General features: G+C 46.3%; 382 protein-coding genes, 6 tRNA genes, 1 pseudogene and 1 riboswitch (2 of these 390 only partly in view). Of the genes and pseudogenes, 175 read left to right on the top strand and 214 right to left on the bottom strand.

Annotated elements, in window-relative coordinates:
- On the bottom strand, window positions 1-297 hold the 5' portion of the coding sequence (locus U9J37_RS04810; protein ID WP_005471982.1) for a TolC family outer membrane protein. Its footprint begins 999 nt before the window's first position; only the first 297 of its 1,296 coding nucleotides appear in the window; its start codon is at window positions 295-297; the stop codon falls past the left edge of the window.
- A gap of 308 nt (window positions 298-605) precedes the next feature.
- Between U9J37_RS04810 and U9J37_RS04805 the strand changes: the two genes are divergently transcribed.
- From U9J37_RS04805 to nspC, 4 genes are all read left to right on the top strand, one after another.
- A complete protein-coding gene (locus U9J37_RS04805) occupies window positions 606-7,400 on the top strand; it encodes a VCBS domain-containing protein (protein ID WP_322413923.1) in 6,795 nt (2,264 codons plus the stop codon).
- 530 nt (window positions 7,401-7,930) lie between these two features.
- Window positions 7,931-10,822, top strand: coding sequence for a pyridoxal phosphate-dependent class III aminotransferase (locus U9J37_RS04800; RefSeq protein WP_322413922.1), 2,892 nt, complete (start codon window positions 7,931-7,933; stop codon window positions 10,820-10,822).
- Window positions 10,823-10,840: 18 nt separating this feature from the next.
- Complete coding sequence (locus U9J37_RS04795) at window positions 10,841-12,094, top strand: carboxynorspermidine synthase (protein ID WP_005473748.1); 1,254 nt, start codon at window positions 10,841-10,843, stop codon at window positions 12,092-12,094.
- Between the two features lie 191 nt (window positions 12,095-12,285).
- The gene (nspC, locus tag U9J37_RS04790; protein ID WP_005473755.1) at window positions 12,286-13,425 is read left to right on the top strand and encodes a carboxynorspermidine decarboxylase; all 1,140 of its coding nucleotides are present in this window, start codon (window positions 12,286-12,288) and stop codon (window positions 13,423-13,425) included.
- 61 nt (window positions 13,426-13,486) lie between these two features.
- On the opposite strand, the gene U9J37_RS04785 is transcribed toward nspC, so the two are convergent.
- Window positions 13,487-14,050, bottom strand: coding sequence for an Lcl C-terminal domain-containing protein (locus U9J37_RS04785; protein WP_005473837.1), 564 nt, complete (start codon window positions 14,048-14,050; stop codon window positions 13,487-13,489).
- Window positions 14,050-15,738, bottom strand: a complete 1,689-nt coding sequence (locus U9J37_RS04780) for an Lcl C-terminal domain-containing protein (protein WP_322413921.1) — start codon at window positions 15,736-15,738, stop codon at window positions 14,050-14,052. The genes U9J37_RS04785 and U9J37_RS04780 overlap by 1 nt, the downstream gene beginning before the upstream one ends.
- Window positions 15,739-15,919: 181 nt before the next feature.
- Here U9J37_RS04780 and U9J37_RS04775 point away from each other — a divergent pair, with 181 nt between their 5' ends.
- Window positions 15,920-16,450: a putative outer membrane beta-barrel protein gene (locus tag U9J37_RS04775; RefSeq protein WP_038134459.1), complete on the top strand. Its 531-nt coding sequence runs from the start codon at window positions 15,920-15,922 to the stop codon at window positions 16,448-16,450.
- Between the two features lie 49 nt (window positions 16,451-16,499).
- Here U9J37_RS04775 and U9J37_RS04770 read toward each other — a convergent pair whose 3' ends face one another.
- Both U9J37_RS04770 and U9J37_RS04765 read right to left on the bottom strand, forming a co-directional pair.
- Complete coding sequence (locus tag U9J37_RS04770) at window positions 16,500-17,012, bottom strand: glycine cleavage system transcriptional repressor (RefSeq protein WP_005473739.1); 513 nt, start codon at window positions 17,010-17,012, stop codon at window positions 16,500-16,502.
- Window positions 17,013-17,190: 178 nt separating this feature from the next.
- The gene (locus U9J37_RS04765) at window positions 17,191-18,087 is read right to left on the bottom strand and encodes a DUF3943 domain-containing protein (RefSeq protein WP_038212008.1); all 897 of its coding nucleotides are present in this window, start codon (window positions 18,085-18,087) and stop codon (window positions 17,191-17,193) included.
- Window positions 18,088-18,262: 175 nt separating this feature from the next.
- On the opposite strand from U9J37_RS04765, the gene U9J37_RS04760 reads away from it, so the two are divergent.
- Both U9J37_RS04760 and U9J37_RS04755 read left to right on the top strand, forming a co-directional pair.
- On the top strand, window positions 18,263-19,507 hold the full coding sequence (locus U9J37_RS04760) for a CinA family nicotinamide mononucleotide deamidase-related protein (RefSeq protein WP_005473741.1): 1,245 nt from the start codon (window positions 18,263-18,265) through the stop codon (window positions 19,505-19,507).
- Between the two features lie 230 nt (window positions 19,508-19,737).
- Entirely contained in the window at window positions 19,738-19,989 is a 252-nt protein-coding gene (locus U9J37_RS04755; RefSeq protein WP_005473742.1) for a hypothetical protein, read from the top strand.
- Window positions 19,990-20,041: 52 nt separating this feature from the next.
- Here the strand turns inward: U9J37_RS04755 and yfaE are convergent, their stop codons facing one another.
- The 4 genes from yfaE to ubiG all read right to left on the bottom strand — a co-directional run bounded on the left by yfaE (window position 20,042) and on the right by ubiG (window position 25,005).
- On the bottom strand, window positions 20,042-20,320 hold the full coding sequence (yfaE, locus tag U9J37_RS04750) for a class I ribonucleotide reductase maintenance protein YfaE (protein ID WP_005473726.1): 279 nt from the start codon (window positions 20,318-20,320) through the stop codon (window positions 20,042-20,044).
- An 8-nt stretch (window positions 20,321-20,328) separates the two neighbouring features.
- Window positions 20,329-21,462, bottom strand: coding sequence for a class Ia ribonucleoside-diphosphate reductase subunit beta (gene nrdB / locus U9J37_RS04745; protein ID WP_038212006.1), 1,134 nt, complete (start codon window positions 21,460-21,462; stop codon window positions 20,329-20,331).
- A gap of 82 nt (window positions 21,463-21,544) precedes the next feature.
- Window positions 21,545-23,827, bottom strand: coding sequence for a class 1a ribonucleoside-diphosphate reductase subunit alpha (gene nrdA / locus U9J37_RS04740; protein WP_005473790.1), 2,283 nt, complete (start codon window positions 23,825-23,827; stop codon window positions 21,545-21,547).
- Between the two features lie 470 nt (window positions 23,828-24,297).
- Window positions 24,298-25,005 (bottom strand): bifunctional 2-polyprenyl-6-hydroxyphenol methylase/3-demethylubiquinol 3-O-methyltransferase UbiG, encoded by a 708-nt coding sequence (gene ubiG / locus U9J37_RS04735; RefSeq protein ID WP_005473849.1) that lies wholly within the window; start codon window positions 25,003-25,005, stop codon window positions 24,298-24,300.
- 285 nt (window positions 25,006-25,290) lie between these two features.
- On the opposite strand from ubiG, the gene gyrA reads away from it, so the two are divergent.
- The 5 genes from gyrA (at window position 25,291) to U9J37_RS04710 (ending at window position 33,019) form a co-directional block, all read left to right on the top strand.
- Window positions 25,291-27,924 carry a DNA topoisomerase (ATP-hydrolyzing) subunit A gene (gyrA, locus tag U9J37_RS04730; RefSeq protein WP_005473809.1) on the top strand — a complete coding sequence of 878 codons (2,634 nt, stop codon included), beginning with the start codon at window positions 25,291-25,293 and terminating at the stop codon, window positions 27,922-27,924.
- A gap of 179 nt (window positions 27,925-28,103) precedes the next feature.
- On the top strand, window positions 28,104-28,436 hold the full coding sequence (locus tag U9J37_RS04725) for a hypothetical protein (protein ID WP_005473794.1): 333 nt from the start codon (window positions 28,104-28,106) through the stop codon (window positions 28,434-28,436).
- A 126-nt stretch (window positions 28,437-28,562) separates the two neighbouring features.
- Window positions 28,563-30,446 (top strand): methyl-accepting chemotaxis protein, encoded by a 1,884-nt coding sequence (locus tag U9J37_RS04720; protein WP_005473797.1) that lies wholly within the window; start codon window positions 28,563-28,565, stop codon window positions 30,444-30,446.
- 155 nt (window positions 30,447-30,601) lie between these two features.
- On the top strand, window positions 30,602-32,143 hold the full coding sequence (locus U9J37_RS04715; RefSeq protein WP_005473730.1) for a YjjI family glycine radical enzyme: 1,542 nt from the start codon (window positions 30,602-30,604) through the stop codon (window positions 32,141-32,143).
- Window positions 32,144-32,152: 9 nt separating this feature from the next.
- Window positions 32,153-33,019, top strand: a complete 867-nt coding sequence (locus tag U9J37_RS04710; RefSeq protein ID WP_043887160.1) for a YjjW family glycine radical enzyme activase — start codon at window positions 32,153-32,155, stop codon at window positions 33,017-33,019.
- Here U9J37_RS04710 and U9J37_RS04705 read toward each other — a convergent pair.
- Window positions 33,010-33,933: a LysR family transcriptional regulator gene (locus U9J37_RS04705; RefSeq protein WP_005473771.1), complete on the bottom strand. Its 924-nt coding sequence runs from the start codon at window positions 33,931-33,933 to the stop codon at window positions 33,010-33,012. The genes U9J37_RS04710 and U9J37_RS04705 overlap by 10 nt on opposite strands.
- Before the next feature lie 159 nt (window positions 33,934-34,092).
- Here U9J37_RS04705 and U9J37_RS04700 point away from each other — a divergent pair, with 159 nt between their 5' ends.
- Complete coding sequence (locus tag U9J37_RS04700; protein WP_005473779.1) at window positions 34,093-34,527, top strand: EF-hand domain-containing protein; 435 nt, start codon at window positions 34,093-34,095, stop codon at window positions 34,525-34,527.
- A 48-nt stretch (window positions 34,528-34,575) separates the two neighbouring features.
- Here U9J37_RS04700 and U9J37_RS04695 read toward each other — a convergent pair whose 3' ends face one another.
- The 3 genes from U9J37_RS04695 to U9J37_RS04685 form a co-directional block, all read right to left on the bottom strand.
- Window positions 34,576-35,679 carry a phosphoribosylaminoimidazolesuccinocarboxamide synthase gene (locus tag U9J37_RS04695; RefSeq protein WP_005473847.1) on the bottom strand — a complete coding sequence of 368 codons (1,104 nt, stop codon included), beginning with the start codon at window positions 35,677-35,679 and terminating at the stop codon, window positions 34,576-34,578.
- A gap of 201 nt (window positions 35,680-35,880) precedes the next feature.
- The gene (locus U9J37_RS04690; RefSeq protein WP_005473851.1) at window positions 35,881-36,276 is read right to left on the bottom strand and encodes a SulA-like leucine-rich domain-containing protein; all 396 of its coding nucleotides are present in this window, start codon (window positions 36,274-36,276) and stop codon (window positions 35,881-35,883) included.
- Between the two features lie 366 nt (window positions 36,277-36,642).
- The gene (locus tag U9J37_RS04685) at window positions 36,643-37,347 is read right to left on the bottom strand and encodes a glycerophosphodiester phosphodiesterase (RefSeq protein ID WP_005473811.1); all 705 of its coding nucleotides are present in this window, start codon (window positions 37,345-37,347) and stop codon (window positions 36,643-36,645) included.
- 122 nt (window positions 37,348-37,469) lie between these two features.
- On the opposite strand from U9J37_RS04685, the gene U9J37_RS04680 reads away from it, so the two are divergent.
- From U9J37_RS04680 to U9J37_RS04670, 3 genes are all read left to right on the top strand, one after another.
- Window positions 37,470-38,342, top strand: coding sequence for a DMT family transporter (locus U9J37_RS04680; protein ID WP_043887163.1), 873 nt, complete (start codon window positions 37,470-37,472; stop codon window positions 38,340-38,342).
- Window positions 38,343-38,456: 114 nt separating this feature from the next.
- On the top strand, window positions 38,457-39,413 hold the full coding sequence (locus tag U9J37_RS04675) for a lactate/malate family dehydrogenase (protein WP_005473813.1): 957 nt from the start codon (window positions 38,457-38,459) through the stop codon (window positions 39,411-39,413).
- Between the two features lie 87 nt (window positions 39,414-39,500).
- Entirely contained in the window at window positions 39,501-40,283 is a 783-nt protein-coding gene (locus U9J37_RS04670) for an MBL fold metallo-hydrolase (RefSeq protein WP_005473819.1), read from the top strand.
- Here the strand turns inward: U9J37_RS04670 and U9J37_RS04665 are convergent.
- Both U9J37_RS04665 and U9J37_RS04660 read right to left on the bottom strand, forming a co-directional pair.
- Window positions 40,251-40,769: a lipocalin family protein gene (locus U9J37_RS04665; RefSeq protein ID WP_038134485.1), complete on the bottom strand. Its 519-nt coding sequence runs from the start codon at window positions 40,767-40,769 to the stop codon at window positions 40,251-40,253. The two genes, U9J37_RS04670 and U9J37_RS04665, sit on opposite strands and share 33 nt — an antisense overlap.
- A 167-nt stretch (window positions 40,770-40,936) precedes the next feature.
- Window positions 40,937-41,161, bottom strand: coding sequence for a hypothetical protein (locus tag U9J37_RS04660; protein ID WP_038187030.1), 225 nt, complete (start codon window positions 41,159-41,161; stop codon window positions 40,937-40,939).
- Window positions 41,162-41,484: 323 nt separating this feature from the next.
- Between U9J37_RS04660 and U9J37_RS04655 the strand changes: the two genes are divergently transcribed.
- From U9J37_RS04655 to U9J37_RS04640, 4 genes are all read left to right on the top strand, one after another.
- Window positions 41,485-43,104: an ATP-binding protein gene (locus U9J37_RS04655; protein ID WP_005473839.1), complete on the top strand. Its 1,620-nt coding sequence runs from the start codon at window positions 41,485-41,487 to the stop codon at window positions 43,102-43,104.
- Window positions 43,101-43,784 (top strand): response regulator, encoded by a 684-nt coding sequence (locus tag U9J37_RS04650; RefSeq protein ID WP_005473817.1) that lies wholly within the window; start codon window positions 43,101-43,103, stop codon window positions 43,782-43,784. Before U9J37_RS04655 ends, U9J37_RS04650 begins: the two co-directional genes overlap by 4 nt.
- A gap of 236 nt (window positions 43,785-44,020) precedes the next feature.
- Window positions 44,021-44,827, top strand: coding sequence for a hypothetical protein (locus U9J37_RS04645; RefSeq protein ID WP_005473763.1), 807 nt, complete (start codon window positions 44,021-44,023; stop codon window positions 44,825-44,827).
- A gap of 70 nt (window positions 44,828-44,897) precedes the next feature.
- Complete coding sequence (locus tag U9J37_RS04640; protein ID WP_005473818.1) at window positions 44,898-45,557, top strand: DUF2726 domain-containing protein; 660 nt, start codon at window positions 44,898-44,900, stop codon at window positions 45,555-45,557.
- Window positions 45,558-45,673: 116 nt separating this feature from the next.
- Here the strand turns inward: U9J37_RS04640 and U9J37_RS04635 are convergent, their stop codons facing one another.
- Entirely contained in the window at window positions 45,674-46,711 is a 1,038-nt protein-coding gene (locus U9J37_RS04635) for a GGDEF domain-containing protein (protein WP_038134493.1), read from the bottom strand.
- 296 nt (window positions 46,712-47,007) lie between these two features.
- Window positions 47,008-47,499, bottom strand: coding sequence for a VOC family protein (locus U9J37_RS04630; protein WP_005473773.1), 492 nt, complete (start codon window positions 47,497-47,499; stop codon window positions 47,008-47,010).
- Between the two features lie 360 nt (window positions 47,500-47,859).
- On the opposite strand from U9J37_RS04630, the gene nirB reads away from it, so the two are divergent.
- The 5 genes from nirB (at window position 47,860) to U9J37_RS04605 (ending at window position 53,220) form a co-directional block, all read left to right on the top strand.
- A complete protein-coding gene (gene nirB / locus U9J37_RS04625) occupies window positions 47,860-50,418 on the top strand; it encodes a nitrite reductase large subunit NirB (RefSeq protein WP_005473821.1) in 2,559 nt (852 codons plus the stop codon).
- A gap of 14 nt (window positions 50,419-50,432) precedes the next feature.
- Window positions 50,433-50,756: a nitrite reductase small subunit NirD gene (gene nirD / locus U9J37_RS04620; RefSeq protein ID WP_005473845.1), complete on the top strand. Its 324-nt coding sequence runs from the start codon at window positions 50,433-50,435 to the stop codon at window positions 50,754-50,756.
- A 118-nt stretch (window positions 50,757-50,874) separates the two neighbouring features.
- On the top strand, window positions 50,875-51,723 hold the full coding sequence (locus tag U9J37_RS04615; protein WP_005473816.1) for a formate/nitrite transporter family protein: 849 nt from the start codon (window positions 50,875-50,877) through the stop codon (window positions 51,721-51,723).
- 138 nt (window positions 51,724-51,861) lie between these two features.
- Entirely contained in the window at window positions 51,862-52,620 is a 759-nt protein-coding gene (cobA, locus tag U9J37_RS04610) for a uroporphyrinogen-III C-methyltransferase (RefSeq protein ID WP_005473831.1), read from the top strand.
- 114 nt (window positions 52,621-52,734) lie between these two features.
- Window positions 52,735-53,220, top strand: coding sequence for a LabA-like NYN domain-containing protein (locus tag U9J37_RS04605; protein ID WP_005473750.1), 486 nt, complete (start codon window positions 52,735-52,737; stop codon window positions 53,218-53,220).
- Here the strand turns inward: U9J37_RS04605 and U9J37_RS04600 are convergent.
- The 25 genes from U9J37_RS04600 to U9J37_RS04480 form a co-directional block, all read right to left on the bottom strand.
- On the bottom strand, window positions 53,197-53,394 hold the full coding sequence (locus tag U9J37_RS04600; protein WP_039477662.1) for a DUF2986 domain-containing protein: 198 nt from the start codon (window positions 53,392-53,394) through the stop codon (window positions 53,197-53,199). The genes U9J37_RS04605 and U9J37_RS04600 overlap by 24 nt on opposite strands.
- Window positions 53,395-53,464: 70 nt before the next feature.
- The gene (locus U9J37_RS04595) at window positions 53,465-55,597 is read right to left on the bottom strand and encodes a bifunctional diguanylate cyclase/phosphodiesterase (RefSeq protein WP_322413920.1); all 2,133 of its coding nucleotides are present in this window, start codon (window positions 55,595-55,597) and stop codon (window positions 53,465-53,467) included.
- Window positions 55,598-55,600: 3 nt separating this feature from the next.
- The gene (locus tag U9J37_RS04590; protein WP_083794674.1) at window positions 55,601-56,545 is read right to left on the bottom strand and encodes a phosphate/phosphite/phosphonate ABC transporter substrate-binding protein; all 945 of its coding nucleotides are present in this window, start codon (window positions 56,543-56,545) and stop codon (window positions 55,601-55,603) included.
- 232 nt (window positions 56,546-56,777) lie between these two features.
- A complete protein-coding gene (locus tag U9J37_RS04585) occupies window positions 56,778-58,529 on the bottom strand; it encodes a Na/Pi cotransporter family protein (RefSeq protein WP_043887158.1) in 1,752 nt (583 codons plus the stop codon).
- Between the two features lie 179 nt (window positions 58,530-58,708).
- Window positions 58,709-59,245 (bottom strand): hypothetical protein, encoded by a 537-nt coding sequence (locus U9J37_RS04580; RefSeq protein ID WP_231565977.1) that lies wholly within the window; start codon window positions 59,243-59,245, stop codon window positions 58,709-58,711.
- A 246-nt stretch (window positions 59,246-59,491) separates the two neighbouring features.
- Window positions 59,492-59,568, bottom strand: a tRNA-Val gene (locus tag U9J37_RS04575).
- A 46-nt stretch (window positions 59,569-59,614) separates the two neighbouring features.
- Window positions 59,615-59,691, bottom strand: a tRNA-Val gene (locus U9J37_RS04570).
- A 168-nt stretch (window positions 59,692-59,859) separates the two neighbouring features.
- A complete protein-coding gene (locus tag U9J37_RS04565; RefSeq protein WP_038134513.1) occupies window positions 59,860-60,498 on the bottom strand; it encodes a sugar transferase in 639 nt (212 codons plus the stop codon).
- Window positions 60,499-60,508: 10 nt separating this feature from the next.
- Complete coding sequence (locus U9J37_RS04560; RefSeq protein ID WP_038187002.1) at window positions 60,509-61,696, bottom strand: glycosyltransferase family 2 protein; 1,188 nt, start codon at window positions 61,694-61,696, stop codon at window positions 60,509-60,511.
- Window positions 61,693-62,784: a glycosyltransferase gene (locus tag U9J37_RS04555; RefSeq protein ID WP_005473743.1), complete on the bottom strand. Its 1,092-nt coding sequence runs from the start codon at window positions 62,782-62,784 to the stop codon at window positions 61,693-61,695. The genes U9J37_RS04560 and U9J37_RS04555 overlap by 4 nt, the downstream gene beginning before the upstream one ends.
- A 173-nt stretch (window positions 62,785-62,957) precedes the next feature.
- Window positions 62,958-64,382 (bottom strand): GumC family protein, encoded by a 1,425-nt coding sequence (locus U9J37_RS04550; protein WP_005473761.1) that lies wholly within the window; start codon window positions 64,380-64,382, stop codon window positions 62,958-62,960.
- Entirely contained in the window at window positions 64,379-65,494 is a 1,116-nt protein-coding gene (locus U9J37_RS04545; RefSeq protein ID WP_005473767.1) for a glycosyltransferase family protein, read from the bottom strand. Before U9J37_RS04545 ends, U9J37_RS04550 begins: the two co-directional genes overlap by 4 nt.
- Before the next feature lies 1 nt (window position 65,495).
- Window positions 65,496-66,218, bottom strand: a complete 723-nt coding sequence (locus U9J37_RS04540; protein ID WP_005473765.1) for an acyltransferase — start codon at window positions 66,216-66,218, stop codon at window positions 65,496-65,498.
- A gap of 90 nt (window positions 66,219-66,308) precedes the next feature.
- Complete coding sequence (locus tag U9J37_RS04535) at window positions 66,309-67,694, bottom strand: O-antigen ligase family protein (RefSeq protein WP_005473799.1); 1,386 nt, start codon at window positions 67,692-67,694, stop codon at window positions 66,309-66,311.
- Between the two features lie 13 nt (window positions 67,695-67,707).
- Window positions 67,708-69,129, bottom strand: a complete 1,422-nt coding sequence (locus U9J37_RS04530; RefSeq protein WP_005473815.1) for a lipopolysaccharide biosynthesis protein — start codon at window positions 69,127-69,129, stop codon at window positions 67,708-67,710.
- Window positions 69,130-69,139: 10 nt separating this feature from the next.
- A complete protein-coding gene (locus U9J37_RS04525) occupies window positions 69,140-70,312 on the bottom strand; it encodes a glycosyltransferase family 4 protein (protein WP_005473814.1) in 1,173 nt (390 codons plus the stop codon).
- Window positions 70,305-71,513 (bottom strand): glycosyltransferase, encoded by a 1,209-nt coding sequence (locus U9J37_RS04520; RefSeq protein WP_005473820.1) that lies wholly within the window; start codon window positions 71,511-71,513, stop codon window positions 70,305-70,307. The genes U9J37_RS04525 and U9J37_RS04520 overlap by 8 nt, the downstream gene beginning before the upstream one ends.
- A gap of 147 nt (window positions 71,514-71,660) precedes the next feature.
- Window positions 71,661-72,680, bottom strand: a complete 1,020-nt coding sequence (locus U9J37_RS04515; protein WP_043887157.1) for a glycosyltransferase family 4 protein — start codon at window positions 72,678-72,680, stop codon at window positions 71,661-71,663.
- The gene (locus U9J37_RS04510; protein WP_005473855.1) at window positions 72,658-74,127 is read right to left on the bottom strand and encodes a sigma-54-dependent transcriptional regulator; all 1,470 of its coding nucleotides are present in this window, start codon (window positions 74,125-74,127) and stop codon (window positions 72,658-72,660) included. The genes U9J37_RS04515 and U9J37_RS04510 overlap by 23 nt, the downstream gene beginning before the upstream one ends.
- Window positions 74,128-74,146: 19 nt before the next feature.
- Entirely contained in the window at window positions 74,147-76,471 is a 2,325-nt protein-coding gene (locus tag U9J37_RS04505) for a HAMP domain-containing hybrid sensor histidine kinase/response regulator (RefSeq protein WP_005473781.1), read from the bottom strand.
- Between the two features lie 9 nt (window positions 76,472-76,480).
- Complete coding sequence (locus tag U9J37_RS04500; protein WP_043887156.1) at window positions 76,481-77,284, bottom strand: phosphate/phosphite/phosphonate ABC transporter substrate-binding protein; 804 nt, start codon at window positions 77,282-77,284, stop codon at window positions 76,481-76,483.
- 8 nt (window positions 77,285-77,292) lie between these two features.
- Entirely contained in the window at window positions 77,293-77,988 is a 696-nt protein-coding gene (locus U9J37_RS04495; protein WP_005473835.1) for a P-loop NTPase family protein, read from the bottom strand.
- A complete protein-coding gene (locus tag U9J37_RS04490; protein WP_005473843.1) occupies window positions 77,988-80,087 on the bottom strand; it encodes an SLBB domain-containing protein in 2,100 nt (699 codons plus the stop codon). Before U9J37_RS04490 ends, U9J37_RS04495 begins: the two co-directional genes overlap by 1 nt.
- The gene (locus tag U9J37_RS04485; protein ID WP_005473812.1) at window positions 80,074-80,910 is read right to left on the bottom strand and encodes an OmpA family protein; all 837 of its coding nucleotides are present in this window, start codon (window positions 80,908-80,910) and stop codon (window positions 80,074-80,076) included. Before U9J37_RS04485 ends, U9J37_RS04490 begins: the two co-directional genes overlap by 14 nt.
- 24 nt (window positions 80,911-80,934) lie before the next feature.
- The gene (locus tag U9J37_RS04480) at window positions 80,935-81,255 is read right to left on the bottom strand and encodes an STAS domain-containing protein (RefSeq protein ID WP_005473746.1); all 321 of its coding nucleotides are present in this window, start codon (window positions 81,253-81,255) and stop codon (window positions 80,935-80,937) included.
- Between the two features lie 283 nt (window positions 81,256-81,538).
- Here U9J37_RS04480 and U9J37_RS04475 point away from each other — a divergent pair, with 283 nt between their 5' ends.
- Entirely contained in the window at window positions 81,539-82,390 is an 852-nt protein-coding gene (locus U9J37_RS04475) for a DNA ligase (RefSeq protein ID WP_005473832.1), read from the top strand.
- 3 nt (window positions 82,391-82,393) lie between these two features.
- Here the strand turns inward: U9J37_RS04475 and U9J37_RS04470 are convergent, their stop codons facing one another.
- On the bottom strand, window positions 82,394-83,392 hold the full coding sequence (locus U9J37_RS04470) for a DUF3080 family protein (RefSeq protein ID WP_005473752.1): 999 nt from the start codon (window positions 83,390-83,392) through the stop codon (window positions 82,394-82,396).
- A gap of 94 nt (window positions 83,393-83,486) precedes the next feature.
- The gene (locus tag U9J37_RS04465) at window positions 83,487-84,857 is read right to left on the bottom strand and encodes an MATE family efflux transporter (RefSeq protein ID WP_043887154.1); all 1,371 of its coding nucleotides are present in this window, start codon (window positions 84,855-84,857) and stop codon (window positions 83,487-83,489) included.
- A gap of 145 nt (window positions 84,858-85,002) precedes the next feature.
- Between U9J37_RS04465 and U9J37_RS04460 the strand changes: the two genes are divergently transcribed.
- Window positions 85,003-85,617 carry a riboflavin synthase subunit alpha gene (locus tag U9J37_RS04460; protein WP_322413919.1) on the top strand — a complete coding sequence of 205 codons (615 nt, stop codon included), beginning with the start codon at window positions 85,003-85,005 and terminating at the stop codon, window positions 85,615-85,617.
- 71 nt (window positions 85,618-85,688) lie between these two features.
- Here U9J37_RS04460 and U9J37_RS04455 read toward each other — a convergent pair whose 3' ends face one another.
- On the bottom strand, window positions 85,689-85,892 hold the full coding sequence (locus U9J37_RS04455) for a CPXCG motif-containing cysteine-rich protein (protein WP_038134565.1): 204 nt from the start codon (window positions 85,890-85,892) through the stop codon (window positions 85,689-85,691).
- Between the two features lie 236 nt (window positions 85,893-86,128).
- Window positions 86,129-86,995 (bottom strand): fructosamine kinase family protein, encoded by an 867-nt coding sequence (locus U9J37_RS04450; RefSeq protein WP_038134567.1) that lies wholly within the window; start codon window positions 86,993-86,995, stop codon window positions 86,129-86,131.
- Window positions 86,996-87,357: 362 nt separating this feature from the next.
- Between U9J37_RS04450 and U9J37_RS04445 the strand changes: the two genes are divergently transcribed.
- Window positions 87,358-87,702: a DUF3802 family protein gene (locus tag U9J37_RS04445; RefSeq protein WP_038134570.1), complete on the top strand. Its 345-nt coding sequence runs from the start codon at window positions 87,358-87,360 to the stop codon at window positions 87,700-87,702.
- 6 nt (window positions 87,703-87,708) lie between these two features.
- Here the strand turns inward: U9J37_RS04445 and U9J37_RS04440 are convergent, their stop codons facing one another.
- Window positions 87,709-88,218, bottom strand: a complete 510-nt coding sequence (locus U9J37_RS04440) for a C40 family peptidase (RefSeq protein ID WP_039479461.1) — start codon at window positions 88,216-88,218, stop codon at window positions 87,709-87,711.
- Window positions 88,219-88,313: 95 nt separating this feature from the next.
- Here U9J37_RS04440 and U9J37_RS04435 point away from each other — a divergent pair, with 95 nt between their 5' ends.
- Complete coding sequence (locus U9J37_RS04435; protein ID WP_322413917.1) at window positions 88,314-90,344, top strand: methyl-accepting chemotaxis protein; 2,031 nt, start codon at window positions 88,314-88,316, stop codon at window positions 90,342-90,344.
- A 6-nt stretch (window positions 90,345-90,350) separates the two neighbouring features.
- Here the strand turns inward: U9J37_RS04435 and U9J37_RS04430 are convergent, their stop codons facing one another.
- Complete coding sequence (locus U9J37_RS04430; RefSeq protein WP_005475786.1) at window positions 90,351-91,139, bottom strand: sterol desaturase family protein; 789 nt, start codon at window positions 91,137-91,139, stop codon at window positions 90,351-90,353.
- 81 nt (window positions 91,140-91,220) lie between these two features.
- Between U9J37_RS04430 and U9J37_RS04425 the strand changes: the two genes are divergently transcribed.
- From U9J37_RS04425 to U9J37_RS04410, 4 genes are all read left to right on the top strand, one after another.
- A complete protein-coding gene (locus U9J37_RS04425; RefSeq protein WP_005475806.1) occupies window positions 91,221-91,961 on the top strand; it encodes a tRNA-uridine aminocarboxypropyltransferase in 741 nt (246 codons plus the stop codon).
- Between the two features lie 144 nt (window positions 91,962-92,105).
- On the top strand, window positions 92,106-93,014 hold the full coding sequence (nagK, locus tag U9J37_RS04420) for an N-acetylglucosamine kinase (protein WP_005475795.1): 909 nt from the start codon (window positions 92,106-92,108) through the stop codon (window positions 93,012-93,014).
- Between the two features lie 71 nt (window positions 93,015-93,085).
- Window positions 93,086-93,559, top strand: a complete 474-nt coding sequence (locus U9J37_RS04415) for a GNAT family N-acetyltransferase (RefSeq protein ID WP_043887391.1) — start codon at window positions 93,086-93,088, stop codon at window positions 93,557-93,559.
- 32 nt (window positions 93,560-93,591) lie between these two features.
- Window positions 93,592-94,050 carry a GNAT family N-acetyltransferase gene (locus U9J37_RS04410; protein ID WP_005475802.1) on the top strand — a complete coding sequence of 153 codons (459 nt, stop codon included), beginning with the start codon at window positions 93,592-93,594 and terminating at the stop codon, window positions 94,048-94,050.
- Between the two features lie 39 nt (window positions 94,051-94,089).
- Here the strand turns inward: U9J37_RS04410 and U9J37_RS04405 are convergent, their stop codons facing one another.
- From U9J37_RS04405 to U9J37_RS04380, 6 genes are read right to left on the bottom strand one after another with little or no spacing between them, the layout of a single operon-like run.
- Window positions 94,090-94,356: a DUF2960 family protein gene (locus tag U9J37_RS04405; RefSeq protein WP_005475809.1), complete on the bottom strand. Its 267-nt coding sequence runs from the start codon at window positions 94,354-94,356 to the stop codon at window positions 94,090-94,092.
- A gap of 60 nt (window positions 94,357-94,416) precedes the next feature.
- Window positions 94,417-96,195: a bifunctional molybdopterin-guanine dinucleotide biosynthesis adaptor protein MobB/molybdopterin molybdotransferase MoeA gene (locus tag U9J37_RS04400; protein ID WP_005475813.1), complete on the bottom strand. Its 1,779-nt coding sequence runs from the start codon at window positions 96,193-96,195 to the stop codon at window positions 94,417-94,419.
- Window positions 96,192-96,779 (bottom strand): molybdenum cofactor guanylyltransferase MobA, encoded by a 588-nt coding sequence (mobA, locus tag U9J37_RS04395; protein WP_005475782.1) that lies wholly within the window; start codon window positions 96,777-96,779, stop codon window positions 96,192-96,194. Before mobA ends, U9J37_RS04400 begins: the two co-directional genes overlap by 4 nt.
- Window positions 96,757-97,473, bottom strand: coding sequence for an energy-coupling factor ABC transporter ATP-binding protein (locus U9J37_RS04390; RefSeq protein ID WP_005475784.1), 717 nt, complete (start codon window positions 97,471-97,473; stop codon window positions 96,757-96,759). The genes mobA and U9J37_RS04390 overlap by 23 nt, the downstream gene beginning before the upstream one ends.
- 9 nt (window positions 97,474-97,482) lie before the next feature.
- Window positions 97,483-98,181 (bottom strand): ABC transporter permease, encoded by a 699-nt coding sequence (locus U9J37_RS04385; protein ID WP_005475827.1) that lies wholly within the window; start codon window positions 98,179-98,181, stop codon window positions 97,483-97,485.
- A 5-nt stretch (window positions 98,182-98,186) separates the two neighbouring features.
- Window positions 98,187-99,005 (bottom strand): ABC transporter substrate-binding protein, encoded by an 819-nt coding sequence (locus U9J37_RS04380; RefSeq protein ID WP_005475822.1) that lies wholly within the window; start codon window positions 99,003-99,005, stop codon window positions 98,187-98,189.
- A 260-nt stretch (window positions 99,006-99,265) separates the two neighbouring features.
- Between U9J37_RS04380 and U9J37_RS04375 the strand changes: the two genes are divergently transcribed.
- The 3 genes from U9J37_RS04375 to U9J37_RS04365 all read left to right on the top strand — a co-directional run bounded on the left by U9J37_RS04375 (window position 99,266) and on the right by U9J37_RS04365 (window position 104,492).
- Window positions 99,266-100,711, top strand: a complete 1,446-nt coding sequence (locus U9J37_RS04375; RefSeq protein ID WP_038134599.1) for a sigma-54-dependent transcriptional regulator — start codon at window positions 99,266-99,268, stop codon at window positions 100,709-100,711.
- Window positions 100,701-102,728 (top strand): sensor histidine kinase, encoded by a 2,028-nt coding sequence (locus tag U9J37_RS04370; RefSeq protein ID WP_005475832.1) that lies wholly within the window; start codon window positions 100,701-100,703, stop codon window positions 102,726-102,728. Before U9J37_RS04375 ends, U9J37_RS04370 begins: the two co-directional genes overlap by 11 nt.
- Before the next feature lie 171 nt (window positions 102,729-102,899).
- The gene (locus U9J37_RS04365; protein WP_005475831.1) at window positions 102,900-104,492 is read left to right on the top strand and encodes an ABC-F family ATPase; all 1,593 of its coding nucleotides are present in this window, start codon (window positions 102,900-102,902) and stop codon (window positions 104,490-104,492) included.
- Window positions 104,493-104,570: 78 nt separating this feature from the next.
- Here the strand turns inward: U9J37_RS04365 and U9J37_RS04360 are convergent, their stop codons facing one another.
- Together U9J37_RS04360 and fdhD are read right to left on the bottom strand one after the other, a co-directional pair.
- On the bottom strand, window positions 104,571-106,460 hold the full coding sequence (locus tag U9J37_RS04360; protein ID WP_005475805.1) for a methyl-accepting chemotaxis protein: 1,890 nt from the start codon (window positions 106,458-106,460) through the stop codon (window positions 104,571-104,573).
- A 127-nt stretch (window positions 106,461-106,587) separates the two neighbouring features.
- Window positions 106,588-107,412 carry a formate dehydrogenase accessory sulfurtransferase FdhD gene (fdhD, locus tag U9J37_RS04355; protein WP_005475816.1) on the bottom strand — a complete coding sequence of 275 codons (825 nt, stop codon included), beginning with the start codon at window positions 107,410-107,412 and terminating at the stop codon, window positions 106,588-106,590.
- 193 nt (window positions 107,413-107,605) lie between these two features.
- Between fdhD and U9J37_RS04350 the strand changes: the two genes are divergently transcribed.
- From U9J37_RS04350 to cobB, 11 genes are all read left to right on the top strand, one after another.
- Window positions 107,606-108,070, top strand: a complete 465-nt coding sequence (locus tag U9J37_RS04350; RefSeq protein ID WP_005475824.1) for a DUF3305 domain-containing protein — start codon at window positions 107,606-107,608, stop codon at window positions 108,068-108,070.
- Complete coding sequence (locus tag U9J37_RS04345; RefSeq protein WP_005475829.1) at window positions 108,060-108,605, top strand: DUF3306 domain-containing protein; 546 nt, start codon at window positions 108,060-108,062, stop codon at window positions 108,603-108,605. The genes U9J37_RS04350 and U9J37_RS04345 overlap by 11 nt, the downstream gene beginning before the upstream one ends.
- A gap of 190 nt (window positions 108,606-108,795) precedes the next feature.
- Window positions 108,796-110,457, top strand: coding sequence for a 4Fe-4S dicluster domain-containing protein (locus U9J37_RS04340; RefSeq protein ID WP_005475793.1), 1,662 nt, complete (start codon window positions 108,796-108,798; stop codon window positions 110,455-110,457).
- A gap of 9 nt (window positions 110,458-110,466) precedes the next feature.
- Entirely contained in the window at window positions 110,467-111,102 is a 636-nt protein-coding gene (locus U9J37_RS04335; RefSeq protein ID WP_005475811.1) for a TorD/DmsD family molecular chaperone, read from the top strand.
- A gap of 61 nt (window positions 111,103-111,163) precedes the next feature.
- Window positions 111,164-111,361, top strand: a complete 198-nt coding sequence (locus tag U9J37_RS04330; RefSeq protein WP_005475799.1) for a twin-arginine translocation signal domain-containing protein — start codon at window positions 111,164-111,166, stop codon at window positions 111,359-111,361.
- Between the two features lie 10 nt (window positions 111,362-111,371).
- Window positions 111,372-114,227 carry a formate dehydrogenase subunit alpha gene (locus tag U9J37_RS04325; RefSeq protein WP_005475797.1) on the top strand — a complete coding sequence of 952 codons (2,856 nt, stop codon included), beginning with the start codon at window positions 111,372-111,374 and terminating at the stop codon, window positions 114,225-114,227.
- An 11-nt stretch (window positions 114,228-114,238) separates the two neighbouring features.
- Window positions 114,239-114,847, top strand: a complete 609-nt coding sequence (gene fdh3B / locus U9J37_RS04320; RefSeq protein ID WP_038134624.1) for a formate dehydrogenase FDH3 subunit beta — start codon at window positions 114,239-114,241, stop codon at window positions 114,845-114,847.
- 14 nt (window positions 114,848-114,861) lie between these two features.
- Entirely contained in the window at window positions 114,862-115,929 is a 1,068-nt protein-coding gene (locus U9J37_RS04315; protein ID WP_005475792.1) for a formate dehydrogenase subunit gamma, read from the top strand.
- Window positions 115,913-116,329, top strand: coding sequence for a hypothetical protein (locus U9J37_RS04310; protein ID WP_005475807.1), 417 nt, complete (start codon window positions 115,913-115,915; stop codon window positions 116,327-116,329). The genes U9J37_RS04315 and U9J37_RS04310 overlap by 17 nt, the downstream gene beginning before the upstream one ends.
- A gap of 316 nt (window positions 116,330-116,645) precedes the next feature.
- Window positions 116,646-117,866 (top strand): ammonium transporter, encoded by a 1,221-nt coding sequence (locus U9J37_RS04305; protein ID WP_005475804.1) that lies wholly within the window; start codon window positions 116,646-116,648, stop codon window positions 117,864-117,866.
- A 160-nt stretch (window positions 117,867-118,026) separates the two neighbouring features.
- A complete protein-coding gene (gene cobB, locus U9J37_RS04300; RefSeq protein WP_005475808.1) occupies window positions 118,027-118,764 on the top strand; it encodes a Sir2 family NAD+-dependent deacetylase in 738 nt (245 codons plus the stop codon).
- Window positions 118,765-118,786: 22 nt separating this feature from the next.
- On the opposite strand, the gene U9J37_RS04295 is transcribed toward cobB, so the two are convergent.
- The 6 genes from U9J37_RS04295 to potA all read right to left on the bottom strand — a co-directional run bounded on the left by U9J37_RS04295 (window position 118,787) and on the right by potA (window position 124,711).
- Window positions 118,787-119,563, bottom strand: coding sequence for a GGDEF domain-containing protein (locus tag U9J37_RS04295; protein WP_322413915.1), 777 nt, complete (start codon window positions 119,561-119,563; stop codon window positions 118,787-118,789).
- A 58-nt stretch (window positions 119,564-119,621) separates the two neighbouring features.
- Window positions 119,622-120,659: an extracellular solute-binding protein gene (locus tag U9J37_RS04290; protein ID WP_005475787.1), complete on the bottom strand. Its 1,038-nt coding sequence runs from the start codon at window positions 120,657-120,659 to the stop codon at window positions 119,622-119,624.
- 173 nt (window positions 120,660-120,832) lie between these two features.
- Window positions 120,833-121,867, bottom strand: coding sequence for an extracellular solute-binding protein (locus U9J37_RS04285; RefSeq protein WP_038186892.1), 1,035 nt, complete (start codon window positions 121,865-121,867; stop codon window positions 120,833-120,835).
- A 99-nt stretch (window positions 121,868-121,966) separates the two neighbouring features.
- Window positions 121,967-122,737 (bottom strand): spermidine/putrescine ABC transporter permease PotC, encoded by a 771-nt coding sequence (gene potC / locus U9J37_RS04280; RefSeq protein WP_038134645.1) that lies wholly within the window; start codon window positions 122,735-122,737, stop codon window positions 121,967-121,969.
- Complete coding sequence (potB, locus tag U9J37_RS04275) at window positions 122,737-123,597, bottom strand: spermidine/putrescine ABC transporter permease PotB (RefSeq protein WP_322413913.1); 861 nt, start codon at window positions 123,595-123,597, stop codon at window positions 122,737-122,739. Before potB ends, potC begins: the two co-directional genes overlap by 1 nt.
- Window positions 123,578-124,711: a spermidine/putrescine ABC transporter ATP-binding protein PotA gene (gene potA / locus U9J37_RS04270; protein ID WP_322414047.1), complete on the bottom strand. Its 1,134-nt coding sequence runs from the start codon at window positions 124,709-124,711 to the stop codon at window positions 123,578-123,580. The genes potB and potA overlap by 20 nt, the downstream gene beginning before the upstream one ends.
- 384 nt (window positions 124,712-125,095) lie before the next feature.
- On the opposite strand from potA, the gene U9J37_RS04265 reads away from it, so the two are divergent.
- From U9J37_RS04265 to ttcA, 4 genes are all read left to right on the top strand, one after another.
- A complete protein-coding gene (locus U9J37_RS04265) occupies window positions 125,096-125,899 on the top strand; it encodes a DUF2189 domain-containing protein (RefSeq protein WP_038134759.1) in 804 nt (267 codons plus the stop codon).
- Entirely contained in the window at window positions 125,892-126,731 is an 840-nt protein-coding gene (locus U9J37_RS04260) for a glucosaminidase domain-containing protein (protein WP_322413912.1), read from the top strand. Before U9J37_RS04265 ends, U9J37_RS04260 begins: the two co-directional genes overlap by 8 nt.
- 52 nt (window positions 126,732-126,783) lie before the next feature.
- Window positions 126,784-127,443: a DUF2987 domain-containing protein gene (locus tag U9J37_RS04255; protein WP_322413911.1), complete on the top strand. Its 660-nt coding sequence runs from the start codon at window positions 126,784-126,786 to the stop codon at window positions 127,441-127,443.
- A gap of 209 nt (window positions 127,444-127,652) precedes the next feature.
- Entirely contained in the window at window positions 127,653-128,546 is an 894-nt protein-coding gene (gene ttcA / locus U9J37_RS04250; protein WP_039627970.1) for a tRNA 2-thiocytidine(32) synthetase TtcA, read from the top strand.
- A 58-nt stretch (window positions 128,547-128,604) separates the two neighbouring features.
- On the opposite strand, the gene uspE is transcribed toward ttcA, so the two are convergent.
- From uspE to ccoN, 10 genes are all read right to left on the bottom strand, one after another.
- Window positions 128,605-129,552: a universal stress protein UspE gene (gene uspE, locus U9J37_RS04245; protein ID WP_005476566.1), complete on the bottom strand. Its 948-nt coding sequence runs from the start codon at window positions 129,550-129,552 to the stop codon at window positions 128,605-128,607.
- Window positions 129,553-129,692: 140 nt separating this feature from the next.
- A complete protein-coding gene (locus tag U9J37_RS04240; protein WP_005476583.1) occupies window positions 129,693-130,442 on the bottom strand; it encodes a fumarate/nitrate reduction transcriptional regulator Fnr in 750 nt (249 codons plus the stop codon).
- 88 nt (window positions 130,443-130,530) lie between these two features.
- The gene (locus tag U9J37_RS04235) at window positions 130,531-131,205 is read right to left on the bottom strand and encodes a sulfite exporter TauE/SafE family protein (RefSeq protein ID WP_005476577.1); all 675 of its coding nucleotides are present in this window, start codon (window positions 131,203-131,205) and stop codon (window positions 130,531-130,533) included.
- The gene (ccoS, locus tag U9J37_RS04230; RefSeq protein WP_043887497.1) at window positions 131,202-131,372 is read right to left on the bottom strand and encodes a cbb3-type cytochrome oxidase assembly protein CcoS; all 171 of its coding nucleotides are present in this window, start codon (window positions 131,370-131,372) and stop codon (window positions 131,202-131,204) included. The genes U9J37_RS04235 and ccoS overlap by 4 nt, the downstream gene beginning before the upstream one ends.
- Window positions 131,373-133,745, bottom strand: coding sequence for a heavy metal translocating P-type ATPase (locus U9J37_RS04225; RefSeq protein WP_005476579.1), 2,373 nt, complete (start codon window positions 133,743-133,745; stop codon window positions 131,373-131,375).
- Between the two features lie 9 nt (window positions 133,746-133,754).
- On the bottom strand, window positions 133,755-134,234 hold the full coding sequence (locus U9J37_RS04220; protein WP_005476564.1) for a FixH family protein: 480 nt from the start codon (window positions 134,232-134,234) through the stop codon (window positions 133,755-133,757).
- A gap of 104 nt (window positions 134,235-134,338) precedes the next feature.
- Window positions 134,339-135,316 (bottom strand): cytochrome-c oxidase, cbb3-type subunit III, encoded by a 978-nt coding sequence (gene ccoP / locus U9J37_RS04215; RefSeq protein ID WP_038134664.1) that lies wholly within the window; start codon window positions 135,314-135,316, stop codon window positions 134,339-134,341.
- Window positions 135,313-135,489, bottom strand: coding sequence for a CcoQ/FixQ family Cbb3-type cytochrome c oxidase assembly chaperone (locus U9J37_RS04210; RefSeq protein WP_005476581.1), 177 nt, complete (start codon window positions 135,487-135,489; stop codon window positions 135,313-135,315). Before U9J37_RS04210 ends, ccoP begins: the two co-directional genes overlap by 4 nt.
- Before the next feature lie 14 nt (window positions 135,490-135,503).
- Window positions 135,504-136,124, bottom strand: a complete 621-nt coding sequence (gene ccoO, locus U9J37_RS04205) for a cytochrome-c oxidase, cbb3-type subunit II (protein ID WP_005476573.1) — start codon at window positions 136,122-136,124, stop codon at window positions 135,504-135,506.
- A gap of 12 nt (window positions 136,125-136,136) precedes the next feature.
- Window positions 136,137-137,564 carry a cytochrome-c oxidase, cbb3-type subunit I gene (ccoN, locus tag U9J37_RS04200; protein WP_038134667.1) on the bottom strand — a complete coding sequence of 476 codons (1,428 nt, stop codon included), beginning with the start codon at window positions 137,562-137,564 and terminating at the stop codon, window positions 136,137-136,139.
- Between the two features lie 258 nt (window positions 137,565-137,822).
- Between ccoN and U9J37_RS04195 the strand changes: the two genes are divergently transcribed.
- The 4 genes from U9J37_RS04195 (at window position 137,823) to U9J37_RS04180 (ending at window position 141,666) form a co-directional block, all read left to right on the top strand.
- Entirely contained in the window at window positions 137,823-138,191 is a 369-nt protein-coding gene (locus U9J37_RS04195; protein WP_043887499.1) for a hypothetical protein, read from the top strand.
- Window positions 138,192-139,376, top strand: a complete 1,185-nt coding sequence (locus tag U9J37_RS04190) for an FIST signal transduction protein (RefSeq protein WP_083794694.1) — start codon at window positions 138,192-138,194, stop codon at window positions 139,374-139,376.
- Between the two features lie 9 nt (window positions 139,377-139,385).
- Window positions 139,386-141,107, top strand: coding sequence for an ATP-binding protein (locus U9J37_RS04185; protein ID WP_005476554.1), 1,722 nt, complete (start codon window positions 139,386-139,388; stop codon window positions 141,105-141,107).
- 184 nt (window positions 141,108-141,291) lie between these two features.
- On the top strand, window positions 141,292-141,666 hold the full coding sequence (locus U9J37_RS04180) for a helix-turn-helix domain-containing protein (RefSeq protein WP_005476580.1): 375 nt from the start codon (window positions 141,292-141,294) through the stop codon (window positions 141,664-141,666).
- Window positions 141,667-141,995: 329 nt separating this feature from the next.
- Here U9J37_RS04180 and U9J37_RS04175 read toward each other — a convergent pair whose 3' ends face one another.
- The 4 genes from U9J37_RS04175 to matP all read right to left on the bottom strand — a co-directional run bounded on the left by U9J37_RS04175 (window position 141,996) and on the right by matP (window position 144,468).
- The gene (locus U9J37_RS04175; protein ID WP_005476574.1) at window positions 141,996-143,222 is read right to left on the bottom strand and encodes an HDOD domain-containing protein; all 1,227 of its coding nucleotides are present in this window, start codon (window positions 143,220-143,222) and stop codon (window positions 141,996-141,998) included.
- Window positions 143,223-143,280: 58 nt separating this feature from the next.
- The gene (locus tag U9J37_RS04170) at window positions 143,281-143,595 is read right to left on the bottom strand and encodes a hypothetical protein (protein ID WP_043887503.1); all 315 of its coding nucleotides are present in this window, start codon (window positions 143,593-143,595) and stop codon (window positions 143,281-143,283) included.
- 102 nt (window positions 143,596-143,697) lie between these two features.
- On the bottom strand, window positions 143,698-144,009 hold the full coding sequence (locus U9J37_RS04165; protein ID WP_005476572.1) for a DUF3634 family protein: 312 nt from the start codon (window positions 144,007-144,009) through the stop codon (window positions 143,698-143,700).
- Window positions 144,010-144,021: 12 nt separating this feature from the next.
- Window positions 144,022-144,468, bottom strand: a complete 447-nt coding sequence (gene matP, locus U9J37_RS04160) for a macrodomain Ter protein MatP (protein WP_038141497.1) — start codon at window positions 144,466-144,468, stop codon at window positions 144,022-144,024.
- Between the two features lie 171 nt (window positions 144,469-144,639).
- Here matP and U9J37_RS04155 point away from each other — a divergent pair, with 171 nt between their 5' ends.
- Both U9J37_RS04155 and fabA read left to right on the top strand, forming a co-directional pair.
- Window positions 144,640-146,286 (top strand): AAA family ATPase, encoded by a 1,647-nt coding sequence (locus U9J37_RS04155; RefSeq protein WP_322413908.1) that lies wholly within the window; start codon window positions 144,640-144,642, stop codon window positions 146,284-146,286.
- A 91-nt stretch (window positions 146,287-146,377) separates the two neighbouring features.
- On the top strand, window positions 146,378-146,896 hold the full coding sequence (gene fabA / locus U9J37_RS04150) for a bifunctional 3-hydroxydecanoyl-ACP dehydratase/trans-2-decenoyl-ACP isomerase (RefSeq protein WP_038141483.1): 519 nt from the start codon (window positions 146,378-146,380) through the stop codon (window positions 146,894-146,896).
- Between the two features lie 148 nt (window positions 146,897-147,044).
- Here the strand turns inward: fabA and rmf are convergent, their stop codons facing one another.
- The 14 genes from rmf to U9J37_RS04080 all read right to left on the bottom strand — a co-directional run bounded on the left by rmf (window position 147,045) and on the right by U9J37_RS04080 (window position 167,751).
- Window positions 147,045-147,218: a ribosome modulation factor gene (rmf, locus tag U9J37_RS04145; RefSeq protein ID WP_008078149.1), complete on the bottom strand. Its 174-nt coding sequence runs from the start codon at window positions 147,216-147,218 to the stop codon at window positions 147,045-147,047.
- Between the two features lie 166 nt (window positions 147,219-147,384).
- A complete protein-coding gene (locus U9J37_RS04140; protein WP_005476524.1) occupies window positions 147,385-148,971 on the bottom strand; it encodes a DUF3466 family protein in 1,587 nt (528 codons plus the stop codon).
- A gap of 6 nt (window positions 148,972-148,977) precedes the next feature.
- Window positions 148,978-150,894, bottom strand: coding sequence for an ABC transporter ATP-binding protein (locus U9J37_RS04135; RefSeq protein ID WP_005476534.1), 1,917 nt, complete (start codon window positions 150,892-150,894; stop codon window positions 148,978-148,980).
- A complete protein-coding gene (locus tag U9J37_RS04130; protein WP_072036472.1) occupies window positions 150,872-151,114 on the bottom strand; it encodes a glutaredoxin family protein in 243 nt (80 codons plus the stop codon). Before U9J37_RS04130 ends, U9J37_RS04135 begins: the two co-directional genes overlap by 23 nt.
- A gap of 9 nt (window positions 151,115-151,123) precedes the next feature.
- Entirely contained in the window at window positions 151,124-153,247 is a 2,124-nt protein-coding gene (rlmKL, locus tag U9J37_RS04125; protein WP_005476536.1) for a bifunctional 23S rRNA (guanine(2069)-N(7))-methyltransferase RlmK/23S rRNA (guanine(2445)-N(2))-methyltransferase RlmL, read from the bottom strand.
- Window positions 153,248-153,727: 480 nt separating this feature from the next.
- Window positions 153,728-154,273 carry a cell division protein ZapC gene (locus tag U9J37_RS04120; RefSeq protein ID WP_038141494.1) on the bottom strand — a complete coding sequence of 182 codons (546 nt, stop codon included), beginning with the start codon at window positions 154,271-154,273 and terminating at the stop codon, window positions 153,728-153,730.
- 191 nt (window positions 154,274-154,464) lie between these two features.
- Entirely contained in the window at window positions 154,465-155,475 is a 1,011-nt protein-coding gene (gene pyrD, locus U9J37_RS04115) for a quinone-dependent dihydroorotate dehydrogenase (RefSeq protein WP_043887493.1), read from the bottom strand.
- An 87-nt stretch (window positions 155,476-155,562) separates the two neighbouring features.
- Entirely contained in the window at window positions 155,563-160,404 is a 4,842-nt protein-coding gene (locus U9J37_RS04110) for an NAD-glutamate dehydrogenase (protein ID WP_005476526.1), read from the bottom strand.
- Between the two features lie 189 nt (window positions 160,405-160,593).
- The gene (locus U9J37_RS04105; protein WP_038141471.1) at window positions 160,594-160,812 is read right to left on the bottom strand and encodes a DUF2835 domain-containing protein; all 219 of its coding nucleotides are present in this window, start codon (window positions 160,810-160,812) and stop codon (window positions 160,594-160,596) included.
- 90 nt (window positions 160,813-160,902) lie between these two features.
- The gene (gene pepN, locus U9J37_RS04100) at window positions 160,903-163,509 is read right to left on the bottom strand and encodes an aminopeptidase N (protein ID WP_005476523.1); all 2,607 of its coding nucleotides are present in this window, start codon (window positions 163,507-163,509) and stop codon (window positions 160,903-160,905) included.
- Between the two features lie 230 nt (window positions 163,510-163,739).
- Window positions 163,740-164,402, bottom strand: coding sequence for a hypothetical protein (locus U9J37_RS04095; RefSeq protein WP_038141466.1), 663 nt, complete (start codon window positions 164,400-164,402; stop codon window positions 163,740-163,742).
- 132 nt (window positions 164,403-164,534) lie between these two features.
- A complete protein-coding gene (prc, locus tag U9J37_RS04090) occupies window positions 164,535-166,532 on the bottom strand; it encodes a carboxy terminal-processing peptidase (RefSeq protein WP_005476531.1) in 1,998 nt (665 codons plus the stop codon).
- Window positions 166,533-166,549: 17 nt separating this feature from the next.
- Window positions 166,550-167,179: an RNA chaperone ProQ gene (gene proQ / locus U9J37_RS04085; RefSeq protein ID WP_038141462.1), complete on the bottom strand. Its 630-nt coding sequence runs from the start codon at window positions 167,177-167,179 to the stop codon at window positions 166,550-166,552.
- Window positions 167,180-167,277: 98 nt separating this feature from the next.
- On the bottom strand, window positions 167,278-167,751 hold the full coding sequence (locus tag U9J37_RS04080; RefSeq protein ID WP_005475552.1) for a free L-methionine (R)-S-oxide reductase MsrC: 474 nt from the start codon (window positions 167,749-167,751) through the stop codon (window positions 167,278-167,280).
- 91 nt (window positions 167,752-167,842) lie between these two features.
- Between U9J37_RS04080 and U9J37_RS04075 the strand changes: the two genes are divergently transcribed.
- From U9J37_RS04075 to rsmF, 4 genes are all read left to right on the top strand, one after another.
- A complete protein-coding gene (locus tag U9J37_RS04075; protein ID WP_005475557.1) occupies window positions 167,843-169,639 on the top strand; it encodes an ABC transporter ATP-binding protein in 1,797 nt (598 codons plus the stop codon).
- 33 nt (window positions 169,640-169,672) lie between these two features.
- Window positions 169,673-170,938: a paraquat-inducible protein A gene (locus U9J37_RS04070; protein ID WP_043887336.1), complete on the top strand. Its 1,266-nt coding sequence runs from the start codon at window positions 169,673-169,675 to the stop codon at window positions 170,936-170,938.
- Window positions 170,931-173,564 (top strand): PqiB family protein, encoded by a 2,634-nt coding sequence (locus tag U9J37_RS04065; protein ID WP_043887337.1) that lies wholly within the window; start codon window positions 170,931-170,933, stop codon window positions 173,562-173,564. The genes U9J37_RS04070 and U9J37_RS04065 overlap by 8 nt, the downstream gene beginning before the upstream one ends.
- A gap of 87 nt (window positions 173,565-173,651) precedes the next feature.
- Window positions 173,652-175,076: a 16S rRNA (cytosine(1407)-C(5))-methyltransferase RsmF gene (gene rsmF / locus U9J37_RS04060; RefSeq protein WP_005475566.1), complete on the top strand. Its 1,425-nt coding sequence runs from the start codon at window positions 173,652-173,654 to the stop codon at window positions 175,074-175,076.
- 191 nt (window positions 175,077-175,267) lie between these two features.
- Here the strand turns inward: rsmF and U9J37_RS04055 are convergent, their stop codons facing one another.
- On the bottom strand, window positions 175,268-176,101 hold the full coding sequence (locus tag U9J37_RS04055) for a CvfB family protein (RefSeq protein ID WP_005475575.1): 834 nt from the start codon (window positions 176,099-176,101) through the stop codon (window positions 175,268-175,270).
- Window positions 176,102-176,190: 89 nt separating this feature from the next.
- Between U9J37_RS04055 and U9J37_RS04050 the strand changes: the two genes are divergently transcribed.
- On the top strand, window positions 176,191-177,576 hold the full coding sequence (locus tag U9J37_RS04050; RefSeq protein ID WP_005475542.1) for a hypothetical protein: 1,386 nt from the start codon (window positions 176,191-176,193) through the stop codon (window positions 177,574-177,576).
- Here U9J37_RS04050 and U9J37_RS04045 read toward each other — a convergent pair.
- Together U9J37_RS04045 and U9J37_RS04040 are read right to left on the bottom strand one after the other, a co-directional pair.
- Window positions 177,545-178,024: a PaaI family thioesterase gene (locus U9J37_RS04045; RefSeq protein ID WP_005475547.1), complete on the bottom strand. Its 480-nt coding sequence runs from the start codon at window positions 178,022-178,024 to the stop codon at window positions 177,545-177,547. The genes U9J37_RS04050 and U9J37_RS04045 overlap by 32 nt on opposite strands.
- Before the next feature lie 111 nt (window positions 178,025-178,135).
- Entirely contained in the window at window positions 178,136-179,023 is an 888-nt protein-coding gene (locus U9J37_RS04040) for a putative PEP-binding protein (RefSeq protein WP_005475543.1), read from the bottom strand.
- Between the two features lie 211 nt (window positions 179,024-179,234).
- Between U9J37_RS04040 and U9J37_RS04035 the strand changes: the two genes are divergently transcribed.
- Together U9J37_RS04035 and U9J37_RS04030 are read left to right on the top strand one after the other, a co-directional pair.
- Window positions 179,235-180,284, top strand: coding sequence for a 3-deoxy-7-phosphoheptulonate synthase (locus U9J37_RS04035; protein WP_005475579.1), 1,050 nt, complete (start codon window positions 179,235-179,237; stop codon window positions 180,282-180,284).
- Window positions 180,285-180,307: 23 nt separating this feature from the next.
- Window positions 180,308-180,793, top strand: a complete 486-nt coding sequence (locus tag U9J37_RS04030; protein ID WP_005475578.1) for a YajQ family cyclic di-GMP-binding protein — start codon at window positions 180,308-180,310, stop codon at window positions 180,791-180,793.
- A gap of 48 nt (window positions 180,794-180,841) precedes the next feature.
- On the opposite strand, the gene U9J37_RS04025 is transcribed toward U9J37_RS04030, so the two are convergent.
- The gene (locus U9J37_RS04025) at window positions 180,842-181,780 is read right to left on the bottom strand and encodes a precorrin-2 dehydrogenase/sirohydrochlorin ferrochelatase family protein (protein WP_005475567.1); all 939 of its coding nucleotides are present in this window, start codon (window positions 181,778-181,780) and stop codon (window positions 180,842-180,844) included.
- 458 nt (window positions 181,781-182,238) lie between these two features.
- Here U9J37_RS04025 and U9J37_RS04020 point away from each other — a divergent pair, with 458 nt between their 5' ends.
- The 6 genes from U9J37_RS04020 (at window position 182,239) to U9J37_RS03995 (ending at window position 187,735) form a co-directional block, all read left to right on the top strand.
- Window positions 182,239-183,267: an amino acid ABC transporter substrate-binding protein gene (locus U9J37_RS04020; protein WP_005475574.1), complete on the top strand. Its 1,029-nt coding sequence runs from the start codon at window positions 182,239-182,241 to the stop codon at window positions 183,265-183,267.
- 72 nt (window positions 183,268-183,339) lie between these two features.
- Window positions 183,340-184,545, top strand: coding sequence for an amino acid ABC transporter permease (locus tag U9J37_RS04015; protein WP_039628067.1), 1,206 nt, complete (start codon window positions 183,340-183,342; stop codon window positions 184,543-184,545).
- 1 nt (window position 184,546) lies between these two features.
- The gene (locus U9J37_RS04010; protein ID WP_005475562.1) at window positions 184,547-185,644 is read left to right on the top strand and encodes an amino acid ABC transporter permease; all 1,098 of its coding nucleotides are present in this window, start codon (window positions 184,547-184,549) and stop codon (window positions 185,642-185,644) included.
- Window positions 185,645-185,666: 22 nt separating this feature from the next.
- Window positions 185,667-186,416, top strand: coding sequence for an amino acid ABC transporter ATP-binding protein (locus U9J37_RS04005; protein ID WP_005475576.1), 750 nt, complete (start codon window positions 185,667-185,669; stop codon window positions 186,414-186,416).
- Window positions 186,417-186,614: 198 nt separating this feature from the next.
- The gene (locus U9J37_RS04000) at window positions 186,615-187,277 is read left to right on the top strand and encodes a Bax inhibitor-1/YccA family protein (protein ID WP_038141430.1); all 663 of its coding nucleotides are present in this window, start codon (window positions 186,615-186,617) and stop codon (window positions 187,275-187,277) included.
- A gap of 128 nt (window positions 187,278-187,405) precedes the next feature.
- Window positions 187,406-187,735, top strand: a complete 330-nt coding sequence (locus U9J37_RS03995; RefSeq protein WP_039479323.1) for a TusE/DsrC/DsvC family sulfur relay protein — start codon at window positions 187,406-187,408, stop codon at window positions 187,733-187,735.
- Here U9J37_RS03995 and yccX read toward each other — a convergent pair.
- Window positions 187,730-188,002 carry an acylphosphatase gene (gene yccX / locus U9J37_RS03990; RefSeq protein ID WP_038186800.1) on the bottom strand — a complete coding sequence of 91 codons (273 nt, stop codon included), beginning with the start codon at window positions 188,000-188,002 and terminating at the stop codon, window positions 187,730-187,732. The genes U9J37_RS03995 and yccX overlap by 6 nt on opposite strands.
- A gap of 95 nt (window positions 188,003-188,097) precedes the next feature.
- Here yccX and U9J37_RS03985 point away from each other — a divergent pair, with 95 nt between their 5' ends.
- From U9J37_RS03985 to U9J37_RS03975, 3 genes are all read left to right on the top strand, one after another.
- Complete coding sequence (locus U9J37_RS03985; protein WP_322413906.1) at window positions 188,098-189,501, top strand: methyl-accepting chemotaxis protein; 1,404 nt, start codon at window positions 188,098-188,100, stop codon at window positions 189,499-189,501.
- A gap of 97 nt (window positions 189,502-189,598) precedes the next feature.
- Window positions 189,599-190,792 carry a class I SAM-dependent methyltransferase gene (locus U9J37_RS03980; protein ID WP_043887341.1) on the top strand — a complete coding sequence of 398 codons (1,194 nt, stop codon included), beginning with the start codon at window positions 189,599-189,601 and terminating at the stop codon, window positions 190,790-190,792.
- Window positions 190,793-190,796: 4 nt separating this feature from the next.
- A complete protein-coding gene (locus U9J37_RS03975; protein WP_416200449.1) occupies window positions 190,797-191,045 on the top strand; it encodes an SAM-dependent methyltransferase in 249 nt (82 codons plus the stop codon).
- Between the two features lie 128 nt (window positions 191,046-191,173).
- On the opposite strand, the gene U9J37_RS03970 is transcribed toward U9J37_RS03975, so the two are convergent.
- Window positions 191,174-213,175: a Calx-beta domain-containing protein gene (locus U9J37_RS03970; protein ID WP_322413905.1), complete on the bottom strand. Its 22,002-nt coding sequence runs from the start codon at window positions 213,173-213,175 to the stop codon at window positions 191,174-191,176.
- A gap of 416 nt (window positions 213,176-213,591) precedes the next feature.
- On the opposite strand from U9J37_RS03970, the gene U9J37_RS03965 reads away from it, so the two are divergent.
- The 4 genes from U9J37_RS03965 to U9J37_RS03950 all read left to right on the top strand — a co-directional run bounded on the left by U9J37_RS03965 (window position 213,592) and on the right by U9J37_RS03950 (window position 218,060).
- A complete protein-coding gene (locus tag U9J37_RS03965) occupies window positions 213,592-214,896 on the top strand; it encodes a TolC family outer membrane protein (RefSeq protein ID WP_038138120.1) in 1,305 nt (434 codons plus the stop codon).
- Window position 214,897: 1 nt separating this feature from the next.
- The gene (locus tag U9J37_RS03960) at window positions 214,898-215,509 is read left to right on the top strand and encodes an OmpA family protein (RefSeq protein ID WP_005470626.1); all 612 of its coding nucleotides are present in this window, start codon (window positions 214,898-214,900) and stop codon (window positions 215,507-215,509) included.
- A gap of 88 nt (window positions 215,510-215,597) precedes the next feature.
- Window positions 215,598-215,951, top strand: a complete 354-nt coding sequence (locus U9J37_RS03955; RefSeq protein ID WP_322413904.1) for a DUF2750 domain-containing protein — start codon at window positions 215,598-215,600, stop codon at window positions 215,949-215,951.
- A 138-nt stretch (window positions 215,952-216,089) separates the two neighbouring features.
- Complete coding sequence (locus U9J37_RS03950; protein WP_322413903.1) at window positions 216,090-218,060, top strand: diguanylate cyclase; 1,971 nt, start codon at window positions 216,090-216,092, stop codon at window positions 218,058-218,060.
- Here U9J37_RS03950 and queC read toward each other — a convergent pair.
- Together queC and queE are read right to left on the bottom strand one after the other, a co-directional pair.
- Window positions 218,008-218,715, bottom strand: coding sequence for a 7-cyano-7-deazaguanine synthase QueC (queC, locus tag U9J37_RS03945; RefSeq protein ID WP_043886684.1), 708 nt, complete (start codon window positions 218,713-218,715; stop codon window positions 218,008-218,010). The two genes, U9J37_RS03950 and queC, sit on opposite strands and share 53 nt — an antisense overlap.
- Before the next feature lie 12 nt (window positions 218,716-218,727).
- On the bottom strand, window positions 218,728-219,378 hold the full coding sequence (queE, locus tag U9J37_RS03940; protein WP_005470618.1) for a 7-carboxy-7-deazaguanine synthase QueE: 651 nt from the start codon (window positions 219,376-219,378) through the stop codon (window positions 218,728-218,730).
- A 165-nt stretch (window positions 219,379-219,543) separates the two neighbouring features.
- Here queE and U9J37_RS03935 point away from each other — a divergent pair, with 165 nt between their 5' ends.
- Window positions 219,544-220,350 carry a Cof-type HAD-IIB family hydrolase gene (locus U9J37_RS03935; RefSeq protein ID WP_005470741.1) on the top strand — a complete coding sequence of 269 codons (807 nt, stop codon included), beginning with the start codon at window positions 219,544-219,546 and terminating at the stop codon, window positions 220,348-220,350.
- Between the two features lie 147 nt (window positions 220,351-220,497).
- Window positions 220,498-222,135, top strand: a complete 1,638-nt coding sequence (locus tag U9J37_RS03930; RefSeq protein ID WP_005470620.1) for a methyl-accepting chemotaxis protein — start codon at window positions 220,498-220,500, stop codon at window positions 222,133-222,135.
- 20 nt (window positions 222,136-222,155) lie between these two features.
- Here U9J37_RS03930 and U9J37_RS03925 read toward each other — a convergent pair whose 3' ends face one another.
- The 11 genes and pseudogenes from U9J37_RS03925 to U9J37_RS03875 form a co-directional block, all read right to left on the bottom strand.
- Window positions 222,156-223,583 carry an NUDIX domain-containing protein gene (locus U9J37_RS03925; protein WP_043886685.1) on the bottom strand — a complete coding sequence of 476 codons (1,428 nt, stop codon included), beginning with the start codon at window positions 223,581-223,583 and terminating at the stop codon, window positions 222,156-222,158.
- A 7-nt stretch (window positions 223,584-223,590) separates the two neighbouring features.
- Complete coding sequence (locus tag U9J37_RS03920) at window positions 223,591-224,070, bottom strand: GNAT family N-acetyltransferase (RefSeq protein ID WP_005470625.1); 480 nt, start codon at window positions 224,068-224,070, stop codon at window positions 223,591-223,593.
- Between the two features lie 151 nt (window positions 224,071-224,221).
- Window positions 224,222-224,596: a VOC family protein gene (locus U9J37_RS03915; protein WP_005470760.1), complete on the bottom strand. Its 375-nt coding sequence runs from the start codon at window positions 224,594-224,596 to the stop codon at window positions 224,222-224,224.
- 213 nt (window positions 224,597-224,809) lie between these two features.
- A pseudogene (locus U9J37_RS03910) lies at window positions 224,810-224,989 on the bottom strand (glutathione S-transferase N-terminal domain-containing protein); the annotation flags it as partial.
- Window positions 224,955-226,838 carry a propionyl-CoA synthetase gene (locus U9J37_RS03905; protein WP_005470764.1) on the bottom strand — a complete coding sequence of 628 codons (1,884 nt, stop codon included), beginning with the start codon at window positions 226,836-226,838 and terminating at the stop codon, window positions 224,955-224,957. The pseudogene U9J37_RS03910 and the gene U9J37_RS03905, both read right to left, overlap by 35 nt.
- A gap of 48 nt (window positions 226,839-226,886) precedes the next feature.
- Window positions 226,887-228,074 (bottom strand): 2-methylaconitate cis-trans isomerase PrpF, encoded by a 1,188-nt coding sequence (prpF, locus tag U9J37_RS03900; protein WP_005470667.1) that lies wholly within the window; start codon window positions 228,072-228,074, stop codon window positions 226,887-226,889.
- A gap of 19 nt (window positions 228,075-228,093) precedes the next feature.
- On the bottom strand, window positions 228,094-230,679 hold the full coding sequence (acnD, locus tag U9J37_RS03895; protein WP_005470842.1) for a Fe/S-dependent 2-methylisocitrate dehydratase AcnD: 2,586 nt from the start codon (window positions 230,677-230,679) through the stop codon (window positions 228,094-228,096).
- A gap of 71 nt (window positions 230,680-230,750) precedes the next feature.
- Window positions 230,751-231,875, bottom strand: coding sequence for a bifunctional 2-methylcitrate synthase/citrate synthase (prpC, locus tag U9J37_RS03890; RefSeq protein ID WP_005470692.1), 1,125 nt, complete (start codon window positions 231,873-231,875; stop codon window positions 230,751-230,753).
- A 111-nt stretch (window positions 231,876-231,986) separates the two neighbouring features.
- Window positions 231,987-232,883 (bottom strand): methylisocitrate lyase, encoded by an 897-nt coding sequence (prpB, locus tag U9J37_RS03885; protein WP_005470742.1) that lies wholly within the window; start codon window positions 232,881-232,883, stop codon window positions 231,987-231,989.
- A gap of 11 nt (window positions 232,884-232,894) precedes the next feature.
- On the bottom strand, window positions 232,895-233,590 hold the full coding sequence (locus tag U9J37_RS03880; RefSeq protein ID WP_005470830.1) for a GntR family transcriptional regulator: 696 nt from the start codon (window positions 233,588-233,590) through the stop codon (window positions 232,895-232,897).
- A gap of 188 nt (window positions 233,591-233,778) precedes the next feature.
- Window positions 233,779-236,913 carry an HD domain-containing phosphohydrolase gene (locus U9J37_RS03875; RefSeq protein ID WP_005470850.1) on the bottom strand — a complete coding sequence of 1,045 codons (3,135 nt, stop codon included), beginning with the start codon at window positions 236,911-236,913 and terminating at the stop codon, window positions 233,779-233,781.
- A 357-nt stretch (window positions 236,914-237,270) separates the two neighbouring features.
- On the opposite strand from U9J37_RS03875, the gene U9J37_RS03870 reads away from it, so the two are divergent.
- The 8 genes from U9J37_RS03870 to U9J37_RS03835 all read left to right on the top strand — a co-directional run bounded on the left by U9J37_RS03870 (window position 237,271) and on the right by U9J37_RS03835 (window position 246,071).
- Window positions 237,271-238,242 carry a tripartite tricarboxylate transporter substrate binding protein gene (locus U9J37_RS03870; protein WP_005470776.1) on the top strand — a complete coding sequence of 324 codons (972 nt, stop codon included), beginning with the start codon at window positions 237,271-237,273 and terminating at the stop codon, window positions 238,240-238,242.
- Window positions 238,243-238,437: 195 nt separating this feature from the next.
- Window positions 238,438-238,956, top strand: a complete 519-nt coding sequence (locus U9J37_RS03865; RefSeq protein ID WP_038192109.1) for a tripartite tricarboxylate transporter TctB family protein — start codon at window positions 238,438-238,440, stop codon at window positions 238,954-238,956.
- An 18-nt stretch (window positions 238,957-238,974) separates the two neighbouring features.
- The gene (locus tag U9J37_RS03860) at window positions 238,975-240,501 is read left to right on the top strand and encodes a tripartite tricarboxylate transporter permease (protein WP_005470690.1); all 1,527 of its coding nucleotides are present in this window, start codon (window positions 238,975-238,977) and stop codon (window positions 240,499-240,501) included.
- A 167-nt stretch (window positions 240,502-240,668) separates the two neighbouring features.
- On the top strand, window positions 240,669-242,069 hold the full coding sequence (locus U9J37_RS03855) for a TolC family protein (protein WP_005470813.1): 1,401 nt from the start codon (window positions 240,669-240,671) through the stop codon (window positions 242,067-242,069).
- Window positions 242,070-242,078: 9 nt separating this feature from the next.
- Window positions 242,079-243,056: an HlyD family secretion protein gene (locus tag U9J37_RS03850; RefSeq protein ID WP_005470833.1), complete on the top strand. Its 978-nt coding sequence runs from the start codon at window positions 242,079-242,081 to the stop codon at window positions 243,054-243,056.
- 10 nt (window positions 243,057-243,066) lie between these two features.
- Window positions 243,067-244,236 carry an ABC transporter permease gene (locus U9J37_RS03845; RefSeq protein WP_005470834.1) on the top strand — a complete coding sequence of 390 codons (1,170 nt, stop codon included), beginning with the start codon at window positions 243,067-243,069 and terminating at the stop codon, window positions 244,234-244,236.
- Window positions 244,233-245,360, top strand: a complete 1,128-nt coding sequence (locus U9J37_RS03840) for an ABC transporter permease (RefSeq protein WP_005470640.1) — start codon at window positions 244,233-244,235, stop codon at window positions 245,358-245,360. Before U9J37_RS03845 ends, U9J37_RS03840 begins: the two co-directional genes overlap by 4 nt.
- A 78-nt stretch (window positions 245,361-245,438) precedes the next feature.
- Window positions 245,439-246,071, top strand: a complete 633-nt coding sequence (locus tag U9J37_RS03835; RefSeq protein ID WP_005470829.1) for a MarC family protein — start codon at window positions 245,439-245,441, stop codon at window positions 246,069-246,071.
- Between the two features lie 60 nt (window positions 246,072-246,131).
- Here U9J37_RS03835 and U9J37_RS03830 read toward each other — a convergent pair whose 3' ends face one another.
- Window positions 246,132-248,846: a bifunctional diguanylate cyclase/phosphodiesterase gene (locus U9J37_RS03830; protein WP_005470724.1), complete on the bottom strand. Its 2,715-nt coding sequence runs from the start codon at window positions 248,844-248,846 to the stop codon at window positions 246,132-246,134.
- Between the two features lie 127 nt (window positions 248,847-248,973).
- Complete coding sequence (locus tag U9J37_RS03825; protein WP_005470788.1) at window positions 248,974-249,411, bottom strand: DUF3859 domain-containing protein; 438 nt, start codon at window positions 249,409-249,411, stop codon at window positions 248,974-248,976.
- Window positions 249,412-249,590: 179 nt separating this feature from the next.
- On the opposite strand from U9J37_RS03825, the gene metA reads away from it, so the two are divergent.
- Complete coding sequence (metA, locus tag U9J37_RS03820; protein ID WP_038212044.1) at window positions 249,591-250,532, top strand: homoserine O-acetyltransferase MetA; 942 nt, start codon at window positions 249,591-249,593, stop codon at window positions 250,530-250,532.
- A 164-nt stretch (window positions 250,533-250,696) separates the two neighbouring features.
- Window positions 250,697-251,407, top strand: a complete 711-nt coding sequence (gene pilW / locus U9J37_RS03815; RefSeq protein ID WP_005470761.1) for a type IV pilus biogenesis/stability protein PilW — start codon at window positions 250,697-250,699, stop codon at window positions 251,405-251,407.
- On the opposite strand, the gene U9J37_RS03810 is transcribed toward pilW, so the two are convergent.
- The 3 genes from U9J37_RS03810 to U9J37_RS03800 are packed head-to-tail and all read right to left on the bottom strand — an operon-like array spanning window position 251,404 to window position 253,155.
- Window positions 251,404-251,598 (bottom strand): hypothetical protein, encoded by a 195-nt coding sequence (locus tag U9J37_RS03810; protein ID WP_038138200.1) that lies wholly within the window; start codon window positions 251,596-251,598, stop codon window positions 251,404-251,406. The genes pilW and U9J37_RS03810 overlap by 4 nt on opposite strands.
- 22 nt (window positions 251,599-251,620) lie before the next feature.
- Complete coding sequence (gene rlmF, locus U9J37_RS03805; RefSeq protein ID WP_005470711.1) at window positions 251,621-252,646, bottom strand: 23S rRNA (adenine(1618)-N(6))-methyltransferase RlmF; 1,026 nt, start codon at window positions 252,644-252,646, stop codon at window positions 251,621-251,623.
- A gap of 5 nt (window positions 252,647-252,651) precedes the next feature.
- Entirely contained in the window at window positions 252,652-253,155 is a 504-nt protein-coding gene (locus tag U9J37_RS03800) for a M48 metallopeptidase family protein (protein ID WP_005470726.1), read from the bottom strand.
- Between the two features lie 129 nt (window positions 253,156-253,284).
- Here U9J37_RS03800 and U9J37_RS03795 point away from each other — a divergent pair, with 129 nt between their 5' ends.
- Window positions 253,285-253,515, top strand: a complete 231-nt coding sequence (locus U9J37_RS03795) for a glutaredoxin family protein (RefSeq protein ID WP_038138206.1) — start codon at window positions 253,285-253,287, stop codon at window positions 253,513-253,515.
- 30 nt (window positions 253,516-253,545) lie between these two features.
- Here U9J37_RS03795 and U9J37_RS03790 read toward each other — a convergent pair whose 3' ends face one another.
- The 3 genes from U9J37_RS03790 to U9J37_RS03780 form a co-directional block, all read right to left on the bottom strand.
- Window positions 253,546-253,905, bottom strand: coding sequence for a hypothetical protein (locus U9J37_RS03790; RefSeq protein ID WP_005470655.1), 360 nt, complete (start codon window positions 253,903-253,905; stop codon window positions 253,546-253,548).
- 15 nt (window positions 253,906-253,920) lie between these two features.
- Complete coding sequence (modF, locus tag U9J37_RS03785) at window positions 253,921-255,375, bottom strand: molybdate ABC transporter ATP-binding protein ModF (protein ID WP_005470749.1); 1,455 nt, start codon at window positions 255,373-255,375, stop codon at window positions 253,921-253,923.
- Between the two features lie 107 nt (window positions 255,376-255,482).
- Entirely contained in the window at window positions 255,483-256,352 is an 870-nt protein-coding gene (locus tag U9J37_RS03780) for a LysR family transcriptional regulator (protein ID WP_005470799.1), read from the bottom strand.
- Window positions 256,353-256,453: 101 nt separating this feature from the next.
- Between U9J37_RS03780 and U9J37_RS03775 the strand changes: the two genes are divergently transcribed.
- On the top strand, window positions 256,454-257,701 hold the full coding sequence (locus U9J37_RS03775) for an MFS transporter (RefSeq protein WP_043886691.1): 1,248 nt from the start codon (window positions 256,454-256,456) through the stop codon (window positions 257,699-257,701).
- The gene (locus U9J37_RS03770) at window positions 257,698-258,258 is read left to right on the top strand and encodes a DUF1415 domain-containing protein (protein ID WP_005470847.1); all 561 of its coding nucleotides are present in this window, start codon (window positions 257,698-257,700) and stop codon (window positions 258,256-258,258) included. The genes U9J37_RS03775 and U9J37_RS03770 overlap by 4 nt, the downstream gene beginning before the upstream one ends.
- Before the next feature lie 66 nt (window positions 258,259-258,324).
- On the opposite strand, the gene U9J37_RS03765 is transcribed toward U9J37_RS03770, so the two are convergent.
- On the bottom strand, window positions 258,325-259,386 hold the full coding sequence (locus tag U9J37_RS03765; RefSeq protein ID WP_005470837.1) for a sensor domain-containing diguanylate cyclase: 1,062 nt from the start codon (window positions 259,384-259,386) through the stop codon (window positions 258,325-258,327).
- 185 nt (window positions 259,387-259,571) lie between these two features.
- On the opposite strand from U9J37_RS03765, the gene U9J37_RS03760 reads away from it, so the two are divergent.
- Entirely contained in the window at window positions 259,572-260,147 is a 576-nt protein-coding gene (locus U9J37_RS03760) for a nucleoside triphosphate pyrophosphohydrolase family protein (protein WP_038139055.1), read from the top strand.
- 317 nt (window positions 260,148-260,464) lie between these two features.
- Here the strand turns inward: U9J37_RS03760 and btuD are convergent, their stop codons facing one another.
- The 9 genes from btuD to U9J37_RS03715 all read right to left on the bottom strand — a co-directional run bounded on the left by btuD (window position 260,465) and on the right by U9J37_RS03715 (window position 270,737).
- Complete coding sequence (gene btuD, locus U9J37_RS03755) at window positions 260,465-261,220, bottom strand: vitamin B12 ABC transporter ATP-binding protein BtuD (protein WP_005470659.1); 756 nt, start codon at window positions 261,218-261,220, stop codon at window positions 260,465-260,467.
- Window positions 261,207-262,202 (bottom strand): vitamin B12 ABC transporter permease BtuC, encoded by a 996-nt coding sequence (btuC, locus tag U9J37_RS03750; RefSeq protein WP_005470729.1) that lies wholly within the window; start codon window positions 262,200-262,202, stop codon window positions 261,207-261,209. Before btuC ends, btuD begins: the two co-directional genes overlap by 14 nt.
- 113 nt (window positions 262,203-262,315) lie before the next feature.
- A complete protein-coding gene (locus tag U9J37_RS03745; RefSeq protein ID WP_005470831.1) occupies window positions 262,316-263,344 on the bottom strand; it encodes a succinylglutamate desuccinylase in 1,029 nt (342 codons plus the stop codon).
- 203 nt (window positions 263,345-263,547) lie between these two features.
- A complete protein-coding gene (locus tag U9J37_RS03740) occupies window positions 263,548-265,338 on the bottom strand; it encodes a M3 family oligoendopeptidase (RefSeq protein ID WP_005470706.1) in 1,791 nt (596 codons plus the stop codon).
- 2 nt (window positions 265,339-265,340) lie between these two features.
- Window positions 265,341-265,976, bottom strand: a complete 636-nt coding sequence (locus tag U9J37_RS03735) for a histidine phosphatase family protein (RefSeq protein WP_005470756.1) — start codon at window positions 265,974-265,976, stop codon at window positions 265,341-265,343.
- Window positions 265,969-266,508, bottom strand: a complete 540-nt coding sequence (cobU, locus tag U9J37_RS03730; protein ID WP_005470728.1) for a bifunctional adenosylcobinamide kinase/adenosylcobinamide-phosphate guanylyltransferase — start codon at window positions 266,506-266,508, stop codon at window positions 265,969-265,971. Before cobU ends, U9J37_RS03735 begins: the two co-directional genes overlap by 8 nt.
- 1 nt (window position 266,509) lies before the next feature.
- A complete protein-coding gene (locus U9J37_RS03725) occupies window positions 266,510-267,286 on the bottom strand; it encodes an adenosylcobinamide-GDP ribazoletransferase (RefSeq protein WP_005470827.1) in 777 nt (258 codons plus the stop codon).
- Window positions 267,283-268,323 carry a nicotinate-nucleotide--dimethylbenzimidazole phosphoribosyltransferase gene (gene cobT, locus U9J37_RS03720; RefSeq protein WP_005470817.1) on the bottom strand — a complete coding sequence of 347 codons (1,041 nt, stop codon included), beginning with the start codon at window positions 268,321-268,323 and terminating at the stop codon, window positions 267,283-267,285. The genes U9J37_RS03725 and cobT overlap by 4 nt, the downstream gene beginning before the upstream one ends.
- A 455-nt stretch (window positions 268,324-268,778) precedes the next feature.
- Window positions 268,779-270,737 carry a methyl-accepting chemotaxis protein gene (locus tag U9J37_RS03715; RefSeq protein ID WP_322413900.1) on the bottom strand — a complete coding sequence of 653 codons (1,959 nt, stop codon included), beginning with the start codon at window positions 270,735-270,737 and terminating at the stop codon, window positions 268,779-268,781.
- Between the two features lie 256 nt (window positions 270,738-270,993).
- Here U9J37_RS03715 and U9J37_RS03710 point away from each other — a divergent pair, with 256 nt between their 5' ends.
- Both U9J37_RS03710 and U9J37_RS03705 read left to right on the top strand, forming a co-directional pair.
- Window positions 270,994-271,605 (top strand): Rossmann-fold NAD(P)-binding domain-containing protein, encoded by a 612-nt coding sequence (locus U9J37_RS03710; RefSeq protein ID WP_083794642.1) that lies wholly within the window; start codon window positions 270,994-270,996, stop codon window positions 271,603-271,605.
- A 186-nt stretch (window positions 271,606-271,791) separates the two neighbouring features.
- Entirely contained in the window at window positions 271,792-273,165 is a 1,374-nt protein-coding gene (locus tag U9J37_RS03705; protein WP_005470840.1) for an L-cystine transporter, read from the top strand.
- Window positions 273,166-273,197: 32 nt separating this feature from the next.
- Here U9J37_RS03705 and U9J37_RS03700 read toward each other — a convergent pair whose 3' ends face one another.
- From U9J37_RS03700 to U9J37_RS03670, 7 genes are all read right to left on the bottom strand, one after another.
- On the bottom strand, window positions 273,198-274,133 hold the full coding sequence (locus tag U9J37_RS03700; RefSeq protein WP_005470821.1) for a LysR family transcriptional regulator: 936 nt from the start codon (window positions 274,131-274,133) through the stop codon (window positions 273,198-273,200).
- Window positions 274,134-274,272: 139 nt separating this feature from the next.
- On the bottom strand, window positions 274,273-276,363 hold the full coding sequence (locus U9J37_RS03695) for a YadA-like family protein (RefSeq protein ID WP_005470697.1): 2,091 nt from the start codon (window positions 276,361-276,363) through the stop codon (window positions 274,273-274,275).
- 206 nt (window positions 276,364-276,569) lie between these two features.
- Window positions 276,570-278,417 carry an alpha-amylase family glycosyl hydrolase gene (locus U9J37_RS03690; protein WP_005470780.1) on the bottom strand — a complete coding sequence of 616 codons (1,848 nt, stop codon included), beginning with the start codon at window positions 278,415-278,417 and terminating at the stop codon, window positions 276,570-276,572.
- Window positions 278,418-278,538: 121 nt separating this feature from the next.
- On the bottom strand, window positions 278,539-279,660 hold the full coding sequence (locus tag U9J37_RS03685; protein WP_005470789.1) for an ABC transporter ATP-binding protein: 1,122 nt from the start codon (window positions 279,658-279,660) through the stop codon (window positions 278,539-278,541).
- A gap of 108 nt (window positions 279,661-279,768) precedes the next feature.
- Entirely contained in the window at window positions 279,769-280,251 is a 483-nt protein-coding gene (locus U9J37_RS03680; RefSeq protein WP_005470722.1) for a hypothetical protein, read from the bottom strand.
- A 52-nt stretch (window positions 280,252-280,303) separates the two neighbouring features.
- On the bottom strand, window positions 280,304-281,296 hold the full coding sequence (lpxD, locus tag U9J37_RS03675; protein ID WP_039484811.1) for a UDP-3-O-(3-hydroxymyristoyl)glucosamine N-acyltransferase: 993 nt from the start codon (window positions 281,294-281,296) through the stop codon (window positions 280,304-280,306).
- 29 nt (window positions 281,297-281,325) lie between these two features.
- On the bottom strand, window positions 281,326-282,333 hold the full coding sequence (locus U9J37_RS03670; protein ID WP_005470801.1) for a hypothetical protein: 1,008 nt from the start codon (window positions 282,331-282,333) through the stop codon (window positions 281,326-281,328).
- Between the two features lie 404 nt (window positions 282,334-282,737).
- On the opposite strand from U9J37_RS03670, the gene U9J37_RS03665 reads away from it, so the two are divergent.
- The 10 genes from U9J37_RS03665 (at window position 282,738) to cdd (ending at window position 293,544) form a co-directional block, all read left to right on the top strand.
- The gene (locus U9J37_RS03665) at window positions 282,738-283,964 is read left to right on the top strand and encodes a sugar ABC transporter substrate-binding protein (protein WP_043886726.1); all 1,227 of its coding nucleotides are present in this window, start codon (window positions 282,738-282,740) and stop codon (window positions 283,962-283,964) included.
- A gap of 8 nt (window positions 283,965-283,972) precedes the next feature.
- Window positions 283,973-285,256 carry a carbohydrate ABC transporter permease gene (locus tag U9J37_RS03660; protein ID WP_043886728.1) on the top strand — a complete coding sequence of 428 codons (1,284 nt, stop codon included), beginning with the start codon at window positions 283,973-283,975 and terminating at the stop codon, window positions 285,254-285,256.
- A gap of 1 nt (window position 285,257) precedes the next feature.
- Window positions 285,258-286,091: a sugar ABC transporter permease gene (locus U9J37_RS03655; RefSeq protein WP_005470771.1), complete on the top strand. Its 834-nt coding sequence runs from the start codon at window positions 285,258-285,260 to the stop codon at window positions 286,089-286,091.
- An 18-nt stretch (window positions 286,092-286,109) separates the two neighbouring features.
- The gene (locus tag U9J37_RS03650; protein WP_322413899.1) at window positions 286,110-287,891 is read left to right on the top strand and encodes a glycoside hydrolase family 13 protein; all 1,782 of its coding nucleotides are present in this window, start codon (window positions 286,110-286,112) and stop codon (window positions 287,889-287,891) included.
- A complete protein-coding gene (locus U9J37_RS03645) occupies window positions 287,891-288,787 on the top strand; it encodes an ROK family protein (RefSeq protein WP_322413898.1) in 897 nt (298 codons plus the stop codon). Before U9J37_RS03650 ends, U9J37_RS03645 begins: the two co-directional genes overlap by 1 nt.
- Before the next feature lie 52 nt (window positions 288,788-288,839).
- Window positions 288,840-289,634, top strand: coding sequence for a TrmB family transcriptional regulator (locus tag U9J37_RS03640; protein WP_043886693.1), 795 nt, complete (start codon window positions 288,840-288,842; stop codon window positions 289,632-289,634).
- A 144-nt stretch (window positions 289,635-289,778) separates the two neighbouring features.
- Window positions 289,779-291,203 (top strand): exodeoxyribonuclease I, encoded by a 1,425-nt coding sequence (gene sbcB / locus U9J37_RS03635; RefSeq protein WP_039484820.1) that lies wholly within the window; start codon window positions 289,779-289,781, stop codon window positions 291,201-291,203.
- A gap of 155 nt (window positions 291,204-291,358) precedes the next feature.
- Window positions 291,359-291,724, top strand: coding sequence for a CidA/LrgA family protein (locus U9J37_RS03630; protein ID WP_005470740.1), 366 nt, complete (start codon window positions 291,359-291,361; stop codon window positions 291,722-291,724).
- On the top strand, window positions 291,724-292,401 hold the full coding sequence (locus tag U9J37_RS03625; protein ID WP_005470688.1) for a CidB/LrgB family autolysis modulator: 678 nt from the start codon (window positions 291,724-291,726) through the stop codon (window positions 292,399-292,401). The genes U9J37_RS03630 and U9J37_RS03625 overlap by 1 nt, the downstream gene beginning before the upstream one ends.
- Before the next feature lie 255 nt (window positions 292,402-292,656).
- Window positions 292,657-293,544 (top strand): cytidine deaminase, encoded by an 888-nt coding sequence (gene cdd / locus U9J37_RS03620; protein WP_005470699.1) that lies wholly within the window; start codon window positions 292,657-292,659, stop codon window positions 293,542-293,544.
- A gap of 49 nt (window positions 293,545-293,593) precedes the next feature.
- On the opposite strand, the gene U9J37_RS03615 is transcribed toward cdd, so the two are convergent.
- Window positions 293,594-294,799: a cyclic di-GMP phosphodiesterase gene (locus U9J37_RS03615; protein ID WP_005470627.1), complete on the bottom strand. Its 1,206-nt coding sequence runs from the start codon at window positions 294,797-294,799 to the stop codon at window positions 293,594-293,596.
- A gap of 369 nt (window positions 294,800-295,168) precedes the next feature.
- Between U9J37_RS03615 and purT the strand changes: the two genes are divergently transcribed.
- Window positions 295,169-296,344, top strand: coding sequence for a formate-dependent phosphoribosylglycinamide formyltransferase (gene purT / locus U9J37_RS03610; RefSeq protein WP_005470721.1), 1,176 nt, complete (start codon window positions 295,169-295,171; stop codon window positions 296,342-296,344).
- Window positions 296,345-296,388: 44 nt separating this feature from the next.
- On the opposite strand, the gene U9J37_RS03605 is transcribed toward purT, so the two are convergent.
- Window positions 296,389-297,036 (bottom strand): thiopurine S-methyltransferase, encoded by a 648-nt coding sequence (locus U9J37_RS03605; protein ID WP_005470709.1) that lies wholly within the window; start codon window positions 297,034-297,036, stop codon window positions 296,389-296,391.
- A 314-nt stretch (window positions 297,037-297,350) separates the two neighbouring features.
- Here U9J37_RS03605 and U9J37_RS03600 point away from each other — a divergent pair, with 314 nt between their 5' ends.
- A complete protein-coding gene (locus U9J37_RS03600; RefSeq protein WP_038215080.1) occupies window positions 297,351-298,124 on the top strand; it encodes a RelA/SpoT-related domain-containing protein in 774 nt (257 codons plus the stop codon).
- A gap of 55 nt (window positions 298,125-298,179) precedes the next feature.
- Here U9J37_RS03600 and U9J37_RS03595 read toward each other — a convergent pair whose 3' ends face one another.
- Window positions 298,180-298,923, bottom strand: a complete 744-nt coding sequence (locus U9J37_RS03595; protein WP_005470689.1) for a sporulation protein — start codon at window positions 298,921-298,923, stop codon at window positions 298,180-298,182.
- A 210-nt stretch (window positions 298,924-299,133) separates the two neighbouring features.
- On the opposite strand from U9J37_RS03595, the gene hutC reads away from it, so the two are divergent.
- From hutC to hutH, 5 genes are all read left to right on the top strand, one after another.
- Window positions 299,134-299,847 (top strand): histidine utilization transcriptional repressor HutC, encoded by a 714-nt coding sequence (gene hutC / locus U9J37_RS03590; protein ID WP_005470676.1) that lies wholly within the window; start codon window positions 299,134-299,136, stop codon window positions 299,845-299,847.
- 107 nt (window positions 299,848-299,954) lie between these two features.
- Window positions 299,955-301,184: an imidazolonepropionase gene (gene hutI / locus U9J37_RS03585; RefSeq protein WP_043886698.1), complete on the top strand. Its 1,230-nt coding sequence runs from the start codon at window positions 299,955-299,957 to the stop codon at window positions 301,182-301,184.
- Complete coding sequence (gene hutG, locus U9J37_RS03580) at window positions 301,177-302,190, top strand: formimidoylglutamase (protein ID WP_005470803.1); 1,014 nt, start codon at window positions 301,177-301,179, stop codon at window positions 302,188-302,190. The genes hutI and hutG overlap by 8 nt, the downstream gene beginning before the upstream one ends.
- An 88-nt stretch (window positions 302,191-302,278) precedes the next feature.
- Window positions 302,279-303,976 carry a urocanate hydratase gene (gene hutU / locus U9J37_RS03575; protein WP_005470781.1) on the top strand — a complete coding sequence of 566 codons (1,698 nt, stop codon included), beginning with the start codon at window positions 302,279-302,281 and terminating at the stop codon, window positions 303,974-303,976.
- Between the two features lie 20 nt (window positions 303,977-303,996).
- On the top strand, window positions 303,997-305,535 hold the full coding sequence (hutH, locus tag U9J37_RS03570; protein ID WP_005470660.1) for a histidine ammonia-lyase: 1,539 nt from the start codon (window positions 303,997-303,999) through the stop codon (window positions 305,533-305,535).
- Between the two features lie 35 nt (window positions 305,536-305,570).
- Here the strand turns inward: hutH and U9J37_RS03565 are convergent, their stop codons facing one another.
- From U9J37_RS03565 to U9J37_RS03555, 3 genes are all read right to left on the bottom strand, one after another.
- Window positions 305,571-307,169, bottom strand: coding sequence for a S1 family peptidase (locus U9J37_RS03565; RefSeq protein WP_005470653.1), 1,599 nt, complete (start codon window positions 307,167-307,169; stop codon window positions 305,571-305,573).
- 277 nt (window positions 307,170-307,446) lie between these two features.
- Window positions 307,447-307,908 carry a methyltransferase family protein gene (locus U9J37_RS03560; RefSeq protein WP_043886731.1) on the bottom strand — a complete coding sequence of 154 codons (462 nt, stop codon included), beginning with the start codon at window positions 307,906-307,908 and terminating at the stop codon, window positions 307,447-307,449.
- A 67-nt stretch (window positions 307,909-307,975) separates the two neighbouring features.
- Window positions 307,976-311,008 carry a D-2-hydroxyglutarate dehydrogenase YdiJ gene (locus U9J37_RS03555; protein ID WP_005470819.1) on the bottom strand — a complete coding sequence of 1,011 codons (3,033 nt, stop codon included), beginning with the start codon at window positions 311,006-311,008 and terminating at the stop codon, window positions 307,976-307,978.
- 201 nt (window positions 311,009-311,209) lie between these two features.
- Here U9J37_RS03555 and U9J37_RS03550 point away from each other — a divergent pair, with 201 nt between their 5' ends.
- The 5 genes from U9J37_RS03550 to U9J37_RS03530 all read left to right on the top strand — a co-directional run bounded on the left by U9J37_RS03550 (window position 311,210) and on the right by U9J37_RS03530 (window position 315,053).
- The gene (locus U9J37_RS03550; protein WP_043886733.1) at window positions 311,210-311,890 is read left to right on the top strand and encodes a DUF3334 family protein; all 681 of its coding nucleotides are present in this window, start codon (window positions 311,210-311,212) and stop codon (window positions 311,888-311,890) included.
- A 177-nt stretch (window positions 311,891-312,067) separates the two neighbouring features.
- The gene (locus U9J37_RS03545) at window positions 312,068-312,751 is read left to right on the top strand and encodes a DUF2786 domain-containing protein (RefSeq protein ID WP_005470790.1); all 684 of its coding nucleotides are present in this window, start codon (window positions 312,068-312,070) and stop codon (window positions 312,749-312,751) included.
- Window positions 312,752-312,883: 132 nt separating this feature from the next.
- Window positions 312,884-313,552, top strand: a complete 669-nt coding sequence (locus U9J37_RS03540) for a YiaD family glycine zipper/OmpA-like lipoprotein (RefSeq protein ID WP_038139069.1) — start codon at window positions 312,884-312,886, stop codon at window positions 313,550-313,552.
- A 113-nt stretch (window positions 313,553-313,665) separates the two neighbouring features.
- Window positions 313,666-314,700 (top strand): J domain-containing protein, encoded by a 1,035-nt coding sequence (locus U9J37_RS03535; protein WP_005470702.1) that lies wholly within the window; start codon window positions 313,666-313,668, stop codon window positions 314,698-314,700.
- A gap of 170 nt (window positions 314,701-314,870) precedes the next feature.
- Window positions 314,871-315,053 (top strand): hypothetical protein, encoded by a 183-nt coding sequence (locus U9J37_RS03530; RefSeq protein ID WP_005470666.1) that lies wholly within the window; start codon window positions 314,871-314,873, stop codon window positions 315,051-315,053.
- Between the two features lie 97 nt (window positions 315,054-315,150).
- Here U9J37_RS03530 and maiA read toward each other — a convergent pair whose 3' ends face one another.
- Genes maiA through hppD form a run of 4 tightly spaced genes read right to left on the bottom strand, consistent with a single transcriptional unit; the run spans window position 315,151 to window position 319,019 of the window.
- Window positions 315,151-315,798 carry a maleylacetoacetate isomerase gene (gene maiA, locus U9J37_RS03525; RefSeq protein ID WP_005470783.1) on the bottom strand — a complete coding sequence of 216 codons (648 nt, stop codon included), beginning with the start codon at window positions 315,796-315,798 and terminating at the stop codon, window positions 315,151-315,153.
- Window positions 315,798-316,808, bottom strand: a complete 1,011-nt coding sequence (locus U9J37_RS03520; RefSeq protein WP_005470616.1) for a fumarylacetoacetate hydrolase family protein — start codon at window positions 316,806-316,808, stop codon at window positions 315,798-315,800. Before U9J37_RS03520 ends, maiA begins: the two co-directional genes overlap by 1 nt.
- Before the next feature lie 17 nt (window positions 316,809-316,825).
- A complete protein-coding gene (locus U9J37_RS03515) occupies window positions 316,826-317,953 on the bottom strand; it encodes a homogentisate 1,2-dioxygenase (RefSeq protein ID WP_043886701.1) in 1,128 nt (375 codons plus the stop codon).
- Window positions 317,946-319,019: a 4-hydroxyphenylpyruvate dioxygenase gene (gene hppD / locus U9J37_RS03510; RefSeq protein WP_005470658.1), complete on the bottom strand. Its 1,074-nt coding sequence runs from the start codon at window positions 319,017-319,019 to the stop codon at window positions 317,946-317,948. Before hppD ends, U9J37_RS03515 begins: the two co-directional genes overlap by 8 nt.
- Before the next feature lie 355 nt (window positions 319,020-319,374).
- On the opposite strand from hppD, the gene U9J37_RS03505 reads away from it, so the two are divergent.
- Window positions 319,375-320,481, top strand: coding sequence for a M20/M25/M40 family metallo-hydrolase (locus U9J37_RS03505; RefSeq protein WP_043886702.1), 1,107 nt, complete (start codon window positions 319,375-319,377; stop codon window positions 320,479-320,481).
- Between the two features lie 33 nt (window positions 320,482-320,514).
- Here U9J37_RS03505 and U9J37_RS03500 read toward each other — a convergent pair whose 3' ends face one another.
- From U9J37_RS03500 to U9J37_RS03485, 4 genes are all read right to left on the bottom strand, one after another.
- Window positions 320,515-322,290, bottom strand: a complete 1,776-nt coding sequence (locus tag U9J37_RS03500; protein WP_005470809.1) for a putative bifunctional diguanylate cyclase/phosphodiesterase — start codon at window positions 322,288-322,290, stop codon at window positions 320,515-320,517.
- A 188-nt stretch (window positions 322,291-322,478) separates the two neighbouring features.
- The gene (locus U9J37_RS03495) at window positions 322,479-324,260 is read right to left on the bottom strand and encodes a putative bifunctional diguanylate cyclase/phosphodiesterase (protein ID WP_005470672.1); all 1,782 of its coding nucleotides are present in this window, start codon (window positions 324,258-324,260) and stop codon (window positions 322,479-322,481) included.
- 187 nt (window positions 324,261-324,447) lie between these two features.
- The gene (locus U9J37_RS03490; protein WP_005470852.1) at window positions 324,448-325,182 is read right to left on the bottom strand and encodes a hypothetical protein; all 735 of its coding nucleotides are present in this window, start codon (window positions 325,180-325,182) and stop codon (window positions 324,448-324,450) included.
- An 18-nt stretch (window positions 325,183-325,200) separates the two neighbouring features.
- On the bottom strand, window positions 325,201-325,359 hold the full coding sequence (locus U9J37_RS03485; protein ID WP_005470825.1) for a hypothetical protein: 159 nt from the start codon (window positions 325,357-325,359) through the stop codon (window positions 325,201-325,203).
- A gap of 252 nt (window positions 325,360-325,611) precedes the next feature.
- On the opposite strand from U9J37_RS03485, the gene U9J37_RS03480 reads away from it, so the two are divergent.
- Entirely contained in the window at window positions 325,612-325,950 is a 339-nt protein-coding gene (locus U9J37_RS03480; protein WP_039626606.1) for a YggL 50S ribosome-binding family protein, read from the top strand.
- A gap of 56 nt (window positions 325,951-326,006) precedes the next feature.
- Here the strand turns inward: U9J37_RS03480 and U9J37_RS03475 are convergent, their stop codons facing one another.
- Window positions 326,007-326,249, bottom strand: coding sequence for a hypothetical protein (locus U9J37_RS03475; protein WP_005470704.1), 243 nt, complete (start codon window positions 326,247-326,249; stop codon window positions 326,007-326,009).
- Between the two features lie 392 nt (window positions 326,250-326,641).
- Window positions 326,642-326,743, top strand: a riboswitch (glycine riboswitch).
- 108 nt (window positions 326,744-326,851) lie between these two features.
- Between U9J37_RS03475 and U9J37_RS03470 the strand changes: the two genes are divergently transcribed.
- Window positions 326,852-328,219 (top strand): alanine/glycine:cation symporter family protein, encoded by a 1,368-nt coding sequence (locus tag U9J37_RS03470; RefSeq protein ID WP_005470730.1) that lies wholly within the window; start codon window positions 326,852-326,854, stop codon window positions 328,217-328,219.
- 32 nt (window positions 328,220-328,251) lie between these two features.
- Here the strand turns inward: U9J37_RS03470 and U9J37_RS03465 are convergent, their stop codons facing one another.
- Window positions 328,252-328,899 carry a LysE family translocator gene (locus tag U9J37_RS03465; RefSeq protein ID WP_322414046.1) on the bottom strand — a complete coding sequence of 216 codons (648 nt, stop codon included), beginning with the start codon at window positions 328,897-328,899 and terminating at the stop codon, window positions 328,252-328,254.
- 191 nt (window positions 328,900-329,090) lie between these two features.
- On the opposite strand from U9J37_RS03465, the gene U9J37_RS03460 reads away from it, so the two are divergent.
- The 13 genes from U9J37_RS03460 (at window position 329,091) to U9J37_RS03400 (ending at window position 341,756) form a co-directional block, all read left to right on the top strand.
- Window positions 329,091-330,572, top strand: a complete 1,482-nt coding sequence (locus U9J37_RS03460; RefSeq protein ID WP_005470774.1) for a carboxypeptidase M32 — start codon at window positions 329,091-329,093, stop codon at window positions 330,570-330,572.
- 165 nt (window positions 330,573-330,737) lie between these two features.
- A complete protein-coding gene (locus U9J37_RS03455) occupies window positions 330,738-331,682 on the top strand; it encodes an endonuclease/exonuclease/phosphatase family protein (protein ID WP_322413895.1) in 945 nt (314 codons plus the stop codon).
- A gap of 18 nt (window positions 331,683-331,700) precedes the next feature.
- Window positions 331,701-332,306 (top strand): alpha-ketoglutarate-dependent dioxygenase AlkB family protein, encoded by a 606-nt coding sequence (locus tag U9J37_RS03450; protein ID WP_322413894.1) that lies wholly within the window; start codon window positions 331,701-331,703, stop codon window positions 332,304-332,306.
- A gap of 187 nt (window positions 332,307-332,493) precedes the next feature.
- Entirely contained in the window at window positions 332,494-332,994 is a 501-nt protein-coding gene (locus tag U9J37_RS03445; RefSeq protein WP_005470753.1) for a hypothetical protein, read from the top strand.
- An 85-nt stretch (window positions 332,995-333,079) separates the two neighbouring features.
- On the top strand, window positions 333,080-333,574 hold the full coding sequence (locus tag U9J37_RS03440; protein ID WP_005470712.1) for a hypothetical protein: 495 nt from the start codon (window positions 333,080-333,082) through the stop codon (window positions 333,572-333,574).
- 66 nt (window positions 333,575-333,640) lie between these two features.
- Window positions 333,641-334,345 (top strand): fimbrial biogenesis chaperone, encoded by a 705-nt coding sequence (locus tag U9J37_RS03435; RefSeq protein WP_005470849.1) that lies wholly within the window; start codon window positions 333,641-333,643, stop codon window positions 334,343-334,345.
- Window position 334,346: 1 nt separating this feature from the next.
- Window positions 334,347-335,021 carry a fimbrial biogenesis chaperone gene (locus U9J37_RS03430; protein WP_005470763.1) on the top strand — a complete coding sequence of 225 codons (675 nt, stop codon included), beginning with the start codon at window positions 334,347-334,349 and terminating at the stop codon, window positions 335,019-335,021.
- Window positions 335,002-337,482: a fimbria/pilus outer membrane usher protein gene (locus U9J37_RS03425; RefSeq protein ID WP_005470738.1), complete on the top strand. Its 2,481-nt coding sequence runs from the start codon at window positions 335,002-335,004 to the stop codon at window positions 337,480-337,482. The genes U9J37_RS03430 and U9J37_RS03425 overlap by 20 nt, the downstream gene beginning before the upstream one ends.
- Complete coding sequence (locus U9J37_RS03420; protein ID WP_005470785.1) at window positions 337,472-338,350, top strand: hypothetical protein; 879 nt, start codon at window positions 337,472-337,474, stop codon at window positions 338,348-338,350. The genes U9J37_RS03425 and U9J37_RS03420 overlap by 11 nt, the downstream gene beginning before the upstream one ends.
- Window positions 338,351-338,439: 89 nt before the next feature.
- Entirely contained in the window at window positions 338,440-339,105 is a 666-nt protein-coding gene (locus tag U9J37_RS03415) for a helix-turn-helix transcriptional regulator (protein ID WP_005470695.1), read from the top strand.
- A gap of 135 nt (window positions 339,106-339,240) precedes the next feature.
- A complete protein-coding gene (locus tag U9J37_RS03410) occupies window positions 339,241-340,089 on the top strand; it encodes a tetratricopeptide repeat protein (protein ID WP_038138390.1) in 849 nt (282 codons plus the stop codon).
- Window positions 340,090-340,275: 186 nt separating this feature from the next.
- A complete protein-coding gene (locus U9J37_RS03405; RefSeq protein ID WP_005470638.1) occupies window positions 340,276-340,773 on the top strand; it encodes a copper resistance protein NlpE in 498 nt (165 codons plus the stop codon).
- 89 nt (window positions 340,774-340,862) lie between these two features.
- On the top strand, window positions 340,863-341,756 hold the full coding sequence (locus U9J37_RS03400) for a homocysteine S-methyltransferase family protein (protein WP_005470733.1): 894 nt from the start codon (window positions 340,863-340,865) through the stop codon (window positions 341,754-341,756).
- Window positions 341,757-341,769: 13 nt separating this feature from the next.
- Here the strand turns inward: U9J37_RS03400 and U9J37_RS03395 are convergent, their stop codons facing one another.
- The 4 genes from U9J37_RS03395 to U9J37_RS03380 form a co-directional block, all read right to left on the bottom strand.
- Window positions 341,770-343,050, bottom strand: coding sequence for a DEAD/DEAH box helicase (locus tag U9J37_RS03395; protein WP_005470718.1), 1,281 nt, complete (start codon window positions 343,048-343,050; stop codon window positions 341,770-341,772).
- Between the two features lie 188 nt (window positions 343,051-343,238).
- Window positions 343,239-344,225, bottom strand: a complete 987-nt coding sequence (locus U9J37_RS03390; protein WP_005470732.1) for a cytochrome-c peroxidase — start codon at window positions 344,223-344,225, stop codon at window positions 343,239-343,241.
- 409 nt (window positions 344,226-344,634) lie between these two features.
- Window positions 344,635-347,064 carry a M9 family metallopeptidase gene (locus U9J37_RS03385; RefSeq protein WP_043886708.1) on the bottom strand — a complete coding sequence of 810 codons (2,430 nt, stop codon included), beginning with the start codon at window positions 347,062-347,064 and terminating at the stop codon, window positions 344,635-344,637.
- 235 nt (window positions 347,065-347,299) lie between these two features.
- A complete protein-coding gene (locus tag U9J37_RS03380) occupies window positions 347,300-347,638 on the bottom strand; it encodes a GFA family protein (protein ID WP_005470629.1) in 339 nt (112 codons plus the stop codon).
- Window positions 347,639-347,821: 183 nt separating this feature from the next.
- On the opposite strand from U9J37_RS03380, the gene U9J37_RS03375 reads away from it, so the two are divergent.
- The gene (locus U9J37_RS03375) at window positions 347,822-349,150 is read left to right on the top strand and encodes a sphingomyelin phosphodiesterase (protein WP_005470854.1); all 1,329 of its coding nucleotides are present in this window, start codon (window positions 347,822-347,824) and stop codon (window positions 349,148-349,150) included.
- On the top strand, window positions 349,147-350,106 hold the full coding sequence (locus U9J37_RS03370; RefSeq protein WP_005470787.1) for a hypothetical protein: 960 nt from the start codon (window positions 349,147-349,149) through the stop codon (window positions 350,104-350,106). The genes U9J37_RS03375 and U9J37_RS03370 overlap by 4 nt, the downstream gene beginning before the upstream one ends.
- 87 nt (window positions 350,107-350,193) lie before the next feature.
- Here U9J37_RS03370 and U9J37_RS03365 read toward each other — a convergent pair whose 3' ends face one another.
- The 5 genes from U9J37_RS03365 to U9J37_RS03345 all read right to left on the bottom strand — a co-directional run bounded on the left by U9J37_RS03365 (window position 350,194) and on the right by U9J37_RS03345 (window position 355,590).
- Window positions 350,194-350,748: a hypothetical protein gene (locus U9J37_RS03365; protein WP_005470646.1), complete on the bottom strand. Its 555-nt coding sequence runs from the start codon at window positions 350,746-350,748 to the stop codon at window positions 350,194-350,196.
- 157 nt (window positions 350,749-350,905) lie between these two features.
- The gene (locus U9J37_RS03360) at window positions 350,906-352,339 is read right to left on the bottom strand and encodes an ABC transporter ATP-binding protein (protein WP_005470650.1); all 1,434 of its coding nucleotides are present in this window, start codon (window positions 352,337-352,339) and stop codon (window positions 350,906-350,908) included.
- Entirely contained in the window at window positions 352,336-353,121 is a 786-nt protein-coding gene (locus U9J37_RS03355; RefSeq protein ID WP_005470661.1) for an ABC transporter permease, read from the bottom strand. The genes U9J37_RS03360 and U9J37_RS03355 overlap by 4 nt, the downstream gene beginning before the upstream one ends.
- Complete coding sequence (locus U9J37_RS03350; RefSeq protein WP_005470694.1) at window positions 353,118-354,062, bottom strand: ABC transporter permease; 945 nt, start codon at window positions 354,060-354,062, stop codon at window positions 353,118-353,120. Before U9J37_RS03350 ends, U9J37_RS03355 begins: the two co-directional genes overlap by 4 nt.
- Complete coding sequence (locus tag U9J37_RS03345; protein ID WP_005470835.1) at window positions 354,055-355,590, bottom strand: ABC transporter substrate-binding protein; 1,536 nt, start codon at window positions 355,588-355,590, stop codon at window positions 354,055-354,057. Before U9J37_RS03345 ends, U9J37_RS03350 begins: the two co-directional genes overlap by 8 nt.
- A gap of 217 nt (window positions 355,591-355,807) precedes the next feature.
- On the opposite strand from U9J37_RS03345, the gene U9J37_RS03340 reads away from it, so the two are divergent.
- Entirely contained in the window at window positions 355,808-356,761 is a 954-nt protein-coding gene (locus tag U9J37_RS03340) for an AEC family transporter (RefSeq protein WP_005470851.1), read from the top strand.
- Window positions 356,762-356,812: 51 nt separating this feature from the next.
- Here the strand turns inward: U9J37_RS03340 and U9J37_RS03335 are convergent, their stop codons facing one another.
- Complete coding sequence (locus U9J37_RS03335; RefSeq protein WP_005470727.1) at window positions 356,813-357,469, bottom strand: isochorismatase family protein; 657 nt, start codon at window positions 357,467-357,469, stop codon at window positions 356,813-356,815.
- A gap of 19 nt (window positions 357,470-357,488) precedes the next feature.
- A complete protein-coding gene (locus U9J37_RS03330) occupies window positions 357,489-358,202 on the bottom strand; it encodes an NUDIX domain-containing protein (RefSeq protein WP_005470696.1) in 714 nt (237 codons plus the stop codon).
- 264 nt (window positions 358,203-358,466) lie between these two features.
- On the opposite strand from U9J37_RS03330, the gene pncB reads away from it, so the two are divergent.
- Window positions 358,467-359,720, top strand: coding sequence for a nicotinate phosphoribosyltransferase (gene pncB, locus U9J37_RS03325; protein ID WP_005470635.1), 1,254 nt, complete (start codon window positions 358,467-358,469; stop codon window positions 359,718-359,720).
- A 50-nt stretch (window positions 359,721-359,770) separates the two neighbouring features.
- Here pncB and U9J37_RS03320 read toward each other — a convergent pair whose 3' ends face one another.
- Together U9J37_RS03320 and U9J37_RS03315 are read right to left on the bottom strand one after the other, a co-directional pair.
- A complete protein-coding gene (locus U9J37_RS03320; RefSeq protein ID WP_043886710.1) occupies window positions 359,771-361,243 on the bottom strand; it encodes a C69 family dipeptidase in 1,473 nt (490 codons plus the stop codon).
- Between the two features lie 190 nt (window positions 361,244-361,433).
- Window positions 361,434-362,393: a LysR family transcriptional regulator gene (locus tag U9J37_RS03315; RefSeq protein WP_005470751.1), complete on the bottom strand. Its 960-nt coding sequence runs from the start codon at window positions 362,391-362,393 to the stop codon at window positions 361,434-361,436.
- Between the two features lie 103 nt (window positions 362,394-362,496).
- Here U9J37_RS03315 and U9J37_RS03310 point away from each other — a divergent pair, with 103 nt between their 5' ends.
- Window positions 362,497-363,837 carry an MATE family efflux transporter gene (locus U9J37_RS03310; RefSeq protein ID WP_005470634.1) on the top strand — a complete coding sequence of 447 codons (1,341 nt, stop codon included), beginning with the start codon at window positions 362,497-362,499 and terminating at the stop codon, window positions 363,835-363,837.
- 37 nt (window positions 363,838-363,874) lie between these two features.
- A complete protein-coding gene (locus tag U9J37_RS03305) occupies window positions 363,875-364,330 on the top strand; it encodes a hypothetical protein (protein WP_043886712.1) in 456 nt (151 codons plus the stop codon).
- Here U9J37_RS03305 and U9J37_RS03300 read toward each other — a convergent pair.
- A complete protein-coding gene (locus U9J37_RS03300) occupies window positions 364,309-365,325 on the bottom strand; it encodes a LacI family DNA-binding transcriptional regulator (protein WP_005470723.1) in 1,017 nt (338 codons plus the stop codon). The genes U9J37_RS03305 and U9J37_RS03300 overlap by 22 nt on opposite strands.
- Before the next feature lie 226 nt (window positions 365,326-365,551).
- On the opposite strand from U9J37_RS03300, the gene U9J37_RS03295 reads away from it, so the two are divergent.
- Complete coding sequence (locus tag U9J37_RS03295; RefSeq protein WP_005470814.1) at window positions 365,552-366,472, top strand: fructokinase; 921 nt, start codon at window positions 365,552-365,554, stop codon at window positions 366,470-366,472.
- Window positions 366,473-366,541: 69 nt separating this feature from the next.
- Here U9J37_RS03295 and U9J37_RS03290 read toward each other — a convergent pair whose 3' ends face one another.
- Window positions 366,542-368,170, bottom strand: a complete 1,629-nt coding sequence (locus tag U9J37_RS03290; protein WP_005470823.1) for a glycoside hydrolase family 32 protein — start codon at window positions 368,168-368,170, stop codon at window positions 366,542-366,544.
- 155 nt (window positions 368,171-368,325) lie between these two features.
- Window positions 368,326-369,315: a LacI family DNA-binding transcriptional regulator gene (locus U9J37_RS03285; RefSeq protein ID WP_005470714.1), complete on the bottom strand. Its 990-nt coding sequence runs from the start codon at window positions 369,313-369,315 to the stop codon at window positions 368,326-368,328.
- 243 nt (window positions 369,316-369,558) lie between these two features.
- Between U9J37_RS03285 and U9J37_RS03280 the strand changes: the two genes are divergently transcribed.
- Window positions 369,559-370,998 (top strand): sucrose-specific PTS transporter subunit IIBC, encoded by a 1,440-nt coding sequence (locus U9J37_RS03280; RefSeq protein WP_005470805.1) that lies wholly within the window; start codon window positions 369,559-369,561, stop codon window positions 370,996-370,998.
- A 170-nt stretch (window positions 370,999-371,168) separates the two neighbouring features.
- Here the strand turns inward: U9J37_RS03280 and U9J37_RS03275 are convergent, their stop codons facing one another.
- Window positions 371,169-374,882: a hypothetical protein gene (locus U9J37_RS03275; RefSeq protein ID WP_043886714.1), complete on the bottom strand. Its 3,714-nt coding sequence runs from the start codon at window positions 374,880-374,882 to the stop codon at window positions 371,169-371,171.
- An 817-nt stretch (window positions 374,883-375,699) separates the two neighbouring features.
- On the opposite strand from U9J37_RS03275, the gene U9J37_RS03270 reads away from it, so the two are divergent.
- Window positions 375,700-377,208 carry a DUF3360 domain-containing protein gene (locus U9J37_RS03270; protein ID WP_005470674.1) on the top strand — a complete coding sequence of 503 codons (1,509 nt, stop codon included), beginning with the start codon at window positions 375,700-375,702 and terminating at the stop codon, window positions 377,206-377,208.
- Between the two features lie 326 nt (window positions 377,209-377,534).
- On the opposite strand, the gene U9J37_RS03265 is transcribed toward U9J37_RS03270, so the two are convergent.
- The 3 genes from U9J37_RS03265 to pheS form a co-directional block, all read right to left on the bottom strand.
- On the bottom strand, window positions 377,535-379,871 hold the full coding sequence (locus tag U9J37_RS03265; protein ID WP_005470838.1) for an AAA family ATPase: 2,337 nt from the start codon (window positions 379,869-379,871) through the stop codon (window positions 377,535-377,537).
- A gap of 371 nt (window positions 379,872-380,242) precedes the next feature.
- Window positions 380,243-382,648: a phenylalanine--tRNA ligase subunit beta gene (pheT, locus tag U9J37_RS03260; RefSeq protein WP_005470773.1), complete on the bottom strand. Its 2,406-nt coding sequence runs from the start codon at window positions 382,646-382,648 to the stop codon at window positions 380,243-380,245.
- 18 nt (window positions 382,649-382,666) lie between these two features.
- Window positions 382,667-383,650, bottom strand: a complete 984-nt coding sequence (gene pheS / locus U9J37_RS03255; RefSeq protein ID WP_005470855.1) for a phenylalanine--tRNA ligase subunit alpha — start codon at window positions 383,648-383,650, stop codon at window positions 382,667-382,669.
- Between the two features lie 253 nt (window positions 383,651-383,903).
- Here pheS and U9J37_RS03250 point away from each other — a divergent pair, with 253 nt between their 5' ends.
- Window positions 383,904-384,389, top strand: coding sequence for a GNAT family N-acetyltransferase (locus U9J37_RS03250; protein ID WP_038214936.1), 486 nt, complete (start codon window positions 383,904-383,906; stop codon window positions 384,387-384,389).
- Here the strand turns inward: U9J37_RS03250 and U9J37_RS03245 are convergent.
- The 5 genes from U9J37_RS03245 to U9J37_RS03225 all read right to left on the bottom strand — a co-directional run bounded on the left by U9J37_RS03245 (window position 384,326) and on the right by U9J37_RS03225 (window position 391,029).
- Window positions 384,326-385,489 (bottom strand): GGDEF domain-containing protein, encoded by a 1,164-nt coding sequence (locus U9J37_RS03245; protein ID WP_005470705.1) that lies wholly within the window; start codon window positions 385,487-385,489, stop codon window positions 384,326-384,328. The two genes, U9J37_RS03250 and U9J37_RS03245, sit on opposite strands and share 64 nt — an antisense overlap.
- Window positions 385,490-385,676: 187 nt before the next feature.
- A complete protein-coding gene (locus U9J37_RS03240; protein ID WP_005470758.1) occupies window positions 385,677-386,861 on the bottom strand; it encodes a hypothetical protein in 1,185 nt (394 codons plus the stop codon).
- Between the two features lie 3 nt (window positions 386,862-386,864).
- Window positions 386,865-387,626, bottom strand: a complete 762-nt coding sequence (locus U9J37_RS03235; protein ID WP_416200453.1) for an outer membrane lipoprotein-sorting protein — start codon at window positions 387,624-387,626, stop codon at window positions 386,865-386,867.
- A gap of 64 nt (window positions 387,627-387,690) precedes the next feature.
- Window positions 387,691-390,066, bottom strand: coding sequence for an efflux RND transporter permease subunit (locus U9J37_RS03230; protein WP_043886717.1), 2,376 nt, complete (start codon window positions 390,064-390,066; stop codon window positions 387,691-387,693).
- 174 nt (window positions 390,067-390,240) lie between these two features.
- On the bottom strand, window positions 390,241-391,029 hold the full coding sequence (locus U9J37_RS03225) for a TetR/AcrR family transcriptional regulator (RefSeq protein WP_005470716.1): 789 nt from the start codon (window positions 391,027-391,029) through the stop codon (window positions 390,241-390,243).
- Window positions 391,030-391,256: 227 nt separating this feature from the next.
- Between U9J37_RS03225 and U9J37_RS03220 the strand changes: the two genes are divergently transcribed.
- Window positions 391,257-392,333, top strand: a complete 1,077-nt coding sequence (locus U9J37_RS03220; protein ID WP_043886718.1) for a PQQ-dependent sugar dehydrogenase — start codon at window positions 391,257-391,259, stop codon at window positions 392,331-392,333.
- A gap of 12 nt (window positions 392,334-392,345) precedes the next feature.
- Here the strand turns inward: U9J37_RS03220 and U9J37_RS03215 are convergent, their stop codons facing one another.
- The 9 genes from U9J37_RS03215 to uvrY form a co-directional block, all read right to left on the bottom strand.
- Window positions 392,346-393,815: a sensor domain-containing diguanylate cyclase gene (locus U9J37_RS03215; RefSeq protein ID WP_043886720.1), complete on the bottom strand. Its 1,470-nt coding sequence runs from the start codon at window positions 393,813-393,815 to the stop codon at window positions 392,346-392,348.
- An 8-nt stretch (window positions 393,816-393,823) separates the two neighbouring features.
- Window positions 393,824-394,333, bottom strand: a complete 510-nt coding sequence (locus tag U9J37_RS03210; protein WP_005470624.1) for a hypothetical protein — start codon at window positions 394,331-394,333, stop codon at window positions 393,824-393,826.
- A 159-nt stretch (window positions 394,334-394,492) separates the two neighbouring features.
- Window positions 394,493-394,568 (bottom strand) — tRNA-Gly (locus U9J37_RS03205).
- 16 nt (window positions 394,569-394,584) lie between these two features.
- A tRNA-Leu gene (locus U9J37_RS03200) sits at window positions 394,585-394,671 on the bottom strand.
- 84 nt (window positions 394,672-394,755) lie between these two features.
- Window positions 394,756-394,831: transfer RNA gene (locus U9J37_RS03195), tRNA-Gly, on the bottom strand.
- Window positions 394,832-394,834: 3 nt separating this feature from the next.
- Window positions 394,835-394,908, bottom strand: a tRNA-Cys gene (locus tag U9J37_RS03190).
- A 239-nt stretch (window positions 394,909-395,147) separates the two neighbouring features.
- Window positions 395,148-395,705, bottom strand: coding sequence for a CDP-diacylglycerol--glycerol-3-phosphate 3-phosphatidyltransferase (pgsA, locus tag U9J37_RS03185; protein WP_038138539.1), 558 nt, complete (start codon window positions 395,703-395,705; stop codon window positions 395,148-395,150).
- Between the two features lie 72 nt (window positions 395,706-395,777).
- The gene (gene uvrC / locus U9J37_RS03180) at window positions 395,778-397,610 is read right to left on the bottom strand and encodes an excinuclease ABC subunit UvrC (protein WP_322413892.1); all 1,833 of its coding nucleotides are present in this window, start codon (window positions 397,608-397,610) and stop codon (window positions 395,778-395,780) included.
- Window positions 397,610-398,254, bottom strand: a complete 645-nt coding sequence (gene uvrY, locus U9J37_RS03175; protein WP_038138544.1) for a UvrY/SirA/GacA family response regulator transcription factor — start codon at window positions 398,252-398,254, stop codon at window positions 397,610-397,612. The genes uvrC and uvrY overlap by 1 nt, the downstream gene beginning before the upstream one ends.
- Window positions 398,255-398,606: 352 nt before the next feature.
- Between uvrY and U9J37_RS03170 the strand changes: the two genes are divergently transcribed.
- From U9J37_RS03170 to U9J37_RS03160, 3 genes are all read left to right on the top strand, one after another.
- Window positions 398,607-399,092, top strand: coding sequence for a DUF3015 domain-containing protein (locus U9J37_RS03170; RefSeq protein WP_005476891.1), 486 nt, complete (start codon window positions 398,607-398,609; stop codon window positions 399,090-399,092).
- 221 nt (window positions 399,093-399,313) lie between these two features.
- Window positions 399,314-401,080, top strand: a complete 1,767-nt coding sequence (locus U9J37_RS03165) for an Lnb N-terminal periplasmic domain-containing protein (protein ID WP_005476894.1) — start codon at window positions 399,314-399,316, stop codon at window positions 401,078-401,080.
- A 69-nt stretch (window positions 401,081-401,149) separates the two neighbouring features.
- Window positions 401,150-403,513: a DNA polymerase II gene (locus U9J37_RS03160; RefSeq protein ID WP_005476895.1), complete on the top strand. Its 2,364-nt coding sequence runs from the start codon at window positions 401,150-401,152 to the stop codon at window positions 403,511-403,513.
- On the opposite strand, the gene U9J37_RS03155 is transcribed toward U9J37_RS03160, so the two are convergent.
- Window positions 403,505-405,568 carry a PTS sugar transporter subunit IIC/EAL domain-containing protein gene (locus U9J37_RS03155; RefSeq protein WP_043887543.1) on the bottom strand — a complete coding sequence of 688 codons (2,064 nt, stop codon included), beginning with the start codon at window positions 405,566-405,568 and terminating at the stop codon, window positions 403,505-403,507. The two genes, U9J37_RS03160 and U9J37_RS03155, sit on opposite strands and share 9 nt — an antisense overlap.
- Before the next feature lie 90 nt (window positions 405,569-405,658).
- Complete coding sequence (locus U9J37_RS03150) at window positions 405,659-406,426, bottom strand: nucleotidyltransferase domain-containing protein (RefSeq protein WP_005476892.1); 768 nt, start codon at window positions 406,424-406,426, stop codon at window positions 405,659-405,661.
- Window positions 406,427-406,555: 129 nt separating this feature from the next.
- On the opposite strand from U9J37_RS03150, the gene yeiP reads away from it, so the two are divergent.
- Both yeiP and U9J37_RS03140 read left to right on the top strand, forming a co-directional pair.
- Window positions 406,556-407,122 carry an elongation factor P-like protein YeiP gene (gene yeiP / locus U9J37_RS03145; protein WP_322413891.1) on the top strand — a complete coding sequence of 189 codons (567 nt, stop codon included), beginning with the start codon at window positions 406,556-406,558 and terminating at the stop codon, window positions 407,120-407,122.
- Window positions 407,123-407,124: 2 nt separating this feature from the next.
- Entirely contained in the window at window positions 407,125-407,445 is a 321-nt protein-coding gene (locus U9J37_RS03140; RefSeq protein WP_038138556.1) for an HI1450 family dsDNA-mimic protein, read from the top strand.
- A gap of 103 nt (window positions 407,446-407,548) precedes the next feature.
- Here the strand turns inward: U9J37_RS03140 and ihfA are convergent, their stop codons facing one another.
- Window positions 407,549-407,845, bottom strand: coding sequence for an integration host factor subunit alpha (ihfA, locus tag U9J37_RS03135; RefSeq protein ID WP_005476979.1), 297 nt, complete (start codon window positions 407,843-407,845; stop codon window positions 407,549-407,551).
- 576 nt (window positions 407,846-408,421) lie between these two features.
- Here ihfA and U9J37_RS03130 point away from each other — a divergent pair.
- From U9J37_RS03130 to U9J37_RS03100, 7 genes are all read left to right on the top strand, one after another.
- Window positions 408,422-409,624: an acyl-homoserine-lactone synthase gene (locus tag U9J37_RS03130; protein ID WP_005476971.1), complete on the top strand. Its 1,203-nt coding sequence runs from the start codon at window positions 408,422-408,424 to the stop codon at window positions 409,622-409,624.
- A complete protein-coding gene (locus U9J37_RS03125) occupies window positions 409,617-412,112 on the top strand; it encodes a response regulator (protein ID WP_322413890.1) in 2,496 nt (831 codons plus the stop codon). Before U9J37_RS03130 ends, U9J37_RS03125 begins: the two co-directional genes overlap by 8 nt.
- A gap of 182 nt (window positions 412,113-412,294) precedes the next feature.
- Window positions 412,295-412,522 carry a hypothetical protein gene (locus U9J37_RS03120; RefSeq protein WP_038138563.1) on the top strand — a complete coding sequence of 76 codons (228 nt, stop codon included), beginning with the start codon at window positions 412,295-412,297 and terminating at the stop codon, window positions 412,520-412,522.
- Between the two features lie 177 nt (window positions 412,523-412,699).
- Complete coding sequence (gene yciA / locus U9J37_RS03115) at window positions 412,700-413,098, top strand: acyl-CoA thioester hydrolase YciA (protein ID WP_038138566.1); 399 nt, start codon at window positions 412,700-412,702, stop codon at window positions 413,096-413,098.
- Window positions 413,099-413,199: 101 nt separating this feature from the next.
- Window positions 413,200-413,496 carry a YciI family protein gene (locus U9J37_RS03110; protein WP_038189306.1) on the top strand — a complete coding sequence of 99 codons (297 nt, stop codon included), beginning with the start codon at window positions 413,200-413,202 and terminating at the stop codon, window positions 413,494-413,496.
- 2 nt (window positions 413,497-413,498) lie between these two features.
- Window positions 413,499-413,897 (top strand): GspS/AspS pilotin family protein, encoded by a 399-nt coding sequence (locus U9J37_RS03105; protein ID WP_005476973.1) that lies wholly within the window; start codon window positions 413,499-413,501, stop codon window positions 413,895-413,897.
- A gap of 299 nt (window positions 413,898-414,196) precedes the next feature.
- Window positions 414,197-414,418 carry a hypothetical protein gene (locus U9J37_RS03100; protein ID WP_038138574.1) on the top strand — a complete coding sequence of 74 codons (222 nt, stop codon included), beginning with the start codon at window positions 414,197-414,199 and terminating at the stop codon, window positions 414,416-414,418.
- Window positions 414,419-414,548: 130 nt separating this feature from the next.
- Here the strand turns inward: U9J37_RS03100 and U9J37_RS03095 are convergent, their stop codons facing one another.
- Complete coding sequence (locus U9J37_RS03095; protein WP_038138576.1) at window positions 414,549-414,797, bottom strand: DUF1289 domain-containing protein; 249 nt, start codon at window positions 414,795-414,797, stop codon at window positions 414,549-414,551.
- 191 nt (window positions 414,798-414,988) lie between these two features.
- On the opposite strand from U9J37_RS03095, the gene U9J37_RS03090 reads away from it, so the two are divergent.
- From U9J37_RS03090 to U9J37_RS03060, 7 genes are all read left to right on the top strand, one after another.
- Entirely contained in the window at window positions 414,989-415,435 is a 447-nt protein-coding gene (locus U9J37_RS03090; protein WP_005470520.1) for an META domain-containing protein, read from the top strand.
- 181 nt (window positions 415,436-415,616) lie between these two features.
- Window positions 415,617-416,759: an ABC transporter substrate-binding protein gene (locus U9J37_RS03085; RefSeq protein WP_005470385.1), complete on the top strand. Its 1,143-nt coding sequence runs from the start codon at window positions 415,617-415,619 to the stop codon at window positions 416,757-416,759.
- A gap of 24 nt (window positions 416,760-416,783) precedes the next feature.
- Window positions 416,784-418,490 (top strand): ABC transporter permease, encoded by a 1,707-nt coding sequence (locus U9J37_RS03080; protein ID WP_005470514.1) that lies wholly within the window; start codon window positions 416,784-416,786, stop codon window positions 418,488-418,490.
- Complete coding sequence (locus tag U9J37_RS03075) at window positions 418,456-419,103, top strand: ATP-binding cassette domain-containing protein (RefSeq protein WP_005470437.1); 648 nt, start codon at window positions 418,456-418,458, stop codon at window positions 419,101-419,103. Before U9J37_RS03080 ends, U9J37_RS03075 begins: the two co-directional genes overlap by 35 nt.
- Window positions 419,096-419,701, top strand: a complete 606-nt coding sequence (locus U9J37_RS03070; protein ID WP_005470381.1) for a CDP-alcohol phosphatidyltransferase family protein — start codon at window positions 419,096-419,098, stop codon at window positions 419,699-419,701. The genes U9J37_RS03075 and U9J37_RS03070 overlap by 8 nt, the downstream gene beginning before the upstream one ends.
- 158 nt (window positions 419,702-419,859) lie before the next feature.
- On the top strand, window positions 419,860-420,876 hold the full coding sequence (locus U9J37_RS03065; protein WP_157607803.1) for a BMP family ABC transporter substrate-binding protein: 1,017 nt from the start codon (window positions 419,860-419,862) through the stop codon (window positions 420,874-420,876).
- Complete coding sequence (locus U9J37_RS03060) at window positions 420,876-422,363, top strand: sensor domain-containing diguanylate cyclase (RefSeq protein WP_005470542.1); 1,488 nt, start codon at window positions 420,876-420,878, stop codon at window positions 422,361-422,363. Before U9J37_RS03065 ends, U9J37_RS03060 begins: the two co-directional genes overlap by 1 nt.
- Here U9J37_RS03060 and U9J37_RS03055 read toward each other — a convergent pair.
- The 19 genes from U9J37_RS03055 to U9J37_RS02970 form a co-directional block, all read right to left on the bottom strand.
- On the bottom strand, window positions 422,360-423,754 hold the full coding sequence (locus U9J37_RS03055) for a phosphoethanolamine transferase (RefSeq protein ID WP_043886620.1): 1,395 nt from the start codon (window positions 423,752-423,754) through the stop codon (window positions 422,360-422,362). The genes U9J37_RS03060 and U9J37_RS03055 overlap by 4 nt on opposite strands.
- A gap of 287 nt (window positions 423,755-424,041) precedes the next feature.
- Window positions 424,042-424,668, bottom strand: coding sequence for an OmpA family protein (locus U9J37_RS03050; RefSeq protein WP_038139091.1), 627 nt, complete (start codon window positions 424,666-424,668; stop codon window positions 424,042-424,044).
- A gap of 25 nt (window positions 424,669-424,693) precedes the next feature.
- The gene (locus U9J37_RS03045; protein WP_005470382.1) at window positions 424,694-425,941 is read right to left on the bottom strand and encodes a TadE/TadG family type IV pilus assembly protein; all 1,248 of its coding nucleotides are present in this window, start codon (window positions 425,939-425,941) and stop codon (window positions 424,694-424,696) included.
- 4 nt (window positions 425,942-425,945) lie between these two features.
- Entirely contained in the window at window positions 425,946-426,497 is a 552-nt protein-coding gene (gene tadF, locus U9J37_RS03040; RefSeq protein WP_005470592.1) for a tight adherence pilus pseudopilin TadF, read from the bottom strand.
- Window positions 426,487-426,978: a TadE/TadG family type IV pilus assembly protein gene (locus U9J37_RS03035; RefSeq protein WP_043886623.1), complete on the bottom strand. Its 492-nt coding sequence runs from the start codon at window positions 426,976-426,978 to the stop codon at window positions 426,487-426,489. The genes tadF and U9J37_RS03035 overlap by 11 nt, the downstream gene beginning before the upstream one ends.
- A complete protein-coding gene (locus U9J37_RS03030; protein ID WP_043886625.1) occupies window positions 426,975-427,736 on the bottom strand; it encodes a tetratricopeptide repeat protein in 762 nt (253 codons plus the stop codon). The genes U9J37_RS03035 and U9J37_RS03030 overlap by 4 nt, the downstream gene beginning before the upstream one ends.
- Entirely contained in the window at window positions 427,729-428,619 is an 891-nt protein-coding gene (locus U9J37_RS03025) for a type II secretion system F family protein (protein ID WP_052297953.1), read from the bottom strand. The genes U9J37_RS03030 and U9J37_RS03025 overlap by 8 nt, the downstream gene beginning before the upstream one ends.
- A complete protein-coding gene (locus U9J37_RS03020; RefSeq protein ID WP_005470456.1) occupies window positions 428,619-429,539 on the bottom strand; it encodes a type II secretion system F family protein in 921 nt (306 codons plus the stop codon). Before U9J37_RS03020 ends, U9J37_RS03025 begins: the two co-directional genes overlap by 1 nt.
- Window positions 429,536-430,819 carry a TadA family conjugal transfer-associated ATPase gene (locus U9J37_RS03015; RefSeq protein ID WP_005470579.1) on the bottom strand — a complete coding sequence of 428 codons (1,284 nt, stop codon included), beginning with the start codon at window positions 430,817-430,819 and terminating at the stop codon, window positions 429,536-429,538. The genes U9J37_RS03020 and U9J37_RS03015 overlap by 4 nt, the downstream gene beginning before the upstream one ends.
- On the bottom strand, window positions 430,819-432,054 hold the full coding sequence (locus U9J37_RS03010) for a CpaE/TadZ family protein (protein WP_005470446.1): 1,236 nt from the start codon (window positions 432,052-432,054) through the stop codon (window positions 430,819-430,821). Before U9J37_RS03010 ends, U9J37_RS03015 begins: the two co-directional genes overlap by 1 nt.
- Window positions 432,055-432,057: 3 nt before the next feature.
- The gene (locus tag U9J37_RS03005) at window positions 432,058-432,573 is read right to left on the bottom strand and encodes a hypothetical protein (protein ID WP_156145119.1); all 516 of its coding nucleotides are present in this window, start codon (window positions 432,571-432,573) and stop codon (window positions 432,058-432,060) included.
- Window positions 432,570-433,865 (bottom strand): type II and III secretion system protein family protein, encoded by a 1,296-nt coding sequence (locus U9J37_RS03000; protein ID WP_005470599.1) that lies wholly within the window; start codon window positions 433,863-433,865, stop codon window positions 432,570-432,572. The genes U9J37_RS03005 and U9J37_RS03000 overlap by 4 nt, the downstream gene beginning before the upstream one ends.
- Before the next feature lie 53 nt (window positions 433,866-433,918).
- Entirely contained in the window at window positions 433,919-434,722 is an 804-nt protein-coding gene (gene cpaB, locus U9J37_RS02995) for a Flp pilus assembly protein CpaB (protein ID WP_005470310.1), read from the bottom strand.
- 9 nt (window positions 434,723-434,731) lie between these two features.
- On the bottom strand, window positions 434,732-435,169 hold the full coding sequence (locus U9J37_RS21355) for a prepilin peptidase (RefSeq protein WP_083794638.1): 438 nt from the start codon (window positions 435,167-435,169) through the stop codon (window positions 434,732-434,734).
- 7 nt (window positions 435,170-435,176) lie between these two features.
- Window positions 435,177-435,377, bottom strand: a complete 201-nt coding sequence (locus U9J37_RS02990; RefSeq protein ID WP_005470339.1) for a Flp family type IVb pilin — start codon at window positions 435,375-435,377, stop codon at window positions 435,177-435,179.
- Window positions 435,378-435,763: 386 nt separating this feature from the next.
- The gene (locus tag U9J37_RS02985) at window positions 435,764-436,699 is read right to left on the bottom strand and encodes a class I SAM-dependent methyltransferase (RefSeq protein ID WP_005470438.1); all 936 of its coding nucleotides are present in this window, start codon (window positions 436,697-436,699) and stop codon (window positions 435,764-435,766) included.
- 11 nt (window positions 436,700-436,710) lie between these two features.
- Window positions 436,711-437,406, bottom strand: coding sequence for a TIGR01621 family pseudouridine synthase (locus U9J37_RS02980; RefSeq protein WP_005470525.1), 696 nt, complete (start codon window positions 437,404-437,406; stop codon window positions 436,711-436,713).
- A 71-nt stretch (window positions 437,407-437,477) separates the two neighbouring features.
- The gene (locus tag U9J37_RS02975; protein ID WP_043886627.1) at window positions 437,478-439,094 is read right to left on the bottom strand and encodes a methyl-accepting chemotaxis protein; all 1,617 of its coding nucleotides are present in this window, start codon (window positions 439,092-439,094) and stop codon (window positions 437,478-437,480) included.
- Window positions 439,095-439,224: 130 nt separating this feature from the next.
- Window positions 439,225-440,595: a sodium-dependent transporter gene (locus U9J37_RS02970; RefSeq protein WP_005470304.1), complete on the bottom strand. Its 1,371-nt coding sequence runs from the start codon at window positions 440,593-440,595 to the stop codon at window positions 439,225-439,227.
- 429 nt (window positions 440,596-441,024) lie between these two features.
- Between U9J37_RS02970 and cls the strand changes: the two genes are divergently transcribed.
- From cls to U9J37_RS02950, 4 genes are all read left to right on the top strand, one after another.
- On the top strand, window positions 441,025-442,479 hold the full coding sequence (gene cls, locus U9J37_RS02965; protein WP_005470318.1) for a cardiolipin synthase: 1,455 nt from the start codon (window positions 441,025-441,027) through the stop codon (window positions 442,477-442,479).
- A 62-nt stretch (window positions 442,480-442,541) separates the two neighbouring features.
- Entirely contained in the window at window positions 442,542-443,747 is a 1,206-nt protein-coding gene (locus tag U9J37_RS02960) for a cystathionine beta-lyase (RefSeq protein WP_005470416.1), read from the top strand.
- A 231-nt stretch (window positions 443,748-443,978) separates the two neighbouring features.
- Window positions 443,979-444,893, top strand: coding sequence for a lipase family alpha/beta hydrolase (locus U9J37_RS02955; protein ID WP_086028689.1), 915 nt, complete (start codon window positions 443,979-443,981; stop codon window positions 444,891-444,893).
- 10 nt (window positions 444,894-444,903) lie between these two features.
- The gene (locus U9J37_RS02950; RefSeq protein ID WP_005470346.1) at window positions 444,904-445,761 is read left to right on the top strand and encodes a lipase secretion chaperone; all 858 of its coding nucleotides are present in this window, start codon (window positions 444,904-444,906) and stop codon (window positions 445,759-445,761) included.
- On the opposite strand, the gene U9J37_RS02945 is transcribed toward U9J37_RS02950, so the two are convergent.
- From U9J37_RS02945 to pspA, 7 genes are all read right to left on the bottom strand, one after another.
- Window positions 445,758-446,318 carry a DNA-3-methyladenine glycosylase I gene (locus U9J37_RS02945; RefSeq protein ID WP_005470376.1) on the bottom strand — a complete coding sequence of 187 codons (561 nt, stop codon included), beginning with the start codon at window positions 446,316-446,318 and terminating at the stop codon, window positions 445,758-445,760. The genes U9J37_RS02950 and U9J37_RS02945 overlap by 4 nt on opposite strands.
- A 70-nt stretch (window positions 446,319-446,388) precedes the next feature.
- A complete protein-coding gene (locus tag U9J37_RS02940; RefSeq protein ID WP_005470359.1) occupies window positions 446,389-449,490 on the bottom strand; it encodes an efflux RND transporter permease subunit in 3,102 nt (1,033 codons plus the stop codon).
- Entirely contained in the window at window positions 449,483-450,571 is a 1,089-nt protein-coding gene (locus tag U9J37_RS02935) for an efflux RND transporter periplasmic adaptor subunit (RefSeq protein ID WP_005470323.1), read from the bottom strand. Before U9J37_RS02935 ends, U9J37_RS02940 begins: the two co-directional genes overlap by 8 nt.
- A gap of 1 nt (window position 450,572) precedes the next feature.
- Window positions 450,573-451,604: an efflux RND transporter periplasmic adaptor subunit gene (locus U9J37_RS02930; protein ID WP_005470445.1), complete on the bottom strand. Its 1,032-nt coding sequence runs from the start codon at window positions 451,602-451,604 to the stop codon at window positions 450,573-450,575.
- Window positions 451,605-451,738: 134 nt separating this feature from the next.
- The gene (gene pspC, locus U9J37_RS02925) at window positions 451,739-452,128 is read right to left on the bottom strand and encodes an envelope stress response membrane protein PspC (RefSeq protein ID WP_005470343.1); all 390 of its coding nucleotides are present in this window, start codon (window positions 452,126-452,128) and stop codon (window positions 451,739-451,741) included.
- The gene (gene pspB, locus U9J37_RS02920) at window positions 452,121-452,354 is read right to left on the bottom strand and encodes an envelope stress response membrane protein PspB (protein WP_005470370.1); all 234 of its coding nucleotides are present in this window, start codon (window positions 452,352-452,354) and stop codon (window positions 452,121-452,123) included. Before pspB ends, pspC begins: the two co-directional genes overlap by 8 nt.
- Before the next feature lie 168 nt (window positions 452,355-452,522).
- On the bottom strand, window positions 452,523-453,191 hold the full coding sequence (pspA, locus tag U9J37_RS02915; RefSeq protein WP_005470571.1) for a phage shock protein PspA: 669 nt from the start codon (window positions 453,189-453,191) through the stop codon (window positions 452,523-452,525).
- Window positions 453,192-453,410: 219 nt separating this feature from the next.
- On the opposite strand from pspA, the gene pspF reads away from it, so the two are divergent.
- The 8 genes from pspF to U9J37_RS02875 all read left to right on the top strand — a co-directional run.
- Entirely contained in the window at window positions 453,411-454,403 is a 993-nt protein-coding gene (gene pspF / locus U9J37_RS02910; RefSeq protein WP_005470338.1) for a phage shock protein operon transcriptional activator, read from the top strand.
- A 115-nt stretch (window positions 454,404-454,518) separates the two neighbouring features.
- Entirely contained in the window at window positions 454,519-456,132 is a 1,614-nt protein-coding gene (gene sapA / locus U9J37_RS02905) for an ABC transporter substrate-binding protein SapA (protein ID WP_005470481.1), read from the top strand.
- Complete coding sequence (locus U9J37_RS02900) at window positions 456,132-457,094, top strand: ABC transporter permease (protein WP_038138643.1); 963 nt, start codon at window positions 456,132-456,134, stop codon at window positions 457,092-457,094. The genes sapA and U9J37_RS02900 overlap by 1 nt, the downstream gene beginning before the upstream one ends.
- Window positions 457,081-457,968, top strand: a complete 888-nt coding sequence (sapC, locus tag U9J37_RS02895; RefSeq protein WP_043886631.1) for a putrescine export ABC transporter permease SapC — start codon at window positions 457,081-457,083, stop codon at window positions 457,966-457,968. Before U9J37_RS02900 ends, sapC begins: the two co-directional genes overlap by 14 nt.
- On the top strand, window positions 457,968-458,981 hold the full coding sequence (locus U9J37_RS02890; protein WP_005470366.1) for a peptide ABC transporter ATP-binding protein: 1,014 nt from the start codon (window positions 457,968-457,970) through the stop codon (window positions 458,979-458,981). Before sapC ends, U9J37_RS02890 begins: the two co-directional genes overlap by 1 nt.
- On the top strand, window positions 458,978-459,763 hold the full coding sequence (locus U9J37_RS02885) for a peptide ABC transporter ATP-binding protein (protein WP_005470433.1): 786 nt from the start codon (window positions 458,978-458,980) through the stop codon (window positions 459,761-459,763). The genes U9J37_RS02890 and U9J37_RS02885 overlap by 4 nt, the downstream gene beginning before the upstream one ends.
- A gap of 7 nt (window positions 459,764-459,770) precedes the next feature.
- A complete protein-coding gene (locus U9J37_RS02880) occupies window positions 459,771-460,553 on the top strand; it encodes a DUF2927 domain-containing protein (RefSeq protein WP_038189390.1) in 783 nt (260 codons plus the stop codon).
- A protein-coding gene (locus tag U9J37_RS02875) for a hypothetical protein (RefSeq protein WP_232280798.1) crosses the window boundary here: on the top strand, window positions 460,540-461,373 show its 5' portion. Its footprint extends 756 nt past the window's final position; the window shows 834 of its 1,590 coding nt (coding positions 1-834); the start codon lies at window positions 460,540-460,542; its stop codon lies off the right edge, out of view. Before U9J37_RS02880 ends, U9J37_RS02875 begins: the two co-directional genes overlap by 14 nt.

Raw genomic sequence — 461,373 nt, 5'->3', positions numbered from 1 at the left:
CGCTGACCCATCCCAAATAAGCTGAGTTAGGCTCACAGTCGCTTCTTTTCTCGTTAAGTTGGTGGTGTCTCTCCCGGTCGAATCTGCCGGACTGATCCTTTCGTAACCGATGCCCGCGTCTAGATCAATGCTAGGAAGGTAGGCGCCTTCAGCCGCAGAATTTTGTTTTACTGCGCTTTTAAACTCATTAAACACAGCTTTAATTTCTGGGTTGGTTGCAAGGGTAATCGCGACGGCTTGCTCTAAAGTTTGGCTATGACTATTAAAGCTAGCGAGTGCGATACAACTGGCAATCATGGATGTTTTCCAGTTCAAGGTGGCCTCCTTAAGCGCGAGCGTGAGCGGCTCACGAAAATGGGTTTGTGATGGAGAACAGGTACTAATGATAAGAAAAGCTTAGTCTAGATAGTCAAAAAGTGAGCGCTATGTCTTAACTTTTAATTGTTTTAATAATGTTTTTATCAATTTTCGTTGGTACTTTTTTGTCATTAATTGGTTTATCAGTTGTGAGACGACTAGCTTTATAGGATGCACCCTTACGTTTAAAAAAACTGGATAGCCGAATTTTGGCTTTTCAATTAGTCATACAATTAGGAAGTTTGACTATGAATACGAACAGTTCGTCCCTATTTGCAACAGCAAACTCAGTCGTCGTGATTGATGCCAATGGCCAGGTTAGAGAGCTACTTCCTGGTGAATCCCCACAACCTGGTGAAGTGGTCGTCTCTGCCGAACAAGGTGATAGCGCGCCTCCTCAGATAGATGCGCAGCTGGTTGACGACAATGGTGTGTTGAGTGAGCTCAACTTAGACAATGAAATAGCGGCCATTTTCGACCAGATCGAGCAAGGCGTCGATCCAACCTTGAACGAAGAGTTTGCGACCGCAGCGGGTGGGCAAAATGGGTCTAGCCTGACGGGATCGGGTGATATCGAACGTATAGGCTCGGAAACCATAGCGTCAACGTCGTTCGATACAACGGGATTGGAATCGCAAGGGCTTTCTGAAACTCAAAGTCTCTCTCTGTTGGATGTTGTACAAGATTCACTGACACTCCAAGCGATTATTTTGGGCGATGACTCAGTTAGAGCGGATGAAACAGACGAGCCGTTAGTATTGACGGGAAGCTTGGTTGCGACCGAGTCGGAGGATACGAGCTTCATTCCCCAGACGGATGTGCAAGGAGAGTATGGTCTATTTTCGATTGACGCTGAGGGCAATTGGACGTTTACCGCTGATCACGCATTCGATGAGCTAAACGTTGGCGATTCTATTGCAGAAGTTTTCGAAGTTCAGTCTGGAGATGGCACAATTGCAAGTGTCTCTGTTGCGATTGATGGGACCAATGACCTGCCGGAATTTGTGGCGACAGCGCAAGATGCACCGGCAGATGAGGTTAATCTTGCACCGTTTAATGTGACCTCTTACTCGTTCGACTATTCTGAGGGAGCAAGTGCAGGAGAAACAATAGGCCAAGTTGCTGCGACGGATCCGGACAACAGCGTTTTAATCTTTAGTATTTCTACTAACCTTCAAGACGGCGAGGGCAACGACCTTTACCAAATTAACCCTGCAACAGGGGAAATCAGCTTAACTGAAGCGGGTAGTGCTGCTTTTGTGAATGATTTTGAACAACTTTCCAATTCGCACAATATCGTTGTTACCGTGACAGAGGGAGATGGGGTTGGAGAGCCTCAATCTGTCGACGTTGATGTTTTCCTCAATGAGCAAAACCTAGACGATAATCCACCGACTTTTGAGGATGTCGATGACGGCGGCTACTCATTTAATTACAACGAAAACTTGACTGATACTGACGTCATCGGTCTTGTGTCTGCATCTGATCCGGACGGTGAAAACGTCACCTACAGCATCACCACCAATGTCACCAACGACGCCGGCGAGCCGCTGTTTGAAATTGACGCCAACTCCGGTGAGCTCAGCTTAACCGCCGCAGGGGTGGCGGCGTTTACCAATGACTTTGAGCTTGCGTCAAACGTGCACAACATTGTGGTCACCGCCACCGAAGACGAAGGCTTGGGTGAGGTGAAATCCACCAACATCAATGTTGAGCTCAGTGAGCTCAACATTGATGAAGACAGCCCGATCTTTGTCGATGACGATGACAATCCCGTCGAGAACTACGCGTTTGAGTACAACGAGAACTCACTCGATAGCGATGTGATTGGTACGATAGCCGCGGTGGATGGCGACGGCGAAAACGTCACTTACAGCATCTCCACTAATGTGACCAACGACGCCGATGAGCCGCTGTTTGAAATCGACGCCAATTCCGGCGAGATCAGTTTAACCGCAGCAGGGGTGGCGGCGTTTACCAATGACTTTGAGCTTGCGTCAAACGTGCACAACATTGTCGTGACTGCCACGGAAGACGAAGGCTTGGGCGAGGTGAAATCCACCAACATCAATGTGGAGCTCAGTGAGCTGAACTTGGATGAAGACAGCCCTATCTTTGTCGATGAGGATGACAATCCCGTCGAGGACTACGCGTTTGAGTACAACGAGAACTCACTCGATAGCGATGTGATTGGCACCGTAGCCGCAGTGGATGGCGACGGTGAAAACGTCACCTACAGCATCACCACCAATGTCACCAACGACGTCGATGAGCCGCTGTTTGAAATTGACGCCAACTCTGGTGAGATCAGCTTAACCGCAGCCGGAGTCGCCGCCTTTACCAATGATTTTGAGCTTGCGTCGAACGTGCACAACATTGCCGTGACTGCCACGGAAGACGAAGGCTTGGGTGACGTGAAATCCACCAACATCAATGTTGAGCTCAGTGAGCTGAACCAGGATGAAGACAGCCCTATCTTTGTCGATGAGGATGACAACCCCGTCGAGGACTACGCGTTTGAGTACAACGAGAACTCACTTGAGAGCGATGTGATTGGCACCGTAGCCGCGGTCGATGGCGACGGTGAAAATGTCACCTACAGCATTACTACCAATGTCACCAACGACGCCGATGAGCCGCTGTTTGAAATTGACGCCAACTCCGGTGAAGTCAGCTTAACCGCGGCTGGGGTGGCGGCGTTTACCAACGACTTTGAGCTTGCGTCGAACGTGCACAATATTGTGGTCACCGCCACCGAAGACGAAGGTTTAGGCGAAGTTAAATCCACCAACATCAATGTTGAGCTTAGTGAGCTGAACCTGGATGAAGACAGCCCAATTTTTGTCGATGATGACGACAATCCCGTCGAGGACTACGCGTTTGAGTACAACGAAAACTCGCTTGATAGCGATGTAATTGGCACCGTAGCGGCGGTGGATGGCGACGGAGAAAACGTCACCTACAGCATCACCACCAATGTGACCAACGACGCCGATGAGCCGCTGTTTGAAATTGACGCCAACTCCGGTGAGATCAGCTTAACCGCCGCAGGAGTCGCCGCGTTTACCAACGACTTCGAGCTTGCGTCGAACGTGCACAACATTGTCGTGACTGCCACCGAAGACGAAGGTTTAGGCGAAGTGAAATCCACCAACATCAATGTCGAGCTCAGTGAGGTGAACCTGGATGAAGACAGCCCGATCTTTGTGGATGACGATGACAATCCGGTGGAGGATTACGCGTTTGAGTACAACGAAAACTCACTTGATAGCGATGTGATTGGTACGGTCGTGGCGGTGGATGGCGACGGTGAAAGCGTCACCTACAGCATCACCACCAATGTCACCAACGACGCCGATGAGCCACTGTTTGAAATCGATGCCAACTCCGGTGAGCTGAGCTTAACCGCAGCCGGAGTCGCCGCCTTTACCAATGACTTTGAGCTTGCATCGAACGTGCACAATATTGTCGTCACCGCCACCGAAGACGAAGGCTTGGGCGAGGTGAAATCCACCAACATCAATGTCGAGCTCAGCGAGCTGAATCTTGATGAAGACAGTCCTATTTTTGTCGATGACGATGACAATCCCGTCGAGGATTACGCGTTTGAGTACAACGAGAACTCACTCGACAGCGATGTGATTGGCACGGTAGCGGCGGTGGATGGCGACGGAGAAAACGTCACCTACAGCATCACCACCAATGTCACCAACGACGTCGATGAGCCGCTGTTTGAAATCGATGCCAACTCCGGTGAGCTCAGCTTAACCGTAGCCGGAGTCGCTGCCTTTACCAATGACTTTGAGCTTGCGTCAAACGTGCACAACATTGTCGTGACCGCCACGGAAGACGAAGGTTTGGGCGAGGTGAAATCCACCAACATCAATGTCGAGCTCAGCGAGCTGAATCTTGATGAAGACAGTCCTATTTTTGTCGATGACGATGACAATCCGGTGGAGGACTACGCGTTTGAGTACAACGAGAACTCACTTGAGAGCGATGTGATTGGTACGGTAGCGGCGGTGGATGGCGACGGAGAAAACGTCACCTACAGCATCACCACCAATGTCACCAACGACGTCGATGAGCCGCTGTTTGAAATCGATGCCAACTCCGGTGAGCTCAGCTTAACCGTAGCCGGAGTCGCTGCCTTTACCAATGACTTTGAGCTTGCGTCAAACGTGCACAACATTGTCGTGACCGCCACGGAAGACGAAGGCTTGGGTGAAGTGAAATCCACCAACATCAACGTTGAGCTCAGTGAGCTGAATCTTGATGAAGACAGCCCGATCTTTGTCGATGATGACGACAACCCGGTGGAGGACTACGCGTTTGAGTACAACGAAAACTCGCTTGATAGCGATGTGATTGGTACGGTAGCGGCGGTGGATGGCGACGGTGAAAATGTCACCTACAGCATTACTACCAATGTGACTAACGACGCCGATGAGCCGCTGTTTGAAATCGACGCCAACTCCGGTGAGATCAGTTTAACCGCCTCCGGAGTCGCTGCCTTTACCAACGATTTTGAGCTTGCGTCAAACGTGCACAACATTGTCGTGACCGCCACCGAAGACGAAGGCTTAGGCGACGTGAAATCCACCAACATCAATATTGAGCTCAGTGAGCTGAACCTGGATGAAGACAGTCCTATTTTTGTCGATGACGATGACAATCCCGTCGAGGACTACGCGTTCGAGTACAACGAGAACTCACTCGATAGCGATGTAATTGGCACCTTAGTAGCGGTGGATGGCGACGGTGAAAACGTCACCTACAGCATCACCACCAATGTCACCAACGACGTCGATGAGCCGCTGTTTGAAATCGACGCCAACTCCGGTGAAATCAGCTTAACCGCAGCCGGAGTCGCCGCCTTTACCAACGACTTTGAGCTTGCATCGAACGTGCACAACATTGTCGTCACCGCCACCGAAGACGAAGGCTTAGGTGACGTGAAAGCCACCAACATCAACGTTGAGCTCAGCGAGCTGAACCTAGATGACAACGACCCTACCTTCAATGACACCAACCAAGAGGGCGAGTACTACTTTAGTTATGATGAAAACTCTAGCGATGACTATGTTATCGGCACCGTCTCAGCGGCAGACGTTGATGGCGAGGAGATTGTATACAGCATTAAAGAAAATGTGGTCAATGATGCAGACGAGCCATTGTTTGAAATTGATACCAGCAGTGGTCAAATTAGTTTGACGGTCGCTGGTGTGATTGCTTTTACCAATGATTTTGAACTTGCGGATAATACTCACAGCCTTGTCGTGACCGCTACGGAAGTTGATGGACTTGGTCCAATTAAATCTACTGACGTTCAAGTCACGCTTGAAGAACTCAATATTGATGACAATTCTCCGGTGTTTGATGCGAATGATGGTGATCAATATTCATTCTCCTACTATGAAAACAACAACGACGAACATGTTATCGGAACCGTATCTGCAACCGATGCTGATGGCGAAGACGTCACCTATAGTATCACCACCAATGTGACCAATGATGCTAATGAGCCATTGTTCGCGATTGACTCTTCAAGTGGATCAATTTCCTTAACGGTTGCTGGTGTGCTTGCGTTTACAAACAACTTCGAGGCATTGGCCAATGCGCATACATTAGTGGTAACTGCCACAGAAGTGGATGGATTCGGTATTCAGAAGTCGACCAATATTGATGTGGTTCTTACCGAGTTGAATGTCAACGAGTTGCCGGTGGCAGAGGACTTTGAGGTTGATGCCGGAGAAGCCATAGTGATACCGATTGTGTTTGACTCTGATGTTGAGGAATTTGACCATATATCAGATGAAGACGACGATTTCAACGATGTACAACTCAACGTCATGCTGACTTCCTTACCAGAATATGGGACGTTGCTGTACACCGATGATTTTGGTGACACTCGCGTCATTACCGAAGCGGATCTGCATGTGATCGGTGCCGAGATTGACTCTAGCAAATTGTTTGATCCTGATAACATCAGCTATGTTCCAGGACCAGGGGAGGCCTTTGAAATAGGTTACTCTGGTGATCCGGACAATATTGTTTTGGATGAAGATGGATTCTACAACTGGGGTGAGTATGTCAGCGATACCGAGCGACTCATCACGCTGGACAACGGCAACACAATTGGCATCAGTATTACTGATAACAATGACAAACCACTCAAACAGTACACTGGCGGCCCTGCTCACGTTGGATGGGGGATTGGCGATACTGATGGCAACGGGCTCAACGCGCAGGAGACGTTAATTGTTGATTTAAGCGATAACCCATTGGATGTGTTGACATTTGGCCTAGATGGAATGGGCGCGGGTTTTAACACAAATAGCAACGTCTATGTTGAGGTCACATACACCTTTGCAGATGGCACGACGGCTGTGGAGCAGTATCAAAAAGATGAAGGGGAGGTTGGAAACGACAAAATTCTTTATGAGTTTAGCTATTCATCTCCTGACAATCCAATCACGAAAATGGAGCTCAGTTCAACAGGGAGTAACTGGGAGTTTAGATACTTATCCGGCAACCAAGACATCACGGAAGATGTGTCGTTCGATTACGTTGCTGTCGACTCTGATCTGGCAATAAGCAATGAAGCGACCGTTACCATCGATGTGTCTGATTCTCCGGAATACACGGTGCTATCTGCCGAGTTAGGGGAGGACTTAACCGCGCAGCTAGGCAATCAAATGATGCTTGGTGACGACAATAGCAACGTGTTTACTTGGCTTGATACCACGCTGGACAATGGTACCGATGTGATTGATAACTTCAAACTAGGCAGTGATTTAATCGACTTGCGTGAAATACTGCAAGACGATGATAACGTTGAAGTCGCCGATTTGGTTAATCAAATAGACGTGAGTCTCAGTGAAGACGATGTAGTCTTTACCGTGAGTGACGAAGGCCGAGAGCAGACCATCGTTTTGGAAGGTGTCTATGACAGCTTTGCCGATGCGGGCCTTATCGCAAGCAATGCGATAACGGATGAGCTGGAAATGCTCACTCAAGTTCTAAAAACTGACGCGGCGTAAGTGCGCTCGAGAGTGTTTTTAGCTAAAGATAGAGAGGCGAGTTAAGACACTCGCCTCTTTTTGATAGATGAATAAATAATTTAACATTCAAAAGTGAAAAATTGTTGCCAGAAGATTTTATTTTATGATACTTTCGCGCGCAATCTCGGACGAGAGTCTAGTAAAGACATTCTGGGGGATACGCGAGGTGTTCATTCGGGCTGAGTGAGCATCGCGTAGGGTAGGTATCGGTAAGTTCTTTTACCGATAGACGGGATACTAATGTCGTGGATGCGGCATGTGAATGGGAAACCCAACATTGAACTCACTTAACAAACACACAATAATCAGCTTCGTTCTCCCTCAATGCCCTGTTCTGCAAGACAGTTGCATTACTGAACCTTGATCTAATTTCTTACATGTAATCCGCGTCTTGTTATGCGGAGTGATTTGTCGTACCCGATTTACTTCATTGGGGCGGCTGACTGTACCTTGCGTTCACCCATTGCGTGAAATTGCGAGTGTTCATTTACATTTCATGGGATTAAATCATGAGCACAGCCTTTGAAGTCGATACGCCAGCCCTAGACGCTGGGATCGCAACACCATTTTCTCGTCAGATTCCAACTGTGGAAGGTCTTTATGATTTAACGCCTGATGAGGTGTTACTCGACCAAGAACAACACGAATCTGAAGTTCGTTCATACCCACGTCGTTTACCGATTGCGATTAAACAAGCGTATGGCTGTTTAGTCGAAGATACGCGTGGTCAAATCTTCCTAGATTGCCTTGCGGGCGCCGGTACATTGGCTCTTGGGTACAACCATCCAGAGATCAACCAAGCGCTCAAAGAACAATTGGATTCAGGTTTGCCATACCAGACTCTCGATATCGCGACCTCAGCGAAAACGCATTTTATTAAGTCTGTTAAAGGCTTCCTTCCTCAAGAGTTGAGCGACAACTGTGTGATCCAGTTCTGTGGTCCTTCTGGCGCGGATGCGGTTGAAGCGGCAATCAAACTGGCAAAGCAGACAACTGGTCGTAACACCATGTTCGCTTTCCGCGGTGCTTACCACGGTATGACAAACGGCACCATGGGTATGATGGGTAACTTGGGCACCAAAGCTCGTCGCACTGGCTTGATGTCAGACGTCCACTTTATGCCATTCCCTTACGATCTGCGTTGTCCTTTTGGTCTAGGTGGCGATGAAGGCGCGAAAGCGGGTATTCGTTATATTGAACGTCTTTTGAACGATGATGAAGCAGGGATCATGAAGCCTGCGGCGATCGTTGTAGAGCCTGTGCAAGGTGAAGGTGGTGTTATTCCAGCACCTGCATTTTGGCTACGTGAGTTGCGTCGTATCTGTGACGAGCACGGCATCCTACTAATTTTTGATGAAATTCAGTGTGGTGTAGGTAAATCTGGCTACAACTTCGCGTTTGAGGAAGCAGGTATTGTTCCGGATGTTTTGTGTTTGTCTAAAGCGATTGGTGGTGGTTTACCAATGTCGCTATTGGTGATCAACAAACAACACGACACATGGAAACCAGGTGAGCACACCGGTACATTCCGTGGTAACCAATTGGCAATGGTGTCGGGTGCGAAAGCGCTCGAAATCATCCAGCGTGATAACCTTGTCGAGCACGCTAACGTTGCTGGTCAGTACCTTCGTTTTGGTCTTGAGAGCATTAAAAAGCGCGTCAACTGTATTGCAGATGTTCGCGGCAAAGGTTTGATGCTTGGCGTTGAGATTAAACATCCAAGTGGCGAGCTAAACAAGTTTGGCGAGCCTTTGTCAGATGGTCAATTGACACTTGCGATTCAACGTGCGGCGCTTGAGCGTGGCTTAATGGTTGAGAAGGGCGGCCGCGACGGTTCGGTGATTCGTTTCCTTCCACCACTGATTATCTCTTTCGAGCAAATCGACTTTGCACTACGTGTACTAGAAGATGCGATCATCGCAGCAGGCGGTAGCCACGTTGAAGCGGACCCACAAGAAGAGTGGAAGAAGCACTTCATTCAAACTGGTGAACTAGGCGGTACTGAGTTTGCCTCAGTAATGAATCACACCACAGCTGCGATGAAGTCAGTATTCGAGCAGGTGGACGCGCCATACTCTGGTATGGATCCAAAACTGCTCGAAGCGGCAATTAACGCAGTTGATCTGGACAACAAAAACGCATCGCTAAAATCTGTAATTGATGAAGCAGCAGAGCTCGTTGCGAAGAATGCGATTTTCACTCAGCACCCAGATTGCATTGCTCACCTACATACACCGCCTCTTATGCCAGCAGTCGCGGCAGAAGCCATGATTGCAGCATTGAACCAATCAATGGATTCATGGGATCAAGCGTCGTCTGCGACTTACGTTGAGCAGAAAGTCATAAACTGGTTGTGTGACAAGTACGAACTTGGTGAAAAGTCGGACGGCATCTTCACTAGCGGCGGCACACAAAGCAACCAAATGGGCTTAATGCTGGCTCGTGATTGGATTGCTGACAAGCTAAGCGGTCACTCTATTCAGAAGTTGGGTCTTCCGGATTACGCAGACAAACTGCGCATTGTGTGCTCTAAGAAATCACACTTCACGGTTCAAAAGTCAGCATCTTGGATGGGGCTAGGTGAGAAAGCCGTGATGACCGTCGATGCGAACGCTGACGGCACAATGGACGTAAGCCAATTAGATCAAGTTCTAACTCAGGCAAAAGCAGAAGGCTTGATTCCATTCGCGATTGTTGGCACGGCGGGGACGACCGATCACGGTGCGATTGACGAACTTGATTTCATTGCTGATATGGCAGCGAAACATGAGATGTGGATGCATGTTGACGGCGCTTATGGTGGTGCTCTGATTCTTAGCAGTCACAAATCTCGCCTGAAAGGTGTAGAGCGTGCACACTCGATCAGTGTCGACTTCCACAAATTGTTTTACCAAACAATCAGTTGTGGCGCGTTGCTGGTGAACGACAAGTCGAACTTTAAGTTCTTGCTTCACCATGCTGACTACCTAAACCGCGAACACGATGAGCTACCAAACTTGGTGGACAAATCTATCGCAACGACGAAGCGATTTGACGCATTGAAAGTCTTTATGACGATGCAAAACGTCGGTCCTAAAGCGCTTGGTGATATGTACGATCACTTGTTGGCACAAACGAAAGACGTTGCTGAGATGGTTCGTGCACATGGTCAGTTCGAGCTTCTGGCTGAACCAGCACTTTCAACGGTTCTTTTCCGCGCAACCAATGTGTGTGCTGATCTTGATGAACTGAACAAAGCGTTGCGCCTTGAAGCGTTGACTCGCGGTATTGCAGTTCTCGGTGAAACCATCGTTGATGGTAAAACCGCACTTAAATTTACGATTTTAAACCCTTGTTTGACGACAGCGGATTTTGAATCTTTGCTTTTGAAAATTAACACGCTAGCGGCTGAGCTAGCTTAATAAAGGTAACGGAAAACTATGGCTATTCTACAGATTGGTGCAGGTGGTGTTGGTTGGGTTGTTGCACACAAAGCGGCACAAAACAACGACGTTTTAGGAGATATTACTATTGCGTCTCGCACGGTTGGTAAGTGTGAAAAAATCATCGAATCGATTCAGAAGAAAAATAACCTCAAAGATGCATCTAAGAAACTCGAAGCACGCGCAGTGAATGCTGATGACGTCGATGCACTCGTTGCTCTTATTAACGAAGTGAAGCCAGATCTTGTGATTAACGCAGGTCCTCCTTGGGTTAACATGACCATTATGGAAGCGTGTTACCAAGCGAAAGTTTCATACCTAGATACATCAGTAGCCGTTGATCTCTGTTCTGAAGGTCAGCAAGTGCCAGAGGCTTACGACTGGCAGTGGGGTTACCGTGAAAAGTTCGAAGAAGCGGGCATCACAGGTATTCTAGGTGCGGGTTTCGATCCAGGTGTAGTGTCGGTATTCGCGGCGTACGCTGTGAAGCATCTGTTTGATGAAATCGATACGATCGACGTTATGGACGTAAACGCAGGCGATCACGGCAAGAAGTTCGCAACCAACTTTGACCCAGAAACGAACATGCTTGAGATCCAGGGTGACTCGTTCTACTGGGAAAACGGTGAGTGGAAGCAAGTGCCTTGTCACTCTCGTATGCTAGAGTTTGATTTCCCGAACTGTGGTTCACACAAAGTGTACTCAATGGCGCACGATGAAGTTCGTTCAATGAAAGAATTCATCCCTGCAAAACGCATTGAATTCTGGATGGGTTTCGGTGACCGTTACCTAAACTACTTCAATGTAATGCGTGATATCGGCCTATTGAGCCCAGATCCACTCACGCTGCACGATGGCACTGTTGTACAGCCTCTACACGTGTTGAAGGCACTATTACCAGATCCAACATCACTAGCGCCAGGCTACACAGGTCTAACGTGTATCGGTACTTGGGTTCAAGGTAAGAAAGACGGTAAAGAGCGTAGTGTGTTTATCTACAACAACGCAGACCATGAAGTAGCGTATCAAGACGTTGAGCACCAAGCGATCTCTTACACAACAGGTGTTCCTGCCATTACTGCTGCGCTGCAATTCTTCCGTGGTAAGTGGGCGGATAAAGGCGTGTTCAACATGGAACAGCTAGATCCAGATCCGTTCCTAGAGACAATGCCAAGTATCGGTCTAGATTGGCACGTTCAGGAGTTGGAAGCGGGTCAAGGTCTACCAATAATTCACGAGCTTAATAAATAAGCATTGAACGTTTAATCGTTGATTGAAGGGGACATGGATTGTTCCCTCTTTACTGACTAGTGCCTTTACGGAAAGGTATCATTTACTTTGGTTTTGTAACTCACTTCGTTCAGACAGGACAAAATCAAAGTAAATGACACCAACCTTTTATTTATCCTTTTTCATCTCTAGAGACTGTTTGAGTACATAAAATGACATTTCAGAAAGAAGAACTTAAAACCCCGTACTTCATGATCAACGAAGATAAGTTGATTGAGAACCTTGAGAAAGCGAAACAGTTGAAAGAGATTTCGGGCGTGAAGCTAGTGTTGGCGCTGAAGTGCTTCTCAACATGGGGTGTATTTGACATCATCAAGCCTTACCTAGACGGCACAACTAGCTCTGGTCCGTTTGAAGTGAAACTTGGCTACGAAACGTTTGGTGGTGAAACACATGCATACAGCGTGGGTTACAGCGAAGATGATGTACGCGAAGTCGCGGATATCTGTGACAAGATGATTTTCAACTCGCAGTCACAGTTAGCGGCTTACCGCCATATCGTTGAAGGTAAAGCGTCGATTGGACTTCGTCTGAATCCAGGTGTGAGCTACGCAGGTCAAGACTTAGCGAACCCTGCACGTCAGTTTTCTCGTCTAGGCGTACAAGCTGACCACATCAAGCCGGAAATTTTCGATGGCATTGATGGTGTGATGTTCCACATGAACTGTGAGAACAAAGACGTGGATGCGTTCATCGGCTTGCTAGATTCGATCTCCGAGCAATTTGGCGAATATCTCGATAAGCTTGATTGGGTGAGCATGGGCGGTGGTGTGTTCTTCACATGGCCAGGCTATGACATCGAGAAATTAGGCCTAGCGCTGAAAGCCTTTTCTGAAAAGCACGGCGTGCAAATGTATCTAGAGCCGGGTGAGGCAATCATCACCAAAACCACGGACCTTGTGGTGACTGTGGTCGATATCGTAGAAAACGTGAAGAAGACTGCGATTGTGGATTCGGCAACGGAAGCGCACCGACTAGATACCTTGATTTACAACGAGCCTGCGTCAATCTTGGAAGCATCTGAAAACGGTGATCATGAATACGTGATTGGTTCGTGTTCTTGTCTGGCTGGTGACCAGTTCTGTGTTGCGAACTTCGAGCAGCCACTAGAAATTGGCCAGCGCTTGCACATTTTGGACAGTGCCGGTTACACCATGGTGAAACTGAATTGGTTCAACGGTCTGCGTATGCCTTCGGTATACTGTGAACGTTCCAACGGTGATATTCAAAAGCTGAACGAATTTGATTACTCAGACTTTAAACGCTCTCTCTCTCAGTGGAGTGTAGCGTGAGAATTGATTGGTGAGATGTAAAAAGAGCAGCTTGTCGCTGCTCTTTTTTTGCCTTTCTGAACTACTGATAATCTTTAACCAAACGAATAAGAATTCTATCGTTTTCTCCGTTAATAAATTCTTCTCCATTATTAAAGTCGATCACTAAACCTTTGATATCAGCGTTTATCTCAGTATTAGAAATCCCATTCACAGTTCTCGGAGCATCTGGAGTGTTGGTCCAATAAGGCTCATTTTCCGTTGCTGGGAAAAATGTCGTATCAATGGCTGGAAATACGCACTGATAGTTCACGATAGAGGTGAGCTCTTTGATATTCGGTAAACGAAAACCAGGGACTCCTTCTACAGTCGTAATAGCTGGGTCTTCCGTTGCTTTGAGAGCCTCCTGCCATGTCCCAAAGTGGGTTGCACCATCGTTAGTACAACTGTTGCTGTCAGGCAAGTAGGTTTGCCCCAACGTACATTTTTGCCAAAGCAAGTTGGTTTTTACATCAAGGATAGTACCGTTTTCAAGGTCGACCAACTGCCCCTCATCTTGTGACAGTGGCTGGTTGGTGATACAAGTTTGAGCCCAAGCCGAAGTTGTTGCGAACGTTAAGCAAGCTAATAGATGTAGTGCTTTCATTATTCTTTACCTCCGCTTACGGCAATAACTGAGTTGTAGGATCCTTTAAGACAGAGTTTTGCTTGCCCAGAAACCGTATCGACACACCAAGCGGCGCCATTGCGTTCAGCATTGGTTGCATTGGTAAAATAGGTTTTTCCATGGATAAACTTTAGAAACGCTCGGTTATTGTTGTCGTTATTATCGGCATTGAAGCTAACTAGTGATTTCATTTCTGCCGGTCTTGGTAAACGCCAGTCAGTAAAACCACAAATCGCAAACCGATTCATTTGGCTCAAATAACCCGATGTATCACAGCGACGATCGCCCTCCGAGTTTTGTGAAACAGCACAAGTAAAGTCAATAGGAACTTCTTGGGGCATAGTCATGTTCTCTGCCCCTTTACTACCACCGTTTAGGGTGTCATCCTTTTCGAACCACGTATACAAGTATGTTGAGTTTTGCCAATAACGCGATGCGGTAACATAATCTGGTCTAGTAGGATCAGTTCCATCCGGGTAGATATAATTATCTGGATCGTCTTCCTGTGCTTTTTGTTCATCTTCTACTTCTTTACGATTTAATGGTAAGTCGACAGAAACAGTTGGTTTGCTCTCAATATACAGGCCTGTCGTGTTATCACGTACACAAGCATAGTCGGATGCGCTTATAGGTAAAACGTTGCCATGGATATCAAACTTAGTGTAACTAAAGCCGTAGCGGCCGTCTGTATGATCAACTGGGCTGTCTGTATCGGAGCCAAAATCAGCATCTTGATTTGGATAATCCGCTTGAGGGTTAGCGTTGTTAAAGTTGTTACCATCGTAACGAGTCACAAATCCGGTATCGTTAAAGCGTTTGTCACCCGGGATATAAATGGTGAGCGCTTTGTGTTGCTCATCAATTGTGACGTTGTTTGGGTTTGTGAGAGTATAAACTAACTTCTCCGCACCTTCGCTGATGTCATCTTTTGTCGCGGTGACGTCAAATGTTACGCTTAATTCGTCTTTTAATATTGTGACGGTTTTCTCTGGGGTGAGTGTATCGGTGAAGTCGTTTTGATTTACTGTCCCAGATTGTTCCAAAGTCACAGATATGGGTAGGCTCGACGGATGAGTAACACTAATAGAGAAAGTGTCACTTTCACCTTCGAGCAGTGTGCGGTTAAGTTTTTCAAAACTAATGCGGGGTTCGCCATCGATGTCAGATAGAGTAACAACCGATTGACCACGCTCAATTGTGTAGTCAGATCGAATCGGACCGGAGATGGAATAGGTTAGTGACACATCATTTTCGAAATATTTGTTATTGCTTACGCTAAGTGGCAATTTTACTTCTGTTTGCCCGGCAACTATCGTAAAAGGCTCTGATACTTTCGCTGTGTAGTTTTTGAATTTACCGCTACTTCTCGCATTAATATCCGAAGTGGTGATATATAGCGTAAGGTCACTTTTTAAAGCTTCCGAGAGTGTCAGTTGAATATATTGTGTTTCACTACCATTAATTGGCTCAATAAAGCTGATTGAGCTAGGGATATTGATTTTACTAACAATAGGGAGAGGATCAGGATTGGGTGTTGGTCCCGGATTTGGAGAGACTCCACCATTGTCACCACCTAGACTTCCGCCGCTGCCACCTTTACAACCACCAAGCAGAATTGCAAATAATGCAATAGCTATCGCTTTCTTATTATGCGTAATCTCATGCATGAGAATATAAATTCCTGAATATGTAATACAACTAATCTATCGATTGTATCAGAGATGTGTGCTGTAAAATAAGGGTATTTCTTGGATAGTTAGAGTTAATCACACTTGATTGGTGTCGCTTTGTATATATAAATACTTTGATTATAATGCGGTGGATTATTTATTATCTGGAATACACAAAATGTATAAAGCCCTTCTCATTGCGCTGTCTGCTTCGGTTGCATTTACCGCACAAGCAGAGCAGGAAAAAGAGTATTTAACACAAGATTTCTATGTTGGCGGTAACTTAAGTTCTTACAGTCTTGAAGGTAATAACGGAGCGTCATTTGGTGCTCATGTCGGCGCGAAAAATATTTATAATGAGCGCTTTTTGGTTGGTGGTGAGTTTGTCATTGCAGGTTACGGCAGCAGTGATTTTGAAAAAGAACAAAACGCCTCAGAAAAATACTCTATTGCTGGTAATATTCCACTCGGTGTAAGGATTGATGCTGGCAACGCATTAAATGTAGATATTTACGGTTTGCTTGGTTATAAAGTGCTGTTTCTTGATGGTGCAAGTGACGACTATATTAAAGGTGTATCGTTTGGTGCCGGCGCCGATTTAGATTTCAAACACTGGGCATTGGGTTTGCAATTCTCTCGTACAGAGTATGACTATGAGATTACAGACAACACAGTAATGCTTAAAGGCAGTTACAAGTTCAATCTGTAATTGGTTAAGTCAGTTCTTACGATGAAAGACCGTAAGAACTGACATTTCGCTATGCTTCAACCATTACTCGTGTATCTTCGCTCAGTGACTCCAGCTCATTGGCTATATCATCAATACTGATTTCTTGCGGCAATCGAATCGCCATATTGGCGGTAAACAAACTTGAACTTACACCGCCGCCACCGGCAATAAAGACGCGCTGACAGTCCATATCCAAAATATTTACGCCTTGTCCATCCAAAACATGGGTAATCTCATTAACGATGCCTGCACGATCGTTTGAATCGAGTCTTAACTGATAAATCGTATCCACGTTATGACCCATAGAGTCAGAATCGACGATCTGTACGACAAGATCAGGGTGTTGTTTAAACGCTTCTTGAACAACTAAAGCATTTTCTTCAGGAACGTCGATCTTGATAACAGCAGCCACTTGATCTTCGATAAAGTTAACTTTGCTAATTAGCCATTTCCCACCGTTTTCGTGTGTGACAGCGGCTAACTGCTTAATGGTCGCAGGTGTTGCTTTACCAACGAAGTTGGCGATAAAGGTTGTATTCACAGTGGGCCTCCTAAGAGATTGCAGGAAGGGTTTAATTTGAGTGTAGATGGGGAGGCCATAATAGGTTTGATATGCGTCAAGTTTTCAACCTAATCCATTGTTCAGGTTGTAGTTATTGTATCTTGAGCACAAAAAAAGCGACGCATTGCGTCGCTTTTATAGGAACGTTGTCTCTACTCTAGAAAGTGATTTTCATTTCTACGCCGTAGAATGCTTTGTCATAACTTGCGCCTGCATCCATCGCAAATTGTGCTGCATCATGATTGCCAAACCATGGCGTACTGCTGTATTGAAACTCTGCACTACCACCCCAAGCATCACTAACCCAGCCGTGAATGTGTCCTACCGGGTTTAGGAAAAAGAGGGTCACACCGCCCATGGTTTCTGAACCCCAAACTTCTCCCCCTGACGCCACGATGTCTTGTTCTGCTTCGAACATCAACTCACCGACAACCGCACCAAAGAAAGGGGTAATGAACAGATCTTGCCAAGATGGAACTTCAGCAAATGCTTCTACGCCATATTCCCAGAAGAAGGCAGACATTGTCGCGGAGTAGAGGAATGATTCAAATTCGTTGAAACCAGCATGACGCGCCGCAGTGTAATAAACACCACCGAAATAAGGGTGCATAATGTAGTTCAAGAAATGTTCGTCGCGATCCCAAACTGGGCCGTCAGTGACGTTATCTTTCCATTTTGTGCCAAGACCGCTTAAGTTGCGATCTTCCGCATCCCATTTTGTGATGGATTCAGGGAGCAGTGTCATTAAGCCGACCGTTGCCACACTCAAGCCCAAGATTGTATAAGTTTGCCCTTTTAGGTAATCCCAATCCTTCTCGTTTTGTACAGTCAGGTATTTAGGTAGTGGTGGCTCTTCAAGATTCAGCGTGTTCTCTGACAAACTTAAGCTAAACGGGTCTGGGTTGATTGCGTCATTGGAGTATGAATACAAGGTGTAATTTTCCGCTTGATCAACCGTGTAGGAAAACTCAATATGTTGGTTGTAGTTGCTCATATTGGCATGAGCTAGGGTAGAGGTTGACAAGACTAAAGCGGCAATGCTTTTTTTGAACACGGAAAACTCCACTGCGATTTTTTAATGATCAGACTCACAATTATCTAATAAAGTCATGCTAATGGAAACCAGAAATTAGCTTGCAGGAACGATTTGTCAGATTCTCACTCTATAAGTAGCGAAAACGACAATTTTAAGTGCACCAAAAGTAATGCCTACTAGTAAGGACCTTTTTATGTTGAAAATTGCGATGCTGAGCACCGGGGAAGAAGTACTTCACGGAGATATTGTGGACACCAATGCGGCTTGGTTGTCTCAGCGTTTCTTTGAGAAGGGTTACTCCCTCAGCAAGCGTTCCACTGTTGGGGATGAGAGCCAAGCTCTAGTCGAAGAGCTTCTAATGCTGAGTTTCAACAGTGATGTGGTCATTGTGAATGGTGGTCTTGGGCCCACAACTGATGACCTCAGTGCTAAGGCGGCAGCACAGGCTGCAGATGTAAACCTTGTCGAGTTTCCAGAGTGGATAGAACGGCTAGAAGCATTTTTCGCCGCTCGTGGCCTAACCATGCCTGAAAGTAACCGAAAGCAAGCGATGTTACCGCAAGGTTCCTTACTCATTGATAACCCAGTCGGCACTGCGTGTGGTTTCAAACTTAAGATTAACGACTGTGACTTTTATTTTACGCCGGGCGTTCCAAGTGAGTTTAAGACGATGGTAGACACTCAGATTCTACCAGACCTTAAAAAATCACACCCTCAAGTGGTCGGAATGGACTGCAGTAAACTGCACACCTTTGGTACCTCTGAATCAGCATTGTCCGATGCGTTAGACAAAGTCCAACTGCCGGAAGGGTATATGCTTGGATACCGTTCTTACTTGCCTTACATTGAAGTGAAGCTGTTTGGGCCAAAAGGGGATGTAGATACACGCATCAAGTTGCTACAGCTTATTTTCAAATTGATAGAGCCCAACGTTGTTAGTGTCGATGAGTCGATGCAAGATCACGTTGGTCACTTGATTCTGGATAAGAAACTTTCTATCTCGACAGCAGAGCAATCAACACAAGGTTGTCTGTCACGTTGGCTACATTCGAATGAGCGCGCCGCTGACTATTGTGGGCACGGTTGGGTTTTAGGAAAACGTGTTGAAGTGGGGCAAGCGGATCAAGACTCGCTTGCAGCGGCTTTTGCCTTAGCCGGAGCAACTAAAGAGAAGTGCGCTACCGACATTTCGATCGTAACTGGACGTGTCTATGAAAAAAGCTTTTCTGTCGCCATTTCTACCCGTGAAGGTGAATGGGGGCAAACATTGAGCTTTAATCGTCAGTTCTCAGCAGATGATCAAGTGCTACTAATTACCACCGTGGCGGCCGATATGTTAAGGCGTTACCTAGCAGCGAAACCCATGTTTCCCAATTACAGCTCACTGAAACGTGAAAAGGAAATGTACGTTCCTCAGAGTGCGATTCAAACGGGGTAGGGCTCGGTCGTCATTGCGTGATTAAATCGGTCCACCATGCTGTTTTAACTGAATGAATATTCTTGTTATTACTCATTTGCTTTCATACTTTTCTGTTATAGCAAAATCGTCTAATGGCTAAGCTAATGATTTCTAATAGGAGCGAATTTTGTCTCTAAATTGCAACGTGCATTTGCAACATTAGATCTTAAACTAAGAGTTCGTCGCAGGAATCATTCAGGGAGGAAGGCATGTTTCATCAGTCTAAAATACTGGTTTGGTATCAAGTCGCAAGCCAAAAAGTGATTCTGGGTGAGGCAGTTAACTCAGAAAGCTTGGATGCAATTTCAATGTGGTTGACCGCGCCAGAAGAGAAGGAAGTCACATCTACCATGGGGTATCGACTCTCTCTGTTTGATGATGATGGTAGAGAAATCGCGGATAAAGCCGTGTCTATGCTGACAGCAGATGAGTTTTTATCAGGAGCAAATTTACGCGCGTAGATACAAAAAAAGCCCGGATGAGATACATCCAGGCTTTCTTTTTATTGAATAGTTATGCGCGTTTTTCTCTTAGCGTGTAATTGACATCTTGCAGTTCAATATCCGTTTTCGCACGAGATATACAAGGTAAAATTTCATCGCTTTGCACATAAGCCATCGCAAAACCAACGTATTCCACTTCACCTGATACAATTTTGCAGCGGCATGCACCACAATGACCATCTCGGCAATTGTACTCAGGCTCTAATCCCGCTTGTTCCATTGTTTCCAATAGAGTATTCGAAGGGTTTGATTGAATCGGTGTGAAGCCGTTAATTTTAATTCTTGGCATATTCGTTTTTATAGCTCGAAGTCTTTAAAGTCGTCTGCACGAACGTCGCTGTCGATCTGACCAACAAGGTAAGATGAAATTTCAGCTTCTTGCGGAGCAACCTGAACATTATCCGAAGACAACCAAGCATTGATCCAAGGGATCGGGTTAGAGGTCGCTTCTGGATACGCCGCACTTAAGCCAACCGCTTGCATGCGGATGTTGGTGATGTATTCCACGTACTGGCAAAGAATGTCTTTGTTTAAGCCGATCATCGAGCCATCTTTGAATAGGTATTCTGCCCACTCTTTCTCTTGCTCTGCCGCTTCTTTGAACAGGTCGAAACACTCTTGTTTACACTCTTCGGCAATCTGCATGAAAGAGAAGTCATCCTGACCGTTACGAAGAAGGTTGATCATGTGCTGAGTACCGGTTAGGTGCAGCGCCTCATCACGAGCGATAAGCTTGATGATTTTTGCGTTGCCTTCCATCAGTTCACGCTCTGCAAACGCAAATGAACAAGCAAAGCTCACGTAGAAGCGAATAGCTTCTAGAGCGTTAACAGACATCAAACACAGGTAAAGCTTTTTCTTAAGGTCGTGAAGCTTGATAGTCTTCTCTTCACCTTTGATGACGTGAGTGCCTTCGCCGTAGCGGTGATAGTCGTTTGTTAGCTCAATTAGGTCATCGTAGTAACCAGAAATATCTTTCGCACGTTTTAGGATGTGCTCGTTCTCAACGATGTCATCAAATACGATACCTGGATCGTTAACGATGTTACGAATGATGTGTGTGTATGAGCGCGAGTGAATCGTTTCAGAGAAAGACCAAGTCTCAATCCATGTCTCCACTTCTGGCAGAGAAACAAGTGGCAGAAGCGCAACGTTCGGGCTACGACCTTGAATAGAATCAAGCAACGTTTGATATTTTAAGTTGGAGATGAAAATGTGCTTTTCGTGATCAGGCAACTTGTTGTAGTCGATGCGGTCGCTTGATACGTCTACTTCTTCTGGACGCCAAAAGAAAGAAAGCTGTTTTTCAATCAGCTTTTCGAAGATCTCAAATTTTTGTTGGTCGTAACGTGCTACGTTGACTGATTGACCTAAGAACATAGGTTCTTTTAGCTGATCGTTTTTGTTTCTGTTAAAAGTACTGTAAGCCATGATGCCTCAATTCCTTTTATGCCCCTCACGGTGGAGGGGCGAATAATGTCTATTGCCTAATAATCCGCTAGGGGATTATGGATTAAATCTTACAACCGCCGCCTGCACAATCATCATCTTGTGGTTGTACGGCGTCTTTCTGATCATCGCTCGCACCGTCACGAGTATTGTGGTAGTAAAGCGTCTTCACACCGTACTTGTACGCGGTAAGAAGATCTTGGAGAAGTTTCTTCATTGGTACTTTACCGCTCTCGAAACGGGTTGGATCATAGTTTGTGTTCGCCGAGATAGCCTGATCGACAAACTTCTGCATGATGCCCACAAGGTGTAAGTAGCCATCATTCGAGCCGATATTCCAAAGAAGCTCGTAGTTTTCCTTGTATTCAGTGAACTCTGGAACAACTTGCTTCAAGATACCATCTTTAGACGCTTTGACTGATACATAGCCACGTGGAGGCTCAATACCGTTGGTTGCGTTCGAAATTTGAGAAGACGTTTCAGACGGCATTAGCGCAGTTAGCGTCGAGTTACGCAGACCGTGTGTCATGATTTCTTCGCGTAGGCCGTCCCAGTCGTAATGCAATGGTTCGTCACACACGAGATCGACGTCTTTCTTGTAAGTGTCGATTGGCAGTAGACCTTTCGCGTAGTTCGTCTCGTGGAAAGAAGGACATTTACCTTGCTCTTTCGCTAGTGCCACAGACGCTTTGAGCAAGTAGTACTGCATTGCTTCAAATGTACGGTGAGTTAGGCCGTTTGCACTGCCGTCCGAATATTTCACGCCATTTTTCGCTAGGTAGTAAGCGTAGTTGATCACGCCCACACCCAAAGTACGGCGGTTCATCGTTGACTTGTAAGCCGCTGGAAGCGGGTAATCTTGGTAATCAAGCAGCGCATCAAGAGCACGAACAACTAGGTCAGACAGTTCTTCGAAATCATCAAGAGATTTAATCGCACCAAGGTTGAATGCAGAGAGTGTACACAGCGCAATCTCACCAGAGTCATCTTCAACGTTGGTTAGCGGCTTGGTTGGCAGCGCGATTTCCAAACACAGGTTAGATTGACGAACAGGTGCAACTTCTGAATCAAACGGGCTGTGGGTGTTACAGTGGTCAACGTTTTGAATATAGATACGACCTGTAGAAGCACGTTCTTGCATCAAGATAGAGAACATCTCGATTGCTTTAACCGTTTCTTTCTTAACTGAAGGATCGTTTTCGTATTTAACGTATAGGCGCTCGAACTCATCTTGGTTCTCAAAGAACGCATCATACAGACCTGGTACGTCAGAAGGAGAGAACAACGTGATGTTGCCACCTTCTACCAAGCGTTGATACATCAAGCGGTTCAACTGAACACCGTAATCCATGTGACGAACACGGTTCTCTTCAACACCACGGTTATTCTTAAGAACCATCAGTGCTTGAGACTCACCATGCCACAGTGGGTAAAATACCGTTGCCGCACCACCGCGAACACCACCTTGAGAACAACATTTTACTGCGGTTTGGAAGTATTTGTAGAAAGGAATACAACCCGTGTGGAATGCTTCACCACCGCGGATTTCTGAACCCAGAGCACGGATACGACCTGCGTTGATACCGATACCGGCACGCTGAGAAACGTAACGAACAATGGAGCTTGCCGTTGCGTTGATAGAATCTAGGCTGTCACCACACTCGATCAGTACACACGAGCTGAACTGGCGAGTAGGAGTACGTACACCTGACATGATCGGTGTAGGTAGAGAAATCTTGAATGTAGAGGTCGCATCGTAAAAACGCTTGATGTAATCAAGGCGCGTTTCTTTCGGGTATTTCGCGAACAAACAAGCAGCAACAAGAATGTAAAGGAACTGCGCACTCTCGTAGATCTCACCAGATACACGGTTCTGAACAAAGTACTTACCTTCAAGCTGTTTAACCGCTGCGTAAGAGAAATCTAAATCGCGGCGGTGATCGATATACGCGTCAAGCTCATCCAATTCCGCTTTTGTGTAATCCTCTAGAATATGCTGGTCGTATTTACCCATATCGATCAGCTTCGCAACGTGATCATACAGTGCTGGTGGCTCGTACTGACCATACGCTTTTTTGCGCAGGTGGAATACCGCCAAGCGAGCAGCAAGGTATTGATAATCTGGCGTCTCTTCTGAGATCAGATCAGCAGCGGATTTGATGATGGTTTCATGGATGTCTGAAGTCGTGATGCCATCATAAAATTGAATGTGAGCGCGTAGTTCTACTTGAGATACAGAAACGTTGTCGAGGCCTTCTGCTGCCCAAGCGATTACTCGGTGGATCTTCTCAAGATCAATGCTTTCTTTACGACCGTCGCGTTTGGTAACGGTAAGTTGTTGGTTCATTCTGCTTAATTTCCCTAACAAAACTGATAAAAGCCGTGTTTTTGTGTAATTCTTGTAAAATTCGTACCGGCTTTGTGATCAAAGTCTATCTATATATTGTAGTACAAACACAATATATAGGGGTGCATTGGTGTGCGGGTTACAAGATAGTGCTATCTGAGGTGGTTTTCAAGTTGGAGATCTTGGATGACTTGTGGATAACTAACAAAATTGAAAAAATCAGTAAGTGACTACTAACCGATGAAATAAGAGCGGATAAGATTGTAGAAAATTACCGTTTTGGAATCGGTTTATTCGTAACCACAAACAAAAAAAAATATCTTGATCTTTGCCAATTTTTTCCCGCATTTTTTCGCCTGGTGAAAATGGAATCAAGTCGACAAAAATCGTTCAAAAAAGCACTAAAAAAGGCGGTGAGCTTATGCTACCGCCTTAGAAATAACCACTAGATATAGGGTGTTATCTTGGTGTTAAAACTTCTGAGTGTGGACGATGTAATTGACGTCGACCTTACGACCAAGCTTATATGAATCAGTGAGCGGGTTATAGTGTAGCCCTGTAATTCCTGTCTCTGTCAGGTCGGTTTGGTCAACCATTTTAATCAGCTCAGACGGGCGAATGAACTTCTCGTGATCGTGAGTACCTTCAGGGACGATCTTAAGCAGTTTCTCTGCACCGACGATGGCAAACAAGTACGACTTAATATTGCGATTTAAGGTTGAAAAAAAGACATGGCCACCTGGTTTAACAAGCGCTGCGCAAGAGCGAACAACGGAAAGTGGGTCAGGGACGTGCTCAAGCATCTCCATGCAAGTGACGACATCGTATTTTCCAGCATGGGTTGCGGCATGGTCTTCGATGGTGCTTTGGATGTACTCAAGCTTGGTACCTGTCTCCAGAGCGTGAAGTCGAGCGACTTCAAGGGGTTCTTTGCCCATGTCTAATCCGGTCACGATCGCACCTTCTTTCGCCATACTCTCAGCAAGGATGCCACCACCACAGCCAACGTCGAGCACTGTCTTGCCAAAAAGGCCATTGGCGTTATCTAAAACATAGTTCAAGCGTAGCGGGTTGATTTGATGCAGAGGTTTAAACTCGCCCTTCAGATCCCACCAGCGTGAAGCCATATCCTCAAATTTCTTAATTTCGTTTGGGTCGACGTTTTGTGCTTGTGTCATAACTGCTCTGTGTTGTACCGCTTCCTTGAATTAGGCAGGCATTATAGCGCGTTAAAATGAACACTCCATAGGGCATGTCACTTTTATACTAGACTGGTGAAAATATAACCATTAATCAGCGAGATAAAATAAGAGTGTGCAATTTCTCGGCATTTGATTCACAACCAAGCTCACAACCTGATAAAAGGAGAGGGAAAGTAATGCCGAAGAGTCGATTTGTGTGTTATATTTTTGCACCTTAAACGTATTGTACATACGATCTATAAATAGAGGGATAATGGCTCTATGAGCGATCTAGCTAAAGAGATCACGCCCGTAAACATTGAAGATGAGCTTAGAGGTTCATACCTTGACTATGCGATGTCCGTAATCGTTGGTCGTGCTCTTCCTGATGTGCGTGATGGCCTAAAGCCTGTACACCGCCGCGTTTTGTTCGCGATGAATGTGCTAGGTAATGATTGGAATAAACCATACAAAAAATCTGCCCGTGTTGTTGGCGACGTAATCGGTAAATATCACCCGCATGGTGACAGTGCTGTATACGACACTATCGTTCGTATGGCTCAGCCGTTTTCATTACGTTACATGCTAGTTGATGGCCAAGGTAACTTTGGTTCTATCGATGGTGACTCAGCAGCGGCAATGCGTTATACCGAAGTTCGCATGGCAAAAATTGCCCATGAACTTCTCGCTGATCTAGACAAAGAAACCGTGGATTACGTGCCGAACTATGACGGTACTGAGCAAATCCCAGCGGTTCTTCCTACTAAAATTCCTAACCTATTGGTAAACGGTGCTTCTGGTATCGCAGTAGGTATGGCAACCAACATCCCGCCACATAACCTTGGCGAAGTGATCGATGGCTGCTTGGCATACATCAATAATGAAGAGATCACGATTGATGAGTTAATGGACTACATTCCTGGTCCAGATTTCCCAACAGCGGCACTAATCAGTGGTCGTAAAGGCATTGTAGACGCGTACAAGACTGGCCGCGGTAAAATTTACATGCGTTCTAAAGCGGAAATTGAAGCGGACAAGAATGGTAAAGAGACCATTATCGTTACCGAGATCCCTTATCAGGTGAACAAAGCTCGCTTGATCGAAAAGATCGCTGAGCTTGTTAAAGATAAGAAAGTTGAAGGCATTAGTGCACTGCGCGATGAGTCTGACAAAGACGGTATGCGCATTGTTATCGAATGTAAGCGTGATGCAGTGGGCGAAGTGGTTCTAAACAACCTATACGCGAACACTCAGCTGCAAACGACGTTCGGTATCAACATGGTTGCCCTGAACAACGGCCAGCCACAGCTGTTCAACCTAAAAGAGATGTTGAAGTGCTTCGTAGATCACCGCCGTGAAGTGGTGACTCGTCGTACTATCTTTGAATTGCGTAAAGCTCGTGAGCGTGCCCATATCCTAGAAGGTTTGGCACTGGCATTAGCGAACATTGATGAGATCATCGAACTGATCCGTAAGGCGCCAACACCAGCAGAGGCGAAAGCCGGTCTTGTGGCTCGCGGTTGGGATCTAGGCAATGTAGCAGCAATGCTAGAGCGCGCGGGTACTGATGCGGCCCGTCCTGAGTGGCTAGAAGCACAATACGGTATCCGTGACGGTCAGTACTTCCTGACAGAAACTCAAGCGCAAGCAATCCTAGACCTACGTCTACACAAGCTTACTGGTCTTGAGCACGAGAAGATTCTTGACGAGTACAAAGCGCTTCTAGAAGAAATCGCTGAACTGATGCACATTCTTGCAAGCACTGAGCGTTTGATGGAGGTGATCCGCGAAGAACTAGAAACAGTTCGCGATGCATTTGGTGATGTTCGTCGTACGGAAATCACAGCAGCAAGCCATGACATCGACATGGAAGAGCTGATTGCACGTGAAGACGTGGTCGTGACTCTTTCTCACGAAGGTTACGTTAAGTACCAAATCCTAAGCGACTACGAAGCACAGCGTCGTGGTGGTAAAGGAAAGAGTGCAACGAAGATGAAAGATGAAGATTACATCGAGCGTCTGTTGGTTGCGAATACTCACGATAACATCCTATGTTTCTCTACACGTGGTAAAACTTACCGTCTGAAAGTGTATCAATTGCCGTTAGCGAGCCGAACTGCTCGTGGCAAGCCAATCATCAATATTCTACCGCTAGAAGAAGGTGAGCGTATTACCGCAATTCTGCCAGTTGATGAGTTCTCACCAGAGAAATTCATCTTTATGGCAACTGGTGATGGTACGGTTAAGAAGACATCGCTTGATCAATTTGCAAACGTACGTTCAAACGGTCTAATTGCAGTTAACCTACGTGATGACGATTCCTTGATTGGCGTTGATATTACCAACGGCGATAGCGACATCATGCTGTTCTCTAAAGCGGGTAAAGTAGTTCGTTTCAACGAAGATAAAGTTCGTGCAATGGGTCGTACTGCGGCAGGTGTTCGCGGTATGAAACTGGCTGATGAAGATCAAGTTGTCTCTCTCATTGTTCCTTCAAACGAAGGTGACATTCTAACTGTAACGCAAAACGGCTACGGTAAACGTACCGAGCTTGCCGAGTACCCCACGAAAGGTCGTGCAACACAAGGTGTTGTCTCTATCAAAGTGTCAGAGCGTAACGGTCCAGTTGTTGGCGCGGTACAGGTAGAAGAAGGCGATGAGATGATGATGATCACTGACGCTGGTACTCTAGTTCGTACACGTGTTTCTGAAGTGAGCCAAGTTGGCCGTAATACGCAAGGTGTTACGCTAATTCGCACTGCAGAAGATGAGAATGTTGTTGGACTTCAGCGTATTGACGAAGTAGAAGAGGTGGATTTACCAGAAGGTGAAGATGCTGCTGATACAGAAAACACAGCTGAAGTAACGTCTGAGAATCCAGAAACGCCGACTGGCGATGATGAGCCTCAAGCGTAAACACGTTTTAAATGAATCAAAGCCGAGCAATTGCTCGGTTTTTTTGTGCTCAGAATTAAGCAATTTCGCCAATAGTTTCAATAAGGTGTATAACTCGTCTCAAAAGTGTCTCTCTCTGAGTTAGTCTGCACTTTGGTTCACGTATAGTGACCAAACTACGCAGTAAAAGGAGAGATGATATGGGTTTAGATACACCAATGGCGATATCCAATTATCTAGGTGGCTTGCTCGCCTTGCTCATTTTCTATCCATTTGCTCTTGTTACACTGCAAATTGCCATTTACTCGCCCACTAAACGTGGCCGTATTACGAAAAAATTCAATATTCTTTGCGCTTGTGCGGCAGCGTTCCTGCTTGTCATGCATATGCAAACTGAGGTGATTTATGGCAAAGAGCTGTTAGATCGCTACTATTCAACGCACGCCAATGAACGACCTGTTGAAAGTGAAGAGGATGGATCCACGCAAGCGGCTAACGACGGGGTTGGGCTGCCTGAAATGACGGAAAAATGACGTCAATATTTTGCAGTCAATTCAATAATTTACAGTCTGTTGTTTGGTTGTCAAATGTTCGTGCATCTTGGTTAAAATCCCGATAATATTCGCCACTTTCCTACTGTTCCAGGCGAAATATCAACCATGAAATTATCATTAAAACAAAAACTGATAGGTGCCAGCTTATTAGCGGTGGTGCTAATGGCAAGCGTGCTAACTTGGCTATCTGCAGACCAACTTTTCCAACAAACTCGTAACGGCGTATACGCTCGTGCAGAGAGTCTAGCCGCTGCTGCTTCAGAAGGGATCTCTGACTGGATTTCCATTCGTAAACAAATTTCTACTGCGTTCAACGATTACAGCCAAGAAGCCGATGTCGTTCCATACTTGCAGCAAGCGCGTAAAGCTGGTGGGTTCGATGATATCTTCCTCGGTACTCCAGAGGGCGGAATGTACCGCTCGCACCCAGAGCGAAACCGTGCAGACTATGATCCACGTACTCGCCCTTGGTACAAAGATGCCAATGTTGCGGGCAAGCAAATTATCACAACTGCCTATAAAGATGCGATTACCAATGCGCTATTGGTGACAATTGCTGAGCCAGTTCGTCGCAACGGTCAGTTTGTCGGCATTGTTGGTGCTGATGTTTTGATCGATCAGTTGATCAACGATGTCATTAATCTCGATGCGGGTAAGAATGCTTACGCGATGCTTATTGATACTCAAGATGGCAACTTCCTAGCGCACCCAAACAAAGACTTATCGCTGAAACCTGTGTCAACGCTTTCAAATAAATTTACCCTTCGCGCGATTCAAGAAGCGGCAAATACCGGCTCTATTGAGCTGATTGAGCGAAACGGCGTAGAGAAAATGGTCTTCTTTAAACAAGTACCAGATACCCCGTGGATTTTTGCGATTGAAATGGATCGCGCAACAGAAGAAGCGGCACACTCAGAGTTATTGGTTGACCTGATTATTACGGCAATCGTAATTACTTTGATCGTTGTCTTTGTTGTCTCTTGGTTGGTGAGCTTCTTGTTCCGCGATTTAGGCCGTGTGTCCAAAGCGTTGGAAGAAATTGCATCAGGTGAAGGTGATTTGACTCAAAGACTTGAACCTCGTAGTGACGACGAAGTTGGTCAATTGGCGTCAAACTTCAATACCTTCGTTGGTAACATGCATTCGATGGTGTCTAAACTTAGCTTAGTTTCGGCGTCACTGTCAGAGCAAGCGAAGCAAACTGCGCAACATGCTGAAGAGCGCAGTGCTCGTATTCGTCATCAACAAGATGAAATCAACATGGTTGCTACTGCTATCAATGAAATGGCAGCTGCCACACAAGAAATCGCAGGCAACGCCGATCATACGGCACAAAACTCGTCAGAAGCGGTATCAGCGTGTGTGCATGGTGGTCAGCAAGTGGTGCAAACACAAAGCTCGATTCAAAATCTGGCGCAGGAAGTTCAGGTAGCGACAGAGGTTATTCAAGAACTTGAAGCACACGGCAATAGCATTAGTACGATTCTATCGACCATTCAAGATATTGCAGAACAAACCAACCTACTTGCACTTAACGCGGCAATTGAAGCGGCGCGTGCGGGTGAACAAGGGCGTGGATTTGCAGTGGTGGCCGACGAAGTTCGTGTGTTGAGTCAACGTACTCATGCTTCGACGAAAGAAATCCAGCAGATGATTGAAACTCTACAAGGTACGACGGGTAAAGCCGTAGGCATTATGGGTGATAGCCGCATGTTGGCGGATACCAGTGTGGGCGATGCGGATTCTGCGGCAGTGAGTTTAACCCTAATCCAAACGGCTGTTGAACGCATCAGTGATATGGCGACTCAAATTGCTTCAGCGGCAGAAGAGCAAGCGTCAGTCACATCTGAAATTACGCGAAACACTGTGGGTATTCGTGATGTGTCGAATGACTTGGCGGATGAGGCACATGACGCGGCATCTCAAGCGGCGCAATTGTCAGAGCTATCTCATGAGCTAGAACAAGAAATCAATCGCTTCAAGTTGTAAGCGCCATACTCTGTTTCGACTAAGCCCGGTTATTACTTCCGGGCTTTTTTTGTTTGATACTTTTCCAAAATGGAAAAATAGACTTATCAAAGTTTCAATAGCAGAAATGATTGTGCAAGTTTTAAAATCCATACAAACAACAAGGATTACAAGCTATGCCGACTTCTCTCAACGCATTCCAACAACGTGTTCACGCTATCGTGACCGACACCAACCTTAGCCCAAAGCAAAAGAACCAATTTCTCGCGTTAGAAGCGGAGGCGGACCTTCCATATTTGGAGGTGTCTGATGCCGTTTCGATTGCGATGGAACAAGGCATCATTTGTGACATGTTTGAGGGACACGCACCTTTCAAACCTCGCTACGTGCTGCCCGATTACGCAAAATATCTAAAGCAAGGCTCGATGCATCTTGAAGTTGAGCCTGCGCAAGATTTTGATGATGCCCTCAATTTGCTGACCATTCTTTATCATCACGTTCCCTCAGTCACTAATATTCCCGTTTATCTTGGTCAACTTGACGAAGTGCTGCTTCCTTATGTCGGCTCTCTAACAGAGCAACAGGTTTATGCCAAACTCAAGCGCTTCTGGATCATGTTGGACCGCACCTTGCCTGATGCGTTCATGCATGTGAATATCAGTCCTACGGACAATGTGATTTGCCGAACCATTCTTAAAGTCGATGCAGAGCTTAAGCAGATCGCGCCCAACTTAACTTTTATGTATGACTCGAACGTCACTCCGGACGATCTTTTAAGGCAGGCAACCAGTAATATTTGCGAATGCAGTAAGCCACACATCGCCAACTATCCGATGCATGCAAGCGCGTATGGTGATAAACAGTTTGGCATTGTTAGCTGCTACAACTCATTGCCGTTAGCGGGTGGTTCCAACACTCTAGTGAGAATGAACTTGAAAGAAGTGGCTAAGCGTTCAAAAGACAGTACGGACTTTATTGATTACGTTCTTCCGACGTACAACGAGCTAATGATTGAGCTCATTGAGGCAAGAAGCCGTCATCTGCATGAACACTCAAACTTTTTTAAAGGCTTTTTGGCGACGGAGGCGCTGATTTACGAGAACCGTTTTGCACCAATGTACGGGATATACGGCATGGCAGAGGCGGTCAATATCCTTTTAGAGAAAGAAGATTGCAATGAACAATATGGCCACAGTGATAAGGCAAACCGACTCGCGCTTGCCATTTCAGAAAAGCTGGCGCATTTGGTCGACACTAGCCCGGTTAAATACGGCTATGAAGGTAAAGCGTTATTGCATGCTCAAGGCGGGATTAGTCTTGATAAAGATGTCACACCAGGTGTGCGTATTCCTTATGGGACCGAGCCGGATCCGGTGAGCTATGTTCAAGCGACCGCGCCGCAGCACAAATACTATACGTCGGGGATCAGTGATATCTTAACGATTGATGAAACCGTTAAATCGAACCCAGAAGCGATGTTCAATCTTTGTAAAGGTGCGTTGGCCATGGGCTACCGCGAGTTTACGGCAAACGTGGCATCAAACGATTTAGTTCGTGTAACTGGCTATATGGTTAAGCTTTCTGACATAGCCAAGTTCGCCGCTTCAGGTTCACGCTCGAACACGACATTTCTTGGGGCAGAAGCGGCAAATAACACCGGCATACTTGAGCGCAGTCCACGAGTCGTCAGCATGGAATCGCAGCCGTACTATCAGTAAGGCCTTACGATGGAAAAAAGCGCGTTTGTCAGCCGAATTCTGAATTTTTCATGTGTGGATGGACCAGGAAATCGCCTGGTCATCTTCCTACAAGGGTGTAATTTTAGCTGCATTACCTGCCATAATCCTCACACAATCAATCACTGCAACCATTGTGGTGATTGTGTTGCTGTGTGCCCAAGCGGAGCTTTAACGCTAGAGGGTAGTGGGCGAGTCGCATGGAACGAGGTCAAGTGCACCCATTGTGATGATTGCCTTGATCGCTGCGATCATCATTCGAGCCCCAAGGTTACAAGTTACACTGTCACTCGGGTCGTAAGGCTGATTAGAAAGCAGCGCCATTTCATCAGTGGTATTACCATGTCCGGAGGCGAAGCGACCTTGCAGCTTCCTTTCATCATTGATCTATTCAAAGCAATCAAACAGGACGAAGAGTTATCACACCTCACTTGTTTTATTGATAGCAATGGTTATTTGTCGCAACAAGGATGGATCAACGTGTTACCCTTTATGGATGGGGCGATGATTGATCTGAAATCTTGGCAGAATGAAACCCATCAGTGGCTTGTTGGTCGCGACAACCATAAAGTCATTCAATCGATTCGCTTGTTAGCAGAGCACGGAAAATTACACGAGCTTCGACTTCTTCACGTGCCAGATAAAAGTGATTTGGAGAGTGAAATTTCCCATATTGCAGCGCTTATCAACCAGCTGCCAGCCAACGTCAATATTAGGCTCAACGCTTTTCAGCATCATGGCGTGATTGGCCAAGCGCTATCTTGGTCAAAATGTAGCGAAGGGCAAATCGATCACCTCTACCAACGGCTTGAAAAGCTCGTTCCAAATCCGATCAGCCGCCCCAGTGTTTACGTCTGATGCACTGCCAAAAGTTGCTGATGGAGCCAGCGCAATGCCGGATGATTTAAACTGGCTTGATTCCAAACCAAACTGTATCCAACTTGGCCATAATCAAAGGGTAGAGGTTTCTGAATGAGCAATTTCGCTTGATATGCCTTGTCGGCCCAGGCTTTGGAGCAGGTTAATATTCGTTCGGAGTGATGGCACAACACGGCGGCAGAACCAAAATCTGAAACAGAGATACTCACATCTCGTGAACGATGTTGCTGAGTCAAATTCTGTTCAAAGAAGGGTTCGGCAAGGTCGTCATCATGAATCCCAATATGTTGGTATTGTAGATAATCATCGATTGATAGTGTTCGCTTGCTCGCTAAAGGGTGGGTGGGCGAAAGCAAACAGACCATTTCATCTTCCATGATCTGCTGCCACATCAAATCGCGGCTACGTGTTGGCGGTTGGCTCACATCGTGGGGCAGCAGCATAAAATCGACCTGACCGCGGCTCAACGAATCAAAGTTCATTTGCTCTTTAGCGAAAAGCTGAACGTGTTTAGCAGAGGACAACTGTTGGCAGATCTGTTCAATTCGCTCGGCAAATAGCTCGAAGGTACTTTCGCGCATAGACAATGAAATGGTGCCGGTAAAACTGGCAGGTTCGAATTCTCCTTGATGAAGAATACCGTTCATGCTCGACAAAATACCATGAATTTGCGGAGCAATGCTCAGAGCAAAGGAGGTTGGGAGCAATAAGGTTCCCTCTCGATAAAAGAGCTCATCACCTAACTGCTCTCTAAGTTGTGACAGCGTTTTGCTTACACTAGAGGGCGTGACACATAATTTCTCAGCCGCTTTAGTCACGCTGCTGGTTGAAAGCATAACGTGAAGTACCGTTAAGTGCTTCATGCTGATTCGGGAAAGGGCAATAAAATCCATGGCGTAACATTGTTGGTCAGTTTCTACTGCATTATATCCGCGTTGACTGCTTTGCAAAGTGCTCGTTGTGTGGAAGTGCTATTCCGCTTCTATACTAGAGTAACAATGGCTATTAATTTATTGCTTAATAGTTAGATCGTGTTGGACTAGGAGGAAAACATGAAGGTACAAAGTTTATTGACCATTGGTTTGTTGTTGGTGGTTAATCCAGTGTTGGCTGATGAGGACGATATGGATGAAGCGACCAAGGTGAAGGTTGCTCCAGATTTTCAAGTCATGGACGAGGATAAAGACGGGGTCGTGTCGAAAGAAGAGTTTGATGCGTTTCGCTCAACGATGGACGACGGTGAAGAAGAGGAAGAGAGCTCATTAAGTGCCTTCGCTTCGTTTGATAAAGACAAAGATGGTTTTGTCAGCGAAGAAGAGTTAGCGGCTCACGCAAAATACTCAAACCCAGGTAATGGCACAGGCGCATTGCTTGATAACAAAAAGCAAAAGTCCAACGCCAATCGTAAAGAGAAAAAGGAAAAGCCCGACCGCAGCGACAGAGGAAAAAACAGCGATCGCGGCAATGGTGGTGGAAAAGATAAATAATCGTATTAAACACAACGCCCCAAATATGGGGCGTTGTGTTTATAGGTATCAGTCAATCAGACCATACTGAGATCCAAGGACATCGATAATCTCTTGCTTTGGATTATCACTTAGCTCAATTGGGCGACCTGTAATCTTTTCTGCGATCCCTGTGTATGTGCGGGAAATATCCATAAGCGCTTCAAGAGGCAATGCGTTTTCGCGCGCCAGTGCTTCACGTTCAGGCATACGTTCTTTGTTAAGAAGGATATCTGGTTCAGGGAAGTGGTTAAGCAAAAATTGTCTGAATCCTTCTTTTGAATTCTCGACAATATTACCGGCTTGATACTCCTTTTCATCCCAAATACGGGATGAATCTGGCGTACCGACTTCATCCATGTAGATCAGTTTTTCGTTGCCTGCAGCATCGTGAACGTAGCCAAACTCAAATTTTGTATCGACAAAGATTTGGTCCACTTTGGCCAGTGCATCACTGATGACGCCAAACCCTTCGCGGAGCAACTTCTCGTAGAGTGCTATATCCTCTGGTTTGGAAAAGTTGAAGGCAGCAAAGTTGTCTTCGATATTTTTACGAGTGATGTTGACATCATCGGCTTCTGGAACGTCTGGGATACCTTTAAGAATGCCTTTGGTTGAAGGAGTCATCAGCAAGTCAGGGAGTGCTTTATCGCGCTCGAGTCCCTCTGGAAGTTCAATGCCACAGAACTCACGCTCACCCTTTTCATAGGCACGCCACATCGAGCCCGTGATGTATTTGCGACAAATCGCTTCGATCATAATTGGTTTGGCTTTTTGAACGATCCAAACTAGCGGATGAGGGATATCAAGAATGTGACTATCGGCGAGTCCATTTTCTTTAAATAGGCTAAACCAGTGATTAGAGATCGCATTCAAGGCAGCGCCTTTTCCTGGGACACCTTGCAATCCACCCTCTGCATGCCAAATGCAGTCAAACGCCGATATGCGGTCACTGATAACCATGATGGCTAAAGGCGCATCAGGGGCAACATCGTAGCCTTTTTCTTGAATAAGGCGTTGGCTGTCTTCTTCAGTTAACCAATATACAGAGCGTACTTTTCCGCTATGAACTGGCTTATTTGTGCGAATTGGAAGATCGTCATTTACGGCGAGAACTTGATCGGCGAGACTCATTTAGACATTCCTATCTTTGTCAAAAATGGGTGAAAGACGTAATTTGCTTTCGATTTGCAGTGCATAATACCAGAACTTAGCGAGGCTTCCAGATAAAAAGCAAACGTTTGCTTAATTTTTTAACGGCGCAATGGCGATGTGATAAAAAGAAAAAGCCCCTCACAAAGGGAGGGGACAAAGACAGTGTAAATGTTGAGCTTATTAGTGGTACTGGAATGATCTGCCCTCAACAAAAAAGACCGCACACTGGAATTGGTTAGCGAGGTCAGTAAGTAACGCTTGATCTAATTCTGAAATTTGGTTGGACGCGACAACGGCACTTGCGTTACCCGACTGAATGGCTTTGGTCACAATCTCTACCTCTGACTGAGTTTGAGATGCTCTCATCTGGATGATCTTTTTACAGCTGACATTGTATGAAGCGAACTGTTCGTAGTCGGGACGTGGACATTCAGCAGTAAACAAAATCCATTGCTTTTGGTGCGATAGGCTCGCTAAGCGGTAAAGAACGGTGTCATCGATGTTCATCGGCTGGGTAGGTTGAGCGAGAACATTGAATTTAGAAACCGAGCGACTTGTTGGTTGAAACTGAATCATAATACTGTCCTTTCATACATGCTGTATGTGTATACAGTAGTTTGTTTGCTGGAAGTGATCAAGACTTTTTGTTGTCTTTTTAATCGAAAAATAGAAGCTCTTGAGCGAGAATAAAAGTTAAGTTGTTGAATTTAAATGATTACCTTTGTTTTCTTGCAAGTGATCTAAGTATGAGAAACTGTGAGTGAACGCACATGGCTTTATACAGTACTGTGGAGAAAGTACTGTATAAAGCCAGAGAGGTTGTTTGTTGGAAATGGCCCCTAAGTGTCAAGATATTCTGAACCAGCTTGGTATCTTGTCATCTTCATGCTGAGGCTTTGTGGTTTGGGGCGCTAATTTCGACTGGTTCTAATTTCGCGCTTTCTAGGGGTTAAAAAAGCGCTCAGGATAATCACTAAAAATACCATCTAGATTGCTAAGGCGCTTTAAGCGATTTGGGTTGTTTACTGTGTAGCACCAGACTTTATAGCCGAGCTTTTGCAGAGATGAAATCTGTTGTTTGCTTGTCCAGAGGTGGTTGAGATTGCAACCAACGGCTTGAACCTCTTCTAGAAGAAGTCGATCTTTTCTCTTCAATCTTTCTGACAAAACGGCAATGGCGTGGGTGGGAAACTGCTTTCTAAGCTGGCGAACGACATCGTGGTTAAAACTCGAAAACAGAATCGCCTCTTTTGGCAGCTCAATGCCTTTGAGGGTGTGCGCAAGGAGGTCGACAACGTGTTCAGGGTCATGGTGATCGATTTTCACTTCAAGGTTTAACTTGATGCGGTGCCGATTGGCAATGTCGAGCAACTCACTCAAGGTCAATATTGTTTGCGGAGAACATTCAGGATAACGATGGGCAAAATTAAGCTGGCGTAGTTCGCTTAAGGTCAGTGTATCAACTCGACCTTTCCCATTACTGCATCGATCAACTGTGTGATCATGGCAAACCACAAGAACATCATCTTTGCTTGGTTGGATATCGACTTCTATCCAGTTGAGGCCGAGCTCTATCGCAGCTTCAATACTCACTCGGGTGTTTTCAGGGTAATGACCGGCAATGCCTCGGTGTCCGACTATATTCATTTGCTTAACACAATCAAAAAATAATGAGCGGTTAGATTAGCGCTAAAGAGTGGTTGTCACTACAAAAATCTGAGACTATCGCCAAACAACAAAACAATAAAAAATAACGAAGAGATTTGATTTTGAACGCTGAACGTAAAGCTGCTTGGATACTTATTGCCACAACGATGTTGGCAGGTCTGGGCTGGATATTTTCCAAAGAAACCATTCAAGGCTTACCGCCTTTCGGTTTTATAGGTCTTCGCTTTTTGGTTGCTTCGGTTTGTTTACTGCCATTGTGTTTTCGGGCATTTCGACGCTTGAGTCGCGTTCAGCTAGCACAAGCCATTGGTGGGGGCGGTATTCTCGCTCTGGCACTTTTGGCTTGGGTCCACGCTATCTCTATAAGCGAAACCCTTGGAGAAGGGGCGTTTATTGTCAGTTTGTCGATGATCATTGTGCCAATTGTGGCTTGGGCACTGTTTAAAGAGCGGCCAAAGCGTGCATTTTGGTTTGCGATGCCAATTGCCATCGCTGGATTGGCGTTTCTTTCGTTGCAAGGAGGCTGGAATAGCTCGCCCGGGCAAATTTGGTTTCTTGCCAATGCGTGTTTGTTAGCACTTCATTTCAATATTAATAGCAAGCTAGCGCAAAAGCTTCCAATCTTACTGCTTACGTGTATACAGCTATTTGTGACGGGCTTGATTGCCTTGGTGATGTCACTTCTGCTTGAGGAGCCGCCAGTCAGTGTCGATTCGTCAATCTGGGGGTGGTTTGCAGCCAGCGCGGTTCTGGCCACCAGTCTAAGATACGTGATGCAGACACTTGGCCAGAAGGGATGTAACCCAGGCAACGCGGCGCTCATCATGTTGTTAGAACCCATTTGGACGGTGATATTAAGTATCCTCTGGTACGGCGAGCAACTTTCAACCAACAAACTGATTGGGTGCAGCTTGATCTTATTTGCTCTTCTATTTTATCGCACCGATGGCAGGCTTTTCAGAGTTCGCCGCTAGCAATAGTCTAGGTTTCTAGTGAGATCCTTCATTACTTATTTAGAAGGTAAAATTAAATTGCTATAATTGATGTGATTATTAGCAATTTGTCGTAAGAAACACAGGGATGAACACATGAAAATTGGAGTAATTGGTGCTGGTGCCGTTGGGGTGGGGGTGTGCAACTACCTCCTGACGATAGGCAGTGTGAGTGAGCTGGTATTGCTTGATAAAAATCTTGAACGTGCCGAAGGTGAAGTGTTCGATTTTCGCCACACCGCAGCACTAACGTTTTCAAAGAATACTCACTTAGTGCCAACCGATGATTATTTGAACCTGATTGGCGCGGACATTGTGGTGATTACCGCAGGCGCACAAATCCAACAGGGTCAGACTCGAATCGATTTGGCTGAGGTCAATAGCCGAATTGGTGTTGAAATTGCCAAAGAAGTTGAGCGAGTTGCGCCAAACGCCATTTTGATCGTCGTATCGAACCCTTGCGATATTGTGGCGCATTTTATCGCGACAAATACCAAGTTTCCTCGCTCTAAAGTGATCAGTAGCGGTTGTGTGATTGATACTGCGCGTCTGATGACCATAGTGGCAAACCGAGTCAACTTAGACCCTAAAAACGTGTTTGGCTATGTGTTGGGTGAGCATGGGAGCAACTGCTTCACGCCCAAAAGTTTGATTTCAATCGCTGGGCAGCCTGCAGACTACTATTGTGATACTCACCATATCGACCGAATCTGTGCGGACGAGTTATTAGAGTCTGTAAAGCAAGCTGGCTATGAGATATTTAAGCGTAAACAAAATACCACTCATGGTATTGCTGCCAGTGTGTTTAGAATTATCCAAGCGATAATGATTAACGAACGCTCAGTATTGCCTGTGGCGACTCTTCTTGATGGGCAGTATGGTATTAATGATGTTGTTCTAAGCCTACCAACCGTGGTTGGTAAGAATGGGGCGGAATCTGTTCTGAGCCATCCATTTACCGAAGAAGAACAGCAGACATTGAAACAAATAGCGCAAAACTTGGATGCCGTTGTGGCTGAAGTTGCCGAAAAAACGGGGCTTCTAAAGTCGTAGCAAATTCACACCTTAGAGTTTTTGCTCTTTCCATTTCTTGAGGACTCGCTAAATTAACAAGTGTAAATAACTTGTTAATAATTGCGAATGATACTCCACACTCTCAAAGGCTATATACAAACTCTGTATATAGCCGAATATCCCGATAAATTGATGCTGCTCGATGGTGCAAGCCGAGCGGATGTTGATGATATAACGCAGTTCGTCACCCTGAAGTTAAAAAGACCAATCACCGATCTACAAGTCGTGGTGATTACCCATATGCACCCTGACCATGCTGGTGGAGCCAATTTACTGCGGGCGCGCACGGGGTGTACATTGGTGTCGGCGGACCGCCCTAATCAGTGGTACTCGGGGCCAGATGGTTTCATTATGCACCTAACGGATATTGCATTGGCCATGTGGGTGGCTAAGCGCAAGAATCAGCCGAAGAGAAACCTTTGGTATAGTCGCCATTTACATCCTCAGGTAAGGGTTAGAGAGGGCGATGTTATACCCGGATTTGAAGATTGGCGGGTAATTGAAACACCAGGTCACACCGATAGAGACTTGTCACTATACCACCGCGAACAAGACCTGCTTTATGTGGCGGATCTAATTGTTGAAGTTAAGCAGCGTTTGATCTCTCCCTTTCCGATATTCCACCCGAATCAGTACCGAGCTTCAGTAAAAAGGGTATTTGAAATGGCTCCGAAGCGTCTACTGGCAGCGCATGGAGGGGAGGTGACTTTTGATAAGGAAACCTATCGATACCTGATCGAAACCACCCCTCGCACGCCGTCCACGCATTGGCGCGTCACTAAAATTCAATTGAGAAGTTTATTCACCGCACTTTGGTCACTCGGCCGAGCGAAACGGAAAAATCAATGACTCGGTGTTAAACCCTGCTTGTTCGGCAATGCGGAGATATTTATTCAGCTTGTAATCTGGAATGGTGGTGTTGCGAGATAGAATCCAGAAATACTCATTGTTATAGCCAGAAACAAGCGCAGTTGAGTAATCCGGTTCGAGATAAAAGACGACATAGCTGCTGTAAAACGGCCCAAAAAAGGAAACTTTCAAATGACCGACATCAGCGTCTTGAACAAACTTCGCTTTGCCGATGGCTTCATTCCAGATTTGATCTTTTTCGCTCCAACCTCGGTTGATGACTTTAATGGTGCCATCGTCGTTAAACGAATAGTTTGCCGAGACATTCGTCAGCCCACGTTCAAAGCTGTGGTCAAGCCTAGCGATTTCATACCATGTGCCGAGGTAACGATTGGCATCAAAATCAGAGACGGGCTTTACCCGCTCAGGAATTGCCGTACAGCCGTGGAGAAATATAAGTGCAATGAATAGAATGATTCTTTTCATATTTATCAGCCAGTTAACATAGATATCAGTAACTTTAGCTCTGTTGGGTGTGAAGATCTAGCAAAGTCTTATCGTGACTCATTTGCTTCTAGGATTTGCAGGCAATAAAAAAGAGAAGCTGAGCTTCTCTTCGTCGAAAGGTTGAATCTTGCGCGATTCACAGTGCACTATTTTTGTTCTAAACAAGCAAATTCAGCACGCCACAGTAACGAGTTAGATGACTCCATGTTAGCCAAGATCTCTTTCCCGGATAGTTGGGGGAAAGCGTGCATCACCTTCGCATCGTCTTCGCGATTTGATCTTGCATAAGCCCTAACATGAGTGAAAGTGCCAGATAAATTACTAGACAGCATAGAGCGTGAAAGGCAGATCCCAAATATGTCCCTTTTCATTTCGATTCCCTCAAAAAAGCAGCGATTATAGAGTGTTATTTTTTGCTGCGTAGCCAAATACGTTGCGCGCGTTTGCGCTGCTTAATAATTATACAAGAGGATTGCGTAAATAGCGCAAAAAATGAACATAAAAAAGATTGATCGTAATCAATAAACGATGAGTTTCTGCTCGTAGGTTTGGTGTGTCATCTGGTTAATTCGTTTTAGTTATAAAAATGGCTAAAAACAACAAATCATACACACACTTCATTCACAATTTCGCTACGACAAACTCGGACAGACTCGGCAACAGTGATAGCCTATAGTCGAGTTAAGGAGAGGCTATGAAATGGAGCAGTATCAGCTTTCGTAAGCGAATGTTGATTATCATGACGCTGTCTGGATTGATCGAGCTACTATTGCTCGTGGCAGCGGGCTTTATCTATGTGAAGCATTCTCAGGAAGAAGAGATGGGAATGAAAGCGTTAGGTTTGGCCTCTTTTTTGTCGAGATCCCAATATGTGATTGATGCAATCGAAACGGGCGTGACACCGGATCAACAGCAGCGATTTAGGGACCTGACTCAGCTTGTCGGTGCGGCGTTCATTGTGATCGGTGACGAAAATGGCGTTCGGCTCGTTCACCCTGTTGATGAGCGCATTGGTTTACCGATGAAAGGCGGTGACAACAAGCGTGCATTAGTGGATGGTGAGGCATACATTTCCACTGCTAAAGGGTCATTGGGCTACTCTGTGAGGGGAAAAGCGGCAGTATTTGATTCTGACGGAAATATTATTGGGGTAGTATCTGTCGGCTATTTGCTAGATAGACTTCAAGATCGAATCGAACCCTTCTTGCTTTATCTTATTTTGATGGCGCTTGCCGTCGTTGCCGCCAATGCGATTTTGTCGAGCTACGCCTCTCGACGTTTTCAAAAAGCCATTCTAGGTTTTGAGCCAGAAGAGATAGGGCGTTTGTATGTTGAGCTTGATGTTACGTTGGAAACATTAAAAGAAGGAATACTGAGTATTGACGGTGATGGTCGACTCCGATCGATAAACCGTAGTGCTTGTCAGATCCTGAATATTAATAAAGCGGACTCTATCAACAAGCCATTGAGTGAAGTACTCCCTGATAGCGACTTGCAATCGGTTCTTCAAACGGCGCGAACCGACCACGATATCAACCTCTATTTAAACCAAAAAAGGTTAATTGCGAACCGCAGTCCAATCATCGTTGATGGAAAAGTGGTCGGTGCGGTTTCAAGTTTCCGACTCAAAGATGATTTGACCGAATTGACCGAGCAGCTCGCAAAAACCAAAGAATACGCAGACCTATTGCGCTCTCAGACACATGAGCATCGCAACAAACTCAACACCATCAGTGGCATGGTTCAAATGGGAGAACTCGAAGCTGTTCAACATCTAATTGGTCAAGAAACCGCCCATTACCAAGCGATTATCGAGTTTTTGCGTGAAACCATTAAAGAACCACTCATTGCGGGTATGTTACTCGGAAAGACAGAGAGAGCGAGAGAACTTGGCCTCGAGCTGATGGTTGAAGAAGGATCAAGGCTACTTCCTCTGCCGGATCGAATTAACGCCGAAGATGTGGTAACGATTTTAGGTAACTTAATCGACAATGCTTTTGATGCCTCTAGAGAAGCGATGGCCAAAGACTCCGCGTTTAACGCCATTAGGCGTAAGGTTGAAGTTTCCATCAGTGATTATGGCAATGAAATCATTTTGGAAGTGTTGGATCGTGGATGCGGCTTACCCGATACCATAACGCCAGAATCACTGGTTGAGAGAGGAGTCTCTACCAAAGATCAGGAAACCCGAGGCGTCGGCTTGTATTTAGTTAATGAGTTGGCGATGCGCTATAGGGGCGAGCTGGAAATGGTCAATAACAAGGATAATGGAGCAAGAATGACGGTGTATTTACCGAAGGAAGATGTGGTATGAGCAAGCAAACAAAGGTGATGATCATCGAAGATGATATTGCCATAGCGCAATTGCATCAAAAGTACTTGGAGCAAATTGGTGGTTATGAAGTGATCGGTATTTGTACCACTAAGATGGAAGCCAATATTCAACTCGAGATATTGCAACCTGATCTGATTATGCTCGATGTTCATCTTCCTGATGGTTCAGGTTTAGAGATCCTCAATGAGCTGCGCAGCAAAAGTCTTCAATGTGATGTAATTTTGATTACCGCCGCAAGAGATGTGGATACGCTGCAAATGGCAATGCGTGGTGGCGTCGTTGATTACTTACTTAAGCCCGTTATGTTTCCGCGATTGGAGGCGGCCCTAGCTAAGTACGTCGAGCAAAAACAGCAACTGACGCGTGCTTCTGATTTAGACCAAACAATCGTTGATAAAATGCTGCAATCTACCAGCATTCACGAACCTTCCGTCAATCGACTGCCTAAAGGAATCGATGGCGTCACCTTGGATAAAATAAAAGCGTTATTCCAAGAGCCGATAAGCTTAACGGCCGATGAAGCTGGCGAGAGAATCGGTGCCAGTCGAACAACGGCGCGCCGTTATCTGGAGTATTTAATTAGCACTGGAGAGTTAGAAGCTGATCTGAACTATGGCTCAGTAGGACGTCCAGAGAGAAGTTACAGAAGATCTCAATAAGAACAACCATTCCTCACTCTCACCTAGACGTTTTAGGTATCGACCTCTAAAGTTGTAGAGTGGCTCGTGTCAGTTTATTCGCTCAATAGGGCGGACACTATAAGATGGAGCGTTGCACGCAACAGCTTCACGTATTGAAGGCTATTTTGATTAGCTGTCACATGACGTTGTCACTTTTGGTTGGGAGTTTGCCAAGATAAGTTTACTAAAACATTTCCAGCCGCTTAGGAGGGTGTATGAGAGTTTCAATTCTTTTCCTTTTGTTCGTTGCTCAAATGGTCGCTGCGAACCAAGAGATAAAACTCAGTTTGTCCTCACAATTGGATGGCGGTCACTCCTTTTATCACGAGTTATTGTTTGAGTCGTTAACCGATCTCGGTTACAAAGTGTCGATCTCAAGCCCTAGTGAGCATATTCCTCAGAAACGCGTGGTTAAAATGGTTGAGAGTGGAGCGCTCACGCTCACTTGGTTACTACCCACACCAGAGCGAGACGAAAGGTTCGTTGTGGTACCTGTGCCGTTAACCAACGGAATGATTGGCAAACGGATCTTACTCATCCCTCCTCAATTACAATCACAATTTGATGCAGTAAATAGCCTCGATGAACTGCAACGTTCGGGTTTAGTGGCGGGGCTCGGTATTAACTGGTTTGATGTCGCAGTGTGGAAAACCAATCAACTCCCAGTTTATCTCGCCGATGGTGAGTGGCGCTCTCTTTACAGGCTGATTTCTACGGATGGAAAAGTGAACTACTTTCCAAGGGGACTTAATGAGATCGTGTCTGAGGCGGAGCTTAACCCTCATTTGGCGATTGAGCAGCGTTTAATGCTGCAATATGATCGAGATTTTTATTTCTATTTGTCACCGCAAGCAAAAGAATACCAGCCCATCATAGAGCGTGCGCTTCGGAAAGCGAAAAGTTCTGGGCTGCTCGATAAGATCATCACTAAGCATTGGGGACGAACGTTTCAAGTCGTAGACCCAGCCAAGCGTGTCGTTATTCGACTCACCACCCCGAACGCCAAATCGCAAAATAACTAGCCGGATCTTGCTGTAAGCGTATAAAATCTAATAATAAACCTTTAGACATGTTTTAACCGGTGAGTCTTCGATGGAAAGTGTTTTTATTGTTGTTGCTATCTTGGTGATCTTTTTCTTTGTTGTGCAGCAGCGATACCTTAAGCAAGATGAGTTAAAAGACAGTGCTTACAAAAAGAAAGGACCTTTGCTCAATATGCAAGAGTCTGCCTTTTATAACGCTTTGGTTACCGCGGTCGGTCAACATGGCGTCGTGTTAGCCAAAGTCAACATGAGCAATGCCATCGCACCGTTGGCAACCAATAAGAAAGAATGGTTTATTGCAAACAATCGCATCGCAAAGAGCTACTTTGACTTCGTCGTGTGTGACCCACGTACCTTGCATCCGAGAGTAGTGATCGAACTCGATAACGGCAAAGAGCTGGATAAAGGGAAGGTCGAACGACAAAAGCTCTTGATGCACGTTTGTAAGTCTGCTGGGGTGCCTTTGATTGGGGCGAGTATTAAGCACAGCTATCAAGTCGGACGACTAAGACGCTTACTGGCGGCGCATATTGATCTTATCGAGCCAGAAAAAGAAGTTCGATTTTGCAAGCGCTGCGGTAGCCCGATGGTGATCAAAATTGCTAGCCAAGGTGAACACAAAGGGCGTCGTTTCTTTACGTGTAGCCGTCAGCCTCATTGTACCTACACAGAAAACTATAATGTGGTCTTTGATGAAGAGGCATCGTAGAGCCTTCAAGATAAGAAGAAACTGACACTCGTTAAGCGCGAGCTCCTAAGAAAGTAATTCCTCGAGCGCTTATCACATCAAGCAAAGGTTAAGGATCTAGTGGTTAGGATTAGTGACTAAGAACTGGCTGAGGTCACTACCTCCTGACTTACCATCACTTGATTTCGACCATTTTTCTTCGCTTTGTATAGCTCTTTGTCGGCCTCTTTTAGCACAGACTCCAAGCTATCAAAGTGGTGGCACTCATAGACACCAATACTCACGGTGAGTTTAATGGGGGCTTCCGCACCACTGAAAGAGTATTGCTCAATGGCTTGGCGAATAAGCTCAGCTTTATACTTAGCGTGCTGTAGGTTTGAGTTGTGCAGCGCGATACAAAATTCCTCCCCACCTATGCGATAGACTAAATGTTCATCGCATAATGCATCCAGCAACGCTGCGGTTTCAACTAAGACTTTATCGCCGACATCATGCCCATATTGGTCATTCACTTGCTTAAAATAATCCAAATCTAATATCAAAAGAGATAACGGAACTTTTGCACTTTCATTGTGATAGCGGTTGAAATTGTGCACCAGTGCATGACGATTGTAGACACCTGTAAGCGAGTCCCGTGAAGCAAGCTGCCCTAATGACGCTTCAGAGGTTTTTCGTTTCACTTCCAGAATGTGGGAAGTAAGCCAAATACAACAAAAGGTCAGGGCGAAATTGATCGCTAGATGAGCGCTATCAACAAAACTGCATTCAATGATTTTGTAGCTAACCGTCATTAAAACGGTCAAAAAACCCGCCCCGGTCGCGAGCGTTCCTTTGCGCCTCCCCAATATGAGATAGAACAAGACAGGGAACAAGCAAGCCCAAGTGAACAAGCCATAGGATAAGGGGTAGACGAAGGTCGCATAGGTGACTAGAGATATCAGCGTGAACACATAACTCACTGTTAACGGTGCGCCTGAAGAGTGTTGGTAGGTGTTGTAACTAACAAACAGCGAGATAAGGCTAAACGTCGCTAAAGGCCATATTTGAATCGGTTCTGCACCGTCTAAAAAGTTGAAAATGCTAAAAATTGCAGACATACAGGCAAGCATAAGGCTTAACCAAAAAAGGACAGCCCGACGTAAATGTCGAGAAGGATGAAATATATCTAGCTCCATGTCCTTACTTCCTGCATTAATATGCTCTATAGCGAATATCAGACCATAGTATGCTTTTAGTTGCGGGAATCAAGATTGTATCGGGCTCAAGATCACATAATTAAAACGAGAATCGTTGCTTTTGTGAGCAGACTAGTCCAAAAGTACTGTTGTTGAATAGCTATGCATTTAACTCAAAGGTAATTTATTTTGAAATATAAAAGAATTCCCTTCGGGTTAGTTCTTTACCGTATGAATGCGTAGGAGAACAAAGGGGAAAGCATGCTGAACAAATCGCCAGCATGCTACTCAGAGGGTTATTCGTAGTCTGAAGCGTAAGTTTCTTCATATGAGTGCGAGTAAAACTCAAATAAGTTGCCAAATGGGTCTTCTAGATACACCATTTGCGCTTGTTTTAGCTCATCTTCTGGATGGTAACGCATAATATCCATGCGAACCTTACCGCCAAACTCTTCAACGCGTTTAATCGCCGTTGCAAATTGTTCTTTTGATACTTGTAGACAGAAATGGAAGATACCTAAGCGAGAGAAATCTACGTCGTGACGATCTTGACGTTCTTCCATTTCGAATAGTTCAACACCAATACCGTCTGAAGTCACAAGGTGAGCGATGTTAAAGCCTTTAAAGCCTTCTCCGAATACAGCGATACACATGCGGCCGATTGCAGTTTCACGTTCTTCAATCACTTTGGTGTTGTTCATAACAATACGAAGACCGAGTGCTTTGGTGTAAAACTCGACCGCTTTGTCCATGTCGCCAACCATGATGCCTACGTGATTCATTTTCATAATATGCTCCAAAATTCGTTGTGTGTTTCGTTTCAATGGAGAGAAGTGTAGGGTGAGCGTTGGTGAAATAAAAATTATTGATAATTATTATTTTAATAAATATTGGTTATCAATTAGGGTGGTTGCAAACAAGAAGTTAGCAAGGCGTGTTTTGTCGAAAACATCGTTATAGAGTTCGAGATATTTCACAAAATGGAATTGGCTGCCCTAAAATGAAAAGTAATTACAAAATATAAGTGGTTATTTTGTGTTCCTACCCCTTTAGAGTAGTTTAATTTTGTAATTGATTTACATCATGTATTAATTTTTTTTCATAATCAACAATGCGCTCAGATAAGAACCTAACCCTTAGGAAGTAATATGAGCAAGTTGAAGCTGGTCGTTATTGGTAACGGTATGGTAGGGCACCGTTACATTGAAGACTTAGTCGAGAAAGCGGACGCATCTCAGTATGAGATCACTGTTTTTTGTGAAGAACCACGTGTCGCTTATGACCGTGTCCACCTTTCTTCTTACTTTTCTCACCACACTGCGGACGAGTTATCTCTAGTTAAAGAAGGTTTCTACGAGAAGCATGGTGTGAATATGTTGATTGGCGAGCGTGCCATTAACGTAAACCGTGAGAAACGTATCGTTCATTCGAGCACAGGTCGTGAAGTTCAATACGACAAGCTGATTATGGCAACTGGCTCCTTCCCATTTGTTCCACCTATCAAGGGACGTGAAAGCAAAGACTGTTTTGTTTACCGTACTATCGAAGATCTCAAAGCGATCGAAGCGTGCGCGAAGAAGAGCAAGGTAGGCGTGGTTATCGGTGGCGGCCTACTTGGTCTTGAAGCAGCGGGTGCATTGAAAGCGCTGGGCGTTGAAACGCACGTGGTGGAGTTCGCACCGAAGCTGATGGCTGAACAGCTAGACCAAGCGGGTGGCAATCAACTTCGCCAAAAAATCGAGAGCATGGGTGTTAAGGTTCACACAAGCAAAAACACACTAGAAATCGCTCCTGAGGGCAAAGATGCGCGCAATGTTATGCGTTTTGCTGACGGTACTGAACTAGAGACAGATTTCATCGTGTTCTCTGCAGGTATCCGTCCACAAGATAAGCTGGCTCGTGACATGCAGTTGGATGTTGCCCCACGTGGTGGTATCGCCATTAACGATTTCTGTCAGACATCTGATGAGAACATTTATGCGATTGGCGAGTGTGCGTCTTGGAATGAAACCTTCTACGGTCTTGTCGCACCTGGTTACAAGATGGCAACTGTGGCTGTTGACCACATTGTGGGTAACGACAGCAAGTTCGAAGGTGCCGACATGTCGGCAAAACTTAAGCTTCTTGGCGTAAAAGTTGGCTCAATTGGTGATGCTAATGGTCGCACTCCTGGTTGTAAGAGCTACGTTTACCAGAACGAAGAGCAGGAAGTATACAAACGCTTAATCGTATCTGAAGACAACAAGAAGCTTCTTGGCGCGGTAATGGTCGGTGATACCTCTGATTACGGCGATCTTCTGCAGCTAATGCTTAACGAAATCGACCTACCAGAACACCCAGACGCACTTATTCTGCCAGCTCACGCAGGCGCAGAAAAACCAACACTAGGTGCAGATGCTCTGCCTGATTCTGCGGTTATTTGTTCTTGTTTTGACGTGACTAAAGGCAAAATCGCAGAGGCAGTTGCACAAGGTCACCACACGATTGGCGACATCAAAGCGGTAACAGGTGCAGGTACGGGTTGTGGCGGCTGTATTCCACTTGTTACCTCTGTGCTAAATGCTGAGCTTGAAAAAGCGGGCGTTGAAGTAAAAGCAGACGTTTGTGAGCACTTTGCTTACTCTCGCCAAGAGCTTTTCCATCTAGTGCGTATCGGTGAAATTAAATCGTTCGAAGAGTTGCTAGAGAAACACGGTAAAGGCTACGGCTGTGAAGTGTGTAAACCACTAGCAGGCTCTATCCTTGCTTCATGCTGGGGTGACCACATCCTGAAGCCATCTCTAGTTAAGCTGCACGATACCAACGATAACTTCCTAGGTAACATGCAAAAAGATGGTACGTACTCTGTTATTCCACGTATGGCTGGTGGTGAAGTCACGCCACAAGCGCTTGCTGCACTCGCAGATGTTGCCGCTGAATACAACCTGTACACCAAGATCACAGGCGCTCAACGTATCGGTCTATTTGGTGCGCAGAAAGATGACCTTCCTGCAATCTGGAAAAAGCTAATCGAAGCAGGTTACGAAACAGGCCAAGCTTATGCGAAAGCACTGCGTATGGCTAAGACGTGTGTCGGCTCTACGTGGTGTCGTTACGGCGTTCAAGATTCAGTTGGCCTTGGCGTAATGATCGAGAACCGTTACAAAGGCATCCGTACACCTCATAAGATGAAGTTTGGTGTGTCTGGTTGTACTCGTGAGTGTGCAGAAGCACAAGGCAAAGACTTGGGCATCATCGCAACTGACGCCGGTTGGAACATGTACGTGTGTGGTAACGGTGGTATGAAGCCTCGTCATGCAACGTTACTAGCCGGTGACCTAGACAAAGAAACGCTGATCAAGTACATCGACCGATTCATGATGTTCTACATCCGTACAGCAGCACCACTACAGCGCACATCGGTATGGTTCGAAAACCTAGAAGGCGGCATTGATTACCTTCGTGAAGTGATCATCGAAGACAAGCTAGGCATTAATGACCAACTTGAAACAGACGTAGCGAAATTGGTTGAAGAGTATCGCTGTGAGTGGGCTGACACGATTAACGATGAAACTCAGCTTAAGCGCTTTGCACACTTTGTTAACTCTGATGAGCGCGATGACAACGTTAAGTTTGTCACGGATGGTCGTAGTCAGCATCGCCCAGCAACATTCACTGAAAAACATCCTGAAGCGAAAGGTGACATCCTTCACGTAGAAGTGGTTTAAGGGGAGAAGAGATCATGGCATTTACAAAAGTTTGCAACATCGAAGACATCATCCCAGGCACTGGCGTAGTCGCACTGTTTGAGGGTGAGCAAGTGGCTATCTTCCGCCCACGAGCAACGGAAGAAGTCTTTGCAATCAACAATATGGACCCATTCTTTCAGTCAAATGTACTGTCACGTGGCCTGATTGTTGAGCACGATGAGCAATTATGGGTAGCAAGCCCGCTTAAGAAGCAACGCTTTAATCTAGCAACAGGCGCATGTATGGAAGATGAGCGTATGAGCGTGAAATCGTACAAAGCACGTGTCGCAAAGGGCAAAGTGGAGATAGCGGCTTAATCAAGTGTTAAACGAGATTTAATAGCTTAAAGGTTCGCTGCTTCTCAGTTGGGGAACAGCGAGTCTTTCACTATTCAATTTCAACTTTTAACTTTCAATTTTGGATAAGGACACATTCATGTCTACAGACTTTAAACCTGCTGAATTCGTGCAAACTATGATTAACATTGGCGAAGCAAAGACGAAAACGAGCGCTCGTGATCTGCTTCTTCGCGGCACAATGGCGGGTATCATCTTATCGCTTGCGGTTGTTGTTGCGATTACAACAATCGTACAAACTGGTGTGGGCGTCGTTGGTGCGTTGGTCTTCCCAGTTGGATTCGTTATTCTTTCGGTGATGGGCTATGACTTGGTAACTGGTGTCTTTGGTCTCGCGCCACTGGCTAAGTTTGAAGGTCGTCCGGGTATTACTTGGAATCGTATCTTCCGTTGTTGGGGCCTTGTTGGTCTAGGTAACCTTATCGGCTCTCTAATCGTAGCCTACCTAGTGGCAATCTCTCTAACAGGTAATTTCTCTCTAGAACTAAACGCAGTAGCGAAGAAATTCATCGCTGTTTCTACTGCACGTAGCCTTGGTTTTGAAAACATGGGTATGGACGGATGGATTACCTGTTTCGTGCGTGGCATCTTCTGTAACCTGATGGTGTGTCTAGGCGTTATCGGCAACATGACAGCACGCACTGTCGCTGGCCGCGTCGCAATGATGTGGTTCCCAATCTTCATCTTCTTTGCACTCGTGTTCGAGCACACAGTGGTAAACATGTTTCTATTCCCACTAGGCATGATTCTAGGCGCGGACTTTGGTATTGCGACTTGGTTGAACTTTAACCTAATCCCAACAATCCTAGGTAACATTGTGGGTGGCTTGATCATGACTTGTATCCCGCTTTACTTAACTCACGCAAAAACAGCGCCTTCTCTAAGCGATGAAGAGAATGTGAACGCAAAACCTGTGCTAGCAAAATAGTGATGTAAAGACCTCACGCTAAAACGTGGGGTCTTGTTTCTTTCTCGAGTATCACTCTATTTGAATATAAACAGTCTTTATTCCGCCGCTTCGCACGAGTATGACTCTTTATATCCAAATTTATTAATAGGCATCGACATGAGCGTGACTACAAATTCTCAAATCAACCAAGGCTTCGTATCACTTGTTGGAGCAGGGCCTGGCGATCCAGACCTACTAACAGTGAAAGGCTATCGAGTTATTCAACAGGCTGACGTTGTTGTGTATGACCGACTGGTGTCTGCGGAAATCCTCGCGCTAGCAAACTGCACTGCGGAAATGATTTATGTGGGTAAAAAGTTAGATTTTCACTGCGTCCCGCAAGATCAGATTAACCAACTGTTAGTAGAGAAAGCACAACAAGGTAAGCGAGTCGTACGTTTAAAAGGTGGAGACTCGTTTATATTTGGGCGAGGCGGGGAAGAGTTGGAAGAACTTGCACAGCATGGAATATCGTTTGAGGTGGTGCCGGGTATTACAGCTGCCGCTGGCGCTACGGCGTACGCGGGGATCCCACTCACTCACCGAGATCATGCGCAAAGCGTTCAGTTTATTACCGGCCATGTACAAAAAGACGGTCGCGAGATTGAGTGGCACTCATTAGCGCAATCGAACAATACGCTCGTGTTCTATATGGGGCTTAAGCAAAGTGGCTATATTACTGAGAAGTTACTCGAAACAGGTTTAGACGCTGAGATCTCTTGCGCCATCATTGAAAATGGCACTCGTCGAGAGCAACGTGTATTTACCGGCCCACTAAAAGATCTGCCAAATATGGCGAAAGAGGCAGTGAGCCCCGCGCTTATTGTTGTCGGCAGTGTCACCTCGCTACACGACAAGCTGAATTGGTTTAACTAACCATGAGCTTGGCGGCATATCGGGCTAAAAAATCGATGACCAAAAGGGGTAGCTTACTGAAAACATCAAGCGGTTCTGTTACAGTCTCGGCGTTGCAGTAAGGGTAATCTAATCATGGAAAAAATCGCTATTTTCGTCGATGTGCAAAACATCTACTACACCACCAGAGATAAATATCGCGCAAACTTTGACTACAACGAGTTTTGGTACCTTGCAACTGAAGGGAAAGAGGTCGTGGAGGCGAAAGCCTATGCCATTGCTTCAACGGACCCAAAGCAAAGGCAGTTTCACCACATCTTGAGAGGAATTGGTTTTGATGTGAAGTTGAAGCCTTATATCCAGCGCGCCGATGGCAGTACCAAAGGGGACTGGGATGTTGGCATCGCGTTGGATGTGTATGAGGCCGCAAACAAGGTCGACCGCGTGATTCTGTTGTCAGGAGATGGCGATTTTGAAATCTTGGTTGAGCGCATTCAGCAACGATTTGGAACCAAGGTGGATGTTTACTCTGTCCCTGGTCTTACCGCACAAGCCTTGATAGACGTGTGCGATAAACATATTCCGATTGAAGAGAACTTATTGTTCAGAAGAGTCGGCTGAGGTTGGCTCTTGCTCGCTGAGCTCGGTTGAAGTTTGTTCAGTGTTGTCTTCTGATTCAAGTTTTGCACGCTCAGCTTTGGAGATATAGCGAGGCTTATTGCTTTTATGTAGCTTCGCGTTTTTCTTCTTAAGTTTCGCCTTCAAGATACTATTGATCTTCTTTTTACGATTCATGGCTTCTGGTCTGCTGTCTAAATGTGGCGCGCATCATACCGAACTTACCACCAAACCACAAAAAATAACGTTACAGAGCGGGTTGCAAAACGTGTGGTGTGGCAAATGCTCGATTAAATTCATTTACCGGTAACGGGCGACTGATCAGATACCCTTGCCCGTATTCGCAGCCCAATTGTTCAAGTAACAAACATTGGTGTTCGGTCTCGATTCCCTCAGCGACGCTTTGCATTTTCATACTTTTCGCGATAGATAGAATCGCTTCAATCAGAGATGTATTGTTGTTCTCTGGCGATAAACAAAAGATGAAAGAGCGATCTATTTTAACGCCATCAAACTGGTACTCTTGCAAATAACTTAGCGATGAATAACCAGTACCAAAATCGTCGAGCCAAATTTTGATCCCCAAGTCGCGGATTCCCGCCAACACTTTTTTGATGCGCTCACTGTCAGAAAGCAGTAGTGTTTCGGTGACCTCGACGTGAAATGCGCAAGCAGGGAGATGAAATTCGCTGAGCACTTGCTGAAAAATTCCCACCAAATCTTGTCGATGTAACTGCCTTGGCGATAGGTTTAATGCGATGTAAAACCCCCGACCATATTGGCTTCTCCATTCTGCCGCTTGCTTAGCGGCCAGTCGAATCAGGTACTCGCCGAGCTGAAGAATAAAGTCTGTAGACTCTGCGACGGGTATGAACTTATCTGGGCCAATGTAACCTTGTGTCGGGTGATTCCATCGGACAAGCGCTTCGGCACCCACAATGCGTCTTGTCTCGGTATGAAACTTGGGCTGATACCAGAGCTCGAACTGGGATAAGTCATCCATTGCTTTGCGCAGCTCTCGTTCAATATACAAGCGCTCTTCAATCGATTTGTCCATTTCGCGCGTGTAAATGCTGTAAGCGTTCTTACCTTTTTGCTTTTGCTCAAACATGGCTAACTCAGCATGTCGACACAGTAGATCCGCGGCGTTGCCAAAGTCGGGATAGCACGCCACCCCAATGCTGGCACTGCATGCGAGCTTGTAGCGCTCATGTTCAATCGGCTCTGTGACTGTGGTTAATACGGCGTTGGCTATAGAAGTGATTCGAGTATCACGAGAGTAAGGTACCATCAGCATAAACTCGTCACCGCCGACTCGTGAGAGGATCACAGAATCGCTAAGTGTCGTTTCGGCAAGTCGATGCAAGCGAGTAGAGACATGCTGAATTACATCATCACCGATATGGTGGCCGTAATTGTCGTTAATAAATTTGAAATCGTCGAGGTCAATAAACAACACCGCGAGTAATTCGTGTCGCTCCGTTGCGATAGCTTCGTCAAGCAATTGAGTGAAACGCAGTCGATTGGGTAACCCAGTAAGTTGGTCATGAAACGCGAGGTGCTGGATATGATCTGTGTGCCGAGTGACGGAGTGCTGCATCTCGTTGAAGGCGTCGACTAGGCGATTGAGTTCTTTGTACGGGGCGGAATTCTCTATGGGTTTGAAACGACCTGACTTGGTTTGCTGGAGCTGCTTGATGATCTGAGTGATTGGGTTAGCAAATGAGCTTGCGACGCTATAGGCCATTGCGACACCGCACACAAGCCCAATGGCCGAAAACACAATTTGCCAATGACGCATTCGCTGGCTGTCTTGCTCGCCAAGCGTATCGATGTGCTCAGCGCTGTTTTTGAGTTCAGCAATCAAGCTGTGTTTATTTAGCTCCAAATAGAGAACGCCAATAGAATTCCCCGGCTCGGAAATAGGGGAAGCGACCAAAAAACGCCCCTCGTCATGTCTTGTAACGGTACTTTGAGTGGCGAGTACCTGTTTGATCATATCTGGATGAGCGTTAGGCAAACCATATCGAACAATGTCTGGCGTACCATCGTGGAAAATTAAACCTTCTTTGTCGACGATCTGGATCGTTTCCACATTGGGTTGGCTTAGGTTGGTTTGCAACAGGTGCAACGCTTCCGAAACATTGTAGTGATAAAGAGGGTTGAAGGTTTGCTGGCTAAGGGTCTGAGCCAGCGAGATCGCTTGTTGCTCAACTTTTTTCTGTAACGTCTGTTCGACGCTTTGGGTAATCTTGTCTAGGTTCTGCTGCGATTGTTGCTCATAAGCAACCGTGTAAAGGATAAAATTAAGCGCACAAACTAGAGCGACAACGCAAGCTGATGAGAACATCAGGTGTCCTTTGAATCCGATGTTCTTCATTACTTACTTTTGTTCCTCAAACTGGCTTAAAAGCTGTTCCGCTTCGTCGAGTAGTTTTTCTGCATTATTATCTATAACGGAAAACCTCTTGGTTTCTTGATAGCTATGCAGCACTTTTTTTCCCATGTCAGATTGATCTAAATTGAGTAAAACGGATCTGAGCTTTTCCGCTACCGCTGGGTCCAGTTTCGAAGAGACACTGATGATAGAGCGAGGGTAATGACCTGTTTGAGCGAACATGTGTAAGCGCTGTTTGAGTGCTGCCGGGGTGTCTTTGGGGTTTGTCCAGTTTGATGAGCTGTAAGCAATGGCATCGACTTTACCCTTAGCCGCCCACATACTCATGTTGACCTCATTGGTTTCCCTAAGCCGGTCATCAAAAAAGAAATAGCCGATTTTATCACTGTCAGGTTGTTGTTGCGCTGAGGTTATGTGCTGTACTTCAAGCCCTTGATTGAGCAAGGTCACCATAGGAAGAAAATACCCGCTGGTGGAATTGCGGTCTTCAAAACCAATGACTTTGCCTTGAAGTTCGGATAAGTCGTTATAACGCTGACGGTTGTTGGCGACAAAAACAGAGCTATAGCTCGCTTCGCCTTTCTTCCATCTCACCAAAAAGGGCTGAGCTTGCGCTTTATTCTTCAGCAACAGCGCGGGATAAATGGTTGAACTAATCAGATCGATGCGACCAGATTGTAAGTCTGAGGCAAGTTCATCGATAGAAGAGTAGACGTGAACTTGTGCGCCCTCAAATCCAGAATCAGCCAACTGTTTTGCAACATACGAGAATAGCGGGTAGCTGTCTTTGATGCGCTTGTTTGGCTTCGAGGAGATGACACCATAATTGAGAGTGCGTACCGATGTGTTTTGTTCCGCATGTATTGGATGGGAGAATCCCACGCAAGTGCATACTAGTATCAGAGCGACTGCTTTTGAACTGATGGCCATCTACGTTTTACCTCTTTCATGGTACGCTATACTTTTTATCATGACGCGAGGTCAATTGGAAGTTTATAGGTCAGCTATTAACAAAGACAAAAACTATAATTTGCTAATTATGCGGCAAGCAACACGATTATCTGGCAATAAGTTTGATAATAATCAACTCGTTTCTCAATAACGGGACGTAAGTTTCACTCAATACACAAGTGTTTAAAATGGCGTTAAATGAATAATGGGTCTATTTTCGTAGCTGCAGTTTTGCAACACGTTTACTCAATGTGTAGATGCGTTTGAGTGCTTCAACCCATTCCATTTGAATACGGAAAATATCCAAACGTTGCTCAGTCGCTTGTGAGAGTCGCTCAGCTTGAAGCTCCAATATTGACTCCAATAATACGTTGATCTCCCGTTTTGCGCTCAGCACACTCTCGGCTAATTGACGATCACCACGTCGGGTGGCATTCACACTATCCAATAACGCTTGGTTCACTCTAGCATGAGTTCGATCCAGCGTTTTTCTCATTTCAGGGCTTGCCGTGAGATTAGCGTCGAGGGTCTTATAGCTTAACGGGAGCATGGAGTTAACGACTAAGTCTGCCACGCTCTCTAGTTGGTCGGTAATACTCACCAGTTTGATTTGCAAGCGACTTTCCTCTTTGGTCAGAGGGGACTGGCGCAACTTTCCTAAGTACGCGAGGATTTTGGCGTGGAGTATATCGACTTCATCTTCAACTTTTTCGATCTCTCTTAAAGCTTGTCGAATGGATTCTTTGTTTTGTTCATTATGGACAGGGGTGGCTAATGGGGGGAGTTGATTCACCATGTTAGCAACACGTCGCCCTAATCGGCCAATTTCAAGGTGAGTTTGTTCAAGAGCGATATCGGGGGTCGCCAAATATTCAGGTTTGATGTATTTGAGTTCGACTTTCTGCTGCTCTTTGTTAGTCGCAGTATGCGGCACGAGCTTTTTAACGGCGGTGACAAAGAAAGCGCTTAACGGCAGCATGATTAAGGTGTTAGCCACATTAAATAAGGTATTGGCGTTGGCGATTTGGCGCGGCGTTTCTGCTGCCAAGCGCTCCATACCGGTTAAGTCGACGTAACTTGGCGAGATAGAAGTGGACGCAAAGGCGATAATGCTGATTGCGGGTAGCCATATCAATACCCCCGCGAGATTAAAGATAAGGTGAATTGCAGAGGTCTGTTTTGCTTCGGTACTTTTGCCAATTGCGGCCAATAATGCGGTCACACAAGTACCAATGTTCGCTCCCATGGCCATAGCAATACCGGACTCTAGCGAGATAAATCCTTGGCTTGCAAGTACGATGACAATCCCTGTTGTGGCAGAGGAAGATTGAACCAGAGCAGTAAAGGAAGCGGCGAGAAGAATGGCAAAGATGGGGTTATCCATTTTTGCCATAAAATCAATAAAGGGCTGAAACACGCGAAGTGGTGACATCGCTTCGCTCATCAGGTTCATGCCTAAAAACAGTAGGCCAAGACCAAACAGGATGTTGCCATAGTTTTTGTTTTGTTGCTGTTTAGACGCCATCTCAATAGCAAAACCGATCGCTATCATCGCCATGGCTGCTTTTGTCACTTTGAACGCGATGATCTGAGCCGTGACAGTGGTACCGATGTTAGCGCCCATAATGACGCCAACCGCTTGATTCAATGACATGAGACCGGCACTTACAAATCCCACAACCAGTACCGTTGTAACGGATGAGGATTGGATTACCGCAGTCAAACCGGCTCCGGTGGCGACAGAGCTGAGCCGCGTTTTGGTTAACGTCCCAAGTACTTGCTTCATCTTGCTGCCAGCGGTGCGTTTTAAAGCATCTGACATCTTCTCCATCCCATAGAGAAACATAGCCAAACCGCCAAATAGGCCCATTGACATGGAAAAGTAGTCGAGTTGGCTCTCTGAAGTCTCCGCCAGTGCGCATGGTGAAGCGAGTAAGATCAAGAATAGAAGGGTAGTCTGCATAGCGATACTTATTATTGTTTTTTATAAGTATAGGAGAAATTTACTAAAACAGAGGAGAGGTTAACTGCTTGAAATAAAGAGGGAAGATGTCGGAATGCAAAAAAGCCACACCTTGGTATGGCTTAAGACAATAACAAAAAGTTAGTGACTGCTTAAAGTCGTGGACTTGAGAAGGTTTATCACAGTGTAAACTGTAATCCAACCGTCACTGCTGTCTCTGGCTTTAGGCGTTTTGCGTATTCCATGCCGATCGTGAATCCAAAAACTGAGCCAAATTGAAAGACGTTGTTGATTCGATAGGTATCCTTCGCGATGTCAAAGAAGTCGTGCTGGTATGTGGCGTCAACCAGCCAATGTTGTGCGACTTGGGCTCTTAGACCGCCCTTGCAGTAGGCTGCTTGCTCAGAATGTGATGACGTTTTATCTGTATCGGCATAGTAGTTAATAACACCGCAAGATAAAGGCATTCTAGCAACAGGCGAGATCGGGGTGTTAAATCCAGCACCAACTTTCCAAGAATCGATAGAAGAACTGAAGCGGGTAATGAAGTCTGCGTTACCTTCCAAGAAAACCGTGTCGGTGACACTCAATCCAAGGTCAAGGTATAAGCCACCATAAGTTTTGCTCTCGTCATTGACGTATTTATTATCTGAGTAGGGTTCAAAGGCCCCTTTTCTAAGGTGGGCATGTTTATAGCCAAATCCAATGTGGGACATTTGAGCAACTATGTTGCTATCAGCGATTGTTGCAAATGAAGTCAGCGAAAGAAGGGGCAGTAAAAAGAGTGATTTTTTGAGCATAATAAACGTTTTATGTCGATTCGGAACCGCCCAACTTTATGCTCATATCTATGTAAGATCGATGAAAGTTTCGTAAGCCTGTGTAAGTGATACACAACTTACAAATACAACAAAGCCCGCTAAAAAAGCGGGCTTTGCGTTTCGTTCACTGGGAACTAAATTTGGTGGGTCCGGGCGAACTCGAATCGCCGACCCCTACCATGTCAAGGTAGTACTCTAACCAACTGAGCTACGGACCCAAATTTAATGTTCGGCATACTTTGGTTTTAGTATGGCTTTAAGGAGTGGTGGGTCCGGGCGAACTCGAATCGCCGACCCCTACCATGTCAAGGTAGTACTCTAACCAACTGAGCTACGGACCCATTCCTTAAGAACGAGATGGATATTACCGAGAGTTATTCTCGCGTGCAAGAGCAAATTATTGGTTTTTCTACCGTTTGCTTTACATCTAATCAAAAAGCCTGTTTTTTATACGCCATGGCCGAATAAATGTGCACTAAATCATGTTTTAATTTTCGTTTGAGGTGCGCTTATCTACCTCGTCCATCAAACATAACGATAATCGTGCGAGTAATAATATCAATATCCATCGCCAACCATGAGCGCAGCGAGCGAAGCGAAAGGGCGTAGCTGTGGTCAAAGCCTACTTTTCTGCGCACATCGTCAATACAGGTATCATAGCCTTGGTTTACTTGAGCAAGTCCAGTAATGCCTGGCATTACGCCATAGGTTCGATCAGCAAAGAAGGGGATCGCGTTTTCCAATTTGCTGTAGAAACTTGGGCGCTCTGGTCTTGGTCCAATCAACGACATCTCCCCACGAATCACGTTGAACAATTGTGGAATCTCATCAAGTCGTGTCTTTCTTAAGAAACGACCCACAGGCGTAATACGGGGATCGTTTTCTGTCGCCCAAACCGCACCGGTGCGCTGTTCCGCATCTTGGTACATAGTGCGAAACTTAATGATTTCGAAGAACACCATTTTTTCTGGCGTCGATTTACCAACGCGCAGCTGTTTATAAAACACAGGCCCGGGTGACGAGAGCTTAATCGCGATAGCAATAAACGGCAAGATTGGTAAAAGCAAGATCAAAGCCACAACCGAGCCAGTAAGATCAAACAGACGCTTTGCAAAGTAGATGCTCATTGGGGTAGTTAAAATACTCATCATAAACTCCTTAGTGGTTCACTTTTGACCACTTGCCGGTTTCAATACCAAGTAAGTAACGGACGCCACCGACGAAGTTGGCAAGGTGCCCGGCAACAACATATAGAACTAATTTGCACACTTTGTGCTTGAAGATAAACGGGAACTGATAGCTAAGATATGCAAGGCAGTAAACAGCGAGTTGGCCTGCACACAAAACTGCAAATAGCGGTGAATGTAAAAGCAAGGCAGAGCTTAGCAAGCATGCAATCATCAGGTATGGGGTAACCAGTCTTAATCCTTTACCAGACAGAAAAGCAAACGCGACTCCGCCGTGTCTTGGGAGGAACATTTCAGCAAGCAGGATGGCTTGCTGCATGTTGCCAGCGGAAATACGCAAGCGGCGCTTGAAATCCATGCTCTCTGATGAGGCTTCCAGTTCAAGGGCTGTCATGTTTGCGTCGTATTCGGCAAGGTAACCTTTTTTAACGATGTTCATCGGCAAGATGAAATCATCATTGATGGTGTTGGCTTGCAATTGGTCAAACAAACGCGTTCTGAATAGATAAAAGGCTCCGTGCGCACCAAGTGTTGAGCCGAACGTGGCTTCATTCATTTTGACTTGGCACTGGTATTGCCAGTACTTTTGCTCACCTTTGTTTTGCGTATCAAACAAGGTGTAAGCGCCATTGACTACGCCCACTTCTGGGTTGCTAAAATGCTTATTGGCTCTCCAGAGTGCATCGAGAGAGATGATGGCAGAAACATCGCTCAGTGCAGTAATATCACTGGTGATGTGCTTCATTTCATCATTGACTACCGCCACCTTGCCGCGGTTGGTCTCGTGGGCGTGAATTTCAAAATGGGTATCGCAACAGATAGCTTCTTGAATTGTCTCTTCGGCCACCAATACAGTGTTATCGGTGCAACCATCACAGGCAATGATCACTTTGAACTTTTTCTTTGGATAATCTAAAGATGCGAGATTACGGATCTTGTCGGCGATCCACTGTTCTTCGTTGTACGCGGGAATCAAAATGGTCACGGTTGCGCATTCTTGATCCGCATTCTGCGTTTTGAAACCACGTGCTTGATGGCGTAGTGCCTTCAGTGGGTGACTTTTCGAATACCAAGCAAGAATCACGGGGTAGCCCACGTGGTGGTAGACGATCAACAACGCACCAACAGAAAAAATAAGCATTAAAATTGTATCGCTCATGCGCGTTTCTCCTCAGTTAATGCGTTGTAGGCGTGAACCATTTGGCGGATATCATTGTTTGAATGCACAAATGCTCTAGGGCGGGCGATTATGGAGGTTTTTAGTGCCGATTCGATAGCATTCGCGAGAGCGCGCGGGTCTTCGCTATCCACCAAAATGCCCGATTCAGGGTCTAGGGTTTCGTCTGTCGCACCCACATCGGTGGCCACTGTGATAATGCCGCAAGACTGTGCTTCTAGTGTTGAGAGTGGAAAGCCTTCAGAGCGCGAGGGTAAGCAAAACACATCTAGAGCTTGATAAAAGCGGGGCATATCATCGACTAAGCCGAGGAAGGTGACTCGATTTGCCACTCCTAGCGCGCGAGCTTGTTCCTCTAGCGTTTCCCGCTGGCTGCCGTGCCCAGCGATAACTAAATGGGCAGAACTTGGCATGTGAGAAAACGCCTCAATCAGTACGTCATGACCTTTGACTGGTTCTAGTCTTCCTGCAGAGCCAATGATGTTGGTATATTCTGGTAATCCTAGCGATTGGCGAGCGAGCAGCTTCGCACCCGGTTTGAAGCGTTCGCAGTCAACGCCGTTTTTGATGACCGAGAGGTCGTTGTAAGCGAAATATTGCTGAATTTGATCGCGCACGCGTTTCGCGTCTGCCACTACTCTAGGCTTGGCAACTTTCAACGCTAGACTTTGCAGGAAACGGTGTTTGAACGCCTGCAAGTGCCACGCGTCGTGCTCGGTATGAATTCGAGTATGAACACCAGCCAGTCTTGCTGCTACCGCTCCATAAAGTAATGGACCAATATGGTGGGTATGAACGCAGTGTGGTTTGAGCAAGCGAAACAAGGTATGGAGCTGATTAAAAACCTGCCCACTGCGGCCTGCGGGCTTGTCTAGAAACATGAGCTGGTTTTGGTAGCGTGCCAATTTTGGCCAGTGGGCGATGGCGTCTGCTTTGTTTCCTTCTAGGCTCACAATCATAACGCGCTGACTAGGGTTCGAAAATGCCAGCATATTTAGCGCAAGCGCTTCTAAGCCCCCTGGGGCGAGGTGTTGCACGACATGGATAATGAGTTTTTGTTGGATTGCCATTGTGTGACCTCTCTTAAAGCGGGTAGTCAATACCCTAATTTCACTTATGTCTTTCTATATGGGTAGTTTGCATAGGTCGTGCCAAATAAAAACTCTCATATAAACAATGGTTTGTGATTGTTTTTCATCTTTCTTTTTCAATTTGGTCAAAATGAAATGCGAAATGATTGGGACTATTTCATTTTGGGTAGATAGGTGAGTACCGGTGCCTTGGTGATGGTTTCGATCTCTTCGATTCGTCGAATGGAGGAGTTGAAAAGCTCAATAAAGGTCGCAACACCGCCCCCTAAACCAATCCCTGCGACTAAACCAGCAAGGATGAAGACAATCACAGGTAAATTAGACGGGTGGCTAGGTGTGTAAGGTAAGTCGATGATCTTAACTCGCTTACTTTGCTCGAATACGCCGAGTGAGCCAGTAAGCTGCGCCATTTCATAGCGTTGAACCAGTTCATCATACAGCTGTCTCTTGAGGTTAACTTCTCGCTCAAGTTGATAAAGCGTTCTTGCGCGGTCACCAAATTGATTGGCTGACGTTTCTAGCTCTTCAATCATGGATCTTAGGCTTTTGGTTTCTTCAGTAAGCGATTCATAGCGGCTACGTACGAGTTGTAAATTGTGCAACTGTGTCACCAGTAAGGGTTGGACTTCGCCAAGTTCGGATAAACGTCCGCTACTTGCGATATCCCACAATTGGTTGCTGTCAACGCTGGGTTGCTCGAGATTAATCAGTTGGCTTCTCTCGCTTTCGAGGCGGCGAAGTTCGCGCTCTTTACCTTGAACCGCACTGTGGCTATTGGTGTACTTTGCTTTCAGCAAGGTGAGTGCGCTGCGCGTTTCGATGATCTGCTCCTCGATTTTACCGACGACGGGGTTTGTGCGGGAAAGCTGTTGATCCAAGGAGCCCAAACTGCGTTTCACCCCCGCGAGCTCAGCCTCTTTCTCTGCCAAGCTCTGTTTCAATGAGGCAAGGCGAGAAAGGCTCTGACTTTGCATTTCAGGCGTGACGGAGGAAAACTCATTTTTGAAATTTGCCAGTTTGACTTCAGCGTTTTCCAACGCGGTTTTACGTTCTTCAATGTGGATGGCAAGAAATTCAGCCGAGTCTTTAATCGATGAACGTTCCGGAGCCAGAAGCTGCTCTATAAAGTGATCGCTGATTGACTCCAACAATCCTTTCATACCGTCCGGTCGTGGCGCGGTTAGCGTGATTTTCAAAAAGTCTTTGCCTGGCTGAGTCACGTTCAGACTTTCGGCAAGGCGGTTGATCACGCGATCTTTTTCAAGCGGCGACATGCCGTCATTGATGAGTTGGTGCTCAATGGCCACCGCGGTTAACACATGGCGACTTTTCAGCAGGGTACTCAAGGCGTTGAGTCTCTCTTTAAGCATGGTTGAGACGGCAATATCTTCCAGAAACGGGTTCATTTTTGCGGTTTCTTGAATCAACATACTGGTGTGTGAGACATAATTGGCGGGTGCCATTTTGCCAATAAAGTAGCCCGCAAACGGAAAGATCAAGATGGGCAACACAATGATGTATCGCTGTCTCCACGCCGCATTCAGTAACACGATCAGTCGTAATTTAAGCTCGGTCATATGGCCTCCAACAAGCGAGATAACTCGATACTTCGGCTGTCCCAACTTTCGTCAATGAAATGCATGTGGGTTTGCTTACTGGGTTGTTGCTGGACACGGTCGAGTGCAGCGCTGAACTCGTTGACGGTTTGAGCAAACTGCAACTGGTTTTGGTACGGATATGCAGCTGGAAAAGGCGATGAAATGACCGCCGAGCCTGCTGCGAGATACTCTTTGAGTTTTAACGGGCTGCAAGCGCGAATTTGATCGTTAAGTAGAAATGGCAGCAAACCGACTGTCCAATGCTGGCTATATTGTGGAAGCTCGTGATGCGCTTTCGCGCCAAGATAATGCACATTGGGTAATCTTGGTAGTGGGTTATGCGATAGCTCTAATGGGCCGATAAAAACAAACTCCCAATCAGTGCGTTGCTTACATAGTTGATCGAGCATCTTGTAGTCGAGCCAGTTCGATAAGCTGCCATAAAACCCCGCGATAGGTTTTCCGTTGCTGGGCAGATCTAGGGCGCGAGGGTGCGGCTGGGTAAACAAAGAGACATCAACGCCATGGGGCAGAAAGTGGGTTTTGGCACGTGGAAACTTGAGGCATAGCTTGTCACTTGCCGCGAGTACCAGATTGGCGTGAGAAACTAAGTCCAGTTCATGTACGCGAACGACATCATGATCAACACCCGCTAAAGAAGTAAAATCATCGCCGCAGTAGTAGACCACCGCTGACTCGTTGAGGTGGCCACACACATCGGCGGCTGTCGGTAGTGAGGTCCAAAGGATCGGCTCTCTAAGCTGCAGCATTTTGATGATGGGTTTAAGCTGGCTGACCATCAGCTGTTTCGCTATGGCTCTCGCAAAGGCCGATGAAGGCGCTGGTATGGTTTTAATATTGGCAACATGGATGTTGGGATGCTGCTGCGAGGAGGTTTGGTAGCCTTGCTTCGCTTTACCGAGCAATTTATTCCAAGCTCGCCCGATGTCATTTTTGCTCAATCGTGGCTGACGCAAACCAATCGAGTTGACCCAGAGTACGCGGCGGTCATCGGCCAAACGTGTGATGAGGTGTTGGGTGCTAGAAGGCAGTCCGCCAAAGTCTTCACCAAAAACAATAAGATCACGCATCTTAAACCTCCGACTTATCCAGTGAACGAACGACTTTTGCAGGGTTGCCAACTGCAACCACATAGGGCGGTATATCCTTTGTCACAACGCTTCCCGTGCCGATGATGGAACCTTGACCAATGGTGACGTCGGGGCAGATGGTGACGTTGGTGCCGATCCACACGTCTTTCTCCAGTACGATGTCGCCAATGTCTTGTTCCAAATCGCCATCGCCTTTCGCTCGCAATGCAGCATCCATTGAGTGACCGGAATAGCCAAAGAAAAAAGCGCGACCCGCAATGCGAACGTTGTCTTGAATTTCAATTTTCCGGCCAACGGCGAACGTGCTTTGCCAGCCGATATCCACATTGCTGCCAACGATCAATTGAGGACGGTGAGTTTGTGGGCGACCGCTGAAGGTGGTTTGTCCGGAAATGCGGCAATCATCACCGATCGAAATTTCGAGAGGACCAGACACAAATGGAACGCCCCCAAATAGATACAAACCTCGACCATACTGACTTAGGCGCCCTTTAAATGCTGGCGTATGGATCAATACTCGCAAGACGCTGGCTATGACGCTGTTAAACAGGTTATACAGCGCAGCTATCAGAGTGTTGAACCACTTTGGGGTGGGTAGATCGCACGCTCTGACCGCTTTCAAAATGAGAAACACTTTGCGAGAGGTTGGGTTGTCACTCTCTTTAAGCCAAATTTTTAATCCGTTGAGTTGTTGCGTTAGCATAAGCCCATCCTCAATTTACGAGTTATGAGTTAGCTATTACACAGAGCGTGCCAGAAAATAACCTGAACAATTACAAATAGTTAAACTGTCTTAACTGTCGCTTTGAGCGGTTTTCTCATTTTGAGTTGAATTTTGAGTGATGCGAGAGATAGCAATGCACAGCGCGGCCAAGATATAAATCGGCCAAGTGAAGCCTTGGGTGAGGAAAGTGCCAGAGACAATGGTTCCGACAATGCCAGCATAAACCGCCATAGAAGTCGCAACGAAAAGTGGTGAGAAAAGTGCAGGGTTTGCGTCCAGACTTTTCATGGTTTGCCGGCTGGTTTTGAGTAAGCCAATGATTAACCAGATGAACACGAGCAGTCCCAAAAAACCTGTTTCCGCTAAGACACCAAACCAAGTGCTGTGTACAGCGTGATTCAACCCGTCCCAATGTGGGCTGTAGAAGAAGTAGTTGACGTAAAAGTTATCTAGGCCAACGCCAGTCAGCGGATTGCTGACCGCCATTTTGAAAGCTGCTTCCCACGCGTATAAACGCCCCATCGCTGACGCATCAATCCCTTCTTCGGCAGCGCCGCCTGATTGTCTGTCAGAAATACCTGCCGCCAAGAATAGCGCTGATGCCGCGACAACCCCTAGTGTTATGAGCAACGTTTTCGACTTTATCAATCGGAGCCCGAACATGCCAAAGACCGCCAATGAACCGAGCAACCCGCCACGACTTTGAGTAGCCAGTACTGCCCAAATGGCGAGAAGCACCCCAACAATCCCTAATAGCCTAGCCATGCCGATGTTCTTGGTGGTAGCAAACGAAATGGCAAACGCTAGCGGGAACATCAGCACCAATGAGAGATCATTTGGATCGCCGAGCATCGAGCCTAAATGGCGGCCTATCGTGACACGCGTTCCTTCGACCAATCCAATCCCGTTAAGGGAGTTAAAAATCGCGACCCCAGAGATGAGAATGCCCGAAATGATGATGAGTGTAGCGATTTTTTTCACCGCGTCTTCCGTGTCAACCAACCAAGCGATCGCCAGAGTCATCACGATGATCTTCCAGTAGATATTTTTAAAAAATGCAATCGAAATACCCGGGTTGGACGCAAAAACAATTCCAATAATGACAAGCAAGCAAAAAGCAGCAAGTTGGGTTAAGTTTGGATGCCAGTAGGTTTTTACCTGACGACTGATAATGGTATGCCACATGAGCGCAGACAACGCCCCGAGTGAGAGTAGCAACGGGATTTTCAAAGAGTACAGCGCGGGGAAGGCTTCGTGAATTCTGAAAAAAGAGAACAGAACAAACAGGCTGACCAACCAAAAAGTTTGGTTGAGCACGAACAAGATTCCAAAGGGCACTAAGCATAGAACGGCAATGAGAGCAGGGTGAGGTGCTAAACTCCAAATGCCAATAAGGAGAAAGCACAGCACTGTCATGCCAATGATTGCGGTTCTTTGCTTATGTGCAGTCACCATCGCAATGTTCCCCCTACTTTTCACCCGCCGCAGCGGTGGTCGAGAACTGTTTACGGACCTGCTTGATGTCAATCAAGTTGACGCGCTGCGCGTAGGCGATCAGTGCTAACGGTTGAAGGACGAACATCAAAAGGGTCACTGATTGCGGCTGTTCGAAACTGCCACTGATGACCAATAGCGAGCTCAAAGCGATCAGCCCTAGCGTGGCACCAGTATGATAAGGAAGTGGCAACAACCGCTGACTCATGATGAGCGCAAACAGGAATCGGCTGACTTGGCCGCACAATAGCGCAACCAAAATGGCGTAGACCCCATGTTCAATGGTAAGCGCGCCGATGATAAACGCGATGACGATAGCAACGAGATTAATCGACAATAATTTGGTGGTCTGCTTGGCATGGAGAATACCAATATTGATCATTTCAGTGAGCTCTTTGAACACCATAATCAAAATAGTAATCGCGACCAATTGCGCTGCTTGATGATAGTTTGCTGGCAGCGCTAGCGTGATAAACAACTGGCTTGCCCAAGATAAAGCCACAGCAATCACACAAAGCAACAACGCGCCCTGTTGAATGGTTTTTGCGACCGCCAAGTTGCCTTGTGTTTGTTGTACCTGAAATCGTCTTGGCATCCACCACATGTGAAAGGGTTGAATCATGATGCCCACACCTAGGGCAAACTTTGCTGCGATGGCGTAAATGCCAAGTGTTTCTAGATCTGTATAGCCGGCAATAAACCAACGTTCTGCGCCGCTTAGTGCAAACGCGACCATTGCAGACAGCATTAAAGGAGAGGAATAGCGCAGATAGCTTTGTAATTGTTCTCGGCTTGGTAGGCGAATGCTAAATGGCAAGTAGACATGCAAAAACAAAAACTGCCCCAGTGTGCAAATGACGTTTGCAGCGAAAATCAGTGTCACGTCTGGGCGATAAAACAAAATCATAACCAGTAACGCCACTTGCACAATAACGGTGGTGACGCACAGTTTGAAAAACAGCATGGCTTGATTGTGAAGGCGCAACCAAGCAAGCCCAATCGCGAGCGGCGCTTCATAGCAAAGCACAATACCGATTAAAAATGACTGGCTTTCACTGATGCTCTCAATAGGCGCACCGATAAGGTTGTAAAGGGTGAAACACGCTATCCCTAGGCCAGATGAGATCAGCAGCGTTGCGGTATAGAGCTCACTCGCTTTGCGCTTTTGTGCGTCATGGCAATCAATGGTTCCAATGAAACGGTAGAGATTCTCGTGCATGGCTAAGCCAATGACCATCGAAAAAAAGACCGCTGTGATGCCGATAAACTCAAGCTGACCGAGTTGAACAGGAGAGAGGTAATGCGCCATCAATGGAAGGGTAAACAGCGAGATACCTTTCATCAAAAAGAGGCTAACCGCATATAGGCTCATGTTTTTAAGAGGATTACTCGCCATGTCCGCCTCCTTAAGCGTGCTGTTCGACAGTTGCCGAATGACGGCATAGGTAACGCGCGAAGGTGTCATAACGTACCGACGCCTTGTATTGCTGCGCAATATCGAGACCATTTTGACAACAACGCTGCATTGCTTGCTTATCATTGAACACGTACAGCAGAGCATCGCACAGTGAGTCAACATCGTTAGGCTGGTATTTGACGCAATTTTCGTTATGAGTCAGAACTTGATCCCAATAAGCATTGTCACTGGGGATAAGCACGCACATCCCAGCCGCAAGTGCTTCAAGAATCGATAAACCAAACGGCTCATTGTGGCTGGTCGAGACAAAAATGTTGGACTGGCGACGAATCTCATCTAGATCAATCGGGTCTTGATGCCATTGGGTGTGGGGCAGTTCAATAGGCGCGTTTGAGACAGGCATATTGGTGCTTTGTGGCTGAATGTAGCAAATATTGAACGGCAGCGGATGCAGAGTGTGAGCCAATTTTACCGCGTCGATTAAGGTATCGATGCCTTTCCATTTCAATAGCGACGCAGCCCAGAACCCAACAGGAATGTCACGCTGGCATGGAGTGGGCCAGCGTGATTCAGTGATGCCGTTAACCGTCTCAAAATAGTTCTCAGATTGGATGAAAAGCTCAGACAATGCACCTACGTCACCGGTATTCAAGCTAGACCAGAAGTATTGTTCGATGGCGTTTTGAATGCTTCTCTTTGTTGACGGCAAGAAAAAGACCGCATCAGCGTTGACGAGGCAATAACCGATTGAGCGAGAAAGCCCGACATTACCGTGAACCCATTGAATCACGCGTTTGCCAGTCAGCTTCTTGACGAGATAAAGGGGCATGTCGATCCCCGGACCAGACGCGCCAAGCAGTTGCGAGGTTTGGTAAAACCGCACCATAAAAAAAAGAACAACAACGGTCGCGATCAGTTGCTCAAACCAGTAAAGCAACCCGTTGTGATGTTGAGAGGTCCATTTGCAAAGAGGCAGCGAGCAGATTTTTGCATCATGCAGCTGGTGAAATTCACTTTTTTGCCAGTATTGCTTATCTGCGGTTAACACGATAAACCGCTGCGTTTGAGGGTTACATTGCGCAAGCGCGTCACTGGTGGCGACTTTAGAGCCGCCTTTGAACATGATGGGATCATAAATGAGAGTTACTGGGCGCTTATCCATGTTGACCTCCTAATAGACTAAAACGTCTTGCCATCACTGCTTTCAGTGGCTGAAAGGTACTCAAAACACCGATCGAGCGAACAGGTTTGTTTTGCCATAGGTTTAGGTAGACTTTCTCGATCGCACGACAAGTCACTTCAAGGTCATGATGAGCGATAATGTGTTCATAGCCTTTGGTCGCCAAGTAGGCGCTCAGTTTCGGATTTGCTATCACGAGGCGCATCGCTTTGGTCATACTTCGGATGCCGACATTCTTATACAGAAGTCCTGTTTCACCATGGCGTACAAATTCGGGAATCCCTCCTTCGTACGGGGCTATCACAGGAATGTTGGCAAGTGATGCTTCTGCGATCACCAAGCCAAACGCTTCATTGCGGGCTCCGCTTATGAATGCATCACAATCTTTTAGCCAACCGACCACATTGCTCTTTTCCCCGACAAAGTGAATGCAATGAGCGAGTCTTAGTAGCTCAGCTTGGCTCTCTAGGTTACTGCGCAGTGGACCATCACCGATGACAACTAGGTGGGCATTTGGATGTTCCAACGTTAGATGCCTCAGCGCGGTCATGATTCGGTCAACGCCTTTTCGGTGAATCAAAGAGCCAACGGTGGCGAACACAAAGTCATCGTCAGAGATATTGAGTTGTTGACGGATATCGACCTTGGGTTGGTCAATGAGCGCTTGGGTGTCGATACCGTTATGCACAACGGATAGGTTGGATTTCGGATAGCCATCATCGAGTAACGATTGCGCGGCATGTTTACTCACCGCGATAATATGTGGGCTGGCGTTGATGCCAAGCGTCAATCTGTCTCGCGCGATGTAGCTGCAATGCAGTTGCGTCACAAGCGGTATGTGCTTGATTTTGGCGGCGGCTATCATCCATTGGCAGGGAGCGGCGCTGTTGACATGAACAAGGTCGATGGACTCTCGCTCAATGATCTTGCAGCCGTATTCGATTAGATTAAGCCAATTTGCAGCATCAAAACGAGGGGCTTTCCAGCCAAGCAGTAACGGAAACTGATTAACCTCGTTGTCGATGTTCATTATGTCGAGTTGTCGAGACAGGGTTTGATTATTGGTCCAAATAAATGGGTGGTACTGGCGGTCGTCGAGATATTTCACCAGATCTAGCAAGCAACGTTCGCTACCACGAATCCAATTATCACCATAATGCACAAACAGTATTTTCTTCGCCATAACGTGTCCTTCCTGTTCCAAATTTGAACGTTATAAGGAAAGAGCAAGTTAGGTGCCAAGTTGTGATTTTCGTTAAATTGTTGATTAATAATGGATTATTATTTCTTTGATGACCCATTTTCAAAATGAAAATCAGATTGATAGCACTCAGCTTTGGTAGGCGTCTAAAAGTTGCGGGATTACCGCTTGTTGAGAGAAAGCGTCTTGAACGGTTTGTTTGGCATTTTGTCGAATAGATTCGCTATCTGGAGAGGGGAGTTCAATCCAGTGGTGATAAAACTCGGACAATTGGTCAAAGTCATCAAACAGGTAGCCGTTTTGCTGATGATTGAGCAGAGTGTCCAAACTGCCAACGTTCACTGCCATTACAATGATTCCTCGCGCCATTGCTTCTAGTGCCGTCATTGGTAGCCCTTCAAATCGAGAACAGATAATGAGGACATCAATCTGCTCCCAAACGGCGTTCATGTTGGTTTGGTGCCCATTGAACGTGACGTTAGGTGGGGCGATTTGTTGCAGCTTGCTTTCGTCTGGTCCAGTGCCATAAATATCAAATTGGCGTTGAGGTAGAGACTGAGCAAGCCTGACAAAGCGATCGGCGGCTTTTTCATGACTTAGTCGACCAACAAACGCGGTTTGCTTTCCTGATGAGGGAGTAACGGTACCAGTATCAATGAAGTTGTTAAATCGCTTTGCGGTAACAGGAAGCTTATCGCTGATAGGCGCACTGACGGCAATGGAGGTCGATGAAATCATTGCGGAGTATCGATCGAGAAGGTCATAGAGTTTTACCCAACCGGTTGGCGTTTCCCCTGCATGATAAGTAGAGATTTGGCGGATTCCAGTGAACAGTTTAGTGAGTTTACACAGCAAGCTCGCTTTATAGCCGTGAGCGTGGAGAACGTTAGGGCGATGACGTTTAACCAACTTCAACAGGTTCGCGAACGCTTTCCCCTTTTGATTGGTTAAATAGTCACATGGAATATCGAGTGCTGCTAGTTTGTCATACAAAGGTGAGGGTTGTTGATATGCGCGGACTAACCAAACTTTGACATCGACACCGAAATGTTTCAACCCTTTGGCGAGCTCGATAACGTGACTCTCGATCCCGCCAAAGGTTAAGCTGTCGATAATCAACCAAACACTAGTCGGTGTATTGTTGCTCATCTTCTGCTTCCCATGCTTGCTTCTTGCGGTAAACCGTCGATGGGCTTAACTCCAAAAGAACTGCTGCATTGAGAACATTGCCATCGCAATAATCAATGGCTTGTTGAATGGCTTCTCGTTCAATCTGCCACATTGGACGAATATGCGTTGGCGGATTGTCTGCAGCTTGCGATGGGGTATACGTGCTCTCTATTTCATCGATGATCGGTTCAGCAGGGGACGCTTCAACAGACAATGGCGTCGGTGGTGGCGCAGTTCTGTTATTTTTAGCGGCTGTGGATTGGCGAACCTGCTCTGGCAAATGATCAACCGTGAGCTTGGTATCATCATTTAATACCACAATATTGCGGATGATGTTCTGCAGTTGCCTAACATTGCCTGGCCAACGGTAACGTTTGAGCAAGGTTTCCGCATCGCGATTGATTGCTCTAAATTGTTTGCCATCTTCTTTAGCGTACAGCTTCAAGAAATGGTTAGCGAGCGTGACAATGTCGTTACCGCGTTCGCGCAGTGGTGGCATGTCGACAGGGACGACATGGACTCGGTAATAGAGGTCTTCACGAAAGCGTCCTTCTTCAACTTCAACTAAGGGCTCTCGGTTGGTGGCGCAAATGATGCGGACATCCACTTTGACCTCTCGACTACCACCCAGTGGCGTAAACGTCCCAGTTTGAAGAAAACGCAGTAACTTCTTCTGCATCTCCAAATCCATTTCGCAAAGCTCGTCTAAAAATAACGTACCGCCGTGGGCTTGTGATGCTGCGCCTTTTCGGTCTGTCGTTGCGCCCGTGAATGCGCCTTTTACATGGCCGAAAATTTCACTTTCCATCAGATCTTTCGGGATCGCCCCGCAGTTAATTGCAACGAACGGTTTGTCTGATCGTTTGCTCTCTTTGTGAATGGCTTCCGCGCACACCTCTTTACCTGTGCCACTTTCACCAACGATGAAAACACTCGCGGTGGTCGGTGCGACCGAGTCGATAATTTTGTAAACACCTTGCATCGGCAAACTGGAACCGATAAAGCCGTGGAAACGGTTTCGGTCAAATTTCGTTTCTATATCTTCCACCAAGTGCTCGAGTTTCACTTGTTGCAAATGAAGGTTGATGGAAGTCTTCAGGCGGTCTGCATTGATGGGTTTTTCAAGGAAGTCTTTCGCCCCTTTTTGCACTAGGCTAACGGCGACATTTACTGAACCATGTGCGGTAGCGACAATCACGGAAGTTGGGATTTGCTGTTCGTTGATCCAATCCAAGATGTCTTCGCCATCCATGTCTGGCAGCTTAAGATCGAGAATAACGAGCTGAGGAACATTTCGTTCAATAAAGGCGATGGCTTCGCGACCCGTTTCAACATGGAACAGGTCATAGGGTTCATCTTTGATGTACTGCTTGTACAAAATAGCGAGCGACGTTGAGTCTTCAATAAGTAATACTTTTGGTTTCATGGTTAAATCCTTCGCCACCTTATTTCGTGGATTCAGTGAATCCTTTCTTTTTTCGTTGTTCTAGGGCTTCGAGTGAGTCATTGGCCACTTGCTGCAGTTCTTCTTTTAGCTCGAAAGCAAGTTGGCACTGCCCATCTAAGCATTGGTGCTCAATTTTCCGTGCGAGATTCGACAGCGTTCTATTACCGAGCGCAAGCGAAGAACTGCCTAGTGTGTGCGCTTCAAACTCGAGCGTTTCCTTGTCTTTGTTGTCCATCGCAAGGTAGATTTTTTCGAGACGCTGGTGGGACTCTTCCAAATAGTGGTCGATCAGAAGAGGAATGACATCCGCACTGGTATCTTCGATCATCTGCTGGAGTATTGCTTCGTCGACGAGTTCCAAATTAATAGTGTCCTTCTCGATAGGATGAGTATCTATGTTTGGCATTGATGTTTCATCCGTTAGTGTTACGTCCTGTTGCATATTTACTATAGACGTATCTTCGCTAGCTTGCGTAGCCTTTGTGATCGATTTATTGGTAAATAGGTCAATTTTTTCAACAAGTTGTGACAAGCGAAGGGGTTTGGAAATGTAATCGTCCATGCCGCATGCCAAAAATTTTTCTTTGTCGCCCGCGAGGGAGTGCGCTGTCAGAGCGATGATCGGTGTACTGGCACTGCGAGCATCTGGCATAGCTCGAATGGCTTGGCAAGCTTGTATACCATCCATTTTGGGCATGGAAATGTCCATGAAAATCAAATCATAGTTGTATTGTTTCACTTGATTGACGGCTTGGTGCCCATTTTCGGCAATGTCTATCTTTAGGTTCAACCGTTTGAACATCTCTTTAATTACCAGTTGGTTGGCCTTGTTGTCTTCTGCAACCAAGATGGCTAGATCATCTCGTACCGCCGTTTTAGTGTTCTCGTTGCTTTCGCTGGTGCTGGACTCTTCATCGGCGAGCTCTAGCTGGATGGTGAAAGCGAAGGTACTGCCGACATCGGGTTCGCTCTGTACGTTGACGTCCCCATCCATCAGATTACAGAGTCTTTTACATATCGCTAAGCCAAGCCCTGACCCTTCTTTGCTTCGAGAGTAGCTCTGGTCAACCATGGTGAACTCATCGAAGAGATAATCGATGGCGTTTTTGCTGATGCCGATTCCGGTATCAGAAATCTTACACTTGATGGTGGCATGACTGCTTTCGCTAGCGATGCTGCTTACATGGATGCGAATACTGCCTTCATGGGTAAATTTGACGGCGTTTCCAATTAGGTTGAGTAAGATCTGTTTTACTCGGTTTTTGTCTCCGAGCACCATCACGGGGACGGCCGGTTCAATGTAGCAGTGCAGCACCAATCCTTGAGCTCGCGCTGTCGGGTAGAAACTGTCTGTAACACTGGTAATGCAGCGATGTAAATCAAAAGGGCGGTTTTCGAGGATCAGCGTATTAGACTCCATGCGGGTGAAATCGAGAATATCGTTAATGACAGAGAGCAAAAAGTGGCCAGACTCGGTGGCCGTGTTGACGAGCTTCTGCTGTTCTTTGGTCAGGTTTGTCTCTTCTAGGATATTGAGAATACCAAGCACGCCATTCATGGGCGTACGAATTTCATGGGACATTGAAGCGAGAAAACGACTTTTTGAGCTGCTCGCTTGTTCCGCGTCTGCTCTTGCGGTGTTTAGGTCGATGTAGTCTTTCTCGAGTTTGGCGGACATGCTATCAAAAGCGCGTGCCACATCACCCAGTTCGTCGGGGCGTTGATCGTTTAATTGGAAACCCGGTCCACTTTGGCCAAGCGTATGTGCCGCCGTTGCCAAGCGGGTCAAACTGCGTGTTAAGTAGGTACCTAAAACAAATGAAAATAGCGCCACCAGCACCACTTCTATCGATGCAATGGCGATGATGGCTTGTTTGGCCTCGCTCAACATGGCACTAATGGGCGCAGTTTCAAAGCCGATATCGACCGTCGCGAACTCCGTTGTTCCAACACTGATAGGGACTCGAACATCAAAAATACCATCCGATACGTCATCTAGTGAGCGGTCTTCAATCATCTGGCGCGCCAGCAGATCTTTATCGCCAGCGTGCGCCATTTCCCTGCCATTTCGCAGTACTCTGACGTAAGCCACATCTTCAAGTTGAATAAACTCGTCAATGAGATCATTAAGCGTCGCGAGATCTGTGGACAATACTGCATTTTTCGCGGCATGGCTGAACATGGTCGCGGCTCCATTTGCGCGCTGTATCAACTGTTTTTCGTTTGATTGCGACAAGAAACTCATGGCGTAGAAGGTCAGGACCATAAGAAGCGCAATTTCGATCACTGCGATGCCGAGGATGGTTTTGGTGCGTATAGACATAACGACCACCTATTGAGATAACAGATTGATGTTTAAGCGTCGAACGTCATCCCAGTCTTGGTCTCGAGCCGGGACGAAGCCCTTAATGTTGAGCGCAGAGAGTTGTTCAAGGGTTACTGGGGCATTCTCGAGCATGTAGAGTGCTTGGCTCACTTCTTGGCGTGTTTTCTCTGCGACCCTAGGGTGTACAGCGATAGCATGAGGCGTGTAACCCTCAGTGACATAAATAGGTGTCAGTTGATCGCGTGTCTCTGCAGGCAAGGAGTTGAATGTGCGGAAAATACCGCCGCCGGCTGGGTAGAACCCTTTAGCGACCGACAGATAAACAGAATCATGCGAAGACACGTACTCGGGCTCAAACGGAATCTCAGATTGAACAAGAGCGCCACGGGTGAGGATGGAAGCTGCAAACGCTGCAGGGGAAGGAAACGCAAGAGTGGTGTTAGCCAGTTGTTCGATTGACGTGATCCCGCTGTCTTTTCTTACAACGATGATCCCTTTAATGAGTTTGTCTTTGGCTTTAGCGACGGCAAGATACCCACTTTGCTCACTGTAGACACTGTAATGATAGGGATTCATGTAGGCGAAGTCGTAGTCGCCTTGCTCCAGTCGCTGCTCGAAGGTTGGAATATCAGAGGCGGTACTAAAGACGATTTTGTGGCCTGTTTGGGCGCTGATGTGGTCTAAAATTGGCCCCCATTGCTGCGCCAATCGACTGGCCGATTGTTGTGGCACAATGCCAAAAGTGTACACTTTGGCGTAGCTATGCACGCTGATTAAGCCTGCCAGTATGACTAGAATTATCCTTTTCATCGTCGCTCCTAAGCCGAGTGTGCGAGTAAATCGTTGGCCAAAATTCGATTGCATAACTTTTCTCTCCAGCGCTTGGGCAAAAATGTCAGGCGGTTGAGTTCTCTAACCATTTCTTGACCTAACGTCGCTTGATGTTGGAGATTAAGGACGGAACCAAGCAATTGAATCGATGAGTGAGAAAGTAGCTCCGTTGCTTTGGAGAGTTGCCCCGAGGTGGTTTTCCCTCCCATGACCACCAAGATGGTATGGTCGCAGGCATTTGCCACGACTTGCGCTGGAATATTGCTTCGATTGATCTGCAGCAGTGGCGAGGTATCGCAGATGACTCGATCAAAATCATTGAGCCAACTTTCAACATTGACAGAAAGTTGAGCAGGGTCTCGATAGCTTAATAACTCCGCTTGCTGGCTAGGAACCGGAAGCCCTGTAAAGAGTTGGTGAGACTCTTTGTGCTCGAGTAGTACGCCACATTGTGCATGGAGTGTGTTTGAAACCAACCCGGCAGATTCAAACGCCGGATGGAAGGTGTTCAAATCCACTATCAAGGTTTTCAATCCTGCGAGTAGGTAACGTTCCGCCAGTGCTGTTGCTACAGACGTGACGCCGTCACCTGATTGACAAGCCGTAATACAGAGAGAACGGCTTTGGCTCATTTCTGCCGCCAAGTAGATTTGTTCAATTTCGCTGTGCGTTGCAGGAATCATTATAATGCTCCTATCAGTACAATCGTGGTCGTCAGTCTTAGTATGTCCTCAAGCCCAACACGTGCCTTCTCCAAGAAACTCTCTCCACGGTCAGGGACATAAATGGTGTCACCAGAGCGAAGGACAGGCAGTTGGTAGATATTGGCTGTTTTGCTGAACTCGATAAGATCAAAGGTACGAGCTTGACCTTGGCAGCAAGACATATTGACGATCGATATCTTCTCTAGGTAAGCGCGCTCAGCAGGGCCTCCCGCTTCTGCTAGCAAGTCCAAGATGGTCATGTTGTCATCGAATACGTAACGGCCCGGTTTGTTGACGGCGCCAAGCACTCTTACGGTGGACTCTTTCGAGCGGTCGAGCCAGATCTTGTCTTTCTCAGGAATGTAGATGGTGTCGCCCATCGTCACGTTGGGTAGCAGGCTTTCGTCGCCAGTTTCAAAATAGAGCGACAGATTCAATCGGCTCACTTTCGAGTAACTCTTATCGCGATGAGTGATGCGAATGTTGTGGATGTCGGCGTCTTTGGTTGGGCCATCAGCGGCAGACAAAATATCTAAAAAGTGCATGTCTTTAGTAAAACGGTAGCGGCCTGGCGCGTTAACTTGACCAAACACATAGATCGACGCATCAGAGCTTTGGCGCACCCACTGGGATTTGTTGTCCGACGGGTCTTGCGGAAGGTCGTGAATACGCACAATAGAGCCCGCTGAAATTTGAGGAAGCTCGGCAGGGCGAGCGCCGTTGAGGATAAACTCATCTAAATTGAACACTTCCATGCGTCCGGCTTGTGTTACGACCTCGATCTTTGATGTATCAGCTCGCAGCGTTGGGCCGCCAACGTGAGAGAGCAGGTCAATCAGGTTCATTTCATCAGACCATTCAATGCGCCCCGGACGAACCACTTCCCCCATCACACTAACGGCGCGGTCTGGTGCGATTTTTAGCCATGACTTCTCGTTCATGTCCGTTTTCTCAGGAACAAAAATCGCATCACCCGCTTCAATTTTCGGCGGACTACGACGTGAGAGCCCTTCGGTAAAGGCCGTCAAATCAAACTTCACAACTTGGCCGTTAGCCTTGATCAAACGAATCTGGCGAGATTCTGCAAATCGAGTAGGGCCGCCCGCATTCGCTAAAATATCCATGAATGACGCATTGCGTTTACCTTCATAAGCTCCGGGGCGGGCAACTTCACCCATGATGTAAATGACATTTGCCCCAGCTTTGATTTCGTCTTCTTGTTTCGGCACAAAGATGGTCGCACCGGGCTTCAAAGTCGGAAGCAATGACACGTCACCGCTGTCAAGGTAGGTTTTAAGGTTAAAAAGCTGTGGCGCATTGTTGGTGATGACGCGAATTTGCTCGACGGAAGCGTAGCGGGTCACGCCTCCGGCGCGCATGAGAATATCGACCAAGTCAGTATTGGCTTTATAACTGTATGAGCCTGGCGCATTCACTTCGCCAAAAACTTTAATGGCTGTGCGTCCATCTGCGCTATCGCCTGCATCGGCCAGTTTACTCGAGTCAAATTCTTGCTCGATGTTGCCCACCAAAGGAGAGGTCGGGACGAAAATGGTATCAAGCGAGTTGAGTTGAGGAAGGATGGTTTCATCACCCGAATCAAGAAAAGATTTGTAATTGAAGGTGATCTTTTCTTTGCCGCGTTTGATTAGCAGATTGTTTAACTGCGCGCCCGGACGGATCCCGCCTGCGGCATGCAAGGCCATTTGCACATCGGCGCTTTTCGTTAAGGTATATTCACCCGGAGAATTGACATAGCCTTGCACAGAAATGAGAATTTGCTGTTCAGCAACGAAAACAGACGCGGAAGAAAGATCTCGATAGACTTTTTCCAACGCATCTAACACGGTTCGCTCGAGTTGTGCTTCGGTATATCCAGCGACAAACAAGGTGCCCACTTCAGGTAAGGTAATGCGCCCGCGTTTGTCGACTTGAAATCCTTTGTTGAGCGACGCTTCTCCTGGTAAATCAACTTGGATGAGGTCACCCACTTGAACGCGCACTGTTTCTTCTGCGTGCGAGTTCGGTAACCCGATGACCACTAACAGCGCGATGAGAATGAGCTTAGTCCATGGCATGGTAACCTCCTTGAAGCGGCAGGTCTTTTTCTTGGGTATCTATAACTTCGATGCTTACTCTGCGGTTGGTCAGTTTAACGCCCTCTGAATTGCCTTCGTGCAACGGCAGCGTATCTCCAACAGAGTGAGTCGCGATTCGGGTTGGCGCTAGGCCAAATATAGAGAGGTAGCGCTTAACTTGTTGAGCTCTCTCCAACGCCAGCTTTTCGTTGTACGCCACGTCGCCTACAGAGTCAGCATGGCCGGTCACTTTTAAATTCAAGCTTGGGTGCTCTGCGAGCATGTTCGCCGCTTTAGCCAAATGCCCCATGTATTTCGGGTTCACTTCAGAGGAGTTAAAGGCGAACTGATTGTCCACGTTGAGTAGATTAAACAGCTCATCAATTACCGCTAAACGTTGATGGAACGCACCTTCGTCCATCGGAGGGACACACTTGGTTTGTGATGTGACGTAGTCAAGCTGCAGTTCGAGCTCGTTGAGGCGCTTTCTTTGAATTACGATATCGTTGGCAGCATCAAGAAGAAGCCCGCCCTCAAGCTCGCGAGCGATGCGGTTTTGCTTTTCGATTGCTTGCACGACCGCGGCAGGGAAGCACCAGCGCGCACCTTCTCGGATCAGAGAGTCAAGATGAAGTTTAGTGAGTTGCCAGTCAAAGCGTAGACCGTGTTCAGGGCCTAGCGGCTCGTCTGGCATCACAGGAGTGAACTTCGATTGAATGTAATTTTCTGCGAGACCGCCCTGGCTTTGTTGCGGGTAACTGGTACACCCGACAACGCTCGCAATAGATACAGCTAGGGCTATGTACTTGATGTAAGAAACCATGCCAACTTCCTTTGTTTTATTATTTTAGTGTTTGCTTGAGTTCACCGGAATCGCTTGATCGATTCTCAGTAAGTTCATAATTTCAAGTGGTTGACCGGAAACGTTCTCTAAACGCATGCCACGTTGGCGTTCGATCAATCGTTTGTATAAGTAAACAATGGCACCGACTCCCGAAGAGTCCAGAAATTGCACTTGGCTAAAGTCGATTTCGATCTCGCGATCACTTTTGTCTGCAATGATTTCATCGATATGGGGCTGGGCACTGCGGCTACCGGCAGCATCTAAATTACCGTTGATGACAAGAGTAAGAACAGTGTCGCTTGCTTCAATTTTACGTAGTTCCATGATGCTATCTCCTTGTTGGGTTGATATCTAAAAAGCAGAATGTGTGCCAAAAATTAAAACATTAAAATTCAATGGCTTAATGCTGTTTATTGGTGGGTTCTCAAATTGAGAACGGCGTTTTTCTCAATTTGATAGCCAGTTTTTGTGAATAGGAAAATGTGTAATTGATAGAGAACGTTTTATTTAACTAACTAGATCTAGCTCGTAATGATGAAAGGGACAGATTGAAGCGCAGTAAACAGGCAACGCAAAATGGCCCGGTCACAATCAACGAGCGTTACTCATGAACTATCAACTCACGAGCCTTGCTGCTTCAGTCCTTATCGCCTTGTCTATGTCAGCGAATGCTGCGAATGTCGATGACTTTCTTGTCGCGGTGCCGTTAGCACACAGTTACGATCAAAAAATCGAGGTGTCAGAATATTGGAAAAGTGAGAAGCTTGATGGCATAAGAGCGATTTGGACGGGTAAACGCCTCGTTACACGCAACGGGAACCCAATACATGCGCCCGACTGGTTTGTAGAACCGCTTCCTCCATATCCTCTTGAGGGAGAACTCTGGGCTGGACGAGGTAACTTTCACCTGGTTCAACAAACCGTGTTAGACACCAAACCAACGGACGCGGCGTGGCGTAAAATCGATTACATGTTGTTTGATATGCCGGAGGCCGCCGGAGATTACCAGAAGCGATACCACAACGTGATCTACTTTACCCGAGCCAGCAAGCGAGACCACATTAAGTACATTGAGCACACTCCGATCAAAAGTGAAACCGAGTTGTTCGGCTATTTAGATAGCATAGATAGTGCAAAGGGAGAGGGGGTGATGCTGCGGAAAATCACCAGTCGCTATCAAGCTGGCCGAAGCAACGATCTTTTGAAGTTAAAGAAGCACCAAGATGCAGAAGCTCGAGTGGTTGGATACAAAGTGGGCCGAGGCAAGTACCATGGGCTGATGGGCGCTTTGCTCGTTCAACTGGACTCGGGGATCAAATTCTACATTGGCAGCGGGTTTAGTGACATTCAACGAAAAGATCCCCCTGAGTTGGGTTCGGTGATTACCTTTCGCTACAACGGCTATACGCAAAATGGTGTCCCCAAGTTTGCTCGGTTTGTGCGAGAGCGTGTCGAATAACCTCTAGTTGCGCGTTGGTGATGCGCGACAGCGTTTAAAAAGCGTTTTCCAGTAATTGACGTGATCGGCGATGGCCTGCCTAAATTTTGTATGCAGTGTATCAATAGGGTAGATGTAATCAGCGTTGGAACTTCGAACAAAATCGAGCTGCGGTGAAACTTGAAGGTATAGACGATCGAGTTTGGCGAAGTAGGGCTGCAACTGTTCAACATAGTAAAGCTGAAAGACATTTCGCAGTGTTTTGAACTTTGTGTCATTTCTTCCGACGCCACACACTATGACAGCGTCATACTGTTCGAGTTGTTGCGTAATCGCTGCTAGCTTGGACGAGGCATTTTGCATCGAGTAACTCAAAGAGCCGACCAGCGGTTGTTTTTCTATCACTTCTTGATAGTCAGTTAGTACAGTGTCGCTGCTTTCGACTTCGGAACGTGAGATCGCTTGGTGTGTTTTTGAAACCGCTTGTAGCCCTTGTTTTAACTCAGCAGAAAGTGACGACATGTCTGTCGCTACCCAGTTGCTGCCATTAAGTTGCACACGCATTTCTTGGCTGACAAAAACAAGATTATTGAAATGAGCTGGCAGTTGACGCCGTTTTGCATCAAGAACCACTTTTAGCTCTGCTTTCATTTCTTCAGAAATCTCAGACGAAGCCAGACAGCGCGAGAGGCCAGCGACGAGCTGAGTTTGGTAGTCGAGATTACGAAAAGCGTCTTGTACTTTCCCCAATATGGAGTTTTTCTCCGCGATCAAGTTGAAGAGATCGCATTTCCTCAACTCATAGCTGTCTAAAAATCCAAATGGAATGTCTGGGGCCTCGAGCATCAATTGTCGCTTCTCGGGTAAGGCAACGAGAGCATTGTCAGGAAGTGTGATGTCAGGCGATTGCTGCACGTTTGAGATACGACTGGTATAGGTTGAGAAACTCGCGTCAACAGGGTGTTGATTCCACCAACATCCAGAAATAAAGACGGTGCCTAAAACAGTCACAACCCAACGCATAAAAAAACCTCGATACAATTCACCTTCTCGAAATCATACGCGCACAGATAAAAAAAAGGCCAGTTTAAACTGACCTTTAAAAGCAAATTAGGGTTTATTTAGCGGACAACTCCAATTGAATCGTCTCAGGCTGTTTATGCATCCAGTGGAGTCGGACTCCGAGCATAATTGCCGCAGAAGACAGACCAATAATAAAACCATACCAGAAACCATGCGCGCCCATTGGCTCAACAATCCAGTCTGTCATGCCCAAGATATAACCCGCAGGTAATCCCAGCATCCAATAGGCGATAAAGGTACGATTGAAAATCGCCGCCATATCTTTGTAGCCACGCAATGCGCCGGCGGCAACGACTTGTATGGCATCGGTGACTTGATAAACCGCCGCCAACAATAAAAGTTGTAGCGCGATTTCGATAACGGCTCGGTTGTCTGTGTATAGCAACGCAACTTGTTCACGAAATAGAACCGTCAATGCAGCGGTAATGAGGGACAGTGCAACGGCCACAATCAGACCCACACGAGAGGCGACTTTTGCACCGTCGACATTATTCTCACCCAGTCTATGACCTACGCGGATACTGGTTGCAGCGCCAATACTCATTGGCAACATAAATACCAGTGATGAGAAGTTAATAGCAACTTGGTGTGCGGCGACAACTAAAGGCCCGAGGGGCGCGACGAGAAGAGCAACAACCGCAAAGAGTGTCACTTCAAAAAACATCGCAGCGGCAACAGGGAAGCCAAGTTTGAGCAAGCGAATCAGGGGTTTGAGCTCTGGGCGATGAAACTGACCAAACACGTTCACGTGTGCGACTCGGTTTGATGTCAGTACATAAAACAGCAGCATTGCAAACATGATCCAGTAAACAATCGCTGTCGCCACACCACAGCCCACACCACCAAGTGCTGGAGCACCAAATTTTCCGTAAACAAAAATCCAGTTCAACGGAATATTGAGCATCAGACCAATAAAGCCAATCACCATCGCAGGTTGAGTCAGAGACATACCATCAGTAAAACTGCGCAGTGCTTGGAAAAGCAAAAATGCCGGAACAGCAAACATCACCGCAGACATATAGCCATTGGTTTTTTCTGCCATCAGCGTTTCGACATCCATTAAGCCTAAAATCGTTTTGGTTTGAAATAAAACGGCGATGATCGGCACTGAGATGATTAGCGCCATGGCCAGACCCTGTTGGATCTCATAGGGAATTTTTACTTGTCGGCCAGAACCATTTAGCTGAGCGACAACGGGCACTAACGCCATGAGCAATCCGACCCCAAATAGTATCGATGGTAGCCAAATGCTGGCCGCAATGGATACCGCCGCCATGTCTGTAGCACTTACGCCACCCGCCATCACGGTGTCAACAAAACCCATACCAGTTTGTGCCACGGAAGCAATTAATACGGGGGTCGCCAACTTAACTAGGGTGTTGGCTTCTGTTTTATAACGATGCACGTAGAACTCCAAAGGAAGCAATCTTTTCAACACAATGCGGAGTGAATGCGATTGAAAAGAGAAAAGGAAATTTAGCTTTGCGCTATTGTGCCGAATGATAAAGAAATGTCACACTAAGCACCATCAAAAACTGAAGGATCTGTATATGTTTACGGGAATTGTGCAAGGCATGGCGGAAGTCGTTGCCATAGAAAAGAAAGAAGCGTTCCAAACCCACAAACTTCGATTGACTGGGGAAATGAATCAGGGCTTGTCCATTGGTGCTTCAGTTGCGCACAATGGTTGCTGCCTTACCGTTACCGAAATCGAAGGCGAGATTGTTTCGTTCGATTTAATGCAAGCGACGTTGAAGCTGACAAACTTAGGTGAGCTTCAAGTGGGAGACTCCGTAAACATCGAACGAGCTGCTAAGTTTGGTGTTGAGATTGGTGGCCACAGTATGTCTGGTCACATCACGTTGGTCGGGGAAATCGTCGATATCATCGATACTCCCAATAACCGAACAATTTGGTTTGAATTACCTCAAGCGTCAATGAAATACGTATTGGCGAAAGGGTACATTGGTTTGGATGGTTGCTCTCTCACTATCGGGGAAGTAGAGCAGAACCGCTTTTCTGTTCATTTAATTCCTGAGACGCTGCAACGCACACGGTTTGGTCAGCGTAAAGTGGGAGAAAAAATCAACGTTGAATTTGACCCACAAACACAAGCTATCGTTGATACGGTTGAACGGGTGTTAGCGAGTAAACAGCTGGGATAAAGAGTGTTAGATTCCGGCGTTACTAGCCGGAATTATCACCCATCAACGTCCGTGTTGATGAAGGTAGAACGTTAAAAAATTTGCTCATCGTCTGCATCAACAAACAACTCAATAGAGTCCATTTGCTCATTGACCATCATATTGAGATGGATAGCATGGCAACATGCAGGGCAGTCATCGTAAAAGTTTTGACTGCCGTTAGACGCATCCAATGTGATTGAAATGGAATGTCCGCAATGGGGACAAGAAACGACTTTCTCGGTGTAATTTCGCATAACTCTCTTCCTTACTTCTCGATGAGATAAATGGCTTTCAAGGTGAAACGTCCATGTGACACTTCAATCTTAAGTCGAGAAGTTAGTATTAGATGTGAATTAAGTACAAACTTTGATTTGGCTAATAAATTTCAAAACTGGGTATAACCAGCGTCTATTATTGCCTCTTTTCTGTTTGACAAAACTTACCATCAATACTTGTAACCAATTGTTAAATATAGGTTTTGCTAAAATTACTAGTAAGATAATATCCGATTAATCAACTTCTGTGATTGTTCTAAATAGTGTCCACCAAATTGATTGTAGTGATTCAATAGGTGATACAAGCTGTAAATATCTTTTCGTTCAGAGTATTTAAAATCAAGAGGTAAGATACTCTCGTAGCCTTGATAGAATTCTGGTTGGAACCCCTCGAACAACTCGGTCATTGCAATATCGCACTCTCTATCTCCCCAGTAGCAGGCTGGGTCGTAGCAAATCGGGCCAAAAACGGAATTGGCGACGTTACCGTGCCACAAGTCACCATGTAGGAGTGACGGGGTGGGTTGATGAGTGGCTAATTGATCGTGTACGACTTCAATAAACTCGTTGATATCGACTAGATTCACGCCCTTTTCTCTGACCAACTGCAGTTGCCATCCGATTCGTTGCTCAGCAAAAAAACGTGCCCATTTGCGGTCCCATTTATTGGGTTGTAGCGTCGCGCCAATGTAATTATCGTGATCAAACCCGTACTCTTTTTGCTCTCCCCATTTGTGGAGGCGCGCAAGTTGCTGACCGAACAAAAAGCTGTTCTTGTCATCATCTAACTGCTTAGTCGGGAGGTAGTTAAGCACGATAAAAGCGTTTTGCTTTGATTTGCCCGTTAGAATGACTTCCGGCACAAAAACGGTGTTGCTCTCACGCATGATGCGGATATTCTCCGCTTCGATTTCAAACTTGGATAAGAATTGACGCGTATTTACTTTGACGAAATAACGTTGCTCTCCGTCTGAGACCATGTAGCACTCGTTAATATCACCTCCCGAGACACGGACCTTTTCTTCAATATTAAATGAAAACATCAGAGTTTCAGACAGCTGCTGAGCGATGGCTTGCCACATACTTGTTCTCCATTGAATACGCAACATACTCATTGTAGAAGATGGTTCCGCAGTAAACTGGACAGGAGTGCAAAAAATTCAATCATTTAGCAAATTTTCATGCTTGATTAGGCAAACTGTGACCTGAATCGCTTCTATCTGCTATGGATTAGAACAGTATTTCGAACTAAGCAAAATTGGTCTATTTAGTCTTATCGTGTTCAAAAGCAAAGAATTAGTGCAGATATTGGGTTTAAATACACAATATTAACGATTGTTGGGGAAATTATCGGCAACCGAATCCCCATGAGTTGTGTAAACTTATTGATATGGCATAGTATTAAAAGGTATTGTGTCGTCATAATGATAAATGGAGATGTGCTGTGGTTGTTGAAACCGATGGTTACTTGGCTTTGATCGAGCACTTAGCGTTTAATTTAGACGTGTTTGCATCTGATGATGGAGATACGGGTTCAGAAAGCGTAGAAGATGTGGTAACCGACATGGTTGCTAGTAACATCATGGCTATTTTTGAACAAAACCCTGAGCTGCACTCAAGTGTTCGTTTCCAACTGTTGAAAGAAGCTGACTCTGTTGTCGAAGATTTGGGTGAAGTATTGGCTGGTGTCTGGGCCAAGCCCGCGACTAACGGTCAGATCGAGTTTTTAGACGAATACATCGCCCTCGTAAAGAACCTGTTTGATTCTGCTGTCGCGAAATACGATTAAACCAAGTCAATTCATTTCAGGCGAGGAAATCACTCGTCTGAAATGCCAAAATTTTGAAGCCCAATATGGGTTATCTAGCCTCGAAATAATCACCCCTTTTGATGTCGAGGCGTGCATAAACTGCTTATTTCCCACATAAACACCCACATGCCTGACGTTGGGCGACGTTTTAAAAAACGCTAAATCTCCGATTTGTGCTTCTTCGTATGCGAGCTTAGCGCCGATCTTTACTTGTTGCTTTGTTGTTCTTGGTAGCGACATATTGAGCGCATCATGAAACGCAACTTGTACAAAAGCAGAGCAGTCAACACCATTCAATGAGCTGCCGCCCAGTCGGTAGGGAGCTCCTTGCCAAAGCTGATACACGTCCAAAAACGCTTCCTTCATCTCCGTATGGAAAGGGCTACTACTTTGGTTTGCTACCAGTTCGTCAATACTTCCATGCTCTGGTGATGACGTGCATCCAAAGAGAGAAGTAAGGACTATCAGTGTTAAGCAACTCGAAACTTTTTTCATGCAACATTAATGACTTATTAGTGAAATCTTTCTGTAATGACCGCTAAATAGTATTTCGCCATATAAACTTACGTATTACTTTAGGTTAGGCTTACATGGCTCAGACACCTGGCAAGCGATCCTTGTCACTTATTCAGTCACTTAGCGCAATTTTTATTACCATCACTCTACTCGTCGTGACCCTCTCTGTCACTACCGTCAAGGGGATAAACCGAGTCAGCGACCAGTTTACTGTTCTTTCGGATAACGCATTACCGCTCTCTATGACTAACGCCAAGCTTACGCAGTCTATTCTAGAGCAAGTCAAACAACTGAGCTACAGTCGGCAAGCCGAGACGCTTGGTGATCTTAGTGACATTGAGTCAACCATCACTAATTTGGGGCAGGAAAGCCAGGGGTATGTCCAAGATGTTGTCGCCACCTCAAGAGACTTTTCTCAGTCAATAAAAACGGAGCAACTTGAGCAGCTTGAAGTAAACCTTGATTTGCTGCGGAGCAACACAAATAGCATTCTTGATACCCAGCGTAGGCTGCTGCAGATGCAAGAAATGATCGATTCACAGGTATCAGGGTTTCGTTACGGACTTAGCTCAATTGGTCCTGAAATGAATCGCATTAGCTCTTTTTTAACGGGAGACAACCCAGAATCAGCCGATGCAGCGAACCGCTTTATCGCCAGTGCCAGCTCTATGGAAAGCACGTTTTTGGTATTGATGATGCAAACGGATTTAGCTAAGGCATTGCCAGAATATAAAGAAATGCGTAATCGCATCGCAGGCATCCAGTTGGCGTTCGACGACTTTGCGCAGTGGCATCCAGAAGTGGAAGAGTTTGCGAGCTTAACCGCCCCTTATGAGATGGTGAATTCGGGCTTCAAAGATGATGGTGTACTGCAGCAAATCTTAGCAAAACTCGAGCTGATGCAGACACAAAGAGCGCTCAATAGTGACGTTGTGACATCGGCAAACGAAACAATTTTGTTGCTCAACGCTATCTCCAATCAAGCTGAGCAGTTAGTCCACAAAAGCCAGCAAGACGTTTCTACTACAATTGATTACATCGCGTTTATCGTGTTGGTGAGCGGCGTTGGGCTGGTGGTGTTAATCGTTGTCTCTTGGCTGGTGCTAAGAGGCTGGGTTAACCTTGGATTACGCAATATTCTTAAAAGCCTATCACGCCTTACTCAACATGATCTTACCCAACAAGCAGAACGGGTCGGTCCGTATGAGATGCAAGAAATCGCGCTTCAGCTTAACGACGTTGTGGAGTCAACCAGATCATCCATCGCTAGCGTGACAAGAAATTGTGAAACCTTATACCAAACGGCCGAGATCAGTCACGACGCCGCAGAGTCATCCAATCAGAGTTTAACTATCCAGAACCAATCTTTGGCCAGTATGGTAGAAACACTAGTAGAGCTTGAACAGTCGATATCTGAAATCACAACAGTAACCAATGAGTCCTATTCAGAGTCAAAGGTTGCGGCTCAGCATTCTAGCCACGGTGTTCAGGCCATTGAACAGAATCAGCAACGACTTAAATCGCTAGAAGCATCGTTGAACCTAAATGATGCCTCTATGGAGGAGCTCGATAGCCGCGTTAAGCAGATTCGAGAGATGGTCGATATGATTTCAGGGATAGCAGAGAATACCAACTTGCTGGCGTTGAATGCAGCGATTGAAGCAGCAAGAGCAGGTGAGCAAGGGCGAGGGTTTGCTGTGGTTGCCGACGAAGTCAGAAAGCTCGCCAGCGATACCTCGCAGCAAACGTCGAACATTCGTGAGCGAATGAATGAATTGGTCGCAGCGGCAGAACACTCAAGAACGGCAGTGAATCATTCTCGCCAAGAGATGTCGCAAGCCCTAGAGTCGAGTGATTTAGTCAAAGTCGCTTTTGAAGATATTGAGACCGCGGTGAACCAAATTCGTTCTAGAGTAGAGAAAGTGACCATCGCCACCGAAGAGCAAAAAAGAGCGACCGCTGAAGTTAGCGAAGCGGTGGCCCTTGTTTCGGACCAGGGTGTGAAGACCAAACTTCAATTGGAATCCATGGTTGAGAGCGCTCAGCAAGTCTCTAACATTGCTGGTCAGCAGCAAACGCAATTGCACAAATACCGACTCAATTAGGCTAGATTAATGTTGGCGAAAAGGCTGGGTGAGCATCTTGTCCAGCCGCTGCTCTTCACGGCGTTGAAATTGCGGAATACCGATTTTAACCTTGTCATGACCGAGCTCAGGCTGGGCGCGATAGGTGCCAAACCATTGATCCCAAACAGACAAGAAAAAGCCGAAATTAGAGTGGGTCTCTTTGACAATGACTGAATGGTGCACTCGATGCATATCTGGCGTCACAATCACACGGCGCAACCATCGGTCGACATTGAGGGGTAACTTTGCATTACTGTGATTAAACATCGCACTGGCATTAAGCACGATTTCAAACACCACAATCGCGATTGGCGAAACGCCCAGAATGAAGATAAACGCGACTTTAATCCACATCGACATCAAAATTTCGATAGGGTGGAACCGAGTGCCAGTGGTGACATCAATATCTTGATCGGCGTGGTGCATTCTGTGTAAGCGCCATAGCCAAGGAACGCGGTGAAACACCAAGTGCTGAAGGTATATCACCAGATCGAGCAGGATTACACTCACTAAAAGTTCGACGCACCAAGGCAATTCCAGCGCGTTGAACAAACCGTAGTGGTGCTGCGCTGCTTGCGTTGCGGCTTCAAAGGCCAAAATAGGCATAAATAAGCTAAGACAAATCGAGTTAAATGCGATTAGCCCAAGATTGTTCGCCCAACGGTAGAGTTTGTTCTGAGTCAGTGCCTTTCTTGGCGTCAACCACTCCCATAAAGCGCAGGCCGCTAGTACGGAGAGAAATACAGTCAAACGAATCATTTCCGGGTTTTGCATAGGATGAGTTCCACACTTTATCTTGCAACTTGAAGCCTGACGGGTACACTTTGCACCCTTTGCCATTATTACCAAAAACCTATGAGAGTCCACGCTTTTCACCATCTATATCAACGCAGATTGGCGCAATCGACCAAGCCGTTCAATGCTCGTGGCTGCAAGGTTAAGCGCTGCCAATATTGTCAGGTGTCAGAGCAATACTGTATTTGCAAACATCAACCCAAGATAAAGTCCGATGTGGCAGTGATGCTGTTGCTGTCTGAAAACGAAGTTTTTAAACCAAGCAATACAGGGCGACTGATCTTAGATACGGTGGAAGAGGGCTATGCGTATCAATGGAGTCGAACAGAACCAGATGCAGAGATGTTGGCGCTGCTGGCAAACGAAGCGTATCAGCCAATCATCATTTTCCCAGACGAGTATGTTGAGGAGCGCTCTCGGTTAATTGAGATTAACCCCCGAGAGTACTGTGGTGAGAAAAAACCGCTATTGATCTTTCTAGATGGCAGTTGGCGTGAAGCGCGGCGTATTTTCCGTAAATCGCCTTATCTCAACTCATTGCCCGTTTTGTCGATTCAGCCAGAGTCACTGTCGCAGTATTTGATGCGTCGCTCAGACAACGAACAACATTTGGCAACAGCAGAAGTTGCAACCATCGTACTCAAGCAGCTAGGCGAAGTGCATGCATCTAAAGTTCTAGCTGAGTGGTTTGACGCCTTTAGAGAAAGCTACCTGTTAAGTAAGACTCGAATGAAGACCGATGAACGCCGTCTTGCGTTGAAACATTACATGCAGGAGCGGGAAAACGAGAAACCTGTCTAAAAGTTGAGGCCTAGTTGGCGATAGTCTGCGCATTTAATACGAGCTGGCAATTAAATCGGTCATAGGTCACGGATTGTAGGCTTAGCTATATGGATAATAAATCAGTTTTTGATTTTATATTTTGGTATTTATGGGAGAGAGCCAATGTATTACGGCTTTGACGTTGGTGGCACTAAAATTGAATTTGGTGCATTTAATGACAAACTAGAGCGTGTAGCGACAGAGCGTGTACCAACGCCGACGGATGATTATGCACTACTGATTGACACCATTGCAGGTTTGGTTGAAAAGTATGACCAAGAATTTGGCTGCGAAGGCAAAATTGGCTTGGGTTTACCGGGTATGGAAGATGCGGACGACGCAACAGTACTTACCGTCAACGTGCCAGCTGCGAAAGGCAAGCCACTGCGCGCTGATCTTGAAGCGAAAATCGGTCGCACCGTTAAAATTGAAAACGACGCAAACTGTTTTGCGTTATCCGAAGCTTGGGATGAAGAGCTTCAAGACGCACCATCCGTTATGGGTCTTATCTTAGGCACCGGTTTTGGTGGCGGTTTGATCTATGAAGGTAAGGTGTTCTCAGGTCGCAATAACGTAGCCGGCGAACTGGGTCATATGCGTTTACCTATTGATGCATGGTTCCATTTGGGCGACAACGCGCCGCTGCTTGGTTGTGGTTGTGGCAAAAAAGGCTGTCTGGACAGCTATCTTTCTGGACGCGGCTTTGAGTTGATCTACGAGCATTACTTTGGTGAGAAGAAGAAGGCTGTTGAGATCATTAAAGCGCATGCGGAAGGCGAAGAAAAAGCCGTAGAGCACGTAGAACGCTTCATGGAGCTATTGGCTATCTGTTTTGCAAATATCTTCACAGGGAATGATCCTCATGTTGTTGCTTTGGGTGGCGGGCTATCCAACTTCGAACTGATTTACGAAGAAATGCCTAAGCGTATTCCTAAATATCTACTCTCTGTCGCTAAGTGCCCTAAGATCGTTAAAGCGAAGCACGGCGATTCAGGCGGTGTACGCGGAGCGGCGTTCCTAAACATCAAATAGTCTTGATTTAAATGACTAAATTTGAGAGCTTGCGTTGGCAAGCTCTTTTTTATTGCAGTAAGGAAACCGCAATGACGCTAGAACCGTTTTCACCCTCCCACGTCCGATATCTTATTGATTGGATTGATTCTGCCAAACTCAACTATTTGTGGGGTGGCCCCGCTTTTGAATATCCCCTCACTCGAGATGCGATCCTGACTCATACCGCCAAACCTGAAGTGAGTGCGTTTCTGCTTAATGACCAGGCTGTGCCTGCGGGCTACATTGAGCTTGTTGAACAAAGCTCAGTATGCGCCCGCGTAAGTCGAGTGTTTGTGGCTGAGCCCTATCGGGGAAAAGGAACTGCGCAGAAAATGATGCAGGATCTGTTTGAAATAGCCAAAGGGCGAAGTTATCTCCAATTAGATTTGTGCGTGTTTGTTAGCAACACAAAAGCTATCAATTGCTATCAGACGCTAGGGTTTCGTGAAGTGAAACGGGAACAGGGAGTCCGTGAGTTTGAAGGGGAATCTTGGGAACTGATCTATATGAGCAAACCCCTTTAACTCCAACGAAACAGTAGAAGGATCAACGAGAAATGATACGAAACTACCACCCCGATGATGCCTACGAGCTTTGGCAAATCTACTTCAATACGATTCGAAAAGTGAACATTCGAGATTACACTGACGATCAAGTCCGCGTCTGGGCAAAAGAAGATCTCTCTCAGCAATTATGGGCTGAGAAGATGAACTCGCTGTCACCTTTTGTTTGTGTCAGAGATGGCGTGATCCTTGGTTACTCCGACCTTCAAACCGATGGACTGATCGACCACTTTTTTTGCCATTACGAATATCAAGGTGTGGGTGTTGGCACGGAATTAATGGAGAAGATTCATCAGACGGCGAAAGAAAAGGGGATTCGTCAGCTCTATTCAAACGTAAGTATCACGGCGAGGCCCTTTTATGAGCGCTTTGGATTTGTCGCGGTGAAAGAACAACACAACGAAAAAGAGGGGCAGGTCTTAATCAATTATCGTATGGAAAAATCGTTATAAAAGCAGAGCTCACGGCTCTGCTTTCAAACAGGGTAACGCTTACTTGGTTTTCTTGCCGACCCCAAGGTTTTCTTTTTGTTGCAGCGTTAGCTTTTCAAAACCGAGTTTTCTGAAGTGATTGTCGCGGTAGTTTCGTACTGCTTTTGTATCGGAAACCGCCTCGATTTGCTGCTCCATTTTTAGGTACTGAGAAATATCGATCCCTTCTGCTTCAGCGACGGCTTCATGAATGTTGCGGTGCTTTTCATAAGAAAAGGTCAGGGTCTTGTCTTCACCTTTGTAGGTGTAAAGGATGGTACGAGCCATAAAGATCTCTCAAATAGTCAAAAAGTTTAAGGCCGACAAAGCGGCCTTAAGTTCATGGGGCTAGATTCTGCCTTGAAGCGGGATGATTGTCACGCTTTCACCGACTTTCACTGTATCGACAGAGGGAGAAATCTCAATCAAGCAGTTGGCTTCACTCATAGAACGCAGTATTCCTGAGCCTTGCTTGCCAGTGGTTCTTACGGTTAGTTGGCCTGAGTGGTCAAGTTGGTAAATACCTCGGCTAAACTCTGTGCGACCTTGACGAGAGCGAAGGTTTTCAGAAGCCATCGCATTCACCTTGAGCGGCGTCCAATTGTGTTCGCCTTGCATTTTGCGAAGTGCGGGTTCAACAAAGTTGATGAATGAGACCATTACGGCAACAGGGTTTCCTGGCAGACCAAAGAATGGTTTTTGGTTGATGTGGCCAAAAGCGAGAGGGCGTCCTGGTCGCATGTTGATTCGCCAAAAGTCAATTTGTCCAAGCTTATCGAGCGCTAGCTTGATGTAATCTGCATCACCAACAGAGACGCCGCCTGAAGTAATCACGACGTCTGCCTGCTCGGCTGCCTTTTCCAATGCCTCGATCATTAACGCTTCATTGTCTTCCAATATACCAAAGTCAATGATGTAACAGCCCAAGTTCTCTAATAGACCCATAATCGTGAAGCGGTTTGAGTCATAGATGGTGTTTTCTTGCTGCTTGCTTCCCGGCGCTTGCACTTCATCACCCGTTGAGAAAACGGCGACTTTCAGTTTACGAAAGACCGAGCACTCACCGAATCCGAGAGAGGCGATCATGCCCATCTCTGCTGACGCGATGCGCTGGCCTTGATTAAACACATTGGCGCCAAGTGGTAAATCTTCGCCTGCTTGACGAACATTCTGCCCACGCTTAATGGATGCACCATTGAATGTGACATTGTCACCGATTTCGGTCGCTTGCTCACGCATCACTACCGTGTCCGAGAACTCAGGCGTTGGTGCGCCCGTCATGATTTTTACCGCTTGGCCTTTTTCCAAAGCATGAGGATAAGCGTGACCTGCAAGGACTTCCGCCACCACGTGATATTGGTCTCGGTCTAAGTCGTCTCCGCGAATCGCATAACCATCCATCGCAGAGTTAGTGTATTGAGGTACGCTGACCGGTGATTGAACATCGTTTGCCAATACTCGGCCGTAACTTTGTTCAACAGGGCAAGTTTGAGTCTCGGTAACGGCATCGACCAGTGACAGGATCTTCTCTTGCCCTTGTGTTACCGAAAGAAACGCAGGAGATAGAGTGTCACAACATGCGGATTCGGTTTTCGCTGACGAAGGCTGCTTTGAAGCACGAGCATAATCGACGACAAATTTGGCAATCGCTTCAAGGTTGTTGATCGACATTTGTGGCAGTGATGTATCTGGTACCACTTCATCGGCAGCAATGGCGATAATGTTGTTATCGTTCGGGTAAAGCCAAGGTTTTCCCACTTCTTCACGATGAAGCTCTATCTTAGGGAAGGCGATGTTCTTGCACCCCTCGACAAGGATGATGTCGAGTTTTTCGGTATCAAATCGGCTGAGAAGGTAATCAAACTCTGACTCTGACTCCGGTGTTTCGGTCATGAGAGCGAAACGGTTTCGGGAGGAAATCAACATTTGCGATGCACCAGCTTTTCGTAAGCGGTAGCTGTCTTTGCCTTCCTTATCGACGTCAAAGTTGTGGTGCGCATGCTTCAACATACCGATGCGTAAACCTGCATCAGTCAATTTAGGCAGTAGTGCTTCAAGTAACGTTGTCTTGCCCGTGCCAGAGTAGGCAGCAAAGCCAAGAATCGGAATTGGGAGAGATTTAATCATGCGGATAGTGTTCCAAATTGAGCCAGTTCTTCCGGTGTGTTTAAGTTAACGAAGCAATCGGGAGAATCACTAAAATCGACGTAAGCGGTTTTACATTCTTTGTAAAGCAAGATGATTTTTCTGTCGCCGCGTTCTAGAAATGCGGTGAGCTTAGGAAGCACACGTTTGTGATAGAGCGTGAAGACAGGTTGCTTAAACTCACCATCATGGGCGACCAGGATGTCGGTATCTTTGTTCGCCGCTCGGCAGAATCGTTCGACCAAATCGTGGTTGATTTGAGGGCTGTCACAAGGCACAAATCCAACCCAGTCGGTTGTTGCGTGAACCAACCCAGCGTGAATCCCACCCATTGGGCCAGGAAAGTGGGCAAATCGGTCACTAAACACCTGTCCAAACTGAGCGTAAGCATCATGGTTACGATTGGCGTTGATCAATATATTTGGAGTTTGAGGAGAGAGTCGCTCAATAACATGTTGTATCAGCGGTTTATGGTTTAACTCTATTAAACCTTTGTCTTTTCCGCCCATACGGCTGGCTTGACCACCAGCCAAAATAACCCAACTAGTTTGCGTTGGAAGAAGCATAGCTGTTCTCTTGTTTTGCATCAGTAATCACTTGTAACAGCGGAGACTCTATCAAAGTTGTGTCTTTTATCCACCATTGCTTGCGACATAAATCCGTTAATGCGTTCTTTTGGTGGCTGGTGATCACGATACTTGAACCTCGTTGAAGTAAATCTTTCGCCATCACAACCAAGCGTTCGATCGACTCTTGATCTAATGACGCACTGGGCTCATCCATTAAAAGGATTGAGGGTTTGAGGATCCAAGCTCGCGCCATTGCCACACGCTGTTTTTCACCGCCAGACAACACCGAGATGTGTTCATCAGCGAGTGTTTCCAAGCCTACCATTCTTAATGCAGTGATGACTTGAGCTCGCTTATCTTTCTGCGACTCTTTGTGAAATCGAATGCCGTAAGCGACGTTTTGGTAAACAGTGCCATCAAAAAGGTAGGGAGATTGATGGAGATAGATAACATCTTTACGACCGGTGCGACTAAACAATCGGTGAATCCAATGATCATTGGGTGCATTGACCGAGCCTGTGGTTGGCTTGATCAAACCAGACAAAATCTTTAGTAGGGTGGTCTTGCCTACGCCATTGTCACCTTTTAAGTAGATCGCGTCATTGGGGCCGATAGAAAGGTGAGGGATATGAAAAAGCACACGCTCTTTGTATCGCATGGACAGTTGCTGCGCATTGATTTTTATTGTCATACAGCGTCCTTATGTTCTTAGATACCCTTTACCACGCATCGAGGTAAGAGCGAAGTTTAACGCGAGCGCCAGTGCCAGTAACACCATACCTAGCGCAACACCTTGAGCAAATGCGCCTTTATGGCTTTCCATCGCGATGGCGGTCGGAATGTTACGGGTGAGTCCCATGATATTGCCTCCGACCATGGTTGAGCAGCCCACTTCGGTCACAATTCTCGAAAAAGCTGCAATGGTTGCCGCCATCAATGGAAATCTAGTTTCCCAAATCATGGTGGCGGCGATGCGGGTTGGTGAAGCGCCGAGGGTAATCGCAGTTTCAATGGCGCGGCGATCACTCGATTGCAGTGCGCCGTGCATCATTGAGACTAAAACCGGAAAGCCAATCAGCATTTGACCAACGATCATCGCCTTTTGAGTGAAGAGCATTTGCCAATCTCCCATAGGGCCTGAGCGGGAGAATAGGATATAAAGCAGCAGACCAATCACCACGGTCGGTATGGCTTGCAACGTGTTAACCAGCGATAAGAACAACCATTTCCCGCGAAACTCTGTATACGCCAGAATAAAGGAGAACAGGATAGCAGGTAAAAGCACCAAAGAAATCGCGGTCAGAGAAACACTAAAGGAGACCGCAACGATCTCCCATAGTTCTCGATCCAAACTCACCAACAAGGCAAGGGCATCAAGGGTAGTTTGCCAAAGGCTCATAGAGGTTATTTCTCGTTCGCGTTCGCGACAAACAACTGCTTACCGCTCAACTTGAACTCGTTGATCAATTGCTGGCCTTTAGGATTTACAAGCCAGTCACTGAATACTTTCGCGCCTTGGTAGTTGATGGTTGGGTAGCGCTCAGGGTTTACCAAAATCACTTGGTAAGGGTTAAATAGGTTTTTGTCACCTTGGAACAGAATTTTAAGATCGAGCTTATTGTTGTACGCAAGCCAAGTACCGCGGTCAGTCATGGTGTAGCCTTGCATTTCATTGGCCATGTTGAGTGTTGGCCCCATGCCTTGGCCCACGCTGCGGTAGCCGCCAAAGTTTGGTTCAATCTTACTTTGCTGCCAAATGCCTTTCTCTTTTTTGTGAGTACCAGAATCGTCGCCGCGTGAGACAAACGTCATATTCATGTTGGCGATCTTTTTGAATGCTTGAGCAACGTCTGCAGATTCCGCGATCTTCGCAGGATCTTTTTCTGGGCCAACGATAACGAAGTCGTTATACATCAGTTTACGTGGTAGGACACCGTAACCTTTTTTAACAAAATTCGCTTCTGCTTTTGGTGCGTGAGTCATCACCAAATCCACATCGCCGTTCTCGCCCATTTTTAGGGATTTACCGGTGCCCGCGGCAATCACATCAACTTTGTAGCCTGTATCTTTTTCGAATTCAGGAAGTAGGTAGTCGAGTAAGCCTGAGTGGTAGGTGCTTGTGGTAGTCGCTAAACGGACGTGAGGCTGTTCATCTGCCGATGACGCTGAATAGCTAACGAGGGCCAAGGACGCTGTTGCAAGAGTTAAAGTCATTGTTTTCATTATATTATCATTCCATGTGATGGTATTGACTTGCCAAAATAATCTTCTAAGTTGAGATAACGTAGCGGTCTCTACTTTATCGATAGACACGCATTTAAAGCAATCTTAATGCCAATAATTGGGATGATATAAATCACGAAATATCAATGATTTATCAATGTAAAATTTGATGTGAGACAAAATGTCGCAGATTAGTTTATTCCCTTGGCCTAAACCTTGGTACACTCTGTCCCAACCTCTATTTAATTGAACGAGTCATTATGTCCCCAACGTTTGATCCCAATAAAACTTCCCAATATCAGGCCTTTTCCGTATTAGTGGTGGATGATGAAACCGGTATGCAGGCCATATTGAATAAGGCGCTCAGCAAATGGTTTTCTCGTGTCGATACCGCTGGCTCTATTGAACAAGCTGAGACAATGCGGGTCGCCAATCATTATGATTTGATCATATTGGACATCAATTTGCCGGGGCGCTCGGGGATAGAATGGAAAGAGGCGTTCACGGATGAAGATCGCAAGGCTGACGTTATTTTTATGACAGGCTACGCCGATCTAGAAACCGCGATTTCAGCGCTTAAATTGGGGGCTTCAGACTTTATTTTGAAGCCGTTTAACCTGGAACAAATGCTGCAAGCCGTTCAGCGCTGTATGGATAAACGCTTGGCTGAGCGACACCAGTACGCGCTAAGCCACGACTTTAAGCGCCATATTAAAACGGAAATCGTTGGTGGGTCAGAGCGCACCAAACAACTTAAACAATTGATCAGTCAATTTGCTCCGTCTCGAGCTTCTGTACTAATCGAAGGAGAGTCAGGAACGGGCAAAGAGCTGGTGGCGCGAGGTGTGCATGAAGCAAGCCAACGTAAAGGCCCCTTTGTGCCCATCAACTGTGGGGCAATCGCCCCTGAGCTTCTCGAAAGTGAACTGTTCGGCCATACCTCCGGCGCGTTTACGGGAGCAAAGAAAAACCGTGAAGGCATGTTCCGCGTTGCCAGCGGTGGCACACTATTTTTGGACGAGATCGGGGAAATGCCACTCTCTATGCAGTCGGCATTGTTACGCGTATTAGAGCAACGCACTATTCGTCCGGTAGGTAGCGAGAAAGAGATCACTATTGATGTTCGCGTCGTTGCTGCGACGAACCGAAACCTACAAGAAGAAGTCGACAAAGGGAACTTTCGCCGCGACTTATTCTACCGACTCAACGTATTGAAAATTGACGTTGCTCCACTGAGAGACCGAAAAGCGGACTTAATCGAGTTGGTACCATTCTTCACTCGTATGCTGTCTGCCGAGTTAGGTGTGACGGATCCTAAGTGGGCTCATGAAGACATTATCGCCATGAATGACTATGACTGGCCTGGTAACATCCGTGAGCTAAAGAACTTGATTGAACGATGTATCTTGCTTGGTAAGCCTCCTGCTCATTACTGGCGTGAAGTGAATGGCGTACCACCGCAGCAAAATGTCTCTGTGACGGTATCTAGTGGCTGCGAAATGATTGACCTACCTCAAGCCAATGATGTTCAAGGTTATCCGAGCAGTTGGACACTGAAAGAAGTGGAGAAAGCACATATCCAGCAATTAGTTGACCTGCATGACGGCAACAAATCGGCCGCTGCAAGAGAACTCGGCGTAGCGCGCAAGACACTAGAGCGCAAATACAAAGAGTGGGATGCGGAGGAGTCTAATTATGCCGAATAACGGCAACTTGTGGACAAAGTGGCGCTATCGCTTCAAAACCATGGTGCGCTATCGTCTGATGATTCTGACGTCTGCACCGATATTTTTGACCTTGGTTGCCTTAATAGGGATCACCATCTATTGGTCGATTCATTACACATGGCAAAGCGCGCTGCTTGATGTTTCTGAACGTTTGGGCGTTGCCGATAACAGCATCGAGTTAATTCAAGAGAAGCAAGCCAATCACGTTAAGGCGTTTTCTGAATCATTCGATTTTGTTTACGCGATCAACAATCAAAGCGAGTTTGATGACTTTAGCGGCTGGGTTTCAGAGCAAAAGCATCGCTACAATCTCGACTTCCTCCGTTTTCACCGAGTAGAGAGACCAGAAGACAAGTTTCGCTTCCTAGATTTAACGCTTAAAGAGTCTTTTTTTGATGTGTTAGACGAGCATGAGCTGGATGAGCTTGATAAAGAACTCGTTACGCGGGCGCAAATCCCGATTTTAAACAGCCAAAAACTTGAAAGGCGCGGGCTGGTGAGCCGCACTGTCGTCCCTATCTACGATCAAAAAAACAATATCATTGGTTTTTTAGATGGGGGATTACTGCTCAACAACAGCACGGTGTTGGTCGATCAAATCCGCGATCTTATCTATCCGTCTAAACATGACAGCTTGAGACCTGTGGGGACGTTAACCGTCTTTCTTGATGATCTCCGTGTCAGTACCAATGTGCCCCTTGATAGCAACGATCGAGTCGGACGCGCCATTGGTACGCGCGTTTCTTCAGAGGTCAATCGCGCCGTATTGCACGAAGGGAGAGAGTGGGTCAACCGTGCATTTGTGTATGACGCTTGGTACATCACCGCATACCAACCGATACGCGACCAATATGACAATGTTATCGGAATGCTCTACACCGGTTATTTGCTGTGGCCGTTTGTCAAAGCGTACATGACCAACATCGCTGAAATCTCGGTAACGACACTGCTGTTGCTGTTGGTATCTGGTCTGATTGTTTATCGTGGTTCACGAGATTTGTTTAACCCGATTGAGCATATTCATCGCGTAGTCAAAATGATTCAGATGGGTAAAGAGACCCGAATTGGCACCTTGGGTTTAGACGAAAACCATGAACTCGCCCAACTTGCTCGCCAATTTGACAACATGCTTGATTTGCTCAAACAGCGGAAAAACGAGTTGAAAGCTGCGGCCATTGAACTTGAAGCCAAGGTAGAAGAACGTACCGCCAGCTTGATGGAAAAAACCGAAGATCTTGAGCTTCATATTCAACTCTTGAATCAAACTCGCGATAAGTTGGTTGTGAACGAAAAACTTGCCGCACTTGGTGAGCTAACTGCTGGGATCGCGCATGAGATCAATAACCCAAGCGCGGTAATACTGGGCAACGTGGAGTTGATTCAATTTGAACTTGGTGATGATGCCGAGAGAGTAAAAGAAGAGATAGACGCAATCCACGCGCAAATTGACCGCATTCGTAATATCACACGCAGTTTGCTTCAATACAGCCGTCAAGGTGGCGTGCAAGACGAGATCACTTGGCAGCATGTCAATCCCGTTGTCGATGAGAGCATTACGTTGGTGAAAACGGGCACCAAGAAACGCGATGTCGAGTTTGTTACTAAGCTCAATGCCAAAAGCTCTGTCGAGGTCAATCGTCACCAGCTGTTGCAGATTTTGGTCAATTTGCAGATGAACGGCATCCATGCAATGGATGGAAAGGGCAAACTGACGATAACCACCGAGGATTGGTTGGAAGGCGATCGTTGTGTTGGCGCCATCATCCACGTAACGGATCAAGGATGCGGAATTAAGCCTGAAAATCTGAAACGCATTTTCTCACCTTTCTATACCACCAAACGTGAAGGTACTGGGCTTGGGCTGTCTGTCTCCCAAAGTATTCTTAGCCAAACGGGTGGGGAGCTTAAGGTGGAGTCACAATGGGGCAAGGGGACAACCTTTAGTATCTATCTCCCTCAACGAGCGGAAACCGACTTTAAAATCACCAACCTATGACATCTAACGCGGAGCCAAAGTGCTCCGCTTCTTCTATCTGACATCTTGCTTTGGGGAAAGTGAATCTAAATCACACTTTGCCTGTCAGGAAACAAAGTTAAAACAACACTTGAAGTTATTCTCGGTAAACAGTAGTGTGGCGCGGTTTTTCATCATTTAAAGGTAAACACATTGATTTCCACTAATAACATTACGCAGCAATTTGGTGCTAAGCCGCTGTTTGAGAATATTTCGGTAAAATTCGGTGAAGGTAACCGCTACGGTCTTATTGGTGCAAATGGTTGTGGTAAATCAACCTTTATGAAGATCCTAAGCGGTGAGCTTGAGCCAACAGGCGGTAACGTAAGCTATGACCCAAATGAGCGCGTTGCCAAGCTGAATCAGGATCAGTTCGCATACGAAGAATTCACTGTCATCGATACGGTGATTATGGGCTACAAAGAGCTTTGGGAAGTGAAGAAAGAGCGTGACCGCATTTACTCTCTGCCAGAAATGACAGAAGAAGAAGGCATGCTGGTTGCGGATCTTGAAGTTCAGTTCGCTGAGATGGATGGCTACATGGCGGACGCGAAAGCCGGCGAGCTTTTGCTAGCGGTGGGTATCCCAGAAGAGCAACATTACGGTCTGATGAGCGAGGTTGCGCCAGGTTGGAAACTTCGTGTTCTTCTTGCACAGGTTCTTTTCGCTGACCCGCACATCATGCTGCTTGACGAACCAACCAACAACTTGGATATGGACACTATTCGCTGGCTAGAAGAAACCCTTAACCAGCGTAACTGTACAATGATCATCATCTCGCACGACCGTCACTTCCTAAACTCTGTGTGTACACACATGGCCGATTTGGATTACGGTGAACTGCGTGTTTACCACGGTAACTACGATGAGTACATGACGGCAGCAACACAAGCTCGTGAACGTCTACTGTCTGACAACGCGAAGAAGAAAGCGCAAATTGCAGAACTACAAACCTTCGTAGCGCGTTTCTCGGCAAACGCATCAAAAGCAAAGCAAGCGACGTCTCGTGCGAAACAGATTGATAAGATTCAATTGGATGAAGTTAAGGCATCAAGCCGTCAGAACCCGTTCATTCGTTTTGAGCAATCTAAAGAGCTGTTCCGTAACGCTCTGATCGTTGAGAACCTAAGCCAAGGCTTTGAAGACGATCTGTTCAGCAACTTTGATGCGATTTTTGAAGTGGGCGAACGTGTTGCCATCATCGGTGAAAACGGCGTGGGTAAAACAACGTTGCTTAATACACTGGCGGGCGTACTCGAGCCACGCACAGGTGAATACAAGTGGTCAGAAAACTCAAACATTGGCTACTACGCTCAAGACCATGCACATGACTTTGAAGAAGACATGAACTTGATGGATTGGATGGGTCAATGGCGTCAAGAGGGCGACGACGAGCAAGTTCTGCGTAGCTTCCTTGGACGTATGCTGTTCTCGCAAGATGACATTAAGAAATCTGTAAAAGTGCTATCGGGTGGTGAGCAAGGTCGTATGCTGCTAGGTAAACTGCAAATGCATAAGCCAAACATGCTGTTGATGGACGAACCGACGAACCACATGGATATGGAATCTATCGAATCACTGAACAACGCACTTGAGCAATACAAGGGCACACTGTTCTTCGTTTCTCATGACCGTGTATTTGTTGACTCACTGGCAACCCGTATTCTAGAGATCAAAGATGGTCAGATTCACGATTTCCGCGGTACTTACGCAGAGTTCCTAAAGGCGCGTGGTATTGACGGATAATTCGTTGAAAATATTGCTAAAAGAGCCTCACGATTGAGGCTCTTTTTGTATCCGACTGACTTTCAAATAGACTGCTTTCTAATATTTGAACTGTGCGACAATTCCTTCGAGCTTGTGGCTAACCCCTGATACCTGTTCACTGCATTTCACAGAACTAGAGACAATTTGATAGGTGTTGCCCGCAAGGTGAGCAATCTCTGTGATATTGCGATCGATTTCCGCAGAGACAGCGGACTGCTCTTCAGAGGCAGTCGCGATTTGCGTATTCATATCAAACATTTCACTGATTTGAGTGCTGATACTCTCAATCGCCGTCACCACTTGATGAGTATGGGTGTTGGTGGTTCTTGCTTGCTCAGCACTGGACGCCATTTTCGACACTGTTTGCGAGATACCATTGGTTAATCCTTGGATGGTTGATTCAATCTGGTGGGTCGAATCGTTGGTCATCACCGACAATTGGCGAACTTCATCTGCGACCACAGCAAAGCCTCGTCCACTTTCACCGGCACGCGCAGCTTCAATCGCGGCGTTTAGCGCAAGTAAATTAGTCTGTTCTGCGATGCTTTGAATGGTCGAGACGACCTGATGAATCTCTCTACTTTGTTCTTCAAGCGCCATGATTTGCGCTTGCGACTGCTCAATGCTCTCTGCTAATTCATCAATTCGGTCACCAGTATTATGAGTCATATCGAGGGCGTTTTGCGCTTCACTTTTTACACGCTCAGCATTTTGAGCAGCTGATTCAATGTTGGCGGTAATCTCGTTGGTGGTCATGACCAGCTCATTAACCGCTGTGGCTACCGATTCTGATTCCAGTTTTTGCTGCTCCGCATTCTTCATGCTTTGAATCGCAGCATGTTCGGAGCTACACGAACTTTCGCTAAGAACATTCATCACGCCTGCCAGATCTTTGATGTGGCCGTGAAGGCTGGCAATAAACAGGTCAAACGAATTGGCCAGACTCGCCAGTTCATCATTGCCTTTCGCATTCATTCTCACGGTTAAATCACCGTTACCGCTCGCGATTTGCATCATGAGTGAATTGATCGCTTTAATTCTGCTCAGAATGCTTCGGCCGATTAAAAACAGGAGTGTGGACAACAAGACAACGAGCCCTAAGCCAATCGAATGAAGTTGGCTTTTAATTGCCTCACTTTTGGTGACAATCGCTGCGTTGATTTCAGATTGGAGACCTGCAATCGCATCCTCTGTCGTATGGACGTTATCTCTCAGCGCTCCTCGCAATCCTTCATTGGCGCTCAAACCCAATACCACGGTCTTGTCGATATGGGTTAATAAGTTTTCTTTGTACTGTTCAAACGCATTAAAAACATCCGACGGCATCGGTGAAAACTGAGCAAAACGCGCCATCGCTTGGTTGACCATTTCAATGCTTTCTCTGGACGGAGCGGCGAGATAACTCAAATCAGACTCAATGAGCTCGAGCAAAGCGACTTTAAGCAAAAAGTCCTCATGTGTAGACACGGTCTTTTTCAGGCGCTCTCGGTCGCCTGCAACTTGCAAAGACAAACTCTGCTGACCATTTTGGGCATCAAGCTCATTGACTTGCTCTGCCAATTGATGAAATTGACGCTGATACTGGTTTAGCGTGGAGACGATTTGTGCGCCTTGTTGATTGAGGTTGAGTTGGTGCTCGTTTAGCGACGTTTGGAGAGCGGAGATACGGCGAGATAGTTGTTCAAATGTTGAATCAAACCGAGTGACATATTTGCTGTCTTTACGAGCAAGAAAATCTTTCTCGTGTCGACGAAGCATGAGCAAATCCACAGAGCTACTCAAGTTGTCACTGGCTGCCCGTTCCAGTGAGGCGAGGTCAGCCAAACTTTTTTGTTCGTAGTAGGCGTAGACGACAACACCTAAAAGTAGAGTCAGATTAATTAAGACCAGTTTTGTTCTGATCGACAGCGAGAGCGTAAAGCCCTGACGTTTCGGTGTACCAACCATGGACACCTCCCCTTATTAGACCAATGACGTTGCACAACCACTGATGATGAAATTTTTGTGACATTTTTGTTTCAGTGGTTATACAACTAATAGCTTAAAGGGGGTGGTTTGCAAGCTAGGTCAAAGGTTATTGATTTCCTTTGACGTCAAATTCTATCTTTTCTGCTCCGGTAAAGACTTGAAACCTCAAACCTTTTGCCCGTGCAATGGTAGTAATGCCAAATTTTTTCGCCAAGTCGAGTCCCATTTGCGTAACACCCGAGCGGGAGAGCAGAATAGGGATACCCATTTGGGCAACTTTGATCACCATTTCTGAGGTGAGTCGCCCTGTGGTGTAGAAGATTTTGTCGTCACCAATCTCTTGGTTGAGCCACATTTCCCCAGCGAGTGTATCAACAGCATTGTGACGACCAACATCCTCGACAAATGACAGAACTTCATCAGATTTGCATACCGCACAACCATGGACTGCACCAGCTTTTTTGTAGGTGTCGTTGTAATGGGTTAACACCTCAAGCGCGGAGTAGATATCGGATTGCTTGATTTTGATTTGCGGCACTTGGTAGTTTTCAAGTTGCTTCATGACGTTGCCATACATGGTCCCTTGACCGCAGCCAGAGGTGACGGTTTTCTTTTTAAGTGCGCCTTCTACTTCTTTTGTATCTTCTTTGGTTACAACCGCGGCTGTGTGCGTTTCCCAATCAATAATCACTGACTCTAACGCATCAGGATCAGAGATAAAGCTCTGGTTCTTAAGATAGCCAAGGACGAGCGATTCAGGTCTAGAGCCCAACGTCATGAGCGTGACCACTTCTTTCCAGTTGAGCATCACAGTTAGAGGACGTTCACAGGCAATTTGCTTGGTAAGCTTTTCGCCATACTCGTCGAACACTTCTACTTCGATGGTTTGTAGGGGATTTTCACTGGTTTTAATAATGTTCGCTTTCACCACATGAGGTCCTATTGATAACGTTGGTTATTATTATTGAAACAGCTTACTTGCAAATAACATTCCCAAGTTTGTCTGTGTCGTGTTTTTGAACTTGTCCATTACCTTACCACAAGATATCGAACTACATTTTCAATCAGCGTAGGTACAAATATTGCTTGTGACAAAAGTAACAACAACTCGGGGTAGGTAAACAATGTCAAAACAACCGTCGACTCAAGCCACATTAACAAAAACAGAAGAGTTATGGCCGATACAATGTGAGCTTATTTCTCATGAGATCTCTACAGGTATCTGGGTAACCACGCAATGGCAGCTATCGGGTTTTGAACTCGCACCTAATGACGCTAGCCAAAACGTGGCGCTTCTTCAGCTTCATCGAGACGAGAGAACAGACTATCGTTTCAATCTTAGCTCCCAGCAACCTAAACTCTTTCTTGTACTTGATTCGGTTGATAATAACGACGAGCCTAATATCGTCGCGCTGACCGCCTCTCAGAGCGTTGCTGGGCAATATATGGATGGAGATTATCTCGTCCTCTCTAAAGAGATGCCACTTCCGGTACAAGCATGGATGGAAGCCTATATTGGTCGACATGGTGAACTGCTCGAGCAAAGAAGAAAGAAACGTAAGGGAGCAGGGCGCGCTAGTGGCAACTAATTTTCTAAGTCGTTGGTCTCAACGCAAACTGGATGTCGGTTCCGATAAGGCAGAAGAAAGCGTAGAAACCAACGAATCAGCGCGAGTCAGTGAGGCTGAAAACCATGTCGAAAAGCCGCATGAGACTCCAACGGATGACGCTCAAAATCTTTCTGATGGAAGTGATGATCAGAGTGTGGCAACACTGCTTGCGTCACAAGTTGAGAGTAGCGTTAAGAAAGCTGCACTTCGGAAGTTGTTTTTATCCGGTGAGTTTAGTGAAGTAGACCGCCTCAATGACTATGATCATGATTATCAATCGGTTAAGTCATTGTCGAGTGAAGTCGCCAGTAAATTGAGAGATTGGGTCAATGATGAAAGCGAAGATAAAGACATGGAGGCACACTCTTCCGCTAGTGAGCATGAACCCTCGACTGAGCCAGCCGATGCCAAATTGGCTGCGGACTCACAATACGCCATTAACGTAGAAGGCGAGGACTCGACCTTAGATGATGGCAGTGAACAGGTGAGACAAAATATACCATACAAACAATAGGTACATTTTGACTAAACACTAACTAAAGCGGGTGGGACATTTTGTCTCGCCCGCTTTTCATTTCTCGTTATCTCACTGCATTTCCCCCTAAGTTATTGATAAATTTGTATTAAAAAGTTGGTACAGCAATTGCTATCACTCAGCAGAGTGAATATTCATGTTCTTACTGGAATAGAACTGGAAGTGAGCAATGCTTAAACAACTATTACAAGAATCAACGTCAACCAACGGAAAGGCACGTTTATACGCCTTCGAAAATACCGTTGAACTGACGAATCTCATTCCACCTACAGTCAGCTATGAAAGCGGTGGTCACACTTTGATCGTTGGCCCTACGGCGATTATCGAAAGCGCGGCTGAGCAGCTGGCTCAAATGAAAAGCCTGACACTTCTCTCCACTGACGGGGAAATGGGTCAACACGCTAACCTTTACTTTGCAAACAGCGTTCAAGTTTCCGGTTTTCTCGGCACGTTTGACGTTGTGATCGAAAACAAAGGCATTTCGAGCAATCTTGCGAAAGTCGCTATCAATCATGACTGCTTCGATATCGTCCTCGATCTGTGTCTTGAAAGCTGCATGAAAGAGGAAGTGCCGGTTCCTGGTTATTACCCCGTTGGACGTGGCTATCCAAAATTGGCGGAAGCGTTAGAAGAGATTCCAACCTTGATGGGCACCTTTGATAAGCCTAAGTATTTTCGCCTAGATACTGATTTGTGTGCACACAGTTCACGCGGTGTTAAAGGCTGTGAGCGCTGTGTCGACGCTTGTCCTGCGGGAGCGTTATCGAGTGAAGGTTCAGATAAGACCGGTCACCGCATCGAGATTAACCCGTATTTGTGTCAAGGCGTAGGCACATGTGCGACTGCTTGCCCGACAGAAGCGATTCACTATGCACTGCCGAATCCGCAAGAGACACAAAAATTCGTTGAGCGCACCTTGGCGAACTACGAACAAGCCGGTGGTGTCGACCCCATTGTCCTAATCTGCAGTTCTCGTCATGAACAGTACAACGTCATGGCATTGAAAGCCCTCCCAGATAACGTTGTTCCAATCGTTGTAGAAGAGCTGCCTTCCGTGGGAATAGACAGTTGGTTAGCGGCATTGGTGAACGGGGCCACACAGGTTCTTTTTGCGGCAAGTCGCTTTATGCCACCGACTATCATTCGAGTGCTCAATAATGAAGTCTCTATTGCTCAAGAGTTGTTGAGTCAGCTCGGTATTGCGAAAGAGACTATCGATATTTTGTATTTAGAATCTCTACGCGAAGGTCAACCAACACTTTGCACGGATTCGTTTGACTTAGCGTTGGGCGATCTTGAAGGCAATAAACGCGCTCGTCTATTCACGGCGCTTGATGCGCTCGCTAAAGCGCGTATCCCTGTTGAAAATGTCGTGGATCTTCCAGCCAACGCGCCGTTTGGTTCGGTTTCATGTGAAAGCAAAGACTGCACCTTGTGTATGAGCTGTGTGGCGGTTTGTCCGACACGCGCACTTCACACGGATGGCACCTCGCCATCTCTTCAATTTGTTGAACAAGACTGTGTTCAATGTGGGCTATGTGAAAAAGCGTGCCCTGAGAATGCGCTTAGTTTGACGCCTCGAATGAATTGGGACAGTCAAACGCGTCAGAATGCGGTAGTTCTGCATGAAGAGAAAGCGGCGGAATGTATTCGCTGCCATAAACCGTTCGCACCGCAATCAATGATTGACATGCTGCAAAACAAGTTACGCGGTCACTCTCATTTCTCTGATGAAGCGGCGATCAACCGTATCGCCATGTGTGAAGACTGCCGAGTGGTAGACATGTTTGAGTCAATGGCTCAAGACCCGATGCAACAACTCAAATACTAGGAGTGGCGTGTGAGTATCGAACAACAAACATTACGTACAGAGATTTACTTGCTGCTTTCAGCACTGCTGCGTCATACGCCTTCAGCAGAGATGCTAGCGTTCCTTTGTCAACTCGAGGCGGAATCAGAACAAAGTGACATGCAAAAAGCGTGGCAGGGCATTTCTACTGCGGCAGCCAAAGCAAACATTAGTGCACTGGAAGACGAATACCAAGAGCTGTTTATCGGCATTGGCCGTGGAGAAGTTGTGCCATTTGCTTCTTGGCATCGCACAGGTTCTTTAATGGAAAAACCACTGGCAGAGATCCGCAATGATCTTGACCAGATGGGGTTTGAACGTGAAGAGCAGGTGAAAGAACCAGAAGACCATATTGCTGCATTGTGTGAAGTTATGGCGATGATCACTCAAGAGGATGAAGCGCTTCAGCAAGCGTTTTTCAACAAGCACATTGCACCTTGGTTTGGCTCACTCGTTAATCAAATTAGTGAGGCAAAGAGCGCTGACTTTTATCTGAACGTTGCCGCATTGCTCAATGCATTCCTTTCGCTAGAGCAAGTGCGCTTTAGCGAGAAAACGAAAAGCATTAAAACACAATTAAAAATTGATGTGAAAAACGTCACTGAGTACGACCAAGCTCAGCAGTAACGAGTTCGCGTCGATAAGAGAGACGCTGAGTCTCCAAGTACCGTAAAGGTAAGGAAGCAAAATGAAAGATAATAAAGAAATAAACACAAGCCGTAGGGATCTTCTTAAAGGCTTGACCACAGCTGCCGTTGCGGGTGCTGTTGTTACAGGTACCGCAACTGTGGCTAACGCATCGGAGACGGTAGCGGTGGATAAAGAATCAAAGAAGACAGGTTATCGCGAAACGCAACATATCCGTGATTACTACGAAACCCTATAGGAGCTAAGCAATGAAACTCGTTAAACGCTCCGATAGTGTGAGCAAAGAACAAAATCAATTGGGTATTTCACGCCGCGCATTCATGAAAAACAGCTCATTGGCTGCTGGTGGTGCGGTTGCAGGTGCGTGCCTATTTACACCGGGCATGATCAAGAAAGCAGAAGCAAAGTCTGTTGATCCAAGTGCTAAAACCGACGTCAAACGTACGATCTGTTCTCACTGTTCTGTGGGCTGCGGTATCTATGCCGAAGTGCAAAACGGTGTGTGGACAGGTCAAGAGCCTGCGTTTGACCATCCATTCAACGCTGGTGGCCACTGTGCTAAAGGGGCAGCACTGCGTGAACATGGACATGGTGAGCGTCGCTTGAAATACCCAATGAAACTGGAAGGCGGTAAGTGGAAAAAGCTTTCTTGGGATCAAGCGATCGAAGAGATCGGCAATAAAGTGCTCGATATTCGCAAAGAATCAGGTCCTGACTCAGTGTATTGGCTTGGTAGCGCGAAGCACAATAACGAGCAAGCGTACATGTTCCGCAAAATGGCGTCACTGTGGGGCACCAATAACGTCGATCACCAAGCGCGTATCTGTCACTCCACAACCGTAGCAGGTGTAGCAAACACTTGGGGTTACGGCGCGATGACTAACTCGTTCAATGACATGCACAACTGTAAGTCGATGCTGTTCATTGGCTCCAACCCAGCTGAGGCACACCCAGTTGCCATGCAGCACATCTTGATCGCCAAAGAGAAAAACAACTGTAAGATCGTTGTTGCTGACCCGCGTCGCACACGTACCGCTGCAAAATCAGATCACTACGTATCTCTTCGTCCTGGTTCTGACGTTGCCTTCATTTGGGGTATCTTGTGGCATGTCTTCGCTAACCAGTGGGAAGACAAAGAATTCATTCGCCAACGTGTATTCGGCATGGATGAGATCCGTGAAGAAGTCTCTAAATGGAACCCAGCAGAAGTTGAGCGTGTAACGGGTGTGGCTGAAGCTGACGTCTACAAAACCGCGAAACTGCTGTCTGAAAACCGCCCAGGCTGTGTGGTTTGGTGTATGGGTGGTACTCAACATACAACCGGTAACAACAACACGCGTGCATACTGTGTACTTGAGCTTGCGCTAGGTAACATGGGTAAATCTGGTGGTGGTGCGAACATCTTCCGTGGTCACGATAACGTACAGGGCGCAACTGACCTAGGCGTACTTTCGCACACACTTCCTGGTTACTACGGTCTGTCAGATGGTGCTTGGAAACACTGGTCTAAGGTTTGGGATCTAGACCATGAGTGGGTACAAAACCGCTTCGACCAAAACGAATACCGCGGCAAAAAGCCAATGAACAACATGGGTATTCCTGTGTCTCGTTGGATTGATGGCGTATTAGAAAACAAAGATAACATCGAACAAAACGACAACATTCGCGCTATGTTCTACTGGGGGCACGCGGTTAACTCCCAGACTCGCGGCGTAGAAATGCGCAAAGCGATGCAAAAGCTGGATATGATGGTTATCGTCGATCCATACCCAACCGTCGCAGCGGTAATGAACGATCGTACCGATGGTGTTTATCTTCTACCTGCTACTACTCAGTTTGAAACTTACGGCAGTGTGACGGCGTCTAACCGCTCTATTCAGTGGCGTGACAAAGTCGTTGAGCCTCTTTTCGACTCCAAGCCTGACCACGAAATCATGTACCTGCTGACCAAGAAGCTAGGCTTTGCAGAGCAGCTGTTCAAGAACGTGAAAGTGGAAAACAACCAACCTGTTATCGAAGACATTACTCGTGAATTTAACAAGGGTATGTGGACGATTGGTTATACAGGTCAAAGCCCAGAGCGTTTAAAAGCGCACCAACAAAACTGGCATACCTTCCACAAAACGACACTGGAAGCAGAAGGTGGTATTGCTCACGGTGAAACCTATGGTTTGCCTTGGCCATGTTGGGGTACACCTGAGATGAAACACCCGGGTACGCATATCCTTTACGATACGTCTAAACCCGTTGCTCAGGGCGGTGGTAACTTCCGTGCTCGATTTGGTGTGGAGTTTGAAGGCACCAATATTCTCGCTGAAGACAGCTACTCAAAAGGTTGTGAGATTGAAGATGGCTATCCAGAGTTCAGTGACAAGCTACTGAAATCTCTGGGTTGGTGGGATGATCTTACTGCAGAAGAGAAAGCAGCAGCAGAAGGCAAAAACTGGAAGACCGACCTATCAGGCGGTATTCAGCGCGTAGCCATCAAACACGGCTGTATTCCTTTTGGTAACGCGAAAGCGCGCGCGGTAGTTTGGACCTTCCCAGATCGCGTGCCACTGCACCGTGAACCGCTTTACACACCACGTCGTGACCTAGTCGCGGATTACCCAACGTGGGACGACAGCGAGTCTATCTATCGTCTGCCAACCATGTACAAGTCAATTCAAGACAAAGATGTATCGGGTGAGTACCCAATCATCCTAACCTCAGGTCGTCTGGTTGAGTACGAAGGTGGTGGTGAAGAGACTCGTTCAAACCCATGGCTTGCTGAGCTTCAACAAGAAATGTTTGTCGAGGTGAACCCGAAAGATGCCAATGATCTTGGCTTCAAAGATGGCGAAATGGTTTGGGTTGAAGGTGCAGAGAAAGGTCGAATCCACGTGAAAGCGATGGTGACTCGACGCGTGAAGCCGGGCATGGCATTTATTCCATTCCACTTCGGCGGTAAGTTCCAAGGCGAAGACCTTCGCGGCAAGTACCCTGAAGGGACAGACCCATACGTGATTGGTGAATCAGCCAACATTGCAACGACTTACGGTTATGACCCTGTTACGCAAATGCAGGAAACTAAAGTCACCCTATGTAACATTCGCAAAGCTTAAGGAGTCAACAAATGGCTAGAATGAAATTCCTTTGTGACACCAAGCGCTGTATCGAATGTAACGGCTGTGTCACTGCATGTAAGAACGAAAATGACGACGCGCTAGAGTGGGGTATTCAGCGCCGCCGCGTTGTTACCTTGAACGATGGTGAACCGGGTGAGAACTCGATCTCGGTTGCTTGTATGCACTGTACTGATGCGCCTTGTATGGCGGTGTGTCCGGCAGACTGTTTTGAGCACACAGAAGATGGCATCGTGCTGCACAACAAAGACCTTTGTATCGGTTGTGGTTACTGTCTGTTTGCTTGTCCGTTTGGTGCGCCTCAGTTTCCGAAACAGGAAGCCTTTGGCGAGCGCGGTAAGATGGACAAATGTACCTTCTGTGCCGGTGGTCCTGAAACAGAGCCAGGTTCAGTAGAAGAACGTCAGAAGTACGGTGCGAACCGTATTGCTGAAGGCAAACTGCCAATGTGTGCCTCGCTCTGCTCAACTAAAGCGCTGTTAGCGGGTGATGCTGAGAAAGTCTCAGATATCTTCCGTCAACGTGTGGTTGAGCGTGGTGCGAAAGGTGCGGGTTGGACGAATGGTAACGACTTGTCTTACGACGCAACGAAAAGTTAAGGGTGGAGAGATTCATGTTTTCAATGTTTAAACGTGCATCTCTTGTAATGCTGTCAATGATGGCAGCATTACTCTTTGCTTTATCGCTGCCTGCGCATGCTGAGCAAAAAGAGTCTGAAGTTGCACAACGTGAAATGACCCAATTGGCTGGCGCCGATTTTTGGCGTCAAGTTCGTCAAGGCGAAGAGGGCTACACGACGTCTCAGTTCCCAGAGCATGGAATGCTGATCAGTACCCCAGGGCAAACCTGGTACATTTTGAAAGAGAAATGGATGTCACCAGCGGGAGCTGTGGCGATTTTCGGTAGTATCGCTTTCGTTACTCTCATGTACATTGTCATTGGTCCACTTATGTTAAGTGCGCCAAGAACAGGTAAGAAGATCAAGCGTTGGTCTCGACTGGATCGCGCTCTTCACTGGAGCATGGCATTCACTTTCTTAACCTTAGCGTTTAGTGGGCTAATGCTGGTTTATGGTAAACATTTCCTTAAGCCGTACATTCCGTCTGAGCTATGGGGCTTCATCATTATGTTGGCGAAGCAATACCATAACTACATTGGTCCAATCTTCTACGTGTTGCTGCTATGTGTGCTGATTAAGTGGTGGCGAAAGTCGATCTTCAAAAAAGTCGATCTTGCTTGGTTTATGAAGCTTGGTGGCATGGTGGGTAAACATAAAGGCTCGCATCCATCAGCAGAGTTTTCTAACGCTGGTGAAAAAGCGCTGTTCTGGTTACTCATTGTTGTAGGAACGGTCGTTGCGATCAGCGGGTTGGTATTGGATTTCCCAATCTTTGGTCAGACGCGACGTGATATGGAGCTTTCTAACCTGGTCCATATGTTAGCGGCTCTGATTCTAATCTGTGGTTTCGTGTTCCACATCTATATCGGTTTATTCGGAATGGAAGGAGCACTTGAAGGTATGGTAACGGGCGAGGTTGATGAAACTTGGGCCAAAGAGCACCATGACCTTTGGTATGAAGAGATGATGGCTAAAGAGCGAGAAGAGCAGGGTGGAAATGCAAACACCGCGAGCTCTGACCACGAAGTAAAAGGAGCGCAGACGAATGAACAAACCTCATAATGGTATTTGGGTTGCGTACATCTTAAGTTGTTTTACTCCGTTTACCTGCCTAATTTCAGGTGTGATTGCGATTGTTTACGCGGGTTACCGTTTAGACCGAGGTGAAGATGGCGAAGTGATCGATTCTCACTATTACGGCTTGATTCGAACTTTCTTCCTGAACTTAACCTACTTTGTCGTATTGATCATCACGGTAGCGACGTCAAATGGTGTCCTGAAAGGGGTCAATGATTACTGGTATCAAAGTCATATCATCGACGAGATTGCTTATTACATCCCATACGTAGGAATGTTATTTGGTGTAATTGCGATAGTGATTTGGTTTATCCGCATGTTCCAAGGCATGAGCAAACTCAGAGACAACCAACCATTTAGTTTTTCAAAAGGACCAAACCTGTAAAAAGCCTCTTACTAAGTGAGCCCTGATCTCTTCAGGGCTCTTTTTTATGCACCAAAAGATTGCGCCTCTATCTGGTGCAACTATCCCTCTCATGGTGCATTTTCTCACCCAGTTTGCACATTCAAATCGTCACCTTCAACTTGAATCCTTTAATTATTTTAATAAATTCAATCACTAAGATGTAGATTATAAAATTATAGTTTAGTGGCATGTAACTTGCCGTATCAGGGCTTCAAGCAATATCACCAATGTGGTGAGCGATGTTATATGACGCACAGGAAAAGTGCGCGACAAACAAAAATGGAGACTTATACGGATGAGCGTAACAGCCAGTCAGGTTCATGGAGCCGTTCAAACCCTGACTCAAAGTTCGGACACACTTTTTCTTCTTCTTGGTGCCATTATGGTGTTCTTAATGCACGCTGGGTTCGCATTTCTCGAAGTCGGTACGGTCAGACATAAGAACCAAGTCAATGCTCTGGTTAAAATTCTTGCAGACTTCGGTATTTCAGCGCTTGCCTATTTCTTCATCGGTTATTGGGTCGCTTATGGAGCAAACTTCTTCGCTGACGCACAAACTCTTTCACAAGGAAATGGGTATGAGCTGGTCAAGTTCTTCTTCTTACTAACCTTTGCCGCTGCGATTCCAGCCATCGTTTCTGGCGGGATTGCTGAGCGAGCTCGTTTTTATCCTATCCTTGTGGCGACCTTCTTTACGGTTGGATTGGTCTACCCAGTGTTTGAAGGCATGATCTGGAATGGCAACTTTGGTTTGCAGGCTTGGTTCGAATCACAATTTGGCTATGGGTTCCATGATTTTGCAGGCTCCGTTGTTGTGCATGGTGTCGGCGGTTGGATTGCGTTGGTTGCAGTTCTTTTCCTCGGTATGCGTAAAGGGCGAATCAGAGCAGGAAAGCACACCAACTTTGCGCCATCGAATATCCCGTTTTTAGCGCTCGGCGCATGGATTCTGTGTGTTGGCTGGTTTGGATTTAACGTGATGTCAGCGCAAACGCTTAATGGCATCAGCGGGCTCGTCGCGATGAATTCATTGATGGCGATGGTCGGTGGAATTGTTGCTGCTTTAATCGCAGGCAAAAACGACCCAGGCTTTATTCACAATGGTCCTTTAGCTGGTCTGGTTGCCATTTGTGCCGGCTCTGACTTAATGCATCCCATCGGCTCTTTGATTACGGGTGCTGTCGCAGGGGCGTTATTTGTTTATCTATTTACCTACCTTCAAAACAAAACCAAAATCGATGATGTTCTTGGAGTTTGGCCGCTTCACGGAGTTTGTGGGGCGTGGGGTGGCATTGCTGCCGGTATTTTCGGCCAGACTGTGTTAGGTGGCCTCGGAGGCGTGAGCTTTGTGGTTCAGTTGCTCGGTACATTAGTCGGCATTGGGATTGCGGTTGGGGGCGCTTTGGTTGTGTACGGCATCATTAACAAAGTATCTGGCTTACGCTTATCGGAAGAAGATGAGTTCAATGGTGCAGACTTGGCGATTCATAAAATCTCTGCCACGAGTGACGATTAAACAATCGGTTGAGATAGGGCGGCTTCGGTCGCCTTTTTTGTTTTAGTTCACATTACCTTGTATAACTCGTTTGATTTCGACTATGGTCTAATCCGCATAACTTCTGATGTTATTAGCGAAGTGCTAAGCTACATCTAAAGGAAAAATATAAGGATGTGGTATGAAGTTTCCGTATCGTAATGTCGTAATTCTCACTGGAGCAGGGATCTCAGCTGAATCAGGTATTCAAACTTTTCGAGCGCAAGATGGCTTGTGGGAAGATCACCGCATAGAAGATGTCGCGACCCCTGAAGGATTTGCCCGCGACCCTGATCTTGTTCAAGATTTCTATAATAAACGCCGCATCATGCTACAAGAACCGCATATTGAACCCAATGCAGCTCACATCGCATTAGGGCAACTGGAAGCCGAGCTAGACGGGACGGTAACCGTGATTACACAGAACATCGATAACCTACATGAGCGAGGTGGCAGCTCGAACGTCATTCACATGCATGGCGAACTCCTAAAAGCACGTTGCAGCGTATCGAATCAAGTGGTTGAAGAGTTGGGTGAAATCAAAACGGGCGATCTTTGTCATTGCTGTCAAATGCCATCTCAAATGCGACCTCATGTTGTTTGGTTTGGCGAAATGCCATTACGAATGGGCGAGATTTATCAATCCCTAGAAGACGCAGATCTGTTCATTTCGATTGGTACATCAGGGGTTGTTTTCCCCGCTGCTGGATTTGTTCACGATGCCAAAATGCATGGTGCCCACACAATAGAAATCAATTTAGAGCCAAGTGCTGTTGAGAGTGAGTTTGAAGAGAAGCGTTATGGAAAAGCCAGTGTGGAAGTTCCGAAACTGGTTGAGGAAATCCTAGCTTTGCAGAAACCTCAAGCAAAGCACGCATAAACGTTGCGTTTTGAATAGATGCTCAGCGCTTGCCTCGCTGAGCTTTTTTCATTTCATACATGGCTTTATCTGTATTGATTAACGCTTGATGGAACTGAGTCTTGGTTGTTGAATCAATACCATAGCTAAACTTGATGTCTTCACCTTCTAGATGAGCGTTGATCTTGCGAATGAACGCGAGTCCTGCCCCTGGCGACGCCACAACAGCAAATTCATCGCCACCCAGTCTAAACGCTTGCTCCGCCTCAGAAGTCGATTCTCGTAACGCCTGTGCAAAGCGAACCAACATAATATCGCCTTGCGCATGACCTTGTGTATCGTTGACTAACTTTAAGCCATCTAAATCAAAGTAGATTAAGTCAAATTTTTCGAGGGTGATGTTGTTGAGTTTTTTTCGGTTGTATAGCCCAGTTAACTCATCAATAGTGGCGTTCTCTTTCGCTTTATTGACCATACGAGTAATGCCAAAGGCCAACAACAAGAACGAAAGTTGTAACAAGCCGTCTTCTAGAAACGAGTCAACCAACGGATGTTGCGCTGCGATGTCGTTGAAGTAAGTGATTTCCGTGACGACTTCATAAAAACTGTTTGTGATCAGTAAGCCAACCCCATAATTAACCAGTGAGTTGGAGCGCACTGTTCGCAGAGAGATGTAGGCTAAATAAATCACCAGAAAGAGGGTGTTTGTCTCGAAAAGCAGATCGTAGCGTGAATCAACAGCGAAGAAATGACTCATCACCAATAGTAATAATTGGACGATGATCAGCAATGAAAGAAAGAAAAGGGTGACTCTGTACATAGTCCTCTCAAACTAATAAAGCGGCAGATGCCGCTTTATTAAGTGTAAGATAAATCGCTTAATTATCTACTTTAAGTTTCTGGAAGTATTCGTCGTAAAGCACGCTTGCTTCACCCACTTCGTCTTGCCACGTGCCACTTTCCATCACTTCTTGTGGTGGGAAAATGCTTGGGTCGTTTGCAAACTCTTTAGGCAGTAGATCGTGTGCTGTAGCCACTGGCGTAGGGTAGCCAATCTCAAGAGCGATTTTCGCTGCATTCTCTGGGCGAAGTAGGAAGTCGATCATTTTGTGTGCCGCTTCGATATTCTTCGCACCTGCAGGAATAGCTAGGCTGTCCATCCAGAAAATAGCGCCTTTTTCAGGCCAGATGATGTTGATAGATGCGCCTTCTTGACGCGCCATGTATGCCGAACCATTCCAAAGCATGCCAAGAGAAACTTCGCCTGCTAAGTATGGGTTTGCTGGGAAATCAGAGTTGAAAACTAATACATTTGGCATTAGCTTTTTCAGCTCTTCATATGCTGCTTTGATTTCATCTGGATCCGTGGTGTTTGGTGAGTACCCAAGCTTCGTTAGGGCGATATGGAAGACTTCGCGCGAGTCATCCATCAGCATAAGTTGGCCTTCCCACTTGCTATCCCAGAAGTCATCCCACTTCGTTGCTGAAGAGCTGTCTAGCATGTCTGAGTTAATGCCAATACCTGTCGCGCCCCAGATGTAAGGGATAGAGTAACTGTTGTTTGGGTCGAACGGTTTGTTTAGGAAGTTTGTATCAAGATCGGCAAAGTGAGAAAGCTTCTCTTTGTCAATTTTTTGTAGCATGCCTTCTTTGCGCATCTTAGAGACAAAGTAAGTAGACGGTACTACTAGGTCGTAACCAGAACCTTGAGTCTTTAACTTAGCGTACATGCTTTCGTTAGACTCGTAAGTTGAGTAAATCACCTTAATTCCGGTTTCTTTTGTAAAGTCTTCAAGAACTTCGTTTGGAATGTATTCAGACCAGTTGTAGAAGTAGAGTTCTTGATCAGCAGCCATTGCAGGGGAAGCGATCAGAGTCGCCGCGCACAGTGCGCTTGCATAGAATTTACTTTTCATTATTTTTCCGTTTTTCCTGTGCTTAGACAGCATAAGCATTTCCAAGCTTATGTACGCTGGGTAAGCAGTGAGTTAAGTCGCTTGTTAGAACAACAAACCATGCAAACAGAAATTATATCAGCCAATGACGAAAATAGGCAGCGAATGCTGCCTATTTTCCTGTTTAGTTTGGGTTATTGACCCGCTTTAAGCTTTAGGAAGTATTCTTCATACTTCACGGTTAAATCGCCTACCGAATCTTGCCACTCCACACGGTCCAGATCTTCTTGAGAAGGGAATAGGGGAGCCACATCTTTAAACTTGGCGTTAGACTCAGCAACCGCTGTTAAATAACCGGTATCGCGCGAGATTTGCTCGGCAATTTCTGGGCGAAGTAGGAAATCGATCATCTTATGAGCCGCATCTACGTTCTTCGCACCCGAAGAGATGGCAAAGTTATCAACCCAACCGATACCGCCTTCTTTAGGGAAGACAAGTTTTAGGTTCATACCTTCGTTTTGAGCCGCAGCCGCACTGCCGTTCCAAAGCATACCTACGCCAACTTCACCAGACATATATGGAGCACCTGGGTTGTCAGAGTTAAATACCAATACGTTTGGCATTAGCTTCTGTAGTTCTGCGTACGCTTCGTCGATCTGTTTCGGATCGGTTGAGTTACCAGAGTAACCCAGTTTACGCAAAGCGATGTGGAACACTTCGCGGGTGTCGTCCATCAACATTAGCTGACCTTCAAGTTCTGGGTTCCATAGATCAGCCCAGCTCGTAAAGTCATTCGGATCGTACATGTCAGCGTTAACGGCAAGGCCAGTAATCGCTACTACGTGAGGAATCGAATAGTCGTTGTTTGGATCGTAAGGCTTGTCCAAGTAGTTCTTATCTAGGTTAGAGAAGTTACTCAGTTTCGACTTGTCGATTTTTTGCAGCATTCCTTCATCGCGCATTTTTGCGACGAAGTAAGTTGACGGTACGACAAGGTCATAACCTTGATTATGTGTTTTTAGCTTTGCATACAGTGTTTCATTCGACTCGTAAGTCGAGTAAATCACCTTGATGCCAGTTTCCTTTGTAAATTGTTCTAGGATATTACTGTTGATGTAAGGACCCCAGTTCATAAATACAAGTTCTTTGTTTTCGTCCGCTGCAACTGATCCTGAGAACAGAGAAAGCGCACATGCACTACCAGCTAATAAAGTAGCCCATTTTTTCATTGACGTTAGCTCCAAACCAAACGTATCTCCACAATGGAGATTGGATAGAAAAACAGAACGGCGACATGCCATTCTGTTTCGTGTTTTTCGATGCGGATTCTACTTCACTTTTTCTCTGGCTAGCAACTGAGATGTTACAACCAAAATTAGTGAGACAATCAGCATCACGGTTGCGAGGGCATTCACTTCAGGTGAAATGCCGACTTTCACCATTGAATAGATCTTCAACGGTAAGATTTCATATGTTGGGCCTGTCACGAACGAGCTGATAATCACGTCGTCTAGTGATAGGGTGAAACTCAGTAGCCAGCCTGCTGCAACTGCTGGTTTAGCAAGAGGCAAAATAATTTGCTTCAAGATAACCCATTCGCTTGCACCCAAATCTTTGGCCGCTTCGAGCATCTTGACGTCAAAGCCATTTAAGCGGCTGTATACGCTCACGACTACAAACGGCAGACAGAATGTAATGTGAGCAACCAACAAGGTGAAGAATCCTAGTTGCGCTCCCATCACCAAAAACAGCGCGAGCAGCGAAATAGCCATTACGATGTCCGGAGACATCATCACGACAAAAAGCATCCCGTTGACCACACCCTTACCCTTAAAGGTATAACGAAATAGGGCAACAGCCGTTAAGCTACCAATTATGGTTGCTGCTGTTGCTGAAAAAATCGCAACATTTAACGAGTGCCACGCGGCTTGCATCAGGCTGTCGTTGTTGATCAAGGTTTCGTACCACTTTGTGGTAAAACCGCCCCATTTCATGCCAAATTTGTTGGCGTTAAATGAGTTAACAATCAAGACAATAATTGGCAGATACAAAAACGCGTACACCAATGTCATAAAGCTAAATCTAACTGTACGGCCCATCAGTCTAGCTCCACTTTCTTATTCAATAATTTGCCCGCTCTGTAGTAGGCGTAAAGCATGATTGCCATCGCAATGGTTAGAGCGATACTGGTCGCGGCACCAAATGGCCAATCACGTGCGTTCAATACTTGGCTCTTAATGACGTTACCAATCAATAAGTTTTTCGCTCCGCCGAGTAAGTCAGAAATGTAGAACATACCCAGTGCAGGCAGTAGCACCAATAAACAGCCTCCAATAATGCCAGGCATGGTCAGAGGGAGCGTTACTTTGGTAAATATCTGGAACTTGTTTGCCCCTAAGTCTTGCGCTGCTTCCGTGTAGGTATGGTCTAACTTCTCAATCGCTGAGTAGAGCGGAAGTATCATAAACGGCAGCAGAATATAGACCAGACCAATCATTACCGCAGTTTCGGTGTACATCAATCGAATCGGTTTATCGATGATCTCCATCGCCATCAGCGATTTGTTCAAGATGCCCTGAGTACCCAATACGATTTTAAGGCCGTACGTACGAATCAGCGAGTTAGTCCAGAAAGGAACAATCACCAGAAACAACATGATTGGTCGCCATTTCTCAGGCATTTTTGCCACGATGTAGGCAAATGGATAACCAATGGCCAAACAGATCAGCGTCGCGACAATCGCCATGTAGAATGAGTGCCACAGTACCTTGGCGTACAGTGGGTCCATCAAGCGCACATAGTTGTCTAATGTGAACGTCATTTCGATTAGGTTAGCTTCATCACGCGTGAGGAAACTGGTACCAATAATCATGACGTTAGGGATTAGCACAAACAGTGTTAACCAACCAACAATTAGGGCAATGATGGCGTTTTGTAGATTAAGCTTCTTGCTTATCATTGAGTACCACCTCCCAGCTCTCAACCCAAGTGATTGCGACTTTTTGTCCAAGAGAGTGGTCCACATCGGGATCGTCTTCATTGAAGAATTCGCTAACCATCACACGCATACCTGATTCGAGCTCGATGACCGAGTCTAAGGTCATACCTTTGTAGGTTCGTTCAGTAACGTGACCAACAATACCTTTTTGCTCAGACTCTTTGATCTCTTCGATACGTAAGTCTTCAGGGCGAAGAAGCACTTGTAGCTTGTCACCCGATTGCGCGTCTTGATCGTAGTAAACTACAGATTCAACACCTTCGATGTCAGCACGAATGCGCTTGTCATCTAAACGCTCGAGCATGGTCGCATTGAACACATTGATTTCGCCGATAAAGCGAGCGACGAACAAGTTCTTCGGTTCTTCATAGATCTCACGTGGAGAACCATCTTGCTCTATTACACCGTCACGCATAACGATAATGCGGTCAGACATAGAGAGTGCTTCTTCCTGATCATGTGTCACGAAGATGAAGGTAATGCCTAACTGGCGCTGAAGCTGTTTCAATTCGATCTGCATTTGCTTACGCAGTTTGTAATCAAGCGCAGAGAGAGATTCATCCAACAACAGGACTTTAGGTTTGTTCACAACTGCGCGCGCGATAGCGATACGTTGTTGCTGGCCACCTGATAGCTGATGGGGTTTACGCTGCGCCATTTTCTCTAGGCGAACCATGCGCAATGCTTCCATGACGCGAGGTTCGATATCCGAAGCCGGTGTTTTTTGCATACGCAGACCAAATGCTACGTTCTCAAACACTGTCATATGTGGGAAGAGTGCGTAACTTTGGAATACAGTGTTGACATGCCTTTGTTCTGCAGGGACTGAGGTTACATTCTGATTATCAAGAATAATGTCACCTTGGTCAGCGGTTTCGAAACCAGCAATCATTCTAAGAACGGTTGTTTTACCACAACCCGATGGACCAAGAATGGTAAGGAATTCACCATGGTTCACATCTAAATTCAGATTACCGATGATTTCCTTACCATCGAAACTTTTACTGATACCAGTTAGACGAATAACTGGTTGTCCTGCTTTTTGTTTAGCGTTCAACGTCTGTTTTTCTCCCACAATGGTCATTATGTCGCGAGTTTTAGCGAAGACCCGTAGTTACACAAAATAGAGGCGCGCATCATAATCACCAAAATTGTGAAATCAAAGCATTTTCTTATCCTGAAACCGAAATATTTTTGCAGGTAAAAGTAAACTTTTCTTACCATACTCTCTCTATACCTTTTACACGCTTTGGAGTAGGGTATTTTTCTCTCTGAATCAGGAATCTAGGCTTTGTAAATGCGTTTAGTGGTCAATTATCAACCATAAAGTCAAGAAAGCAAGTAATTGGCATGGATCTGATTTTGGAGTTTGAGGGGTTTCAGTATAATGTCTCTCACTTGCAACAAAGCATTAATCAACCAGTTTGCCTTGTCAGTTGATGAGGCATCGGACTTAGTAATGAATAACGACATAGAGAAAGATTTTAATTTAGGTGGGAGTATTGAGCGTGCGCTTGAAGGTAACTATGAGCTCAACGCTGGCGATGTTCTTAAAGAGGCATGGAATCACACGATAAAGAACTTCTTGTCCTTTTCACCTGCCATCGTGTTGCTCATCGCGATTCAAGTCGCCATATTCGTCATCGCGTTAAAGCTACAACTTGGTGACCCATCGGTGATTTTTGATGCGGTTTTAGATCCTGAGTCATTTGACCCGAGCATCTTCAGCGCGATCATGATTGCTAATTTCAGCTTTGAGGTCATCAGCGCCCCAATCTATGCGGGAATCAGCCTTATGGCAATGAGTCACGCGGCTGGGTTATCAACCAAACCTCGACATATTGGTAAAGGTTTGCAGTTCACCATTCCCGTGATCATTGCGACGCTAGCCAGTCTTGTTTTACAAGGAATTGCGGGAACATTGCTGCCGTTTCTATCTTTGTATTTTTCTCTCGCGTTTAGTAATTCGATGTTACTCATTTGCGAAAAGAAAGTGCCACCAATGCAGTCTTTACTGCTATCGCTTCGTGCAGTGAACAAGAAATTATTCCCGCTGCTGGGCATTTATTTCTTCATCGTGATTATGTTCATGGTTGGCGTAATGCTTTACGGCATTGGTTTGATTTTTGTTTTGCCTTTCTTCTTCCACGTAAAAGGCATCATTTATCGCAACATGTTTGGTATTAAACTGAAGATCATCGCTTCAGACCGTCCGAAAAATGGGGATGACAACGACAATGATTCACAAGTGTTCAATGCGTAAAAGTGAATTTATTGCTATTGCTGCAGCTGGCCTATTAGCCAGCTGTAGTTTTTATGGCTACGAGAAAAACCGAATAGAAGAAGAGCGCCAAACTGCCTATCAAACCGAGACCAACAGTAAAGCAAAGGCTTTGGGAGCTGCGCCTGACTTCTCTGCAATTGCTGAAACGCGCTCAAAGAAACAGGCGTTTTTCGATTATTTAAGGCCGGGTATCGCGCTAGAGAATGAACGCGTTAAAAAGGAACGCAAACGACTTGAAGCTATCCAAACGTCGTTTGATGTCGGTAATTTGACCTCGTCTGAACTCAGCGATGCGAAACGCTTAGGGCGCCTTTACAACCTCAATTTGGCCGAAGAAGGGATTACTCAGAGTTGGCTTGATAATATGCGCCACCGCGTTGATGTCATACCCGAAGCGCTCGTGTTGGTCCAAGCTGCTAATGAGTCAGCGTGGGGGACATCTCGCTTTGCAACTAAGGCAAATAACTATTTTGGTCAGTGGTGTTATAGCAAAGGATGTGGGCTTGTTCCTCTGAAACGTTCAGAGGGAATGACTCATGAAGTGGCTAAGTTCGCCTCAGCCCAGCAATCTATTCATGGGTATTTCATGAATGTAAACCGAAACAAAGCCTATCATGAGCTAAGAGAAATTCGATACCAGCGCCATACACAAGGGGAAAGTCTCATAGACACAGAGGCGGCGATGGCACTTGCGAATGGACTATTGAAATACTCTGAGCGCGGTGAGGCATACGTCAACGACTTGCAAAGCATGATTCGTCATAATAAGCAGTTCTGGGAAGGCAATTCTCAATCCAGTGCGAGTCGGTAGACATTATAAGCACTGCCCGTTATCCAACTAAAACAACAAGACTATAAATTCAATGAAGAAACTATCGTTAGCCCTTTTGACCGCTGCAGTAGGTATTACCGCAGCGATGCCAAGTTACGCTCAAGAATATATGTTCACCTATTCAAAACTGTTTTCTCACATGAAGCAGAATGCGAAAGAAGGGCATGATGATGTAAAAGTGGGCTTCTTTTTCTTAAATGCGAATACCAAGCAGTTGTGCAATATTGAAAAAGCTTGGATGGAAAAAGAAGAGCATTATGAGGAGCTGACGATTTCTCCTTATAACGAAGTGATTGTCCCGTTAGACAACAATCTACGCTCAGCCAATCCATTGGTGTTTGTCCACACGCCGATGGATATGCGTTGTGATTTCTCTATGGTGGTTATGACAAAAGAGCCAATGAACGGAGAGGTCAGCTACGATGACGTTAAAGTACTGTTACCGCAAATGCAGGTTATTCTAGAGCAATTAGGTGGCATGTTCGCGAGCTGGTTTACGCCTGATGTAGAAGGGCTAACGTTAGAGTTTCCAAATAAGCTAAATTCAACCATCCAGTTTTCTAATGGGACCACGAAACCTATCGTAGATGGTAAGACTCAAGTGTCGTTAGCAGAGATTGGTGAAGGTGGCACGATGACACTTCCGGCTGAAACGGCGAGAGTTCTTCCTTATCTACCCAAAGCAAACTAACTAAAAGGCCGCCCACGCGGCCTTTTTTGACTCTATTCCAATCAGTTTCCTCGTTCTTCATTTGTTTCCCATCAAATTGAATCGAATTTTGCTTACCTATTTAACTGCAGACGTTTAATCCTCACCAAAAAGCTCGTATAATCCACGCCCCGAATATGACACGTTAGGAAGTCCTACTGTTGGCCTAGCCGACGATGTGAGAGCTCGCAATGACACAATTAGATACAAGAAAAGAAACCCTAGAATTCAACAAACTTCAAAAGCGCCTAAGAAGAAACGTTGGAAATGCTATTACCGATTACAACATGATCGAAGAAGGCGATGTTGTGATGGCATGTATCAGTGGTGGTAAAGATTCATTTGCGATGCTGGATATCCTACTGAATCTACAAAAAGCGGCGCCAATTAAGTTTGACGTTGTTGCGGTTAACCTAGATCAAAAGCAGCCAGGATTCCCTGAACACATTCTTCCAGACTACTTTGAAACGTTAAACATCCCATATTATATCGTGGATAAAGATACGTACTCGGTTGTAAAAGAGAAGGTGCCAGAAGGAAAAACGACGTGTGGTCTTTGTTCACGTTTACGCCGTGGTACGCTTTACTCGTTTGCCGAGAAGATCGGTGCAACGAAGCTTGCTCTTGGTCACCACATGGATGACATTGTTGAAACCATGTTCTTGAATATGTTCCATGGCTCTCGTCTTAAAGCAATGCCGCCAAAACTGCGTTCAGATGATGGCCGCAATGTGGTAATTCGCCCCCTGACTTACTGTCGTGAGAAAGATCTCATCAAGTACGCAGAACATAAAGCGTTCCCGATCATCCCTTGTAACCTTTGTGGTTCACAAGAAAACCTGCAACGACAATCAATCAAAGCGATGTTGATTGATTGGGATAAAAAAACACCTGGCCGCGTTGAAGCGATCTTTAAGTCCATTCAAAACGTCAGCCCTAGCCAACTGGCAGATAAAAACCTGTTTGACTTTGAAAACTTGCCGCTTGATCGTGATGGAGATCGAGAAGAGTATGAGTTTAGTGAAGCCATCGTTTCGTCAACCAACATTGACGAGTCCATGTTTATCGATGTGACAAACATCTAATTACAGATAAGAAAAGAAAAGGAAGATAATGATTATCTTCCTTTTTTGTTTCTGATGATTAAATTGCGGTTCTTGGATCAAGTGGGCTAATGTAACCCAGAGGCTTCAATGCCAATACATCACAGTTAATTTTATCGATGACGTGCTCAGCGGTATTACCGATAAACACCGCAGACAACCCAGTGCGTCCCGTTGTTCCAATGATTACCATCGCGGCATTTAAGCGCTGGGCGACTTCAGGAATGATATCTTCTGGCAGCCCTTGTTCAACCACAGTCTGTTCATCATCATAACCGTGTTTTTGGCGTAGCGCTTTCATGGCGGTTAGGTGATGCCCACGCACAGCATCTGTATATGTTGCGGGATCGAATTCGGGTAATTCAATCGTGATGTTAGCCGGTGTGACAGGGTAGGCGTTAACCAAATAAGGTTTAGCGCCCAAACGTTCGGTTAGGCTATTGAGTTGTTCAACCATACTATCGTTGAGGTTAAGGTGCGTTTCGTTTTCCGAACCAACGTGAACCGAAGCAATGATGCTTGCATCCTCAGGCCAATCTTGGTTTTTAACTAATAGAACAGGGCATGGACACTTACGAAGTAAATGCCAATCCGTCGGAGTGAAGATTACCGACTCAAGAACATCGTGTTTGCGAGTTCCTTTGATCACGATGTCGTGTTCACCACCAAACACCTCGGCGATGATCGCTTCATATGGACGATTGTGCCAGACAACTCTTACATCGAACTCAACACCGTCGAGGAGATAATCTTGAGCAATCTTACGCATCCATTGCTCTCGTTGCCCGATAACGCCTCGACGCATTGCGTCACGCTCATCAATGGACAGCATGGATGTCATGTCATAGGAAAAATCATAAATGGATAGGAAAAAAGTCACCTGACTTGGTGAGCGACTTTTCGCAGCAAGCTGCATAGCGCGGGCTAATGCGGGTTGTTCATCTTTATTGATGTCAGCAACAACTAATATTTTATTGTAGATGCTCATACAAACTCCTTTAGAAAGAGGAGGAACATATGATTAATGTAGCTTAGTTAGCGAAAGAGTTTTAGGAAAAAATGCAGGAATATGAGAGAAGTATGATGTAGCTCTACATCGAGAGGAGTAGAGCTACATCATTGAAGTTATTAAGATTCTGTAGAAACGCCAGCCAATTCCATCAACGCGTCGTGATCGAGAATGGTGATATATTTGCCTTTCACGCTCAGAATTTCTGACTTTTGAAAGCGTCCAAGGAGGCGAGAAATCGTCTCAACGGTTAATCCAAGGTAGTTACCAATATCGCCACGAGTCATGGTTAAGCGGAACTCACGTGGGCTGAATCCACGTTGAGAAAAGCGAGTAGAAAGGTTGTATAGGAATGCCGCTAGACGTTCTTCAGCATTCTTTTTCGAGAGCAAAAGGATCATCTCTTGATCGCCTTTAATCTCGTTACTCATCAAACGCATAATTTGCTGACGAAGCTTCGGCATTTTCCCTGATAGGTCATCCAAGATCTCATAGGGAATCTCACACACCATAGAAGTCTCTAGCGCTTGAGCAAAACTAGGATGCGCGTCATCAGTGATTGCATCAAAACCAACCAAGTCACCTGCTAGGTGAAAGGCGGTTATCTGCTCGTCACCTTGTTCTGTGATCGTGTAGCTTTTGATAGTGCCTGAACGAATAGCGTAAAGCGATTTCAGCTCATCACCCGCTTTGAACAGTTCTTGTCCTTTCTGGATTGGCTTTTTACGCTCGATAATTTGATCAAGCTGATCAAGCTCAGATTCATTCAGAGTAAAGGGGATACAAAGCTGGCTGATACTGCAGTCTTGGCAATGGATGGCACAACCACCCGACTGGATTCGCTTTGTTGCAGGTTTTTCAGAAATCATAACAACCTTTCACTATTTGATATACATCAATATTTTAGCATTCCTTAACACTAATGGGTAGTGGAAAAAGACGCATAAAAACAGTGATCTAAAAAGTAATTGATAAGAGACTTAGTGCACCATAGCCGGTATATAAACCATAAATTAACAGCATAACTGCGACTATGTGACGGAATATGACGGAATTTTGCAGCCTATGTAACACACTTGCACTGTGCCCAACAGCAAGCATAGCGGGGAGAGTGCCCAGTCCAAACATGAGCATCACAAGTGCACCGCTTGCAGCGCTACCGGAGACGGCAGACCATGTGAGAGTGGAGTAGACAAGCCCACATGGCAACCAACCCCAGATGAAGCCGAAAGGGAGTGCATGTATTGGACTTTTGAGCGGCAACAAAGATTTTCCTGCGGGAGAAATACGCTTCCACAGTAATTGGCCAAGTTTTTCAATATACAAAAGGCCATGCCACCAACGCCCTATGTAGCAGGCAAGCAGTACCATAAAGAGTGCCGCAAACAATCTTAACCAAGCTAGTGCGTCATTGAGTTGGCTGACTTGGGAGATGGACGAAACAGCACCTCCAACCAGCGCACCAATCACAGCGTAACTAGTTATACGGCCAAGATTGTAGAACAGAGGGGTGAGCTTGGAAGGCGCATTTTGGCCAATAGATAACATGGAGGCTATGCCCCCACACATCCCCATGCAGTGGCCGGCACCAACTAAACCAATAACAAAAGCGCCAATCCAATCAGGGGTCATCGAGGCTTCTTCTCGTTACTCTGCTTCTCGTCTTCATCGAACAGTATGTTGTGGCCTTGTCTTTCAAGGTCTTCAAACTGTTCACTTCGCACTGCCCACAAGAATACCGCGACAGCGACGCAGACCAGTACAATGGCGATCGGAATGAGGATATATATGCTTTCCATCTATTTACCTTGTTCTTTGAGCAAGCGAAGAGAGTTCGATACTACAATAATTGAGCTCGCAGACATACCGACAACTGCAAAATATGGAGCAACCAGTCCTGCCACAGCTAAAGGCAGAATCAGTAAGTTGTACCCTAGAGACCATGCCAGGTTTTCGCGGATGATTTTTCGTGTTTGCAGGGCAAGTTGGCGCGCTTCAAGAATACGTTCTAGATGATCGCCAAGGAGCACCATATCGGCAGACGCTTTTGCTACATCTGCACCGCCACCCATAGCTACAGACAGATGAGCTCCTGCTAATGTTGGGGCGTCGTTTATGCCATCACCAATCATCATGGTAATGTCTCGCTCATCTACCTGTTTGAGGTACTCCAGTTTGTCTTGCGGTTTCGCTCCGGCAATCACTGTTTCTATACCTATTTCTTTAGCGACGACATCTGCGTTGGCCTGAGAATCTCCTGTCAGTAAGGTGATTTTTATGCCTGATTTCTTAAATCGTTCAATAAAGGATTGAGCTTCCTTACGAATCGGGTCTTGGTAGCGGAAGGTGGCGATGTGGGCGCCATCAATAGAGAGGTAGACTGAATTAGGCTCAGCAAAAGCACTTTCACCAAGAATAAAACTGGCGCTGCCAATTTTTACTTGCTTGCCTTGATAGGTACCTTCGATACCCGAACCAATCACATTCTCGACATTATCAACAACCGTTTGTTTGTCACCGTAGCGCTTGAACGCTCGAGCAATTGGGTGATTTGCATGGGCTTCGAGTGCTGCTGCTATCGCGAGCGCTTTTGATTCAGTCACATCGGCGATGAGGTCAACTTTACTGATCACAATATCGCCGTGAGTCAGCGTCCCTGTTTTATCTACAATAAGGTGATTCACCTTACACAGTGTTTCAAAGACATGACTTTTACGCAGCAAGATACCGTAGTTACCCATTCTCGAGGTCGCACATGTAAGTGCTGTCGGCGTCGCTAAAGATAGAGCGCAAGGACAAGTTGCGACAAGCACAGAGAGCATGATCCAAAACGCATCATCGGGATTCGCTTGATGCCAGTAATACCAGGTTACTGCAGCAATCACCAAAATGATGGCAACAAAGTAACGTGCAACAATATCGGCAATTTCAGCAATCTTTGGCTTGGAGAGTTGCGCCTCATCCTGCAGGCGAACAATGTTAGAGATCATTGAATCAGCTTTTGAAGAGGTGACTTCCAGTTCGAAAGATTCTTCTCCGTTCAATGTACCCGCATATACATGATCATCAATCGTTTTTACAACGGGGACAGACTCTCCAGTCAACATTGATTCATCGATATGGACTCGTCCGGAAATAATCTTTCCATCTGCAGGTACGTGCTCTCCGGGTAGAACTCGAATTCGGTCTCCCAACTTAAGCGTTTTGACAGGAACTTGATCGCCATCTAACTTGGTTGCAATTGCAGGAATCAACTTTAGCAAGTTACCACTGGCGGCTGCCGCTTTTCTGCGCGCGCGCATTTCTAGGAAGCGTCCAACCAGCAAGAAAAACGCAAACATTGAAATTGATTCAAAGAAGACTTCGCCTTTCTCTGTAACTGTTGCCACCAAACTGGCGAAATAGGCAAAGATCATAGCGATCGACACGGGAACATCCATGCCCAATGTTCTGCTTCGAATGCTTCGCCAAGCATTGATATAAAAAGGTAGGGCAGAGTAGAGCATCACCGGAGTTGCAAAGATTAAGCTCACCCAGCGGAAGTAGTTTTTAAATTCGGGTTCAAGATCGCCAAACACTTCGAGGTAAAGTGCGACAGCAAGCATCATGACTTGCATGGTCGCAAGCCCAGCTATACCTAAACGATACAGGTACTGCTTCATTTGCTGATGATAAGCTGCCTCTTGCTTGTCGGCTTCAAAAGGCGCCGCTTTATATCCTAATTGGTGAATAGCAGACAACAGTTCACTAAGGCGAGTCTTGCTTTTATCCCAGGCAAGAATCGCACGGTTAGTCGTTGTATTAACGCGAATCGATAGGACACCTGATTTGTTAGAGACTTGTTTTTCAATTAACCACGCACAAGCAGCACAAGAAACGCCATCGAGTGACAGAGTGACTTCTGCTCTGTCATCGGCATTTCGGACAAACTCTGATTGGACATCTTCATTGTCGTAGTGGATAAGTGCTTGTAACTGCTCTGGTACTAGCTCCGCTTTTTCGGCTGGAGCCGTTCGATATTGGTAGTAGGAAACCAGGCCGCTATCAACGATCGTCTGCGCGACCGTCTCACAGCCAGGGCAACACATTTCTCTGATTTCACCAAGGATTTCTACTTTAAAATCCGTGTTGACTGGTACTTCTTCACCGCAGTGATAACAGGATTTACACATAGACACCGACTAGTTTTCTAAATAAACAGGGGTTGATGATGGGAAAGTGACACGACCTTGTACTAGCCATTTCTTATCGTGGCCAGTTAGCTCAATAAACCATGGACCTTGAAGTTCAGCGTCCAAGTTTAGTCGGTAGAATCCTTGTGCATCAGAGGTAAGAAGTTGTGAGAAGTCTCGATCTGGCAATGTTCGATGAGCAAACATCGCAGTAAGTGCTGGATAATGCTCTAGCTGACCTTTTTCAAATTGAATAATAACAGTGTTGCCTTCTGAGGACACTGAAGCACTTAAGCCGAGATCTTTGGCGACATTGATTTTAGAAATATCAATGTTGATGCCTTTTCCTTTTTTATAGTAATCCTCAGTGACCAATGACACAGAGTTCTGAGAAAAAACGATGACCGTGATGATCGTCCATACAACAACAGTGAGTGGCAGAATAATAAGAAACCACGGCCAAAACTGCTTATACCAAGGCTTTACCATAAAAAAGTTCTCAATTAATAAAATAGAATCAGGGATTTAACTCTAAAGGAAAGACAGCCCCTTTGCCATCGATAGAAAGTAAGGGGCTGTTATTGAAATGTAACTTATTGTTCCGAGTTGCTTAGACTCCAAACATAAGCTGAAACAAGCTGAACTTTGTCTTCACCTAGAATATCCTTCCAAGCTGGCATTACGCCTGAGCGACCGTTCATCACAGTTTCGGTTACGTCCGCACGTGAACCACCAAATAGCCAGTCTTGGTCAGTTAGGTCAGGAGCACCCACTGCTGGGTTACCTTTACCATCTGTACCATGACATGCTGCACACACAACGAAACGAGCTTTACCAGCCTCTGCTTCTCTTGCGTTAACAGAACGACCAGATAGGCTTAGTGTGTAGCTTACTACTTCTTTCACACCTTGCTCACCAAGTGCGTCTTTCCAAGCTGGCATTTGGCCAATGCGGCCCTGCATAACAGTCGTTACGATAGCTTGCGGTTCACCACCATATAGCCATGCATCGTCAGTTAGGTTAGGGAAGCCCTTAAGGCCGCGAGCATCAGAACCGTGACATTGAGAACAGTTTTGTAGGAACAGACGTTGACCTACTTTAACTGCTTCCGAGTCAGCTGCGATTTCTGGGATAGGACGAAGCTCGTCAGTACCGTTTACGTGCGCAAGCTTTTTAAACGCTTCACCGAAGTAGGCATCAGCATCATCAAGCTCTTTAGCGAACTGGTTAAGTTGCTTGTTGCTTTGCGCAGCAGCGATCGACGCCTTTGATTCTTCAACAGTGCGTACAGTTTGGTCTGAACTTGTCCAGCCTAGTACACCCTTGAAGCTACCTAAACCTGGATAAAGGGTTAGGTAGATTGCAGCAAAAATAAACGTACCAACGAAAAGGTAAGTCCACCACTTAGGTAGTGGGTTATTCAGTTCACGAATCCCATCGTATTCGTGCCCCATATCTGCACCTTCTTCAACGCCCATTTTATCTTTAAGGCACCAGAAAAGTAGTGCAGCACAGCCGACAAGTGTCCCGACTGTAATGATGATTATCCAAAGACTCCAAAATGTCGTCATTGCTTAGTCACTCCTTGTTCTTTTGAAGGCGCTTGCTCTTCATCAGCGAAAACAAGGTTTGCAGCTTCGTCAAATCGAGCTTTTCGACTCTTGCCGTAAGCCCACCAAACTACACCTAAAAAGCTAACGAATAGCACTATGGTCCAAATACTGTGAATAGTACCGATATCCATAACTACCTCCTTATTTACTTCATCGCGTGACCAAGAGACTGAAGATAAGCGATGATGGCATCCATCTCTGTCTTACCTTCTACTTCTTTAGACGCATTTGCGATCTGTTCATCAGTGTATGGAACACCAAATTGATCACGGAAAATAGTCAGTTTCTTCTGAGTGTCCTTACCATCAAGAACATTTTCCTCAAGCCATGGGAAACCTGGCATGTTTGACTCAGGAACCAACTCGCGTGGATCGATTAAGTGAACGCGGTGCCACTCATCAGAGTAACGACCACCTACGCGTGCTAGGTCTGGACCTGTACGCTTAGAACCCCATAAGAACGGGTGTTCGTATACACTTTCACCAGCAACAGAGTAGTGACCGTAACGCTCCGTTTCAGAACGGAATGGACGAATCATTTGGCTGTGACAAACGTTACAACCTTCACGGATGTAGACGTCACGACCTTCCATTTCAAGCGCTGTATAAGGACGTAGGTTCTCAACAGGCTCTGTGGTTTGTTTTTGGAAAATCAGCGGAGTGATTTCTACAAGAGCACCCAAACTGATTGCAAAAACGATAAGAATCGCTAGTAAACCGACATTGCGTTCTACAATTTCGTGGCGATTGTTAGAATTAGAACTCATTCTTTAATCTCCTTATGCCGGTTGTGGGATAGCTTTTAGGCTATCTTTAGGCGCTGTTACCGTCTTGTACGTGTTGTATGCCATTAGGAACATACCAGCTAGGAAGATGAAACCACCTAGGAAACGTACAAAGTAGAACGGGTAAGACGCTTGTACAGATTCGACAAAGCTGTACGTCAACGTACCGTCTGAGTTGACCGCACGCCACATTAGACCTTGCATTACACCAGAGATCCACATCGCAACGATGTAAAGAACGGTACCGATTGTTGCCAACCAGAAGTGCGTATTGATCATGCTAACAGAGTACATACGCTCTTGGCCGAACAAACGAGGGACTAAGTGGTATACCGAACCGATAGATACCATAGCAACCCAGCCTAATGCACCAGAGTGTACGTGGCCGATAGTCCAGTCGGTGTAGTGAGACAGCGCGTTAACTGTCTTGATAGACATCATTGGACCTTCAAACGTAGACATACCATAGAACGATAGAGAAACGATTAGGAAACGAAGGATTGGGTCATAACGCAACTTATGCCAAGCACCAGAAAGCGTCATAATACCGTTGATCATACCACCCCAAGACGGCGCGAATAGAACCAGTGACATCACCATACCTAGCGACTGAGTCCAATCTGGAAGCGCAGTGTAATGTAGGTGGTGAGGGCCAGCCCAAATGTATAGAGATACTAATGCCCAGAAGTGAACGATAGACAAACGGTATGAATAAACAGGACGTTCAGCTTGCTTAGGAACGAAGTAGTACATCATGCCTAGGAAACCAGCTGTCAGTAGGAAACCTACTGCGTTGTGTCCGTACCACCACTGAACCATCGCATCCACTGCACCAGAGTAGATCGAATACGATTTACCCATAGAGACAGGAATAGCCATGCTGTTCACGATATGAAGAACCGCGACAGTGATAATAAAGGCACCGAAGAACCAGTTTGCTACGTAGATGTGGGAGGTCTTACGAGTAATCAATGTTCCGAAGAACACGATAGCGTAAGAGACCCATACTACCGCAATGGCAATATCGATAGGCCATTCTAGTTCAGCGTACTCTTTACCTGAGGTAAAACCCAACGGTAAAGTAATCGCGGCTGCTAGGATGATTGCCTGCCAACCCCAGAAGGTGAAGGCGACAAGAGGGCCACCAAATAGACGAGTTTGACAGGTACGCTGTACAACGTAATAAGACGTTGCGAACAGGGCACTTGTACCAAACGCAAAAATAACCGCATTAGTATGCAGAGGACGTAAGCGACTGTACGTCAACCACGGCGTATCAAAGTTTAGCTGTGGCCAAACTAATTGAGCGGCAATCAAAACACCAACAGCCATACCGACAATACCCCACAAAATAGTAACCAGGGTAAATTGACGGACGACCGTATAGTTGTAGTTTTGTTCAAGCTGCTTTTCTTGGCTCATTTGCATGCTTCCAATTTCTAATTAACTACACTTTACTTCCAACACGACACATGTCGTAATGCCACCCAAATCATTAAGGAAATTCGCACCGATAACTTCGGTTAAATCTTCTTGCTGATTTTTAAAAAAAGTGGCATTTTCAGCCGCCAACTATACTGCATTTAACAATTCAATGACAGAGTAGTAACCTTACAGTCGGTCAGGTTTTGGCCTTTTATTTTAAAACTTTGAAGTTTGTTACACGGAGAACCCCACAGTATGGCTGCCGAAAAACTCACAAGAGGCCGTTTTGTTCAAATAATCATCATGTTAACCATACTTATTGCGGCGTTTATTTGGCGTACTGTTGACCATCAAAAAGTGATAAATGTAGCTTGTGGCATCGACGAAAAATGTACTTTTTTTGTAAATGACTTTCGTTTCTATGCGACTCTTTCAAAGCAAAATATAAAACTGGAAACGGACGAAAACGATTGGCGGGTGCGACTAATCGATAGCGACGAAATATTGCCAAGAAATGGAAACATATATCTCATCAATTTAAGTCCAGAAATTGATGAAATAACATTCCAACTATCTTTAAAAAATGCGAATATCGACCGTTACGTCAGTATTAAAAGTAGATAAATGGATTTTAAGACCCACATTACTCATCGGCTTAATGAGCAAGAGGCCATAGAGGAACTGAGCATCAAAATTTGCCGAACTAACTTAGTGAGCATAATTTGCTACTTCACACAAAATTATGGCGCTGAGAAACTCAGATTGGCTTTTAAACATTACTTTCCTCAAGTTTCAATCACTGGGTGTTCTACATGTAAAGGGTTGATGACAGAGCGGGGATTACACTTTGGCTCAGTCATTGGCGTAATAGCAATCTATGATTCTAATTCAACCGCCTATGGAAGCGGCGTAGTCTCTATTGAAGATACGTCGGTCATAGAAGAAGCAACAAGGGCAGCGATAGATGTGGCTCTCCGTAAAGCTGAGCGAGTGGGAGAAGTGCCCAGTTTCGCAATCATTCATAGCACGCCGGGCATTGAAGAAAAGCTAATCAGCGCATTTGATAATGTATTCAAAACGCCTATCCCTATTATCGGTGCTACGGCGGCAGACAACGCTATCAAGGGTCAATGGTCAATATTTAATGAAGACGAATCAACAAGCCAAGGCATTTCAATTCAGCTACTTTTCCCTTCCAAACCGCTCACCACAGGCTTCAGCGCGGGTTACTCGCCGACGAAGTACCAGGGCTTGATTACCAAGTGTCAAGACAGAGAAATCATAGAAATTGACCATATGCCTGCCCAAGAAAGGTATCGAGGCTGGATTTCAGAACATTCAGGTGAAGACATTCCCGAATGGTTTAAGTTTCAGGTTGTGACTCAATACCCGTTAGGAAGAATAGCAGGCACGTTATACAACCAACCTTACTTTAAGCTCTCACATCCGATAAATGTTACGGATGAACAAGGCATTCTCTTGTTTACCAACGTGAATCAAGGTGACATTGTCACACTTATGTCTGGTGATAGACAACAGTTAATCTCTCGACCTGCAAGAGTGATTCGAGAAGCAAGACGTCAGTCAGAGCTCAATACGCAACTTACGGGCGCTATTTGTGTGATTTGTGCCGGAGCAATGCTTCATTTAGAGGAAGATATGGGCAAGGTCTATGACAAAATAAAACACGAGATGGGTGATATTCCATTTATTTGTCCGTTCACGTTTGGTGAACAAGGCCGCTTTATCAATGGTGACAATGGTCATGGAAATCTAATGATTTCGGCAGCAACTTTTTACTCAGATTAGAACAAATTTATGAGTCTAAAATTACAAGAACAGCTACAAGAAGCGCTAATTGAACTAAAGCAGAGCCAAGTGCGAGAGGCAAAACTAGCCGAAGAGAACCGCGCTATTTTAGACGCAATATCAAGCATTACCGTCGCATCCGACAAGCAACAAATATTCACAGAACTCAAAAAAGTCTTATCACTCTATATCAACTTTTCTGACTTTTTGGTGTTGAGCAAACCAAGTAAAAACGAACACGCGTATCATACTTTACTTGCGTCGAGTTCGTGCTTTCAAAATCTAGCCTGGCAGGATCAAAGCCGCTTCAAACGCGCATTATCTGGTGAAAGCATCATTCTATACGAACCAAATAATGCGCAAGAGTTCAGCCATTTGGTCGGTAATACAGACTACGACATCAATTCCGCGTTGATAACTGGGGCACAGGGCACCATTACCGATTCCATCATCGTACTGTTGGGAGAAGAAGTAGGGCAGTTTACACTTGAATCGCGTGACACCCTGTCACGTTTTAGGCCATTACTGGAGCGTGCTCTTATAGATATCGAAAGAACTGAGCAGCTCCAACAGCTTGTTGACATTAAAACGCGCCAATTAAAATCGGCACAAGTTCGAGCAGAGCAAGCGAACCAAGCGAAATCACGCTTTCTTGCCATGATGAGTCATGAACTTAGAACGCCTCTCAGTGCAGTCCTAGGATATGTCGACGTTCTTTTGGCTGATTCAAAGTGCGATCATCAAATAGAAATCTTGGAAAAGATGGAATCATCAGCAGAGCTTTTGTTGGTGCTAATTAATGACATTTTGGAGTTGTCTAGAATAGAAAGTGGTGAGTTTCGAATCAAATGTCAGTGGGTAAATTTGAAAAACGAACTCGAGTTTATGCTAGAGCACTTTTACGCACTATCGGACGCTAAGGGTTTGAAATTAAATGTAAATCTTGATATTGATGCTCATCATTCTGTTTGGGTTGATCCGGCAAGAATCTTACAGATAGTTTTCAACTTGCTAGGCAATGCAATCAAGTTTACTCATGCTGGCCATGTATCTTTGCATGCAGAAGTCACTAGCCAAGAACTTATCATCGAAGTCGAAGATACTGGTATTGGTATTGATCCTTCTCGTATTGAGACAGTGTTTAACCAGTTTAAACAAGCAGATGACTCCATCACTAGGCGCTATGGTGGCAGTGGACTTGGCTTAACCATTTCAAAACACTTGGTCACTTTAATGAACGGAAGCATACGCGTTGAAAGTGAAAAAGGGAAAGGTTCTAGGTTTAAAATAAAATTACCTATATCAGTTAAATCTGGACATGAGTTGACGCAGCCGCGACTTTCAAAGAGCCAAGGAACAGGCCCATTGTCAGTGTTGGTAGTAGAAGATACAGAGACAAACCAAATGGTTTTAAAATTACTACTAGAGCGGCTCGGACACAAAGTAGCTATCGTCAACGATGGCAAAAAATCAGTCAAATACATCAAGGAGAACATGGGAGCTGTAGATCTGATTTTTATGGACGTCTCGATGCCTGTCATGGATGGACTTACCGCAACAAAAGAAATCCGAAAGTTTTGTAGACATACGCCCATTATTGCTTTGACAGCCCACGCGATGGAGCAAGATAAACAGGCATGTTTGAACTCGGGAATGAACGCGTTTGTCTCGAAGCCTATAAGAGGTAAAGAAATACAACGTTCAATAGAATCTGTTTTGGGGAGATCCTAATAAGCACGGACATTAATCTTGATTAATTGTTTGTGTTTATTAGGTATTTTATGGTAAATGCAGTTATGTTTAATCCTAGAGAAGAACAACGGGTGAGGCGTTTGTATTGAGAGTACATTAATCAATAAGACCTCCATTTAACATAATATACATAATGCGCACTTAACTTTGAGGATCTTAACCGATGCTAATTCCAATGAGTGACCGAGACATTAATCGTTTTAAAGTGCTGCAAGATGTTCGCGAACGCCGACTCCGTCAAGTTGACGCCGCCGACATACTTAATATAAGCACTCGACAAGTTCGACGTTTATTGAGTCAGCTAAACCAACATGGCGCATCTTCGTTGGCACATGGTGCACGTGGTCGTCCGAGTAACCGACGTTATCCTGATGCTTTTCGGGCTGAGGTTCTGAACATCATACGCGCTCAATATGCTGACTTTTCGCCAACGTTTGCTTGTGAGAAGCTTACCGAGCAACATGAGATTTACGTTGTTGTTTCGCAGCATTTCATCTGCTTTATTATAGCGACCATGCACGTTGGCTCTGCATGTTGATCATTAAAGGTAAACAAACAGCTAGCCTTTACCCAATACCGCTCGCTCGCGTTAACAAAACTTAGGCTAATCGGATAGCAGCCGTTTTTACAGAGTAAATAACCTTGTTGATACAGTTGTCTACAGTGAGCAAATATGATCTTAGTGACGGCGTCACATAGAGCTGTCATATTGTCTCGCAATGTCATAAGTCTTTATATGAATTTTGTTATGTTTTTGATTCGGTTATTTAATTTAGTGACCATGTTGTTTTATATCGTCTGTAAGTTGAAATTTAGTTATAGTGCCTTATGGTATATCCCCGATATACTCTGAGTGAACAAACACGTTTAACTATTTGCGTTAGATAAGCCAATTCGACCTGGATGTTTGGCCCGCAATTCATTGAGAGCACTTGGTGGCATTTGAACATGAGCAAACCAAAACGGTTTATGCTTTTCGACAAACGCATCACTTCGATCAAGCATATCAAAAATGGCATATGCTTGGCCTTGTGCAAGCGCTACACCAAACTCACTTCGCTCTAAGATTGGGCGTTCTTCAAGATCATCCAAGAGCGCATTTTTTAAGTGTACTGTATTTGGCCCCCACTCTATTTCCTCTATGACTTTTCGAGTAATCGCATTATCCAAATTAACTAATAGCTTGGGCAAAAGATTCAAATTAGGAGTAACCTCTGCGCAGGCGTAGTATTCGTCTCTTAGGTTGTTTTCACGGTAATAACGCATCTTCTCGACCAATGCATCCTCGAACAGTTGGGGAAACTGATTCACTACTGCGAAGTTCCCTATCGTTCTTAGAACCCCGAGCAAGACCCCCTGTTCCGGATTTTTAATTCCTGCCATATCCAAACGCATTCGCGTCACGTTTGCAGTTAAAATCATGTGTTGCCATAGTTTAGGAGCAATGTTTTTTGTTAACGGATTGTGCCAACGCAAAATAGGTTTCACCATTAAGATGGGCAAAAGTACTCGGCAATTTTCAGTACCTAAAGTGCCGATCGCTACTTGAGGCTCGTTAATTCCGCGAGCCATCTTGCCAATTCGGGCACAAAACTTGGGATCGTTAACCAACATCAGTAGATTGTTTCGTAACTGGTTATCATTAGTTGGGAGTACGGTTAGTTTGCTGTAACTGGCAGATGGAGAATAGGCAATGCTTGAGAAGTACGAAAAATCTGGAAAACGTCCAAAAAGTTTAATTGCCGGCATATTTAAGAGCGTATCGGTAATCAGTTGCTCCGCATGTTTCGTAACATCATCAACGACATTACCCAGGATTCGTTGCTTATCTTCAGCCGCTTGCCTTCTTTCCTGGACTCGCTCGCTTTCACACTCCAAGAGCAAACGTTGATTATTCGTGATACGTTCTTCTTCTTTTAAAATTACACTGTCACAAAACTCGCTTTGACGACTGAGTGTCGCGTCTACATCAGACTGATCAAGAATATATTTGAGACTAACTAACCACTTCGCATGACGCTCTCGCGTAAGGTGGTTAACTTTTTGGGCTATTGCTAACGCTTCGCTATTGTATTTCTTATTTGTTACTAACAAAGTGAGACTTCGGTTCAATAAACATATTAATAATCTAGCACACATTCTCTGTGTCTATTCATTCGTTTGCAACATGAATTCTCAAATATTTCTCTGGTGTACGGTATCTGAACTTTTCTCCCTTCTTGATGAGATGTTTGCTTACGTTGCAAATTTTAAAATCTCCATTCGTGTTCACCCTAGTGACAATCGCATGATATTTAGAGTGTTTGAATTCGATGAAGACATTGCAATACCCAGGCAGGCTATGGTTGGCTATTTTTTTTTCAATTCTGGCTTTAAGTTTTTTTGCAATGGCGTTCCATTCGGCATCATCTGCACAGTGTGCGTTAGTTGATAAAAGCAGACTTAATATTAGGATATTTGTTTTCATATATTCACCTCAGAAACGAGTCTACCAAGTGTCTGAGATGAATGTGGGGAGAAGGAAATGGACCTGAAGGGAAAATTCTTTTATGTGTAATTGATAGGTTTGTCACCCACGTTTTTTTGTACCCTTACTTTTAAATCCTTGATGCGGAAATACATTGCGGATTCTTTGCTGCACTTTTTTAGGGATGTCCTTGCTGAAAACCAGTTTGGTTCCCGTTCGAAGTTGATACACCTTAAGCTCACCAGTAAAAGGATCACGCTCAGCAATATCAACAACGTTGTGCTTAAACGTTGGAGGGAAATGCCCCTTTTCGGTTACGATCTTCCCGTTTGAAAACTTCACCTTCAACACAGGTCTGTCGACTGCAACTAGCCAAAAAACAACCACTGCAGCAATCAAAATGACATACAGCATCCCTACTACTCCTTAATCTAATAACTTCGACAAATCTTCTTTAAGGCTACTCACCGTTTTACTGGCTTTCTCGCTTCTTGAAGCCTCTGACAGCAAGTATTCAATTGCGTCGGACAACGTGCATCCTAGCTCGTTTGCTCGATAGGACAGTTTTTCCCAAACCCGATAGTCTAGGTCGATCGATTTTTTCTTGGTGTGAATCTGTTCAGCGTTGAAGTGTCTTTTACGCTTCGCTCGAATGGCTTGTTTGAGTTTGTTATCTAACTCAAGTGACATGTGGTTTTCAATCCACTCTAAAACTTGAGTTGGCTCATGCTCGATATTGCGAAGCTCATTGATAGCGGCTTCAGCTTCACTTGAATCAATGTGTCGAGTGATGGCTTCACCAGCCTTCCATTTGTTGATTAAATAGGTCCACTTCCATCCACATTCTAGATTTTCAAGCTGTTGATATTTCATGAGTAACAATGTTCCATTGAGTTTCTAGTGACAGCGTAACTGCATTAAGCGTTCGTTACAATCCCCATTGTAATCGAAAAGCGATCCAGATCATCAGATTAAATTACCAGTATCTCATCATTGGCTTTTTCTATATAATTTCGCGCATTTAGAGATTAATGAACCAATTTGATGAAGCAAGAAAGCTGGCGTTCAGTAACGCCTCAGTACTCCCAATATGACGGAATTCTAAAGCGATTTAATGAACTGGATCTTGTCAGATTTATCGACATTCAACCCCGACTCAAACAATCTATAGACACCTTTTCTAGAGTCAACGGCTATACGCGCGCACTCATCATTAACTCGATTGACAATGCTTTCTACCGACACTTGGTAAAAGAAGCGATAGAGCAACATACACAAAATGATTGTGTTCATGTGACTGAATCACTCACAGCAGACTCTTTACTTGGTTCTTACTCATGCGACGACGACGGACAAATTACCGTTCGCCATAAGGGGCTACTTGATCGAGCAGATGGCGGGTTTCTCGTCATACCTGTTAACTTAATTCTAGCAAACCCCGCGAGTTGGCAAGCACTCAAAACCGTTCTTTTAGGGCAACCTATCTCGCCGCTGAATGCAAATCCACGCAAGGTTGCCACCCTAGTCCCAAGCCAAACCTATGATGTAAAAGTAGTCATTGTCGGCGACCGACATCAAATCTCTGATCTTGAGTATTTAGATGACGAGCTATACAGCGGCCTAGCCATGTATACCGAAATCGAAAACGAGATAGCTTTTGGTGAAGAGTCATGTGCAAAGCTGTTGGGCTTCATTCGATGGATTCTTAGTACCTATCAACTTCCTACGCTGACATTTGGCGCGTTGCATCGACTTTTGGTCGCAGGAGCTCGATATACCGAAGATCAGGAGTATATGCCTATCGAAATACTTTGGTATCTCGCTCTTTTCCAAGAGTCTTTGCTTTCGTCGTCAGGTAATGTCCTTGATGAAAATGACATCTCAAACGCTGTAAACAACAAGTACCATCGTGAGGCTTATCTTCCTGAACGCGCTCTTGCTGACATCACCGACGGGCAAGTTATCATAGAGACACAAGGCGAATGCGTTGGTCAAGTTAACGGGTTGACCGTCATCGATGTGCCTGGCCACCCGATGTCATATGGAGAGCCCGCTCGAATCTCTTGTGTTATCCATTTTGGTGACGGTGATATATCAGACGTTGAACGCAAAGCGGAGCTTGGCGGTAATCTACACGCGAAAGGTATGATGATTATGCAAGCCTTCGTCAGTAGCGCACTGCAGTTAGAGGAGCCGCTACCCTATTCTGCGTCAGTGGTGTTTGAACAATCTTACAGTGAAGTCGATGGTGACAGTGCAACTCTCGCCGAATTATGCACATTTGTCAGTGCTTTGTCTGAGATCCCAATTAATCAACAAATTGCAGTCACCGGCGCGGTAGACCAATTTGGACGAGTGCAAGCTGTAGGCGGCTTGAATGAAAAAATCGAAGGCTTCTATCACGTATGTAAACATCAAGGATTGACCGGCGAGCAAGGTGTGATTCTTCCAAAATCTAACCTAAAGCATCTTGCACTGAATCAGGATGTAGTCGATAGCATTAAACAGGATCAGTTTCACATCTGGTCTGTATCAACGGTCGATGAAGCTATCCCTCTCATCATGGGCAAACCTTTCCGCGGTGATGATGAAGAAAGTGTCATCAACAAAATCGCGCAACGAATTGAAAACTTTGAAAAACACGAACACCCACAAGGAATTGTGGAACGCTTCAAAAACTGGTTTAGATAATGTAAATATTCATTAGATTCAGACTGGTTGGAGTTGTTTAGCGTACACGTGTTCACTAAGATGCGGCTATCAAATATTGGAGTCATTGATAATGCAAAACAAACGTGAATCATATAACCGTGAAGATCTTCTAGCGTCGAGCCAAGGCGAGCTTTTTGGCCCTGGATATCCTCAACTGCCTGCACCAAACATGCTGATGATGGACCGCATCACCAAGATGTCTGAGACTGAAGGTGATTTTGGTAAAGGTCTTATCCTTGCGGAGTTAGATATCACACCTGACCTGTGGTTCTTTGATTGCCACTTCCCTGGCGACCCTGTAATGCCAGGTTGTTTAGGACTGGATGCAATGTGGCAGCTTGTTGGCTTCTTCCTTGGCTGGGTTGGCGGCAAAGGTAAAGGTCGAGCTCTAGGTGTTGGCGAAGTTAAGTTTACGGGCCAAATCCTACCGACAGCGAAAAAAGTGACTTATGAAATTCACATGAAACGCGTTGTTAACCGCAAGCTAGTTATGGGTTTAGCTGACGGTCGTGTTCTTGTGGACGGTAAAGAAATCTACGTAGCAAAAGATTTAAAAGTTGGTCTTTTCCAAGATACATCTGCGTTCTAACGCTATCCTTTTTAAGACGACTCTTCGGAGTCGTTTTTTATTCCCTAACAATTTAGTTATAGTGCGTTACACTACTATTTATTGTGCGCTAATAACGGTTAAAGCCCCTTTCGGGGCTTTATTCCTATATGTATGTGGATTTGAGTCGTTATTTGTAGAGACCAGATTGTTTATCTTCTCTGGCATCGCGCCAACCACCAAGCCAATAGGATCGAGCATCCATCTGTTGGTATGGACATGCGTCCATAGAACGGCCATTTAAGCCTGCCTTATAACCTTGAGATTGCGCTCTTTCCATGCGGTCACGCTTTTGTCTCTTCATAGTGTCGTCCTCATACAAGAAAGTGTTTTCTAACGTACTACTATTAAACTAATGTGGAGCTTTTGTGACTCCACAATTAAGAATCGATCAAAACAGAGCCTTTCTCAAGGTATAAAAAAAGCACAGATCCAAAAATGTGAACCTGTGCCCTAGATTAAAAAATCACCTATTTTCTACGGAACCCTATCAGGCCAAGTACTGTCAGAGCAAAAAGGCCAAATCCAGCACCTTGTCGCTCAACCTTAGTCGTTTCGCGAGGACGCGATTGAATATCGCTAGAAGTCTTACCATTCATCGGGACCAACTTAACCGCTACGATTGAAGCGCCTGCTTTACAACTTGCATCAATAGCAGAACTATCAAAACCACCAGCACAATAGTAGGCAGTACCGGCAATAACACCAGCATCATTGATATCAGTCGCATCGATCACACGATAAGCATTATTGCTACTTAACCCATAGGTAAGATCGTCAAGATACCAGGCTTTATTGCCTAATGGAGCTTTCGCGTCTGTAGACGAAAGTGGTGCGATGAACGCTCGCTTAGCTCTCGGCTTACCACCGTTTGATTCCTGGTGGCGTTCAAAGTCAACCTGTCCAACTGCTTCACTGTTGTTGTTGATTGCGCCAGCAATGCCATTGGCACTAGTAAAGAAGATGTCACCAGGAAAATCTGCACCACCAAGTGAAGACTTCGTCACGTCAGGTACATAGAACAAACGATTCGCGTAGGCACCGTCAATTGGCTCACGGTATTTTACCGTGCCAATCGCAACACCTTTGTCGTTGACTGACGTTAACAAGGAATTAAGGTATTTATTGTCGTCGTTGTATGTACCGACGTAGGTTTTGTTTACCGTGGTTCCATCGATCTTAAACACCGCAGCAAGAGGAATCTCGTCACTGTTGGAATCATAACCAACCGCGTAAACCCCTACCGGGTTATTGCTATCATCTTTAACTTCAGCGACGTCTCTTGCACTGCCTTGAGGGATTGAGCGGCTGCTAATGCTACCACCAGATGCTATCAAAGTTTGCGTAGCACCACTGCTGGTCCAAATAGCCGCTTGAGAGCGGAAATCGTTAGCGTTACTCGTCTCGAAAGAAACACTACCTACATATAGGTCTTGGCCTTCCAATTTAGAGAAGACTTTACTTTGAACACCACTATCAACAATAGTGACGTCAGCAAAAGACTGCGTTCGCGCTTTAAGACTGTCACCATAGTAAGTACCGATGGCTTCGTTATTCGCTGGATCAACAATTTGATTAATAATTACGTTGTCACGTGCACTTTCAATCGCTGTATCTTCAATATAAGCATACGAGTTGTTCAACGATCCTTCTGTCGCATACCCCGCAGAATACTGTCTACTCGCCCAACGTTTACATAGCTCTTTAGAGTAATCTAAAAAGTTATCACAGTACTTACGAAAGCCATCGTAGCCATCTTCAAGATAGTCATAACCGTTTTCGAGCAAAAATGGCGCTTCGTTACGGTAGTTGAAACCTTCTGGGTTTTGTTTTTCTTCAATCGCTATTTTCAGATCAACTGTGTGATCGAGTGCTGATACGTCGTTACAGTCGGTATCTACCCAGCAGTTCTCCGTTGAACTTTGAATCGCTGCACCAAATGTTTCACCGCCATTCGCAGGTTGATAAGCATGGATCTGATAGATAGCGGCACTTGCGCTAAAAGATGCGGCAACCGTTGCCGCAACCATTGAAATTTTAAAAATCTTACTACTCATTAGACGTTAACTTTCCTGTTGCATTGCTTCGAGCTCTTCCCAGCGCTCAAAAGCAACTTCAAGCTCCTGCTCGGTGGCAGCAAGCTTATCTAAAATGGGTTGTGTCTGCTCTACTGATTTTGAGAAAAACTCAGGATTGTTCACCTGCTCTTGCAAACTTTCAATCTCGGCTTCTAACTCTTCAAGCTTGGCTGGTAGCGCCTCTAACTCTCGCTGCAGTTTATAAGATAATTTCTTAGGCTTATTCTTAACAGGTGCAGTTTTGGGAGTTTCCTCAAGCTGTTTTTCATTTTTCGTTGGTTTTTCAACCGTACGTTGACTGTGCGCTTGAGCTCGTTGTTGCTGAGCGTCATGGTAGCCGCCGACAAACTCTTCGATAACGCCTTCACCTTCAAAGATCCAGCTCGTGGTTACCGTGTTATCAACAAATTGACGATCGTGGCTGACTAAAAGAAGCGTACCCTGATAATTGGCAAGCAAATCTTCTAAAAGTTCCAACGTTTCGATGTCTAAATCGTTGGTTGGTTCATCGAGCACCAATAAGTTGTTCGCACGGAGGAATATGCGCGCAAGAAGTAATCGGTTCTTCTCTCCTCCGGACAGCGCTTTAACTGGTGTACGCGCTCGTTTGGGCGCAAACAAAAAGTCTTGCAGGTAGCTCAAGGCATGTCTCTGGCGCCCACCGACCATCACTTCTTGCTTGCCATCAGCCAGGTTGTCGATCACAGATTTCTCTGGATCAAGCACTTCGCGATACTGATCAAAGTAGGCAACTTCCAGTTTGGTACCACAGTGTAAACGGCCGCTTTGCGGTTCAAGTTCGTTAAGCAGTAGTTTCAGCAGCGTACTCTTACCGCAACCATTCGGACCGATAAGTGCGATCCGATCGCCGCGCATGATGTTGAAAGAGAAATCTTTGACAATACTCTTTCCTTCAATGGAGTAATTGATGTTTTGCGCTTCAAACACAATCTTGCCTGAACGAGATGCATCATCGATTTGGATATTCGCTTTACCTTGGACTTCGCGTCTGTCTGAACGCTCTTCACGGAGCTTTTTGAGCGCGCGAACTCGGCCTTCGTTGCGTGTACGACGCGCTTTAATCCCTTGGCGAATCCACACCTCTTCCTGAGCCAGTTTTTTATCAAACTCTGCGTTTTGCATCTCTTCGACGCGTAGCATCTCCTCTTTTTCAACCAAGTAGTTCTCATAATCACCAGGAAAAGAAGAGAGCTTACCGCGATCTAAGTCAACAATGCGTGTCGCCATCGATTTAATGAATGCACGGTCATGGGAGATAAAAATGATCGAGCCGCGGAAGTCTTTCAGGAAGTTCTCCAACCACTCGATAGTCGTGACGTCTAGGTGGTTAGTTGGTTCGTCAAGTAGCAGAACATCCGGATCGCATACCAACGCACGCGCTAACGCAGCCTTACGCTGCCAGCCGCCAGAAAGGTCGGTCAATTTGGTGTGCCCGTCGAGCTTAAGGGCCGTAAGGACGTTTTTAATGCGATCTTCAAAACGCCAAGCGCCTGAGTGCTCGAGCTGCTCTTGAATTCGAGCTAGCTTGTTTATGTTTTGCTCTGAAGGGTCGATGGCAATCAGATCAAGCTGATCTTGATAGATCTTAAGCTGCTCACCGACTTCGGCTAATCCACCAGCAACGTATTCAAGGACGGTTCCCTCTTGATTTCGGGGCGGATCCTGTTCGAGACGAGAGACAATGACATCTTGCGTAACGGTCAGTTTACCATCATCAAGTAATACATCGCCTGCTAGGACTTTCATCAGCGTGGATTTACCCGCGCCATTGCGACCAACTAAACAGACTCGTTCATTTTCTTGTAATGCAAAATCTGCATGGTCAAGTAGAGGGTGATCACCGTAAGCCAGCAATCCATTATTGATGGTAAGTAATGCCATTTTTATCTAACCAAAGTTTCAATTCTTGTAAGTCGAAAGGCCAGTTAAGCTCGGTATCGTTGTAATTGAGCACTGGAATAGTGACGCCGTAACGAGAAAACAGCTCATCGTCAAAGGCAATATCGATGATGCGGATGTGCTCTGCAATACCTGCTTGCTGACACAATTGAAAAGCCATCTCACAGAGATGGCACCCTTCTGTACTATATAAAGTGATCACGAAACCAACTTATTCCTTGTGGGTTAAGATCCAGCAGTTATGAATATGCTTGTTGCGAGAAAAATCAAGCGGCAGAGTTTGATTTGAAATGTTTTTCGCCTCTAGCCCCAACTCATTCAATGCGTCCAAGTCCATTTTAAAGTGGCGTTTGTTGTTTGAAAAAACAATGGTTCCACCGGCACGAAGGAGTCGCTTAAGATCTTTCATCAATTGAATGTGGTCACGCTGAACATCAAATGACTGTTCCATACGTTTCGAGTTAGAAAACGTCGGTGGGTCAATAAAGATTAAATCAAACTTCTCTGTAGAGTTTGCCAACCACTGCAAGCAATCTGCCTGCTCGTACCGATGTTGTCTGCCGACCTGCCCGTTGAGCTTCATGTTCTCTTTCGCCCATTCCAAGTAGGTCTTAGACATGTCGACCGTGGTCGTGGACTTTGCACCGCCACATGCGGCGTGAACTGTGCCTGACCCAGTGTAAGCAAATAGGTTTAAGAAATCTTTACCTTGCGAGAGTTCACCCAATTTACGACGGGTGATTTTATGATCAAGGAACAATCCAGTATCTAGGTAATCGTGAAGGTTAACGAGCAGCTTCACGCCATACTCGTTGACTTGCATTGTTTCTGACTCCTGAGAGAGCTTTTGATACTGAGAGCGCCCTTTTTGCTTCTCACGCACTTTCAGCACAACTTTATTAGCCTCAGTGCCGGTCACTTGAATTGCTGCGCGGATAATGTCTGTAAGACGACGCTTTGCTTTCTCTTCAGGGATATTCTTTGGTGCCGCGTATTCCTGAATCACTAGGTGATCAAGGTAGACATCGATAGCCACGTTGTACTCTGGTAAATCTGCATCATAAATACGGTAGCAATCGAGCTGCTCTTTACGCGCCCATTTGCCAATCTTGCCAATGTTCTTCTTTAGACGGTTGGCAAAATCTGGTGCGATTAAAGATTCAGTGACAGCGTCACCTCTAGATTCTGCAGGGCGATCTGAAATGGAGTAGTTTTTTTGATGACAAGGCAACGCGCCATTGTTCAATTTGAACTGCTTATCAGCTCGCATACGCAGACAACTGAGCAGCTCATCAGAGCTTGAGAAAATAGACGCCTGACATCCGCCGAACTGGTCTTTGAGCTGTGCACCAAAGGCGGTATATAGAGCAATCAGACCAGGATGAGTACCTAAACGTTCACCATAAGGTGGGTTTGACACGATGACGCCATGCTCAAAACCAGCAGGTCGCATAACCTTAGCTGCATCCCCTTCTTGAAACTCAATAAGAGACTCAACGCCTGCACGGCGCGCATTGTCTTTTGCGGTTTTAAGTACACGAGCATCGTTGTCAAAGCCAAAGAACTTAGCGTCAACTTTTTTGACACCACGACGAGCCTGCACGGAAGCTTCAGACTTTATCTCAGCCCAAAGCTCAGGCTCAAAGTCTTCAAGGGATTCGAAGCCCCATTTTTTACGGTTCACACCTGGCGCCATATTCGCAGCCATCATCGCAGCTTCAATCAAAAGCGTTCCTGAACCACACATAGGGTCTAACATCGACTTGCTCTCATCCCAGCCACTGCGAAGAATAATAGCCGCCGCTAACGTCTCACGTAGAGGCGCACGGCCTGATTCTGGGCGATAACCACGTTGATGTAGGCCTCCACCGACCATATCGATACCAAGTAACGCTTTATCTTTATGTAAGCGAACGTGGATACGAAGATCGGCACGATCTTTACTGATCGACGGTCGTGGGAGGTTCTTCTTCTCATAACAGTCCACTACCGCATCTTTGACTTTCATCGCTCCGTACTGACTGTTACGAATCTCTCGGTTCGTGCCATTAAAGTCCACGACGAACTTTTTCGAACTATGGAAATGGTTGACCCAGTTTACTGATGATGTCGCAAGGTATAGATCCATATCGTCGTTACAAGTGAACTCTGATAGAACGCGAACAAAGCGAGAAGCCAAACGGCTCCATAGACAGCAGCGATAAATCTGCTCAATTGATGCTTTAAAACGGACACCTGCTTGTACAGGTTTTGCGTCGTTAATCCCTAGCTTTGTTAACTCTTCTACTAACAGGTTCTCCAAACCATTGGATGTAACCGCAAGATATTGATGCATAGTGAACTTATTATTCTGTTGAAAATGACCTCTCATTATACCTGACAACCGAGCAACATCGTTAATCCAAATAGCGTTATTCAGCCTTTCCGCTGCTGTCTGATGAAATAACCATCAACTCTCATCTAGTCAGAGAGTTACCAACCTTTCTAATAAATCGTCAACTTCCTATCGGATTTCTTGGCCTAAGGAGATAGTGAATACTTATTTACTTAAGAATTGGTCTATACCAAGAACCCTAAAAGACGTAAATTTATTACCAAATACCACTTAAAGGGGGAATTTTGCATATTGATAGAAGCGATTAAGCCAAAATTGCCGATGAAACTGACTCAAATTATTGTCTGAAAACCGAACGATTCTCACATTCAATAATCAGTTCTCCGCGAGGATACGAATGAATTTAGATGGAATAAGATGGGTTTTAGGCAAAAAAAATCGGCCATAAGGCCGATGGGAAATCATAAAAGGAACGAAAAATTAGCCAACCAAAGCGATTGGTTGAGCTTGGAACTGGTGGTTTATAAGCAGCATTCGGTCATGCATCACTTTGATTGCCTCACCAAACGACAACGACTTAATGCCATTCAACTGGAATTCGTCAAGTGAGACAGACACACATAAGCTGGCGCACTCCCCGACTTCGATGACAATAAAAGAGCTCGAACAGCTTGATGTTGACAACTGAACGAAGTCACCTTCCTCAAGCGCTAGATTTCCATCCGATAGTGAATCAAAGAACCAGCTCTTGGGTTGCACAGGTTTGTGAAAGCGTTTCGCTGCCACACAGTACAAGGCTAATTCGGCTTGACGTGGCTCAGAAAGCCCAAGCAACGCAATTTGTTCTTTGTAAGTTTGATAAGCGGATGCATCGTCGACAGAAAACTCGTTGATGCCAATCGCACACTCGACGATTAGTTTGCGAGGAAGGTTGGTCTTAAACAACATACCATCACCCAGATCGAGCATCAGGTGCCCTTCTGAGTCATCGTAGTACCAAGTCCATTTGTCACTGGGTTTAAGCATCATTCCAATCTCTATGTCGTTTGAATTTAGGTAAACGCTTAATTACCTGTCCAAGCAATGATTTGAATTTTATTCGCTATACCAATAAAAAAAAGAGGAAATGAAAACTCATTTCCTCTTCAAATTCGGTTATTGAAACCCATCTAGCTCAGTGTGACAATGTCACGCCAATCAATATGTTAGGCGTAAAACTAAAGGTTTTTGACAATATCTTTTACAAGACCCGGGCCGTGGTAAATGAAGCCAGAGTAAACCTGAACAAGTTTTGCTCCTGCCATCAGTTTCTCTTTCGCGGCAACATAAGAGTCAACACCACCTACCCCGATTACTGGGATCTGGTCACCAAGCACTTCGTGCAAACGACGAACCACTTCAGTACTGCGCGATTGCACCGGACGACCGCTTAAACCTCCAGCCTCGTTTGCGTGCTTCATGCCTTCTACTACGGTTCTGTCTAGCGTCGTGTTGGTTGCGATAACGCCATCAATCTTGTTTTTAAGTAACGATTCACAGATCTGTTTGATCTCATCGTCACTTAGATCCGGAGCGATCTTCAGAGCAAGCGGTACATACTTGCCGTGCTTCTCTGCCAATTCAGCTTGCTTCGCTTTTAGCTCAGATAGAAGATCATCCAGCGCTTCACCATATTGAAGAGAGCGAAGCCCTGGTGTATTTGGAGAAGAAATGTTTACCGCGATGTAGCCAGCATACTCGTATACCTTTTCCATACAGATAAGGTAATCTTCAGCACCCTTTTCAATCGGAGTGTCTTTGTTCTTACCGATATTGATCCCCAGCACGCAAGAATATTTGGAGTTCTTAACATTCTCGACAAGGTTATCAACACCTAGGTTGTTAAAGCCCATACGGTTGATGATACCTTCGGCTTCAACAAGACGGAACAAACGTGGTTTGTCGTTTCCGGATTGTGGACGAGGCGTAACAGTCCCCACTTCAACAAAGCCAAAACCCATTGCATCGAACGCTTCGATACACTCACCATTTTTATCTAGGCCAGCCGCAAGGCCAACTGGATTTCGGAATGTCAGACCCATGCATTCGACTGGGCGATGTGGGAGTTGTTGACGGTAAAGAAGATCGACTGGAGTGCCAGTGAAACGTTTGAAGTTCTGAATTGCAAGATCATGTGCCTTTTCGGCATCAAGTTGGAAAAAGCCAGCTCTGGCTAGACGGTAAAGCATTGTGCCTCCGAAAGAAAAAAGCCCCGTGTAAACGGGGCTGTATTATTAATGGTTTTACCGAACAATTCAATCTATTATGGCAAACGTTTACTCATTTGCTGAACAATTCAGATTTAGCAGCATCAGTTCGCGCAGAGCTACAGAGAACTTGGCAAACTCATGAACTGAACCAATCTTGAATTCGTTCAAGATATTCTCCCAACGATGAAGAGATATTTCGTTCGTTGAAATCCAATCCTCTAGCGCTTTCATAACATCAAGTTCTTCAGGCGCACAGCTACAACTCAACACTTGTCCAGTCAATTGACGCTGCTGCCAATCTAGATCTTCACGGAACGCTGCTCGAGCGAGAGCCTGCCAATGGTTGTCAACAGCCTGAGTATTGATTTGCTTCAAGAACCAATGTAGCGACAATCGATCGCCTAAGTTGTAGTACAACTTAGCACTTTGCTCGACCGATTTACCTTTTTCACGAGATACTGTGGATATATCCAGTGCCGAGTATAGGCTAGATAAGCGAGACACATAACTCGCCAATTCAGGCGTAATACCCTGCTCGATCCACGCTTTCGCCATCTCGTTGTGTTCTTCCACTTCTGACGGTACCAACATGTCATCAAGGTTTGACTTGATCACTTCAACGTCAGACTGGTAAAGGTCAATCAAGGCTTTAACGCATTGACGGCCATTGCGGTTACGCAATAACCAACGAGATAAACGACGTAACGTACGGCGAACATAGAACATCATGTCGTACTGAGCTTCGGTTGTTGCTTGGTTGTCTAGCGAGCGAACCTCTTCAAAGACTTTGCCTAAGCCGAATATCTCTCTCGCAGCAACATACGCATTTGCGATATCCACAACATGAGCGCCAGTCTCTTCTTGCAAACGGGTCACGAAATTACAACCCATCTCGTTAACCATTTGGTTCGCAAGTGCCGTTGCAATTATTTCTGCACGTAGTGGATGATTGTCCATTTGTGTAGAATAGTTACGGCGTAACTCAGTTGGAAAGTATTGTACTAACTGCTGTGCATGGAATGCATCATTAGCAATGTCATCATGGACAAGCTCTTCTTTAAGAACCATCTTTCCGTAAGCAACGAGCACAGATAGCTCAGGACGAGTCAATGCCTGGCCTTGTTTCTCACGTTCAATCAAGGTCTCATCGTCTGGGATGTACTCAAGAGCGCGATCAAGATGACCTGATTTTTCCATCGTATGGATGAAACGAATTTGTTCTTTAACCAGAGAGGTCCCCTGCTGCTCTGTCACAGAAATAGACTCTGATTGACAGTAGGCATCATCCAATACGATCTCTCCTACCTCATCTTCCATCGATTCTAGGATTTGGTTACGTTGCTTAACCGTAAGGTCACCATTTGCAACCAAACCATTTAGGAAGATTTTGATATTTACTTCGTTATCCGAACAATCCACACCACCAACGTTGTCGACAAAGTCAGTGTTGACGCGACCACCTGTTAGCGCGTATTCAACTCGGCCAAGCTGAGTCATACCTAAGTTACCGCCTTCGCCGACGACTTTGGCACGCAGTTCACGTCCATCGATACGTAACACATCATTTGCTCGGTCGCCGACATCAGTATGTGTTTCCGATGAGGCTTTAACATAAGTACCGATCCCGCCATTCCATAGAAGATCAACTTCCATTTTTAGGATCATCTTGATGAGTTCGTTTGGTGCTAGAGACGCTTTTTTGGTGCCGAGCATTTTTTGAATCTCAGGAGTCAGTGAGATTGACTTCGCACGGCGAGAGAAAATGCCACCACCTTTAGAGATAAGCTCGGCGTTGTAGTCTTCCCAGCTTGAACGCGGTAAGTTGAATAAGCGATTGCGCTCTTCCCACCCCGTAGCCGAGTCTGGGTTTGGATCAATAAAGATATGCATGTGGTTAAACGCCGCTTGCAAACGAATATGCTTAGATAGAAGCATACCGTTACCAAACACGTCTCCAGCCATGTCACCAACACCAATCGCAGTAAAATCGGTTGTTTGACAATCAATGCCCATCTCACGGAAGTGGCGTTTCACCGACTCCCAACCGCCCTTCGCGGTAATCCCCATCGCCTTATGGTCATAGCCGTTAGAGCCGCCTGACGCAAACGCATCACCTAGCCAGAAGTTGTACTCCTCAGATACTGAGTTAGCCAAATCTGAGAACGTTGCTGTGCCTTTATCAGCCGCTACAACCAAATACGGGTCATCTTCATCATGACGAACCACGCTCTTCGGTGGGATAACTTCGCCTTCAATGATGTTATCAGAGACATCCAGTAACGCTCGGATAAAGCGTTTGTAGCAGCGCTGACCTTCAGCGAAAATTTCATCACGGCCACTAAAGTTGTGCTGACGTTTACAAACAAAGCCACCTTTCGCACCAACCGGTACGATGACGGTGTTCTTAACTTGCTGCGCTTTCACAAGACCAAGAATTTCTGTACGGAAATCCTCTTGACGGTCTGACCAGCGTAGACCACCACGAGCCACTTTACCGCCACGTAGATGCACACCTTCAATATCGGGTGCGTAGACAAAGATCTCAAATGCCGGCACAGGCTGCGGGATTTCTGGAATCTCACTTGGTTTCATCTTGAGTGATAACCAAGGCTTAGGCTGTTTGTCTGCATCAAGTTGATAGTAGTTCGTGCGCAGTGTTGCCGAGATCATTTCTACATAACGGCGGATAATACGGTCGTCATCGAGACTTTCGACGTGATCAAGTTGCTCAGTAATCTTCTTAACAAGATCCGCCTGTCCTTTTTGACTGCCTTTGAACTTAGGATCAAAACGTTTAGCGAATAGATCAACCAGAGCTTTCGCCAAATCAGGATAATGGCTGAGTGTATCTTCAATGTACTGTTGACTGAATGGGAAACCGACTTGACGCATGTAACGCGCGTAAGCACGTAAAATGGAAATCTCGCGTCCGGTCAACGAAGCACCAAGAACCAAACGGTTGAAGCCATCGCTTTCTAGATCGCCAGCCCAAATCGCAGCAAAGGCTTGTTGAAAACGATCTCTCGCTTCACGCAAGTCAACGGTTTTCTCACTCTTATGCAGCATTGAGAAATCAAGTATCCAATAAACTTGGCCATTCGCCTTACGCACTTCATAAGGAGACTCTCCGATCACTCGCAATCCTAAGTTTTCGAGCATCGGCATGACGTCAGAAAGGTGGATAGGTTCATCGCGGTGATACAGTTTCAGGCGTACTGCTTTTGAGTCGGAACCAAGCTCTTGCGGACGGTAGAACAGCATTCCCAGCTTGTTGTCATCGCTAAGTGCTTCTAATCGCTCGATATCAGCCACCGCCGAGCCAGGCATAACATCTTCTTTGTATGAACGTGGGAACGCGCGGTTGTAATCTTTTGATAAAGGTAAGCCTTTGCTCTCACCAAAGTTCGCAACGATCGCATCTGACAAACGATCATCCCAAGTCGAAGATGCTTCCATTAAGTTTTGCTCAATCGTTTTGACATTAATATCTGAGTTGTTGTTGTCCACACGAACAATGTAGTGTGTACGGGCAAGTGGGCTTTCGGAGAAATAGGTAGTGAACTCAACCTCTTTATCACAACCGAAATACTGTTTAAGAATTCGTTGCGTCTGACGGCGAAGCTCGGTGTTGTAACGATCTTTTGTCACATAAACCATGCAGCTGAAGAAACGGCCAAACGGGTCTTTACGCACGAACAAACGCAGTAAATCACGATCCTGCATTTGAACCACACCCATACCCACTTCAAGCAACTCTTCTTCTTTTGCCTGAAGCAGTTCATCACGTGGGTAATTTTCTAGAATGTTATGCAGCGCTTTATAGGAGTATGACCCTTCACGGTATCGACTCGCTTCTAGGATACGTTCGACTTTTTCACGAATTAGAGGAATGCTTTCTACGCTTTGGTTGTAAACTGCGGAGGTGTAAAGACCTGTGAAGCGGTGCTCACCGATCACTTTGCCATTCTTATCGAATTTCTTAATGCCGATGTAATCGGTGTATGCTGGTCTGTGGATCCGCGAAGGCGTATTGCCTTTGGTGAGGATCAGTAAGAATGGTTTTTTCGCTTCAAGTCTTGCCGAATCAGGGAAGTCTGACAGTTTAACGCTTCGAACACGGTCGCGATTCGCAAAAAGCCCCAAGCCTTTGTCTGGCGTTGGACGCAACTCCGTATCACCATCGACGGAAACAAGATCGTACTCCTTGTATCCCATAAAGGTAAAGTTGTGTCTTCCTAACCAACGCAGGAAGTTAATCGTCTCATCGTAGCGATCACGCTCAACGGTGACTGTATCTTGCTGAGCTTCGACTTGATTGGTGACTTCTTCAAGTTTTTCAACCATCAGTAACCAATCCTGAACAACAAGGCCGGTGTCTTTCAGAATACTCAGCAACTCTTCCTTCAAAGAAGCCATTGCGCCTTTGTCACTTAAACGGTCAACTTCGATATGGAAAAGTGACTGCAGCGCCCCTTCACCTTCGTTGATACCGGTAATCTCACCTTTGGCATTGCGAGCAACTTGCGTAGGACCATGCAGCATCAGGTGTGATGCAAGATCCAAACGACTCAATGCCATCTTAATCGAATCGACCAAGAACGGGCTGTCTTGTACGACGATTTCAACAATAGTGTGTGTGGATTGCCAGCCTTGACGACTAACAGTTGGGTTGAAGACTCGGACAGAAACGTCATCGGCTTTCTTTTCGCTGATGTGATGCCAAAGGCTCACCACTGCACCGTAAAGATCGGATTCGTTGCGTTCGACTAAGTCGTCCTGAGAGATATTGCTAAATAAATGTTGAGCAAGTTGAGTGACTAAAGGTTGATGAGCAAGCTCGAGTTTGTCTTGAATCAGTTGGTACACTTTTTCAAGCAGAACCGGCATCAATGTTTCACGCGCGGTCATAATCACACTCCACTATTATAGAATTGTATGTTTTTGTAGGGATGTTGTAAGCATAGTGCTTAACACGGGTAATGCCGCTTTATTGTAAAAGCTTTATTGATAAATAGTTAATTCTTTTAGGAGTGGTAAGAGGTGAAATGTTTGAGAATGTGATTGAGGTTCTATTTAAACTTCTAAGAAATCAGTCGCTCACAGAACTTCTAACTTGAGAAACTTATTATTTTGGTCAGTTGTTAAACGAAACCGCCCTTTTACACCAATTTGACTAAGAAATGGTCTGAACTTGGTTGCAGGTAATTGTAGACGTAACCCGTTGTCAGTAACGACTAAAACACTGCTTGCTGCACCATTGTAGTGAGCAAGGAAAGTTTGATATGAGATGTTTAAGGAGAAGTAATAGTAGTTCATGGTCAATAAAGTAACACTTTTGGTACCAACCGAAAAATACTGTATAAATAAACAGTAGCACATAATTGTGCTACTGTTTTAACCAGTCGATTAAGCTTCGAGCGCTTTCGTTACTTTTTCGAACAGGTCTTTTGCCAAGTTATCCATTGATTTAAGCGCTTCAAGCTCAGCTTTTATCAAGGCTTGACGCTCTTCATCGTATTTACGGAACTTCAGCAACGGATCAATCAATCGAGAGGCGACTTGCGGGTTACTGCTGTTCATCTCTTTGAGGATCTCACCTGCAAACTTGTACCCTTCGCCCGTTTTCGCATGGAAACGCACTGGGTTCATGTTTAGGAACGAGCCAATCAAGCTACGAGTACGGTTTGGATTCTTAAGACTGAATGCCTCATGGTTCATTGTCTCTTTAATCACTTCCAACACGTTCTCTGCCGGATTACAGCCTTGTAGCGCAAACCACTTATCCATAACCAGACCATCGTGCTTCCATTTATCGCTGTAATCAGCCATCAAGGTTTCACGACAAGGGAGTTGTGCGCTGTTTGCTGCTGACATCGCCGCCACAGTATCGGTCATATTATTGGCTTCGAAGTACTGTTTTTCTGCCAGTTGATTACCTTGCTCTGTGTACGCCAAATACGCTAACGCTGTATTACGCAACGAGCGCTTGCCAATTGCAGGGTGATCCACTGTGTACTCAGCTTGATTCAAACTGTGGTACAACGCTGTCAACTCGTCTTCAAGTTCTGTTGCCAGTTTCACCTTAATTGCTTTAAGAACGCTCGCCACCGCATCAACGTCTACGGTTTTGTACCAGCCAGACACTTCATTGTGACTCGGAACTGACATCATTTCCGCAATGAAGGCAGGTTCAAGAGAATCAGAAAGCAGAACACCTCGGAACGCATCGATCAGTGATTCAGGCAGGACGACTCCATCACCATTTTGCACAGCCGTCACATTACTACGAATGTATTTCGCAAGCAGCATCTGCCCTGCATCCCAGCGTGCAAACTCGTTGCGCGCGTGAACCATCAAAAAGATCAGCTCTTCATCACTGTAATCGTATTCTAGAATAACAGGTGCTGAGAACTCTCTTAGCAATGACGGAATCGGCTCTTCATTTACGTTTTCAAACACAAACGTCTGCTTGTCTTCTGTTACGTCTAGGACGTTATGAACTTTTTCACCGTTACGGCGTAACTCAATAACATCACCATTCGCGGCATACAGTTCCACATCGAAAGGAATGTGTAACGCTTGCTTCTCTTTTTGTTCGTGTGTCGGCTCTGTCGATTGAGAAATTGTTAGTGCATAAGTTTTCTGCTCTGCATCGTAAGTGCTTTCCACAGACACGGTTGGTGTACCTGACTGGCTGTACCACAAGCGGAACTGTTTCAAGTCCACGCCAGAAGCATCTTCCATTGCCGCAACAAAGTCTTCACAGGTTGCAGCAGTACCGTCATGACGCTCAAAGTAGAGCTTCATGCCCGCTTGGAAACCTTCTTCGCCTAATAAAGTGTGCATCATGCGAATAACTTCACTGCCCTTTTCATAAACGGTTAGGGTGTAGAAGTTATTCATCTCGATCACTTTTTCAGGGCGAATCGGATGAGACATCGGACTTGCATCTTCAGCAAACTGAGGGCCACGAATGATTCGGACGTTGTTGATTCGGTTTACTGCACGAGAGCCTAAGTCTGATGAGAACTCCTGATCGCGGAAGACGGTTAGGCCTTCTTTTAAGCTCAGTTGGAACCAATCTCGACATGTAACTCGGTTGCCCGTCCAGTTGTGGAAGTATTCGTGACCAATAACCGCTTCGATACCTAGGTAGTCTGTGTCCGTTGCGGTCTTCTCATTGGCTAAAACATATTTAGAGTTGAAGATGTTGAGACCTTTGTTCTCCATTGCGCCCATGTTGAAGAAATCAACCGCCACAATCATGTAGATGTCTAGGTCGTACTCTAAGCCGAAGCGTTCCTCATCCCACTTCATGGAATTGATTAGAGAGGTCATCGCATGTGGCGCGCGATCAAGGTTGCCTTTATCAACGAAGATTTCTAGCTCAACATTGCGACCAGATTGCGTCACATATTGGTCGCGCAGAACATCAAAGTCACCCGCGACAAGTGCAAACAAGTAGGCTGGTTTCGGGTGCGGATCTTGCCATTGAACCCAGTGACGGCCGCCTTCAAGATCCCCTTCTGCAATACGGTTACCGTTGCTCAACAAGTATGGGTATTGGGCTTTTTCTGCGATGACCTTGGTGGTGTACTTGGCCAACACATCTGGGCGGTCTAGATAGTAGGTAATGCGACGGAAGCCTTCAGCTTCACATTGCGTACAAAATGCACCGCCCGACTTGTACAAACCTTCTAACGCAGTGTTCGCTTCCGGATCAATTTCAGTGACAATGGTGAGTTCGAATTCTGCAGGAAGTGCGTTAAGCATCAGCGCGCCTTCCACTTCTTGATAATCTTCCCAAGCAGTGCCATTTACAGAGACACTCACCAGTTTGAGGCTTTCACCATCAAGGCGCAGTGATGCCTCGTCTCTGAGTTGTTTTACTTGTGAAACGGCGGTAACGATCGTTTCTTTGTCATGCAAATCAAACGTCAAATCCAAATCAGTAATGGTGTGTGACGGTGATAAATAATCTTTACGATACTTGGCTTGTGGAGTCTGAGCCATGTCGAAATCCTTCTGACTGATACTAATGAAGACACTCACATTCTATGAGTGGGGCGAACGATAAAAGATTCTCATCCGCAAAGTGGCAGTTAGCTTACAACTCTATGTGCAAAAAAACGAGGTATTCTCTACAAATACCTCGTTTTTTGCCTATTGTTCAAACATAAATCAAACTATATGGCTACAAAAGCGTCGTTCGTCATATAAAATGACTGTCATATCCTTGGTGTTCACCGTATTCTATTGAGCACTGCGTACATACCACCTTCTTCACCTTCTAACGTTAGGACGTCTCTGTTGAGTGTGTAACGCGTATCGTGCTCACCATCTTCATACAAAAGAACCAGTTGATCCCCTTCCGTATAGTAGACACCTTGATGAACAGCCTCATCACCATCTTCGTTAGCCACGCGGAAAGTAAAAACAAAATCGGGCTGAAGGACCAAATCCATTCTTCGAACGTCACTAGCAAGCAAATCATCACCAGCAAGATGCTCACTAGACCACATACCGGCAAGAGAATTAGACAGTGCTTTGGTAAAGGTCACACCATTTAGGTTAAGCAGATTGTGATTCGCTGAATACTGGTACACTTGAGGCTCAGATGTATTGAGACCAAGAATAATGGTGTCATCGTTAGCGTTGTATAGCCCTTCCCAGTGATCTACCGAGTAGTCCTTTTTCTGTATATCAATAACGAAACTATAGTTTGAGTTGAGTGAGAGCTTAATCGCTAGAAAGTTTTCTTGAGAGTTTTCTGGGTTAGGATTGATTAAGTACCAGTCCCCTAATAAAAACGGCTGATCAAATTGGGTAAGATCCGCATTGTCTTTGTTTTGATTTGCAGATGCAGTTAGGCTAAAAAGCAAGCAAAAAAGTCCGAACCATTTCATAACATACCCTCACTCTTTTTCTTTAAGCTTAGGCAGATTCGTTCTATTTGGCTAAAAAATTGATCTAAATCACATTAATTATTGACATAAAAAAAGCGAGCCACAGGGGCTCGCCTTTCTAAGCGGTTGAAACTACGATTTAATCATGTCTACCGTAATCGCGACAGCTTCATTCAAGTAAGCGTCTGGCGCTTCATAATCTTTAGGGATATCGTCCAAAGATTTGAATTCTGCTTCACCTTTTGCTTTCTGACGTTGGTTAATTCGTGCTAGACGATCAGCGTCAGCTTTATCTGCTTCGGCTTTACGAACTTTTTCATTCAAAGAGAGCGAGTTGTCATCTTTCTCTGCCTTGTACTTTGCAATGTCCTCGGCAATGAAACGAAACTCCAAGTCTTCCGCAATTCTTGCTTGGTGCTTAGCGCTTAACTCGCTGATAAGCTTTTCGTTACGGCGTAACACGTCATATTTTGCCTTGTCGATACTATCCCACGGCAACGCATTGTCTTCTACGCTCTCGCCTGTTTCACTAGGATCGACTGCCGTTGGAAAAGCAATATCCGGTGCAACACCTCGATTTTGCGTACTACCGCCATCTATTCGATAAAACTTTTGGATTGTGTATTGCACATAACCCAACTCTTTGTCGAACAAATCATAGATGTGATTTAACGAGCGGTGCTGCTGCACTGTACCTTTACCAAAAGAGTTTTCGCCTAAAACTACGGCACGGCCATAATCTTGCATCGCCGCGGCAAAAATTTCAGAAGCTGATGCACTGTAGCGGTTCACCAAAACCGTCAACGGTCCTTCGTAGCTAATCTTACCGTCGGTATCGCTGTTAACATTCACTCTACCGTAGCTGTCTCTAACTTGTACTACAGGGCCACTGGTAATAAACAGCCCAGACAACGCCGTCGCTTCCGTTAACGCACCACCGCCATTGTTGCGTAAATCAACCACAATACCGGCAACGCCTTTCTGTTTGAGTTCGCTAATCAGCTTATCCGTATCTTTTGCAAGACCAACGTAGAAACTTGGAACTTCAAGCACCCCAATTTTCTTACCATCTTGTTCGATAACTTCCGCTTTCACTGCACGATCTTCAAGTCGAATCTTATCTCGTACGATGGTGATCACTTCCGCCTTGCTATCCTTACCTTCTGGCAGAATTTGCAAGTTAACTTTGGTGCCTTTCGGGCCTTTGATCAGTTGCACGACGTCATCTAGACGCCAACCAATCACATCAACGACCTCTTCACCATCTTGTCCGACACCGATAATCCTGTCACCTTCGGCAAGTTGCTTGCTATTGGAAGCCGGTCCACCAGCAACTAACGAGCGAATGACCGTGTAATCATCTGTCATTTGCAAAACGGCGCCAATGCCCTCAAGAGACAGGTTCATTTCAGTTTGGAATTGATCGGCGCTTCGAGGAGAAAGGTAACTTGTATGAGGATCGACTTCACGAGCAAACGCGTTCATGTAAAGTTGAAACGCATCTTCGTTGTGAGTTTGACTAAGACGTTTAAGCGCATTGTTGTAACGCTTGCCGAGAACATCTTTTATCTCATCCCAGTCTTTACCCGTCATCTTCAAGTTGAGCGCGTCATACTTAACACGTTTGCGCCACAACTCGTTTAGCTCAGCGGTGTCTTTAGGCCAAGCAGACTCACTGCGATCAAGCTCGATAGTCTCGTCGGTATCGAACGTCATCTCTTTGTCTAACAAAGACAAAGCGTATTGGAAGCGCTCATAACGACGTTTCATGGATAGATTGTACGCATCAAAGGCAATCTGGTTTTCACCCGACTTCAACTGTTCATCAATGCCCAGGGCCAATTTATCTAGTTGGTCAATGTCAGATTGAGTGAACACATTACGATTGTAATCAAGCATCCCAATATAGCGGTCAAAAATCGCTTTTGAGAACTGATCATTCAACGTGAAGTGTTTGTAATGGGAACGAGTAAAGCGAGAGGTCACACGCTTACTTGCTGTGGCGTGCTGAGCTTCCGGTGCTAATGTGGGTAAATCTTCTAGACCAATCTTTGCTTCTAGAGCTTGGGCTGAAGACGCTGCTAGCCATAAGCTAGCAGCAATCAGCGACAGTTTTGAACGGCATTTCATGCGTAGGAGACTCTCCTTTATGCGCGTAGGTGCTCCGCTTTCACAACCATTTGTAGGCCGTTAGACAGTTGAACACGTACATCTTCCTTATTGATTTCAACGATAGTCGCAGCCATATTTCCTTTGCCCATGTTCACGTTTACTGCGTTGCCAACTTTCACTTCGTCAGCAGTCAGAGCGCGTGTTTCCACTGGCTTCTTGGCTTTTTGCGGCTTGTTTTGTTGTGGGCGACGGCTTTGAGGCTTCTTCGCAGCCGGCTTAGCTTTCGCCTTACCCTCTTCGCGCGCTTTTTGAGCTTGCTCTTTACGACGAGCTTGAACTTTCGCTTTACTTTCAGCTAATGCTGTTTTTGCATGTTCTACGTGTTCTTCTTCAAGTTCACCCGCTGGGTTACCATCTAAATCAACACGTACTGCACCAGGTTTTACACCGTGTAGGTAACGCCATGATGAAGTGTACTGTCTTAACGCTGCACGAAGTTGTGTTTTACTCACTTTTGGATCGTCACTTAGACGTTCCGCAAGATCTTGAAAAATACCAATTTTAAGTGGCTTTGCTTCACCTTCTAAAGTAAAGCACTTAGGGAAACATTCAGCAATGTATGCAATGATTTCTTTGCTGTTTTTTAACTTTTCAGTGTTTTCCATGTGGGTTCCTGGTTATTGCGGACTGTCCGCGAGCATTAAGATAAATATTTCAGGTATTATAGTGACCTGCATGGGAAAAACCACAGTGAAAAGCCAATTTATGCCTTGATAGCGTGTGAATTGAGCAGCTTTTCTACTTCTGCCATTAAAAACGTCAGTCCTTCTTCGTCGATCTCACTAAAACGACCAACCACAGGGCTATCGATATCTAATACGCCAGCAACCTCACCCGAGATCGAAAATGGAATCACGATTTCAGAGTTACTTGCCGCATCACACGCAATGTGCCCTTCAAATTGATGAACATCATAGACACGCTGAACACTGTTCGTTGCAACTGATGTCCCGCACACCCCGCGCCCTACTGGGATTCGGACACATGCAGGGTTCCCTTGAAAAGGACCGAGTACCAACTCTTCCTCTTTCATCAAATAGAATCCGACCCAGTTGATGCTGTCAAGTTCCATGTTAAGCAGGGCGCTCAAGTTGGCTAAGTTAGCAATCAGGTCTTGCTCGCCTTCAAGTAGTGCGACGGCTTGTTTGGTTAAACGTTGATACTGTTCTAATGTCATAGTGAGTGCTGTTCCGTTTGAATTTAGAGACTTCGTTAATGAATTTACGTACAATTCCATAAACCATTAAATAGTAAGCATTCTCATTATAATGAATCCTAGTAACAACACTATTAGCCGTTCTTGGTTGATAAGACAAGTAAAATTACACAAGTCTAAACTCGTGTTTGCCAACATCATCGCCATCATAGCGACGTTAATCAGTGTCCCGATCCCACTTTTAATGCCTCTGATGGTTGATGAGGTCCTTCTCAATCAACCTGCAAATGGCGTTGCAGCCATGAACTCGGTGCTGCCGTCTTCATGGCAAACGCCAACAGGCTATATTTTCCTAACTCTTGCGTTAGTGATTGTAATGCGAAGCGCGAGCCAAGCGTTGAACATCCTGCAAAGTCGCCAATTTACTTTGGTGTCAAAAACCATCACGTTTCAAATGCGAAGTAAGATGATCGATAAGCTGGGTCGCATAAGCATTCGTCAGTATGAAACCCGCGGTAGTGGTGGCATCAATGCCCATCTCGTCACTGACGTCGAGACAATTGATCAATTCATAGGCTCTACACTGAGCAAGTTTTTAATCAGCCTGTTCACTGTTATCGGTACCGCTGGCGTACTGCTGTGGTTAGATTGGCGCCTAGGTCTGTTCATTTTGCTGGTCAACCCCATTGTTATCTATTTTTCTCGCAAGTTAGGGAGCAAAGTTAAGCACCTAAAAAAGAAAGAAAACCAGTCGTTTGAACACTTTCAAAATCGACTCGTCGAAACATTGGATGGTATCTATCAGCTTAGGGCCGCCAACAGAGAGCGCGAGTTTCTTGATGAACTAAAGCAACAGGCTAATGCTATCCGTATTGATGCAGATAAATACGCGTGGCAATCTGAGGCAGCAGGAAGAGTATCTTTTTTGCTGTTCTTGCTAGGATTTGAACTGTTCCGCGCCGTTGCCATGTTAATGGTGCTGTTTAGTGACCTCACTATCGGGCAAATCTTCGCTGTATTTGGTTATCTTTGGTTTATGTTAAGTCCCGTACAGGAGCTGCTCGGCATCCAATTCTCTTGGTACAGTGCGAAAGCAGCGCTTGGCCGAATCAATCAATTGCTTGAGCTTGAGGAAGAGCACCGCCCTGTAAGTAAAGTAAATCCATTTAACAAAGAGTCCAATGTAGATATCAAACTCGAGAACATTTGCTTTTCATACAACGAAGAAAATGAAGTGTTAAGAAATCTGAGCTTGCACATTCCAGCGGGTAAAAAAGTAGCTTTAGTCGGAGCGAGCGGAGGCGGAAAATCAACCTTAATTCAATTACTCATTGGAGTATATCGTGCCAACTCTGGAACCATTCGCTTCAATGATGAAACGGTTGAAGATATCAGTTTTGAGGTAATCCGCGATCAGATTGCTGTGGTTTTACAACAACCTATACTCTTTAATGACACTTTAAGGCATAATCTAACGCTCGGCGCACATTACGATGACTTGAAGTTATGGCATGCGTTGGAAGTGGCACAGCTCCACGATGTCATTGAACAGCTCAGTGATGGGTTAGAGACACAGATAGGACGAAGTGGCATTCGTTTATCTGGCGGGCAGCGGCAGCGACTAGCAATTGCTCGGATGATATTGAGCGATCCAAAATTTGTGATTCTCGATGAAGCCACGTCAGCGCTAGATACTGCAACAGAAGCGGCCTTGCATAAAGCATTGACCGAGTTCTTACAAGGACGCACGACGTTGATTGTCGCTCATCGACTTTCAGCAGTTAAACAAGCTGACCTCATTTATGTTTTGGAAGATGGTCAGGTGACACAAACGGGTACACATGGTGAGTTGGTTGAACAACAAGGCTTATATCAAACCCTGTATGGCAGCGTACAATCGCACGCCTAAAACTCAACTCGCCACTAATAATAGAGGGTGGTTATGAATCACCCTCCTCGAATAAAACCGCAATATCACCAAACTCAAGTGAAGTCACTTCGCCTTTGCCAAGGGTGTGAGTTACCCGTTGATACTTTCGCCCTCGAAAAGGGTAAAAACGCATACTGTCCCCGCTGCGGAACGCAATTGTACCGAGGGGGCAATCCTTCACTTTCTGGCAATTTGGCGATTGCAGTAACTTGTCTACTGCTTTTTATACCCTCACACTTTTTCAACTTCATCAGTATTCGCCTGTTTGGTGTCATGATTCCTGCAACGCTCCCTCATGGAGTATGGACCTTGATGCAGGAAGGGTTTGTCATGCTGGCTTTACTGATTTTTTTCTGCAGTTCTATTGCCCCGCTGATTCTATCAACCTCGGTTGTTGTCGCTCATATCGCGGTTCAACAGCGAGCATTCCGTGCACTCAAGTATTCGCTCGCCCTAATTCAACACCTTAAAGCCTGGGTGATGATTGATGTTTTCCTTATCAGCGTGGCTATTTCGTGTTTTAAACTTCAAGATTATTCAGACATATTTGTTGGCCCTGGGTTGATTGGATTGGTTTTACTTCAGGTAGCAACGGTTTTATTAGTGACTCGGGTTAGTGTACGTCGTTACTGGGAAGAATATATGCCAGAGCGTATGCTGCCGATGAAGAACAAAACGCTACACTGTCACAGTTGTCACCTCTCTCAACCAGAAGGTGAGCACTGTATTCGTTGCCATAACCCGATCCATCACCGCAAACCCAACTCTATCCAAAAGACTTGGGCCTATTTGTTTGCTGCTTCTATCGCCATATTCCCAGCAAACTTTATCCCGATTTCAATCTTGATGACCAACGGAAAACGATTAGAGGACACTATTTTTTCTGGAGTTGCTGGTCTGGTTAAAAATGGAATGCCTGGTATCGCCGCGATTATTTTTATCGCCAGCATAGTTGTACCTGTGGCTAAGATTCTTGGCTTGAGTTACATCCTTCTCGCGATCAAGTTCAAGCGAAGCATATTTCACAGGCAACGGATGATCATCTATTTTGTCGTCAAATGGATTGGTCGTTGGTCGATGATGGACCTGTTTGTTATTTCCATCATGATGACTCTCGTAGACCGTGGGCAAATTCTTGATTTCACCCCAGGCTTTGGCGCAGTTGCGTTTGGCTTGGTGGTAATATTTACTATGCTGGCAGCAGAAAGCCTCGATCCCCGCTTGATTTGGGACAACTATAAGCAACCATCGAACAATAGAGAATCGATAAATGAGTAACCCTTCCCCGTCACAAAATTCGTACTCACCCGACGTTAAGAAGAGTCGCGGTATATCCCCTTTATGGTTGTTGCCTATTCTCACTGTCATCTTAGCTGGGTGGTTGGTTTTCAAGGCCATTCAAGATGCGGGCGAACGGGTTCAAATCTACTTCTCGGAAGCCTCTGGCTTGATCGCGGGAAGAACCACGATTCGCTATCAAGGCCTGGAAGTGGGAATGGTCAGAGACATCAACTTAGCGAAAGATCTTCAAAGCATCTATGTCGAAGCGGATATCTACCCTGAAGCAACCAAACTGCTTAACGAAAACACTCGTTTTTGGATGGTCAAGCCAACCGCTAGCCTTTCTGGCATCTCAGGTCTAGATGCATTAGTTTCGGGTAACTATATCGCGATATCTCCGAGTGACGAGCCCGGCGATCCCGAAACTGTTTTCCGTGCGTTAGATAGAGCACCTGCGGATTTGCTAGCAGAGCAAGGATTGTCAGTAACTCTACGTGCCCGAGACTTAGGTGGCGTTTCCATAGGGTCGAAGATTGTCTATCGGAAGATTCCTATCGGTGAAGTGTACAGCTATCAACTTGATGACGAGGCAAAAAACGTTCTTATTAAAGCCGCCATCAAAGAAGAGTATCGCCACATTATCACCGGTGATAGCCGTTTTTGGAATGTCAGTGGCATCGGCACAAAAATTGGTTTTGACGGTGTCGACGTTCGATTGGAAAGCATGAGCGCACTTATTGGCGGCGCTATTGCCGTTGATTCTCCTGAAGGGGGCGAGCCCATTGGAGATGACACGGTATTTCGCCTCTACCCAGACTTAAAAACGGCCGGACGCGGTATCGCCGTTAAGATCCAATTACCGGATGACAATAACATCAGTGCATCAGGTGCCCCGATCATGTATCGCGGCATTGAAATCGGCCAAGTCACCGACCTACAACTTAGAGATGAACGGAAAAACATCGTTGCATTTGCGGCGATCCAACCTGCTTTCAGCGACATGCTGACATCAGGGTCACGTTTCATTCTAGAGGAAGCGACCGTGTCACTTTCTGAAGTTAAAAATCTATCCAACCTAGTAAAAGGCAACTTCCTGACCATCGTACCCGGTGAAGGCAAACGCACAAGAAACTTCACCGCAATTCGTCAGAATGATTTTGACCGCCAGCAAGCTCGTTCAATCGAGGTTAAGTTACTTGCCGACAACTCATTTGGGTTAGATAAAGGCGCAAACATCCTGTACAAAGGAATATCGGTCGGCTCCGTTGCTGGCGTAAAGCTCGTGGATGACAAAATCCATATCGACACCTTAGTGGATGCTGAATACGCTCACCTCATCAAATCTAAAAATCGCTTCTTCGTAACAGGCAGTGCAAGTGCAGAGCTTACTGAATCTGGCTTAAACATCAATGTTCCCCCCGCCAAGCAACTACTGACAGGCTCGATAAGCTTTGTCAGCGAAGGGGAAAACTCAGCCAAAGAGAGCTACCAGCTTTATCAAAGTAAATCATTAGCTGAGTTGGCTAAATATAACTTGTCAGGTTCTTCGAAATTAACGCTCTTTGCTCCAGAACTTCCTCCCGTGAGTAAAGGAAGCCCTCTGCTCTATCGCAACCTACAAGTGGGCTCAATTGCCGACTTCCATCTTGTCGATGGTGGCGTGGTGATCTCTGCCAGCATAGAGAACCAATACAAGCACTTAGTTACTGAACAAACTGTTTTCTGGAACCGCTCTGGCATCGAGGTCGACGCGGGATTGTCTGGCGTGAGCGTTAAAGCTGCACCATTAAAATCTCTTATCCAAGGTGGTATCGCCTTTGATTCATTACCCGGCGTAGACAACAAACAAAACGGCAAGTGGGTACTCTACAAAGATTTCAAAACGGCACGTAAGTTTGGTCAGGTTATTACCCTCTCTCTTAGCGGAGAAAACTCGCTCACTCAAGGAACCGACATCAAATACAACGGAGTAAAAGTCGGTGAAGTTACACTGGTGACGCCTCGATTCAATAGCAATAAAGTGGATATCAAAGCGCGTATTTTGCCCGAGTATGCGAGCAAAATAGCGGTCAGTGGATCTTACTTTTGGTTAGCCAAAGCAGAGGTCAGCTTAAGCGGTGTACGTAATCTAGAAAACTTGATCAGTAAGACCATTAGCGTCAGCCCAGGTAAAGGTAAGGCAGCCACTCAATTTGCCTTACACACGCAAGAGCCAGCGCTAAAAGGCGTGACATTCACTCTTCAAAGCGAAACACGCGGCTCGATTGCCAAGGGGACGCCTGTGCTCTATCGAGAAATTGAAGTGGGCAGCGTGACTGGAGTTGAGCTTGGAGAGTTCGCTGACCGAGTCATCACAGAGATTTCCATTCATCCTCAATACGCCTACTTGGTGCGTCAAAACAGTATTTTTTGGAATACCTCAGGACTTGACGTGTCAATTGGCATTAGCGGTGCCAACATTAAGGCAGGAACAGTCGATAGCTTGGTTCGTGGTGGTATCACGTTCGCAACGCCTCAAGATAAGCAGCTTCGTCCGGTAGCGAAACAAGGCCAATCATTCTTCCTACACGCACAAGGTGAAGAACAATGGAAACAGTGGCGCACACCGATACCTAAACCCTAACAAGACTTTTAAAACGCAGCCAACCGCTGCGTTTTTTGTTTTGATTGGTTATAATCCCTGCCCCTTTACCTCCTCAGAGATAGAACATTGCACTCTAACGTTTATCTGCCACAAGAATTCCTTGATGAAATGGCGGCCATCATTCCAACATCATCGACTTTGGAAGAGTTTGTTGCCGCTTGCCAACGCCCCCTTCGCAAGAGCATTCGCGTCAACACATTAAAAACAACGGTTGCCGACTTTCTCACTCGCGCGAACGAAAAAGGCTGGCAACTGTACCCTGTGCCATGGTGTGACGAAGGGTTCTGGATTGAAGCAGATGAGAGTGTAGTTCCACTGGGCAATACTGCTGAACACATGTCCGGGCTTTTTTACATACAAGAAGCGAGCTCAATGATGCCTGTTTCTGCGCTGTTTAAATCAGACACTGATGTGTATGACACGGTTCTCGACATGGCTGCCGCTCCTGGTTCTAAAACAACGCAAATAGCCGCAAAAATGGCCAATGAGGGTGTATTAGTAGCCAACGAATATTCGTCTAGCCGCGTAAAAGTGCTTCATGCCAACATTGAACGTTGTGGAGTACGAAATGCCGCATTAAGCAACTATGATGGCAGAGTGTTCGGGGGGTGGTTGCCAGAACAATTTGAAGCGGTGTTGATCGATGCCCCTTGCTCCGGTGAAGGCACCGTTCGTAAAGACGCAGATGCGATGAAAAACTGGAGTAAAGCCTCGGTTATTGACATCTCTAACACTCAGAAAGATCTTATCGAAAGCGCATTTCACGCCCTCAAAGTCGGTGGCCATCTTGTCTACTCAACCTGTACCTTGAGCGTTGAAGAAAACCAGCAAGTGTGTCATCACTTAAAGGAGACTTTTGGTGAAGCGGTAGAATTCGACAGCCTTGAAGATCTATTTCCAAATGCAGACAAATCACTAACGCCTGAAGGCTTTTTGCATATATTCCCCCAAACCTATGATTGTGAGGGATTTTTTGTCGCACGGCTGCGTAAAGTAAGCTCGGTCGAAGCGCCAAACGTTAAAAAACGTCTCGGCAAATTTCCTTTTGAAAAAGCATCAGCCAAGATCCAGCAAGATATTGAGAAGCAACTGGCCCAAACGCTTGATGTTCAGTTACCTAGTAACAGTTCTGTCTGGCTACGTGATAACGATGTATGGCTTTTTCCTAACGCGCTTGAAGCCATGCTCGGTGAGTTTAAGTTCTCACGTATGGGAATCAAGATTGCTGAAGCCCACAAGAAAGGCTATCGCTGGCAACATCAGGTCGCGACATCACTGGCAACAGGAAACGAGCGCCAATGTGTAGTACTTAGTGTTGAAGAGGCTCGTGAATGGTATATGGGACGCGATGTAAGACCAGAAGGTCAATCGGGCAAAGGGGAAGTATTCGTCAAGCTAGGTAACGATGTGATTGGACTGGGGAAATGGGTTGGAAACAGAGTTAAAAATGGCCTGCCGCGCGAATTGGTTAGAGACAAAAACTTATTTTAGTGTCTAAACCAATAGTATGAAATTCTAGCTAAGCCTCGCGAACTGACTACGATGCACTACACTAAAAGATAAGAATTGTTATGTATTACACTCATTAGCGCAGGCTCTGTAGGAGCCATTCCCCTAGGCCCAAAGCAGGATAAGCTTTGGGCCATTTTTTGTCGATTGGGTTATTGCTCAATCGACAAACGTTAAGCGAGTCGAATGCCTTCTTTCTCGATAACGATTTTACCTTGTTTGTACAAACCACCGATCGACTTTTTAAACGTCCCTTTGCTAGTACGGAAAGCCGAGAAGATCGCTTCAGGTGAAGATTTATCATTCAGTGGCAAAAATCCGCCTTTCTTCTCGAGCAACTCAATAATCTTCTCGCTCAAATCGTCCATCTTAGCGACACCAACCTTTTGCAGAGAAAGATCGATCTTGCCATCTTCACGAACTGACTTAATGTAACCTTTCAACTTTTTACCGATAAACAGCTTACCAAATACGTCAGATTTAAAAATCATTCCCCAGTGTTGGCCTTCCACAATCGCTTTGTAGCCCAAGTCACTACGCTCAGCGATAATAAGATCAACCTGTTGATTTCGCTTATAGTTGGCGGGCGTTTTATCGAGCAGTTTGTTGAACTTCGTGGTTCCAACGATACGTCCAGACGCTTTGTCGGTGTAGACATAAACAAGGACGTTTTGACCCGCACTGAAACGCGTACGTTGCTCGCTAAATGGGATCAGCAGATCTTTCTCTTTAATGCCCCAACTCGCGAATGCACCTGTACTATTGACACCTTCAATGGTCATCAATCCCCACTCACCAACTTGAGCAATAGGTGTTTCAGTTGTTGCGACTAACTGGCTGTCAGAATCAAAGTACAAAAAAGCATCAACGAAATCGCCAACCTTAACCCCTTCAGGGACATAGCGATTTGGAAGTAATGTCGTACCGTAATCTCCGGCATCAAGAAATACCCCAAAATCTGCCTTTTTTACTACTTCTAAGTGGTTAATCTGACCAACTTTAATCATTTCAACTGTCTCTTGTTAAATTTGCGGTGATTATAGCGAATCTCTGATATGCTTTCGCCAGTTATTGTTACTTTTTTTAGGAGCTTTCCTTGATCACCGTTGATAAGCAGGACGGCATCACTTTAAAAGTCTCTCATGCGATGGCGTCTACCAAAAAATCGACTCTCGATCTCTACTTTTTTGTGCCAGGTGAACTCGGTCTATCCTCAGATGTACTTAAAGAAAGCGAGTTTTACTACGAGTCTTTGATTCAAAAGCGCGCCTATTACAGTGACAAAACCCTTCTTCCACTCGTGCACAGCCGATTAGCAAAACGAGGCCGACTCTCTTCTACCCAGTATCGCGTTAGTTTGAGTTTGTTTGCCTACCAATATGTTATTGCATTAGACAAAGCGGTAAACCAACTCAATAAAAACAATACCGACAGCGTCACCACAGACGAAGTGGATGAAGTCATTGACCTAGCGCTAGACATCCTAAAGAAGCTACGTAGAGGCGCACCATACGAAGAGAACTTAAAACGCTACTACGCGAATATAGACAACTATCTCTCTTGGTACACAGGCCAACGTTTGATGTCGCTGGTGGCACACATGCCTCGTGAGGGTGACTACAAAGCCGTGAAAGAGAGTTTACTCGCGATTGTCGAAAAAGAAGCGGCGCATCGCAAGCTGCACAATTACAACTCGAAAAATGTACGTGACGACGTAACGCGTTTGAGTAACAAGATGCGCTTGCTGCGCCGATTGATCGAGCACCCCGTGGTGTTGCAAGAGAAAACCCAATCCCTTGGCAGCAATATGCAGCGAATGGTTAAAGGCGGCGCGACTGGTTTTGTGATGGTGTTTGTAACGATTGCCGCGATACTAGCCCGCGATTACTGGGGAGAGATCACCGTCTCTTTCATCGTATTAATGTCCTTTGTTTACGCATTACGTGAGATTTTTAAAGACGACTTGAGGGACGTGCTTTGGCGCTGGCTTCGCAAAGGGCGACCAAAGTGGCGCAAGCTCTACTTAGACCCAACCACTAAGAAAGCCGTCGGTCAGAAACTAGAGTGGCTCGACTACAAAAACTTAGAGAAACTTCCCGACCGAATTAAGAACATTCGTAAAAAGCGAGTCGTACAAAGAGAAGAAACCATCCTCCACTATCGCGCGGGGGTTGAAATGTCGACCTCTAAGTTTATGAGTGGTTATGAAGAGACCCGGGAATCACTGCTCATAAGCATGAGACCTCTAATGCGGCTCATGGATAAAGGTTCAAACAAGGTATATGTGCTGAACAATAATCAAGTCAGCAAGGAGTCAGTGGAAAAACGCCACCTAGTCAATTTGATCGCCAAAGAAGACAATCACGATGGCGAACCGAAGTATTATCGTTGGAAGATTGTCCTCAATCGAAGCAAAATTGTAGCCGTTGAACAGATCGAGGTGGAAGCGGCTATCCACCCTTTTTCTTCAGTGAAAGAGTAAGAAGAAATTCCGCCATGGGTTCATCTCCGTGCAGAGATGGGCATATGGCGGTTATCTTGACCGCCTGGTTTACGCGCTCGCCAGTCTTGAAGGTTTCATCAAGCATGTCGTCAATTAATTCGCCATCGTGACACACAAAATGAACGTCAGCTTCCGGTCTTTTGAGAAACTTCCCTTCTACTTCCTTAAACGCCAGAGAAACACGCTCCCCTCGCTCCTGCGCTTTACTCATCGCCATGAAACCGCCCGCCACATCAGCACCCACCGCGAGTACACCGAAATACATGCTGTTTAGGTGATTTTTTGTTCGTCGTTTCAGGGGGATTTTGATTTCAACGCTTTGATCATCCAACCTTAGGATCTTCGGTCTGCACAACCATATAAACGGTACTTTGAAAAATCCAAACCAATTGAGGTACATATTGGCTTTTGCGATTGAAGTGATCATGAACTGGTCCGATTAGTTAAAATAGTCGCTTTAGTTCATAACGAACAAAGCTCAATGTCAACATTTTGTTAACATTGAGCTTTGCAAAAGGTGATGTTGCTACGCTGCTAGTTACAGTGTCACTACACAATCAATCGAGCCTCGCTCCAAAATATACTCTTGTATTTTGGGATATTGCGTAAGGTTAGACGAAGTGAGTAAGACCGGCTTATTGCTCGTTGTTGCCGATTTAACCACAATATCGAGAAGTTGCACCACGGCTTCGCTTTGTGGGTCAAATAGATACTCTAACGCCTCACTGCTCCTATCAACGCCTAAGGTAAACTGGGCCAAGTTCTCTAGATTGATCACCACACCGTCGAAATAAGGAAGAAGTCGCTCGCAAAGGAGCGCAGCAGAAGGCACGTCCACGGTGTAGATAACTTTAAGCCCATTTAGCCCTCGAGGTAATCCCTGCTCAGCAAGGAGATCAATAACCTTTGCTGCGTCAGACAGAGCGCGAACAAAGGGAACAACGATATCGACTTGAATGCCCTCTTCCCTCAACTGTTTGATCGCTTGGCACTCTAACGCAAACGTTGAACTGAACTGGTCAGATGCATAACGAGAGACGCCTCGCAAACCTAGCGCAGGGTTTACCTCTTCGATTTCAGCGCTGCCTCCAAGTAGTGAACTGAACGCATAACTATCAGCACTGCTCAGGCTCACTCTAATGGACTCATGTTCAGGTTTGATCGCCGCTTTGACACTGGTCACCAAAGTGTCTACGAAGTGTTGCTGCAGTGACTGGCCCGCTAAGATTGCCTCTATCGAACTCTTTTCAACTTCGGAGAGGTTCTCTGTATTTTCTTTAAATTCAGGGTGATAAAAGACATTCCCTAGAATGAGTTCTGAAAATGACACATACAAATGGGTTCCTTCGCCACTGTCATCTGCGCTTGGAAGTGCACTACCCAAAGTTAGTGCGGGATGTAAACCGATAAAAGTCTCTACACTCATTACTGCTCCGTGCAATTTATTGTTGTTTCGTTACTTCGAACATACCCACAAGCGGAGGCTTAAACAAGGGCGAAATACATTTTTAGTTCTTGAAAGTGAATAATTTTTCATTTTTACACAAATTGAATATGAAGATTATCGATAAGTGGTTTATTCCTAGCAGCGTTTCCGTTATCTTTACCGCTTCGCAATAAAAAGAACAGGCTATGGTATGCCACTCAAAACCGATGAATTAAGAACCCAACCACTGGGTCCAATGCCAACTCCGGCAGAACTTGGGAGCGCACACCCTATTACTGATGATGTTGCAGAACGCATTGCCAACTCTCGTCGTCAAATCGAACAAATTCTTACAGGCCAAGATGAGCGACTGCTTGTCATTGTTGGCCCTTGCTCTGTTCACGATACAGATGCCGCGCTGGATTACGCTCAGCGCCTTGCTCAAACTCAAGAGCAATATAAAGACGAGTTGTTTATCGTCATGCGTACTTATTTTGAAAAGCCGCGTACTGTCGTTGGCTGGAAAGGCCTTATCACCGATCCAAATCTAGACGGTTCTTATGCTCTGGAAGCGGGCTTGAACAAAGCGCGCAAACTGCTACTCGACATCAATAAGCTTGGGTTGGCGACAGCGACTGAGTTTTTAGATATGATTACCGGCCAGTACATTGCTGATCTCATCACTTGGGGTGCAATTGGTGCCCGTACAACGGAATCTCAAATTCATCGCGAGATGGCCTCTGCACTCTCTTGCCCAGTAGGTTTTAAGAACGGTACCAATGGCAACATTAAGATCGCTATTGATGCGATCCGCGCCTCTCAAGCGTCACATTACTTTTACTCTCCAGACAAAAATGGACGTATGACGGTGTATCGCACAAGTGGTAACCCATTTGGCCACGTGATCCTTCGTGGTGGTGATAAAGGACCAAACTACAATGTCGAGTCCGTCAACGCGGCTTGTGAGCAACTTGCTGAGTTTGGCTTGCCACAACGTTTGGTTGTTGACTTCAGCCACGCGAACTGTCAAAAGCAGCACCGTAAGCAACTCGATGTTGCAAAAGAGCTGTGTGCTCAAATCAAGTCAGGTAAAAACCAGATTGCAGGTATTATGGCTGAAAGCTTTATTGTTGAAGGTAACCAGTCAATGGCAGACATCAACAATCTCACCTACGGCCAATCCATTACGGACCCGTGCCTAGGCTGGGATGATACTGAACAAATGCTTGCCCTACTTGCTGACGCTGTAAAATCGCGCTAACTGAATCTGAGGAGTAATGAACAATGCCATCTTTTGATATTGTATCTGAAATCGATACTGTAGAACTGCGTAACGCTGTTGATAACGCATCTCGAGAGCTATCAACTCGATTCGATTTTCGTGGTGTCTCAGCCTCTTTTGAGCTTCAAAAAGACGAGTCAGTGCGAATGAATGCGGAAGGCGACTTCCAACTTAAACAGATGCGCGACATCCTACGCGGTAATCTGGCAAAACGTGGTGTCGATGCAAACGCAATGGACGCAAAGCCAGAGGAAGCAACGGGTAAAAACTGGCATCAAATCATTGTCTTTAAGCAAGGTATTGAAACCGTGATGGCGAAGAAGATCGTCAAACTGATTAAAGATAAGAAGATGAAAGTCCAAGCCTCTATTCAGGGTGAAAAAGTCCGAGTGACCGGTAAAAAACGTGACGACCTTCAAGCGGTTATCGCTGTTATTCGTGAGGCAGAACTGGGGCAACCTTTCCAGTATGAAAACTTCCGAGACTAATCTCTGAATGTGACCAATGTGAAAAACCCGCTTTACGCGGGTTTTCTTTTATCTCGTTGTCGCTAAAGCTAAATGTAAATCACGCTGCTTTAATAGATTGTGTTGGTTACTATTTGGAGAAACAAACACCACGATTCGCAAGCTCTCTTCTCTCGCCGCCACCAAACGTTCAGCAAGTTCCGTATGGCTGCGGTATGTTTCGCGCTCCGCATCTCGCCGCACTAAGTCAACAAATGTGTACGGACAGTCTTGAGGATAGAGAACCAACTCTGCTTCTTGCATATAGCGTAACGCCTTCATTGGCAGCAACTCGACATCCTCGCCAAAGTCTATCCAAGTAACGCTCCCTACATCATCAACTTCATCCGCCAGCAAGCGCTGATAAGCACTCTCTAACTCACCGCTTGTGGTTGCTGAATCCACTTGCGGAAGCGCGAAAAAACGCTCCCAAAACTTGCGCCTTAAATCGACACTCGGCATCACCTTTTTGATGTCACTTCGTTTGGAGGCGCCAAAGTCTGCAAGCAAAGACAAGTTCTGCGGCAGCGCAGCTTCGAGCTTTTCTCGGATGTTACGGACCAAAACGGGAGAGGCCCCACCACTTGAAATGGCTAACTGGATACGCCCCCGATTGATCATAGAAGGAGTGATAAAATCGCAGTAAGGTTGATCGTCAACCACATTAACCAAGATTCCCAGTGACTTCGCATGGTGATGGACTTGATGGTTTAACTCAGGGTTATCTGTTGTTGCCCAAACTTGAATGTATTTTTCATCCATCAAATCTTGGGAATAGAAATTCTGTACCCAAATACACTCCCCATCTTCTACGAGTTTTTGCAAGAAGGGGTCGATCTGAGGAGAGACAATCGTAACGATAGCGCCAGCGCGAACCAGACTATCGACTTTTCGGCTTGCCACTTCTCCACCACCCACAACAAGTACTGGCTTACCTTTTAAATCGAGAAACAGAGGAAAATACTGCATTTCATTCCTTGAATAATTCAACTAACTATTTGACTGATACTACCAAAATTGGGGCACACAACGAAACTACAGTTTCATTTTGGATAATTTATCACCAAATTTTCCACTATTTATAGAATTAAATCTTAGGCTACTTTTCAATCACATCACGTTAAATCTAAGTAAACATGACACTTTAGTCAGTAAGGCCTATTGCACTAAATTTGTGAACTCTTGCACTATTTACATTCACGTAACATTTCGTCATTCTAGTGACTGAACGGGTTTGTGATTTCAATCAAAAATCTTTTTAAATTATACATTTGAGAAAACACAAATCCTTTCCTACGCTTATAAACAGTTGATTTTTAAAAAGCACTATGATTGCGAAATCAACTCATAATAGAGATACACAACATATTTCATTCGTTGTATCAGGCAACACCTGATTTAACATGGATCATACAGGAAGGATACAAATGGCAAATAAACTAACACTTCTTGCTTCAGTTGTAGCGGCATCTACTGCTTTCATGGCTACAAGCGCATCGGCAGCTGATAGCACGCTTGATAAAGTAACGAAACAAGGTTTTATTACTTGTGGTGTAAGTACTGGTCTGCCAGGTTTCTCTAACCCGAACTCGAAGGGTGAATGGGAAGGCATTGACGTTGAGTATTGTCAGGCACTTGCCGCAGCAGTACTTGGCGACAAATCAAAAGTGAAATACGTACCACTCACCGCAAAAGAGCGTTTTACGGCGCTTCAATCAGGCGAAATTGATGTTCTATCGCGTAACACAACGTGGACACTTCACCGCGACACCGCGCTTGGCTTGAACTTTGTAGGCGTTAACTACTACGACGGCCAGGGTTTCATGGTCAAAAAAGATCTTGGCCTTAAGAGTGCGAAGGAGCTAGACGGTGCTTCAGTGTGTGTTCAATCTGGTACAACGACAGAGCTTAACCTAGCTGACTACTTCCGCAACAGCGGCATGTCTTACAAACCTGTGGTATTTGACACCGCGGCTCAAACATCGAAAGGTTTCGATGCTGGTCGTTGTGACGTGCTAACCACAGACCAATCAGGTCTATACGCGCTTCGTCTAAATCTTCAAGATCCAGCGTCTGCACAGGTACTTCCTGAAATCATTTCTAAAGAGCCGCTTGGCCCAGTAGTTCGTCAAGGCGACGACCAATGGTTCAATATTGCTAAGTGGACGCTAAATGCAATGATCAACGCGGAAGAGTACGGAATTTCGTCGAAAAATGCCGACGAAATGCTGAAGTCTAAAGATCCAAACGTGAAGCGCATCCTTGGTGTGGATGGTCCTAAAGGTAAAGGTCTTGGAATCCGTGACGATTGGGGCTACCAAGTTATCAAGCAAGTCGGTAACTACGGCGAAAGCTTCGAGCGCACGGTTGGTACAGGCTCTCCTCTTCAAATCTCTCGTGGTGTAAACGCACTATGGAATGCGGGTGGCTTTATGTACGCTCCGCCAATCCGTTAAGCAACACATAACAACAAAATGGGCGGTTTAGGCCGCCCTTTTTACAAAATATGGATTTGAGGTTATAGCTGTATGAAACCTACTAATACTGTTGCATCTAAAGCGGATAACGGACCGTCTTCAGGTGCTAGCCTTATTTACAATCCCACCTTTCGTTCAGTCGTGTTCCAGATTATCGCGATACTCGCACTGTTCTTTTTCTTTTATACAATTGTCAATAATGCACTGTCTAACTTAGAAGCTCGCGGCATCGCCACGGGTTTTGGTTTCCTTGATCAAGAAGCTGGCTTTGGGATTGGCCTAACATTGATTGAATACGACGAAACCTATTCTTACGGACGCACATTTCTCATCGGCCTACTTAACACCGCTCTAGTATCATTTCTGGGTATTATCCTAGCGACTGTCGTGGGTTTTGTTATGGGTGTTGCTCGGCTTTCAAACAACTGGCTTGTCAGCCGACTAGCCGCTGTTTATATCGAGATTTTCCGTAACGTACCGCTGCTGCTACAAATTTTCTTTTGGTATTTCGCAGTACTACAGGCATTGCCATCGGCACGCCAAAGTTTAAGTCTTGGAGAAGCCATTTTCCTCAATGTTCGCGGTCTTTACTTTCCAGCCCCCATTTTTGAAGCGGGATCAGGAGTGGTGATTGCAAGTTTGGTTATTGGGGTTCTGGCATCGATATTTGTCGGTATCTGGGCGAGAAACAAACAACGTATAACGGGTCAACAAACCCCGATGGGGCGCATTGTTTTTGGCCTTGTTGTGGTTTTACCAACGATTGTCTACTTTGTGATGGGCTCACCGATCTCGGCAGAATACCCGGAACTCAAGGGTTTCAACTTCCGTGGTGGCATTAGCATCATTCCTGAACTCGCCGCGTTATTGCTTGCCCTGAGTATTTACACGGCGTCTTTCATTGCGGAAATCGTCCGTTCGGGTATCAACGCGGTTAGCCATGGTCAAACGGAAGCAGCCATGTCTCTTGGTCTACCAAAGTCCAGAACGCTTAAGTTGGTGATTATCCCTCAAGCATTAAGGATTATCATTCCGCCCCTGACAAGCCAATATTTAAACCTAACGAAGAACTCTTCGCTCGCGATGGCGATTGGTTACCCTGACCTAGTCTCGGTTTTCGCCGGGACAACGTTGAACCAAACGGGTCAGGCGATTGAAATTATCGCGATGACAATGGCGGTTTACCTCACGTTGAGTCTGTTGACATCAGCGCTAATGAACATCTACAACCGTAAAGTTGCCTTGGTGGAGAGATAATATGAAAGAGCATCAGTTTTTGCCCGATCTGCCACCACCGTCCAATACAGTGGGTGTCGTCGGTTGGCTACGTAAAAACCTATTTAATGGCCCTGTTAACTCAGTCGTTACCGTCATTCTTGCTTATCTTGCAGCCGTGCTGCTTTGGAATATCGTTGACTGGGCATTCCTAAAAGCAGATTGGGTTGGTACTACCCGCGACGCTTGTTCAAGAGATGGCGCTTGCTGGGTATTTATCAGCGTGAGATGGGAGCAGTTTATGTATGGCTTCTATCCGCAAGAAGAGCTGTGGCGCCCACGCTTGTTTTACATTACGTTAGCGATCTTTACTGTATTGCTTGCGTATGAGAAAACGCCGAAGCGCATGTGGATTTGGCTGTTCTTTGTTAACGTTTATCCTTTCATTATTGCCGCATTGCTTTACGGTGGTGTCTTTGGCCTTGAAGTTGTCGAAACTCACAAATGGGGTGGCTTGCTAGTTACTCTGATCATTGCGTTGGTGGGTATCGTTGTGTCATTGCCAATTGGTGTCGCGTTAGCCTTGGGTCGTCGGTCCGAAATGCCAATTATCCGAAGCATCTGTACCGTCTACATTGAGGTATGGCGTGGCGTTCCACTCATTACCGTTCTGTTTATGGCGTCGGTAATGCTGCCTCTTTTCCTTTCAGAAGGCTCGGAGACAGACAAACTCATTCGTGCTCTGATTGGTGTAGTCATGTTCAGTGCTGCCTACATGGCGGAAGTGGTCCGCGGTGGCTTACAAGCCATTCCAAAAGGACAGTATGAAGCTGCCGATGCGCTGGGGTTAAGCTATTGGAAGAAGATGGGGCTCATCATTTTGCCGCAGGCGTTGAAAATCACCATCCCTTCTATAGTGAACACCTTTATCGGCTTGTTTAAAGATACCAGTCTGGTACTCATCATCGGTATGTTTGACGTTCTCGGTATTGGACAGGCAGCGAACACTGACCCTGAGTGGTTAGGTTTTGCAACAGAAAGTTATGTATTTGTCGCGTTAGTGTTCTGGGTATTTTGTTTCGGCATGTCGAGATACTCGATATGGTTAGAAAACAAACTTCATACCGGTCACAAACGATAATCAAAAAGCTCAAGGACGTATTATGACGCAGCAACAAGATTACATGATCCAAATTAAGGATATGAACAAATGGTACGGTGAGTTTCACGTACTAAAGAACATCAACCTGGATGTAAAAAAGGGTGAGAAAATCGTAATTTGTGGCCCATCGGGTTCTGGTAAGTCAACCATGATCCGTTGTATTAACCGCCTCGAAGAACACCAAAAGGGTCAGATCATTGTCTCTGGCAATGAGCTAACGGAAGATCTAAAAAACATCGAAGCCGTTCGTCGAGAAGTCGGAATGTGTTTCCAACACTTTAACCTCTTCCCTCACCTAACTGTGCTAGAAAACTGCACATTGGCGCCAATTTGGGTGAAGAAAATGCCCAAAGAGGAAGCAGAAAAAGTGGCGATGAAGTACTTGGAACGAGTGAAGATCCCGGACCAAGCGGATAAGTTCCCTGGTCAATTATCAGGCGGTCAGCAGCAACGTGTGGCTATTGCACGCTCTCTTTGTATGAGTCCTCAAGTGATGCTGTTTGATGAACCAACGTCAGCCCTTGACCCAGAAATGGTTCGTGAAGTGCTGGATGTAATGGTAGAACTTGCAGAAGAAGGAATGACCATGCTTTGTGTAACCCATGAAATGGGATTTGCCAAAGAGGTCGCGGACCGAGTCATCTTTATGGATGCTGGTGAAATCATTGAAGAAAACAACCCAGTTGAATTCTTTGAAAATCCTCAATCTGAGAGAACTCAAAACTTCTTGTCGCAGATTTTGAGCCATTAATCACATCGCGATAATATCCAAAGAGGCGGCTAGGGTCGCCTCTTTCATTTGTGTTATATTGTGTTACATCTTCAAAAATACTTAACACTCTAATTCTATTATTATTTTAGATACTACTTATTCAATGAGGGCTTGATCTTTTCATCGTGCAGCCCCATAAATGTAAGTGATAAACAGAAAAACCTAATGAGGAAGACCATGAACAGCCCTATGTTTTCTCGCACATCTACACAAGAAAGTGCACTGCAAACAAACAAAGTACTGCGTAACACATACGCGCTACTTTCTATGACTTTACTTTGGTCAGCTATCGTTGCTGGTGTCGCTATGGTGATGAACCTTCCTCACCCTGGCCTTATCATCACTCTAGTTGGCTTCTACGGACTCCTTTTCCTAACTGAGAAAAACCGTAACAACGGAATGGGTCTAGTATTTACCTTCGCACTGACTGGCTTTATGGGTTACACACTTGGCCCTATCCTAAACGCTTATGTTGGCGCGGGAATGGGTGATTTGATCGTAACAGCGCTTGGTGGTACTGCACTGTCATTCCTTGCTGCGTCAGCTTATGCACTTACAACTAAGCGTGACCTGTCGATGATGGGTGGCTTAATGCTGTCACTATTTGTTGTACTTGTTGTAGGTATGATTGCAAGCATCTTCATCCAATCAACAATCCTGCACCTAGCACTAAGCAGCTTGTTTATTGTGTTCTCGACCATGGCTATCTTGATGACTACTCAAGGTATTATTCGTGGCGGTGAAACCAACTACATCTCAGCGACCGTGACGCTATACGTATCAATCTACAACATCTTCATCAGCCTGCTTCAAATTCTAGGCATTATGAACGACGACTAATTGAACATATCTCGTTAAACAAAGCCCGAAAGAGACTCTCTTTCGGGCTTTTTGTTTATTTGTCTATTGTGAAACAGCCTACGGGTAAGTACCCTACTCTCCATACGTTGATTTTAGGGTTATTAGAGATGTTCGAATACAACGGCAAGCAGATTGAAACCGATGCTCAAGGTTACTTACTAGACTACACTCAATGGGAAGAAGGCATGATAGAGCTTCTCGCCCAACAAGAAGGTATCGAGGTAACTGACGCGCACCTTGAAGTGATTCACTTTGTTCGTGATTTCTATGTAGAGTTTAATACCTCACCAGCCGTACGCATGTTGGTGAAAGCTATGGAAAAAGCCCACGGTCCAGAAAAAGGCAACAGCAAGTATTTGTTTAAGCTTTTTAAGCAAGGCCCTGCCAAGCAAGCGACTAAACTGGCGGGACTGCCTAAGCCAGCAAAATGCCTATAGAATCTTAAAACCGTTAAACGGTTTGTATGCGATTGGCTCTGAAACGACCTTATCAACTCTTGACGTTTTAGGGCCATGTTGAAGCCACTCTGCCATTCGCGCGATATTCCCTTCTTCCCCGCACACTACGACTTCGACATCCCCATTGTTAAGATTCATCGCATAGCCGCTAAGACTGAGCTTCACTCCTTGGTGTGAAGTGTGATAACGGAATCCAACCCCTTGAACTAGACCTGACACTGTGAACTTCTCGCATTTTTGGACCATATTTAATACCTCAATACATCGTACAGTGATATATTTGTAAATGTGTTTTTTATAACCCTCTATGGAACAGACAGGGTTTTCACGGAATTATTATTATGAAAGAAATACCTTTTCGCTGGATTGACAAATATCTCATTCATCTAAAAATTCAAGAGAAGTTCTATCTACTCTTCGCTCTCCCAGTCATCGCACTCTTAGTCCTCACCTTTGTACTGGATAATGCTGCAGACAACATGTTGAGTCACCTTTACAAAGATGAGTTGGTGCTTATGCGCGATCTCATTGAATCGGGGAACCTTAATCGTTCCCAAGTGGCAAGTTTAATAGCGGGTTCAGAAACCATCGCAATAGGCTCTGGTCTTGGTTCAATATCCGTCAACAATGGTGAATTCAGTTTAGTTGCGATTCATAACCAAAACCTATGGACTGCGCTTTCTACTACTCATATTACTATTATTGCAGTCACACTCTTCCTTATCGCAATGGGTGTTTATTACATCATGACCTTTATTGGCGGTGCGATGTTCACAATGAACAAGGCACTCACGACCTTATCTAGTGGTGACCTCACCAGTCGTATGAACTTTTTCAAAGTGCGAGATGAGTTTAGTGAAATTGCCATCACAATCGATAAGGTCGCAGAACGTGAGCAAAACATGGTTCTCTCGATTCAAGAATCCATCGCGCTCATGCAACAAATTAGTTCTGACCTCAACCTCTCAAATCGTCAAAGCGCGGATATTTCAGGCTCTCAACAAGAACATCTGAACTCACTTGCGAGTGCCACAGAGCAAATGGCATCTACCATTCGCGAAGTCGCAAATCTTGCACACGACTCAAGTGCTCAGACAGAAGATGCGCGTTCTGTTGCCCATCAAGGACAGCAAAAAGTTGAGCATACATTATCTTCTATTTCGCAGCTATCGAGTGAAATTCAATCCGCTTCCGAAGCAGTGGCGGAACTTGACGCGAACGCCGCTCAAATTGATGAAGTGGTCACGACGATTAACGGTATCTCAGAACAAACCAATCTACTTGCCTTGAACGCCGCCATTGAAGCTGCGCGCGCGGGCGAGCAAGGTCGCGGCTTTGCAGTTGTTGCCGATGAAGTTCGAGCATTGGCAGGTCGAACTCAACAGGCAACGGTTGAAATCCAATCCATGATTGAAGCACTGCAACGCAATAGCCAGTCACTCACCAAATTAATGGAAACAACTGTTATCAATGCCAGCGAAGGTCAAAGCCGAATGTCGGAAGTCGACTCTGAAATCGCCTCATTAGCCGACAAAAACCAATCCATCTCAGACAGCAGCATTCAAATTGCGACTGCTGCAGAAGAGCAAGGCGTCGTTGCTGATAACATCGCGGCGAGTGTCGAAGAGATTCGGGTTCAATCAAATCAAGTGTGCGAAATGATTAACGCAACCAACAACAACATTGAACAACTACGCAGACAAAGTGACACCATGGAGTCACTACTTACAGGGTTAAAAGCCTAGACGAAGAGCCGCCAAATTGGCGGCTCTTTTATTTGATTTTCCAAAGCACTTCCCAGACAATACCCCTCCTTTCAAATTAAACCTATTGAGCAAACTCATGACTCCATCTATCTATCTTGTAAAAGGCCGTGATAAATCCCTTCGCCGTAAACACCCTTGGGTGTTTTCGCGTGGTATAAGCAAAGTTGAAGGTGAGCCTGAGCTTGGCGAAACAGTCGATGTGTTTGCTCACGATGGCAAATGGCTGGCAAAAGCGGCATACTCGCCTAACTCTCAAATTCGCGCTCGGGTTTGGACATTTGAAAAAGAAACCATCGACAAATCGTTCTTCGTCAAGCGTATTAAAGACGCTCATTTACTCAGAGCCGATATTATCGACCGCGACGGTCTAACAGGCTATCGCTTAATCGCTGCTGAGTCTGACGGTTTACCGGGCATTACTATCGATAAATACCAAGATTATTTGGTCTGCCAACTGCTAAGTGCTGGCGCTGAGTACAATAAGCAGACACTAGTTGAAGCTCTACTCGACGTGTTTCCTGAATGTAGCGTATATGAACGTTCGGATGTTGCAGTGCGTAAAAAAGAAGGCTTAGAGGAAGTAACTGGCGTATTACACGGTCAAGAGCCACCAAAATCCGTAGTGATTGAAGAAAATGGCGTCAAAATCAGTGTCGATATTGTCGGCGGGCACAAAACAGGTTTCTACCTTGATCAACGCGACAGTCGCCAACAAGCGATGAAGTACGTCAAAGATAAAGAAGTGTTGAACTGTTTCTCATACACTGGTGGTTTTGGTCTATATGCACTCAAAGGTGGAGCTAAGCGTGTCATTAACGCCGATGTCTCTCAACCTGCTCTTGATACCGCAAAGTATAACGCGGAGCTCAATGAGTTTGATATTTCCAAGAAACGCGCAGTGTTCTTAAATGCGGATGTGTTCAAGCTACTTCGCGAATACCGTGATCAAGGGACTAAGTTTGATGTTGTGATTATGGACCCGCCAAAATTTGTCTCTAGTAAGAACAATTTAACGTCTGGGGCAAACGGTTATAAAGACATCAACATGTTGGCGATTGAGATACTTAAGAGTGGTGGTACTTTACTCACCTATTCGTGCTCAGGACTAATGAGTGCGGATCTATTCCAAAAGATAATCGCAGATGCAGCTATAGATGCAGGTCGAACCGTAAAATTCATTGAACGCTTCGAACAAGCCGCAGACCACCTTGTGGACAGTGCATATCCTGAAGGTTTTTACTTAAAAGGCTTTGCTTGCAAAGTTCTTTAGAAACTTGCCTAGTACAGTCAGCATCAACATGCTTGCAATGCAAATCCTAAAGCCCGGAGGAACGTTGCTGACCTACTCTTGCTCTGGGTTAATGAGCTCAGATCTGTTTCAAAAGATTATCGCAGATGCCGCCGTGGATTCAGGGCGTCAGGTAAAATTCGTAGAACGCTTCGAACAAGCGGCTGACCACCCAACAGACAGTGCTTATCCAGAAGGTTTCTACCTAAAAGGTTTTGCTTGTAAGGTGTTATAGTCATTTCTCCCTGACTATGTAAAACTCCATTTAGGACGGGACAAACAAATCAATAAAGCCTCGCTATTATAGCGAGGCTTTTTATTGCGGATATTTACTGGGCTAGCAACAGCCCAGTTGTCACATACCTAGTCTTTTAAGTGACTGAGGTTATCCATAAGGCTGTTAGTAACGTCAGCAGCTGATGCACCATCAAAATCGATAGTTAAGGTTTGTCCGCCTTTTACAATGGTCAAATGAGATGCGCTCTGATCGTCTGTAACCGTGATGGAAACATCGCCAACTTGGCCGTGGAAATCCCCACTTCCTAAATCTGTTAGCAACTGACTGATATCATCATTTGATAAATCTTCAAACAAGTCGCCAACATCAATAGAATCGCCTTCGCTAACATTAAAGTCCGTCACGCGATCTGTTGATGATTCCATCTCAGTCCACATGAAGATATCCGCATCATCTCCACCAGTTAGGATGTCATTACCTAAACCACCGACTAAGATATCCTTACCCTCACCGCCATCTAAGGTATCACTGCCACCATGACCGAATAAGATATCATCACCTTTTCCGCCATCAAGAACATCTGACTTGTCCCCAGTATGGCTTTGATCAAACTCTTGGATGCTATCTTTTACATAGTTGTGAATGTCTTCAGCGTCAACTGTTGAGATGTCTTGACCTGTTTGGCTAGCAACATGTGATTGAATTGCACTCAATCCCTGCTCGTTACTGCCAAATTCAATCAAATCACCCAACAAGATATCATCACCTTCACCTCCACTCAGTGTATCTTCACCTTGTTTAAGTGGGACATCTTGACCAAGGATTGTCTCGGCAAGTTTAGTTACGTCAATATGCGAGTCAACCACGCCATCTGTATCATACTGTTGAAGTATGCTTTCACTAACACCACTGCCAATACCGATAGCTTCTACCGTCGACAACGCTGCCAGCACTTGATACATATGCTGAGCTTGCACTGAATTAGTACCTTCATCGTCATAGTATAAATTGCCGGATGATGAATCGATATCACCTATTTTCTGACCAGTAAATGGAGAGTAAATACCACCGTGGCTATCAATTAGAACGTTACCTTTATAGTTCACGGTCTGACCGTAGGTGTAATTGAAGTCATTAACGATGTTCGCTAACGTCACCAACTCACCGTTTGAATCTACATCCAAAATCACTTTAGAAAATTGATTTTGAGGTATGTCGTCTAGATCTGTATGCCTATTCGGTTGTCCATCTGTAATAAAGTAAGTAATGTTCTGACCGTTTGGATTCGGTTGCCCACCAAACCAATCTACTGCTGACTGTAAGCCTGATTCATAGTTTGTCGCACCCTTACCCTCATTTTCAATTGTATTAAGCTGCGTGACAAAGTCTTGTCTTGCCGTTGAAGAGCTCAAATCAACAGAAACGATAAAGGTAGCGCCTGTGGCAAACTCAGTTAATAGAACATTAACGGTACCTGGCTGAGAACCTTGTGTCGCGGCAGCCTGTAACTCATCAAATACATCTAGTATCTCTTGTTTTGCTGTACCAACCCAATGCCCCATACTACCTGATGTATCAAGCACAAACGCAATGTTGTAATCTTCACCAGCAATTATCTCAATACCCTGAACATCGCCAACAATCAGATCATGATCCGCAGTGCCTGCAATTGTATCATCACCATGGGAGCCAGATTCCATTACGTAATCACGCGCTGTTACATCAACAGTTTCAGTGGTAGATGCACTATCACTATTTGATGACTCTACCGACGTTGCGGTTACGCTTAGTGGGAAGTCGAGGCTACCCTCGTAGTCAAACGGTACCTTAATATCAAATGAAGCATTACCATTCGCATCGATTGGTACAAGGAACGTTCCGTCTGCCTCAGCGTCAATAGCTTGTCCATTAACATAGACTTCAATGCCTTCAGGAAGTCCATCTACTGTAACTGTCTGAACCAAGCTTTCGCTTCCGTCTGTATCAACGAGATCTACGTCTACATCAACTGGAATCGTTCTATCTTGAAGCACTTCATATGTACCATCAGGATTAAGCTCAATTACCTTATCAGCAAACACAACACGTTCAATTTCATACAGATGGTCACCGCGGTCTTCTTGACCTGTATGGTCATTCACTGAATCAACAGAGTTAGTATCTAATACAATCCAGTATGGAACACCACCTCCATGGTTGTCTTTGAAGGTAAACTTGTAGTCTTCAAAGTTTCCAGATAGATAAACGGTGTCTGTACCATCATGGGCAGTGTTACTTGTCGCATCATCGCCATAGAATGAATCGTTTTGCGCACCACCAACAAAAGTGTCGTCACCGCCACCACCATACATGGTGTCGACGTTGTTTCCGCCAACAAAGAGCGTATCGGTGTCACTGTAGTCATTGTTATTACCTAAGTGAGACGGTAGCGAATTGTCTAGTCCCATCTCAATGGCTAGGTCATTGTTTTCGGCTTGGGTCTTACCTACAGCGGCAATAACATCAGCATGATGAACTGAAGTCGCATCTGCTTTAACCATTTCGCCAAGCGTAATCTTAACAGTTGGAGCATCAGCAACCGCGATAACGTCGATATCTAAGCTCTCTGTCGCACCTGTATTGGTTGTGTAGGTGATCGTTGGAACCTCACCAGACCAATGTGTTGATGGCTCGAAGCTATAGCTCCCATCTTGATTCATTACCAAAATGCCTGCATCGATAGAAACCGCTTGGCCAGCCGCATAATCGGTTCCATCAACAGTAATAAAGTCAACCTGGAGAACATTATCTCCATCAGTGTCATTCTCTAATACATTACCTTGCAACGTATTGTCTTCATTGACAGTTCCAGTATCAGCAACCGTATTCGTTACTAAGTTCTCATGAACAACTACATTTATCGTGGCGTGTGACTGAGCTGAGTCTCCATTTGAATCCTCTGTACTTGTCGCCGTAACAAAGATAGTAAAGTCGTCATGGCTTCCTTGAGGAGGAGTGACAGTAAGGGAGTCAAGTGACCACCCCGTAACATCTACTGACTCATTTGCGCTACTGATTGTGACTGACGTATTGCCATCAGAAATAATCGCGCCAACAGGAAGACCTGCCAACGTCACAGCCAATGATTCTGAACCGTCGGTATCACTCAAACTCGCACGGATTTCAGATAATGGAATTTCAGTATCTTGAAGCCCTTCATTAACTTCATACGTTTCATAAAACTCGACGCCGTCCACTTCCTTAAGTTCCGAAGTACGAACGTCTGCGTTATCTAGCGCGCTCTCATCACTAACGATATAAAGGTTGCTATTGCTCAAGTCGACAGGTGTATTGCCATCTATGGAAACATTTACGTTGTAATTCCCGGGGCCACTCTGATTATGGTGATAAATTTCTATTGGGTAGAAGCCAGATACTGACGGAACAAAGGCTCCACCTTTAATGTCACCACTGTCATTTCCCCATCGAGCTTCATCGACTAAAACTCCCCCAATTGTGATCGCCATGCTATCGTCAGCTGTACCGACAAAATCATAGCTAGTCCCAGCTTCAAGGTATACCAACGCTGTAACTAACACAGCCTCATCTTGTAGTGTTGCGTTTGTACCCGTATCTTCAGCATTTGCAGTCGTTGATAGCACGCCGTTTGCTGGGTCAAGTGCATCAATAGCATTAATGAGCACAAGACCAGCTACACCAAGCCCGTTGTGACCACCAATATTAACGTTATTCCACGTTGTAACGTTAAATTCTTGTTGAGGCAACGAAAGTCCAGGCGTAACCGTAGCAAGGTTTGGTTTGTCTGCTACCGGTGTAACGTCAATAGTGAGTGTCGACTCCTGACCATCGTCTTGCCCATCGGTTGGCTTAAACCCAATTTGCGCATAGTCAGACGCTTGATCACCTACATTCGAACCACCGAAGCTATCATCTCCAGATTCATTGTAATCAGGAGTGAAACGAACTTCATTTGAGTCGAATTGATCTTTACTTAGCTCTTGCCCCTGCTGGACCGTTTGCCAAACGCCTTGGGCATCTTGATACTCCAACACACCGTCAACAGGTAAGGACGTAATAACCACAGACAAAGATGCATCTGGCGAGTCGACGTCTGAAATCCCAAACGATGACCATGCAAGCATCAAGGCCATGCCATGAGCATCTTCCGCAATAGTCACCGCAGAAGGTGAAGCTTCCGGTGCATCGTTAACATTGGTCAACGAAACCTCTACCACAGCGGTGTCTTCACCGCCAGTTCCATCGATGACCTTGACGTTTAACGTATAATCCCCTAAATGAGCATCATCGATTGTTTGATTTAGAGTGATATCACCACTTACAGGGTCGATATCAAATAATCCATTGCTCAACGAGCCATCAGCAAAACTATAGTGCAGGTCATCATTATCTTGATCTTCGGCCACGACAGTGCCAACAACTGTTCCACTTGTAGAGTTCTCACTTACAGAGCCGAAATCATAACTATCAGCATTTGGCGCATCGCCGGCAGCGTCACCATCTGAAATGAATTCAGGAGCGTGTTGAGCGTCTTCCACGCTCACGCTGGCTTGAGAAGCGTTGCTATCAAGCGTTGAGCCTGCACCGCTTGTGCTAACGAGTGTGATGTCTAAGTCTTCCGCACCTTCATAGATGCCGTCATCAAGCGTCTTGATGTCTAATGGGACCGACGTTTGACCCGCTGGAATCGTTACTGTGTAAGTCGCTGGCGCAATGTAATCGTCGCCATCCACGTCACCACCAATGGTGAACGTAACTACCACATCTTCTTCCGCCGCTTGGTCGATGCTCACGCTGAAGCTCGCATCGCCCCCTTCGGTCACGCTATCAGCGTCAGCACTGATGCTCACGTTCGGCGCATTTTGTGCATCGATAATATTAGCTTCAGCTGTAGCCTGACCATTCGTCGTCACGTTGTTCGACTCAGTGACCACAAGGCCAAAGGTCTCATCGCCTTCGTAGACGTCATCGCCCGTAGTTGGGATGGTCACCGTAATGTCGGTGATGCCCGCAGGGATGGTCACGTTGCCGCTGCCATCCACCATGAGCGTTTGCGTCTGGTTATTGCTGTCGACATACGTCACGACCATGTCACCAATATCACCCGCTTCTGCCGTGTAACCGTCAGTGGTTGGCGCTAGGTTCACCACCACTGGCGCTTCGGTCTCGTTAGAGAGTGAAACCGTAAACACCGCGTCAGTGCCTTCGTTTACGTCACCACCGCCAGTGACAGTAAGCTCTGGCTTGTCGTTATCTGGCGTGCCCGGACCTGGGCCCGTACCGTCGTCTTTGATGGTTGCGCTGCCCGTCGCACTGCCGTTGGTTGTGACGTTGTTCGATTCAGTGACCACAAGACCAAAGGTCTCGTCACCTTCGTAGACGTCATCGCCCGTGGTTGGGATGGTCACGGTAATGTCAGTGATGCCCGCAGGGATGGTCACGTTGCCGCTGCCGTCAACCGTCAGTGTTTGCGTTTGGTTATTGCTGTCGACATACGTCACGACCATCTCGCCGATGTCACCCGCTTCTGCCGTGTAACCGTCGGTGGTTGGCGCTAGGTTGACCACCACTGGCGCTTCGGTTTCATTGGAAAGCGAGACAGTGAACACAGCATCAGTGCCTTCGTTTACATCGCCACCGCCAGTAACGCTAAGCTCAGGCTTGTCGTTATCTGGGGTACCCGGACCTGGGCCCGTACCGTCGTCTTTGATGGTGGCAGTACCTGTTGCCGTGCTGTTTGACGTCACGTTGTTACTCTCAGTGACCACAAGACCGAACGTCTCGTCACCTTCATAGACGTCATCACCCGTGGTTGGGATGGTCACGGTAATGTCAGTGATGCCCGCTGGGATCGTCACGTTGCCGCTGCCATCCACGGTCAGTGTTTGAGTCTGGTTGTTGCTGTCGACATACGTCACGACCATGTCACCAATATCACCCGCTTCTGCCGTGTAACCGTCAGTGGTTGGCGCTAGGTTCACCACCACTGGCGCTTCGGTCTCGTTAGAGAGTGAAACCGTGAACACCGCGTCGGTGCCTTCGTTGACGTCACCCGCGTCTGTCACAGACAGCGTTGGTTTGTCGTTATCTGGGGTACCCGGACCAGGGCCCGTACCGTCGTCTTTGATGGTGGCAGTACCGGTCGCCGTGCCGTTGGTTGTGACGTTGTTCGATTCAGTGACCACAAGACCAAAGGTCTCGTCGCCTTCATAGACGTCATCGCCCGTGGTTGGGATAGTCACGGTAATATCAGTGATGCCCGCTGGGATCGTCACGTTGCCGCTGCCATCGACCGTCAGTGTTTGCGTTTGGTTGTTGCTGTCGACGTAGGTCACGACCATCTCACCGATGTCACCCGCTTCTGCGGTGTAACCGTCCGTCGTTGGCGCAAGGTTGACCACCACTGGCGCTTCGGTTTCATTCGACAGCGAGACAGTGAATACCGCATCAGTACCTTCGTTTACGTCACCACCGCCAGTGACAGTAAGCTCAGGCTTATCGTTGTCTGGTGTACCTGGACCTGGGCCCGTACCGTCGTCTTTGATGGTTGCGCTGCCCGTCGCACTGCCGTTTGAGGTCACGCTGTTCGATTCTGTCACCACAAGACCGAACGTCTCGTCGCCTTCGTAGACATCATCGCCCGTGGTTGGGATGGTCACGGTAATGTCAGTGATGCCCGCAGGGATGGTCACGTTACCGCTGCCATCGACCGTCAGTGTTTGCGTTTGGTTGTTGCTGTCGACGTAGGTCACGACCATCTCACCGATGTCACCCGCTTCCGCCGTGTAACCGTCGGTGGTTGGCGCTAGGTTTACTACGACCGGCGCTTCGGTTTCATTCGATAGCGAGACAGTGAACACAGCGTCAGTGCCTTCGTTTACCTCACCCGCGTCCGTTACAGACAGGGTTGGCTTGTCATTGTCTGGTGTACCCGGACCTGGGCCCGTACCGTCGTCTTTAATGGTTGCTGTACCAGTAGCAGAGCCATTCGTGGTCACACCATTATTTTCGGTTACGACTAAGCCGAACGTCTCGTCACCTTCGTAGACATCATCGCCTGTAGTTGGGATGGTCACGGTAATGTCGGTGATGCCCGCAGGGATGGTCACGTTGCCGCTGCCATCGACCGTCAGTGTTTGCGTTTGGTTATTGCTGTCAACGTAAGTCACGACCATCTCGCCGATGTCACCCGCTTCCGCCGTGTAACCGTCGGTGGTTGGCGCAAGGTTCACGACTACTGGCGCTTCGGTCTCGTTAGAGAGTGAAACCGTGAATACGGCGTCAGTGCCTTCGTTCACATCGCCACCGCCTGTCACGGTAAGCTCTGGCTTGTCGTTATCTGGCGTGCCTGGACCTGGGCCCGTACCGTCGTCTTTGATGGTCGCGGTACCGGTTGCTGCACCGTTTGACGTCACGTTGTTCGATTCAGTGACCACTAAGCCGAACGTCTCGTCGCCTTCGTACACGTCATCACCCGTAGTTGGGATAGTCACGGTAATGTCGGTGATGCCCGCTGGGATGGTCACGTTGCCGCTGCCGTCCACAGTGAGAGTTTGCGTCTGGTTATTGCTATCAACGTAAGTCACGACCATCTCGCCGATATCATCCGCTTCTGCCGTGTAACCGTCCGTCGTTGGCGCAAGGTTGACCACCACTGGCGCTTCGGTTTCATTCGATAGCGAGACAGTGAATACGGCGTCGGTGCCTTCGTTTACCTCACCCGCGTCCGTCACAGACAGGGTTGGTTTACCAGAACTATCATCTTGGATCGTCGCTGTACCAGTAGCAGAGCCATTCGTGGTCACACCATTATTTTCGGTTACGACTAAGCCGAACGTCTCATCGCCTTCGTAGACGTCATCGCCCGTGGTTGGGATAGTCACGGTAATATCAGTGATACCCGCAGGGATGGTCACGTTGGCGCTGCCATCGACCGTCAGTGTTTGCGTTTGGTTATTGCTGTCAACGTAGGTCACGACCATCTCGCCGATGTCACCCGCTTCTGCCGTGTAACCGTCGGTGGTGGGTGCTAGGTTGACCACCACTGGCGCTTCAGTCTCGTTAGAGAGTGAAACCGTGAACACGGCATCAGTGCCTTCGTTCACATCACCACCGCCAGTGACAGTAAGCTCTGGCTTGTCGTTATCTGGCGTGCCTGGACCTGGGCCCGTACCGTCGTCTTTGATGGTTGCGGTACCAGTAGCAGAGCCATTCGTGGTCACACCATTATTTTCGGTTACGACTAAGCCGAACGTCTCGTCACCTTCGTAGACATCATCGCCTGTAGTTGGGATGGTCACGGTAATGTCGGTGATGCCCGCAGGGATGGTCACGTTGCCGCTGCCATCGACCGTCAGTGTTTGCGTTTGGTTATTGCTGTCAACGTAAGTCACGACCATCTCGCCGATGTCACCCGCTTCCGCCGTGTAACCGTCGGTGGTTGGCGCAAGGTTCACGACTACTGGCGCTTCGGTCTCGTTAGAGAGTGAAACCGTGAATACGGCGTCAGTGCCTTCGTTCACATCGCCACCGCCTGTCACGGTAAGCTCTGGCTTGTCGTTATCTGGCGTGCCTGGACCTGGGCCCGTACCGTCGTCTTTGATGGTCGCGGTACCGGTTGCTGCACCGTTTGACGTCACGTTGTTCGATTCAGTGACCACTAAGCCGAACGTCTCGTCGCCTTCGTACACGTCATCACCCGTAGTTGGGATAGTCACGGTAATGTCGGTGATGCCCGCTGGGATGGTCACGTTGCCGCTGCCGTCCACAGTGAGAGTTTGCGTCTGGTTATTGCTATCAACGTAAGTCACGACCATCTCGCCGATATCATCCGCTTCTGCCGTGTAACCGTCCGTCGTTGGCGCAAGGTTGACCACCACTGGCGCTTCGGTTTCATTCGATAGCGAGACAGTGAATACGGCGTCGGTGCCTTCGTTTACCTCACCCGCGTCCGTCACAGACAGGGTTGGTTTACCAGAACTATCATCTTGGATCGTCGCTGTACCAGTAGCAGAGCCATTCGTGGTCACACCATTATTTTCGGTTACGACTAAGCCGAACGTCTCATCGCCTTCGTAGACGTCATCGCCCGTGGTTGGGATAGTCACGGTAATATCAGTGATACCCGCAGGGATGGTCACGTTGGCGCTGCCATCGACCGTCAGTGTTTGCGTTTGGTTATTGCTGTCAACGTAGGTCACGACCATCTCGCCGATGTCACCCGCTTCTGCCGTGTAACCGTCGGTGGTGGGTGCTAGGTTGACCACCACTGGCGCTTCAGTCTCGTTAGAGAGTGAAACCGTGAACACGGCATCAGTGCCTTCGTTCACATCACCACCGCCAGTGACAGTAAGCTCTGGCTTGTCGTTATCTGGCGTGCCTGGACCTGGGCCCGTACCGTCGTCTTTGATGGTTGCGGTACCGGTCGCACTGCCGTTGGTTGTGACGTTGTTCGATTCGGTGACGACTAATCCAAACGTCTCATCGCCTTCGTAGACGTCATCGCCCGTAGTTGGGATAGTCACGGTAATGTCGGTGATGCCCGCTGGGATAGTCACGTTACCGCTGCCATCGACCGTCAGTGTTTGCGTTTGGTTGTTGCTGTCGACATACGTCACGACCATCTCACCGATGTCACCCGCTTCCGCCGTGTAACCGTCGGTGGTTGGCGCAAGGTTCACGACTACTGGCGCTTCGGTCTCGTTAGAGAGTGAAACCGTGAATACGGCGTCAGTGCCTTCGTTCACATCGCCACCGCCTGTCACGGTAAGCTCTGGCTTGTCGTTATCTGGCGTGCCTGGACCTGGGCCCGTACCGTCGTCTTTGATGGTCGCGGTACCGGTTGCTGCACCGTTTGACGTCACGTTGTTCGATTCAGTGACCACTAAGCCGAACGTCTCGTCGCCTTCGTACACGTCATCACCCGTGGTTGGGATAGTCACGGTAATGTCGGTGATGCCCGCTGGGATGGTCACGTTGCCGCTGCCGTCCACAGTGAGAGTTTGCGTCTGGTTATTGCTATCAACGTAAGTCACGACCATCTCGCCGATATCACCCGCTTCTGCCGTGTAACCGTCCGTCGTTGGCGCAAGGTTGACCACCACTGGCGCTTCGGTTTCATTCGACAGCGAGACAGTGAATACCGCATCAGTACCTTCGTTCACATCGCCACCGCCCGTAACGGTAAGCTCAGGCTTATCGTTGTCTGGTGTACCTGGACCTGGGCCCGTACCGTCGTCTTTGATGGTTGCGGTCCCTGTTGCCGTGCCATTTGACGTCACGTTGTTACTCTCTGTGACCACAAGACCAAAGGTCTCGTCGCCTTCGTAGACGTCATCACCCGTGATTGGGATCGTCACGGTAATATCAGTGATACCCGCAGGGATGGTCACGTTGCCGCTGCCATCGACCGTCAGTGTTTGCGTTTGGTTATTGCTGTCAACGTAGGTCACGACCATCTCGCCGATGTCACCCGCTTCTGCCGTGTAACCGTCGGTGGTGGGCGCTAGGTTGACCACCACTGGCGCTTCGGTTTCATTCGACAGCGAGACAGTGAATACCGCATCAGTACCTTCGTTCACATCACCACCGCCAGTGACAGTAAGCTCTGGCTTGTCGTTATCTGGCGTGCCTGGACCTGGGCCCGTACCGTCGTCTTTGATGGTCGCGGTACCGGTCGCACTGCCGTTTGAGGTCACGTTGTTTGATTCTGTCACCACAAGACCGAACGTCTCGTCGCCTTCGTAGACATCATCGCCCGTGGTTGGGATGGTGACCGTAATGTCGGTGACACCCGCTGGGATGGTCACGTTGCCGCTGCCATCCACGGTCAGTGTTTGAGTCTGGTTGTTGCTATCGACATACGTCACGACCATCTCGCCGATGTCACCCGCTTCGGCGGTGTAGTTACCGTCGGTGGTTGGTGCAAGGTTTACGACGACTGGCGCTTCGGTCTCGTTAGAGAGTGAAACGGTGAAGACCGCATCGGTGCCTTCGTTCACGTCACCACCGCCAGTGACGCTAAGCTCAGGCTTGTCGTTGTCTGGGGTACCCGGACCAGGGCCCGTACCGTCGTCTTTGATGGTCGCGGTACCGGTCGCACTGCCGTTTGAGGTCACGTTGTTTGATTCTGTCACCACAAGACCGAACGTCTCGTCGCCTTCGTAGACATTATCGCCCGTAGTTGGGATGGTCACGGTAATGTCAGTGATGCCCGCAGGGATGGTCACGTTGGCGCTGCCATCGACCGTCAGTGTTTGCGTTTGGTTATTGCTGTCAACGTAGGTCACGACCATCTCGCCGATGTCACCCGCTTCTGCCGTGTAACCGTCGGTGGTGGGTGCTAGGTTGACCACCACTGGCGCTTCAGTCTCGTTAGAGAGTGAAACCGTGAACACGGCATCAGTGCCTTCGTTCACATCACCACCGCCAGTGACAGTAAGCTCTGGCTTGTCGTTATCTGGCGTGCCTGGACCTGGGCCCGTACCGTCGTCTTTGATGGTTGCGGTACCGGTCGCACTGCCGTTGGTTGTGACGTTGTTCGATTCGGTGACGACTAATCCAAACGTCTCATCGCCTTCGTAGACGTCATCGCCCGTAGTTGGGATAGTCACGGTAATGTCGGTGATGCCCGCTGGGATAGTCACGTTACCGCTGCCATCGACCGTCAGTGTTTGCGTTTGGTTGTTGCTGTCGACATACGTCACGACCATCTCACCGATGTCACCCGCTTCCGCCGTGTAACCGTCGGTGGTTGGCGCAAGGTTCACGACTACTGGCGCTTCGGTTTCATTCGACAGCGAGACAGTGAATACCGCATCAGTACCTTCGTTCACATCACCACCGCCAGTGACAGTAAGCTCTGGCTTGTCGTTATCTGGCGTGCCTGGACCTGGGCCCGTACCGTCGTCTTTGATGGTCGCGGTACCGGTCGCACTGCCGTTGGTTGTGACGTTGTTCGATTCGGTGACGACTAATCCAAACGTCTCATCGCCTTCGTAGACGTCATCGCCCGTAGTTGGGATAGTCACGGTAATGTCGGTGATGCCCGCTGGGATAGTCACGTTACCGCTGCCATCGACCGTCAGTGTTTGCGTTTGGTTGTTGCTGTCGACATACGTCACGACCATCTCGCCGATGTCACCCGCTTCGGCGGTGTAGTTACCGTCGGTGGTTGGTGCAAGGTTTACGACGACTGGCGCTTCGGTCTCGTTAGAGAGTGAAACGGTGAAGACCGCATCGGTGCCTTCGTTCACGTCGCCACCGCCAGTGACGCTAAGCTCAGGCTTGTCGTTGTCTGGGGTACCCGGACCAGGGCCCGTACCGTCGTCTTTGATGGTGGCAGTACCTGTTGCCGTGCCGTTTGAAGTGACATTGTTACTTTCAGTGACCACAAGACCAAAGGTCTCGTCGCCTTCGTAGACGTTATCGCCCGTAGTTGGGATGGTCACGGTAATGTCAGTGATGCCCGCAGGGATAGTCACGTTGCCGCTGCCGTCCACAGTGAGAGTTTGCGTCTGGTTATTGCTATCAACGTAAGTCACGACCATCTCGCCGATATCACCCGCTTCTGCCGTGTAACCGTCGGTGGTGGGCGCAAGGTTGACCACCACTGGCGCTTCAGTCTCGTTAGAGAGTGAAACCGTGAATACGGCGTCAGTGCCTTCGTTTACCTCACCCGCGTCCGTTACAGACAGGGTTGGCTTGTCATTGTCTGGTGTACCCGGACCTGGGCCCGTACCGTCGTCTTTAATGGTTGCTGTACCAGTAGCAGAGCCATTCGTGGTCACACCATTATTTTCGGTTACGACTAAGCCGAACGTCTCGTCACCTTCGTAGACATCATCGCCTGTAGTTGGGATGGTCACGGTAATGTCGGTGATGCCCGCAGGGATGGTCACGTTGCCGCTGCCATCGACCGTCAGTGTTTGCGTTTGGTTATTGCTGTCAACGTAAGTCACGACCATCTCGCCGATGTCACCCGCTTCCGCCGTGTAACCGTCGGTGGTTGGCGCAAGGTTCACGACTACTGGCGCTTCGGTCTCGTTAGAGAGTGAAACCGTGAATACGGCGTCAGTGCCTTCGTTCACATCGCCACCGCCTGTCACGGTAAGCTCTGGCTTGTCGTTATCTGGCGTGCCTGGACCTGGGCCCGTACCGTCGTCTTTGATGGTCGCGGTACCGGTTGCTGCACCGTTTGACGTCACGTTGTTCGATTCAGTGACCACTAAGCCGAACGTCTCGTCGCCTTCGTACACGTCATCACCCGTGGTTGGGATAGTCACGGTAATGTCGGTGATGCCCGCTGGGATGGTCACGTTGCCGCTGCCGTCCACAGTGAGAGTTTGCGTCTGGTTATTGCTATCAACGTAAGTCACGACCATCTCGCCGATATCATCCGCTTCTGCCGTGTAACCGTCCGTCGTTGGCGCAAGGTTGACCACCACTGGCGCTTCGGTTTCATTCGATAGCGAGACAGTGAATACGGCGTCGGTGCCTTCGTTCACGTCGCCACCGCCAGTGACAGTAAGCTCAGGCTTGTCGTTATCTGGCGTGCCTGGACCTGGGCCCGTACCGTCGTCTTTGATGGTGGCAGTACCTGTTGCCGTGCCATTTGACGTTACGTTGTTCGATTCTGTCACAACAAGACCAAAGGTCTCGTCGCCTTCGTAGACGTCATCACCCGTGATTGGGATCGTCACGGTAATATCAGTGATACCCGCAGGGATGGTCACGTTGCCGCTGCCATCGACCGTCAGTGTTTGCGTTTGGTTATTGCTGTCAACGTAGGTCACGACCATCTCGCCGATGTCACCCGCTTCTGCCGTGTAACCGTCGGTGGTGGGCGCTAGGTTGACCACCACTGGCGCTTCGGTTTCATTCGACAGCGAGACAGTGAATACCGCATCAGTACCTTCGTTCACATCACCACCGCCAGTGACAGTAAGCTCTGGCTTGTCGTTATCTGGCGTGCCTGGACCTGGGCCCGTACCGTCGTCTTTGATGGTTGCGCTGCCCGTCGCACTGCCGTTTGAGGTGACGTTGTTACTCTCTGTGACGACTAAGCCAAAGGTCTCATCACCCTCGTAGACATCATCGCCCGTGGTTGGGATGGTCACGGTAATGTCGGTGATGCCCGCAGGGATAGTCACGTTACCGCTGCCGTCCACGGTCAGTGTTTGCGTTTGGTTATCGCTATCGACGTAGGTCACGACCATCTCACCGATGTCACCCGCTTCTGCGGTGTAACCATCGGTGGTTGGCGCAAGGTTGACCACCACTGGTGCTTCGGTCTCGTTAGAGAGTGAAACCGTGAATACGGCGTCAGTGCCTTCGTTTACGTCACCACCGCCAGTGACAGTAAGCTCAGGCTTGTCGTTGTCTGGCGTGCCTGGACCTGGGCCCGTACCGTCGTCTTTGATGGTGGCAGTACCGGTCGCGCTGCCGTTTGAGGTCACGTTGTTTGATTCCGTCACCACAAGACCAAAGGTCTCGTCACCTTCGTAGACGTCATCACCCGTGGTTGGGACAGTCACGGTAATATCAGTGATGCCCGCTGGGATAGTCACGTTACCGCTGCCATCGACCGTCAGTGTTTGCGTTTGGTTGTTGCTGTCGACGTAAGTCACGACCATCTCACCGATGTCACCCGCTTCGGCGCTGTAACCATCGGTGGTTGGTGCAAGGTTCACGACGACTGGCGCTTCGGTTTCGTTAGAGAGTGAAACGGTGAAGACCGCATCGGTGCCTTCGTTCACGTCGCCACCGCCAGTGACAGTAAGCTCAGGCTTGTCGTTATCTGGCGTGCCTGGACCTGGGCCCGTACCGTCGTCTTTGATGGTGGCAGTACCTGTTGCCGTGCCATTTGACGTTACGTTGTTCGATTCTGTCACAACAAGACCAAAGGTCTCATCACCTTCGTAGACGTCATCACCCGTGGTTGGGATCGTCACGGTAATGTCGGTGATGCCCGCTGGGATCGTCACGTTACCGCTGCCGTCCACGGTCAGTGTTTGCGTTTGGTTATTGCTATCGACGTAGGTCACAACCATCTCACCGATGTCACCCGCTTCTGCGGTGTAACCGTCGGTGGTGGGCGCTAGGTTGACCACCACTGGTGCTTCAGTCTCGTTAGAGAGTGAAACCGTGAACACGGCATCAGTGCCTTCGTTCACATCACCACCGCCTGTCACGGTAAGCTCAGGCTTATCGTTGTCTGGCATGCCTGGACCTGGGCCCGTACCGTCGTCTTTGATGGTTGCGCTGCCCGTCGCAGTGCCGTTAGTTGTGACGTTGTTTGATTCAGTGACCACAAGACCAAAGGTCTCATCGCCTTCGTAGACGTCATCACCCGTAGTTGGGATAGTGACGGTAATGTCAGTGATGCCCGCTGGGATAGTCACGTTGCCGCTGCCATCCACGGTCAGTGTTTGAGTCTGGTTGTTGCTATCGACATACGTCACGACCATCTCACCGATATCACCCGCTTCGGCCGTGTAACCATCAGTGGTTGGCGCAAGGTTTACGACGACTGGCGCTTCGGTTTCGTTAGAGAGTGAAACGGTGAAGACCGCATCGGTGCCTTCGTTCACGTCGCCACCGCCAGTGACAGTAAGCTCAGGCTTGTCGTTGTCTGGGGTGTCTGGACCTGGGCCCGTACCGTCGTCTTTGATGTTTGCGCTGCCGGTCGCACTGCCGTTTGACGTTACGTTGTTCGATTCTGTCACAACAAGACCAAAGGTCTCATCACCTTCGTAGACGTCATCACCCGTGGTTGGGATCGTCACGGTAATGTCGGTGATGCCCGCTGGGATGGTCACGTTACCGCTGCCGTCCACGGTCAGTGTTTGCGTTTGGTTATTGCTATCGACGTAGGTCACAACCATCTCACCGATGTCACCCGCTTCTGCGGTGTAACCGTCAGTGGTTGGCGCAAGGTTGACCACCACTGGTGCTTCGGTTTCATTCGATAGCGAGACCGTGAACACCGCGTCAGTGCCTTCGTTCACATCACCACCGCCCGCAACGGTAAGCTCAGGCTTGTCATTATCTGGCGTGCCCGGACCTGGGCCCGTACCGTCGTCTTTGATGGTTGCGCTGCCAGTCGCACTGCCGTTTGACGTCACGTTGTTACTCTCAGTAACCACAAGACCAAAGGTCTCGTCGCCTTCGTAGACGTCATCACCCGTGGTTGGGATGGTCACCGAAATGTCGGTGATGCCAGCTGGGATGGTCACGTTGCCGCTGCCATCCACAGTCAGTGTTTGCGTCTGGTTATTACTGTCAACGTAAGTCACGACCATCTCACCGATGTCACCCGCTTCGGCGGTGTAACCGTCAGTGGTTGGCGCTAGGTTGACCACCACTGGCGCTTCGGTTTCATTAGAGAGTGAAACCGTGAATACGGCGTCAGTGCCTTCGTTTACCTCACCCGCATCCGTTACAGACAGGGTTGGTTTACCAGAACTATCATCTTGGATCGTCGCTGTACCAGTAGCAGAGCCATTCGTGGTCACACCATTATTTTCGGTTACGACTAAGCCGAACGTCTCGTCACCTTCGTACACATCATCACCCGTGGTTGGGATGGTCACGGTAATGTCGGTGACACCCGCTGGGATAGTCACGTTGCCGCTGCCGTCCACAGTGAGAGTTTGCGTTTGGTTGTTGCTGTCGACATACGTCACGACCATCTCGCCGATGTCACTCGCTTCGGCGGTGTAGTTACCGTCGGTGGTTGGTGCAAGGTTTACGACGACTGGCGCTTCGGTCTCGTTAGAGAGTGAAACGGTGAAGACCGCATCGGTGCCTTCGTTCACGTCGCCACCGCCAGTGACGCTAAGCTCAGGCTTGTCGTTGTCTGGGGTACCCGGACCAGGGCCCGTACCGTCGTCTTTGATGGTGGCAGTACCTGTTGCCGTGCCGTTTGAAGTGACATTGTTACTTTCAGTGACCACAAGACCAAAGGTCTCGTCGCCTTCGTAGACGTTATCGCCCGTGGTTGGGATGGTCACCGTAATGTCAGTGATGCCCGCTGGGATGGTCACGTTGCCGCTGCCATCCACGGTCAGTGTTTGCGTTTGGTTGTTGCTGTCCACATACGTCACGACCATCTCACCGATGTCACCCGCTTCTGCCGTGTAACCATCGGTGGTTGGCGCTAGGTTAACCACCACTGGCGCTTCGGTTTCATTCGATAGCGAGACAGTGAACACGGCATCAGTGCCTTCGTTCACATCGCCACCGCCTGTCACGGTAAGCTCTGGCTTATCATTATCTGGCGTGCCTGGACCTGGACCCGTACCGTCGTCTTTGATGGTTGCGGTACCGGTTGCCGTGCCGTTTGACGTCACGTTGTTACTCTCAGTGACCACAAGACCGAACGTCTCGTCACCTTCATAGACGTCATCACCCGTGGTTGGGATGGTCACGGTAATGTCAGTGATGCCCGCTGGGATAGTCACGTTGCCGCTGCCGTCCACAGTGAGAGTTTGCGTTTGGTTGTTGCTGTCAACGTAAGTCACGACCATCTCGCCGATGTCACCCGCTTCGGCCGTGTAACCATCAGTGGTTGGCGCAAGGTTTACGACGACTGGCGCTTCTGTCTCATTCGAGAGTGAAACCGTGAACACGGCGTCAGTGCCTTCGTTTACATCGCCACCGCCAGTGACAGTAAGCTCAGGCTTGTCGTTATCTGGGGTACCTGGACCTGGGCCCGTACCGTCGTCTTTAATGGTTGCGGTCCCTGTTGCCGTACCGTTAGTTGTAACGTTGTTACTCTCAGTGACCACAAGACCAAAGGTCTCATCGCCTTCGTAGACATCATCACCCGTAGTTGGGATAGTCACCGTAATGTCAGTGATGCCCGCAGGGATGGTCACGTTACCGCTGCCATCGACCGTCAGTGTTTGCGTTTGGTTGTTGCTGTCGACATACGTCACGACCATCTCGCCGATGTCACCCGCTTCGGCGGTGTAACCGTCGGTGGTTGGCGCAAGGTTGACCACCACTGGCGCTTCGGTTTCGTTCGACAGCGAGACCGTGAACACAGCATCAGTGCCTTCGTTTACGTCACCACCGCCAGTGACAGTAAGCTCAGGCTTGTCGTTGTCTGGGGTACCCGGCCCTGGGCCCGTACCGTCGTCTTTGATGGTTGCACTGCCAGTCGCACTGCCGTTTGACGTCACGTTGTTACTCTCAGTAACCACAAGACCAAAGGTCTCATCGCCTTCGTAGACGTCATCACCCGTAGTTGGGATAGTCACCGTAATGTCAGTGATGCCCGCTGGGATGGTCACGTTGCCGCTGCCGTCCACGGTTAAAGTTTGCGTTTGGTTGTTGCTGTCGACATACGTCACGACCATCTCACCGATGTCACCCGCTTCGGCGGTGTAACCGTCAGTGGTTGGCGCTAGGTTGACCACCACTGGCGCTTCGGTTTCATTAGAGAGTGAAACCGTGAATACGGCGTCAGTGCCTTCGTTTACCTCACCCGCATCCGTTACAGACAGGGTTGGTTTACCAGAACTATCATCTTGGATCGTCGCTGTACCAGTAGCAGAGCCATTCGTGGTCACACCATTATTTTCGGTTACGACTAAGCCGAACGTCTCGTCGCCTTCGTAGACATCATCGCCCGTGGTTGGGATGGTCACGGTAATGTCGGTGATGCCCGCAGGGATGGTCACGTTACCGCTGCCATCGACCGTCAGTGTTTGCGTTTGGTTATTGCTATCGACGTAGGTCACGACCATCTCACCGATGTCACCCGCTTCCGCCGTGTAACCATCAGTGGTTGGCGCAAGGTTGACCACCACTGGCGCTTCCGTTTCATTCGATAGCGATACCGTGAATACGGCGTCAGTGCCTTCGTTCACATCACCACCGCCAGTGACAGTAAGCTCTGGCTTATCGTTATCTGGCGTGCCCGGACCTGGGCCCGTACCGTCGTCTTTGATGGTCGCCGTACCGGTCGCACTGCCGTTTGACGTCACGTTGTTCGATTCCGTCACCACAAGACCAAAGGTCTCATCACCTTCGTAGACGTCATCGCCCGTGGTTGGGATAGTCACCGTAATGTCGGTGATGCCCGCAGGGATGGTCACGTTACCGCTGCCATCGACCGTCAGTGTTTGCGTTTGGTTATTGCTATCGACGTAGGTCACGACCATCTCACCGATGTCACCCGCTTCCGCCGTGTAACCATCAGTGGTTGGCGCAAGGTTGACCACCACTGGCGCTTCCGTTTCATTCGATAGCGATACCGTGAATACGGCGTCAGTGCCTTCGTTCACATCACCACCGCCAGTGACAGTAAGCTCTGGCTTATCGTTATCTGGCGTGCCCGGACCTGGGCCCGTACCGTCGTCTTTGATGGTCGCCGTACCGGTCGCACTGCCGTTTGACGTCACGTTGTTCGATTCCGTCACCACAAGACCAAAGGTCTCATCACCTTCGTAGACGTCATCGCCCGTGGTTGGGATAGTCACCGTAATGTCGGTGATGCCCGCAGGGATGGTCACGTTACCGCTGCCATCGACCGTCAGTGTTTGCGTTTGGTTGTTGCTGTCGACGTAAGTCACGACCATCTCACCGATGTCACCCGCTTCGGCGGTGTAACCATCAGTGGTTGGCGCAAGGTTCACGATGACTGGTGCTTCGGTCTCATTCGAGAGTGAAACCGTGAACACGGCATCAGTGCCTTCGTTCACATCACCACCGCCTGTCACGGTAAGCTCAGGCTTATCGTTGTCTGGCGTGCCTGGACCTGGGCCCGTACCGTCGTCTTTGATGGTTGCGGTGCCCGTTGCTGTGCCGTTTGAGGTCACGTTGTTTGATTCAGTGACCACAAGACCAAAGGTCTCGTCGCCTTCGTAGACGTCATCGCCCGAGGTTGGGATCGTCACCGTAATGTCGGTGATGCCTGCAGGGATAGTCACGTTGCCGCTGCCATCGACCGTCAGTGTTTGCGTTTGGTTGTTGCTGTCGACATACGTCACGACCATCTCACCGATGTCACCCGCTTCGGCGGTGTAACCGTCAGTGGTTGGCGCTAGGTTGACCACCACTGGCGCTTCGGTTTCATTAGAGAGTGAAACCGTGAATACGGCGTCAGTGCCTTCGTTGACGTCACCCGCATCCGTTACAGACAGGGTTGGTTTACCAGAACTATCATCTTGGATCGTCGCTGTACCAGTAGCAGAGCCATTCGTGGTCACACCATTATTTTCGGTTACGACTAAGCCGAACGTCTCGTCACCTTCGTACACATCATCACCCGTGGTTGGGATGGTCACGGTAATGTCGGTGACACCCGCTGGGATAGTCACGTTGCCGCTGCCGTCCACAGTGAGAGTTTGCGTTTGGTTGTTGCTGTCAACGTAAGTCACGACCATCTCGCCGATATCACCCGCTTCTGCCGTGTAACCATCAGTGGTTGGCGCAAGGTTTACGACGACTGGCGCTTCTGTCTCATTCGAGAGTGAAACCGTGAACACGGCGTCAGTGCCTTCGTTCACATCGCCACCGCCAGTGACAGTAAGCTCAGGCTTATCATTATCATTATCTGGGGTACCTGGACCTGGGCCCGTACCGTCGTCTTTAATGGTTGCGGTCCCTGTTGCACTGCCGTTTGACGTCACGTTATTACTCTCGGTGACCACAAGGCCAAAGGTCTCGTCGCCTTCGTAGACGTTATCGCCCGTGGTTGGGATGGTCACGGTAATGTCGGTGATGCCCGCTGGGATGGTCACGTTGCCGCTGCCATCGACCACAAGAGTTTGCGTCTGGTTGTTGCTGTCCACATACGTCACGACCATCTCGCCGATGTCACCCGCTTCGGCGCTGTAACCATCAGTGGTTGGCGCAAGGTTCACGACCACTGGCGCTTCGGTTTCGTTAGAGAGTGAAACCGTGAACACAGCGTCAGTGCCTTCGTTCACATCACCCCCGCCTGTCACGGTAAGCTCAGGCTTGTCGTTGTCTGGGGTACCTGGACCTGGGCCCGTACCATCGTCTTTGATGGTGGCAGTACCGGTCGCACTGCCAATCAAACCATCAACAGGCTCAACGACTAAGTTGAAATCTTCATCGCCTTCGAAGACAGAGTCATCAATGGTACTAATAGATACAATAATTGATGTTTCACCAGCAGGAATTGTTACCGTTCCATCAGGATTAACGGTCAAAACCGTTCCGTTTGGCGTGGTAACTGTGATATCGCCTAAGTCTTCGCTTTCAGCGCTTCCCGTTACAACGGTTAATTTAACTGTCGTGTCTTGATCCGATGGCTTGTCTAGATCAATAGTAAATTCTGCACTATTCCCTTCATTAACATCCCCACCACCACTAACACTTAGTTCTGGGATAGGATTAACACCTACATTGACGGTGATTTGATCAGTACCGCCGTTTCCATCGCTAACTGTCACTTGGAAGCTATCTCCGCCATCAAAGTTGTTGTTAGGTGTGTAGGTCCAAGAGCCGTCTGGATTTACAGTAACGGTACCATTTGTAGGAGGCTGGGTTTGCGTAAAGGTTAGGTTGTCTCCATCTTGGTCAGTTGCGATTAACTGCCCTGAGACTGGGGTATCTTCGTCTGTTGAAACTTGTATATCGTTGCCTAGAGGCGTCGAATTTCCATCGACAAAAACAGGCGGCTGTTGAAGAATTTGAAATTGCTCAAGTAAAGAAAGGCTCTGAGTTTCTGAAAGACCCAGCGAAGCGAAACCTTGAGTGACGAATTCGGTAGAGGCAATGGTTTCAGTACCGTCACGGGCTACGGTGCCTGAAGCGGTCAGACTGGAGCCACTTTGGCCACCAGCCGCAGTAGCAAACTCTTCACCCAACTGTGTTGGATCTTGGCCGTCTTCTAATGCTGCAAAGATATCTTCCAATTCACTGGTAATATCCTGCACAGCACCATCATCACCGATCAGTTCAGCACTAATTTGAGGCTCACCGTTAAAGAGAACTTCTTCATTGTTAAGCACTACCTCACCCGGTCTCGGAGTTTCACCTTCGAGAAGAAGTCGTACGTTACCATTAGTATCGATTACAACTATTTGTCCACTAGCTAGATTGCTTAACGCCACGTATGCACCAAAACCCATAAACGAGCCCCTAATCCTTTACTACCTCTATCGTCTTGTTTCAAAACGACAATAAATTGGCAATGTTACTATTTATATTCAGTATAAATTAACATTATTGATAAATTAGCAAAACTAATTTTTCGCCCTCTATCTGCAACCAATAAAAAACATGTTGCATTATTCAATCATAAATATTGAATGAAGATCTCAATTGTATCAGTTTATAAAAGGTATGGCGCTCCTTAAACCAATTACGGTAGGCTGACTCACAGATTTATCAACATCGCTGTTTTTTAAGCCATTTATTGTTGTTTCTATTAGATAACTGAATCGATTAGTGTTACTTTATTGACGTTTACGTAGAGACCTTCTCAAAAATGAGACTTTAAATTGAGTAAGATCCTGCGAATCACAGCTTGTTAAGGAGAGTTGAAGTGAATTGGAATAAGTTGAAAGTACTAAGCTGCGCCGTCGCACTTAGCTTTCCTGCGCATAGCCAAACATTAGAGCAGGCTGTCGCGTATACAATAACGAATAACCCTAAGGTTAAGGCTTCGTATAATGAGTTTCAGAGCAAATTCTACGACTCAGAAGCCTCAGTCGGCGCTTATCTCCCTAAAATTGACCTTGATGCTGGTATCGGCTACGAAAAAGTTGATCTTGCATCGGGAACTGAAAACGAATTAACCCGTAAAGAAGCAACAATTACTCTGACTCAACTTATTTGGGATGGAAACGCAACTCTAAACGACATGGATCGCACAGCCGCTGACGCTGAGTCTGTTCGTTATCAATTGCTTGCTGACGCACAGGACATCGCGCTAGAAGTCACTAAGATCTACCTCGACGCGACGAAAGCTTATGAAGTGCTCGCGCTATCAGAAAGCAACTTAGCGGTACACAAAGAAATTTATCGTGATATCAAAAAACGTGTCGACTCCGGCATTGGCTCTACGGCTGATATGTCACAAGTTGAAGCTCGCCTAGCTAAAGCACACGGAAATCTGCTTGCTGCGCAAAACAACCTATTTGACGTTCATACACAGTTTAAACGCATTGTTGGTCAAGCACCGCAAGGATTAACCTTCCCTAGAGCAGACCAGAACGCGATTCCATTCACCATCGATGATGCTCTTGAAGATGCGATGAACAATCACCCAGTGATCAAAATCGCTCAAGCGGATGTCGATTCAGCAAGATTTCAATTCGATCAAACTAAAGGTGTCAACTACCCGACCTTGTCATTTGAAGCGAACCAAACTTGGCGTGAAGACGCAGGCGGTATCGAAGGCTCGAGCGAAGAATTTTCTGCGATGCTTCGTATGAGATACAACCTCTATAATGGTGGCTCAGATTCAGATCGTTCAGACAGTGCTGCGTATCAACTGAACAAAGCTAAAGACCTTCGCAACTACACCTTTAGAACAGTAGAAGAAGGCTTACGCTTGTCGTGGAGTGCTTTAGACTTAACGGTTCAGCAAAAAGAATTCCTAGCTGACCATGTTGATTCTGCATCAGACACTGTTATCGCTTATGAAAAACAATACCGTTTGGGTAAACGTACGCTATTGGATCTCTTGAACACTGAGAACGAATTGTTTGAGGCGCGTAAAGGTTATTTGGACGCAAAATATGATGAACAGTATGCTAAATACCGAGTCATGAACGCGACAGGTGGTTTGTTGTCAGCGCTACGTGTGGACACTCCTGATGAATGGAACGAGGCTGTAGAATATTAATATGAAAACACTAGTACACTCCCTAATACTCGCAACCGTTTTTTCTACTGGTGTTGCCTACGCAGAAGATGAGTACGAGTACATCGCGACACCTGTACCGAATCAAATTGATGACCTGCTCGACGAAGACAAAGATGGCGTGATCAACGCGAGAGATTTATGTCCACAAACACCTGCTCGTTCTGAAATTGATAACGACGGTTGTGGCACTTACATCAACACCTCAGAAAAGATTGATCTCCACATCCTATTCGCGAATGACTCAGATGTCGTTCAACCAATCTTTATGACTCAGATTCGTGAACTGGCAGACTTCCTAGAAGAGTACCCATCGACGACTGTAGAGCTGCAAGGTTATGCAAGTAAAGTGGGTCGCCCAGATTACAACCTTGAACTGTCTAAGCGAAGAGCCGAAGCGGTTGAGAACTTGTTGTTGGACTATCAACTTGACGCCGACCGCGTAACTATCGTCGGTTTTGGTGATACTAACTTATCTGTAGAAGGTGATGATGAACAAGCGCACGCACAAAACCGTAAGGTTGTTGCAAGCGTCATTGGCCACAAAGGTCAGGTAAAAGAAGAATGGACCATCTTCACCAAGATTGAGAAATAAGCAAAGGGAGCGTAAAGCTCCCTTTTTATTTTTGATTATCCGCCATCAGTGCTACCCTATCCCCGATTGCAATTAAGAGAATAACCTCATGAGTAAATTAACTTCAGACATTCAAGCAAACCTTGATCTTTTCGTTGCTGAAAGCAAACAAAACAAACTGGTTTGGGGATTACGCAACGAAGAAGGTTGGCTATCGTGTGACTCAACAGAATTTGAGAATAGCGAAGTTATGCCATTCTGGTCTGCGAAAGAAGATGCAGTGGCTCACAATGTTGAAGAGTGGGCAGATTTCGAAGTTTTAGAAATCCCTCTCGATATTTTTGTTGAAGATTGGCTACTAACGCTTGCAGAAGATGGCGTTTTGGTTGGCACTAACTGGAACGTAACGCTTGAGGGCAAAGAGCTAGAGCCAAGTGATCTAGCAAAGCTTTACCTTAACTAACATCGAAAGCGCTCTAACGGGCGCTTTTGTTTATTCGAAACGATCCTACCTCGCAATTTCTCAACCTTCCGATAACCACATATTGTGCGTTAATGACGGTCAGTACTAAAATGACGTCAAAATCTAAATAAAACTATAATGATGACACGTCTATTTTCTAGGTTAACACTCGTTACTTTGCTGCTATCTCCCATGACTCTTGCGCAAGATGACCTTGCAAGTTGGGAACAAGCCTACAATCAAGTATTAGCATCCGATGAGCAGCGAGCGCTGGCAATGCTGCAGGATCGCTATAACGCTCTTTCTCCAAGCATTGAGAAGCTGTATGTCAGCTCAAAAATTCACGGATTCATGATCTTGCGTGGCCAGCCTTACCATGGAAATCAAATCCCTCATCAAGAGGAGTATTCTCGTCTTGAGCAAACATTCATTTCCGCTCTCAACAGTGAAGAGCACCTGAAGTTTGGAGCAGCGAAACAAGGCTACTTAACCCTTTTGCGCCATGCGATGGAAACCAACAATCTCAATGGCAAAATACTGTTTGAGTATCACCTATGTCGCTCACTCAATAGGCAGGGTCAGTTCCACAAAGCCGCACTCTATTGCTCTTCACTTAACACACATTTAGACGATAGCCGTCACTCTACACTACCGAAATATCTCGCGCTTCGCGTTATCGCAAACAACCAAGAGTATTTAGGGAATTATCAGAGCGCACTAAAGGCTTATCAAGAATATCTCGCCATCATACCGAGCCATGTCGATCCATCCGGTGTATATAATGATGCTTCTTTGCTACTCAAAAACCTTGGTAACCTACCACTGGCAAAAGAGTACGCCAATATCGCTTTAAAACTTCGTAGTGAATCAAAAAGCGAACTCCTTTTGGCGCAAACCCATCACAGCATGGGGGATATTTTACTTAGTGCGCAAGACTATGAATCAGCCATCCATCATTTCGAACAATCACGGCGCACGTTAGTAAAATACAACCATGTTTATGGGCTAACTTATGCGCTTTTGGGGCTAGGCAAAGCGAACATTGCATTGCAGAGTTACGATGTGGGCAACGCATTTTTACTTGAAGCATTGGAAAATGCCTCTATTCAAGGAAATGACCAAATCAGGGGCGATATCTACCTCACTCTTTCTGAAGCATACCAAAAACAATCCATGCACATTCGAGCTGAGGACTTCGCCAACAACGCCCTAAGCCTAGCGGATGCCATTGGCAGTGCTCCTCTCAAAGGGGACGCGCTGAAGAGCCTATCTGATATTGCCGAGGCGCAGGAACAGTATCAAAAAGCCTTGCAATATCACCAAGCTTACGTGACCGCTGAAATCAGTAAACGTGACAAACAGCATCAATCTGCCTACCTTGCTTTGGGGACTGCTCAAAGGGAATACATCCAGCAACTACAGCAGTCTGATCTGATGGAGAAAAACGAGCAACTCGCAGACGAACTTAGTGAATATAAGTCATTATTCCACATTTTTGCATCTGGCTGCGCTGCACTTATTGGCTTGTTGATCTTCTCTTCCTATTCGAGAAAGCGCGCGCTAAACGTTGCGGAGCTCGATGCGGTGACCGGAGCGAAAAACCGAGCATCGACCATACGTGATATTAAGCTGCTACCAAAAATCAGTGATTCTCGCTTAAAACATCTTGTAATCTTACTTGATTTGGATGATTTTAAGCAGATCAATGACCTGTATGGCCACCCAACTGGCGATAAAGCGCTAAGAAAGGTGGCAGAGGCGATCAAGAGTCAATGCACTGCCCGTGATCTGTTTGGTCGTTTAGGAGGGGAAGAGTTTGTCGTTGTGATGACAAAAGTTGATGAGCTCGATGTGGCCGACAGAGTTGAACAACTGCATAATTCAATATCGACGGCCTATTTCCAATCTGAGAGTCGCCAAAAGCTAAATGTTACTGCCAGTATGGCGTATCTGGCCACATCAAAGCCATTGTCTGACTTTGATGAGCTCTATTCGATCTTGGATCAAGCCTTGTATCAAGTGAAGCAAACGGGCAAGAACCGTACGATTGACGCGTTTAATGAGCCGATTTATCTTGAGAGCTCTGCTTACGCACCAGTTCAGACATAATCGCGTCTTTGTTGGATAGGTAATCATTGAGACCTGCTTTACGTAAATCACACGAAGGGCAATCTCCACAACCATCTCCCACAATGCCGTTGTAGCAAGTTAGAGTGCTTTCACGAACGAGCTGCAACGCGTCATACTGATCCGCCAGCGCCCATGTTTCTGCTTTATTCAACCACATGAGCGGCGTTTCAATATTAAACGCTCTATCCATGCCGAGAACCAGAGAATTGTTCATCGAACGGACAAACTCATCTCGGCAATCTGGGTAGCCAGAAAAGTCCGTTTCACAAACACCTGTAATCACGGCATCTGCACCAATTTGATAAGCATAGATACCCGCTAAAGTAAGAAACAGGATGTTGCGTCCTGGAACAAATGAGTTCGGCAATCCATTACCTTGCAACTCGTGTGAAACTGGGATGTCATCGCGAGTCAAAGAACTGATCGCAAGTTCATTGAGCAGACCCACATCCATTACTTTGTGCGCCTTCACACCCAGTTTGATTGCCAGTTGCTCTGCCACTTCAATTTCTAATTTATGACGTTGGCCATAATCAAAGGTAATGGCATGAACTTCATCAAACTCTTTTAGCGCTTTGACTAAACACGTGGTTGAGTCCTGACCACCACTAAACACGACGACTGCTTTTTTCATCTTGATTATCCTTTACGCGATGCTGAGATATTTATGAGTTTGAATGGATAAGCGCCAATTACGCTTTACACATACATCAATACAGAGCTGAGTGGCTCTTGGCTTCTGGCTGATCGGCTGCAATGCAACCACAGTGGTCTCTGGGACCTTAGCGCGCTCAAGCAGCTCATCAAGTTGATCGATGTCTTTTTGCGTTGCGACGGGATGCTTTATCTCATTGGCGCGAACAAGTGCGGAATCGAGAACTGGCAGCTTTCCTTTCATCGCCACCTTTGGTGACACTGTCACCCAAGTATTGTCTGTTGCTCGAACTTCAGAAGTACCACTGGTTTCAATTTGGCATTGGCAGCCAATCGCTTCGAAGGCTTCCGTAAGCGGTGTTAAGTCATAGATACAAGGCTCTCCGCCCGTAATCACGATATGCTTAGCGGTATACTCTTGATTACGGTACTCGTCTACGATGCCTTGCGCTGACGATTGGCACCAAGTTGGCGAGTCTTGTGTTTTTTTCATAATTTCAGAGAAACTTGTTTCATCTTGTGGTGTTGCATCCCACGTTTGCTTGGTATCACACCAAGCACATCCAACAGGGCATTCCTGAAGACGAACAAATACAGAAGGGACACCTGTAAAGACCCCTTCCCCCTGAATGGTTTCAAACATCTCGTTAACTTTATACAACTTACTCTCAGCCTAACTTAATCGCAAAATTTTGCAGGACGGAGACCTTAAATGACCTAGGTTAGAAGGTCAACCTCTTCATAAATTGATCATTACTTTACTAACCTTTATCCTGCGACTCTTTGATGTATTTATTTTAGGTAAGTTATGTATAAACTGATCGCACTTGATATGGATGGGACACTGTTAACCAGCGACAAAACCATCAGTAGTAAAACAAAAGACGCCATCGCAGCCGCTCGAAAACAAGGCGTAAAAGTCGTGTTGGCATCAGGAAGACCACTTGACGGAATGAAAGGCGCATTACGTGAATTGGGGCTAACTGAACAAGGCGAATTTGTTGTTTACTTCAACGGCTCTGTCGTGCAAGAAATCGGCTCTGGAAAAGTTATTCACCAAGCAACGATTGACGGTCGACAAGCTAAGCAGGTCGCTAAGCTCGCTGAGAGTTTAGGATTAGATTGCCACGCATTCTCTGTTGAACATGGTCTGATCACACCCAAACAAAACGAATACACAGATATCGAATCGACGATTAATGGAGTACCTGTAACAGAAATGGCCTTTGAAACTCTTACCGATGATCATCCAATCATCAAAGCGATGATCGTTGGCGAGCCGACCAAGCTCACTCGTGCAATAGAGCAAATCCCTGCCCATTTGCATAACGAGTTTACAATCGTACAAAGCGCGCCGTTTTTTCTCGAGTTTCTTAACCTAGATAGTAATAAAGGTGTCGGTGTCAGTGCTATTGCAGAGTTTCTCGGTATTAACCAAAGCGAAGTAATTTGTGTTGGGGATGCGGAAAACGATCACCATATGATTCAGTATGCGGGACTTGGCGTTGCAATGAGTAATGCCATGCCACAAACCAAGCAAATCGCCGATTACATAACCACCAGTAATAATGAAGATGGCGTTGCTAAAGTCATCGAAGAGTTTGTACTCAACTGATTAACCAAAAGGCAATAAATAGGATAAATTTTATTGCCTTTTATCCTTACGATAGAAATTTTTATTGTTAAAAATCATAACCTTAAACGACATACGCTAAAGGCATTGTTAGTATAAAGTCTGTTCCAATTGTTACAGGCTACTACTATGTTTTCCAATTTATCGATCAAAAAGAAGATTGTGTTACCACTCTCTCTTCTCATTTTACTTTTCAGCGTTAGCTCTATGCTTAATGTGCTGACATCGCAGCAGCAAGCGAAGATTTCCGATTCGATCCAACAACATTATCTACCCGCTTTGTTCACGATTGAAGATGCTTATCGCGATCTTTATCAAGCCACTTCCGCAGTGCAAGGTTTGGTGCTTGCGTCATCCAATGACGAAGTCGAGCATCACCTATTTGAATACAAAGACAACGCCTACAAAGCGCTACCAAGGATGAGACATGCCAACTCACTCATCGAGTTAGGCCTTCTGCCAAAATCAGCGGCGCGAGAAGTCGAGAAGCTCGTCTCCTTAGGCGAGGATTGGCTTGCAAGCTATGAGCAGTTCATTACTCTCCCTAAAGCGGACTGGTCACTTCAATATGATAGAAACAAAGAGACCTTTGAACAGCAGTTTATTGCCGTACGCAAACAGCTCAATGTCGTCAAAGACCTGATTGAAGAAGTACGTGCAAAAACACAAACAGAAAATACCTTAGCCCAACAAAAAGCAGAACTGACTTTGGAGATCGGCACGCTACTGGTGATCATACTCGCGGTAGTCACCTGCTGGCTGCTGATTCGAGTCATCGTTAAACCGATTGAGAACATCACCAGTGCGATGCGAGAGATTTCATCAGGTGACGGCGATTTAAGCCAACGCATTATCAGCCAATCTAATGATGAGATCGGTCAACTTGGCGAAGCGTTTAACCTCTTCGCAACTAAGATTCAAACCACAATCCAACAAGTTGTTGAAACCACAGCGTCCATTCGTAGCGAGATGCTTCATTTAGCAAGCGTTGCTCAGTCGATTTCTGAATCGACCAATCAGCAGCAGCAGGAAAGCGAACTCGTTGCTGCTGCGGTCAATGAAATGCAGGCAACAAGCCTTTCTGTCAGTGATAATGCGACAGATGCTGCTGGAGCAAGCAGCAACGCGGTAGATGAAGTTCAAAGTACGAACCAAGTATTGGAGTCAACGGTTATCTCTATCCAAGGGCTGGCTGATGACGTAGACAACGCCAGTTCAGTGATTCACACACTTGATCAAGATGTGGCAAACATCGCATCAATACTTGATGTCATATGTGGAATTGCAGAACAAACGAACTTGCTCGCATTGAATGCTGCGATCGAAGCGGCGCGTGCGGGTGAACAAGGAAGAGGCTTCGCTGTTGTTGCTGATGAAGTACGCTCTCTAGCAAGCCGCACACAGCAAAGTACTGGTCAAATTCAGGCAATGATTGAACGACTTCAGACCGGTGCAGAACAAGCTGTAAAAGTGATGCAAGCAAGTAAAGCAAGCAGTGAAGAGACCATCGCTTCAGCAAGTAGCGCTACTCACTCGCTCCATGAGATTCTGTCTGCAATCAGTAGAATGAATGAGATGAATGCTCAGATTGCTGCGGCAGCAGCGCAACAAAATGCCGTCAGTGAAGATCTCAATGCAAACATCCAGAAAATTGCCCACAACAGCAATAGCATGGTGACAACGGTTGACACTGCTGAGCGCTCATTGGATTCACTCGGGGCGCAATGCCAACGCTTAGATGAGCTGGTTTCTCAGTTTAAGTGTTAATTGAACAAGAGCAGGCTGCACTACGCAGCCTGTTTGAACTTCCCGACAGCGAAAACAAACATCAGAATTAACACTGGGTATCTTGCTGCCTCGACGCTTAATGCGAGCATAGTGTTAAAGGAGAGCATGCTCGCCGCAAGTGAGATAACCACGTTGACCGCCAAAAGAGCGAAGATCAACAAATAGACTGTCCTACTCTGTCTGGCGCCCTCTCCCTCTTTCAAGCCAAAAATCAATGCCAACACCGTGACGATAATCGCCAACCAATAGACGACAATTGGACTTGGCCAGAATAGCCCCATCACAGTACATATTCCAAGAAGCATAAACCAAACTACTTTCGAAGAAAGTAACTCAATAGCGTTGACTTCCTGTTTGCCTTCCAAGCGAATGATATGCCAAGCGCACAAGAATCCGAGCAAAGCACCACTTACGATATCGATCATAAACGCAGAGCCGGTGTAGAACTTAGCCATCCCTAACCAAACCATCAACACGGCAAAACCTAACGATGTCGGATTCAAAGAGAGCTTCTTCTCTTCGTTCAGTATGAGAACGCCAATACAAAGCCAAATCGCGGCTGGCGTGCTTGGAAAACTGTAACCGTAGGTCTGCACCAACTCAACGGCTGGGAGATACACGTGCGGCCTCGGAAACGCAAAGCCTTGCTGGGCGACAAGACTCATCAGAGAGGTCACCGTGACAGCAAAAAAGATCTTATAGGTAAACGCTCTGCCATATCGCAAAAAGACCAACGGCAACAAAATGATCAGCAGGAAGGGCTCTGACAGCATATTGCCACTCATGATGACGCCACGCACCATCTCCTTGATACTCTCTGGCAAAGACAATACAAGGTGTTGGAATTTAAGCATCCAAGCTAATTCAATCTGGTTAAAGCCGGGGGCTGCCTCAACCAAGTTCCCCACATACACAACCGACTGATCCGTCGCCTTCTTGGTTAACTGCGATACCCACTCCATTTGTGCCGGATAGCGGTAATCGCTCGCAGGAATATTGTCTGGGTTAACAAGCATTGCTGAGGCGATCTCGACGCCATAATGGGGAGCAAACCATATTGGCAGCTCATAGCCATCGTAGATATTGTTGAACTGGAAAGACACAATGTCAGATTCAGACACACAGTCATAAAAAACCGCATCTTTAGTGCGACCTAACACGCCGTCAATCTTTACAACCAGACCTGTCTCTTCCCATGTTTCACGTTGAGCCGCGATCGCGGGATCTTCGCCAGGCTCAACTCGACCTGCGGGGAGGGAGAGTTTTTTGGTAATGATCTCGTGTACCATCACGAGTTTGTTGTCAGCGCGAATGATACACGCCGCGCCTTTTACGTTGCCCACTTCGCTCTGCGCATACGACGAGAACGCCATAACGCTTAAAATAATTAAAAAAAAGTAACTCAGCCCGTTGAAACGATTATTCATTCTAGTTTTATCTTCCTAAGGGTTTTCGAAGCCAATTGATGTGGTTTACAAAACCCAGTTCTTGGTAAAGTCTGTTCGCAGGGCGATTGAAATCCCAGACCTCTACAAACATCTCTCTCACCCCATACTCCTCAAATCGCTTCTCAATGGTTTGGCACAGCGCCCGTGCAACGCCATTTTGACGGTGCGGCTGCACAACATACAGCTCATCAATACTGCCCATTTGAACGGGCTTGCTGACTGTTGATACCAATTCACAAAAGTGACCTGTGATAAATCCAACGATGTTCGCCTCCTGAACAGCGACAAACACAAGGCATTCTGGATTATCAAGGTAACGCGCAATGCTCTTTTCTTGCTCAATATCGTCTGCAGTTTTGAAAAACTCGGGAGATTGCTGATGATGCTCATCATGAAGCAGATACATAAGCTCGTTGAGTTGTTCGAGGTCGTTTTGATTGGCAGCTCTTATTGATAGGCGTTGCATAGATATTTTTGAGAAGCGAATAAAGTGACAGTGTGAGCATTTATCAGAAAATTATCAACAAAAATGCCCTCTGATGCGAGAGGGCACGGTTGAAATCGGAGTCTATTCTCGTTTATGACGCTCGACTTGGATTTAATAAATCTCCGCCGGATTATGAGAAATGTACCGCCTCAATCTTGTTGCCATCCAAATCTTTTACGTAAGCCGCATAATAGGTGTCGCCATATTCCGGTCTTAACCCTGGCTTTCCCTGACACTGCGCACCGAGCTCGATGGCGCTTTGATAGAAAGCGTCGACCGACTCTCGACTTGGCGCATTGAACGCAACATGAGTACCGCAGCCATGTGTTGCTTGTTGACTATCACAAGGTGTACCGATCCAGAACTCAAACTGTTCTCCGTAAGCTGCGGCCACACCTTCAATCGTATGTGCTCGATGCACACCCAAGGTTTTGAGTATCGAATCATAAAACGTAATCGCACGCTCTACGTGATTAGTACCCAATGAAATATGATTCAATATCATTTCTACTGCCCTTCCTAATGACCTATTTTGTATGCAAACTGCTCAATCGCCATGATGCCTATTTTTGACCATGTTCCAACTCTTGGATGGCAATGTTGCGATTCAAATCTTCCTCGCACTTGCCTACAAACGTCTAAAGTGGTTCAGAATCAGCGATCGATGAGTGAGAACGAGGTATTGCAAGTGTTCAGTGTAGAAATCTATCTCATATATACCGAATGGATTAATCTCAAGGTAGGATGAAGTGAGCTCTTCAGAGAGAACTTCCACTCGTTGATATTGAATATTTTTATAGTTCAGCGCCCACTCCACTCGTTGCGAGCTATTGGAGCCACGGGCGCTGTATATGGTTATATGACTATGATTCACTGTGCAGCGCTTTAGATATTTCATCCAAGCTGGTTGGATCATCGATTGTTGAAGGAACCGTGTATTGCTCTCCATCTGCAATTTGGCGAATGGTACGACGCAGAATTTTACCCGAGCGTGTTTTGGGTAACCGTTCGACTACAAGTGCATGTTTGAAACAGGCTACCGCGCCGATCTCGTCACGCACTTTTCCAACAAGCTCTCCCTCAAGCTGAAGATCGTCCACTTTCACGCCATCTTTCAAGACCACAAACCCAAGTGGAAGCTGCCCTTTTAGCTCATCGTGAACGCCAACAACCGCACACTCAGCAATCGCAGGGTGGCCACCAACAATCTCTTCCATCTCTCCGGTTGACAGACGATGGCCAGCGACATTAATCACATCATCAATCCGCCCCATAATGAACAGATAACCATCATCATCAAGATAACCACCGTCACCTGACACGTAATAACCCGGGAACTGGCTTAGATAACCTGATTCAAATCGGTCGTGGTTACGCCACACTGTCGGCAAGCAACTTGGTGGTAATGGGCGTTTAAGAGCCACAAAGCCTTGTTGGTTCGGCGCGCAAGCTTCACCTAACTCATTGAGAATTTCCACTTGGTATCCAGGAATGGGTTTGGTTGCCGAACCTGCTTTGACAGGCATAGATTCAATCCCTGTTGGATTTCCTGCGATAGCCCAACCTGTCTCGGTTTGCCACCAGTGATCAACAACCGGCTTGTGCGACTTGGACTCTACCCACTCTAAGGTTGGTGGATCGAGTCGTTCGCCTGCCATAAAGATGGTTTTAAGTGCCGCTAGATCATACTGCTCAAGGAACTTACCCTCTGGATCTTCTTTCTTAATCGCACGAAAAGCCGTCGGCGCAGAAAAGAGCACGTCCACGTTGTATTCTTCACACACTCGCCAGAACGCGCCTGGATCAGGCGTTCTTACCGGTTTGCCCTCAAATAAAATGGTAGTGCAGCCATGAATCAACGGCGCATAAACAATATATGAGTGACCAACAACCCAACCGACATCCGATGCTGCCCAGAACACGCCATTTTGCGGCATGTTGTAGATAGCACTCATCGAATATTTCATTGCAACCGCATGGCCGCCATTGTCTCGAACAACACCTTTCGGTTTACCCGTGGTGCCAGAGGTATAGAGAATGTAAAGAGGGTCTGTCGAAAGCACTGGTACACAGGCATGAGGCAGCGCATTTTGATAGGCTTGCTGCCAGTCAATGTCGCGCTCACTTCCTAGCTCAGCTTGCAGTTGAGGACGCTGAAGGACAAACACATGTTCTGGTTTCCAGCGGCTGTCCATAATCGCTTTATCCACCATTGGCTTATAGGGGATCACTTTATTGACTTCGATACCGCAAGAGGCCGTCATGATGACTTTAGGCTCTGCGTCTTCGATACGTACCGCCAGCTCATTAGGGGCAAACCCGCCAAAGACAACAGAGTGAATCGCGCCCAATCGCGCGCAAGCCAACATCGCCATCGCCGCTTCAGGAATCATTGGCATATAGATAACCACGCGATCGCCTTTTTCGACACCTTGCGCTGCCAACATGCCGGCTATTTTCGCCACTTGATCGCGCATTTCATGGTAGCTGTATCGAATCTTCTGACCAGTAACCGGTGAATCATAGATTAACGCGGTATTGTCGCCCCGTCCTTGCTCACAATGGTAGTCCAGAGCCAACCAGCAGGTATTGAGCAAGCCATCTGGGAACCAGCGCTCGATACCATTTTCATCGGTGTTTAAGATGGTGCTCGGCTTCTCAAACCAGTCGATGTGTTGAGCTTGAGCTTGCCAAAACTGTTCCGGCTCGTTTTGCGCCCATTGATATTGTTGTTGATATGCAGACATATTGCTTCCTCCAGTATGTCCTGACATTGCACTTTTACAGCAAGTGAATTATTCAAAAATAGTGGAGGGAACACGCACAAAGCCCTCCATGATAATACGAGCACTTCGACTCATTATGGCTTTGTCGACCACCCAACCTGACTCAGTTTGTGTCGCAGCCGCCCCTACCTTCAACGTCCCCGAAGGATGTCCAAATGTCACACACTGCTTTTCTCCGCCCCCGGCAGCAAGGTTGACTACCGTACCAGGAACGCAGGCAGCGGATGCAATCGCAACGGCGGCCGTTCCCATCATCGCGTGATGTAGCTTGCCCATAGAAAGAGCACGAACCAACACGTCTACCTCACTTTTGTTCACTTGACTGCCGCTAGACGCTAGATAGGTTTTTGGCGGTGAAACAAACGCAATTTTAGGGGTATGTTGGCGACTTTCAGCTTCTTCGAGCGTACCAATCAAGCCCATTTTTAACGCGCCATGAGCTCGAATAGTTTCAAACTTAGCCAAGGCATCGACGTCATTGTTGATATCATCTTGAAGCTCGGTTCCGCTGTAACCAAGGGCTTCTGCATCAATAAAAATGGTCGGGATACCAGCGCTTATAAACGTAGCATTGAATGTCCCAATCCCCGGGACATCAAATTCATCGGTGATATGGCCAGTTGGAAACATACTGCCCTCGCCGTCCGCAGGTTTGACAAAGTCCACCTGAATTTCCGCTGCGGGAAAAGTCACGCCATCAAGTTCGAAGTCACCCGTTTCTTGAACCAACCCATTCACAATTGGCACATGAGCAATAATGGTTTTTTGGATGTTTACCTGCCAAATACGGATCTCAGCAATGCCATTGTCTGGCAGTCGCTCAGATTCAATAAGCCCCGCATGAATGGCAAATGGTCCGACAGCAGCAGACAGATTTCCGCAATTGCCACTCCAATCGACAAATGGCTTATCAATCGAAACCTGTCCGAACAGGTAATCCACATCATGGTCTGGCGTTGCACTCTTGCTGACGATCACCGTTTTACTGGTGCTTGAAGTTGCCCCGCCCATGCCATCAATCTGCTTCGCATAAGGGTCTGGGCTGCCTATCACGCGCAGCAACAGATCGTCTCTCTGTTTTCCGGGCTGTTGAGCCTCAATCGGCAGGTCAGCCAAGTTGAAAAAGACGCCTTTGCTCGTGCCGCCACGCATGTAGGTTGCTGGCACTTTGATTTGGCTTGGTGTCGATCTATTCATTTCGTCGCCTCCCAAACCGTTACTGAGCTAAAAAGTCTTGAGCAAAACGCTGTAAAACACCACCAGCCTGATACACAGAGACTTCATCTGCCGTGTCCAAACGGCATGTCACTGGCACATCGACACGCTCGCCGTTTGCGCGAGTAATTACCAACGCTAAATCGGTACCGGGTTGGATATCACCTAACACGTCGTAAGTTTCGCTGCCATCTAGTTCAAGCGTTTTACGGTTGACGCCCGATTTAAATTGCAGCGGTAGCACCCCCATGCCAACCAAATTGGTTCGGTGGATACGTTCAAACCCTTCGGCAACGATCGCTTCAACCCCTGCGAGTCTGACGCCTTTGGCTGCCCAGTCGCGCGATGAACCTTGTCCATAATCCGCTCCAGCAACAACGATCAGTGGCTGTTTGCGGTTCATGTAAGTTTCGATCGCTTCCCACATTCGGGTCACTTCGCCTTCCGGCTCGACTCGAGCAAGAGAGCCTTGCACCACTTCACCGTCCTGTTTCACCATCTCATTGAACAGTTTCGGGTTAGCAAACGTTGCGCGCTGCGCCGTTAAGTGATCGCCGCGATGCGTCGCGTACGAGTTAAAATCTTCTTCAGGGACGCCCATACTTGCTAGGTACTCACCCGCTGCGCTACTGGCTAAGATCGCGTTTGACGGAGAAAGGTGATCGGTAGTGATGTTGTCGCCTAATACCGCTAATGGTCGCATTCCAGATAAGGAGCGCTCACCCGCAAGCGCGCCTTCCCAATAAGGTGGACGGCGAATGTACGTACTCTTTGGACGCCAATCGTAAAGCGGGCTTTGACTGCGTTCACTTTCGTCTAGCTTAAACATCTGAATATAGACTTGCTTGAACTGTTCAGGCTTAACGTGCTTACCAACCACCGCATCGATCTCTTCGTCACTTGGCCAGAGGTCATTGAGATAGATGAGCTTGCCAGTAGCATCATGCCCAAGCGCATCGCGCTCAATATCAAATCGAATCGTGCCTGCCAACGCGTAGGCCACCACTAAAGGCGGAGAAGCTAAAAACGCTTGTTTGGCGTAAGGGTGGATTCGACCATCAAAGTTACGGTTGCCCGAAAGAACCGCAGTCGAGTACAGATCTCTGTCGATGATTTCTTGTTGAATTTTCGGGTCTAACGCGCCGCTCATACCGTTACAGGTTGTACAAGCGTAAGCAACAATACCGAAGCCTAGCTTCTCGAGTTCTGGCAACAAGCCAGCCTCTTCAAGATACAACCTGGCGACTTTTGAACCTGGGGCAAACGATGATTTGACCCAAGGTTTACGAACCAAACCAAGCTCATTGGCTTTTTTCGCCACTAAGCCCGCCGCCACAACATTGCGTGGGTTACTGGTGTTGGTGCATGAGGTAATGGCCGCGATGATCACCGCACCATCTGGCAGTTCGCCTTGTTTTTCTTGCCACTCACCAGAAATCCCACGTGCTTGTAGCTCTGACGTTGGTAAGCGACGATGAGGATTAGATGGCCCAGCCATGTTGCGGGTGACTGACGATAGGTCAAACTCAAGCACGCGTTCATACCGAGCACTTTCTAAATCATCGGCCCACAAACCAGTCTGTTTGGCGTATTGCTCAACAAGCGCGACTTGCTGTTCATCTCGCCCAGTGAGTTTTAAGTAGTTGATGGTTTGCTCATCAATGTAGAACATACCCGCCGTCGCACCATATTCCGGTGTCATATTGGAAATAGTCGCGCGGTCTCCAATAGTCAGGTCTCGAGCGCCCTCGCCATAAAATTCCAAGTAAGAGGAAACCACTCGCTCTTGGCGTAGGTGCTCAGTAATCGCCAAGACAATGTCTGTCGCGGTGATGCCCGGCTGGCGCTTTCCAGTTAAATGAACTCCGACAATATCCGGCAGCCTCATCATCGACGGGCGACCAAGCATGACGGTTTCCGCTTCTAGTCCACCAACACCGATAGCGATGACGCCGAGCGCATCAACATGAGGGGTGTGGCTATCTGTACCGACACAAGTGTCTGGATAAGCAATGCCCTGTTTGGCTTGAACGACGGGCGACATTTTCTCCAAGTTGATTTGGTGCATGATGCCGTTACCAGCTGGTATCACGCTGACATTTTCAAACGCGGTTTTACACCACTCAATAAAGTGAAAACGGTCTTCGTTGCGTCTTTCTTCTATCGCGCGGTTTTTCTCGAACGCGTCCGGTTCAAAGCCAGCATGCTCAACAGCGAGTGAATGATCGACGATCAGCTGCGTCTCGACCACAGGGTTCACTTTAGATGGGTCTCCGCCCTGCTCTGCAATCGCATCGCGCAGACCAGCCAAATCCACCAACGCGGTTTGACCTAAAATATCGTGGCACACGACTCGCGCTGGGTACCAAGGAAAATCAAGGTCACGCTTTCGCTCAATGAGTTGTTTAAGGCTATCTGTCAGTGACTCAGGGGCACAGCGACGAACCAATTGCTCAGCAAGCACTCGGGAAGTGTATGGCAAGGTGTCGTAAGCACCTGGGGAAATATCATTTACCGCTTCGCGCGCATCAAAATAATCGAGCAGCGTACCTTCAAGCGGCTTTCGGTATTGTGTGTTTATAGTCATGTGATGCTTCCAATGCAATGTGGGCGGCGCCTCTCTTATCGACTCTTGGATAAGAGAGGTCGCATCTGTCTTTAACGCTGGTCGATTGGCACCCAATCTTGATGATCTGGACCTGTGTAATCGGCACTTGGGCGGATAATTCGGTTGTTGGCACGTTGCTCATAGACGTGCGCAGCCCATCCGGTCAGTCGACTCATGACAAAAATTGGCGTAAACAACTTGGTTGGAATATCCATAAAGTGATACGCCGATGCGTGGAAGAAATCCGCATTACAGAATAATCCCTTTTCGCGCTTCATCACTGATTCCACCCGCTCTGAAACTGCGTAAAGGTGAGTATCGCCCACCGCTTGAGACAACTCTTTTGACCAACGTTTGATCAATGCATTGCGCGGGTCGCTTTCGCGGTAAATCGCATGACCAAAACCCATGATCTTATCTTTGTTGGCAAGCATCTTCATGATATTGGCTTCCGCCTCTTCTGGCGTCATCCAGTTTTCAATCATTTCCATTGCAGCTTCATTGGCGCCGCCGTGAAGAGGACCGCGCAAAGTCCCAATGGCCCCCGTCACACATGAGTGGATATCAGACAAGGTCGAGGCACATACGCGAGCGGCGAATGTTGACGCATTAAACTCATGCTCTGCGTATAAGATCAGCGAGCAGTGCATGACCTGTTTATGTAGCTCGCTCGGCGCTTTGTCCGTGAGCATTTTCAAGAAGTAACCACCTAGGCAGTCTTGCGATTGATCTTCGGTATCGATGCGAACACCGTCGTGGCTAAAGCGGTACCAGTAACAGATGATCGCTGGAAATAACGCTAGCATGCGTTCTGTGGCATCAAGTTGTTGCGAGAAGTCTTGCTCTTGCTCCAAATTACCCAGCACAGAACACCCTGTTCGCATCACATCCATTGGGTGTGCTTGCGCCGGAATCAGCTCCAATGCATCTTTCAGCGCTTGGGGTAGCCCTCTTAAGCTGAGCAAACGAGTCTTGTAGGCATCAAGCTCTTGTTGATTCGGTAAGTGGCCACGCAACAGTAAATGCGCTACTTCTTCAAACTGGGCGTTGTTAGCCAGATCGGTAATGTCATAACCTCGGTAGGTTAAACCTGTCCCCGTTTTTCCGACAGTACATAAAGCTGTGCTTCCAGCGCTTTGGCCACGCAGGCCTGCTCCACCTAGTTCATTAGGCATGATAGAACTCCTTTTCTGCCTGAGCTTACCCTCTTGGATGGGGTGATTTTTATCAGGCGTTTCACGTTGTTGGATTAAGTTATTAGCGTTTTCTTGGACTTCCGTTTGGGATTATTTTCCTTCGGAGAAAAGCTGGTCGAGCTTATCTTCGTAATCATGGTAGTTAAGGTGTTGGTATAGCTCTTTTCTTGTTTGCATCGAATCAAGTAAGGCTTCTTGGTTACCCACCTCGAGCAAATGCTTGTAGACCATCTCCGCCGCTTTGTTCATCGCTCGGAATGCACTCAGTGGGTAAAGCACCATATCAACATTGGATTTCGCCAGCTCTTCTCCGCCGTAAAGTGGCGTTTGACCAAATTCAGTGATGTTCGCCAAGATAGGCACATGCTTGCCCGTTGCTTCAGACAAGGCCGTCGCGAACTGCTGATATTGTTCAAGTTCGATCATTGCTTCTGGGAAAATCATGTCGGCGCCCGCTTCAACACACGCGATGGCTCGCTCAATGGCACTGTCCATCCCTTCTACTGCTAGTGCATCGGTTCGCGCCATAATCACAAAGCTTTCATCATTACGTGCATCAACCGCTGCTTTGACTCGATCCACCATCTCTTGTTGGCTAACAATGGCTTTATTGGGCCTGTGACCGCAGCGCTTTTGCGCCACTTGATCTTCCATATGCACCGCTGCAGCGCCTGCTTTTTCCATCGCTTTAATGGTACGAGCAATATTGAATGCGCCGCCAAAACCGGTGTCGATGTCGACAAGTAACGGTAAATCACACGCATTGGTGATTCGGTCTACATCAACCAGCACATCGTTTAGCGTTGTGATGCCGAGATCCGGCAAACCGTAAGACGCATTGGCAATACCACCACCAGAAAGATAGATCGCTTGATGACCTAGGTTCTTTGCCATCATGGCGCAGTAAGGGTTGATGGTGCCAACAATTTGCAGTGGATCATTTTGCTCTACAGCGAGTCTAAACTTCGCCCCCGGAGATAAACTCATGACGTTATCCTCTAGTCCGTTAGTATTTGTTGTTCAATTAACTTGCGACTGCCCGAAATATGGCGACGCATTAACATATCAGCGAGCTCCTCATCGCGATTGCGTATCGCTTGAAGAATAAATTTGTGTTCGTTTAGTGCCTCAACCGGTCTTGATTGAGCTCTTGGCGATTGGTAACGATACATTCTCAGCAAGTGATAAAGCTCATTGCATAGCAAACCGATAAGCTTGCTGTTTCGACTGGCTTTAATGATTCGATAGTGGAAATCAAAGTCGCCATGCTGGTGGAAATATGACGATCCCTCGACTTCTTCAATATGTCGGGAATGTGTCGACAATAAGGTTTCTAAACTGAGCAGTTCTTCTTGAGAGATATAACGAGCCGCCAATCGAGCCGCCATGCCTTCAAGTGCTTCTCGAACAGCGTACAGCTCAATCAATTTCTCTGGCGACAAGGTGATCACACGCGCCCCTACGTGGGGAATTCGCTCGATCAGCCCGAGTCCTTCCAAACGCATAATGGCTTCTCGAAGCGGCCCACGACTCACTTGGTAACGCTTTGCCAGCTCTGGCTCTGAGATCTTACTTCCGGGCTCGATGTCACCATTAACAATCGCCTCAACCAAGGATTCGGTAAGCGATTCAGACTTGGTGTTTTCTTTATCACCCGTGACCGATTTGTGGTGTGGTTTTAGCTCTACATTCATACTCAAACTCGACGAGACACTTTAGCAATGTGTCAACAATTTCTTAACTTGAATATAAAATAGACTATAAGATTGTCGACAATCAAGCAGATTGTCGACAATTTAGACTAAGGTCTTAGCCAACTTCCGCTATCCAGTTCAAGGTGAGCCTTGTAAATAGCCCAAGGTTCGATCGGTCAGTCTGCTTCCTACGCAACTTTTTGCTCCGTAAAGTACTTGCTGATGTCTACTTCGTCTATTTGCGCTTCAGGTAGGAATTGTTCGGCATAGTCTCGATACACGCCGCTTTCAAGAAACAGTTTAAACAAGTCCATATCGACGTGTTCATCAAGTGCCATTTTGTGCAAGATATCGACGGCGACACTGACGGGCTTAGCTTTCTTATATGGTCTATCAGCGGCAGTTAAGGCTTCAAATATATCGGCAATCACCAGAATGCGTTCAGGAATAGAGAGGTCCTCTGCCGATAGCTTACGCGGATAGCCTGTTCCTTTAAGGGTTTCATGGTGAGTAGAAGCATAACGCGGTACCTTGCTAAGCTCCGCAGGGAAAGGCAGCGCTTCGAGCATCTTAATGCCACTGATCATGTGTTCGTTAATTTTGAACCTATCTTCAGCGGTTAACGTGCCACGGCTTATGGACAAGTTATAAATCTCTCCTAAATTGTATTGATGCTCAGGAATATCGACATTGATGCCGAAGCTCGGGTCAAACACCAATGGTCTGATGCGTTTGATGACGTGCTCAGGTCGATCACTGAGTAAATTCTCTGTAACAGGAAGGCGAGTTTGACTCTCGGTCCGATTTAATTCTTCAAACGGTGACAAGCCCAGCCGATCATCAAAGTGCCGCTGCCAAGTTTGCGTGGCTATCTGCTTGATGCGCAGCACTTTTTCTTCACTCATAAACTCACCTCCTACATTCGCCGCCGCCACAAATTCGAAATCTTCTTGCAGCTGACGCTTGGTGTCACGCAGTTGCTCGAGCGCTTCATCCTTGTCCATAGATTGCGCTAATTGGCTCTGCAAAAAAGAGATTTCCGCATCGCGCCAGAGCACTTCAAAGCGCATTCGGACTTCATGAATTCGATTGTAATTCGCTTCCAGTTTGGTCCCTTTGTCGACAATATGCTCGGGAGTAGTGATCTTTCCACAGTCGTGTAGCCACGCTGCAATCTTAAACTCTCGGCGCTGATTATCGTTTTCAAAGCGGAAGGTTTTAAACTTGCCAGACGAGGCCTCTTCAGCAGCGTTTGCCAGCATCATGCCCAGTTCAGGCACACGATTACAGTGCCCTGCGGTGTAAGGAGATTTGTCATCTATCGCCTGCGCAATTAACTGAATAAAGGCGTCCACAAACGCTTGTTGCTGCTGTTCACGCTGTTTGATTTCATTTGCCATCTCTTGAATGGACTTTGATAGATGCCAAACTTCTTTAATCTGCGAGTCGATCAGCTCGACATGATCAAAGTCCCGCTGTTTTATCTTTTTCGTTTGCTGAGTGAGTTGACGAATAGGATTCACTATTGGTGAACCAAATATCCAGGATACTGGCAGTAGTGCCGCCATCACGAGCATGGTCACGCCAACCGTTGTATATAGTCGCTGATAGACTTCGGCCATCACTAATGCTTGAGGCACAACCACGGCTAAGTACTCAGATTGCTCGCCCGCTTGTCCGTTGAGCGCGCTGACGTACAAAAATGCTTGCTCTCCATCGAGTTCACGTTTTTGAATCCTGTTTTGTTTCGAACTTGATTGGCTCAATTCAAACAACTCATGATGGGGAACACGATTATCACGAACTTGCTGATACCATTTGTTGGTCAACTGTGCGTATTCAGCGGGCGTAATGCTCTGGAGCGCTTTGGAAAACAACGGAATAAGCTGACGATGTGGCGCGCTAACGGCAAGGTAAAACGGTATCTGAGTATCGTCAAAAAATGGATGCAAATGGATCGGTAAAGAGGTTGTTTTTTGCAGTTGCTCGAGTGCTTGCTGCGCATCGACCAAAACTGTAATTTCACCACTGACTAGCGCTTGCCGAGCATCTTGACTCTCTTCAAATTGAATGATGTTGGCATCCGGGACTACTCGTCTCAACTGCTTAGAAAAATCATGACCTGCCAACACACCAAACACCCGCTCCGGTTTACTCGGCAACTGCTCGGAGCACGTCGCCATCGCTAATGGCGTCTCAAACAGTTTCAATTGATAGGCGCCGGCAGAAAGGTCTGTCAATGAGTGGACAATATCCAGCTCGTCGCTCTCTAACTTATTCAGCAATGACTGGCTATCAAACCCATTCACAAACTCTAAAGTGATACCTAGTTTGGCAGCCATTAATTGCAACAAATCGATGGCGTAACCTTGTGGCTCACCTGCTTTCGCGTAGTCGTAAGGCCGCCAGTCAAGCTGATTGGAGGTAAGCAACGCGGGCGTCGCATCAATAAGGGCTTGTTCCTGTTCACTGAGTATAATCCGTGAAGTGTCGACTGACGTTTTGCTTGCCTGGATAACTCGATTGGACGCAATCACTTCACCCGACTGATGGAATACATACGCTTCAACACCTGATTCTTCCGGTAAGCCTAATGCCGCAGGTGTCAATTTGGAACTGATGGATGACAAGACAATATCGATGCCGATGACTGACTGCTTTGCACGGATCGAGTAGGTCTGCCCGGTAATCTTTAGATGCTTGAAGAGATAGGGCTCGGTCTTAAAAACTTGCTCAACACTGGCTCCCACATACCAAGGGCGTCGTGTGGGGAAATAATTGCTCGTTTCTGTGCGCTCTTGAGTCAACGTAAACGCATCCGAGAAATACAACGTCTGGCGAACTCGGTTTTGCTCTTGCCCTGATATCTTAATCACTACCCAACGATCTTGTGGTGCCGCTTCAATACGTTGCCGGACAATAGGCGATGACTCTAAATTGATGATTTGGTAAAAGTCATCTTGTTCGTTGCCAAAATAGATGCTGTAGAACAGTGGATTATCTTTAAGCACTTGCACCAATAAGGTACGGATTTCTTGTTCACTGAAGGTGTGGTTGAGCGTATTGGACACGCTGCTCAAGATTCGCGCACTACTTTTCGCATTCTGGTCAACCTGCTGAATGTATTCACTCACATCGCTCGTTGCCATGACAAGTTTATTAAGCACATGCTCTTCAGACATCTGTTTGGTAAACATGTACTGAAGCGCAATCGCAAACAGCGACGTCGCAATCGTCGCGATGATAAACAAGGTTCCGACCGTAAATCGTATCGAGAACTTCTTCTTTTTTTGTGTTAAGCCGACCAACTGCGAACCCTCCATGGCTTCCTAATCGAAACTGTGTTGTTGTCACCTAGCACTATTAGTGTAGAAGTTGCATATAACTTTCTTTTTATTTTCATTCGCTACATGCGAACTTTTAGTGCTAGCTCACTCATCTTTAAAGAAAAAGTGCCATTTTTCGCAAATTGATTTCTCCCTCTTTTCTCGCGTGAACTTTATGAACAAAACCGCCTAAATGACCTTTATTGTTTTTATCAACGCATTGCAGACAGAGTTTTAACACTCCATTAACCTTAAACCCATCTATTAACAAGTCTCCCTCCCTTGTTGATAGATTCTTGATAACGATAAGTGCGCTTCCAAAGAGAAGCGCACACGACATAAGGAACGTGAATCATGTTTAAGGTACTAAAACCAACCCTAGCGGCTTCGATCATCGCTGCGTCTTTTTCATTCAACGCTTTTGCAGCAGATGTAGAAAAAATCCACTTTTTGATTCCTGGTGGTGCTGGTGGTGGTTGGGATATGACCGCACGTGGCACAGGTGATGTTCTGGTCAAATCAGACATCGTTGAAAACGTCTCATTCCAAAACCTATCGGGCGGCGGCGGCGGTAAAGCGATTGCTCACCTCATCGAGACAGCAGAGCGTCAAGAAGACACACTCATGGTGAACTCAACACCAATCGTCGTACGCTCGCTAACGGGGATTTTCCCACAATCATTCCGTGATTTAACACCTGTTGCAGCAACCATCGCTGACTATGGTGCGATCGTCGCTTCCGCAGATTCTAAGTACAACACTTGGGAAGACGTGGTGAAAGACTTTGAGTCCAACCCGCGTAAAGTAAAAATCGCAGGTGGCTCAGCTCGAGGCAGTATGGATCACCTAGTCGTTGCAGCGGCATTCAAAGGCGAAGGGTTTGACGCGAAGAAAGTTCGCTACATCGCCTACGACGCAGGCGGTAAAGCAATGGCGGCGCTACTTTCTGGTGAGACTCAGCTACTGTCTACTGGCCTTGGTGAAGTATTAGAAATGTCAAAATCAGGCCAAGTCAAAGTACTAGCAGTGACGGCACCAAAACGTCTAGACGCAGCACCAAACATTCCAACACTAACCGAATATGGCAATGAAACGGTATTTGCGAACTGGCGTGGCTTCTTCGCCGCTCCGGGCACCTCACAAGCGAAGATCGACGAGTGGAATGCCGCACTGACTAAGATGTACAAAACCGACCAATGGAAAGTCGTTCGTGACCGTAACGGTTGGATCGACAACTACAAAGCGGACAAAGACTTCTATGCCTTCCTTGAAGATCAAGAGAAGCAAATGGGTGACCTAATGCGCGAGCTTGGTTTCTTGAAGTAATCCTGTAGGGCGGCGCAACGCTGCCCTGACCCTCTTCGCCGTACATAAGAATACTTTCAATCTCCTTGTTTATAGTTGTTGTAAACATTTAGGCCGAGTTGACTAGCAGCAATGACGCTTAATTTGTTAATGAAACCATGCTCATTAGCTCTTATGTACGGCTTTTTTCTTCCCTAAATACAAATGGAATTGGATATGTCGGATTTGCCAACGAACTCTTTCAACAACGGAAATTTCTTTAGCAAAGAAAACCTTCTCTGCCGTGATCGTGTTGGTGCGATGATATTTCTTCTCGTCTGCCTTTGTTACGGCTATCAAACCACACAAATCCCCCTCTTTCCCGGAGATGAGTACGAACCCTTTACCGCAAGGACACTTCCAACACTCCTGACTTTCGCGGGCATTGGGTTGTCTTTAATGCTGCTTGTGACAGGGCAACCAGACAAGCAAAGCGGCGCGGTGATGGACTTTAACTGGAAATTGCTGATCGGTTTTCTGGTCTTGATGGCGTTTTACGGCGTTGGGCTAACCTATTTAGGCTTCGTTATCGCGACGAGCGTCTTCTTGCTTGCTGGCTTTTATCTACTCGGTGAGCGACGTAAAAAGATTCTATTCGGGGCATCATTCCCGTTTGTGATGGCGTTTTATCTACTGCTTACCCAAGGCCTAGACATCTACCTAGAGCCGGGCGTTATTTTCACTATGTGGTCGTAATTTAATAGGGAAATCGTAATGTTAGATGGAATCTTACAAGGTCTTTCGACCGCAGTTATGCCAATGAACATCATGATGGTGATCGTTGGATGTTTCGTGGGTACCTTTATCGGAATGCTTCCCGGACTGGGCCCTATCTCAGCGATTGCGCTGATGATCCCGATCACCTACGGCTTAGACCCTTCGTCTGGTCTTATCTTGATGGCTGGTGTTTACTACGGCGCCGTTTTTGGTGGTTCAACATCATCAATTTTGATCAACGCTCCGGGCTGTTCTTCAACCGTGGTTACCGCGTTTGACGGCTATCCAATGGCGCAAAAAGGCCAAGCAGGAAAAGCCCTCGCTTTGGCGGCCTACTCTTCTTTTACAGGTGGCACGCTTTCTGCCATCATGCTGTTGGTCGCTGCACCAGCATTGGCTAGCGTTTCGCTGAGCTTCCAATCGTCAGACTACTTCGCGCTGATGTTGCTAGGTCTGTCTGCCGTGGCAGCGTTTGCAGGCCCTGGTCAAGTGATTAAAGCATGGATGATGACAGTCCTTGGCTTGATGCTGTCAACGGTCGGTATCGACAAAGGCGTTGGCGTTGAGCGCTTCACTTTTGGTTTAACAGACTTAATGGATGGCTTTAGCTTCTTGCTGCTTGCCATGGCAACATTCGCACTGGGCGAAACCTTAATGGGTATCTTAAAGCCAGAGCAAGACACACGTGATGACGAGCAAAGTAAGCTCAGCAACATTGGTAGCATGAAAGTCACCAAAGAAGAGATCAAAGATGTCGCGCCCGTTTCGATTCGCTCATCGATCTTGGGTTTCTTCACCGGTGTACTTCCGGGTGCAGGCGCAACCATCGCGGCTTTCCTAAGCTATGGTATGGAGCGCAACCTCGCGCCGAAAGAGAAAAAAGCTGAATTTGGTAAAGGCAGCATCCGTGGTTTGGTTGCGCCAGAATCGGCAAACAACGCAGCGTCGAGTGGTTCGTTCGTTCCTCTGCTTACGCTGGGTATCCCGGGCTCTGGTACCACAGCTATCATGCTTGGCGCTTTGATCGCTTACGGCATTCAGCCAGGTCCACGCCTGTTTGTTGAGCACCCAGATGTCTTCTGGTCAGTGATCATCTCTATGTACTTTGGCAACATCGTACTGGTCATTCTGAACTTGCCGTTGATCCCTTACATTTCTAAGCTTCTCGCCGTGCCAAGAACGGTATTACTACCAATGATTTTGTTCTTCTCTATCACTGGCGTTTACCTTGTATCCTTCAACACCATGGATGTGTTTATCATGTTGTTGATTGCGATGGCTGCGATTGCACTTAGGTTGGCAAACTTCCCACTCGCCCCGCTGCTTCTCGGCTTTATTCTTGGCGGCTTGATGGAAGAAAACTTGCGTAGAGCATTGATGATTAGCGACGGTGAACTGAGCTTCTTATGGGAGCGCCCAATCACTATGACCTTCACTGTACTTGCTGTGCTCGTGCTGTTTAGCCCAATTTTTGTCAAGCTGTTCCAAAAACTAAAAGCCTCACCAAAAAAGGTTGAGCAATAAACATTGGCCATTTAACCCTTTAGGGACACTTCGGTGTCCCTTTTTTATACGCCAATTCTTGGCGCACTTCTTATCTTCGAATCACTTCTCTCTGCTACCCTAAACTCATTGCCCCATTTTCATCTAGAGTATAAACTCTAATTTTTAACAGCAAGAGTAGATTTACTATGTCGTTGCGTCCGTTAGCGCTCATTATTGGTTGCCTTGGCCTTTCTTATTCTGCGGTCTCGAATGCTGCTGCCATCAGTTTTGAACAAGCATGGCAAGTTTTACAGCAAGAGAACAACTCACTCGCCGCCCAGCGCTCTAACGTGGATCGCTACGAACACTTACAAAACGCAACAGACAGTTTGAATCTTCCTTCTGTGACCCTTGGAGCCAACTATACTCGCCTTGATACCGACGTAACCGTATCAGGTGAACAACTGTTCGAGAGTACAGGTCAACCGCTACCCAACCTAGGGCCTCTAAATCCGCTACTTGCTGGCGTTGGTGGCATCACATCCACCATCACAGAGCGCGATATTTTCAGCTCCTCAATCCGAGCGGTATGGCCGATTTTTACTGGTGGCCGCATTAACGCCGCGCAATCGGCCGCCGAAGGTAAGAAAGAGCAAGCGCAAAGTGAGCTAGCAATGGAAACCCAAGCGCGTTTTGAAGACCTGAGTAAGTACTATTTTTCAGTGTTGCTCGCTCAAGATGTTCTCAACACTCGCAAACTGGTTGAGCAAGGGTTAACCAAGCACCGTGACAACGCATTGAAGCTCGAACAACAAGGTCAGATTGCGCGTGTAGAGCGACTTCAAGCCGAATCTGCGCTAGACAAGGCGATCATAGAACGGAAAAAGGCGCAAAAGTCGTTAGATATCGTCCAAGCCGCATTGACTCAAATCCTCAATCAAACGGCGGCAGTTGAACCCTCAGACTCATTGTTTATTAACACCTCTTTGCCACCGTTAAATGCGTTTGTTGAACGTACCTTAGACACGTATCCCGGATTGGACTTGCTTGATGCCAAGCAGAAACAAGCAGATAGCTTGATTAAGGCAGAGAAAGGCAAGTACTACCCTGAAGTCTATTTGTACGGTGATTACAGCTTGTATGAGGATGACTCTCTCGCAAGCCAAATGAAACCAGATTGGCTAGTGGGCATCGGCGTCAACATTCCACTGATTGATTCCCACGGCAGAAATGATCACGTTCAAGCGGCGAAGAGCGCTGTCGCTCAAGTGAAATTCCTCAAAGCTCAGGCCAAACAAGACCTCTCTGTTTTGGTGCAGAAAACCTATTTAGAAGCACAGCAAGCTCAAGAAGAAGTACAAGGTCTAGAGTCGAGCATTGAGCTAGCGAAAGAAAACCTCAAGCTGCGTGACAAAGCATTCTCGCAAGGGTTATCCACCTCAACAGACGTGGTTGACGCGCAGCTCTATCTTGCAAGCGTACAAACCCAAAAAGCCGCAGCGAGTTTTAACTACTTACTCTCTCTGTCTAAATTGCTCGCCCTTTCAAATGAGATGAGCGCTTTTGGCCAATATCAACAAACCTCTACCCCAGTTTCAAATTTTTAAGGATCCAAGATGAAAAAAGCAAAACCATTGGTACTGACAGCAGCAGCGTTAGCCCTAGCATCTTGGGTTGGGTACAGCTTTTACCAAGCGTACCAACCAAAACCTGTGCGTTTGCAGGGACAAATCGAGTCTCAGCAGTACAGCATTTCTTCTAAAGTGCCAGGGCGTATTGATCAAGTTCTGGTTCGCAAAGGAGATAAAGTCGAAAAAGGCGACCTAATTTTTACTCTACATAGCCCAGAAATTGCCGCCAAACTTGAGCAAGCTAAAGCGGGTGAAAAAGCCGCAGGTGCCCTCGCGCTTGAAGCGGAAAAAGGCGCACGCACCCAACAAATTCAAGCGGCAAAAGATCAATGGCTGAAAGCAAAAGCCGCAGCTGCGTTGATGGAGAAAACCTACCTGCGCGTAAATAACCTCTACAGCGATGGAGTGGTTGCAGAGCAAAAACGTGATGAAGCCAAAACGCAATGGGACGCAGCAAAATACACTGAAAGCGCAGCATTCCAAATGTACCAAATGGCGAAAGAAGGCGTTCGTAGTGAAACCAAAGTCGCAGCAGCAGAAAAAGCGCGCATGGCAGCGGGAGCTGTCGCAGAAGTCGAAGCCTACGCAAAAGATACCGCGATTGAAAGCTGGTTTGATGGCGAAGTGTCACAGGTATTATTGCAAAGTGGTGAGCTCGCCCCACAAGGCTTCCCTGTGGTCACGGTTATCGATAGTGACGATTCATGGGCGGTATTGAACGTGCGTGAAGATTGGCTCAAACACTTTAACAAAGGCGATACCTTCAATGCCTATCTGCCAGCGCTCGACAAATCGATTGAGTTCAAAGTGACGCACGTTGCCGTTATGGGTGACTTTGCGACGTGGCGCTCGACCGATGCGTCTCAAGGTTTTGATCTGCGCACCTTTGAAGTAGAAGCTCACCCAGTAGAGCCAGAGCAAGGTCTACGAATGGGTATGAGCCTCGTCGTTGAACTGAATTAAGACCTTCGCCATGACTACGTCTAAGGTTTCACAATTGTCCGTTGTTCTTCGCGACCGATGGCTTTTATCTAGCTTAACTTGGATCCCTATTGTGTTGGCGGTAACCATATGGGCGATTTTCTCGCAAGGGATTGCGAGGGACTTACCCATTGGTGTTGTTAACTTTGACAACGGTTCGCTCTCTCAAAAGCTCGTCAGGTATTACGATGCTACCTCCGCAATGAAGGTGACGCATCATTTTGCCAGTGTTGAAGAGGCGAAACAGGCGCTTACTGTGGGAGATATCTATGGGTATGCGATCATCCCGACTCAGTTTGAGCAAAATACGCTCAAGCAACTCGCGCCGCAAGTGAGCGTGTTCTACAACAGCCAGATGATATTAGTGGGTAAGCTGATTAATTCTGCGTTTCTTCAAGCTCAAGGTACGTTTAACGCCGAAGTCAGCACGGGGTTTGGTTTGGTCAAGGGCGATACAGCAATGCTCTCCGCGATGGGCAAAGCCGTTCCAGTAAGAACTCAAATTACGCCACTGTTTAATAAAAACTCCAACTATGCGCAATTTTTGGTTTCTGCGGTGGTGCCTGCACTATGGCAAATTGTCATTGTGGTCAGCACCATTCTCGTCCTCGCCGCCAACCATCGAGATAGAGGCTTGCTGCCTTGGCTTGGTCAGCACCCCCTTGTTGACTTGGTTTCAACGCTAGCCCCCTACTTTCTTGTCTTTGCGTTGCAAGGCTTTGCCTTTTTATGTTGGTTCTATTTAGGCTTTAAATGGCCAATGCACGGCAGTTTGGTGATTCTGCTGATTGCGCAAGCGTTTACCATTGTCGCGTGTATGATCATGGGCAGCGCGTTTTTCTTTTTGACCCTCGACCCTGCCCGAGCGATGAGCTTTGCTGGGGCGTTCACCGCGCCAAGCTTTGCATTTATGGGCATCACCTTTCCGGTCAGCGACATGAGTTCACTTGCTCAGTTTTGGCGAGGGCTGTTACCAATCAGTCATTACATTGAGGTGCAAGTTAGCCAAGTAAGTTATGGACAGAGTTGGGTAGCGTCATTGCAACATCTCATTCCGATGTTGGGGTATGGCGCAGTGATTTTGCTCTGCGTTGCATTAATCCAAAAACACTTGGCTACCGAGCTACAACGTCAGGCAATGAATAATAAGGAGCATGCGTGAAACTTCCCCTACTTTTCAAAGCAGAGCTCAAAGCCTTGTTCCAAAACCCTGTTGTCCTGCTGACGGTATTCGGCGGCGTGATTTTCTACTCATTCCTCTATCCGTTGCCCTACAGCCACCAAACTCCGAGGGAACAAAAGATAAGCGTCGTTAATCTCGACATGAGCCAAACCAGCTTCAAGCTTGAACGCATGGTAGACGCAACGCCTCAAGTGCAGGTTGTTCGAAGAGATCACACCATTGCCGCTGCCCACCAAGCCTTCTTGAACGGCGAAGTCAGCGGTATTCTCGTCATTCCTGAGCACTTCTACAAAGAGCTACTACTGGGTAAAAGCCCAACCCTTTCTTATGCAGGCGACGCATCTTACTTTTTGGTCTACGGCACGATTGTCGAAGGGCTGGCACAAGCGGGCGGAACGTTGGCTGCGCAGACCAAAGTCGCAAAGTTAGTGCTTGATGGCGAGCCGTTGTCTCAGGCAGAAAACCACTACGCCGCCACGAAGCTTAACCTTAAGCCAACGTTTAACCCGCGTATGGGTTACGTGGACTATGTGGTACCGGCGGTGTTTGTGTTGATTCTCCAGCAAACGATGGCGATGGCGTCTGGATTGATGGTTGGTACCCAAAAGCAAGGTCGTGGTTACTGGAGCCGAGCTTCGGTCGGCAAGCTGATGCTTGTTCGAGTCACGGTTCTAACCGTTATTTATTACCTGCTCAGCATGTATTACTTCGGTGCGAGCTTTTCAATGCACGGCGTCAACCAACTTGCCCAAGTAGGCGAATTACTCAGTTTGCTGCTGCCATTTTTACTGGCCTCTTGCGCGATCGGCCTTTGGCTTGGCGCGGTTACACCACGTCGTGAGTTGGTCACCTTAGTCGTGTTGATTAGCTCCATGCCGCTCATCTTTAGTGCTGGGTTTATTTGGCCTGTAGAGTCAATTCCGCAGCCCATTGTTTGGGCATCGCAACTGTTTCCGAGTACAGCCGCCATTAAGAGTTTCTTAACGCTAACTCAGATGGGTGGTAATTGGGCAGATATACGATGGGAGTACACCCTTTTATGGCTTCAATCTATTGGCTGGTTTGGAGTGGCTTGGCTCTCGTTAAAGAGAGTCAGACGATAAGCTCAAGTTAGATAGTAGAGCATGGCTATAAACCATGTTACCGTGCAAACCATCACTCAGTTTTAGGATAACGGCGCAATGCATGACATCACTACGACCGCGGTCACCGTTTTTATGGGTTTTTTCGCCATGATGAATCCGATAGCCAATACAGCGGTATTTGTTGGTGTGACAGGAGAGCAAACACCAACCGAACGCAGAGCGACGGCCATCAAGGCACTGGTCACCGCGTTTTTCATCGTCTCAGCATTTTGCTTACTGGGTAAAGGGATCTTCGAGTTGTTTGGCATCACGTTACCTGCACTCCGTTTGGCGGGCGGCGTATTAGTCTTTTTGGTGGGCTATCACATGCTACAAGGCAGCTCATCGAAGCTTCATTCACACTCAGAAAATGAGCAGAATGAACATAAAGACGTCGCAATTTCGCCGCTCGCGCTGCCGATTCTCGCTGGGCCTGGCACCATAGCCACCGCAATGAACTACTCGGCGTCTGGCGATATGCTTAGCATCACTGTGACGATTGCTGCCTTTGCCATTTTATGTGCCATTACTCTTATCTGCTTCCTATTTGGTCCCAAGTTGGTCGATAAATTAGGTGAAAGTGGCATTAGTATCGTCACTCGATTAATGGGGTTAATACTCACCGTGATTGGCATGCAAATGCTGATTCAAGGCGTGCACGATGCCTACCTGCTTTTTCAGCTTCACTGACAAAAAAACGCTTCGATTAGAAGCGTTTTTATCTTTATGCGTGTTTGATTGTTACCTAATTCAATCACCCAAAAGCGCTAAAACCTCACCCTCTGGCATAGGTTTATAAAAATAGAATCCTTGGATCTCTTCAATATTCCAGTTTTTCAGTTTTCTCGCTTGCGATGCGGTTTCTACCCCTTCAGCAACGGTTGTTAAACCCAGTTCTTGCGCCATGTTGGCAATGTTTCTCACCAAGCTTTTTGCTCTATCGTTGCTTTCTACTTGATCAATATAAGACTTATCAAGTTTAACGATATCCAGCGGGAAGCAACACAAGGTTGTGAAAGAAGAGTACCCAGTACCAAAATCATCGAGCGCAAACAAAACCCCCAAAGATTTGATCATCTCCATTCGGTTGATGACTTCTTCTTCAATCCCCATCAGCATACTTTCCGTCACCTCAATCACCAACTGCCCCGGTTGTACGGCGTAGTCCTCGATGACCCGTTGCAAAAACTGAGCAAGATCTTGATGATAAAAATGCGCGGCACTTAGATTAACGTGAATGGTTAATGGTGTTTTCCCTTGATGACGCCTTATTAAATTCACCCGTTGGATAAACTCGCACGATTGCTCCAAGATGCTCTCACCCAGTTCGATAATGTGATGATGTCGCTCAGCCAAAGGAATGAAAACACCAGGTGACACAAACCCATGCGCACTATGTTGCCAACGCGCCAAGGCTTCAAAACCGACAATGTCTCCCGTTTTACTCTCGACAATCGGTTGGTAGTTTGCATGAATCTCTCGAGACTCAATCGCGCCCTTCAAATCTCTAAGAATCGCTGCGGAGGCTTGAGCAATATTAAACGTTTGTTCACCCACATAAATGGGGTCACCGTTGTGAGCTTTGTTGCCATCCAGTTCGATTGCATGAATAGCGGCGTGGATTAAGGTATCCAATGAGTGATGCGTAATGTCGGGTGCAATCATGGCGATCTGACACTGCAAATCCATGGTGACATCTTGGATCTGCAACTTGCGAGATAAAGCCTCTTTAAAACGAATCGCGCCACGTTTCGCTTTGTGACAATCTTTTCGTTCTTCAATTAACACTAAAAACTCGTGCGAGCTGATTCGACCAACAGGAAACACACCCAGTTCAGAGCCAAATAGGTTTGCAATGGCCTCTAACGACTCATCATAGACTTGGTGTCCGTACACTTCTGAAGCATGCATTAGGCTTGGGATCGTCACATAGAAAAAGCTAAATTGGTTTGGAGCAACCTCAACGAAATTTCGCGCCTTCTCCATGATCGCTTTACGGTTCCACAGCCCTGAGAGATTATCCCTTTCTACCAAATCTTCGATAAGTTTTGCTTGTTGCTTGTTCTCGCGAACATCCCTTATTGAGAGCATTACTGCATCGCTGCCTTGGTACTGAATCGAGCGCACTTCGATATGGCAATCAATTTTATCGCCATTTTTAGTGAGCATTTGCGCCTCAAACTGAGTCTGCCCCTGATAGTACATGCGATACATACGGTCGATCTGACATTCAGGTTGATCGCTGTCTGGGCACAACAAATCCAGCGGTTGGTGGACGACTTCTTCATGTTGATAGTCAAGAAGGGACAATGCGGTATGATTGATGTCTACAATCTCTCGCTCTCTCACCAAAACCATAGCAATGGTTTGGCTTTGATACAGGGCATCAAATTTTTGTTGGGTATCGAGAAGCTGCTCTTGAGCACTGGACGTATTACTCGCTAGGGTTTTGACCAATTTAACTAAACGATCGAGTTCATCCTTATTTGGCTGGTTTAACCCTTCCAGTTGATAGGATGAAAACAGCTCATCAATGTCTTTCTCGAGATCGGAAAAGCGAACGGCGACTCGGCGTCGAAAAATCAAAAACGTTGCCAATGAGATAACCACAGCAACAATCGCGACAGCCACAAACAAATAGCTAAAAAGCACACTGCCCTTTAAATAGTGAACACGTTCAACCACCGTCGTGAGATGTGCGGCAGGTTCGCCTGACATCCCCGCGAGATCAACGGTCTGAATTAAGGTTCGCCGCGTTTTCTCAATCTCTGGAACCAACGAGCCTTGATGGGAGTCAGAAACGTACTCAATTTTATTATCAGCAATCAAGATCGAATTGTAGTTGCCGGGAAAACGTGCCGTTAAGTTTTGGCCCCAGATCAGCCAGCCAGAGGATGCTGACGTGCCATCACTGTTTCTTACTGGGGACAGAGTGATGATCCATACTTGGTCATCAACGGTGAGCAAGCCACTAAAACTTTCTCGAAATGAATCCAGTACCTTGTTCATCTTGGAAATGTGCTCCAAGACTGCAGGCTCAGACATGATTTTGGCTGGTAAGGTGACGGGTTCGCTGTCCCCGTCACGACGCTCGATAGAATCGATAACTTGTCCTTGCAGATCAGTAAAAATCATCAGGTCTAAGCTCAACGCATCAAGGGACTCTTGGACAAGGTTTCTTTCCCGATAGTCACTTAAGCTCGCACCTAACAGCAATTCATGCGTCTCGTCCCAGTATGCCCAATCATAAGAGCGGACCTCTAGCTCTTGAACCATGGTCGTGATTAAGCTTTGCGCCTGTGCACTGGCACGATTAGATTCCATGGTTTCTAAGCTGTCTAAGCTGAGCAAAAAAAAGTATCGGGTAATGTAGAGACAGCTGAGGGTGATGCCAAGAAGACCAAAGATAAAGTAGAGAGCGGTTTTGGTTTCCAGCTTAAGGTTAAACAAGCGCAATCGATTCATATGATTTTGTTATAATTTTACAAGTAATTATCAATATTATAGAAATAACCGCCCGCTCGACTTGATATGCGTCTAATTTAATTGATAGAGATGTGAAACAGATTCACTTAATGCCGAAATTCAGCATTTAAAAACCTCGCCTGCGCCAAAATTCGCCTTCGTCTTTTGCAAACACCTCAAACGTTTTACTTGCAATGACTTCACCTTTTAAGCGAATACTCATCGCCCACTTACCGATATTAGAGTCATAGCCATCAATTGGGTCCAACAGCTGGATGGTATCACCAAGGTAAAAGTCCCAATCATTACTGCCAATGTGAAGCTCCCCAGTAAAGGGCTCCAAAACCTGCCCCTTTTTGCCTTTTACCCCTGGGTGGTCAATACAGTACTCAATCACTGCACCCTTGGCTTTTTTGATATTGACGATAAAGCCAAACTCTGTCTCCTCTTGCGCGGGTACCTTGGTCGTAAACTCTTGTATTTTCGGAAGGTGTTTAGATTTTGAGTCCCAATCTTGATAGATGCCGTACGACGTGATTTCTACGATGGGTGAACGCTTTGCCATGATTGACTCCGGTTATGGTGACAGTTCTTCTGAATATCAGATGTCGCTTTTTGCTGCTGAAACGAGTGTCCAAGCGGCAAGTGTATTAGAAATTGGCACACATTTGCTATCGACATCTCATTCTGATTGCGCTAAGTTTGGATGTATAGACGTCCATAATCATGCTTAGGGAGTAAGCTGTGCCAATTAAGATCCCCGATCAATTACCTGCATCTGACGTACTGCGACAGGAAAACATTTTCATTATGCCAGAGTCTCGCGCTTCGACTCAGGAAATCCGTCCGCTAAAGGTTCTGATCCTCAATCTTATGCCGAAGAAAATCGAGACGGAAACCCAGTTCCTACGTCTACTGTCGAACAGTCCGCTTCAAGTAGACATTGAGCTGCTGCGTATTGATAACCGCCCAAGCAAAAACACACCGACTGAACACCTCGATAACTTCTATCGCCAATTTGAAATGGTCAAAGAGCGCAATTTCGACGGACTCATTATCACAGGTGCACCTCTTGGCTTGGTTCAGTTTGAAGACGTGATCTATTGGGACCATTTGAAGACCATCATGCAATGGGCTAAAGAGCATGTCACTTCGACCTTATACGTCTGTTGGGCGGCGCAAGCGGGTCTCAAATTGCTATATGATCTGCCCAAACGAACACGCAAAGAGAAGCTCTCTGGGGTTTATCACCATCAAATTCACCATCCTTACCACCCTATTTTGCGAGGGTTTGACGACAGTTTCTTAGCACCTCATTCTCGCTACGCCGATTTCTCCGCAGAGTATTTAGAGGAACATACCGATCTCGATATTCTTGCTACATCCGATGTCGCAGGTGTTTACCTTGCCGCCACCAAAGATAAACGAAACGTGTTTGTGACCGGTCACCCTGAATACGATTCCCTCACACTGCATAACGAGTACATTCGCGACCTTGGTGAAGGCATGGAGCCCGCAATTCCAGTTAACTACTACCCGAACAACAATCCAGACAATAAACCTATCGCCAGTTGGCGAAGCCACGGGCATCTGCTGTTTGCCAACTGGTTAAACTACTGCGTTTACCAACAAACGCCGTACGATCTTGACCACTTTAGCGAAGCAAACTTTACCAAAGATGACTAAGACAAGATGAAAGGGTTCGTTTGAACCCTTTCTTCCTTTCATAGGCATATATGCAACTTAGACAATCAATAGTGCCGTGTCTGTCGCATAGTGAATCTGAGCCCATCAAACTCTTTCGCGCTTTACGTTATACATGCTGTTAAACCCTTAAAAAGACACAGCTTATGCGTTCACTTTCTTTCATTCTTAGTTTAATGCTCGCTGGTTGCGTTACCGTTGACGCCACCAAGCAGTCTGATCCCTCCTTCAACCCGACCGAGCGTGCTGAAGCCCGTATCGCACTGGGTATTGGTTATCTTGAACAAGGAAACATGGTAAAAGCGCGCGAAAACCTAGAGAAAGCACTCGATCACTCGCCCAATTACTATCGCGCCCAACTTTCAATGGCACACTATTTTGAAAAAGTAGGTGAAACCCAATCTGCCGAGAAAATGTACAAAACGGCGCTCAAGCAACATCCAAGAAACGGAAACGTGCTGAATAACTTTGGTACCTTTCTTTGTAAACAAGGTGACTACAACAGCGCTGACAAATACTTTAATGCAGCCATCGATCAACCTTATTACTATTTGATTTCTGGTAGTTACGAAAACGCCGCGATGTGCGCCTTAAAAGCAGGAAACAACGAACAAGCCAAATACTACTTTACTCGCACACTCGATCATGACCCATATCGCGCGAGCTCAATTTTGCACCTTGCTAAGCTAGAGATTGAGGATGGGGAATATACTCAGGCTCGCATCCGATTGATGAAGTTCCACCAATCTTATGGACTGCAAAAGCCGTCGCTCAAATTACTGATCAATCTAGAAGAGCAGGCAGGAAACCCCTCGTTGCAACAGCAATATCAGGCCAAATTGGATAAAATGGGTTAACGTGGTTTACGTTTTGTATGATGGGTTTGGCGCCGTTTTCTAACTCGACTTGCGCGTTGTATTTTTTGGTACTCGTTGTAAAGAATGTAGACGAAGCCAATCAGACCGAGCAGAAACAGCATGGCAAAAAGCCATAGAAAACTGGTGCAGATCCACGCGGGCTCACAGGGCATATAAATTTCAAATTCCATATGCCCTCCTCACGTTAACTGACTATTGAAACCAAGCTTTGCGCTCAGCGTCCGTTTTAAAGGTCCAAGCCATAAAGCGACTAATCTTCTGCCCTTGGCTCATCTCGACAATCCTAACTTCGCTCGCCCCAGCCTTTTCAAGGTTTTTTCGCATCCAACGAACGTTCTCTTTTTTGGAAATCAGCGTTGAAAACCACAGCACTTGATCCGCGAACTCTTTGCTCTCAAACGCCATGTTCTTGATAAAGGCCGCTTCACCACCTGGGCACCATAGCTCCGCTTTTTGGCCTCCAAAGTTAAGTATAGGAGAAGGCTTAGATTGAGCGCGATTTACGGCTTGACCACGCTTGGATTTATTGGCCGACAGGTTGTTGATTTTCCTTTCTGTCCCCTGCTGAGCCTCTTGCAATGACTTATGAAAAGGCGGGTTGCACGTTGTCACGTGATAACGCTCGCCAGACTTAATGATGCCTTTGAAAAAGTGACGGCTCTCTTTTTGTAACCGACACTCTATCCGATCATTTAGCACGCGATTGCGCTTGGCGATGTTGTTGGCATTCTCAACAGAAACCGGATCGACGTCTGAGCCCACATAATGCCAGCCGTATTGCGTTACCCCAACAATAGGGTAAATGCAGTTTGCCCCCACACCAATGTCTAAGGCGTTAATTTGCTGCTGTGGAGCATCGCCAGAATCGGTACTTAATAACTCAGCAAGTCGGTGAACATAGTCAGCACGTCCGGGAATGGGTGGGCATAGATAGCCTTGAGGAATGTCCCACGACGTGACGTTGTAATGGTAAGCAAGCAGCGCTTTGTTGAGAAGAGTTACCGCCACCGGATCCGAGAATGCAATACTCTGCTCCCCTTTTGGCGTTTTTATGACGTAATTTTTGAGCTCTGGCAATGCGGCAATAAGTTTGGTGAAGTCGTAACGACCATGATGCAGGTTGTTTTTGTGCAATCCGGCTTTGCCTTTCACCTTGACTACTTTCATGTTTGACGCTTTTTCATTGTTGCGTGCAGGCTTACTTTTTGGCTTTGTCATACCGATTACTTTTGTTTTGATGTTTCTTGGTAAATCATAAATAGACGCGCATCGAGCTCCAGTTGATGGTAATCCGGCTCCATATGGCAACAAAGCTGATAAAACGCTTTGTTGTGCTCTTTCTCTTTTAGGTGAGCCAACTCGTGAACCACCAGCATACGCAATAAGGGTTCGGGGGCGTTTTTAAATACACTCGCAATACGAATCTCGTTCTTCGACTTAATTTTGCCGCCATGCACTTTTGCAACGTAAGTGTGTAAACCCAATGCATTGTTGATCAAGTGGATCTTGCTGTCGTAAATCACCTTACTCAATGGAGACGTTTTCTTCATATAGCGATTTTTAATCGCCATCGTATAGTCAAATAGCGCCTTTTCACTTTTGATGTCGTGATTGTTTGGGTAACGCTTTTCAAACCAAGCATTGAAGCGCCCAGATTCAAGCATCTGATTTACGGGGTCAAGAATGTGCTGAGGGTAGCCTTGGATGTAACGAATTAAAGGGTTCATAATCAACAATAACAGGTAGTGCGCTGGTGTAGGTCGAACAACAAAGGGGCGACAGTCTACCTTATTCACCCTTGCCATTCACGGCCTTTTCGTTAAACTCAGCGCCAGAAATAATCGTAGGAACAGACCATGAAACGACTTGTACTGTATGTAAAAGATAAATGCCCACACTGCAAAGACGCGCAGCGCTACTTAGATTCCAAGGGTTATAAGTACAGGTTAACCAACGCAAAAATGCAGCGCGGCCGCAAAGAGCTAGACGCCATTGGTGCGCGCTCACTGCCTGTGTTAAAGATTGGTGACCGCTATATGATTGGCTGGAATCCAGGTAATTTCGAACGAATGTACAACAGCAAATAACGAGTAAAAGAGTGGCTTGAGCCACTCTTTTTAGTTTATGAGCTGGGCGATAACGCAATAAACGAGAGCTGGTGACCCTGACACAAGCAGTTTAAGGCAAGTGATAGTGTTGGCATCTAGACGCTTCGTCGGGTTATCGGCCCCCTTTTCCTCTTCAGAACTTTCTGCCTCTTCACTCGGTTCTTGCTTAGTGTTCAGCGCGGCAACCGTACCCGGCGGGTACATGTAAAGCAGCGCCGCACTGCCCCATAGCAGCATTAACACGAAAAATGCGTAATCCGAGACGTATTTAATGCCGAAAAAGTGGGTGCTTGATTCAAGGGCAAAAACCACGGAGAAGGCGACGATGTTGCCAATGATGGCAAACTTAATGGTACTTCTTAAATCCATACGTACTTTTTTGAGTTAGTTGGTCGTCAACTCCGCTTGATAACAGTTGAGTTCGGGGGAGAAGACAAACTCGAGTTCATTTCTAATGCTGGCAAGCTTATCCTTTTGATAGTGAGAAACATAGAGCAGCTGGCTCAAATTTTCTTTTGCGATCAGCTCTAGCGTGTTTTTCACCAACCGACGCCCTAAGTAATCCAAACCTTGATACGGCTCATCCAAAATTAATAGCGCCGGCTGCTTCACAATGGCTCTTGCAATCACCAGTAACCGCTGCTGACCATATTCTAACGCTTTGAATGAGGTCTTCGCGTAGTCACTCATATGCAAAATTTCGAGCCATTCCTGTGCCAACTGCACTTGTTTTTTACTCGGCTGCTGATAAAGACCGATCGAGTCATAAAAGCCCGATAAAATGACGTCTAAAGCGCTACAGCTGACTCGGTACTGCAAATGAAGTGCAGACGAGACCATGCCAATATTCTTTTTGATTTCCCAAATCGATTCGCCACTGCCACGCTGTTTGCCAAAAATCTGAATATCGTTGGAATAGCACTGTGGATGGTCACCAAAAATTAAACCAAGCAAGGTGCTTTTTCCGCACCCATTTGGGCCTTTAACTTGCCAATGCTGTCCGTTGTCAATCCGCCAGTTCAATCCTGTAAAAATGGTTTTATCGGTGTATGCCACCTGCCCATTAGTGATTTCGAATACGGGATTGGCAAACACAGCATTGTGCTGATGGCGTCTAATGAGTGCGAGCATCTCGTCGCTTTGCAGCTGCGATTGCGCTTTGATTTGGCTAATCACTGGGTGAGATTCCCACTCATCTCGTCCCATTATGCTTTCGAGCTTACCATGATTAAACAACGCGACTTGGTCAATCCAGCTCGGTATGTCTTCTTCGCGGTTAAACGTCACTATCATCTGAATCTGACGAGCAAGTTCCGCCAAGTAATTCGCTAAAGACGCGCGGTGCTCCATATCCAGTCCAGTAAATGGGTTATCCAATACGATCAAGTCAGGCTTGGTTGCTAGCGCTCTTGCTAACATAACGCGGCGAGTTTCCCCCGTAGACAAAACGCGAAAGCCACTCTCTTTCAAATGGTACAAATCGAGATCATGGAGTAACTTCTCCGTTAGCACGCTGTCATCACATTGCTCATAAATCAGGGTAAAGACGTTGGTTCCCTTATCGATCTTATCGAGAAAGTCGGTCTCGTCTTTTGCTATTTCTTCTTCCAATAAACGCTGTTGCTCCACCAGTGAAACTTGAGCAATTGATCCCGCGGTCTTCACCAAGCTTTCAGCGTCGACATCCAACTCGCCACACAAAAGACAGCCTAACGCAGAGCCGATGTCCCCTTCGGTGCTAAATACCCCCCAAGACTCGCCCGGCTGGATTTGCCAGTGTTCGATTGAAAGATGGCTCGTTTTTGTCTCGAGCTCTAGATTGTTAAACGCAATCTGCATTATTGGATATCCTTTCCTTCACTTCCTGATGTAGAACGTTACTTGATGATTTGAATGGATGCGATTGCGATTCTTGAAAGTGTGAAGCGCAAGACCGAGCCGCGAAGTTAAGCGTACTGCTTCACAAAATCGATAAAGGTGCGATCCGCGATCGAAAGGTAGCCATCTTTCCGCCATGCCAGCGCGAGGCTGAGCTTTACGGGCTCATCAAATGGAATGCCGACCACCGAAGGTTCATGTTCAGTGACCAATTTAAGTAACGCGGTAATCGCAAACTCGTGCTGAACAATACTGAGGATCATGGGTAACAAGTTCGTTTCGAAAGAAAAGCGCATTTCCGTTCCATGTTGGGCCGCTTTCTTCTCGATGTACTCTCGGTGAAAGTAACCCGGTTTAAACATGATCAGCTCGTGCTGGAAAAATTGCTCAAATGAGAGACTTTTTTGACCCGCGAGCTCATGCTCTTTACCCACAACGGCGACCATTTCCGTATCAAATAGGTGATCCACCTCGAGATCGTCTGGGACGTGGTCGTTGTTAATCACCCCAATATCGAGCTCTCCATCAAGGAGCATTTGTCGAATCGATTCGGTTCCGGCATCCACCAAGGTTAATTTTAGGTTGGGATAGCGCAGCTTAAATGCCATCAAGACTTGAGGGAAAAAGTACGAGCCCATCATGCTTGGCGCCCCTAACCTAACTTCCCCTTTCTCGAGGCCTTTTAGCTCATCGATGGCCAGCTGTGCATCGTCAATTTGCTGCTGAACTCGCTTGGCGTGCTCAAGCAAGACTTTACCTTCATCGGTTAACGTGACTTGACGATCTTCGCGCCGAAACAAATCCACGCCCAACTGCTGTTCAAACTTCTTGATAGAGATACTCAACGCAGGTTGAGCAATGTGCAGCGCTTTTGCCGCCAGCGTGAAGTGTTGATGCTCCGCGACGGCCAGAAAGTGCTTAAGCTGCTTCGATTCCATGATATTAAAAATATATTGAGATGATATTTTTAATATATTTTATCAATCCCCATCTCACTGATACTTTGATCACATTAATTACTCTTTAGCAGCCTAAAACTATGATCCAAATCGGCACCAAGCAATATCACCATGTCACCTGGGGCTTAGCACTGGCGTCATTTCTGATTTTTTGTAATCTGTACCTCTTTCAGCCCATGCTGCCCTTTATGGCTCAGCACTTTTCCGTCAGCGAAACTCAGATCAACTGGGTGTTCGCCGCATCAACGCTGGCGCTATCAATTTGTTTGGTGCCTTGGGCTGTGGCATCGGAGTCCTTTGGCCGCCGTCGAATCATGTTGATCGGCCTTATTGCGATTCCTTTCATCAACGTCGCCATGCTTGTCAGTGAATCTCTGATTGCCATTGTTGCCCTTCGAGCGTTACTTGGCGTCGCACTCGCGGCTTTTGCGTCGGTGGCGGTTGCCTACATGGTGGAAGAGTTATCAGAAACCGCCTTTGCTCGCGCAATTGGTACTTACATTGCTGCAAACTCTTTAGGTGGAATTTTCGGTCGTATTGCAGGGGGCATGCTCACCGAGCATCTTGGTTGGCAATATGCCGTGCTCGCAATTGCCCTCTTTACTTTCGCAGGCGCGCTACTCGTGGTTCGTCTACTGCCTTCACAACGTAATTTTACTCCACAGCGCGGCATGCTTCGTTATCACAATAAAGCGCTGATTAAACATGTACAAAACCCAACATTGTGGCTGGCTATGTTGATTGGTGGTATTAACTTTGCCTTGTTTGTTAACCTCTACTCCGTGATGGGATTTAGGCTGGTTGCCGCGCCGCATAATTTGCCGATTGGTTTGGCGTCCTTGATCTTTCTTTGCTATCTGGCGGGAACGCTTAGCTCGAAGCTGACCTCAACCTGGAGCAAGCGCTACTCACCCATCTCAGGCATCATCGCTGGCTCGATAATCAGTCTTTTGGGCATGTGCATTGCCTATATCGATTCATTGTGGGCCATGATATTAGGCTTAATGTGCATCAGCTTTGGCGCTTTTTTCACTCATACTTTGGCTTATTCATGGGTCAGCCGAAAAGCGACGCAGGCTAAAGCGACGGCAACTGCTTTGTACTTAGTTCACTACTATATCGGTGGCAGCCTGGGCGGCTTCTTCCTAATCTACTGTTGGCAACACGCAGGTTGGTATGGGGTTATGCAAGGCGGAAGTGCACTCTATCTCGGCCTATTTTGCTTGAGCTATCGCCTCGCCAAGCACGACAAACGCTTATCGCAAGACAAGCCGCAAGGAGGGAAATCTGCTATTCTAGCGGCAAATTCAAACTTGGAAGCAAAATGATAACAACACGCTCTAACAACGAAATTGCTCAGCAAGTCGAACAATGGCTCAACGACGTCGTGATCGGGCTCAATTTGTGCCCGTTCGCCGCAAAGCCACAGCGCAATAAGCAGATTAAGATATTTGTCAGCGAAGCAATCACAGAAGAAACTCTGCTTGAAGATATCTTGACTCAACTGCTTGAGCTTGACGCAACGCCGGCCGAAGAGCTTGAAACTACGCTGGTTGTGGCGCCAAATATGTTGGCCGATTTTTATGACTACAACTTGTTTATTGATTGGGTCGAAGCGCTTATTAAACAGCAAGATTGGGAAGGCATTTTCCAGTTGGCCACCTTCCACCCTGACTATTGTTTCGGTGGAACTGAGCCTGAAGACGCAGAAAACTTAACCAACCGCTCTCCTTATCCCGTATTTCACTTGATTCGCGAAGAGAGCATGGAAAAAGTCCTCAAACACTATCCCAACCCTGAAGCGATTCCTGACACTAACATCGCCCGTGTCGAATCCCTCACGCCAGAAGAGCGTAAAAAACTGTTCCCGTATTTATTCAGTTGACACGGTCTGAACAACCCAAAAAAAAGCGCCAAACGGCGCTTTTTCTATAAGTGATAACTTGAGGGATTAGATTGACTCGCTCCAACATGATCGAACGGTTGTATTCCTTCCTGCATCTTTCGCGCGGTAGAGATTATCGTCAGCAATATGAATAATTTCATCCAAGGTGGCTTTGTTGCACTGCTGATTCACCAGGCTGGAAAAATCAAACTCACACGCTCCGACAGACACGGTAATCGGCTGACCATCAACCAAAATGCTGTTCACACAGGTGCGCACTTTCTCAATGATGCTTCGTCTCTCTTCGAGTGCTCGTTCAGGTAACCAAACCACAAACTCCTCGCCACCAAAACGAGCGATAAAATCGCTCTCAACCAATTGAGCTTGGATGGCTGTAGCGACTTTCTTTAGTACGTCATCGCCGATTTGGTGGCCGTGGTTATCATTGACCAGTTTAAAGTGGTCAATATCCACGATGGCTAATGTCCCTTTTCCGCCTGCGCGTTTCATTCGTTCAATATCCAGATGAACGGTTTTAAACAAACTTCTTCGATTCGCCACGCCTGTCAGTGTGTCGTGGTAGGCTTGGTATTCAAGCCTCGCATTTAGCTGCTGTAGTCGCTCTTCCTGCTTACGGCGAATCAGTTCAACCTCTATCCAAGAAGCCATCAGCTTCAACGCATCGACATCGATCTCTCTGAACTTTCTCGGATAAGGGACGGCAGACGAGAAGTTCAACGTACCAAATATTTCATCATCAATGAAAATCGGCACACCGATGTACGACTCAAGTCCAAAAGCTTGATAGGCTGGATGAGTCGCGTATTTATCACTTTCTCCCATGTTTTCAATCATCACCGGTCCAAACGAACCGCAGGTGATTTGGCAATAGGTTTTATCAAACTCAAACGTATCACCGATGTTTAATTCAATCCCTTCAGGTGTTACGCAATGCAGCACGGTGTATTTATCACCCTCAATGTGGGACAAAATACCGATATCCAAATCAAAACGTTCTAAGCCCATCATGATCAGTTGGCTTACTTGGATATCAAACCCTTTTTGATAGTCATTGGTGATTTGATACAAGCGGCGAATCACTTTCTCACTTTCACTCTCTACGACCATACTCTTCCCACCAATTTATAAACTGTATATTTAAGATAGAGTTAGCCAACCAAACAATGCAACGTATTTTTCAAAATGGCGTTCAATTATTTGCCGCTCACTCCATTAATTTTGCTCCCCGGATAGCCGCAGCGAAATGGCTTTGGTAGTATTGGCCAATCTTAAAGACATCCGGGTTAATGGATATGCACCTTTCTAAACTCACCAACGACATTTTTGACCACCTGTACCGCGACATTTCTGAATTTCGAAGCACGTTTGACCTTCCCGTCGCCTCTCCTGAAAGCTTAGACGAGAAAGCAGACACCCTGCATACTTCTCTTGCCATTGAGGAGCTTACCGAGCTAGCGGAAGCAGATTGTAAAACAGAGCAAGCGGATGCGATTGTTGATAGCGTCTACGTGTTGATGGGTCGTTTGGTCCACCTTGGCCATGACAAAATCGAAGACAATCTAGCGATTAACTATTTGATTGACCTGCTTTTGAATGTGGCAGTAAACCGTGGCATTGATTTCGTTCCATGTTGGGATGAAGTGCACTCAAGCAACATGAGTAAAGTGTGCCGCAGTGAGAAAGAGTACGCAGAGACAGAATCTCACTACGCAGAGCAAGGCATCAAGCTGATGGCCGTGCAAAAAGGCGATTACATTATTGCAAAATGTGCTGAAGATTTTGTGTCTGAAGGCAAGACCATTCGTCAAGGCAAGGTGTTAAAATCGGTGTACTACCGTCCGGCAGATTTAGCGCCACTGACCAAATAATAAAAAGCCGCCACCTGAGGTAAAACCTAGGTGGCGGAAGCTGCCATATCGAAAATTACGACTCCATTTCATCTAAGACGAGAAAAACGTTCCCACCCTTTCACATCCCAGTAGAGTCAAACAAGAACGAGAATGTATCACTCTCTCTATTGCGATTGGCATGCCAGTTTTTCAACTCAACATAAGTCATTGATTTTAAATCAGCAGAAGTCAAAACTCAGCCTAAACTAATGAATACCCTGCGCTGTCGTGGTGCAGACTGCACCCAAATATGATTCATCTGGCTGGGCAAACTTGCTAAGTTCGCGCTTGTCCAACTAATCAAACAGCAACACTGGCTTTTGATTGACAACCTCCTTTGTCACTTGAGTGTTGAACACGTTTGCCAGTTGTTCTTCGGTCAGCACCTCTTGTGGCGATCCAAACTGCTGCATCACGCCCTTATCAAATAGCACCACGCGATCAGCGTAGTTCAAAGTCCGATTTAGGTCGTGGTTAGACATGACGACCGACAACCCCATGGAAGCCACTCTGCGAATTAGGCGATACAACATGCTCTCTTGACCAATATCCAAAGGCGCAGCAGGTTCATCCAAAATGAGTAGCTTCGCAGTCGGGTTTAATGTTGGCCAGATCTGCAAGCAAATGGCACACAGACGAACGCGTTGCCACTCTCCGCCGGAAAGGTGATGAATAGGACGATGAAGCTTGTCGGAAAGCTGCAAAATGTCGGCCAGTTCATTGACTGTCGCATCAATAAGCGTTGTCGGGTGGGTTTTAGCACTAGGGATAGACAGCGCAAGATAATGAGCCACAACCAAATTGAAAGCGGGTCGATCCGATTGTGACAGTAAAGCACGATAATTGGCTAAACGTTCAAAGGAGCAGTGGCGAATCTCAGTCTGGTCATAAAAAACGTCGCCCTGATGATCAATCATTCCTGCTAACGCATTGAGAAAGGTACTTTTCCCGCTGCCATTTGGTCCGACAACGTGCAGAACCTCACCGGATTCGACCTGCAAAGAGAACGGCAGCAAACGCTTACCGACAGATAAATGGCTAACGCGAATCATGATTTTTCACCAACATCCAAATAAACACAGGCGCGCCGATCGTTGTGGTCACCACTCCCAATGGTAACTCTGCCGAATCAAGGGCCGTTCTTGCGACAATGTCCGCGAGCACCAACAAGGTCGCCCCGCTTAGGGCAGACATCGGCAGCAGGTAGCGATTTTCACTGCCCAAAGAGAGCCTAAGTAGATGAGGCACTACTAAACCTACAAAACCAATAATGCCGCCCAATGCAACGGCGCCACCCACTAAGATTGACACCGCCAAAATGAGCTTCCAACGCACCGCGTCTACATCAATGCCCAACTGTTTTGCATGAAGCTCGCCCATCATGAGCTTGTCGAGCAATTGCCCTTTAAAACAGAGCCAAATCATCACAGGCAGTAAAACTAAGCTGAGAATATGATGCCCCCAACTTGCGCCCCCAATGCTGCCCATCAACCAGTACATCAGTTGACGCAGGCTCAAGTCATCACTGAAATAAAATGCCCATGTCACCACTGCGCCGCTCAAGATACCTAATGCAACACCAACGAGCAGCAAGCGCGTTGTGGTAAGCCTAGCCATTCGCGCAAAAGCAACAAGTAGTCCAGTAAACAGCAAGGCGCCACACACGGCCGCAGACATGAAACCAATTGGCGTCGCCATTGCGGGCAAAAAGAACAGCACCGACACCATCATCACACTTGCGCCACCTGAGATGCCAATAACACCCGGCTCTGCCAATACATTGCCAAGGAGCACCTGAAGTACAGCTCCAGACAAGGCGAGCGACGCACCAATGACTATCGCAGTTAGCAGACGTGGAAATCGCAGTTGCATGACCAACTGCTCCATCAAAGGGGTTATTTCGGAGAATGGGGAGATCGTAAGCTCACCGACCGCAAGATAAATACTACTCAAGACAAGGAGTAACGTGGTCATGAAGAAAGCAAACAGATTCCAGCGCCTTTGCTTACGAAAGAGTAATTGACTAAATTCCATGGATGATTAAACGCTGGTGAGGCCGATTCCCTGTGGGTAAAAATAATGGCTTAACGATACCGTTAAGCCATTGAAATAGGAAGTCTGAAGACGAAGTTTACTCATCGAGCGTGTTAATCGTAAACAACCTGCCCTTCTTCGTACCTTGTCTTGACCGGACAAACCATAAGCGCAGCTCGTTGCCCAATGGCGACATGACGATTTGGGAAAACAATCGCTTCGCCTTCATTTTTCGCCATCAGCGGCTTATCGCCATCGTGACCGAACACTTCGCCATGTTTGAACGCCGTGAAGTTTTCCACATTGTCATCAAACATAAAGTCGAAATCATCGTGTAAGCGAACAATGGTTCGACTCACTCGGTACATCACAGGCGGACGCGGCAAGTGCTCTGGTTTAGACGCGCTCAGCAAATCACGCATTGCTAAATCAAAAGCGACCAGTTTATCGAGCTCGTTTTCACCAATGCGCGCCACTCGACCCAGTTCAATCGTGAGTGCTTGAGCGCCAAAATTCTCGGCACTGAACCAGCTAAATGTACTCGATGGAGCATTGGAGAACATCACCGCTTCCAAATGAGCACTCGAAACAAAGTCCATCAAGGCTTTACTGCGCACTGCATGGCGTGTTTTCGGGCTAACGACAAACGAATAGTGTTTGGATAAACGAATCGCACAATGAAGATCCAGATGCCAACGCTGCTCTTGAACCGTGTCTTGATAAAAGTCCGTGACGATACGTTTTAGGTTGCTTGCGATATCCAGCTCAATAGATGGCTCATACTCTTTCTCATCAAATAGACGATTTAAGTTCACATCTAAAAAGCGGGTATGAGCGTTGGTCGCTGCCGGATGAGCGATAATGAATAACAAACGTTCAGTAACAGGCTGAAATCCCGACTGAATATCGGTCACAATTTTATCAACGATCTCCATGGGCGCTGTTTCGTCACCGTGGATTCCACAAGAGAAGATTATATGTTTTGTTTCCTGCGTGACGGTTGCAGGAATGACTTCAAGTACACCACGTTGGTGTAATTTAAAGACCGCTCCACCAGCTACTGTGATCTCTCCAGCTGGCATTTCTTGTTCTAAGTCTAAGCTGTCAAAAAGAAAAGATTGGCGAAAGAGGTTTTTCGTCATGCGCTACTCCTTTATTGCACAGCGAGTATGTTAATGAATTGTTCTGACAAATTATGTAGGAGCGGTCCCACTTATCGACACAAATCGTGTGCCGCATCGTAAATTGTCAAATTGCTACACAGAGGTGTAAACGGAAAGCACTCGCAATGCAAAATAGCCGAGCGCTCGCTCGGCTTGATGATCATATCATAAACAAGAATCGGCTATTTTTGATCTAGCAACGATTCGAACTCATCTATTTTAGTTGCAACTCTATCAATACTTTGCTGCCAAAAATCAGGCGTCGTCAGATCCATGCCGAGATGCTTGTTAACCACGTCTTCAGCCATCATTGACCCGGTATCGCGCAGCAAGCTGACGTAATCTTGATAGAACTGTTCACCTTTGCTTTCTCTTTGCGCATACACGCCGATACTAAATAGGTAGCCAAACAAATACGGGTAGTTGTAGAAACTCACTTGAGAAATTGAGAAGTGCAGTTTGCTCGCCCAAAAATAGCGGTCTGGTTCAGACATGGAATCTCCGTACCACTCCTTCCACGTTTCGCCCATCAAATCACAAAGCTGAGACGCATCAAGCTCACCGCCCTGACGCTGCTCGTAAAACTGTTTTTCGAACTCGTAGCGAACTGGGATATTGACCATCAAGGCATAGCAGCTAGACAGCTCTTCCCACAGCATTTCGAGCTTTTCTTCACGGCTCTCAACTTGTTCAAGCAGATAATCACGTACGATATTTTCGGCAAATATCGAGGCGGTTTCCGCCAACGTCATTGGATAACGGGTTTGACACAACGGCATATCGCGCATCACCCAGTTATGGAACGCATGACCAATCTCATGGGCAAGTGTCAGCAAGTCAGAGCGACTGCCACCCCAAGTCATAAAGACCAACGGCGTGCGTGTTGCAGCAAATTTAGTACAGTAGGCGCCTAAACGTCTATTCTTACTCGGCGCAGCGTCAATCCAGCCATTTTTAACCATCAGCGTGACAAACTCAGCCATCTCATTGTCCACAGTGGTAAAAGCCGAACGAATGATTTCTATCGCTTCGTCGAATGGGTAAGTTTTAGGTTCTGCGTCTGTGAGGCTAGGCATTCCTGCCAAGTGATTCCAAGGTGTCATCTGCGCTAAGCCATGAACACGAGCCATTAGCTTACCCGCCTTCTGCCCAACATGACGATTGGCCTTGGCAGTGCTCATCATGGCATCCAAGGTTTCGGCTTGGATACGGCTATCGTGCAGGCTTGGCTCCAGAAAATGGACATCGCGAACTTTAGAGCGTTTTTGGTATTCGGTTAAGCGCCATCCCGCCAAGGCATTTAAGATCGCAGCGAACGACTCTTGATTTTGTCGCATCGCATTTTGGATACCGCGCCACGCTGGCTCCTGAGCATTAAACTCGGTGCCATACAAGGTACTCGCTGCGTGGGAGAAGCCCACTTGAGTCTTGATGCCATCTTCCAAGGTGACTTGCAGTGAACCGGTGATGTTATCGTAAAGGCGGCCCCACGCATCTTTGCCGTCTACTTCCATCGCCGACAGCAATTGCTCTTCAGCAATACTTAGCTTGGTATCAGCCAGTTTGCGCATCGACTCTATTTGGAAGCTTTGTCCTGAAACGTCTGTGCTGTCATGGCTAAGTACCTGTTCAACAAAACTATCCGGTGACGTTACCAAAATATCTTGGAACGGCGTAAACGCTTGGCTCAACTCTGAGCTCAGTTTGGCAACTCGGCCAATCAGCGCTTTTGCCTCACTGTTGGTCGCGTCTGTTGATGCATGACAGTTAGCGAAGGTGTTGATCGTGGCGAGGAGCTTACCTGCCGCTTCGCTAGTTTGAATCGCGTTTTGCACGACAGACACAGAGGTCCTTGAGTCTGCGTGAATAATTAACGTTTGGATACATTGTTGGATTAGTTCAATATCTTGAGTGATTTTGCTGTCGCTTAATCCTTGATAAGCGATCGACAAATCCCAATTTGGTGTCGTCATTGTTATATTCCTTGCCCTCGCGATGATTCGATGGGTGCGCCAATAGAGCACACACGCTTATAAATCGTATCGGCTTTAATGATCTGAATGTGACTGATTGTCTGGTGCCCTATTTGTAACGTTGAATACAAGCGGCTGTCTTGCCAATCAAGTGGCAGTAGCGACGCGAGAATCATCCTGATAGTTCCACCATGACAAATGACTAATGTGTCTTGTTCGACATCTGTTACAAGCTGCTCCCAGCTCTTGGTTATTCTTGTATAAAAGTCGCTTAGGTTCTCAGCCCCAGGAAGCGTATTCTCTGCGGGAGAGTGCCAAAATTGCTCGAGCTCTGGCCAAAAAGACTTGGCAGCGTCAAATGGTACCCCATCTAGCTCGCCAAAGTGCATTTCTTTTAGCGCAGGCCATATGGCAACGTCAATATTGGCTGGTGACGCCTCAAAGAACTGCGCTAATTGTGCGCAGCGCTTTAATGGTGACGAAATCACCCGCTCAACGTTCATTGCGCTTGCCTTGATACGCTCGTATATCTGTTGCTGCGTTTGATCGTCTACCGCCACATCGGTATGACCATACAAGGCAGGCGCTCCGACGGTCTTACCATGGCGCAGCAGATAAATATTGATGACCTTATCCATGAGCGCCCTTCAGTTGCATAGGTAAACCTGCGGCGATAAAAGTAACGTTATCTGCAACTTTTGCCACCGCTTGATTCATCCACCCTGCGTGATCAACAAACAGCCGCGTGACTTCGCCCATTGGGATAACGCCTAAACCGACCTCGTTGGACACTATCACAAAAGTCGCTGTGGATTTGTTCAACGCATCGACCAACTGTGAAACTTGCGATCGAATCTGCGCTTCACTTGCCGTCTCTCCGTGGTTGTATATGACGTTGTTCATCCACAAGGTCAAACAATCCACCAGCACAATATCGTGGTGGGTAAAACGGGCCAGCAATGAAGGTAAGTCGTAGGGACATTCGTGTTCTTGCCAGTTATTTCCACGCCGCTGCCGATGATGAGCGACTCGGCGACTCATCTCACCATCAAAGACCTGCGCGGTTGCGACATAGTGCCGCTGTCGGTTGCCTTGTTCGTTGAGAATAAGCGTCTCAGCATAGCTCGATTTACCCGAGCGAGCGCCTCCCAGAATTAAGTGCACAGCCATATCAATGAGCTCCCAACCAACTAAGTACGACCAAATAAGCGAGCAATTCACTAATTTGCTGAGCGGCACCTAAACAGTCACCAGTAAAACCACCAATGCGTTTTATCAACCAACGCTTAAACAGAAAACGAAACAGCAATAACACCAGCAACATAGCGAGCATCAAGGGAACGCCTAACCATAGCGCTGGGATAAGCCCAGACACTATCAAGATGCCCAGTTCAACCTTACTTAACTTGTTTGCCAACGGCTTGCTCTTACTTGTGTCGGAGTCCGTAACATAGGGCATGTCGTAGATCAGTGACGCAGCGACCGCGCGGCTCACCACGTAGCCTGCGATCAAAGTTGGAATTAGGACCGCATGTTGAGCCAACTCAGACAAGAACAGGTACTTGCCTAGCAGGGCCATAATTAGAGCCGTCGCTCCGTAGGTACCGATACGGCTGTCTTTCATGATGGTCAGACGTTTTTGCTGCGTCATCCCACCACCAATACCATCCGCCATGTCGGTCAATCCATCTTCATGGAAAGCCCCTGTGAGCAACAAACTAAAAGCCATGGTGAGAAAAAGCGACACCTCGGCACTAAACAGAAGATGCGAGAGTGTATAAACGCCCGCACACAGCACGCCAAGTAGCAACCCAACCAAGGCGAAGTAGCGCCCAGCTTGATTCATCCGCTCTTCGCTGTATGGCGTCTCTTTCGGGATTGGGAGACGGGAGAAAAAGCCCAGCGCTAACAAAAAGAGCTCAGCTTGGTATCTAGCTTTGGCGGTCATTCAACCTCCACTCCTGCTTCTTCAAAGCTCGCCATGTTGTTGTAAAACTCGGCCGCAGCTCGAATCAAAGGGACAGCCAACGCTGCGCCTGTTCCTTCACCAAGGCGCAATGACAAATCCAAAAGAGGTGTTGCATCAAGCTCTTGCAGCAGGTATTGATGCCCTGCTTCATGAGATTTATGCGCGAAGATCATCAATGCTCGACAATCTGGATTGATTTGGTACGCGGCATACGCAGCGGCTGTGGCAATAAAACCATCGACAAGCACGGGCGTTTTCATCTCGGCACACTCAAGAAACGCACCGACCATTTGCACAATTTCGAAACCGCCCACATGGGAAAGAATGGTATGAACATCTTGGCCAACACAGCGCTCAACGCCTTTTGCTATGAGGGTGATTTTCTTCTCTAGCTGCTCTTGGCTAATTCCCGTGCCCAAACCGACACAGGTTTCAACAGGACGCTGAGAAATCGCCGCCAGTATCGCAGCTGCACTTGACGTGTTCCCTATGCCCATTTCACCAAACATAAGTAAATTGCTGCCCTGCTCTGTCAGCTGCTGAACGACTCGGCGCCCGAATGCTATTCCGTCATTGACTTGCGCCATGCTCATCGCGGCTTCGTTGGCAAGGTTGTTGGTACGTTCGCCCAATCGCTGAATAATAAAATCTTCGTGTTGCTGATCGACTGGACACAAGATCCCACAATCGACCACTTTGAGTGCAATGTCATTCGCTCGGCAGAAACAGTTGATCGCGGCACCACCCGCTAGAAAGTTCAATACCATTTGCTGGGTCACCGCGCTTGGGGCAATGCTGACGCCCTCTTCCGCGATGCCGTGATCGCCGGCGAAGACCACCGCGGTCGGCGTTTTGATATCAATCCGTTCAACCGCTTCTGGTTTCGATTGGCTTTGATTAAGAGCAAGTTGGTGCGCTAACGCTTCTAGCTGGCCTAACGAGCCCAAAGGTTTGGTTTTGTTATTGATGCGATGCCAGATTGCTTCAGAGTGTTGGGTACTCATCTCGAGATTCATTGTCTTCCTTAGTGGCTAAGTCCTTGATTGGAGATGAGTGTATCGCGAAATCTTAGCCTAGACATCCACTTTTACTTTTCCTAAACATGAATCCCGTACCTTTGTTAGTAAGACGTTTCATTTTGATAATCAATATGAAAGAAATCCTAAATTGATACTATCCTTATAAGTATTGACGTTCTCCTATGGCTCATAAACCTTACTTAATACAGAGCCTAACACCCCATGGCACCAAAAGTGCAAGGGAGAAATGTTGACGCGTAATGTGCGCTCAAGTTGATAGCAAAGGAGGTAGTTATGTTTGCCAATCAACGTTCCAAAAAACAAAAACCAGTTAAGAATGGCCAAAAAACTCAAAAGCGCGTGCCATTGTCTCTCACTTAACGTTTAATCACTTTCTCTCATAGAAAAAGACCTCGCCAACAGGTGAGGTCTTTGTTGTTTGGGGGGGGGAATTAGTCGGTTTTAAACTTGGTAACTAAGGCGTTAAGTTCATCTGCCGATTGCTGCATCGACTGCGAGTTCAACTGAGCTCGACCCGCTACATCATCGACTTTTTGTGTATCCTCGTGCACTTGCTGAATATTGCGATTGATCTCTTCCGCCACTAAATGCTGCTCTTCCGCTGCAGTCGCGATCTGAGTGTTCATATCGTGAATCGAAGAGACTGACTCGGAAATGCCACTGAAGCTGGTGTTAACTGACTCAGTCATTTCAACCGTTTCATGAGAGGCATTTAAGCTGACAGACATCTGCTGTGTGACCTCTTTGGTTCGGTTTTGCAAACGCATGACCAACTCGTTGATCTCTTCGGTGGAGTCTTGGGTACGCTTAGCAAGCGCTCTCACTTCATCAGCCACAACCGCAAAACCGCGCCCTTGTTCGCCCGCCCTTGCCGCTTCGATGGCTGCGTTCAATGCTAGTAAGTTGGTTTGTTCTGCTATACCTCGAATCGTATCCAAAATCGCAGTGATGCCTTGGCTGTCTTGCTCTAACTCTGCAATGGTTTCAGAAGATGCGGAGATAAGTTGTGCCAACTCATTCACGCTTGCGACCGCTTGGTTAATGTCCTTTTGTCCCTGAGTAACAAGAGCTTGGCTGCTGTCTGCGGCTTGGGCGGCAGTAGTACATAAGGTCGCGACTTCGTTAGCCGTGGCAACCATTTCGTTAAACGCCGTCGACACCATTTCTACCGCTTGGTTTTGACGTTCGGAAACCTGCGCAAGATCTTCAGACACGGTCAAAGCACGGGAAGCTGATTCACCCATCGCATGGCCCGCTTGTGATATTTGTTGGATCAGCTGTCTGATCGCTTTAAGGAACGCATTAAAGTAACCCGCTAGCTCGCCCGTTTCATCACTAGATCGAACTTGCAGCTCTTTGGTCAGATCCCCCTCCCCTTCAGAGATTTCCTTTAAGCCTGTAGAAACAAGCGTAAGAGGCTTAGCGATCAAGTTCGCAAGGAAAATGGCTCCCGCAATGAATATCACCACCAAAACAATGACGATAACTGAAATGTAACTTAGAAGACTCTGGCTATCTTCCATCACCTCGTCATAGGTAATTAAACCCACAAACTTCCACCCCAGTTTCTCTGAGTGATACACATTCGCCATGTAGTGTTCGCCGTTTAGGGTGACATCTAACACCCCTTCGCGAGTCTGACCGATCTGCTGATACGCTTGACCAAGAGAATTCACGTCCTTGAAATTGTTGTCTGGATTGTTGGCATCGACCAGCACATTGCCTGAGTCCTCAATCATCATCAAATACCCGGTCTCACCCAGTTTTATCTGTTTCACAATATCAGTCAGATTTTTGAGTGACACGTCAATCGCCACCACCCCAGACGCCGAAGTGTCATTGGCGGTGAACGACTTTACCGTGCCAACGATGGTGGCATCGTCTGCTGCCCAATAGTAAGCGGAGGTTCTACCCACACTACCGGGGGAAGACTGGGCAGTTGTAAACCATGGACGACTTCTTGGATCGTAGCCTGCGGTGGTTTTCCCCTTAGGCCATTGAATGTATCCACCCTTTTGAGTTCCCATGTAGACGTAGGAGTAACCAGAATGCGAGTTACCCAATTGTGCCAGCAATTGATAGATCTGCTGCTCAACCGGACTATTTTGGTCTGGTGTCATCTGTACTGAAGGCTTATCTGTGTATGTGGTTATGGACTCATTGGCTGCTTTGATAGCAGGGTGTTCGGACAACATGCGAACATTATCTTCTATGGCGTCAAAATAGATTCGAATCGCGTTGTCGACCTGACTGATTTCTCCGCGACTTCGTTCGATAAAGTCGGTTACCGCCTCACTTCTGGAGCTTGATATGACGACATATGAAATGATCGCCACTGGCAGCAAAGTTGCAGCAACAAGCCCTAGTAGTAATTTTTGTTTAATTTTCATAACTCAGCGCCTTATGCTTTCGTTGATGACCTTTTTATAAAGTTAGTCGATTCAACTAGAGATGCCATTTATGAAAACAAGCCATTTGACAAGTAAAGCGTTGATCACAGACTTTTTATCGCATTTAAGCGATGCTCTCGGTCAAACCCCGTCAATCACTTAACGTAATTGGTGCTTCCACTTGTACAGTACAGACCGACCCATCGTGATCATCGCCGGCAGCTCCGGGCTTATTGGTACCGAACTCATCAAGCAGATGTTAGACGAGCAGCCGATCGAGCATATTTATGCCTTAAGTCGACAAGACCTGCCATTTTTCCATTCAAAACTTGAAGTCATCAAAAATCAGACCTTAGACATCCACGATTGGGATGATGCCAAGCCAGTCCCGCTTTACGGGTTTATTTGCCTTGGCACAACCAAAAAGCAAGCAGGCAGTAACGAAGCGTTAGAGAAGATCGACTATGAATTGGTGTGCAAGGTCGCTCAGCAAATGAAGGTCATTGGCGTTAAACGACTCTGTGTGGTCTCAAGTGTAGGCGCTTCCATTCATTCGTTTTCACACTACTTAAGGTGCAAAGGCAAAATGGAAATGGCCATCGAGCGCCTCGAATTTGAACACGTCACGTTTGTCCGACCAGGACCGTTGGTTGGCCTGCGTGAACAGCCGCGACCCGATGAGCGGATCGTTCAAGCGATCGCAACGATCTTGCGCCCGATAATGATTGGCCCGCTTGCTAAGTTGATTCCGATTAAGGCGGGGCTCGTCGCTCGAGCAATGCAGTACAGTATTTTTGCTCACTCAAACAAAAAAGTTCAGTTCCTTGATAGTGTTTTGATGCGTAAGCTGCTGAAAAAGTATCAATAATCTGAGTTTAATTTCTTCAATAAGGTTGTTTTCGTAGCACCTTTTCACGTAAATAACCTTTCGTTCTAATCCATTCCCAATCGTCACTTTAAAGCAGGCTTTGGAATCATTATCGTTCCTTCGAACCACATTCTGTAACACATTCACCCTTGAAATGTGTCATCTATAAATATAAGGATTTCGATTATGTCAGTTGCCTCTATTGCTTCATTGGCAATATTTGCGGGTATTTTGCTGTTTCTTTATAAGCAGCAAAGTAATCAGCACACTCTCTCACGACTCGTTCTGCTAGGACTTATATCGGGCAGTGCATTTGGTTTGGCGCTTCAACTGGTTTTTGGTGAAGGAAACGCGGGCATTTCACAAACGCTAGAATGGGTAAACGTCGTGGGCAAAGGCTACGTTGGTCTGTTGAAAATGATCATCATGCCGTTGGTTCTGGTCTCTATGATTGCCGCCGTCGTTAAACTTGAAAAAGGCGGGTCGCTTGGCAAAATTTCTGGTTTGACGATTTCTGTTTTGCTTGCGACCACGGCGATATCTGCCATTATCGGTATTATGGTAACTCAAGCATTCGGTTTAACTGCTGAAGGACTTACTGAGGGTGCGCGAGAGACCGCACGCATAGCTGCACTAGAGACACGCGCGGATCGTGTCAGCGATCTTACCATTCCTCAAATGCTAGTCAGTTTCATTCCAACCAATCCATTTGCCGATCTCACAGGCTCTCGCTCGACTTCGATTATCGCTGTGGTGATATTTGGTGTGCTTACGGGCATTGCTGCGCGCAAAGTGATGGCGGAAAAAGAAGAGCTCGAGTCACCGATTCGTACTTTTGTTGAAGCAGCTCAGTCGATTGTGATGCGCTTAGTAAAAATGATCATGGCGCTAACGCCTTATGGCATCGCAGCCTTAATGACGAAGGTGGTTGCAACCTCTAGCGCATCAGACATTCTTAACTTGCTTGGCTTTATCGTCGCTTCGTACGTTGCTATCGCACTTATGTTTGTTGTTCATGGTTTATTGGTTTCATTCGTTGGCGTGAATCCAAAAGAGTACTTCCAGAAAATCTGGCCAGTACTGACGTTTGCTTTCACTTCGCGTAGTTCTGCTGCGACCATTCCGCTCAATGTGGAAGCGCAAATTAACAAACTCAATGTCCCACCAGCGATCGCTAACCTTTCCGCATCTTTTGGCGCTACCATTGGTCAAAATGGCTGTGCCGGTATCTACCCTGCTATGCTGGCAGTCATGGTTGCACCAACGGTGGGTATCAACCCAATGGAAATTAACTTCATTCTGTCACTCGTTGCGATGATTGTGATCAGCTCGTTCGGTATTGCCGGTGTAGGTGGCGGTGCAACATTCGCGGCACTGATTGTTCTTCCTGCAATGGGGCTGCCGGTGACGATCGCGGCTCTGCTTATCTCGATTGAACCATTAATCGACATGGCGCGCACGGCGTTAAACGTTTCGGGTGCAATGACAGCGGGTACCATCACTAGTCGTTTGCTTGGAGATAAATCCAACGAATCGGAGTTAAAAACGCAAAACGTTTAAAAGAGAAAATGGCCGACGATTGTCGGCCATTTTTATTGAGACATATTGAGCAACAACTTCCCTTGCTCAATAGCACTGGACAAATTATCTCGTAACTGCGGAAATATCAGTTCTCGAAACCATTTGTGCTCGTTGTCGTTTTGATTTTTGGCATGCCACAAAAGGTAATAATCATGCTCGGGTAAATCAATCGGCAGTGGCTTCACTACTAAGCTGAACCGCTCCACATACATTGCCGCAATATGAGCGGGCGCCACCATGATTGCCTGCGTCAACTTTAAAGACTCCACCGCAGAGAGAAAGGAAGGCACCACAGCAAATACTTTGCGCTTTTTGCCTGTTGGTGACAGCAGAGCATCGACCATTTCCCGCCGCTCTATAATTCCGTTGACCAGAATATGTTTGGCATCAGCCAAGTCTTGCAAACCAAACTCACTGTTGGCTTTCGGGTGCTGACTGCACATCATGACCACAAACTGATCTTGCCCGAGAGACTTACCATAAATGTTCTCAGGAATGTCTGCCGCCATGGTTGCAACTAGATCAATCGACGATTCTCCCAGCTCATCAAACTGCTCGGTTTGCCATAATCGACATTCAATAGTCGAATTGGGCGACTCTAGTTCCATCTTCGCGCAAATCTGGGGAAGAATGGTCGGCGCTACATAGGCATTGAATCCAATGGTAAATTTGCGTTCAATCTTTTGTGGCTGAATATCCTCTGTGAGATAGAGATCATCGAGCTGCTGGAGTAGCTGAGGAAGTTTGAGCTTTAGGTATTTCGCTCGGTGGGTTAATACCGAACGATTCCCTTCTCGAATTAAAATCGGATCAGAAAACTCGAGCCTAATCTGCGATAAAGTTTTACTCATCGCCGATTGAGTCACGTTAAGTTGTTTCGCACTCTCGGTTAAGTTCTGAGTTTCCAACACCGAAGCGAGCGCTTTGAGTAACTTATAGTTTCGCATTGGTTGACCCTAAATGTTCACAATCCATCCACCGAAATTACCCTAATATCCGCTAAGAAACAATGAGTTAAAGTATTCACTCGTGAGCCGGCGTTTTAACCTGACTCGCGAGAGAATACTTATACTGCCTTCGGCCTAACTAGAACTCGTAACCAATACCCACGTATGCGCTCATTGACTCGGTCGCGGTATCGTAAGCACCACCCAGTTTCCCAGTTAAATGCTCGTTGAATCGGTCACCGATACCCACGGCTATCGCTTCAGCGTCACCGTGGTAGCCTAACGCTGCGGTCACTGCGATATTACCAACGCCGTAAGGGTCAACTAAACCCGCAAATGCAGCTGACTCAGCGTAAGCGCCATCAATATTCTTCGCCATGTTTTCCATATCTTGACGCAACTCGTCGATATCATTGCGGTTTTTCGCTATCGCGGCACTGTTAGTCGCGACATCACGTTGCTCTTGTTCAATCGCTCGATGATTTTGAGCAATTTGTTGATCTTCATTTCGCATAACGCTTTGTTGCTGACTGATCGCTTGGCTATTTGCCGACGCGATTTGACCTGTGGCAGCAATGTTTTGTGCGTTAGTTTTAACCTGCTGTGTATTGTTCGCAATTGACTGGCTATGTTGCTGCTGCACAGTGTCTAATGCCTGTGTTTTTTGTTGATTTCGTTGGATCGCTTTATCTTGCTGGGCAATAGAATCCGTATTGGCAGTGATCAACTGTTGATTATGAGCACTCGCGTGCTGGTTAGCCGCTATACTTTGCTGCTGCGTGTTTTGCGTTGCTTGCAACTTGTGAACATCACTTAGTGCTTTCTGAGCACTTTGAGCGTTGCTTGCGACTGAATGGCTCAATGAGTTAATTGTCTGGGTGTGCTGCTGCTGAGTCGATGCTAGCGATTGTGCCTGCTGTTGGTTTTGTTGGATCGCTTTTTCATGCTCGGCAAGCAGATCCGTATTGGCTGTTATCACCTGTTGGTTCTGTGCGTTCGCTTGATGGTTGGCTGCAATACTCTGCTGCTGTACCTTTTGCGTTGCTTGCAACTTGTTAACATCGTTTAAGGTTGTCTGAGCCTGTTGAGCGTTGCTTGCGATAGATTGATCGAGCGTATCAAGTCTGTGAGCGTGCTGCTGCTGAGTCGACGCCAACGATTGCGCCTGGTGTTGGTTTTGTAGGATCGCTTTCTCATGCTCGGCAAGCAGATCCGTATTGGCAGTGATCAACTGTTGATTATCAGCACTCGCGTGCTGGTTAGCCGCTATACTCTGCTGCTGAACCTTTTGCGTTGCTTGCAGCTTGTTAACATCATTTAAGGTTGCCTGAGCCTGTTGAGCGTTGCTTGCGATAGATTGATCGAGCGTATCAAGTCTGTGAGCGTGCTGCTGTTGAGTCGATTCCAGCGATTGTGCCTGCTGCTGGTTTTGTTGGATCGCTTTTTCATGCTCGGCAAGCAAGTCCGTGTTGGCAGTAATCACCTGTTGGTTCTGTACGCTCGCTTGGTGGTTAGCTGCAATACTCTGCTGCTCTGCCTTTTGCGTTGCTTGCAGCTTGTTAACATCATTTAAGGTTGTCTGAGCCTGTTGAGCGTTGCTTGCGATAGATTGATCAAGCGCATCAAGTCTGTGAGCGTGCTGCTGCTGAGTCGACGCCAGCGATTGCACCTCTTGTTGATTGTGAATAATTGCATTCGCTTGTTGTGTGTCGATTTGCTCATTCGCTTTTAAGGCATTTTGGTTATCCACACTAAGTTGATGGTTTGCATCAATCGCGTGCTGTTGCACCTTTTGAGTTGTGTCTAAGGTATTGATCTTATCTAACGCTTCAGTAGTTCGGTGCGCATTGCTTGTAATAAGCTTGCCATAAGCATCCAACCTTTGTCCCTGCTGCTTATCCACCGCTTCTAGTGATTGTATTTTTTGTTCGTTTTGGACGATAAATCGATTTTGCTCGCCGTCCATTTTGTCGCTAGTATCAATTCTTGCGCCTTGATCGCGGATTTGTGATTGCAACTGACCTGTACTGCTCAATACCTCAGAACCAAGTTTCATCAATTCCCCATGAGTTTGGGCAATAAGCTCATCTTGCAAGTCAAGCCTTTGCGTCTGATCGGTTTGAACTTTCTGTACATTTTGAAGAGCGGTTTGCACTGCGTCATCGGCATGTGAAGCAAATGAGGCACTCCCCAAAACAAGCGCCGCTGCTGCAATTTTTTTATTTTTCATGTAATCACCATTGCTTAATTAGAATACTAACTCTATTTTCCCAGCTAGATTAGGCGGGATATGCAACAGAGAAAAATGGAATAAACGACTGGGAGGTATGAAATAATTTCATACCATTTAGATTTCATATGTGTATGCAAGTCACAAATAAACTTTACATACAAAAAAGGCCGACAAATGTCGGCCAGTTAACGCTCTTAAATAAGTTATTTGCTGCGAATCACGATCACTTCATTCTGATCAAGATTAAAGGTTGCACTCCCGTTTGCTACCACAACTTGGTCGCTCCCAATCACATTGTCATAAGTGCCGTTCGCCAAACCAAGGTTGATAGCATTAACCGAAGTATTGCCACCGATGTTCATCGCCACGACAACAACATCGTCACCCGCATTACGTTCATAAAGTAACACGTCATTGCTGACCCAACGTTCGATGTAACTGCCCTGCTGGATTGCGTAACTCTCTTTACGCAACTTACTTAGCTTTTTGATGATTTGGAACGCGGGAGTTGTCGTATCAAAACTTGGCATCATCTCGCGGTTATACGGATCGTTGCCGACTTGACCAAAGCCATTCGTCGTAAAGTTCGCTGCGTAGTGCTCTGTGCCGTAATAGATACAAGGAATACCGCGAGACGTCATGATCAGTGCCAAACCGAGCTCTAAACGATCTTGGGCAAATGAAATGCTCTGACGACCGCCCCACTTATCTTTGCCTGGGCCAAAATTGGTCGCATCTGAACGAAGAACTGTCGATAGACGCGGTGCATCATGGTTATCTAAAAAGACCACCTGCCAATCGCTTGAAGTAAACTCTTGGTCACGCAACTTCATGTAGTTATTGATAGCGTACATGCCCGTTCCATGATGGCCAATCAACGCATCTTCGATGATGTTTCTTAAACCAAAATCAAGCAGTGCCGAGCCTGAGGTATTGGCAAAATCGACAGACAAGCCATTGATACCCGTCGCGCCAGCGCCCGCATCCATCCATTCACCAAAGAAGTAGAAACCCGGTTTGCCCTTAGATTTCGCGTAGCTGTACAGCTCTGATGTCCAACGCTGAATAAATGACTTATCCATGTGTTTAATCGCGTCAATGCGAATCGCATCAACACCTAGATCAATCCAAAACTTAGCGCCCTCTGCAAGATATTGATAAGTTTTTTCATTGCTTTGGTCGAAATCAGAAAGGTTAAATAGATTGTGGTTTCGTACCTGATAGTAGTCGTCCCAATTGGTCACGCCACCATTGTGGTGATACCAGTTTTCTGTATCGCTGTTAAAGTCGGTTTGGAAAACGCCATTTTTGTACAGCGCGCCATATTCGTTTTCATCGTTCGGATTTGAGTGGTTTGGTGCGTAGTCTAAGACTAGCTTCATGCCGTACTCTTCCATTTTGGTACTGAGCGCACGAAACTCTTCAATGGTTCCTAAGTGTTCATCAACTTGGAAAAAGTCTCTTCCCCAGTATCCGTGGTAGCCTGCAGAACCATCTTTGTTAAGCTGATCTACGTTGTTGACTGGTGGCGTAATCCAGATAGCAGTAATGCCCATCTCTTTTAGGTAATCTAACTTGCCTAGCAAGCCTTTGATGTCACCACCAAAGTATTTTTTGAAGTCTGACTTATCAGCAGAGTAAGTACTGGCATTGTTGCCAGTGTTGTTTGATGAGTTACCATCGGCAAAGCGGTCCAAAAAGACGAAGTACATGGTTTCGTCACGCATGTCGAAGCCCAATTTCTCATGCACAACGACCGTGTTGGTATCGTCATAGAAGTTGATTTCGTAAGATTTGTTCGGATCAACCACGTAGTTGCTGAGTGGGTAGTTCTCCGACCAATCGCCGAACCTATCCACTTTAAAACTTGGCGGGTTGGTACCATCACCAGTGTTAAATTTCTTAGTAATCTGCCAGTGGTTGGCCCCAACTTTCACCATAGCTTCCGCTTGCCAATCATTGGCCGTTCCACGGAAATACGCTTGGTTCCAATCTGCCATGGCAGGCAGTGAGGCAAGCAATGTCGACAGCAGCACGAGCTTGTGTTTCATTTTTATTTTCCTACTTCACGTTATTGTTATCCCTGAATTCAGGGCGCAAGAGTCCTTTCCGCAGAGCGAAATGACTGTTTTCATTATTAAAAAAGCCACCTTGGTTAAGGCGGCTTGTCTCTTATAGGGTTAGGTTTTGTTCTGTTTCACCATCAAAAATATGACTGAAACCTGAGTCGAAGTTGAAACGAATAGATTTGCCAATGTCCGATGTGGTGATCTCTTGATTGTTAACGCGCGAGACGATTTCATTCTCACCCAGTTTAAAGTAGAGGTATCGTTCATTGCCTAGGTTTTCAACCACCGTTAATTCCCCAGCATGGACGTTAATAGACTCATCATCTTGAGCTAACGAAATATGCTCAGGGCGAATGCCTAGCCAAACGGGCTTGTCGATATGGTTGAGTAGTTTTTGCTGCTTTTCTTTGGGGATGATTATTCTGGCTTCTGGCACAAGCTCCACGTATACATCTTCACCAATTTGGCGTAGTGTGGTTTTCACCAAATTCATCGCAGGAGAGCCAATAAACCCGGCCACAAACTTATTGGCTGGATAGTTGTATAGGTTTGCTGGCGTATCCACCTGCATGATCTCACCTTTGTTTAACACGCAGATTCGGTCACCAAGCGTCAGTGCCTCAGTTTGATCATGTGTTACGTAGATCATGGTCGCAGGGTTGCCCTCTTCCTTGAGCGATTGATGCAACTGAGCGATCTTCACTCGCATCGAGACTCGCAGCTTCGCGTCTAGGTTGGACAACGGTTCATCAAACAGAAACACGTCTGGCTTACGTACGATGGCGCGCCCTACGGCGACACGTTGCCTTTGACCACCGGACATCTCTTTTGGCTTACGATATAGAAGATCGGTAATTTCTAGCTTTTCAGCCGCTTCCTCTACGCGTTGTTTGATTTCTTCTTTTGGTCGCTTTTGCATCTTTAGACCAAACGCCATGTTATCAAACACCGTCTTGTGCGGGTAAAGCGCGTAGTTCTGGAACACCATGGCGATGCCGCGATCTTTTGGTGGCAGATCATTGACAACTCGGCCGCCAATTTTAATTTCTCCCCCCGAGATCGCCTCTAAGCCTGCAATCATTCGCAATGTGGTTGACTTGGCGCAGCCTGAAGGCCCGACAAAGACCATAAATTCGCCTTCGTGAATGTCGAGATCGACGCCGTGTACGGCTTTAAAGCCATTGTCATATTCTTTTTCTACTTTACGTAGGCTTACTGTTGCCATCTCATACTCCGAATATGGACTTTCAACTGGTTAAAACTGTTTGGTTAACCGAACTAACATCGCTCGGCTAATCAAACAGCACTCCAAAATAACGAAGTGCTATTTCAATCACTGACAAGGTTTCACTAGTGCACGGACTGGTTTTTTATCTTCGCCGATTTCAATAGACCATAAGTAGTTACCGTCTTCTGGCAGCTTCACGACCGTGTTCTTGGCAAACCCGCCGCGCTTAAGCACTTTCTCATAGCCAACCTGCATTTCCATTCCGGCAGCGGTAAATTGTGGTGTCCAGCTCATGGTTGCAAACTGTAGGCTAACATTGCCCGCTTTTTCAGCGCTTACAACCTGATAAATGCCATTGCCTTTGTAAGACATTTGGCGGTTTTCCGTGTGTAGCCATTGGCCATCTGGGAAGGTGCCAACCACAAACAGTGAAGGTCGAATTGGACCGCGTTCTTCAACGCTGGCCAAGTTACAATCAGCAAAAGGGCCTGTCGCCAGCGTCGCTTGTAAACTCGCATCATCAGATGTAGATGCACAGCCCATCAGCGCACTTGAGAGTAATGCCGTAACCAGTAGCGTACGTTTCATGTTTCAATTCCTTGTTATTATGATGAGTTAATTCGTTCAAAGATTTGTGCGGCTAGCGTCCAAACAAGCGCGCAAGCCAGCCTTTTTTCTCGGTCGGTTTGTTTTTGTTTTCTTTGGTGAGTTTGTTTAGTACCGCGAGATTTTTGTAATACTCGCGGGCATTCTTAGCGGGATAGCCAAAGATATCGCTGTTGGCCGGAAAGGAGTGACTAACACCCGATTTTGCTTTCACGACTGAGTTCTTGCCTATGGTCAGATGGCCCGCTGTACCTGCTTGACCGTGAACGATAACGTGATCTTCTAATACGGTGTGGCCAGCAAATCCCGTTTGCGATACCAGCAGACAGTGCTGACCAATCTTACAGTCGTGACCGATTTGAACCAAGTTATCGATCTTAGTCCCTCGACCAATTACCGTATCACCCAAGGTGCCTCGATCGATGGTGTTGTTACAACCGATCTCAACATCATCTTCGATAATCACCCGCCCGACACTTTCCACGCGTTCATAACGTGTGCGCGTGCCGGCCATATATTCGAAACTGTAGTTACCAATCGAGTTGTTTGAATCAATCGTGACATTGTCACCGATAATCGTCCCCTCTTTGATCACCGTGTTGGCATGAATGGCAACGTTATTGCCAATCGTTACGCCATTCATGATTTTGACACCGGGCATAAAATGGCAGCCTTCGCCAATCTGACAATGCTTACCAATGTACACACCTTCAATGTCTGACGTGTTGCCTTGATCAAACAGTTGGTACTTGTGCACTTTGTAAAAGCGCATCACCTGATTGATACGCTCAGCACTGAGTTTATCAATGACGATTTTGACTTTAGCGTTTGATTGGAGAACCGATTTGGGGCCAATGATGACGTCCGCTAAAGTTTCAGAAAGCCCTTTAAAATCAGATTTCGAAAAGACAATCGCAAGACCACCTTTTACATCGCTCTTTACAGGGCGAATCTGAGAGATTTCAAGTGTCTCGTCACCGATGACTTCCCCACCCAATAGTTGGGCAATTTCTGAAACTTTAATCATTACAGGTTATCCATTATTGATTGAAGGATTTAGAAGCGGTATAGCGCTTGAACAAATAGAGTATTTTGCTCAACCACTTTCTCGTCACCACGGTATATGTCGGCGTTTGATGTTTCAGTGTCTTTGGCCCACTCATACTCAGCCTTTACAAGCCAATCCTCGCCAAGCGCTTGCTCATAGCCAATGGTTGCTTTACGGATATCTTTGAAGTAATCATCTTTGCTACCGATACCGTTGGTTTCGTTTTGACCAATTCGAGTACGCACGTACATGGTTCCGGCGTCATCAAAGCTGTACTGCACGATAGGTTCGATATATTTCTCTGTGAAGTCAGCGACTTTACTGCCATTCGCTTCATTTTCTTTAATCTGATAGAACAGCTCTACACCAAACTCCCAGTTAGCAAAACGCTTATATGGTTTGAACAACAAGCTGTAACCCGCTTCACGAGTATCCCCCCACTCACTCTTATCTTCCTTGTTTACTAGGTACTCAAGGTTTGAATAGAAGCCTGCGCTATATTCATTATTCCAGTACGTAAGATAAGGTCTTAAGCTATGCTCTCCAGACGTTTTTCTCAGACCAGATACACCGGCTGTGCTGTACAACTGACTCCGAGTGTATTCCAGTTCATAAATTAAGCCTGTGCCCCATCCATCACCAAAATGGAATCCCTTATCAATTGAAAATAGGTGTTTATAACCATCTTCCGTCTCGCTGTAGCCTTTTTGCTCTTTCTTGCGATCTTCTAATTTAAAGCCATAGAGTGCATTTAAGTTCCACTTAGCGTTTCGATAAAACAGACTCACCACTTCGTGTGTGCGAGTTTTCTCAGTCGCTTTCACTCCTCCCCATTTCTGCCAGTCAGTCGTTGTTTTGTATTCATATTCAACCGATGAGCCGACATGCCCCCCAAACTGTAGAGCGTCATCAAAAAAAGTATCTTCAGGGGCAAAGCCTCGGTCATTAGCAGCAAATGCGGTCGTACTTAAAAGCAGTGTGTTAGCAATGAGTACCGACAATGTTGTTCTTTTCACGGTATTTCCTTAATTGTTCCAGGCAGTGGATATTAGAAAAATTCTGGCCATGAATTTTAGTAGTTCACGTTGAACGCCTAATTATTGTTCTGGAAATATTTTAAGATTTCCTCCTATTGATTCTACAAATGAGACTTGCATCACCATTAATGATGTTATTTTTGAATTTGGTCACAAAAACCCTGTTTTTCATAAGCATAAAGCAAAATTAACAGGTGAATTTTACGTTGAGACCTTATTCAACCTGGTTTCATATAACAACCAGCAACCCCATAACACCGACCGAAATTAGTGACAAATATCACATATAGATACCATTTCCATGTTTATTATATTGACTTATTACGACGGCATTTTAACCTAGTAGTATCTTATGGACTACTAACCTAATGAGCGGTGTGGGTATGAAAAAAAACCTAATTACAGCAGGACTGATTGGATCTCTTTTGGTCGCGGCAACGGTCAATGCACAAGCCATCTCCCCAGAAGACAACGCAGAGCTGTTGATCTGGACGGATTCGACAACCGTCGACTACATGGAGTACGCGGCTAAAGCGTTTAACCAAGACTTCAACTACGATGTTGCGTTTTCTTTCCGTGGCCTTGCTCCTATCGATGCAGCCTCAAGACTGATCCAAGATGGCGGCTCAGCTCGCGTCGCGGACGTTGCCGAAATCGAACATGACTTGCTGGGTAGACTGGTGGTCGCTGGTGGCGCGATGGAAAACTTGGTGTCCGCACCGCGCATCAATGAAACCTTTATGCAAAATGCCATCGACGCCTCTAAGTCAGAAGGTAAGAGCTATGGTTTCCCGGTGAGTTTCGCCACCACGGCACTCTTCTATAACAAGGACTTACTGCCAAAAGCACCCAACACATTTGAAGAGCTCATTGAGTTTTCGAAAACCTTCAACGATAAAAAATCTCACAAGTACGCACTGCTGTGGGACATTCAGAATTACTACGAGTCGCGCTCGTTTGTCACGCTGTACGGTGCGTATGAGTTTGGTAATCACGGCACTGACGCTAAAGACATCGGTATCAACTCAGAGAAAGCGCAGCAAGGCTTAGAGGCGATGAAGAAACTGCGCGTTGCAAACAACTCCAACCCAATCGACATGAGAAATGCACAGGTGCGCCGAGGTTTGTTTAGCGAAGGTAAAGTCGCGGCAATCATCGATGGTCCTTGGGCCATCAAAGGCTACCAAGATTCAGGGGTGAATTATGGCGTTGTACCTCTACCAAAACTTGAAGGTCAGCAGCCTAGAACGTTTTCAACCGTGCGCCTAGCCGTCGTCTCTTCTTACACGGAATACCCAAGAGCCGCACAGCTTTTCGCAGATTATCTGTCGAGTGACAAGATGCTGAAAAAACGCTTTGAGATGACCAAGGCCATTCCACCAGTCCAATCGGTGATGGAAGAGATCATTGTTGATGCAGACGAAGCAACCTACGCCATCATCACTCAAGGTTTCTATTCAGATGCGATGCCATCCATCCCTGAAATGGGCTTTATTTGGTCACCAATGGCGAGTGCCATTACGGCAATGTGGGTCAATGATAAGTCTCCGAAAGAGGTTCTTGACCGTGCTCGCTCAATCATCGCAGAACAGATTGAATTACAAGAGTAAAGATGTCTATGTTGTTATCACAAACTCAGCCGGCACCTAAGGTGCCCGCTTCGCTCCTGATTATGGGCGCGACTCAGCTACGCTTTGGCCATTGGGTCAAAGGGGCTGCGTTCCTAGCCTTGCAAATCGTCACCTTGCTGTTTCTCGTCGACATCACTATCGCACTAAAAGGATTGGTGACACTCGGCGATGTGGCTCAAGTGCGTAATGGTTTTGACATCATCCCCGGCGATAACTCTATCTTTATGCTAGTTGAAGGGGTGATCGCGCTGATTTACTGCTTTCTGTTTTTGTGTGTCTACGCCATTAACGTGAAAGATGCGCTAAGTGTAACGCCGAGCCACGCGTCACTCTCAGAGCAATTCAAGCAGATCTACGACGAGAAATTCGCCTTTATCATGTTGTCGCCAGCCTTTTTGGCCAGCATCGCGTTCATCATTTTGCCAATCGTCATTACCGTGTTGGTCTCGTTTACCAACTATTCGGCGCCGCACCATATCCCGCCGCGTAACCTGGTGGACTGGGTTGGATTTAAAAACTTTATTGCGCTGTTTGAGCTAAAAATCTGGTCCAGTACTTTCTTCGGCGTGGCTTCTTGGACGGTAATTTGGGCGTTCTTTGCGACTGTCTGTACTTGTGGATTTGGTTTTCTGCTTGCTCTGGCGCTGCAAAAGAAAGACATCAAGGCGAAAAAAGCGTGGCGCTTTATCTTCATTCTGCCTTACGCCATTCCCGCTTTCGTTACCTTGCTGATGTTCCGTTTACTGCTTAATGGTGTCGGACCGGTTAATGCGACGTTAAACGCTTGGGGCTTTGATTCTATTGCGTTTCTCTCTGATCCATTCACGGCAAAAATTACCGTTATCGCTGTCAGTGTTTGGGTCGGCGCACCTTACTTCATGTTGTTGATTGCCGGTGCATTGACCAATATTCCTTCCGATCTGTACGAAGCGAGTGAAGTGGACGGTGCCAGTAAGTTCCAACAGTTTTGGGAAATCACCTTGCCAATGGTGTTACACCAAGTTGCACCATCTTTAGTGATGACTTTTGCCCATAACTTCAACAACTTTGGCGCCATTTTCCTTCTAACTGAAGGCGGACCTATCAACCCAGAGTATCGATTTGCGGGCCACACAGACATCCTGATTACTTGGATCTACAAGCTCACGCTCGACTTCCAGCAGTATCAAATTGCCTCTGTTATCTCAATCATCATTTTCTTGTTCTTGTCTGGCATCGCAATTTGGCAGTTCCGACGCATGAAATCCTTTAAAGACGACGTAGGTATGTAACATGGACAAATTTATCGGAAAAATCGGCACCGCGATCGTCTATCTGTTTCTCACAGCAAATGCGCTATTGGTGCTCGGCCCTGTGCTTTGGACGATCTTGGCCTCTTTCAAAGTCGGCACTAACTTGTTCAGCTCATCTTTTACGGAAATTGAGTTCACGTTGGACCATTACCGAGCGCTATTCAACGATACGCCTTACTTTGATTGGTACAAAAACACCTTTCTGTTAGCAACGGCGAATATGTTGATTTCACTGGTAGTGGTGACCCTGTCAGCTTTTGTCTTTTCACGATACCGTTTTAAAGGCAAACGCAACATTATGATGAGCATTCTTGTACTACAGATGTTCCCAGCGTTTCTCTCCATGACGGCAATCTACATTTTGCTGTCGAAGATGAACCTTATCGACACCTACGCTGGCTTGTTGTTCGTCTATGTAACGGGGTCACTCCCCTTCATGGTTTGGTTGGTCAAAGGCTATTTTGATGCGATTCCAACCTCACTCGATGAAGCAGCAAAAATTGATGGTGCCGGTCACATGACCATTTTCCTTGAGATCATTTTGCCGCTCGCCAAGCCGATTCTGGTTTTCGTCGCCCTTGTGTCATTTACAGGCCCGTGGATGGACTTCATTTTGCCAACGCTCATCCTGCGCAGCGAAGAGAAAATGACCTTAGCGATTGGCATCTTTAGTTGGATCTCTTCCAACTCCGCAGAGAACTTTACTCTGTTTGCCGCCGGCTCTCTCTTAGTCGCGGTACCTATCACGCTGCTGTTTGTGGTCACGCAAAAACACATCACCACAGGCTTAGTCAGTGGCGCAGTAAAAGAATAACAACGTCAGGATATACACATGATTACAAGAAGCTCCCTTTCACACTCGGCAAAGAGTGCGGACAGTTACGCCTACGATAATGACACGCTGCATATCCGCTTACGCAGCGCCAAAGGTGAAATCGAAAAAGTCGCCCTTTGGATTGGAGACCCTTATCACTGGGCCGAAGGCGGCTTAGATGGCGGTAACCTAGGTGGCAGTGACGCCCACGGTTGGGTCGGTGGTAATGAAGTGGAAATGAGTTTTGAAGGCCAATCAGAGCATCACGACCACTGGTTCGCCGAATTTACCCCGCCGAAAAAGCGCACACGTTACGGCTTTATCCTTTACGGTAAAGGGGGTGAAAAACTGCTGTTTGGTGAAAAGCGCATTGTCGACATCGCTCAGGATACTCAAGCAGAAGTGGAACTGAGTAACTTAAGCAACTTTTTCTGCTTTCCGTTTATTAACCCTCGCGATGTATTAACCACGCCTAAGTGGGTTAAAGAGACGGTTTGGTACCAGATTTTCCCTGAGCGTTTCGCCAATGGACGCCCAGAAATTTCCCCGAGCAACGTATTACCATGGGGCAGCCAACCCACCAGCGACAGCTTTATGGGCGGCGATTTATGGGGCGTGATCGATAAGCTCGATTACCTTCAAGACCTAGGCGTCAACGGACTTTACCTTTGCCCTATTTTCACCGCCAATGCCAACCACAAATATGACACGGTGGACTACTACAATGTTGACCCGCATTTTGGTGGCAACGAAGCGTTTAAAGCATTGGTTAACGAAGCACATAAACGCGGAATGAAGGTGATGCTTGATGCGGTGTTTAATCACATTGGCGATCAATCACCGCTATGGCTTGATGTGGTTGAGAAAGGTAAAGACTCTCAATACGCAGATTGGTTTTGGATCAACCAGTTCCCTGTTTACCCAGACACGCCAAGAGAGGAATGGGACTTTTGGAACCTGAACTACGAAACTTTCGCCAACGTTGCGGAGATGCCAAAACTCAATACAGAGAATGAAGAGTGTCGCGCTTATTTACTCGATGTTGCCAAGCATTGGGTTGAAGAATTTGGTATTGATGGATGGCGCTTAGACGTTGCCAACGAAGTCGATCACAGCTTCTGGCGAGAGTTCCGCAAGGTAGTGAAGCAAGCCAATCCAGACTGCTATATCCTTGGTGAAATTTGGCATGAAGGGATGCCTTGGCTGCGCGGTGATCAATATGATTCATTGATGAACTATCCATTAACTCAGGCAATCACCGATTATTTTGCCATCGCCAGCTTGAATAAGTCGGAGTTTAAGAACGCGGTCACGACATCTTACATAGCCTACCCGCGCAATGTTAATGAAGCGATGTTTAATTTGCTCGATAGCCACGATACTACCCGAATCATCTCGCTGTGTGGTGGTGACAAACGCAAAGCGAAACTGGCTTACCTCTTTATGTTCACCCAAGTTGGTGCGCCTTGTATCTACTACGGTGGAGAGGTAGGCATTGATGGTAATCGCGGTATGGGAAGTGAAGATAACCGCAAATGCATGATTTGGGACGAGTCAGAGCAAGATCTTGAATTTAAGCAGTTTATTCAGGATCTCATTTCGCTGCGTAAAAGCTCAGCGGCGTTCAATCTCCCTTACCTCGATTGGCTTGATGTAGATGATGATCACTGCATCGCCTATCAGCGTGGTGAGTGGCGCTTTATTCTCAATAACAGTGACCAAGCGAAAACCGTCGTATGTAGTGGAAAACCGTACGAGCTTAACGCCTATGGTTATGTCATGGAACAAGTGTCTCGCTAATGCAAGGCGCCATTCATTTGGGAATCTCTTTGGATTCCCAATCCATTCACACATACACCAGTGACGCTGCAGGCCACGAGCGACTCCGAGCCCGAGAGCCCCTCTCGTCAAACTCAGCTTCGCTTCTCGACACCTTAAAGCGCTTGGTCAATAAAAGCCGAATTCAATTTGGTGAACTCAAAGCGCTGACACTAAGTTGCTCTGAATACTTCACGGCTACGAATAGCCTCCATCAACCGTCCCCAGAGCAACTCGCGAGTGCCCTGAGCCAAACATTCACGATCGATTGCCAGCTTGTCAGCCACTCGCAAGCGGCTGCGATGCATGTGTCTGCACACCACCAGCGTTTGTTAAGCGTTTCGCTCGGCGACAGTTGTGGTTTGGCGTTGTTTGAGAACGGCAAACTACGCCCAAGCCGTCTGTGTGAGACGTGGGCACACTCTGAGCTTCCTGGTTTTGACTGGCTCGTCGATGGCTTAACGCCGGTATGTCGGTGCAGCAGTGAACACTGTATCGAGCAATTTTTGTCGGTCGGCGGAATTGAAAGGCAGTATCACCAAATCGTCTTGCAAGACAAACCGCTTGCGGTGATCTTTGCTGGCGTCGCCAACGCGGTCCCAACCGATACAAGGGTGTATCGTACCTTTATCGATCAACTGGCTCGCAGTTTGGCCAAGCCAATAAACGAATTAATGCCCGAGACTCTTCTGCTGTCTGGCGACGTGGTTTGCCACGGCCGTATCAATGACGATTTACTCGTGGCGCTGAGTCGATACATCGACGTCTCTTTGCTCCCCGACTCGATCACCTTATCCAGTGATGCCTTTGCTTTTGCTCAGGGTGCGGCACTCTTCTCGGAAAAAAATTACAACAATCGTTTTCTCTCCGCACGATGACAATGATAATCTAAAGTAGGTAAATAAATTGAACAGCTTCAGAGGACAACCTGTGTCAGATCTAGTGACCAAACTGATGGATTTCGGCTTTTCTAAAACCGACGCGCTTGTGTACATCAACCTACTCAAAAACGGCCGTGCAAGCGGATACAAAATCGCTAAAGACATCTCTTTGTCTCGCTCTTCAGTTTATTCATCGATCGATAACCTCTATGCCAACGGCTACATCTTCCTTTCAGACGGTGATACCAAAGAGTACGAAGCCAAATCGCCAGAACTGATCTTCAATCAAATTGAGAAAAAGACCGTCGAGAATATCAATATTCTTAAAACCGAACTGTCGAAGATGATGCTGCAAGAAGAAAAGCAGTTTGTGTACAACGTCACCGGCTATGAAAATGTGCTGCAAAAAGCCAAAGAAGTGATCAACCAAGCCAACTTGGAGATTTACCTCAATACTGACTTTAACTTAAATCTGTTTGCACAAGAGCTTTGTGATGCCATTGAACGTGGCGTGCGCGTGATTGTTTTCTCATTCAATAAAGTAGCGAGTCCGCACAAGAAAATCGAAATGTATTCTCGCTCTGACAACGAAGAAATCGAGTACCCTTCTCACCGCTTTATGTGTGTGGCGGATATGAAGCTAGCACTGATGTTTTCTCACCGTGACGAAACCTTGGGCCTTTATGCCAACAACCGCTTGATGGTGAAAATGATCGCTGAGCACATCCACAGTGACATCTACCTCACGGAATATGAAAAGCTGGAACCTGAGAAGCGCATCCGCGTCAATACCATTCACGAACAACACAACTCGATGGTGATGGACGATCTCGCCAAACACTAACAATCATGAGGGTGACATGCTCACCCTCCTCTTGCTCTGATTAAACCCTCGCCAGAACCGCTCTGATTTCTTCGATAACGTTGCCTTGCTCGCGTCGCAGTGGTCTAATACTCAAGTGATTTTCAACCACTTGGTAAATAGATAATGCAACATGAGCATCAACCTACGTTTTTCTTTTTCGACTATGAAACGTGGGGAACCAGCCCTGCAAAGGATCGTCCTTGCCAATTTGCAGGTGTGCGTACCGATATGGATTTCAACATCATTGGTGAGCCTCTGGTTATCTATTGTCAACCACCGACAGATTACTTACCCGCACCAGAAGCGGCATTAATCACCGGTATCACTCCTCAAACTGCTGTTGCCAAAGGATTGTCTGAGCCAGAGTTCATCGCCAAGATCCATGAGCAGCTCGCTACTCCAAACACCATTAACCTGGGTTACAACAGCATTCGATTCGACGATGAAGTGACTCGCTATACGTGTTATCGCAACTTTATCGACCCCTACGCTTGGAGCTGGCAAAACGGCAACTCTCGCTGGGATCTTCTCGACGTGATGCGCGCTTGTTATGCACTACGCCCAGAAGGCGTTGAGTGGCCAGAAAATGACGAAGGGTTTATCAGCTTTAAGCTAGAGCACCTGTCTAAAGCCAACGGGATTGAACACGAAAATGCCCACGATGCGATGGCCGACGTGATTGCTACTATTGAAATGGCGAAGAAGATCAAAGCTGCGCAACCTAAGCTGTTTGATTATTTCCTCAGCATGCGCCACAAACGCAAGCTCAACGATCTGATTGATATTGTTAACATGACGCCATTAATGCATGTCTCGGGCATGTTGGGTCGAGAGTGTAATTACACCAGTTGGATGGTTCCTGTGGCTTGGCATCCAACCAACCAAAATGCGGTGATCATGGTCGATTTGGCCAAAGACCCACAACCCCTGTTCGATTTGGATGTTGAGCAGCTCAATGAGCGCCTGTACACCAAACACTCGGAGCTGGCAGACGATGAACTTCCGGTCCCGGTAAAACTGGTCCACCTTAATAAGTGTCCGATACTTGCACCTGCGAAAACCTTAACCGCAGAAAACGCCGCGAATATTGGTATCAACCGAGAACAATGCCTTGAGAACTTGGCTCGTCTGCGTCAAACCCCTGAAATACGCGAAAAGCTGATTGGCTTATACAGCATCGACCGGGAATACGCGAAAGATAACGATGTCGATAGCATGCTTTATGACGGATTCTTTTCTCCGGCGGATAAAGCCTCGATGGACATTATTCGCCAAACCGATCCAAATAACTTAGCGGCGCTTGATATCTCGTTTAATGATGACCGTATTGCACCGCTGCTATTCCGCTACCGCGCACGCAACTTCCCTGCCACTTTAGATGAGTCAGAACAGCAACGCTGGGCAAATCATTGCCGAGACTACTTCGAAAGTCGTATTGAAGACTATATGCTCAATTTGGAAAACTTAGTTCACGAACATGAAAGTGATGAAAAGAAGCTAGCTATTTTAAAATCCGTTTATCAATACGTACAAAAGCTAGTATCTTAGATACCAGAACGCCTGCACCCTAACAGATGCCTCAGCCACATACACAATAATTACCAGTCATGAGGCACTGACACCCAACCAACATGGGTTTACACCGTGTTGGTTTTTTACGTTGCGTTTTTGCAACGCATGATAATTTCGGACGATAACAACTTATGGCAAAAACAGTGCTGAAATACGTTGTGTCAATGGGGCTGATTTTCCTCTGCCTCATCGCGGGCATCAACATTCAACATCTTCTCGGTATTTCGATTCCTGGCAGCATCATCGGCATGCTGATTCTTTTTGGATTGCTTGCAAGTGGACTTGTTCCCGTCGACTGGGTACGCCCAAGCGCAAGTTTATTTATTCGCTATATGGTGCTGCTGTTTGTACCCATCAGTGTTGGGTTGATGGAGCATTTCGATATGTTACTCGCTAATGCGCTGCCTATTCTCGCCAGCGCGGTAGGTGGGACATTCATTGTTCTTGTATTGCTTGGCCTTATGCTTGATCGAATGCTAAAAGGAGGACAAAAGTAATGTGGCTACTCGTTACCCTTGTTGTCTTTTTCGCTTCTCGCTGGTTGTGTCAAAAAATCAAAAGCCCATTTATGAACCCGCTTTTGATCAGCTTAGCTGTACTCATTCCACTTCTGACGTATCTGAAGGTTCCGTTTGAGACATATTATGCTGACAACCAGTGGATCAACTATCTGCTTCAACCCGCTGTCGTCGCACTGGCTTACCCTCTGTATGAGCAATTGCCGCAGATCCGAGCAAACTGGCGAATCATTATGCTTGCCTGTGGTGTAGGTAGCGTGATGTCGATGCTCACTGCCAGTATGATTGCCGTCTACATGCAAGCCGACATTACACTGATAGCAAGCCTACTTGGTAAATCCGTCACCACGCCTATCGCGATGGAAGTCTCTAGCCACCTCGGCGGAGAGCCTGCAATTGCCGCGATCTTAGTTCTAATCGTCGGTCTGTTTGGAGCGATTGTGGCGTACCCTGTCTACAACTTGCTTAACATTACTCACCCTATTGCCAAAGGACTTACCATGGGAACGGTATCCCACGCGCTGGGTACCGCAACCTGCGCTGAAAAAGATGGTCAAGACGCTGCATTTAGCTCTCTCGCCTTAGTGGTTTGTGGTGTGATTACGTCTATCCTTGCCCCTTCTTTCTTCGCATTTGCCGTTTGGCTTGCTGCCTAACTCACTTTTGCGACGTTTGGTCGAGCTGTTCAGTCGCAGCTCGACCGACCTCACTTCTCTCCCTTATGTAATCGATACCATGTGTGACCTCACTCTAATTATGTAAACAATAAATTCGTTACACAGATTAATGTGATTTAAATCTCAGTAATGTTTTACTCTTCGCATAAAATGAAATACCAGTATCAAGGCATGTCTGTACTGTAAAGACGCCCGTGCCAAAGATATCAATTAACGTATACACAAGGATTCACCATGAGAAGCCGCATTGAAAAAGCGCTATCTGATGCGCCAAGCCAAATCGCAGAATACCTATCACCCATTCTGTTAGCTGATGACTTTGACGCAACGCTTTCCCCTCAGCAATTTTCAGAGCTTCTGTCCATTTCAGGGCTAGAAGATGACGAACTTCGCGTCGCGCTGCTTCCTTTTGCTGCCGCTTATTCCTATGCTCCTATCTCAAATTTTTATGTAGGCGCGATCGTACGCGGTTTGTCAGGACGCTTATACTTTGGCGCGAACGTCGAAATCCTCGGCGCACAACTCGGCCAAACCGTTCACGCAGAGCAGTCAGCCATTAGCCACGCATGGATGAAAGGGGAACAAGGTATTTCAGACATTACGATTAACTTTAGCCCTTGTGGCCACTGTCGTCAGTTTATGAATGAATTGACCACCGCAGATAAGTTAGTGGTGCAGCTACCACAGCGTGATGAAATGACCTTGCAAGAGTATCTACCGGAGTCGTTTGGTCCTTCCGATCTTGGTATCGAGTCTGGACTCATGTCTAGCGTTGACCATGGCAAGCATACGAATGAAACCGATGAAATGGTTAACAAAGCCGTCGAGGCACTTAACCGCAGCCACGCCCCTTACACTAAGAACTTAAGTGGCGTGTGTCTTAAACTCGATAGCGGTGAAGTTTACTTAGGTGCATACGCTGAAAATGCGGCGTTTAACCCAAGCTTACCACCACTGCAAGTGGCGATGATTCAGCTACTTCTAGATGGTAAATCTTTACAAAATATAGAGTCTGCAGCACTGGCGGAAATGGCCGACGGTACCATCAGTCACCTTGCGGATACACAGGCAACACTGGAAGCAATCAATCCCGATATTCCGGTCGCCTACTTAGCGATATAAAATACAAAAGGCGCTCAATGAGCGCCTTTTGTTTCACTTTGCCACTTACCTAAACGTCAAAGAACGGTGTCGGATCCACTTCTAAGCTGCTAGGGGCAATCGCTCGTTCGATGGTTACTTTACTGTGTTTTACATCAACGTATGACACATCAATGAAACGCTTGTACTTTCGAGAGTAGAAACACTTGACCTCAGGTTTCAGTGGTTCCGCCGCATTGGAAGTCCATACAATGCCGACCCGACCATCACTCAGTTCAACCAAAGCACCAACTGGGTATACACCAATACAGTTGATGAATTTATAGACCAAGTCTCGGTCTAGGTGAAATGGTGTAAGGCTAAGCAAAATCTTAAACGCCTCTGCGGAGCTCATCCCCTTTTTGTAACAGCGATCCGCGGTTAGAGCGTCATATATATCAACAATACAGCTCATACGCCCATGAGTTGGCATCTGCTCAGCAGTCAAACCTCCCGGGTACCCTGTCCCATCCAATTTCTCGTGGTGCATCAAGCATACGTCACGAGCAATATCACTCAGCCCAGTAACGGTACTGATGATTTCACCCGCATAGACCTGATGCAGCTTCATATGCTCAAACTCTTCTGGCGTTAAGCGTGCGGGTTTATGGAGCACTTTGTCGTCGACTTTGATTTTGCCAACATCATGGATAATGCCACCGATCGCCATCTGTTTTAACGTCTCTTTGGGCAAGTTTAGATGCTTACCAAATGAGACCAATAAGGTCGCAACGTTGACCGAGTGTTCCAGTAAGTACTCATCTTTACTTCTTAACGCAGAAACGCAGTGAAGCGCATCAGAATCGATCAGCACGGACTCAATCAAATCATCCGCCCAGCCATCTAGCTCATCTACATGAATAGACTTGCCTTCAAACGTCTGATTAAGAATTTTTTGCGCTAAACCTTTCGCTTCGCGGATAATCTTTGAGGCTTTTTTCTGTTGGGAAAAGCGGCTCATTTTCTTACGTTTTGTCGGTGCGGGGGGCGCACCTTCTGGCTCCACCTCTGGCTGATCGCTTACTGGTTTAAATACACTGCCCTTTACCGACAGACTTTGATCTACCCAAGCATACTTAACGCCATTTTTCACCAATTGACGAATTGCTTGTTGAGTAGGTACTCGCCCTGCATTAGCAAGGTTGACGCGTTTACTGTCTTCAATGGCGGTAACAAACATGCCCACCGTCAGCGTATCAATCGGTATCTTGATGGATTGTTTTGGGTCGTACTGCATCTGTTCTTTTTATATCCCGAGCATTTGTTTTTATCACCTTTACGTCTGGGGAAAACTTGAAACAAGATTTCGACGAAATTTCAGTGAGTTGGCGCTCTGTTGACTTATGATTCACACGGCTTCTATATTGATATCATTATAATCGTAATCGAAACAATTTCCTCATCTCAATCGACATAAACTACAAGACAATCAATAATATTAAGTAATTATTAGTTACAAATCATACTATTGCGCGGCATTTTAAAGCCAATTTACAGTACATGCACCCATTATCTTATTCGCAGTCAAAGCAAACGTTTGCTTTTTGGTTCGGGATACGTATGATCGCCTACAATTTCATTCTCCTCTGAATAATAAGGGTTATCTATGTTTGGTACGGCTACACGTCAAAACGCAACACGCGTTCTACTGCTTGGGTCTGGTGAACTTGGAAAAGAGGTCGCAATCGAGTGCCAACGCCTCGGGCTTGAAGTGATTGCCTGTGATCGCTACGAAAATGCACCGGCGATGCAAGTCGCTCATCGCAGCTACACCTTGGATATGCTTGATGGAGAGGCTCTCGAGGCGATCATCGAAAAAGAACAGCCGGATTTCGTTGTGCCTGAAATCGAAGCTATCGCAACCGATAAGTTAGTCGAGCTTGAAGCGAAAGGACTTAATGTTGTCCCAACTGCGAACGCGACGAAACTGACCATGAACCGTGAAGGAATCCGCCGTTTAGCCGCAGAGGAACTGGATCTGACAACCTCTCCTTACCGCTTTGCTGACAACTACCAAGACTTTACTGCCGCCATCGAAGCCGTGGGTATTCCATGCGTGTGCAAACCTGTAATGAGCTCATCAGGTAAAGGGCAAAGTGTGATTAAGTCTGCTGATGATGTCCAAAAAGCGTGGGATTACGCTCAAGAAGGTGGTCGCACGGGGGCTGGGCGCGTAATCGTTGAAGGCTTTATCGATTTCGATTATGAAATTACGCTACTTACTGTACGCGCGGTTGACGGTGTGCACTTCTGCGCTCCGATTGGTCACCGCCAAGAAGATGGTGACTACCGCGAATCGTGGCAGCCACAAGCAATGTCAGATGCAGCTCTGGCCGCCGCTCAAGACGCCGCAGGAAAAGTGGTCAACGCATTGGGCGGCTATGGCATTTTTGGTGTAGAACTTTTCATCAAGGGTGACACCGTTATTTTCAATGAAGTCTCCCCTCGTCCACACGACACAGGTCTCGTCACCTTGATGTCGCAAGACAGCTCTGAATTCGCGCTGCATGTGCGCGCCTTTACAGGTATGCCAATTGCTGGCATTACACAATTTGGCCCAGCGGCATCAGCGGTGGTTCTTGGCCAAGGTACATCACAAAACATTCGTTTCGAAGGTTTAGAGCAAGCACTCGCCGCACCTCAAACCCAAGTTCGCCTTTTTGGTAAGCCAGATATTGATGGACGCCGCCGCTTAGGTGTCGCAATTACTCGTCGTGACTCCATTGAGCAAGCCATCGAAGATGCCGTCACTAGCGCTGCACAAGTAAAAGTGATTTACTAATCGCGATCGAAAAGAGCGTTTGGTTTCCCAAACGCTCTTTTCATTTAAGACTCTATCAAATACACCACTTCGATCATTCGTGCCCCTTCAATTTTTGAAAGTTTCGGTGGCATGTCCGCCTCATCATTACGATGTAGCTCTGTAATTTTGTAGCCTTCATACAAGCTTCTTACTTCTTGCTCCGGTACCGAAAACGGAGGCCCCGCCATCAGAGATTGCTCGTACTCAAGTGTCACCAACAGCATTCTTCCACCTGGGTTTAACAATGATTTAATGCGCTCAGCGTACTCGCCACGCATTTCTTGTGGCAACGCGACAAGAGAGGCGCGATCATAAACGATATCAACCGGCTGAATCGGCGCCGTGAAAAAATCTCCCACATAGATCGAGAGCTCATCAAACTGAAACAGCTCGTGTTGACCATTAACTGGCATCACCATTGGTGTATAGAAGTGTTCAGCAAAAAAAGCGCGTACCGCAATATTGCTTAGCTCAACACCTTGTACGTCGGCGTGTTTTGTCGCTAGCCAAACAAGATCTTCCGACTTACCACACAAGGGAACAAACACTTTCGAGTCATGCGTTGGGTTTGTATGCTTCCAATACTCGATAAGCAGCGGGTTAACATCTTCTAGGTGGAATCCAATTTGATTGGCCGCCCACTTAGAATGCCAAAATTCTGGGTCTTTCATTGTTATTCTCTGTCACTGACTTCACTTGCGCTTAGCCTAGCGAAAGCCCTATCTATTGACAATCCGAATCTCAAATTTACGTTCAGATTAGGTTCAGCTACGCCCTTTATACTTGGTTACATCTTGGTGATGAACTTAATCCAAATTGTTCACTCCAAAGAAATGGGACAGAGTTCAAAGATTGGATAGAGAAGCAAAAATCGCTATTGGAATCGGAGCTTTAGCCCCAAGATATGAAATGTAGAATCGTCAAGCTTAGTGATTGAAACCTTTTTCGACACCTTTTTCCTAAGCAACGACTCTAAGGAGAGTGAATGAGCCTTTTCCTACGTACCACGGCCCTAATGCTTTTAATGCTCAGCCGAGCGCCTGCTTTTGCTGCTGTACCACCAGCACCTGGCAGTGAGGAAAACCGTCCAGCGAATCAAAATGAAGTCTGTTCAAAAGCATTCAAGCATAATTTAAGCGGCCTTTACGGTATTAAACCGATCGCTTCTACACCACTTCAACCCTACTCAGACTTCGATATCCTTTATAGCAAAGCACACCAAGCTCAAGCTGAACTTGAAACCATCTGTAAAAGTACTGCACTACTCACATCCACAGACGCTTATTTCGCAGGCGTAAAATCCGCTGAACGTGCAAAAGAAAAGATCGCCTATGAGCTAGACGGCCAAACTGAACGCATTACCGATTTAGCTCGCGCGACCATCGTTGCAGACGACATTGAAAGCCTGATGTCTGCGTACGAGGTACTTAATCGCGAAACCACCATTGTTAAGGTGAAAAACCGCTTCAAAAATCCAGCGGCATCGGGTTATCGTGATTTGAATCTTCTGGTTCAGCTTCCAAAAACTAAGCTGATTGCGGAAGTTCAGGTCCATTTGAAAGCCATTGCCGATGTGAAAAGCGGTCCAGAGCATGATCTGTACGAGAAAATTCAGAAAATAGAACGTAAAGCGGCATCAGAGCGCCGTGAGTTTAGCGAGTTTGAGGTCGCACAAATCAAATCGATGCGCAGTCAATCTAAAGCGCTTTATCAACATGCTTGGCAACCATACCTCACCACACACCTCAGCGCTGCATAGTCATTATCAAAAGAGCCCTCAAATGAGGGCTCTTAATGTATTGTTTAGTGCTCAATTAGACTGAGAGCACTCGATTCACTGCCGAACTGATTTCAGCGTCACTCGCATCTAACGCCAGTGTGAAAGAGACATACTGATCGCCTCTCATGCTGAGTGAGCGGTCGACCTCTGCTAAACAGTGCATGACACGACCATCTAAAATAAACGACAGTTCGATCTCTTTCTTATTGATGAAGCCATTGTTTCGAAACTCAATCTCTTGGTAGCAGCCAGACTTCGAAGAGAAATTACTACCACGTAAGTGCCCTTTTTCAACGTCTGCTTTTACCATCGAAAAGCCGGCTTGCTCAATCAAGCCAATCACTTTCGCTGCCACAGGGAGTGGTTTCACTTCAACAAAATCACGATCTTTCGGGTCAATCGCAAAATCGATATCAAGCGTGGTTTCTACCCAGACGTGACACTGATTTTTTAATGCATTAAGCGCCGTAATTGGCGTCTCATCATCTAATTTCAATTCAAATGGAACTTGCTTGTTTTCACCAGGCTGAATGGTGAAAGGCTGAACGGCTTGCAGCTTGCCGATGATGAAGTCTTGGTAGCTCACACTATCATCACTTTCCACTTTTACTTCCGTACACAGCTTTAAATTGATGGCATCAATTTGCTGCTCGACGTCACCACCTTGAATGTGAACTGTCCCTTTAAGGGTTTCACCTTGAAATACTGACATACTTTCTAAAACGGTATCGACTTTTGCAGCTCCGATACCCAAGGATGCTTTCAACTTACCAAACATCTTCTTTCCTTATGATTGTCGTTGTTTGCATTGATTTAACGTGGACAGCTACAACTAAGCAAGCCCTTTATCGACTATTTTCCTGAAAACACATAGGCTTTCTCACTTTTTAATGAGGATTACCATCAAGGCTTTAGCAGTGCGACTTGCAATATCAATTCAAATGTATAACCATTTGTATAGTCAATAAGTATACAGCGATGTCATCCAATGAGTAACTCCCCGCTTTATCTTCAAATCAAAAAGTACATTAACGATAAAATTGAGTCTGGTCAGTGGCCAATCGGGCACCGAATTACCACTGAAATCGAATTGACCAAACAGTTTAATGTCAGTCGGATGACGGTAAATAAAGCAATTCGGGATCTCGTAGCTGAAGGAAAGTTACAGCGCAGACCTCGCCTAGGTACGTTTGTCTGTAGCAACGAAGATAAAGCGGAATCACCTTTGCTCGATATCCGAAATATTGCAGAAGAAGTCGCTCATAGGGGTAAATCCTACTCAAGCAAAGTGGTGACTCAAACCGTGCTCCAAGCTGACGAAACCATCGCGACTAAACTCGGCGTTATGTTAGGGACGGCTGTTTTTTACAGTGAAATCATTCACTTTGAAGATAAATCTCCCATTCAATATGAACTACGTTGGGTCAATGCTGCTTACGCTCCAGGGTATCTCGAGCAAGACTTTACCGAAGTCACACCCAATCAATACTTATCGCAAAACTGCCCACTCAGTGCTATCGAGCATACCGTTGAAGCGATTGTCGCCGACGACCACGTTCGCTCTGCGTTAAAGTTAGGATCAAATGAACCCTGCCTTTTGCTTAACCGACGTACGTGGAGTCAAGACAAGCTTGTGAGCTCCGCATTGCTCTACCACCCCGGCACTCGCTACAAATTAAGTTCTAAAGTTCTGCTCTCTTAGAGCATTTCATACTTTTTCATCGATCACATTTTCGCAACATCTCACTTGATCAATTGACTATCCTGAACGAGTATTTGTATATACATTTAATTAATGGAATATGCAGTATGTTCGAACAGCAACGATCTCCGTCATTTGATTTGGTGCTTACTAACGCCAGACTCGTGTCTATGGTGCCTGGTGATTGTGGTTATGAGATTAGCGAGCCAACAAATATTGCTATTCGACAAGGAATCATCGCCGAGATTGGAGATAACGTAGAGACCGCCGAGTCGGAAAGCTATGATTGCCAAGGACAACTGGTGACTCCCGGCTTTATTGACTGCCACACTCACCTCGTCTACGCGGGCAACCGTGCCAACGAATTCGAGATGCGTTTGAAAGGTGTGCCTTATCAGGAGATTGCTAAACAGGGTGGCGGGATCCTCTCGACAGTACGTGCAACTCGCGAAGCCAGCGAAGAGGCGTTAATTGAACTAGCGTTGCCTCGGCTAGACGGTTTGCTACGCAGCGGTGTGACGTCGGTCGAAGTAAAATCTGGCTACGGCTTAACGCTGCATGATGAAATCAAGATGTTGCGTGCTGCTAAAGCATTGCAAGAACATCGTAAAGTGCGCGTGACCACGACCCTATTAGCCGCTCACGCTCTTCCTCCAGAGTTTGCAGGCAAACCAGATGACTACATTGACTTCGTGTGTCGAGAGATCATTCCGCTTGTAGCAGAAGAGCAACTCGCCACCAGCGTTGATGTGTTTTGTGAGTCGATAGGCTTCGATTTAGCGCAAACAGAGCGAGTATTCGTTGCCGCTAAAGAGTATGGTCTCCGCGTTAAGGGACATACGGAACAATTATCTAATCTAGGCGGCAGCGCGTTAACCGCTCAGTACGAGGGCTTATCCGCCGATCATATCGAATACCTCGACCAAGCGGGCGTTGAGGCATTGGCTCAATCAGGCACTGTCGCGACATTGCTCCCTGGCGCATTCTACTTTTTAAAAGAGACAAAACGTCCTCCTATCGAGCTACTAAGAAAGTACAAAGTGCCCATGGCCATCGCGACCGATTTGAATCCTGGTACATCACCGTTCGCAGATTTGACTATGATGATGAATATGGGGTGTACCCTCTTTGGTCTCACACCTGAAGAAGCGCTGCGTGGTGTCACTTGCCATGCAGCAAAAGCATTAGGATATGGGCAAAGTCGTGGCCAGATACAAGTAGGGTTTGATGCGGATTTCGCCATTTGGGACGTGTCCCACCCTGCTGACTTTAGCTATCAACAAGGCGTGTCACGCCTATCGAGTCGCATCGTACAGGGAGAGTTGGATCATGTCTGAACAATCTAGCGATAAAACGCTGACAACAGTTCAAGAATTTCATTGGCAAGGACGTCACGACGCTGAAGATGGTGCGCTCGGGAAACGCGTCCATCATGTCATTAAACAGATTCCAGTTCGCGATCTAGAGCCCTATCACAATGCTGTTAGCTTACTTGGTTTTGCCTGTGATGCCGGCGTTGCTCGCAATAAAGGCCGAATAGGCGCACGCAAAGCCCCCGATCTCATCCGCCGTGCTTTAGCGAATATGGCTTGGCATAAAAAAAGCTCGCTTATCGATTTGGGCAATGTTGTCTGCGAAGATGATCTACTGGAACACTACCAGTCGATTTGTGCAGACGTGATTGCAACCGCGTTACGCTCTACTCCTGTCATCACTTTAGGGGGGGGTCACGAAGTCGCTTGGGCTTCCTTTCAAGGTCTCGCAAGATATTTTGAATATCTCAGCCCGTCACAGCCTCCAAAGATTGGCATTATAAACTTTGATGCTCACTTTGATCTCCGGGCCTTTGAAAGTAGCCATGCCGATGTAAAACCAAGCTCCGGGACGCCATTCAATCAAATCTATGATTACTGTAATAAACATGAATGGCCATTCCATTACGCATGCCTTGGGGTCAGTCGAGCGAGTAATACTGAAGCACTGTTTAAACGAGCTGAAGAGCTTGGCGTCTGGTTCGTGGAAGACAAAGATCTTGCGCATCTCAACCACATGTACCACTTAACTCAATTACAGCACTTTATTGATAACTGTGATTATATCTACCTCACTATCGACCTAGATGTCTTTCCAGCGGCGACAGCGCCTGGCGTGAGTGCACCGGCTGCGAGAGGCGTGAGTATAGATACCGTCGCACCATTTCTAGACAGAATTTTGCACTATAAGCAGAAGCTTGTGATTGCCGATATCGCCGAGTACAACCCGACCTACGACGTAGACAGTCAGACGGCGAGATTAGCCGCTCGACTTTGTTGGGATATCGCCAACGCATTTTCAGAAAAATAACATTAAACCAAGTAGTGGAACCAAGTCACTTCGGTAGCTTGGAGAGCTTCGTACTACTTGAATAACATGAAACACAAGGAGTCTTACCATGACGGAACGCCAAGTAGAAGATAAGCGTCTCGATACTAGCCGTACAATTCGTGCCCCACATGGCACGCAGTTGAGAGCAAAATCTTGGCTGACGGAAGCCCCACTTCGCATGCTGATGAACAACCTAGACCCAGATGTTGCCGAGCACCCTCACTCACTCGTCGTGTACGGTGGCATTGGTCGAGCTGCACGAAACTGGGAGTGCTACGATAAAATTGTCGAAGTGCTAGAGCGCCTTGAAGACGACCAAACCTTACTCGTTCAATCGGGTAAACCTGTTGGTGTATTCCCAACTCATAAAAATGCACCGCGCGTACTGATCGCTAACTCTAACTTGGTGCCGCACTGGGCTAACTGGGAGCACTTCAACGAACTCGATAAACAGGGTTTGATGATGTACGGACAAATGACTGCGGGAAGCTGGATTTACATTGGCTCACAAGGCATTGTCCAAGGCACATACGAAACCTTTGTCTCTGTAGCGAAAAAGCACTTCAACGGCGATCCTAAAGGGCGCTGGATCCTAACAGGTGGCTTAGGCGGAATGGGTGGTGCTCAGCCTCTCGCTGGCACTATGGCTGGCTTTTCTATGATTGCTGTCGAGTGCGATGAGTCGCGTATTGACTACCGCTTACGTACTGGCTACGTCGACAAGAAAGCCACGAGCCTAGACGAAGCACTCGCGATTATCTACGAATCAGACACTCCGGTTTCTGTGGGCCTACTTGCCAATGCAGCCGATGTGTTCCCTGAACTTGTAGAGCGTAACATTACTCCAGATGTTGTTACCGACCAAACCTCTGCGCACGACCCATTAAATGGTTACCTGCCACTGGGCTGGTCAATGGAACACGCTGCAGACATGCGCCTTAAAGATGAAGCGGCGGTGGTTAAAGCGGCAAAAGAATCAATGGCAGTGCAAGTCAAAGCTATGCTTGACCTTCAAGAACGCGGCGCAGCAACACTCGATTACGGCAACAATATCCGTCAGATGGCACTAGAAGAAGGCGTAGAAAACGCATTCGACTTCCCAGGCTTTGTCCCTGCGTACATTCGTCCTCTGTTTTGTGAGGGAAATGGTCCATTCCGCTGGGCTGCGCTATCAGGCGATCCAGAAGACATTTACAAAACAGACCAAAAAGTAAAAGAGCTTATTCCAGACAACCCACACCTCCACAATTGGCTGGACATGGCCCGCGAACGAATCCAGTTCCAAGGCTTACCGGCTCGTATTTGTTGGGTAGGATTGAAAGATCGCGAACGTCTCGGTCAGGCATTCAATGAAATGGTCAAAAACGGCGAGCTAAAAGCGCCAATCGTCATCGGCCGTGATCATCTAGATTCAGGCTCGGTAGCGAGTCCAAACCGAGAAACAGAAGGCATGATGGACGGCTCAGATGCCGTTTCTGACTGGCCATTACTCAATGCTTTGCTGAACACGGCAGGCGGCGCAACCTGGGTATCTTTGCACCATGGTGGTGGCGTCGGTATGGGCTTCTCTCAACACTCAGGTATGGTTATCTGTTGTGATGGTAGTGAAGACGCGTCTCAACGTATTTCTCGCGTGTTACATAACGATCCAGCAACGGGTGTAATGCGCCATGCTGATGCAGGCTATGATATCGCGAAAAACTGTGCAGCACAGCAAGGTCTTGATTTACCGATGCTTAACGAAGAACTGAAAAAGCTAAAATAAGCTCAGCTGAATAAAGGAAGATGAAGATGTTAAATTTACAGCTAAAGCCTGGATTTATTAGCTTAAAAGAACTGCGTCAAGTGAGTCGTTCTCCAGTGATTCTTTCATTGGACCCAGAAGCGATTCCAGCCATTGACGAAAGCACGAAAGTTGTCGAGCAAGTGATTGCTGAAGATCGCACGGTTTATGGCATCAACACTGGCTTCGGTCTACTGGCCAACACCCGTATCGCCCCTGAAGATCTTGAAACACTGCAAAAAAGTATCGTGCTATCGCATGCTGCGGGTATCGGCGAGCTTATGGCAGATGAAACCGTCCGCATGATGATGGTCTTGAAGATCAATAGCTTGTCTCGCGGCTATTCCGGTATACGCCTAAAAGTGATTCAAGCCTTGATTGATTTGGTGAACTCTCAGGTTTATCCATGCGTTCCGCAGAAAGGCTCGGTAGGCGCTTCTGGGGACCTAGCACCTCTTGCTCACATGAGCACGGTGCTATTGGGTGAAGGTGAAGCGCGCCACAACGGAAAGATCATTTCTGGATTAGAGGCACTGAAAATCGCTGGCCTTGAGCCCATTACGTTAGCACCTAAAGAAGGTTTAGCACTGCTAAATGGTACCCAAGCTTCAACAGCCTTTGCCCTAGAAGGTTTATTTGCAGCAGAAGATCTGTTCGCTTCAGGCACGGTATGTGGCGCGATGTCGGTAGAAGCCGCATTAGGTAGTAGACGCCCATTCGATCCACGTATTCACCGCGTTCGTGGACACAGAGGTCAAATGGACGCCGCTCTAGCCTACCGCCACATGCTAGATGTCAGCAGCGAGATTGGAGAATCACATACGGGCTGTGAAAAAGTGCAGGATCCTTACTCGCTGCGCTGCCAGCCTCAGGTAATGGGTGCTTGTTTGCAGCAAATTCGAAACGCCGCTGACATTTTGGAAATTGAGGCAAACTCAGTGTCCGATAACCCACTTGTGTTCGCAGAAGATGGCGACATCATCTCCGGTGGTAACTTCCACGCGGAACCTGTTGCTATGGCCGCCGATAACCTAGCACTTGCTATCGCAGAAATCGGCAGCCTATCAGAAAGACGTATGGCTCTGTTGATTGACAGCGCTTTGAGTAAGCTTCCGCCATTCTTGGTGGACAACGGTGGAGTAAACTCTGGCTTTATGATTGCTCAGGTAACGTCTGCGGCACTCGCAAGCGAAAACAAGACCCTAGCTCACCCAGCTTCCGTCGATAGCTTGCCAACGTCAGCCAACCAAGAAGATCATGTTTCGATGGCGACATTTGCAGGTCGCAGACTGCGTGATATGGCGGAAAACACTCGAGGCATTTTGGCTGTAGAGTACTTATCTGCAGCACAGGGCATCGACTTTAGAGCACCACTAAAATCATCGCCAAGAGTTGAAGAAGCGAAACAGATCCTACGTGAGAAAGTCAGCTTCTATGATAAAGATCGCTACTTTGCACCGGATATTGAGCAAGCAAACTCGCTGCTTAAACTGGCCGTTCACAACCACCTTATGCCAGAAGCGATATTGCCGAGTTTTTAACAGATAAAATTAAGCCCCTCATTGAGGGGCTCTGATTATTTGCGTCTACGCATTAAAGGAAATAACGCTAACAAGGATAGCCAACCCAAGCTACCGCCGCCACCAGAAGAAGATCCACCAGTATTGGCAGAACCTTGTGTTGTAGGATCTACATGTCTAAAGTTAGAAACAGATGCAAAGTCACTGCTTGTTGCCTGAGAACCGTCCTTTTTATACACCAACCCAATCCAGTTAGAATCTCCACTTAAGAAAATTTGATCGCTGAATGAAGTTTTTCCACTTACTTGCCCTTTTCGTTCACCATTAACTAGTAGATAAAGGTGGTCAAAACCCTCTTCCGAATCGATGCCTACATCAAATGCATATAAACCTCTAGGTAATTTATCGAAAAACACTGCCGACTGTTGGCTATCACCGATTGTTGCAGAGCGAATACCGTTATCACCATAAGCAACCCATGGGTTTTCATTGACATAAACGTTGCCAGCGTCAACGCCCATGCGGTCAGCTAGTAGAGCCGAGCCTCTCTCTGAACCTACATAATTTGCCTTCGCTGCGGTTTGGTAGTTTTTACCGTTAATTTGGTAGTCGAACGATAGTGTTGCTGTCCCACTATCGTATATTGCTACAGGGAAGCGTACTGTGACAGCACAAGAAGATCCCGATGCCAAACCACTCAGACAGGTATTGTTCGTAATTAAACCCGTACTAGGTGTCATGTTTGAGAAACTCATGACAGCGCCAGAATCGTTTACAAAGTCAAATGTGTGGGTATGGTTTCCTGGAGAGAAAAAGCCAATGAATTTGGTTTGCTCGTACGAGAAGCCTGACGTGTGTTGCTCGATCCAATCTGTATATTGGCTGATATTAGTGTAAACCCCATAAGAGTTTGCTTCACCACAACGAGATTTACCGTAACTGACGATACCAAGCTGAATGCCTGTATCCTTGACAACGAGAGGACCACCACTGTCACCACGACATGAATCGAAGCCCTCCTGAGCCGTGCCCGCACAGAAATTTACTGAATCGACATTACTGCTTACGCCTGCAAATGTCGCCGCACACGTTCCTTGATTGACCATAGGTGCATCAACTTGTTGCAACTGTGCTGGTTGCGTGTGATTGCCATATTCTGGAGTGGTAGAGCCCCAGCCAGCCACAGTTAACACGGTACCATCAGCGGTGTTTGCTCTTGTATTCTCATCGGCTAAGCGAACAGAGCTAAACTGACTCGCATCACGAGTTAATTCAATGATTGCAATATCATTTTCGAGAGTATTGTCATTATAGTCTGGATGAACATAGATCTTATTGACAGCAAATCGTTCACCTTCAGAGCTTTCATTGTTGAGATTATTAATCCCCACAACCATTTCAATATCAGATTCATCGGTGTTGTTTACACAGTGTGCTGCCGTCAATACATAACGACCACCAATGTAGCTACCACCACAGTGCTGACCTTCATACGCGTTGACACCTTTAGAGACCATCGCAACGATAAACGGCCAATCATTCACACTGGCATCTGTGCCGTCGATGATTCTTGGAGTGTTCGAACTATGGGCGGGAAGAGAAATTGCGGTGAGCAAAGATGCTCCAAGCAAAGTAGGCTTAAACCAACGTGACATAATACATCCTTAAAAGTTGTTATTTATAGCGAAAACATTCGCTTGCCGGATGATACCTACTTCTAACATTGCTCCCTTAATAATTATTTAAGTAAATTTTAAATACGAGAGCGGAATCACCATTTAAACATCACAATGAAATGACCATGCTTACATTAACAAATACTTATTAAGATATTGCTTTATTTTAAACTCGCACAACGTTCTGTTTTAATAGAAAAAACAATCACTATAAAATCTCTTAATAATGTTTCAATTTGTAAGTTAGATCTACAACTTATATCCAACGCCTAACTCTCTGCTTGTAATCTAAATATTCCGCACCAAACAGTTTCTCTAACGCTCTCTCTTCGGGTTTTATTTGAAATCGATTCATATAGTAGATAAAAGACAAAGCGAAAATGATAGACAGTATATTTTGGTGCCAATATGAAAACCCGATTAATAATAACAACAAAGCCAGATACATAGGGTTTCGGCTGTAAGCAAATATTCCAGTGTCGACTACTGTTGAAGCACTCTCGACTTTTATCGGATTCACTGTTGTTTTTGAGCGCCGAAATTCCACTACGCCGGCAATGCCGATAATTCCAGACGCTATGAAGCATAATAACAACACCACACCAGGAGCCGGTAGCGAAATCGTCAACCCAGTAAAAGCATGAGCCAAACGATTAACGATAACCATAAGAACAATAAAGACGGCGACGGGCGGAACTTTTAACTCGAGCTTATCCATAAACATAACGTAATCCCTTGCGTTAACCATTAAAAAATAGCCCAACTTAACGCTGGGCTATTTATTATTAAAGAATCGAAAGCAGTGCTTGTACTGGGTGTTTTACTTTCATGCCTTCAAAGCGTTTGACTTGGCTTCGGCAAGAATAGCCCGTAATTAGGCAGCGCTCTTTCGGTAATTGCTCTAAGTTTGGTTTCCAACTCAAACCATAGATGTCTTTCGACATTTGCAGCTTATCCACTTCATGGCCGAACGTGCCTGCCATTCCACAACAACCAACAGGTACCGTATTTAATACTGCACCGAAATGCTTAAAGATACTGCCCCACTCTTTTTCTGCATTTGGCATCTTTGTTTTTTCAGTACAGTGAGCGAGTAAGTACCAAGGCTCTTGTACCCCTTGTTTAACCCCTTCGAACTCAATAAGGCGAGGCTCAAGCCATTCATGTGCCGTCAGTACGTTGAAGTCGCCACGCTTGTCTCCAAGCACTTCCGTGTACTCATCGCGGTAGCAAAGCACTAACGCCGGATCGACGCCCACTAAGGGGATATCAATATCCGCGACTTGCTGTAAGAACGCAGCGGTATTTGCGGCATTGCTGGCAAAGCGCTTAAGGAACCCTTTTACATGTTGCGCTTTTCCATTTGGTTTAAACGGGAGCAGAACCGGTGTTTTGCCAAGTTTCACAATCAGGTTTGCAAAGTCTTCGACCACTTCTGCATCGTAATAGCTCGTGAACGGGTCTTGAACGATAACGACGTGATTTGCTTTGTCTTCTTTTGACAACGCTGCTAGCGCCTGCAAATCAAATGGCTTCAACCCTGACAAACGCTTCTCTAGTGTCGGAACCGACATTAACGGCGCATCCACATAGCCAACCGTTGATGCCGTTAGGTCTTGCACCCACTTCTGTTTCAGAGCGGTATTCACCACCTTTGGTGCTTTCGCCATCAAAGGCAGCATGGTTTCAATATTAGCGACTAAGTAGTCCTTCGCAGGACGTTGATAACGTGAGTAGTAGATATTGAGGAAGCGTGAGCGGAAACTCGGTACATCGACTTTAATCGGGCACTGGCTGGCACACGCTTTACACGCCAAACAGCCATTCATTGCCTCATGGACTTCATGCGAAAAATCGTACTCATGGCGCTTATTAAAACTGTTGCGAACCCGATCGAGCATGGTTTTTATCGATGCCGTTTGCTCTAGGGTTTGCTTTTCTAAATCGAGAATATCGATGCCTTGCTCGGTTAACTGTCGCAGCCACTCTCGAACCAAACCAGCGCGACCTTTCGGCGAATGACGACGATCTGCGGTAACTTTCATCGATGGACACATTGGCGATGATGTATCGTAGTTAAAACACAAGCCGTTGCCATTACACTCCATCGCCTGCTTAAAGCTATCACGCACCTGCACATCGATTTGTCGGTCATAGAAGCCACGCTTGGTATCGGTCACTTTGACCAGTTCAGCATTACTTTCAAGCGGTGTACAAATCTTGCCCGGATTCATCTTGTTGTGAGGGTCAAAGGCACCTTTAACTCGTCTCAGCTCTGTAAATAGCTCTTGCCCAAAGAATTCAGGGCCATATTCAGAACGATAACCCTTGCCGTGCTCACCCCACATTAAGCCACCGTATTTGGCGACCAGCTTCACCACTTCATCAGAAATCTGGTGCATTAGCGCCTCTTGCTTCGGATCGCAAAGATCCAAGGCGGGCCTTACGTGAAGAACACCAGCATCAACGTGGCCAAACATGCCGTAGTTAAGCTGTTTGGCATCTAGCAGCTCGCGGAACTCTGCAATAAAATCAGCCAAGTTCTCAGGAGGTACACAAGTATCTTCTGCAAACGCGACAGGCTTTGCTCGACCTTTAGCTGCACCGAGTAAGCCGACCGCTTTTTTACGCATGTTGTAAATACGACCAATGCTTGCGACATCATCACACACTTGATAGCCGATAATGCCCGCCTCGCTATTCTCTAGCATCTGGTCAATGCGCGCAGTTAACGCCGAGACTTGAGACTCGACCTCATCGACATCTTGGCCAGCAAACTCCACCATGTTGATCCCTTGCATATCTTTGCCCGGGACGTCCGTAAGAAGATCGCTCACGGTGTGCCAAACAATATCTTGCTTGGCCAAATTGAGCACTCGAGAGTCGACGGTTTCAACCGATAGCGCATTGGCTTCGACCATAAAGGGGGCGTTGCGCAATGCTGAATCAAACGAGTCGTACTTCACATTAACCAAAGTACGGGCTTTAGGAATCGGTGTTAAATTAAGTTTCGCTTCAGTGATAAACGCCAATGACCCTTCAGCGCCACATAGAACGCGAGTCAAGTCGAACTCATTGGTCTCATCATCGAGCGCGTTTTTCAGATCATAACCTGTCAAAAAACGGTTCAGCGGTGGAAACTTTTTGTTGATTTGCTCTCTCTTTTCTCGACAAACCTGCTCGGTCACTTTAAGTGCTTGATAAGCGAACTCACCTTCTTTAGGCAGACCATGAGAAAGATCTGATTCTAAAACCGAACCATCAGCGAATACCGCTTGAAGCGATAGCACGTGATCTGACGTTTTACCGTACTTTAAGGAGCCTTGACCAGACGCGTCGGTATTGATCATGCCACCTAATGTGGCGCGATTACTGGTCGAAAGGTCAGGAGAGAAAAAGTACCCGTAAGGTCGGACGGCATCATTTAGCTGATCTTTAACCACACCAGTTTGAACTCTAACCCAACCTTCCTGCTCATTGATCTCAAGAACCTTATTCATATGGCGAGACAGATCGACCACGATACCCGAAGTCAGGGATTGACCATTGGTCCCGGTACCGCCTCCACGAGGTGAAAACGTGATGCGTTCAAAATCGGAATGTGCGCTTAACTTACCAATGAGAGTGACATCTTGAGTGTTTTTTGGATGAACAACAGCTTGTGGGAGTTGTTGATAAACACTGTTGTCTGTGGCGACCGCTAAACGGCTAGAATATTGGCTTTCAATGTCCCCGCTAAAGCCAGATTGGCGCAATTTGTCGAGAAAACTGATGACGACGGGATCCACATCAGATTGAGAGTGTAATCTTGGTAACATTTGCTTCCTGCCCCTACTACGCTGATCCAATCAGCATTGGGTTCTTTATATAAAGTTATAATCTTTGAGTTGTGTCACTTTACAACATTTAAAAGGGTGATCAAAACAGAAATGCAGTGTCAAATTGGAACTTATCGCAATTCTTTCCCACACTTAGAAATCATGGACTTGATTTAAAGTGTCTTTATGAGCGAATCATCAATGAAGAAAAATAAAATTATCACAACAGAAGATATTCTTTTAAAACTTTGCCAATCAGTATCCGGGGTACTGACTTCAGCAACTAGCTCGCCTGTCACCTATTCAGCTATGGTGCAAAAAATCACCAAAACTAGCCTAAAGCCAGACTTTGGCTGCTTTGTTCTATTCGATGGTGGTTTTTCAGGGCTCGTCGTCATCAACTTCACGGCCAAGGCGGCATTGGAAGTGTACACAAACTACATGCGCAATATGGGCATGCCTGAAGATGAGTTGGCTGTACTACACACTTCAGATGAAGTGGCAGATGTACTGGGCGAGCTAATGAACCAACTGGTCGGTGACTTTACCAACCAAGTGCGTAAAGACTTGCAAACTCACATCACACAAAACCAACCTAAGATGCTAACGCTGAATAAGCAGGTAATCTTGTCGGTAGATACTAACCTTGATCGACCGCAAGCTCGCCGAGTTACTTTCTCAACAGAGAAAGGCAACATTTTCTACCTTGAGCTAGCGATGGATAAGACAGAGTTTATCCAGCTTGAAGAGTTCGAAACCGTGGAAGACGAGTGCCCTGATGAGATTTTAGAGAAAGCACGTCAAAACATGACAAGCAAGTCTGAACCAAAGCAAGAAAGCGCATCTGCAGCTGACGACCTTTTCGATGAACTAGGTATTTAATCACTCAGTTCTTCAAAAATAGAACGCCACTGATTAAGCAGTGGCGTTTTGCCCACCACTGCCTTTTAAACCACGCCCTATTATTCTTCGTGACCAGAGCCCTGCCGACATTTCCGTTTTTCCTCAGAACACGTTAAAATAGCCGACTTTGCAAAATTAGGTACCTCTTAGTTGTCGATGAATAAACAGAAAGCCCTGAAGAAAATTGCTAAATGTCTTGAACTTGGTAACTCTGCGAATGTGAATGAAGCAGCAAACGCCATCAAGATGGCTCATAGCTTGATGCTCAAATATGGTCTCGACAAAGACGATATTGAATTCATCAAAATGGGCAAAACCCAATCGACACATCTCCTTCCTGCCAACATTGGCTCTCAGCTGCTACGTATCATTCGTGGTATTAACACCAAGTTTGGCGTAGAAGCGGTACTTCTAAATCATAAAGGACTCAAGCGCGCTGAATTCATTGGTGAAGCCGACCGCGCTATTTTTGCTGCCTTTGCTTTCGACATTATTTACCGAGAAATGAACGAGCAAACGGGCCGTTTTAGAAACAGTTTTGCCGGCACGGGCACTCCATCGAGCGAAGTTACGCGCCGCGTAAACTCATTTTTATCGGGCTGGGTGGAAGGCGCACTAGAAAAATTGCCTATTATTACTCCAGATGAAGAGTCCGCAAAAAAGATTGACGACTACATTGATAAAGAGTTCCAAAACATAGACCGAGAGACCTTTAAGCAACAGCTTCGAGAGGCGATGAAAAATCTCACTGAAGATTACGAGGTCGGCTTGAAAAAAGGGCGGAAAGTATCGGTCAACCGCCCTATTGACGGCGCTCAAGCCCCTAAAATGCTGCGTTAGGCGCTTGTTCAGGTTCGGTTAAGGTTTGGTAAAATACACTGTTCAGAATTGACATAGAGGCGTCGATGGGGTTTATTCCTCGGCAAATCAAAACTCCAGAGCAATGAATCTGGATACACGGAGATGTTTATTGTGAAGAAAATTACCTTAGCCCTTGCTGTTGCAATCGCATTGTCTGGCTGTCAGGCGACTCAGCGCCAAAACGCGACAACCGGCGAATCAGAGACAAATTCAGCAACTTCCGGCGCAATCATTGGTGCTATCGCAGGTGCAGCGATTGGCGTTGCAACCGGTGATGACGCGAAAGATCGCCGTAAGCGTGCTCTTATCGGCGCAGCGGGTGGTGCTGCGGTCGGTGGCGGCGTAGGCTACTACTTTGACCAACAAGAAGCCGCTTTGCGTCAAGAGCTGCTAAATTCTGGTGTTCAGGTCGAACGTGTTGGCGAAAACCAACTTCTTCTGCGCTTAGAAAATGGCATCGGGTTCAGCTCTAGCTCGTATCAACTCGATAGCAGCATCCACAATACCCTGCGCGGTGTCGCTCGTATTCTGGTTGAATACCCGGACACAAGTTTGGTTATTGAAGGCCATACAGACAGCACAGGCAGTGATACGACCAACCAAATCCTATCAGAGCGTCGCGCTGAATCGGTCCGTTCTTACCTAGTGTCACAAGGCGTTGCGGCTGGTCGTGCTATTGCTCGTGGCAATGGTGAACGTTACCCACTTTGCACCAACAGTACAGCAGAAGGCCGTGCGTGTAACCGCCGTGTTGAGATTCAGATTCTTCCATTGAAGTAACTGAGAATACGTTTTGATAAAAGATAAGTGGCTTCCTTGAAGCCACTTTTTTATTTGTCTCGCAAATGATTTAAACTATAGGACTAACGCCAAATTCGCTGTAAGGGATTGCCTTGAAACTGATTGCTTTCATTCTGCTCATCTTTTGTCCATTGAGCTATGCCGCTTCAATCGAAGCATTAACCGAGCAAGCTCAAAATCAGAATGTCGATGCGCAGTTGCAACTCGGTCAGAAGTACCTTAGCGGAGACGGTGTTGAAGCCTCTCGAGACGAAGCCATCTATTGGCTCGAACAAGCCGCTGATTCTGGAAGCCAACAAGCGGCGATTGATCTCGCTAACGTCTACTTAGCCAATCAAAGTCATCAGCCTGATGTTGCAAAAGCCATCTACTGGCTAACTCGACTTGCTCTTAGCGATAACTACCAAGCTCAGTTCAATTTAGGCAAAGTGTACGAAGGGTTGAGTCAACCACCATCCAACCTTGCCTTGGCGGAAGTTTGGTATCAAATTGCCGCCCCAAACGTGCCAGAGGCAGAAGACGCCTATGCGAAGGTGCTTGAGATGCAGTTTAACGCCCAACGAGCCAAACAGGTGTCATCTATCGATCAGTTAGAAGTCGCCTTTGACAATAGCGGTATTGAGTTAAGCCCTGTGGCCCAATCGAAAACCGAGAGCACAGCAAACAACGATTTTATTTACTTATCCATCGCCCTGAGTATTGCACTCATTGCTTTGCTCTTTTGGCACCTAAAGGCAACTCGCTCGCTGAGCAAAAGTAGCCAACATTCTTTGTCAGAGAATAAGCAGGAGCAGCGCCAGCTACAGAACAAAATCAAACAACACGAAGCGACGATCAAAACACAAAAGCGCCAGTTGGAGACGCTTTACCGCCAGTTTAAAAAACAGCAAGCGACCCAGCAAAGAACTCAACCTTCTCAGCCGACTAAAACGGCGAGCGAGAACAAGCTCTCCTTGGCATGTGCACTGTTTGGCTATAAGCCAGATACCATTCCAGATACAAAACAAATAAAAACGCGCTATAAGCAGCTGTGTAAAATTTACCATCCTGATTTGAAAGGCAGTGAAGAAGATATGAAACGTTTGAATGCGGCGTTGAAAATCATACTAAGCTGCGTTAATAAATAGTTACAAATCATAGTAAGCCGAGAGCGAAATATTCGACAAGCTTTAAGTTACGGGCTCGCGCAATCGATCACTCTCCCATTAACCATAACAAATGATTAACCTATTGATAGGTGTCATGTAATAATACGCCGCGAAGATAACACCTAGTATATAAAGGTGGGGAGAACACTATGTTTACTATCGAAGGCATATGCGATTGGTGCAAAAAACCAAGCCTACTAACCTCGCATGATTACATTGACGGTCTGCGCCACCACTCTTGCCAAGAGTGTAATGAACTGGCCACATTGGATGTCCGTCAATTCAACATTGCTGAACTTGCACAGCGTGAAAAACAGCAGGCAATGCGTTAAGCATTAGATTTCTCCAGGGATGAGCAGGCCACCAAATCGGTGGCCTTTTTGTTTTCGAATTTTGCCAAATCACAACCACTCATTCATTCACGCACAATCATTCTGCGTCTGGCTGATTCTCTGGAGCGGCATCAGTAAAAGCGCTCAACTCTCTAAGTGACGACGTCACTTTTTCGATACGTGGATAGCGCGTGATATCGATGTTGAATCGCTCGGCGTTGTACACTTGTGGCACCAGGCATACATCAACCAAACTAACATCATCTCCGACACAGTATCGACCACTTGTTTGAGCCAACTTCTTTTCCAAACCGGTAAAGCCAACATCAATCCAATGCGCGTACCACGCCTGCTTACTCATGTCATCAATACCCATTGGGCCAGCAAGGTACTGTAATACGCGCAAATTGTTGAGTGGATGAATATCTATTGCGATATCTTGCGCCATCGCTTTCACCAGATATCGCTTCTCTATATCTGCTGGAGTAAGCAAAACATCCGGGTATTGCTCATCAAGGTAATCGATGATGGCTAACGACTGATTAAGCCGCACGTCACCATCGACCAATACGGGCACAAGTTCACTGGGATTGAGCATCTGGAAATCGGCAGAGTGCTGCTCTCCGCCATTTCTGATTAAGTGGACGGACGCCTGTTTGTAGGGCAATTGCTTCAAGTTCAGAGCGATCCGAACTCGATAGGCCGCTGACGAGCGCCAATATCCATAAAGCGTGATGTCTGACATTAGTATTTCACCACGTGCTGATCAATCGAGCCAAAGATAGAGTGACCTTGCTTATCCAGCATCTCGATCTTTATATGGTCACCAAACTTCATAAAAGAAGTGGTAGGTTTGCCATCACGGATCGTCTCAATCATTCTGACTTCAGCAATACACGAATACCCGACGCCACCCTCAACTATTGAGGTTCCATGGTCAGTGCCCTGCTTATTAGAAACCGTACCAGACCCGATGATCGCCCCAGCACAAAGCGGACGGGTTTTCGCCGCGTGAGCGATAAGCTCTGGAAATTCAAATGTCATATCGACGCCCGCATTCGGTTTACCAAACAATTCATGATTGTAGTAAGACATAAGCGGCAGGCTTAGTTTGCCGCCATCCCAGTCATCACCGAGCTCATCTGGCGTCACCGCCACTGGGGAAAAGACCGACGACGGTTTCGATTGGAAAAAGCCGAACCCTTTACCCAGTTCATTGGGGATCAGGCCGCGTAGCGACACGTCATTAACCAACATTACAAGTTTAATGCTCTTTGCAGCTTGCTCCGGTGTGACGCCCATTGGCACATCGCCTGTTACCACCGCGACTTCACCTTCGAAATCGATGCCCCAATCTTCGCTTCCTAGTGGAATATCATCACGAGGACCAATAAACGCATCGGAACCTCCTTGGTACATTAGCGGGTCAGTCCAAAAGCTTGGGGGCATTTCTGCGCCACGCGCCTTGCGAACCAGCTCTACGTGATTGACATATGCACTGCCATCCGCCCACTGGTAAGCCCTAGGTAGCGGCGATTCGCATCGACTTTGATCAAACGGCAGCTCCTGCACTAGCTCGCCTTCATTCAGCGCGATATAGACTTCATGGAGTTGAGGCTCAACGCGCTCCCAATCATCTAAGGCTAGCTGCATGGTCTCCGCGATTTCAGGAACCGCGACACACTTGGTCAATGCTCTATTGACGACCACCAGCAAACCATCTCGGCGGCCATTTTTTAAGGTTGCTAACTTCATACTCAATCCCTTAATTCTTATCCTTTCCAGCTGTAGACGTATTCTTTATTTTCAACCGCGGTTGCCTCTTCGCCAAACGAGAGAGCGTGGCGTGTATCAATCATCACAGCGACTTCATCGGTAAACTTCTTCTTGAACTCTTGGCCAGCCTGAAACGCTTTTGGGTGCGGCCCATGAGTAAATCCAGCTGGATGGAAAGTGACCATCCCCGCTTCGATATTGTCTCGGCTAAAGAAGTCCCCAGCGTGGTAGAAAAGCACTTCGTCGTAATCATCATTGTTGTGGTAAAACGGCACTTTCAATGCCCCAGGGTCACTTTCGATGGGTCTTGGAACAAAGGTACAAATAACAAAGCCCGCGCCCACAAAGGTCGTGTGCGCCGACGGCGGCAAATGGTAGCGATGTGACATTAATGGTCTTATGTCACGCCAGTTTACTTTGACAACCGCCAAATCCCCATGCCAACCAATCGCGTCCAATGGGTTAAACGGATAAGTGACCGTGCTGATTTGCTCATGGCGTTTTACCTGCACTTGGGTTGGCTGCTCAGAATATTGCGCCTTAAATTTTTCATTGATCGAAGGCACTTCCAGAACGGCCGGATCAAACACAGCGTGGTTGCCGACCATGCCTTTGTCGGGCAAGGTGTACGCGGCATCGGTGTTTTCAACCATTAGAATAAACATGGCCTCAGACGGTTCGAGGCGCCAATTGGTTGAGCGAGGAATCACCACATAGTCACCTTCCCCTACCTCTAAATGCCCATAGTCACTGTAAAAATCGGCCTTCCCTTGGTGGATAAACAGCAGTTCGTCACCGTCTGCATTCCTAACCAGAAATTCCATTTTTTCATCCATGCGCCAAACGCGAATTTTGCAATCTGCATTGTGAAGCAGATGGGGCACCGCCCAAGGAGAGAGTTGGCTCGCTTTCTCGACAAGATTGAAATTGAATGCTCTCGGGCGTAGTTCCCCTTCCCACTCACTCCATCCTGTAGGTGCGTGTTGATGATGAAAGTGTGCTGCGGGGCCAAAAAAGCCGCTTCTCCCCGCCTCTCTCTCGTAAATTGCCTCTTCCGGGAAGTCTGCGTGCGCTTGCTTGGAGCACACTCCCTCCCGGTGAGGGAATGTGATCCATTTATGCATCGTTTAGTACTCCACGGCGAATTTGGTCTTCTTCGATCGACTCAAATAGAGCTTTGAAATTACCTTCCCCAAATCCTTCATTGCCTTTACGTTGAATGATTTCAAAGAACACAGGACCAATGACCGTCTGAGTAAAGATTTGCAGCAAGATGCCATCTTTCATCGGCGCGCCGTCAATCAAGATTTCGAGCTCACGAAGACGGTTTACATCCTCTGAGTGCCCCTCTACGCGGCTATCCACCTTCTCGTAGTAAGTACCCGGTGTTGGCATAAAGTCCATTCCGCGATCTCGTAGAGTTTGTACGGTTTGGTAGATGTCATCTGTCGTCAAGGCAATATGCTGAATCCCTTCGCCGTTGTATTCACGAATGAACTCTTCGATCTGCGACTTATCGTCAGACGACTCATTGATTGGAATGCGGATTTTGCGACACGGTGCGGTCATCGCTCGGCTCACAAGCCCCGTCAGTTTGCCCTCAATATCGAAGTACCGAATCTCACGGAAGTTACCGATTCGCTCATAGAAACCCGACCAGACATCCATGTTGCCCTGTTTGACGTTGTGCGTCAGGTGGTCAATTTCATACATACCGACGTCCATTTTCGCCAAACGTTCCTCTGCATCAGGGTAAAATACAAAGTCCACATCGTAGATGCTCTGCTTGCCGTATCGGTCAACGAAATAGAGCAAGCTTTCGCCAATGCCATAAATCGCCGGAATACTCAGCTCCATCGGTCCGATTTCTGTTTTGTACTCTTCCCCACCATTCTCAAGAGCATGAGCGTGTGCAACAGCGGCATCTTTCACTCTAAATGCCATGCCACAAACCGAAGGACCATGAACTTTGGCGAAGGCTTCAGCTTGGCTGTGAGGCTGTGCATTGACGATGAAGTTGATGTCACCCTGGCGATACAGCCACGCATTTTTGGAACGGTGCTTAGCCACTTCTGCAAAGCCCAGCGAGCTAAACAGCGATTTTAGGTCTTGAATGCCTTTTTCATCCGCTGCCGTGTACTCCACAAATTCAAATCCGTCAGTGCCTAGTGGATTAAACGCTTGATTCATTGTCGTTCCCTCTTTTTTAGTTTCAGCGTGTCTTAGCTAAGATTTGCCGATCTCAATTATAAAAGGAACCAACGGCGGACATTTTACACTCGCACAAACTTGCAACATAACCTGTAAAACATCGCCTACGATGAACACTAAAACCAATAAAAACAATGAATTAAACAAAGCAACTTGGTAACAAATATTTTACATTAAGGAAAAGTTTGCTTTACACAATGAGAGTACGTTTTACTCCGTTACCAGTTAGTTGGTCAGAAACAGGTAAAGTTGTTGGTTAGATTGATTTACCTCAGATTTATTCACTGCCAGTAAGGCTAAGGTGGTCGCCTCTGTTCTCTACCTAGGTATAAAAATGACACATATTAATCGCGACCGTCTTGTTGACCATTTTATCCAACTCGTTCAGATCGACAGTGAATCAAGAAACGAGAAAGCCATCGCGCAAGCACTTTCAGAGCAATTAGGCGAACTGGGCTTTACGGTTCACAAGCTACCTGTGCCTGAAGAGGTCTCTAATGGCTTCAACGTTTATGCTCGACTCGAAGGCAAAATTGAAGACAGCATTGTTTTGAGCTGTCACATGGATACAGTGACTCCAGGCATTGGTATTGAGCCCATCATCGAAGACGGCATCATCCGCTCCAAAGGCAACACCATTCTCGGTGGTGACGACAAATCAGGCATTGCAGCGATCATGGAAGCCGTTCGCTGCATTCAATCAGAAAACCTCGACCATAAAACTATTGAACTGGCGTTCACTGTTCACGAAGAAGGCGGATTGTTTGGCTCAGAGCATTTTGACATGTCTTTCATCACATCGGACAAAGCCATCGTACTCGATACAGGTGGTCCAATTGGTACGATAGTCAACGCGGCGCCTGGACAGCAAAAAATCGTCGCTAACATCAAAGGTCGCCCAGCCCACGCAGGCTTAGCGCCAGAAGAAGGCATCAGTGCGATCCAAGTCGCGGCTGACGCCATTACACAGATGAAATTGCTTCGTATTGATGAAGAAACCACCGCAAACATTGGTATTGTCGAAGGCGGAAACGCAACTAACATCGTCATGCCAGAACTTAAGATCGTCGCGGAAGCGCGCTCACTAAACGGTGATAAGCTCGATGCGCAGGTCAACCACATGGTCGAGACTTTCCAATCAGTTGCCAAACAGCACGGCGCCGAAGTGGACATTGAATCAACACGTGCCTACAACGCCTTTGTTATCGCTGACGATCACCCTCATATTCAGTCGGTAAAAGCGTCGTTTGAAGCGATTGGTGCTAGCCCTTACACCAAGGGCACAGGTGGCGGCAGTGACGCGAACAACTTCAATGCCAAAGGACTAACCACCGTCAATGTGTCTACGGGCATGGCGAAAGTTCATACCACTGAAGAGTTCATCGCAATTGATGACATGGTTAAGATTACTGAGTTTGTGAAACACTACTTAACTCATTAACACCAAGCTAAGCCGCAGCGCATGTTGCGGCTTTTATGCGGAGCTCGCTTCAATACGCTCTTGTAGAATCATCGAAGAGAACTCTTGATAAGAGAGCGGTTGTGAAAATAGGTAACCCTGATATTGGTCGCATCCAAGCTCTTCAAGCACCGCCAACTGCTCTTCATGTTCAACACCTTCAGCAATCACCTTAATGCCCAGACTGTGCCCCATTTGAACAATGGTATTCACCAGCACTCGATCCGAATGGCTGACTGAGCATTCATCAACGAAACACTTGTCAATTTTCAGCACATCGATAGGCAGTTGCTTGAGGTATTTGAGGCACGAATACTCAACACCAAAGTCGTCTATCGCAATAGTGACGCCGATTGCACGAAGTTGTCGGCAAATATCAGTGATATGTTCAGGATCACTCATCAGTGTGGATTCCGTGATCTCGACTTGCAGGAGATGAGAAGGGAGTTTGGTTTGCTTTAGCGCTTTGCACAGCACGTCAAACAGATCAGCGTGGGCAAACTGCACCGTTGATACATTGATGGCAATGCACACATCGAGACCTTGATCGTTAAGCTGCTTCGCCTGCGCACACGCTTGGTAGATGATCCATTGTCCAAGCGGAACAATCTGAGTGGTTTTTTCCGCAACTGGAATGAACTCAGCAGGCGAAATAGGACCAAGCTCTGGATGCAGCCAACGAATTAGCGCTTCTGCGCCAACAATCCTCGACTCTTTAATCGACACTTTGGGTTGGTACTGTAAGACAAATTGGTTGTTGGCCAACGCATCTTTGATCTCTGTTTCGATTTGGTGCTGGCGAATAGTCTCACTCAATAGTTCGTTATCGAACCAACAAACAGACCCAGCCCCTTCGGTGCGCGCTTTATACAAAGCAAAATCGGCGTTTTTTGCCCAAAGTTCCATGTTCCCTTTCGCATCGGTTGCGTATGCGACACCGATACAGTAAGTGATCCGGTGCGAGGTATTTTCGATGTTGAACATCATTTTATGGTGCTTCAATAACTCATCGACCAGTTCTTGGAGCGTCTCTTCAATGTGCTTGCTTTCAACAAGGATGACAAATTCATCCCCACCAAACCGGAATATTTCGCCTTTAGACTCAACCAAGTCTTTAAGATGATGTGCAAAAGCAATTAGCAGCGCATCACCGTGTCGATAACCTAGGCGATCATTGACGTTCTTAAAGCCTTCCATCCCGATATGAATCAAACCAAAGCGTCCCAAGTTTGACTTATCGACTCTTTGTAAGGATTCGTTGTAAGCATTCGCATTCGACAATTTTGTCAGATAGTCGGTGACGCTATCGCGATGGAATTGCTCTGCTTGCTTACGCGTTTGCACATAAAAGTAGACAAGTAGCGTCGAAAACAGCGTGATTGCCGTGAGTTGGATGGAGAAATCCACAAACGCATCAAAATCTGACACGGAAAGTTGGTACAAGTAACTATTGATTAATGCGGCACCGACCGCGATCGGCCACAACGTTCCGGGGAAAAGGACGATGTAACAAAGTGGAAGCAGTATTAAGCAGAGCTGAATATCGTCAAGGTTAAAAGGGTCAATCAGCCCACCAACAACGAACAGAGCCAATGACGAAAACGCAAACAAATGTTTAAGAGACGCCTCTTTCACAAAGAGTGCGATCATCATCATCAGTGGGAATAAATAGTAAACATAATTCCAAGAGTGCGGAATCATGGTCAGTGTATAAGTCACCCATCCAACGGCAGAAAGGTAAGCCAAGTAACCCAAGACCTGCAAGCCGTCTGTTAGTTGATTCTGGCGCATAGTGATCCCTACTAATGAGTTATCGCGTGTTGTCTCTCAACACCAGATGCGTCACGTTCACCGAATCACCCTCTAGCTCAACGATGCAACGCTTACACTCTCTGTGATAACGAGCCGCTCATATGTAAACAGTCTCTATAAACACTAGTTCAAGTCACACTATTTCGCGATTTTGACGCCTACTTCACTCAGTTGGAGTCGCTTCGATAGCCATCAATTAAACCCACAAAGTCATAAGCAGGCAACGGCCGAGAGAAAAAGTACCCTTGGTACTCCTGACATCCTTCTTTTTCGAGAAGCGCCAGTTGGTCTTCCGTTTCTACCCCTTCGGCAATCACGCGTTTATTGAGGTTATGGCCCATTTGAATAATCGTCCTAACCAACATGTGGTCGGTGTGTAGCCTGACACAATCGTCGACAAACGACTTGTCGATCTTAAGCACATCAATGGGAAGCTTTTTGAGATAATTCAGAGATGAGTACTCAACGCCAAAATCATCAATCGCAATAGAGACGCCTAGCTCTTGCAACTTCTCGCACGCGGCAATCACAAATTCAGGCTGCTGCATCAAGGTAGATTCCGTAATTTCGATTTGCAGAAGATTTGCGGGCAACTGATGTTCATCAAGAGCATCACTGATAAATTTAAACACATCATCGTGGGCAAACTGAACGTTGGAAACATTGATTGAGACAACGATAGCGTGGCCTTTGTCAAACCAACTTTTTGCTTCTCGACAGGCTTCTCTCGCCACCCAACGCCCAAGCGGTACAATCTTCCCTGTCCGCTCCGCTACCGGAATAAATTCGGCTGGGGAAACCATTCCTAAATTGGGGTGCATCCAACGGATTAGAGCTTCGGCGCCAACCAATTCATTGGTACCAATAGATACCTTGGGTTGGTAGTGCAAGACAAAGTGCTGCTCATCAAGTGCCCGTTGTAACTCTGCCTCAATTTGGTGCTGCCTTACGGTCTCATCTAACAACACATCATCATACCAACACACCGCGCCTGCGCCCTCTTGCCTCGCTTTAAACAAAGCTAAGTCGGCGTTCTTTCCCCACACCAGTACGTTACCTAACGCATCTTTGGCAAACGCGACGCCAAGGCTAAATGAAAGCCGGTGTGACATATCACTGACCACATACAAGTCAGAGTGATAGTTGTGCAAGACTTCAACCAACTGATGAATTTGATCCTTCAGTTGCTCCTTCTCCGCTTCAACCATAAAGACAAACTCATCCCCACCTAAGCGATAGAATTTGGCAAAGGACGGGACTTTTGAATTCAATTGTTGAGAAAACGTTTGTAGCAGTTCATCGCCATTTCGATACCCCAACCTATCGTTGACGCTCTTAAAGTTATTTAAACCGATTTGAATAACGGCGTAACGATCCGCATTGTCGGGCGTCACCTCGCCGATATCCTCATAAAACGCGTTTAAGTTGGGTAGCTTTGTTAGCACATCTGTATAAGTGCTTTTACGATAGCGTAATGCTTGGCGAGAAGCCTTCTCGTAGTAATACGTCATGATGGTAGCGAGCACTGTAATCGCTAGGACTTCGATGGCATCTTCAATAAACTCTTCGAACTCCTCAGCCGGGAGATTGTAGAGATAGCTAGCAACGAGCGCGAGAGCCACCCCAATAGGGAAGAATGAACCAGGAAACAAAACCAGATAACAAAGAGGCAGTAGGATAAAACTCTCTTCAATAGCATCGAGCTCTAGGGGCTCAAACAGACCACCGACAAAGATGACAGCAATGGACAAGCCACTCAACAGGACTTTTAGGCGTGGTTTAGTGACAAAAAATGCCCCGAGAATGCCAAGTGGGAACAACAAATAGGCTTCCTTCCAAACCTCATGCTCTGTCACAAGCGTGTGGGTAATCAAAGCAACAGACGCCAAAAATAACACTGCTGCTGTAACTTTCACTGATTTAGGTACCGTATCTTCTAGCACATCCAACCTTAGCTATGACTCCCGTTGCTCCCAACACGGGCGCAATAAAAAAGCTCTATTGAAAGAACAAATAAACATTCTTAAATATAGAGCTTATTTCAGTACTACCGATACTAATGTGATAAGAATATTAGGAATCGAAGATCATAGTTTGAATCACGCCACAAAAATGCCTGTACATAACAGAAAATCGCTATAAACCTAGTTGCTCCGCCAGCTCTTTCATTTGTTGCAGATCCATCTGATGCACTTTAATCATCTGATTAATCTGACTTAAGCGTGAGTTTGCTTCGTCTTGTTTATCACACGAATCAGACTTCGCATCCCAAGAGGTTCCTTCAAGATAGGCGTCGCAATCCGCTTTCAGCACATCTATTTTAGGCAATAATTGTTCACGCTCTTTTTCTAGAGCTTCAAGCTCCATTTTCACTTTGAGTTCTTGTTGAAACAGCTCACGAGAGCGCTCAAACAAGGTCGCTTGGATATCCGCTTGACGATTAAGTTGCGCATTTTGTTGGGATGCTTGGCTCAGGCTCTGTTTCTGACTGGCAATTTGCTCTTCAAGCGATAGATTCACCTTTTCAAGCTCCGCAATTTGAGACTGTAATGCGGTTAGTGCCGCTTCATGTTCTTGGGCCTGATCTTTGATGGCTTGCTTAAGTTTATCTTCGACTTCAGAATCCACATTGGCGACGCGCACTTCCACCTGCTCCACCAGTTTCTGCTTGTCGCTCATCATCGTATGATACTTTTGTTCCATCTCCTGATAGGCGCTCTCCCATTTACCGGCTGTGAGCGACGATCCAGCAAGACCACCAATAGCAAGTCCAAGCACACCAGCAATCGCAATGTAAAGATAACTGCGACGATCTCGCTCTTCTATAACAACAACGTCTTCATTGTCTTCAATATCTGTCTGTTTGCTCACTTAACTCGCTCCTAACCACTAGCGGATTAACTCTGTCACCATCAATGTGGCAGTGTAAAATAAAAAGCCGGAAATCAATGTCACCACGACGTATTTTTGTAGTTTTTCGCTGGTACGATATCGAATTAAAACAAACGCTAGCGCGATGAGAAACGCGATTGCGATCAAACGAGTCATACACTCTCCTTAGCTTCACTGCACATCGGGGATTGAATAGTTTAACTACTTCATTTATACCACTAAACAAGAAAAAATGGTCAGCATTCGGTAGTTTTCTGCTTTCAAAAACGAATTATCCTAGAGCAATACCACCTTGTATCTGCATGATGCGCAGATTATCGCCAACTCGCTGGCTTTCCACAGAATAAAGTTTGGTGCTTTAATAGAAACAAGGTATAAAAGAATGACAAAATCCAACGAGGCTACCTAATGAAACCTTACAAATTAGACAACAAAAAACGCCGCATTCTTAAAAAGCTCTATCTGGGCGAGTTTGCTATGCTTGGCTTTGAAATCAGCTGTGAAACCACTATCACAGACTTTGATAGCTACGATGCGTTCGTTGATGACTTCATTGACTACATCGACAGTCTAGGCCTTTGCTTCGGCGGCGGTGGTCTTGAGCACTTTGAAGGCTTCTTATGTGCTCAAAAGCGTTACATCGACGCAACGGAAGAGCAAAAAGCGCAGGTTATCGCTTGGCTTGAAGCTCGCGGTGAAGTGAAATCAGTAGAAAGTAGTGAGCTGCTAGACGCGAACTACTTCTAACCTCAATTCAATAAAGCAATAGCGCCTATCACGGCGCTATTTTTTTGTCTGGGACGTTATCGTACCTCTAAGCCAAGCTGATATTGTGCGAGGCAACGGGCGACGTAGCTGATTTTAAGAAAAGCGGCGATTACGATGGTACTAATGTGCGCAGCAATCTGGATTGGCAAACTGAAGTATTCTGCATAAGGGTATGAAATCAAGACACTTAAGAGCATCGCTAACGTTGTGACGAGCAAAACCACATTTGAGACATTAAGTAGTAATTTGAAATTGTCTGTTTTTTGTTGAGCAAACATAAGAACCTCACTAGAGCTGCTTTTATTATCAGTCTTGTTTTAGCACAACCCGTGCCATCTAAAACTCACCCAAATTTTCAATAGCTTACTATCAAAACCCCACCATAAAGAGTCAAATAGACACGCATGTAAAAAAGTCATTTTGACATTAATTAGTCAATTTATTGATTAAATAAAAATTGAAAACAGATATTGAACTAGCGATTTTTTATGATAGAGTTCACACGTCAATAAAACAGAACTATTGACCATCTTTTACTCATTTTAATGTGTAATTGTTCCGATGAAGACTGCAGGAGAGTAGTTGTTATCTAAATGTTAACATTTAGACAGAATAACTCGCCGAAGAATTAACTATTTCAGGAGCTACCTAGGTAGCGGGGACTGTAGTTGGAGGAACCTCTGGAGAGAACCGTTAAATCGGTCGCCGAAGGAGCAAGCTAAAACGCGTTCGTTTTAGTGAAACTCTCAGGCAAAAGGACAGAGGAGTGGAAAGTACCAACCAGCTATAGACTTCCTGTCTTTTATTAGCTTTTTTGAGATCCTTGATCTCTGCTTTTCTCTCTTCTCCTTAGTAATGCTTTATCAATTAAGGGGAAACCATGGATAACCTATACACTTTACTGAAAACCATAGATAGCTTCGTCTGGGGACCACCACTGCTCATTTTGCTTGTTGGTACCGGTGTTTACTTCACTTTTAGCCTCGGCTTAATCCAATTTCGACACCTCCCTACCGCGCTAAAAATGGTCTTTAGTAAAGAAGATTCCAACAAACAAGGGGACGTATCGAGCTTTGCTGCGCTGTGTACGGCGCTGTCAGCCACCATTGGTACAGGTAACATTGTTGGTGTTGCCACCGCAATCAAACTAGGTGGACCGGGCGCTTTATTCTGGATGTGGCTTGCTGCGCTCTTTGGCATGGCGACTAAATACGCGGAATGTCTATTAGCAGTAAAATATCGCAAGGTTGACGACAACGGCCAGATGGTCGGTGGACCAATGTACTACCTTCAATATGGCGTGGGCTCGAAGGCATTGGCGGTCCTTTTTGCTGTGTTTGCTTTGGGTGTTGCCTGCTTCGGTATCGGTACCTTCCCGCAAGTGAATGCGATTTTAGATGCGTCTGAAATTTCATTCGGCGTTTCTCGCGAGATTTCAGCGAGTATCCTGACCTTGCTTGTCGCGTTTGTCACACTTGGTGGTATTCAATCCATCGCCAAAGTCGCGGGTAAAGTTGTTCCAACTATGGCGCTATTTTATGTACTGGCTTGTCTGAGTGTAATCATCATGAACGCCGACAAACTACTCGATGCTGTTGAACTGGTTCTTATCTCAGCGTTCACTTCGACTGCTGCTACTGGAGGATTCTTGGGCGCGAGCATCATGCTTGCGATTCAATCGGGTATCGCTCGTGGGGTCTTCTCAAACGAGTCTGGCCTTGGCAGTGCGCCGATGGCCGCCGCCGCCGCCAAAACCGACTCTTGTGTAAAGCAAGGTTTGATCTCGATGACGGGTACCTTCTTTGACACCATCATCATTTGTACCATGACAGGCCTTGCGCTGATTCTGACGGGTGCGTGGCAAAGTGATTTTGCTGGGGCTGCAATGACAACGCATGCCTTTGCAGTTGGCTTAAACGCAGACACCTTTGGTCCAATGCTTGTATCAATTGGTTTGATGTTCTTTGCCTTCACCACCATTCTTGGTTGGAACTACTATGGTGAACGTTGCGTGGTGTTCTTGTTTGGTACCAAAGCGGTGCTACCTTACAAATTTATCTTCGTGGCTTTGGTGGCATCGGGCGCCTTCTTGCATCTAGACATGATTTGGATTATCGCCGATATCGTAAATGGCTTGATGGCGATACCGAATCTGATTGGCTTGATTCTCCTGCGCAATGTCGTGCTAGAAGAAACCAAACAATACTTTGCAGCGCAGTTTGCTTCGATGAAATCTGCTCAAGCATAAACCAAAAAAACAGCGACTTAGGTCGCTGTTTTTTATTGATCTTCCAGTATCAGTTTAACGCCCAGTCCAACTAGCACCATTCCCGTTGTGGCTTCCATCCAGTGCATAAAACGCGCGCTCTGTAACAACGCTTTGGCTTTGGTTAATGCACCAGCCAAGCCACATTGCCAAACCATCGCTATCACAAAGTGAATGCTCGCCATCAAGGTCGATTGCAAAAACGCAGATCCTTCAGGGTTAATAAACTGAGGTAGAAACGCGAGATAGAAGACCGCAGTCTTAGGATTCAAAACGTTAGACAAAAAACCTTCACGCAATGACTTCCATCGGCTGAGGCTTTGCGGTTTTGCTGAGATACTTGCTGACTGCGGATCGCCCTTTGCCAAAAACAAGGTTTTTAAACTGCTCAGACCCAGATAGATTAGATAGCCCGCACCGAGCATCTTAACCACATTAAACAACTCAGCTGATTGCGCCAATAGCGCTGAGATTCCAATCGCAGAAAATGTCGCGTGAACAAACAACCCCAAGCAGATTCCAAGACTGGTCATCGCTCCATCATTAAACCCACCACGCGAGGAATTGCGTATCACGAGCGCAGTATCAAGCCCCGGAGTTAATGTCAGTATGGTTATCGCAAGTAAAAATGCTTCAAAGTTTGCTATCAAGGTCGCCCCCATTCCTTGGCCCAAATATGCTTCATCTCTGTTATAGCGAGGTTTGCTGGTCTATTTCAACCAATAAATGACCCATGCCAACATTTAACTCTCACTGACTCAATAGACTCAGCAAATAATAATGTGTTCAATTACTTGGACAGTCGATGGTTGATTGATAGACTTTCGTTTTTATTAGTCACGGAAGGCGAACCATGAGCGCATTCAAAAAACTCACCGATCATTCACTGAAAATCTCTCGCTTTGCGCACTTAGGCGCAATCTGCGGATGGGATCAAGCATCCGTCATGCCAAGTGGTGGTAACCAAGCTCGTTCCGAAGCGATGGCAGAACTCTCTGTTCACATGCATAACTTGCAAACTCAACCACAGCTCGGTGATTGGTTTGCGCAAGCCGAACAAGAAGATCTTTCAACTCAAGAAAAAGCCACACTTCGAGAACTTAAACGTAACTGGCAACAAGCCAACGTACTCCCAGAAGCGTTAGTTGAAGCGAAATCGTTAGCCGGTTCGAAGTGTGAACACGCATGGCGCACCCAACGTGGTGAAAATGACTGGCAAGGTTTCGAGAAAAACTGGGCCGAAGTGGTCAAGTTGTCTCAAGAAGAAGCACAAATTCGTGCGCAAGCAACCGGATTATCGCCATACGATGCGATGCTAGACATATACGAGCCTGGCACCCATTCCGAATCTCTCGACACCTTGTTTAGTGACGTCAAAACCTGGCTTCCTGCTCTTATCGACGACGTTATCGAAAAACAGTCTTCAGAGCGCTTTATTGAACCTAAAGGACAGTTTGCTACTGAGCAGCAAAAAGCCATGGGATTAGATGTGATGAAGCTGCTGCAGTTTGACTTTAATCACGGTCGCTTGGATGAAAGTGTTCACCCGTTTTGCGGCGGCGTTCCTACCGATGTTCGTATCACCACTCGCTACGACGAAAGTGAGTTCGTCCAATCGCTGATGGGGATCGTACACGAAACTGGCCATGCACGTTACGAACAAGGGTTGCCTAAATCTCTAGCGGGGCTGCCTTCAGGGGAAGCTCGCTCTATGGGTATTCACGAATCTCAGTCACTCTTTTTTGAGATGCAAGTTGGCCGCAGTGACGCGTTTATCGCTCATCTATCACGCCTTGCAGGTCAGCATTTTGCTGCTCACGATCAAGCGCTCTTCTCTCAAGATAACTTCCAAAAGCTCTACACTCGCGTGAAGAAAGATTTTATTCGAGTTGATGCCGATGAATTAACTTACCCTGCCCACGTTATTTTGCGCTACGAGATCGAGCGAGATTTAATTAACGGTAAGATTAAGCATACTGATGTGCCTGAACTTTGGAATCAGAAGATGCAGAAATATCTGGGTTTGTCGACAGAAGGCAACTTTAAAAATGGTTGTATGCAAGACATTCACTGGACAGATGGCGCGTTTGGATACTTCCCTTCCTACACTCTAGGCGCGATGTACGCGGCGCAATTTATGGCATCGATGAAGAAAACCGTTGACGTCGAAGGCGCAATTGAAAGCGGTGATTTATCACCTATCTTTACATGGCTATCGGAGAATATCTGGAGCCAAGGTAGCATCTTAACTACCGATGAGCTTGTTACTCGTGCGACGGGAGAAACCTTGAACGCGCAGCATTTCCAATCTCACCTGAGAAGTCGTTACCTGTAATGCGACAAATTGAGAGCGGTAAACTAATTGCCGCTCTCATTCAATCGACGGAAACAACCGAGAGCCTCATTCTGATATGAGTATACCTCCAGCAACAAAGCGGTTTCTGTCCCTTCAACTCTTCGCTACACTGAAACAATTAGACCAGCATCCAAGAGAAGCCCATTGCTCACAGACAAAACGCTCACGTTCGCTACTGCCAACCTCTTCAATTTTGTAGAGCCGCCATCGGCATTCTATGATTTTGACAACATCTATGAGAAAGAGGCGTGGGAGGGAAAGTGTCGTTGGACGAAGAATCGATTAATGAGCCTTGATGCTGACATTATCGGTCTACAGGAAGTTTTCAGCATTGAAGCTGCTAGACGTTTATGCACCGAAATGGGTTTTCCCCACTTTGCAACCGTTGAAACCCCACATGTGGAAGACGACTATATTTATTCAAAACCCGTTGTTGCTATTGCCTCAAAGTTTCCGATCAAGCAGGTGAAACCAGTCACCCCATTGGCGGAATTGTTTAGCGGCTACCCTGTCCTTTTACCAGAGTTCAGTCGCCACCCCATCTTTGCTATCGTTGAGGTACCTGACCTGGGAGACATCGCTGTATATGTTTGTCATTTAAAGTCACAGCGTCCCACGGAAAGTGACGACAACGGTGAAGAGCAACCTCTCGTAGGTCATTGGCTCTCTTTTCAACAACGAGGTTGGGAAGCGGTCATGCTACGTTTGTTTATGGAGCATGAATATCAGAATAGCCCCTGTCCAACGGTGCTTATGGGAGACATGAATCAGTCATTAGACAGTGATTCAACAGGCTTACTGGTCAAAGATACGGGCATTGAGCGTAGGTTAAAACTTGTAGACAGTTGGCAGGTGTATAACGCTGAAGGGCAATTCCAGCGCACACCTACTCACTACCACTTTGCGAATGGAAATGTTCTTGACTACATTTTGGTCTCACAAGAGTTTCAGGCAAACTCTCAAGTATCGCTCGCTGATATTATTGACTATCAAGTCACTGATACCCATCTTATTAGCCCAAGCTATGAGCAAGACAAATATGCAAGCGATCACGCGTTTGTGTCCATCACCACGCGTTTCGTATTGTAATCGAAGGGGGCACTGAGCATGACACAAAACGAGCAACCACTTTTGACACCAAACACATGGCATACTGTCGAAAATGGAAAACTCTTTTGGTCGCCCAATTTCATCCCTTCTGACGAAGCAAGCCGATTGTTTGAGCAACTCAATCAACAAATCCGTTGGCGAGAAGATGAGATCACGCTGTTTGGCAAACGCATGCCGATCCCTCGACTTCAATGTTGGTACGGGGAGTCACCCTATCGTTATTCCAATTTAACCATGTACCCTGAACCGTGGTTGCCGACCTTACTTGATCTTAAACGCCGCTGCGAATCTGCCGCCGATGCGCCGTTTAACTCGGTTCTCGCCAACCTCTACCGCAACGGTCAAGATTCTAATGGATGGCACAGTGACAACGAACCAGAGTTAGGGATAAACCCAACAATCGCCTCTTTGAGCTTGGGCGAGACAAGAAGGTTTCACCTAAAGCACAAACAATCAAAACAGAAGATTACCTTTGACCTAACATCAGGGAGCTTATTGATCATGGCTGGAGAAATGCAACACCACTGGCTCCATACGTTAGCCAAAACCAAACAACAGCGAGCTGCAAGAATTAATCTTACTTTTCGTAATCTTGTCGAATAGTTGGCTGGAGAAAAAATAAGGTTCACTTAGTTTTCAGATCATATAGATAATACCGTTTACCCCCACGATAAAACCTCCAACTTTTTCTACTACTTTCTCAAATTATATCAACCTAGTTTACCACTTGCAGATGAGGCTCTCTGCGTACACTTCATAATAGTTAATGACTATTGTGTTGGAAATAACAATGAGCTTGATTGCAAATAATTACACACAAATTTTCATTGTATTTACCTGTCTATTAGCTGGTTTTAATTTGCACGCCCAATCTTTGACCATGGATATCGAAGGTCACATTAGCAATCGATGTGAAATTTCTTTTAATCAAGGAAATGAAATAAACCTCTCACATAAAAAGTTAGAGACATTACCTTTCGAGTTGTATTGCAATCAACCGTTTCTAATTGAGGTTTCTTCACACAACGGAGGGCTAAAACTAGGGAGTGAAAACCATAATATTGTTGAAGATTACATTTTTGAAGTTCAAATCGACAAAACAAAAACTCGTTTTAAGACGGAAAGTAAAGACCTAACTAATGTAAATAGAATTAGCAGCTTTGGCGTTATTCCATTCTCATCAACTGGAGAATTGAGAGTAACGTTAGAACGTGGCCTTCTTTACGCAGGCCATTATCGAGATACTGTTGAAATAGACATCATACCCTCTATTCTCAGTACCGTGAAGTAGAAACTCAGCCTATTTAGGTAGGCTCCATAGCTCGTCGGAAACGGGCTAAACATAATGTTTCAATTTGAGTTAAAGGAATTTTCTTATGAAAAAACTAACTTTTTGTGCCGCTGCAGTAACTGCCGTTTTGACAACACCTATCCACGCTGCACCAGGCGATGTTCAACTCGTCGGTTACGTATCGCCTGTATGTGAAGTGTCCGGTCTTTCTACACAACTCGTTGACCTTGGTTTAGTTACGAGCACTCAGTCTGTTTCTATTCCCCTAGCAATTCAATGTAACGATATTGATGGCGCAACTGTGAAGCTTACCAGTGCGGAAGGCGGTCTAGAATCTGATGATAACGAAGACTACGCTCTGAAGTACACAGCAACATTCACTCCAGCAGGTTTGGCTCCTCTTGTACTAAACACTCCTGGGGGCCCAGGTCCAAACGATGTTTCTAACTCGCTCTCTTACGCGGGCTCATCAACTCTTGCGACTGGTGTCGCTGCAACATTGGATGTAGCCACAACAGAAACAGCGGCATGGGCGGGTGGTTACTCAGACACATTGACCGTAAACATTACTTCAAACTAATACCACTTGTTAGGAGGCTGTGTTTGCGCAGTCTCCTTTTTATTCAACTTCTAATCGGAGCCAAACATGTTGCGCTGGATGAGTTTAATTGGATTATTGATCGTTTCTTCAACGGCGCATGCCTACCGTGTCGAGCCCATGATTGCAGAAATGGAGCCTATCGGAAAACGCGCCCAAATGACAATGCGCATTGACAACACGTCATCCAAGCCACTTACCGTCGAACTTTACCCACTCTCCATGACTATGGACCAATATGGCAATGAGACCATTTCTCCCGCAGATGACGACCTCTTAGTTATCCCGGTTACGGCAATTGTTAAACCAGGTCGTTCTCAATCTGTCATGGTTCGATACTTGGGTGATCCTTCAATCTCTCAATCCAAGTCGTACCGAGTCGCGGTTAAACAGGTAAAAGTAGAAAACTCTAAAGAAGAGAGCGGGCAAATGGGCTTGCTACTACAGTTCAATACGCTGGTAAACATTCGTCCCAAGAACACCAATCCAAAGCTGAGCATCCGAAGCGTTACACAAAAAGACGCGAAATGGCTTGTCGAAGTTGAAAATAGCGGTGACAGCTATGGGCGACTCTCCAGAACGAACTGGACATTGGATGACGGAAATAATTCTCTATATTTGAAAGGCGTTGAGATCAGCAAATTAATTGCAGGAACTCTAGTGCTTCCATATTCTACTCGCTTCTTTGAAATGACACCAATTGATAACTTTAATGTACGCAAATTAAAAATAGATATTGCTGAGGAAGAGTAATATGCACAGAATTGCTATAGGGCTACTATTTACTTTATTCGCTTGCAACTCCTATGGCATTGTTCTGTCACCAACAACCCTGGAATTTAATATTTCTAAAAATCAATCAGGAAAGATAGTTCTAACCAACAACTCCACTGAACGAATAGCCATTGAAGCGAATGTATTTAAACTTAAGTTCAACGACAAGGGCCAGCTTTATGAACGGCAGCCCGACGACAGTTCATTACTTATATTTCCTATGGCCGTTATTTTAAAACCAGATGAAAGCCAACTCTTTCGATTACAATGGTTGGACAATAAGTACCTTGACCAATCTGAGAGTTATTTTGTTAGATTCAGTCAAATAAACCTCAAGACACCTAATGAAGATAACCAAGATATAGTACCAAGCGTCAACTTTCAAATTCACTACAATACTTTGGTTCATGTCTACTCAGATAATAACAAACCCAATGTGATGTTACGTGTTAATAACCTAGGTCTAGCAAAGTTGGAGAACAATGGTAATCGTTTTATATATTCCAGCCAACTGTCTTTTCAATTTCCTTCTGGCGCTATGAACCGCTTAGAGGATGGTTTTGGCGAGTATTTTATCCCTCCATATTCCTATGTCGAGTTGAGTGAGCCAGTCGATATTCCAATGGGAAATTACTATGGCCAAGAAAATAACTAATGTTGTTCGACACATCATCCTTACTTCCTTGTGCCTATGGTTGTTAGGGATATCCAAGTCATACGCTAGCCAAACTGAGGTCGTGTTAAATCCCACTGGTCGTGATTTGGAGCTTTCTTCCCTACTCAAAGTCAGCGATACCGTTCTTGGCGAGGCGCTGATCACCATTACCGCTGATAACGAGATCGAGCTACCTAAACAAAGCACTATAACCCTGCTTTCCAGCTTGGTTTCTGAGGAGACAATTAGAAAGCTCGAGCAAGCGCAGAATCCAAACCGCCTCACCAAAGAAGACTTCCAACGTGCTGGACTAGATATGACATTCGATCTCTCTACGCTTGAGTGCATCATTACCGTGCCAGCTGATGCAGGGCTCACAAGGAACATTTCACTGGAGAAAGATAATAATGGTTTCGAATACCTCTCACCACAGTTTCTCTCTGGATACCTCAACGTTAGTGTCAATGCGAATACTAGCCAATCCATCGACGTTGATAGAGAGCGTATCGACTCGTATAACTCTCGATTTGACGCGGGCTTCACGCTAGGCAAGCTAAACCTAGAATATGAATCTGCGTTTGAAAACAGCACCAACAGTGATGCTATTTATGTACGAGAAGGAACACGGTTGAATTTCGATATCCCAAGCCAAGGAACTCGAGTCGTTATCGGCGATATGTTCAACACAGGAAAACTATTGCAAGATGCAACCGACGTATTCGGACTAGGCATAACAAGAGACTTTACACTCATACCAACACGCAATGTAAGACCAAAAGCCAATCAGTCCTTTACGTTGCAAAGAACATCCAGTGTTGACGTTGTGGTCGATGGCGTCGTCGTACAACGACTCACTCTTGGCGCGGGTAGCTATAACCTCAACGACATTCCATTAGCGCAGGGAAACAATGACGTCGAACTGCTCATTACCGACCCGAGTGGCGCTCAGGAGCGTATCGAGTTTTCCGTTGCTACCGGCAACGATCTGCTCAACTCTGGGGAATTTGAATACAGCGTAATGTACGGTGTACCAAGCCAACGCAAAGAAAGACAAATCGAGTACTTAACGGACCAAAAGGTTTTTCACGGCTACTTGGATATCGGCTTTACACCTTGGATGACAGCGGGAATAAACGCCCAAACCAGAGACGATCTGTACCAATATGGTGGAACGGTTCTACTTGCCTCGTCGTTGGGTGTAACCGAGTTTTCGCCCTCTTTTAGTCACCATCCAACATTGGGTTCTGGGCGCGCTTACCGTCTCGCTTTCGACGCAGAGTTTGATGATGATAATCACCTAAGACCGCAATTAAGCTTCATTTATGAGTACCAATCCGAGCAATATGCGGGCGTAAATAGCCACGACGTGACGGAGTCCCCTATAAATCCGACTACCCATTATGCGTCACTGTTTGGTTCGATGTATCTGATAGACAACATACGATCCGCTCTTTCAGTTGGTTACAGTTCTGGAGTCGACCGAGACAAAGACTATGTCACCGTAAGCCCCAGTTTGTCTGGTTCCTTCTTTGCGACGCCAGCGACTTGGAGTACGAAACTCAACTATCGATACAATAAAATCGAGGATGACGACTGGAGCGCCTCCATCACGCTAAGTTGGCCGTTTGGTAAAACAACTCGACTGGTGGGGCGCTACAACAGCGACACTGACCAAGCCTCACTAGACTACACGTACCAAAATAACATTGGTAACACGGGTGGTGTGTCGAGTTTTGCCTCAATCACACGCAACCGAGATGTCGATACAAGTGTTGACATGGGAGTCAACTACACTGGGAATCAATTCATCGCTAACGCGGATCATACTACACGCGTTGATAGTTACAGTGAGCAGACTCGAAGCCACAACACCCGTGTGGAACTCAGTAGTGCCATCGCCTTTGCTGGAACTAAACTGGCTGTTGGTCGCCCAGTCCGAGATGCCTTCGCTATCGTCACTAAGCACTCGAGTCTCAGAGAAAACCGCCTCACCATAGAACCCAGCAATGATGGTGAACACGCACGTGTGCACAGTGATGGTGAGAGTAGCGCACTTGTCCCTGATTTAGTTGCATACAACACAAGACTACTCACCTACGACGTTGAAGACCTGCCCCCTGGGTATGACTTAGGTGACGGTGCTTTTTGGCTAAACCCAGGATACAAACAAGGCTACTTACTTCAAGTGGGCTCTGACGCCGTTCTGACGGTAATCGGGACCCTCATTGACCCAAATACAAATGCGCCAATTTCGCTAATTGCAGGCAAAGCATATCGCACTGACGATACACAAGACCCAATTGAATTCTTCACTAACCGAAACGGGCTGTTCGCAATATCCGGTTTAAAAGCGGGCACATACACACTGACTTTAAGCAACAAACGTCAGCAGTCAGTCACCATAACGCTTAGCCCAAACAGTGAGGTTCTCATTCGCTTAGGAGATTTATATGTTGAATAACATCCATGCACAAACTGTGGCACTTTCGCTTCTGCTCTGTTCAACATTCGCCTTTGGTCAATGTGAAGTCAGAGGGTTAGCCCTAGAAACTCTGTCCGAGCAAACAAACTACAACGTACTTTCCTCCTCTCAGTTTTCAGTATCAAACAACTACAGAGTTGCCGCTGAATTTATCGGACAAGATTGCGTTGCAACCATCACAGTCGAACTTGAAGACGGAAACAAAAGCCTTCTCAACGGAGCGAACGAAGCGTTAGTTTTTGAGTGGTTTGGCCAAGGACATTTAAGCGGTAACCAATGGAAAGTAGAACTGACAAGCCAACAACCTACAACAACATTTCAACTGCGCTACCCTTCACTCCAGTGGATTGAGGCCGGAAACTATCAGGCAAAACTAGAAGCAAGCCTTCTCAACGAGCCATCAACGAGTTCGTCGTTGACGTTCACCAAAACACTGCCTATTTCAATGACTGTACTGCCAATTGCAAAAATTCAGTTTTATGGTTTGGCTCAGAATTATTACCAATTGGATATGGGTGAACTGAGTTCGCATAAAATCATTACTTCTGCGCCTAAACTTTGGGTCCAAACCAATTCGGGTTATTCAATATCGGTAAGCTCAGACAACCAAGGGAAACTGCGGCACGAGACCAACGACAATGATTGGGATATCGACTACTCAATGAGTATCGACCAGCGGCGACTAGACCTTAGGCAAACCATCGCCCAACTCACTCGTAACCAGCCCACTTCTGGCTCACCAATGGACATTCAATTTGAGGTGGGTGATACCAACAATAGGCCTGGAGGCAAATACAGAGACACGATACAGATCTCGATTGAGCCGAATTTGACTCTCCAACCCTGAGAATTCTCATGTGTGAGACAAATATGACCTAGCTGCTGACATTTCCGTGGTCTATGTTGACAGGGACAAATATCATCACGAGGTTGGTCATGGTAAAGAATAAGAACAATGGAGAAATTTTGGATGTGGTGCTGGTTGGTTTTAACTGTATACAGAATCAGTTTATTCGACGAGAAATTGAAAAGAAAAACAAATTCCGCTTTACGAGGAAGTTACCACAATACTTTTGTGACGATGGTGTTCAAACAATAAACCAAAGAACTATTACTCTTGTTTCATACAACGTGTTAAGCAATGCAACAAGCGAATTGATTGATTTTTTCTCTCAGGAAACCTCTACCCTGATCGTTTATGATGTCCCTGAGACAGGTGTCGACATAGAGTTGTGTCGCTACCGGGGACTCAAAGGCATTCTCTACCAAGAGGCGCCGATTGATCATTTATTTCGCTGTTTAGATGCCGTTAGCAACAATGACATGTGGCTTCCGCGAAAACTGATGGTAAAGATGCTCAATGAGTTTCGACCCTATGCCATCAACTATCAAGAGTTGAACACAACCTTAACTAAACGGGAGCAACAAACATTGGAGCGCATTATTCAAGGGCAATCCAACTTGGAAATTGCTGAAGCGCTTTTTGTGGCCGAGAGTACCGTCAAAACTCACGTGTACAAGCTCTACAAAAAGCTCAATGTCCGTTGTCGAAAAGAGGTCATCAACAAAGTATCAAATCAGTTTTTTGAACACAGCAACTGATTGGTGTATGGCTGATGGTGCTGCCGTCAGTCATTTCCCTCCCCTAATCTCGGATTAATTCCTCCCAACCATACTCAACTGCGTGTGATTTTGTTACTGTTTACTTATTGAGAACGACAACAGTACCCATTCATTATGCGATTATTTCCTCTTTTTATAGCTTTCTTTCTCACCTTCGCTTCCCTTAGCCATGCTGAATCCACCAAGTACTCAGAGAGTGATCTGCTCGATCGCCCATTAATGGAGCGCTACATCATCGATGAGCTCAAATCGTTGCGTCAGGATCAGCAAGATTTAGAAAGACGCCTTACTATCCAAATGACAGACCGAGAACTTGCGGTCGCGGATAAGTCTCTGAACTACGCCAACGTCACGGTCACCTACTTCTTCTATATTATTGCTGGTGTAGCTTCTCTTATCGCCTTTGTTGGATGGCAGTCCCTTCGCGAGTTTAAAAACAACACCAAAGAGATGGCCGATAAGCGTCTGGAAGCGATCGCAGGCGAATACGAGAAAAAGTTCAGCGCGCTAGAGCGTGACTTGAAACGTAAAACCCGCATCATTAGCGAAAACAACAAAGAAATTGAACGCATTAACGAGATCCATAACCTCTGGCTTCGCGCACAAAGTATGCCGACCGCCGAACAACGTATCGATGTCTATGACGAGATCTTAAACATTCGTCCAGGCGACCTCGAAGCGCTCACCTACAAAGCCGACGCAGCAATGGAGATCAAAGAGTACAACTGGGCGCTAAGTCTGTGTAACCGTGTTCTTGAGCTAGACACCACAAACGGTCCTGCTTTATACCAACGCGCATGTGCATTCTCGCGATTGGGCGTTGAAGAGCAAGCCATTGAAGATCTTGAACGCGCAATTGAAGCGACACCTTCAATTAGAGACTTGATTAACACCGAACCCGATCTTGAAGGGCTGCATGGCAACCCTCACTTTGATGCCCTACTTCCTGTACTTGATGATTGATCCTCTAGGAGCCAGTGAACTCGCTGGCGCCTAAACACTAAGCCCCGCCCTTAGCCCACCTTTGGCTATTGTTATGGTTTAGCTAATAAACTCACTAAAAATTGTAAATGATCTCACTCAGTTCTGACGAGTGCTCAGTGTCATAACTTACCATTACTGCACCTCCCCAATAGATAGGATAGTCAGATGAAAAAAGTAATTTTAATGGTGGGTCTTAGCATCGCAGCAATCGCACTGGCGGGCTGCCAAGATGAGCAGACAAACGAGACAACAGCCTCGATGGACAATGTCGTTGCGGAAGCAGAAGCCGCAACCCCGAATCAAGAGTCAACCGAGACGGATTTTGAGGTGATTGACCAACACACCGCGAATAACGCATTAGATTGGAACGGCACCTACTTCGGGATTTTACCTTGTGCAGATTGCGAAGGCATTGAAACACAAATCACCCTCAACCATGATGGCAGTTACAGCGTAAATCAAACCTATTTAGGTAAAGAGGATGGCTTCTTTGAATCTCATGGCCAACTGAGTTGGAATGATGAGGGCAACATCATCACGCTTGAAAATGAAACTGGCGCAAATCAATTCTTCGTCGGCGAAAACATCTTGTTAATGCTCGATAAAAACGGTCAACGCGTTAAAGGTGATCTCGCAGAGCACTATCAACTGCAGAAACAGTAAGCTCACGGTCAAAGAGCATTTCATTTTTGCGAGGAGCACTCTATGATGAGAAGTAATCTATCGACTCATTAGCTGTACGGAATGATGAAATGCTCACCATCTTAGATGGAGGAATGGGACGCGAGCTTAAACGCGTAGACGCCCCATTTTCCCAACCACTCTGGAGCGCTCAAGCTCTACTAGAATCACCGCAACACGTCACCCAAGTGCACCAAAGCTTCGTCCAAGCCGGGGCAGAGATCATAATTACCAACGCTTACGCTTGTGTGCCTTTTCACCTTGGTGATGAGCGCTTCCAGCAACAAGGCGCTGCGCTCGCCCGAAGTGCTGCAACCATAGCGCGAAAAGTGGCTGACAACCATAAAGGAGTGTTGGTCGCGGGCTGCTTGCCACCTGCTCTGGGCAGTTATCGTCCGGATCTTTTCGATGTAGCCAAAGCGACGCCAATTCTTGAGACACTTATCCAAGCTCAAGTGCCATACATTGATCTTTGGATGGTCGAAACGCTGGCCTCAATTAAAGAGTTTGAGACCAATCATGGGTTACTGTCCAACTGTGATAAGCCCTGTCATTACGCATTTACCTTGATGGATGAACCGCAGGGGAAAAACGCCCAGTTGCGCTCTGGTGAAACGGTGACAGACGCTGCTCTAAAAGTCGCAGAGAGCGGTGCATCAGGCATGCTATTTAACTGCTCGATCCCCGAAGTACTTGAACAAGCCGTCATCGATGCCAAAGCCATATTTGACCAAAACGGTGCCAAAATCACTATCGGAGCATACGCGAATAATTTCGACATCATTACTCCTGATCATCAAGCCAACGGTAGCTTGCAAAGCATTCGAGCTCTCACCCCAGAAGACTATCTAGAGTTTGCCAAAGCCTGGCAGCAAGCTGGGGCTGAAATCATTGGAGGATGCTGTGGTATCGGTCCTGAGTACATACAAGTACTGGCGGAATGGAAAACAAAAGGAGCCATCTAGGCTCCTTTTGTTTTTAAGAATTTTTACTGCGAATCATTCGGCGTAAACGAGAGCGTCGCTCTGCTGCCCCTTGGTTTGAATCACTTGGATTGTTCTGTCGCGTTCTGCGGTTCTTGAACGCTGGCTTAGTGTGCATACGTTCTAGTAGCGCGTCTCGGTTTTTCGGCTCGTACCCTTCTAGCTCTTTACGATAGATACGCTGGCCGATTAAGGTCTCAACCTGTTGCAGCGTCAGCTCTTCTTCGCGGTTTACAAAAGATACCGCGTTACCTCGCTGACCAGCACGTCCAGTACGGCCAATACGGTGCACATAGTCTTCCGCTAAGAATGGCATATCAAAGTTCACCACGTGTGGCAGATTTTGAATGTCGAGACCACGAGCGGCAACGTCTGTTGCAATCATCACGCGCGCTTTGCCAGACTTAAACTCATCTAAGGCACGACGACGTGCACTCTGCGCTTTATCACCGTGACAAAGTACCGCTTTAATGCCGTCTAACTTCAGCTCTTTCACAAGCTCGTTCGCTGTCTCTTTGTAGTTGACGAACACCAGCACTTGCTGCCAGTTTTTACGACCAATCAGTTCAGAAAGCAGTTCACGTTTACGCTCTTGCTCTACTGGGTAAACCACGTGCGCAATCGTATCGGCAGTCACGTTTTCACGCGCGACAGAAACACGTTTTGGTTGGCGAAGAATTTTGCCCGCTAAGGTGTTCATCTGAGCAGAGAATGTGGCTGAGAAAAGCATCGTTTGTGGCTTAGTATTAACGCCCGCCATAATGCTCTCAATCGCAGAGATAAAGCCCATATCCAACATACGATCTGCTTCATCAAAAACTAAGAACTCAAGATTTGCAAGCGACACATTGTTCATGTCCATGTGCTCAATCAGACGACCAGGAGTCGCGACTAACACATCTACGCCTGCTTCCAACGCTTTCTGTTGAGATGACATTTTCGCGCCGCCGTAAATGGCCACGGTCTTTACGTCTGTGTACTTGGTGTAATCTTGGATGTTTGATGCGATTTGCGCCGCAAGCTCGCGAGTTGGCGCCAGAATAACCGCACGAGTTTGGTGACGTTGGCGCGGCTTTTCGTTATCCAGAATGTTCTGAACAATAGGCAGAGCAAACGCTGCGGTTTTACCTGTGCCAGTTTGCGCATTAGCTAGAATGTCATGCCCTTTACGAGCAAAAGGGATCGCCTTTTGTTGGACTGGAGTCAGTTTCTCATAGCCACACTCTGTAAGTGCTTTCACGATTTCTGGAGAAAAGTTTTGTGATGCAAATGACATATGTTGTTCCTAAAGCTAACGGCTAATTCAAAGCATAACCAAAATAACGGTCGCAGATTATAGAGCAATATTCGAATCATTGGGGAGTTATTTTAAATTTAGTCAACATAACGGTGAAAATCGCAGCGAACTTGTCGAAATTTGCCAGCAACATAAACGAAAAGAGCCCAATCAAGGGCTCTAGAAGGTTAGATGTTAGGTCTTGCAGTCTCATCAGCGGAAGGCGGCAAGTGGGGCAGCGTAATACTCGGCTGCTCACCGGTTAACGATTTGAGGAACTCAGTAATCTTACCGGATTCATCTTTAGTCAACTTTTTGCCCAGCTGTAAATCCGCCATCATCGAGACGGCTTCTTCCAACTGCCAGACAGAACCATCATGGAAGTAGGGATAAGTAAGTTCAACGTTTCGTAAGGTCGGAACCTTAAAGACAAACTTATCAAACTCGTTTCCAGTAATGGCTTTACGCCCAATATCCGGGTTATCGGTCGCGAACGGTTTCACCAGCCCCATTTTCTGGTACATCTGGCCACCAGCAAGCGGGCCACTGTGACACGCGGTACACCCTTTCTCTTTAAAGAGCTGATAGCCTTCAATTTGAGCGGTCGTCAGCGCGCTGTCATCCCCTTTGAGCCATTGATCAAAGGGCGAGTTCGGCGTGCGAAGGGTTTGCTCGAAAGTAGCAATCGCGTCGGTGACTTCAGTAATTGTAATCGTGTCGACGCCATACGCCGCTTTAAACCAAGCCTGATATTGGGGAATAGACTGTAACGTATCAACCGCTAAATCATGGCTGAACGCCATTTCCAATGGATTTTCAATGGGACCCGCCGCCTGCTCGCGCAAATCTTTCGCCCTGCCGTTCCAAAATTGAACGAAGCTAAGATCGGAGTTCAAGACGGTCGGAGAGTTAATAGGACCTATCGCCCATTTGTGACCAATGGAACTTGGGAGGTTGTCTACCCCGCCTTTCGCTAGGTTATGGCAAGAGTTACAAGAGATGGTGTTCGAGGCCGATAAACGTGGCTCAAACCAAAGTGTTTTACCCAAGTCGACTTTGCTCTGGTCCAAGCCAACAACAGGCTCTATGACTTGGATTGGCTCGCTCGATTGCCGCTCGGCAAAGGCAGAAAACGACAACGCAGTTAAGAGACTGGCAGCTATCAGTGTTTTCATAGCATGGCTTCCTTTTCAAGTGATGGTATATCTCACTAGAGTGGCGCAATTTCTTATTGATGCGCTCTGGAAACCACGGTAATAGAATTGATTTGAGCAATGAAATGCAAAAAATCGATGGCTTTTATGGTAAAAAACGATGTTAAAACTGATTAAATTTTGAACACCACAGCAGATGTAGCGCACAGACCATTATTAACACTTATGAAACAAATCTATTAACAAAACAATCAATGATAAGATTGACCTACATCAATTAACGACCTTCCACTGTAAACCAACCAAATAACGTCATTTAAATCATAAGTTTAAGAACAGTATAAACTCGTTAGCTAATCTGACCTTCTTAATTCAACCAATCTAATGACGTTGCAAAGCCGAACAGCTGCTCGGCTTTGCTTGGTTTCCACTACTGGAAATAGACGACCATCTCAACATCGTCACCTTGTCCATCGGCAACCAGTGAAAAGTGCACATACCCCGCCTCCGTTACCGGAACCTCTAGGTATTCATTACTGCCCGAATAGTTGGATGCGTACTCGTGCTGCCTCTTGGTTGGCCAATAGGTTTGGCTGGCGTATAAATCAACGTTGCCGCGTCCTGACTTGTCCGTCAGCCATACTCTTACGTGTTGCACGCCTTGCGGAACATAAACCGCAGCGTAGCGTTGTTGGTGCACCGTTAAAGTTTGCGCTTGGCCAGATTCCAGAACCACTGGAGCTAAATCATCTTGCTCTTGTGATGGTGGCGCTGGAATTTCTGTTTCCAATGATGCTTTTAACGTTACGTCATTAAAATCCGAACGGCCCGCAATACTGATGTAGTAACGACCCGGTTTGATGTAACCCGATTGCTCTGGCTCAAATGTCACTGTCTCGTTGCTGCCATCGCCATATTGGCTGTATTCGAAGTCATAGTAATGGGCTTCTTTTTCAAAGCTGATGTACAAATCTGCATCACCTTGGCTATAACCATGAATTGCTACATCAAAATGAGTAGTGTTCTCTGGCACATCCACATAGAACAGTTGCTCGCTGTATGCTGCGCCACTGAGCACCACACTCTGATTTGCTGCGAGTTGCGTTACTTGCTCGGAAGGCTCTGTTGGCTCACCCGGATTTGGGTCTGGGTTCGGATCAGGCTGCTGTGAATCACTAGAGACAGAGTCTAACCAACGGGAAAACTCACCATTGTACTGCTCACCTAGTAACTGTACCTGCTCAGCCCACTCAGCAAACTGACCAGTTCGAGAAAGCGCCAGTAAACTCTCCACCTCTTTCGGATGCTCTTCCAACATAAAGCGTACCGCTAAGTAGCCCCAGCGATAAATACGATTGGTATCGTGAGAGTAAGTAGTCGCGAACACATCCGATAGGCTCATCTTGCCATCAGTAATTAAGCCAATCGCCGTATCGTAACCTTGCTTGTAATGCATGTATTCAGCAAAGCCTTCTAGCCACCAAACAACGTAGCCATGCGCCAAATTGTCACTGAACGATCCATACTGATTAAAGCGAGCATCGAGGTAATGAACATATTCATGCTCTAGATTAAGAATAGAGAGCGCCTCACCGTTGTCATAGCGATAAGCGACAAAGCGCGCCACGTTGCCTGCTTGTGCCGGATTACCTTCCAAATACTGACCGCCGTTGTCTGTCGTGTTACCAAACAAGAAAGACGAGTAATCCACGTAACTGCCGTTGTTGGCAAACACGGCGACTTCAACTCGCTCATTGTTGTCATCTGCCACAGGTTGATAGCCCGTATTCGCCACTTGATGGAAGTCAGCCTCTTTTTCAGCCAACACGTCACAGGCACGAATCGCTTGATCTTGCGTGAGATCTTGAGAACGAATGATCGCAGGTCCTTGACACTCATGACGATTAGGCAGTACGCGAGCCGCCAAATCACGTTTCGCCTGCTCGATATCCAAACCATTCAACCCCTCTGGCGCGTAAAAGCTCATCATCTCGACGGCTGCCAGCCATAACTTGTCGTGTTCACTACCAAGTGGGTTTTGCTCCATCACTTGCTGCATAGCGCGTAGCGCTTTCTCTTTGGTGGCTTGGTTTGGGCTGGCTAGTAAACGTCCGGTTTCGCGAACGGCGTTGTAAACCAAGAAGCTCGCATCCGTATCCAATGCCCAAGCATTATCACGAGCAAATGCTGCTAACGTATCAATGTGTTGCGTATGGCTTGCCATGTATTGGTAAAAATCATCTCGCGAGGCATGACCAGCCATCGCACGGAAAAGGTTATTCAACCCATCGACCCACTGCGTATCTTGCGCCGTTTCACGATTGAAGTGACGTAGCGCCGCAAGTTGTGCGTCCATCGTGAGAGGCAGTTGCTTCACATTGTCGACCATCAACGTCAAGCTTTTCATCGCCCCCACTTGTTCGCGCCCTTGGTCTAGTGCGTGTGGATTGGCTAAGAACGCATTAATCGACTGAGCAAAACGTTGGCTCAATGCCGGAGAAAAGTCCGGCTGTTGCGCGTTGTAACGAACGTAATAAGCCGCGCGGACAAACTCACCCAGGTTTTCGAGTTTTCGCGCTTGCTCTGCTTCACCGCGATAGCTTGCGATGGCTTGATTTAACGCGATTTGAATACGGCTTAAGCTCGCTTCACTGTAAATATCGTTGAGTGAATCAGCGCGGGCAGAAAACCAATCACTGTAACAATGATGAGTGGCTTCTGACACAGCAGACGCAAGATCAGAAGCTCGTTGAAGATCGGTAACATCGCACGGCTGTTGAGCGAATGAGAAACTGGAAACACCAGCAAGCATGCAAGCGAGCGCCACGCGATGACGTGGGAATAGACGGGTATGAGACATAACAACACTCATTAATTAGTTATATATTTGAGCGCGTTGTTATATTCACTACAGCATCCAAAATGAATTGAGTTGCATAAAATTTATGAAGCCGGTTCATAAAATAGATATTTAACTCTAATTTATAAAGGTTTTTCCAGCTATACAACTGGAAGATGTTGCACAACTGATTGAAATATCAAAGATAAAATCAAATGACTAAAAAGAGAGAAGCCAGACTTGAGCCTGGCTTTGGTTAGTAATTTTTACCGTCAATGAGTCTCAGCGGGATATCTTTCAAGACTTCCTCTTCTGCCATTCGCATATTAATTGCGACGACATCGGCATCGCATGCCTCTGTCGTAACATAGTGTGTTAAACACCCACACAGATTGCAGCGATGAAACTCTACTTCTTTGTCTCCCCAGATGTAAAACACAGGTGGCTCCTTTAAGTAGCGAACCGTTACTTGCTCTGGTGAGTAGTACGCCCAATACGCTGCGTATCGGCGGCAGATAGAGCAATTACATGATGCTATCTCTTTTGGTAAATCCGCTTTAACAACGATGTTTCCGCAATGGCAGGTGATTTCCATATCCACTCTTATCTCTAACTATATCGATACAATAACTAACCACAAATCCCTTAATTTAATCCGAATAAAGATCACAACTCACGAACTCTTTCTGGTGAATCGTCACTTGTCATCCATATTTAACGTGCCAGTCATATTAATAAATAAGAATGATTGCTCTAACACAACCTATGGAAAAACAAGATGAAATTGACGCAGTGGACTCTTTTGCTAGGCGCTTTGGTTGCGCTACCTAGCTTAGCCGATACGGATGTATACCTGACGAATAACTCGGCTCAGCCGCTAACGATTCAAGTGAAACACGAAGGCAGTGATTTACTGAAATACGGTGAAGAATGGCAACAGCATGTGCAAGTGCTCGGTCCTTGGGAAACCAAATCAATATTGAGCTTTAATCGCTGGGAAGGCGTGAAGTCTGGCCAGCACTATCGCTTCGACACCGTGGTTTCTAACCCGCGAGGTGAAAGTGTCACTTTGAATCAAGTAATGAAAGGTCATTGGTACAACTCAAGCATTGAATACGGCGTCTCTGCGGCGGATGTGGATCTCGCGCTGAAAGACGATCGCAATATTCACCGCTCTAGTACCAATGCATTCGGTGACCGCACCTCAGAACTGGCGTTTAAGTCTGCCAGTACTGCGCGATACGATGATTTGTACTACACCATCACGCCTAACAAGGTAGATGAAATCGTCGATACCGATGAGCAAAACCTCAAGCTGATGACTTACAACATCTGGGCACTTCCTGCGATTGCTTCTCACATTGGCGATCGTTACGAGCTAATTCCTGATTACGTCAAAGGTTACGATGTGCTGGCACTTCAAGAAGTGTTTGCCAGCGGTCGTGACGCGTTTTTACGTGAACTTGCAAAAGAATACCCATACCAGACTAAGATGCTGGATAAAGATGGCTTTAACATCCATGACGGCGGCGTCGTCATTGTGAGCCGCTACCCTATCGTTAATCAGGCTCAATACGTATTCCCAGATTGCTCGGGTACGGATTGCTTTGCCGATAAAGGCGTGAATTATGCGGAGATCATTAAAGGCGGTCAGGCTTACCACGTGTTCGCAACGCATACCGCCTCTTTTGATACCGACACCGCACGTGAGTATCGTCAGCGTCAGTTCAAGCAGATGCGAGCTATGGCGAAGTCTCTGAACATCCCTAACGGTGAAACTGTGGTTTACAGCGGTGACTTCAACGTCAACAAATTGAAGTTCCCAGGTGACTATCAACAGATGATTGCTAACTTGAGTGCAATCGAGCCCCGGTACTCTGGTTATACAGCGTCGACCTTCGATCCTCGCATCAATAACTTTGCCGGTGAGGCTTTATCTGGTGGCGAGAATGTAGAGTACCTCGACTACGTGATGGTGAGTAATGAATACGGCGTGAAGTCGTTTAACGATAATCGTGTTGACGTTCCGCGCTCTACCGCAGAGAGTTTGTGGAAACACTACAATCTGTCGGATCATTTCCCTGTTAGCGCTGTGATCAAGCCATGAAGCGTATTCTATTGATCTCTGTGTCCGCCATTTTGGCGGGCATAGTTTGGGTTTCTGTTGCTGGGGATGAGAATCAAGAAGCGCCGTTGCCGATAACAACCTCTTCAAATAAGGTAGAAGTTCCATCGCCTAACGAGGTTTTCACAAGTTCAGTTCAAAGCGCAGACGAACAACCAGAGTCAAAAGGAAAACACTCAACACCCTCAATCAATGGGCTTGCTGAAGTGTTAAGTGGCGCAAAGGGACGAGCATTGAAAGGTGAAATCGAATCCTTTTGGCATCAATGCACAACTCGCAACGACTGCGAATCTCAACTTACCGAATTGGAAAGCCGTTTATCGAACGAGCGGTTTGCTTTGCTCGCGAACTACCATCAGCTCAATAATGAGTGGCAGCAAAGTGTCGGCAATTTGGTGTTTGATGATCAGCAACCGCTCGCCTCTCGCATTGCTCTTCTCAAATCGGAAGCAAGAAAGATATGGGGGGAGTTGGCGGATGTCATTTTTGCTGATGAGTATGCGCTGTATGACTTCAGTTTACAGGCAGAACAGTTAGGCGCAGCGCCCGTGCAAGACTACGTACAAGCCTTTGACGATTTAGTGAAAAATTGGCAAGGCAGTGAGGAAGCTCTGGGATTAGCCAGTGAGCAAGCAAAGTACGAACGAGCCGTCACGTTAATTCCGAACCATATTAGCCAAAGTGAACGCGAGGCGTTAGTTCAGGCACTTGCGCAAACATACTTGACGCAACAACAGAGTGAAGACATTCAGGCTCGCAAGCAGCAAATCGTCGATCAGCAACAGCAAGTTCGTGACTATCAACACGAGTTAGAACAACTGAAATCTACCCTAGAAGCGCAGCGTTCAAGCAGCCATGCCCACATGTCAGAGTCACAATGGCAGAGCTATTACCAACAGCAGATCGCGAGCTTTCGTCGTGATTTCTTTGCAAGCTAAAGCCGAAACAAATGGATAGAAAACACGTAGTAGCAAGGTATGTCGCTCACCAGAATGTGAGCGACAGCCACTAATTTGAACTCGTGATTACAATACGCGCAAGCACTTTTCCGGCGGCAAGCTCAACAGCGTGTTTGCGAAGTTTATCTTCTCATCTCGCCATCTTGCAGCGGCTTCGCGGCTATCTTGTGATTGACGATCGGCTTCAAAATAGGTTTGACGAGGCAAACCATTCGCTGGTGTCATCACCATCGATTGCTCGTTGGCTCGAATGGTAAACAAGAACTGTCCGCGTTGACCAGATTGGACGGCAGGGTGATTCAATGTCGTATCGCAGCAGTAGCGACGATCTCGTAGCGCTCGGCAGGTATATTCAAAAGCGTCTTGGACACCGCGACCAGGAAACGCCGTATAGATGCTAATGCCGTCACGCTGCAGCGGGAAGTCTCCAGCAGACAGTTGCACCGCATATTGCATCATCCGAAAGCCGAGCACGACCCCACCAATACTATTTAAACCACTAAACTGAATGGCTCCTTCCAAGCTTAGTTTCAGTCGGTCTTCACCTTCATACAAATAGAGATCTGGAGATACCCAGTCGCTTTTTGGAATCAGAAGTTGTGTGATGTCGGAATGTCCCATTTTAGTCTCCAAGATTGAAGTTTATCGCGAGACATTAAAGATATAGTAATGATAATTATTATCAATTAATTTATTTAATATTCAGCGCATGTGCACGACTGGCTCCTTCGCTAACCTCTTTTGCCAAACAGGCACAATTGAAGGAGCCGAATGGGGACTAGGTCGACACGGGCGTCATCGCCACCTTATTACTCAAGGTTTCAACCGAATATTGATGCAAATTGATGACCTTATCGCATAGCTTTCGCAACGCCTCCTCGTCGTGGCCAATGATGATCACGCTACATTGTCGCTCAGTCGCCAGAGAAGTGAGCAACTGTAAGGTTTCTGCCGCTGTAATGGGGTCAAGCCTTGAAGTGGGTTCATCTGCAATCAACAGCTTAGGTTTCATTAACAACGCACGTAAAATAGCGAAACGCTGTAATTCTCCTCCTGAAATCTGCCTAGGTGTTCGTTGTAGTAACCCCAAGTCTAATTTCAGTAATCGCATCAAGGGCGCTATTTCAGCCTCATCAAAAGAGTGAATCTGCTGTAAATCACTCAGTAGTTGATCGAGCGTAACATGTGTAGCAAATGCACTTGGCGGGTCTTGATAGAGCTTTAGCTTTTGCCCAACACCGACCGTTTGGTGAAACACAATCTCTCCAGAACTTGGCGTGAGTAGCCCAAGCACCGCATCCGCCAAACTGGTTTTACCACAACCACTTCGACCATAGATTCCAACCACTTCACCCTCATCGACGCGAAGAGAAAGCTTGTCAAACAGGGTGGTTTGATTTCGACGTAGTGATAGGTTTTCTATACTCACCAGAGGCTGACCTGAGCTTGCAGAGGCTCGCTTTGGCCAATGTTTCGGGCTCGACTCGATAAGCGCTTTGGCGTACTCAGATTTCGAATTGGCTAAGATCTCATGTGCGATTCCGGATTCCACCACTTCACCCTGTTTCATCACAATCATGTCTCCCCCTAGCCTTTGCGCCAGCTCGATATCATGAGTGATGGTAATCAATGCGCCCTGTTTTGCGTGCTCTGCAAGCATGTCACCAACGATGTCGCAATGGGCTCGATCTAGCCCTTTGGTGGGCTCGTCCGCTAACAGCAGTTCTCCGCCAGCCTGAGTCGCACATAAATAAGCGACTCGCTGCGCCATTCCACCTGAAAGCTGGAAAGGATATTTTTGTTTCGCGTGGCTAAGATTCATGCTTTCAAGCGCTGATTGAGCTCGTTTTTTGGCCGTCGACGCAGGAGCCTGATTAACGAGAGTATGAACCTCTTCAATCTGTTGGTGTACGGGCATAATAGGGTCTAGCGCGAGCCACGGTTCTTGAGGAAGCAACGCGATTTTTCGCCCCCACATCTGCTGCAACTCGTTTTCACTGACCGCTCGGTCATGGAGGTAAATCTGCCCCTTGGCAACCAACTCTTTTGGCAGGGTTCCGGTTAGCGCAGCCGCAATCAAACTTTTTCCCGCCCCTGTTTCGCCAAGAATCGTAAGCGGCTTTCCCTTAGCGAGGGTAAAACTGACCGGGTCAACTAAGACTTGCTGCGCCGTTTTTACTGACAATGATTCGACACGAAGAAAACAATTCATGACTTTTCCCCACTCGCGAGTAAATGGAACCCGAGTACTAAAACAAACAAGGTGATCAGTGGTTGCGCTAACACCCAAGATGCAACTTGGTAGTAACGAAACAGCTCTACCATCATGAGTCCTAACTCCGCCTCTGGTGGCTTAAGGCCTACATGCAAAAAGCCGAGCGAGGCAAGCGCGAGTATGGTGTTTCCAGCCCCAAAGCAACAGAGGGTGAACACATCTTGACGGCAGTGAGGCCAAATATGACGCTTAAATACATACCAAGACCCAAATCCATACAGCACAGACGCTTCAACTTGCGGAGAATGAATCAGAGATAGCGTTCTATTACGCACCACTCGGTAGAACTCAACCCACAAAATAAGGGCGATTGCGACGTACAAAATCGTAAAGGATCCCGGTACTAACGCGGCAAATAACAGCACTAAAATCAGCCCCGGCATTGCGAGGATAATATTCATCGCAAAAGTGAAACTTCTCTCCCACCACCCTTTGCGCCACCCTGCGAGTACGCCTGCAACAATCCCTAACGCAGCAGAGGTCAATACGCTTAACCAAGCCAATGTTAACGAGGTAACAATCGCATCACTTAAACGAGCAAAGTTACTGCGACCAAAATGATCGCGCCCCAGTGGCTCGGAGAAATCCGGCAAAGAAAACGCCAATGAGAGTTGCTGTGCGGCTGGGTCACTATTGAAGAGCAGTTTTTGCGTCAACACGAGCAGCAGTGCTGCGCCGATAATCGCAATGCCCCAGATTTGTTTAGCAAGCAGTTTCATTGCGTCGCCTCCTGCTGTTGTCTTGGATCAAGTTGGTAGGTCACGAGGTCAATAAAGGTGTTGATCGCAACAAACAACAAGCCCATCACCAATGCTGTTCCTTGGATCATTGGGATATCTCGAGCAAAAATCGCGTGCGCCAACGCGTGGCCGATACCTGGCCAAGAGAAAAGTGACTCGATCATGATGATGCCTTCCATCAAGCCAATGGTTTGAATCGCTAAGAAAGTGACAATCGGAATCGCAATATGGCGCTGTGCGTGATGCTGGAATGCTTGCTCAAAGGTTAATCCTTTTAGTCTGGCAAACTTAAAGTATGGCGCTGTAATCGTACTGCGCGTCGCGTTACGAATAAGCCGATTTGACATCGCCGCCAGTGAGAGCGCTAACGTCAGTCCCGGTAAAAAGAGATGTGCTGCACTGCCAAACCCCGCCACAGGAAACAGCCCTAAGTGCAATGCAAATAGAATCGTCATCACTAAGCCAATCACAAATACTGGCTGAGCGCGGATAAACACCGAAGTAATCAAACTCCACTTGTCAGCCGCCGAGTTAGCATGTTTCCCACAATAAACACCAATAGGTATCGCGATGAGGGCAGACAGCAACAAAGCAACCAATGCGAGCAGCAATGAGTGACCAAGCTGATGCGTTATCTCTTCAATGACGGGGGCGCCGCTAATCAGGGAATGACCAAGGTCAAACTGGAGCAGATCCCACAACCATTGAACATAGAGTTCAAACCCAGATCGGTCTAAGCCAAGCTCCGCACTGACTGCTTGCGCCGCTTCTGCATCCACATAGTCGTAACCATATCGACCCGCTGCGATCCGAAACGCAAAATCACCCGGAAGCAGGCGCATCAAAATGAATGTCAACGTGCCGATACTCCAAGCCACCAACGTGGCTTGGAATACTCTTCTAAGAAGGATGTTAATCATTCAGCGTCATCTCTGAAATTCGGTAGTTGATCTCAAACGGGTCAAAGCTAAAGTTGCCGACTTTCTTATTCACCGCCACAAGTTGGGTGTAGAAGGTGATAGGAATCAGTGGCATCTCTTGCGCAAGAATTTGAGACGCTTGCTGCGCTTGTTGTTGGTAATCAGCGCGATCTTTTGTTGCGCTCAAGCGGCTTAGCAGAGCGCTAAACTCTTCCGATGACCAGTTCGTTGGTCCCCAATCGCTACCTTTATGCTCAGCAAAGTCTTTAAGAAGCAGCGCAAGGGGATCGACCGTGGCGCCAAAGTTACGCGCCACGAGTGCCAACTCAATCGTGCCATCTTGATGCTTCGCTGGAATCGCACTGGAGTTATCAATGGAGATATCAACTTGAATGCCAACTTCCTTCAATTGCGCTTGAATAGCGGTAGCGACCACGGGCAGTTCTGGACGATCTGAATAGGTAGTCAGATTGACAACAAACGGCTTGCCTTCTCGCTCTAGGATGCCTTGTTCGTTTTGCTGCCATCCTTGAGAAGCAAGCAACGATTTCGCTTTGGCAATATCACGAGACGTCTGCGCGAACGCTTCAATGTGCCAAGCCCCTAACGAAGGCGCAAAAAGCTGGTAGGCTTCAGAGCCCGGCATGCGAATGATCTGCTTGGAAATCCCAGTACGATCGAGCGCTAAGCTCAGCGCTTGGCGTGTTTGGTACGAGTTAAGATACGGATGCTCGTTGTTCAGTTTGAGCAAAATTGTCCGAGGAATAGATTCGCTCACGACATCGACATTCTCTGTTTGCTGCAATGGCGCGATGCTTGCCGGATCGAGGGTGTACACGATATCAGCCTGACCTGTTTGGGCGAGCAGTGCACGACTTTCAGCACGATGCCCAGCCAGATATTCGACGTTTTCAATCTTGGCTTTGCTGCCCCAGTAACCCTCGTTACGAGTCACATGAATTTTATGTGGCGGGACAAGTTCAGCAATTTTGTAAGGGCCAGTACCAGCCAGTGAAGTAGAGGTTCCTTCTTCGTTGTAGCTACTCGGAGAAGCGATCGCTACCGTGTAATGAGCCAGAACCGACAACATAGGGTTGTAAGGTTTAGACAGGCGAAGTGTCAGTTGATTCCCGTTCGCCACTATCTCTGAAATAGGCACACGCTTAATCACGCCCGGCTTCGCCATCGCATTTTCAAGCGCCAATTTAACCGCTGCCGCATCCAGTTTTTCGCCATCGTGAAACGTTACCCCCTCTCGGATATCGAACGTCCACTCTAGGTCATCAGGACTCACGGTCCACGCAACAGCGAGTTGCGGCTCCACTTGGCCCTTTTTATTGATCGCGACCAAAGATTCAACAACCTGCATTCGGGTGAACATATAACCATCTTTCGAGAGATCTTGGCTTGAGTATTCAAACGGTCCAGAGATTTTTAATGCTTGGCTTGACGTTGATTGAGTGAATTGCGACACAGTGACCGCCGCAATAGCAACGACTGCGGCGATACCCGCTATCCTAAATTTCATTATTCATGTCCTTAAAAACAAATTCAGCGCAATGTTATAACATAACAATATTATCAATCAATATGAGAATGGATATCAATAAGAAACCGTAACGTGTCAGCTCGTATCCGACATGAAATCTTGCCAAACCTCTAAAATCTGGAACATTTCTTACATCTCCAACCGACGCACTCTGATAAGGTATTGAGAAGGGATATTTTTTTGTGTGATGAGTCGAATGGATTTACTCAGCCAGTTGCAATTTTCTGTATCAATCACGGGACCAATTTGTTTGATGTTGGTGCTGGGTATCGTATTCAAACGTATTGGTTTGATAAACGATAACTTCATTGAGGTCGCCTCGAAACTGGTGTTTCAGGTGACACTCCCTACCATGCTGTTTCTGAGCATCGTAGTTTCAGAACATGATATCTCTGCCGCGAGTCACTTCATCTTGTACGGTGTGCTGTCCAGTGTGGCGTTTTTCGTGTTTACATCAGTTTGCGTCAAGGCGCTCTTTCCAACCTCTCCAGACCAAGGCGTGATCATACAGGGCGGGTTTCGCGCGAACACTGGCATTATCGGCATCGCTTATGTTGCCAATGCCTATGGTGAGCAAGGCATCGCATTGGGCGCGATATTTGTCGCCGCAACCACATTGGTTTACAACGTGTTGGCGGTGATTTGCCTCACTCCAAAGCATCAGGAATCGGGGGTAAAAGTGGGCAAAATGATGGCGGCTACGTTAACCAAAAATCCCCTCATTATCTCGATTTTACTCGGTATCGCCTTTTACGTTCTTAGTATTCCTGTACCAACCATTGCGATTGATGCAGGTAACTACCTTGCCAAAATGACATTGCCTCTCGCCCTTCTATGTATTGGCGGCTCACTCAATTTAAGCTCTCTCAAAAAGGAGCAAGCGCCCTCTTGGACGGCAAGCGGATTTAAGTTGGTGGCAGCACCCGTACTTATTACTGGATGTGCCTATTGGTTAGGGTTTGAGGGGATGGAGCTTGGAATCATCTTTTTTATGAACGCTTCACCAGTGGCATCTGCGAGCTACATTATGGCAAGGGCAATGAACGGTAACGCAGTGCTCGCGGCCAATATTATTGCGCTAACCACGACAATTTCTACCGTGACTTGTACGTTAGGTTTGCTGCTTTTGAGCGTGTTTAGTTTGATATAAAAAGCGAAGCGTTAAGTCGCTTCGCTAATTTACAGCCCGATACTTTAACACTTACTCACAACATTCGATTTGCTCGGAATCTGTCACCAGTATCACACCTTTGGTCGCTAACTCCTCAGCCACCTGCTCAGCATTCTCCGGAAACACCGCTCGCGTCGAGGCTAGATTCAGAATCACCCGAAAACCTGTATCCACCAGCTGTTCTACCGATTTCTTAACACAAAAATCTAATGCCAAGCCCCCGACAATCACGGTATCTATGCCTTTAGATTGCAGAAACTCGATCCCGCCTGTCGACAGCGTATCTGCTTGGTCATGGTAGAAAGCGCCATAAGGGTGCGCGTCTGGGTCGATGCCTTTGTTCATTTGGAAGTCGTAATCGCGAATCGCTGGCAAGCCGGGCAGTAACTCAACGCCCGAAGTACCAACCACACAATGCGGATTCCACTTAATATCCACTTCTGGCAGGCCAACAGGTTCCAGCATGTTCGCTGGCGTTTCCGCTTCCCACGCTGCGCCTGGAGGGTGCATATCTCGCGACACGAGCTTAATACTCGCTTTACTGTGGTTGGCAATCAATTCGTCAACGATTTCCAGCGCCCCCGCTACAGGCAGTTCGTTCGGGCAAAGCTCGCTAAAGCCTTTTTGCGGGTCAACATCGACGGCCGCTGTTTTCGATTTCTCAATCTGTACCGATTTCAAAGACATGGGTTATTCCTTATGCTGTTCAACGCAGGCACGTTTGAAAATATGTCACGCTTTTTTCGCTCAAACTGTAAACCTGAGCAGGCTTGCCGCCTTTTCCTTTGTTGGTTGAGGCCATCTTGTTGGCGCTCACAATTACGCCTGTTTCTATCAGGCGTCGTTTGACCGTCATTCGGTTAATTTCAACGCCAAACTCAGCATACGCGGCAATAATGTCAGAGACTAAAAACTCTTTATCGAGAGCGAATAACGCTACCGATGTGTACTCAACGGCTGCACGCAACTTACGCCACGCCAGTTTAATCAGCTCGGCGTGATCAAACGCGAGGTCTAACGCATCTTGAAGCACGTCTTCTAACGCAAACCAGCGAAGCTGCTCTTGGCATAAGCCACAATTTTCGATTTGCTCGACATTGGCTTGATTGAGCAGCGCGTAGTGCGCAATTGTCACGCTCCACCCTTCAGGGTCGCGTTTGGGGTTACCATCTACCATGGGTTCGCTGATGTAATTGGGGTACGTGTGAATTTTTTGCCGACAAATGCGTCGCCTCGCGGCATCAAAATCTTGATCGGCAGGTTGCCCACCTCGCTCCGTCCAATCTTGTTCAAACACGAATCCACCCGGAATCGACCACATACCATGTTGCGGTCGCTCTGGATTGTTGCGCTTGATTAATAACACTTCCAACCCTTGGCTGCCTAGCCTAAGACATATCATGTCAATGGTGACAATCATTTACGTTTCCTACATCCTTCTCTAGTGCGTACATTATCACCGTTCAACACAATTTCAACCAGAAAGTAACCTTTTGTGATTAACCAATATTCTTTTCTAATTCGAGTTAGTCTGCGTTTAAATTGATAGTAACCTCACCTAATTATTAAGAGCATGGAACTTAGTTTGATGGCAATACTAGTTAGTAACACAATTTGACAAACCAATTTTGGTTGATTAGAGTTCGAGCAAGTAATTAAGCTGAGTAATAGATAGGATGGCATCATGACCACCTCGCTTTTCAATCAAAGCATTATTCAAAGTGCACTCGATCTCGACGTGTACAAAATTAATATGATGCATGCCGCTTACAAGCTGTATCCCAGCACCCAAGTGCGATATGAACTTATTGTTCGTTCGGATGAAGACTTGTCCGATCTTAAACATGACGTCGAACATGAGATTCTTCGCCTCGCCAAGGTCAACTTCAGCAATGAAGAGCGCCGCTACCTGACTGAGCAAGCGCCTTACCTTGATAGCACGTTTATTGACTACCTTGCAGAGTTTCGTTTTCGTCCAGAGTCTCAGGTGGAAGTGTGTGTTTTACCAACAAAGGGTAAAGACCAACTACGAGTCTCTATTCGAGGTCTTTGGCATGAGACGATCTTGTATGAAACTCTGGTGATGAGCATCATTTCCGAAGTGCGAAATCGCCGTCGTTGGCCCTCTATTCCCTATGCACAATTTCAGAAAACGTTAGTCGATAAAGTGGATTGGTTGCGTCGCGAGCTCAAGCACCGAAACATCACCAACTTCCAGTTTTCAGAAATGGGCAGCCGACGCCGATTTAGCGCGCAGGTTCAACATGACGTAGTGGATTATTTGCGCCAACACGCCTCAGATCTAATGTCGGGCACGAGTAACTATCACTTAGCAAAACAGTTTGATCTCACACCTATTGGTACCGTCGCCCACGAATGGTTTATGGCGCATCAGCAATTAACAGAGCCCGCAAAGTCTCAACAGGTTGCACTCGATCAATGGCATGCCACCTTTGGCGGTCAACTCGGTATTGCACTCACCGACACCATTGGGATTGACGCCTTTCTCGCCGACTTCAGTCTTGAACGCGCGAACGCGTATGCTGGAGTGCGCCATGATTCCGGTTGCCCCTACACGTGGGGTGACAAAATGATCGCGCACTACGAAGCATTGGGAATTGACCCGAAATCCAAAGTACTGATCTTTACCGATGGACTCAATTTTGAACGCGCATTAGACATTTGCGACTACTTCAAAGATCGCGCTAATGTCAGTTTTGGAATCGGCACCTTTTTAGCCAATGACATGGGCGACTGGCGTGATGGTCAGATTCAGTACCAGCCCCTCTCTATGGTGGTCAAACTGGCAGAATGTAATGGGCAGGCGGTCGCCAAAATCAGTGACGAGCCTGAAAAAGCGATGTGCGAAGATGAGGTATTTCTGACGGAGTTAAAGCAGAGCTTTGGTCTTATCTCTACGCTAGATAAAGCAAGTTAGATTCCTTAACCAAAAACGGAGCCAGTGGCTCCGTTTTTCGTTGGGTTGAATTATAAACTCATGATCTTTTTGAACTCTTCTTCGGAATACTTCTTCTCTGTACTCTTGGTCAAATCGGTCATCATTTTATAGCGAATGTCTGTCGCCATATTTAGTGTCCGTTTAAGCTGACCATAAGAATAATCCGCCGCCATATCGAGAGCCGCCTGCTTATCTTGCTTGTACATGTCACTGAGCGTCGCATCTAGGTGCTGCACTTGTTTATACAAACGCGTTTCTTCTTTGTCCCACGTCTGTTTTAGCATGGGCAAATATTTTTCTGGGTTCGCTGATGCAAGAGCGGTCAAGCTTCTAAACTGCCAATAAGCTGAGTCGTCGCTATAGGTGTCATCCCCCACTTGGTAAGCCTTAGGGTAATCCTGTAACGTTGAGTAGAGCGGAACCAGTACGGACTCTGGCAATACGCCAAAGCTTTGCCAAATCACACCTTGTAGCTCTTTGGGCATCTCTGCACGAAGCTGAATAATGTGAGATTCTAACTGGCGTTCTACACGAATTGGACGTTTCGCTTTGCCTTCTAGTGCAGTTCCATCGTAAGTTGCACTCAACACTTCAGCCACATCTTCAACACTGATTTTGTCATCCGGCTGCATAAACAGCGGATATTGTGCTAATCGGCTTTGCTGATACTTCGATGGCGTCAACATTTTTTGCCCAAGCCATTCGCGGTCAATGTTGTATTCATCCCCCACCACGCCAAACGCTTTAGCAAAGTTGAATGATTGGCGATCAACCTTGTCGAGCAACTTGTGCTTTTCGACAAACTCAAGCATGCCTTGCGAATGCAGAACGTCCTCACTGGCAAGGTCGACGCCATGAATACGCAGTCCATTGGCAATCATCGCGTAGCTGTTATCAGGCACTTTAACCGCAATCCAGTGATGACCGGAGCCAATTTCAAACAACCAAGCTTCGTTGACGTCGGCGATATAGAGGCTATTTCCTTCCCCCGCCCCATATTTTTCGATGTAGTCTCCGAGCAGTTCCACGCCTTGCTTGGCGCTCTTCGCTTGCGGGAGAATCAAAGTGGGAATAATCGCTTCAATAATGCCTGGTTCCACCAAAGGGTCCGCTTTGGCAACTTTGTCATTCACTTCAGCACTGGTGGTAGCCGACACCGCGACGTTGTACTCGTTAATGCCGCGTTCTTCGTAGTATTTTCCGTCACTGTCAACGGTAATGGCGTCCCAATCGGGAATAGAAGAGTAAGCCAAGAAGTGCTCAGGCATTGGCACCACCAAGCCATTGCCGAGTGTCCAATCTCCTGGCTCGTTATCTTGTGCAGAGCGATACTCAAGGTACTTGTTCCAGTTGTTGATGCCAAAGTCTTCGTTGCGAGCGATCATAATGCTGCCATCAGCCGATGCCCCTTTACCAACAATCAAACCCGTACACGCAATTGCATTGCCACTGAGCGCCACAGCAATGGCGCTCGCGGCGAATGTCACAGACCATGTTTTCATCTCTTCTATCTCCATTTTGGATCAAATTAGGCGAATTCAGCTTCAATCTGTGTTTGCAAATTATTATTGTTTGGAAAGCTGTTGTTGGCAGTCTAGCGAGGTATTGGCGAGATTAATGATCATTGGATCACAGAATGCAGACAACAAAACGTTGAATAAATATCTGAAAAATATGCAGTTTATGGATATTCTAGCGACCCCACTCAACGTGTTCACACTGCCAACCAAACTGTTCGCAAAGCGATTGCAACTCTTGTACTTCTGCTTTGGTTTGCTTGGTCAGCCATTCAAGAATCTCATTGGCGATTGGCGTATGATTTTTCTGATAACAGAGGTAGTGCCAATCACTGTGCTGCAGCGCGATGTTTTCTGGGCACTTGAGGAACCTTCGTTTGAGTTCAGGTAATACCAATAACAGATCGGTCACCGTCACCCCTTGACCAGACAAGCATGCACTTAACGCTAAATCTAAACTGAAAAAGACCGTGTCTCTGCCGCGCTTTTTCCCCTTCAAATTCGCATTAGCAAGCCACAGTTTCCAATCTTGATGATCAAGCGTCGCGTGGAGGTGAGGCAACTCAAGCACATCTTCAATTTGAATGGTTTGTTCAGACATCAACTCTGCATAAACCGGAGCCATGTATTCTGCTCGTAAAAAGCGAATCCCCGGCAGACCCAAGTAGCGGTCTCTATGGCGAGTGTTTAAGATCAGTAGATCGCAGTCTTCGTGCTCCAGTACCGGATCTTCTTCAATCGACGGGATGATAACAATCTCGTGTTCGGGGTATTTCTCATTGAGCAACGCGACGTTAGGCATCAAAACACGCGTCGCGTAACTGAGGGCGCTCTTAATCACAATCCGCTTTTTAACTGGCGCTTTCCACTGGGCAATCAATGCATCTAGGTTATGGTAGTTTTGACGCAGAATCTGGTAGAGATCTTTGCCATGTTCAGTCAGTTCAATAGAGCGGTGCTTGCGGATAGCAAGGCTGACACCAAGTTCGGTTTCAAGTTGCTTGATCTGCCGACTCACGGCGCTTTGCGTCACATTGAGTTCATCTGCCGCGGCGGTAAAACTCATCAAACGCGCGACAGCTTCAAACACTTTGAAGGCATTGTGAGAGTATGGAAGATTGGAATAAGGTCGCATCGTCTTTCTCATGATTTTAAGTTATGTCAGATTGGCATAAATGTCATTTGAACGCCAGCAAGATTATTCGTACCTTTGTGTGATACTGATCACGAGGCGCCCAATGAAAAAAATTCTCTCACTTGCTATCCCACTCATCATTTCGCAAATGATCTCCATGGCATTGGTGTTAACGGATGTTTGGATGATGTCGCGCTTGAGTATTTCTGCGATCGCAGCAGGTGGTTTAGGGGCGTCGGTCTACTCTTTTGTATTTATCATTGCAGGCAGCACCGTTGGCTGCGTAGCGAATTTGATTGCCATCGCTTATGGGCAACGAATCGCTCGCCCAGAGTATGGCAATCAACAAATTCGTTTAGCCGTGAAAGGCGCGGTCCTTTTGTCTTTGGCGCTCTCTGTGGTACTAACAATCAGCTTTGCGTTTGTTCCCCAACTGCTTGCATTGGCAAACCAACCCACAGAGCTCGCACAGCCGGCAATGGCGTATGTCGACACCTTAAAGTGGGCGATGTTGCCTTCCCTACTGTTGCTCGTATTGCGTGGTTTAACCAGCGCCTTTGGCAACGTGCGCTCAATCATGGTGATGTCGCTGCTTACCGTGTTGCTCAATGTGCCAATCAGTTATGTACTCGCTTTCTCACTGGGTTTTGGGTTAGCTGGATTGGGCGCAGGAACGGCACTTGCGGCGACAATCGTGATGGTTGGCTATGGCATCTGGGTATTTAAGCGCCCTGAGTACATGGCATTTGCCCCATGGTTGAATCGAGAAGAGTATTCTTGGTCATTGCTAAAACCGTTGCTTGCCATGGGATTGCCCATTGCCCTTGCTGCGCTGCTTGAGCATGGTCTGATTTATGGCGGAACGTTAATGGCAGGGACAATCAGCATCGCGGCGTTAGCTTTACACCAAATTTTGCTGCAATGTTTGAGTTTCACTTGGAACATCAACTTTGGTTTCTCGCAAGCCGCGGCCATTCTTGTTGGGCAAGACTTCGGCGCCGAAAACTACGACGGTATCAAACGTACCGCCTTGCGCAGTTTTGGCATTACCACCGTGTTAAGCGTGGTGTTAGCGGGTGGATTTATGCTGTGGCCCGAGTTTATAGCTAGCCTGTTCAATCTTGATGCTGAACTCAGCACTCTATTAACCATGGTGTTATGGGTGGTAGCACTGTCTTTTGTGGTTGATGCTTGGCAACTGTTAGCAATCAACCTATTACGCGGAATGAAGATCGTGATGGGACCGACCATTATGACCGCCATTGGCTACTGGGCATTTGGCTTACCGGCTGCATGGATTTTGATGCCGCAATTTGAATTAGCAGGCATTTGGGGTGGTATTGGTATTGGTTTGGGCGTAACTGGCGTTCTGCTACTGGCGCAGTTACTATTTGCCATTAAGAAAACCCGTCGCCATCAACCCCTTGCTGTCGCGGCTGGCTAGCCGTTACTATGTCGCCGAAATTAAGGCGAGACGTTGCATGACTGATTTAGAACTGGAATTTGAACACATCTACTTGGAAGTTCGCGGCCAAAGATGGCAGCACATCGAACGATTCTTGTTGAGTTACTTCTGCTATCGGGAGGGGTTTGTCTCAAGCAAAGGCAAACCCGATTGGGAACTTGCTCGCGCCTCTTGCCCGCGTTCTTCTAACGTTCACTCTTTAAAGTACTCCACACTTGAACCAGTCGTACCGCTTGATGTGGTCATTGGCGAGATCAAACGTTACTGGCGAGATGGCGAGCTGACACCAAGTAACCTTAGACGAATTTTGGATAGTTTGCTGCGCTTCATCACCATCGACAAACAAGAAAAATCCGCCCTCAAAAACGCAGGACTAGAAAAGGCAATGCCCGCTTGCTGGTATCAATCGGAACAAAGAGACCCGATGGCACGCTTTACTCACGTTAACATTCATTTGTTGGCTGATACCTGACGACGATAATGAATTTTGGCAGCAATGCTGAGCTGTTCTGGCGCTTTGCTCGGTTGCTCTAACACGGATTGTCCGGCATTGAAGAGGGCTTGAGCAATGGATTCGCAATCTTGCTCTACTGAATCAATTTTCAGCGGTAAGCAATCAAGAATGTCATAGTTGTCAAACGTAGCGATCTGAATATCGTCCGACAGCATGTTGTGCTCTGTCAGATAGCGCAGTACCCCTTCAAGCAAGGAGTAAGAGGCGGTAAACACCGCTTTGGGTGCACAGCCACGACTAGAAACTGCATTCGCCATCAAGTCGTAACCTGATGAAGGTTGATAGTCTTTGTTGAGCACATGTTCTTGTCGAAAGTCGATACCCGCTTGCAGCAAAGCCGCTTGGTAACCGGTAAATCTATCTCTGCTGGGCGACAAATCCATTTGCCCGCCGATGTACCAGCACTCGTCTACTCCCTCAACCAGTTTGCTCACCACCTCTTGAGTTGCACTCGCGGCGTCCGTTTTAATGGTTGTAAACGCGCTATCCTCAAACACTCGGTCAAACAAGATGATCGGGGTTGTTTGCTTAACTTGTTGTAAATACTGCTCATTGGTGAAAGAGGTCGCGACAAACAGCACATCAACTTGTCTATCCACCAAACTTTGGATGACTTGCTTTTCCATCTCAGGGTTGTCATCGGACGACGCAATCAACAGCTGATAACCGTGATTTCGGCATAAAACCTCAAGCCGCTTGGCAATAGAGGCAAAGCCCATGTTGGCAAGATCCGGAATCACTAAACCTGCGGTATATGTCTGTTTAGACTTTAACGCTCGCGCATAAATACTGGGGGAATAATTGTGGGCTGCGGCAATTGCCTCAACTTTCTTAACCGTCTCTTGGTTGATTCGGTGCTTTTTCGCGTGCCCGTTGAGCACAAAACTTACCGTTGATTTTGAGACACCCGCTAACTGAGCAATATCAGCCAGTTTTAATTTTTTAGTGGTCATTTTTTCCCTGAGCATTTGACACTTTGCCCGTCTATTCTACTGTCATTGAGAAAGATTTCTAATGCTTTCCGAGTGGAATGACGATCGCTTTGCATAGCCGCTCAAAAGATCGTTTTAGATCACAAATTACACTCGCTCTTGGCTGTTTTGGCGGATTCGAATAGCAAGCTAAACCGTTTTAGCCATATAATAAGTACATCAACTATGAACGACTGAGGTAACAATCATGAACAGAGTTTGGGTAACGGGAGACGCGGTTGTCGACTTGATTCCAGATACACCATTTACCTACCTAAAGTGTCCAGGTGGCGCGCCTGCTAATGTCGCGGTCGCAATCGCTCGATTAGGGGGCAACAGCGCTTTCTTTGGTCGCGTTGGTCAAGACCCACTCGGTCGTTTTATGAAACAAACACTCTCAGATGAGCATGTCGACACAGAGTTTATGCGGCTTGATGAAGCTCAGCGTACGTCAACCGTGATCGTTGATCTTGATGATTCTGGCGAACGTAGCTTTACCTTTATGGTAAAGCCGAGCGCTGATCAGTTTCTCGAACTTGCCGATATCCCAACCTTTCACGCGGGTGAGTGGCTGCACGTGTGCTCTATCGCCCTCGCGAACGAACCAAGCCGCAGCACCACTTTAGAAGCCATGCGTCAGATTAAGGCGGCAGGTGGTTTTGTCAGTTTCGATCCCAATTTACGTGAAGAAGTTTGGGCAAATCCAGAGGAGCTAAAACCAGTGGTTAACCAAGCGATTGAGTTAGCCGATGTGGTGAAGTTTTCTGATGATGAGTTGATGTTGCTGACAGATTCAGATTCATTAGAGACCGGATTACAGGCTATTGAGAAATACAACAACACGCTGGTACTGATCACTCAAGGCGCCAAAGGCGCACTGGTTGTGTTTAACCAGCAACAACGCTTGCTATCAGGTCAAGCGGTCAAACCGGTGGATACCACAGGCGCAGGGGACGCGTTCGTTGGCGGACTGCTTGCCAAACTGTCACAACATAACGGCTGGGCCAACACGGACACAATCGAAGCCGCGGTGCAATGGGCGAACGGTTGTGGCGCACTGGCCACCACTCAAAAAGGCGCGATGACGGCTTTGCCTAGCGAACAAGCACTGCTCGATTACATTCAATAGTTCATTCCACAAACCCAAGCAGTAAAAAACCCCAACGTTTAGAGTTGGGGCTTTTCAGTTATGGATGACTTAATCTGCAAATGGCGCTCGACTTGGATTTAAGCGCTTCACTCGCGCCAAGCTCGGCGTACCTGAGAGTGAGATTCCCGTGGCGTGCGGCTCGGTAAACACTCTAGATGTCATTACCGCGTCGCCATCATTGATGAACACTTCAACCGAGGAACTATCGGCTAAAATGCGCAAGCGAATCTTGTCACCGGTTAGCGGCAATTCGCGTATCGTATCCTGAGCGCGATTAAGAGTTTGAGAGCGATCCATCACGAACGCTCGGCGCGATTGATCAGCGATCAACATCAACTTACTTTCCTCACCCTCAAATAGGTTTAGCTGGCTGCCCCACTCTAACTCAATGCTTAAATCGAAACTCTTGGTCTCGAGATTGTAGCCTTGATCACTGAGCATTATCGATTGCTCCGGCTGAGCCAAGGCATCTAGCTCAGCGATGGGCCACTGCACCAATCGACCATCTTTGACCGATAACTCTCTCATCAGCGTTAATTGATGAAGCCAGCCATTATCGACCGAAGGTTGGTCAATTTCATCGGGTAATCCCATCCAGCCGCACATCACGCGTCGCCCATCAGGTGTTAACATGGTTTGCGGTGCGTAAAAATCAAAACCATAGTCTAGGTGCTCAAAGTCCGACAGCTCAATGCCCTTGTCTGACTTGAACCTTGCCCGAGCGATGCCATTGTGGTGCGGAATTGTGTTGTGCTCTGAAAACGACTCCATGCCTTGCGGGCCAATGACCGCAAACGTTTCGTCCCCAATGCTGAATAAATCGGGACATTCCCACATGTAGCCAAAATCGCCGAACTCTTGACCATATAAACCGTCAAACTGCCAAGTGTGCAAATCCTCAGATCGGTATATGGCGAGTCGCCCTTTGAGATCCGACGTTTGAGCACCAAGCAACATCAACCAAGAATCATTGTGGCGCACAATTTTAGGGTCGCGAATATGGGGAGTCACCCCTTCAGGCAATTGATCGATAATAGGGCCATGCTTGGTGAAGTGAATACCATCTTGTGAAGTGGCTAAACACTGGGTGGTATGGCGGTCACGCTGTTCACCAATCCGTGTGTTGCCAGTGTAAAACAACATAAGTTGATTCTGATGGCTTAAGGCATGACCGGAGAAAACACCGTGTGCGTCAAACCAATCCGAGGGCGCAAGCGCTACAGGTTGCCACTGCCAATTGACCAAATCAGGACTGGTTAGATGCGCCCAATATTTGTCTTTATGCACGCACGCATGTGGGTACCACTGATAAAACAGGTGGTACTCGCCATTGTGGAAAATGAAGCCATTTGGATCGTTGAGCAAACCTTGTGGCGGCGAAATGTGCCAACTGGGTCGATGGGGGCATTGGGCAGGCTTGGTAGCGTTTGCTAGTGCTAGCTGCTGTTGCTCTGAAATCATACGACCTATTTTAAGCAGTGCTTCTTCATCAAAACAGCGAGTGCGCTTAAAGGTAACTTGATGCTCTCCAAGTACCTCTCTAATTGCAACGATTAAGGAGCTATCAGCCACTTTGCTGACATCCTCTACCGCAATGATTAGCTCATCATCGGGGACCAAAACCCGAGTTATATTGTTTTTTCCACCACAGAGTGAGAGATAGTGCTCAACGGACATTGGACCTTACCTAAAAAATTGGGAACGTTTGCAAAATACATCATCAATCTGGAAACTACAAGCTACTCACAGTTGTTCATACTGGAACTCCGTGATCTCACGCACAAAAAAAGCCTGACGAATCAGGCTTGGCAAAAGGAACAATTAAGTCACTTCTAGCAGGTTTCTCGCTCTACATTTTGGAAAGTCAAAACCAGTTTGCTCATAACTTGAGGCTTGCCTTCAATCAGTTCTAGTAGCATTTTTGCACCATTTTCTCCTGCCTTATCAAAAGCATAGTTAAACGTCGATAACGTAGGAGAACTAATACAACCGAGCTCATCATTACCCACGCCCAGTACTTTAACCTGCTTGCCTACTTCAATTCCCGCCTCTTGCAGTGCCTTAATCGCCCCTACAGCAATTCGGTCGGTCGCGCAGAAGATGCCATCAACATTTGGGTAGTCTTGCAGAATCTGTTTTGTGTTGGCATAGCCTGAATCTATGGTGAACTCTCCGTGACAGTGGAAAAGTAGCTTCTTTCCTTCAGACATTGCCAAGGCTTGCACCAAACCATCAGAGCGCAGTTTATCTACCGCCAAGTCGGAATCCGCCACACCCAAAAATCCAATCTGCTCACACCCTGCTGCAATGAGTCGATTCCCAGCTTCGAACCCGACCCTTAAGTCATCATGCACAACGCTCGGAATGTTGAACAGCGAACCATCTTGACCCACCAGCACTACAGGCGCTTGTGATTGAGAGATCGCTTTGACCAAGTCCGCATCGATGTGAGTAGCATAGAGCACGATCCCCTCGACTCTTTTCTGATTAAACAATTGAATATATTCAATTTCTTTTTCATTTGATTGCTGCGTGCTGGCGAGTAAAACCTGTTTTCCTGCCCACTCAAATATTCGGCTTAAGCCATCCATTCCTTGCGCCGTCGCGTGGGATGAAACACGCGGAACGATAACACCCACTAAGTTTGTTTTTTGCGATTTGAGGTCTTTGGCAACTTGGTTGACCACATAACCAACCTCTTCCACCGCCTTCATCACTTTGGCTTTGGTCGCCTCTTTGACGCCGTATTCGTTATTGATGACTCGAGAAACGGTCGACTTTGAGACACCAGCCAGTTCCGCGACATCGTGTAGACTTGCCATTGCGAGATCTCTAATTAAGTTATTGGGATTGTTTGCAAAAACTACCAGATCTAGAAACAAAATCCACTTTGCCTAATCGGTTTAGCAAAATATTTTAGCAGATCCATCTCACATAAAAACCCAATATGTTTTGACTGAATTGAATAGATCACCAAAAATCGACTTTGCAAACGTTCCCGAAAAGAGTTTAACCACCTTTTCCAAAGATTCATTAAATAGCAAAAACAACAACTGGGGTTTGGAATGAACTATCCGATTATTGCAAAAGAGCTGCTGGAGCTTCTTGGAGGCAAAGACAACCTTCAAGCGCTCGCCCACTGTGCGACACGCCTACGTTTAGCACTGAAAGATGATTCAATTATTGATGAAGACGCTATCTCGAACCTAGAAGGTGTCAAAGGCCAATTTAAAGTTGCTGGGCAGTACCAGATCATTTTTGGATCTGGCATCGTTAACCAAGTTCACGCAGAAATGGCGAAGCTGACTGGCATGAGTGATATGTCGACCAACGACGTCGCAAGCGCGGGGGCAGAAAAGCAAAACATCGTACAGCGCGCGGTGAAAGGTCTTTCAGATATTTTCGTCCCGATCATCCCTGCCATTGTTGCTGGTGGTCTGTTGATGGGTATTTTCAACCTGCTGACCGCTCAGGGGTTGTTTATTGAAGGTCAATCACTGATCGAAGCAAACCCGGGCCTTGCGGATCTCGCGAGCATGATCAATACCTTCGCCAATGCACCATTTGTCTACTTGCCTGTTCTTCTTGCATTTTCTGCCAGCAAAAAATTTGGCGGTAACCCATTTTTAGGTGCGGCGCTTGGTATGTTGATGGTTCACCCAGACCTGTTAAACGGCTGGGGATTTGGTGGCGCTAGCGTTGCAGGCACCATCCCGACTTGGAACATCTTTGGTTTCGAGATCCAGAAAGTCGGTTACCAAGGCTCTGTATTACCGGTATTAGTGTCAGCCTTCATTCTTGCGAAAGTGGAAAACGGTCTACGCAAGTTCATCCCGTCGGTACTGGATAATCTGCTCACTCCGATGCTGGCGATTTTCATCACGGGTTTCCTAACCTTCACACTGGTTGGTCCTATCACTCGTGACATCGGCTTCCTACTCGGTGATGGTTTGAACTGGTTGTACGACTCTGCTGGTTTCATTGGTGGTGCGCTATTTGGCTTCATTTATGCACCTTTTGTTATCACAGGTATGCACCACAGTTTTATCGCCATTGAAACTCAGTTACTTGCCGATATTGCGGTCACTGGCGGAACGTTTATTTTCCCAATCGCGGCAATGTCCAACGTTGCCCAAGGCGCAGCAGCATTAGCGGTAGGCTTTAAGACCAAAGACATCAAGCTGAAAGGTATTGCGATGCCATCAGGTGTTACGGCACTACTTGGTATCACAGAGCCTGCGATGTTTGGTGTTAACTTGAAGCTTCGCTACCCATTCATTGCAGCGGTTGTTGGCGCAGCGACAGCAAGTGCGTTTATCACACTGTTTAATGTCAAAGCGCAAGCATTAGGTGCAGCAGGCTTGCCGGGTATCATCTCAATCATACCAAGCCAAATCGGATATTACGTTGCAGGCATGGCCATCTCGTTTGCTGTCGCTTTCGGTCTCACTCTAGTATTGGGTGCCCGTGAAAGCGTAAAAGCAGGAAAAGCGGCAACCGCTTAATCCTTGCTGGACTAGGAAGGTCCCCGTAGTCAAAACATGTTTTTGACGCCAGCCCCACCCATGGTGGGGCATTCTTGCTATTTGAATGATCAATCAATAAAAACGGGATTGCGCTAGGCAATCCCGTTTTTGTTTCTGCTTGGGAGAAATGTTTCCCCTAAACGTGGTTGCTATTCTTCAGGGAATACTTGCTCAATCATGTAAACATGACTCCATAGATCCCCTTCATCGTCCTCACCGATACCAGGCCAGCCCGTTTCGTTCGCTTTGGAGAGCGCTTTCACTGAAAGCAGTTTTCCATCCGTTCCGACAATAGCCATGTAATCAATCGCCGTTAACTCACCAGCGGTTATCGTAACTACCAAGAGTTTGTTTTCAGAATCGGCAGTCCACGTAAAATTGTAGTCAACCGATGGTTCTTCACCTAAATCGGTGTAGAAGCCACTGCCATCACTATTAAACGTGTACTTCTCGTCAGCATCCATGCCTGTTTGAGCAATGACGATCTGGCGGTCATCTCTATCAAAGAACTCGCTACTGAACCACACTTCTTCCGCAAGGTCAGATTTACACTCATCAATAGCCTCTAGATACTCTTCAAATGTCGCTGTGGTGAGGGGAACATCATTGACCTCATCCCACTCAGTATTACCTGTCTGACATTCTTGAACATGCTCCATAGAACTATCAAAGTATTCATCCGCCCAGTATGCGCCTTCCTCTGGTTCGAACACTACCATTTGATAGCTGTCTTCACCGCGTTGGGTTATCACATACTGTTCATACACCATGCTGGTATTATTTGGGTCAGTGACCTGAATTTTTTTACCATCGACAATCGTCCAAGCGAAGTCTCCAGTATGAACACCATTACGATATGAAGACCCTGAACCATCTCCATTGTACATATTGGCTCTCATTTCACCGCGACTGTTGGTTCGCAGTATCGTTTTACCCGAGACATCGTCATTGGAAGCCATGAGCGTGCTACCAGAACAAGTTTGATACGCCGTTATAGCATTATCGAAATCTTGCTGAGTCGCACCGGTTTCCATTTCACCGAATGGGCAAACGGCTTTGTCGATTAGCTCAAACGTTTCTGACCATATTTCACTGACAGATACGCCCGAATCATTAGTATAGGTTTCAAAGTGTTTTACCGACCAAACCTTGTCTACTTCACTTTCTTCAGCAATAGCAAATTTAGTGATTGATGCAGAGACAGAATCGCTGCTTGGCCCAGTTTCTTTACCAACAAGTGCCCACTTCCATATGCTGCCATCATCGTACGTTACGACTAAGTAACCCGTAGATTCTTCAATTGCCCATTGAGCATCGAACGAGTAGACACCATCTTTACCAACATGAACAGTACCACCTTCAACAAAGGTGTACTGGCGAGAGCTGTCATCGCCTCTGAAACGTTCAAACGTATTTCCTACGACCATCTCTGATGTGATCTTACTTTCCAGACCGCCACATCCTGCAATCGCAAGCGAGAAGTCAGATTCAGTCGCGCCGGACTCAGCATTATTGGCGTAACATTCGCCCAATGGCAGATCGAGAACGCTTACGATGTCTTCTTTCGCGACTTCACTGACAAAGAGAACCTCATCGTCTTCGAGAGCTTCACCCGCCTTCTCTACACGACCTTGACGAACAACACCATCGTATTCAGAGAAGATAAATGTAGTGTTATCTTCATCCCAAATACTGCCCCATGCGGTTATGGCTGTATCAGGTACAGTGAATTCAATCAATTCCACACCAACTACTGGGCTGCCTGACCATGTGCCAGTCGCAACTTGCGTCGCGCTCATCTCTGGGTCTTCAGCCATCCAATTCATCAGGTAGTAGTTTGCGACATTGGTATCCAACAACTCCACAGCAGCGGCCATGTCACCATTACCTGACAAGTAAACACCGATAAAGTCGCCAGTGTTGGCTGGAGTCCCGACCGAAGTGCTCGTGATCAACTCATCAAGATCAGTTACCTTGCCATCGGTCGCGCCACCATCACCTTGGAACACATACGCTTCGCTCTCTTCCCACAGTTGATAGATATCATCTTCAGGTGTCAGCGTGGCTTCGACTTCTTTGGCATCTTTGCTAAACAGCTTAGTGGTGTCGGTAAATTCGTCCCAAATCTCATCCTCATTCGCATAGTCTGAAACATTGCTGCCTTCAAGATCAGTCAGAAGTGCCGATACGGTATAACTAACGGTTGATTTAAAGTTGGTCGCATACGCATAAATATCGTCTCCTTCAGAGAAATCTATGGTGTAAAGGCCATCCAACTGCTGCCAACCTGTTGCTGTCAGTACGATGCTGCTGTCTTCATCTAGATCGAAACTAAACTCACCAAAGCTGTTTAACGTCGCGATGCCTGTTAGGTTTGCCATACCATTAGCAACATCGAGCGTTTCAATGTCGATGTATCCATCTTCAATGTCGCCGTCAAAAATAAACGCGTGGTCAAGGGTTGAGAAGAAGCTTGCCGCGATTGCGTTGTTGCTCTCTTTGGAATCTCCATCTAATGGTTTGGTATCAAACTCATCAAGGACACCGTCACCATCATCGTCATCATCTGCGTTATTACCAATACCATCACTATCCGTGTCGACGGATTCGCTCGCATCGCCCGGGAATGCGTCTTGTAGACCGTCGACGCCATCGCCATCTGCATCACCCGCTTGGGTGTTGTCATCCGGGAACTCATCATCTAAGTCATCAACGCCGTCACCATCGCTGTCCCCTGCTCTGGTAGGATCGCCAGGGTATTCGTCTGTGGCACTGTCAACACCATCCCCGTCTGAGTCACCGACACGTTCTGGATCATCTGGGAATTCATCGTAGAGATCATCGGTGCCATCACCATCTGAGTCGCCCGCCCGCGTTTTATCATTTGGGTAGTCATCATCCGTATCTTTGACGCCGTCGTTATCGTCGTCTAAGTCGGCATTGTCACCAATTTTATCTTTATCGAAATCGGCAGTTTCACTAGCGTTAGTAGGGAAGGCATCGACATCATTGTTTACGCCATCGCCATCCTTATCTAAATCAGAGTTATCACCCGTGCCATCGCCGTCAAGGTCGTACTGTTCGTTTGGATCATCATCGAACGCATCTAGCAAATCTGGCACACCATCGCCATCCGTATCGGTATCCAAATCGATGGTGTCGTAATCTTCTGGGTCGGTATCATTGACCGTTTTGATGGAGGAAGAAACGGTGTTGGCCGATTCAAGAAGTGTGTCATCGGTCCCTTCTGCCGCATCACCCAAATCTTCTTCATCATCGGGGAGCACATTTTGTTCCACTAGCGTTTCTGCGGCGAAAGCAGCGTCATCAAGGTCTTCTTCGATAAAGTCGCCAAGTACATCATCGGGATCAATACCCAAGTCAGCCGCAATTTTATCGACAGCATCTTGTTTCGCTTGCTCAATCTCTTCTTCGGTCGCATCGTCGTCAGTCGTCTGTTTTAGCGTGACATGAACAAGTGTAGAAAGAGGAGTGACATTGGTTTCGCCTGCAGGAGCAGACATCACATAACCCGTTGAAACTGGGCCATTATCTTCATCAATAGTTTGGCCAGGAATCGCTTTGACGACCACTGCGTATTGCCCCGGATTGGAAACGTTCGACACGTCTAAGTTGGCAACGCCGCCATCGCCAGACGTCGCTGAAGGTTCGTTGTCGTCCAATACGAAGTCACCGTCAATATCAAGCCATACCAAGGCCCCTTTTAGGTAACCATCGATCGCTTTCACGCTGTATGTACTACTTCCGGAGGAGTCTGAGGAGGATGAGCTACCGCCACCACAGCCCGATAAAACAACAGCACTAGCCAAGCTAAGAGCTAGGGAAATTTTGTTTAGTTTCATACCTATATCCATTAGTTAACTAACCAACACATATAAGCTAGTGCGAAATGACCATATCCGCCAATTTGCGAACCATACCAAACTATTAAGTTAGAATAGTTGTTGATCTACCAAATTCATCGATATTTCAAAAAGATAGAATAGTAGTTCGATAAAGAGCATCAAAGCCAAATCATTTATTGAATGAATAATTAACCTTGCTAATTAAGTAGTTACTTAACTTTTAAATTTTTTTTAACACACCGCGAATTTTGTGAATTAATGCAGTAGTTGCACTAGCCAAAATCCGTTTCGGTGACTTCCTACTCCCATTTTTGTCAAAAACAGTACCACCTTAAAGTGAGACACCATTGATATGCCCTGCTACTGAAGAGCAGTAACAAGGTTTTGGTATGACTTTAGTTGTAGTTAGGCGCGAAGAGACGCGCCGACCTTCTCAGATACGTGAGCGGCGATAGCGTCAACCACACCTGCGATATCTGCTTCTTCATACTTGCAGGCTAACTCTACGACCAATGTCTAACTCACTGAGACTATTTGTTTTTTTGAGTTTGGTTTAAGGTACTAACGACTTGAATGATTGCGTTTAGTGATAGGGTAATTTGTTCTTTGTCTTTATCCGTGAACCTCAAGCTTTTACAACAATACCAATGATAATCAAGCTTGTTTCCGACCCTATTCTTAGTCAGTCACCTTCATTTTTTAACCATAACTTCAAGTAACACCGAATACTGACTACTCCGTTACTTCTTAATACCGAGAGTAAATTACGTTTGTTGGAACAACACACCTCAGAGTGTGAACGAAAGGAATCAAAATGAGCAGCACTTTAGAGTCCGTAAATATAAGAACAGATAATCCTCAAGCCAATGAGGATGAACTCAGTTATGAACAACAACACAAACCAAGCTCTGAATTTGAGTCCCGAGAACAGTATCTAGAGCACGAATTGCAAATAATGTCGCCTAAACGCTGGCGTCCAAACTTACCGTTTAAAGATTATCGATTTGAGATTGAAGACACCATCCCAGCAATGGCGGCGACCATTGGTAAAGTAGTAATGGTGGGCGCGATTGCAGCAACCTTTGCCGGAGCTCTAGGGCTAAACGAAGGGTTCATTCTAGAAAACGTCCGTTATGAATTACTGATCGCTTCTGTTTTCATTATTCTTTTCTCTGGTTTTTTATTGCCGACCGCTAACCTCGCAGGTACACACGGCCCACTTATCCCGCTAATTCCTATTGTTGTTGCCGCTGGCGGACACCCGATGGCCTTTGGCTTGCTTATTGGCGCTTTTGGCTTACTGTTGGCCATCAGCAAAGGTGGCAGCATGTTGGCGAATCTCACCAGTAAAGGCGTATGTGGCGGCTTGTTGCTCTACCTAGGTTTTGTTGGGACTGTTTCTCAAGTTAAAAAGCTATTTGCTTGGGCAGAAGGCATTGGTATGAGTCACATCGCTTTCGTCGTGATCTTTTGTACCATTGTTTTGTATGCGCTGTTAGAGCATTTCCGTAAACGTTGGCTAGCCGTCCCTCTTAGTTGCTTGCTAGGTGGCTCGTTAGCTTTTGCTATGGGTGCACCGTTTTCTTTCCAAACCGAGCCTGGTTTACCTCATCTCAACCCGATGTATTGGTGGGGAGAAGATACTGGTTGGATGCTGGGCCTACCGACAATTGAACACTTCATGGTGGTATTGCCGTTCGCTATTTTAGCCGTGGCGATGTGGTCACCAGATTTCTTAGGGCATCAAGTCTTTCAAAAAATCAGCTACCCAGAACATACCGAAAAAGTACACATGAACATTGACGACACCATGACCACGGCATCTATTCGCCAGACGTTTGGTTCTCTTCTTGGTGGTACTAACTTTACCTCTTCATGGGGGACTTACATCGTACCAGCGGCAATTGCTAAACGCCCTATTCCTGCAGGCGCTTTGCTGACGGCTCTGTTTTGCATCATCGCCGCAATTTGGGGTTACCCGATGGATTTAGCTATCTGGCAACCTGTGCTTTGTGTTGCGCTAATCGTTGGTGTGTTCGTCCCATTGCTAGAAGCTGGCATGGAAATGACGCGCGAAGGAAAAACCACTCAATCTGCTGCGATCGTTGTATTTTCTTCAGCGCTCGTAAACCCTGCATTTGGTTGGTCACTCACCATGCTGTTAGACAACTTAGGTCTAATCGGTTGTAAAGAGCGTAGCGGTGAACTGAGCAAGATGAGCCGCTGGGTGTTGCCAGGCATTATGTTTGTAGTGCTAACCAGTGTGATGGCGTTAGTTGGCCTTTTGCCAGGGATACCTGCGATTATTCCAAGCTTTCGCTAACCGCTAGACACAGGTTGAATCCAATAGGTAGTTAACCTCTCGGCTATCTCGGAAAAACATAAAGGCCTCGCACTTGCGAGGCCTTTGGTTTCTGAGGTGATGACCAGCTAACTCATTTTTGCCCCATTCCGTTCCAGTGACGCTCAACCTCTCAAACCACAGTGATGTGGTTTGCCCTACTTCCTCTCATACCTCGAAAGTGTCTGCTGATTGGCAATTAACTGCGCACCAAGAGTATAAGATGGAAGATTGTCAAACGCGCCATCTGTTCAGCGCAACCAATTGAATTGTATAAAAGCCGAGCATTTGCTCGGCTTCCTTATGTTTTACATGCGGTTATAAATCAAATCCATCATATTAGCTGCGGTATTGCGAACATCTTCAATATTCATCTCCATCAACTCGTGCATTGGTGGGTTTAAAGTTGTTCTAAAAGAATGAATCTCGCTTGCTACTGCCTCCGTTATAATGCCACTGTCCTTAAGGGTATCGATACAAACTGAAAAATCGGTTCTCAAAGTGGCTCCGTTGGCTCTAAGTTGGTCTTTGTATCGATGGCGAAGCTCTGTTTCCAAGAACGGTCTAAATATCAGTATCTTGTTGTCTTGGGTTTCATTGTTTATAAATGCAGTGATTTCGTTGTATGCGTCATCATGCTCCGTCGCTGTCATCTCTGCTTCTGTAGTAGCAGCAAAGTCCGAACCATTCGCTACTTTTACAATTTTTAGTGCGCTCGTATTAGCGAACTTCTTAATTGCTGTCGCGGCCATTCCACGGTAGTGGGTTGTTATGAACAACTGCTTTATAGTTGGCGAAATCTCATAGAGCTTATTCAAAATGCTAGAGATTCGTTCATTATCAAAGCTGGTCACAGGGTCGTCCATTACTAATATCGCTTTGGCTTTATCCTCATTTGAAAGCTTGTTAATTTTAGCTAGGTAGATGCACAGCGCCAAAGCGCGTCTATCAGACTCGCTGAACAGGCAGTTCATCTTGTTTCTTGGAATCGTTGTGCCGTTGAAGCTAACCTCTAAGTCATAGACTATTTTTCTACCACTATTGTTTTGCTTTCTACTGATGTTGAAGTTTCGAGAGCCAAGGCTTTGGAATAGTAGATTAATCTCATCAAAGTAGTTATCTAGAAACTCCTCTTGTGATGCTTCTAATGTTTCCTTGTTGTTATTGTATGTTTCTTGGTCTTGTACCGCTTGAGTGCTAAGTTGCCTATAAGTTGCGCATTTTTCTTCTAACGTATGACGTAGCTTTTTATTCTCTAGTGCTTTCTGATTCGTATTTTCAGCGGTTTTAGTAGCAGTTAGCTCCGCAGAATCAAGACCGTCTTTAAACTCAATAAGCTTTTCATTTATAGATTTGATTACAATCTTATAGGCTTCTTTGGCATCATTAAATGAGTCTATCGCCGACTGTAGAGGCGAGAAATCAATTGCTTCAACAGGGTTGTATGCTGTTTCGATTTTAACATTTAGAAGCTCAAGAACTTGAGACTTTAACTCATTGTGTTTTTCGCTTAACTGTTCAATCGACCCCTTAACTACCTCATACATATCATCGACAAGCGGAATTAGCTCCGCTATTTGCTCAGTCACAGATTGTTCAGGGTATAGCTCAAGTATTCCTTTATTTTCTTCGTGAATCCTATTAATGGCTTGCTCATCAATTGTAATCAATTGCTTGGTCAGTAGTTGAGTAGCACTTGCTTTGGTTTCCCTAATGAAGTTAGAAAAAGCTTCATTGAATGCAACTTTGTAGCTTTCGATTAGTTCTAAAGAATCGCCTTGAAGTTCTTGACCGCAAAATGGACAATTTTCATCTAAATGAGTCAGACCACTGGAAGCCCAGCCTTTGAAGCCGTTTCGCTGTTTTAGGTGTTCCATATGTGCTTGTACTAGAGCTTTTGCGTCGGTGTGAGCTTCTTCCATACTAGTAGCTAAGCACTCATTGATTTCATTGCTTGTCGCTGTGATATCAAAAGCAGTAGAAATCTCTTTTAAGTTCTTTCGTGCTTTAGATTGAGTGACGCTACCAATCTGTACCGTTAATGATTCTTGCTCAGCGATAGATGCGGTAATTGCAACATTCAGCTCTTCGATAGACTCTGTTGGAAGTTCAGAAGCAACGTATGTTTCTACATCGGTGATACCGCTCGCTTCTAGTGTAGCCTTAGCTGTTCGTAAACTTGCATTTGTAGTAGCTAAAGCCTCTTTTTCTGCCTTGAGGGCTTCAAAACGCTCGGTATTCTCTTCACCTAGAATGAAGTTTGAAATGTTCTCTGAGTTTTCGCGGTTATTGACCGTACCGCTCATTACATTTCGATGAATGAAGTTGTGGTCAAAGATATGAAGTTCACAATCAGCAGGTAATCCAGGTGCCCAAGTTTCGTTTGCAAACACAGAGATTGGCGCATTATCAAACTGAAATTCGACTTTCATTGCATTAGCCGCTGTTCCTTGCCTTGGTATAGCTTTGCGGTCTTTGATTAGCTCTGGGTTGTTCGACGCTAGAGAATAGAAAATGTCACATAGCGTACTTTTACCATTTCGGTTTTCACCATAGATTATGTTCACGTCAGAAAATTGCGTGCCACCAGCTCTTGCGCTGTGATAGCTACCGATGCCTTCAATTTTTCGTATTCTTCTTAGCATTATGATACCCATTTGACAGATGATGTTTCATATTACCAAAGGTTCATATCTAGAAAGTGGTCGATAGTCACAACAACCGTCAAGCGGAAGCGGAAGCAGAAGCGGAACAATAAGGATGGCAGCATATTAGGTTATTGGGTAGTGCTAATATATGTGAACTAATAGTATGAATTTGATAGTTATTAGGTGAATTTCACGTTTTGCTACGTGATATAGGCTTACTTTCCCTAATCCAAACCAGCAGAGTTTAAACAGAAACTCTAACTCACTTCTGTCCACTAATGAGTTAACACCCAACTCCTTAATCACACCAAACAAAAAGGCCTCGCAATTGCGAGGCCTTTGGCTTTCTATCTAATCAGAAGTGATGATTAGTCACGCAGTGACGCACCGAACTTCTCAGATACGTGAGCAACGATAGCGTCAACCGCGCCAGCGATGTCGGCATCTTCAAGCGTACGCTCTACAGATTGTAGTGTTAGTGCGATTGCTAGGCTCTTCTTACCTTCTTCAACGCCTTTACCAACGTAAACGTCGAACAGTTTCGCATCTTTCAGGAACTCACCACCTTGCTCTAGACATGCTGCAACGATGTCGCCAGAAGCGACTGCTTCGTCAACAACTACCGCGATGTCACGACGGTTAGATGGGAACTTAGAAAGCGCTACTGCTTCAGGAATCACTTTAGTGTTGATTGCAGACCATTCCACTTCGAATACGATAGTACGGCCGTTTAGACCAAACTTACGCTCAAGCTCTGGGTGAACGGTACCAATCACACCTACCTGCTTGCCATCAACGATGATTGCAGCAGATTGGCCCGGGTGAAGCGCTGGGTTCGCTGCTTTATCTTCAGCAGAAAGCGCTGCGAAAGAGTACGCGTTTTCGTTTGCTGTAAGCTCAAGAACGGCTTCTAGGTCACCTTTCAGATCAAAGAAATCAACTGTGTTAGTTTCGATGTCCCAGTGCTCTTCGCTGCGAGTACCTGCGATAACACCTGCAAGCATAGGCTCTTGGCGCATACCGTTTTCAGCTGACTCACATGGGATGAAACGTAGGCCGTATTCGAATAGACGAACGCGTGGCTGTTGACGTTTCTGGTTGTGAACCACAGTGTTTAGTAGACCTTGGATTAGGCCTAGACGCATTGCTGACATATCCGCAGAGATTGGGAACGGCAGGATTAGCGGCTCAACACCTGGAACAACGAGCTTTTGCTGCTCTGGTTCAACGAAGCTGTAAGTGATCGCTTCTTGGTAACCACGGTCAACAAGTAGGTTACGAACGCGTTTTAGCGGAATGTTCGCTTCAACGTGGTCGTGCATCTTAAGTGCTGCCGCTGGGTTTTGGTTAGGGATGTTATCGTAACCGTAGATACGACCTACTTCTTCAATTAGGTCTTGCTCGATTGCGATATCAAAACGCCATGTCGGTGCAGTTGCTGTCCAACCTGCGTCTGTTGTTTCAACCGTTAGGCCAAGACGCTCTAGGATTTCAACAACATCACTATCAGCAATGTGGTGACCTAGTAGGCTGTCTAGTTTAGTGCGACGTAGTGATACTGTGTTTGCTTTTGGTAGGTCAGCTTCAGACTCTACTGCAACAACAGGGGCTACTTCACCGCCACAGATCTCAACGAGAAGTTCTGTTGCACGCTCCATTGCGCTCGTTTGTAGTGCGAAATCGACACCACGCTCAAAACGCATTGAAGAATCCGTGTGTAGACCGTAGCTACGAGCGCGGCCACGGATGTGGTCTGGTGCGAAGAATGCACACTCAAGAAGAACGTCTTTAGTCTCAGTCGTTACACCAGACTCTTCACCACCAAAGATACCTGCGATAGCAAGTGCTTTGTTGTGGTCTGCTACGACTAGAGTATCAGCGTTTAGCTCAGCTTCGTTGCCGTCTAGAAGAGTTAGCTTCTCGCCCTGCTCTGCCATACGTACTACGATGCCACCTTCGATCTTAGCAAGATCGAATGCGTGCATTGGCTGGCCTTGCTCTAGAAGAACAAAGTTAGTGATGTCTACTACTGGGTCGATAGAGCGAATACCACAGCGGCGCAGTTTCTCTTGCATCCAAAGTGGTGTTTCAGCTTGAACGTTTACGTTCTTAACCACACGGCCAAGGTAACGTGGACATGCTGCAGTCGCTTTCACTTCGATAGAAACTGTGTCGTCGATAGCTGGTGCTACTGCGTTTACTGCAGGCTCAGTTACGTCAGCACGGTTTAGAACGCCAACTTCACGCGCCATACCACGGATGCTGAAACAGTCCGCGCGGTTAGCCGTTAGGTCTACGTCTACTGTTACGTCGTCAAGACCTAGGAATTCGCGGAAATCAGTACCGATTGCTGCATCTTCAGCTAGTTCCATGATGCCATCAGATTCAACGTCGATACCTAGTTCAGAGAATGAACACAGCATGCCGTGTGATGGTTGACCACGTAGTTTTGCTTTTTTGATTTTGAAATCGCCTGGTAGAACAGCACCAACAGTCGCTACAGCAACTTTGATACCTAGGCGACAGTTAGATGCGCCACAAACGATGTCTAGAAGTTCTTCAGCGCCAACATCTACTTTAGTTACGCGTAGTTTGTCAGCGTCTGGGTGTTGGCCACACTCAACCACTTTACCTACTTTAACGCCAGTGAAAGAACCAGCAACAGGTAGTACGTCGTCTACTTCTAGACCCGCCATTGTGATTTGGTGTGTAAGTTCGTCAGTCGATACCGCAGGGTTTACCCACTCACGAAGCCAAGATTCGCTAAATTTCATAGTGATGGTTCCCCTGGATTACTTGAACTGTTTTAGGAAACGAAGGTCGTTCTCGAAGAACGCACGAAGATCGTTTACGCCGTAACGAAGCATAGTCAGACGCTCAACGCCCATACCAAATGCGAAGCCAGAGTATTTCTCAGGGTCGATGCCAACGCTGCGAAGTACGTTAGGGTGAACCATGCCACAACCTAGAACTTCAAGCCATTTGCCGTTCTTACCTTTCACGTCTACTTCTGCTGAAGGCTCAGTGAATGGAAAGTAAGAAGGACGGAAACGAACTTCAACTTCTTCTTCAAAGAAGTTACATAGGAAGTCGTGCAGGATGCCTTTTAGCTGTGCGAAGTTTACGTTCTCGTCTACTAGCATGCCTTCCACTTGGTGGAACATTGGCGTGTGCGTTTGGTCGTAGTCGTTACGGTAAACACGGCCCGGAGCGATGAAGCGGAATGGTGGTTTGCCATTTTCCATCGTACGGATCTGAACGCCAGACGTGTGAGTACGTAGCATTAGATCTGGGTTAAAGAAGAACGTGTCGTGGTCAGTACGCGCTGGGTGATCTTCTGCGATGTTTAGTGCATCAAAGTTGTGGAATGCATCTTCAATCTCAGGACCAGACTCAGTATTAAAGCCTAGCTCACCAAAGAACTGTTCAATACGCTCAACAGTACGAGTCACAGGGTGTAGACCGCCGTTCTCGATACGACGACCCGGTAGAGTCACGTCGATTGTTTCTGCTGCAAGCTTCGCTTCTAGCTCTGCACGTTGTAGTGCCTCTTTACGAGCTGCGATCGCTTGTTGAACAACGCCTTTCGCTTTGTTGATCTCTTGACCAGCTTCACGGCGCTCTTCTGGTGGTAGTTTACCTAGGCTTTGAAGTTGAGCTGTTAGCTCACCTTTCTTACCTAGATACTGAACACGCACTTCATCAAGTGCAACTAACGAATCTGCTGCTTCAATAGCGGCGTTCGCGTTAGCAATGATCTCTTCTAGATGTTGCATCGTTTCCTCATCTACCTACACCTACATGCAATAGGCATAAGTGGTAGTGTCCATTCTGGGCTACTCGCAAAGTGCGATTACCCGACAGGGATTTTGGGTCTATAAATAGCTCTACATAGTAACGAATGACAGGGTCAAATCCAAATTGAAATCTTGCTATTTACCGCCTTTGGGCAAAAATTCGCCTCAATGCTTGATAAAACAGGCTTTCAGACCAATCTATAAAGCATTGACGGAATCCTAAGGAAGAGAAATGGCAGTGTTAATTGAACCGATTAAGGCGCATCAAGATGATCAGATCTGCAAGATAATCAAAGCGGTTGGCGCCGAATTTGGTGCCATTGGCGAAGGGTTTGGTCCATCGGACCCAGAAGTTCTTGCCATGAGCCAGTACTACACCGCACAAAACCGAAGCTTATATCTTGTAGCAAGCCTAAATGGAAAAATTGTTGGCGGGTGCGGCATCGCGCCTTTTCAAGGTTCGAACACAGTTTGCGAGCTAAAAAAGCTGTTCTTATTGGAAGAAAGTCGCGGTCATGGCATAGGCCAAGCGCTCAGCGAGCAGTGCTTAACCTATGCGAAAGAACAAGGATTTCGTGAGTGTTATCTGGATACACTCACTTCCATGAAATCCGCGATTCGATTGTACGAAAAACTGGGGTTTGCCCACCTAGATCAGCCTTTAGATGGAACCGAACACAGTGGCTGTGATGTCTGGATGCTGAAGTCACTCGATTGAACCGTGGCAACTTGATTTCGCCCCGACGACTTCGCTAAGTACACCGCATTGTCGGCCACTTTAATCAAGTCATTATAATCGTTCATATTTGGCGTGCGTACACCAACCCCGACACTGATGCTACCTCGCCAAACGCTTTCTCCCACCGGAACCAACATTTGGCTTACTCTGTCTCGTGTAATTTCGGCGATGTGCAAGCCACCTTCAAGATCGGTGTTTGGACAAATGACGAAGAACTCGTCTCCACCTAAGCGACACACCAAGTCATCACTTCTAAACGAGTGGGCAAGATTTTGCGACAACTCGATTAGCAGTCTATCTCCTGCATCATGACCTGCCGTGTCGTTCACTTGTTTAAAGTAATCCGCATCAATCATGATGCAAACCAAAGGCTCGTTGTTTTGCACTGATTCTTGCCAGTAGACCTTGAGTTTTCGGATGGCGCAGCGTCGGTTTGGTAAATTGGTCAAGGAGTCCGTCAACGACAGTTCTTCTAACTGCTTGTTTGCTTCAGATAGCGCTTTGGTTCGCTGCTCTACCTTGTCTTCCAAGCATTGATTTAACTCGAGCAGCTCTTTGTTGCGCTCTGAGACTTGTTCAAACAAACCATTGAGTGCTTTAAGCAGCGGCTCCGTTGAGCTGTCTTGTTTTCTCTCTTCATTGAGCCAAGCGGTCTTTGGGTCTACCCCTGCTTCTATCTGTTTGACTTGACGAGACATATTCTGATCGATGCCGAGAATATGGTAGGCAAGCCAATGAATCAAAAAGTTAAGCAAGTGTTCCGACGCCTTTTTGTTCTCGTCGCTAATAAACGCTTGCATGCCAATGATGTCAGCCATAAACGCACGATGAACCTTCACATGCTCTTCAATATGTTCCGAGTAAACCCCAGCACTGCGCATGAGGTTTTCTTCTTCTTTGAAATGAAATTCTGCATAACGAGAAAGTTCAAATAACGCCATTCTAATATCTTGGATTGAGATACTATTTTTAGCGATTAACTCTCCATACCGATTGATGATCTCAACGAGATACTGATGCTGTTCATCTACTTCATCAATACCTGTCGTGTAGCATTTGTCCCATTGAAATGACTGCATCGACCGTTCGCCCTTGTCTATAATTTACTGGGTTTAATTTAATAAATTTATAATAACCATACCTTGTATATGGAATTCTACATAGATTTTATTCATTTCACCGACTGAAACACGAAAAAAGGGAGCTAGATCAGCTCCCCATGGTTTGGAATCCATATCACTTATTTAAATAGTGATTCGGATCTCTTTAGAAGTAATACTCTAATGAAATTTCAACGAAATCGTCTTTTCGAGCAAAGTACAGCAGATCGTCTGGCGTATCGTTTTCGAACAGCCAGCCATTCACAGTCCAGGACAAATGATTCGTTAAGCGACTTGATGCCTCAAGTTTAGCGCTGTATACGTCCTGATTATCGAGGTCTTGAGTGATGCCAAGCAAGATTTCAGTACTGTCCTCATCATTGAGTGCAATTCTGGTTCCCGCAAATACGTCGTTTTGTCCAATCGATTGGGCATTGTTTCCACGGCTGTCATACAAATACTCAGCGATCAAGCCAATGTCCCAAACTGTGCCAAACGCACCGACAATGGTGTATTCAAACCCACCGACCATACCTGTGTGGTGGTCATCACTGTCTCGGTAGATACTTTCAAGTTTCCACAGCCAATCACCCACAATCCCTTGTAGATCGACCCCTACTTGCTTTGCTTGAGCGTAATAAGGCTGAAGCTCTCGACCATCGAAGCGATAATAGGGATCTCGGTTTGTCCCCTGAAAATAGCTGACACCTAAATCCCAATCCCCCAGCATTTGTGAATAACGAAACGCCACATCGACGTGCTTCTCTTCTCGGCTTGATTCATAAATAGCGTGGCTTGAGACAGGCACTGTTGGTCTTAAACGCCCATCTTCCCCTGCGAATGTTCGTTCCCGAAAGTACGGCAGTATCATGGCATCAAGCGTTCCCCAATCTTGAATCGACGTAAAGTGAACCATTGGTTGGCCTAGCTTATCTTCTCCATCCAATGACTCAATTGCATCGGTTTGATTGACAACATCAACAAGGTGCGCAGACTCCGTGACTCCCCAAAACACTTTACCGACACCAACTCGAACTTCGAAGTCGTCCCAATATTTCAGATAGAGCGCCTCACGGATATCACCATGTGTTCGCTCCTCGTCCAAGCTGTCGACACGATAAAAAGGCACAAATGTAAAATCAGAGCTGTCATCAATTTCCCAATACAGCTCGGGCTCTAAAATAAGCGAGCTTTGCCCTTTATCCTGACCTTGTAGCCCTTCAGAGAAAAATTGACGATGCTCGACGGTGGACTTCCCCGCTAACTCAAAAGCGTGACAATGTAACGCAAACAGAGTCAGAATGGAGCTCGCTGCCAGTCGCCAAGCGCATGCATTAACACTTTGCTTCATGGTTTATTTCACCCTTTTGAGTATGTTTTTCTCGAAGTCTTTTTCGCTGAGACCCGTTTGGAAATCTAATTGGCTGGTGGTCAGTAACGTACTTTTACCCGTTTGATGATTCACCATTGCCATGGTATGAGCTCGCCAGTATTGATTGAGATACTGTTTATAATCTTCAAATTGCAATGTTTTAAGCAGTGCACCTTTGCGATCATAAAACTCGACTTTAATTGGTCGATAATGTTGCTGATCTAGCCACACCAGTTGCTTGGTGTAACCTGAGTTTTTGTCCGTCGGTACTTGCTCCAACACGTAACTTTCGACGCCTTCTATCGCCTCATTGCGTAGATAGTTAAAGGAGTACTTTTCGAGTTCAAATGAGCTCAGATCCTCGTAAGCGAATTCGCTGCCCATAAAAGGGCCTGACTTGTTGCGTGAGGAGATTCTTTTCACTCGCTTCAATGCAGGCAAGTAAAGCCATTGGTCGTCCGCATCCAAGGTGTGGGAGTGATTTAGAAAAGCCGTCCCTTTCACATCTCTCGGTTGGTCAAATATCGTAAGCCCTTTGTCGCCATCGCCATCGACCTCAAATGACTTCAGCCTCATTGCACGCGTGCTGCTCTCGCCTTGTGCGTTTTTCAAAACCATTTCCATGGTCGCGATGGAATCTTTCCAACCTTCATCTCTTGCTTTACGCTCCTTGGCGATCTCCAGACCGCGTTCGGGAGATGCGATCACTGGTCCAGTAAACGTAACCAAAACCGCCAATGCCATTGTATTAATCAGTGTCTTTCTCAATGTGTTCATCGTTATATCCTTATTAACCTTATTAACCTTATTAACCTTGGGTTGGAGCTACAGCCGTTGTAGACAATGTTTGTTCTTCTTGCTTCTCGGTATAACTCGCCGTATCAAACTTCATTAGCAATGCAGGAAGGAAAATAAAGTCCACAACCAGTGCAATGAAAATAACAAGTGCGCTTAGCTGGCCCATGTCAGCGTTCAGCCTAAAACTCGACATCGCGAGTACAGAAAAACCAGCAACCAGAACAACCGTAGTTATCCATAGCGCGCGCCCTACCGTGTGAAATGCGTATCGAACTGCCTGCTCCGCAGATTGACCTTGCAGGCGGGCGCGTTGGTATTTCGATAGAAAATGCACGGAATCATCGACGACAATTCCCAGCGTCAGCGTCACGACCACAGAGAGCCCCAAATTGATTTCTCCGGATAGAAGAGCCCACAAACCAAAGCCAATTATCGCTGGGGCCATGTTAGGCACGACGCTGATTAAGCCCAAACGTAGTGAGCGAAGCGCAAAAATCATCAGTGCAGAGATTAGAATGAGTGTCACCGGAAGAGTGGACAGCATGCTTGCCATATTTGTTTCTCCGATATGCGCAAACATCAATGATGGACTTGATGCGACCACCTCATATTGAGGAGCATATTGTGAAAACCACGCGTAGATTCGGTTTTCCAGATCGACCAACTCAACGCTACCTAGGTTATCGACTGTAACCACCATTTTAATCGAGGACTTATCGACATTAACTTGGTTGTTTAAGTCCAACCCGTAAGGAAGAGACATCTCGTAAAGAAGCAAGTATTGAGCGGCTAACTCTCGATCCAACGGAAGTGTGTAGTAGCTTTGATCATCTGCATGCATATTTTTGTTGAGACGCTTATACACATCAGAAAGCGTCGCGACGTGATCCGCTTCTGGTTGATCTCTTAACCATTGAGAGAAATCACCAATCGCTTTGAGGAATACAGGATCAGCTATGCCTTGGGATTCATTGGTCTTAACCGCAATACTGATATTCGTCATACCGCTGATTCGCGCTTCCATGAAGTCTGCCGCTTGTCGAAACTCACTTCTTGAATCAAAGTACTTCACTGACTCGTCATTCACCTTGTTCAAAGGCACGAGCGCTGCGGACATTGCAATCACAATCGCAGATACCGGTAGCAAGGCTTTGCGGTTCGAGACAACCCAATCGCCCAACTTGTCCATAAAATCAGGAGTGCCTTGTTGCGTCTTGTCCACCTGTTTGACTTTGATTGGTAACACTCGCAGTAACGCAGGGAGCAACGAAACAGAAAGAAAACACGCGATCATCACGCCCAGAGCTGCGAGGTTGCCAAAGTCTCTCAGAACCGGTGAGTCAGACATGTTCATCATCAAAAAGCCAATCGCCGTCGTGACCGACGTCATCAGAATCGGCATAAAGTTAATCGCAACACTTTGATCAATGGCAAACGGCTTCGAGTGCCCTTTTTTCATGTTTTGACGCATAGTGGCAATTACATGGACGCAGTCGGCGACTGCAAGGGTCATTACCAAGGTAGGGATATTAACCGTTGCTGTACTCAGGAACATGCCAGCCCAACCTGATAACCCCATTGTTGCCATCACCGACGCGATAATGACCACCAGAGTAGCAATTACGCTAAGAAAAGAGCGCAACATGATGGTGAGAAACAGCAAAATAACCAATAGCATAGTCGGAACGAGTGTCGCGCTATCATCTTGCGCGGCGACCATAAAGGCATGGTTCATCGCAACAATGCCCGCTTTATAAAACTCAACGTTTGGGTATAGCTGCTGATACTTCGCAATCAACGTATTTGCACTGTCGATCACTTCAATCGCTTCTGCCGTTTCATCAATTTGCGGTAATTGGACGGTAATGTTCACGACCGTGACATCCCCTTTCCCGGAAATAAGCGAGTGTTTTACAACAGGCTCCGACAACGCGATACGCTTGATCTTATCGATTCGTGCATCTGTTAGCTCGTATTCATCTAACAGCAGGTCTTCGACAATTAAGTCATCTTCTAGTGCTTCGGTATGCTGATAATTGGCAAGTGAATCGACGCGACTCGAATAAGGGATTTGCCACGCATCTTTGGTCAGTTGCTGGACAAGAGACAAGGTTTCACCTTCAAAAACCTCGCCGCTTTTCGGTGCAATCACGATAGACAAGTTGTCTGATTTCGCGAATGTCGTTTGGATCTCGTCGTACGCTCTTAATTGAGCATTCTGCCCGTCAAAAAATATGTTGTAGTCCCCTCTGAAGTAGAGGTTTTTCCCGCCAATGGTTGCCACAACGACAAGCAACATTGTTGCTAATAACATCCACCAGCTAAAACGGGTGGGCATGGTTAGCCAATAGGGAGGCTGTTTTGGGATCGGTTGTTCGGTATTCATCACACTCTCCGTTTGTGACGTTTCGTCAAAAATATACATTTAAAAACCAGACTAAGCTGGTTTCTACACATCGTTAATGGTCATAGACCACTATCATTTTATTTTTGTGTCTTTTTTGACGATTCGTCATCTATTGGCAATTTAAAAGCCCGCTAGGGCTTCTAAAATAAAGTGTTACCTTCCCACCGATTCCAAATACTCAATCTCTTGGGAGAACATTTCTTGTTCCACACGCTGCCAGGTTTTCCGGTAATCCCACTCGCTTGAAAGTGGCTTCCAGTTCAACCCATCCAACAACATATTCGCGTTATGCAATGCAGAGAATGGATCTTGAATACGCTTGATACAATGACTGTTTGAGGCATTTTGGTTTAGAGCATTGGAGCCAAAAGCAATGGACCAGTTCGCATAAACAATGGCATCAGAGCCTATGCCTGGCGAAAACTTCAAGTCCCCCTGCTCTACCGCGGTATTCACAAGCAAGTCGGCGTGGCCAATGACTTGTTCCTCCAGCTCGTTGAGCTCTTTGACTCGCTCGGGTGACGCTTTCTCAAGCACCCACGGGCTCTTGGCCATAATGGCACACGTTGAAAGAACTGGCTCCATGCGGGCGTAAATTCGATAACCTACGTGCATCGCCATCACTTTTTCACGTGTTGTCCCCTCAAAAGCTGCGGCTCTAGCAAACAAAATGGCTTCACTCTTGAGCGAATGAATACACAGTGCGATCACTGCATCTTCTTTGCTCGAGAAATGGTTGTAGATCGTTCCTTTCGAATAAGCACTCGCCGCGGTCAACTTGTCCATTGTCAAGTTACTCCAACCTTGCTCTTGCACTATCGACTTAGCGAGAAGCGTTAACTCAACCTCTCTGTCAGCGATTGCCTGTTGCTTCTTCGAAAGAGCGCCACCACCACCAGAACGTTCACTTTTGTCATTTTTACTACAGCTAAAGCCAAACATGATGTATCAATCCGTACTAATCCGTTACTCCTTAACCTAGTCATTGTAACACGATTACCATAAACGTGATAAACAGCAATTTATGACGACTCGTCACTTTTGACACATCGTCATAATAGTGCATTTATTGATCATTTCAAGTACATTTATAAGAATGATTGATGACAACCCATTTAACGTATACAACTTAGATGGTAATTAAACCCAATTGAGAGGTGCGGCAGACGATGAAGATACACATATATTTGGCTCTTGGCGCGATTGGAGCAGTGCTCTCAACTTCCGTATACGCTTGGCAAGCCGAGCTTGTTGCGTCTGGCCTCAAGGTACCATGGGGGATGAGCTCTATTGACGACAACCAATTGCTTGTCACACAACGCCACGGCGAAATAGGTGTGGTTAACCTTGATGATGGCTTCTATCGTACTGTCGCTACACCGGCACAGGTGAGTGCTGTTGGTCAGGGAGGCTTGCTTGATGTTGCCAAGTCTCCTTTCGAAGACAATACGTTCTATTTTACCTATTCAAAGCAAGTGGAAGATGCATACGAAACGGCATTAGCTTCCGCTCAATATCAACAAGGTAAGCTGATTGGATGGAAAGAGCTTCTCGTGACTCAGTCTGGATCTGATACGGGCAGGCATTTTGGTAGCCGAATCACCTTTGACGAACGCTACGTGTATATGTCTGTCGGCGATAGAGGCGTTCGCGACAACGGGCAAAATCAGAGAACACACGCTGGCTCGATCCTGCGCCTATTACCAAACGGGCTAGCCCCAGAAGACAACCCGTTTACCAAAGTAAACTCAGCGTTAAACGAGATATGGAGCTATGGTCACCGCAATCCTCAAGGACTCTTTTACGACCGCAGCACTCAACAGCTATGGTCTATCGAGCATGGTCCGCGCGGCGGAGATGAAATCAACTTGATTGTCAAAGGAGAAAACTATGGCTGGCCTGTTACCTCCCACGGCAAAGAGTATTGGGGGCCAATCTCAGTTGGTGAAGCCAAAACCCTGCCGGGTATTCAAACACCGAAGAAAGTGTATGTGCCTTCTATCGCACCTAGCTCTCTCATTCTTTACAGAGGGGATAAGTACCCATCCCTAAATGGCAAACTGATATCTGGCGCATTGAAGCTCACCCACCTCAATGTCGTCACACTCGATGAGCAAGCAAATATTGTTGCTGAAGAGCGGCTACTAGAATCCTTAGGAGAGCGAATACGAGATCTGGAAGTAACACCAGTAGGAGAGATTCTGTTTAGCACTGACAGTGGGAATATCTACCGTCTCGTGGAGTAAATAACAAACGAGTTATGCGTCAATACTCTTCCAGTTGACGCAGTTTCGTCCCTGCTCTTTGCTCAAGTACAGTGATTTATCGGCAGCGTTAAACAGTTGATCTTGCAACGCTTCATAATCCGTTTCCGATGTCGGCTTGAAAGCCCGAACTCGAGCTCCTCCCGCAGACACCGTAATAACTCGGTGCGGATCATTGCCTCCATGTAGAATGGCTAAACCTTCAATTTCTAGCCTTAGTCGTTCTGTAAAGTAGTCCAGCTGTGACCCAGACGGGCGCGCGCAAAGAATCACAAACTCCTCTCCACCATAACGAAAAGCAAGATCGGTATCGCGCACTAACTCAGCAATTTTGCTTCCTACCTTCGCTAAGGCATTGTCACCCTCTGTGTGCCCATACAAATCATTAAACGCTTTAAAGTTATCCACATCACAGACAATCATTCCAACGTAATAGTCTTTACTGAGGTGGCGTTTGATAAACGGTTGCACCATGCGAGTGTATTTATTCCGAGATCCTAAACCAGTAAGCGGGTCAGTGTCGGATTTCGTACGCAATATGTTCAGCTGGTTTTCAATTTTAACCAACAACCCTTTATACGCTCTGGCAAGTTGGCCGATTTCATCCGACCGCTTGAGCTCCACCAGAGAATCAATCTCTTGATAGGCATTTTCCGAGTCCATGCTGCGAGCCAGATTTTTCATCGGTGACACAATCCAGTGCGTTACCCAACCTATCAACAGTAAAGAGATCAGTAACGCAACGCTGGCTTCCAGAACAAGTTCTTTGATCAAGTGAGTTCTGATTTTCGTCAAATTGCTCGCGTCGATAACCGCCCAAATGTAGCCACCATTTGCGTTAGTGAGCGGCACTTCGATGTGCAAAGCACACCGTTCTTGATCAAGATAATATCGTAACCCTTGATACTTTGGCTTATCCCAATCGAGCGTGATGGTTTCACTCAACTCCTGACTGCGGAGCAGTGAATCATATTCAGTCTTATTCCTTTTCAACAGGTAATTGAGCTTCTTGACCGTCACTGGATTGCTGTTTGCTGAGTCCGCTAACCTTTGCTCAAGTATCTCTATTCGCCGGGCCACCGTTATCAGTTCTTGGGCTTCAACATCATTTCGCCAAAGTAAATCACGTTCCGCTAAATACCGGACATGGACATTTCGCTTAGAGTAGTCTGAGACGCCTTTAACTTCAAAAAACAGAATGTCCTCGATAGAACTTATCACCTGCTTGGTCGATGACATCGTGAGATTGGCATAGTTTACGCCAGCAACAGAACCAGAGAAGAAGTTTACCTGCGTATCAAGCGAATGTTTTGCCAGCAACGCCGAATATCTGACTTGTCGATCCCATTCACTGGAATAGCGTGCGTAGCTCATGCCTAGCACAATCATCACCACCAATACCAAGTGAGAGACTATCAGCATTTGTTTAATGGTCATTTTAAGCAGCGGGGCACTAAATCTCATAAACAGCGTCACTCTGTATCAAGAGAAGTTGACGAAGCGCATGTCCCGTTGCGACAAATATCTTTGTAAGTCGTATGACAGCTTTGACAGTAACTTGGCTGGAGTGAAGGATGAGTGTGGCTAATATCCTCACCTTTTCGGTTGTAACTGCCGTAAATCGCTTCTCCACCTATGTGCTCGGTAACCCAAACAATACCTTGAACTTCTGAAATAGCGACCGCGGTTGGCCCGTCAGTATAGGGGCCATGATTCTGATATTGTTCAATTTTTTCAGGATTGACCCGAATTGTCAGGGGGGAGCCTTGCCCATTATTGATCCAGCTGTATGCTTTTACAGATTCTTGTAAAAAGAGCGAAGCGTCGTCAGGAAGGACGGTATCTGCAGGAAGGTTCATCGACTCTTTGACTACAGGCCACTGAGACCAATTCTGAGGGTAACTCGCTAATGATTGGGATAACACGCAGGAGGACGCCAAAGACAGTATTGCCGACAGGCTCAACAGCAAAACTTTTTTCATACGCAATCCAACACCCTTTCGCGTAGCAACAACAACCTTATAAACTGTGGTGTATTTTATGGGATTTACGAGTGAATTAACACTTATTTGAGTATTTTATCATCAAAGGAAATGTGAAGGCATAAAAAAACCAGCCGAATGGCTGGTTTTTTTATAATTTGGAGCGACACACGAGGTTCGAACTCGTGACCTCAACCTTGGCAAGGTTGCGCTCTACCAACTGAGCTAGTGTCGCAATAATCTGTGTTAGATGGTGCCCCGGGCCGGACTTGAACCGGCACAGCGCGAACGCCGAGGGATTTTAAATCCCTTGTGTCTACCAATTCCACCACCAGGGCACACAAATCTAAATTTGTGAGGCCTTTACTGAAGTAAGTAAAACACCATCTAGATATCGAAGTTTGTTTCGCTATCCAATAATTTGGAGCGACACACGAGGTTCGAACTCGTGACCTCAACCTTGGCAAGGTTGCGCTCTACCAACTGAGCTAGTGTCGCAAATGGAGGCGCGTCCCGGAGTCGAACCGAGGTCCACGGATTTGCAATCCGCTGCATAGCCACTCTGCCAACACGCCTTCGATACTCCAATCAGCTCGCTTAATTGCTGCGTTCCTCTTGGGTACGGGATGCATTCTACGGATTCGAACTAATGAGTCAACACTATTTTTAATTTTTTGAATCGTTTGTCTAATTAACGCTCAAAAAGCGCCAAATTGCTCAATTTACTCGCGTTAATTCTTTGAATAACGGTAAGTTTCCTAGGATAAACGCTAACACAGATACAAAAAAACGGGCCTGAGCCCGTTCATTTAAATCAGTGATGCTCCTCATTGAGCAAGTCATCTTTGGCGGCAAGTAAATACTGCCCCATCGACCAATAAGTGAGGATGGTCGCGATGTAAAGCGCAGCAAAGCCGACCCAAATCATCCAATCATCGTAGCGCCAAATTAACACCCACAAAGCAAACATCTGGCTGACGGTTTTTACCTTACCTACCCAAGAGACAGCAACACTCGCGCGTTTACCAATTTCAGCCATCCATTCTCGGAGCGCCGAAATAATAATTTCTCGAGCAATCATGGTGACGGCAGGAATGGTGACCCAAATCGAATGATAATGTTCCGTAATCAAGATAAGAGCGGTAGCGACAAGCACTTTATCAGCAACTGGGTCGATAAATGCACCGAATCGAGAGGTTTGCCCTAATTTTCTTGCTAGCATACCGTCTAACCAGTCGGTGAAACCTGCTACCCAAAAAACCATAGCAGCCGCAAACGGAGCCCAGCTATAAGGAAGATAAAAGACCACGACGAAGACCGGAATCAGAAAAAGTCGAAGCAAAGATAGAATATTAGGGATGTTTAAACGCATATTTATTAATGGCTCTTATCGTGTTGCGCTGTTTACTGCTTGAAAACAGGCCCTTATGGTGCGGGATTTTTCTTATTGTTTCAATGCTTGATAAATGTTTTCTGCCAAAGAGTGACTAATGCCAGGCACTTTGGCGATTTCTTCAACGCTTGCACGTTTAAGCTCTTGCAATCCGCCCATGTACTTCAAAAGCGACTGACGACGCTTAGGACCCACGCCCTCTATACCTTCCAAAGCACTGGTTCTTCTCGCTTTACCGCGTTTCGCGCGATGGCCAGCAATGGCGTGATTGTGGCTCTCATCGCGAATGTGTTGCATCAAATGCAAAGCAGGCGCATCACTTGGCAAGTTAAACTCATCACCATCCGTCGTAATCAAAGTTTCCAAACCTGGTTTGCGAGTCACCCCTTTGGCAATACCAATAAGCTTTGGTCGCTTCGGCCAGTCAGACCAATATTGAGAAATGATGTCGTGGGCACGATTTAGTTGCCCTTTACCACCATCGATAAAAACAATATCCGGAATTTTCTCAACGTCGAGTTGCTTGGAGTAGCGACGTTCTAACGCCTGCCCCATCGCCGCGTAATCATCCCCACCAGTAATACCACTAATGTTGTAGCGACGATATTCTTGCTTGAGCGGTCCCTCATGATTGAACACCACACATGAAGCTATGGTGTTCTCTCCCATTGTGTGTGAGATATCGAAACACTCCATTCGCGAGATACCCTCCATCCCCAAGACTTCTCTCAGCTCTTTAAAACGTTGGGAAATGGTCATCTTATGGTTAATTTTGGTGGTAATCGCCGTCAACGCGTTCGTATTCGACAATTTAAGATATCGACCTCGCGTACCACTTGGGTTGACATGAAAACGTACTTTTCGTCCCGCAATACTGGTCAACGCCTGCTGCAACGGTTCTGAGTCATCAAGAAGTCCACTGTTGAGTAGAATACGAGTTGGGATCGTTCTCGCTTCATTGTGGCTCAAATAATATTGGCTCAAAAAGCTGTAGAACACTTCTTCACGATTGGTGTCATTTGGAATTTTGGGGAAATGGCTTCGACTACCAAGAATTTTACCTTGGCGAATCATCAATATATGAACACAGGCAATGCCATTTTCTTGGGCGAACCCAAGTACATCCATATCATCCATCGAGTCTTCAGAAACAAACTGTTGCTCTTGAACACGGCGGATAGCTTGGATTTGATCACGAAATTTCGCCGCATCTTCAAAACGAAGGGTCTTGCTCGCCTGCTCCATTTTCTCAATCAAGGTTTCAAGCACCTGTTGATCTTTACCCTGCAAAAAAAGTCGTACGAGTTCAACGAGCTCAGCGTACTGTTCATCACTGATGACTGAGCTGACACAAGGTGCGGCACAACGACCAATTTGGTACATCAAACAAGGTCGGGTTCGATTGCTGTATACGGTGTCTTCGCATTGACGAACGGGAAAAATCTTTTGAATGAGGTGGAGTGTTTCTCTCACCGCACCCGAGTCTGGATAGGGGCCGAAGTATTCACCTTTGCGCTTCTTAGCCCCACGGTGCATGGATATTCTTGGGTGCTTATGACCACTAATGAATATGTAGGGGTAAGATTTATCGTCACGCAGCAATACATTGTACTTAGGCAAATACTGCTTGATGTAGTTGTGCTCAAGGATGAGCGCTTCGGTCTCAGTGTGGGTGACCGTGACATCAATCTTGTTAATATTGGCGACTAAAGCACGTGTTTTTTCACTGTCGACTTTTTTACGGAAATAACTAGAAAGGCGTTTTTTGAGGTCTTTCGCTTTGCCCACGTAAATAACGACAGCGTCGGCGTTATACATACGATAAACGCCGGGCTGATTCGTTACTGTTTTGAGGAACGAAACCGAGTCAAATGAAGAGGTCACTACAATGTCTCGGTGTCTAACATTCCATGACGGATGGCAAGATGGGTTAGCTCTACATCACCGGAGATGTCGAGCTTGTTAAACAATCTGTAACGATAGCTGTTTACCGTTTTAGGGCTTAAATTCAGTTGCTCAGAAATGTCTGTCACTTTCTGCCCTTTGGTAATCATCATCATGATCTGCAATTCACGCTCAGATAGATCGGCAAAAGGATTTTCCGATGCTGGAGAAAATTGACTAAGAGCCATCTGTTGCGCGATTTCTGGTGAAATGTAGCGTTGGCCACTGTTCACCACACGTATTGCATTGACCATTTCATCTGGCCCTGCGCCTTTTGTCAGGTATCCGGCAGCACCGGCCTGCATCACTTTAGTTGGAAACGGATTTTCCGTATGAACAGTTAAAACGATGATTTTGACATCTGGATTGAATCGCAGGATTTTTTTGGTTGCTTCTAAACCACCAATACCCGGCATATTCATGTCCATTAAAATGACATCTGCATGATTGCTACGACACCATTTTACCGCATCTTCACCGCTCTCAGCTTCCCCTGCTACGTTCATTCCACGGACGTCTTCAATAATACGTCGTATCCCTGTGCGAACCAGCTCGTGATCATCTACAAGGAAAACACTTATCAAACTTGTATCTCCACACTTTTTGTTCAGCTCTGCTACTTCTCACTATGAGAAAAGCAGGATGGTTGCATTCTAGCGCAAATTCGAGAATTTACGTATTCTGAATATGTGCCGAAACGCAAACTTTAGCAAGTACTTATTCTCATATCTGATGACTAAATCTTTATTTAGCTATTAATCAATAACTTGGCACTCAACTATGCCAAGTGTCTCAGCTGTTGGAACAATGCATGGTTATGCAATAATTCGCATTGCTTATATGTCAACTTTCCACTATTTTTTCTTAGCTGAACTCATTGAGTTGCATAAAAACGAATTACTTCATTAGTGAACGATAACTTCATAAGGATATACTATGAAAAAGCTATTCGCAGTGGCAGCTTTGGCAACAACGCTTCCTCTTTCAAACATCGCAATGGCTGACTCAGACATCGGTTGTGGTCTAGGTACAATGATCTTTGACGGTCAATCAGGCAAAGTTTTTAAAGTACTTGGCGCGACAACAAACGGCACCTCGGGTAACCAAACATTTGGTATCACATTCGGTACACTGGGCTGTGATGGCTCTGGCACCATCAGTTCATCGCAAAAATTAGCGCTATTCATTGATGGCAATATGGACAACCTAGCGCGTGACATCGCGAAAGGCGAAGGTGAAACCCTAGCGACACTTTCTGAAGTGTGGGGTATTCAAGAGTCTGACAAAGCGGCATTCAACGAACTTGCACAAGAAAACTTTGCGTCAATCTTCCAATCTGAAAACGTAACGTCAGAAGAAGTTTTCGTAAACCTTAATGCGCTTGTTGCTAACAACGGTACACTTGCAACTTACGCAATTTAATCTCGATCGATAAATGTCTCCTATTGAGGTGCTCCTTTGTGAGCACCTTTCTTTCCTATTGTATTATTCCCTATTGTTCAATACGTTATAGAAACCACTCTCGTTTGGAAACTGTCTACAGGTAAGCAGTCGTCATGAAGTTAATCCATCTTAAGCACTCTTTCCTTATAGGAATTGGCGCACTAACCTCGTTTGTCAGTTTTGCGAACCCAGTTCCTGGCATGGCCGATCTAGCTAACGACCCATACTGGTTGAAACTAGGACACTATTTACCCAACACGCTGACTGGACATACAAGCACAGTTGACTCAGAGGCATTCTTCTTTGCAAAAGACGGTAAGAAATCCCCAGCCAATGAACTCCAAGCAACCTATGAGGCATTCTATAGACAGTCCAATGATGAAGCGAAGGTTGCGCAATGTCGTTTTCCCGCTCGTTATACCTGGCTCGAAGCTAAGCTTGGGCGTGAGGCTAAGTTAAACTGTGAGGAGTTAAATCGATGGCGTGATGTGTTGGACCCAGAAGGTCTAACATTGGTATTCCCCACTGCATTTATGAATAACCCTTCTTCTATGTTTGGGCACACGCTACTTCGTGTGGACGCCAAAGATCAAACCCGACATAAAGAGCTTGTTGCTTTTGCGATCAATTTTGCTGCCGAGCCAGACAGTGATGACAACGCTGCACTTTATGCCCTTAAAGGTCTAGTCGGCAGCTACCCAGGTAGGTATACGGTTATGCCCTACTACCGAAAGGTTCGTGAGTATAATGACATAGAGTCAAGGGACATTTGGGAATACAAACTCAAATTAACCCCACAGGAAGTCGAGAGGGTGTTGCTGCACCTTTGGGAAATGCAAGACGCCGAGTTTGACTACTATTTTCTTGACGAAAACTGCTCGTATCAATTGCTGGCACTGTTGGAGCTTGCGCGAGATGATTTGTATTTGGTCAAAGATTTTCCTTTCAAGGCAATTCCCTCGGATACCGTAGAGGCACTGGCGAATAGCAACCTGCTAGAAGAGCCGAACTATCGCGAGGCATTCGGTACGCGGTTACTCCATCAAGCCAACGAGATCGATCAGCAACTGTTTGATGCGGCTGAAAGAGCGAAACAAGGAGAGTTCCCGTCAAAAGATGAATACACTGACGCTGAGCGAGCTGCCATCCTCGAGTTTGCCTATGAGTGGCTAAACTTTGAGTTGTATGACTTAGGACTTGAAAGAGACCCGACCGCAAAACAGCTTACCGCGCTCCTTTACCAAAGAAGCCTCATAAAAGTTGATTCACCGTTCACGCCTGTACCAAAACCAAACGTTAGCCCAGAGAAAGGTCATGGCTCCGCTCGAATTGGTCTCAGTTATCAATACAGCGATTCTTACCTCAATCAAGGCTTGATTGAATGGCGGGCTGCCTATCATGATCTTCTCGATTCACCTGCGGGCTTTATCCCAGGAGCAAAAATTAGCTTCCTTGACCTTAAAGCAAGCACCGACGGTCATTCACGCACTCAGATTGATAAGCTTTACATACTCGACGCAATGTCTCTCGCGCCAAGTAATCGTGTCTTCGACAGTTGGGCTTGGAACATCCGCACAGGCTTTGATCGTAAACCCCACCTAAATGACTCGTTGGGACGTTGGTTTGGGCAAGCTGGATTTGGTAAAGCTTGGGGAAATTCAGATAAACTCCACGTTTATAGCTTACTCTCAGGGGAACTGAGCGGCGGAGAACTCACTGACTATCAATCAACACTGGGAGTCGGTGTCGAGAGTGGTATCCTTTATCAACTGAACGACCAGCACAGACTTGGTCTAGAAGGGCAATACCTTTCTTTGTTTAACTCCAAAGCGAAGCAAAATGCCAACGCAACCGTGACTTGGCACTGGTCGCTTAATCGTCACTTTGCGCTTCGCGGTCAGGTGAACTACCAACATTGGACAAGCGAAGAGCTCACCACTCGGTTGACTGGCTACTTCTATTACTGAGGTCTGTGCTAATATGCGAGTTCGAAACATCACAACGGTGTTTCGATTTCACTATGTAGTAGCGCAAGAATGACAGTTGAACAAGGTTTCCTTCTCACTCGACAAGCAAGAGATGTTTCAGGCACAACTCAAATTGAACTTTGGGTAACCACTGATAACGGGCCAGCCCAGCTTATAATCACAGATGAGCAACCCGTGTTCTTCATCCCTCAAGCTGAATGCAACAAAGCGCAGCAAGTCGCAGACTCTCTTAACCTGTCGGTCTCGTTCAAATCGTTAGCACTCAAAGACTTTGAGCAAACTGACCTGTCGGCATGTTACTGCAATACCATCAAAGACTCTAAAGCTCTGAGCCAACGATTAAAAGATCACGACGTTTTAGTGCTTGAGGACGACATCCGCCTCGCAGATCGCTACCTCATGGAGCGGTTCGTAAAAGGGAGCCTTGAGTTTACTGGCTCAATAGCTCAGAAATCCGGCTACAAACGCGTCGCTCAAACCAAAATTCGCCAAGGTAGTTACCTTCCCCAATTGAAGGTTGTCTCTTTGGATATTGAATGTTCTGAGAAAGGAATTCTTTACTCTGTCGGTTTAGATAGCCCAATGGATAGCCGAGTAATAATGGTTGGCGCACCACAACCTTGCAACACGCCCGTCGAATGGGTCAACGATGAACGCGCGCTACTGTACGCTTTAGTAAGTTGGTTTGAACGCTTTGATCCAGATGTCATTATCGGTTGGAACGTTATCGACTTCGACTTCCGCTTACTGCATAAACGAGCTGAGTGGAATAAAGTCAAAATGACGCTAGGTCGAGCAAAACAATCCAGTTTTTTCCGTTCGTCAAATACCACTCAACAAGGCTTTATTTCAATTCCAGGGCGGGTGGTATTAGATGGTATTGACACTCTCAAGACAGCAACCTATCACTTTCGAAGTTGGTCGTTAGAATCGGTTTCCCAAGAGCTGCTCGGTCAAGGAAAAGAGATTCATAACGTCCATGATCGTATGGATGAAATCAACCAGATGTTTCGCAACGACAAACCGTCACTGGCAAAATACAACCTGCAAGATTGCGTTCTGGTTAATAAAATTTTTGCTCATACACACCTGCTTGAGTTTGCCGTAGAGCGCTCAAGGTTAACCGGCGTTGAGCTCGATCGTGTTGGTGGCTCAGTTGCGGCATTCACCAATCTCTATCTTCCTCAGATACACCGAGCGGGCTATGTCGCGCCCAATCTTCATTCAGAAAACTGGATCGCAAGCCCTGGTGGTTACGTCATGGACTCGATTCCAAATCTCTATGATTCAGTACTGGTATTGGACTTTAAAAGCCTCTACCCGTCGATCATTCGGTCATTTCTCATCGACCCTATGGGCTTGATTGAAGGCCTTCGCTTAGAGATCGGCAATCAAATGGATCAAGCTGTGCCGGGTTTTCGCGGCGGTCAGTTTCACAGGAGTAAACACTTTTTGCCTAAGATGATCGAAGACTTGTGGGCAGCACGCGATATTGCCAAGCAAAACAACGAAAAGGCGTTCTCTCAAGCGATAAAAATCATCATGAACTCCTTCTATGGCGTGCTTGGTTCGTCGGGGTGCCGTTTCTTTGATACCCGTTTAGCCTCAAGCATTACCATGCGCGGTCACGAGATCATGAAGCAGACCAAGAAGTTGATTGAAGAGCAAGGCTATCAGGTTATTTATGGCGACACCGATTCTACGTTTGTGTCTCTTAACGGCGCCTATTCGCAACAAGACGCCGACCAAATTGGCCTAGCATTGGTGGATCACATCAACAGGTGGTGGACTGAACATCTAAAAGAGCAATACAACTTAACTTCTATTCTTGAATTGGAATATGAGACCCACTATCGCCGCTTTTTAATGCCAACCATTCGAGGCCAAGAAACAGGCTCCAAAAAACGCTATGCTGGTTTGATTGGCGAGGGTGATAACGAACGCATCGTATTCAAAGGGCTTGAAAGTGCTCGTACTGACTGGACCCCTCTCGCGCAGAGGTTTCAGTCAACGCTCTACTCAATGGTGTTCCATGGAGAAAACCCGAGCGAATACGTGCGTGAAATGGTCGAAAAGACCATGGCAGGTGATTTTGATGCGGAGTTAATCTATCAAAAGCGTCTCCGCCGTAAACTGCACGAATATCAAAAGAATGTGCCCCCTCAAGTAAGGGCAGCAAGAATGGCTGACGAGATCAATACTCAACTTGGGAGGCCGTTACAGTACCAAAACAAAGGGCGAATTGAATATCTGATCACGCTCTCAGGCCCCGAACCCAAGGAGTATGTCAAAAGTGCGATTGACTACCAGCACTACATCGATAAACAGCTAAAACCTGTCGCGGATGCGATCTTGCCGTTTATCGGGCTGGACTTTACATCGCTAAGTGAACCTCAAATGGGGCTATTTTAAAACGAACTCAATGAGCTTCTCGAGCGACAGGGATTTTGCGTAATACCAGCCTTGAATAGACGTCCCTTTCTGCTTGGGAATATGGGAAAGTTGTTCGTCGGTCTCCACGCCTTCAACAATCACATCCAAGTCAAGCAATTGCGCGGTAGACATAATACTGGAAAATACTTTCTGCCCTTTGTCACTGCTCAATGCTAAAACAAAAGAACGATCAACTTTGAGTACATCCACTTCAAACTTGTTTAAGTAGCTCAGCGAAGAATACCCAGTACCAAAATCATCAATGTGAATTTTAGTCCCCAGTATGTGTAGCCGATTAAAGGCAAGCGCCAAGACCTGCTCATCTGCCAGCAAGGTCTCTTCGGTAATTTCAATGTGAATGAAACGCGCATAAGGCTCTATCGTTTTCTCTAACTCAGTAAGATATTCTTCATCAGTAAGAACATCAGCCGTCACGTTGACGCTCACCGCGATGTATAGTCCTTTCGCCTGCATATCGGCAAGATCACGTACAACTTGTTTACATACCCATAAATCGACATCTTTCATGAGATTAGCTTTTTCTAGCCATGGTAAAAAGGTGTTCGGATACTGCATATGCCCTTTCGTATCCACAGAACGAATCAAGGCTTCGCAACCAATCACTTTTCCAGTCAATGAACAAACTTGCGGTTGATACTCTAAACAAAAGTCTCTTTGGCTAATTTGCTCTAGTGCTTGTTCCACTTGTATGGTGGCCTTTTCACGGTTTACCGCCTGTGCAATTGGATCATCCATCAGGGTTTTGGCCTCTTCTTGTCTGCGCGTATACGAAGTATCAAATGCGGACAGGCGAATACTTGCTTTCTCCTGATGACTGCTCAACGAGTTAACTGCTGGGTAGTAGATGAGAACGCCAACCGCGATGTTGACCAACTGAAGCATCACTGCGCTAAAGTCACCGTCAGTGGCCATCCATGCGTTGAGCAAGATGGGACTATTGAACGGCACCGACACGGAGGGCGAATCCACCAAGCCAAATGAGACTGCGACCATTCCCGTCATTACATTCACGATGGGCGCTATCAAGAAAGGCAAAAATAGTCTCGGATTAAAGATAATAGGCAGACCAAAGAGTAGAATCTCGTTGATATTCAGTATTCCTATCGGGATGCTAGCAAGCGCGATCAGCCTTAAACTTCGCTGCTTGGCAAATAACAGAAGTGCAATGACCAGAGAAAAGGTAGCGCCACTACCGCCGATAAAAACAAACGCGCCCATGAAGGACAGGTTCATGTGATACTGGGCAGCACCACCCGCTAACGTTGTGGAGTAGTTTAAGTTGCTGGCTTCTTGTAATAGTTCCACCAATGGCAATAGTGCGTAGTACCCATGTACGCCCATAAACCAGAGTGTTGAGTTCAAAGCAGCGAAGGTCACACCAAATAGCGTGGGTTCATTGGAATAGTCGACGGAAAGCAAAGACAAAAATTCAACATTCACCAACGCGGTAACAACACCATAGTTAACCGCCAATACAATGAAAGCCGTAATCAATGCAGGCAGCACGAAATTCAGCGACTCTTTGACTATTTGTCCTGCGGAGTCGGTTTTAGTCAACTTCAACGCGTCAAACTTGAGTAAATACGCAAGCAAGGGAATGGCATACAAGGGCATCGTAATCGCCATGATGATATGGAATGTCAGCACCGTATTCTCAGCTGGCAAAAGGTTACTGACCGTCACTAGAAACGTCATCATCAACAACGCGATGGGAGGACGAGGCAATTTCCACTGCATCGCTAGAACATAGGAAATGGTAGAGGTCATTAAATAAGGGAAAAAGGTCGCAATCGCGGAATGAGCTTGATAAAAAAGCTCGATCCAAGGGTATCTATGCCCCGCAATAAACTCACCAATACTGGCAAAGAATAGAGCAAACGAGGAGATCATAAGGCATGGAATCAGCCACAACATCCCCTCTCGTATCGCTTGTAAGGAAGGGACAATATAACGTCGAATGTGGCTTGAAGTAATCACCTTAGAAAGTTGATGATTTTTCGCATGGTCCTGCACTGGTATCTAACCTCTCGGTGGAACCCTCTCCTTTAATAAAGCTAGCACAATTAGTAACAGACATATCAAAAAATGAGTGTATTCGGAGGTTTAACCAATTTTAAATTCGGTTTTTTTATACTGTTTCACCAGCCAATCACCGAAGCTATCCAAGATCCCAATAACAGAGCGTTTGGCAATGAGGCGGCCTGACAGCAAGATACCAAGACGCTCAATTTCTACCTGTTTTTCGGGGAAGTAACGTAAGAATTGTTGGCCACATTCTAACGGATCATCAAACCAATTTTTATCACGATACATCACCACTGAGTAACTCGCACGAAGCAGTTTTTTGGCGATAATTTTTTGTGATTTTATCAAGTCTTCCGTTTTATCTGCTCGTGCTATTCGATTGCGATAAACCGCTACCCAATCTTCCACGTCCATATTCCAATGCTTGGCGATTTCCCAGCTTGGCTCGTAATCACCAAAACACTCCGCTAGGTTCTCACCGTGAACGCAAACTGCGCAATGTCGCAACTGAAAGCCCCAAGAGAAAATACTGTCTAAGCTGACTACGTCGCTAACCAATGCGGTTTTAAAATTCACCTCAGTGATAAATGGATAACTCTTCTGAAAACGCCACTTGATGGTATTAAACAGAGCCGCCTTAGAGTCATTAAATGATTTGTGAGTCACCACAATCACATCGAGATTAGACGAGCCGGGTTTCGCAGTGCGCCTAGCGACACTGCCATACAAATAAATGCTATGCAGATTGTCTTCCAACCCGCTTGTCAAAAAGCCAATCAGCTCTTTAACCGCCGGTCGGTATGGCGTTTGAAATGGTTGGTCGGAATCGATAGTTGACAGATACATAACGTAAAGGAGCTTATTCTTGGTAATCCTACAATGTTCGCTTAGAGAAGGTTGTGAATCAAGATATTCCTTCTACCTCTTGCTAAGTATATAATGCTCGAATTCAACACCATACAAAGGAAAACGTTCATGCCTAAGGCAAGTGAGCTTAAAAAAGGTTTTGCTATTGAATCTAATGGTAAAACACTGTTAATCAAAGATATCGAAGTAACAACGCCTGGTGGTCGCGGCGGCGCAAAAATCTACAAGCTGCGTTGCACAGACCTAAACACAGGAGCTCGTGTTGATGAGCGCTTCAAGTCTGATGACGTTGTTGAAACGGTAGATATGTTTAAGCGTGCGGCAGCATTCTCTTACGTTGATGGCGACGAGTACATCTTCATGGATAACGAAGATTACACTCAGTTCACATTCAAAAAAGACGAAATCGAAGACGAGCTGCTGTTCATCACTGAAGAGATCCAAGGTTTGCATATCATTTTGGTAAACGGAAATTCGGTAGGCATTGAACTTCCAGCAACCGTTGAGCTAACCATCGAAGAGACAGACCCATCGATCAAAGGTGCTTCAGCGTCTGCACGCACTAAGCCAGCGCGTCTTCCTACTGGTCTAACAGTACAAGTACCAGAGTACATCGCGACAGGTGATCGTATCATCGTGAACACTGCTGAACGTAAATACATGAGCCGCGCGTAGTGATGACCGATTTGATCTCTTACGATGATGCCATCGACACGGCCTACGACATCTTCTTGGAAATGGCACCAGACAACCTAGAGGCGGCGGACGTCATTATCTTCACCGCACAATTTGAAGAGCGCGGCGCTGCTGAACTGGTTGAGACAGGTGATGATTGGTCTGGCCATGTTGGCTTTGATGTGGACAAAGAGGTCTATGCAGAAGTCAGAGTTGGACTGGTTAACGAGGAAAACGACGTCCTTGATGACGTATTTGCTCGACTGCTGGTAAGCCGAGACCCAGACCACAAGTTTTGCCACATTCTGTGGAAAAGAGACTAGCTAAATAGAAAAACACCCAAGTAAATAGACTTGGGTGTTTTATCTGCCATTGTCTGCTTTAGAAAATGGCGAATGAGTCAACGCTTAGCCAATTTAGCTGTCATTACTCATCAATTGAAATGTTTTCTACACGTGCTTTTAGCTTTTGACCCGGACGGAAGGTAACTACGCGTCTAGCACTGATAGGAATGTCTTCCCCTGTTTTAGGGTTTCGACCTGGACGTTCATTTTTATCTCGAAGATCGAAGTTGCCAAAACCAGATAGTTTAACCTGCTCGCCACCTTCTAGTGCCTTACGCACCTCTTCGAAAAACGCCTCAACCGTTTCCTTGGCATCCCGTTTACTGAATCCATGCTTCTCAAACAGGTTCTCAGCCAAATCGGCCTTTGTGAGCGCCATAAAACTTTCCTCAAAGCTGTGTTAAACCTCGTCACCCAAGGGCGACACCATCACTTTCGTCAAGCCAATCAACAACATATCGGCCTCACTTTGGAAAGTGTATGCCAAGCTTATGATTTTCGCCAACTTTTTTATGAAATGTTGATCATTTGAGACAAAAAACGCTTCAAAGTCGCAAACTTAGCGCAAATCAAAACAGACGTTAATGCCAAAAAACGCCATAAAAACACTACTCATCAAAACAACAAACCAAATTGATATAACCGTCAATATAAAACGCTAAAAACCAAAAGATTGCTGTTACATGCTAGTTTATTGATTATTAAATCAATACGTTAAGTCATCTTGTCCTATATTTCAGTGTCAGCGCCACCCGAAAGAAAAAGTTCACTTAAACCACAACAGTCGATCGACACGTTGGATAAACGATGATTTCTCCCGCTGAAAACGCAAACTCGCTACAACTTTCGTTGCAAGATACTGATAGATGTGTTTATTTGCTATAAAATAATTTGCGTATCATTCACAACAAATCAATAATGATGTCAAATTATAACAACAGAACCAAACTTCGTGATGGCTAGTTACGATCATACAAATTCGGTTTGTCTCTCAGCGTCTGAAACCTACTCCGATGTCTTTTATCGCATCCAAAGTCAATTTGGCGATTCCGCGAATCAGCTGTTTTCTCAATGTCTCAAATCCCGGCTCGAACAGTTTCACGAGCGATTCCCCGAAAAGCGCGACGATAATATTTCAAGCAAAATAAATTCTTCTGAGTTCAACGTTAGCTCGCGCACGCCCCTAACCTTTTGGCCTTCAGATTGGTGTTACTATGAATCCTTACTGCTCGCGCACTTTTCGCACTGGGCTGAAGCATGGACGCACTTTCAAATTTGGTCGCTAGAGCAAAAATACACAGCACTACAAACTCGACGTATAAATCTAAACCATTGGCAAGCACTGCCGGAAAACGAAGCAGAGTATGACGATGGCCTTGTCAACGATATCGACCAAAACCAGAAATTGTTTTTCACGCTTCACTCTCCTTTCGCTATGGTCCTAAAAGATGCAGTGGCGATGATCAATCTGTCGACTTTGGTTTTAGAACTTCAATGGTATGAGCTGCTCGAACATATCGAACTGTCTAAGTCTGGCACACACTTCTTACTCACCTATTCAGATCCACAGCTTGAGCATCCACTGCTCGTCTCAACCGCAAGAGTGAACTTTGCCGTCGGGATGCAAGACTGGCTCTACTTCTCCTCTTTTTTCCAAAGCAAACATTGGCGAAGCATCAGCCACACACAGCAACTTACAACACTGATACAAAAGGGGCTGCTCTCTGCGGAAGCATTGCTTCAAGAGCCACGGAGTCAACAAGAGTTTGATAAATTAGTCTGGGAGCACCTAGTTTGCCCTGAAAGATCTTGTGAAGTGATTCGGCTAACCGTGAGCGGAACCAAATTACAAAAAATGTATTACTTGTACCTTTCGCAAAAGCGTTTGATGAAACAGTTGTACGAACAACAAATGATGCTGTCGTTCGTGGTAGTCGAACAACCTTTGATGATCAAGTACTATGAAAGCTTATCTTTGGGATCTTATTGCCAATTTGGGTCATGCACGTTAGTGGGATCAGATAATCCAACGTATAAAGGGGCTTGGGTTGTTCCTCAAATGCACCACGCTTTAACATCCTCAGATTATCGCCGCTACAAGCAACAAACTTTACAACAAATAAAAAAGACACGTCACAATGAGCTCAACCATGCTTAGTACTTTTGCTGCGAACACTTTTTACCCCAAAGCCATCGTTCTGATTCTTACCGCAGTACTCGTTTTTGTGTGGGCGGGCTACTTCTGTTTATCATTACACAAGCGTTTTGGCGGTAAGAGTGTTAAATCATACAGCTACTACATAAGCTACACGCTAGGACTGTCAATATGGATATTGAGTAACGCCTACTTCCATACCGGGTACTTGGTCGATTTTGGTGAAAGCACTGCCGTATGGATGGCAATAGTGGCAAACTTATCTGCTTTGGTCGCATTTGCATCCGCTTATCAGTTCACCGTAAAGCTCAAACATCATTACACTCGCAGTAAGCCTTGGGATATTCAACGAGCGCTCGCACTCATCACATTTGTGTTATGCCTATCTTGGAACCTGATCCCAGATCTAACCATTCGCGGCGTCACTATCGTCGCACCCAGCCAATTTGTCATTGATTTTGGTGACTACACCAAGCCCTTCTTCCTAGGCTTAACAACCTTGGTAGTACTCACGTTTATTAATCTATTTTCGATTCGCGGTAGTGCGAAGAGAATACGTCGAACCAGAATCAATTATATGTTGCTGGGGATGACTATTTTCATGTGTTCTACCGCCATCATTCAGTTGGGGTTCACCTATTTTTTCCAAGATTTCTCGTTAACTTGGCTGCCACCAGCTCTATCTGTTAGTGAGATGCTCTTTATGGGTTACGCCATCTTGGCGTCTCGCTTTTACAGCTTCCGTCATATTTGTACTGTCTCGATCGCTGCCATCCTTACAGGTCTTATCTATACCTTGACACTGTTGTTGGTTAGTAACTCAATTGAACTTACTACCACATCTCTTCTATTAAGCACGATTGTCATCGGGGCTACTTGGCCATATCTTTACAAAAGAACCAAGGTCATTGCCAATTTCTTGATGTATGGCACGACACTTTCACCCGCTGACAAAATCGTGCGTCTCGAAGATATGTTTCAGCAGTCTCCTTCTCAAGCCGTTTCACACCTCGCGCGATATTTAGGTGTCCCGAATGACAAGCTAAAACTGCTCGATGACTACCAAGGGGCAAACACCTATAGGCAATACTTTGAAAGCCACACCGATCCGTTGGTAATTGATGAACTCGAAGATGAACTGGAGCAAACCAAAACGAAAGAGTTGTCTGAACTTCATAGCCAAATGAACGAGACTGATTATGCTCTAGTCCTACCGCTATACGAGTCGAAAAACAAGCTTTCTCATGTGCTCGTCTCAAGCCATAAACCAGATGGACACAACTTCTCTTATGAGGAATTGGTCGCGTTGTCTCGCGTATTGAAAAAAGCCCAAGTCCATATCAACTACGATCAGCGTTTGCGACAAGCCCAAGCATTAGCTAACTCAATCGCTCACGAGATGAGAAACCCTTTGGCTCAAGTGCAATTAGAGTTTGAATGTTTGAATGAAAAACTGTTGGCTCATGCAACCACTAAAGAGCTGTACCGTCACGTGGAACAAGGTCGCTCAGCAATCGCGCGCGGTCGCCAGTTAATCGACATCATTTTAAGAGAGGTGAACAACTCGTCACTTGACCAAGAGCCTGTCGAACCTACATCCATCCGCACAGCAATCAACAACGCAGTTTCACTGTATGGGTTCGATAGCAACGAGGACGCCAAGAAAGTAAAGATAACCGCCGAACATGACTTTATTGCCAAGATAAATGAAACCTTGTTTAACTTTGTAATGTTCAACATATTAAGAAATGCGGTTTACTATTTTGACTCCTACCCTTCAAGCTGTATCGAGATCCGAACTGACGTCAATGACTATGAAAATAGTATAATAATTAAAGACTTAGGCCCAGGGATCCCCGAAGATCTGCTCAGCCGAATCTTTGATGATTTTTTCAGTCACAACAAGAGCGGTGGTAGCGGGCTTGGTTTAGGCTATTGTCAACGTGTAATGAAGTCGTTTGGAGGTTCTATTCGTTGCCGTTCCGAGTATGGGCATTATACGGAATTTACGCTGTCATTTCCGATCAGTAACATCTCAATCGCACCGGAAGAAACACCACTTACTCCGCGAGTTACGGCGTCCGCCACTATTCAAGCGAAGCCTATCAGTGTCGCCAGTAAGCCTCAATTAATCCTTGTGGTTGACGATAAAGAAGTCCAACGAGCGTTGGTAAAACTTTATTTGGAACAACTTGGCTACCGTGTGGTACTCGCTAACAATGGAAAAGTCGCGATTGAAATCATCCACAATAATCCAATTGACCTAATCTTTATGGATATACAGATGCCAGTAATGGATGGATTCGAAGCGGCGGGCATCATCAAACAATCCTACCCTGCTATACCGATTATTGCTCTCTCCGGTGAGTCTGGTGAACAAGACATATTGCGCATGAGTCAGCTCATGGATGGTCGTCTCTCTAAACCGACAACAAAAAATGCCTTGGAACGAATTTTAATCGGAACGTTTGAGACGAAAGAACCCGCATAGTAACGCCACACACTGATTTTCTCATTTTGAAACGTCAATTCTCAGAATGACTCACCGCTAGGAGTTTTGAGGCAACATCCCCCTATTTTTGACGTTTTTTATGGCACCAATCATGCATCTTTTCACTACATCACTCAAAGCGGCAAAGTCTCGACTTTGTTGGTAGCTGTAAGGGGCTGGTTATGGAAGTTCATCGTCATACATATTACCGACTTATCCATCATGGGATTAAAAGTCTTCTAGTCGACCGATTGGGTCACTTTACAGAAATGGAATATCACGAATATCTAAACCTGATGACGGGTAAATCTAGTTGCTTTGCGATGAGCGACGAAGAGTTAGAATCAACCGTCGATAACTTACGTAATGAAGGTTATCTAGAAGACTGGAAGCGCCAAATTCACACTTAACCATTTACAATGCGTTCGCTTTCTCGATTCTTAGATATACACATCGCGAGATTATTTCGCTCATAGGCGTGGTTCTGGCGACAACGCGGCAAGTTTTGTTACAATCCACCTCATTCTCCTTGTAAAGGATTTCCAGCGGCTCACTAGCCGCTGTTTTGTTTGTTGTGGATGTTACTTATGAATTCAGAAAATTGCGCCCCAAGAGGCCAACTTTTATTGCGCACTTTAGCCATGCCTGCCGATACCAACGCTAATGGGGATATTTTTGGCGGTTGGATTATGTCTCAACTTGACTTGGCTGGCGGTATCTTAGCGAAAGAGATCTCAGCAGGTCGTATCGTTACCGTATCCGTATCGAGTATCACGTTTAAAAAACCGGTAAAAGTAGGCGACGTGGTATGTTGCTACGGTGAATGTACCAAAATTGGCCGGACGTCAATGTCAATCAATTTGGAAGTATGGGTAAAACCCGTAACTGAAGATGGCATACAATCTCGCTATCAAGTTTGTGAAGCCACCTTTAATTACGTGGCTATTGATGGTAACGGTAAACCACGTCCTATTGTCACCGCTTAATGTTTGATTTCACAAAAATATTGTCGTAACTACTTTTAAATGAATCGAATTTAAGTAAAGTGTTAGCCTATCTGCCCAATACCAAATAAGGATATCTCGTCATGTGGTACGTTATATTTTCTCAAGACGTGGAAAACTCTCTAGAAAAACGACTCAGCGTTCGCCCTGCTCATCTAGAAAGACTCCAAGCATTGCAAGACCAAGGTCGTTTATTGACAGCTGGGCCAATGCCTGCTGTTGACTCAGAAAACCCAGCGGAAGCAGGTTTTACTGGTTCAACCGTTATTGCAGAGTTTGACTCTCTCGCCGAGGCTCAATCTTGGGCAGATGCCGACCCGTATGTTGCAGCTGGAGTTTACGAGAAAGTCATCGTCAAACCCTTTAAGAAAGTGTTCTAACCATGACGAATTACATCAAAAACACTCTATTGCTCACGGTTTTGGCCGCGATGTTTGGATGTTCGTCTAATGCGCAACAACAACGAAATTTGGAGTTGTTGGCAGACAACCGTGCTCAACTTCTTTCTTCTGAGCTACCACTTGAAGTTGGCCCTCTCTCTGTAATGCGCGCGTCAGCAAGTGGTACAACGATTGAATTGATGATGGTATACAACCAAGATCAAGCCGGTGCAAAACCAACTTCAGCGGTTTTAAAGCACAGCATCAATACATATTGCACCAATCCATCGATTCGAGGAAACCTCAACGCTGGATTAACCTACCGGATAAAAATACGCAATACCCGCGGTCAACTGATGGCTGACGAGTTAGTGTCTGCACAAACCTGTGAAAGCAACTAATTCAATTCAAAGCTCTGCAATCGTGGGGCTTTGAATAACTAGAACAAAGCATCCTGCCTAAAATACCCCAAGACTTTTCGTCATCAGCCCCCCTTTGTTAATTTTTTGTGAATGTTCGAGTCGCGTATTTAGTGAATTATTCGACATTTTAACCACTTAACAATCTCAAGTGATTCTTAGCTCCAACCTATCGCTTTCGACAAAGAGAATAATGCTAAAAAACAGTGTTCCTGCGTTGACGGGATCGATTTGAGCTTCTAACTTTTCATATTAGTGTCACAACCACGGAGGATCACAAAATGAAACGTGCAAGCAACTCATATCGACTTCAACTGATTAAAGAGGTCGCAACTCGGAGAGAGCGGCTTAGTTGCGGTGATCCAATGGCCAGTTATATCCAATCCCTTATCGATGCTCGACCAGAAGTTGACAATACCATAGATAAAAACCACCGTTTTTCTGGTAATCACTTTGACGAAACAGCCGGTGGTTGGGTAAGCGATCGCTGGGGTATGAAATAACCGTGAGAAATATTAAGTGAAGAGGCGTGAAACGACTTTTTAATGCGTCTCTTTTATTGATTTAAGAACGATGCGAAGGCATCTGGTATGACATTTACACGTTTGTACTTTCTTTACCTCACCATGAGCGTTAAAAAAGTTCTTGTTGAGGGCTAATAGTAGAAGAAATGTCTTCTGGATTGCTCTTTCCTTGCTTTATTTTCCGCAAGTATCGCTGACGGCACAACTTAATGACATGCAACTGCTGGGCGGGAGTCATAGACAACCAATTAAAACGCTCTTCTCGCTTTCGCATGCATCCTTTGCAGTAGCCCCGCTCATCGACGGTGCATACTCCAATACAAGGACTTGGAACGTTAAAAAATTCTAGTTGCTCCATCCAGCCTCCTTTAATCACCAGATTCTAATTTACGATAAGCGTAACCGAATGTTTATCAATAACTTCCACAATGTGATTTGCAACAAACTATGACGCAAAGCTGACAAAAACAGCGTTTTATTAACTATACTGGCACCCATATTTGTCGTCGTACTTCCGACGAGTCTATCCGTATATTGGAGTCGATTATTATGAAGTTTAGTCCAAAAACATTCCTTGCTGCAGTATCGCTGCCTTTTCTGATGACGGCTTGCGCAAGCAACAGTGACGATGTAAAGCAGATCTCCGCAAACGATCTACTACACCATAATTGGGTACTGGTCAGTGTCGACGGAAACGAAGTGAAAACTGAAGGACGCCAGCAATCACCAAACCTAGAGATCGGCGAAAAAATGATGGCAAACGGCAATGCTGGCTGCAACAATTTCTTTGGCCAAGCAGAGTTAAAAGACAATCAGTTTCGTGTCGAGAAAATGGGAATGACGATGAAGATGTGTGTTGGAGATATCATGGATATTGAGCAAGCATTTTCTCAAACCCTTTCTGATTGGAGCACAATTTCTCTAACTGAAGAGAATTTAACGCTAAAGAATGATGTGCACACTCTTACATTCAAGCTCAGTGACTGGAAAAAGTAACTGACTCTCAATACAAATAAGCAGCCCAACGTGGCTGCTTTTTTTTGTTCCTAACCCATTGATACATTTAATCAGCAAATACATAAAAAAATTAGTATTTTTCCGTCATAATGAAAGAATGTGGGCCGGTGCTCGGTCTCTACATGGAAATAGACCATTTTAATCATACTCAGGGAATGTTATGACAAGGCTTATCAGTTTACTTTTCACCACATTACTTTCCACTGCTGCCTATGCCAGCAATACTTGGCAAGATATTACCGAACAAGCAAAAGGCCAAACCGTGTATTTTCACGCTTGGGGGGGCAGCCAAGAAATCAATAACTACATTCGTTGGGCCGGCGAGCAACTGAATCAACAATATGGCGTAACGTTAAAGCACGTAAAAGTCTCAGATATAGCCGAAACAACAACACGACTGATTGCTGAAAAAGCCGCGGGGAAAAACCAAGGCGGCAGCGTTGATATGGTTTGGATCAACGGTGAAAACTTCAAGTCTATGAAATCCAATCAATTGCTGTTTGGACCGTTTGTAGAGCAATTACCAAATTGGGAATATGTTGATAAAACTTTACCTGTCGATAGTGATTTCTCCGAACCAACCGAAGGACTGGAAGCGCCTTGGGGAGTTGGCCAGTTGGTTTTTATTCACGATACTCAAACGCTGAACAATCCACCTATGTCTTTTACTGAGCTATTGAGCTACGCAAAAGCCTACCCAAATAAAGTGACGTATCCTCAGCCACCTGAGTTTCATGGCACCAGCTTTTTAAAAGCGCTTCTCATCGAGCTTACAGCAAACGATCCGTCGCTGAGTCAACCTGTAAACGCTGATAACTTCGAACAGGTGACAGCGCCGTTATGGCAATACCTAGAAGAGTTTCACAAAGTAGCTTGGCGCAAAGGCGAGCAGTTTCCCGGAGGTAGCGCAGAAACGTTCCAACTGTTGGATGATGGCCAGTTGGATCTAGCTATTACCTTTAACCCAAACGCAGTGTTTTCTTCTCAAGCGAATGGCACGCTAGCAGAAACGACTAAGGCGTATGCAATGGAATCAGGGGCGCTATCTAATATTCACTTTCTCGCCATTCCTTGGAATGCAAATGCTTCCGAAGGTGCACGAGTGGCGATCAACTTCCTCCTAAGCCCAGAGGCTCAATCTCGCAAAGGCGATTTAACTATATGGGGTGATCCATCTGTGCTTAAAAACGAGTTTGTTAGTGGTTCAGCTAAAAACACGAAACTGTTCAAGTCAGTCGCGGAGCCTCATCCTAGTTGGCAAACTGCGATTGAGACCGAATGGCAGAAGCGTTACGGAAATTAAATTGAGTGTTACAACGAGAGCCTGATGTTTAGAGCTGCGTATTTATTATTGATTTTCATCGTGATCCTACCCACACTTCCTGGGATATTAGGCGTCATGCTCTCGTCTGTAGGTTACTTGCCACCCATTGGTTCATTCGAACTATCACTCTCAGGCTATCGCCAAGCCTTGGCGTGGCCTGGGTTTATAACTTCAAGCTTATTGACGATATTCTCTGCATTAGTCAGTACCTACTTATCATTAGCTTTGTGCTTTATGGTGTTGCAAAGCCTTTGGAACAGCAGACGTTGGAAATACGTCGAAAACTTGTTGTCCCCTCTGCTAGCCGTGCCTCACGTCGCCTTTGCTATCGGATTCGCTTTTTTGTTTGCTTCAACCGGTTTATCCAATCGAGTGTTAAATACACTCCCTTGGTTTCAAGGTGACCAATCGGCGGCATCATGGCTGGTGCACGATCCGTTTGCTATCGGGCTGACGTTAGCCCTTGCCTTGAAAGAGTTACCTTTCTTGCTTTTGATGAGTATCCCAATCTTGCATCAAATCAACGTCGACAACTTAGCTAAAGTCTCGACGTCTCTGGGATATTCTCCTCACCAATTTTGGTGGAAAGTCGTTTTACCCCAATGGCTAAATAAAATGCGCTTCCCTCTGTTTGCCGTCATCGCTTACGGAGCTTCTGTCGTTGATTTCGCACTGGTGCTAGGCCCAACTACGCCACCAACACTTGCCGTATTGGTATGGCAGTGGTTTGCAGAGCCAGATTTATCACTGTTGCCCCGAGCCGCTGCGGGGGCGATGTTACTCTTTGTCATTTGCGCGTGCCTGTTATTGACGGTCTACTTAGTGGAGCGATATCTGGTCAACAAGAAAAGCTGGCAATACTCTGGCCGCTTCGGGCTTCGTTTACCAGGCACATTTGTTGTCCTGAGTATTGCGTTTATTAATGTGTTACTTATGCCAATCATGGCCATGTGGTCTGTGGCCCATAGGTGGCGCTTTCCTGATCTGCTTCCTTCAAACTTTAGCTTTCGATTTTGGGCAAACGAATCGGGCTCTTTTTTACCGATACTGGGCGAAAGTATCAACCTCGCTCTCATCAGCGCTTTAATCGCTCTCGGTTTGGCGATATTGGCACATGAGTACCGGCTCAAGTATCGGCTTCACTTACCAAGCTATGTCATTGTATTACCCATGTTGATGCCACAGCTTTCACTGTTATTTGGTTTGCAAGTTTCAACGCTCTATGTATCCAATGATAACTATTACGTTTGGGTGATTTGGTCGCATGTCTTTTTCGCTTTTCCATTTGTCTACCTAGCGTTGGATGGCTCTTGGAAAAGTTACAACAACCAATACTCTCAGGTCGCGCTTAGCCTCGGTAAAACCCCTTGGCAAGTATTCGTTCAGATAAAGACAAAAATATTACTTCAACCCATTTTTTATGCATGGGCAATTGGGGCGAGCGTCAGTTTGGCGCAATACTTACCGACATTGATGCTGGGCGCGGGTCGCATCGCTACCATTACTACGGAAGCTGTCGCTCTCTCGAGTGGCTACGATCGTCGTGTGACCGCGATTTACGCATTGTGGCAAGCGCTTCTTCCTTTCGCATTTTTCTCTTTGGCGATACTCCTACCTCGGTTCTATTTAAGTAGGAAGAAAGCACCTCAAATCATACATAAGGAATCACGAATCAATGACGCTACGGCTCGAAAACATCGTCATCCATGATAAGCACAAGCAACCGCTGTTTTCTCCCCTAACGTTAGATATTGAAGCAGGCACGGTAGCAGTAATTATGGGACCAAGTGGCTGTGGAAAATCAACGCTGCTCAACCTAGTAGCAGGTCATCTCAGCGACGACTTTCACCCTCAAGGCGATGTGATACTTAATGGTAAGAGCTTATTAGACATTCCCCCCCACAAAAGAGGCGTAGGGATACTGTTTCAAGACGATTTGCTCTTCCCTCATCTAAACGTTTGGCAAAATTTGGCGTTTGCTCTCCCAGAGTCGGTCAAACCGAATGATAGAGAGGTTCACGCTTTACGCGCATTGGGTCATATAGGGTTGGAGAAAATAGCACATTCGTATCCAGAACAAATATCCGGAGGGCAGCGCGCTCGAGTCAGCTTAGCTCGCATGTTGCTCACTAAGCCTTCGGCAGTGTTGCTCGATGAACCATTTAGCAAGCTAGACAAACAGTTACGTATACAGTTCAGAGACTGGGTATTTGACCAACTCAGAAAAGCGAGTATTCCCACTCTGCTCGTGACGCATGACCAAAGCGACATACCCAAAGATGGAAACTTAATATTACCCAGCTGGAACATAGACCATGCTTGATCGTTACAGTATAAAACTCATTCGAAACCCACTCTCCTCGGCAGCAAAACGTCTTGATACCTTTGGCATTAGGGCGAATCAAATCACTGTGGGAGGTTTTATTGTTGGCTGTTTTGCTTTACCTGCGCTGTATTATCAACAATTTGAATTAGCGCTTATCTTTATTTTGCTCAATCGAATAGCTGATGGGCTTGATGGTGCACTGGCGCGGATACAAGGCATTACTGATGCGGGAGGTTTTCTGGATATCAGTTTAGACTTCCTGTTCTACTCATTAATTCCATTTGGTTTCGCGCTTGCTAACCCTGAACAAAATGCATTAGCGAGTGCCTTTTTAATCTTTGCGTTTATTGGCACCGGCAGCAGTTTCCTCGCGTTTGCAGTAATGGCAAACAAGAGAGGCATAGAAAATCCAATCTACAAAAACAAGTCGTTGTACTACATGAGTGGTTTAACCGAGGGAACAGAAACCATCGGATGTTTCGTGCTGTTCTGTCTAATGCCTGCGCATTATTCCATCATTGCATATGCATTTGGTTTTGCCTGTTGGTTTACAACCTTTACCCGAATCTACTCAGGCTATCAGACTCTCAAGTGATAATTTTCACTGCTAAATAATTGGATATAAGGTTTTATTACTAAATATCTGGCTTTTTGACGACGACAATTGAATGACGATTAAACATACAATAAAATCCTGCGTTTGCTGTCAATAACTAGATGCATATCAAATGCGCACATACAGGCTTTGATTTAGTGAAACCTATTTTAAACATTGTTGCCCTACTAGCGATATTCTCATCACTAGTTTTCACTCAGAGTGCTTTGGCAGAAACTCAGTCGCTTGGTTTAAAGCCAATCGTTATTTATAAATCAAAGCCAAATCCACAAAGCTTTCTTGGATTGATAGAAAAGGGACTTGATAAAACGGACAAGCTGTTAGGGATTGAAACGACACGTAAGATCATCACGAAAGAAGAGAGTTATACAGCGTCGATAATTAGCGCGGTAAAAGCTGGATACGACCCAATCATATCCGTTTATGCGACGAGTACACCTCAACTAAGTAACGTGATGAAAGCCTATCCAGGCACGCGATTCGTCCTTTACGATATCAGTTTCGATATCGCTAATAGCCTGGGAATACTATTTGACAGCAGTCATGCTGCATACATTTTAGGCTACCTTGCTGGTTCGAAAACCGAATCAGGAAAAGTGGGCTTTATTGGCGGCATAGACAACCCAGCAGTTGAGAACTTTCGGTGTGGTTTTGAGCTTGGGTTACACGACGCAAACCCAAATGCGGCCCTCAATAGCGAATATGTCGGGACAACATCTGATGCGTGGCTAAACAGCACTAAAGCTGAGGAAATCGCAGAGGGCTTAATTGAGCAAGGGATAGATGTTCTATTTCCAGTAGCAGGCTTTTCAAGCCAAGGTGTGTATAAAGCAGCAAGTGAGAACAGCATCACCACCTTTGGTGTAGACACCAACCAAAATGATGCTTATTCGCACGTTGTTATGGCATCTATGCTTAAGCACGTTGACGATGCGACATTTGCGGTGATGAAACAGCTTTACCTTGGCATATGGAATAGCAACCACAAACACTTTGGAACCTCTCAAAATATGGTTGAGATTATTCTAAATCCAGAGCACCAAGCCGTTCGTGAAGAGGACAAAGTGTTGTTAGAACAACTGAGCAATAAGATGAAAATGACCTCGAGTGGGCCTTTAAAAGCGCTTAACCGGAACTGTAGCAGACACTTCTAATGAAACGACTAACACACAAGATTATTTTCTACTACACGATCTTTACCTTACTCCCTCTTACTGTTCTTGGAACGATTGGTTTTGTTTTCTACTACCAAACCAACCTACAGTCTCTTAACCACCAGTTTTATGAGGTTATCGAGTCACAAACTTTAAATGCGGTGCACGCCGCTACTGATCTCGATACTGAAATTGCGCAGCAAGTCGCGATACACATTTCCCATGTAGAACATGTCACCAAAGTGACGTTAACTTCTTCCGTATATGACCTTGTTCTGTCCGAGGTGATCTCCACTACCAACTCAGCAGAGACGGAACAGTTCAAATTCCCTCTGTATGATCACCTTCACAATAAAGTCGGATCTATTTTGGTTGAAAAAAACACCGATGCGATAGGAAAAAGCGAAATTGCCGCCATTCTTCCTTTTGCCATGTTGTTTGTACTTTCATTCTTAATTCTTGGCTTTTTGTTTAGTCGCAAAGTTTTAGCTCTACTCAGCAAACCATTTTATGACGCACAGCGATACGGCTATCTGATGGCAAAAGGAGAAATAAACGTTGCACCACCAGAGCACCAATATGTGGAGTTCAGTGCCCTATTCGCTTCAATAGATAACCTTAGAGAACGACTGCTCGATAATATCAACGAACTCAAGAAAAGTGAGCAGCGATTAAACACAAGCTATAACCTAACTCAGGTCTGCCAGTTTGTCGTAGACACAAAGAACAAAACTATCGTCCGTTCTAACAACGAGTTCAAACGACATTTTGGCAGTACGACTGACGACGTGAATGACCTGCAACTTAGCCTAATTATGCGCATTGCAAATGAACAGATTCGAAACGGAAAGTACTTCCAAGTCAGTACATTGCACGGCGAACGGTCATTTCACTTTAATACAACTGACAGTGATGATTTTATCGTTGAGTGCTCAGCCCTTGATGTAACCTCTCTTATTGCAACTAAACGTGAGCTAGAGACACAGCTTATCACTGACTCACTGACGAAGATTGGCAATCGTGTAGGATTTAATCGACACATCGATAAACTAGAGAGGACTCCAAACCAAGCAGTCTACTTTGTAATGGTAGACTTAAATGGCTTTAAACCTATCAATGACACCTATGGGCACAGTGCTGGGGACTTTTTGTTAAAAGAGATTGCGTCTCGGCTTCATGAGCAAGCGAACTCAAATACAAAAGTTTATCGCCTAGGAGGGGATGAATTTGTTCTTATTTGTGAACAGGCGTTTAATTCAGATGATGCTACTAAACTTGCAAAAAGCCTTGTTGCAACAATAAGCTCACCGATCGAATATAGAGGTTCGTTACTTCATGTTTCTGCCAGCATTGGTATTGCGTCTAAGCCTAAAAATCACAAGGATATATCCGCGATCATTCACAACGCCGATCTAGCCATGTATGAAGCGAAAGAAAAGCAAACTGGTTGGGAAATAAGTCGTCATGAGCCAGTTAGTGAATCTTAGTTAACGGTTTGTATTCTCAGATTCGCATCGATAACTTCATAGCTCATGAGGTAATTATTCTCATCCCTAAATATACTGTTATCCATATTTAGACCATCTACCTCAATATTTGTCCAATCGGCAAACGTCGCACTGAAATCCCGCATATTATAAGGTCGTTGAATTATTTTTGTCATATCCTTTCTTTTTTTACTATCAAATAAGAAAAAGGGGATCTCAACGGATGAATTCGATATTGTCCCAATAGTATCATGAATATAGTAAGGGGGAGCATCGATAGATCTCAAACCGTGATCAGAGAAATATATCATCTGGTAGGCGAGATTGCTTTGGTCAAGAATAAACCTTAGTTCCAACAAAAAGTCAAAACTAGCCTTGATTGAATTGTCGTAACAGTCCAACTGTTTAGGTCTATTTGTTTCTATCGGTTTGGTTATTGAGTCGAACCTAGAACAAAAATCACTATGAGAACCCATGGTGTTAATGAATACAACTCTGTTTTTTTTGCTGGGCTTTGACACAATGCGTTCAAATATTGGCAGCAAGACAGAATCTGGCCGCGAAGACAAATAATCTAAGCTTGTGTATATAACATGATTCGCTTCTGATGCTAGTTTAGATACTTGCGTATCAAAAATACCGTACTTCGCCTGATTTGACAGCCAATACGTTTCTAGGCCAGCCTGATTGGCAAGAGCGATAATGTTCTTACCCGGTTGATATATCGCTGAACTCTCATTCTTTGATAACATTCTAGGAACAGAAAGACGGGTAACCACCGAGGGGGCAATCACACCATCATATACCGTTAATCCACTAACATCCTTCATAGTCGGCAGTTTGTAACCGTATATACTAAAATGCGATTTTAGAGCCGACTCACCAATGACAACCACATAAATCTCATTGTTATTAGTAGCGTTGGCATAGCTAATTCTATTCCAACCCTCACCGTTGTTAGAGTTATGGTAGTTGAGAATATTGTAGAAAACATATAAAGAAGAAAGCGGTTGAGAAAATGGATTAGTATCTAACAATCTGATTATCATCAAATCATTTCCTTCTAAGCCATATTCTGAAAAAGTATACTTTAAGTCAGAATTAATATTTTTTGCAAAGTGCGCCACATAAACATTTGAGACAAGGAAAATTAATAGCATTACCACGTAGTGTTTTTTTCTTATCACTACAAAACTTGCAGTGTAAACAGCAAAAACCAACACAAAGAAAAAGAAGAAAATTAAATTAACAGCTCCTAAAGAGCTTATAAACTCGATACTTTCCTGATAGTTACTTTCGTATAATGCACCGATAACTCCGACGGTGAAGCCACCATAATATAGCTTCGCAAAAACTAACAGTCCCACATAGAGAAACAGTAGTGCAGACATCAACAATGGAAGTTTGGTTTTCCGACCCAAATATAAGATCGTTAAAACAGTAAAATAGAATGACAAAAGTGATATCAGTAGATGTTCATTACTCCAGCAGAGGATTACCCCAATAGATAAAAGGATAATATTCAACGAAAGCAGAGCAAGCAAAGATAGCAAACGAAAGACCTGTTAGATTGAGGTAGGAAAGTATTTAATGTTTAGATGCTTGAGAACATGCCCAGTAAACATCTCTCCGGGCATGGTCCATTGGCGGTTTCTACCACTACGTATAGTGGTCACAACTAAAGTGTGGAAATCTCAACACGTCGATTGAGCTTTCTATTCTCATCACTCATATTATCGACGAATGGTTTCGTTTCACCATAACTGGTTGTAGTCACGCGTTTGGGATCCACTCCTTGGTCTATCAAATAGTCTTCTACCGACTTAGACCTTTTTAGGCCCAGTGAAAAGTTATAGCCAGCATCCCCTACGTTATCCGTGTGACCAGCCAGCTCAAGGTTAGAGGAGTTGGATTCAACCATTCTGATAACCCGCGTAAGTACATATTCCGACTGCTGTGTCAGTGTTGATTGATCGAAGTTAAAATAGACTCTTGCAATCACTTCCGGATCATTAGAAAGTCGGACTTCGGAGTTAGTTAGAAGATATTCTGTGCAGTTTAGGGAAAGACCAATTGCTTTTAATTCTTCTTTCAACCAAGCCATCTCAGGAGTGACTTCTCCCTGCGTGACAATTTGTTGAAAACCACCTTGGTGAGTCATCACTTGTATACTTTGCCCAACTTTCATAGAGTGCTCAAACTCCAATCCATCTTGGTTGCAATACAATGCAAGAGGGTCTTGATTTTCCTGGGCAAAGCCATGAAAAGATACAAGGCAAAGAGAGGTTGCAATAACAGTTCGCATAGTAATCATTTTAATTCGCTTAATATCATTTTAAGTGACCAATTTCTTCTGTAATAAGCTCAAGAATCTTATTGAGTATATCGTCTCGATTTTGTGCTTTATAGACATTTTCTGCGCCAACACACTTCTGTAAAGCCCTGTTCTTATTCACATCATAGTCAAAACCAACTACGGCCAGCCTAGCTTTTACTTTATGCCCGTCAGGTGTTAGATCGCCTGACAATGTGTTAACGATAGTACTACACATGCCCGCATTAACAAGTTGCATGTGCCTGCTTGGATCCCCATCCTCGCCATCAGACAACACAATGAGCAAACGCCTAGGGTTTCGACCTTTTCGGAGCATTTGAGCCCCTCGAATTATCCCTTGAAAAGACGCCGTACCATGATTGGGGTAAAAGCTACGTACACTGTTATTGAATGAGGAATAGTTATCCGTCAGCGGTAAATCTTGGAACCTAGAGCTGTCTCCGTGATTTACGCAATACCGGTTATTTTTCTCTACAAATATATTTCGCACAGTCTGTGATGCACTAAACCTACCATTTGGGTTGACCAACTGAGTCATAAAACAGTGGTTACTGCGATTACTCGGTACCGTTTTGGTGTAATAGTTAAACGCCGTAAGACCAACTGTATTGTTATCGGTATTATTCAAATCATTGAATTTTTGCAACTCATCAGTCACTTCTTGGATAATATTACGCAAGTCAATATACTTTCGATTCCTACCCCCACTCCAATTCCAAGCCATAGATCCTGAGTAGTCTGATACAAATATAATATCTACCGCCTCACTTTGATACTTGCGAGCAACAGCAGCGCCTTTTGCAGAGAAAGTATCTCCGAACCCTTCTATCGAGTCGTTTCCTGGGAACCAGGTATCTTGAACACTAGAAACTTCAATCTCGTATTGGAAAAAACGAGGTTCACCACGTGCCAAGCCCGCTCTACATTCAGCGATTTGGTCACAATTGTATTTTTTAACTTTTAAACCTGTGAGCTGTGTTGAATCACGCAAATAAGCGTTTAAGTAATCGGTGGCAATCTGGCGATTAACCCGGCTTCCTGAGCCAGCTCCCTGAGAGTCCTGGTTGTCATCGTTGTGAGCCGCTATTGCAAGCACTGCGATTTCTGACGCATCTTCGATACGCGCCTTAGTTTGCAACGCACGTGCTCCATCAGTCGCGAGTGTAAATATCCCAAAGAGGCCTGGTATGATCATGGCGAATAGCAGAGCAGCATGACCGGATTGCTTTTTGATCTTTCTCATCTTGCTACCTACCTATAATGACCGCGTCTGAAGAGACTAGCTTAAAGTCTTTACCTAAAATGTCGCCTATCCAATTATCAGTCTCATAACACAAGGTCACACGATAAAGGGTGGCTTGGCGATCCCAAGATGTAATGACAGATAAATGACGTAAATCACTCAACCTATTGCTTAACGTGCATACGTTAGGACCAAACGAGAAGGTGGCAGACGGGTTTGGGCTACCATTTGATGCAAATGTCAGTTCCTCAACTACGACTCGATACTTAGTGTTGTCAAAAGAGGCTCCTCCCATTCGTTCAAGCGAACCTTGAGAAATCACATAGAGTTGACGCGCTTCGCTGCTGTTAATTCGATACTCTTCATCATAAAGTTGGGTACGCTCTTTAAGAATATTAACCATCGAATACGAAAGGCGGTCAAGCTTGCCTTTCAAAGACAGTTTCATCACCACATCTCCGCTGAAGACGAGTAGAATACTAAAGAACAAGCCAACAATGGCGAATTCAACACTAAAAGTGCCTCGTTGTTTACGAGGCGATGGTTTAGAAGGCATCGCGTTCGTACTCCTGCACTACAATCACCTCACGGCTTACCAGATTCGAGGTATCCATGAAAAAGGTGAAGATAGAGTTGAAATCGTAGTCAACACGATATATTGCCATCGCACTATTCGCCGCTATGCCGCACTCAGCAAAAGTATCGCCATCGGGCACTTCACAAGCATTCACATTGGTTAGATCAGCAACCTTACGTATATAGTTTACCGACATACGAAAATTCGATTCATCGACGACTCCAGACCAAAGGGCGTTGCTATCTTCAATGACACTAGAAAAAGACTGTTTATAGTTTCCTTTCGAGACTTTTGCGGAACGTGCTGCTTCAGAAATGGCTAAGTCAGATATAGCGCTTACATAAGAGAGGTAACTCATTTCTACCCACGCCATACACATAAGCCAAAAAGCCATAAAACCAAGAGCAAACTCTATACTCGCAATGCCTCTTTGATAAAACGATCGCACTTTTTTTATCATTGCAGTGCCTTCTCTTCGTTTTGTTTTAATAGCTCAGGGTTGACTTGACTAGTGGGCTCACTGTTTCTTAGTGCTGCAAAATGATTAAATGCCTCTTCTTCTGTTACTTCAGGACCAAGCATAGTTTTCACGTAATCAAAATTCCCCAACTTTGCTAACGCTAACATTAGGTTTGCTTGAACTTGAGCATCGGCTTTGTCATTGGTGTAAATAGGCATCAAACGCTGCACCGCATCTAAATAATGGCCTTCAATTATGTCTAATACGGCCAAGTTGTTTTTGACCGTTATATCATCATAGAAATTACTACGTGCGTGATTAAACATCATTCTCGCACGGTTATAATCTCCGTTTGCCGAATACAGTAAGCCCGCCATATTTTGAATTTCAGCGTTTTTGGGGTCTATCTCTTTTGCTTTTTCGATGTCTCGAAGACCTTGTTCAAATTCTCCCAGTTCGTATAAGCTGTTGGCATTTAACAACAATGCCTCAGCAGATATCTTTTTTTGTGCCATCAGAGGTTTCAGAATAAATAGTGCAGAATCCGCATCTTTAATTTTAAGGTAGCTTCTTGCTAACTTGATTCGCACTTCTTCTGTATCTCTGACACTGAGTTGAGATTTATAGTAACCAACGAGCTCATTGTAGTTCTGAGCCTGTATAAGCAACGCCTCTTTATTCAGAGAGCGATCATCAGAGTTTGTGCTCGCGCATCCGACTAAAAAAACAACGAGTAAAAAACAACTTAATTTAGACATTGGACATCATCCTCAGAATACCCGGTGCTGCAATGAGAATAACAATTGGCATCATTATAAATAGGATCAAAGGTACCGACATTTTCGCGGCCAACTTACCGATTTTTTCTTCTAAAGTAAGCATCTGTACGTCACGTATGTCGCCAGCAAGCGTAGTAAGCACACCATAAATGGAAGACCCGTATTGGAGGCTTTGTTTCAAGGTCATAACAAAGCTGCGCATTTCACTGGAAGGAATGTCTTCGTAGAGCTCGTCCAACGCTTTTTGCATACCAACCAATCGAGCGCGATCATTCGTTTTTTTGAGCAGCCCAGCTAATTCCTTGTCGAAACCAACCATCTCCTTTGACAAATAGTTCATCGCTGACTCAATCGTCATACCTGTTTGTACACATACAGCTAATAGGTCGAGCAGGTAAGGTAACTGACCAGATACTCGAGATACCCTTGCCTTACCTCTGCCATCCAGAAGTGCATCAGGGACCACAATACAAATAATTAGCCATGTGGCCATAAACGCGATTAATGTCGGTGTAGAAATTGCGCTTTTAATCGAATAGATATATATCGCAGCACAGCCTAACATCAACGCCCCATATTTTAGGGGCATATAAAGGGCAACCCATTTACTTTTCGATGATATGCCAGCACGCTTAAACTTGTCGTTTATTTCCTGGTTGCTGTGTTCTACTGCCGGTTTCGCGACTTTCTCCGACATAAACTCGACAAAGCCAGCCATCCGATTCGAGTCAGATTTTAAAGAAAGCTGGTTTAAAAACATCTTTCGCTTAGTCAGACGAAAAATAACAAGTGCGATTAACAATACACCTAAAAAAACCGCACATAACTGAAGGAAGACATAAAGTTGCGGTGAGATATCCATTAGCGAACCCCTCTCATGAGTCCCCAAACGATGCTGATTCCTATCGCTTCACTGATCAGCATATAGTACAAAATCGGCTGACCTTTAGGGTGGTTCATCACAAAGTCATAATTCTCTGGGCTCAAGTACTGCAACATAAATAGAAAGAAAAAAGGGATAGCGGCAACAATTTTTGCTGACGTTCGAGCTTCCGACGTTAGTGCGTATTTCTTCTTCTCGATGGCTCTTGCGTCAAACATTAGCCTGTTGAGTCTTGTAATCACATCTTTCAACTGGCCACCACGTTGCATATTCGCTCTCAGGGTGATGACGAAAAACTGGAAAGATCGATAAGGGAAACGGTTACAAGATTTCCTAAATACTGTATCTGGCGACTCCCCCATTTGTAGCCTTTCACCCATGCGTTTAAACTCTTCGCCTACACTGCCCTCTAATGACTTGCCGACAAAGATAATCGAGTGCATCAAACTTTCACCAGAACTAACAGCACTGGCAAGCATGTTAAGGGCATCTGGAAAGGCCATTTCAAACTCTTTTTGCTGACGACTCTCGAGTATCGTCAAACCAGAAAATATACCGACCATCTGCCCTATCACTAGTGCATACAGAGGATTGACTCTGATGAAGGTGTTGTTCGCATAGAAACTAACCAGAGCAACGACCAGACAATAAGCCAATACCTTAAGTAGCGCAAACGCCCCTAGTTGCATTTTGATATTGCGTACTCTACGTTGGATTTTCTGGCGGAAGGTTTCACCTGTCAGACTATTGAGGTTGACGGCTTTGTGGTCTTCATCCATGGAGTTGACATACAGCGTTCTATTTAGCTGTTCGAGGTACTCATTCTCTTTGCGCTTTGAGGGCCAAAACGCAATGATGAACAAAACACCTCCGAGAATGAGAGCAAGCCAGAAGATCATATCGCTTCTCTAGCAGCAAATAGCTGACCCAATTGTGCATCTAAGCCGAAAAATTTCGCTTTCTCAACGAGTACAGAGCGCTGCATTAAGCCAGCAGTCATAAAGTTTCCGCGCACTTTACCATCATCCCCTTGCATCTGATTCGGAACAAAGCGGAATATCTCTTCAAGTACAACACTTTGTCCTTCTAGACCAACAACTTCGGATATACTCATCACTTTACGAGAGCCATCATGCAGGCGGCTAATCTGAATGACCAAGTCAACCGCACTTACAATGTTACGACGGATTGCCTCAAGCGGTAGGTTGTTGGTGGCCATCATAACCATCGCTTCGACACGTGCTAACGCATCACGGGGCGTGTTGGCGTGGAGGGTCGACATTGAGCCATCATGGCCAGTGTTCATTGCTTGAAGCATTTCAAACGCTTCTCCACCACGACACTCACCGACAATAATTCTGTCTGGTCGCATACGAAGTGAGTTGATCACAAGATCACGCTGGTCAATCGCACCAGTTCCTTCAATACCGGAGGTACGCGTCTCTAATCGTACAACATGTGGCTGTTGTAGCTTGAGTTCGGCAGCATCTTCGATCGTTACGATACGTTCTTTTTCGGAAATAAACTGGGAAAGGGCATTCAGCATGGTTGTTTTACCCGAGCCCGTCCCCCCTGAGATAAGAATATTAAGGCGACAACGTGCAGCAATCATAAGTAACTTGGCCATTTCCGGGCTCATCGCACCGAACTCAACCAGTGCATCAAAACTCAAGCTGCCTTTTTTAAACTTACGAATAGAAATCGAAGTGCCATCGATCGCAATGGGTGGGATAACAATGTTTACACGGCTGCCATCTGGCAAACGCGCATCACAAGTTGGTGAAGAATCGTCGACACGGCGTCCAACACGTGCGGCAATACGTTTAGCGATCTGAATCAACTGATCTTCGTCGATAAAAGTAACTTCTGACTTCTCAACCAGGCCATTTCGTTCGACGAAAACATTATCACACCCGTTAATCATGATGTCACTGATGGACTCGTCTTCCATAAGTGACTGCATCGGACCTAAACCATGGATTTCGTTGACAAGGCTTTGAACATAATCGGCTTTCACAATAGATGGCACTGACCACCCTTGTCGTTCAATCAAAAGCTCGACAGCTTCAGCTAACTGTTTACTCAACTGCTCTTTAGATAACACGGTGACCGCTTCGCTATCTAAAGCCTCAAAAATCTGACTGCGAATAGCAATGAAAATTGACTTAGAGTGATCCATTATTTACGGCTCCTCTTAAACAACTTACTCAACACACCAACTTTTCCGATTTCATGTTTTTCGCCCAATAGTGCCGCAGTAATCTGTTTTATGCTTTTACTAATTGGTAGCTTTAGTTCATGAAGGTGTTTTCCTTCAAGAAGCGCTTTGCTCATTTGGCCATCATAAGGACACGTTACATCGATAGGCCTGCGAAGATACTTCTCGATCTCTTCTTCTGTCACCGTCGCGTGCTTTTCGGGAGAAGTGTGGTTAATGACCACTATGATTCGAGCTTTAGTTTCTAACTCTTTTAATTGGGAGACTATCCGGCTGGCGTCGCGAAGACATGAAACGGTCGGCTTCAATACCAACACAATCGCATCGCACTCTTTTGCACTGTACTCTAGGTCTTGCTTGCAATTCACTGAGCAGGAAAGATCTTCAATCAAAAAATTAGTTTGCTCTGAAAGCTCATCAGATAAAGTTCTTACGTATTCCTTCATCTGAAATTCGTTGAGATCTTTTGACTGAACAGAGAGTATGGACAGCATTGGGGTGATCTTTTGCGTCATATTGAGCGCATAAGAGGTGTCCAGATTAGAAGTTAACGCTCCTGGTGGGATGTCTTTTTTCTCGAACTTCTTGAGACCAAGCAGTATGTCTAGGTTGCCCCCGACAAAGTCGTGATCAACCACAACACAAGAACTGTTTTTCTTACTCGAGAGTTCACAAGCAATCTCAGCAACGAGCAGTGAGTTACCAACGCCACCACTCGCTCCCCAAAACGCGACTTTTTTTGCTTCTCGCGCCTTACCCAGGCCAGCATTTCTCTGACGGTTATCAGAAACGTTTTTGACGAAATCTATCAGTTCTTGCTTACTTACAGGCCAGAACAGGTAATAGAAACCCATCTCCTTAAGATTCCGAATAGTCGAAATCGCATCTTCACTTCCGACTACAATCACTGACGCAGAATTTGGCAACAAATGACTGATACGTCGCATATCTTCTGTGACATTGTTGCTTTCATTCAGCTCTACAATAACAATCTCTAACGCACTACTGCGCGCATACTTCTTTATTACTTCGTCGTCGTTTTCTAATAGTTTAGGGACAGCAAGGCCTTCAAAAGTGAACGCTTCTTCAACTAATTTTCTGCAGACCTCTGTTTGATAAAACAGGACAGAAGACAGCCCTTGCGTTTCAGGCTCTTTGGATTCAGAAGGCTTTAATAGTTCAACAAGATCTAACATTTGCTACTCACCCATGTCGTTGTATTGCGCTTTATTATCGACCATTTTTTCGGGATGCTGTAATGAATGCCAACGATTCCCTTCAACAAAACAGTCATGTGTCGTAAAGTCGAATCGATTGACTTGGGCACCTTCACATCTTGGTACAAGCACTTGGTATTGCTGCAATGATAAAGTCAGGTTGAACGGCCCTATACCATTTGATTGTTCTGCTATATGGATATTTTGCGGATCGATACCTTGCTGTAAAAGCATTTTCTTTGTTTTCAATACATGCTCTTTAGCCAGTTCAGAAGACCATGTAAAAAATAGCTGCTCAGTTTGCACCTTTTCACGATGCGTATCGAGATACTCGTTCACTTGTTTATCGACTTTATCACGGTTCGTTTTATCTACTTTCGCTTTAAAGGTATAGGTCACTGGGACCAAATCTACTGAAATACCATTTCGCTCTGCGACACGTTCAGCACAACCAAAAAGTAACACACTCGACATTAGCACAACCGATAAACTTCTCATTTCTTGAAGCCTCCAGCCTGCAGTACTTCTTCCGCCCACGCCTTACTTGCTGGCGTATAGCTGTACTCGACATTAAAAAATCTTTGCATGGTCGTTGTTCGTTTCATCGTCGGTAGTTGGATTTGCGAAGGATTAACTGGTTTAACTAAGTTTACCGTCGCGACAATAACAAGTTCTGTTTTATTTCGGACTGTTTCTGTATGTCTAAATAACGCGCCTAAAATGGGGACATCACCAATAAATGGAACTCGGCTCAACGACTCTCGATCCTCGGTACTTAACAAGCCACCTAACACGAAGCTCTGACCATCACCCAACTCTACGGTTGTGCGAGCACGACGTGTTTTCAGTGCAGGTAAGCTATAACGGTCATTTTGATACTGGGTATCTAACGAGCTGACCTCTGGCATTAGTGATAGCTTGATCTTGTCGTCTTGCAAAACTTTCGCCATCATCTCTAGTCGAATACCAAATTCTTTGAAAAGAACGTTGGTTCCACCATCGACTACCGTCACCACAGGGATCTCTCCACCAACCAAAAAGCTAGCTGTCTCTCCCGATATGACCGATAAATTCGGCTCTGCCAATACTTGCCCTACTGCATCATCACCGATTGCTGATATCACAGAGACAATATCCGCTGCACTGAAATTAATAAGCTGATCAACGAACGTGCCACCCATAAAATTGGCGCTACTATCCAACGTTCCGTACTTTACGCCAAACTGTTCGAGAAAAGACTGTGACACTTCTGCAATCGATAATTTGACATTGACCTGCTTGGTTGTTGAGACTTCAATGTTGTTAACGATGCCCTTGTAGTGACGTCTAGTCATGAACTCCATCTCGTAGGTGTTCTCGCCTAGATCCCACTCAATCTTATAATCCTCATATTCTTTGTTAAGAAGTTCACCCACCAGAATATTTATCTCATCACGAATTTTTTCACTGGGTACTTTGCCAGCAAGCACAACCTGCTCACCCAAGTTGTATATTGAGATACTGACATCAGGGTAACGAATTTGAACCTGTTGCTGGATATGAATAAGACTTTGATTTACTACGAGCTTTCGGCTGATGATCGTCTCAGAATTGTCATCGAAAGCGAGCAACGAAACTGTACCCACTTTCTTACCAAAGATTACCAACTTATTCTTATCAACCACTTGATAGTCAGCAATTTGAGGGTCTGAGATAAAAACTGATGCTATTTCAGCCTTGGTATTGATCGCTTTTGCTTCCCCCTCTCCAAGGTTCATCAAAACCTGCGCAAAGGTGATACTGCTCCACATAGCAATGAAAATAGCAACGCTCGCTCTAACTAAATACATTATTGTCGTTTTCCCTACTTAATGGTTACAGCATCAGCTCGATATTCAATCACTGATTTAAATCCCGGTAATACATCACCAGCATCAGCACTAAGGTCCGCAGGGCGATAATTACCTACAGATTTGTGTACTTCCAGTGTCGCAATCTGCTTCGCGACACTCAATATAGAAACTTGTTTTCTATCAAGTTCGAGTATGAGGTGAGTCTCCAATGCGACATCTTCACCGGTCGCTTCTTTTGCATCTGATTGATCAACGCGCAACACTTTGACGCCCATCAATACAGGCGATATTGAGATTGCCTTGCCTCGCGCAGTCGCTGAAGAACCAACCTCAATCGTCGCCACATTCGTGGGGCTTGTCAGCGCTAAAATATCAATATAAGAGCTCGCACGAATCACACCACCAACAACCGCTTCAGGAGACACTTTTAGAGGGTAAGGAACATACCCGTCAGCTAGCGTTAAATCTAAATATTCTGGCGAATTGGGAGCAACAATATCTGTTGGATACAGCAAGCTACCTTCGGCCATATCAGAGCGATAAATAGAACCTAGCGGGTATTCGAACAACATGTCTTCCGCAATTCCCTGAAGGGCCGCATCGTCTTCTTGGATTTTTAGTACTTGCAAGTGTTCCGGACGCACAACGTCAGTTGCAGAGACTTGGCTTCTAACTTGCCAGACGGAATAGAATTTGAGTGGTTGAGCCGTTTGTAGGCTGCTGGAGTCTGTGGGGCGTGTTAAGTTACCCGCTAATCCATAAAGACCAAAGATGATGGCTAAAACGGCGACAGCGAGAATAAGTTTTGTGCGCATGTTAAATTCCTAAATTGAAGCACCTATGCCAAACACACCACTTAACACAATTGGTATCGCAAAGGGCAGCCCGTCATGGACAATACTTATAGGCTTAAATTTTTTAATTAGTATGTAGACTAGCGCCTCGAGCCCACCCAGCAGCATAAGAATCACTCCGACTAAGAGCAAAAAATCGGGCTGAATAAGCAGTGAGAATACACATATCAATTTTATGTCACCAGCACCAAACGCTCCTAACCGCCATAGAAGTAAGCCAGGTATAAATAGCATCAGCGCAGTAAAAGGGTAGATTTGTGAACCGTTTATGAAAGCAGAGCTAAGTAACACACATCCCAGTGACAAAACACTATTGTTGGAAACTAATCGGAAACGATAGTCGCGCCAACATATAAATAAACAAATGGTGGCTAGTATCAGCCACCAAATAAATGTAGGTGTAACCAAAACGCTATTAAGAAGCGCTGTTGATGTTGCCTGTAATCTTAGTCATCGCGCCAGTCAATGCAGTTCTTAAATCACTGTTGAACATCGCCAGTACAATTGCAGATACAGCAACACCGATGATTGCGTATTCGATTGCAGTTACACCGCGCTCGTCTTTTTTAAATGAGTAAAGTGCGCTTTGAGCAGCAACAAAAGCTTTAGTTAACATGATATTTTTCCTTTACTAGAACTATTGCATATATTTTTGTAACAATATATGCATCAAAGATGTACGCATTCTATATAAGTGAATGCGAAGTGACAAACAATTACTGGCACTTATTTTACACCATAAAATAAACAACAAATCCAGTGTAACACGATTTGACTGTGATTTATGTGACGTAATTTGTTTTGGTCAAGCACACTTATTTACAGAAAATGAACATTTCGACATAAAACACATCTTTACTTACTACTGTACAATATAGTTGACTTAACACCTACTCACTCAGAAGTTAGCAAGGTCAAAAAATCTCACTTTTGATACGTTAAACTTGGAAAACGATCCCACCTTATTTCTTCACACAAAATAAGATGGGTTATATTTTAGGACTAGTATGCAAATTCCATCACTTTCAAGCTGGCTTCTGAATCGATGTCCTTAAACTCAGGCGGATTATCAATACGTTGGACAAAGTGCAAACTTGGCGCTTCTTCTCTCATGCTGTCTATCAAGAAGTTGCAACTTACTTGAGGAGAGTTTACACATGCCAACACTCTACCGTCTGAAGTAAGCAGTTCAGGTAGGCGTCTTAATATTCTTTTATAATCTTTCGTTAGGGCGAAACTCCCCTTTTGAAATGAAGGTGGGTCTATGATGATTAAGTCATAAGGACCAAGCTTGCGAATTTTCCCCCATGATCGAAAGATGTCATAGCCAAGAAAACTCACGCTGTTTAGGTTATGTCCGTTTAGCTTGTGGTTTTCACGCCCTTTTGAAAGCGAGCTCCTCGACATATCGACATTTACAACCTTATCTGCTCCGCCTTCTACAGCGGCGACAGAAAACCCGCAAGTATAGGCGAACAAGTTGAGTATGTTCTTGTTTTGCGCATGCTCTCTGACCCAATCTCGCCCAAAGCGCATATCAAGAAACAGACCGAAGTTTTGGTTGCGTCCAATGTTGAGTTGATATTTGATTCCAGATTCAATAACTACTGGGGTGCTCTCCAACTCACCAATTAGCACTTCAGAAGGAGCACCTTCCTTGTATCGATACTGTATGACGATTGAGCGTCCAGCTGTTGAACGCCACAACTCTGAAGTCGCCAGGGCAAGCAAGCCACGCTTTAATTCTTCAACGAAGCGTGCATCTCCCTCTTTAAACAAAGCAACAATCAGCTGTCCATTTACCCAGTCACAAGTAATTTGCTCTAAACCAGAGAAGCAGCGTCCTCGCCCATGAAACAGGCGTCTTACTTCGTTTGGAGCATCGGTTAATCGCTGCGTAAGCTGTTCAAAGAAGACAGGTAATTGATTTGATTGCATTGGTAGTGGAATTACATTTTGATCTTCGGCCATGACAGCTCCCAAGGCTTGAGCCAGGATTCAATCGCCTGACTCGTTGTTTCATCTCTCCATTTAGTGCCAAGTTCAGTACTCTCTCTTGGGTCACTAATGAACTTATATTCTTCATTTAGATAATTAAAGCGCAAAGCAAAAGCATGCAAGTAGCCTCTATCGGCTTTACATGATGCGTTGTAAATCGCGTCTCCAACAATCGCGGAACCAATCGACTTCAAGGCGACTCTGATTTGGTGGGTCTTGCCAGTGTGAGGCTTACACAATAAAAGGCGTTCTCCCTGACCACTAGCAGTCGAGAAAAACTGGGTTATAGCAGGATTGTCTCGCCGATTGATAAGTTTCCAGGTAGAACGCCTCGAACGTTCCATATCGCCAATTATTGCGCCCTGCTTTTTCTTCGGCTTACTACTGCCAATAGCTAGGTAGTATTTCTCAATTTCTCTGTCAGAGAAGAGTGTTGCCAAGGCACTCGCCGCTTTGGAACTTCTTGCGAGCAATAACAAACCTGATGTCATTTTGTCCAAACGGTGGACAAGATACAACTTAGGGTCACCCGTCTTGGCTGCAACTTCTTGGAGTAGCATGGTCTCGCCCTCGTCTTTATGCACAGACACGTTTGGGTGTTTAACGACGACAATAAAATCTGGGTGGGTATAAAGGATATCAAACATACAACTGGCTCCACTTAGGACGCAAGAGTATACCTTTAATCCTAGTGAAAGCCAGTAGCGAGAAAATGAGGTTAATTCAATTTAAACTTGCCAACGAGGGATTCAAGTTCCAATACTTTTGCGTTCAACCCATTGACATTGTGTGAGCTGTTGTTCGCAAGCTGTAGCGAACGCTCCGAAATGTCACTGATTGCCGTAATGTCAGCGGCTATCTCTTTAGTTACAGCTGTCTGTTCTTCCGCCGCAGTCGCAATCGAATTAACCATCGCCTGAACGTTGGCAGCGCCTGATACAATTTCATCCAAAGCACTCACTGCACCAGAGCTGCGCTCGACACCGATTTCTACTAGCTGACAGTTTTCTACCGTGTAGGTAACAGCCTCTTGAGTGCCTGATTGAATTTGTTGGATGATTCCGCCTACCTCTTTTGTCGCTTTCGTTGTGCGCTCTGCCAACGCTCGAACTTCGTCCGCTACAACGGCGAAGCCGCGACCGAACTCTCCAGCCCGCGCAGCTTCGATGGCTGCGTTTAATGCCAACAAGTTTGTTTGTTCTGCGATTTCTTCAATGACTCGAATAACCGAACCAATTTGCTCACTATGCGTCCCGAGTTCATTCATTTGCTTTGACATCTCTGTCATTTGCACGCTGACTTGCTGTATCGACGCGACCATTTCATTGATTACTTTACGCCCCGACTCTGCGTTTCCTTCAGAACGCTGCGCTTCCTCGAAAGTCGCATTACCTTGCTGTGCCACTTCTGAAATCGTCAAACTCAACTCTTCTGCGGCAGTAGCAATCAGATTAGCTTTATCGGCTTGGGATGAAGCTCCACTTACAATGTCTTGGCTTACATCGGAAAGCTCTTTGGTTACCACTTTCACTTCTTCTGCAACGGCAGATATACTACCAATCAGGGTTGTTAAGGAGGCTTGCATCTGGTTGATTGAACCGGCTAGATTAGAGAGCTCATCACCTGAGTTATCGACTATATCCTCCGTGGTCAAATCGCCATTCGCCACTTTCTGGGCAACTGAATCAAGTTTAGATAAACGAGTCGTAATGGAGTGAGATAGCCAATATGCCACAATACATGTCAGCACCAAGGCAACAACAAAGAGTATGATAATAGTCGTTTCGATTGTGTAGAACGACTCAGTGAGCGCCAACAACGCTGCATCAGTTTCTACTACCTCAGTCGACGATGCTTCATCTAAATACGCTTCTATCGGCGATAAGTAAGTCTCATATAACTGCCGAAGTTGGGAAATTTGTTTATCCAACTGATCTTTGTTACCAAGCAAAGGGACGATTTCTCGCTCAAAACCTTGTGTAAAACCAGACATCAAACGCTCAATCTTTTCAACTCGTTGATAATCCGCCCCTCCTCTAACCTCAAGGTTTTTTACTACGTTTATCGCGTCAGCAAATTCTTGTTTGTTGGTTCGATAGTCATTGATAGCGCCAGGGACACCGGTAATGGCTCCGGTCGCATCACGGTAGACATCACCGGCTTCATCAATAAGAACAAGATAACCGACAACTTCTGGTACATCATCCGTACGAATCTCGTGAGCAACTGCGTGTGACCGAGTGACTTCAGCCCATATCGTTACTGCCATAATCGTCATGATTGCTAAAACACAACCAAAACCTGCATACATTTTTTTACGAACAGACCACTTCACAAAGCACCTTCCAATTTATTGCTGATATCATTCTGTATCGGTACTACTTATCGATAACTTTAATAAAAGTAGCTGACAGAAACGAAAAAACCTCCCAATTGGGAGGTTTTTGATTCGTTTTTTCTTAGCGTTATAGCTTCTTCGAGAAAATACCAGCTAAAGCAATGATACCGATACCAAGCAGCATGATTTCACCTTTGCCGCTATCAAAGCCAGACTTAATGCCCATGAACGCAACGATTGCGATTGCAACTGGAATTACGAACTTAACTAGGTTGTACCATAGACCGAATAGTGGGAAAGATACTTTGCCGTCGTTAGTAATTTCTTTCTCAAGCTCTGCGCGAGATAGACGCCAGCCAGCAAAGATACACACTAACATACCGCCAACCGCTAGGAAGATCTTATCTGTCAGTAGGTCGAAGATATCAAACGCGCCAGTACCGAATAGTGTTGGACCAACACCGCCAAGCGATAGTGATGCGAACACACATAGTGTCGCCATAACAACACTTGAAGAGATAACCGCAGTTGAACGCTTCATGCCTTTTTCATCGATTAGGTAAGACACCACAACTTCTAGAAGAGATACCGAAGAAGTTAGAGCCGCGACTGTTAGACCGATGAAGAACATTAGAGCGAATAGAAGACCAATTACGCCACCCATTTCCGCAAATAGCTGAGGAACGACGACGAATACTAGACCAGGGCCCGCTGCTGGCTCCATACCAAATGCGAACATTGCAGGGAACATTGCAACACCAGCTAGGATAGCAACACCTGTATCCATCGCAGTAACCATACCTGTCGTCTGAACTAGGTTCTCTTTCTTCTTAAGGTAAGAACCGTATGTCATCATACAACCCATACCAAGTGATAGAGAGAAGAATGCTTGACCTAGCGCCGCTAGTACAACATTACTGTCTACTTTAGAGAAATCAGGCATGAACAAGAATTCTAGGCCTGCCATTGCACCTGGCAGCATTAAACCTTTCACTGATACAACAATCAGAATCAGGAATAATAAAGGCATTAGAACCTTACCTGCTTTCTCGATACCACCAGAGATACCTTTCATAACAATTACGATGTTAAGGAATAGGTATACAGCCATCCACATAAGTGGCTGAACTGGATTAGAGATAAAGCCACCAAAGCTGTCACCGATCGCTTCAGGTGTGCTTAGTAGACCGCCGCCTACTTTGAAGATGTAAGCGAGTGCCCAACCACCTACTACAGGGTAGAAACCCATAATAAGTAGACCACTTAATACTCCCATAACACCGGTAAACGTCCAACGACGGTCAGTCGATTTGAACGCACCTACTGCTGATAGACCTGTCTTACGACCAATCGTGAATTCGGTAAGCATGACGCTAAAACCGATAAAGATGACAAAAAGAAGGTAGATAGCAACGAATGCACCACCGCCACTTTCACCTGCCGTATAAGGAAACTTCCAAATGTTACCAAGACCAACAGCAGAACCTGCTGCAGCCATAACGAAGCCTAATTTAGACCCCCACGTATCACGGGGCTTTGAACTTGAACTAGTAGCCACGATTTACTCCATTAAAATCATTTTATAAGTTGTGTTTGCTTCTGTTAGGCGTCTTTAAAAGTGGGTGTATATATTTTTTTACACTAATTAGAATTTTGAGTGACGCTAACGTTGTAGCAAGTAAAGCAGTTTAAAAGTAAAATTGAAACCCCGAAAAGTACATTTCTTCACCACAAATGTAATTATTGTGTTTAAATGCTGATTTTTTACACAATAGCAAGCTCTACCCACTAGATTTAACACTCCTCTAACACAAATCCTCTTTTTGTAAACTTTGCAATACTCTCTTAATTCAACCCAGTTTGTTGTTGTGACTATGACTATGGCAGATTACTATTAAGTCGCTCGATATGTGTTCTAGGTAGTTGAATGGACAAGTTTTATCACTTTCTAACCCTTGCCGGGATCGTGTTTTACTGGATTCTTGTGGCCGGTGTAACGATTCGCGTGGTATTAAAACGGCGTGCTGTTAGTGTTTCCCTTGCTTGGTTGATGATCATCTATATCATCCCGATCGTTGGGGTTGCCTGCTACTTCCTGTTTGGAGAACTGAATTTGGGCAGGAAGCGAGCCGAGAGAGCGAAGCTTATGTTTGCTCCCTTCGAGCAATGGTTTTCTAGTTTGAATGAATGCCATGCGCATGCACCAGAGAGTTTTGGTCGCCATATCTACCGAATCGATGAACTTTGTAATAATCGTCTAGGCTTGCCTGCATTAAGCGGCAACACTCTTTCTCTGCAAAGTTCACCCAACGAGATCCTCCATTCCGTCATTCAAGATATTGAAACGGCAAAATCAAGCATCCACATGGTCTTCTATATCTGGCACCCGGGCGGCCTTGTTGATGCCGTCTCCGCTTCTCTGATTAAAGCGGCTAAACGTGGAGTTAAAGTTAGACTCTTACTCGACTCTGCGGGTAGCCCGCGTTTCTTTCGAAGCGAATGGTACAAGATGATGAAATCCGCTGGCATGGAGGTAGTGCAAGCGCTAGAAGTCAGCCCTTGGCGTATTTTTCTTCGCCGCCTCGATCTTCGGCAGCACAGAAAAATCATCGTTATCGACGATAACATTGGCTACACGGGATCGATGAATATGGTTGACCCTGCCTTTTTTAAACAAAGTAGCGGTGTTGGTCAGTGGATAGACATTATGGTTCGCTTGACCGGACCGACCGTGAACGTCCTATCCGCCATTCACGGTTGGGACTGGGAGGTCGAAACAGGAAACCGTAGGCTACCCAAACTGCCTGAATGCAGAATTAATCCCGAAGAGCCGCAACACCCTGTTCAAGTTGTGCCATCTGGACCGGGAATGCCAGAGCATCTGATCTCTCAGGTGCTTACATTGGCTATTAACCAAGCGAATCAGTCGGTGCGGATCACCACGCCGTACTTTGTCCCGAGCTCCGATTTACTTGAAACACTTAAAATGACCGCTCAGCGGGGTATCAAAGTCGAGCTAATCATTCCACATAAGAACGATTCAATCATGGTTCAATGGGCATCGCGCGCCTTCTATACCGAACTGATGCAGGCAGGTGTTGAGATCTACGAATTCTATGGCGGCCTTCTGCATACAAAATCGGTTGTGATCGACGAACAATTTTGCCTTGTTGGCACCGTAAACATGGATATGCGTAGCTTATGGCTCAATTTCGAGCTGACACTTGCTATTGACGACGAGTCATTTACCAAAGAAATGTTCTGGCTACAAAACAGCTACATGCAGGAGTCGCATCGAGTCAGTTTGAAACAATGGCAGAAGCGCTCATTGTACTCACGTTTTCTTGAGCGAGTCTTTTACTTGTTTAATCCCCTGCTCTAGCCCTTGCTTATTGAGTGTTGTCATGTTTTAAATAAGGCAACAGTTAGAGATAGGGACTTCAAATGTCAGAAAAGAAACAAACTAAGTTTGTCACAGCCGGCCGTGATGGCAAATGGACAAACGGAGTCGTTAACCCCCCAGTACAACGCGCCTCTACCGTTGTCTTCAACACCGTAGCCGAAAAGCACCACGCTACCGTTAACAGAGCAAACAAGACTCTGTTCTATGGGCGCAGAGGAACAAATACTCACTTTGCTTTCCAAGACGCGATGGTTGAGATCGAAGGCGGGGCGGGATGCGCTTTATACCCTTGTGGTACCGCAGCAATATCAAACGCCATACTTGCCTTTGTAGAGACTGGTGATCACATCTTGATGGTTGATACATGCTACGAACCTACAAGAGATTTCTGCGACAAGATCATGAAAAAAATGGGTGTAGAAACAACCTATTACGACCCAACAATTGGCGAAGGTATTCGTGAACTCATCCAGCCAAATACTAAAGTTCTATTTTTAGAGTCGCCTGGTTCAATCACGATGGAAGTACAAGACGTTCCAACTCTATCCCGCATTGCTCACGAAACTGACATTGTTGTAATGCTTGATAACACATGGGCCGCTGGCGTTAACTTTTCTCCTTTTGAGTACGGTGTAGATATCTCAATTCAGGCGGCGACAAAGTACATCGTGGGACATTCCGACGTTATGCTGGGTACCGCAGTCGCCAACGAAAAGCATTGGGATCAATTGCGCGAGCAAAGCTACTTGATGGGCCAATGCGTTTCTCCTGATGATGCTTACTTGGGCCTACGGGGGATTCGTACCTTGGATGTTCGACTCCGCCAACATGCGGAAAATAGCTTAAAAGTGGCCAAGTGGTTACAAAGCCGTCCAGAAGTCGATCATGTTCGACACCCTGCCCTTGAGACATGTCCAGGTCATGAGTTCTTTACTCGCGACTTTACGGGTGGAAACGGTCTGTTCTCTTTCGTATTGAAAACCAGTTATCCTCGCGCGACGACAGCATTGCTTGATGGAATGAAGCATTTCAGTATGGGCTATTCATGGGGAGGATTTGAGAGTTTAATCCTTGCCAACGAGCCAAAAAGTTTCAACAGTTTGCGTACCGTCGCGAATCCCAATTTTGAAGGTACATTGATTCGCGTCCACATTGGTCTAGAAGACGTAGACGACTTAATTTCCGATCTAGAGGCAGGATTAGAGCGTTATAACGCGTTGATTTTAGAGAAAGAAGCGACTGCGTAACGACGCTAGTAAACTTATAGCCTCGCGTATGCGGGGCTTTTTTATCTACACTCATCAATATTTCTCATACCTTTGGTCGAGTTAAACCGATCTGTTGTTTTTTATCTCAAGCTCACGAGTTAACATTTTATTTACATTGTTTCTTGCCTTATCTGTCGCGTTTCTTCTACGTTGTAATATCTCATCAGAGGTCTAACCAGAAGGAGCAACAATTTGAAACTCTACCAAGCACTGACTCTTTTCGTCTCTTTGGCAATAGTCCAGCCCGTCATCAACCTCGCCCATGCGTCTGGGTATACCGAAACCAAGTACCCAATCGTTTTGGTACATGGACTGTTCGGTTTTGATTCATTGGCTGGCGTCGATTATTTCTACGGCATACCTCAATCACTGACTAAAGATGGCGCCACCGTCTATGTCGCTCAAGTATCTGCGACTAATAGTAGCGAAGCGCGAGGTGAACAGCTCTTAAACCAAGTTGAGACGCTACTCGCGGCCACTGGCGCTCAAAAGGTCAACTTGATTGGACACAGTCATGGTGGCCCTACCGCCCGTTACGTTGCATCGATTCGCCCAGATTTGGTCGCTTCAGTAACAAGTGTTGGTGGTGTACATAAAGGGTCAAAGGTGGCAGATATTGTTCGTGGAACGGTACCTGAAGGCTCAATCAGTGAGAGAGTAGCCGTCAAACTCGCACAAGGGCTAGTGACATTGATTAACTTGCTATCTGGCGGCTCCGATCTTGAGCAAGATCCTTTAGCGTCATTAGATGCACTTACGACGGAAGGCTCACTGACTTTTAACCGATATTACCCAGAAGGTATCCCAAGCACCGAATGCGGTAACGGCGACCTGTTGGCATCTAATGGTGTGTACTATTACTCTTGGACAGGTGCAGCAAACTTTACCAACGTCTTTGATCCAACGGACGGTGCCATGATGGTTTTAGGGCTAGCGTTTGATGGTCCAAACGATGGGTTGGTTGCCACTTGCAGTACGCATTTAGGCAAAGTCATTCGCGACGATTACAAGATGAACCATCTCGATGAAATCAATGGGTTGCTTGGTATTCATCATTTATTCGAGACAGATCCAGTAACGCTATACCGTCAACATGCAAACCGCCTGAAACAACAAGGTTTGTAAGGAGTCCGTTATGAAAAAAGTCGCTCTGTTCTCACTGTTTGTCGTTTCTCTTTTTTTCGTTGGAGCGACTTATTTTCATCCGCTGACCTCACCAATGCCAATCAAAGCAGAATCACAACAAGATGTTGCTGTCGACCTTTCTTCCCAAAAGGATTTTTTTGAATATTCGTTAAGCAGTGTTGGCGAGCAATCACTTGATCAAGTGCGGACAAATGTGCGTTCTGATGCTGCTGAACAAACATCGATCAACGTCAGTATTGCGCTCTTTGACACCTACCTCGCCTACAAACGAGCGCTTACGAATCTTGAGCCGTTAGGCGCGACGTCACTTTCAGTTTTGGAGTTACAGCGAATCAATAATGAAATTCTGGCGCTGCAGCGGCAGTTCTTTACTGACGAGCAAATTAAACAACTTTTTGATGAGGAAAACAGGTTACGCCAACTCGCGGTCGACAAACTGGTCATTAAAGAGAACACCTTAGACCCAATAGACCAAAAGCAGCATTTAGAACAACTCTTAATCGCGCAACCAAGCCACATTCAAGAAAGCGAACGAAATAATGCTCTCACGCTTCAACTAGTCAATACATCACAGTTAAGTTCACAGCAAAAGTATCTAGCGAGGGTCGAGTTGGTTGGTGAACAAGGTGCTCAGCGACTGCAAGATCTTGACGACAAAAGGGCGGCATTTAAAGCGTCCCTTGACCACTATTTAGCCCAACGGTCAGACATTTTAAACAATCCCGCTTTAGGAGCTGAAGCAATTCAACAAGAAATCACCACGCTAAGAAATCAGAGCTTTGAACCACACCAACAAAGGCGAATCGAAGCTCTTGAGCGTATTCACGACGAACATTCAAAAAACTAATTAGGCTTTTTAGGGCAACCAACAACATGATCATCCACCATGCCCACAGCCTGCATAAAGGCGTAGCAAATTGTTTCACCCACAAACTTAAAGCCTCTCTTTTTAAGGAACTTACTCATCGCTTTGGACTGTTCCGTAGAGACTGGCACTTGGCTCATATCTGTCCAGTGATTCACAATAGGCTTGCCATCAACAAACTGCCATAGCGCATTAGATAAGCTCCCGTATTCTTCGATTAATTGCTTTGCCGCTTTAGCGTTGCTAAATACCGAGTTAATTTTGCCACGATGCTTAACCACGTCGAAGTGTTCAACGATGAACTCAGTACGTACTTCATCACGTTGAATGAGCTTATCTAAGTCATAATTTTCAAATGCTTGGCGATAGCCTTCTCGCTTTTTCAAAATCGTAATCCAACTTAAACCGGCTTGCGCGCCTTCTAACGTGATGAACTCAAACAACACGTTATCGTCATAAACGGGCACACCCCACTCTGCATCATGATATTCGCGTTCAAGTGGGTGATTCATCGCCCAAGCACATGTTTTGTTATCCATTTTCGATCCTTATAAAAACGCCCCGGATTCTTCATCAAGGGCGTTTGAAAAACATTATTGGCGAGTTACGCTATTTTGGTATCGCGACCTTGTGGAATAAACGATACAACACTGGCACAACGATTAGTGTCAGAACAGTCGCAAAACCTAAACCAAACATAATCGTTACCGCCATTGGCTTAAAGAATATGTCAGGCAGCAAAGGAATCATGCCAAGAATCGTGGTGATGGCCGCCATACACACTGGACGCACGCGGCTCAGCGCAGCATCGACCACGGCAACATAAGGATCTTTGCCTGAATGCATTTCGATCTCGATCTGATCCAACAATACTATGCCATTTTTCAAAAGCATCCCCGACAAACTCAAGAAGCCAAGCAACGCCATAAAACCAAATGGGGTATTGAGCGCCAACAGTCCTGTCGTCACACCGATAATCGCGAGCGGTACCGTCAGCCACACAATCAGAGGCTCTTTGACCGAGTTAAACAAGAACACCGTCACTAAGAACATGAATAGATAACCCATTGGCATCGTTGTGAACAGCGAAGCTTGAGCGTCACCTGAAGACTCATACTCACCGCCCCACTCCAACGAATAGCCAGGAGGAAGCTCGATTGCTTCGATTTGTGGCATCAAACGTTTTTGCAACGTCGCCGCCGTCTCTTCACCCAACAGATCGGGGTCTGCCATAACGGTCAAGACACGTTTACGATTTTTGCGCACAATGATCGGGTCTTCCCAGCGAAGGTCATAACCCATCGTCACTTGTTGCAGTGGAATATATTCACTGAGCGCTGGACTCCAGATCTTCATACCTTCGATGTTGCGGATATCTACACGCTCGTCCTCTGGCAAACGCGCCACGATTGGCATTAGAGTAGTACCGTCACGATAGACGCCCACTGCTTTACCTGAGAAAGACATCGCGAGAAACTCATCGACGTCTGACTTGGTAATACCATAGCGACGAGCCTGACTTTCATTAAACTGAGGTTCAAGCACCTTCGTTCTTTCACGCCAGTCATGACGAACGTTTGTCGTACCTGGATCCGCGTGCATGATGTCTTCCACTTGCTTAGCAAGGCTACGCAAAACGGTAGGATCAGAGCCTACTAGACGCGCCTCAATCTTAGCACCGCCGCCAGGACCAAGCTCAATTTGCTTCAACTTGTAGTTAATCTCAGGGAAGTTCTCTTCTACGTGCAGACGAAAACGTGCCATAAGATCATGAAGTTTCTCATAATCGGTCACTCGAGTCGTAATCTCTCCGTAACCGGCATAGCTTTTCTCTGGCGCGTAGGTGAGCATAAAGCGCTGCAAACCTTTACCCGCGGTTGTGGTGATATGGTCCACTCCATCTTGCTCAGAGATCCACGTTTCAAGCGCTTTCAACTTAGTGTTGGTCGCTCTAATGTCCGTCCCTTCAGGCAGCCAAATATCCGCTTGGAAAATCGGTGTCGTAGAAGATGGAAAGAACGATTGCTTAACATGGGTAAAGCCAACCACACTCGCGGCTAATCCAAGAATCAGTACAACGACGGTCAACCAAGCTCGTTTCATACAAAACTCAAGGAAGTTTTTATACACCACAAAGATCATGCCATTGTACGGATCGCTCTCTGCGCCATCTTGTTGAACTTTTTGACCTTTAAAGAAGATATCTGCGAAGAAAGGCGTCAATGAAATTGCGGTAAACCAACTCAACATCAACGAGATCAAAAGCACCGTAAACAACGTGCCACAATATTCACCAGTCGCATCTTCCGACAAGCCGATAGGAGCAAAAGCCGTCACGGCAATCACCGTCGCGCCAAGCAACGGCCACTTGGTTTGTGTGACAATATCTGTGGCAGCTTGCAGCCTCGTTCGACCTTTTTGCGTCCCTATCAATATCCCTTCGACCACCACGATGGCATTGTCCACCAGCATACCCAAAGCGATAACAAGGGCCCCAAGAGAGATTCGTTGCAAATCGATAGCGAAGTACTTCATGAAGATGAATGTACCGAGCACCGTAAGCAGAAGAATCAAGCCGATGAGCAAACCAGAGCGCAATCCCATAAAGAAAAGGAGCACGATGATTACGATAGCAACAGCCTGTCCCAAACTGACGACAAAACCACTGACTGATTTGTCGACTTCTTTTGGCTGACTGTAAATTTCCGAAATATCGACACCTACGGGTTGTTGGTACTTGAGCTCGGCGAGGCGTCGGTCAAAGCGTTTACCAACTTCGACGACGTTTACACCCTGCGCAAAGGAGACGCCGAGGTTGAGCGCCAGATCGCCGTTAAACGTGATGATATTGCTTGGTACTTCAACGTAACCACGTTTGATGTCAGCAACATCCCGCAAGTAGATAAGCCCCTGAGCACCACTCTCGGTGAGGATCAAGTCCCCAAGTTGGTCCACATTTTGGAACTCACCCGTAGGCTGAATACGAATGTACTCGTCACCAATTCGAATCGCGCCTGCATCAGAGACAATGTTTTGAGTAGACAGCAGATTGAACACGGTGTTTGGCGAAAGCCCTAAACTGCTCATGCGTTTCATCGAGATTTCGATAAACACTTGCTCTTGCTGCTGACCCGATACCGAGACCTTACTCACACCATCAATGAGCTCTAATTCTCGACGCAAATAGTCAACATAATCGAGTAACTCTTTGTAACTGTAACCTTCACCTGTGACCGCTAGTAGGATTCCGTAAACGTCACCGAAATCATCAATCACTTGCGGATCATTGACACCCGGAGGTAACTGACCTTTTAAGTCATTGACCTTACGGCGTAGCTCATCCCATATCTGTGGCAAATCATCGGGACCATAGTTGTTTTTCATCGTCACGGTGATTTGCGACAAACCCCGACTGGATATCGAGTTCACCTCATCCACATAAGTTAATTGCTGGATGGCTTTTTCCAATGGGTACGTCACTTCTTCTTCGACCTGCTGAGGTGTCGCACCAGGGTATGAAGTAACAACCATCGCATCTTTGATGGTGAATGCAGGGTCTTCAAGGCGCCCCAATCCAAAGAATGCTGCGGTGCCGCCAATGAGGAAAATCAGCGAGATCATCCAGCTGATGACTCGATTTCGAATAAAGTACGCTGCGATACCCGTTACGTCTTCATCACGTTGAGGCGCGTTGAGATTTTGTTCACTCATGACCCGCCTCCTTCTCAATCACTTCTACCTGCATACCTTCCCTTAATCGTGATACACCTGCGACCACGACAACTTGGTCTTTATCTAGCCCTTCAAGGACCTGAACGGTTTCCTTATTTGCCTTACCAACAACGACTTTTCTCTTCGTAACCGTGTTGTCGGGCTCTACCGTCCACACGTATTTGTTTTCACGCGCTAAGTCATCGCCATCTGCGTTGAATATTGACTCAATCGGGACTTGGACACCGGTGTTCAGCTCTAATCCAATGTCTTCGCCTCTAGAAGTCACTTCGACCGCCATGCCATCCAAGATGTATTCTTGCTCTGGCATCGGCATCGACAGGGTTACAGTGAACGTCCCCGTCGCCGGATCCGGCTCTGTGGTAAATTCTTTGATTTTTGCGCTGTATTCATTACCGCTTGGTACTTTAACCACAGCATCTACTTTTTCCAAAACCTCTTGGCTAGGCTGATTGGTGTAGAGGCGATCAGGCAATTGAATCAGGATCTCTACATTATCTAGACTGTGAATATTGACGATTTGCTGGCCAACTTGAATGTTCTCAAACTGATCAGCACTCACACGAGATATGATCCCGTCAACAGGCGCTTTCAGTTGAGTAAAAGACAATCGTAGCTTCGCTAACTGCAACTCTGCGTAGGCAATTTGACGATTAGCCGCTATTTCGTCGAACTGAGACTTGGCAAGTAAGCCTTTGTCGACCAAAGGCTTGGAGCGCTTATACTGACTGTCGACGACCGAATAACGAGCACTTGCATTATCAACGTCAAGTTTGTAATCCGTTGGTTCAATCTCGGCAATCAGGTCTCCTTGCTTAACTTGATCCCCTTCCTTGACGTAAATCTTGCTAATTTCACCCGCCACCCTAAAGCTGAGGTGTGAGCGTTCCGCTGCATTGGCAACAGCGGGAAAATACAATCTGTCCTCGCTCACTTCGTGATTCGACAACTCCAACACTTTTACTTTGGCAAGACCAAAATCGACATATTCTGCCTCACCGCTACAGCCCGCTAAGAACGCTGCCGTGGATAACACACTTATCCCTAACCATTGCTTCATCTTACAGACCTCGCTCTTTGATCCATTCGCGAACTTTAATTCCCGGTTCAATACCACTCACTCCGGACACGACAATTCTCTCGCCATCGGCTAAACCGCTTTCCACTTGTCGCTTATCGTTCAGTTCAACCGCCGCTTTGGAAACAATACCTTGGTCGTCAACACGCCAAACAAAGGTGTCTCCTTGCTCTTCAAACAAAGCGGCTTCCGGAATACGAGTCGCGCCTGTAGATTCGACCGCGACGTGAACCGACCCTGCCATACCAGGCAGGATCCCAGTATCTTCAGGACGTTCCATGATCATGGTGACTTTGTAAGAGCCCGTTTTGGGATCGGCTTCAGTATCAACCTCTTGGAAGGTCAGGTCGTAGGTATTTTGAGGAAAGGCATCAAAAGTCATTGTCGCCTTTAGGTTAATCCCTGTAGAAAATCGGCTTAACAAGTGATCGGGGAGCTGGAAAATCACCTTCATCAACTGATTGGTTTGAATGTTTAACACGCCAGACTTAGCGGCTATGTATTCGTGATTCTCTGCGGGGACGAGTGAGATTGTCCCATCATACGGCGCGACCAACTTGGTGTATCTGAGGTTCGCTTTTGCTTGCTCAAGAGTTGCTCGCGCAGAATTGTGGTTGGCTTTAGCTTGATCAAAATCTTGCTCGGAAACCACTTTATCTTTTCTTAACTTTTTGTAGCGTTGATATTGAACATCGGCAAGTTTAAATTGAGCCTCTGCCTGCTTCGCCAACAGGGTGTACTCATCAGGGTTTAGAGACGCAAGCACATCCCCTTTTTTGACCCGTTGCCCGGCAACAACATCAATGGTTTGAAGCTGACCAGGTACTCTAAATGCAAGAACTGCTTTATCACCGGCTTCAGAAGTGGCTGGAAAATGGCGTTCAAAAGTGGCATTGCCGACTGAAATAGTGAAGAGTTTCGCAGGCCGAGAATCGGGCTCAGGTACGGGTGGAAGCTCCTTACCACAGCCACTGAGTGACGCAGCTATGGCGAGAAGCAGCATTGATTTTTGCATGTCCAATCATCCAGTTATCACAATTTACAACAAAGATAGATGATTGGATTGATGACTTCCACAGTAGGGGTGGTAAAAACTTATTAAAATTAATAATTTGCTAAAAGAAAACGCGACTAAGTCTCATAAACGACTTACAGCTTGTTGAACTCGCGATTTACCTTAAACGTATCGGATGTGACATACGCCTCGATGGCGCGAATTCGAGTTTCAAGCGTTGAAAAATCATTTTCGAGCGTTGTCAGCAACGCATCAGGCGCTTGACCCTGAGTCCAAGGTTTACTTTTCAACTTGTGTTCTTGTTTGCTTTTCATCGCTTCTACGTAGTTTGGCGGCTGTTTCTCGATCATAAATGCAAATGCAACGTACGCGAGTAACACAAGAAAACTACCACCAAGTAACGCGGCGGATATGACTAAGATTCGTACTAACCATACCTCCAATCCGAAGTAATTGGCCAACCCTGCGCAAACACCAGCAATTTTTCCATTATCAGTATCACGATAAAGCTCTTGTTTACTCATAGCGACGTCTCCATTCAGGCGCCTCTGAATCTAAAATTCTTTCTAGCGTGTTAACTCGATCTTGCATCTGATCAGCTTTCTCTGACAAAGATTGCAAGCGTTGGAAATCATCTTCTGATAGTCCACCTGCCGCTTTCTTCTTACTGCGATAGTGTAAGATGAGCCACAAAGGGGCGACAAAAATCAAAAAAACAATCAATGGCCCGGCAATAATAAATGTCGACATAAACAACTCCTACTGATAGCGCTCAATCAGATTGATTTCATAGACAACCGACTGACAATTTAGATAAAACAATTAAGCCTAACTCACCAATCTAAGTATCAAGCTCAGGCAGTGAAACCTCAATACCTAGATTGGTGCACATTTATTTGAGTTAAAGAATGCGACGGATTATTTTTTCTCGCCCATCTGCTCTTTTAACTTGGCCAGTTCTTGTTCAATTTCATCTTGAGCTTGAAGTTCTGCGAACTCTTGATCAAGCGATTTCGCATTGCCGGTTTTGGAATAAACGTCCGCTTCCGCTTCAAGCTCGTCAATTTTTCTCGAATACTGTTCGAATTTCGCCATCGCTTCTGACGTACGAGCAGTATGAAGGTGCTTTTGCACATCGCGACGATTTGACGCAGCTTGAGAGCGAATAGCCAATGCTTGCTGCTTAGCTCGGGTTTCCGTGATCTTAGTTTCTAGCTTACCAATTTCACCCGTTAGCTTATCGATAGTTTCTTCAACAAGCGTTTGCTCAGTATGTAGCCCCTTCAAGACATCTTGCAGCTTTTGCTTCTCGATCAATGCTGCACGAGCCAAGTCCTCACGCTCTTTGGTCAACGCCAATGTCGCTTTGGTTTGCCATTGCGTAATTTGATCTTCCAAAGTTTCCACTTTACGTGCCAACTCTTTTTTATCTGCAATCGCTTTTGCCGAGTTAGTACGCACTTCAACCAAGGTGTCTTCCATTTCTTGAATGATAAGGCGAATCATCTTTTCTGGATCTTCCGCTTTATCCAGTAGTGCGCTGATGTTTGAATTTACAATATCTGCGAATCGAGAAAAAATACCCATAGCACAGCTCCTCATTTTATATGTTGGCACTTAGGCCGATAGTGGTCATTGGGGTTTGAGTCATCATCGAACTCTTTATGTTGGTTTAACTATTCCAATATGTGTGCCAACTTTTTATTTATTAAAAATCATAAAGTTAACAAATATCAACTTGCAAGCCGATTCAATGTATGATGAATTTAGCCAACTTTAGGTAAATTTGACCAACGGAGTGAAGTCATGCAACAAAACCTGATTGGTGAGTCTCCCGCTTTCCTTGCGGTACTGGATAAAGTATCAAAACTTGCAGCGATTGAGCGCCCTATCCTGATTATTGGAGAGCGCGGAACCGGAAAAGAACTCATCGCACAGCGTCTGCATTATTTATCTAAACGTTGGGATCAGCCTCTTATCTCATTGAACTGTTCAACATTGAGTGAGGGGCTTATTGACTCTGAGTTGTTCGGTCATGAACAAGGCGCATTTACAGGCTCAAAAGGCAGGCATAAAGGTCGCTTTGAGCGTGCAGAAAATGGCACTTTGTTTCTAGACGAGCTTGCGACCGCCCCACTCCTTGTTCAGGAAAAATTGCTGCGAGTGATTGAATATGGTCAATATGAGCGGGTTGGTGGGCACCAATTACTCAACGCGAATGTACGTTTGGTGTGTGCCACCAATGCCAATCTTCCAGAAATGGCTGCCAACGGGGAGTTTCGTGCCGACCTTCTCGACAGGCTTGCTTTCGATGTCATTCAACTTCCACCCCTGCGCGAACGAACGGAAGACATCTTGCTTCTCGCCGAATACTACGCAATCAAAATGTGCCGTGAACTCGGGTTCGAGTATTTTGTCGGGTTTAGTGAACACGCAAAGCAGAGCTTATTAGACTACGCGTGGCCAGGTAACGTTCGTGAGCTAAAAAACGTTATCGAGCGAGCCGTCTATCAACATGGGCAGCAAGACGAGCCTATCTCTCACATGATTTTCGACCCCTTCGCCAATACTTGGTCAGAGCCAGAATCGGGCTCGGAGAGCGAGCTATCGACAACCAGTGACACTATTACCTTTCCGCTTAATTACAAGCAGTGGCAAGAAGAACAAGACTTGAAAATTCTCAATGCCGCCATGGAAGAAGCGAAATTCAATCAAAGGAAAGCGGCCCAATTGCTAGACTTAAGTTATCACCAGCTAAGAGGCATGGTGCGCAAATACAACCTAACTCAGTCTGAGTAACATGACATAAGTTAAGGTTTACTGAGGTTTAACGTAATTATTGATGGTAAACGGGTGGCAGAATAAGGCACAATTGGAGATCCCTTTGTGCTTGTCTTCAGCAGTTAATCTTTCTATGAAAGCATTCTTACAACTTACACTTGGTATATTTAGCTTCAGCCTGTTATCTGGCTGTGGCGAAGCCATCGACCACAATAAAATTCGACAACAAGGGTTTGTCTATTGTGGTCAAGGCGGGCCGGAGACATTTAACCCGCAATTGATCGACAGTGGCATAACGCCTGAGACTCTCAGTCCACAACTTTTCGACACCTTGCTTACCCTTGATCCTGAAACGTTCGAGCCCGTTCCAAACATCGCTAAGAGTTGGACAGTAAATAAATCTGGGACGGAGTATACGTTTACACTTCAAGACAACATTGCGTTCCAGTCCGCAGCATGGTTTACACCATCTCGTCCATTAACCGCAGATGATGTGGTCTTCAGCTTTCGTCGCATTATCGATTCTAGTCACCCCTTTCATTACGTAGGTGGTGGGTTATACCCTTGGTTTAATGGCATCGATTTCCAAAACTTATTGGTTGATGTTGTTGCCTTGTCTCGCAATCAAGTTCGTTTCACTCTGAGTAGACCGGATAACTCTTTTTTGTCCAACATCGCAACCAGCCACGCGGTGATTCACTCAAAAGAGTATGGCAGCCAGTTAGAGCTGCGTGACGAGAAAGGGATGATGGACTCTCACCCGATTGGTACCGGTCCGTTTTACCTGTCCGAGTACCAAATTAATGACTTGATTCGGCTAAAAAGACACAACGACTATTGGCAAGGCAAAGCCAAAATGAAGCAAGTCGTATTTGATATCTCAAATCGCGGAACCGGCACATTAGCCAAGATGCTTAGGGAAGAGTGCGATATTCTCAACGCGCCGTTATCAAGCCAACTGCCTGTTATTGAGCAACGAGATGATATTAAGCTGACGGCCAAACCTGCGATGAACATTTCATTTGTGGCCATCAATACCCTTCATCCGGCGCTGAATGATTCAAGAGTCCGTAAAGCACTCAGTTACGCGATTAACAGGCAAAACATCCTCGATTCCGTTTATTACGGTACAGGCAGCCAAGCCTATTCTGTGCTTCCACCTTCATCGTGGGCGTATCAAAAAGACACAACCCAGCTTCGCTATGACCGCAATTACGCAATCGCATTGCTTCGCGAAGCAGGATACAGCAAAGGCTTAGAGCTAACCATGTCGGTACCTTTAGAGCCAAGAGCTTACAACCCAAGTCCACGCAAAACAGCCGAACTTATTCAAGCTAACCTAGCGGATGTGGGTATAAAGCTAAACCTTATGACCGATGACAGATTTAATCGTACTGAACTCGATGCGAGCGTGGATCTCTATTTAACAGGTTGGATAGCTAATACGGGTGACCCAGACAGTTTTTTCCGACCATTGCTCTCATGTGACTCAAAACGTGTCGGGCTCAATGTCTCGAGCTGGTGTAATCCAGATTTCGACTTTTTGCTCGACCTCGCACTAGAAGTCGATAAGAAGCGATACCGCTTAAACCTATATAAACAAGCCCAAAATATTTTGAATGAAGAAGTCCCTGTCATTCCACTCAACCACGGAATGCAACTGCAGGCGCAGCATCATTCATTGCAAGGATTTAAAGTGAGCCCGTTTAACGCGCAGCCTTTCGATAATGTAGAGAGGGTCAGATAATGTTTCTTTACACCGTAAGGCGACTTAACCTTTTCATTATTACAATGTTAATTCTGACCATGGTTGGTTTTAGCATTTTACGTTTAGCTCCAGATTCAGTTTGGGCACTGCAAGATTTTTGGCCGGGTTGGTTAACCTACCTAGGTGAGTTAATGCAGCTAAATTTCGGCGTCAATCATTATGGCGTTCCGATCGCTGATGAGCTCGCGGTCGTGTTTCCTGCGACCCTTGAATTGTGCTTTATCGCGTTTGTTATTTCGCTGCTAATTGGCATCCCTATTGGCACTATCGCGGGCATGAAACAAGGGAAATGGGTTGATACGCTTATCTCATTCACCTCGATGTCTGGGTACTCTGCGCCTCTTTTTTGGGTCGCACTGCTGATGATTATGGCGTTTTCACTCCATTTTGAGTTGTTTCCTGTCGCTGGCCGTTATGACTTGCTGTATCAAATTGATCACGTGACGGGCTTCGCCATCATCGACGCGTTCTTTGCCGAAGGTCCATACCGTGCCCACGCATTACAGAGTGTCATAGAGCATCTGATTCTACCTTGCCTAGTGCTTGCGCTCGCGCCGACCACTCAGGTCATCGGCTTAATGCGTACTTCAGTAGCAGAAGTGATGGGGCAAAACTACATTCGCGCAGCCCGAATCAAAGGTTTATCGACGCGAGAAATCGTCACTCAGCATGTGATGAGAAATGCCATTCCACCCATTATTCCCAAGATTGGCGTGCAGCTATCAAGTATGTTGACCTTGGCAATCATTACCGAGTCTATTTTCAACTGGCCAGGCATCGGACGCTGGCTGCTCGATGCGCTCTCAAATCAAGATTACGTCGCCATTCAAGCCGGCGTAATTGTCGTGGCCACGCTAGTCTTGACCGCAAATATCTTGTCTGACTTGATCGGCGCGATGATCAACCCGTTAGTGAGGAAGGAATGGTATGCTAACCGATAACATTTATCAGGAAGAGCAGGTCCCGACTCAATTTGAGCGGTTCTGGAGAAGCTATCGATCCAACAATCTTGCGATGTTTGGTCTGTGGTGCTTGGGATTGATTGTCATCATTACCATAATTGCACCTTGGATCACCCCGCACGATCCGCAAGCGCAATTGGGCGAACTACTCATTCCACCCTCTTGGAACCCAGCGGGCACCGTCGAGTACTTTTTAGGGACTGACGATCTCGGTAGAGATATTCTCTCGCGCCTGATTGGCGGTTCGCAGCTCACCTTCGGAGCGGCGGTGATTATCACCTTGATTGCGGGTACTGTCGGCTGTTTGATCGGTATTCTTGCCGGGATGACAAAAGGTCTGGTTTCGAGCATTTTGAACCACCTGTTGGATACGGTGATGTCGATCCCTTCACTCTTGCTGGCGATCATCTTTGTCGCCTTTTTGGGGTTCGGTGAGTTCAATATTCTGCTCGCCATCTGCTTGGCACTCATTCCACGTTTTGTTCGCTCCGTCTATATCGCGGTTCATACAGAAGTAGAAAAAGACTACATCATGGCGGCGAGACTTGATGGCGCCAACGACTTCTACTTGCTGTGGAACTCAATACTGCCAAATATATTGGTGGTCATTGCATCAGAGGTCACCCTCGCGCTATCAATTGCTATCTTAGATATTACCGCGCTAGGCTTCTTAGGCCTTGGTGCGCAGGCACCAAGTACCGAATGGGGCGCAATACTTGGAGACTCTGTTGAGTTGATTTACCTTGCGCCTTGGACCGTGACCTTACCCGGACTTGCGATTATGTTTACAGTGATTGCCATCAACCTTGTAGGTGAAGGTGTTCGCCAAGCCCTTAATGCAGGAATCGAATAATGCCTTTACTTGATATTCGACATCTGACGATAGAAATCGAAACCCCGCAAGGGATGATGAAAGCGGTCGATCGCATGAGCCTGACCTTAAATGAAGGCGAAATTCGCGGTCTTGTAGGCGAATCGGGCTCAGGAAAAAGCTTAGTCGCGAAAGCCATTGTTGGCGTCTGTAAAGACAACTGGAAAGTGACGGCCGACCGTATGCGACTTGGCAACATTGACTTATTGCAACTCACCCCGCGAGAGCGCCGACGCGTCATTGCGCGCGATATTGCCATGATTTTCCAAGAGCCTTCCACTTGTTTAGATCCGTCTGAGGAAGTTGGAAAGCAGCTTATCGAGGCCATTCCATCGAAATCATTCGAAGGGAAATGGTGGGAGCGTTTTAAGTGGCGTAAAAAACAAGCTATTGCCCTACTGCATAAAGTCGGTATTAAAAACCACCGTCAGTTGATGAGTAGCTACCCCTATGAACTGACCGACGGTGAGTGTCAAAAGGTGATGATTGCGATGGCCATCGCAGCGAAACCTAAACTACTGATCGCGGACGAACCAACAAACGATTTAGACCCGATTACTCAATCGCAAATTCTGCGCCTGCTGAGTCGAATGAATCAGGTTCACAATACGTCGATCATGCTAATCGGTCATGACCTGACAACCATCACTCAGTGGGCAAATCGCATCACCGTAATGTACTGCGGCCAATCCGTTGAATCTGCTGACACGAAGAAGATTCTCGAAAAACCCAAGCACCCCTATACTGTTGCACTCCTGAAAGCGATGCCTGACTTTAACGACTGGATTCCTCACAAAGAGAAGCTACAGTCGTTGCCGGGCTCCATACCTCCACTGCAGCATTTACCCATTGGGTGTCGTTTGGGTCCCCGCTGCCCGTATGCACAGCGACAATGTGTCGAAATCCCTATGACGAGACGAATCAAAAATCATAAATTTGCTTGTCACTTCCCACTCAATCACTCTCCAAAAGAGAGGGAGAAGAAAAAAGCATGAGTGCTCTATTAGAAGTCACTGATCTTTCCAAAGTGTTTACTACGCGCTCTGGATTGTTTCGTAAAAAAGTTCACCAAGCGGTTAAGCCTGTCAGTTTTGACTTAGAGGCAGGACAAACCATTGGTTTTATTGGCCAAAACGGTTCTGGAAAGTCGACGTTAGCAAGAATGCTTGCAGGTGTAGTGGAGCCCACTCAAGGCGAGATCCGAGTCAATGGTGAGCTTCTGTCGCACAAAGATTACGAAACGCGCTGTAAGTTGATTCGAATGATCTTCCAAGACCCGAACACGTCGCTCAACCCGAGAATTCAAATTGGGAGAATTCTGGAAGGCCCTCTAAAACGAAACACCAGCATGCCTCCCGAAGCACGTATGAAACGCGTTAAGGACACCTTGCTTCGCGTCGGCTTACTCCCTGAGCACGCCTATTTTTACCCACAAATGTTGGCAACGGGCCAAAAACAGAGGGTCTGTTTGGCGCGGGCGCTCATTCTGCAACCTTCCATTATTGTTGCCGACGAGGCGCTAAACGGATTGGATATGGCGATGCGTTCGCAGATCATTAACCTGTTCCTTGAGCTACAAGAAGAGATGGGTGTCTCCTTCGTTTACGTTTCGCAGCACATTGGAATCATGAAACATATCACGGATAAAATAATGGTCATGCATGAGGGTGAAGTGGTGGAAAGTGGCGATACTCAGCAGGTACTCTCTTGCCCTGAACACATCGTCACCCAGCGACTTGTAGAAAGCCACTTCAATAAATCGACCTGCTTTAAGTAACACGATTATGCTAAGGATAGCTCTCTTGATCTGTGGCGTGTTCGCGTGCAGCGTGTACGCGAATTATCCTCAAAATCGCACTTGGCTTGATCCTGAATTTGTGGAACGCGCTTTTGTCGATGTGGCGCTAAAGCGCGAGTACAACTCTGGCAATTGGCAACTGGTAAAATGGAACCAACCAATCAAGATTTGGGTTAACCATCAAGTTGGCGATCAAGAACTTCATGACCTGCTTACCAACGCACACTTAACGCACCTTTCTCAGTTGACTGGCGTTCCAATAACTAGAGTCAACGCTCGTAGCCAAGCGAATGTTATCTGGATATTCACTCGCGAGTCTCAGTGGCGAAAAGAAGTTGAAAAAGAGCTTGGCAAATCTGCATTAAACAATATGCATGGCGCGATATGCAAAGCAGGTTATCGCCTAGACTCTCGCTCTGGCGCTATCACGTCAGCGGCAATTATCATTCCCGTCGATCAAGCTCGCAACCACGGCAAACTGCTAGCCTGTATTGTTGAGGAGGTAACCCAAGTCATGGGGCTTCCAAATGATGCAGAGAGTGCATTCCCATCAATCTTCAATGACGAGACACCCGAAGACTTACTGTCGCCGTTAGATGTTGTCTTACTTCAATTGCTGTACGAGCCAGAGTTAACCGTCGGGATGAGAGCGAAGCAAGCCAGACCTATCGTCAGAAAAATACTGCGCCGCTATCAAAAACAGGGCGTCTTGGGCAAAGCCGTCGCTACAGCTAATTCAGGGGAGCTTTATCAGCTTGTTGGAAACTAATCATCAGTCGCAACCGAATTACAAGCTATGGTCAATCCTTGCTTGGAGCGTAATTCTTGTTGGGGCGCTGCATTCACTTATCAGCCAGACGCATTATTTCTTAAATGCAGATGTCGCCTTTCTGACGCAGATGGCACTCTATGGTCAACCCGGTGACCTGTATACCCAATATTTTGAAATCAATCCGCCGTTGATCGTATATATCTATCGGCTTTTCTTAGTGCCTTATTATTTAGGCGATTGGAGCGTTGTCTCTTCACTGCGGATATCGATGATTGGTTACTTACTCGGGATAGCCGCACTCTGCCACTATTACGTGGTTAAGCTACCCATTCGTCAGCCTTACATCTGGCTTGCAGCGATAGGATTAAGCCTTGTTTTTGTCCTACCAGCAGCATTCTTGCAACGAGAGCACATCATCGCTGCAGCAATGATCGCATACTTGTGCATGATTTTGTGCCGCATACAGAATCAATCGTGCTCTGTTGCCATCCAATGGCTAACATTGACGCTCGCAGGTCTTAGTGTCTGCTTGAAACCTCAGTATGTGACTATTTTTGTGTTACTCGATATCTACTACCTATGGACGGCACGTCGATTATCCTTGTTGTTTCGATGGCAAAACCTATACCTAGGCTTGCTGGGCGCTACGTACATAACTTACGTCTACTTTGCCCACCCGAGTTATTTCGATAACGTCGCCCCCCTCGCTAAACAAACTTACATTGCCTATTTTGAGCCGATTTATAGTCTGCTCACTCGTGTGGCTCTTTTGGCCGTAGTCTCCTATTTGCCCTATCGTTACTTACGACACGCAACT

Source organism: Vibrio sp. 16, assembly GCF_963681195.1.
GTDB lineage: Bacteria > Pseudomonadota > Gammaproteobacteria > Enterobacterales > Vibrionaceae > Vibrio > Vibrio sinaloensis_D.
The sequence above is the reverse complement of the archived record's forward strand: the minus strand, read 5'-3'. Positions and strand labels throughout refer to the sequence as shown.

Coding starts and splice junctions, on each gene's coding strand:
- U9J37_RS04805 (WP_322413923.1), top strand. CDS start 606: ATGAATACGAACAGTTCGTCCCTATTTGCAACAGCAAACTCAGTCGTC.
- U9J37_RS04800 (WP_322413922.1), top strand. CDS start 7,931: ATGAGCACAGCCTTTGAAGTCGATACGCCAGCCCTAGACGCTGGGATC.
- U9J37_RS04795 (WP_005473748.1), top strand. CDS start 10,841: ATGGCTATTCTACAGATTGGTGCAGGTGGTGTTGGTTGGGTTGTTGCA.
- nspC (WP_005473755.1), top strand. CDS start 12,286: ATGACATTTCAGAAAGAAGAACTTAAAACCCCGTACTTCATGATCAAC.
- U9J37_RS04785 (WP_005473837.1), bottom strand. CDS start 14,050: ATGAAAGCACTACATCTATTAGCTTGCTTAACGTTCGCAACAACTTCG.
- U9J37_RS04780 (WP_322413921.1), bottom strand. CDS start 15,738: ATGCATGAGATTACGCATAATAAGAAAGCGATAGCTATTGCATTATTT.
- U9J37_RS04775 (WP_038134459.1), top strand. CDS start 15,920: ATGTATAAAGCCCTTCTCATTGCGCTGTCTGCTTCGGTTGCATTTACC.
- U9J37_RS04760 (WP_005473741.1), top strand. CDS start 18,263: ATGTTGAAAATTGCGATGCTGAGCACCGGGGAAGAAGTACTTCACGGA.
- U9J37_RS04755 (WP_005473742.1), top strand. CDS start 19,738: ATGTTTCATCAGTCTAAAATACTGGTTTGGTATCAAGTCGCAAGCCAA.
- yfaE (WP_005473726.1), bottom strand. CDS start 20,320: ATGCCAAGAATTAAAATTAACGGCTTCACACCGATTCAATCAAACCCT.
- nrdB (WP_038212006.1), bottom strand. CDS start 21,462: ATGGCTTACAGTACTTTTAACAGAAACAAAAACGATCAGCTAAAAGAA.
- nrdA (WP_005473790.1), bottom strand. CDS start 23,827: ATGAACCAACAACTTACCGTTACCAAACGCGACGGTCGTAAAGAAAGC.
- ubiG (WP_005473849.1), bottom strand. CDS start 25,005: ATGACACAAGCACAAAACGTCGACCCAAACGAAATTAAGAAATTTGAG.
- gyrA (WP_005473809.1), top strand. CDS start 25,291: ATGAGCGATCTAGCTAAAGAGATCACGCCCGTAAACATTGAAGATGAG.
- U9J37_RS04725 (WP_005473794.1), top strand. CDS start 28,104: ATGGGTTTAGATACACCAATGGCGATATCCAATTATCTAGGTGGCTTG.
- U9J37_RS04720 (WP_005473797.1), top strand. CDS start 28,563: ATGAAATTATCATTAAAACAAAAACTGATAGGTGCCAGCTTATTAGCG.
- U9J37_RS04715 (WP_005473730.1), top strand. CDS start 30,602: ATGCCGACTTCTCTCAACGCATTCCAACAACGTGTTCACGCTATCGTG.
- U9J37_RS04710 (WP_043887160.1), top strand. CDS start 32,153: ATGGAAAAAAGCGCGTTTGTCAGCCGAATTCTGAATTTTTCATGTGTG.
- U9J37_RS04705 (WP_005473771.1), bottom strand. CDS start 33,933: ATGGATTTTATTGCCCTTTCCCGAATCAGCATGAAGCACTTAACGGTA.
- U9J37_RS04700 (WP_005473779.1), top strand. CDS start 34,093: ATGAAGGTACAAAGTTTATTGACCATTGGTTTGTTGTTGGTGGTTAAT.
- U9J37_RS04695 (WP_005473847.1), bottom strand. CDS start 35,679: ATGAGTCTCGCCGATCAAGTTCTCGCCGTAAATGACGATCTTCCAATT.
- U9J37_RS04690 (WP_005473851.1), bottom strand. CDS start 36,276: ATGATTCAGTTTCAACCAACAAGTCGCTCGGTTTCTAAATTCAATGTT.
- U9J37_RS04685 (WP_005473811.1), bottom strand. CDS start 37,347: ATGAATATAGTCGGACACCGAGGCATTGCCGGTCATTACCCTGAAAAC.
- U9J37_RS04675 (WP_005473813.1), top strand. CDS start 38,457: ATGAAAATTGGAGTAATTGGTGCTGGTGCCGTTGGGGTGGGGGTGTGC.
- U9J37_RS04670 (WP_005473819.1), top strand. CDS start 39,501: ATGATACTCCACACTCTCAAAGGCTATATACAAACTCTGTATATAGCC.
- U9J37_RS04665 (WP_038134485.1), bottom strand. CDS start 40,769: ATGAAAAGAATCATTCTATTCATTGCACTTATATTTCTCCACGGCTGT.
- U9J37_RS04660 (WP_038187030.1), bottom strand. CDS start 41,161: ATGAAAAGGGACATATTTGGGATCTGCCTTTCACGCTCTATGCTGTCT.
- U9J37_RS04655 (WP_005473839.1), top strand. CDS start 41,485: ATGAAATGGAGCAGTATCAGCTTTCGTAAGCGAATGTTGATTATCATG.
- U9J37_RS04650 (WP_005473817.1), top strand. CDS start 43,101: ATGAGCAAGCAAACAAAGGTGATGATCATCGAAGATGATATTGCCATA.
- U9J37_RS04645 (WP_005473763.1), top strand. CDS start 44,021: ATGAGAGTTTCAATTCTTTTCCTTTTGTTCGTTGCTCAAATGGTCGCT.
- U9J37_RS04640 (WP_005473818.1), top strand. CDS start 44,898: ATGGAAAGTGTTTTTATTGTTGTTGCTATCTTGGTGATCTTTTTCTTT.
- U9J37_RS04635 (WP_038134493.1), bottom strand. CDS start 46,711: ATGGAGCTAGATATATTTCATCCTTCTCGACATTTACGTCGGGCTGTC.
- U9J37_RS04630 (WP_005473773.1), bottom strand. CDS start 47,499: ATGAAAATGAATCACGTAGGCATCATGGTTGGCGACATGGACAAAGCG.
- nirB (WP_005473821.1), top strand. CDS start 47,860: ATGAGCAAGTTGAAGCTGGTCGTTATTGGTAACGGTATGGTAGGGCAC.
- nirD (WP_005473845.1), top strand. CDS start 50,433: ATGGCATTTACAAAAGTTTGCAACATCGAAGACATCATCCCAGGCACT.
- U9J37_RS04615 (WP_005473816.1), top strand. CDS start 50,875: ATGTCTACAGACTTTAAACCTGCTGAATTCGTGCAAACTATGATTAAC.
- cobA (WP_005473831.1), top strand. CDS start 51,862: ATGAGCGTGACTACAAATTCTCAAATCAACCAAGGCTTCGTATCACTT.
- U9J37_RS04605 (WP_005473750.1), top strand. CDS start 52,735: ATGGAAAAAATCGCTATTTTCGTCGATGTGCAAAACATCTACTACACC.
- U9J37_RS04600 (WP_039477662.1), bottom strand. CDS start 53,394: ATGAATCGTAAAAAGAAGATCAATAGTATCTTGAAGGCGAAACTTAAG.
- U9J37_RS04595 (WP_322413920.1), bottom strand. CDS start 55,597: ATGAAGAACATCGGATTCAAAGGACACCTGATGTTCTCATCAGCTTGC.
- U9J37_RS04590 (WP_083794674.1), bottom strand. CDS start 56,545: ATGGCCATCAGTTCAAAAGCAGTCGCTCTGATACTAGTATGCACTTGC.
- U9J37_RS04585 (WP_043887158.1), bottom strand. CDS start 58,529: ATGCAGACTACCCTTCTATTCTTGATCTTACTCGCTTCACCATGCGCA.
- U9J37_RS04580 (WP_231565977.1), bottom strand. CDS start 59,245: ATGTCCCACATTGGATTTGGCTATAAACATGCCCACCTTAGAAAAGGG.
- U9J37_RS04565 (WP_038134513.1), bottom strand. CDS start 60,498: ATGAGTATTTTAACTACCCCAATGAGCATCTACTTTGCAAAGCGTCTG.
- U9J37_RS04560 (WP_038187002.1), bottom strand. CDS start 61,696: ATGAGCGATACAATTTTAATGCTTATTTTTTCTGTTGGTGCGTTGTTG.
- U9J37_RS04555 (WP_005473743.1), bottom strand. CDS start 62,784: ATGGCAATCCAACAAAAACTCATTATCCATGTCGTGCAACACCTCGCC.
- U9J37_RS04550 (WP_005473761.1), bottom strand. CDS start 64,382: ATGACCGAGCTTAAATTACGACTGATCGTGTTACTGAATGCGGCGTGG.
- U9J37_RS04545 (WP_005473767.1), bottom strand. CDS start 65,494: ATGCGTGATCTTATTGTTTTTGGTGAAGACTTTGGCGGACTGCCTTCT.
- U9J37_RS04540 (WP_005473765.1), bottom strand. CDS start 66,218: ATGCTAACGCAACAACTCAACGGATTAAAAATTTGGCTTAAAGAGAGT.
- U9J37_RS04535 (WP_005473799.1), bottom strand. CDS start 67,694: ATGGTGACTGCACATAAGCAAAGAACCGCAATCATTGGCATGACAGTG.
- U9J37_RS04530 (WP_005473815.1), bottom strand. CDS start 69,129: ATGGCGAGTAATCCTCTTAAAAACATGAGCCTATATGCGGTTAGCCTC.
- U9J37_RS04525 (WP_005473814.1), bottom strand. CDS start 70,312: ATGGATAAGCGCCCAGTAACTCTCATTTATGATCCCATCATGTTCAAA.
- U9J37_RS04520 (WP_005473820.1), bottom strand. CDS start 71,513: ATGGCGAAGAAAATACTGTTTGTGCATTATGGTGATAATTGGATTCGT.
- U9J37_RS04515 (WP_043887157.1), bottom strand. CDS start 72,680: ATGAGCAACAATACACCGACTAGTGTTTGGTTGATTATCGACAGCTTA.
- U9J37_RS04510 (WP_005473855.1), bottom strand. CDS start 74,127: ATGAAACCAAAAGTATTACTTATTGAAGACTCAACGTCGCTCGCTATT.
- U9J37_RS04505 (WP_005473781.1), bottom strand. CDS start 76,471: ATGTCTATACGCACCAAAACCATCCTCGGCATCGCAGTGATCGAAATT.
- U9J37_RS04500 (WP_043887156.1), bottom strand. CDS start 77,284: ATGAAAAGGATAATTCTAGTCATACTGGCAGGCTTAATCAGCGTGCAT.
- U9J37_RS04495 (WP_005473835.1), bottom strand. CDS start 77,988: ATGATTCCTGCAACGCACAGCGAAATTGAACAAATCTACTTGGCGGCA.
- U9J37_RS04490 (WP_005473843.1), bottom strand. CDS start 80,087: ATGCCATGGACTAAGCTCATTCTCATCGCGCTGTTAGTGGTCATCGGG.
- U9J37_RS04485 (WP_005473812.1), bottom strand. CDS start 80,910: ATGGTTTCTTACATCAAGTACATAGCCCTAGCTGTATCTATTGCGAGC.
- U9J37_RS04480 (WP_005473746.1), bottom strand. CDS start 81,255: ATGGAACTACGTAAAATTGAAGCAAGCGACACTGTTCTTACTCTTGTC.
- U9J37_RS04475 (WP_005473832.1), top strand. CDS start 81,539: ATGAACTATCAACTCACGAGCCTTGCTGCTTCAGTCCTTATCGCCTTG.
- U9J37_RS04470 (WP_005473752.1), bottom strand. CDS start 83,392: ATGCGTTGGGTTGTGACTGTTTTAGGCACCGTCTTTATTTCTGGATGT.
- U9J37_RS04460 (WP_322413919.1), top strand. CDS start 85,003: ATGTTTACGGGAATTGTGCAAGGCATGGCGGAAGTCGTTGCCATAGAA.
- U9J37_RS04455 (WP_038134565.1), bottom strand. CDS start 85,892: ATGCGAAATTACACCGAGAAAGTCGTTTCTTGTCCCCATTGCGGACAT.
- U9J37_RS04450 (WP_038134567.1), bottom strand. CDS start 86,995: ATGTGGCAAGCCATCGCTCAGCAGCTGTCTGAAACTCTGATGTTTTCA.
- U9J37_RS04440 (WP_039479461.1), bottom strand. CDS start 88,218: ATGAAAAAAGTTTCGAGTTGCTTAACACTGATAGTCCTTACTTCTCTC.
- U9J37_RS04435 (WP_322413917.1), top strand. CDS start 88,314: ATGGCTCAGACACCTGGCAAGCGATCCTTGTCACTTATTCAGTCACTT.
- U9J37_RS04430 (WP_005475786.1), bottom strand. CDS start 91,139: ATGCAAAACCCGGAAATGATTCGTTTGACTGTATTTCTCTCCGTACTA.
- U9J37_RS04425 (WP_005475806.1), top strand. CDS start 91,221: ATGAGAGTCCACGCTTTTCACCATCTATATCAACGCAGATTGGCGCAA.
- nagK (WP_005475795.1), top strand. CDS start 92,106: ATGTATTACGGCTTTGACGTTGGTGGCACTAAAATTGAATTTGGTGCA.
- U9J37_RS04415 (WP_043887391.1), top strand. CDS start 93,086: ATGACGCTAGAACCGTTTTCACCCTCCCACGTCCGATATCTTATTGAT.
- U9J37_RS04410 (WP_005475802.1), top strand. CDS start 93,592: ATGATACGAAACTACCACCCCGATGATGCCTACGAGCTTTGGCAAATC.
- U9J37_RS04405 (WP_005475809.1), bottom strand. CDS start 94,356: ATGGCTCGTACCATCCTTTACACCTACAAAGGTGAAGACAAGACCCTG.
- U9J37_RS04400 (WP_005475813.1), bottom strand. CDS start 96,195: ATGATTAAATCTCTCCCAATTCCGATTCTTGGCTTTGCTGCCTACTCT.
- mobA (WP_005475782.1), bottom strand. CDS start 96,779: ATGCTTCTTCCAACGCAAACTAGTTGGGTTATTTTGGCTGGTGGTCAA.
- U9J37_RS04390 (WP_005475784.1), bottom strand. CDS start 97,473: ATGACAATAAAAATCAATGCGCAGCAACTGTCCATGCGATACAAAGAG.
- U9J37_RS04385 (WP_005475827.1), bottom strand. CDS start 98,181: ATGAGCCTTTGGCAAACTACCCTTGATGCCCTTGCCTTGTTGGTGAGT.
- U9J37_RS04380 (WP_005475822.1), bottom strand. CDS start 99,005: ATGAAAACAATGACTTTAACTCTTGCAACAGCGTCCTTGGCCCTCGTT.
- U9J37_RS04375 (WP_038134599.1), top strand. CDS start 99,266: ATGTCCCCAACGTTTGATCCCAATAAAACTTCCCAATATCAGGCCTTT.
- U9J37_RS04370 (WP_005475832.1), top strand. CDS start 100,701: ATGCCGAATAACGGCAACTTGTGGACAAAGTGGCGCTATCGCTTCAAA.
- U9J37_RS04360 (WP_005475805.1), bottom strand. CDS start 106,460: ATGGTTGGTACACCGAAACGTCAGGGCTTTACGCTCTCGCTGTCGATC.
- U9J37_RS04350 (WP_005475824.1), top strand. CDS start 107,606: ATGTCAAAACAACCGTCGACTCAAGCCACATTAACAAAAACAGAAGAG.
- U9J37_RS04340 (WP_005475793.1), top strand. CDS start 108,796: ATGCTTAAACAACTATTACAAGAATCAACGTCAACCAACGGAAAGGCA.
- U9J37_RS04330 (WP_005475799.1), top strand. CDS start 111,164: ATGAAAGATAATAAAGAAATAAACACAAGCCGTAGGGATCTTCTTAAA.
- U9J37_RS04325 (WP_005475797.1), top strand. CDS start 111,372: ATGAAACTCGTTAAACGCTCCGATAGTGTGAGCAAAGAACAAAATCAA.
- fdh3B (WP_038134624.1), top strand. CDS start 114,239: ATGGCTAGAATGAAATTCCTTTGTGACACCAAGCGCTGTATCGAATGT.
- U9J37_RS04315 (WP_005475792.1), top strand. CDS start 114,862: ATGTTTTCAATGTTTAAACGTGCATCTCTTGTAATGCTGTCAATGATG.
- U9J37_RS04310 (WP_005475807.1), top strand. CDS start 115,913: ATGAACAAACCTCATAATGGTATTTGGGTTGCGTACATCTTAAGTTGT.
- U9J37_RS04305 (WP_005475804.1), top strand. CDS start 116,646: ATGAGCGTAACAGCCAGTCAGGTTCATGGAGCCGTTCAAACCCTGACT.
- cobB (WP_005475808.1), top strand. CDS start 118,027: ATGAAGTTTCCGTATCGTAATGTCGTAATTCTCACTGGAGCAGGGATC.
- U9J37_RS04295 (WP_322413915.1), bottom strand. CDS start 119,563: ATGTACAGAGTCACCCTTTTCTTTCTTTCATTGCTGATCATCGTCCAA.
- U9J37_RS04290 (WP_005475787.1), bottom strand. CDS start 120,659: ATGAAAAGTAAATTCTATGCAAGCGCACTGTGCGCGGCGACTCTGATC.
- U9J37_RS04285 (WP_038186892.1), bottom strand. CDS start 121,867: ATGAAAAAATGGGCTACTTTATTAGCTGGTAGTGCATGTGCGCTTTCT.
- potC (WP_038134645.1), bottom strand. CDS start 122,737: ATGGGCCGTACAGTTAGATTTAGCTTTATGACATTGGTGTACGCGTTT.
- potB (WP_322413913.1), bottom strand. CDS start 123,597: ATGATAAGCAAGAAGCTTAATCTACAAAACGCCATCATTGCCCTAATT.
- U9J37_RS04265 (WP_038134759.1), top strand. CDS start 125,096: ATGAATAACGACATAGAGAAAGATTTTAATTTAGGTGGGAGTATTGAG.
- U9J37_RS04260 (WP_322413912.1), top strand. CDS start 125,892: ATGCGTAAAAGTGAATTTATTGCTATTGCTGCAGCTGGCCTATTAGCC.
- U9J37_RS04255 (WP_322413911.1), top strand. CDS start 126,784: ATGAAGAAACTATCGTTAGCCCTTTTGACCGCTGCAGTAGGTATTACC.
- ttcA (WP_039627970.1), top strand. CDS start 127,653: ATGACACAATTAGATACAAGAAAAGAAACCCTAGAATTCAACAAACTT.
- uspE (WP_005476566.1), bottom strand. CDS start 129,552: ATGAGCATCTACAATAAAATATTAGTTGTTGCTGACATCAATAAAGAT.
- U9J37_RS04240 (WP_005476583.1), bottom strand. CDS start 130,442: ATGATTTCTGAAAAACCTGCAACAAAGCGAATCCAGTCGGGTGGTTGT.
- U9J37_RS04235 (WP_005476577.1), bottom strand. CDS start 131,205: ATGACCCCTGATTGGATTGGCGCTTTTGTTATTGGTTTAGTTGGTGCC.
- ccoS (WP_043887497.1), bottom strand. CDS start 131,372: ATGGAAAGCATATATATCCTCATTCCGATCGCCATTGTACTGGTCTGC.
- U9J37_RS04225 (WP_005476579.1), bottom strand. CDS start 133,745: ATGTGTAAATCCTGTTATCACTGCGGTGAAGAAGTACCAGTCAACACG.
- U9J37_RS04220 (WP_005476564.1), bottom strand. CDS start 134,234: ATGGTAAAGCCTTGGTATAAGCAGTTTTGGCCGTGGTTTCTTATTATT.
- ccoP (WP_038134664.1), bottom strand. CDS start 135,316: ATGACGACATTTTGGAGTCTTTGGATAATCATCATTACAGTCGGGACA.
- U9J37_RS04210 (WP_005476581.1), bottom strand. CDS start 135,489: ATGGATATCGGTACTATTCACAGTATTTGGACCATAGTGCTATTCGTT.
- ccoO (WP_005476573.1), bottom strand. CDS start 136,124: ATGAGTTCTAATTCTAACAATCGCCACGAAATTGTAGAACGCAATGTC.
- ccoN (WP_038134667.1), bottom strand. CDS start 137,564: ATGAGCCAAGAAAAGCAGCTTGAACAAAACTACAACTATACGGTCGTC.
- U9J37_RS04195 (WP_043887499.1), top strand. CDS start 137,823: ATGGCTGCCGAAAAACTCACAAGAGGCCGTTTTGTTCAAATAATCATC.
- U9J37_RS04190 (WP_083794694.1), top strand. CDS start 138,192: ATGGATTTTAAGACCCACATTACTCATCGGCTTAATGAGCAAGAGGCC.
- U9J37_RS04185 (WP_005476554.1), top strand. CDS start 139,386: ATGAGTCTAAAATTACAAGAACAGCTACAAGAAGCGCTAATTGAACTA.
- U9J37_RS04180 (WP_005476580.1), top strand. CDS start 141,292: ATGCTAATTCCAATGAGTGACCGAGACATTAATCGTTTTAAAGTGCTG.
- U9J37_RS04170 (WP_043887503.1), bottom strand. CDS start 143,595: ATGAAAACAAATATCCTAATATTAAGTCTGCTTTTATCAACTAACGCA.
- U9J37_RS04165 (WP_005476572.1), bottom strand. CDS start 144,009: ATGCTGTATGTCATTTTGATTGCTGCAGTGGTTGTTTTTTGGCTAGTT.
- matP (WP_038141497.1), bottom strand. CDS start 144,468: ATGAAATATCAACAGCTTGAAAATCTAGAATGTGGATGGAAGTGGACC.
- U9J37_RS04155 (WP_322413908.1), top strand. CDS start 144,640: ATGAAGCAAGAAAGCTGGCGTTCAGTAACGCCTCAGTACTCCCAATAT.
- fabA (WP_038141483.1), top strand. CDS start 146,378: ATGCAAAACAAACGTGAATCATATAACCGTGAAGATCTTCTAGCGTCG.
- rmf (WP_008078149.1), bottom strand. CDS start 147,218: ATGAAGAGACAAAAGCGTGACCGCATGGAAAGAGCGCAATCTCAAGGT.
- U9J37_RS04140 (WP_005476524.1), bottom strand. CDS start 148,971: ATGAGTAGTAAGATTTTTAAAATTTCAATGGTTGCGGCAACGGTTGCC.
- U9J37_RS04135 (WP_005476534.1), bottom strand. CDS start 150,894: ATGGCATTACTTACCATCAATAATGGATTGCTGGCTTACGGTGATCAC.
- rlmKL (WP_005476536.1), bottom strand. CDS start 153,247: ATGCATCAATATCTTGCGGTTACATCCAATGGTTTGGAGAACCTGTTA.
- U9J37_RS04120 (WP_038141494.1), bottom strand. CDS start 154,273: ATGCTTAAACCCAGTGACAAATGGACTTGGTACTACGATGACTCAGAA.
- pyrD (WP_043887493.1), bottom strand. CDS start 155,475: ATGCTTTACCGTCTAGCCAGAGCTGGCTTTTTCCAACTTGATGCCGAA.
- U9J37_RS04110 (WP_005476526.1), bottom strand. CDS start 160,404: ATGACCGCGCGTGAAACATTGATGCCGGTTCTGCTTGAAAAAGTGTAC.
- U9J37_RS04105 (WP_038141471.1), bottom strand. CDS start 160,812: ATGAACTACTATTACTTCTCCTTAAACATCTCATATCAAACTTTCCTT.
- pepN (WP_005476523.1), bottom strand. CDS start 163,509: ATGGCTCAGACTCCACAAGCCAAGTATCGTAAAGATTATTTATCACCG.
- U9J37_RS04095 (WP_038141466.1), bottom strand. CDS start 164,402: ATGAAATGGTTCGGACTTTTTTGCTTGCTTTTTAGCCTAACTGCATCT.
- prc (WP_005476531.1), bottom strand. CDS start 166,532: ATGAAATGCCGTTCAAAACTGTCGCTGATTGCTGCTAGCTTATGGCTA.
- proQ (WP_038141462.1), bottom strand. CDS start 167,179: ATGGAAAACACTGAAAAGTTAAAAAACAGCAAAGAAATCATTGCATAC.
- U9J37_RS04080 (WP_005475552.1), bottom strand. CDS start 167,751: ATGACATTAGAACAGTATCAACGTTTAACCAAACAAGCCGTCGCACTA.
- U9J37_RS04075 (WP_005475557.1), top strand. CDS start 167,843: ATGAATCCTAGTAACAACACTATTAGCCGTTCTTGGTTGATAAGACAA.
- U9J37_RS04070 (WP_043887336.1), top strand. CDS start 169,673: ATGAATCACCCTCCTCGAATAAAACCGCAATATCACCAAACTCAAGTG.
- U9J37_RS04065 (WP_043887337.1), top strand. CDS start 170,931: ATGAGTAACCCTTCCCCGTCACAAAATTCGTACTCACCCGACGTTAAG.
- U9J37_RS04055 (WP_005475575.1), bottom strand. CDS start 176,101: ATGATTAAAGTTGGTCAGATTAACCACTTAGAAGTAGTAAAAAAGGCA.
- U9J37_RS04045 (WP_005475547.1), bottom strand. CDS start 178,024: ATGATCACTTCAATCGCAAAAGCCAATATGTACCTCAATTGGTTTGGA.
- U9J37_RS04040 (WP_005475543.1), bottom strand. CDS start 179,023: ATGAGTGTAGAGACTTTTATCGGTTTACATCCCGCACTAACTTTGGGT.
- U9J37_RS04035 (WP_005475579.1), top strand. CDS start 179,235: ATGCCACTCAAAACCGATGAATTAAGAACCCAACCACTGGGTCCAATG.
- U9J37_RS04030 (WP_005475578.1), top strand. CDS start 180,308: ATGCCATCTTTTGATATTGTATCTGAAATCGATACTGTAGAACTGCGT.
- U9J37_RS04025 (WP_005475567.1), bottom strand. CDS start 181,780: ATGCAGTATTTTCCTCTGTTTCTCGATTTAAAAGGTAAGCCAGTACTT.
- U9J37_RS04020 (WP_005475574.1), top strand. CDS start 182,239: ATGGCAAATAAACTAACACTTCTTGCTTCAGTTGTAGCGGCATCTACT.
- U9J37_RS04015 (WP_039628067.1), top strand. CDS start 183,340: ATGAAACCTACTAATACTGTTGCATCTAAAGCGGATAACGGACCGTCT.
- U9J37_RS04010 (WP_005475562.1), top strand. CDS start 184,547: ATGAAAGAGCATCAGTTTTTGCCCGATCTGCCACCACCGTCCAATACA.
- U9J37_RS04005 (WP_005475576.1), top strand. CDS start 185,667: ATGACGCAGCAACAAGATTACATGATCCAAATTAAGGATATGAACAAA.
- U9J37_RS04000 (WP_038141430.1), top strand. CDS start 186,615: ATGAACAGCCCTATGTTTTCTCGCACATCTACACAAGAAAGTGCACTG.
- U9J37_RS03995 (WP_039479323.1), top strand. CDS start 187,406: ATGTTCGAATACAACGGCAAGCAGATTGAAACCGATGCTCAAGGTTAC.
- yccX (WP_038186800.1), bottom strand. CDS start 188,002: ATGGTCCAAAAATGCGAGAAGTTCACAGTGTCAGGTCTAGTTCAAGGG.
- U9J37_RS03985 (WP_322413906.1), top strand. CDS start 188,098: ATGAAAGAAATACCTTTTCGCTGGATTGACAAATATCTCATTCATCTA.
- U9J37_RS03980 (WP_043887341.1), top strand. CDS start 189,599: ATGACTCCATCTATCTATCTTGTAAAAGGCCGTGATAAATCCCTTCGC.
- U9J37_RS03970 (WP_322413905.1), bottom strand. CDS start 213,175: ATGGGTTTTGGTGCATACGTGGCGTTAAGCAATCTAGCTAGTGGACAA.
- U9J37_RS03960 (WP_005470626.1), top strand. CDS start 214,898: ATGAAAACACTAGTACACTCCCTAATACTCGCAACCGTTTTTTCTACT.
- U9J37_RS03955 (WP_322413904.1), top strand. CDS start 215,598: ATGAGTAAATTAACTTCAGACATTCAAGCAAACCTTGATCTTTTCGTT.
- U9J37_RS03950 (WP_322413903.1), top strand. CDS start 216,090: ATGATGACACGTCTATTTTCTAGGTTAACACTCGTTACTTTGCTGCTA.
- queC (WP_043886684.1), bottom strand. CDS start 218,715: ATGAAAAAAGCAGTCGTCGTGTTTAGTGGTGGTCAGGACTCAACCACG.
- queE (WP_005470618.1), bottom strand. CDS start 219,378: ATGTTTGAAACCATTCAGGGGGAAGGGGTCTTTACAGGTGTCCCTTCT.
- U9J37_RS03935 (WP_005470741.1), top strand. CDS start 219,544: ATGTATAAACTGATCGCACTTGATATGGATGGGACACTGTTAACCAGC.
- U9J37_RS03930 (WP_005470620.1), top strand. CDS start 220,498: ATGTTTTCCAATTTATCGATCAAAAAGAAGATTGTGTTACCACTCTCT.
- U9J37_RS03925 (WP_043886685.1), bottom strand. CDS start 223,583: ATGAATAATCGTTTCAACGGGCTGAGTTACTTTTTTTTAATTATTTTA.
- U9J37_RS03920 (WP_005470625.1), bottom strand. CDS start 224,070: ATGCAACGCCTATCAATAAGAGCTGCCAATCAAAACGACCTCGAACAA.
- U9J37_RS03915 (WP_005470760.1), bottom strand. CDS start 224,596: ATGATATTGAATCATATTTCATTGGGTACTAATCACGTAGAGCGTGCG.
- U9J37_RS03905 (WP_005470764.1), bottom strand. CDS start 226,838: ATGTCTGCATATCAACAACAATATCAATGGGCGCAAAACGAGCCGGAA.
- prpF (WP_005470667.1), bottom strand. CDS start 228,074: ATGAATAGATCGACACCAAGCCAAATCAAAGTGCCAGCAACCTACATG.
- acnD (WP_005470842.1), bottom strand. CDS start 230,679: ATGACTATAAACACACAATACCGAAAGCCGCTTGAAGGTACGCTGCTC.
- prpC (WP_005470692.1), bottom strand. CDS start 231,875: ATGCCTAATGAACTAGGTGGAGCAGGCCTGCGTGGCCAAAGCGCTGGA.
- prpB (WP_005470742.1), bottom strand. CDS start 232,883: ATGAGTTTATCTCCGGGGGCGAAGTTTAGACTCGCTGTAGAGCAAAAT.
- U9J37_RS03880 (WP_005470830.1), bottom strand. CDS start 233,590: ATGAATGTAGAGCTAAAACCACACCACAAATCGGTCACGGGTGATAAA.
- U9J37_RS03875 (WP_005470850.1), bottom strand. CDS start 236,913: ATGGAGGGTTCGCAGTTGGTCGGCTTAACACAAAAAAAGAAGAAGTTC.
- U9J37_RS03870 (WP_005470776.1), top strand. CDS start 237,271: ATGTTTAAGGTACTAAAACCAACCCTAGCGGCTTCGATCATCGCTGCG.
- U9J37_RS03865 (WP_038192109.1), top strand. CDS start 238,438: ATGTCGGATTTGCCAACGAACTCTTTCAACAACGGAAATTTCTTTAGC.
- U9J37_RS03860 (WP_005470690.1), top strand. CDS start 238,975: ATGTTAGATGGAATCTTACAAGGTCTTTCGACCGCAGTTATGCCAATG.
- U9J37_RS03855 (WP_005470813.1), top strand. CDS start 240,669: ATGTCGTTGCGTCCGTTAGCGCTCATTATTGGTTGCCTTGGCCTTTCT.
- U9J37_RS03850 (WP_005470833.1), top strand. CDS start 242,079: ATGAAAAAAGCAAAACCATTGGTACTGACAGCAGCAGCGTTAGCCCTA.
- U9J37_RS03845 (WP_005470834.1), top strand. CDS start 243,067: ATGACTACGTCTAAGGTTTCACAATTGTCCGTTGTTCTTCGCGACCGA.
- U9J37_RS03835 (WP_005470829.1), top strand. CDS start 245,439: ATGCATGACATCACTACGACCGCGGTCACCGTTTTTATGGGTTTTTTC.
- U9J37_RS03830 (WP_005470724.1), bottom strand. CDS start 248,846: ATGAATCGATTGCGCTTGTTTAACCTTAAGCTGGAAACCAAAACCGCT.
- U9J37_RS03825 (WP_005470788.1), bottom strand. CDS start 249,411: ATGGCAAAGCGTTCACCCATCGTAGAAATCACGTCGTACGGCATCTAT.
- pilW (WP_005470761.1), top strand. CDS start 250,697: ATGCGTTCACTTTCTTTCATTCTTAGTTTAATGCTCGCTGGTTGCGTT.
- U9J37_RS03810 (WP_038138200.1), bottom strand. CDS start 251,598: ATGGAATTTGAAATTTATATGCCCTGTGAGCCCGCGTGGATCTGCACC.
- rlmF (WP_005470711.1), bottom strand. CDS start 252,646: ATGACAAAGCCAAAAAGTAAGCCTGCACGCAACAATGAAAAAGCGTCA.
- U9J37_RS03800 (WP_005470726.1), bottom strand. CDS start 253,155: ATGAACCCTTTAATTCGTTACATCCAAGGCTACCCTCAGCACATTCTT.
- U9J37_RS03795 (WP_038138206.1), top strand. CDS start 253,285: ATGAAACGACTTGTACTGTATGTAAAAGATAAATGCCCACACTGCAAA.
- U9J37_RS03790 (WP_005470655.1), bottom strand. CDS start 253,905: ATGGATTTAAGAAGTACCATTAAGTTTGCCATCATTGGCAACATCGTC.
- modF (WP_005470749.1), bottom strand. CDS start 255,375: ATGCAGATTGCGTTTAACAATCTAGAGCTCGAGACAAAAACGAGCCAT.
- U9J37_RS03780 (WP_005470799.1), bottom strand. CDS start 256,352: ATGGAATCGAAGCAGCTTAAGCACTTTCTGGCCGTCGCGGAGCATCAA.
- U9J37_RS03775 (WP_043886691.1), top strand. CDS start 256,454: ATGATCCAAATCGGCACCAAGCAATATCACCATGTCACCTGGGGCTTA.
- U9J37_RS03770 (WP_005470847.1), top strand. CDS start 257,698: ATGATAACAACACGCTCTAACAACGAAATTGCTCAGCAAGTCGAACAA.
- U9J37_RS03765 (WP_005470837.1), bottom strand. CDS start 259,386: ATGGTCGTAGAGAGTGAAAGTGAGAAAGTGATTCGCCGCTTGTATCAA.
- U9J37_RS03760 (WP_038139055.1), top strand. CDS start 259,572: ATGCACCTTTCTAAACTCACCAACGACATTTTTGACCACCTGTACCGC.
- btuD (WP_005470659.1), bottom strand. CDS start 261,220: ATGATTCGCGTTAGCCATTTATCTGTCGGTAAGCGTTTGCTGCCGTTC.
- btuC (WP_005470729.1), bottom strand. CDS start 262,202: ATGGAATTTAGTCAATTACTCTTTCGTAAGCAAAGGCGCTGGAATCTG.
- U9J37_RS03745 (WP_005470831.1), bottom strand. CDS start 263,344: ATGACGAAAAACCTCTTTCGCCAATCTTTTCTTTTTGACAGCTTAGAC.
- U9J37_RS03740 (WP_005470706.1), bottom strand. CDS start 265,338: ATGACGACACCAAATTGGGATTTGTCGATCGCTTATCAAGGATTAAGC.
- U9J37_RS03735 (WP_005470756.1), bottom strand. CDS start 265,976: ATGGATAAGGTCATCAATATTTATCTGCTGCGCCATGGTAAGACCGTC.
- cobU (WP_005470728.1), bottom strand. CDS start 266,508: ATGGCTGTGCACTTAATTCTGGGAGGCGCTCGCTCGGGTAAATCGAGC.
- U9J37_RS03725 (WP_005470827.1), bottom strand. CDS start 267,286: ATGACCGCCAAAGCTAGATACCAAGCTGAGCTCTTTTTGTTAGCGCTG.
- cobT (WP_005470817.1), bottom strand. CDS start 268,323: ATGAATCTCGAGATGAGTACCCAACACTCTGAAGCAATCTGGCATCGC.
- U9J37_RS03715 (WP_322413900.1), bottom strand. CDS start 270,737: ATGAAAATTAAACAAAAATTACTACTAGGGCTTGTTGCTGCAACTTTG.
- U9J37_RS03710 (WP_083794642.1), top strand. CDS start 270,994: ATGTTAGACGAGCAGCCGATCGAGCATATTTATGCCTTAAGTCGACAA.
- U9J37_RS03705 (WP_005470840.1), top strand. CDS start 271,792: ATGTCAGTTGCCTCTATTGCTTCATTGGCAATATTTGCGGGTATTTTG.
- U9J37_RS03700 (WP_005470821.1), bottom strand. CDS start 274,133: ATGCGAAACTATAAGTTACTCAAAGCGCTCGCTTCGGTGTTGGAAACT.
- U9J37_RS03695 (WP_005470697.1), bottom strand. CDS start 276,363: ATGAAAAATAAAAAAATTGCAGCAGCGGCGCTTGTTTTGGGGAGTGCC.
- U9J37_RS03690 (WP_005470780.1), bottom strand. CDS start 278,417: ATGAAACACAAGCTCGTGCTGCTGTCGACATTGCTTGCCTCACTGCCT.
- U9J37_RS03685 (WP_005470789.1), bottom strand. CDS start 279,660: ATGGCAACAGTAAGCCTACGTAAAGTAGAAAAAGAATATGACAATGGC.
- U9J37_RS03680 (WP_005470722.1), bottom strand. CDS start 280,251: ATGAAACGTACGCTACTGGTTACGGCATTACTCTCAAGTGCGCTGATG.
- lpxD (WP_039484811.1), bottom strand. CDS start 281,296: ATGATTAAAGTTTCAGAAATTGCCCAACTATTGGGTGGGGAAGTCATC.
- U9J37_RS03665 (WP_043886726.1), top strand. CDS start 282,738: ATGAAAAAAAACCTAATTACAGCAGGACTGATTGGATCTCTTTTGGTC.
- U9J37_RS03660 (WP_043886728.1), top strand. CDS start 283,973: ATGTTGTTATCACAAACTCAGCCGGCACCTAAGGTGCCCGCTTCGCTC.
- U9J37_RS03655 (WP_005470771.1), top strand. CDS start 285,258: ATGGACAAATTTATCGGAAAAATCGGCACCGCGATCGTCTATCTGTTT.
- U9J37_RS03650 (WP_322413899.1), top strand. CDS start 286,110: ATGATTACAAGAAGCTCCCTTTCACACTCGGCAAAGAGTGCGGACAGT.
- U9J37_RS03645 (WP_322413898.1), top strand. CDS start 287,891: ATGCAAGGCGCCATTCATTTGGGAATCTCTTTGGATTCCCAATCCATT.
- sbcB (WP_039484820.1), top strand. CDS start 289,779: ATGCAACATGAGCATCAACCTACGTTTTTCTTTTTCGACTATGAAACG.
- U9J37_RS03630 (WP_005470740.1), top strand. CDS start 291,359: ATGGCAAAAACAGTGCTGAAATACGTTGTGTCAATGGGGCTGATTTTC.
- U9J37_RS03625 (WP_005470688.1), top strand. CDS start 291,724: ATGTGGCTACTCGTTACCCTTGTTGTCTTTTTCGCTTCTCGCTGGTTG.
- cdd (WP_005470699.1), top strand. CDS start 292,657: ATGAGAAGCCGCATTGAAAAAGCGCTATCTGATGCGCCAAGCCAAATC.
- U9J37_RS03615 (WP_005470627.1), bottom strand. CDS start 294,799: ATGCAGTACGACCCAAAACAATCCATCAAGATACCGATTGATACGCTG.
- purT (WP_005470721.1), top strand. CDS start 295,169: ATGTTTGGTACGGCTACACGTCAAAACGCAACACGCGTTCTACTGCTT.
- U9J37_RS03605 (WP_005470709.1), bottom strand. CDS start 297,036: ATGAAAGACCCAGAATTTTGGCATTCTAAGTGGGCGGCCAATCAAATT.
- U9J37_RS03600 (WP_038215080.1), top strand. CDS start 297,351: ATGAGCCTTTTCCTACGTACCACGGCCCTAATGCTTTTAATGCTCAGC.
- U9J37_RS03595 (WP_005470689.1), bottom strand. CDS start 298,923: ATGTTTGGTAAGTTGAAAGCATCCTTGGGTATCGGAGCTGCAAAAGTC.
- hutC (WP_005470676.1), top strand. CDS start 299,134: ATGAGTAACTCCCCGCTTTATCTTCAAATCAAAAAGTACATTAACGAT.
- hutI (WP_043886698.1), top strand. CDS start 299,955: ATGTTCGAACAGCAACGATCTCCGTCATTTGATTTGGTGCTTACTAAC.
- hutG (WP_005470803.1), top strand. CDS start 301,177: ATGTCTGAACAATCTAGCGATAAAACGCTGACAACAGTTCAAGAATTT.
- hutU (WP_005470781.1), top strand. CDS start 302,279: ATGACGGAACGCCAAGTAGAAGATAAGCGTCTCGATACTAGCCGTACA.
- hutH (WP_005470660.1), top strand. CDS start 303,997: ATGAAGATGTTAAATTTACAGCTAAAGCCTGGATTTATTAGCTTAAAA.
- U9J37_RS03565 (WP_005470653.1), bottom strand. CDS start 307,169: ATGTCACGTTGGTTTAAGCCTACTTTGCTTGGAGCATCTTTGCTCACC.
- U9J37_RS03560 (WP_043886731.1), bottom strand. CDS start 307,908: ATGGATAAGCTCGAGTTAAAAGTTCCGCCCGTCGCCGTCTTTATTGTT.
- U9J37_RS03555 (WP_005470819.1), bottom strand. CDS start 311,008: ATGTTACCAAGATTACACTCTCAATCTGATGTGGATCCCGTCGTCATC.
- U9J37_RS03550 (WP_043886733.1), top strand. CDS start 311,210: ATGAAGAAAAATAAAATTATCACAACAGAAGATATTCTTTTAAAACTT.
- U9J37_RS03545 (WP_005470790.1), top strand. CDS start 312,068: ATGAATAAACAGAAAGCCCTGAAGAAAATTGCTAAATGTCTTGAACTT.
- U9J37_RS03530 (WP_005470666.1), top strand. CDS start 314,871: ATGTTTACTATCGAAGGCATATGCGATTGGTGCAAAAAACCAAGCCTA.
- maiA (WP_005470783.1), bottom strand. CDS start 315,798: ATGTCAGACATCACGCTTTATGGATATTGGCGCTCGTCAGCGGCCTAT.
- U9J37_RS03520 (WP_005470616.1), bottom strand. CDS start 316,808: ATGAAGTTAGCAACCTTAAAAAATGGCCGCCGAGATGGTTTGCTGGTG.
- U9J37_RS03515 (WP_043886701.1), bottom strand. CDS start 317,953: ATGCATAAATGGATCACATTCCCTCACCGGGAGGGAGTGTGCTCCAAG.
- hppD (WP_005470658.1), bottom strand. CDS start 319,019: ATGAATCAAGCGTTTAATCCACTAGGCACTGACGGATTTGAATTTGTG.
- U9J37_RS03505 (WP_043886702.1), top strand. CDS start 319,375: ATGACACATATTAATCGCGACCGTCTTGTTGACCATTTTATCCAACTC.
- U9J37_RS03500 (WP_005470809.1), bottom strand. CDS start 322,290: ATGCGCCAGAATCAACTAACAGACGGCTTGCAGGTCTTGGGTTACTTG.
- U9J37_RS03485 (WP_005470825.1), bottom strand. CDS start 325,359: ATGACTCGTTTGATCGCAATCGCGTTTCTCATCGCGCTAGCGTTTGTT.
- U9J37_RS03480 (WP_039626606.1), top strand. CDS start 325,612: ATGAAACCTTACAAATTAGACAACAAAAAACGCCGCATTCTTAAAAAG.
- U9J37_RS03475 (WP_005470704.1), bottom strand. CDS start 326,249: ATGTTTGCTCAACAAAAAACAGACAATTTCAAATTACTACTTAATGTC.
- U9J37_RS03470 (WP_005470730.1), top strand. CDS start 326,852: ATGGATAACCTATACACTTTACTGAAAACCATAGATAGCTTCGTCTGG.
- U9J37_RS03465 (WP_322414046.1), bottom strand. CDS start 328,899: ATGGGGGCGACCTTGATAGCAAACTTTGAAGCATTTTTACTTGCGATA.
- U9J37_RS03460 (WP_005470774.1), top strand. CDS start 329,091: ATGAGCGCATTCAAAAAACTCACCGATCATTCACTGAAAATCTCTCGC.
- U9J37_RS03450 (WP_322413894.1), top strand. CDS start 331,701: ATGACACAAAACGAGCAACCACTTTTGACACCAAACACATGGCATACT.
- U9J37_RS03445 (WP_005470753.1), top strand. CDS start 332,494: ATGAGCTTGATTGCAAATAATTACACACAAATTTTCATTGTATTTACC.
- U9J37_RS03440 (WP_005470712.1), top strand. CDS start 333,080: ATGAAAAAACTAACTTTTTGTGCCGCTGCAGTAACTGCCGTTTTGACA.
- U9J37_RS03435 (WP_005470849.1), top strand. CDS start 333,641: ATGTTGCGCTGGATGAGTTTAATTGGATTATTGATCGTTTCTTCAACG.
- U9J37_RS03430 (WP_005470763.1), top strand. CDS start 334,347: ATGCACAGAATTGCTATAGGGCTACTATTTACTTTATTCGCTTGCAAC.
- U9J37_RS03425 (WP_005470738.1), top strand. CDS start 335,002: ATGGCCAAGAAAATAACTAATGTTGTTCGACACATCATCCTTACTTCC.
- U9J37_RS03420 (WP_005470785.1), top strand. CDS start 337,472: ATGTTGAATAACATCCATGCACAAACTGTGGCACTTTCGCTTCTGCTC.
- U9J37_RS03415 (WP_005470695.1), top strand. CDS start 338,440: ATGGTAAAGAATAAGAACAATGGAGAAATTTTGGATGTGGTGCTGGTT.
- U9J37_RS03410 (WP_038138390.1), top strand. CDS start 339,241: ATGCGATTATTTCCTCTTTTTATAGCTTTCTTTCTCACCTTCGCTTCC.
- U9J37_RS03405 (WP_005470638.1), top strand. CDS start 340,276: ATGAAAAAAGTAATTTTAATGGTGGGTCTTAGCATCGCAGCAATCGCA.
- U9J37_RS03400 (WP_005470733.1), top strand. CDS start 340,863: ATGCTCACCATCTTAGATGGAGGAATGGGACGCGAGCTTAAACGCGTA.
- U9J37_RS03395 (WP_005470718.1), bottom strand. CDS start 343,050: ATGTCATTTGCATCACAAAACTTTTCTCCAGAAATCGTGAAAGCACTT.
- U9J37_RS03390 (WP_005470732.1), bottom strand. CDS start 344,225: ATGAAAACACTGATAGCTGCCAGTCTCTTAACTGCGTTGTCGTTTTCT.
- U9J37_RS03385 (WP_043886708.1), bottom strand. CDS start 347,064: ATGTCTCATACCCGTCTATTCCCACGTCATCGCGTGGCGCTCGCTTGC.
- U9J37_RS03380 (WP_005470629.1), bottom strand. CDS start 347,638: ATGGAAATCACCTGCCATTGCGGAAACATCGTTGTTAAAGCGGATTTA.
- U9J37_RS03375 (WP_005470854.1), top strand. CDS start 347,822: ATGAAATTGACGCAGTGGACTCTTTTGCTAGGCGCTTTGGTTGCGCTA.
- U9J37_RS03370 (WP_005470787.1), top strand. CDS start 349,147: ATGAAGCGTATTCTATTGATCTCTGTGTCCGCCATTTTGGCGGGCATA.
- U9J37_RS03365 (WP_005470646.1), bottom strand. CDS start 350,748: ATGGGACATTCCGACATCACACAACTTCTGATTCCAAAAAGCGACTGG.
- U9J37_RS03360 (WP_005470650.1), bottom strand. CDS start 352,339: ATGAATTGTTTTCTTCGTGTCGAATCATTGTCAGTAAAAACGGCGCAG.
- U9J37_RS03355 (WP_005470661.1), bottom strand. CDS start 353,121: ATGAAACTGCTTGCTAAACAAATCTGGGGCATTGCGATTATCGGCGCA.
- U9J37_RS03350 (WP_005470694.1), bottom strand. CDS start 354,062: ATGATTAACATCCTTCTTAGAAGAGTATTCCAAGCCACGTTGGTGGCT.
- U9J37_RS03345 (WP_005470835.1), bottom strand. CDS start 355,590: ATGAAATTTAGGATAGCGGGTATCGCCGCAGTCGTTGCTATTGCGGCG.
- U9J37_RS03340 (WP_005470851.1), top strand. CDS start 355,808: ATGGATTTACTCAGCCAGTTGCAATTTTCTGTATCAATCACGGGACCA.
- U9J37_RS03335 (WP_005470727.1), bottom strand. CDS start 357,469: ATGTCTTTGAAATCGGTACAGATTGAGAAATCGAAAACAGCGGCCGTC.
- U9J37_RS03330 (WP_005470696.1), bottom strand. CDS start 358,202: ATGATTGTCACCATTGACATGATATGTCTTAGGCTAGGCAGCCAAGGG.
- pncB (WP_005470635.1), top strand. CDS start 358,467: ATGACCACCTCGCTTTTCAATCAAAGCATTATTCAAAGTGCACTCGAT.
- U9J37_RS03320 (WP_043886710.1), bottom strand. CDS start 361,243: ATGAAAACATGGTCTGTGACATTCGCCGCGAGCGCCATTGCTGTGGCG.
- U9J37_RS03315 (WP_005470751.1), bottom strand. CDS start 362,393: ATGCGACCTTATTCCAATCTTCCATACTCTCACAATGCCTTCAAAGTG.
- U9J37_RS03310 (WP_005470634.1), top strand. CDS start 362,497: ATGAAAAAAATTCTCTCACTTGCTATCCCACTCATCATTTCGCAAATG.
- U9J37_RS03305 (WP_043886712.1), top strand. CDS start 363,875: ATGACTGATTTAGAACTGGAATTTGAACACATCTACTTGGAAGTTCGC.
- U9J37_RS03300 (WP_005470723.1), bottom strand. CDS start 365,325: ATGACCACTAAAAAATTAAAACTGGCTGATATTGCTCAGTTAGCGGGT.
- U9J37_RS03295 (WP_005470814.1), top strand. CDS start 365,552: ATGAACAGAGTTTGGGTAACGGGAGACGCGGTTGTCGACTTGATTCCA.
- U9J37_RS03290 (WP_005470823.1), bottom strand. CDS start 368,170: ATGTCCGTTGAGCACTATCTCTCACTCTGTGGTGGAAAAAACAATATA.
- U9J37_RS03285 (WP_005470714.1), bottom strand. CDS start 369,315: ATGGCAAGTCTACACGATGTCGCGGAACTGGCTGGTGTCTCAAAGTCG.
- U9J37_RS03280 (WP_005470805.1), top strand. CDS start 369,559: ATGAACTATCCGATTATTGCAAAAGAGCTGCTGGAGCTTCTTGGAGGC.
- U9J37_RS03275 (WP_043886714.1), bottom strand. CDS start 374,882: ATGAAACTAAACAAAATTTCCCTAGCTCTTAGCTTGGCTAGTGCTGTT.
- U9J37_RS03270 (WP_005470674.1), top strand. CDS start 375,700: ATGAGCAGCACTTTAGAGTCCGTAAATATAAGAACAGATAATCCTCAA.
- U9J37_RS03265 (WP_005470838.1), bottom strand. CDS start 379,871: ATGCTAAGAAGAATACGAAAAATTGAAGGCATCGGTAGCTATCACAGC.
- pheT (WP_005470773.1), bottom strand. CDS start 382,648: ATGAAATTTAGCGAATCTTGGCTTCGTGAGTGGGTAAACCCTGCGGTA.
- pheS (WP_005470855.1), bottom strand. CDS start 383,650: ATGCAACATCTAGAAGAGATCATTGCTAACGCGAACGCCGCTATTGAA.
- U9J37_RS03250 (WP_038214936.1), top strand. CDS start 383,904: ATGGCAGTGTTAATTGAACCGATTAAGGCGCATCAAGATGATCAGATC.
- U9J37_RS03245 (WP_005470705.1), bottom strand. CDS start 385,489: ATGCAGTCATTTCAATGGGACAAATGCTACACGACAGGTATTGATGAA.
- U9J37_RS03240 (WP_005470758.1), bottom strand. CDS start 386,861: ATGAAGCAAAGTGTTAATGCATGCGCTTGGCGACTGGCAGCGAGCTCC.
- U9J37_RS03235 (WP_416200453.1), bottom strand. CDS start 387,626: ATGGCATTGGCGGTTTTGGTTACGTTTACTGGACCAGTGATCGCATCT.
- U9J37_RS03230 (WP_043886717.1), bottom strand. CDS start 390,066: ATGAATACCGAACAACCGATCCCAAAACAGCCTCCCTATTGGCTAACC.
- U9J37_RS03225 (WP_005470716.1), bottom strand. CDS start 391,029: ATGTTTGGCTTTAGCTGTAGTAAAAATGACAAAAGTGAACGTTCTGGT.
- U9J37_RS03220 (WP_043886718.1), top strand. CDS start 391,257: ATGAAGATACACATATATTTGGCTCTTGGCGCGATTGGAGCAGTGCTC.
- U9J37_RS03215 (WP_043886720.1), bottom strand. CDS start 393,815: ATGAGATTTAGTGCCCCGCTGCTTAAAATGACCATTAAACAAATGCTG.
- U9J37_RS03210 (WP_005470624.1), bottom strand. CDS start 394,333: ATGAAAAAAGTTTTGCTGTTGAGCCTGTCGGCAATACTGTCTTTGGCG.
- pgsA (WP_038138539.1), bottom strand. CDS start 395,705: ATGCGTTTAAACATCCCTAATATTCTATCTTTGCTTCGACTTTTTCTG.
- U9J37_RS03170 (WP_005476891.1), top strand. CDS start 398,607: ATGAAAAAGCTATTCGCAGTGGCAGCTTTGGCAACAACGCTTCCTCTT.
- U9J37_RS03165 (WP_005476894.1), top strand. CDS start 399,314: ATGGCCGATCTAGCTAACGACCCATACTGGTTGAAACTAGGACACTAT.
- U9J37_RS03160 (WP_005476895.1), top strand. CDS start 401,150: ATGACAGTTGAACAAGGTTTCCTTCTCACTCGACAAGCAAGAGATGTT.
- U9J37_RS03150 (WP_005476892.1), bottom strand. CDS start 406,426: ATGTATCTGTCAACTATCGATTCCGACCAACCATTTCAAACGCCATAC.
- yeiP (WP_322413891.1), top strand. CDS start 406,556: ATGCCTAAGGCAAGTGAGCTTAAAAAAGGTTTTGCTATTGAATCTAAT.
- U9J37_RS03140 (WP_038138556.1), top strand. CDS start 407,125: ATGACCGATTTGATCTCTTACGATGATGCCATCGACACGGCCTACGAC.
- ihfA (WP_005476979.1), bottom strand. CDS start 407,845: ATGGCGCTCACAAAGGCCGATTTGGCTGAGAACCTGTTTGAGAAGCAT.
- U9J37_RS03130 (WP_005476971.1), top strand. CDS start 408,422: ATGGCTAGTTACGATCATACAAATTCGGTTTGTCTCTCAGCGTCTGAA.
- U9J37_RS03125 (WP_322413890.1), top strand. CDS start 409,617: ATGCTTAGTACTTTTGCTGCGAACACTTTTTACCCCAAAGCCATCGTT.
- U9J37_RS03120 (WP_038138563.1), top strand. CDS start 412,295: ATGGAAGTTCATCGTCATACATATTACCGACTTATCCATCATGGGATT.
- yciA (WP_038138566.1), top strand. CDS start 412,700: ATGAATTCAGAAAATTGCGCCCCAAGAGGCCAACTTTTATTGCGCACT.
- U9J37_RS03110 (WP_038189306.1), top strand. CDS start 413,200: ATGTGGTACGTTATATTTTCTCAAGACGTGGAAAACTCTCTAGAAAAA.
- U9J37_RS03105 (WP_005476973.1), top strand. CDS start 413,499: ATGACGAATTACATCAAAAACACTCTATTGCTCACGGTTTTGGCCGCG.
- U9J37_RS03100 (WP_038138574.1), top strand. CDS start 414,197: ATGAAACGTGCAAGCAACTCATATCGACTTCAACTGATTAAAGAGGTC.
- U9J37_RS03095 (WP_038138576.1), bottom strand. CDS start 414,797: ATGGAGCAACTAGAATTTTTTAACGTTCCAAGTCCTTGTATTGGAGTA.
- U9J37_RS03090 (WP_005470520.1), top strand. CDS start 414,989: ATGAAGTTTAGTCCAAAAACATTCCTTGCTGCAGTATCGCTGCCTTTT.
- U9J37_RS03085 (WP_005470385.1), top strand. CDS start 415,617: ATGACAAGGCTTATCAGTTTACTTTTCACCACATTACTTTCCACTGCT.
- U9J37_RS03080 (WP_005470514.1), top strand. CDS start 416,784: ATGTTTAGAGCTGCGTATTTATTATTGATTTTCATCGTGATCCTACCC.
- U9J37_RS03075 (WP_005470437.1), top strand. CDS start 418,456: ATGACGCTACGGCTCGAAAACATCGTCATCCATGATAAGCACAAGCAA.
- U9J37_RS03070 (WP_005470381.1), top strand. CDS start 419,096: ATGCTTGATCGTTACAGTATAAAACTCATTCGAAACCCACTCTCCTCG.
- U9J37_RS03060 (WP_005470542.1), top strand. CDS start 420,876: ATGAAACGACTAACACACAAGATTATTTTCTACTACACGATCTTTACC.
- U9J37_RS03055 (WP_043886620.1), bottom strand. CDS start 423,754: ATGTCTGCACTACTGTTTCTCTATGTGGGACTGTTAGTTTTTGCGAAG.
- U9J37_RS03050 (WP_038139091.1), bottom strand. CDS start 424,668: ATGCGAACTGTTATTGCAACCTCTCTTTGCCTTGTATCTTTTCATGGC.
- U9J37_RS03045 (WP_005470382.1), bottom strand. CDS start 425,941: ATGAGAAAGATCAAAAAGCAATCCGGTCATGCTGCTCTGCTATTCGCC.
- tadF (WP_005470592.1), bottom strand. CDS start 426,497: ATGCCTTCTAAACCATCGCCTCGTAAACAACGAGGCACTTTTAGTGTT.
- U9J37_RS03035 (WP_043886623.1), bottom strand. CDS start 426,978: ATGATAAAAAAAGTGCGATCGTTTTATCAAAGAGGCATTGCGAGTATA.
- U9J37_RS03030 (WP_043886625.1), bottom strand. CDS start 427,736: ATGTCTAAATTAAGTTGTTTTTTACTCGTTGTTTTTTTAGTCGGATGC.
- U9J37_RS03025 (WP_052297953.1), bottom strand. CDS start 428,619: ATGGATATCTCACCGCAACTTTATGTCTTCCTTCAGTTATGTGCGGTT.
- U9J37_RS03020 (WP_005470456.1), bottom strand. CDS start 429,539: ATGATCTTCTGGCTTGCTCTCATTCTCGGAGGTGTTTTGTTCATCATT.
- U9J37_RS03015 (WP_005470579.1), bottom strand. CDS start 430,819: ATGGATCACTCTAAGTCAATTTTCATTGCTATTCGCAGTCAGATTTTT.
- U9J37_RS03010 (WP_005470446.1), bottom strand. CDS start 432,054: ATGTTAGATCTTGTTGAACTATTAAAGCCTTCTGAATCCAAAGAGCCT.
- U9J37_RS03005 (WP_156145119.1), bottom strand. CDS start 432,573: ATGAGAAGTTTATCGGTTGTGCTAATGTCGAGTGTGTTACTTTTTGGT.
- U9J37_RS03000 (WP_005470599.1), bottom strand. CDS start 433,865: ATGTGGAGCAGTATCACCTTTGCGCAGGTTTTGATGAACCTTGGAGAG.
- cpaB (WP_005470310.1), bottom strand. CDS start 434,722: ATGCGCACAAAACTTATTCTCGCTGTCGCCGTTTTAGCCATCATCTTT.
- U9J37_RS02990 (WP_005470339.1), bottom strand. CDS start 435,377: ATGTTAACTAAAGCTTTTGTTGCTGCTCAAAGCGCACTTTACTCATTT.
- U9J37_RS02985 (WP_005470438.1), bottom strand. CDS start 436,699: ATGCAATCAAATCAATTACCTGTCTTCTTTGAACAGCTTACGCAGCGA.
- U9J37_RS02980 (WP_005470525.1), bottom strand. CDS start 437,406: ATGTTTGATATCCTTTATACCCACCCAGATTTTATTGTCGTCGTTAAA.
- U9J37_RS02970 (WP_005470304.1), bottom strand. CDS start 440,595: ATGGCTGCAGCAGGTTCTGCTGTTGGTCTTGGTAACATTTGGAAGTTT.
- cls (WP_005470318.1), top strand. CDS start 441,025: ATGGACAAGTTTTATCACTTTCTAACCCTTGCCGGGATCGTGTTTTAC.
- U9J37_RS02960 (WP_005470416.1), top strand. CDS start 442,542: ATGTCAGAAAAGAAACAAACTAAGTTTGTCACAGCCGGCCGTGATGGC.
- U9J37_RS02950 (WP_005470346.1), top strand. CDS start 444,904: ATGAAAAAAGTCGCTCTGTTCTCACTGTTTGTCGTTTCTCTTTTTTTC.
- U9J37_RS02945 (WP_005470376.1), bottom strand. CDS start 446,318: ATGGATAACAAAACATGTGCTTGGGCGATGAATCACCCACTTGAACGC.
- U9J37_RS02940 (WP_005470359.1), bottom strand. CDS start 449,490: ATGAGTGAACAAAATCTCAACGCGCCTCAACGTGATGAAGACGTAACG.
- U9J37_RS02935 (WP_005470323.1), bottom strand. CDS start 450,571: ATGAAGCAATGGTTAGGGATAAGTGTGTTATCCACGGCAGCGTTCTTA.
- U9J37_RS02930 (WP_005470445.1), bottom strand. CDS start 451,604: ATGCAAAAATCAATGCTGCTTCTCGCCATAGCTGCGTCACTCAGTGGC.
- pspC (WP_005470343.1), bottom strand. CDS start 452,128: ATGAGTAAACAAGAGCTTTATCGTGATACTGATAATGGAAAAATTGCT.
- pspB (WP_005470370.1), bottom strand. CDS start 452,354: ATGTCGACATTTATTATTGCCGGGCCATTGATTGTTTTTTTGATTTTT.
- pspA (WP_005470571.1), bottom strand. CDS start 453,191: ATGGGTATTTTTTCTCGATTCGCAGATATTGTAAATTCAAACATCAGC.
- pspF (WP_005470338.1), top strand. CDS start 453,411: ATGCAACAAAACCTGATTGGTGAGTCTCCCGCTTTCCTTGCGGTACTG.
- sapA (WP_005470481.1), top strand. CDS start 454,519: ATGAAAGCATTCTTACAACTTACACTTGGTATATTTAGCTTCAGCCTG.
- U9J37_RS02900 (WP_038138643.1), top strand. CDS start 456,132: ATGTTTCTTTACACCGTAAGGCGACTTAACCTTTTCATTATTACAATG.
- sapC (WP_043886631.1), top strand. CDS start 457,081: ATGCTAACCGATAACATTTATCAGGAAGAGCAGGTCCCGACTCAATTT.
- U9J37_RS02890 (WP_005470366.1), top strand. CDS start 457,968: ATGCCTTTACTTGATATTCGACATCTGACGATAGAAATCGAAACCCCG.
- U9J37_RS02885 (WP_005470433.1), top strand. CDS start 458,978: ATGAGTGCTCTATTAGAAGTCACTGATCTTTCCAAAGTGTTTACTACG.
- U9J37_RS02880 (WP_038189390.1), top strand. CDS start 459,771: ATGCTAAGGATAGCTCTCTTGATCTGTGGCGTGTTCGCGTGCAGCGTG.